Genomic DNA, 450,495 nt, shown 5'->3' on the forward strand with positions numbered 1-450,495 from the left:
CCTCGACGGCGCCAGCGCGCGGCGCACCCAGGCCGTGCGCGCGCTACTCGCCGCGCTGCGCACCAACGTGGACTGGGAGTGATTACAGCAGCTCTACCAGCACCGGGAGTTCGCTCGGGTCATACCAGGCCAGGAAGTTATCCAGGGCGTCTCCCACCGCCAGCTCGGCGTCCTCATCGCCCATATCGGCGGCGTCGATAGCCTCGGTGGCCTTGGCCGTGGCCTCCTCCGATTCCGGCACGTCCACGTGAATAGCCGCCACGTCCACCAGGTTGATCTGGGCCGGGCTCAGCCGCACCAACGATTCCCCGTTCTCCGGGGTGAGCGTGACGTGCCCCTCGGGGACGTCGGCGGAGATCACCACTCGGCGGCGCGGAAACTCCTCCTCGTCCCCCACCGCCAGCAGGCGCAGGGAAGCCTCCGCGGCGTCCTGAAAGGCCGCGTGCGCGATCTCCTCCTCATCGCCCTCCGTATAAAACTCGCGCAGGGCGGGAGTCACGGCGAAGGCCCACCCGGAACGCGCGGTGACCACGCGGGACTCGTTGAGCCCGCGCAGGGTGCTAAAGGTGGCGGGGATATACACGCGCATGGGCCTAGAACTCTCCCTCGATGTCAAAGAGGCCCACGATCTCCACCACCGTGCGATCAAAGGACTGATAAAGCACGCCCACCAGGCCCGCCTCCACGGCGGCGCGGACGTTCACGATGGAATCATCAATGAGCACGCAATCGCGCATCGGCAGATCCAGGGTATCGGCCGCGATGCTCAGCGCCCGCTCGTCGGGCTTCTCCGCCCCGATCTCCCCGGAGAGCAGCACCGCGTCCACGATCCCCCGGTACTCCCACTCCCGGATCGGCTCCGCACCGGGGCCACCCTGATCATTGGACAAGATGGCCGTGGCCACCCCGTTCTTCTTCGCCGCCGCAAAAAGATTCCGCCAGCGGCGCTGATCGTCCTCCGAGCCGTCCAGCACGCCCGCGTAATCAACGATGAGCCCTCGCACGCCCCATGTCCCTTCTCTCGGTATCACTTTCGTGCCACAATGATACCCAGCCCCGCCCGTGCCCGTCCTGCGCCCTCGAACAGAGAGCCAGATCACCCATGCTCATTCCCGTCCCCGGCTATAACCACCTGAAAATACACGTCCGCGAACCACACCAGGACGCCCCCGAGGAACCCGAGCCACTAGCGACGCCGACGACGCTCCCCGCCCGGCTGCGCGCCCACGTCATCGTCTTGCTGGAGGTGCTGTGCGGGCAGCGGCCCCCGCGCCAACTCAGCCCGCTCGCCTACGGCCCGGGCGTGACCGCCCAGGCCAGAACCCGCGCCCCGCAGGCCGTGCGCTTATGCTCCCTGCACCTGCGGGAGCGCCACCACGACGCCCCGGAGTTCTACGGCACCTGCGAAATCGCGGGCGAGCGCTACGGATTCACCGGCTGGCTGGCGCAGGGAAAGATCGCGGAATTTCGGGTGCTGCGCTAGGCCTCTTCCTGCCCAGCCCCCGCCGATTCTTGAGCCTCCTGGGCCTCCTGGGCCTCCTGGGCGCCCAGGAACTGCTTGCGCAGCATGAAGAGCTGGCGCACGGTCTCTTCCTTGATCGCATCGTTCATGGCCTGGAACATCTCGCCGCCCTCCTTCTGGTACTCCACCAGGGGATCGCGCTGCGCCATCGCGCGCAGGCCAATGCCCTCCTTCAGGTAATCCATCTCGTAGAGGTGCTCGCGCCACTTCTGATCAATCACCGGAAGAATCACCATGCGCTCCAGATCGCGCATCTGGGTCTCGCCGCTGACCTCCGCCACCTTCTGCTCCAGGTCGGCGTACTGCGCGTGGGCGTCGGCAAGCAGGGCCTCCCGCAGCTGACCAGCGGTGAGTTCCCCGGCGGAACCGTACTCGGTACCCTGCACCAAGTCCTCGGCGGATACCGTGGGGCCGTAGAGGGATTCCAGGGCGTGCCACAGTGCGGTGAGATCCCAATCCTCCACGTAGCCCTGGGCGGTAGCGCCCTCCACATAAGCCCCGATCGTCTCATCAATCATGGACTGAATGTGCTCGCTGATGTCCGTGGACTCCAGAATGTCATGACGCTCGCGGTAGATCACCTTGCGCTGCTCATTGAGCACCTCGTCATACTTGAGCACGTTCTTACGCATCTCAAAGTTCTGGTTCTCCACCTGTGCCTGCGCACCCTTGATGGAGTTGGTCACCATCTTGGCCTCAATGGGCACGTCATCGGGCACGTTGAGGCGATTCATCATGTTCTCCATCGTCTGCCCCACAAAGCGCACCATGAGTTCATCACGCATGGAGAGGTAGAAGCGCGTCTCACCCGGATCGCCCTGACGCGCCGAGCGGCCCCGCAACTGGTTATCAATGCGGCGGGACTCGTGGCGCTCGGTGCCCAGAACGTACAGGCCGCCGGCCTCGCGGACGGCGTCGCCAAGCTCCTGGGAACGCTCCTTCACCTTGGGCAACTCGCGCTCCCAGGCCTCCTGGTACTCCTCCTCGTTCTCCACCGGATCGAGGCCGCGCTCGCGCAACTGAATGTCCAACAGAATATCGGGGTTGCCGCCCAGCACGATGTCCGTACCACGCCCAGCCATGTTGGTGGCCACCGTCACCGCTCCCGGCAGGCCGGCCTGGGCTACGATCTCCGCCTCCTGCTCGTGATGCTTGGCGTTGAGCACATTGTGCTTGATCCCCTTGGCCTGCAACAACTGCGAGAGATACTCGGAGCGCTCCACCGAGGTGGTACCCACCAGCACCGGCTGGCCCGCGGCCTGACGTTCCGCGATGTCCTCCGCCACGGCGGCGAACTTGGCCTCCTGCGTCTTATAAATGCGGTCCGAGTTATCCACGCGGGCGTTCTCCCGGTTCGTGGGAATGGGCACCACGTTGAGCTTGTAAATCTGATTCAGCTCCGCCGCCTCGGTCTCCGCGGTACCCGTCATGCCCGCCAGCTTCTCGTACAGGCGGAAGTAATTTTGCAGGGTCACTGTGGCCAGGGTCTGGTTCTCATTCTTGATCTCCACGCCCTCCTTAGCCTCAATGGCCTGGTGCATGCCCTCGTTATAGCGACGCCCGCTGAGCACGCGGCCCGTAAAGGAATCCACGATGAGAATCTCCCCGCTGCGCACGATGTAGTCCTTATCGCGCTCAAACAGCTCCTTGGCCTTGATGGCGTTATTAAGGTAGCTCACCAGCTGGGAGTGCTCGGGGGCATAGAGATTCGCAATGCCCAACTGATCCTCCACGAACTCCACGCCCTCTTCCAGCACGCCCACGGTGCGCTTGCGGTGATCCACCTCATAGTGAATGCCCTCGCGCATACGCGGGGTGAGTTGAGCAAAAACATTGAAGTACTGAGAAGTGCCGTTGACCGGGCCCGAGATAATCAGCGGCGTGCGGGCCTCGTCGATGAGGATGGAGTCCACCTCATCCACGATGGCGTAATTATGACCGCGCTGCACCACCTCATCCAGGGAGCGCACCATGTTATCGCGCAGGTAATCAAAGCCGAACTCGTTGTTCGTGCCGTAGGTGATGTCCGCGCCATAAGCCTGACGACGCTCCTCCGGGCGCATCTCCGAGAGGATCACGCCCACCTCCAGGCCCAGGAAGCGGTGCACACGGCCCATCCACTCGGCATCGCGCTTGGCGAGGTAATCGTTCACGGTGACCACGTGCACGCCCTTGCCGGCAAGCGCATTGAGATACGCCGGAAGCACACAGGTCAGCGTCTTACCCTCACCCGTGCGCATCTCCGCCACGTTGCCAAAGTGCAGGGCGGTGCCACCCATGATCTGCACCCGGAAGTGCTTTTGCCCCAGCACCCGCCAAGAAGCCTCACGCGCCACGGCAAAGGCATCGAGCAAAATATCGTCCAGGCTCGCCCCCTCCTCCAGGCGGCCCTGGAACTCGGCGGTCTTTGCCTTGAGCTCCTCGTCGCTGAGCGCCGCATACGTATCCTCCAGGGCGATAACGTCATCAGCAATCTTTGCCAGACGCTTGACGGTGCGGCCTTCACCGGCGCGGAGCAACTTCGACAGTCCTAGCACTTCCCACAGTCCTTACTCTGATGAGGGCGGTTGTATAAGAAATATCCCCCGACAGTGTACGCGGGACGCGCAACAGACGTGTAACACCGCCGCCCATCGCGGGGACAGACGGCGGTGCCCTACGAGAGCCACCGCGTAAACTGCGGCGGCACCAGTATTAATCCTGCTTACCCTCCGTGAGCGAGATCAAACCGTAATCAAAGGCATGGCGGCGATACACCACCGAGGGACGGCCCGTCTCCTCATCGACGAAGAGATAGAAGTCATGCCCCACCAGCTCCATCTCCGAGAGCGCATCATCCACCGACATGGGCGTGGCCGGGTGTTCCTTGGTGCGCACCACCTGCCCCGGCAGCACGTCCTCCACGGAATCCGCGTACGGGTCTACATCAAAGCGGCCCTGCTCCTGCTTGGCCTTATCGGCCTCCGCCACCAGATCCGCAGCCACCTCGCCCACGCCCTTGGGGGCACGGTGCCCGGAACGGGAAATGGAACGACGCGCCTTCACCTTGCGCAGAGAGCGCTGCATCCTGGCGATGGCGGTTTCCAAGGCAGCATAGAAGCTATCCTCCTTAGCCTCCGCGCGGGCGATATGCCCCTTGCCCGAGGCCGTGATCTGAATGCGATCGCTCTGGGCCTCGCGGCGCGGATTGGGCTCGTGCTGTAATTCCACATGGAACGAGGTAAGCGTGGGATCGAGCTTCTCAATCTTGGCGAGCTTGGCGTTCACCCGCTCCGCAAAGTGCTCAGGCACCTCCACGTTGCGCCCGGTGATGGAGACCTGCGCCTCCGGGCTCAAAGACTCGTGGCCATTGACGGCAGTGGACATCTTCTTGACCTCCCTAGAAGTAGGCGGTGGACGTGATGTTTCCGCCGCCCATGATACGCGGATCCGTCACCTGCCGGAGGGGTTTTGTTTACCGGGTATTTACCCCTCACGCATGGGCCCACACCACGGCCCCGGCCACGTCGATCCCCTGGGCCAGCAGCAGCGCGGCCGCCGCGCCTATGGTCGCCCCGGTGGTCAGGACGTCGTCGATAAGCACCACCAGGGGCGGAAGCGCCCCGCGGGCCCGCACCGCCCCGGCCACGTTGCGGCGCCGTTGGGTGGCGTTGAGCCCCACCGAGTCCCGCACCCCGCCCCGGTAGCGCAGCGTTCCCGGGGCCAGCGGGATACCGGCGGCGCGGCAGCAGGCAGTGACGTGATCCCCGCCGCGCAGCCGCGCCGCGCGCGCCCGGGTGGGTGCGGGCAGCGCCACGGCTTCTTCGGGCAGTTCCCCGCGTGCCCGCAGGTGCTCCAGCCCCGCCGCCAGGGCCGCGCCCACGTAGCCGGATACGGCGCGGTTGCCGCACTCTTTGAGGCTGATGATGGTTTGTTGGCGCGCCCCGCCGTAGACCCCCAGCGACCACACCGGCACCAGGGGGTCGAGGCGAGCGGTGACGCGCTGCGGTGGTTGCGCCCACGCCAGTCGGCATCGGGGGCACAAGATCTCCCCCGGCGTCGCGCACCCGGCGCAGCGCCGGGGCAGGAGCAGTTCCACGGCCAGCCCCGCCGCTAGTGCACCACGATGGGGGTGGCGCGGGTACCTTGCAGGCCCGGAACCTCACGCCAGTAGGCCTCCTCGCCCGAGGGGGCGTCGGGCATCATGCGTATGGCCAGGGAATCGGTGAGATAGAGCCTGTCGGCGGAATCTGCCACCGCCGTCACCGGGGCGGACACCGTGGCCGAGGCGATGGGTGCGGTCTCCGAGCCGTCCTGTTCCACCCTAAACAGGGGGCTTCCGGCCTCGCTGGTGCCCACCAGCAGGGAGCCGTCCGTGCTCCAATCCACGGCGGTGACCCTGCCCGCCAACTGTGGGGACACCTCCATCGGGTTCACGATGGCCCGCCCCCCGGCCTCCGTCTTGTCCACGATGCCCACGTAAACGCGGGAGTCGATGATGATCGCGGCGCGCGCACCAGAGGGGGAAAGGCGCAATTCCGTGATGGGGGCGCTGCTTTGCTCGGCGGGGTCGGAGGAGGCACTCGGTGAGGCCGATGCGGTGGTGGGCGCGGCCTCTGTGCCGTTGCCTGCGCGTTCTGTGCTTGCCGTGTTTTCTGTACGCCACATCGCGGACAGCGCCGAGGTATTCACCGTGGTGTGCACCAGCTCGCCCGTGCTCGACGAGCGCACGGCGCGCACCACCTCGGAACCGTCGATCACGGCCCAGGCCGCCGAGGTCCCCTGCTCGAAGGAGGGGCGGGTGATACTGGTGGCCTCCAGGGCCTCCTCTACGCCCCCGGTGACCTTGCCCAAAAAGAGCCGACTGCGGTCCCCAGAGGAGCGGGTCAGCGCGATGTGCCCGTCGGCGGTGATGTCCGCCTCCTTCATCGCCCCGGCTACCCCTAGTTCCCCAGGCACCGGTTCGGCCGTGTTGGCGGAGACGGTGACCAGCGCACCGTCCTCGGATACCGCGTACAGCGGGGTCACGGTGGTGGAGCCTACCTCGGGGTTGTACTCGGCCACGTCGTCGGTGGTGATCTCCTCCAGCCCCTCCGCCACGGGGGTGCCATCGATCTCGATGGTATAAGGCCCGCCGATGTTGGCCCCGGCCAGCGTCCACACTACCTGGGCGGCGAAGGCAATGCGCTGCTCACGATCCAGGCCGCTCATGCCGGCAAACCGCAGCACCCCGCTGGTGCTCACGGAGAGCGAGGCGTTTTGGGGAATATCGCTGCGCACGGCGGGCAGGATGGTCTCGCTCGGGCCGTGGAGCATCATGCCCAGCAGGGTATCGCGCACGTCCTCCTGGCCCCGGTACACCCAGCGGCGATCGCTCACCAGGTTCTTGCCGTTCTTACTCGGGAAGTACAGCGTGCGCGGCTCGTAGTGGTTGCGCAGATCCGTGCGCTCGATAATCACCACGCCGGGCAGGGTGGTCATGCGCCACTGATCGTCCTCATCGCGCTCGAACACCACGGAGGTTTCCATGCGCTCGTTGAGGGGCACGAAGGAGCCTTCGGCATCCATCTCCCCGATCACATTGGCGCGGATCCGCAGCGTGTGCTTGGAATCCGTGGAGCCCGGTTCCGTGCTGGTCTCCATGCCCTCGATCACGCGAATGCTCTGCTGCTTGGGCCAAGAGGCCGCCAGATCCGAGGATAAAAAGGCGCGGGCGGACTGGTAATTCTGCGAGGGGTTCGCAGAGGCCTGGAAGAAATCACGCAGCAGCACGCCGGGATCGGCATCCTGCTCGGGCACGATGGTCTGCTCAGGTTCCCGCGGCGCGGAGCTAAACGCCCTCAAGGCGCGGGGCTCGGAGTTGCGCGGCAGGGTGCTACACGCCCCCACCAGACTCACCGAGCAGACCACGGCCACAATGGTCGTGGCGGTGCGACGCCGGCGGGGGCGCCCCGAGGAACGCAGCGAGGGGGTGATCCGGGGATTCATCATGCGGGGGCCTCCAATTCCAAGGGGCTGTGCGTCACCGGCGCGTTGGGGGTGCGGGGCAGCACCACGCGGAACTGCGAACCCACGCCCTCGGTTCCGGCGGCGTCGAGAATCCCGCCGTGCAACACGATGTCCTCCTGGGCGATGGCCAGGCCCAGCCCGGTGCCCCCGGAGTGGCGCTTGCGGGAGGGGTCCGCCCGCCAGAAGCGGTTGAACACCAACTCCTCCTGACCCTCGCGCAGGCCCACGCCGTGATCGGTGACGGTCACGGCCACCGCCTCCTCATTGCCCGCCAGGTGCACCTCCACCGGGTTTCCCTCGGAATGGTCGATCGCGTTGGCCAGCAGGTTGCGCAGCACGCGCTCCACCCGGCGCGAATCGGCGGTAAGGTACAGCGGCTCCTCCGGGGCGTGAATGTTCACCTCCACCCCGATTTCTCCGGCCAGGTGCTTCACCTGCTGCCAGGCCTCGTTCACGCACATGCGGATGTCCAGGCGAGATTCGCTCAGGTCCGCCACGCCGGCGTCGTGCCGCGAGATTTCCAGGAGGTCGGTGAGCAGGTCCTCGAAGCGATCCAGCTCCGTGGTCATCAGCTCGGTGGCGCGGCGGGTGCCGGGGTCGAACTCGTCGGCGTGCATGGCGATCATGTCCGCCGCCATGCGCACCGTGGTCAGGGGGGTGCGCAACTCATGCGAGACGTCCGAGGTGAACTGGCGCTGGAGGTCTCCGTATTCCTTGAGCTGCTGGATCTGCTTGGACAGGGATTCCGCCATCGAATTAAAGCTCATGGCCAGGCGCGCCATCTCATCCTCCCCTTCCACGGACATGCGTTCGCGCAGGTGGCCGGCGGCCAGGCGCTCCGCGATCCGGGAGGCCGAGCGCACCGGGGTAATCACCTGCTGGGCCAGCAGCCAGGCGATGCCGATGAGCAGCACCACCACGATCACAGCCGCCGCGGAGATCAGGCCGCGCATGAGCGCCATGGTCTCCTCGTCATCCTCCATGGAGAGCACCAGGTACACCTGCAAACCGGGTATATCGGAGCTGGTGGGGCTGCCGATGATGAGGGCGTTGTAGTGCGTGCCGTCGCTGCGGCCCACCTCGTGAAACTGGGTGGACACCTGCCCCTCGCTGACGAACTTTTGCAGGCTCGAAGGGATGTCAAAGCCCTGGGGTGCGGAGACCTGGGCCTCGTCCTGGTGGGAGACCACCAGCACCGGCTCATAGGGAGAGGTATCGGCCTCCGTGCCGGAACGGTTGGTCAGCGCGGCGCGGGCGGAATTGAGGCGCACCTGCACGGAGTTATTGGGCGAGGTGGCCGCGATCTGCTGCTCCACGGCCAGGCGCACCCGCTCGATCTCCGAATCTGCGGTGTTGATCTTGCTGTCCACCAGGCGCTGGGTGACTATTGAGATCATCGCCAGGCCCAAGATGAGCATGACCACGGAGGTGGCCACGAGCATGGAGCCGATCACCCGCACCTGGAGCGAGGTGCGCCACGATTCCGCGATCGACTCCTGCCACCGCGCTAGCTTCTGCCTCAACAAACTGCGCTACTCCCCCGAGCCCGTCTTATACCCCACTCCCCGCACCGTGAGAATGATCGTGGGGTTCTCCGGGTCCTTCTCAATCTTGGAGCGCAGCCGCTGCACGTGCACGTTCACCACGCGGCTATCGGCGGACTGCCGGTAGCCCCACACGCGCTCTAGAAGCTCATCGCGGCTAAAGGCCTGGCCGGGTTTGCGGGCCATCTCCACCAGCAGGTCAAACTCGATGGGCGTGAGCGCCACCTCCACACCGTCCCGCCGCACGGAGTGCCGGGGGACGTCGATGAGCACGGAACCCACCTCCAGGACCTCGCTGGGCTCGTTGTCCGTGCGGCGCAGGCGGGCGCGAATACGGGCCACCAGTTCCTTGGGTTTGAAGGGCTTGGTGATGTAATCATCGGCCCCCGATTCCAGGCCCAGCACCACGTCCACGGTGTCCGTCTTGGCGGTGAGTATGACGATGGGCACGGTGGATTCCTGCCGGATCGCCCGGCAAATATCCACGCCGTTCATTCCCGGCAGCATGAGGTCAAGCAGGATGAGATCCGGGGCCTCGCGCTGGGCGGTGGGCACGGCCTCCACGCCGTCCATCACGGCCACAGTGTCAAAGCCCTCCCCCTCCAACACCAGCGTGAGCATCTCCGAGATCGCGGGATCGTCGTCCACCACCAGGATCTTGGGCACCATAATTGTTATCGTTCCTCCGCGAGACTGCGCACTGCTTGTACTACCTCTTGTGGCTCTGAGGCTACCAGCCACGGGCCCGCCCACCGCCGCCGCGCCAGGTCCCGGTAGGCGGCGTAGGTGCGCTCCTGGAGCCCACCGTCGCGCTCGTACCTGTCGCGGGTGCGGGAGGCGTCATCCAACTCCCGCCTCTGGGCGCGTGCCGACGCCTCCCTGGGCGGCGTATCCAGCAACACCTGGAGGTCGGGCACGGGCAGGCCGAATCGCTCGAACTCCAATTCCTGCACCCACCGCACCACCTCCCGCGCCGCCTGGAGGTCTCCCGCCAAGCGCGCCGCGGAGTAGGCGGCGTTAGAGGCCACGTAGCGATCCAGCACCACGATCTTCTCGCCCTCGCGGTATTCCCGCAGCGCCTCCGCCGCGCCATAGCGATCCAGGGCGAACAGGGTGGCCATGCCGTAGACAGAATCCACCAGGTCGCCCATCTGCCCGCGCAGGGCGCTCTGGGCGAGTTGCGCGGGCACGGACTGCTCGTAGCGCGGGAAGGCCACCGCATCGGCCCCCAGCTCCGCGCGAATGGCCTGTACCAGGGTGTTTTTTCCCGCGCCGTCGATACCCTCGATGGAGACGATCATCAGTATCGGTAGTGCTCCGGCTTGAAGGGCCCGGCCACGTCCACCCCGATGTACTCGGCCTGCTCCTTGGTCAGTTCCGTCAGCGCGCCGCCCAGGGCCTCCACGTGAATCCGCGCGACCTTCTCGTCCAGGATCTTGGGCAGGCGGTACACCTGGTTCTGGTAGTCCTCGGCGTGCTGGAAAAGCTCGATCTGGGCGATGGTCTGATCCGCAAAGGAGTTGGACATCACAAAGCTGGGGTGCCCGGTGGCGTTGCCCAGGTTCAGCAGGCGCCCCTCCGAGAGCACGATTATGGAGCGCCCGGTGGGCAGGGTGAACTCGTCCACCTGCGGCTTGATGTTTTGCCGGGTCACGTCCTCGCGGCGGGTCAGCGAGGCCATGTCAATCTCGTTATCAAAGTGCCCGATGTTGCCCAGCACCGCGTGATCCTTCATGGCCAGCATGTGCTCGAAGGTAATCACGCCCCGGTTGCCGGTGGCGGTAATCACGATGTCCGCCTCCGCGATGGCCTCCTCCACGGTGACCACGGGGAAGCCCTCCATGAGGGCCTGAAGCGCGTTGATCGGGTCCACCTCGGTGACCTTCACCCGAGCGCCCTGGCCCTTCATCGCCTCGGCGCAGCCCTTGCCCACGTCCCCGTAGCCGCAGATGAGCACGTTCTTTCCGCCCATGAGCATGTCCGTGGCGCGGTTGAGGCCGTCGATCAGGCTGTGCCGGGTGCCGTACTTGTTATCGAACTTGGACTTGGTCACGGCGTCGTTGACGTTCATCGCGGGGAACGGCAGGGTGCCCTGCTGGGCGCAGTGGTACAGGCGGTGCACGCCGGTGGTGGTTTCCTCGGTCACGCCGCGCACGGTCTGCGCCGTGCGGCTCCACTTCCGCGCGTCCTGGGCCAGCACCCGGCGCAGCATCGCGCGGAAGGCCACCTCCTCGTCCGCGTCGCCGGGCATGTCCTCGGGTACCGCCCCCGCGCGCTCGTACTCGCTGCCCTTAATCACGGCCATCGTGGCATCGCCGCCATCGTCCAGGATCATGTTGGGGGCGTGGCCCTCGCCCCAGTCAAAGATCTGATCCAGGCACCACCAGTATTCCTCCAGGGTCTCGCCCTTCCAGGCGAACACCGCCGGCCCCTGGGGGTCCTCCGGGGTGCCCTGGCCCACCACCACAGCGGCCGCGGCGGCGTCGTCGGTGGAGAAGATGTTGCAGGAGGACCAGCGCACCTGCGCGCCCAGGGCCGTGAGCGTCTCGATGAGCACCGCCGTCTGCACGGTCATGTGAATGGATCCGGCGATCCGCGCGCCGCGCAGCGGCTGTTCCTCCGCGTACTCCCGGCGCAGGGCCATCAGCCCCGGCATCTCGTGCTCGGCCAGGCGAATCTGGTGGCGGCCGGCCTCCGCCAGGCCAAGGTCCGCCACCTTATAGGTCAGGGGGGTGCTCATTGTCCATCACCAATCCTTGAAAGTTCTGCACTGCTCACCACACTAGCCTCCCCGGGGCGCTCGGCCCCCTTTTTTTACGACAGTGCCTCCACGTAGACCTCCAGGTCCTCTTCCACCTCGGCGTTCTCCAGCAGGTCGGCGGCGGCCTCCCGCAGTTCCTCATCGCCCGAGCCGATGAGATCGCGCAGAAAGGGGTGCGCATCCGCCACGTCCCCAGCGGAGAACGGGGCACCGGCCCAGATCGCCGCCACCGTGGCGGCGGCAAGCCCGTTGAGGCGCTCCTCCTCGCTCACCGTTCCCTGCTTCTGCGCCAGCACGCAGGCGTCCCGGATGGCCTCCACTACCTCCCGATCCTCCAGGCTTCCCAGTTCCTCCAGGAAGTCCTCGTTTTCCTCCCTAGCGAAAATAGCGATGTCCCATGCACCCATAATCCTGCCGCCTTCCTTTTATCTGGGCTTTCTCACCGCGTTCTCGGGGCCGGTCTTGAGGTCGATCTCGGGCCTGGATGTCGCGCCGCACCCCTGACCACCCGCGGGAGAATAATATGCCCTTGCTTTCATACCTAGTTCTGATAAATTCGTTATCAGGTTGTGACATTACGAGGTCGAGGTTATACCGACACCCGATGGCGCGGTAGTACACCCGCCATCTCCCTCCCGAAGACTACCCCCACGCTGAACAGCGGGAAGAGGCGCACACGAAGTGACCAAGGATACACGCAAGGTGATGGCTTTCATCGCCGTGGGCATCATCGCCGCGGCGGCCGTCGGCTTGCTCGTTTGGCGCGTCTCCGTCCCCTCCTCCTCCGCCCCCAAAAATCAGGCCCGCCACTCCGCCGCCGCAGAAACCTCCTCGCTCGCCCCCGCCTCCCCGGGGAGAACCGGCGAGGACGAGCGCTCCCCCTCGACCAGGGCCCAGCACTCCACGACGGACGCCGAGGCCCCCCTTGCTGCCCCACAACGGCGCCCCAACCAGCACCAACCCGAGGAGCCCCTGGCGGAATCCCCCACGGTGCTGCGCGCCGAACCCACCAAGATCTACCGCCCCGATAGCGTCTCCGCACAACGCCCCGAGAACACCGCGACGGCTCCCGACGCCGTCCTCGCCCTCGACGACGAACCCACGAGCACCCCGTACGCCCCCGCGCAGCCGGAGGGCAGCGGGGAGACCAGCGGGCCACGAGGCTCCAGGGGCACTGGCGACGCCACCCCCACGGCGCCCACCGCACCCACGGCCCCCGCGCAGACCAGCGCGCCGGAGGAGAACGAGCGCAACGACCTCCCGATGATCCCCGAAATCTCCGAGGCCTTGGAGCAAACCCAGGAGGAACTCTCCAAGCTCCCCGGCGCCTCCCTTCTTCCCCTGAGTGAAGAAACCTCGGAGGAATCGGTGGAGCCGCAGGAGACCATCGAGCCCTCAGAGGAAGCCCCGTCCGCTGGCCTGCGCCGCGTGGGCGACGAGGAGAAGCCGCAGCCCGCCGACACCACTCCTGACGCTCCTGAGGAGACCCCCGAAGAAACGGCACCGGCCGGACCCACGGATGACCCGGCCGCACGCCCCACCGAGCCAACTCAGCCGACCGCGGCGCCCACCACCGCTTCGGGTTCTTAACCCCCCCCCCGCCTGCGAACTCGCGCGCGTCAGCCTATACCCGCGCCCAAAACACCTCGGCGGCCTCCCCCTCGGCGCCGCAGCGCGCCGCCGACGCGCTGGCCGGCACCCACGCGGCCTCTCCCGCCGCCAGTGTTTCCTCCCCCACGCGCGCCCGCCCCTGCGTGCACATCACGATGGAGGGGCCATCATGATCCACCTCCAGCGCCTCGGTACCCCCAAGCCGGTGACGGCTTAACTGAAACTCCGTGCTCGGCACCGGGTAATACCCCTGGGAATCGCATTCCACGGTGGGCTCGCGCAGGGAATCAAAGGTCAGCAACCGCACCAGCTCCGGCACGTCCACATACTTGGAGGTCAACCCGCCGCGCAGCACGTTATCGGAGTTCGCCATGATCTCCACGCCCATGCCCTTGACGTAGGCGTGAAGCTGGCCCGCGTCCAGGTAGATCGCCTGCCCCGGCTCCAGGTGAATGTGGTTGAGCAACAGCGCGCCCAGCACGCCGATATCGCCGGGATAGCGCTCCTGCATGTCCAGCACGGTGGAGAGCACGTCTCCGATCCAATCGCCCCGGCCCGCGAGGGGGCGGGCATGCTCCACGATCGCCTGGATCAGCGCGGTGCGCACGGCGTGCGGAATGGTGATCCAGGTGGTAAAAAGCGCCCGCAGGTTCGCGGCCTCGTCCCCCTGGGGATCGAGCATGGTGAGGTAGCGCTCCACCTCCGGGCAATCCAGCACGTTGAAGAGTTCCAGGGTGCGATCCAGCGGGCGGAATCCCGCCATCGCGGTGAACTCCGTGAGCGCCACGATGAGTTCCGGCTTGTGGTTATCGTCCTTGTAATTACGGTTCGCCGCGTCGAGGGAAATGCCCTCGGCGTTTTCCCGCGCGAAGCCCTCCTCCGCCTGAGCCTTGGAGGGGTGCGCCTGAAGGGAAAGTGGCTCCGCGGCGGCCAACAACTTGAGCAGGAAGGGCAGCCGATCCCCGAAGGCGGCCCGCACGCGGGACCCCAGATGGGCTTCCGGGTCGGCGGCAATCGCGGCGTCGAGCGCCTCCCGCGTGGCGCGCAGCGTCGAGGGGGAGGCCGGGTGCGCCCCGTACCACAGCTCTGCCTGGGGATTCGCGGAGGGCACCGGCTCCCCGCGCAGGCCGGGGATGAGGGTGCGCGATCCCCAGGGGTAGGCGCGGATCACCCCGTTGAGCTTGTCCATGCGGTTCTTCTCCTCCATCTTCTCTGTGCTCTCTCTAGGAAGCCGCTTGCGTCTACTCCCGATGTTCCTCCAGCGGCACCGTGGCCGCCAGCGCCCGCACGATCAAACACAATGCTTCTGCGGCGGGGCCGTGCGCCACTGCGGGCGTGGACTGGGCCAGCCCGCCCGGAAAATGGGCCGCCTCGGCGGCCCACACAACGACCTTCAAAGGTAGCATTTCCCTCTCCCCATCGAGGAAGGGGTCATAAAACAGATCGCGCGGAGCCGCCCCCACCCCCGCAGCCACGGCGTCGGCCGCCTCGTGCGGCTCCGCCACCCCGCTGGGCAGCGCGTAGGCGCTCCACGCCCGCGCCACCACCTCGGCCAGCGCCAGGGGCACCGCGCCGTACCCGGTGTGCATGATCCGCGCCCCTTCGCACCAGGAGCGCAGGTTGCGCGCCGGATTGACCGTTTCCTCCCGCTCCGCGTGCACGCGCGCGATCTCCTCGTCCACCACGTCCGCGAGGTGTTCCAGGCGCGTGGACACCAGGTGGGGATCGTCCTCCGTGAGGTCAAGCACCGCGGAGACGGCGCAGAGCGTGCGCGCCGGGGAAATCGCGGGGGCGGCCTGTGGGGCATCGAGAAGCACCGCGCGCTCGGGGGCATCGGCGCGCAGCGGCCCCTCGGTAGGCCCGGCGTAGACCACCGTGGCCCCGCGCTGGGAGGCCACGGACATCGCCCGGGCGGCGTGCTCGTCCTCGGCTCGGCTCCCCACCACGATGAGCACGTCTAGGGCACCCACGTAGCTGGGGAGCGTGCGCGCGAGCACCACGGGCACGCGCAGTGGCTCCTTGAGCGCCACGAGCAGCCCGGCGCTGGCCCGGGCGAGGGTATCCGTGGCGAGCACCACCACGCTGCGGGGGCGGGTGCCGATGAGTTCCGGGGCGTCGGCAAGCTGGGCGGCGGTGCGCGCCTGGGCGCCCTCGTAGGCCACCCGGGTAAAGCGCATCATCTCGGCGGAGGGCGTGGTCATGCCCTCCAAGGATAGCGCCCTAGGCCCGAATGATGTCCAGGATCTCCGCCACGAGGCTGTCCACCTCGGCCTCCGTGGGGGCCTCCAGGTTCAACCGCAGCAGCGGTTCCGTGTTGGAGGCGCGCACGTTGAACCAGGCGGGGGTGCCGGAAAGCTGAATGGTCACCCCGTCGAGGGTGTCCAGGGACTCCGTGCGATCCTTCATCGCCTCCACCACGGCCTGGGTGGCGGCCTGCTGATCGGCCACCGTGGAGTTGATCTCGCCCGAGGAGGCGTATCGGGTGTACTGCGCCATGAGTTCGGAGAGGGGGCGCTGCCCACCCTCCGTTCCCAGGGCGGCCAGGACGTGCATGGCGGCCAGGATCCCCGAGTCCGCGTTGAAGAACTCCGTGAAGTAATAGTGCGCGGAATGCTCGCCGCCGAACACCGCACCGTGCTCGGCCATCGAAGCCTTGATGAAGGAGTGCCCCACGCGAGTGCGCACGGCGGTGCCGCCGTTTTCCTCGATCACCTCCGGCACGGTGCGCGAGGTGATGAGGTTGTGAATGATCGTGGCGCCCGGGTTCTCGCGCAGGTAACGCTGCGCCACCAGCGCGCAGATCGCGGAGGGCGAGACCGGGTTGCCCCGCTCATCGACCACAAAGCAGCGATCCGCGTCCCCGTCGAAGGCCAGGCCGATGTCCGCCTTCTGCTCCACCACAAAGCGCTGCAAATCCACCAGGTTCTTCGGTTCCAGGGGGTTGGCCTCATGGTTGGGGAAGGTGCCGTCCAGGTCAAAGTACAGCGGGCGAATGTCCAGGGGTAGGCCCTCGAATACCGCGGGCACCGTCAGGCCACCCATGCCGTTGGCGGCATCCACCGCCACCACCAGCGGCCTGATCTGGCTCAGATCCACCAGGGAGCGCAGGTACGCGCCGTATTCCCCCAGCACGTCCCGCTGGGAGACGGTACCGGGGGTTCCCGCGTACTCCGGCACCCCGGCCACCAGGGCATCGGTGATCTCCCCCAGGCCGGTGTCCTGCCCCACCGGGCGCGCGCCCCGGCGGCACAGCTTGATGCCGTTATATTCCGCGGGATTGTGGCTGGCGGTAAACATCGCGCCCGCGCACTCCAGGGAACCCGAGGCAAAGTACAACTCATCGGTGGAGGTCAGGCCCAGCAGCACCACGTCGAGCCCCTGGCTGGTGGCTCCCTGGGCGAAGGCCTGCGCCAGCTCCGGGGAGGAGGGGCGCATATCGTGGCCCACCGCGAGGGTGGTTTCCTCCTCCTCGCGCAGCAGGTGGGCAAAGGCCGCGCCGGCGTCGCGGACGAACTCCGCATCAATATCGCGCCCCACCACGCCTCGAATGTCATAGGCCTTAATCACTGCGGTCACGGATTCTCGGGTGCGCATCGTTGGGGGTTCCTCCTGGGGTGATCGTCATTGTTTATCTAGATCTCGGTTTATCTGGATCTCGCTGGCGGGTTCCGCCGGGCGCGGCTCCACGGGGTTTCCCACCCACGGCCAACGCCACCCCAGTGTAGCGGGCCGCGCGCCGGGAGCCGCCGGCCTCCCGCCGGTGCGGTTACCCCTCCGGCGTCTCGTCGTCGCGCACCACGCGCAGGTGCGCGCGGCGGCGCTGCTTTTCCTCCGCCAGCCGCTTGGAGCGGTGCACCGGGTGGATCGAGGTATTCGGGTTTAGGGCGTGATCGGCGGCCTCCTCGCCGCGCGGATCGTGTCCGCCCACCAGGCCGGTGGAGAAGCGCCCCGCCTCGCGCACGGCCTCGGCCAGGGCCGTGAGATCCTCGTCCTCGTCCATCTCGATGCCCTCTACCCGCAGCATTTCCCAGCCCAGGGGGGCGGTGATCCGCTCGGAGTGATGCGCGCACAGATCCCAGCTATGCGGCTCCGAGGAGGGAGCCAGGGGGCCGACCACCGCCGTGGATTCCGCGTAGGCGTAGGTGAGCGTGGCTACCGCGGGTTTGCCGCAGCCGGGGCGGGAACAGCGACGAAATTGATTCACGCCCATAGAGTCTAGACCTCAACTTGAGATTTGAATACCCCACCGGCGCGCCCCGCCCATGCCGCCGCGCGCGCCACGTAGGCTTGCCCCCATGTACACCAGGGCTTTCCGGGATCGCCGCGACCGGGGACTGCGCGGCCCCCTGCTTCCCTCCACCCTGCCGCGACACCGCAGCAGGGGGCAGCTTTTCGACGCCGCCGTGCTTGAGGCCTACGCCCCCCTGGCCACACAGTTCTACGAGCAGTTAGCCAACCTCGACGTGGCCGTGGACACCGTGCCGCGTATGCAGCTGCGCCCCGACCTCACGGTGCTCCCCCCCGAGATCGTGGCCGATGGGCCGGTTCCCCTGGGCCGGATCATTCCCGCCGGCGTGGACGCCGCAGGCCACCCCACACGCTCCCGGATCGTGTTATTCCGCATGCCCATTGAGCACCGGGTAGAAAGCGCCGAGGAATTGCAGGATCTCCTCTCTACCATTCTCACCGCCCTGGTGGCCGGGTACCTTAATATCGACCCGCGCGATATTGACCCCGATTTTCAGTGGTAGAAAGCGGATAGAAAGCGCCAGAAAAGGGCGGTATCACCCTATTTTCGTTCAGGAAATCTCGCGCCTTAACCGGCGACGCTCACGATCGGACAGCCCACCCCAAATACCAAAGCGCTCATCGTTCTCCAGGGCGTATTCCAGGCACTCATCGCGCACCCCGCAGGCCCGGCAGATGCGCTTTGCCTCGCGCGTCGATCCGCCCTTTTCGGGAAAAAAGGCCTCGGGATCGGTCTGCGCACACAGGGCCTGATCCTGCCATTCCTGCTCTACCGCCCCGAAGAGATCGTCAAGAGTGAGCCTGGCGGTGGTTCCGCCACGGAGGGTGGCGTCATCGGCCATATCTTCCACGCCACGGTCCCTTCTCCGTACCCAACAGTTGCTTACAACGTTGAGATTCAACACCACATCACTACATATCGTCAAGCCATATGCCGCCTTTTCCGCCACCCTTTTCCATACGGGCACGTCAGCAACACCATTAATCACATTGGCCACAGCACTCGCACGGAGGGGGTGATGCCCAGGGGTACTAGATGTAGTGGTGGTAATTTTTCTGTGCACTACCCACAGGGAAGGTTCCCACCCCACCGGGCGGGGCACCTAAGCCTTAGACACAGAACATAAGGGAGGGGACGCTGCGCCCCGCACCCCTCCTATGCGTCCGTGGAAAAACGAATGCCGCCGTCCGGAATCACCACGCCGGGCCACACCCGCATGCTGTCGAGAAGCTCGCACCGCGCCCCGATCTGCGCGCCCTCCCCGATCACGCAGCCCTTGATCCTGGCGTTGGCCCCCACCCGAACCCCGGAGGCGATGATGGAATCCTCAATCACCGCGCCCGGCTCCACGGTCACGCCGTCAAAGATCACAGAGTCGTCGATACGCGACCCCGCGCCCACCTCGCTGCCGCGGCCCACCACGGTCCCGCCCACCAGAATCACGCCATCGCGCACCCCCGCGGACGCATCCACCAGGTGTTCCCCCGTGCGCCCCTCCAGCAGCGGGGAGGGGGCGATGCCCCGCACCAGGTCCGAGGAACCACGCACAAAATCATCCGGGCGGCCCATGTCCCGCCAATACGCCGCGTCCACGTGCCCATATACCCGCCTGCCCTCGGCCAGCAGGTTCGGGAAGGTTTCGCGCTCCACGGACACCACTCGCCCCTGGGGAATCTGGGCGATCAACTCCCGGCGGAACACGTAGCAACCCGCGTTGATCTGGTTGGTGGGCGGGTCCTCCGTCTTTTCCAAGAACGCCTGCACCCGCCCCTCATCGTCCGTGGGCACGCAGCCAAAGGCGCTGGGATCGGCCACCCGCACCAGGTGCAGGGTCAGATCCGCCTCGCGCTCCTCGTGCGTGCGCAGCAACGCCCGCAGATCCATGCCGCTGAGCACATCGCCGTTGAACACCATCGCGGTATCGTGGCGCAGCCGCTCGTACACGTTGCGGATACCTCCGCCCGTGCCCAGGGCCTGCTCCTCCACCACGTATTCGATCTCCAGGCCAAAGTCCGAGCCGTGCCCAAAGTATTCCTGAAAGACCTCCGCACGGTAGGAGGTGCCCAGCACCACGTGCTCCATGCCGGCGGCGCGGATTCGCGCCAACAGATGCTCCAAGAAGGGGAACCCGGCCGTGGGCAGCATGGGCTTCGGGGTGCTCGTGGTCAGCGGGCGCAGGCGGGTGCCCTTGCCCCCCACGAGGATCACGGCGTCGGTCTGCTTGGGATTCGGCATAGCGCTACTTTGAGGTTCCTTCAGTAAAAACAATGACATCACTCGCCCGACCACGATCGGCGGGCACAACGGGGATTATCTTCGCACGCCCCTCCCCCCTCTCACGTGATGGGACACGCCGAAAGCGCTCAGCAAAACCGCCTTCTTTTACCCAGCCACACCAACCCCGCCGCCGTCTCGCCACCGCACGGCCTCGGCCCGCAGCCGCAGCCCCACCCACAGCGCCGCACGCAGCGGGGCGCGCCACCACCCCGGCAACCGATCCGCCAGGAAGCGATACGCGCTGGCGTGATGCGCGGGCACCGTCACGGCGGAATACCTCCGCGCCACGTGCCCCTGATCGTGTTCGATCACCGCCGAGGGGCACAGCACGTTCTGCCGCCCGGCGCGCTCCAGGCGATCGCCCAGATCCACGTCCTCCATATACATGAAGTACCGCTCGTCAAACCCGCCGAGGGCCTCAAAATCCGCCCAGCGCAGCAGCAGGCAGGAGCCGGAGAGCCACCCCGCCGCCCGCTCCGAGGACATCTCCGCCCCCGCCTTATACGCCCGGGTCCAGGGGTTATCCGGCCACACCCCGCCCAGCAGGGCGTGCCCTATCCCGGTGCGCAGGGAGGGCACCGCCCGTGCCGAGGGGTAGGCGCTGCCGTCTGACTGCCTAATCAGCGGCCCGATCGCCCCCGCCCCCTCCCAGCGGCGCGCGCAGGAAAGAAGCTCATCAAGGGCACCCGGGGTGAACTCCACATCGGGGTTGACCACGAGGAAAAACTCGCCCTCGATCTCGCCGCGCGCGCGGCGGGGCGCGAGGTAGCGCACGGCGGCGTTCACCGCCCGGCCATAACCGAGGTTCCCCCCGGTGGGCAGCAGTTCCACCCCCGGCCTCACGACGGCCTGGGGCGCGCCGTCGGTGGATCCGTTATCCGCCATCACCACCAGCGTGGGCCGGCGGGTGGCCGCCTCCAGGGAGTCGATCAGGGACCGCAGGTGCCGCCCGGGGGAAAAGGTCACGGTAATCACCGCCAGAGGGGCGGGCTGAGCGGAGGCGGAGGAAGAGGCAGGCGTGGTGGTGCTCATGGTGCAGAAAGTGTAGCGCCGAGGGCGCGGGCTAAGCCGTCGCGCCACTCGGGGAGTTTCTTCTGCGAGGCCAAGACAGACCACTCCGGGCGGCGCGCGGCCGTGGGATATTCCGCCGTGCTCACCGGGTGCACCCGCGTGGGGTCGTGGCCCGCCAGCTCGAAGGTGGCGCGCGCGAGGTCGTACCAGGTGGCCTGGCCGGAGCCGGCCGCGTGCACGATCCCCGCCGATTCCTCCCGCGCCACCTCCCACAGGGCGCGCGCGAGATCCAGGGCAAAGGTGGGGCTGCCGGTTTGATCGTTGACCACCCGCGGGTTGACCCCCTCCCCGGCCAGGCGCAGCATGGTGCTCACGAAGTCCCGGTGCCCCGGCAACACCGGCCCGCTAAAAAGCCAGGCGGTGCGCACCACCGTGTAGCCGCGCCACTGCGGGTGTTCCTCGGCCACGGCCGCAATCGCCGCCTCCCCCGCCGCCTTGGTGCGGCCGTAGACGGTGCCCGGACACACCGGGTCCGCGGGCTCCAAGGCGCGCGCCGGGGCGCCCACCCCGCGCGCGCCAAACACGTAATCGGTGGAAACATGCACCAGGTGCGCGCCCTCCCGCGCGCACCGGCGCGCCAGGTACTCCGGGGCCACGGCATTGAGCAACCGAGCGGCCTCCTGTTCCTCCTCTGCGGCGTCCACGGCGGTGAAGGCGGCGGTATTGAGCACCACGTCCGCCCCGTCAAGCAGCGGGGAGCGCGCCACCGCCGGGGCACTCGTGACGTCGAGAAGCCCCCGATCGCACCACACCACCTGTGCCTGCGGGGGAACGCTGAGCCGAAGGCAGCGCCCCAGCTGCCCCGCCGCCCCTGTGACAACCACCTTCACGCCGAATAGACTCCTCGGGAGTAGAGTTACCCTACATATGCCCCGGATTCTATACCCCGCCGGCGCCGCTGCCGCGTAGCGGCCACCAAGCCCACCGGCCCCACCAGCACCTTGGAGCATGAGTAGTGACAAAGCATTCCCCACGCCCCTCCCGCAACATTCAGGCCCCGCCGCGCACCCGGGTCAACGTAGCCCAGGCGGGATCGCGGCCGGTGAAAACCACCCTCGCGGTGCTCTCCGCGCTCGTGCTGCTTATTTCCGCGCTCGGTTACTTCGCCGTGGGCCGCCTGGGTTCCCAGCTCGCCTCCGCCGGCAACCTCCAACTCGGCGGCAACACCGCCAAGGGTTCCGCGCCCGACGGCGCCACCGACATCCTCCTGGTGGGATCGGACTCGCGCACCGACGCCCAGGGCAAGCCGCTCAGCCGGGAGGAACTCGACGCCCTGCGTGCCGGGGTGGAGGACGGCGCATACAACACCGACACCATCATGCTCATTCGCGTGCCCAACGACGGCACCTCCGCCACCGCCGTCTCCATCCCCCGCGACACCTACATCCGCGATGACTCCTACGGCAACCTGAAGATCAACGGCGTGTTCAGCAGCTACAAGACCACCAAGGAGGACGAGCTGCGCGCCGAGGGCATGACCGATGAAAAGCGCATTGACAAGCAATCCACCGAGGCCGGGCGCGCCGGGCTGATCTCCGCCGTTTCCGATCTCACCGGCATCGAGGTGGACCACTACGCCGAGGTGGGGCTGCTGGGCTTCGTTCTGCTAACCGACGCCGTGGGGGGCGTGGACGTGTGCCTCAACGAGGCGGTCAACGACGAGTTCTCCGGCGCGAACTTCCACGCCGGGCGGCAAACCCTCGACGGGCACCAGGCCCTGGCCTTCGTGCGCCAGCGCCACGGCTTGCCGCGCGGCGACCTCGACCGCGTGGTGCGCCAGCAGGCGTTCATGGCCTCCATGGTCAATAAGGTGCTCTCCGCCGGCGCCCTGACCAACCCCGCCCGCCTGGGCGATATGAGCCAGGCCGTGGAGCGCTCCGTGGTGCTCGACGAGAGCATGGACATCATGAGCTTTGCCACCCAGCTCTCCAACCTCGCCGGGGGCAACGTGGTGTTCAATACCATCCCGGTGACCTCCATCGACGGCGTGGGTGATTACGGCGAGTCCATCGTGACCGTGGACCCCCCACAGGTACACGCCTTCATGCGCACCCTCCTGGGTGAGGAGGAGCACCCCTCCTCTGGGAATACCCCGCCCGAGGAGGAGTCCGAGTCCCCCGCCGCGCCCGAGCACCCGGCCACCCTCACCGTGCTCAACGCCGGTTCCATCTCCGGGCTGGCCGGCTCCGTCTCCGCGCACCTCACCTCGGCCGGATACACCGTCGCGGAGACCACCAACGCCCTGCCGGGGGCGTACTCCACCAGCCAGGTCGTGGCCCCCCACGCCGAGGACCCCGCCGCCCAAGAACTTTCCCGCGCCCTGGGAGACCTGCCCATCGTGGTCAACGAGACCCTTGATCCCGGCACCCTCATCGTGGTCACCGCCGAGGACTACGCGGGCCCCAAGGACGATACTGCGGAGCACTCCGCCGCCGAGGCCACCTCTGAGTCCACCGCCCCCCGCGAGGAGGATGCCGTGGGGCAGCCCGGCGCGGACTTCGGGGCCGCCGAGGTGGCCACGGAGATCGACGCCGGTGGCAGCGGCCCGCGCTGCGTGAACTAGAGTTCGCCTACCATCGTGGGCATGGAACTCCTCGCCCACCTGTTGACGGTGGATCCGGCCCGGCCCCGGTTCACCGTCTATGACGAGCACACCCAGTCCCGCCTCGACTTCTCCGCCCAGACCTTGGATAACTGGGCGGCCAAGGTGGGCAACATGCTCTACGAGGAGTTAGACCTCGCCCCCGGTTCCCACATTGCCATCTCCCTGCCGAGCGGCTGGCAGTCCTGCGTGATCGCCCTGGGGGCGCTCACCGCCGGGGTCACGTACCACTTCGGGGAGGATCCCGGCGCGGAAGCGGAGGTGGAGTTCTGCACCGTGGATCGGGTGCCGGAGAACCCCGCGGGCGATCTAGTAGTGGTCACCCGCGATCCCTTTGGCCGGGGCGTGGTAGAAACCGGGGGCACCCTGCCCCCCGGAACCGTGGACTTTGGCCCCACCGTGCGCTTTTATGGCGATCAGTTCTTTTCCCCCACCCCGCGCCTGGCGGACCTCGCCGCCTCCAGCGATCTCCACGCAGAGGCGCGGGTGCTCTCTACCGGCTGGATCGACGCCCCCAGCTTCCAGCGCACGGTGTTAGAGCCCCTGGCCGTGGGCGGCTCCGCCGTGGTGGTCTCCGGCATGGCGTCCGAGGAACGCCTCCGCTCCATCGCGGAGACGGAAAAGACCACGCTGCGGCTCTAGCGCGCACAGCCCGCACTGTCCTCACAGTGTGCGCTGCCCGCCGCCAAACGATCCGCGCGGAGGAATGGGCCACGGCCAGGGCCTCCCGCGCATAGGTCACCGGCCGCCTCCGCCCCGGCGTGGGTGCCCCCACCACCCGCATGGGCAGCCGCAGGTGCCAGATCCACAGGCGCGTGCGCCACACGTGGAAGCCGTTAGTCACCACCACCCACTGCCCGGCGCGCGGCAGGAGGGCGTAGGCGTTTTCCAGGTTCTCGTTGGTGGATTCCGCCTGCGCCTCCACCACGAGGTGTTCCTCGGGCACCCCGCGCGCCGCCAGCCACCGGGCCATCGCGGGGGCCTCCCCCTTGCCGCTGACCACCACCGTGGGTTTCTCCCCCGGCGGCGCGGCCTGATACCGGGCCAGCGCCGCGGCGAGGCGCGCCTCCAGCATGGGACCCACGGCTCCCCTGCGTAGGCGCGCGCCCAGCACCAGAACCGGCATGCGTTGTTATTCCCCCAAGAGGCGCCGTTTGAGCGCGGCGTCCTTGCGCTCCACCTCGGCGGCCATGTTCTCCTGGTAGGCCACCATCTTCTCGCGCAGGGCATCGTCCCCGGCGGAGAGGATGCGCACGGCCAGCAGCCCGGCGTTCTTGGCCCCGCCGATGGACACGGTGGCCACCGGCACCCCGGCGGGCATCTGCACGATGGAGAGCAGGGAATCCATGCCGTCGAGATCCTTGAGGGCGCGCGGCACGCCGATCACCGGCAGTGGGGTGGCGGCGGCCACCATGCCCGGGAGGTGCGCGGCTCCCCCGGCGCAGGCGATGATCGCCTTGATCCCCTGGTGGTGGGCGTTCTTGGCGTAGGAGAGCATGCGCTCCGGGGTGCGGTGGGCGGAGACCACGCCCACCTCAAAGGGCACCCCGAACTCCGCGAGCACCTCGGCGGCGGGGGCCACGGTGTCCCAATCGGAATCGGAGCCCATGATGAGGCCAACGAGGGGGGTCATGTGGTAGTCCTTTCTGTGATAGCGATACCGAGGCCAGTTTTATGGCCCTATGCGGGAACCCAGCCATCGGCCCAGCGCCCGTGCACCAGGTAGTGCGCGGCGAGGTCGGCCTCCCGCGCGGTGGCGGCCGCGTCCTGCCCGCTGAGGTTGATGTGCCCGAGCTTGCGCCCCGGACGGTGTTCCTTGCCGTAGAGGTGGATCTTGGCCTGCGGGAAGCGCCGCCACACCTGCGCCATGCGGCTGGGTACCGGCTCGGCGGGTTCCGTGGCCCCGCCCAGGGTGTTGACCATCACGGTCACGGGCGCGGTGGGCCGGGTATCGCCCAGGGGCATGTCCAGCACGGCGCGCAGGTGCTGCTCGAACTGGCTGGTGGCGGAGCCGTCCTGGGTCCAGTGTCCGGTGTTGTGGGGGCGCATGGCCAGCTCGTTGATCCAGTACTGGCCGCCCTTGTCAAAGAGCTCCACCGCCAGCACGCCGGTCACGCCCAGGCGCCGCGCGATGTCCTCGGCCAGGGTGCGCAGGGCGTCATCGTCCTCCTTGCTCATGCCCGGTGCGGGGGCGATGGCGCGGTGGCAGATGCCGTCCTTTTGCTCCGATTCCACCACGGGCCAGGCCGCCACCTCCCCGGAGGGGGTGCGGGCCACCATCGCGGAGAGTTCACGGTCAAAGCGCACCTTTTCCTCCGCCATGAGGGCCACGCCCTTATCCAGGAGGCTGGTCACCAGTTCCGTCAGGGCCTCTCGATCCTCGGGGAACCACACCCCGTGGCCGTCGTAGCCGCCACGGCAGGCCTTGAGGCATACCTGGCCCGCCGCCTCCTCGTAGAAGGCCTCAGCGTCGGCCACGGAGGTCACCGCGCTAAAGCGGGGAACCGGGAAACCCAGTTCCCGCAGGCGGCGGCGCTGCTCTAGTTTGTCCTGGGCGTAGAGCAGCGCCTCGGGGCGCGGCTGCACGCTGATCCCGGCGTCGATAAGCGCGCGCAGGTGCTCGCTGGGCACGTGCTCGTGATCGAAGGTGACCGCATCCGCCCTGTGCGCCGCGGCGCGCAGGGCATCGAGGTCGCGGTAGTCCCCAAGGAGGACGTCGGCGGCCACCTGGGCGGCGGAGGATTCCGGGGTTCCGGCCAGCAGGCGCACGGACTGGCCCAGCTCGATGGCGGCGGTCTGCATCATGCGGGCCAGTTGGCCGTCTCCGATCACGGCCACCACGGGCTGCCCGGGGGCGTGGGCGGCGGGATTGCCGTGGAGGTTCTTCGCTGAGGCCTGTTCGGTGTCCTGTTCGGTGTCCTTCACGCTGCTCAACTATAGTCACCCGCCGCGCTATCCCAAGGCGGCCGCGGTACCGCGCTGCTAGCCTTGCCGGGTGAACTTTTTACGCCTCATCGGATCGCGGGCGCGGCCCTATTCCGGTGCTCTCCTCGCTATTCTTTTCTTACAAACCATTTCCACCCTCGCCACGCTGTATCTTCCCTCCCTCAACGCCCGGATTATTGATGAGGGCGTCTCCCGCGGGGACGTGGATCTCATCTGGCGGCTGGGCGCCATCATGCTGGCCGTGGCGTTTGTCCAGGTGATCTCCGCGTGCATCGCCGTGTGGTTCGGCGCGCGCACCTCGATGGGCACCGGCCGCGATATTCGCGGCGATGTGTTCCGCCGCGTGGCGAGTTTCTCCGCGGAGGACGTCAGCCGCTTCGGCTCGGCCACGCTGATTACCCGAGGCACCAATGACGTCCAGCAGGTGCAGATGACGTACATGATGATGCTGAACTTCATGGCACCCGCGCCCATCATGATGGTGGGCGGCATCATCATGGCCGTGCGCGAGGACCCAGGCTTGTCCTGGCTGGTGGTGGTCAGCGTGCTCGTGCTCTTCGCGGCCGTGGCCTTCCTCATCGCGCGGCTCCTGCCCCTGTTCACCGGCCAGCAGCACAAGATCGACGCCATCAACGGCGTGCTGCGCGAGCAGATCACCGGCATCAGGGTGGTGCGCGCCTTTACCCGGGAGGAGCACGAGGTTCAGCGCTTTGACCGCGCCAATACCGAGCTCACCGAGCTCTCGGTGAGCTCGGCAACCTCTTTGTGCTCCTCTTCCCCATCATCATGCTGATCCTGAACCTGGCCACCGGCGCGGTGATGTGGTTCGGCGGGCAGCGCGTGGACGCCGGGGCCGTGGAGGTGGGCTCGCTCACCGCCTTCCTGCAATACCTCATGCAGATCCTCACCGCCGTGATGATGGGCGCCTTCATGGCCATGATGCTGCCGCGCGCCCTAGTGTGCGCGGGGCGCATCACCGAGGTCTTGGAGCACTCCCCTTCCATTCACGAGACCGCCCAGCCTCAGCGCCCGGCCTCGGCCGAGGGCATGGTGGAGTTCAGGAACGTGAGCTTCTCCTACCCCGGCGCGGAGGCCCCGGTGCTGCGCGATATTTCCTTTACCGCCCGCCCCGGCCAGGTCACCGCGATCATCGGGGCCACCGGCTCGGGCAAGACCACGCTGCTGGGGTTGATCCCCCGTCTCTACACCGCCACGCAGGGCCAGGTGCTGATCGACGCCACCGACATCACCGCGATGGCCCACGCGGACATCGTGGAGCGAGTGAGCATGGTGCCCCAAAAGCCCTACCTCTTCTCCGGCACCGTGCGCTCCAACCTGGCGATGGGCAATCCCCAGGCCAGCGAGGATGAGATGTGGGCGGCGCTGCGCACCGCCCAGGCGGACTTCGTGGAGGACTTAGATATGCCCATCTCCCAGGGCGGCACCAACGTCTCCGGCGGGCAACGCCAGCGCCTCTCCATCGCCCGGATGCTCGTGGCCAAACCCACGGTGTACCTCTTTGATGATTCCTTCTCCGCCCTGGACATGACCACGGACGCGCGCCTGCGCGCGGCCCTCGCCCCGGAGGTCGCCCAGGCCACCATGATCGTGGTGGCCCAGCGGGTCAGTTCCATCCGGGAGGCGGATCAGATCCTGGTCATGGAGGCCGGCGAGATCGTGGCGCGCGGCACGCACGAGGAGTTGCTGCGCGCCTCCGAGACCTACCGTGAGATCGTCCGTTCCCAGGCTGCGGCGGATGAGGCGAATGATACGGACGCAGCACATACTCACGGCCCCCGTGACACCAAGGAGGTGCGCTAATCATGGCTCAGAACGATACCGCCGACCTCTCCGAGCAGGAACTCCTCGACCTCCAGGAAAAGGTGGGGGTGGATGACTGGTCCGGGTCCGCGCCGCGCCAGGCCAAGAACTTCCGGGCCGGGGCCGCACGCCTGCTCGGCCTGCTCTCTCCCTACAAGGCCCAGCTGGTCCTGGTTTTCGGCCTGGTGGCCTTCTCCGTGGCGCTCAACGTGTATGCCCCGCGCGTCACCGGCTACGCCATGGACGTGATCTTCTCCGGGGCCATCGGCTCCCAGCTGCCCACCGGGATACCCAAGGAGCAGATCGTCACCGGGCTGCGCGCCGAGGGGAACGATACCTTCGCGGACATGCTGGGCCGCATGGACGTTACCCCCGGCGCGGGCATTGATTTCTCCCGCCTGGGCTGGCTCATCGCCGCGATCATCGGTCTTTACCTGGCCGCCTCGGCGTTCATGTGGTTGGAGGGGTTCATTCTTAACCGCCTGGTCATGCGCGCGGTCTACGGGCTGCGCCGGGACGTAGAGGCCAAGATCAACCGTCTCCCGCTGTCGTACTTTGACACCAGCAAGCGCGGCGACGTGCTCTCTCGCACCACGAACGACGTCGATAATATCCAGCAGGCTTTGCAGCAGGCCCTGGCGCAGGCGCTCAACGCCCTGCTCACGGTCATCGGCATCACCGCCATGATGTTCTGGGTGTCCTGGCAGCTCGCCCTGGTGGCCCTGCTCTCGCTGCCGCTGACGGGCATCGTGCTCGCGGTGATCGGCTCGCGCTCCCAAAAGCAGTTCACTACCCAGTGGCGTTCCACGGGCATGCTCAACGGGCACGTGGAGGAGACCTTCTCCGGGCACGAGGTGCTGCGGATCTTCGGCCGCACGGACGCCGCGGTGGAGGAGTTTGGGGAGCGCAATGAGGAGCTTTTCCGCTCCAGTTCCACGGCGCAGTTTCTCTCCGGCATGATGATGCCGATCATGCAGTTCATCTCCTATCTGTCCTACGTGGGCATCGCCGTCCTCGGCGGACTGAGGGTGGCTTCTGGCTCCATGACCCTGGGCGATGCCACCGCCTTTATTCAGTACTCCCGCCAGTTCAATCAGCCCCTCGGGGAACTCGGCAGCATGATGCAGATGCTGCAATCCGGCGTGGCGTCTGCCGAGCGCGTCTTTGAGCTTCTCGACGCCCCCGAGAGCGCCTCCGCCCGGGTACCGGGGCGGGCGCGCGGGCTGGTCGAGTTCGAGGACGTTTCCTTTGGTTATTCCCCGGATAAGCCGCTGATTACGGGGCTGAATCTGAGCGTGGCGCCGGGGCAGACCGCCGCCATCGTGGGCCCCACCGGTGCGGGCAAGACCACCCTGGTGAACCTGATTATGCGCTTCTATGAGATCGACTCCGGGCGCATCACCCTCGACGGCACGGACATCCGCGATCTTTCCCGCCGGGATCTGCGCTCCCAGGTGGGCATGGTGCTCCAGGACGCGGTGCTTTTTGAGGGAACCATCGCGGAGAACATCCGCTATGGCCGCCTGGACGCCACGGAGGAGGAAGTCATTGCCGCCGCCAAGGCCACCTACGTGGATCGCTTCGTGCGCACCCTCCGGAGGGGTATCACACCCGTATCGACGGCGAGGGCGGGGCACTGTCCGCCGTTGAGCGCCAGCTCATTACCATCGCGCGCGCCTTCCTCGCGCAACCCGCGCTGCTGATCCTCGACGAGGCCACCTCCTCGGTGGATACCCGCACGGAGGTGCTGGTGCAGGAGGCCATGAACGCGCTGCGCGCGGAGCGCACGTCCTTTGTGATCGCCCATCGCCTCTCCACGATCCGCGACGCGGACGTGATCCTGGTGATGGAGGAGGGTGACATCGTGGAGCAGGGCTCCCACGAGAAGCTGGTGGCTCGCGGCGGGGCATACGCGCGGCTCAACGCGGCGCAATTTGGTGAGGAATCCTAGAAAGCCTCACCACCGCACCAGTCCCGTGATCGCCTGGGCCACCTTTTTGGGCCGGGGCAGCCGGGCAAAGACCACGGGGCGGTCATAGCCGATCAGCCCCAGGGCCACCCGGCCCCGGCCGCTCTTTCTGGCCCCGCGCACCTGGCGCAGCGATATTTCATCGGTGCGCGCGCTCAGCCCCGGCCCGCGCACCACGATGCGCTGGGTGGTCACCATGAAGCGCTGGCGGCGCGCCCGGCACAGCGGCAGCACAAGCCGCCACCCCACCCCCAGCGCCCACAGCCCCACCAGGGCGTTGCGCAGGGTTATGCTCACGGCCACCTCGGGGCGATCCAGGTAGCCGACAATGATCCAGGCCACGCCGGTGAGCAGGATCGCCTCCAGCACCGGAAAGATCAGGGTGCTCAGCGGGGCGGAGACGTCCACCACCACGCGTTCTCTGGGAGCGGGGCGAAAGGTTCCCATGATCGCTCGGGCTAGACGGCGCGCCGCAGGTGGGTCACGTCCCCGGCGGAAAATTCCTGGCGGCCCCGGCTGGTTTCCACGAGCAGGGCGCCCGTGGCGGTCACGTCCACCGCCGTTCCCTCGATGATCTCCTCCCAACGCTCCACCCGCACCTCGGCCCCCAAGGTCGTGCAGCGCGCGCGGTAGTCCCCCAGCAGGGTGGGGTCCGCGCAGCGCCATTGCTGTACGCGGCGCTCCAGGGCGTCGAGAAGCCCCGCCGCGACGTCCGCCGGATCGTGGGCAATTCCCTCTAGGGTCAGGGACGTGGCGTGTGCCACGGGTAGTTCCTCGCGGCTTAGGCTGAGGTTGATCCCGCAGCCCACCACCACGCGCGGATCGCTGTCGAGGTCGGCGGCCTCCACGAGGATTCCGCAGACCTTGCGCCCCTCGATGAGTACGTCGTTGGGCCACTTCAGCTCCGCCCGGGGCACGGTGTCCACCACCGCCAGGCCCACGGCCAGCGGCAGCAGCCCCAGGCGCTCCACGAGCCTTTTTTCTGGCCTGTACAGCACGGATAGCGCCAGCTGCTTGTCCGGCGTGCCCTCCCAGTGCCGGTGCAGGCGGCCGCGCCCGGCGGTCTGATGCCGGGCGATGAGTGCGGCGTGATCGGGCGCATCCGGCTGCGCAAGGAGGTCAGCGTTGGTGGAACCCGTCTGCGCCACCACCCTCAGGCGGGGGTAAATCCCCGCTCGTTCGCCCAGACGTTCCCGGAGCACTGTTTCTTCCATGCCCACCACCATACCCACCGGCCACGCTCTCGCCGCCCCCACTTTCGGCCATCGGCCGGGGCTCGGCGGGGACGGGGCGCGCGTGCCCGCCACGGCTACCCCCTAGAATGAACAACCATGACTGATCTTTCCACCACAGCCGGAAAGCTGGCAGATCTCACCGCCCGCCTCGCGGAGGCGCAGGCACCGGTGGGCGATCGCGCCATCGCCGAGGCCCACGAGGCCGGGCGGCTCACCGCCCGCGAGCGGATCGGCGCGCTTCTCGACGCCTCCTCCTTCGTCGAGGTCGATGCCCTCGCGCGCCACCGCGTCTCCGAGTACGGCCTCGATTCCACCCGCCCCGCCACCGACGGCGTGGTGGCGGGCTACGGCACCGTGGCCGGGCGCAAGGTCTGCGTGTATGCGCAGGATTCCAGCATTTTCGACGGCCGCCTGGGCGAGGTGTACGGCGAGAAGATCCTGAAGATCTACCGCCTGGCCACCAAGACCGGGGTGCCGGTGATCGCCTTCCTTGAGGGTGGCGGGGCGCGCGCCGCCGAAGGCACCGCCGCGCTGTCCTTCTATGCCCGCATCGTGGCTGCGGCCACGCAGGCCTCCGGCGTGATTCCGCACATCGCGGTGCTCACCGGGGAGGTCACCGGCCCGCACGCCCTGCTCGCGGGTGCCGCCGACCTCACCCTCATGGTGGAGGGGCAGGCGCTCTTAAGGCTTAGCCCCGCCGAGGCCGGGGAGGAACCCCTGGGGGCCCGGGATCACGCGGAGCGCTCCGGCACCGCGCATCTGGTGGCGCAGTCCGATGCCCACGCCGCCGAGATCCTGCGCGACCTGCTGGGCTACCTGCCCTCCAACAACCGCGCCGAGGCCCCCCGCCCGGTGGAGTCCCGGATTACCGGCTCCATCGCGGAGAACATCTCCGCCGCGGACACGCAGCTCAATGCCCTGATCCCGGACGATCCGCAGGCCCCCTATGACATGCGCGAGGCCATCACCCGCGTGGTAGACGGACAGCGGTTCCTAGAAACTCAGCCCGCCTACGCCCCCAATATCCTCACCGGCTTTGCCCGCATCGAGGGCCGTGCGGTGGGGATCGTGGCCAATCAGCCTGCCCAGGGCGCCGGCCGGGTGGACTCCCGCGCGGCGGATAAGGCCGCGCGCTTCATTCGCACCTGCGACGCCTTTAATATCCCCGTGGTGTCCTTCGTGGACGCGCCCGGCTTCGTCTCCGGCACGGACGAGGAACTCGGCGGGGTGGTACGCAGCGTCTCCAAGCTGGCCTATGCCTACGCGGAGGCCTCAGTGGGCACCCTCACCGTGATTACCCGCCACGCCATCGGCGCGGCCAGCGTGGTCATGGGGGCCAAGGATCTGGGCGCGGATCTGGTGTTCGCCTGGCCCACCGCGCAGATCGCCGCCATGCACGCCGAGACGGCCGTGCCGGAAATCCACGCGGCGGAGCTGGCCAAGGCGCAGCGCAAGGGCAAGGACGTGGACGCCCTGCGGGATAAGTTCTCCGCGGAGTACGACGAGCGCCACCTCTCTCCCTATCAGGCCGCCGAGCGCGGCATGGTGGACGCGGTGATTCCCCCGGAGCACACGCGCGGGCAGTTGGTGGAGGGGCTGCGCCTGCTGGATCGCAAGGTCACCTACCCGCCGGCGAAGAAGCACGGCAACATCGCGTTATAAGGAGGATCATGGCTGACGCTTTTACCCCCCGCCTGCGGGTGCTCTCCGGGGCACCCGACGAGGCGGAGATCGAGGCCCTGCGCCAGGTGTTGGGCGAACTTGCCCGCAAGGAGCACCTCAAGAGCACCATCGATCCCGATCGGTGGGGCCGCCCGGACGATTACTTCTCCCCCCGCCCGTTTAATCCCCGCGCCTTTAGCGCCGTACCTTATCACTGAGAATCACGGTGCAATAGAGACCTAAGGAGTAAGCCATGCGCCTCGTCCTGGCCTCGCAGTCCCCCTCCCGCCGCGCCATCTTGCGCTCGGCCGGGGTGGAACCCGTGCTGCACCCCGCGCACGTCGATGAGGAGGCGCTGCGCGCCTCCCTGCCGCCCCAGGCCTCCCCCGCCGAGGTCGTGTGCGCCCTGGCCAAAGCCAAGGCCGAGGCCGTGGCCCCGAGCTATCCGGGGGAGGTGGTGGTGGGCTGCGATTCCATGCTGCTGCTGGACGGGCAGCTTCAGGGCAAGCCGCATACCGAGGAGGAAACGGTGCGCCGCTGGCGCGCCCAGGCGGGCCGCACCGCGGAACTGCTCACCGGCCACTGCGTGATCGGCCCTCGGGGCCAGTCCGTGGTGGACTCCACCCGCACCGCCGTCTCCTTCGCGCAGGCAGAGGAGGACGATATTGCCGCCTACGCCGCCACGGGAGAGCCGTGGGGGTGCGCCGGGGCGTTTACCCTGGAGGCCCTGGGCGGGTGGTTTATTGATCGCATCGAGGGTGATCCCTCGTCCGTCATTGGGCTCTCGCTTCCATTCGTACGCCGCGCCCTTTATTCTTTCGGCTTGACTGTCTCCGATTTCTGGGAATCCTAAACCACCTATGTCTCCCGCTCACGCGCTCACGCAACGCCCCCGTTTCACGTACCGCACCCGGCTCAGCCGCCCCAAGTCCCACCGCCTCGACGGCATCGACCTGGCCCGCGCGCTGGCGATCATCGGCATGTTCTACATGCACACCTGGGGGCACCTGTGGGGCGATAACCTGCTGCGCAGCGCCTTCGACGGCCGTTCCTCCATCCTCTTTGCCGTGCTCGCGGGCGTCTCGGTGGTTTTGCTCACCAAGTCCCGCGATACCCTCACCTCGGTGCTGCAACTGGTGGGGCGCGGCATCATTCTGGTGCTCATCGGCCTGGCCATTTCCCTCGATTCGGTGGGGCCCATCGTCATTCTGGTCACCTACGGCTTCCTCTATATTCTCGTCGCTCCCCTGGTGTTCCGCCTCAGCCTCTTTAGCGCCACGATCGCGGCGGCGGCCTCGGCGCTGTTCTTGCCGTTGTTTTCCTTCGAGCTGCGCCGGGTGCTGCCCGATCCGCCCGGCTTCGGGGCCACCCCCACCCCGGCGCTGATCGCCGATGGCCAGTGGTCGGAGTTCTGGCAGTATCTCTTTATCACCGGGTTGTTTCCCCTGATGTCCTGGATTCCCGTGTTCCTCGCCGGGGTGGCGGCGGAAAAGTTCCTGTTCACCACGGATCAGGCGGCCCGCTGGCTGGTGGTCATCGGCGCGCCGCTGTTTCTCCTTGGGTACGGCGGCTCCTGGCTCTACCTCCAATTCAGCGACTTCCACGAGCGGTACAGTGCCTTTCACCCCGACGGCGCGGAGGCCACCGATTATCTCCTGCACAACGCCTACGGCGTGACCCCGACGGACTGGTACACCTGGCTTTTCCTCTACGTGCCGCACTCCGGTTCCATCGCGGAGATTCTCTCCTCCACCGGCATGGCGCTTTTTGTCATCGGCCTGTGCCTCATCGCCTGCCGCAACGTGCTCTTCAACGATCTGGTCTATCCCCTGCGCGATCTGGGCAAGATGCCGCTGACGGCCTACGTGGGCCATATCCTCGCCATCGGATACCTCAACGCCAACGGGCATGACATCGCGGAGCCGGGATTCGCCCTGGCTAACCTGCTGGGGCCCATCGTCTTTGCCATGATCTGGTTCCGCCTCTTCCGGCGCGGCCCCATCGAGCAGCTCATGTACTGGGCGCTCAAGCCGCTCTCCCGCGTCTCCGCCCGCGCCCCTCGGGTCACGCTCCGGCGTTAGAGTGGTACGCATGAAGATGAACGATATGCTCGCGCCCCCGCCGGTCATGCTGCCGGAGGATCCCGCCCAGGGGGCCGATCCGCACGCCACCGCCACGGCGCTGCGGCACCCCGATAGCCCCCTGGTGTGGGCCGTCCGCGCGGAGGAGGCTTTGAAGCAGGCGAGCGGCGATCAGGATCGCCTGGTGGCCTACGCCTTTGCCCGCACCGGCTACCACCGCAGCCTCGATCGGCTGCGCGCCCACGGCTGGAAGGGCTGGGGGCCGGTGCCGTTCTCCCACGAGCCTAACCAGGGGGTGTTGCGCGCCATCGCCGCCCTGGCGCTGGCCGCCCGGGCCATCGGGGAAACCGGCGAGTACGACCGCTGCCGCCAGATGCTTTCCGACGCCGACCCGGGCTCCGTTTCCACCCTGCTGGACGGCAACGGCCCTCAGTAGTGCAACTCCCGCACGGTGGCACGGCGCGTGCCGCCGTGGCCGTCGGTCAGTTCCCTTCCCTCTCCACCTCGCGCACGGTGATCTCCTGGTCTGGCGCTAACCGGCGCAGCGAGTCCTCCGGGGAGGGGCAGGCATCCACCTCGGCAGGATCAAACCACTCCACGCGAGGAGCATCGGCCTCCTCCGTAACGAGCACGCCTATTCCCGTCCCGCTCTCCCAGCCCTGGTGGTTGCGTTCCATGCTGGGGAAGTCCTTCTCCTCGAAGCCTCGCTCCACGCCGTCCTCGGCGTTAATGTACTGGCAAAAGACGTAGCCTTCCCTCGCGCCCTCCCCCATCACCTCGCGCAGGGTGAACGCATCTCCTTCGCGCGCGGCGCGGGCGATGTCCCCTTCCCCCGCGCCGCACCCGGATAGGGCAAGGATCGCGGAGAGGCCGCCGATCAGTGGAGGAGCGGCGCGGTGCGCGCCCTTGTCACCCATACCCAGGGGAATACCGAGCGGCCTCATACCCAAAAACCTTTCCTATCCAGGAAGAAAACTTATGGCTGAACCCTACCTGACATACCTGTGACCGTCAACACTTTCCGCGAAACAAGAAGCGGCTTTTAGCCGCGCGCCTCCACCCGAGAAATGGCCTCGCGGGCCACCTTTTCCTGGATGCCCATGTCCAGCTCGGAGGTGAAACCCACGCAGGAGCAGTTGATCTCCCCCAGCACGTAGGCGTCGCTGCCGTCCTCGGCGGTGTCGAGCATGAAGTCCGCCGTCCAGATCAGCGGGATGTTATCGCCGCCGAGCTTTTCCGCGATCACGGGGCGCACCTCGGCAAAGAGATCCACCAGTTCTTGCCATGCCTCGGGGGAATCGTAGGTGTACTTGGCCCCGGAGAAGAGCGTGGCGGAGAAGTTCTCACCGCCCTCGGCGGGCTTCTTGTGTACCACAAACACGGGGTCCGGCCCCACCAGGAGAATGCGGATCTCGCCCTCCACGATGCGCGGCATGAAGCGCATGTCCACCAGCATTCCGTTATCGCCCACGATGTACTGGTCACAGAAGTCCATGAACTCGCCGAGTTCGCGCTCCTCGGTGTGGTTGTCCACGGCCTCGGTGCACTTCAGCTTGGTGTCCAGCGGCAGGGCGGTGCCGGGGGTGACGGCGTCGGCCACGGCGTCGTCGGCAATGCGCACGCGCCAGATGCCGGAGCCGGTGGAGCCTCGGTTTTGCTTGAGCACGCGCTCGCCGTAGGACAGGGAGGTGGGGAAGGTCTGGTGGAAGGATTCCACGTCGTAGTAGGCGGCGGTGTCGGAGGGCACCAGATCCGTGTCATTGAGCTTGACCAGGGCGTCCTTCGCGCCGTAGGCCATCATCTCCTCCGGGGTGGACATTCCCACCAGGCCGGCCTCGGAGAGCTTGGTCAGCAGGTCAAAGTAGCCCTTTTCCCCGCCGGGGATGTTGCCGGGGTTCACGCGGGAAATGTAGGCATCAAAGTTCTGGGACACGTAGGCGAACAGTTCCTCGGCCCACTCCGGGCGGAAGTACACCACCTCGGAGCGCCATCCGGCGTTGCGGATCGCCTGGACGATGGGCATGGTGTCCTTGCGGTGTCCATCGAAGTATTTGTCGGAGCCGCCTTCGACCTCAAAAACCACAATTGCCTTATGCACGGAGGGAAACCCTTTCTGAGCCGCTACGGGAAACATCACCGGCCGCGGTGTCCGCGTGGGTATCCGGGCCACCGCAGGTGACGCGGGGCCGTGTTTCTCCCGGCCCCACCAGCCAGTCTATGCCCGTGGCGTGATCGGCTCACCCGCACGAGCATCAATGTATTCAATGCCACAATAAGACTCCGGTGGTGATGATTCGGTGCAGATACTATGATTGTGTATTCCGCTGGCGTCGCCGCAGACGCATGACCCGGATAGCCCCAGAAAGCAGAGGAATCACCATGCCCGTCCCCGCCGATCCCCACCCAGCGTTCCAGGATTACGCCCACCCCGAGCGCGTGGTATCCGCCTCCTGGCTCTCCGCGCGCATCGGCGTTCCCGGACTGCGGATCGTGGAGTCGGACGAGGACTCCCTCCTCTACGACATCGGCCACATCCCCACGGCCGTGCGCATCGACTGGCAGCGCGATCTCAACGATCCCATCACCCGGGACTTCATCGACGGCGCGGGCTTTGCCGCCCTCATGCGCAGCAAGGGCATCTCCCGCGACGATACCGTGGTGGTTTACGGCGATAAGTCCAACGGCTGGGCCGCCTATACGCTGTGGGTATTCCAGCTCTTCGGGCACAAGGACGTGCGTCTCCTCGACGGCGGGCGCGATGCCTGGATGGCCGAGGAGCGCGATACGTCCTTCACAGTGCCCTCCTACCCGCCCTCGGACTACCCGGTGGTGGAGCGTAACGACGACGCCGGGCGCGCCTTCGTCGAGGAGGTACTGGGGGCCGCGTGCAGCGCCAAAACCATGCTCATCGACGTTCGTGGTATAGATCACTACACCGGCGAGATTCGCCAACTTCCCACCCAGAACCAGGCGGAGAAGTCCGCGCTGCGCGCGGGCCATATCCCCACGGCCATCAACATCGCCTGGGAGAACGCCGTCTACCCGAATAACAATTTCCGGGGCCACGCGGAGCTGGAACGCCAGTACCATTCCCTCGATCCCGCCCAGCCCACGATCGTCTACAGCCACCTGGGCGATCGCTCCGCACACACCTGGTTTGTGCTCAAGTACCTGCTGGGGTTCCAGAACGTGCGCAACTATGACGGCTCCTGGGCCGAGTGGGGCAACATGATCCGCATGCCCATCACCATCGGCGGCGAGTCCTAGCCCTCCTCCCTGGTGGGACTTTCGTACCTTATACCTTTTTTCGCTTCCCGGTTCCCCTCGCCGGGTGTGTAGCATGTTCCCCTGTGCGTGCTCGCATCGCGCGGCCATTTTCTATGCCCAAATTAGAGGCCGGAACCCTGAAACGCCGCGCGCCCCGGCACCGATGTACCCGACAATACGTAGAAACCGCTAATCAGGAGGCTCAGACCCAAGTGGCAGGAGAAATATCCAAGGTGCTCGTGGCCAATCGCGGCGAGATCGCGGTGCGCATCATCCGCGGCGCCCGCGAGGCCGGCTACTCTACCGTAGCGGTCTACGCCGAGCCGGACGCCGATGCCCCCTTCGTGGAGCTAGCCGATGAAGCCTTCGCCCTGGGCGGGCAGACCTCCGCAGAGAGCTACCTCAACATCCCAAAGATTATCGACGCCGCCCACAAGGCCGGGGCCGATACCATTCACCCCGGCTACGGCTTCCTTTCCGAAAACGCGGACTTTGCCCAGGCCATCATCGACGCCGGACTAACCTGGGTGGGGCCCTCCCCGGAGGCCATCGCGGCGCTAGGAGATAAGGTCACCGCCCGCCACATCGCCGTGCGTGCCGGTGCCCCCATGACCCCGGGCACCAAAGACCCGGTATCCAGCCCGGAGGAGGTTCTGGCCTTCGCCGAGGAACACGGCCTGCCCATCGCCATCAAGGCCGCCTTCGGCGGCGGAGGGCGCGGCATGAAGGTTGCCCACGCCCTCGAAGAGGTGACCGACCTCTACGAGTCCGCCACCCGCGAGGCTATCTCCGCCTTTGGCCGGGGCCAGTGCTTCGTGGAACGCTACCTGGACAAGGCCCGCCACGTGGAAGCCCAGGTGCTTGCGGATAAGCACGGCAACGTGGTGGTGGTGGGCACCCGCGACTGCACCCTGCAACGCCGGTTCCAGAAGCTCGTGGAAGAGGCCCCCGCCCCCTTCCTCAGCGACGAGCAGCGCTACGCCATTCACTCCTCCGCCAAGGCCATCTGCAAGGAGGCCGGGTACTACGGCGCGGGCACCGTGGAATACCTGGTGGGCGCGGACGGGCTGATCTCCTTCCTGGAGGTCAATACCCGCCTCCAGGTGGAGCATCCCGTCACGGAGGTCACCACGGGGATCGACCTCGTGCAGGAGCAGTTCCGCATCGCCGCGGGCGAGCCACTGAGCCTCACCGAGGATCCCGCCCCCCAGGGCCACGCCTTTGAGTTCCGCATCAACGGTGAGGACGCCGGCGCCAACTTCATGCCCGCCCCCGGCACCATCACCCGCTACCGGGAAGCCAGCGGGCCCGGCATCCGCGTGGACTCCGGCATCCGCGAGGGCAGCGTGATCGGTGGGCAGTTTGATTCCATGCTGGCCAAGCTCATCGTCCACGGCCAGAACCGGGAGCAGGCCCTGGCCCGCTCCCGGCGCGCGCTCGCGGAATTCACCGTGGAGGGAATGCCCACCGTGCTCCCCTTCCACCGCGCCATCGTGGAGGACCCGGCGTTCATCGGCACCGGCAACGGCTTCGAGGTGTACACCAAGTGGATCGAAGAGGCCTGGGATAACCCCGTGGAGCCCTACGATGACTCCGAGGCCGCCGATCCCACCGAACCCACCCCCCGCAACCGCATGACCGTGGAGATCGACGGCCGCCGCGTGGAGGTGGCTCTTCCTGCAAATTTTAGCCTGGGCGGCGCTAAGAAGCGTACGAAGCGTCGCCGTAGCAAGGACGCAGCGGCGGCGGTGTCTGGCGACGCCGTGACCGCTCCGATGCAGGGAACCGTCATCAAGGTCGAGGTGGAGGATGGCCAGGAGGTCGCCGAAGGTGAGATCGTGGTGATCCTGGAGGCCATGAAGATGGAAAACCCGGTGAAGGCGCACAAATCCGGCGTGGTCGCAGGCCTTTCCGTGGCCGCCGGAGCGGGTGTGACCAAGGGCGAGCAGATGTTGGAGATTACTTAGGCTTAAAAATCCTCTTCATCAGGAAGATAAGAAGACTTCCCCTCCATATTGTCAACATGGAGGGGATCATCTTTATTGTTCGGAGGCTTCCGCACACATTCCCACATTCCATCAATATGCTCGTTGAGGCTTTCAGCAACGTCGGCCCACATGGGATCAAGGACAAAGTCAATACCTGAGCGACGCGCATGCTTCGCCACAGGAACAAAATCACTGTCACCAGATATCATAATAATCTGATTCACCAAACCGCTCTCCGCCAGGGCGGAAATATCTAAACCGATCTTCATATCCACCCCCTTTTGAACAATCTCTAGCCGGAAATCTCTCTCCGTCAAGTCATCGACACCAATCTCACCACGACACAGCCGCTTAAGCGCCCTACCGTGTAAAACATAGCCACCTTGAGTGGACAGTTCCTCTCCCCTACGAAGCGCAACCTTCCGCTTTCTTGTTAGAACCTTCAGAAACTGCTTCATCCACCCATATTGATCGCTCTTCCCCAGATTAATCTGCTGCTACGTGAGCGGATGATAAACTACCTTTTCCGAGGGGTCACAGTCATAATAATAATAATATATTCTATATAAGCTAGACTGAGCTTTAATTATATGACGACGGCTATACTGAAGAAGTTCATCCGCCCGGCCCTCTGGCGTTTTCTGACAAAAAGAGAAGCAGCCCGCTTGCGATAAAATCCGCCATCGACAAAAATTGCAGTCAAGATTGGACACAACGGAGGCTTCTTTGCCTTGTCATCATTGTGAGCCACGCAACTAAATATACCATTAAGCCCCCGTCATCGGCACTCTCCCTATAGCGGAGGGTCAACGGCGGGGGCTTCGTAAAAAAGGATTATAAGAATGAGACATGCTCATGTCAACCACCGTGACACGGACTTCACCTCGCCCGCTTCTTCTCCAAGCGCCCTGCCCGTAACCGCCCAATATCGCTGTTGAGTGGGTCCACGGTATCCACCACCCGGTCGAGCAGTCCGAGCGCCCGCAGCACCTGGGCCACGCTGGTGAAGTGTACGTTGGGGTTCCCGGTCTCGATCTTGCGCAGGGTATCGCGGGTGATCCCGGCGCGTTCGGAGACCTGCTGCGCCGTCAGTCCTAGCACCATGCGCCACCCGCGCACGTGCTCGCCTAGTTCCGTGAGTTGGCGATTGATCCGGTATCCCACCATGCCCCCACATTACTATGGCGAGTGCCGTCGTCACATCTATGCAATGTGGCGATGATACTCGCCATAGTGGAACCGCTAGCTCACCTCGACGATGAGGTCTCCGCCCTCCACTTTGGTCGGCTGCGTGAGCACCACGCGGGAGACCACGCCGTCGATCGTGGCGGAGATCGTGGCCTCCATCTTCATCGCCTCGATCACGGCCACCGGGTCACCCGCGCTCACCTCGTCGCCCTCGGCAACGTTCACCGTCACCACCCCGGAGAAGGGGGCGGCCACCTGGCCGGCCACGGCGGGGTCGGCCTTTTCCGCGGAGGCCGTCACGGATTCCACGGAGCGATCCCGCACGCGCATGGGCCGTACCTGCCCGTTCACGGTGGCCACTACGGAGCGCAGGCCCTTATCGTCGGGTTCGCCCACGGCATCGAGGCGCACCAGCATGTTGCGCGCGGAACCCGGCAGGGAGACGGATACCTCCTCGCCTTCCACGAGCCCGTAGAAGAACTCGCGGTCGCCTAGTTCGGAGACGTCACCGAAGCGGCGGCGGTGTTCCTCGAACTCGGCGGCGGGCTTGGGGAACATCAGCGCGTCGAGGGCCGAGCGGCGATCCGCCCGATCCGTGGATTCCAGGCGTTCCTGCTGCTGGGCGGGGATCTCCGCGCGGTCGCCCTGGCCTGTTGCTCGCCCGGCCAGGGCCTTATCGCGTAGTTCCTCCGGCCAGCCGCCGGGGGGCGTGCCCAGTTCACCGCGCAGGAAGGCGATGACGGAATCGGGTATGTCGTAGGCGCGGGGATCGGCGGCGAACTCCTCGGCGCTCACCCCGGTGCCCACCAGGGACAGCGCGAGGTCGCCCACCACCTTGGAGGAGGGGGTGACCTTGGTGGGCCGCCCCAGCATGGCGTTGACGTCCGCGTAGGTGTTCTCGATCAGCTCGAAGCGATCCCCCAGCCCCAGCGCGGTGGCCTGGGTGCGCAGGTTGGAAAGCTGCCCACCCGGAATCTCGTGGTGGTACACGCGCCCGGTGGGGCCGGGAATACCGGACTCGAACGGCGCGTAGAGGGCGCGCACGGCCTCCCAATAGGGCTCCATGTCCCCCACCGCGTCCAGAGAGAGGCCGGTGTCCCGGTAGGTGTGGGCGAAGGCCGCCACGATGGCGGAGAGCGAGGGCTGCGAGGTGGTGCCGGACATCGGCGCGGAGGCGCCGTCTACGGCGTCCGCCCCGGCCTCGGCCGCCGCAAGGTAGGTGGCGAGCTGCCCTCCGGCTGTGTCGTGCGTGTGCACGTGCACCGGCAGGTCAAACTCCTTGCGCAGCGCGCCCACAAGTTTCTTGGCGGCCGCGGGGCGCAGCAGGCCCGCCATGTCCTTGATCGCCAGAATGTGTGCCCCGGATTCCACGATCTGCTCGGCCAGGCGCAGGTAGTAGTCCAGGGTGTACAGGTCCTCGGCGGGGTCGCTGAGGTCGCCGGAGTAGGCCATCGCCACCTCGGCCACGGCGGTGTTGGTCTCCAGCACGGCGTCGATAGCCGGGCGCATCTGGCTGACGTCGTTGAGCGCGTCGAAGATGCGGAAGATATCCACGCCGGAGGACGCCGCCTCGCGCACAAAGGAGCGGCACACGGAGTCCGGGTAAGGCATGTATCCCACCGCGTTGCGCCCGCGCAGCAGCATCTGAATGTTCACGTTAGGCATGGCCTCGCGCAGGGCATCCAGGCGCGCCCACGGATCCTCGTGGAGGAAGCGCATAGCGACGTCGTAAGTGGCACCGCCCCAGGCCTCCACCGAGAAGAGCTGCGGGGTCAGCCGCGCCACGGCCTTAGCCGCCGGCACCAGGGCGGAACTGCGCACGCGGGTGGCCAGCAGCGACTGGTGGGCGTCGCGGAACGTGGTGTCCGTGACCGCCAGGGCGTCCTGGGCGCGCAACTTCTCCGCGAAGCGCTGCGGGCCCAGGTGCAGCAGTTCGTCGCGGGAGCCTCGGCGCAGGGGTTCCTCGGGAAGCACCGGCAGTTTGTCCAGGGGGTGTAGGTCGGTGGGCCGCGAGCCGTGAGGCTTATTGACGGTCACGTCCGCCAGGTAATCAAGGATCCGCGAGGGCTCATCGTCGGCGGGCGGGGCCTGCAAGAGCCAGGGGTGATCCGCGATGAACGAGGTGGCGATGCGCTTGCGCTGAAAGTCCTCCTCGCGCAGCAGCGCCCGCAGGAAACCGATGTTCGTGGCCACCCCTGACACAGTGAACTCGGCCAGGGCGCGCTGGGCGCGGGCCACGGCGGTGGCAAAGTCCGATCCCCGGCAGGTCATCTTCACCAGCATGGAGTCGAAGTTCGGGGTGATCTCGCCCCCGAGCATCGCCGCGCCGTCCAGGCGCACCCCGGCCCCACCGGGGCTGCGATAAGCGGTGATCGTGCCCGTGTCCGGGCGGAAGCCGTTATTGGGGTCCTCGGTGGTGATGCGGCATTGCAGGGCCGCCCCGTGCGTGGCAATGCCCTCCTGGCTCAGCCCCAGATCGGCCAGGGTGGCCCCGGCCGCCAGGCGCAGCTGGGTTTTTACCAGATCTACCTGGGTGACCTCCTCGGTCACCGTGTGCTCCACCTGGATGCGGGGATTCATCTCAATGAACACATGATTGCCTTGATCGTCCACCAGGAACTCCACCGTGCCCGCCCCCTGGTAGCCGATGTGCTTGGCAAAGGCCACCGCGTCGGCGCAGATGCGCTCGCGCAATTGCTCGCTGAGGTGCTGCGCGGGGGCGATCTCCACCACCTTCTGATGACGGCGCTGCAAGGAGCAGTCGCGCTCATACAGGTGGATCACGTTGCCCTCGGCATCACCCAGCACCTGCACCTCGATGTGCTGGGGGTTGACCACGGCGCGTTCCAGGTACACGCGGCCATCGCCGAAGGCCGCGGCCGCCTCGCGGGAGGCCTCGGCGGCCAGCGCAGGCAGTTCCTCGGGGGAGCCCACAAAGCGCATGCCGCGCCCGCCGCCGCCGGCAACGGCCTTGACAAAGATCGGGAACTCGCGGCCCCTGGCCATCTCCACCAGCTCGTCGATGTCCTCGGAGGGCTCGGAATCGTCCAGGATCGGCAGGCCCGCCTGGCGCGCCGCCTCCACCGCGGCGGCCTTGTCCCCGGTGAGATCCAGCACCTCCGGGGGCGGGCCGATGAAGGTGACGCCGTTTTCCGCGCACCGGCGGGCCAGCGTGGCATTTTCGGAGAGGAAGCCGTAGCCGGGGTAGATCGCGTCCGCCCCCGTCTGCTTCGCCGCTCGAATCACCTCATTGATGTTGAGGTAGGCCTTCACCGGGGAGTCTCCCGCGCCGATGCGCACGGCCTCGGAGGCAAAGGAGCGATGGAACGAGTTGCGATCCTCCGCCGGATACACCGCCACGGTTTCCGCGCCCACCTCGTAGGCGGCGCGGAAGGCCCTCACGGCTATTTCCCCGCGGTTGGCCACGAGGATTTTTTCAAAGGTGGGCAGGGACGGTGCTACCACAGTGCGTTCCTTCCCTCACGGGGTAGCCGTGAGCGGTGAATGTGAGCGGTATTACGGGACACATGCAGTGTAACTCACCGCCGGAACCCACCGAGGCAGCGGCGTATCTCGGCGTATCCCAGCGGGTGTCGCCGGAATACGCCGTGAAACCGCTATCCCAGATCGTCGTGGGAGACCAAGCGCCGCGCCGCCTCCGTGATGGAACCGGACAGGGAGGGATACACCGCGAAGGAGTCCGCCAGGGCATTCACCGTGAGGTTGTTGTTCACCGCCACGGAGATGGGCAGGATCAGCTCCGAGGCCGTGGGGGCCACCACAGCCCCACCGATGATGATGCCGGAGTGCTCGCGGCAGAAGAGCTTGACAAAGCCGTGGCGCAGCGAACGCATCTTGGCCCGGGGATTAGTTTGCAGCGGCAGGGTGATGCTGCGAGCGCGCACCTCCCCGGACTCGATCTGGTGCTGCGTAACCCCCACGGAGGCGATCTCCGGGCGGGTGAACACGGCGGTGGCCACCGTCTTGAGGCGGATCGGGGAAACACCCTCGCCCAGGGCGTGATACATGGCGATGCGCCCCTGCATGGCGGCCACGGAGGCCAGAGGGAAGAGGTCGGTGCAGTCACCCGCGGCGTAAATACCTGCCACGTTGGTGCGGGAGACGCGGTCCACGTGGATGCGCCCGGAGGGGGTCACCTCCACGCCCACCCCTTCCAGGCCCAGCTTCTTGGTGCGCGGCACCGAGCCCACCGTCATCAGGGCGTGGGAACCCTCGATCTCGCGGCCGTCGGCAGTGCGCACCAGCACCCCGGAACCGGTGTTGACCACCTCGTCCACGCGGGCGTGCTTCACCAGTTCCACGCCGCGCTCGGCCAGCACGGTCTCCAGCACGTCGGCGGCGTCGGCATCGTCGTGCGGGAGGATGCGGTCCCGGGAAGCCACCATCGTCACCTTGACCCCCAGCTCCGCGAAGGCGGAGACGAACTCCGCGCCGGTCACGCCGGAGCCCACCACGATGAGGTGCTCGGGCAGCGCTTCCAGGTCATAGATCTGCTGCCAGGTGAAGATGCGCTCCCCGTCCGGGCGGGCGCCCGGGAGCACTCGGGGGTGCGCTCCGGTGGCCAGGAGCACCAGGTCGCACTCCAGGACCTCCTCGGCGCTGTCCGCGGCGTGGGTGACCTTGATGTAGTGAGTGGTCTGCTTGGGCTTGTAATCGTCGAAGCGCGCCAGGCCGTCGATCACCCGCACGCCGATGCGCTCCAGCTGGGCTCGGATGTCCGTGGACTGGTCCCCCGCCAGGGAACGCACGCGCTTGTTCAGCGCGTCTACGTCGAGCCTGGCCTCGGTGACGTCCTTGCCCAGGCCCATCGCGTCCGCGCGGCGCAGATCGGTCTTGATGTTGGCGCCGGCGATGAAGGACTTGGAGGGCACGCAGTCATGGATCACCGCGGAGCCGCCGGGCCCCTCGCTTTCCACCAGCGTGATCTCCGCGCCGTACTTCGCTCCCGCCAGGGCTGCCTCGTAGCCCGCAGGGCCGCCGCCGATGATGACGATGCGCTTGGACAAGGGGAAACCTCCACAGTTACTTGTTGTCATTCTCGGGTATTTCACAGGGTTCAGTGCGCCTGCAAGTCTAGCCCACGGGGGCACCGTTTCTCCCGGTAACCGGCGTCGGCTGCTTATCGACGCCCCGCGCGTCCCCCTCCGCCGCGCCTATCCGCGCGCGTGCTGCTCCACCACCGAGGCAAATAGCCGCACCCCCATGTCCAGCGCGCGCTCGTCCACCCGCAGATCGCCCTGGTGCAGATCCTGCGGATCGCCCTGCCCGGACCAGCACCCCAGGCGCGCCATCGACCCCGGAACCTCCTGCAAGTACCAGGAGAAATCCTCACCGCCGGAGGACTGCGGGGCCTCCACCACCGGTTCCTCCCCCAGCACCTTCGCCCCCTCCGCCAGGATCGCGGTGGCGGCCGCATCGTTGAATACCGGGGGCACGCCGCGCAGGTAGTCCAGGTGATGAGCGCAGCCCGTGGGGGCCAGCACCTGGGCCACCAGCTCCTTGATGAGCACCTCCGCCCCGTGCCACACCCCCATGTCCGCGGTGCGCAGGGTGCCGCGAATCCGCCCCGACTGCGGGATCGCGTTGGCGGCGTCGCCCGCCGCTATGGAGCCAAACACCAGCACGGTGCCCGTGCGCGGATCCACCCGGCGCGAGAGCAGGCCGGGGAGGTCGGTGGCCAGTTTGCCCAGGGCGTAGACCACGTCGGCGGAAAGGTGGGGGCGGGAGCTGTGCCCGCCGGGCCCGGAGACGTCAATGGTCAACAGATCGGTGGCCGAGGTGATCGCCCCGTTGCGCAGACCCACCTTTCCCACGGGTAGCTTGGGTTCCACGTGCAGGGCGTAGATGGAGCCCACTCCGTCCAGGGCACCCGCCTCGATTACCTCGGAGGCTCCGCCGGAAAGCACCTCCTCGGCGGGCTGGAAGATCACGCGCACCGGAGGAATCTGGCCTGCCTGCCTTGTCTCTTTCGGCCCGGTGGCAAGGTCGGCGGCAAGGTCGGCCAGGGCGCAGGCAAGCGCCACCGCAATGGTGGTGTGTACGTCGTGCCCACAGGCGTGCGAAATGCCCGGCACGGCAGAGGAGAAGGGAAGGTTCGTGGCCTCGGCCACGTGGAGGGCGTCAATATCGGCGCGGAATGCCAGCCGGGGGCGCTGCGGATCATCCGGGCCGATGTCCACGGTCAGGCCGGTGCCCGGCAGGAGGCGGGGCTGTAAGCCGTGCGCGCGAAGAATGTCCGCGAGGAAGGCGGTGGTGGCGTGTTCATGGTGTGCCACCTCGGGGTGGGTGTGCAGGTGGCGCCGCCACCCCACCACCTCGCTGCGGTGGGCGGCCAGCCATGTGTTCACGTGATCCACAATGCGCACGGGTATCCTAAGCCTCCTTGGGGTATGCGGCGAGGTACGCGGCAGAAAATATCCTTCCCGCTATAGTAGCGCCCCGCGCGCGGCCCCTTTCCCCAAGCCCGCACCCGTTTCCGTGACCCGCTTCCGTGATCGTGCGGCTCCTGGTTTTATTCTTTCTCGCCCTCCCAGGGCTGCCATTGTGACTGCCAGTTCTGCCCTCGGCCCATCAATTCGCGCGGCTGGAAGGCCATCGTGTCCTCCTCCGTGGCGGGCCACTCGAAGCTCACCTCGATTCCTTGGCGCGGGTGGCAGATGAAGTCCACGGTATGGCCAACGCTGGGAAGCAAAACCGCGGGCGGTACTTGCAGGGCGCGGGCTAGCTTGTACACGGTGGATAGCACGGGATCGGAGGACTTGGTACTGGTGTTCTCGTTGCGTTCCAGGTTACTCACCTGGTTTCTGCTGATCCCGGCCAAGTCCGCGAGATCCTGCTGACTAAGCCCACGCATGAACCGCAACTCCTTGAGGTTGCGGGCCAGGGCGTGCCCGTAGCTCGCCCATTGGACCCAGTTCTGATCGCTGCTCATAGCGACCACCCTGCCCACTACACCGGGAATCGGCCGCCAACTATATTGTGCAGGCTTCTTTCGGTGCCGCTTCCTTTCCCTTTTCTCCCGCCCGAAGAGCCCCGCGCGGGCCTCAATCCCCGGTCATTCCCGCCCGCCCGGGGCCGTGGCGGCGGGTTCGCCACAGTCAGAGATCAATATTACGAGGGCCATAGAGGCGGTCCCCCGCGTCCCCCAGGCCGGGAACGATGTAGGCATCCTCGTTAAGGCCGGGATCGATCGTGGCCGTAACCAACCGCACCGGCAATCCCGAATCCGCCAGGGCGTCCACCCCCACCTGGGAGGACACCATGCACACCGCCGTAATATCCGTGGCCCCGCGCTCCGCAAGCAGCCGCACGGAATGGAGCAGGGAGCCGCCCGTGGCCAGCATCGGATCCACCACAAATACCGCCCTACCGCTAAGGTTCTCCGGCAGGGCCTCGAGGTACGGCACGGGCTGGTGCGTCTTTTCATCGCGGGCCAGACCGATGAATCCCACCTGGGCATCGGGGATCATCGATAACGCCGGATCAACCATGCCCAGTCCCGCACGAATGACCGGGACGATAATGGGAGGGTCTTGCAGGCGAGTGCCGCGCGCGGTGGCCACCGGGGTTTCGGTGTCAAAGTGCTCCACGGGGAGGCCCCTGGCGGCCTCATAAATCAGCATCGCACCCAGGTCTGCCAGGGCGGCGCGAAAGGCCGCGTTATCGCTGCGCCGATCGCGCATGATGGTCAGGCGGGAGGCCGCAAGCGGATGATCGATCACGGTAATATCCATGAGCCCTATCCTAGGCAGCGGCGGCACGCCGTCGTTATTTCTGTGGCGTTCTCTCCCCTCCCCAGAAACACCGGGAACCAACCTCTCGGCGCGCGCAGTCCAATATAGCCATGACGGATCTCCTCATTGACTGCTCCCATGCCCGCCTCCTCGCCGCAGAATTGGCGCGCTGCTGTTCTCCCAGTCCAGCCCCCGAACTACCCCACTACCAGGAGGTGCCCGCCACCGCCGCCTTTCACGAGCGGCTGCGGCGCAGCATTTCCTCCCTCCACGAGCGGCACGACGCCCTCGCGGCCCTCGGATACCGGCTCGCGGAGGATTCCCTCGCCGCCGTGGGCCGCATAGAGGAGACAGATTCCCACCTCGCCTCCGGCCTGAGCGGCACGGGGATACCGCAGGCAGCCGGCTCATGATTGCCCTCGCCCCCTATCTCCTCGCCATATCTCGCCTGCTCCCTTCCCCTTTTCTCCCGCCGCTGCTGCGCGATGTTCCCGACGTGCAGGTCGCGGACCGTCTGGGGCGCTATTTTCGTTCCGATCCCGTGCCCCTCGCCGGTCAGGCCCAGCGCTTAGCCGAGGATCGCGCGCAGGCCCTGCGCGCCACGGCCAAGGCCAATCACCTCATTGGCTTAGCCCGCCAGGACTTCCACCGGATCGCCCTGGCTCTCCTGCACCAAATTCGGCAGGGGATCGCCCAGATCGGCTCCGATCCCGCTGCCTGGCCCGCATTCCAGGCGCAGGCCCGCCTGTGGGGAGAGGAGGCCCTGGCCCAAGCTCAACAGCGCAGCGCACAACTAGAGGCAGACCTAGAGCACGCCGCCACACAATTACCCGGCCAGGAATCCGATCCCCCTCCCGCAACTCCGGCGAGCCACACGCACGCGGATCACGCACCCCCGGTACAGCGCCTTGAGGAACAACCCGGCTCCCCTGCTGAGGATTCCGCCGGCCACCGGGCCGTCGCCGCCGCACGCAGCACGCTGGGAACCCCGTATGCCTGGGGCGGAACCACCCCACAGGGCTTTGACTGCTCCGGCCTTACCCAATGGGCGTGGCGGCAGGCAGGCGTGGAGTTGCCACGCCTGGCGCAGGACCAGGCCGTGGGCCGGCCCGTGAGCGCCGAGGACTTACAGCCGGGAGACCTGGCGGTATGGGACGGGCACGTGGCGATGTACTCCGGCAACGGCATGCTCATCGAGGCCGGGGATCCGGTGCAGGAAAACCCGGTGCGCACCTCGAACATGGGCATGACCTTTAAGGGGTTCTACCGCCCCACGGGATGAGCCCTCGGGTAGACTCCCCGCCATGAGCATGAGAGCCATCCTCCCCGTGAAGTTATCCTTGACCGAGGGCGATTACTACACCTTGTGGGCCCCCGAATGGCGCGAGCACGGCGCCAAGTGGCAGGGCTTCCTCGGTGCCGGGGAGAAGCTCTATTTCTTCGAATCACCCGCCGCCATGCTGGCGTTCTTAGAGTCCGGCACCCCCCATGATCTGCTCGACCACCCGCGCTGGCAGGCCTTTGCCGAGCTGCCGGATCATCGCGTGGAGCCCACCGAGCGCGAGTATTTTGATATCATTGGCATGCCCGCCACCCTGGCCGAGCGCCCCTCCTACGATCATGTTTCCTCCGTGGCCGCCACCGTGCGGGTGGCGCGTGCCCTCGCGGAGGTTGGTGGGGCTCAGGAGGCCACGGCGTTCTTTGCCTCCCATTCCATCTTGGGCAACCTGGAGCGTGGCATCGAGCACTACCGCGGCGAGCACGGCGAGCAGGAGTGGTCCGGCGTGGGCCGCGTGGTGCTGCACAATTGGCAGCGGGTGGTGCGCGATCTAGACGGCATCTTTGAGGTTCTGCACCCGGAGGACGGCGCGGTGGCCGACGCCCAGAAGCGGGTGGAGGCCGCGGCAAGCGCGGCGGCGGAGAGCCGCCGCCAGGAGGAGGAACGGGAGAAGGAGGCCACGCAGGCCGCCGACCCCTACGATTCCACCGCGTGGGCCGCGGCGGGCATCGATCCCATCAAGGTGTCCATCGACGGCAGCACTCTGTACACCCTGCGCACCTACCTGCGTGGGGCCCCGGTGTTCCTGGGCCGCTATGGGGAGATCTTTACCTTCAACAACCGCAAGGCCCTGGTGCGCTGGATCATCTCCAATGACACCCATGACCTCGCCACCGTGTCCACCTGGGAGGACGTTGTCAGCGCCGCCAACTCCGGGGAATTGAAGGTGACCGTGCACGCGGATAACGTGTATTCCTTTACCGGCATGGAGCGCGCCATCGGCAAGAGCGTAGACGCCGTGGATACCGCCCAGATGGCCCGCTGCTACGAGCTGCTTGCCGACGCCGCCGACTGGGCCGGGGACGATTCCCTCAACTCCTTCTTCCTGGCCCACCCCCGCATGCAGGACTACATCTCCTACATGCTTGGTTCCTCCGAGACGGTGGGTTATGTCCCCTCCGCGCCGTTTACCCAGCACGCCAATGACTGGAAAGAAATGGAGCAGATGCTGGTCAAGCGCTTCTCCCGCACCTAAGCCCGCGCACGCCGTGGTGTTACCGGGGAACACACCGGTGGCCGTCTAACATATACCGCGATGTTATCTTTTACCTCTCGTCGCGTTCTGGCGGCCACCTGCGTGCTCGTCCCGCTCCACTGCGGGGTGGTTCTTCCCGCCACGGCGCAGGTCAACCCGCCGCTGCCCCCGGCCGTTCCCGGTGCTACAGCGCCCGGCCCGGAGGGCATTGATAGCTCGGCGGATCACGCCGAGAATAACGCCACCGCAGAGGAAACCCCCACACCCACCCGCACGGCGGCACCCGATACTCAGTCCTGCCCCCACGCGCTGCGCCCCGGTGATCCCATCACCACCTCGGAGGCCTTGGCCCCCGGCCAGCAGGCCCCCACCCCGCCGCCGGTGACGTACCAGGGATCCTGCGGGGTGATAGCCGCGCCGGGTTACCGGGTGCCTCAGGATCAGACCGCCGGCGCGTGGCTTGTCTTTGACCTGGACTCCGGCGAGGTCATCGCGCAAAAAGACCCCCACGGGAGGTACCGCCCGGCCAGCGTGATTAAGGTTCTGCTGGCCCTGGTGGCCCTGCGTGATCTGGATTATCACGCCGTGATTCCCGTGAGCGAACGCGCCGCCGGAATGGAAGGGTCCGCCGTGGGGATCGGCACCACGGGGCGCTATACCACGGAGGATCTGCTTCACGGGCTCCTCTTGGCCTCCGGCAACGACGCCGCCCAGGCTCTTGCCGAGGCCCTCGGCGGGGACGCCGTGGCCCTGCGCAAGGTCAATGATCTGGCCGCCCAGATCGGGACCACCGATACCCACGTGGGGTCGGTCACCGGTCTCGATACCGCCGGGCAGATGACGTCCGTGACCGATCTGGCCAAGATGTATCGCTATGCGTGGCAGAATCCCGCTTTTGCCGCCATCGTGAACACGGAGTTCTGGAATCTTCCCGGCTATGACGATCATCCCGGCTACGAGGTGTGGAACGATAACGGCCTGTTCCTCAACGATCCCGACGGTATCGGCGGCAAGACCGGCTATACCGACGACGCCAACCACACCTTCGTGGGCGCGATGGATCGCGGGGGCCGTCGCCTGGCCGCCGTCGTGTTGGATACCACCATTGATAAGGGGCGCCCGTGGGAGCAGGCCCAGCGGCTCCTCCACGCCGCCTACGCGCTGCCGCGCGGGGCCAGCGTGGGTGACCTAGATCAGCAATCGGGGGCGGTGGAATCCTCCGCCGCCCCCTCCCCGGCACCCCAACCGGGTGATACTTCCGAGTCCGCCGGATCCTCTACCGCGCAACGCGGCGCCCTCATCGGCACCGTCGTGGCGGGGATCGTGCTGGTTGCTGCGGCTCTCCTCACGCTGCTGAGTCTGCGGCGGCGTCGATAAGCGTTTACCTGCGCCTCCGCAGTAACCACGCGGCGGCAGCGCCCAACGCCGCGCCCGCGCCCAGCACCTTGGGCGAGAAGGTTTCCTCGCGCACCTCATTGCGCACCCTAATCACGGCGGGCTCCGGAGCGGGAACGGGGGTCTCGGCCAGGGATTCCTCCGTGGTGGCGGCCCAGGCGGAGACGTAGAGCACCACGCGCCAGATCAGGTACATGAGCACCATGAGGCCGATGATGGGGCCAAAGGTGGCGCCGGCGGGGTTGCTCAGCGCGTTGGAGGCGAAGAGCGAGCCCAGTTGTTTGATGAGCTCAAAGGCCACCGCGCCGATCGCGGCGGCCTTCAGGCCGGAACGGCGCGGCACGTGCGTGCGGGGCAGGAAGATAATCATCCACGTCATGACCAGAAAGTTTGCCAGCAAGCCCAGGACGATGGCCACGCCCATAATCACGTACTGCATTCCCGGGGCGTCGTCGATGCCCGCCATCTCTAGGAGCCGAGTGGTCACCCCGGAGGAGCCCACGGCGGTCACGCCAAAGGCCACGGCGAAGGAGAGCAACAGCCCCACCAGCCCCACCAGGTCGAGGGCTTTCTTGACGGCAAAGTTGCCGTCGGTGGGGTCGAGCCGCCACATCTTGGACACGCCGTAGCGCAGGTTGTTCATCCACCCCAGCCCGGACCACAGGGCCGTCACGGCGCCGATGCCGGCCACCGTCCCGCGCTGGTCGATGGCGGTATCGAGGATCTCGTTGACCATCTCCCCCATCTGGCCGTCAAGGTTTCCGGCGATCTGATCTTGCAGGCGCGCCAGTTGATCCGGGTTGGCGGCCAGCACGGTGGCGGCGATCGCTACGCAGAGCATGAGGATGGGGAACATCGCCAGCACGGAGAAGTAGGTGATGCCCGCGGAGTACTGATTCCCGCCCATCATGCCGTAGCGCTCCTGCATGAGCATGACGTGATCGAACCACCCCCACTTGGCGCGGAGCTTGTCGATGAAGCCCGGCTCGTCGGTACGGATGCGTTCGATGCCATATTCATCCGTATCGCGCTTATCGGCGCTGGTGACGGTGGCCACGGTGCAGGCTCCTCTCGTAGGCGGTGAGCGTTGGGGGGCGCGCGCGGCACCCGCCGACACCACAGTAAACCATGACCGCGCCCGCGCCTAAGAGTCCACACCTAACGGAGGCTTAGCGACGCCCGCCTGCCGCAGCCGCGGAGGCGTCGCTAAGCAGGCATCACTAAGCGGAACGCGGCGGCAGGAAGCCCATCTTGTCATACACCTCCGCCAGCAACGGCGCGGCCTCCTCAGAGGCGCGCTGCGCGCCCTTGGCCAAGATATTCTCCAGCTCTCCGCGATCCCCCATGAACTCCTCGTACCGCGCCCGCAGCGGGGCGGTAAAGGCCTCCAGGGCCTCGGCTGTGTCCACCTTGAGCGCACCGTAGCCCTTCCCCTCGTAGGAGGCCACCAAATCCGGGATGGGGGTGCCGGTGAGCGCGGACTGAATGCCCAGGAGATTGGACACGCCGGGCTTGTTCTCCCGGTCATAGGCGATCACGCCATCGTTGTCCGTGACCGCGGAGCGGATGCGCTTGGCGGAAATCTTGGGATCGTCCAGGAGATTCACCAGCCCCTTGGGGTTCGCACCGGACTTAGACATCTTGGAGGTGGGGTCTTGCAGGTCGTAGATCTTCGCGGAGCCCTCGGGAATAAAACCCTCCGGCACCACAAAAGTAGGCCCGTAGCGGTGATTGAAGCGCTCCGCCAGGTTGCGGGTGAGTTCCAGGTGCTGGCGCTGATCCTCCCCCACCGGCACCAGGTGCGGGCGATAGAGGAGAATATCGGCCGCCATGAGCATGGGGTAGGCGAAAAGCCCCGCCGAGGTGCGATCGGAGCCCGGCTTGGCGGATTTGTCCTTAAACTGCGTCATGCGGGAGGCCTCACCAAAACCAGTGAGGCAGGTGAGCACCCACGTCAGTTCCGCGTGCGCAGGCACCTGAGACTGCACGAAGAGGGTGGACTTTTCCGGGTCAATCCCCAGGGCCAGGAGTTGCGCCGCGCCCGCCAGAGTGCGGGCGCGCAGCTCGGCGGGGTCCTGTTCCACGGTGATCGCGTGGAGATCGGGAATGAAGTAGAAGGCATCGTAGCCTTCTTGCAGGTCAATCCACTGCTTGAGCGCTCCGAGGTAATTGCCCAGGTGGTAGGAATCCGCGGTGGGCTGGATACCGGAAAGGACGCGCTGGGGGGTGGCACCGGCGGGGGCCGCCGGGGATAGGCCGTGCTCTTCGCTCATGCCTTATCAGTGTAGAGGTTTCCCGGCGGGGGTTGATACCCACCGGAGGCCCGGCTGCTATTCCTTTTGCCTGCCCCACACGATCTTCCCGTCGATGGGCTCCGGGAGCGGTTGCGGGGCATAGCACCCGGGAACCTTTGAGGAGGCGAAGTATTGGGAAAAGGGCTTCTCCTCCACGTGGATTTTCTCCACCCCATCCCAGGAAAAGCACCCCTCTCATGCCAGACGATAAATTGCCTGCGCAGGCAGTCAGGCCCATCAATTCCCCAAAAACTGCATAGCTCCGTGAGGGAAAACTCGGCCACTACGGTGTCTCTGAACAATCGGATTCTCACAAAGGTGCTATCGGGGTCAAGTCCCCCGCAGTCCTCCATCTCCCACATCGGTACCGCTAATAGTTCCATCTTTCTCCTCCGACCGGCACGGCGTAAGCCCCAGGGTACCTACCACCTCACCCCCACTTACATGGTTACCCACATAAGTGGTATAGTCACCCACCGAAAGAGGTACCCATGACATGAGCACCGATTCCCGACCCCTCTACCAGCGCATAGCCGACGAACTCCGCGATCACATCGCCGCCGGCACCCTCAAGGAAGGAGACCGCGCCCCCTCCACCAACGAACTCTCCGCCTTCCACTCCGTCAACCCCACCACCGCCGCCAAGGCACTCACCGCCCTCCACCAGGAGGGGCTGGTGGAAAAAAGGCGCGGGCTAGGAATGTTCGTCACCCCCACCGCCCGCGAGCGCATTCTCCAACAGCGGCGCGCACACCTGGCCCGCGATTACATCCGCCCGCTTCTACGCGAGGCAGCCGCCCTGGGGCTGAGCCCCCGCGATCTCGACGCCGCCATAGAGCAGGAAAGGAAAAAGCATGAAGATTAATCAAGCCGTCGATCAGCAGGGGATCCTCTCCCCCGCCACGTGGGAGTTAGAACCCGGCGTGCACGGGCTCATCGGCCCCAACGGCTCCGGCAAGACCACGCTGCTGCGCGCCATCGCGGGCCTCACCCCGCTGCGTTCCGGCAGCCGGGACGTCGGCCCCGCAGCCATGTCCATGGCGGGCAGTGACATTTCCTTTGCTGGGGCGCGACTGCGCCGTCACTTTTCCATCGCCGCGCTCGTGCATCCAGACTTCGATCACGCACTGGCAGAAAAAACCCTTGACCTTCTCAGTCTCACCCCGCGCAACCCCACCCACAAGCTCAGCGTGGGAGAACGGCAACTCGCGGCAGTAGCCACCACATTGGCCAGCCGCGCCCCGCTGATGCTTCTCGACGAGCCTTTCACCGGCCTCGACGTCACCGCGCGCGAGGGCCTGCGCACCGCACTCCTTGGCCTCATACAGGGAAGCCCACTGCTCACGATCATTATCACCTCGCATCGCGCAGAGGATCTTGCCGGACTAGTAGAGAACGTCACCCCTATCAATCAGGGCCACCTCGGCAGCACCTATTCCCTGGATGATCTTCGCGCTCGCTTCCCTATTCTCAGCGGACCCACCACAGAGGTTCGGCAGGCCACAGGTTCCCTGCCGGTTCTCCACGAGCAGACCCTCGGTAATCTCACCCGCCTCATGCTCATTGGCACTCCCGAGCACGTCCCCCGCGGGGTCACAGTGGAGTATCCCGAGGACACCGCCGCCATTAATGCCCTGGTCTATCAGGAAAGGAATCGCACCTAATGTGGAAAGTCTTTTACCACCCCTCCCAACGCCTGTTTCTCCTCAGTACTGTGCTTATCGCCGCCGCGCTGGGACTGAGCAATCTTCTTCTGTCCGAGGGCGACATGTGGAACTTTCTTCTCCTCCCCACCACCTTTGGCCTGTTCTGGGCTGCTGCCACCGATCTGCGCGCTTGCCTTTCCCTCGGCGTCCCCTGGAAAAAGTGGCTCGGTAGCAATCTGCTCACCATCGTCGGTTTCGCGATCCTCATCTCCGCCATCGGTGCCGCCACCACCTATATCGGCAATCCTTATAGCTCGCTTATGGTGCGCTCCATTCCCTCCACGTTCACCATTGAGCCCACGATCAACCCCGCCAGTAGCCTCACGCTCACGTTCACAATTTTTTTCTGCCTCATCGGTACCGCTGCGACCCTGGGCACCATGTTCGGTGCTCTCATACCAAGCAACCGCAGCGCGCTCGTAATCGTGATTATTTCTTTCGTTGTGTTCGGCGGCTTCACTTTCGTGTATGCCTCATTCACCGAAGCCTACTCCCCGGATGTCACCATTCATGCCCCTGTCCCCGGCGTGTACTACTTCACCGTTCCGGTGGCCCTCGCATCCATAGCCATCACCGCCCTCACCGCCCGCCGGGGCCTCTAGCCCCCCCAAAAAAAAAGAGCCAGCCCCTCCCACCACAGGGAGGGGCTGGCCACCGGCGTTATTCGCTCTTTAGAGCTTCTTGGAGGTGGGACTGATCTTGTCCGCTACCACTGCCCAGGCCGCGGTAATCAGGGAGCCACCCACGGCGATGAGCAGGGCGGCGAAGATCGCGGCGATGGTGTGCCCCACGGCGGCGGCCCAGAGGAATCCGCCGATCACCCCGGCGAGCCCGAGAACAAATAACACTATCGCAACCATATAAAGATCCAATCAAACGGGAAGTGCCTTATCGGGTTGAAGTATAAGACACGTCCACAGTCATTCTCCACCGGGGGCGGCTCGCTTCCCCCTCTTGGGCGGCCACGCCTGTACCTTATCCCTGGCGTGCTTGCGTCGCTTCTTGTTATCCAGCTCCACGGTGAGGGACCATTGAATGTCCTCGTTCTTCGGCTTGCGGTGATGGCGGCCCGCCTGCCGGTTGAGCAGCGCATAGCGGGCGGCGTCGTAGCCAGAGCGCCTCCGGGCGCTACGCCAGCCCCGGCGCAGGAGGTGGTAGGAGAGCCGCACGCGGGGGTCGATGGGCTGATCTCGGCCCAGGTACTCGAATACGGGCAGGCCTTTGTCGTAGTAGATGGCCAGGCAGCGGGAGCCAAAGCCCACCACCAGGGCCACGATCACCACCCAGTGCTCGGATACCCCCAGTTGTAAAAGCCCCATGTAGGTGATGGTCACCAGCACGGAGATGGAGGCGTAGAGCTCGTTGGCAAAGACCAGGGGCATGCGATCGGACATGAGGTCGCGCAGGATGCCACCGGCCACGCCGGTGACCACCGAGGCCACCGTGGCGATGACGAAGCCGTGGCCGAGTTCCAGGGCGATGCGGGTGCCCAGCACGGAGAAGGTGGCCAGGCCCACGGCGTCGAGCACCAGGAAGAGCACCCGGAAGTAGTGCATGAGGAAGGACAGGGAGATGGTCACCAGGGCCGCCACGATCACGATGATGAGGTAGATGGGGTGTTCCACCCAGGTCAGGGGGTAGTTGTTGAGCAGCACGTCGCGCACCACTCCCCCGCCCAGGGCGGTCATGCAGGCCACCATCACCACGCCAAAAACGTCCATTTTTTGCCGCCCCGCGGACAGCGCTGCGGTGACGGATTCCGCCGTGATGCCTATGACGTACAGAATGGAGAGCAGCATTATGCGTACACGACGTTGAGCGGCGAGTGATCAGACCAGCGAAGTTCCACCGCCTCCGCCTTGTCCACCCAGGTCTTCTGGGCGCGTTCCATCATGGCGGCGGTGGCGGCCTGGTAGTCGATGCGCCACCCGGCGTCGTTGTTAAAGGCCTGACCGCGATACGTCCACCAGGTGTAGGGGCCCGGCCCCTCCGGGTTGAGGCGGCGATTCACGTCAAACCACTGCGGCTCCTGGGCCGCCGCGCGCGCCCGCCCCCCGGTGTAGTCCACGGCGCCGAAGAACTCCCCCACCCCGGCCTCCACCTGGGTGGCCTCGTCCGGGAAGGTACCAAACACGGAGTCCATGAAGGCCCGCTCGTCTGGCAGGAAGCCGGATTTTTTCATGTTTCCCTTCCAGTTCTTGAGATCCTCGCGGCGGTGGCAGATGTTCCAGTCGCCTCCGATCACCATGTTCGGGTATTCCGTGGCGCGCTGGGCTAGCATCGCGTCGAACTCGTCAAAGAATCGGTATTTTTCGTCCTGCTTCTCCGTGTTTTCGGAGCCAGACGGCAGGTAGAGGGAGGCCACGCGCACCTGGCCAAAGTCCGCCTCCACCGTGGCCTCGATCCACCGGCCGGAATCGGTAAAGGAGCCAAAGCCCACGGAGACGTCGTGAAGCGGGGTGCGGCTGAGGATGCCCACCCCGGCGCGCCCTTTGGCGGCGGCGGGGGCGCCCTCGTAATGCCACCCGGCCTCCAGGGCCGGGGCCAGGGCGGCGTGGGTTTGGTCGATGCTGGCGCGCACCTCTTGGAGGAGCACCACGTCCGGCTGGTTGCGTTCCAGCCAGGCGTTCATGCCGAGGTTCTCCTCGCTGCGTTTCTTGGTGGCGGCGCGCACGCCGTTGACATTCACGGAGGTAATGGTCAGCGTCATGCGCACCACAATAGACACTGTTCCCCCTTCGGCTAGGTTAGGGTGGACTACCTTAAGGACAGGAGCAGGCCATGACCACCCAACCCCACAGTCCCTACGTGGTGGCGCGCTCCCAGGTGACCCGCGCCCAGCGCCTCTCGCCGCACTTTGTGCGCATCACCCTGGGCGGGCCGGGAATGGCGGCCATTGGCAACACCGGCGATCCGGTGTATGACCAGCGCATCAAGCTCATCTTCCCGCCGCGATCGGGCGGACTCCCGCGCCTTGAGGGCTCCCAGAATTGGTATCGGGATTGGTTGGCGCTCCCGGAGGGGCGGCGCGGGGACATGCGCACCTATTCCATCCGGGAATTGGCTACCTGTGGCCCCGGCACCGAACTCACCGTGGACTTCGTATTACACCTTGACCCCCACTCCACCGGCCCCGCCGCGCGGTGGGCCGATCAGGCACGCCCCGGCTCGGAGGTACTGGTGGTGGGGCCCCGCGCGGGGGTGGATGACGGCTCCGGGATAGCGTTTCGCCCGGGAGCCGCGCAGTCCATCACGTTGTGTGGCGATGAGACCGCCGCGCCCGCCATCGCCCGGATTCTGGAGGATCTGCACCGACACCGCCCCGGCCTCCCCGTCCGCGCCTACATCGAGGTGCCCACCGATAGGGATCGCCTGGACGTCGCCAGCCCGGCACCGATCACGTGGCTGCCGCGCGCGGGCGCTGCGCTGGGCAGCCTGCTCCACGAGGCCTTGCGGGAGCACCTGCGGGGCGCGGGGGGCGTCGATAAGCAGGAAGTACCCGCCCCGCACCTGGTGGGCGATAAGGCACAGTTGCTCTGGGAGGTGCCCGAGGCCACGGAAGAGGGCGAGTACTTCTGGATCGCCGGGGAGTCCGGTGTGGTGCAGCACCTGCGGCGATACCTGGTGCGGGAGGCGGGGGTGGCGCGCTCCCAGGTGGCCTTCATGGGGTATTGGCGGCGAGGAGTGTCCATGGGCTGAGGTTTCACGCAGGTTTCGTGCACCCGATAGGCCGGTTAGGGGTACCCTGGATAGCCGTTGAGACGACGCACCGAGAATGAGGAGTGACCATGGCTAAGATCGTTTGGACCCGCACCGATGAGGCGCCGTTGCTGGCGACGTATTCCCTCAAGCCCATCGTGGAGGCCTTCGTCTCCACCGCCGGGATCGAGGTAGAAACGCGCGATATTTCCCTGGCCGGGCGCATTCTCGCGCAGTTCCCGGAGCGCCTCACCGCCGAGCAGCGCATCGACGATGCCCTGGCCGAGCTGGGTGAACTCGCCAAGACTCCCGAGGCGAACATCATTAAGCTCCCCAATATCTCCGCCTCCCTCCCGCAGCTCAAGCGCGCCATCGCGGAGTTGCAAGCCGCGGGCTTTGACATTCCCGATTACCCGGAGGAAACCTCCACGGAGGAGCAGCGCGAGGTACGCGCCAAGTACGACGCCGTGAAGGGCTCCGCCGTCAACCCCGTGCTGCGCGAGGGCAACTCGGACCGCCGCGCGCCGAAGGCCGTGAAGAACTTTGCCCGCAAGCGCCCGCACCGCATGGGCGCGTGGAGCAAGGATTCCAAGACCACCGTGGCCACCATGAGCGACCATGATTTCCGCCACAACGAGAAGTCCGTCATCATGCACGCCGAGGACACCCTCTCCATCGTGCACGTGGGCGCGGACGATCACGAGATCACCCTGAAGAAGGCCCTGCCGGTGCTCGCCGGGGAGGTCATCGACGGCACCGTGCTCTCCGCCAAGGCCCTCGACGAGTTCCTCATCGCCCAGGTGGCCCGCGCCAAGGAGGAGGGCGTGCTCTTCTCCGCGCACCTCAAGGCCACCATGATGAAGGTTTCCGATCCCATCATCTTCGGCCACGTGGTACGCGCCTACTTCAAGGACGTATTCGACCAGTACAGAGAGGTACTGGAGGAGGCGGGCCTCAACGGCGAGAACGGCCTGGCCGCCATCTTCACCGGCCTGGAGAACCTGGAGGGCGGCGCGGAGATCCGTGCGGCTTTTGATAAGGCCCTGGAGGAGGGCCCCGATCTGGCTATGGTGAACTCCCACAAGGGCATCACCAACCTGCACGTGCCCTCGGACGTCATCATCGACGCCTCCATGCCCGCCATGATCCGCACCTCCGGCCACATGTGGAACAAGGACGATCAGGAGCAGGACACCCTGGCCGTGATCCCCGATTCCTCCTACGCCGGGGTGTACCAGGCAGTGATCGAGGACTGCAAGGCCAACGGCGCCTTCGACCCCACCACCATGGGCACCGTGCCCAACGTGGGCCTCATGGCCCAGAAGGCCGAGGAGTACGGCTCCCACAACAAGACCTTCAAGATTCCCGCCGCAGGCCGGGTGGAGGTACGCAACTCCGCCGGAGAGGTGCTCATCTCCCACGAGGTTGAGGCCGGGGACATCTGGCGTGCCTGCCAGACCAAGGACGCCCCCATCCGCGACTGGGTGAAGCTGGCCGTCAAGCGCGCCCGCCTCTCCAGCATGCCCGCCATCTTCTGGCTGGACCCGGAGCGCGCCCACGACCGCAACCTCACCGACCTGGTGAACAAGTACCTGGCCGAGCACGACACCGAGGGCCTGGACATTCAGATCCTCTCCCCCGTGGAGGCCACCAAGGTCAGCGTGGAGCGCCTGCGCCGCGGCGAGGACACCATCTCCGTGACCGGCAACGTGCTGCGCGATTACAACACCGACCTCTTCCCCATCCTGGAACTGGGCACCTCCGCCAAGATGCTCTCCATCGTGCCGCTCATGGCCGGCGGCGGCCTCTTTGAGACCGGCGCGGGCGGCTCCGCACCCAAGCACGTCCAGCAGGTGCAGGAGGAGAACCACCTGCGCTGGGATTCCCTGGGCGAGTACCTAGCCCTGGCCGAGTCCCTGCGCCACTTCGCCCAGGGCGGAGGGGACAACGAACGCGCCGCCGTGCTGGCTGCGGCCCTGGACACCGCCACCGAGACGCTTCTCGACGAAGGCAAGTCCCCCTCCCGCAAGGTGGGCGAGATCGACGACCGCGGATCCCACTTCTGGCTCTCCCTCTACTGGGCGCGCGCCCTGGCGGAGCAGACCGAGGACTCCGCCCTCTCCGAGGTCTTTGGCCCCGTGGCCAAGGCCCTGGAGGACAAGGCCAAGCAAATCGACGCCGAGCTGATTGCGGCCCAGGGCCAGCCTGCCGACCTGGGCGGCTACTACTGGCCTAACGAGGCCAAGACCACGGCCATCATGCGCCCGTCTGCGGCGTTTAATGAGATCATTGATGGGATTAAGGCTTAAGTAATTCCCCTTTTCCCAGCAAAGGAGGGCACCCCAAGCGGGTACCCTCCTTTTATTCATTCCTCATTCGTAATGGCTCCACATGCGCAGCACCAGCACGGTTTTCTCCTCCTCAAGAATCTTATACACCAGCCGGTGCTAGATATTGATTCTGCTGGAGAAATACCCCGCAAGATTACCCACCAGTTTCTCACAAGGCGGAGGAGTAGCCAGAGGGTCGCACTCTAAGAGCCGGATAAAACCTGCGCTTTAGGTTTTAACCCCGCAGAGGAAAGGTTTCGCGCGTCCTTTTGCGAACGCTTTGAGTACACAATCCGCCATTCCGGGAATGGAGGTCAAGTATAGGGTCTCCTGAATGGCCCGCCAACCTTCCTCCCCCACCAGTACCGCGTTGTGACGCTGGCCCGTGATAAGGAGCGGATCCGAATGCTCATTCACCTCATCAATAAGGCGGTACAAGTTAGCTCGGGCGGCGGTAGACGTGATGCTTGCCACACTGCTGAAGCGTACGGTATGGCGTACGCCTTGGCAATATACCCATACCGCTAGGCCCCCCTCAACAACACCGCGCCCCCGGATTAGCCCCCTGCTCCGCCCACTTGGCCCTCCAAAACTCCCGCTCGGTGGGCACCGGGGCCTCCGGGTGATGGGCGCGCAGGTGTTCCACGTAGTGCCGGTAGGCGTTCTCCCCCAGCATTTCCGCCACGTACCAATAAGCCTTGCGCAGCAGAGCCCTCATGAGCGCAGCACCTCCTTTTCGATCTCCTTTTCTGCCGCCGTAGCCACCAGTCCGGCGGGGGCAAACAGCTGAGAGGGCGCAAAGGGCTCCTCGCTGCTCTGCGGTTCCCCTCCGGCGGCGCGTACCCGGATCGCCCGCAGGCAGGCCACCAGGGCGGCGGCCACCACCACGATCACCAATACCGCAAACACGATGGAGAGCACGCCCTGCACGGCGGTGTTGCGCACCACGGCCTCCATCGCCTCCCGCGAGGTGGCGCTGCCAAAGGAGTTCAGGCCTTGGTCGAGGGCGTCGCGGAAGCGGCGGTGCTGGGCCCAGTAGCCAATCGTCGGGTCGGAGGAGAAGATCTTGTGCCAGGAGGCCGTCATGGTCACCACCAGGTCCCAGGCCAGGGGCAGGCCGGGGATCCAGGCCTACTTGTATAGGCCCTTCTTTATCACCACCACGAGCACCAGGGAGAGCGCGATGGCGGCAAGCAGTTGGTTGGCGATGCCAAAGAGCGGGAAGAGCACGTTGATGCCGCCCAGGGGATCGCTCACTCCCATGAGCAGGATGGAACCCCAGAGTCCGCATACCAGGAGGGTGGCGATCCAGCTTCCGGGTGTCCAGGAGGGGTCGCGGAAGCGGCGCAGTCCGGGCACGGCGGCCAGGGTGTCGGTCATCATGAAGCGGGCCACGCGGGTGCCCGCGTCCACGGTGGTGAGGATGAACAGCGCCTCGAACATGATGGCAAAGTGGTACCAGAAGGCCTGCAAGGCGGCGTTGCCGAACACGTCGGTGAGGATCTCGGACATGCCGTAGGCCAGGGTGGGCGCGCCGCCCGTGCGGGAGATGATGGTCTCCTCCCCCACGGCTGTGGCGGCGTCGCTAAGCTGCTGCGCGGTGAGGTCTGCCCCGGGTAGGCCGAGGGAGTTGACCCAGGTGGCGGCGGTGTCCGCCGAGCCGCCTGTGAGGGTGGCGGGGGCGTTCATCACAAAGTACATGTGGCGGTCGATCACCACGGCGGCGATCAGCGCCATGATCGCCACGAAGGATTCCATGAGCATGCCGCCGTAGCCGATCATGCGCATCTGGGATTCCTTTTCCACCAGCTTGGGCGTGGTGCCGGAGGAGATCAGGGCGTGGAACCCGGAGAGCGCGCCGCAGGCGATGGTGATGAAGAGGAAGGGGAAGAGCGAGCCGGAGAACACCGGGCCGCCGCCCTCGCGGGCAAAGCGGGTGATCGCGGGCATCTGCACCTCGGGTCGCACGATGATGATTCCCACCGCGAGCAGGGCGATCACGCCGATGGCGGAGACCTCCACGATCCGCCCGGGGCGCAGGTAGCGCATGTACACGCCCATGAACAGCGCGATGGGAATGGTCATGGCTATGGAGAACACGCCCCAGGGGCTGTGGGCCAGGGCGTTGACCACGATCAGCGCCAGCACCGCGATGATGATAATCATGATGGCGATCACCGCCACGATGCCCGCCGCTCCGCCCACGCGCCCCATCTCATCGCGCACCATTTGCCCGAGGGAGCGCCCGCGACGCCGCGTGGACACCCACAGCACCAGGTAGTCTTGCACGGCCCCGGCGAAGATCACGCCGAGCACGATCCACAGGGTGGAGGGCAGGTAGCCCATCTGGGCGGCCATCACCGGCCCCACCAGCGGCCCGGCCCCCGCGATGGCGGCAAAGTGGTGGCCAAAGAGCACGCGGCGATCCGTGGGTACAAAGTCCTTGCCGTCCGCGTGTTGCTCGGCGGGGGTGGCGCGATCGTCGCGCGGGCGCACTACCTTGTAGGCGATCAACCGCGAGTACAGGGTGTAGGCGATGAAGTAGGAGCCCACGGCGGCGGCCACGAGCCACACGGAGTTGATGGCCTCCCCTCGGTGCAGCGCGATCATCGCCCAGCCCACGGCCGCAACAATGGCGATGACCAGCATGATGACTTTCGACGCCGCCGAGGGCCGCTGCCCCACCACGCCCACGGGTTGGCCCGTGTCCTTGTTGCGCAGAACCTCCATCGCCTCTCCCTTCCGCCGCCCAATATGTGAGGGGGCTAACCCTAACGGTAAATCGCAATCGAAGATACAGGGCGGGTGGGGCTGAATATAAATCTTCCTTCTAGACAGATCGGTCCACTAGGGTGGGTTGCCAATCACATCCCCTCACAAGACGGAAGGCTGATCATGGCCCCCAAGTACGATAATTCCCAGGCCGCGCGGTGGAACTTTGAAACCCGCTCCATTCACGCCGGGCAGTCCGTGGATTCCGATACCGCCTCGCGCAACCAGCCCATCCACCTCACCAGCTCCTACGTGTTTGATTCCGCCGAGCACGCCAAGCAGCGCTTTGCCCTAGAGGACGCCGGGCCCATCTACTCTCGCCTGACCAACCCCACCACGGAGGCCCTGGAAAACCGCCTGGCCTCCCTGGAGGGCGGCACCCACGCCGTGGCCTTTGCCTCCGGCCAGGCGGCGGAAACCGCCGCGATCTTGAACCTCGCCGCCGCGGGCGATCACATCGTCACCTCTCCGCGCCTGTACGGCGGCACGGAAACCCTCTTCCAGTCCACCCTGGCCCGCCTGGGCATCGAGGTCACCTTCGTGGAAAACCCGGACGATCCCGCTTCCTGGGCCGCAGCCGCACGCCCCAACACCAAGGCGTTCTACGGCGAGACCTTTGCTAACCCCCAGGCCGACATTCTGGATATTCCCGCCGTGGCCGAGGTAGCGCACGCCCACCGGGTGCCGCTGATCGTGGACAACACCATCGCTACCGCCGCCGTGGTGCGGCCCCTGGAATTAGGCGCGGACGTGGTGGTGGCCTCGCTCACCAAGTTCTACACCGGCAACGGCTCCGGGATCGGCGGGATTCTGGTGGACGGCGGTTCCTTCGATTGGACGGTGGAGCGCGATGGCCAGCCGGTGTTCCCCTACTTTGTTACCCCCGATCCCGCCTACCACGGCCTGCGCTACGCCGATCTTGGCGACGTCGCCTTTGGGCTTAAGGCTCGCGCGGGCCTCCTGCGCGATACGGGCGCTACCCTCTCCCCCTTCAACGCCTGGATCACCCTGCAAGGCTTGGACACCCTGAGCCTGCGCGTGGAACGGCATAACGCCAACGCCCGCGCCGTGGCCGAGTATCTTACCCGGCAAGACGCCGTGACCAAGGTCAATTACGCCGGCCTGCCGGATTCCCCGTGGTATCCAGTCAAGGAGCGCCTGGGGCTGGAACACACCGGCTCCGTCCTCTCCTTCGACGTCGCCGGCGGCAAGGAGGAGGCGTGGCGTTTTATCGACGCCCTGCGCCTACACTCCAACCTCGCCAACATCGGTGACGTGCGCTCGCTGGTGGCGCACCCGGCCACCACCACGCATTCCCAGTCCGATGAGCACGGCCTCGCCCGCGCGGGAATCTCCCCCGCCACGATCCGGCTTTCCGTGGGCATCGAGCACATCGAGGACATTCTGGCGGATCTCGAACTCGGCTTCCAGGCGCTCTAGCCACCCCAGGAAGCACGGCGGCCAGCGCGGCCGAGGCACCGGGTGTCCCATTTTGCTAAGGTCTTGACGCAGATCACATTTCCGCCAAACAGCAAAGGCTTGCCCGTGTACTCTCCCCGCACCCTCGCCCGCTTCATGCCGTTTTGGCCCCCGTTCCTGGGGGCCGGGGTCAAGATCAAGGAATACGCTCCGGACGGCTCGCGCTTCCTCATCACCCACAAGCCCAATAAGCTCACCTATAACGCGGTGGGCACCGCCTTCGGCGGCACCATGCTGTCCATGACGGATCCTTTCTTCATGCTGATCTCGATGTATCGCCTGGGGTCGGACTATTACATCTGGGACGTGGGTGCGGAGGCAAAGTTTGTCAAACCCGGCAAGGGGCACATTAGCGCCGATGTTTCCATCGACGACGCCACTTTAGATCTCATTCGGGAGAAAACCGCAGACGGCTCCAAGTATCTGCACTGGTTTGACCTCGACATCACCGACGAATCGGGCGACGTGGTGGCCCATATCCGCCGCCAGGTCTACTACCGAAAGAAAAAGCACTAGGCCGCGCCCCTTTCCGCTACGATAGCGAACCAAGCTGTCTATACAGAGTTGTCTAGCGGAAGAGCTCGCCATGACCCACCTCGCCGCCGAGGGCGCCCTCGATACCGTGCCCATCGGCACCTTCACCACGGAGGCCGGGGCCACCATTCCCGGCGCGCAGATCGCCTACCAGCGCTGGGGCACCCCCCTGCCGGATCACTCCAACGTCCTGGTGGTGGAGCACGCGCTAACCGGGGACTCCCGCGTGGATCAGTGGTGGGGGGAACTCCTGGGGCCGGGGCGCGCGCTGGACACGCGCCGCTACTGCGTCATCAGCACCAACGTGCTGGGTGGCTGCCAAGGCTCCACCGGCCCCTCCTCCCCGCACCCGGATTCCTCCCGCCCCGATTCCCAGGCCTGGGGTTCGCGCTTTCCCGCCCTCTCCATCCGGGATCAGGTGCACGCGGAGCGCCTCTTCCTTAGGGCCCTGGGGATCACCCGCGTCCACGCGGTGATGGGCGGCTCGATGGGCGGGGCCCGCACCCTGGAGTGGGCGGCGCTGTACCCGCACGCGCTCCGCGCGGCGGGGGTATTTGCGGTATCCGCGCGGGCGAGCGCCTGGCAGATCGGCATTCAGTCCGCCCAGATCGCGGCGGTGGAAAACGATCCCCACTGGCACGGCGGGGATTACTACGCCACCGGCCAGGCTCCCCTCGGGGGGTTGGCTACCGCGCGGCGCATCGCACACCTCACCTACCGGGGAGAGCTGGAGTTGGACGAGCGCTTTGGCACCTCGGCGCAGGAGGGGGAGAATCCCTGCGGGGCCTTCCGCAGCCCGCACCAGCGCTTTGCCGTGGAGAGTTACCTGGATTATCAGGCGGAGAAACTCGCCCGCCGCTTCGATGCGGGTTCCTACGTGACGCTTACCGACGCCCTCAATAGGCACGATATAGGCCGGGGGCGCGGCGGGCTCAACAAGGCCCTGGCGGCCATCGGCACGCCTACCTTTGTGGCCGGCGTGGACACGGACATTCTCTACCCCTATCACCAGCAGGAACATCTCTCGCGTAACTTAGGCAATCTGCTGGGCATGGCCAAGATCGTCTCCCCGGTGGGGCACGATGCGTTCCTGGCGGAGACCCGGCAGATGGACCGGATCATTCGGAGTTTCCTGGATCGCGCGGCGGCGCTGCCCTAGCTACCCAGCGCGTCCACGGAGAGCGCCAGGAAGGCCATGCACCCGCCCAGCAGGGCGCTAAAGAGAACGTCGAAACGCCGGGAGCGTACCGCAAAGATCCCCACCAGGCGGGAATCGCACAGCAGGCGCACCACGGCCAGCCAGATCAGCGCCGCCCCCAGGCCAAAGGTGGCGCGCCGCCAGTGATCGGTCAGGGCAAAAACCGCGCTGGCCACCAGACCCAGGAGAAATATCCCCAGCATGGCGCCCTGCACCCAGCGGGGTAGGCGCGAGGGAGGCAGGGCGACGTCGTGGGGGTTATCCAGGTAGTCGCTAGGATTCATCGGCCAGGCGTTCCGCCCGCTCCACGATGTTGGCCATGAGGAAGGTGCGGGTCATGGGGCCCACGCCGCCGGGGTTGGGGGAGATCGCCCCGGCGACCTCCCAGCAGTCCGGGTGGACGTCGCCGGTGGTCTTGCCGTCCACGCGGGAGACGCCGACGTCGAGAAGCGCCGCGCCCGGCTTAATCATGTCGGCGGTGAGCATGTGCGGCTGCCCTGCGGCGGCGATGATGACGTCCGCGGCGCGGGTTTCTGCGGCTAAGTCCTTGGTGCCGGTGTGGCAGAGGGTGACGGTGGCGTTTTCCGAGCGGCGGGTGAGCATGAGGCCGATGGGGCGGCCCACGGTCACGCCGCGCCCGATCACCACCACCTTCGCGCCGTCGAGTTCCACCCCGAAGCGGCGCAGCAGTTGAATGGAGCCGTGCGGGGTGCACGGCAGGGGCGCGGGTTCGCCCAGCACGAGCTTGCCCAGGTTCACCGGGTGGAGGCCGTCGGCGTCCTTGGCGGGATCGATGCGCTCCAGGATGGCGTTCTCATCGAGGTGCTTGGGCAGGGGAAGCTGCACGATGTAGCCGGTGCAGGCGGGATCGTTGTTGAGTTCGTCGATCACCGCTTCGAGTTCTTCCTGCGTGGTTTCCTCCGGCAGGTCGCGGCGGATGGAGGTAATGCCCACCTCCTCGCAGTCCTTGTGCTTCATGCGCACGTAGTTCTGGCTGCCGGGGTCCTCCCCCACCAGCACGGTGGCCAGGCCCGGGGTGATCCCCTTGGCGCGCAGGGCGGCCACGCGCTGACGCAGGGCGTCGATAAGCTCGGCTCGGTAGAGTTTTCCATCGAGTTTGATCGCAGTCACGGCACCTATTATGCCTCCCCCTAGAATGAAGGCCATGCCCGCGCCCTTCCACGTCATCTTTGACAATCCGGTGATCCCCGGCAATACCGGCAACGCCATTCGCCTGTGCGCCAACACGGGGGCGCACCTGCACCTGGTGGAGCCGCTGGGCTTTAACTTTGACGATAAGCACCTCAGGCGCGCGGGCCTGGACTATCACGATCTCGCGGAGGTGCGCATTCACGCCACCCTCGATGCCTGCCTGGAGGCGCTGCCGGGGTCGCGCGTTTTTGCCTTCACCTCGGCGTCGAACACCTGGCATACCTCGGTGGAATACCAGGCGGGCGATGCGCTCCTTTTTGGCACCGAACCCACGGGGCTGCCGGAGGAGCACCTGGCGCACCCCCGGGTCACCCAGCGCGTGCGGATTCCCATGCTGCCCGCGCGGCGTTCCATGAACCTTTCCAATTCTGCCTCCATCGCCCTCTTTGAGGCCTGGCGGCAGGTGGGCTTCCCCGGCGCCCTGTAGGGGCCGTTATCAGGCGCTATCGGCAGGGGCCCGCCCGGCCAGACCACACACCTTGCGCTTAATAGACTAAGCGGTATGGTGGCTGCTATCGTGCTACGAGACATATCGGGAACCCGAGGGAAAGGACCTCTCCCCATGAAACTTCGCCGCATCATCGCCGCCGGGGTGGTAACCACTCTCGCCGCCACCGGCCTGGCCGCGTGCTCCAGCTCCGATGCCATCCGCATCGGCACCACCGATTCCGCCCGCGGGGCCTGGAAGGTCTTTGAGGATAAGGCCGCCGACGCCGGAATCAACCTCAAGACCACCGAGTTTGGCGATTACAGCACGCCCAACGATGCCCTCGCCCAGGGCGAGCTGGACGTCAACCTCTTCCAGCACCTGAAGTTCCTGGCCAATTACAACGTGGGCTCGGAGAAGGACCTCACCCCCATCGGCTCCACGGAGATCGTGCCGCTGGCCCTGTTCTGGAAGGATCACACCTCCCTCAACGGGATCGAGGGCCAAGACGTCGTCATTCCCAATGACACCACCAACCAGGGCCGCGCCATCAACGTGCTGGTGCAAGCCGGGCTGCTCACCCTGAAGTCCCAGGACTTGCTCGATCCCACCCCGGCGGATATTGACGAGTCCGCCTCCAAGGTCAGCGTCACCCCAGTGGATCCCGCCCAAACCCCGGTGACCTACGGCGAGGGCCGCCCCTCCATCATCAACAACACCTTCCTGGATCGCGCGGGCATCGACCCCAACAGCGCTATCCAGCAGGACGATCCCAATAACAAACTGGCCGAGCCCTATATCAATGCCTTTGTCACCAGGGCGGAGGATAAGGATAACGAGGACATCGCCAAGCTCGTAGAGATCTGGCACGATCCCGAGGTTCAGGCCGCCGTGCAGGAGGATTCCAAGGGCACCTCCGTGTCCGTGAACCGCTCCGCAGAAGAGCTTCAGGGAATCCTGGACGGCCTGGAGGACGATCTGCGCGCCGCAAAGTAACCCTCCCCGCGCAAGCACGCCAAGCACTCAGCGTCAGCAGGGCGCGGCCCAGCCGCGCCCTAGCCGCTCATCCGGCCACACCCGGCCCACCCCGAGGAAGAATTAAAGGTACCCCCTCATGGCTGATCCCTCCGCCGCCCACCCCACCGGCACCCGCATTGAGTTCCGCAACACCTCCAAGGTGTTCCCCGCCAAGGCCCGCAACCAGGCCACCGAGACCACCGCCGTGGATAACGTGACCCTCACCGTGGAGCCGGGAGAGATCCTCGGCGTGATCGGTTATTCCGGCGCGGGCAAATCCACCCTGGTGCGCCTGATTAACGGCCTGGATCAGGCCACCTCCGGGCAGTTGCTGCTCGATGGCACGGACATCGTGGGGCTCTCCGAGCGCCAGCTGCGCGGAGTGCGCAGCAAGATCGGCATGATTTTCCAGCAGTTCAACCTGTTCACCTCGCGCACCGCGGCGGGCAACATCGAGTACCCGCTGCAACTCGCCGGGGTACCCAAGGAGGAACGCAAGCGCCGAGTAGAGGAGCTGCTGAACTTTGTGGGCCTGGCCGATAAGGGCCAGAACTACCCCGAACAACTCTCCGGCGGGCAGAAGCAGCGCGTGGGTATCGCCCGCGCGCTGGCCACGAACCCCTCGCTCCTGCTGGCGGATGAGGCCACCTCCGCGCTCGACCCAGAAACCACCCATGACGTGCTGGAATTGCTGCGCCGGGTGAACAAGGAACTGGGCATCACCATCGTGGTCATCACGCATGAGATGGAGGTGGTGCGCTCGATCGCGGACACCGTGGCCGTGATGGAACACGGCCGCGTGGTGGAGTACGGCAGCGTGTACGAGGTGTTCTCGCAGCCCCGCACGGCGGTGGCGGGGCGCTTCGTGGCGACGTCGCTGCGCAACACCCCGGATCACGTGGAGGCCGCAGACCTCCTCGCCCACGAGGGCCGCCTGTTCACCATCGAACTCACCGAGGAATCCGGGTTCTTTGCCGCCGCTGCCGCCGCGCGCACCGCCGGGGTGCGCATTGCCATCGTGCACGGCGGCGTGACCACCTTGCAGCAACACAGCTTTGGCAAGATGACCGTTCGGCTCAGCGGGCCGCAGGACGCGGTAGAAACATTCCGCGATACCTTGGCACAGACCACCACCATCCAGGAGATCACCCGATGACCACCACCGTTCTCGCCGCAGACTGGGATCGCCTGGGCGGCACCTTCCGCGAAGCCATCGCCGATACCCTCATCATGGTCTCCGTGACCATGCTGCTCTCCGGGCTGCTCGGCCTGGCCGTGGGCGTGTTGCTCTACACCACCCGCTCCGGCGGCATCCTCAAAAACTCCGTGGTGTACACCGTGCTCAACGTGCTGGTGAACTTCATCCGCCCCATCCCCTTCATCATTCTTATCGCCGCCCTCCAGCCCCTCACCGTGGCCGCAATGGGCACCTCCGTGGGGCGCGACGCCGGCATCTTCGTCATGGTCATCGCCGCCACCTTCACCGTGGCCCGCATCGTGGAGCAAAACCTCGTGGCCATTGACCCCGGCGTGATCGAGGCCGCCCGCGCAATGGGCGCGAGCCCTTGGAAGATCATTACCTCCGTGATTATCCCCGAGGCCCTGGGCCCATTGGTACTGGGCTATACCTTTATCTTCATCGCCATCGTGGATATGTCCGCGATGGTGGGCTACATCGGCGGCGGCGGGCTGGGTGACTTCGCCATCGTGTACGGCTACCGGGCCTTTGATAAAGAGACCATGTACGTGGCCGTGATCGTCATCGTGATCTTGGTGCAGGCCGCGCAGTTCCTGGGCAACTGGCTATCCAAGAAGATCATGCGGCGTTAATACCCCCGCTTACCGACGCCGCCCCTACCGCACCGGGGAGAGATTCCCCGCGGTGGGGGCGGTTTTCTCGTAGCTATCCATAGGTAACCCAAATATTCATTGTCTTTTCACTTAAAGTTATCTTTTCGCCACCCATAAGTCACCTTGACGGACTGTGATATGCATCAGGGACGGAAAACCGCTCCTACCAACCACCCACGCGAGGGAGGAAAATCATGTCCGTATCCAAGAAGTTCTCCCGCGGCTTGGCCGCTACCGCGCTTTCCGGCGCGCTGGTAGCGGGCGGCGCAGCAGCCGCACTGGCAGTTCAGGTCAATGTTGATGGCGGTACCTGGAACTATGGCACCGGGGGAGGCAAGGTGTGGTCCAACTACCACCACCCAACTAAGCGACACGGTTCTAGCGTTCAAGGAAAGCACTATGCCGACAGCGGCTGCGTAAACGCAGGACAGTGGTCTTACGCATCAGCGCCCGATCGGTCCTTCAGAGCTGATCATTCCTACTACCGATTCTGCTGATTTCTTTCTAAAATTCCTCACTCACTTCTCCGTGAGTGAGGAATTTTATCTAGGAGAAAGTCCATGCCACATCTACTACGCATAGCCAGTTCATTACTGGTTCTTTTAAGCCTGCTTGTTGCTTTCCCCCTGAGCCATCTCTTAGACAGCGACCTTGGTTCCGCTGGCCGACAAGCATTTCTCATCACAGAATCTTCCGGGGAAACCTCCCCCCTCGATCTCCGAGACAACATCGTACGCTACGCTAAAGAGTAGAATATCACTGTTGGACTCGAAAATTTCGAGACTACCGCCGAAGGTACCACCCATCACCTTTACGTCGCCGCCGGAGAAAATTCCTCCGCCATGGCACGATGGCTAGAAACCGGATACTCGGGCTTTGATCCCTCAATAGATATTGAGGTCAGCCCCCTCGCCAGGGCACAACTCACTGATGTAGGCGGATTATACCACGTTTCCGGTACAGCAAATGAAAACGAAAGAATTCAGAAGCACATTCAATCATTGGGGTTCACTGTAAAAAATTATGGCGTGAATTGGAACTATTTCTTAGGCAACCCTATCACCGTCACCATCGTCGCAATGCTACTCCTCATCGCCACCATGACCTTGGGTGGGGTTCTGCTACGAGCGCACGACTATGCAATTCGCCGTATTCACGGGCACGGGTTCTGGGCAATCATCCATCGAGACCTGCGCGGCCTCCTCCCCACCACACTCTTCTCCCTTATCACCTTTGGAACACTCAGCACCCTAGCACTTTACCTTTACAATGAATTAACTGCGGTAGAATTCTACCTGCGATGCTTTTCATTCCTCTCCCTCACTGGCAGCACCGTCCTTTTCCTTAGCCTTCTAGCTGGAATCACCACTCTTCATTTGGTTTCCCTTATACCAGCTTTGAACGGCAAGATTCCAGGGACCCCCGTTTCCCTTGGAACCTATGCCCTCCGCTTCTGCGCTCTCACTGCGGCCCTTACCACAGTAGGCTCCACAGTATCCATCGCCTTAGAAATACAGCACCAGAAAGGGCAAGAAGATATTTGGAGCAGTCACAGATCAGCAGAGGCCTTCACTTTTTCTACCCGCACCGGGGACATCAACGGCGATGTTGCACCCGCACTACGCGAGGCCGATAAAAGAAATGAACTATTGTTCATAGACACTCAAATGGGAGGAGACTTTAACCCAAATATTCTTCTAGTCAACTCCCTCTTTGCTGAACGAGAATTATCTCTGCCAACAAACGAGGCTCCAAAGCCCAGCGAAGTATTGATCCTCACCCCCGAGGGTTCCTCAGTCGAACACACTCATAGCGCCCACCAGCGAGTTCTCTCGGAAGCCAAGTACGCCGGCATCCCAACACCCACCATCCGGGAAAAAACCATTCCCAAAAATACCGAGGTATTCACCTACGGCTCCTCTTTTGGTTTCACCCTCCCAGAGGCCACGGTGAGCAGGATCCCCATCGTGGTGTTTCCTCGCGGTTTAGAAACGCTAGGGGATCGAAATATCGTGTCCCCCGCCACACAATTAAAGGTATTCGCCACAGATAAGGAAGCCACAACTAAAATCATTGCCGATCCCATCGCAGGACCCTATATCGCCGGACACTTCACCGCCCTATCCCAATGGGAACAGGCTCATTATAAAGCGCAAGAGCACTTCCGTTCCCAATCCATCAACCTAGCAATTCTTATCCTCGTGGTCACCGCCTACGTGGTGGGCTCCGCCGCCGTGTACCAGGCCCGGCACCGGCAACGCCTCACCGTCACGGATCTCATGGGGCGCTCTCCCTGGCGGGCGCGGGCCGGTCTGCTGCTCATCGAGGCGATATTCCTACTCATTCCCGTCGCATGGCTGTGGCACCGCCAGAGCAGTTATGAGGCGGCCGCGCTCACCGCCATGCCTCGGGACGTGCTGCGCACCATGGCCGTTACCCCGGAACTCGTGGCCACCACCCTCGGCATTTCCCTGCTGTGGGCGCTCACCTGCCTGGCCATGTCCGCTCGTTTTGGCCGTATCTACTCGCGCACTCCCGCGCGCTAAAGGAGGTTCCCCATGTCATCCACCATCACGGTTCAAGGCCTCACCAAGGCCTTCGGTTCTCGTACTCTATGGCGCGACGTAGAGTTTTCCTGCCCGCAGGGCAGCATCACCGCCCTCACCGGCCCGTCCGGCAGCCGCAAGTCCACCTTGCTGAACTACATGGGCACCCTAGATACCGCCGATTCCGGCACGATCATGGCGGCGGGAAAGAATATCCAGCAACTTTCCAGCGGGAAACGCCGCGCGTTCCGCAAGAATAATCTGGGTTTCTTGTTCCAGGATTACGCCCTCATTCCCGATAAGTCCGTGGAATACAATATCGACCTGGCCACCGTGAACAAGCGGCAAAAGGCCCGCGTTGATTCCGCGCTGGAAACGGTGGGGCTGAGCGGGTATCGCAAGCGCGTGGTGCATGAGCTTTCCGGGGCGAGCAGCAGCGCGTGGCCCTGGCCCGCATATTGGCCCGCCAGCCGGAGATCATCTTGGCCGATGAGCCCACCGGCGCGCTCGATCCTCGCAACGGGCAAAACGTGGTGGATCAGTTGCGCGCTCTGGCCGATCAGGGCGCCACGGTGGTGATCGCCACTCACGCCGCCGAGGTGCGCAACGCCGCCGATCAGCACATTGATTTAGGCCGGTTCCTCGTCCCGGCTTAGGCCCGCCACCCATACCTTGGCCGTCTTGGGGGTGCCACCGCAGGAGGCTACTACCCCCTCCACGGCCTTCCGCATGAGTGGCACCTCCCAGGTGCGCCCGTCGCGGTGGCGGACGGTCACGGTGCCCTCCGGGGCGTCGTCGGTGGTGAGGTCGCCGTAGCGCAGGGGCTCCCCGGCGTCGATAAGCCTGCGGGCTATGTGTAGTTCCGCTACCTGCCCGCGCGGGCCGTAGAGACCGCTGCCGCGATTGGCGGGATAGAAGTAGCGGCCGTGCAGGGCATGACGGGTGAGATCGCTTGCGTCCGCAATGTTGAGTTCACCGAAGGAGTATCCCCAGGGCATGAGCAAGACGGCGGGGGCGAAGCGGTGGCCCTTGGTGTGCGATGACTCCCAGATCAGCGAGCCCGGAAACTCCTCCTGTAACTGCGCGGCCAGGGGGCGGCCCTTGATCGCGCAGCACTGATCGCGGCGGCCATGCGTACACACCAGGACCACGGGAGTGGTAACCTCCTCCCCTCCGTTGCGGCCGGGGCCGGTGAGGTCAAGGGAAAGAAGGTCCTCGGGGGCGTCGATAAGCAGGAGTTCCATCTGCGCGGTGCGCGCCCACACGAGGTAGCAGCGGTGCTTGAACCCCACGTTGCGGCCCGCGCGGCCGGGGCGGCGGATAAGTTGGAGGCTGGCCGCCCCCTTGAGTTTGGCCTTGAGGCGGGCGCTGAGATCGGGGCCAAAGGTACCGCCGTCGAGCACGTCGCGCGACCATCCTCCAGGCCATTCAAAGAGCACGTAGACCTCGCCCTTTTTGGCCGAACCCGCCAGGGGTTCCCCGCGCACATCGGAGCAACGGGGGGACTCATGCACGGGTGTGGTGGCGGCCATAGCCCGTTACTTTACCGCCTTTTTCATGTCCGCCAGCACCCACTGGGCGGCCACGATGGAGGAGTTGAGGAACCAGGGATCACCGTCTACCTCCTGAGCGTGGCCGTCCTTGACCACCGTGAGATTGCTCCAGAGAGCATTGTCTGTGATCTCCGCCGCCGGGCCGCTGAAGGAATAAAAGAGGTAACCGGCCTCTAGCTCGTGGAAGTTTTCCGGGGATACCTCGCGGTTCGGCTTATCGTTAAAGGTTTGGGAATCCGGGCGGGTAAACCCGGCGTCGCGGGCGACGATTCCCGCCAACGAGTGCTCCCCGTGCATCAAGTACTGCTGCCCCTTGCTGCGTACCAGGGAGACGGTTCCACCACTGCCGCGCTGCTGCGCCCAATCCTGGGCTTCTTTTTCATAGTCGTCCAGAAGGCGATCGGCCTCGGCGCGCTGGCCCACTGCGTCCGCGATGATGCCCAGATCCTCCTTCCACTTTTCCGAGCCGCCGTTGCTGAGCACCACCGGGGCCAGCGCGCGGAGGCGTTCCAGCAGCCCGGAATCGGCGCGCTGGTTGGCCAGGATGAGGTCCGGTTCCAGGGCCGCGATCTTCTCCACCGAGGGATCGGAGCGCTCCCCCACCACCTCGATGCCGCTCAGATCGTGCCGCTGCCCGAACTCCTCCTGCAAGAACTCCGGCACACCGGTGGTGGCCGTGGCGATCCCCACCGGCACCACACCCAGGGCAAGCAGGGTATCCAGCTGGCCGGTGTTGAGGGCCACCACGCGGCGGGGAGCCTGAGCGTCGCCGCTTGATGACGCCGCGGCGGAGGACGCATCGGAGTCGGAGGAACCGGAGGAGCAGGCGGCCAGGGCCACCCCGGCGGCGCCGAGGAGGCTCACGGAGAAGAAGCCACGGCGGGACACTTGGCAATGAAAAGTGCGAGTCATGCCCATACCATAAATGAATATGGCAAGGCATACCTAATTTATAACCACTGCGGCGGCAGCCACCGCAGGCAACAAGCCGCGCAGATAGTACCGCAGAATCTCGGGAGAAAAGCTCACACCCATGCCGGAATCAAAGTAGGACATGCTGCGCACCAGCGCTGGTTTCCCCCGTTTCCACCCCGCGTATATCCACGCCGCCGCCACTAACGCCACCTCCGCCGCGCTTTCGGCCCACGCCCCATAGGCGGCCGCCCCCACGCCCACGCAGGCGCACAGATACCCCAAGCCACAGGGAACCGGGCCACAGAAAACCTAGCCGTAGAAAACCGGGCCACGCGCGTGAAATCCGTGGCCCGGTACACCGCAGCGCACACGATCCCCCAGGCCAGCACCGTCGCCGCGCGCCCCCACTCCCCATACGCGGGAGCAAGGGTCACTTGCCACGCCGCCACCGCCGCGGCGAAATACAGCACGTAACCGCGACGCCACAAACGCCGCAGGCCTAATACCGTCAGGCTCGTGCCCCGAGCACCACACCCCCACCTCTTCCGCGAGGAACCCCGCAGCCAATTCATCACCAAGAGGTCAGAGACCAATTCCGTGTCCTGCAACCCGGCCAGGTTCTCCACGAGGGCGCGGGTGCGCCCAGCCGCCAGCAGGCGGGGAAGATCGCTGCCCCACCCGCGCGCCCACCCCACCCCGAGCCTCGCCGCCGCCACCGCCACAGACATTCCCACCACGGCAACCAAGCTATGTCCCGACGCGGCCCCCAGGAAGGCCCCCACTGCGGCGCTAGCGGCACCTTGAACGAGAATCGCGGGATCGAGCGCAGGCAAGCGCCGCTGGCGCCGATAACGCCATACCCATTTCTCCCGTGAGAGGCCTCGCAGCGGGATCAGCCGCTCCGCGAGCACCACCATGACCGCCGCGATACCCACTGCCGTCGCCCACCGCAGCGGCGCGCTCACCGCGTGAGGCTCGGCGGGATTCATCAGGCGTAGCAACACCCCCGCGCCCATAGCCACTGCCAATGCGGCGAGGAAGAGCGCATATGCGTATCCGCTTGCCCTTTCCAGAAGCGCGAACACCTTTATGCTTCCCCCACCCGCAGCACCTCGTGGCAGGCCTCCGCCACGCGAGAAGAATGCGTGGCCACCAACACACATGTTCCCTTTTCCGCTATGAGGTGCAGATACGAAGCCAGGAAATCCGTCCACCGCTCATCAAGGTGGCGTTCGGGCTCGTCGATAAGCATGGCCGGGGCCTCCAGCCCCAGGTGCATACCCAGGTAAGCCCTCTGACGCTGCCCGGACGATAACGCCCACAGGGGCGCGTGAAGGATATTGTGCAGCGCCCAGGCCTCCACCACTTCTTCCTTTTCTTCCAGCCCGATCTTGATGAGATCGAGGTGTTCTCCCACGGTGAGGTCGGGAAGGAAAATCGGATCTGAGATTAGTATCACACCAGTTCTTCCCGCGCGAGTGTCGGAGCTCCCCACCATGATCTCGCCCTCCAGTGGCGAGATTTCACCGGCGATGGTGGCGAGAAGCGTCGATTTTCCGCAGCCATTAGGCCCGGTGAGCGCGTACACGGTGCCCTCATGAAAATCACGGCTCACACTTCCCAGGGCCTCGGTATGTCCATAAGTGCAATTCACGCGCAGCGTCACGGTTTCCTCACAAATTGGTACCAATCTGCCATATGTATTTCACAAGGTTTCCCCGCACGATATACGGTGTGGGTATGTCAGCGCTTATCGACGCCCCTCGCTCCCCACGCCGCCGCGCCGTGGCGGCGGCGCTCACGGCGAGCACCCTGCTGCTCGCTTCGTGCGGCACGGGAAACGATACCACGCAGCCCAGTCCCTCCCAGGGCTCCCTTTCCGCCTCGGAGGGTACCGCCGCCGATACCACCGACGCCTCCGCCAAGAACGGTGCCGGGCTCACCCCCTTGGGCAACGCCGATATTGCCATGAAAACGATGCGCCCCAGAGAGCCCTCCGAACTCGTGGTCACAGAAATGCGCACCGGCTCCCACGAGGGCTTTGACCGCGTGGTTTTTGAGATGAAGGGCGAGGGCGATCCCGGCTGGTATGCGGATTACACCGACCACCCCTCCCAGCAGGCCTCGGGCAATCCCATCGAGTATCACGGCGCCACCGCCCTCACCGTCAATATCGACGGCACCGTCTACCCCTTCGACCTCGGCATCGAGGATCCCGTGCTCAACCGCCTCACCCCCACCGACGGCGGCAACATCACCGACGTCATCAGCGTGGGCACCTTCGAGGGCCGCTCCCAATTCATCATCGGACTCAATAAAAAGGTACCCTACTCCGTGCAGGTTCTCCACGAACCCACCCGCCTCGTCATCGACCTCGTGCCCTAATGAACGCCTACGCCACCCTGCGCGCTCACGTTACCCCCATTCCCACTCCTCCGGTGGTGCGCCTAAGCGGTTCCGTGCTCGGCGGGGCCGCCGTGGCGGTGCTCAGCACCGATCTTCCCCGGCCACTCCAAGTGGCATCGCCGCTCCTCTTTCTTCTCATCGCCCTGGCGCTCCCGTTCGCACACCCCTACCGCCGCCGCATCCGGGAATACCGCCGCGCGCACCGCATCCCGTTCCAACCCCAGGTGTGGCAATTCCTGCCGCTCTTTTTCCTCTGGCTCGCGGTCATGCTCTCTCCCCTGCTCGCCCCCGCCCCAACCTGGGCAAGCGCGCTCCTCTTCGCTATCGCTGCGGGTTGGCTGTACCTCACCTTTCCGCATATCGACGGCACCCGCGCCCTCGCCCACGCCCGCCCCACGCAGGACTCATACTAAAGTTTTATACATCTTTATAGATCGGCGATCTATAAAGATGTATAAAGAGATCATGCAGCCGAGCCCGTACACCCCCGGCGCGGTGGCCCGCGAGGTCATCGGGAGAGATAAGCACCTCACCGCGATCCAACGCCACCTCGCCATGCTCTCCTCCTATTCCCGCTTTGAAGGCCGCATCCAGGTTTTGTCGGCCCACGCGGTGTAGGCAAAACATCACTCCTGCGCACCGCCCAGCAGCAGGCCGAGGCCCTGGGACTCCACACCGTATGGGTCACCGCCGGAGACGGGCCATTCCTCGAAGAACTCCTAGCGCAATTTGACCACTACGCACAGCGCTGGACGGACACCGCTTCCCAGGCATTAAGAAAAATTCTGGCCGCTACCTCCGTCGCCCTGGCAGGGGTGACCATCACGGGTTCCCAGGCCTCTTCTCCCACCCGTTCCGGCCTTGGCCGACAATTACAGGCCGTCCTGGAGAAAGCCGGGGAAAGCGCCCACAAAAACTCTCACCGCGGCCTGGTGATCTTCATCGACGAGATTCAGGCCGCCGATAAGGAAGGGCTACGAGCCCTCGCTTATGCCTGGCAACACATGCAATCGGAGGCCTCCGATCTTCCGCTCCTGGCGGTCACCGCCGGACTCTCGCACACCCAAAACGTGATTACGGACGCGGTGAGTTTTGCCGAGCGCTTCCACTACGCGCACCTCAGCAACCTCGATGAGCCCGCCTCACGCACCGCCATCACCCGGCCAGCGGATCATCACGGGGTGTGCTGGGAAAATGAGGCCACCTCGCTCGCAGTACGCCTCGCTGCCGGTTACCCCTACTTCTTACAACTCATCGGTGACCTCTCCTGGATCGCCGCCGACGATCCCGAGCCCGGCGGTATCATCACGCCACACCATGTTCACGCCGCCCGGGAGGAGTTCCACCAAGCCCAGGAGGCCCTATTTCGATCGCGGTGGATGAAGGCCACGGACCGCGAGATCACCATCATGATCGCCATGGCCGAACTTGGCGACGGCCCCGTGCGGCGCGGAGACATTGCCGCCGCCCTAGGAGCCCGCACCACCGACATCAGCATGGCCCGGAGATCACTCATGGATAAGGGGCTAGTAGATTCCCCGCATCACGGCTACTTGGAGTTCACCGCACCGGGGTTTGCCGCGTTTGTCCGGCGATCCACCAGCCTATGAATCTTGTTGTTCGCCCACACGTAGAACACATTCCCCAGGTAAAAGAGCACCGCGCTGCCCACCGCCAGGGGCGCCCACCAGCCCCACGGTAGAGAACCCTGAGCAATCACGATGCCGGTAAAGATGAGCGAAAATAGCACCGCCCTCACCGGCTCCACCTGAAACTTCTTCATCGCTAATCCAATTCTCCGCGCAGGGACTCCGCCTCGTCCGCGAGCGCCGTCAGGGTATCTTCGTCCCAGCGCTGGGATACCCGGTGATCCTCGGGCGCAAGCGCAAAGTACTTCATGGCCGTGGCCAGTTGAGTCAGCCTGGGAACATCCCTGCCCAGCGCCACCTCGCCTCTCTCACCCCACTCCGCGAGGTTCACGGTGCCCTTGTTCTTCTTGGCTTGCGCCGCCACCGCCGCCAGCGCGGCGGCGATCAAAAAGGCATCGCCCTGGGGCAACTCCGTGTCCGTGTAATTTCCGCCGAGTTCCTCAAGCCCCAGCTCCACAAAGGCACGGGAAAGTTCCACGGCATTACCCGAACGTCGCGCCAACCACGCCACCACGGCCGTCATTTCCTCAGTACCCTGCAACGATGCACACATGTCCCCCACCCTACGCCAGAAGATCCCCTAACCCACCCTCACCAATTCGCGTGGGAAGCGCCCCAGTGCCCGGTAATAATCAATTAATCATGAGCAATACCCTTGTGCAATGTGGTGGGCCTGATCCGTTTTCACCGGACTCGAACCGGCTTCCCATTGCCCCTTGGGGTGCCACTCAGAGGTCGCGTATTTCGGTTGACGCGATCAACAACCTCCGCACTCGCTGACGCTCCGCAGAATTGGTTACCTGCTTCTGACTACGGGCTCTCTATGAGATCCGTGTTCCAGTTGAGCCGTTGGATCGCCGTGTCCCATTGCCGGTATTCCTTGGCACACTCGTCCATCTTCTTCCGCAACTCCACCACGGATATGCTGGCAACGTAGCGGATCTCGCTGCGCGAATAGCGATCCTGCCGGGTGCTCGCGGCCTTGGCCAAATCAGCGTATAGATCCCGGCGCACCATCGCCGCGTCGCGGCGCGCGATGGCGTCGGTCAGCGTGTTCTCCTCATCAAAGGCCGTGGCCGTGTTGGTGGCGTTAATCCGCCTAATCAACCAGGTAAGACGATCCATGAGTTGCTCGGCCTCCGCCAACAACTCCACCGGGTTCTCATCTGGTTCTTCGCCCTCCTGCACCCGCGCCACGAGGGAAAGGCGTTCCTTCAGCTGAAAGTAGCGGCGCTGAGCCTCGGCGCGCTCCGCCAGGGCTTCCGCTAACTTCATGGTCTACTCCCATTCGATCGTTGCCGGCGGCTTGGAGGTCACGTCCAGCACCACGCGATTAACCTCCGCCACCTCGTTGGTGATCCGCGTGGAGATCACTTCCAGCACCTCATAGGGTACACGCACCCAATCCGCCGTCATGGCATCCTCGGAGGACACCGGGCGCAACACGATGGGGTGACCATAGGTGCGACCATCGCCCTGCACGCCCACCGAGCGGACGTCGGCAAGCAACACCACCGGGCACTGCCAAATCTGTGCGTCCAAGCCCGCCTTGGTGAGTTCCTCCCGCGCGATCGCGTCCGCGGCGCGCAGAATATCCAGCCGCTCCTGAGTTACCTCGCCGATGATGCGGATACCCAGGCCGGGGCCGGGGAAGGGTTGGCGATTCACAATCTCCTCCGGCAGGCCCAGCTCCCGGCCCACCGCGCGCACCTCGTCCTTGAAGAGCAGCCGCAGCGGCTCCACCAGGGTAAACTCCACGTCATCGGGAAGCCCACCCACGTTGTGATGGCTCTTGATATTGGCCGTGCCGGTGCCACCGCCGGACTCCACCACGTCTGGATACAGGGTGCCCTGCACCAGGAAGTCCACCCGCTGACCCTCCAACACCCCGGCCACGGCGCGCTCGAAGGAACGAATGAACTCCGCCCCGATGGCCTTGCGCTTAGCCTCCGGCTCGCTCACCCCCGCCAACTTATCCAGGAACGCCGCGCGCTCGTCCACCGTGACCAGACGCGCGCCGGTGGAGGACACAAAATCCTTCTCCACCTGCTCGCGCTCGCCCTGCCGCAACAATCCATGATCCACGAAGATACAGGTCAAGCGATCCCCGATGGCACGCTGCACCAAGGCCGCCGCCACGGCGGAATCCACGCCACCAGACAACCCGCAGATCGCTCGCCCCTCGGGCCCCACCTGCTCACGCACGGACTCGATCAACTGCTCCGCGATGTTCTCCGGCGTCCAGTTCTGCGGCAACCCCGCAATCTCCGTGAGGAATCGCGTAAGCACCTCCTGACCATGCGGGGAATGCAGCACCTCCGGGTGATACTGCACGCCAGCCATGCGCTTGTCCGTATTCTCAAAGGCCGCCACCGGGGCGCCCGCCGTGGTGGCGGTGACCGCAAAACCCTCCGGGGCCTTGGACACGGAATCCCCGTGGCTCATCCACACCTTGTGGGTGGACTCGAACTCGCGGTGCAGACGACCACCGGATACCTGCATATCCGTGCGGCCATACTCCCGCTGCCCCGTGGCCGCCACCTCGCCCCCCAAGGCGTTGGTCATCAACTGGAAGCCATAGCAGATGCCAAAAACGGGCAAGCCCAAATCAAAAATCTCGGGATCAAGGGAGGGCGCGCTCTCCGCATACACCGAGGAAGGCCCACCGGAAAGCACCAGGGCAGCCGGGTTCTTCTCGCGCACCTCTTGCGCCGTGATCGTATGCGGCACCACCTCGGAGTACATGCGGGCCTCACGCACGCGCCGCGCGATGAGCTGCGCGTACTGAGCACCGAAATCAACAACGAGGACAGGGCTGGGAAGATGGGTCTGCTGCGCTTCAGTCACAGCCCACAAGCCTACCCGAGGGGTAGGGAGTTATCCCAGCGCGGGGAACTCTAAGAATCCTTGCGATGCTTAGCCGAGCGCTTGGACGAGGGCTGGAAACCGAAGCGCGGCTTGGGATACTGGCGGAAATATAGTTCAGGGCTAGCCTCGAACAGGCGCAAGCGCTCTGCATAGGTCGCATCAATGACCTTACTTGTTGTAGCGCGCTCACGAGTCATCTCGGTCACCTCCAGAGTGCTCAGCCGCTTCCATTTTTATCCAACGTTCCAGCCGCTTTCATGTGGATAAACTTCACGCCCTCTTCCCCAGTACAAAGAGAAAAGAACGCCACCCCCATATACAAAAGATGTGCCGGCCAGCAAGGAACTTCCTAGAACCCCAAGTAACTCTACGTACACGGGCTTTATCCCCCGCGATCTTCCACAAAAAGGATGGCTCCGGCAGAACCATCCCTTCGCCCCGATCTATCATCGTCCCCCTCTACCCCGCTACGGCAAGCCCCACCTTCTGAAAGGACTTCAGATCGGTGTACCCGCACTTGGCCATCGCCCGGCGCAAACCGCCCACGATGTTGTGCAGCCCCAACGCCTCCCGGGAGGGGCCGTGGAGGATTTCTTCCAGGCTCGGGCGCTCCTCGCTGGAGGTAAACTCGTAGGCCTCGGCCACGAATCCGCGTGGGAACCTCGGGTGCGCGGCGGTGGGCGGCCAGAAGTATCCCTTGCCGCCGGCTTCTGCGGCCGGGGCCAGTAGGGTGCCCAGCACCACCGCGTCTGCGCCGCAGGCGATGGCCTTGACCACGTCGCCGGAGGTTTCTAGTTCCCCGTCGGCCAGGATATGCACGTAGCGCCCGCCCGTTTCGTCCAGGTAGTCGCGGCGCGCGGCGGCCACGTCCGCGATGGCCGTGGCCATGGCGGATTCGATGCCCAGCGCCAGGCCGTTGGTGTTGACCCCGCCGCCGACGATGATCCCGGCCGCGCCCGTGCGCATGAGGTGCATGGCGGTGGTGTAGTCCGTCACGCCTCCGGCGATCACGGGCACGTCGAGGGAGCCGATGAAGTCCTTGAGGTTCAGGGGTTCCCCGCCCTCGGCCACGTGCTCGGCGGAGATCATGGTGCCCTGGATGATGAGGAGTTCCGCGCCTGCGGCAATCACCTTGGGGGCGAACTCGCGGGCGTTTTGCGGGGATACGCGCACCGCCACCGTGACTCCTTCCGCGCGCACGGCCTGGATTCGCTCGGCCAGCAGGTCATCGTCCACCGGCGCGGCGTGGAGTTCTTGGAGCACGCGGGTGGCCTCGGCGGAGGCCAGCCCGGCGGCGTTATCGGCGGCGTCGATCACGCGCTGGATCGCGCCTTGGAGATCCGCGTGGCGGCCCCATAGGCCTTCGGCGTTAATCACGCCCATGCCTCCCTGGCGGCTCATCTCCACCACGAACTCCGGGGTCGCCAGGGCGTCGGTGGGGTGGGACATGACTGGAATATCGAACGTATAGGCATCAATGTTCCAGGTGGTGTCCACGTTCTTGGAGGATCGGGTGCGCCGCGAGGGGACGATGGATACGTCCTCTAGGCGGTACGTGCGGCGGGCCTCGCGCCCAATACCAATCTCAACGTAATCGCGCATGGGGTATTCGGGTCTCCTGGTGCTTAGTGGTAGTTGGGGGCCTCGACGGTCTGGGTGATGTCGTGCGGGTGGCTTTCCTTCAGGCCCGCCGTGGTGATCTGTACAAAGCGAGCCCGGTGCAGATCGGGGATCGTCGCGGAGCCGGTGTAGCCCATCGCCGCCCGCAGGCCGCCCACGATCTGGTGCGTGATGGTGTCGATGGAGCCGCGGAAGGGCACGCGCCCCTCGATTCCCTCCGGCACCAGCTTGTCCTCGCTCTTCACGTCCGCCTGGAAGTAGCGATCCTTAGAGTAGGAGCGCTTCTCTCCGGTCAGGCCGCGCCCCTGCATGGCTCCCATCGAGCCCATGCCGCGGTAGCGCTTGTATTGCTTGCCGCCCACCACCACGATGTCGCCGGGGGCCTCCGTGGTACCGGCCAGCATCGAACCGAGCATGACGGTGCTGGCACCGGCGGCAAGAGCCTTGGCGACGTCGCCGGAGAACTGCATGCCGCCGTCAGCGATGATCGGCACGCCAGCGGGGGTCGCCGCAGCACTGGCCTCCAGGATGGCCGTGATCTGGGGGGCACCCACGCCCGCCACCACGCGGGTGGTGCAGATGGAACCGGGGCCGATGCCTACCTTGATGCCGTCCGCACCCGCGTCCACCATCGCCTGCGCCGCTTCGCGGGTGGCCAGGTTGCCGCCCACCACGTCCACGCGGTTACCAAAGTCCTTCTGCACGCGGGAGACCATTTCCAGCACGCGGTTGTTGTGCGCGTGGGCGGAATCCACGATGAGCACGTCCACCCCGGCCTCCACCAGGAGCCCGGCGCGCTCGTAGGAGTCCTGGCCGGTGCCGATGCCCGCGGCCACGAGCAGGCGGCCGGAGGAATCCTTGGAGGCGTTGGGGTACTGCTCGGACTTCACAAAGTCCTTCACCGTGATGAGGCCCACCAGTTTGCCCTGCTTGTCCACGATGGGCAGTTTTTCCACCTTGTTGGCGCTGAGCAGTTCCAGGGCCTGCTCCTTGGTCACGCCCTCCTCCGCGATCACCAGCGGCATGGGGGTCATCACCTCGCTCACGCGGCGGTGGGTGTCTGGTTCAAAGCGCATGTCGCGGTTGGTGCAGATGCCCACCAGAACGCCCTGCTCATCCACCACGGGCAGGCCGGAGATGCGGAACCGGGCGCACAGCGCGTCTACCTCCGCGATCGTCATCTCCGGGCTGCACGTCACGGGGTCGGTGACCATGCCGGACTCGGAGCGCTTGACGATCTCCACCTGCTCGGATTGTTCCGTGGCGGAGAGGTTGCGGTGGAGAACGCCGATGCCGCCCTGTCGGGCCATAGCAATAGCCATGCGCGCCTCGGTGACGGTATCCATCGCCGCCGAGGCGATGGGCAGGCCCAGCCGAATGTTGCGGGTGAACTGCGAGGAGGTGTCCACGTCGCTGGGCACCACGTTTGACTCGGCGGGCAGCAAAAGCACGTCGTCGAAAGTCAAGCCTCGCAGCAGTACCTTATTGGGATCGTCGCCACCAGTAGATACCTGCTGCACCATGTAAAACTCTCCTCACTGTTGATATGCCTGCCCCGCGGGGTGTTCGCCTTCCCTTTTACTTTAACCACCTACTCTAACCAGATGTTCCGCATCAGGGTAACGGGGGAGAATTGCCAGCATGCGGGGGCTAATCATAGGATCGGCGGTGTGAACTTCGACTCTCAGATGCCGCTTGATCCCTTTGCCGATGACCCGAACGATCCCGCCTCGTTCCTCGGTGGGGACGAACCCATGCCGCCGCTGACAGACGAAGAACGCGCCGGCATCGAACGCGACCTCGCCCTCGTGCGGGAGTTCAAGGCCGTGCTCGACCCCAAGGGTATCCTGGGCATCTTTTTTTTCTGCGAGGATTGCGAGGAGAACCACTACTTTAGCTGGGATATCCTCGCCGCTAACATGCGCGCGACGCTGGAAAACACCCTCAGTCCCGTGCACGAGCCCGGTGCCGCCCCCAATATCCAGGCCTACGTGCCGTGGGATTATGCCCTGGGATACCTCGACGGGCTGCGGGATCAGTAGCGGTTTACTCCCCCGCTACACCCGCTTGAGCGCCGGTATCCTCCTGCTCCCCTCCCGCTAGGGAGGGGCTTTCCTGCGTGGGTGCCACGGCAGCTGCCGTCGGCTCGGAATAAGGAATCCCGGCCTCCACGGGGCCGCCGTGTGCCTGGCCTCCTTGGCCCGGCGTCGCGGTGACGGTGGCGGTCACCGTCATCGTGTGGGTCTCCGTGACCGTGGCCTGGGGTTCGGCGGCGGGATTCTCGCCAGGGGCCTGCTGCCCTTCCGGGGCCGGGGCGGGGGCCGCCGTGCCCGGCACCGTGGTGGTCACCGTCACGGTGGTCTCCTTGTCCCCTCGCGCGGGGTTCCCCGGCGAGGAAGCGGCGCTATCTCCCGCGGGCGCGCGGTTGTTCGCGGCTCGGGAGGCCGCCTCCATGTCCTTGGCCATGAGCCGCGCTGTTCTATGAGCAGCCGCACGCCGTCCATGTCCCCGCGCTCGGCCAGGCTGTTCATCTCTTCCAAGGTTCCGGCCAGCTCCACCACATCCGGGGAGGCATCCTGGCGCGGGAAGAGCTTGGTGGAAAGGCCGTACAGCGGGGAGTCCGGCCCCGCGTTGAGCAGCACCGCGCCGCTTCCTGCAATCACGAGTGTGGCCGCGGCGGCTCCCACTAGCCCGACGAAGAGCGGCCGCACGCGGCGTCGGGAGCGCATGTCCACCACCTGTGCCTGGAGGCGCGGGGGCTCGGGCATGGGCTTATCGACGTCGCTCCGCAGCTCCAGCAGCATCCCGGCCAGGGGGTCGGTGCCCTCGCTGCGGTCGATCCCTCGCGAGAGTTCGGTCAGGAAGGCGTCGCTGAACTCTAGCTCGCGCTGTTCACGAGGATCGTTCATCATCGCTCTCCTTCTTCTACTGCCTTGCGCAAACTCACCAGCGCCCGGTGCTGCGCCACGCGCACGGCGCCGGGGGTGCTGCCCACCATTTCTGTGGTTTCCTCTGCGGATAGTCCCACCAATACGCGCAAGGTGATGATCTCACGCGATCTCTCGCTAAGAGAATCGAGAAGTTCGCGCACTCTGTTACTACCGTCTTTGACCAGCGCTTCTTCCTCGGGATTGGCCTCCCCTGAGACGGAGTCCGGGATCTCCTCGGTGGGGTGGGATTGATCGCGGACGTACATGCGGCGGGCGTCGGCTACCTTGTGGCTGACCACCCCGTACACGTAGGCCATGAAGGGCCGTCCGCGATCCGTGTACCGCTCGATGGAATGCACCACAGCCAGGCAGGCCTCCTGAGCGATGTCCTCCGCCCCCGGAATGCGCCCGGTACTGATCCGGGCGCGCACGTACCGCAGCACCAATGGGTGAATGATCTCCAGGATTCTCTGCAAGGCACCGCGATCCCCCGTCACCGCGGCGGGGACGAGAGCCTGTAATTCTTGTTCGGCTTCACTCACTTCCTGCTCTTTTCTCACGGTGACGGGACTGCTATGGAATACCGGATTCAGCATACTTTAAGCCGGTATCCGTTCATGGTCTAGGTGCCAAACACGCGGGGCGGCGCGAAGTTTACCCAGGTTTTACTTTCCCCAAAAACCGTGATTAGCCTGTATGTTTCCGTTTTGCACACCAGGAATCCACATGCCCGTAACCCGCCGTCCACTTTCCGTTCACTTAGAAGGTTCACACTCACTGCTGACCATTGATCCGCTTGCTCAAGGAGATCCTTTTCATGTCCCAGCCGCATCTTCTCCCTGGCCCCAACGCAGACCTATGGGATTGGCAGCTTCACGGAGCCTGCCGCGGAAAGAACTCCGAGATGTTCTATCACCCCGATGGCGAGCGCGGGCGCGCCCGCACCTTGCGTGAAAACAAGGCCAAGGCCATCTGCCAGACCTGCCCCGTCATGGATCTCTGCCGCGATCACGCCCTGCGCGTGGCAGAGCCCTATGGCATCTGGGGCGGCATGAGCGAGTCCGAGCGCATGACGCTCCTGCGCAAAAACCGCCTCGCCTATGCCTCAGGAGCCTCGGGAGCCCCGCGCAGCACCACCCGAGCCTCCCAGGGGCGCAGGACCGACGTGGTGGTGGCCTCCTCATAGTTACCCAGCAGCGCCTCCCCCTCCTCCAGGGCCGCGCACACCTCGCGGGGGCACTCCACCTCCCGCGAGGTGAAGTTCACCGCCACCACCAGCAGGGCCCCTCCCCATGCGCGCCGATAAGCGTACACGCTGGGGTTCTCCGCCGCGAGCGGCTCGTAGGTTCCCTCGCGCACTACCTCGCGCAGGGGGCCCTTGCGCAGGTGCAGGAGGCGTCGATAGTAGTTCAGCACCGAGGCCGGGTCGCCGTGCTGATCCTCCGCGTTGATCTCCGGGTAGCCTGGGTTGACGGCGATCCAGGGCTGCGCCTGCGGCTTGTCCCCGCTAAACCCCGCCTGCGCCCGCGCGTTCCATTGCATTGGCGTGCGCGCGTTATCCCGCCCCCGGGCGTGCACTCGGGCCAGGGCCTCCCTGGCGCTGAGTTCCCCTCGTTCCTCCACCACGGTGCGGTACCAGTTCACGCTGTCCAGGTCGCGGTAGTCCTCGATGCGGGGGAAGGCCACGTTTGTCATGCCCAGTTCCTGCCCCTGGTAGATGTACGGGGTGCCCTGCTGGAGGTACAGCGCCGTGGCCAGGGCCTTGGCCGAGGCCTCCCGGAACTCGGGGCGGTCATCGCCAAAGCGGGAAACCGCGCGGGGCTGATCGTGATTGTCCCAGTACAGGGCGTTCCAGCCCTTGCCGTACAGGCCCCGCTGCCAGGAATCCAGCACCTCCTTGAGTTCCACCAGGCCGGGGCGATCCAGGCTCCACTTATCAAAACGAGGATCGTTGCCCAGGCTCACGTGCTCAAAATGAATGATCTGGCTGAGTTCCTCCCGCTCCGGGGCGGTGTAGAGCACCCCGTCCTCGGGCGTGGGGCCGGACAGCTCCCCGACGGTCACGATGGCGCCGCCACGCGACCACGCCTCCCGATTCATCATGTGCAGCCAGGTGTGTACCTTGGGCCGGTTATTCACAAAACGCATGGAGGAGGTCACCCGGCCCGGCTCCTGATAGGGATCGTCGGGGAAGCCCTCCGGCTTGTCCGCCGTGCCGATGGCGTCCACGCGCCAACCATCGACGCCGCGCTCCTGCCACCAGCGGATCATCTCGAAGATTTCCTCGCGCACGGCCGGGTTCTCCCAGTTCAGATCTGGCTGCTTGCGGGAGAACATGTGCAGGTAGAACTGCTCGGTGCGCTCGTCCCACTCCCAGGCCGATCCGCCGAACTCCGAACCCCAGTTATTGGGCGGCAGCGGCGTGCCATCCTCCGCATAACCGGAAGCATCCCGCCAAATGTAATAGTCCCGGTAGGGGTTGTCCTTGCTGGCGCGGGAGCGGATAAACCATTCGTGTTCGTCCGAGGTGTGATTGACCACCAAATCCATCATGATCTTGAGGCCCAAGCCGTGCGCGGCCTCAAGGAGCGCATCGAAGTCCTCAAGGGTGCCAAACTCTTCCATGATGTCCCGATAATCGGAAATGTCATACCCGTTATCGTCATTGGGCGAGCGATACACCGGGCACAGCCACAGCACGTCCACGCCCAGGTCCTTGAGGTAAGGAAGCTGCTGCGTGATCCCCGGAATATCTCCTATGCCATCGCCATTGGAATCGCGGAAGCTGCGCGGATAAATCTGGTACACCACCGCGTCATGCCACCACTGGCATTTATTCTCCTGCGTCATGCTCTTCTCCCTTTCCCGTATCCTGCTCCATGTCTACCAACACGCCATAGTGATCCGAGACCACCGGCGAGCCCTCTCCCGCGAATACCACCCGGTGCGAGGCCACCGGCAGCGGCTCATTCACCAGCACGTAATCAATCCTCGCGCCGGCCCGCGCCCCCTCCCAACCAGAGATCTTGCCCGCGATGGTGTCATGCCCCTCAACATCGCGCGCCAGGTCGCGGGTATCCATCCACCCCCGTTGCCGGATCAGGCTATAGCCCTCCCCCGCCACGGTGGCCGGATTGTTGAGATCGCCGGCCACGCATACGCGCTCTCCGGGGTGCCGCCGGGCGAAGCCCTCGATCGCCTCCCATTCCTGGGCAAAGAGGGCCTGCCCCTCCCGCTTCCACCAGGAAAAGTGCCCGGAGAGCACCCAGCCCCAGCCCCGTATCTTCAGCGCCAGGGCCACGCGACGCCGCACGTCCGCGTAGGGGTACTCCGCCAGCACCACGGCGTGCGCCTCCGCCGCGTGTTCCTCCGCCCGCACCAGCAGCCCCACGCCCTCGTCATACTTGCCAAAGCCCTGGTGCGCCTCAGCCCAGTAACAGCGATACTCCCCGCCCAGGTGCGCGCAGGCCTCCGCGAGCGCCTGCGCGTAATTATCCGCCCCCATCGGCAACGCACTCGGGCCGCCGTACCGCGTGGAGCGCCAGGGCACCCCACCCTGGAGCTGGTTGGCCTCCTGCACCGCCACCACGTCCACGCCTTCTTCCACGATGAGGCGGGCGGTATCCATGATCTTGGCGGGTTGATCCGGCTCGCACCAACTATGTGCGTTGAGGCTGAGAACTTTCACGGCGAGGCTCCTTCTCATTGGGGCCGTGGGTGGGGATTTCGCTGCGGGCGGCGCAGGCGGCCCACGCACGGCCCGCGTGCTTGGCTGCGCGCACCCAAGCCTAGAGTCTCGCCTGCCTCCTCCCTGGGCTCATGGGCGGCCAAGGCGCGGAATCTATGCCAAAACCGTGGAACTTATGCCGCAATCTTCCCGCGAGGCCGGTATTTGCTGGTACTCGGCTTAGAGTGATCCCAACGCCCTTCACCCGCGCGGTTTGTAACCCGCTTTGAGCCTGTGGGAGGGGCCGCGCGAAAGATCGTGAGACAGAGAAAAGGTACTGCAACCATGATGGAAAAAGTGCAGAGATTTGGCAGCGCCATGCTCGCCCCCGTGCTGCTCTTCGCCGTGGCTGGCCTGGCCGTTGCCCTGGCCATCATCGCCCAAAACGAGCAGCTCATGGGGGATCTGGCGGCTCCCGGAACCTGGTGGAGCAACTTCTGGCGGGTGTGGGAATCCGGCGCTTGGACCGTGTTCAACCAGATGGAACTGCTCTTTGTGTTGGGCCTGCCCATCGCCCTGGCCAAGATGGCCAACGCCCGCGCGGTGCTCGAAGCCGCGCTGCTCTACCTCACCTTCAACTACTTCGTGGCGGGCTTCCTGGAAGTCTTTGGCTCCTCCTTCGGCATCGACTATGCCGCCGAGCCGGGCGGGGAATCCGGGCTCAAGATGATCGCGGGAATCAAGACCCTCGATACCGGCATTCTGGGCGCCATCTTCATCTCTGCGGTGGCCGTGTGGATCCACAACCGATACTTTGAAAAGAAGCTCCCGGAGTTCCTGGGCATCTTCCAGGGCAGCCAGTTCGTGTACATCGTGGGCATCTTCATCATGCTGCCCCTAGCGCTGATCGTGTGCTTCATCTGGCCCCAGGTGCAGCTGGGTATTTCCTCCCTCCAGGGCTTCCTGATGACCTCCGGCTCCCTGGGCGTGGGCCTCTACACGTTCCTGGAACGCATTCTCATTCCCACCGGCCTGCACCACTTTGTGTACTCGCCCTTTGTGTTTGGCCCCGCCGTGGTGCCGGAGGGAATCCAGGCGCACTGGGTCAGCAACCTCACCACCTACGCGGAATCCAGCGCCCCACTCAACGAGCAGTTCCCCGGCGGCGGCTTTGCCCTGCACGGCAACCCCAAGGTCTTTGCGCCCCTGGGCATCGCCGCCGCCTTTTACACCACCGCCAAGCCGGAAAAGCGCAAGGCCACCCTGGCGCTGCTGATCCCGGTGGTGCTCACCGCCATGCTCACCGGCATCACCGAGCCCCTGGAGTTCACCTTCCTCTTCGTCGCCCCGCTCCTGTTCACCATTCACGCCGTGCTCTCCGGCTTGATGACCGCCATCATGTACCAGCTCGGCCTCGCCGGAAACATGGGCGGCGGGCTCATCGACTTCATCGCGCAAAACTGGGTGCCGCTGTGGGCTCAGCACCACGCCACCTACATCATGCAGATCGGCGTGGGGCTGTGCTTCACCGTGGTCTACTTTGTGCTCTTCCGCTTCCTCATCCTCAAACTCAACCTCAAGACCCCCGGCCGCGAGGACAACAAGGACGTCAAGCTCTACTCCAAGCAGGAATATCGGGAGGCCAAGAAAAAGGGCTCTACTGACGACGCCGCCCCTGCCGCACCAACGTCGGAGGCCTCCCCGGAGGGTGCCGCCCCGGCGTCGGTAGCCACCGCAGAGCCCACCGATCCTTATATCCAGCGCGCCACCGATTTCCTCACCCTCCTCGGCGGGGCGGAAAACATCACCTCCGTGAACAACTGCGCCACCCGCCTGCGCGTGTCCGTGGCGGAACCGGACAAGGTGGCCGGGGCCGACGAGTTCCAAGAAGCCGGTGCCCTCGGCCTGGTCAACAAGGGCACCGCTATCCAGGTGATCGTGGGCATGGACGTGCCCCAGGTGCGAGACAAGTTTGAAAGCCTCATGGGAGGCTCCTCCTAACCAATTCCCCCACCGAGCGCGGCGTTGCTATGCTAACCACGCATAACGACGCCGCGCTTTTGGGAGGATACGGTGAACCTGGAAAGCATCGTGGCCTCCACCCAAGGCTCCTGGAACGATACCGAGCGCGACATCCTCGCCTACCTGCTGGCCCACCAGGCCGAGGCCACGGAATCCTCCGTCCAGCAGATCGCGCAGCGCACCTACACCTCCACCTCCTCGGTGATGCGGTTGGCCAAGCGTCTGGGGTTTTCCGGATTCGCGGAGATGAAATACTTTATCCGCACCTCCCTGCGGGAGATGGAACACCACCAGGCTCCCGATCCCATCGCCCTCCAGCGGGACGACCTCCTGGGCACCCTAACCCACCTCGAATCGCTCTCCGTTGCTCCTATCGTCTCCCGGCTCTATGAGTCCCGGGCCATCTATTGCCTGGGCACCGGCTCCTCGCAGCGCCTGGCGGCCTCGGAATTCGCCAAGTCCCTCATGGCCAACGGCAAGCAGGCCACGGTGATTACCGATCTCACCGAGATGAAGGTCAGCCTGCCCATGATGGAAGCCAGCGACACCCTCGTGCTCATCTCCCTGGGCGGCACCAACCCGGACTTTGTGGAGATTCCTCGGGCCGCCTCGCTGCGCGGGGTGCCCACCCTAGCGGTGACTCGGTTGAGCAGTAATCCCCTGGCGGCGGCCTCGCGGTGGAATATTCATTACTGTTCCACCGCGCTTCACCCCTCCTGGCACGTGGGCGAGTACCATTCGCTCATCGGATTGAACGTGGCGCTGGATTATGTGATCCGGGCGTATATGGCGTATCGCCTGCGGGCGGAAAGTGCCGAGGGGTGAGGGAGGGTGGCACGCTTTCACCTTCCCCGGATATTAACCCGATCTTTTACCACTCATCGGACTTAGTGGTTTTATCAAAAATCAAACCCCTGATGGGAATAGTATTCCTCGTACGACCCAGGCAGCGCAGCTCCGCGAACGTCCGCGCCGCGAAAAACGCAATCAAAGATAGTTGAGACATAAAGGTTTATTCACAGGGGCAGTACCCCCCCGTGAATAAACCTCACCCATGTCACAACCCTACGAGTACTAAAAATATCTCACACTTATTTGATAAAGACTATAGTACCCCTATCCCTTCCCCATAGATTTTGAACCACAAAGGCTCCCCCACGCCACCATAAAGCAGCGCGAGGGAGCCTTCTCGCTTATAGCGAGGTTCACCGACCTAGTGGTGGTGGTGCCCACCAGCGGCGGACTCCTCCTCCTTGGGCTTTTCCACCACGGAGGCCTCCGTGGTGAGCACCATGCGGGCCACCGAGGCGGCGTTCACCACGGCGGAGTGGGTCACCTTCACAGGGTCGATGATCCCCTGCTCGATGAGGTTGCCGTACTCCAGGGTGGCGGCGTTGAAGCCCTCGCCGTTGGCGCGCTCGGCGGTGCGAGCCACCACCACGGCGCCGTCCAGGCCCGCGTTTTCCGCGATCCAGAAGGCCGGCTTCACCAGGGCGCGGGAGAGCGCCAACACGCCGGTCTTGGCCTCGCCCTCGAACTGCTCGGCAAAGGCCTCCAGCTCGCGGGCGATCTGCACCAGCACGGAGCCGCCACCGGCGATGATGCCCTCCTGTACGGCGGCACGGGCGGCGTTGATGGCGTCCTCCACGCGCAGTTTACGCTCGCCCACCTCGGTCTCCGTGGCGGCGCCCACCTTGATCACGGCCACGCCACCAGAGAGCTTGGCCAGGCGCTCCTCGGCCTTCTCCTTGTCCCAGGAGGAGTCGGTGTTCTCGATCTCCCGGCGGATCTGCTCGCGGCGGTTGTCCAGGGCCTCGGCGGTTCCGGCGCCGTCCACGATCACGGTTTGATCCTTGGTGATGGTCACGCGGCGCGCGCCACCGAGCACCTCGGTGCCGGATTCGGAGAGGTTCACGCCCACCTCCGGGTCCACCACGGTGGCCCCGGTGACCACGGCGAGGTCATCCATGAAGGCCTTGCGGCGCTCCCCAAAGTACGGGGACTTCACGGCGGCAACCTTGAGGGTCTTGCGGATCGAGTTGACCACCAGGGCCTGTAGGGGCTCGCCCTCGATGTCCTCGGCGATGATGAGCGCCTGCTTGCCGGATTCCGCGATCTTTTCCAGGATCGGCAGGAAGTCCGGCAGGGAGGAGATCTTGTTGCGCACCAGCAGCACCACGGCGTCCTCCAGGATCGCCTGCTGTGCCTCGGTGTCGGTGATGAAGTACGGGGAGAGAAAGCCCTTGTCAAAGGACACGCCCTCGGTGACGTCCAGGGAGGACTCGATGGAGGTGGATTCCTCCACCGTCACCACGCCGTCCTTGCCCACCTTCTCCATCGCGCCGGAGACCATCTCTCCGATAACTTCGTCGCGGGAGGAGACGGTGGCCACGTTGGCCACGTCCTTGGCGGCGGAGACTTCGGTGGCGCGGGCCTTGAGTTCTTCCACCACCTTCTCCACGCCCGCGGCGATGCCGCGGTTGAGTTCGATGGGGTTGGCGCCGGCGGCCACGTTGCGCAGGCCCTCGGTGATGAGGGCCTGGGCCAGCAGCGTGGCGGTGGTGGTGCCGTCGCCGGCGATGTCGTTGGTCTTGATCGCCACGGACTTCACCAGCTGGGCGCCGAGGTTCTCAAAGGGATCCTCCACGTCGATGTCGCGGGCGATGGTCACGCCGTCGTTGGTGACGGTGGGGCCGCCAAAGGCCTTGTCCAGCACCACGTTGCGGCCGCGCGGGCCGAGGGTGACCTTCACGGCGTCGGCAAGCGTATCGACGCCGCGCAGAATGCCCTCGCGGGCCTCTTGGTCGAATGCAATCAGCTTTGCCATGCGCTATCCCCTACTTGGCTACGACGGCGAGGACGTCGCGAGCGGAGAGGATCAGGTACTCCTGGCCCTCGTACTTGATCTCGGTGCCGCCGTAGCGGGAGAAGATCACGGTATCGCCCTCCTTGACGTCTACCGGGATACGCTCGCCCTTCTCATCAAAGCGCCCCGCGCCCACGGCAATGACGGTGGCCTCCTGCGGCTTCTCCTTGGCGGAATCCGGGATGACCAGGCCGGAAGCGGTGGTGGTCTCGGCCTCGACGATCTGCACCAGGATGCGGTCCTCAAGCGGGGTGATGTTGACGTTTGCCACTGTTATTCCTCCATGTGGATAAGTGCTTACTTGATTGTGCCGGTTGCTGCTATCCAGCACAGCCGTCGTCGCGGGTGAACAACTGTGTGTCTCACAACCTGACTGGCACTCTACCCCCACGAGTGCCAGCGTTCAACCATTCCCGCCCAGTTTTTGACACGCCCGCTACCCCCATGCGCTAGAGTTTGAAAAAACCATTTGACTGATAGAAACGGCTTCGCCATGACCGCCTCCCCACCAAGCCAACCGCGCGAATTGCAGCGGCAACTCACCAACCGTCATATCCAGCTCATCGCCATCGGCGGGGCCATCGGCACCGGCCTGTTCATGGGCTCGGGAAAGACCATCGCCCTGGCGGGCCCCTCCATCCTGCTCGTGTACGCCATCATCGGCGCGGCGCTCTTCCTCTTCATGCGCTGCATGGGCGAACTCCTCCTTGCCAACCCCCACTTCCACTCCTTCTCTGACATCGCGGAGAAGTACCTGGGGCACTGGGCGCGCTTCGCCATGAGCTGGACATACTGGCTGTGCTGGATCGTCACCGGCGTGGCTGATCTCATCGCCATCACCGGCTACTTCCGCTTCTGGTGGCCGGAACTACCCAGCTGGATTCCCATCCTGGGCACCATCGCCCTGCTCTTTGTGCTCAACGCCCTCACCGTCAAGGCCTTCGGTGAGACGGAGTTCTGGTTCGCCCTCATCAAGATCGTGGCCATCGTCGCCCTCATCGTGGTGGGTATCGTGCTGATCTGCATCGGCGCCACCAACGATTCCGGCTCCACCGCCGCCGTGAGCAACCTTTGGGAGCACGGCGGCATCTTCCCCAACGGCTTCACCGGATTTGTCACCGGCTTCCAGATCGCCCTCTTTGCCTTCGTGGGCGTGGAACTCGTGGGCACCACCGTGGCCGAAACCAAAGACCCGGAAAAGGTGCTGCCCAAGGCCGTGAACTCCATCCCCCTGCGCATCGGGCTGTTCTACATCGGCTCCCTCACCGTCATCATGATGGTCACCCCGTGGAATGAAATCGTGCCGGAAAACTCCCCCTTTGTCACCATGTTCGCCCTCACCGGCCTGCCTGCGGCGGCCACCATCGTGAACCTCGTGGTGATTACCTCGGCGGCCTCCTCCGCCAACTCCGGCATCTACTCCACCTCCCGCATGGTCTACGGCCTCGCCCAAAGCGGCGATGCCCACCGCGCCTTCGCCCGGCTCTCGCCCCGCCAGGTTCCCCGCAACGCCCTCACGCTGTCCTGCATCTTCCTGCTCTCCGCGCTCATTCTCATGGCCACCGGCGACGGCGTGCTGGAGGCCTTCACCTTGGTCACCTCCACGTCCGCCACCCTCTTCGTCGCGGTATGGACGGCCATCATCTGCTCCTACCTCGTCTATCGACGCCGCGAGCCCCAGGCCCACGAGCGTTCCGCGTTCCCCACCCCCGGCGGCTCCGCCACCGCGATCGGCCTGCTGGCGTTCTTCGCCCTCATGTGCGTGGCCCTCTCCCTGGCCGCCGATACCCGGGGCGGATTGATCGCGGCCCTGGTGTGGGTGGCGGGCATCTGCATCGTGGGGGTGCTGCGCCAGCGCAAGGCAGCGGAGGACTAAACCTCCCCGCCCTCACGTCGGCCGTCGGAGAGCCTGATACGCACCTCCTACAACACCTCCCCGCTGCCATTGCCCGAGCGCATCCGCGCCCACGCCACCCGCAGACCCACGACGCCGAAGGCAACCCACGCGATGGCGATCAACCCCTCCGCCAGCAGCGGCCACGCGCTAGGGTTCCCGGCGATGGACTCCCGCAACCAATACACCAGCCACGTACCCGGCAGCACCGCACTGACGGGCTGCAACCAACCCGGATAGGCGGAAAACGAGGCGATCACGCCGGCAGTGACCGGGAGCAACGCGGCCAGCACGTTAGCCGCCAAGAAGGGATCGCGGCCCGCTATGGCCACCGCCGAGCAGGCCAAGCCCACGCAACAACCCACCACCACCGCCAGGGCTATCCCCAGCAGCGCACGCCCCAGGTGTCCCGCGCTGTGCGCGGGCTCCACCGCCCATACCGCCACGCAACCCAACGCGGAGGTCAACAAGGCAGTAGCGGACGGAAACAGGAACTTTCCACCCCAATACGCGGCAGACCACGGGGATACCGCCAAGGTCTCCTCCACCACACCGATGCCACGATCGCGCACCACGGCCCCCACCGCCTGCGCCACCACCATCGCCAGGGCAGACACCACGAACCCCGCATAGGCCACCGTGGCAGCCCCCGGCACGTCAAGGGATCGCGCCACCGTGACCAACAACGCCACCTCCAAGAGCGGAATAAGGGCCAGGGTGGTGAGCATCGTGCCGGTATTCCGCATGGCGGGAGCGCTCACCCGCGCCACGCGCAGCGCCACGGCGGCCGGGGATTCCTTCCAGCCCATTAGCCCACCACCTCCACGGAGGCCCGCACCGTAGCCCGGTGCACCATGCGGTTAAGCAGAACCACGGCGGCTGCTCCCCACAGCAACGCCAACCCGCACGCCACCGGCGCGGCGGATATATCCCCTTCGAGCACCAGCCTGGCGGCCCAGAAAATAGGAAGATCTTGCCCAGGTGGGCAAACTCCCCAGAAACAGCCCCATAGCCAAGCAGCCCACTAAAAAGCACCACGGGGATATTCAGCAGCGGCTCATACGTAATGGCGTTGGGAGTAAGCACAAAGATAGGGGCGATGACCACGCTCACCGATAGGCAAGAAAACCAGTACAACACTATTCCCAGCGCGGCGATGCCGCCTCCGGGATACACAATCTCCCCTCCCCCGCATGCCTCGGCAAGGAAAGCACACGCCCAGGCCAAGGGGAAGGCCACCAGGCCAAAGGTGGAGCTTGCCGCGACGAGCGGGAAAATCGCCTTGGCGGGGTGCCCGGCCCCCAGCAGCAGGTATGCCAGGGTCCCCTGAAAACGCTGAAAGCCAATGATCCCCGCGGAAACCGTACTCACCGCCCACATTCCCACCATCGCGGAACGCAACCACATATCCCCCTCCGCGCCGCCTGCATACCGCGCCCCCAGGTACTGCAAAGTAAAGATGGACACGGTGGAGGTCACCGCCAGCTGCACGAAATACGGCGTGCGGGCAAATAGGCGAAGATGAAAAAGGAGGGCTCGGGCTACGGGCATCATCGCTGCCTCACCAAAGCCAGGTAGCCTTCTTCCAAACTCGGTGGACGGGTGACCACGTCATCGGGATCAAAGCCCTGCTTCCTGGCCGCCTCCCCCACGCGGGCCTCGGAACTCGCCCCGGCCCATGCCACGGTAAACAGAAATCGGGTATCCACCCGGCGGAAACGCACCTGCGCCACACCCGGCATATCTTCTAAGGCCGTCCGCAGGCGGAGGCACCCCTGTTCCCCCGCCGTGGCGTTAAGAGTAAAAGTAGAGATGCCCCGCACCCCGGCGGCCCGAGCGATCTCTCCGACGGTGCCCGATACCCCGATGGTGCCATTCATCAACACGTGGATACGATCCGCCAGTTTTTCCATCTCCCCCAGCAAGTGAGTGGTAAGCACGATCGCCGCGCCGTGCTCATGCGCGAGGGCGTCAATCAGGGCGATGATCCCCTCCGCAACATCGGGATCCACACCATTGGTGGGTTCATCGAGGAGGAGCAGATCCGGCTCATGCAACAAACCGCGCGCGATATGCAGGCGCTGCCTCATTCCCCTGGAGTAATTTTCCACGGGATCGTGTTCCCGATTTTTCAACCCCACCATGCCCAGCACGCTATCCACGCGCTGCCTCCGCCTTGCGCTAGGAACACCAAGAATATCCGCAAAGAAAAGCAGGTTATCCCGAGCCGTGGCCCGCAGGTAAAAGCCGCGTTCCCCGCCAAGAACCACACCCATGCGCGACCGTGCTCGCCGGGGATAGCGGACGGCATCAATGCCGCATACCTCCACGCTCCCCGAGGTGGGCTTGAGCAGGGTGGAACACACCCTCACGGTGGTGGTTTTCCCGGCACCATTGGGCCCGAGCAACCCCACGATCTCCCCGGAGTCTACGGAGAAACTCACGCCGTCCAGCACCCGCCGCGCGCCGCCAGAGAAATCCCGGCACAGAGAATCCACGCGCAGCACGGAATGACGCCCCATGTATGTCCCCTAAAAATAAAAAGAAGATAGTCTTTAGCAAGCAGGCCGCTATGCCGATTGTACGGTGATATACATCTCAGATTCAATACTTGCATAGGAAGTCCCACGCCGGGGCTCAGCGTGAGGGTGCAGGCCTCCCCAGCCTCATCACGATCAGTCTGCGATGCTCCCCCAGCAGCGGGTACCACCCCCCCTCGCGGGTGTGGTGGAAGGCAAATCCCAGTTTTTCCTGCACTCGCTGCGACTGCGCGTTCTGTTCATGGGAGGAACACCACACCGCGTTCATGCCCAGGTCCTCAAAGGCGTGGCGCAGCACCTCCCCTGCCGCCTCGGCCGCAAGCCCCCTGCCCCAGTACGGGACTCCGATCCAGTATCCCAGCTCGCACTCGTCGCGCCGCGCAGTAAGGTCGGTGGCCGCCCCCGTTTTGAGCCCCATCGAACCGATGGCTGCGTTGCTCTCCCGCAACACGATCGCGTATGTTTCCGGGGCGCTGAGCACGCCGGAGATGCTAGCGCGGCTTTCTTCCTCGCTCTTGTGCGCAGGCCAGCCCGCCCTGGGGCCCACCCTGGGGTCGGAGGCGTAGCGGAACAGGTCAGCGCTATCGGATTCTTCCCAGCTCCTGAGAATCAGCCTTGGTGTTTCCAGAACCACAAGAAACTATTGTGCCCGATACCGCATGGACTATTCCCACTCGGCCGCGCTGCGCCACAGCGCGTATTCCTCCGGGTAGTCCTCGCAATACACCTGCGCGGCTCGCACGGTTTCCTCTGCCGCGGCGCGGTCGGACTCCGTGAGGTCAGCGCCATCGGCGCGCAGGCACACCACTTCTCCCCGCACGGCGGAGGTGGGATCGGTAAAGAAGGCAGGATTTCCGGTCACCCGCTGATTGCGCGCCAGGGAGGCCGCCGGGTTCGGCGCGCCCCCCTCCTCCACGGGATAGCCCAGATAATCATGGGACTCGCCGAAGGCCACGGGGATGGCCTCTCCCTGGCGGAGTTGGTGGGTATCCACCTCCACGTCGCGGAGGGTGAAGTGCGGGGTGATGAGGATTCCTTGCGTCACCCTTGTGAGGCTAGGTGCTCGGCGGTACCCGCACCACAGAAGCCACCAAGATTTCATTTACCGTTTACTCTGCGTGCACCAAGGGCACCTCCACGTCCAGGGAGGGATCGGTGCCCACGCTCAACCCGGAGGGCCGCGCCCCCTCGTGAATGAGCTGGGCGGCCACCGTGGCGATCATCAGCCCGTTGTCCGTACACAGCGGGAAACTGGGCACCCGCAGTTCTATCCCGGCCGCCGCGCAGCGCTCCTGAGCCAGTTCCCGCAGGCGCGAGTTGGCCGCCACCCCGCCGCCCAACAGCAGCACCCCGGCCCCCACGTCACCGCAGGCGCGCACGGCCTTCATGGTGAGCACGTCGCACACGGCCTCCTGGAAGGAGGCGCATACGTCCTCCACCGAGATCACCCGGCCGTCCCGCTCGGCGGCCTCCACGTAGCGGGCCACGGAGGTCTTGAGCCCGGAGAAGGAGAAATTATGCCGGTGTCCGCGTTCCTCGTCCACGCGCTTGGTCAGGCCTCTGGGGAAGGCAATAGCGGCGGGGTTTCCCCGGCTGGCGAGCCTGTCAATCACCGGGCCGCCGGGGTAGCCCAGGCCCAGCAGTCGGGATACCTTGTCGTAGGCCTCGCCGGCGGCGTCGTCAAGCGTAGAACCCAGCTCCCGCAGGGGCCTGCCCACGGCCTCTACTTCTAGCAGTTGGGTATGTCCGCCGGAGACCAGCAGCGCCACCGCGTGCGGCAACGGCGCGCCCTCTAGGTTGGCCACGGCCACGTGTCCGCCCAGGTGATTCACGCCGTAGAAAGGAACGCCCCACCCGGCGGCGTATCCCTTGGCCGCCGAGGCCCCCACCAGCAACGCCCCCGCCAGGCCCGGCCCCACGGTGGCCGCCACGGCGTCGGCACGCTCGATCCCCGCCTGCGCCAAGGCCTCCCGCATCACCGGCACCATCGCCTCCAGGTGCGCGCGGGAGGCGATCTCCGGTACTACCCCGCCAAAGCGCGCGTGCTGCTCCATCGAGGAGGCCACCACGTTGGCCATCTCCTCCACCCGACCGTCCTCGTGCAGGCGCACGATGCCCACGCCGGTTTCATCGCAGGAACTTTCAATGCCAAGGATAATCATGATGGTTTAACAGTAGCCTCGCGCATCATGGTGTACGCATCGGCCCCGGAGGGCTGGTAATAGTTGCGCCGCGTGCCCGTTACCTTAAAGCCACGGCTCTCATACAGGCCTATCGCCGGGGCGTTATCCGTGCGCACCTCCAGAAATACCGGGGCTTCCAAGAGGTCAGCGGTGTGCAGAAGCTGATCCAGCAACTCGCGGCCTAAGCCCCGGCCCTGGTAGGCGGGATCCACGCCGATGGTGTACACCTCGCACTCCGGGCTATCGCTGGGGCCCAGCACCACCAGGCCCGCGTAGCCCACCAACAGGTCACCGTCCTGCGCACCCACATAAAAGGAGGAGGGGTGCGCGATCTCGCGCTCAAAGGCCTGCCGTGGCCAGGGGCTATCCGTGGGAAAAAGCACCTGCTCCAGTTCCGCGCAGCGGGGAGCGTCCGCCGCCGTTAGCCGCCGCAGCCCCACCATTTGTTCACCTCCGGGATAGCCGGGGAACGCGGCACCGGCTTGGGCTCGGCGGCGTCGGGACGGCGCAGGTAGAGGGGGCGCAGCGGTTCCGGGGTGGCATCCATGTCCGCCAGCGCCACCAGGGAGGCAGGGGTGGGGCTCAGGTGGCTTCGCGGAATATCCGCCAGGTGTTCCGGCAGCTTGTCCGCCAGGTGTTCCGGGACGCTGAGGTGCAGCGGAACCTCCCTGGGGCTTAGCGACGCCGGGGCCACCACGTCCGGCCCCTCGCTACGCTGGCCGTGGCGATACGATGCCCAGTACACCTCGCGGCGGCGCGCGTCCGTGGCCACGAGCGCCACGGGGTACTGGCTAAGTTGGTGCCCGATCGCGTCCAGGGAGCACACCCCATGCACCGGCAGACCCAGGGAATGCCCCAGGGACTCGGCGGTGACCATGCCCACCCGCAGCCCGGTAAACGGGCCGGGGCCGCAGCCCACCACCATCGCCTTCATGTCCACCAGGCTCAGGCCCTGCTCGCGCAGCATCTCCTGAATGGTGGGCACCAAGAGCTCGTTGTGGGAGCGGGTTCCGTGCACGATGCGCTGCGCCACCACGTCCCCCGTGGCGGCGTCCACGATGCCCGTCAGGAGGTCCGCCGTGGCGGTATCAATAGCGAGGGTTAACACGCCCACCAGGATAACCCGCTCGGCTCGCCCCGATCCGCGCTACCCCAGCAGCCGCTGCCCCACATAGGCATCCCCCTCGCGGATACCCGGCGGAATGAGGTACAGCCCCGTGGCGATGTGCTGCAAGTACTCCGTGAGCAGATCGTCGGCCATGCGGGCGAGCACCGGAATGAAGTGGGTACGGGGATCGCGCACGTAGGCGATGAAGAACAGGCCCGCCTGCAACCTGCCCAGCTCCGTGAGCCCCTCGGTGTAGTTGTATCCCCGGCGCAGCATGCGCGCGCCCTGGTTGTGCTCGGGGTGCACGGTAGCGATGTGAGAGTTCATGTCAATACTCCCCTCGCTAAAGTCCGGTGCGCTGAACTCCTCCCCGCCGGACATCGGCGCGCCCTGCACCTTCTCCCGGCCGATGATCCGCTGCTGCTCGGACAGGATCAGCTCGTCCCACACCTCCATCATCATGTGAATCTTGCGCACGCATAGGTAGGTGCCGCCGGCGGCCCAGGCCCCCGCCTCGTCCTCGGGCTGAATCCACAGGTGCTCGTTTAACTCCTCCACCGGCTCCTCCGCCTTGATGTTGGCGGTGCCGTCCTTAAACCCAAAGAGATTGCGCGGGGTCTCCTGCTGCGTGGAGGTGGAGGCCGTGCGGCCATAGCCCACCTGCATCCAGCGCACCGACGCCGTGCCAAAGGCCAGGCGCTTGAACTGGTGCATGGCGTGCAACACCACCATCGGATCCTCCGCGCAGATCTGGATCACCAGATCGCCGTGGGAACGATCCTCGTCGATCTTCTCCGCCGCCATGCGCGGAATCCCCTGGCGCAGGGCCTCCGGGCAGGACTGCGTCAAGCCGAACTCGTCGCGGAAGAGGCTGGCCCCAAAGCCAAAGGTGATGCTCAGGCGGGAGGCCCCCAGGCCCATCGCCTCCCCGGTATCGTCCGGGGGCACGTCATCGCGGGCCTTGGGGGCGTTCACCGGCTCGCCCGCCTGCATTCGCTCGGCGGCCAGGGTCCACTTCTCCAGCAACACCACCAGATCCTCCCGGCGCGTGGCCACCACGTCAAAGGCCACCATCAGCATCTGCTGCTGGGCGGGCGTGATGATCCCGGACTGGTGTTCCCCACGGAACTCCACCGCCTCCTCGGTGTCCGCGCCGCTGGGGGCCGTTCCCCGCCCCACCGCAAAACCGCCCAGGGCGGTGCCCGCCCCCACGCCCGTGCCCAGGAGCATGGCCCGGCGGCTGATCCGCATGGTCATGAAACGATCGCCTCGGTGAGCGTGGCCAGGGGCACCCGCAGGGCGTCCACGCGATCCGAGAGTTCGCGGCGGGCCTTGTCATCGAGGGAATCGTAGGAAACAAAGCCCTCGCCCTCCCGGTACTTGTCTAGGGCCGCTTGCAGGGCCTCAAACCGCGAGGTGATGGTCTCGGCCAGCTCCGCATCGTTGCGCTTGGCCAGGCCCTCCACCGTGCCGTAGGCCACCCGAGCGCCCTCCAGGTTGCCCTGGAAATCGTAGAGATCGGTGTGGCTAAAGGCCTCTTCCTCGCCAGTGATCTTGGTGGTGGCCACCTCCTCCAACAGGCCGATCGCACCGTTGGAAATATCCGCGATGCTCACCGAGAAGTCCTCGGAATACACCAGGTCATAGAGCTTCTGAGTATTATCCACCAGCCCCTGGGCCATCTCGGCGCGCTCCTCGGTGCTCGCCGCCGAGGTTCCCTCTGGCCGCCACAGGTCTTTCTCAATGCGGTGCCACCCCGTCCAGGGGCGGGTATCCGTCTCCTCGGAGGCCTGGTAATCCGCCTCCCGCTCATCCAAGGCGGGGTCGAGGTCCCCAAAGGCCTCTGCGGTGGGTTCGATCCGCTCGAAGAACATGCGGCTGGGGGCGTAGGCGGCCCGTGCCGCGTCCTCGTCTCCGCCCCGATAGAGTGCGGCAAAGTTCTCGGTGGCGGTGAGCAGTTGGCCCACCTGGTCACGCACGTAGGCGGTGTAGTTGGTCACGGCGGTGTCGATGAGTTCCTTCTCATCGGCGGAGACCTCCACCTCCTCGCCCTGGGTGACGGTGAAGTCCCGCGCGTCCACCAGCGCCCCCACCATGTTCTTCTTGCAGGCCGTGACGTAACTTCCCGGCTCCAGCAGCACCGTGTAATCCGTGGACGTTCCCGGCCCCAGATTCTCGCGCTCGCCCACGATGCGCAGGCGATCCTCCGCCAGGATCTCAAACTCGTTGCGCACCGTGCCCTCGTTCTTCAACTGGAACGTCACCCGGCCCGAGGGGATCTCGGAGGCGGAAACCTCGCAGGAATCATCGGTGATGCGCACCGTGATGGCGTCGCCGGTGCCACCCTGGGCTTCCGACGCCCCCTCGGGGTTATTCGCCACGCAGGCGCTCAACGCCACCGCGGGCAGCACGACGGGAACAATACGAGCAAACTTCATTGGACTTAGGCCCTCTCTTCATTCTTGATACCGCTCCGCACGCGGCGCTGCTGCCACCAGAACAGCGGCAACGCCACCGCGAGGTAGGAAACCCACCCCACCACCTGCACCACGGTGGGGGCGAGATTGACGTTGAACATGGCTTCCGCCAACACAAACCACCATGCGCTCGGGTGAACACCGGGAATGTGCCCATCGAAATAACCGGAGAGGTCATAAGCGCTCGTGCCCCATCCAGGAATCACCCCCGCCTCCTGAAGATCACCCAGGCCATAGGCCACGATTCCGGCGGCCACCACGATGAGGAGGTAACCGGTGAACGTGAAGAACTTTCCCAGATTGATCCGCGCGGTACCCCGGTACACCAGCCAACCGATCGCCGCCGCCACCGCAAGCCCAGAGACCACACCCAGGGTGGGCTGCCACAGCCCGCCGTCGGCCGTGGCACGCACCGTGGCCCACACAAAGACTGCGGTCTCTAGGCCCTCGCGCCCCACGCTGAGGGCGGCCAACCATACGATCCCCCAGGCCGAGGAGTTCTCCAAGGCCGCGGCAGTCTGCGCACGAAGATCCGCGCTGAGCTGGCCCGCGTGCTGGGACATCCACAGGATCATCCAGGTAATCATGGCGGCGGCCACCAGGGAAAGCGTCCCGCCCAGGATCTCCTGAGCCTGGAACGTCAGCGTGTAGGGCCCCCACGTCATCACCGCCCCCACCACTAAGGGGAGCGCGGCCGCCAGGGACACCCCCAGCCACAAGCGCGGCAGCATATCCCGGCGATTCATCTTCACCAGGCTCGCCACCAGGATTCCCACGATGAGGGAGGCCTCTACCCCCTCGCGCAGGGCAATCAGAAAATTGGCAAGAAACACGAACCCATCCGCCCTTTCAAGGCACATGTCACGAGGGGAAACGATATTCCCTCTCCACCCCAAAAGTTAGCCCCGCCTTGCCTAGCGGGTCAATGGGATAACCCCATTATTTACCCCCGCGTGCGCTCTTTTTCACAGAACCGCACCGCGCCGCTGATCTGCCCCCTCACCTGAGCCTACTGGCTAAAAATATGACCAGAACTCCACCACGATCGCCACCCCGATCACCACGATCCACAACGCCGCGATGAGGAGCTTCCCGCGATCCCACGCCCGAATCACCGCCGAGCCCGCGCCCTGACCAGAATCTCCATACGTGCGCAGGTTAAAGGCCGTGACGTACACAAAGAGCACGATGGTCACCGCCCACACCCCCATGCAATAGGGGCACAGGGCGTTAATCACGTACACCGCCTGGAAGAACAGCCAGTGCACAAACACCAGGGCAAAGGTCATGCCCGCCTGAGCCCCAAACCAGAACCACCCCGCAAAACGCCCCCCGGCCGCCACCGCCGCCCCGATGAGGGCCACCATGCCAAAGCCCACCAGGCCGATCAGCGGATTCGGGATGCCAAAGGCCGCCGCCTGCACCGAGCGCATGACGTTCCCGCAGGACACCACGGTGCTGAGATCGCAGGTGGTGGTGTAGGAAGGATCCTCCGCCAGCTTCATCTTTTCCACCATGATGATCCCGGACAGCACAATGCCGATGACCCCGCCCAGGACGAACAACCACCCCCACGCCGCCGAGGGGGCCGCCCCCGTGGGATAACCGGCCTGCCGATCCTCGTTTGCGTTTGCGCCTGCCGCCGCGTCCACCATGATGTGATCCTCTATATCATCCGCCCACGCGCACCAGGTGCGCTTTCATACCCCTCTTATACTAGGCCCCGCCCCGGCGGCTCCACGATATGATCCTAGCCTCAGCCTCGGGGTCCTCCACCACCGCCGTGGTGCGGTCTAGGTGGATAAACAGGTATTCCCCGGCGATCTGCTCCACCAAACCACCGCCCCACTCGGCTACCACCACGGCCTCCTCCAGCTCGGAGTCCAAATCCAGGGCGTCCAATGCCCCCACCGGATCGGCCGCCGCGCTGCCCTCCCCCAGCAGCCGGTAGGCGTCCACGTGAATGAGCGTGGGACCGCCCTGGGGATCGCGGTGTTCTCTCGCGATGACGAACGTCGGGGAGGTAACCCTACCCCGCACCCCCATGCCCCGCGCGATCCCCTGGGTCAGGGTGGTCTTGCCCGCGCCCAGCGGGCCATCAAGCACCACCACGTCCCCCGCCTCCAGCGCCGCCCCGAGCTGTTCACCGAGCCGCTGGGTCTCCGCCGCGTCCTCGCACCTGCGCGATCCCCGATCGGGGAAAGCCTCTTTCATCGCCTACGCTCCTTCCGCCACGTGGACCCTGCGGGTGCGCCCCCTCGGGGCGCACACCACCTCGTAGTTGATCGTGCCGCTGCGCCGCGCCAACTCCGTGGCGCTCATGCCCCCGCGACCAAAGATCACCGCCTCATCGCCGGGCGTCACCCCGTGCGCGTTATTCCCCAACCACACCAGGCACTGATCCATGCACACGCGCCCCACCTGGGGATAGCGGTGTTCCCCCACGGTGACCTCCAGATGCCCCTGCGCCGCGCGCGGAAGCCCATCGGCATAGCCCGCCGGAATCACGGCCATCCAACCATCGCTCGGCGCGCGCCACGTGAGCCCATAGGAGGTGGCCTCGCCCACACGCATCGGCTTGACCAGCAGCACCCGAGCCAGCCACGTCATCGCCGGGATCAGGCCGTGCTCCCGCCCGGCTATCGGCTCCAATCCATACAAGGCCACCCCCACTCGCACCATCTCATGATGAAGATCCGGGCGGGTCAGCGCACCCGGGGAATTGCACAGATGATTCACCGGCACCTCCAACCCGCACTCCCGCGCGCAGGCGATAGCGCGGCGAAACTGCGCGGCTTGTTCCTCGGTGGCCGGGTTTTCCGGCTCATCGGCGCAGGCCAGGTGGCTCATCAACCCGGTGACCCGCACCAGCGGGGAGGAGGCCAGCAGGCCAAAGACCTCCCGCCAATCCTGCGGGTCCACGCCGCTGCGGTGCATTCCCGTTTCCACCTTCACCGTGGCCTCATACGGCGGTGTTCCTGGACGATCCGGGCACGCGGCGAGGGCCTGGGCGGCGTCGATAAGCACCCGCGCGTGCTCCGGCGAGGTCACCGCCAGGCGCACCCCCTGCCGCAGGGGTTCGCTGATGTCCTGCCCCGGCGACCACAGCCACGCCGTGATCGGGGCGGTGATCCCCCGGTCGCGCAGGTAAAGAGCCTCCGCCAGGGTGGCCACACCGAGTTCCTGCGCCCCGTTTGCCACCGCCGTGCGCGCCGCCTCCACGGCACCGTGGTTATAGGCATCGGCCTTCACCACGGCCATCAGCCGAGCGGGAGCCACCCGCCGCGCAATCTCGCGGGTGTTATGCGCGATGGCCCCCAGATCAATGCGGGCGGTGAGCAAGTCCATGGGATCCCATTGTGCCACTCCCGCACGAAGGTAAACATAGGGCCTTGCTTAGCGACGCTCCCGGGTGCCCCTCTTTATTCCACGGTCACGGACTTGGCGAGGTTACGCGGCTTATCAATGTCCTCGTTACCGCATTCCTGGGCGATATAGGCCGCCAGGAACTGCAACGGCACCGTGGCCAGCAACGGCTGCATGAGGGTGGAGGCCTCCGGCAGGCGAATCAACCAGTTGGCAAAGGGCTCCACCGCGGTATCGCCCTCCTCCGCGATCACGATGGTCTTGGCACCGCGAGCGCGAATCTCCTGGATATTGGACACCACCTTGGAATGCAGCAGCTTCACGCCACGGGGGCTGGGCACCACGACCACCACCGGAAGATCGTCCTCGATGAGCGCAATCGGGCCGTGCTTGAGTTCGCCAGCGGGGAAACCCTCCGCATGGATATAGGCCAATTCCTTGAGCTTCAGGGCGCCCTCCAGCGCCACCGGGAAGCCCACGCCACGCCCGAGGAAAAGCATGGTGGGAATGGCGCCCAGCGTGCTCGCGATGCTGCGGCACTGCTCCGCGGCGGGAAGCAGGGTTTCCACCTTGGCCGGAATGGACTCCAGGGCCTCCCAGATCTCCTTGATCTCGTCCGGGTACTTGGTGCCCTTGGCCTGCGCCAAGGCCAGGCCCACGATGTAGTTGGCCGCCACCTGCGCCAGGAAGGCCTTGGTGGAAGCCACGCCGATCTCCGGGCCCGCATGCGTGTACAGCACGGCATCAGACTCCCGGGGAATCTGCGAGCCATTGGTGTTACACACCGCCAGCACCTTGGCCCCCTGGGCCTTGGCGTAGCGCACCGCCTCCAACGTATCCGCCGTCTCCCCGGACTGGGAGACCGCCACCACCAGCGTGCGCGCGCCTAAGACCGGGTCGCGGTAGCGGAACTCGCTGGCCACCTCGATCTGCACGGGAATGCGCACCCAGTGCTCAATGGCGTACTTGGCCAACAGCCCGGAATGATAGGCCGAACCGCAGGCCACCACAAAGATCTGATCCACGGCCCGCAGATCCTCATCGGAGAGGTTCTGCTCGTCCAGAACAATCCGCCCGTCCTGGAAATGCCCGGCCAGGGTGTCACGCACGGCGGCCGGCTGCTCGTGAATCTCCTTCATCATGAAGGAACTAAAGCCGCCCTTTTCCGCCGCCTCCAGATCCCAATCAATAGTAAAAGGACGGCCCTCGGCTGCCGACCCATCAAAGTTAAGGATCTCATAATCGTCCTTGGTGATAATCACCACGTTATCCTGATTGAGCTCCACCGCATTCTTGGTGTACTCGATAAAGGCCGCGACATCGGAGCCAAGGAACATCTCCCCTTCGCCCACGCCCACGATCAGCGGGGTGGAACGTCGCGCCGCAATAATCTGATCCGGGTGATCCGCGTGGAGAACCAGCAGGGTAAAGGCCCCCTCCAAGCGACGCAACACCTTCAACGCGCTGGCGCGAATATCGCCAGCGGTATCGCCCTCGTTATAGGCCAAGGCCACGAGGTGCGCGGCGGTTTCCGAATCCGTCTCCGAGGCCAACTCGATCCCACGCGCCTCAATTTCCTGACGCAACGGGGCAAAATTCTCAATAATCCCGTTGTGGACAATGGCCACCTTGCCATCATAAGAAAGGTGCGGGTGAGCATTCTCGTCCGTGGGGCGGCCGTGCGTGGCCCAGCGCGTATGCCCAATCGCGGTGGTACCCGCCATGCTGGACTGCCCAATCTCCGCGATCTTGTCCTCAAGATTAGCCAGCTTCCCGGCGCGCTTGGCAAAGTTCAGCGCGCCCGGATCCGCCCCCGAATCCACCACGGCGATTCCCGCCGAATCATAACCACGATATTCCATGCGGCGCAGCGCATCGAGGGCCACACCCAGGCCCTGGCGGTTACCGACGTATCCTACAATTCCACACATAGCCGCCAGGATAGTGTACGGATCAACCAGGCACCATCACCTCCCCTTTGCACAGGTCAGGGATCGCTTATCAACGCCGCCCCTCCCGCGCACGTCACCCCACCCCGGCTTTGCCGCGGTCAGACCCGAGACCGCTGATCTGCATGGGAAACACACCCACTCCACCCCTATTTACTATCCTGTAGGCGTGTCTGAGAATCTGAACAAGCACCTTTCCAAGCTCTCCAAACGCGGCCCGCACCGCGTATTAGTGGGAGACCTCGCTTATGCCGGGCTACCCGGCAAGGTGTACACCCCCGCCGAGGGCAATGGCATCCCCGCCGTGGCCTTCGGGCACGACTGGTTAACGGGGATTAAGGCCTACCGTGTAACCCTGCGCCACCTGGCGAGCTGGGGCATCGCGGTGGCCGCCCCAGATACTCAAACCGGCTTTCACCCCGATCACCGCAGCCTCGCCGCCGATCTTAATACCGCCATGCAAATCCTCGCCGGAGTGAAACTGGGCCACGGGAATGTCACCGTTTCCCCCGGCAAGATCGGCCTAGTAGGGCACGGCATGGGCGCCGGTGCCGCGATCCTCGCCTCCGCGAATGAGGAAAAAGTGCGCGCCGTGGCCTGCGCTTACCCCGCCGTGACCTCCCCCTCCTCCGAGGAAGCCGCCCGCGCGGTAAAAGCCCCCGGGCTGATCCTCGGCTCGGGGCGCGACAGCCTCGTGGAATCCGGCAACCCCGCGCGGGTGGCGCATCACTGGAAGGGGAACGTGGCTTACCGCGAGCTAGAAAACGGTACCCAGCACGGGTTTAGCGAGGACACCGTGCGCAAACTCCTGGTGGGGGCGAGCGGCCCTCAAACCTCCGCCAAGGAAACCGCCCGCGGGCTCATCACGGGGTTCTTGCTCCACCAACTAGCCGGGGAAAAGAAATACTCCGGGTTCTCCGAGCCGGACGCCACCGCGAAAAAGGTGCTGGCTTTCACCGATGAGGAGATCGCGGACAAGGCTCAGGCCCACCGCAAGGTTTCCCTGCCCCTGTAGACCGTCCGGGGCTCACCTGCTGTTTCTCCTCTGCACGGCTTCTTTCCGCCCTTTTTCTCAATTTCTCTTCAGCACTCCCCGCACAGGCCCCCGTGTAGCGCGCCGCTCCGGCTCGTGCCACTCCTGTGAATGCCGTCCCCTCGGTGGCACGGCAGGAGTCACGCCGGGTATCCCCTCACCATGCGTGGAAACCGCCTGCTCCGCTCGCGGCACCCCGCCTCGCGCAGCGTTCATGTTCCTTTCTCGGTCACTTCTTTCCAAGTCCCGGCGGCTTTGTTCCAAGGCCACCTCGAACTCCAGCATTCTCTTCGCGGCGCGTTCCCGAAAGCGCCGCGCAAACTCCTCAAACTCCATTTACCACGCACCCGCCTTCCTCGCTCCACCCGACTGCGATTCCTCCGATGGTTTTTGTGATTCTGGCTCCCCCACCCGCGTTCCTTCCTCATCTCCGGTTATTTCCTGGGTGCTCACCGCCGTTTGTTGTTCTTCATTCATAGAGCGCTCCTCCACCAATCCCTCACCACTCGGGGTGAGGGTCTCTCCCGCCGCCGGAGCCGGGGAGCCGCTCACCGCGTTCAGGTGCGCCACCTTTTCCGCCGGGGGTTCGGGCTCCGGCACGGAAGCCAGATCGTCGGCGTTCACCACGGGCGGCACCGGCTCAGGATTCCGCTCGGGGGTGGGCGGCGGGCATTCCGGTGGAGGAGGGCACTCCGGCGGTGGGGAACATGCCTCCGGTGGAGCATCGGAACGCTCCGGCTCGTGCACCACGCACTCCCCGTTCTCTGCCTGATTCGTCGGCCTATCTGTTTGTGGCACTTGCCTATCCGGTATGTCTGGGTCGGGTTGCGGCCCCGGTGGAGACTGCTCGCATATATCCCCTGTACCCGCTGCCGCCTCGTGGAAGAAAACATCGGCGGCTTCCATGAGGCCCGTGGTAACCTGCTGCGCTAATCCCAGCCCTTGTTTGACCACCTCGACCCCCACGGTGGCCGCCTGCGCGGCAATGGTGTGCACCGACGAGTAATCCACCGGGCTTACCCCGGGCGGCCGGTGCCCAGAAGAAGAAGGAACATCGCAGCTTGCTTCTACCTGAGACGCCGGTGCAGGTGGTGTCTCTCCTCTGCTTTCCTGCGGGGACGTGCACTGCTGCGGCGGGCACTCCGGGGAAACCCGCGCGGGTTCTGCCGTGACGGGCGGTTCTCCTTGCGGCTCTGGAGGAAGAGGAGCCGCAGCGGAGGGCTCAACACACGGTGCTGATGCCGCTTGCGTGGTTATGCTTTCGGGCGTCCCGACGCCCTCGGGGAGGTGAGCGGGACGAGGAACCTGTGTGGTTGGCCCAGACGGTGCCGGCGCGGCAGGCGACTGTGCCGGTGGGGATGCGGCGGCTGGTTCGATACAGGGCTGCTCGGGAGGCACGGCCTCGGCCGCCGGAGTGGAATCACCTAAGTCTCTTGCCCCGCCGGAGACACGCGAGGGCGTTGTTTGCGGTATCTGCGCTGGCGCGCATGATGGTTCCTGCTCCGTGGGGACTCGTGGCTGCTCCCCTTCACACACGGCCACGGCCCGATGTTCAAGTTCGCCTATGCACCCGCGTATGGCCTGATCGCGCTCCTGGCATAGTTGGGTGACGGATTCTGCCGCCTGGTCCACCAGCGTGGCCGCGGAGCCCAGCGCGGAGCGAAAAGCCTCCTGGTGCTCCGGGCCGGCTTGGGGGTCGAGGCAACGCAGATGAGAACTCAGCAACGCCACGCTTTACGATAGCGCCGAAAGGATCTCCATGACGGCGGTCTCGGAGGTCCGAGCTATATCATTGAGCGCTTCCGCCGCCTGCCCGGTTTGCGTGCCGAGGTGTTCAGCCTCATCGCGATTCTTCCACCACCCGCGTATTCCCTCCGCCACGGTCTCTCCAATGAGGCCAAAGGCAATTTGCTTGAGCACCTGAAGCAGCCCACCAAGCCAACCTTTACTCAGCCCGGCGGTATCCGTAGAACCCAAGGCCCGGCTCATGTGGTGCGTGATCTGTTGAGTATCCAGGCCAGCGATACCATCCACTGCCCGCTCTACATCCGCCACCGCCACGGCGGGCCCTGCGTAATGGCCTCTCGCAGCGTCACGGAGTTCTGCCACTGCATCGCCATACTTCTGGGCGCTGGTCATCCCCATCGCCTCATCTCACGCGCCTGATCCTGATCCGTTTCTTCCACGCGATCAATGTCTCGCAGAACTCCACGCAATATCGCGGAGAGCCGCCTCATTCTGGTGATCTCCTCCGCGTGCATGCGCCGATACGTCTCGGAAAGCCGTATGCCCTGCTCGCGGAACGCCTGCCCTACGACGTGCGTCGGTAAGTCAGGAGGAGCCGCAAGGTACGTGCCTATTCGCTCCTCTAGTTCCTCGATCCCCCGCCTGACCATGGTGCGGATGGCCTCCGGTGCGATAGAGATATCCTCCACGCTGATCACCCTTTTGCTGATCTAAGTCAAAACCGTGCTCTTCCTCTTTGACTCAGATCAGCGCGCCGGTGGTTCCCCTATTCCGGAAAATTAACTCATCTACACCGCCGCCACCACAGCGGCGAGCTTTCCCGCCACCTTACGAGCCTGTTCTTCTTCTGCGGCTTCCACCATCACGCGGAACAATTCCTCCGTGCCAGAGGGACGCAACAACACACGTCCGGTCTCGCCCAACTCCGCTTCTGCTTCCTCTATGGCCGCCACCACCTGTGTGTTCTGGGCGATCACGCTCTTATTAGAAACGGGGACGTTGATGAGCACCTGGGGCAGAACCCTCATCACCGCAGCTAGATCGGACAGCGGCTGATTCGTCTCCGCCATGCGCGCCATGAGGCTCAGACCGGTCAACACGCCATCGCCGGTAGTTCCGTATTCGGGAATAATGATGTGCCCCGATTGTTCCCCACCGAGGCTAAACCCCGAGGCATTAATCTCTTCGAGCACATAACGATCCCCCACCTTGGTGGGAACCACGGTGATCCCCTGCTCCTCCATAGCCAACCGCAAACCCAGGTTGCTCATCACGGTGGCCACAAGAGTGTTCTTCTTTAACTCATTGTTCTCCCGCATCGCCACCGCCAGGATCGCCATGATCTGATCTCCATCGACGACCCTCCCCTGCGCATCCACCGCCAGGCAACGATCCGCATCGCCATCGTGCGCCAATCCCAGGTCGACACCGTGCTCCTGCACCGCGCGCCGCGTCTGCTCAATGTGCGTGGAACCACAGTTATCGTTGATGTTATAGGCGTTGGGCTCGTTGTGGATCGCGATGACCTCGGCCCCGGCGCGCCGATAAGCCTCCGGGGCGATCGCTGAGGCCGCGCCGTTAGCGGCATCCACCACCACCTTCAGCCCCCTCAGATCCGCCTTGACCGCCTCCTTAAGATGCGCCAGGTAGCGCTCGTGGGCATCTGTGGCTTCCTCGATCACGCGGCCCACCCCATGCCCCGTGGGCCCTTTCTCCTCCAATTGCGCCATCACGGCCTCAATCTCATCTTCCACGGTGTCCGGGAGTTTACGACCCCCCGCAGAGAAGAACTTGATTCCATTATCGGGCATGGGATTGTGCGAGGCGGAGATCATCACGCCCATATCCGCACCATAATCATCGGTCAGGAAAGCCACAGCCGGGGTAGGCAGCACCCCCACCCTCAGCACATCGACGCCTCTCGACGCCATCCCCGCAGCCAAGGCCGCGGCCAGCATCTCGCCGGAGACCCTGGGATCCCGGCCCACGATGGCCAGCGGACGACGTTTGGAGGACTGCTTCTCAGCAGTGAGCACCTGCGCCGCCGCGGCCCCCAATCGCAACGCCAAGGAGGCCGTAAGAGCCTCGTTTGCTAAGCCACGCACGCCATCGGTACCAAAAAGTCGAGTCATGCGCTCCATTATGCCTGCCCCGCCGCGCCCACCCTTTCAACGCCCCACAACGACAAAACGCCGCCCCCGGAAAACCGGAGACGGCGCAAGCGCGCAGCAAAAGATTAGCGCTTGGAGTACTGCGGGGCGCGACGTGCCTTGTGCAGACCAGCCTTCTTGCGCTCGACGGCACGAGCGTCACGGGTGAGGAAGCCAGCCTTCTTCAGCGCCGCGCGATCGGCCGGAGCGTAGGCGTTGAGCGCACGCGCGATAGCCAAACGGAACGCGCCGGCCTGGCCCGTGGGGCCACCGCCCTTCAGGTTCGCCTGAATATCGAACTGCCCTTCGCGATCCAGCAGCACCAGCGGAGACTTCACGGTCTGCTGGTGAATCTTGTTCGGGAAGTAATCTTCCAGCGTGCGACCATTGCACACGAACTCGCCGGAACCCGGAACCAGGCGCACGCGCACGATGGCACGCTTACGACGACCCACGGTCTGAATGGGGCCCTCGACACCAGCCTGCTCCACCTCGACGTCCACCTCGGTCTCAGAAACCAGGTGGTCACCGATGGTGTTGGCGAACTCCTCGGTGGCAGCCGCAGCGGCAGCCAAATCCTCGGCGTCTGCGACGTTGTTCTCGATGTTATTGTTCGGCTCGGTCACTGTGCCACCACCTTGATCTCGTAGTTCTCCGGCTTCTGGCCAGCGTGCGGGTGCTCCTCGCCAGCATAAACATGCAGCTTCTTAATGGAAGCGCGGGACAACTTGTTGTGCGGCATCATGCCCCGGATGGACTCCTCCACGGTGCGTGCCGGGTGATCGGCAAGCGCACGGCCCAGGGTCATGGTCTTCAGGCCACCGGGGTAACCCGAGTGGCGGTAACGCATCTCGCGCTCGCGCTTGTTGGAACTCACAGCAACCTTGTCAGCATTGATGATGATGACGTGATCGCCGCAATCAACGTTGGGGGTGAACTGGGGCTTACCCTTACCGCGCAGCAGGTTTGCAGCGTGGGTGGCAAGACGACCCAGAACCACATCAGTGGCGTCGATGACATACCACTTGCGGGTGATGTCACCGCTCTTCGGGTGATAAGTAGACACTTAAGTGACTCCTTGGAGGTCTTATCTACAGGACTGCCGGCCAACAAGTGCACCCCACGGCGATCACGGCGGCCGGTGGAGACCCGGGATCAGCCAAAACAGCGTGGCACACAGGCGCTTTACTTTACGCCGTCTGCGGCGGTAAAACAAAAACCACGGTGATAGGGGCGCCACCCCACCGCGCCCGTGCCTGTCCTGCGATGACACGCACCCCCACCACCGTGATTATCTCTTAGCGCCGCAGCGCGCTACCCCCAGGAGGCCGCCGCAGCACGGTTCACATCCGACATGCGATCATTACCCTGGGTGACGATACGCGAAATGGTCTCAAGAATCTGATTGAGATCCTCCGCGGAACGATCCCATTTTTCCTGCGCGGCCTGATAAGCCACCGCAGAATCGCCCTCCCACGCCGCCACCATCGGTTGCAGCAGCGCTTTGAGTTCACCCAACAGACCATTGATCCTGCCCAAGGTGGCGTGAATATCACCGGCGGCAGCCTCAATGGCCCCAAAGGAATACTTAATATGATCCATCGTTAAACCCCCTTCTTGTATCTTTCTCGTTACGCCCTATCGGCTACAGGGCAAGGCCCGTTCCACCCACGGCGCTCAACGCCTGGGCGTTCTGGGCCTCCATGTCCTCAAAATGGCGAGCGTTAGAACGGATATTCTCACTGATCGACGCCAGAGCCTGACGCAATTCCCGCGCCGAGGCATTCCACCTCTCCATGAGGTTGTCAAAGCTGACCTGGGCGCTACCGGCCCATGAACCGCGCACCCCATCCACAACGCCCTGCAGCCTAGTGAGTTCCGACTGCACTTGACTGTTGGTATCATCCACGCGGCCAGCGGTAGCCACCATGACGTCAGCTTCTGTTCTCAACATTCCTGACATCTCTCCCCCTCCTCAAAGGAAAACAACTACTGATAGAACGGAAAGTCCCACCGCGGTGGAACCTTCCACTTATCTTTGACTACTTCTCGCCCCCACCGGTTCCCCGCTTCGGAATATTTTGTTGCCGCCACCCACGCAGCCGCGTCAGCTATAGCAGTCCCACGGATTCCTCCGCCACGCGGCACGCAGCGCGTTGAACCACAGTGGAGGCTTCGCGTGTATGACACCCCACACTCATGTGGTGTCCGGCCTCCACCCAGGTGCTCCACTGCACCACCGAGCCATCACCAGGTTCCTCCCGATACGTCACCTTCTCCTCGTGCGGATTGTCTCCCTGTGGCAGGCCAGGCGAGTTTGCTTCGCTCAGCGTGGGATCGCGCTCCACCGTCTCCCGCACCTCGTCCATCACCACCTCCGCCGGCACCCCAAGCACCGGATCGGCAGCAATTCTGATCCGCAGGCCCTCATCCTCTCCCCGGAAAACCACATCCTCGCCCTCTATTTCTCCGCGGAATCCCACGGGGGTGGACACCCTAATGCGTCCGATCTCGTGCACCACCAGGGATGGCGGTACAGGCGTTGGCTCCGCGGTAGCAGAAGCCGTTTCCTCCTTATCTCTAGGAACAGCGCTCCCCACGATCTGTTGAGCCTTGGGCGCCACTCCCACGGAGGAGGTTTCTCCCATCGCCCACCACGATAACCCCAGGACGGCCACCACGATCCCCACCATCGCCACGTGTATCCACGTGAATCGCCGCCACCATTGCCCTGTCCCCCAGTTCCCCCGGTGTGCGGGTCGAGCCGGACTCGTCATGCCCCGCAATGATTCTTCGTCATGGCCCACTATCCGCGCGGGATATACCCCTGTCTGCTCGGCACACCCATCATCATTATCTGTTGTTTCCTGTCCCTGCTGACCAAGACCGGCTTCTCGCAGCGCGTCACGTATCGCCGCCACCGCGGTCATCGCCGCGCTATATCCAGGCGCTTCCGGCGGGAGTTCAACTTCCACCCGAACCTCGGCCTGGCTCCCGTCCCCCTCTACTACGGCCTGAGCCTGTTCCACGGCTGCGGTTAAGGCCCAAGGTTCCGCAAGCACCGGCGGCACCAGATCGTAGCGGTACACGGTATCCGCTCCCTCGAAAGCGGTGGCCTCTTCCAAAATTGTGATGACTAGCCTGCTCATTTTCGCCCCCCACCCTTAACTATTTATTTCCCGCCTACGGTTTCTCTCTCCACTGCTTTCTCTACGCTGGCCACCTGAATGGTGATTGGTTCTGTTCCCTGTTCCAGCCATCTTCCCCGACCAGGAGGCTGTGCCATGGGCTTCATACCGCAGATAGCGCCTTCCTCCTTATCCGCATCTAGGAGGAGCACTGCGGGAATCTGATCGCGCAGCCCGGCCAGGAAGGGCTGATATAACGCCCTGTTTATGCCGCCAGATTTATGCGCCACCACCACATGCAATCCCACGTCACGCGCGTGGGGAATGAAAGGAACGATCTCGGCTAGCGCGGCGGGATCCACCAGATCCGCGTCATCTATCACCACATAGATCTCAGGCCCTTCCCACCAACTCCGGTTCCGTAATTGCTCAGCGCTTACCTCCGGGCCCGGTATTCGCTCTTTCAGAGTGATCGCGGTATTACGTAAAGCCTCCGCCGTGGCTAAAGAGGAGGCGCTGTAGGCCGCGAGCGCCTGTTCCGGCACCGCGCCAAGATGTGCACGACGATGATCCACCAACACTACCCTGGCCTGCCGGGGAGAGCGCTGAGTGATACCCGCCAGCACCGTGCGGAGCGCGGTAGATTTTCCGGCGCCATGCGCGCCTATGCATAACAAATGATCGCTATCCCACCGCACCGAAGCCATGTGAATCCCACCAATTCCCACCACGATCTCTCCCTCTGCGTAACGCAGATCTGTGTAAGGAAGAAAATCGGGAAGTACCTTTAACTCGGACACCGGGGGTTGATCGGCGGAAATAGTAGTGATGTGCGCTATATCCTGTGCGGAGCATAGGCACCACAGCATGGATTCCCCCTCGGGGGTGATCCCCCGCCCCGGGAGCGCCGGGATTTTCTGCTGTGCCTTCCTATCAATGAGAGAGTCCATCGCCTCGCCCAGTTGTAATTCCAAGCGGTAATCTATGAGATCGCGGATCACCGGTCGCAGTATCGCCCATCGTTGCGTGGAAATTATTACGTGCACTCCCGCCGCAGCTCCATCAGCCACAATCCGGGTGACTCGCTCTACCTCGTCCTCACAATTCGTTGCCAAGGCGTGCCACCCATCGATGATGAAAAAGGTATGTCGGCCGTCGTGGGGCAATCCGGCCTCCACCAAGGCGGTAACCTCGTCAAAAACGCGGTGCACTCGCCCCAGATCCTTTTTCTGAGCCACACCCACTACGTGAGGGAGCCTCGACAATATTTCTTGGCTATCCCCACCCATATCTACCACGTAAAATTGCACCTCTTCGGTGGTGTGAGTGGCAGCCAGGGATGCCACGATGCTGCGCAGCGCCGTAGATTTCCCGGAGCGTGGCCCGCCGCATAGGGCCACGTGCCCGCCGCCCACGTTGAAGTCCAATACAAATGGGTCTTGGCGCTGGTAATACGGACGATCAATAATGCCCACGGCTGCCTTGAGGCTTCCCATCGGCTCCACCACACCGGCCAGTTCCACCATCTCCGGCAGGGGAGGCAACCACAAGGCACGAGCCTTCTGACCGCGCTGCTGTGCGGCTAAGCAAGCGCTCTCCGCCACGGCTTCCAGCACCGTGCGAGAATCCTCCTCCACCACCGTGGCTGCCTCTTTTTCACGTCTTCCCAGCGGCGATACCACCGCACGTGATCCAGAGAGTCATTCGCCTCTTTGCTGTGCCGCCACCGCCCAGAAACATAGGCCGCACGGAAACCCACAACGTCCTCGGCTCCCGCCTTGAGAAAGCCCATTCCCGGCACTGCGGGTAATTCATGCGCATCAGGAACCCCGAGAACTTGGCGCGATTCCGCCGCAGAGAAGGTACGTAGACCAATACGATAGGAAAGGTGGGAATCCAGTCCTCTTAACCGCCCTTCCTCTAGGCGTTGACTGGCTAAAAGCAAGTGCACGTGGAGGGATCTCCCCAACCTACCCACGGCCACAAAGAGATCTGCAAAATCAGGATGCTGGCCCAGCAATTCAGAAAACTCATCGACCACCACGAGCAATGCGGGCATGGGTTCTAGATCTGTTCTCCCGGCCTCCCTCGCCGCCTCATAATCGTGCACGTTAGCGAAGTTTCCGGCGGCGCGGAGAACCTCCTGCCTGCGATTCATCTCCCCCGCGATGGCATCCTACATTCTTTCGACCAGCACGGATTCTTGTTCAAGATTCGTGATGACCGCCGAGGTATGCGGGAGCCTGTCTAATCCCAGGAAAGTAGCCCCTCCTTTAAAATCCACCAGCACTAAACTGAGTTCCTCCGGGCTGTGCGTGGCCGCCAACGCCACCACTAGGGTGCGCAACAATTCTGACTTAAACGAACATGGGTTGTGGGTACTATCTATCCAACACAGTTACCGTACGGCAGCGATAACTACTGTGCGCGGCAAACATATGGCGGAAGCAGAATGCTTGCGAGGTAAGTGGTCAAGCACCGCTGCGTGCGGATATCGCGCGAGTTTCGGGGTGAGTTTGGTGAGTTTAGTTTCCCCTTACGCAACGGAAAACGTATTTTTTTAAATACGTTCTCATGCAAACATATTTAAAAAAATCGTGTTTTGATTAAGAAGGTCCAAAACAAACTCACCAAACTCACCCCCCGTACACCGTATGTTTGCCGCACAGGCTGCACAGCCCTAGTGTGACACGGGTGTGCGTTGGTGCGCCTTACATGTTTACCGCGCACAGACCGCAGTGCCGTGTTGCACCGCACTGTGAATTGTTAGTTACAAAAGGTATTGTGCAGGCCGCGTTACTGCTGTAAGATGTACAGCAGATTGCACGTGGTGGGTTTCTATACTTTCTGGTCTTGCTAGCCACATGCGAGGGATAACCCCGAGGATAATTGATAAAGGTGTAGCAACCGGCCGAGATAAGCGCGGCCCCTCCAACGAAATTGACCGGCTGGTAACGGCATTACCGGCCTCAAAAGCGGCTGGGTACAGAGCTAGCACTCTGGTAAAGCAATGGGATGTTGACCACATCCTAGCGAGTTGAGCACGGCGCTTCAGGCCGCCCAGATATTAGCCGGAAAAGCACCCCGCTCCGGGACAGTTTGATCTGCCCAGGAGCGTTTTACTATGTCTGCACAAGACACCGCTACCCCGACTATTGAACGTCGCTTCTATTCTCTGCAAGAACTCAACGAACTTGGTCTCGGTTCTGAGTCTCTACTGCGTAAGGCCATTAAAGAAGGCCGCCTCCCGGTCCACCGTTTCGGTTCTGCGTACCGCATCAGCCAGGAAGACCTGGACCTCTATCTCGATGCTGCGCGTGTGCCGTCGCCGCACATGTTTGACAACTTCGTCGATGCTGTCGTGGATGCTGCGCCGAAGCTCAGCGATGAGCAGCGTCAGCAGCTCGTGACTGTTCTCGGAGGTGCAGCGTAACCATGGAGGCAAAGAAAAAGACCCCCGTAGCTACCGGGGGCCAAAACAATGACAACGGCCAGGCAGTCAGTGTTTCTGCTTGCGATGATACCACTGTGGTATCAGATGGTCAACAGGAAGATACAAAATCCTCTCCTGTCCATACCGTGACTCCGAAACTCACTGATGAGCACCTCGCTGAGCTGCGCCGTTCTGGCATTTCGGATGAGGTCATCGATAGCAGTGGTGTCTACTCCGCCCGTAATGTTGAGGCGCTGCCCGAGCCGCTTCAGTGGATTGGTTCACACGCGGGCGCTCTCCCGGCTTTGGTTTTCCCAATGGAAGAAGCCGGTGTTGGCGAGACCTGGCAGGTCAAACCCGCTACACCGATCACTTTTTCTGACGGGTCTATGGCTAAATACGTGGCACCCTCTCATCGCTCTGGCGCAATCGTGCCTTCTTTTATTGAACATCGCGCAATCACGGATGCCACCGAGCGCGTTGTGATCGTAGAGGGTACCAAGCAGGCTCTTGCCGTTAGATCTGTCACTGACGAGACCACTGCCGTCTTCGGCATCACTGGTATCACCGGTTGGATGGGCGGAGACAATGGCCCCAGCATCGCCTTCTCGCAGGTCATGGGGCACGTTGTGTACGTCGTCCCCGATGCGGATGCTGCGACCAACAGGGCTGTCTACGACGGCGCACGCAAGCTAGGTGAGCATCTTGAGCAGTGGGGCTCTGCTCGCGTGCGTTTTGTCCGTGTTCCTGGGGGCAAGAAAGCTGGCATCGATGATGTACTAGGTAATCTTCCTGAGGTCCAGCGCCCCCAGGCGCTGCGCTCCTTCTTTGATGCTGCCAAGGACAAACCCGCGACGAAGATGCCCAAGAACACTCCTTCGGCAGCACCGGCTGCAGGCGCAACGACGGGTCGCCCGGCAATTTCGGATGATGTCGATCCTGTGTCCCTGTGGCTCTCAGTTTCAGGCGCGGTACATGCCGCCTATGGTGGTTCCCTGCTCTTCCGCCAGGGTGACACTGCCGTGGAACTCGGCACGGATGGCACGACGCTTTATGCTGTCTCCCCCGATTCATTTACGGTCCTGGCCGCGCATGCCATTGACGTCACGCACATGACAAAGACCTCGACACGTGTGCGTGCGCTCACCGCCGCCGAGTCACGCGCGATGCTTGTGCCTCGTTACGTGGCACCTTTGCCGGAGATTAAGGGTGTGGTCACCTCTCCCGTTGTCGCACCTGGCGGTCGTATTGTGTGCGCGGAAGGCTTCGATTCGGAAACAGGTCTTCTCGTTGCGCTCTCCGAGGATATTCGCGGGCTGGCTGTGCCGGAAAACCCCAGCTTAAATGATGTCCAGCATGCTCTTGAGTTGCTTGATGACGTGTTTTGCGACTTCAGATTTAAAACCAAGCACGATTACCTCCGTGCGCTGGCGCTGCTACTCACACGTCTCACGCGCCCGATGTACGGTATTGCGCCCATGTTCACAGTGACCGCAAACGTTCGCGGCGCGGGTAAGAACCTGTTAGTGGACGTCACTTCCATCATTGGCTCTGGTGAGTCTGCTTCGATGCAAAAGCTTCCAAAGGATGACGATGAGGTTCACAAACTGATCCTGTCCGCCCTGCGTGGAGGACAGACCGCGTTGCACCTGGATGAGTGCAGTGAGGGTATCAGCTCGTCTGCTCTGACCTCCTTGGTCACAACGGCGTCCTACGAGGGCCGCATTCTCGGTGAAAGCACGGTTGGTACGTACGCGAACTCCACCACAGTGGTGGCGCTCGGAAACAACGTACCTATCTTCGGCGATCTCGCCCGCCGCGAGGTGCGTATCGAAATGTCCGTCGAGGACGAAAGGCCCGAGCTGCGTAGCGGGTTCCGCCACCACGATCTCCGCCGTTACGTGCGTGAGAATCGCGCGGAGCTGCTGAAGGCTGCACTCACACTTGTCACATACTGGGTGCAGCAGGGCAGCCCGCGCCCTTCCACGGAGACTGATCCTTTCGGCTCCTTCGAGACCTGGTGGGACACCGTTGGAGGGATTCTTGAGGCTGTTGGTCTTCCGGGCGCGGAGATCGGTGTGATTGAGCAGCGCATTGGCAACAACCCGGCCGATCTCAGCGACTCCTTCTTCTTGGAATGGCTTGCTGAGACCTTCTCCGGCCCCTTCACTGCAAGTGCTGTGGTGGCCGGTTTGAACCAGGTGACAGGCGATGTGCCTTTGCCTGCAGGCTTGTTCAAAATGGACGATGTAAACGCGTGGAAGATTGGGCAGCATCTCACTCGTCTTCAAGACCGTTGGTTGAATGGCTGTGTTATCCGTCCAGCCGGGCTGGCGAAACGTGCGAAACAGTACGTTGTCGAGACACGTGGGGATGATGGGCTTGGCCCCGATGACGGTGGTCCTGACAGCGGAGGTCCCGGCAGCGGTGGTGGCACTCCCCCGCCAGCGCCAACGCCTTCACCTGTAGAAACAGTGGATGGTCCCTCAGCACCAGAACCAACACCCCTGCCAGTAGATGGGCCAACAGCACCTACCGACGGTACGACCGTCGTGTTCGATCTCGAAACTGGTGACGCAGACGATGTCCATGTCACGGATGATCCTGGCTTCGTGCGTCTTGCCGCTTACTCAATCAACGGTGCCGAGCCTGTGACCACGACCGACATTGCTGGTGAGTTAATTCCGCTGCTAGAGCGTGCAGACACCATCGTTGGCCACAACATCGTGCAGTTCGATCTGGCTGCGCTGCGACGGCTCTACAGCCTTGACGACAAGGCGCTCATCGAGGCCGGCAAAGTACATGACACGCTGATCCTGTCCCGCCTGGCTGCAGGTGGCGCCAAGCTTGAGTACAAGCTCGACGCTGTAGCCAAACGATGTGGTGTTGACGGCAAACTGCTGGACGACGGTAAGACGGCTCTTGAGGCCCTGGAGGAGCAGTTCGGTGGTTTTGACAAGATCCCGGTGGACAACACTGAGTACGTTGAATATGCGCTGCAAGACGTGCGCTCAACGTCCGCTGTCTACGAGAAAATGCTGCCTGCTGCCTTGGAGGCCGTGAGCGCAGAGTATCTGCAGCGTGAGCACGAAAAAATGCACGCGCTGAGCGTTGTGGAGTCGCGCGGTGTGCGCGTAAACCTCGCCAAGGTCGAAGAGTTTTTGGCAGAAGAAGCAGCCGTCAAGTCTGAGATCCGTGGTTGGCTAGTGGATAACGTTGGCATCCCCGACAAGGGTAAGGCTCCCTGGGCGACCAAGGAAGGCAAGCAGGCCTTCACCGAGTACTTGGAACAGTTTGGCGCTGCATTACCCCTCACAGCTAAGGGCGTGGTCAGTACCAGCTCCGAGGCGTTCAACGGGCTTGCAGAGCAGCACACTGACGTGCCAGAGATCGTCACGCTGGCCGGGAAGATGGAAAAACTGCTGAAGTCCTCGACGCCCGCCTCGACGGTCAAGGAGAACCTGCACGGAGATAGGGTGTATCCGAGTATCCAGGCAGACCAAGTCACGGGTCGGCTCAGTACCACGAAACCGGCACTAGCGGTTTTCGGTAAGCGTGAGGAGCGGCTCATCCGCCAGCGCGAAATGATTCTGCCGGACAGCTCTGACCAGGAACTGATCTCCGTGGATCTCTCCCAGATCGACGCCCGTTGCCTTGCAGCGGGCAGCGGAGACCCCACCTACGCTGAGCTGTTTGCGCTGGGCCGCGACGCCCACACGGAGATGGCAATCAGAGTCTTCGGTGACGCGGCGCGCAGGCCTGACGCGAAGCAGCTCGCCCACGCTACGAACTACGGCATGGGTGCACGAGGTTTTGCAGCTTATGCTGGCATCTCCGAGGTCGAGGCAAAGGGGCAGCTTGACCGTCTGCACTTCGAGTTTCCGGTACTCGAACACTTCAAAAAACATCTACGCAAGCACGCTGAGGCTCTCGGTTGGGTTGCCACAGGCTTCGGTCGCCGCGTGGCGGTTAGCCGCGCCTCTGCGTACACACAGGCCCCTGCGGCCTACGGGCAAGGCACGGCACGTGACGTGTTCCTGGAGGGTGTGCTGAACCTCCCCCAGGAGGTGTTGGAAATGATCCGTATCTTCGTCCACGACGAGATTGTGCTCTCTGTCCCACGCGACCGTGCAGAGGAGATTAAGCAGACCGTTATGGATGCCTTCAACGCCGTGGCGCTGCCCGGCAAGGACGGCGTTGAAGTACCCGTCTTGTCCGACTTCGCAGGTCCTGCGGAGTCCTGGGCGGGCTGTAAGGACTGATCCTCGTGAGCACACTGCTGCCCACGCGTGGTCCTCCGCGTGTGGGTGACTCAGCCATATAGATGAACCCCGACTAAGGAGAAGATCAAATGTCGTTTCGAGACGACTACGACGCCGCGCTGCGCGAAGAGCAGCGCATCAAGGAAGAACTGAACCGGCTGCGGCGTGCACACAAGGCAGCCAAGGAGCGTGCCGCGCAGATGCGTGAGTACGCCAAAGAGTTTGAGGTGAACCTCGACGGCGATGAGCCGTCTACAGCAGGCGACGACAAGCCTGACAAGCCCTCCGAGCCTGACGGTAATGAGCCGTCTGATACCCACAGTGGAGCACCCAGCGAGCCGGATAACTCCGGCGAGACTGTACAGAATTAGGCGCGAGACTGTACGGCCGAACCCCGTGTCGCCGTACAGTCTGAGCGCGAAAACTGTACCGCTGTAGCGGTCACTGCCCCATCGAAGCCCCGTCCTCGTGACGGGGTTTTGTCATGCCCAGAGCCACTGCCGTGGACGTGCTGCAGGGCTGCAGCGACGGCTCTGTACACGGCCTTAAGAAGATATTCCGTGAATTATGTTTTTCATCCGGCTGCTGCCGGTGGCAACCGGTTCGTAACCGATTTTTTACCGTCTGAGCAGCGGCGATGACAGTTTTCATGTGCCGCAGCCGTTTTTCACTGCCGAAAAGTGAAAACCAGTATAAGGGGTTGCGACGCCGGTACATCGGTATAGAAGCGGTGTTATCGCTGGTCACAGTGCGTAAACACATCGCTTCTATAGCGACGCCGGGCCGGTTTGAGCCGAAAGGTGAAAACCAAGTATAAGGGGGTGCGACGCCGGGACTTTTTTGAAAAGTCCCATTTTCACAGCGTGAGCAGGGAAAATGCACCGCTTACATACCGGCGTCTCAAAATGGCCGCGAAAAGCGTGTCATGTAAGCGCCGGTGTTATACCTGTGCAATGGATATTGCACGGGTTATGAGGGCGGAAGGCTATGCCAAGCAGCGCGAAAAGCGCTGCGCAGGCACTGCCCTGCTACGGGACCAAGGAGATCGCCACAGCGCATCTTCGCAGGTCACGTAGCGTTTTCACACAAGGCGAAGCGGAGAAAGCCGACCGAATAGGGAGGGTTTTCACGCGAGCAGAATGCCCGCTGCAGGCGCCCCCGTGAGACCTCAGTTATCCGAGCTTGCGAGGTGGCTAGACTGAGGTCTTTAGGGGGCTAAAGAACTTCAATTTTCTGGGGTAGAATCGTTTGGGACGGCAACGCAAGGGACCCGAACGATTCTTAGGGGACCCAGGAAATTGAAGTTCGCCATGTTGGCGCGCACTTGGAGGGGTCGAAGACAGAGGCTCCGAGTGCGCGCCAACATCTACAGGAGGTACGCAGATATGTCGAAGACATCTACAGCGCAGAAGGGACGCGCAGCGTTCAATCTGCGCCATCTCCGCCGCGACAACTGCGGCGGAGACACACGTGGAGATCGCAAGCGACTCCTCAAGGAGGCGATGCGAGAATTAGATCCGCAGGATCTCGCGCATCAGGCCGCGATGAACTCAAACATCGTGGTGGCCGATGCACATTTGAACGTTCCGTTCGTCAACGACGGCAACGGAACGTTCCGACGCGCTGCGTCCGTCGAGGAAGTCTTGGCGTACCAAGACGCCCGGATGGACGGCGTGCGCGTGCAGAAGAACAGTTTTGAAACGTCATTGTTCGTCGTGCATCTGCCGAAGTCGATGTGTAGAGAGATCCCCGACTACTACACCAGTGAGGTAGACGGTCGCGAAGTGAAACGGCCGCGACTCGTCGCCCGCGACTACGAGGAAGCGAAGCAGTATCTCGAAGAGTCAATGCGCTGGCTCGCCGAGAATTTCATCCCCGGTGGCATCGACGCAGTCGCCGGAGGCGACATGAACTTCGATGAATCAACACCACACATCCAGTTCCAGGCTGACACGTTCTCACCGAAGCCCGAAGATCCCGACAAGCTTCGCTGCCGCCCCGGCATCGCGTACAACACTGACACCTCCGTGCGGTACACATCTGGCCCGAAGAAGGGCAAGCAGATCTCGGGTAATCAAAAGTTCATCGACGCGCAACGCGGACTCCGGGAGCACATGCACGCGCTCGGTTACCCGGTAGAGCTAGAAGTCTCCGAACGACACGACGAGTCGCTCAACCTCGACCGCTACACCGAGCAGCAAGACCGGGAGCGGGATCTCGCGAACCGCGAGGATGATGTCGAAGCCAAGAAGCGTTCCGTGCAGCGCGATATGGACGCGATTGATCGTGACCGCGAGCAAGCAGCAACAGAACTTGAAGAGGCGAAAGCTGCCAACGAAAAAGCGCAAGGTGTGCTGCAGCACGCCGAAGAACAGGCCCGCGCTGTTGCCGAGCGTGTGCTCAAGGAAGCACGCGAGAAGGCCGAGCAAGAAGCTGAACAGATCCGCAGTGACGCACGCGAGAGGGCCGAGCAAGAAGCCGAGCAGACCCTGGGCCTTGCCGAAGCGCAAGCAGACGAGCTGTTCGACCGGGCCGAAGAGACTGCGCGGTCCAAGGCGAGCGAGATTACAGCCGCAGCCCGTAGCGAAGCAGAGTCGATCACTCACAAGGCCGACGAGGCCCGTAAGCAGGCCGAGCGCGACGCCGAGACGATCCGCAGCGAAGCACGAGATGAGGCGGAGCGTGAGGCAGAAACGATCCGCAGTGAGGCCACGCGGGACGCTGAAAACACACGTAGCGAAGCGCGGAGCGACGCTACAGACATCCGCGATGCAGCACGCAGTGAGGCCGAGCAGGTGGCTCGTGATCGCGCAGCCCTGGACAGTGAGCGTGAAGCCTTTGACGTGGAGAAACGTGCATTCACCGAAAGTCTCGAAGCGCGCCGCGCAGCTGCAGAAGAGGAAGCAAAAATCATCATTGAGGAGGCTGTCGAGTCCCTGCAGGATATTTCCAACGTAGATCAGGATTTCTTGCAGATCGAACTTGATCGTGACCCGGAGATGAAGCAGCGGTATCGCGAGACGGTCATCGACCGTACTCAGCGGGAAAGCGCTGCAGCGCGCCGCCGTGCCCAGGAGCGCATCAAACAGCGCCGCCAGCAGCAACAGCAGCGTGATCGTGATGGCGGTATGGAGTTGTAGCGCTGCTCTCCCCTGCCCTGTATGGCCTTCTGCGAGCCGTACAGGGTGCCGTCGGCCTCGTAGGTCATCGGCGGAATGAAAACCGCTGAGATTCGGCGAAAATCGAAGAAATCTCGGCCACGCTGAGCGGAGTGTCACTACGCTGCGCAGCAGATTGGCCTGTTAAGTGGCGGAGAGAGTGCGCAGCACGTCGGCGGGGGCAACGGCGCGTGTGCTGCGCAGAAGAGACGCCCGCAGAAGGGCCGGCAGAATGACGGTGTCATTCTGTTGCGCAGTAAAGGTGTCAATAGGATGACAAACCACTTCACTGCCCAATTCACATGTCATTAAAGTGACAGGGCATTTGATTGCGCAGTAAACGTGTCGATGAAATGGGTGCCCAATACACAGTGCAACCTACGTGTTAATGAAATGTCGTAGACACTACGCAGTGCAGTGAATTGCGCAGCAGAAACGCCAGTAAAAGCACCGCTGCACTGCACTGTAAAACAGCACGGGTGATGTGCAACAAAGCGGCGTGTGAAATGCACCGTGAAATGTCAGTGCACCTAGAGCTGCACCACCGCTATTCCCCTACGACGTCCGAACGGCGCCTTGGTGCTGTTGCAAACTTCAGGCGGAGAGCCGTGACGACCCAGTCTTCATCCTCTGATGCTCGCTGCGGGTCGGCGTTCTCAGGCAGCCTCGAACACCCGGCTGACGATCACCGCATCCGGGTTCGGTTGCTCGTAGGCAAACATCGCGCCCTGGCCTTTCCGTAATGAGTGCATCGCTTCCATCCCTTTCAACGTCCGGTACGCCGAGGTCCGGTTTTTGAACGCCCCCCTTCGGTCCGAGGATCCGTTTCAGCCGCCCATGATCTCCTTCAATTACGTTATTGAGGTATTTCACCTGCCGGTGTTCCACGGTCTGCGGGCAGATTCCCTCTGACTTCAACTCGGCGATTGCCCTGGCCAGGGAGGGTGCTTTATCGGTGTTGATCACCCGCGGGAACCCGGTTATCGTGTTCGACCTCAGGGTCTTGGCCAGGAAACGCTTCGCTGCGGCGACATTACGCTTTGGGGACAGGTAAAAATCCAGGGTATGCCCACCCGCGGTGATGGCCCGATAGAGGTAGCACCACTTTCCCCGACCCGGATATAGGTCTCGTCCACCCGCCAGGACCGGGCCTGCCAATCCGGGACTTGTCGGTACCACCGGGTCTGCTTGTCCAGCTCAGGAGCATATTTCTGGACCCAGCGGTAGATGGTGCTGTGATCGACCGGTACGCCGCGTTCGGTCATCATTTCTTCCAGATCGCGGTAGCTGAGCCCGTAGCGGCAGTACCACCGGACCGCCCACAGGATGATTTCACGGGGGAAATGACGACCGGAGAAGATGCCCATGGCTGTGATTATTTCACGCAGGTCTTCCTGTCGCCCGAACTTTGCAACAGCACCCTTTTGGCGGTCCAGGAGGTGTGCCCAATTGGATTACAAGTACCTACACACTTGATCGGTGCTGCACGTTTCAGGGTCCGGGTGTGCGGCGTCCTGTCTGAGGTCCGCGATAGTGTCGCGCAGCACGGAGAGCTGCGCGATCTGCTGCTCGATCTCAGCGAGGCGCACGTCAAGCAGGTCGCGCACGTGCTCGCAGGGCGCCTGGCCGCCGTCGCGGATGTCGAGGATCTGGCGGATCTGGGCGAGGGTCAGCCCGGCGGCCTGGCCCCGGTGGATGAACCCGACCCGACCCACGGCATCCTCGGCGTAGTCCCGATAGCCGGAGGCCAATCGCTCGGCCGGAGGGAGCAGCCCCGACTCCTCGTAGAACCGCAGGGTCTTGGTCGTGGTTCCGGTTGCTTCCGCAAGCTGTCCGATCCTCATGTTCGCCGATTCCCCTTCCAATGGCCACCACACTTGACCTTCCATTGTACTGGAAGGTTCACAATGGTTCCATAGGAACTTTTGAACCACAGGGAAGAGACATCTGGAATGACAAACGAAAAGTTCGATCTGGCGATTATTGGTTCCGGCGGCGGAGCGTTTGCGGCCGCGATCCGGGCCACCGGGCTGGGCAAGCGCGTCGTGATGGTGGAGCGCGGCACCGTGGGCGGGACATGCGTGAACACGGGCTGCGTCCCGTCGAAGGCGCTCCTGGCTGCCGCGGAGGCCCGCCACGTGGCGTTGGATTCGGCCCGCTTCCCTGGGGTGGCGGCCTCGGCGGGCCCGGTGGACATGCCGGCCCTGATTCAGGGCAAGGCCGCGCTGGTTGAAAGCATGCGCACGGAGAAGTACGTCGATCTGGCCGCGGACTACGGGTGGACGATGATCTCGGGGGACGCGTCGTTCACCGGAACCCAGGACGCACCGCTGCTCCGGGTGATCTCCCCGGATGGTGCAGTGAGAACGATCGAGGCCGGGCACTACCTCGTGGCCACTGGCTCCGCACCCTACGTGCCCCCCGTTCCCGGACTGGCCGAGGCCGGGTACCTGACCTCGACGACGGCGATGGAACTGGACGAGGTGCCCGAATCAATGCTGATCCTGGGCGGAGGCTATGTTGCCCTGGAGATGGCACAGCTTTTCTCCCGGCTTGGCTCCCGGGTGACCATGCTGGTCCGTTCCCGGTTGGCCTCGCAGGAGGAACCGGAGGCATCCAAGGCGTTGGCGGGGGTGTTCGCCGACGAGGGGATCCGGGTGGTCCGGCGGGCCATGGCCGACTCCGTGGCCTCCGGCCCGGACGGGGTCTCGGTGACGGCAAACGTGGCCGGGGGCGAGGAGGTGTTCCGCGCTTCCCACATCCTCGTGGCACTGGGCCGCCGCCCGGTGACCGAGGGACTGGACCTTGACGCCGTCGGGGTGAAGACCGGCGCATCCGGCGAGATCGTGGTCGATTCCCGCCTGGCCACGTCCAACCCGCGGGTTTGGGCCGCCGGGGACGCGACCGGCCATCGGGAGTTCGTTTACGTCGCAGCGGCCCACGGCGCCCTAGCCGTGGACAATGCGTTCACCGATACCCTGGCCGAGGTCGACTACCGGCACCTGCCCCGGGTCACCTTCACCAGTCCCGCCATCGGGGCGGTCGGGATGACGGAAAAGGAAGCTGTCGCCGCCGGGATCAGCTGCGAGTGCCGGGTCCTCCCCCTGGAGTACGTGCCGCGAGCCGTGGTCAACCGCGACACCCGCGGCTTCATCAAGGTTGTCGCGGACCGCGACACCGGACGGATCCTGGGCCTCTCCGCGGTGGCCAAGGACGCCGGGGAGATCGCCGCCGCCGGCGTCTACATCCTCGAAGCGGGCATGACCACCGCGCAGGTCGCCGCCGCCTGGAGCCCCTACCTGACGATGGCCGAGGGCATCAGGATCGCCGCCAAGGCCTTCAACACCGACGTCTCCAAGCTCTCCTGCTGCGCCTGAGCTGCAGCCCCCACTACCGAAGCAAAGGAATGCCATGACCGCCACCGACCAGGCCCTCACCTATCTGTTGTCCCCCGCGCGCTCCGGAATAGACCCGGAATTGTTCGTGCCGCTGCTGCGGCTCCTGGCCGAGGGCGAGCCCGTCACGGTCGCCGAACTGGCCACCGCCAGTGGCCGGAGCGAAGACACGGTCCGGCAGGGACTGGCCGCCGTCCCGGACACCGAGTACGACGACGAGGGCCGCATCATCGGCCTGGCCCTGACGATGCGGCCCACCCCGCATCGCTTCACCCTGGCCGGGGAACAGCTCTACACCTGGTGCGCCCTGGACACCCTCTTCTTCCCGGCCCTGATCGGGAAGGCCGCAACCATTGAGTCGACCTCCCCGGGTAGCGGGACCCTCATCCGGGTGATGACGGGCGCGGACGGCACGGTGACCTCCGTGCAGCCGGCCACCGCCGTCGTGTCCATCATCAGCCACCCGGGCACGGGGCCGGTGCGGTCATCGTTCTGCAACCAGGTCCACTACTTCGCCTCCCGCGAGGACGCCCAGCCGTGGTTGGATTCCCATCCCGACGGCGAAGTCCTGGACATCGAGGCGGCACACCGGGCCGGTGCCGCCATGGCCTCCGCCCTCCTCGCCGCGGCCGCCACGCGGGCCCCCGCGGCGCAGGACTCCTGCTGCTGAGCTTTAAAAGGACATGACATGACCCAGCACCCAGAACAGCCAGACATCGGCCATCAACCCGTCCGGCAGACCGGTCGCCCCGGGCGATACCACACACTGGCCGCAGGAATCGGCATAGCAGCGGCCATGATCCTGTGCTGCGCAGGACCCATCCTCATCGCCGCCGGAGCCCTCGGCGCGATCGCCGGATTCTTCTCAAATCCCCTCGTGTTACTCGCGGCCGCCACGGTGCTCCTGGCCGGGATCATCGCCGTCACCAGGCAGCGAAAACGCCGCAGGACCGACGACTGCTGCCCTCCCGCATCCCCCGAGCACCACCGCACCGACCACGGCACCGCCTGAGTCCCCATCCCCATTCCTGGAAGGAACCACCAGACACCATGACATACCCGAGATCCCGCCGTTCTCTGTCCGTTCCCCGGCCCAGGCACCTCGCCTCCGCCCTGTTTCTGGCAGCGGTCATGGCACTGACAACCGCCTGCGCCAGCACACCGAGCGGCCCATCGGCCGCGCCAGGCGGTTCGTCGCCCGACGCGGCCGGTGCCGTTGCTGTTACGGTCTCCGACATTGACGGCACTACCCGGACCATCCCGGACGGTAAGCCCGCAGCACTGTTCTTCTTCTCTGCCGGATGCGGTGAGTGTGTGGAAGGGGCCGATTCCCTGAACAAGGCCTCCACGGCCCTGGGAAGCTCGGCCGACTACCTCCTGGTGGACGTGGACCCCCGAGAACCGAAGGAGACCATCAACGGATTCCGCGATTACATCAAGGCCCCTGAGCTCCCTGCCGTCATCGACACCGAGGCCACACTGACCACCCGGTACAAGGTCACCTCCATAAGCACCCTGGTGGTGGTCGACGCGAAGGGCGACGTTACCTTCCGGGCCACCGACCCGTCTGCGGAAAAGATCCAAGAAGAACTCACCAAGGCCGGTGCCCAATGACAGCCCTGCTTGCCCTGGCCTTCGCCGCTGGAATGATTGCCCCGGTCAATCCCTGCGGTTTCGCCCTCCTGCCCGCCTGGATAGCCCAGACCATCGGGGACGCCCGGACGCGCCCGCTCGCGCTGCGTCTGGCCCACGGGCTCCGGGCCGGGCTCGCGCTCAGCCTCGGCTTCGCCGGGACCCTGGCAGCCTTCGGGCTGATCGTCAGCGCGGGCGCCAGGACCCTGATCAGCGCAGCGCCCTGGCTGGGAATGGCCACCGGGGTGATCCTTCTCCTGCTGGGCCTGGCCATGCTCACCGGACTCACACCACGGCTCCGTCTGCCGGCCTGGGCCACGAAACCCCGCACACAAGAAGCCGCAGGGGCAGGTCACAAAACCGGGCGCATGGTGGCCTTCGGGATCGGATACGCCGCAGCATCCCTCGGCTGCACCCTCGGGGTGCTCCTGGCCGTGATCGCCCAAGCCCAGGCCGTCGCCAGCTACGCCGGGCTGCTCGCGGTCTTCGCCGCCTACGCCGCAGGCTCGGCCACTGTCCTGATGCTCGTTTCGGCAGGCACGGCCATCGCCGGGGCCGCCCTCGGGCGAAGAATCACCGGCCTGGCCAAGCACAGCAACCGCATCACCGCCTTCATCCTCACCATAACCGGCGCCTACCTCAGCTGGTATTGGTATCCCGCCGCCACCGGCGGAACCGCACAGGCCAACAGCCTCGCCGTATGGTCAGCCGCCGCCAGCGCCTGGATCAGCGACAACAGCACCCTGATCGCAGCCCTCGCCGCAGCCGTGGTGCTCGCATCGGCATTGGCCGTCCTCAACCGGCGCAGGAGACTGCGCATCAGACAGGGAACGCCGCCCACAGGCGAGGGCCCCGGGCAAAGCGGGGAACCCGACTGCTGCACACCAACTCCGGACAACAACTCGACCGAGGACCGGCCAGGCACGATCCCGTAGCTGGCCGAGGACTCCCAAAAAGCAAGGGGGAGAGGGAACCTTGCCCATCTTCTGGCAAACGAGGCGCCCGCCTATCAGGACAGGTTGGTACAGCGGCATCAGGCCGGAAGTCAATTCGTGCAGAGGGCTTCGGGCAATCCGTCAGGAGCCCTCTGTACCGCCCCCGCAATGACGGGAACGTCAGTGTGGTGGACTTCGGAAAGCCACAGTGACACCCACTAGTTGTACTCGACCGTGCTGTTGGGTTTTGTTCAGTTGGGTATGGCCGTGAAAGAGCTGGATCAACACCGTGAAATAGTTGAAAAAATAACCCCGCAGGTTTCCCTGCGGGGTGTCGTTGTTAGAACGGTGCTTCGTCGTTGTCGGCGTCAGCGCCAGCCAGGGCGGCGTTCGCCGCCTCGCCTCCGCGACGGGCTGCGCGCGCAGCGGACTCTTTCTTGGAGTCGATCAGCTGCACGGTGTCGATACGGGCGACCAGCGGGTAGTGCTTCACACCGTCCTTGTCGGTGTAGACGTCGGTTTTCAGCGAGTAGCTCACCGCAACGCGATCGCCGGAGCCGACGCAGCCGAACACGCCGGGGTTCTTAGCGTCCCGGACGTAGCCGGTCAGCTCCACGATCTCGCTTTCCACCTTGCCGGTGTTCTTGTTCTTGAAGGTGTTGCGCGCATAGACGTTGAGCTTCACCGTCGCACCGCCGTTTGCGTGCTCAAAGATCTTCGGCTCGCGTGCTGCGTTGCCAACGATGGTGCCGGAGTTGAAGGGATTAGACATGAGTTTTCTCCTTATGAGTGAGTGTGTAATTGTCTTTCAATTGTGTGTTTGAGCAGCGGCTTTGCTGCTGCTGTAAGTGCTGTTAGAGCACGGCCCAGGGCAGATGTGCCCCTGCCGCTTCCAGGTCGCGTAGCTCTTGGGTCGCACCAGGATCGGCGTCCTCGCCGTCCATACCGTCGCTCATCAGGTAGAGCAGCTCTAGGTCTTCGTTCGCGTAGTTCAGCATGGTGTGCCTCCTGTTGTGGAATCGGATCTTCAATCCGCTTTTTGGAGACAGCTCTGCTGTCGGGACGCTTCTCCCCTGCTAGTAGAAGATGAATGTCTTTCCTGGTCACGGCGTGGGTAGAAAAGAAAAACCCCGCTACAGCAACTGCTGCAACGGGGTGTGAAGTACTAGTCTTCGAACAACTGCACGCGAGCCTGAGCACCGCCCTCGTGAACCACTTCTGCGAGACGACTGCCCTCGCCAATGTCGATTAACTTCGCCACCAGCGACGGGAACGTCTCTTTGCTGCTGATCTCAGTGGCTCGGTGCGCAGCCACGCCAGCCAGGCCCGTCTGACCTGTGGCCTGGGCAAGCACTGCCACGGTGGCCGTGAGTTGTGCCCGCATCCCCGGCCAACTGGTCGGAACGGCGCGCATCACCTGTTCCGCGAACTTAAAGCCCGCTTGTGGCTCTTCCAGCAGCGCTGCCAACAGCGGATCACGCAGTCGCGGGGTGGTGAAGCACTTCAGCGCAGATCGGATAGCACGCGCACTCGGCTGCGTCATCCCCGCCGCTGCTTGTTCGTATTCACGCTGTAGCACGTCTCGGAACAACGGCGGGATGTAGGCCAAAGCATCCTCGATGATGTCTTTGTGCTCTGCCGCGCTGATGCCATGCTCGGTGCTGTTCAGGCGCGTCTCTATCTCTTCGCGCGACAGCGCTGGGAGTTCGCCGGTGTCGTTGACCATCTGCCGCAGCGCTGCTGAGGTGCTGATATCGCTGATACGGCCTGCTTGTGGCTCGCGTGAGTTTGAGTGCAAGTACATGGCGCACCAGGCAGTACCAGCGGTGATCTCGGACGTTTGAATGACTGCCAGCACCTCGCTGTGCAACGGCGAGTCCTCGCTGCAGAGGAAATGCGCCACCGCATCAGCCTCGACCATGTCGTCGGTGATGACGTACGCCGCAACAACGTCGAGATCCAGCGCCTCAGTCCACGCTGTGAATTTGTCGCGATCCTCGGTGAGCTGTTGGATAGCACCGTCCAGATCGAACCGTGCGAGCGGCCCGAGACTTACGCTGCGGGTGTCGTCGTCGCGCTCAAAGAACGCGAGTACCAGCGAGTTCTGCGGGTAGAAACCGAGGATGCCGGGGATGTTTGCGAGGATCTCGCCGTGAGAGGTAAGTGTCTGCGAATAGGTGGACATTGAAGCACTCCTTGCCAAATACGGGATGTGTAAGGTCAGTCCCGTATTTGGTCCCGGCTCTGCCGGGCAGCGTCCCGCACCCTGCTGTACAGCACTCCCACGTGCTCAGCGCGTCGCTAGTGCTGCTTGGTGCTTGGCTTGCAGGACAGTGGCACTAGCGACGCGGTCTCGTGCTAGGTCTCGGTGTTAAGGCGCTCGATGGCACGGTAAATCGTCGGTCGCGAGACGTTGAAGGTACGCGCTACCGCACTAACAGACTTCCCGCCGTCGATAAGCTCCTTGGCCATCTGGGCTTGCTCATCGCTGAGCTTGGGCTTCGGACCGGCAACTCTGCCCTGGGCGCGGGCGTGCGCCACGCCTTCACGGGTGCGCTGAATAAGCAGGTCTCTTTCCCACTCAGCCAAGCTGGCCATGACGTTGATGACCACCTTGTCGGTGGGTTTGGACGTGTCCAGCGCTGGCTCCAACACCTTGACGTTGATGTCGCGCTCCGCCAGGTCGGCGATGGTGTTCACGGTGTCTGCGAGGCTGCGGCCGAGCCTGTCGAGGCGCGTCACAACGAGCGTGTCGTCGGGGCGCATATACGCCAGCGCGTCATCGAGGCCGGGTCGCTGCCAGTTGGTGCCGGAGATGGTGTCTGAGTAGATGTGGTCCGGGTCGCAGCCAGCGTCGATCAGGGCGTCGCGCTGGGTGTCGAGGGACTGTCCCTGCTTCGACGTGGAGACGCGGGCGTAACCGATGAGCATGGTTAATCACCGGCCTTAAGCGTTGCCCTTGGCACGGTTGTGGGACTTGCAGAGCAGTTCGCAGTTGCTCTCCTCGGTCGAACCGCCCTTGGACCACGCGGTGACGTGGTCGGCGTCCATCTCCTTGAGCGCCCAGATCTTCGCTTTCTTCTCATCGTGACCAATAGCGCAGTACGAACAGTTGGAGACGCCTTGCTGCTCTGCAGCGTCTGTCTGACGCTTGTAGACACGCTTCTTTACCGCCTCAGTGAAGACACGCACGTTCAGCAGCTTCGTGTCCGTCTTGCCGCCAAGCAGGTACTCGTAGATACCCTTCTTGGACTGAATCTGCGGGTCAGATAGCAATTCCTTTGCAGCAGTCGTCATCTCAGCCGTGTTGTAGCCCTTGTCGCCGTAGCGCTCATAGAGCGTGTTCCACGCGATGCCACGCATGGTCGTGTCCGTCATCTTGAACACACTTGCTGCCCAGTCGATAACTGCAGTGAAGTAAGTCTGTAGTTCGTTGCAGTTATCGTCTTCACGGTGCTTTGCCATGTAACTGTCGATGGTGGTGCCTTCACGCTGAGCGATCCAGTCGAGGGCTACTTCAAGCACCTCCTGGCGGGCTGGGTCGCCCTTAACGAAGTTCGACCATTTCGACATGATGGCAGAGCCAGAGTTGGAGAAGACCTTCTTAGCAGCATCGACGAAAGGGCCTGAGTACACGGCATTGCGCAGCTCTTGGGCTGTAAGCGGCACACCGACGATGTTGATGGTCTTGAACCACTCCTTGATCTCGGCCTCAGTGCCGTAGCAGTCGTAAATGAGCAGCTCCGTCTCAAGAATCTGCTCTTGCTGGTGCTCACCCAGCGACGAGAAGTACTGTTCGTTGCCGGCAGTGTCTTTGACGACGAATAAGTCCTTGAAGAAGCGCCCGATGGACGTAATGCGCTGCTGTCCGTCAAGGATCTCGAACTTTTCTTCGTCCTGCTTGGGCTGGTTGAAGTAGATCAGACCCAGTGGATAGCCCTTGAGCAGTGAGTCAATGACAGCAACGTCCTTCTTGCCGTCGTTGTAGATGTAGTTGCGCTGGTACTCAGGCTGGATGGTAAGGCTGCCAGCCAAACCGTACAGGCCCTTGCCTTCGAGTTCGTTGTAGTGGAATCCTTCGACGAGGTCGCGGATCGTGCGGGGGTTGAGATTGGCTTCCATAACTTAGGACTCCTTGGCCTCGGGGCGGCGGTGGCGGATTAGCACGCGAGCGTATGGCTGCGTGAAGAACTGTCCGTCGACTTCGTAATATGTCGTATCTTCTGGCGGGGTCGCGTGTGGGATCGCCGCACCGTCGTTAAGTTTCCCAACGCTCGATGTCTTTCCATCTCTTCCGACTTGTGTTTGCGTGGGGTATGTCTTCTTCTTCAACCCTGTTGGATCATCCCAAGTCTTTGTAATGCCGAGAATCTCAAACTGCTCGGGTGTGTATTTTCCCAAAAATGTGATGGGCACTCCCATAATGCCTTCGTAATCTGAGGGAATGCCCAGCACCTTGGGAACCTCAATAGCGTCATAGTTATCGTATCTCGGATAGCCTGCATCCTTCACGGCCTTTAACCCATAAATGAGGTTGTCTTCCATGGTCATCAACACAAGTGGTTCATGGCGTCGACCATGTTCGATGTTGGTAAACCATGCACTACTGCCGATGGTCTGCCATCTCGTGCCATCGGGATCAGTACGCTGACCCGAGTTTTTTACGGGGGCATCTTCTGGGATACGAAACCACATTGCACCTCCCCCATCTCGTGTGGCCCCCAACCACAAGCGATTATCTCTAATAAGGGGGAAAACCTCTTTGTACGTAACCGCGTTCATATTGCCTATGACAGCAAACTCGACGTCGCCCTCAAGCAACCATGCGAGAAATTCTCGGAACAGAGAGAACGGTGGGTTCGTAACTACGATGTCGGCTTCATCGCGGAGCTTTGTGACCTCCTCTGAGCGGAAGTCCCCGTCACCTGCAAGGTAATCCCACTTGAGATCTTCCTTGTTCAGTTTGCCATCGTCATTTAGGTCCACACCCTGTTCCATGATGTAAATACGGCCCCGGTACCAGGTGTCATCTTCGTTGAACTTCTCGTCCTGGTCTTCGCCCAACTCAAAGTTCAATAGTGTCTGGCCTTTTTCAGTTACTGCCGGGTTCGATGCTGGCGCGTAGGACGTGGAAATAAGTTTCTTCAAGCCGAACTTCTCAAAGTTCAATGCAAAGTACTTGGTGAAGTTACTCGCTCCCGGATCGTCACACGGCAGCAGCACGGTCTTGCCCCTGAACACGTCTGGGTCGTATTCCAAGTACGCCTGCATCTCGATTTCAATGTCGTTCCACTGCGTGTAGAACTCATCATTTCTGGCAGCCTTGGCCGCACCTAGATCGACATTGCCTGCCATAGTCATCACGCTCGTTCATCAGTATTAGATCGGTCGAACTTGTACAGCCCCTTAGTGCCGCGCTGTTATGAACACATAAAAGCAGGACAGAGGTGTACGAGATCGTTAAATATAATACCGAGTGTAACACAACTAACCAATTAACGATAGCGTACAACAAGGATTTTCTTTCAAGCGCTTGACATGCGCAGAGGCAGCAGCCGTGTCATAATTTTCCGGGAACGTCACGGTTGAGCGGTGTCACCCCCCCGGCACAAAGGCAGATTCCCCCCGAGCCTGCCAGCTCCCGTGGCGTTCCCCATAGACGCGCCTCGCAAGCAACTATTGCCGCCAAGTGATCTTCACACGGTGCGGATCGAACTGCTTCGCACCATGCTTGCCGGGCAGAATATGTATTTCCATTAGCAGCCGAGCCAGCCGCCGCTTGTCCTCAACAGAGGCACTGCCCCACCACTCGGCGAAGTCAGGGCCGTCGGCCAGTTCTACAGCAAGGGGATCGGCGTCATGGCTGGCCGTAAGTTCATGCACCTTCTTGTCGATGGCTGCGATTTGGCCTTCAATCTTCTTCGACATGCGCGCGAATGTTGACATGTCAATCTCTTCATTAATAGCTACTTCCTCAAACTGCTCACGCTTGGCCATCAACACGTTTCGCTGGCCAGCCAGCTCCTGCAGCTGCTCGGTGAGAGTGTCATCTTCTGGAGTTAAGGCGTTGCGCAGTGCATCCACGGCGTCGGGCTGGGCCATACGCTTCAGGATGATAGCTTCAATGAGGTCGTCCACCTCAGCGCCAATGGACACATGCGTGCCACCCGGTTCAGAGCGCTTGCAGGTGTAGAAGCGACGAGGACTACCATCCTTGTTCTTCCGGCTGCGTGAGTACATCGGATCTCCGCAGGTGCAGGTCAGGACAGACGCGAGGAAGTAGCGTGGCGCGTTGCCACTATGAGAGAGCCGTCGCGACGGATCGCGTAGCACTGCATCGAGTTTTTCACCCGTAACCTCGTCGATAATGGCTGGCCAGCTCCCCTTGCCGACGATCTGACGGTCTTTGATAAGGCGGTAGCCCGTGTCTGGGTCAGTGGGATTAAACGTACTCAAGCCGCGTACACGCGGGTTAAGCAGGATGTCACGCAGCGTCGGTGCTGTCATGGGGCGACCGGACGTGGTAGTGAGTTCTCGGGCATGAAAGATCTCGCGCACGGTCTCGCGCAGGGTTTTGCCAGCGATGATCATTGCTGCAGCATCGAGGATGGCCTGGGCTTCGTCGTCAATGATGGTTACAGCGTCTGCTTCGTAGCCGAACATGCGGCGCCCACCTGTTTTGGGTCGACCGGTGCGTGCGCGATCTTCGTATGCAGCGCGGATACGGGCTGCCCTATCAATAGACTCCTGCTCTGCAATGAGGCCGAGGATGACAATAGTGAGCCGCGATGCTGGGTCTGAAGGGTCAATGTTGTAGCCACGGTTCGCCTTGACAGTGACGTTGTGCTTCTCGCATAACTCGAAGAGCGCGAGCGTGTCTTTGGTACGGCGCGTCAATCGGTCGAGCGCGTACACGTACACAACGTCGATCTCGCCGCTCTCAATGGCGTGGATCAGCTTGTCGTACTCGGGCCGGTACTCACCGGAGAAGGCGGAGATGTTGTTATCCACGTAGGTAGCGACGATCTCAGCTTCGTCAGCCTCGGCCTGCTTAGTGGCGAGGTGGATCTGCCGCTTGACGCCTGCTTCTTCCTGCTTATCAAGCGAAATACGAGCGTAGATTGCTGCGCGCTGCGTTGTGGTAGTTGCCATGCGGCCATCGTACCCCAAAGCCGTATTCTGGATTTCCCGATCCCGTGGCGCCGATGCACAAGCCATGCGGCCCCATGCCTCCATGCGCGGATTCTTTCAGATCCAGCCATACGGGAAGCCCAGTTTCTGTATTTACCCCGATGGGTATTTTCAGCCGAGAACCGGCATCGACCCCGCGGTCAGGCCATAACCGAGAAGGAGATACGTCCTCCTTACCCGGAATATTCAGCAACGGCAGGAGGTCATTATTCTGGGCTAATTCTGTGCCGCTGCGGGGAAAATCGGTGCGGTAATAGGGAGCCATGCGTCGGGCGAAGGCCAGCGCCTGCTGCTCCGTCACGTAGTCCGGCGAACCCAATTTCTCTTTCCCCCAGCCGTGTACACCCACAGTTCCCCACCGCGGAGTTCCAGGGACAATCCTTCTTCCTCAGCGAGGCGTCGAATAGCGCTGGTGCTTCCGTCGTGCGCGATCTCTACCACCGTATCCGCCTCGGGCGCCTCCTCCCCCTCAGATACCAGGGCAATACGCTGCGCAGCCCGGTGTGGATCGCGCGTGTGGGGCAGCCACTTGAGCCATGCCCACTCCGGCCCCTGCTGATCGGCCACGATCCCCACCGCCTCGGGCCCCTGGTGAAACACCAGGCCGCATATCATAGCCCGGGCGCAATCGGCGGCGCGCTCCCCGCTCACGGAGAGATAAGAGAAAGCACGAAGTTGCACCACAACGGGGGTATCGGGAACCGTACTGGCGACATTGACCGTATGCCGCAGCGACGTTGCGCACACCGGATCTAAATCCTCCGCCGCACCGGGATCAGGAACCTCGATGGGGGTGCACAGAGAGGTTATCCCCAGCCCCACGCGCACCTCCAGATAGTCCTCGTCATGCACCCCTCGCTCCCACATGCGCTCACCGCCCACCAGGCTCCACAGTTCGCTCGGGCGCGGATAGCGATGCACCTCGTGTTCCCGCTGCGCCCGCGCATTAGCCAAGGCAGTGGCCCGCAGCTGCCCGAGATGCCGTAAATACGTGCGCCGTGTTTCATCGGCGTCGTTGCCGCCCTGGGGTTAGAACATCATGAGAAAACCCATTGCCGCCATAAGCGGCATGACCAGCATCATGGGATTGATGGTGCCTGCGGAAAGAAACATCACGGTCACCATCGCGGCCATCGCCGCTACCATCACTACGGGCATAAGTAACCGCAGAAGCGGCGGCGTCGTGGGCTTATGGGCGGGAGGAACCGGCAGCGCCTTGAGCGTTCCCTCCGGACGAGGCGGGCCCGGAACTCGCTGGGATACAGAACGATATTCCACGCTGAGCTGCGGCTCAGCGGGAAAAACGTGGGATGCAGATGCTGCCATGACTTCCCCCCCTTGTGCGTCATACTCGCAGGCCCACAACCCCCTGCTGTGGACATATCCCACAGGATAGACCATGATGGAAGAAAATAATCGATGCGCTACACCTGGGGGTAGGCGCATAACTGCTCGGGGGAGTTGATTTTCCATGACCATCAGCCATATGCTTCGGCTTCGCGTTCGGCTACACGCGGGTTCGTATCGCCGCGAGGCAGACATGGCACTACCTGCGCATTCCTCGCTCGCGGAGTTTCTTGATGAACTCCTCGCTCTCTGTGCCGCGCCCCTTCCCGCCCGCCCGTGGCAGGCGCTCACCGCAGGTGGACAGGCTATCGACGCCTCCGTGCCGCTCTCTCACACCGGGCTGCGCGACGGCGACTCGCTCCTGCTGAGCCCACAGCAGGAACTCTCGCCCCCGGTGCTTCTCGACGCCACCGAGGCCCTCACCGAGGAGACCACCCGCTCGTCGCGGGGCATTCCTCCACTCCACCTCGCCCATACCACCGCCACGGCGAGCCTATTGGCGCTGGTCATCATCCTTTCCCGTTGGGTTCCCCTCTGGGCCGCTTTCCTCCCTTCTTTCCTCGCCGCCTTACTTCTTACCCTGTGGTCACGCCCTCTTCCGGGGGTTATCGCCGCTGGCACAACATGCGCGGGCACCGCGGGTTTCTGCTGGATATATCACGGGCAACCGCATGAGTGGCTGGCCTACGCCCTCCTCACCGGGACGCTGGCTACGATGTCCGCCCTGGCCTTGTTGGGCTTTGCCGCACGCGGTATCCCCGCACGGATTATCGCCACCACCGGCACCGCCTGTTTTCTCCTTCTCACCGCTGTAACCGCCTGGTTCATCCTGAGAACCCCCTCCGGAGCGGCGGCCCTCACTCTGCTCTTTGGTTTCTTTCTTATTCTCCTCTCGCCGCGCTTAGCCACCGCCTGCGCCGGTTTAACCCCACTCCGGCTTCCCTCCGCCGGCCAAGATCTCGGGGTATCCGACCCTCCCCCGCCACCCCCAGACAAAGCAGACCAAACCCAGCGCCGCGCCCGCCGCATCTACGAGGGCATCAACCTCGGCGTCGTGCTTGCCTCCTGCCCCGCTCTCCTCCTCGTGGGAGCCACCGCGGGGGATTCCACCGGAGTGGGATTTAGTGCCGCCGTTCTGTGCTGTTATGCCCTCGTTTTTACCCTTCACGGCCTGCGGCATCCTCACCCCGTCGTGCTCTGGTCGCACCTCGCCGCCGCACTGAGCGCCCTCTCGGCCCTCGCAGTTCTTAGCACCCGCGCTATCTCCGCAGGAAGCCACCTCACCGTCACGCTCATCGTCGGTCTCCTCTGTCTCGCGGGAATCAGTATGCCGTGGTGGTTACCCAGTGTGCCCACCCCCGAACCCACCCATGTGCTGTGGTGGGAGCGTCTGGAATCCCTCGCCATCGCGGCCGTGATTCCCCTTTGCCTCCATCTGGCGGGACTCTTCGCCTTCATTCGGGGGTTAAGCCTGTGAACCGCCTTTTCCTCGCCCTGCTTCTCTGCTGTTCCGCGTATTCTGCTTCATTTTTCACCCCCATTCCTCCGGCCCGGGCTGAGGAACGCTGCGCTGCCGGTGTCCCTCTCAACGGTGATATTCCGCCAGCCACCACGTTCGGATCGTCGCGGGCCTCCGGCGCGGGGATCACCGTGGCGGTTATTGACACCGGCGTGGCCCCGCACCCGCAGCTTCGCGATCTCATTGCGGGCTCTGACCTCGTCTCGCCGGAATCACCCAATCCTCTCAGTGATTGCGATGCTCACGGCACCATCGTGGCGGGAATCATCGCCTCGACGGATCGTGGCATTGCCCCGCGCAGCCGGATCCTCAGTATCCGCCAAACAAGCTCCACCTCCGCGCATGTCGATGACGTCTCCCGGGCTCAAGGAAGCCTCGCCTCCCTGGCTCAAGCCATCAGTGAGGCCGTGGATCGCGGCGCCCGCGTGATTAACGTCTCGGTGGTTGCGTGTTTGCCACCCGAACGTGCCCGTCACGTGAACACCCGCGTCCTCGACGCCGCCCTTCATCACGCGGAACAACGCGGGGTCGTAGTGGTCGCGGCGGCAGGAAACCGCTCTCCTCAGTGCCAGGATTCTTCCGTGGTCTATCCTGCGCACTCCCCCACCGTGGTATCCGTCGGGGCCCTCGACGATCCTCATGATTTAGCCGCCTATTCCCTGGCCGGGGGCGCCAATATTCTTTCCGCTCCGGGGAGAGTCACGGCTGGTCTCGATCCACGCGGCCCCGGCTGGATCACGGCGGTGGGAACCCCTGATACATCTGGTTTCGTCGCTTCCCCACAAGAACTCATCGGCACGAGCTTTGCCGCCCCGGTGATCTCGGGGATCATCGCGCTTCTTTTGGAGCAACACCCGGAGTACGCCCCCGCGCAGGTCCGCGCCCATTTATTCTCCGTGGCCCAACCCCCACACGGGGCTATCGCCACGGACGATGTTCTCTCCGCCCGGATTCCCCCCGCCCCACCGGCACGCACGCTGCCCGTCCTTTCCTGCCCTTCCGCCCCGGATCCTCGCGCGCAGTCGCACACCCGGATTTTCGTGTTATCCCTCGGGCTTGCCGTGCTCTGCGCCGGCCTCGCCGGCGGCTTCGCTGCACGGTACCTGCCCTCGCGATTCCGCTCCTCACCGGAGCGGTCCCGAGAGCAAAATCACGGGACAGGTGAACTGCCCACAACGAAAGCCGGCGTGGGCCACCCCTCATAATCCCCGCAGCGCCTCTTCCTCGCTCAGCGGCGTCCCCTCGGGAAGCATCGCCAGCACGGGCCACCAGCCCGGAATAGGCTCCGGCAACCCCAACACGTCCACGGTTTCCTTGCTGGGGAGCCGATGCCGCACCCCATGCGCGGTCACCACGTGATACCCCGCGCCCGTGTCCACGGCAATTGCCCCACGCAGGTCGGCGGAAAATATCTCCGCCACGGCTAGGCGACTTTCTATCTCCCCGCGCTCCCCCTCGCTCTTCCAGCCCGGCTGCGGCAGCGTCACTGGAACACGATCCGCCTCTGCGTACCCCACACCGCCCTCCGGCCCCATCACGCAAAGATCCGTGTCCTCCGGGTTGATGAATCGCATGGGGTGTTCCGGCAACCGCAAGGTGTTGGGTGCCTCCGGCCTTGCGGCCACCTGCGCGGGCGGAACAGTTCGGTTCACCGCGCCCATGTCCGTCAGCATGGCCGCCTGCTCCTCGGTGATCGCGTGAATCCCCTCGGGCTGGGATAACCACGCCTCGTCTCCGGCGCGCCACACCTCTGGGAGGCTTTCCGGGAAGGAAACGGGTTCTTGTTCCGTCATCGCCGTGATCATCGGGGCGGAGAGATCCCATATCGGAGTGTCGATCCCCGCGCCCAGGCGGCGGCGCACCACCACGCCCTCCGGGCTATCGGCGGGCGGCAGCGCCGCGCGCCCCTGGGCCGTCACCAGGTAGTCCACCGGGACCGGTCCGGAGGGATCGCGCAAAAGCACCGCGGCCTCCCGCTCCAGCGAGCGAGGCTGTCTCCCCAACTCCACGCTTATTCTCCCATGCCGCATGCAGACGGCCCAGGTTCGTGTCTCCTCCGGGGGCGCGGCGGGGGCGATGAAACCAGGGGCGTCGCTCATGCCCAGGGGGCGTCCGTGGCGCAGGGCTCCGAGTTCCTCGTCGCTGATATCCACGGGGTCCTCCGCCGCGCCCAGGGCGAGCCGCGCGGAGGATAGATTGGCGGCCGGATGCACCTCCTCACCGATACGCACATACAATGCCCCGCTGCTCGCCCGCAGCAGGGGATCATCTTCTCCCGGGCTGGGGTGGGGGTCAAGCACGGCGAGAAGCCCCGATCCCATCACCAGTAAAAGGGCGAGCACGGAGCCAAAGGCGGCCGCCCGGTGCCGCCTCGCTAGCGGATCATGGATCATGCGTGCGTCCCCCAGCACAAGGCCGTGGTGCATTCTGCGCAAAAGAAACCGATGGCCCGAGACCTGGGCCTGCGTGGTGGGCGCGAGCATGGTGCGGTGTTGAGGCATACCCCGATAGCCTTCCCCCGAAGATGTATCCCTATCGGGGTTTACTATAGCACCCCGGCCGCACCACGAGAGATCCGCGCAAGAGGCCCGCGCGGATACAAAGGCGCTACTCTACCCTCGCGGGTGCCCCACCCTCGGTGATCTCCCCCTCGACCGGCCAATTCGCATCATTATCGGCGTCCTCGGTGGGCACGTCGGCGCGATTGTTCGGCTCCGTGGGGCGGTGGAAGTAGGGCTGGTTTTCTTCCTCCTCGGAGGTGGCCACCCCCGCCTCGCCCTTGGTAGGGATCGGGTGAAGTTCCTCCAGCGGCTCGGGCGAGTTACCGGGAGCCCTCATCTGCTCCAGCTCCTCATCGGTGAAGGCCTCGTTGACGGCAAAGATCGCCACGTTGTGATCCACGTACACCGTGGTCACGCCGGGGGTGCCCCACAGCCCGTCCATCATGCGCTCATTACGCGGCTGGGACATCCAGAAGTTCTCCGGTGAGATCACGATGTAATTCACGCCCATGCGCTCGGCGGCCTCGTCCACGTGGTTGCGCTCATTGGGCGCATCGGGATTGCCCGCGCCCAGGGCGTTGGGCCACCAGTAGAGCAAACGGGTAGCGGAATCCTTGGAATCGGCGGGCCAATCGTAGTGACGCATGACCGTGGGCAGGGCGTTGTAGGCGTACATCCAGCTGTGGCCGTCGGCGGGTTCGCCCATGATGAGCCCCTCATAGGCGTGGGGCTGCTGGGCCAGCCAGTCGAAGGCCTTCAGGTCTATCTCGCTGACCATGCGATCATCCTCCCGGGAAGCGTTGATCGCCCACTCCGCGCCCACCTTCATGTGCGACCACAGGTTCGCGTAGATCGCCCAGCTCACCGGCACCGCCAGCACGAGGGAAGCGATGATCGACCCGCGCGCCCACTTCCGCACCGGGGCCAGGCAGACCAGGCGAATCAATACCGCCACGCCGATCCCGGCGGCGGCCATCACGAGCATGGCCACGGGAATGATGAGGCGGTGCGCCATAGAATAATGCAGGCCGCCGACGGCGCCGAGCATGTCGCCCCACGCGCCATCGAAGGGGCGCAGGGCGTTGACCGCCAGCGCCAGGGAGAAGAGGTACAGCAGGGGAGCCCAGACGTTACGGCGCCAGACCAACAGCGCGAGCCCACCGATGAGCGCCGCCCAGAGCACCCAGGCGAGGTTGATGCCCTCAAAGGCATCCACGTGCCGGGTGTTCATCCACAGCACCTTGGCCCAGGCCTCCCCGTAGGAAATATCCTCCTCGCCGGAGAAGGCCACCACCTCCTCGGTGACCTCTGAGCCCATGAGGATCTGGGGCAGCAGCAACACCACCCCCACGGCGCCTGCGGTGCCCAGCAAAGCGACGTCGCGAAGCCGCGCCCTCAGCCCCCCGCGCGCTCCCTCGGCGGGGCGCGAGGGCACCCACACCAACCAGCACAGCCACCACAGCAACAGGGCGCTCACGATGATCGTGGCCGCCGAGGGGTGCATTTGTGTCACGCCCATGAGCGCCACCGCGGCGACAAAACCAAAGCGGGGGTTGCTTGGCACGTTCATAAAGAGAGCGATGACCACGCCCGTGAGAGCCACCGCCGCCACGTACGGCCACGCGCCCACGTAATTACCCACCCAGTACCCCGCCGGAGCGCCGAAGATCATGAATCCCGCCAGGGCCGCGCCCAGCTGCGCCGTGATGGAACGGCTCCGCATCATCTTCCACGCCAGCAGGCCCACGGACAGCGGGAAGCCCACGCCGGGGATCACCGCGCTGGCCACGTTCACGGCCTCGATGGGGGATACTCCCCCGATCTGGGCGATGAAGTAGGTGCCCGCATGCCAGCCGCTGGGATAGAACATCGCGGCCTGGGTCTCGATGTTATGCAGCTCGCCCATCCGGGTGGGAGAAGCCACGCCAGCTTCCATGATCCAGCGCACCACGTTGGCGTGCCATTGCACGTCCCAGCCTTGAAAGACGTTGTTGAGCCCCTCCGGCGCGCGAGCGATGAAGCCCAGTGACTTACCGATGATGATGTGCGCCCCCGCGACCACCCCCACAGCCGGGATGATCCAGGCGGGGTCGAGGAGGCTCCCCCGACGCCGCTGCGGATCCAGCCACCACTCCCGCTGCGTCCACCGCGGTGTGGGCTGCCGCTCCTCCTCCGGCTCGGCTCGACGCGGTGCGGCGGGCAACAGCACCGCCTTATACCGCTTGGGGCGAGCGGCAAGCCCCGTGGCCTGCGCCACGGCGGAGGCGTCATCGAGAATATCCGCGCCTGCGGGAAGATGTACCACGGTAACGGCGAGATCGCGCCCCTTATCCCGAGGTTTCCTGCGCCACACGCGGCGCCCCTTGCCGTAACCAAACCGGCGTGCGTAGCCGCAGCGCCATCCCAGGGCCAGCAGCATCAGGAAAAGCCATAGGCTCGTGACCGAGAGGAGATCATAACGCCACGGGGTCAACCCGATGAGCCAGGCGGCTAGGCCAAACACGCCAAAGCTCACCGGCATCGCCGCCGCCGCAGCCCACGGGGCTTTGATCCCGGAGGCCCAGCTCAGGAGGAATCCCGGCAGGGTAAAGATCAGTACCGCGAGATAGGCGATCTGGGCAGTATCCATGGAGCGAGGCCTCGTGGTCCTTTCTTGGGGTTGTGTGCAGCCCCTAAAGTGTATCGGTACCCAGGGCCTGGGAGGGGAGCGCCGCACGCCGATCCCGGGTCACCAACGCCCGAGCGGCTAGTTCCCGATCACTAGGATAGTCCACCCCCACCAGGCTCAGCCCCTTGGCCGCCGCCACGGGAACACGGGGAGAGCGCCGCCGCTCCTCCAGCAAACCCAGGGCGGTCTCGGGGGCGAATCTTCCCTCCCCCGCCGCCAGGCAGCACCCCACTAGGGCACGCACCATCGACCAACAAAAGGCGTCCGCGATCACCTCCGCCTCATAAAGATAGGGTTCGAGCGGAGTGGAGGCATCGCGCCAACGCAACGCCTGAAGATCGCGCACCGTGGTGGCATGGGGCTTGGCCTTGCAGAAGGCCGCGAAATCGTGCAGGCCCACCAGGTGATCCGCCGTGGACTGCATGAGAGCCAGATCCACGCGCTTGGGCCAGGCCGTAGTGTCCCGCGCCCGGGTGGGCAGCGCCCCGCCGGGGGCCGTGGTCACGCGGTAGAGGTAGCGGCGTCGTAAAGCAGAAAACCGTGCGTCGAAGCCCTCCGGGGCAAGAGAGCAGGAACTGAGACGCACGTCTTCCGGGAGTAGGCGCGACAATCGACGCACCAGCCGCCCCGGATCGCCTTCGATGGAGCGCTGGTTCAAGCACTCGGCGGGCACGTCCGCGTGGGCCACCTGCCCCGCCGCGTGCACCCCGGCGTCCGTCCGTCCCGCCACGGTCAGGCTCACTGGCACCCGCAGCACCAGCGAGAGCGCGTCCTCCACCGCACCCTGCACCGTGCGCAGGGACTCATCCTTCTGCCGGGCCCAGCCGTGAAAATCCGTGCCATCATAGGCCAGGTCCAGCCTCAGCCGTACCGTGGCGGTCACCGACGCCACCACCCCGAGGCCACCGCCAGAAGCCAGAGGGCGGGGGCGTCGATCGCCATGCGCTGATACAGCCCCACGGGGTTGTCATACCCGGTGCCGAAGGCCGCTGCGACCGTGAGCAGCGCGCCCAGCACCGAGACCCCCAGAAGCACCCACGTCACCGGCAGGAGCGGCCCGTTCAATGCGGCGGTGGCGCGTTGAGCCTCATCGACCATCGCGCGCTGTCGCCGCGCCGTCACGGCCGCCGACGCCATCACGAACCACATCGACGCCACCGCGGCGGCCTCAAGGGCATAGTGCAGGCCTGGGTAACGCGAGGGTTCTGCCGTCAGCGCCATCGTGCTCAAGAACCCAGCCGCGATCAGGCCCACGCCCATCGTCACCGCCCCGGACAACGCGCGGCGCTGCCGAATGACATGCACCCCCGCGGCCGCCAGCATCATCGCAGCGAACGCTCCCGCAAACTGAAACCACAGGTAATGCGGGCTGCACGCCACGCGCGGGGCAAAGAAATCCTCCACCGGGACGCACTCGGGCACCCGCAAATCTGCCACCATGTTCAGGCGGGGCAGATACTCCCCCTGCCAAGCGATCGCGGCGGCGATCCTCCCCCCGTACCAAGCCGCTAAGGCCAATAGGAGGAAAAGAGCCGGGCTTCTTCTCGATGTGTGCTTCACACGCAGCACCCTACCGGAAGGCCGGGACGCAAAGGAGCCGGGCAGGAACATCATAAGTGCCCCTGCCCGGCTCCTCACGAAACGACCACGCGACTTGGCCCCATACCGGGGCCGCACCGCAGGGAGATTACTTCTCCTCGGCCTCCGGCTGCGCCTCAGAGTCGGCGGACTCAGCGGACTCGGTGGCCGGAGTGGTTTCCTCGGTAGCCTCCTCGGCTGCCTCGGCCTGCGCGGCTTCCTTGGAGGCGGCGGCGCGGGTGGCCTCGGTGCTCACGGTCTCCTCCAGTACCAGGGAGATCTGAGACATCGGGGCGTTATCGCCGCGGCGGTTCTCCAGCTTCACGATGCGGGTGTAACCACCCTCGCGGCCCTCGAACTGGGGGGCCAGCTCGTTGAAGAGGTGAGCCACAACGTCCTTGTGGGGCACCTTCTTGAGCACCTCGCGGCGATCCGCCAGGGTGCCTCGCTTGGCCTTGGTGATGAGCTTCTCCGCGTAGGGGCGAAGCATCTTGGCCCGTGCATCGGTGGTCTTGATGGCACCGTGCTCGAACAGCTGCGCAGCCAGGTTAGACAGAATCTTCCGCTGGTTGCTGGCAGAGCCGCCGAGCCGTGCGCCCTTCTTCGGGGTAGGCATGAATAACTCCTCGGGTGAAAGTTGAGTTGAGCGGGCGTCTTACTCTTCGGTATCTTCCGCTTCGTCATCCACGTAGTCGCCGGTGGCGGCGTCGTATCCCTCAAGCACCGTCGGATCGAAGTCGTCCGGGGCGTCCTTGAGGGTCAGACCCAGGTTGGCGAGCTTGATCTTGACCTCGTTGATGGACTTCTGCCCAAAGTTGCGGATATCCAGCAGATCGGACTCGGTGCACTCCGCGAGTTCACCGACGGTGTGGATCTCCTGGCGCTTCAGGCAGTTGTATGACCGAACGGAAAAGTTGAGGTCCTCGATCGGCGTCCCATAGGCGGCCATGAACTCGGACTCCCGCGGGGAGGGGCCGATCTCGATGCCCTCGGCGGAGGTGTTGAGCTCATGCGCGAGGCCGAACAGCTCCACGAGCGTCTTGCCCGCGGAGGCCATCGCGTTGCGCGGGGAGATGGAGTTCTTGGTTTCCACGTCAATGATCAGCTTGTCAAAGTCCGTGCGCTGCTCCACACGGGTGGCCTCAACCTTGTAGCTGACCTTGAGCACGGGGGAATAAATCTGATCCACCGGAATCCGGCCGATCTCTCCCCCGCCCGTGGCGGCCGCCGGCACGTAGCCGCGACCGCGCTCCACGATGAACTCGATCTCCAGGCTGCCCTGCTCATTGAGGGTGGCGATGTGCAGATCCGGGTTGTGGATCTCCACGCCGGCGGGGGGCTGAATGTCCCCCGCCGTGATCTCGCCCTCGCCCTGCTTGCTCAGGTACATCACCACGGGCTCCTCGGAATCCGAGGACAGCACCATGGACTTGATGTTCAAGATGATGTCAGAAACATCTTCCTTCACACCGTTGATCGTGGTGAACTCGTGGAGCACGCCGTCGATCTTCACGCTGGTCACCGCCGCGCCCGGAATGGACGAGAGCAGGGTGCGACGCAACGAATTGCCCAGGGTGTAGCCGAAGCCCGGCTCCAGCGGCTCGATGACAAACCGGGAGCGGGACTCCTCCACAACCTCTTCGGTGAGGGTGGGTCGCTGAGAAATAAGCATGGGACTCTCCTTTGGCGCCCGCTATTTGACGCCGATAGACGGAAAGGGATGGATGACAAAAACGAAGGGTTACTTCGAGTAGAGCTCGACGATGAGCTGCTCTTGCAGCGGAACGTCGATCTGTGCGCGCTCGGGCAACTGGTGCACGAGGATGCGCAGGGTGTCCGGGACGACCTGAATCCAGGCCGGCACGATGGCGTCGGCAAGCTGCTCCTGGGCCTCTTCAAACCACTGCATCTTGCGGGAACGCTCGCGCACATCAATGATGTCGTACCGCGAGACGCGGAACGAGGGAACATCGATCTTCTTGCCGTTCACGGTGAAGTGGCCGTGGGAAACGAGCTGACGAGCCTGGCGGCGGGTGCGCGCCAGACCAGCGCGGTACACCACGTTATCCAGGCGGGACTCCAGCAGAACCAGCAGGTTCTCGCCGGTCTTGCCGGGCAGGCGGTTAGCCTCCTGGTAGTAGCGGCGGAACTGCTTCTCCATCACGCCGTAGGTGAAGCGAGCCTTCTGCTTCTCCTGCAACTGGAGCAGGTACTCGGACTCCTTGATGCGAGCGCGACCAGCCTGACCCGGGGGGTACGGGCGGCGCTCGAAGGACATATCGCCGCCGACGAGATCAACGCGGAGACGGCGAGACTTACGGGTTGCGGGGCCGGTGTAACGAGCCATAGTTAGTTACCTTTCCTTTCCCTTAAACGCGGCGACGCTTCGGCGGGCGGCAGCCGTTGTGCGGATGCGGCGTCACGTCGGAGATCGAGTTGACCTCAAGGCCGGCGGCCTGGAGGGAACGGATAGCGGTTTCACGGCCCGAGCCCGGACCCTTGACGAACACATCGACCTTCTTCATGCCGTGATCCATCGCCTTGCGGGCGGCGTTCTCGGCGGCCAGCTGCGCGGCAAACGGGGTGGACTTACGGGAGCCCTTGAAACCCACGTGGCCGGAGGAAGCCCAGGAGATCACGTCGCCGTTGGGGGCGGTGATGGACACGATGGTGTTGTTGAAGGTGGACTTGATGTAGGCGTGGCCCTGGGCCACGTTCTTCTTGACGGCGCGGCGGCCAGTGCGGCGGGCGCCAGAGCGAGTCTTCGGAGGCATAGATTACTTCTTCTTTCCGGCGATCGTCTTCTTCGGGCCCTTACGGGTGCGGGCGTTGGTCTTGGTGCGCTGACCGCGCACGGGCAGACCGCGACGGTGACGCAGACCCTGGTAACTTCCGATCTCAATCTTGCGACGAATATCGGCCTGAACCTGGCGGCGGAGGTCACCCTCCACCTTCCAGGAAGCCTCAATCACGTCACGCAGAGCAGAAAGCTGCTCGTCGTTGAGGTCATCGGTGCGCAGGTCGGGAGAGATGCCGGTCTCCTCAAGCAGCTTGGCCGAACGGGCCGGGCCGATGCCGTAGATGTAGGTGAGTGCAACCTCCATGCGCTTATTGCGCGGGAGATCCACACCAGCAAGACGTGCCATGTGGCAGTACCTTTCCGGTTGTTACGGTGGTTTTCTCCCCGCTCACCCCTACCACGCAGCGCTGTATCCGGGCCGTAGCCGGACCGTGGGCTGTGATACATAGGGCTCCAGCCACCGTGGCCGAAGGTTGTGCAGCCTCCCGCGCGACAACACGGAAAGCCTGGAGCAAGGAGGCGAAATTACTTACTTGTAGCGGTAGACGATGCGGCCGCGGGAAAGATCGTAGGGAGAAAGCTCCACCACGACGCGATCCTCCGGCAGGATACGGATATAGTGCTGGCGCATCTTCCCACTGATGTGGGCGAGAACCTGGTGACCATTATCGAGCTCGACCTTGAACATTGCGTTCGGCAGGGGCTCGATGACCCGACCCTCTACCTCGATGGCGCCTTCCTTTGCCATATCCTCCACTCTCCGCTGACATGTGATGTATAGCGATCAGGCGGCACGGCGCGCAGGCGATTTCCGCACGCGCGCAGCACAACAAACCATGATCTCTGGTAACTCTACACCTCCCCACCCCTGGCATCAAAAAAGGTGAGTGGGCAAAATCCCACTCACCTCAGCATTCGTCTTTATCTAGTAGACGTACACCATGTCACCGATCTGCAACTGGTCAAAGTACTGCACCGCGTCATCGTGGTTGAGGTGGATGCAGCCGTGCGAGAGCAGGGCGGTATTGCCCTGGTGGAACGCGATGCCGTTGTTAGTGAAGTACACCGCGTACGGCATGGGGGCCATATCAAACTCGTAGGAGACCTCATCCTTGACCTTACGGTTCACGTAGAAGGTGCCGGTGGGCGTGGCGGTCTCCGGGCTGGGGGCACCAGCGGACATTTCCACCGGGCCGTAGGTGACCTGGCCGTTTTCCTGCAACCAGGTACGGTTTCCCTGCAAGTCAATGCAGGCGCGGGCCTCCGCCGGGCAAGGGGTGGAGCGCAGCTCGGCGGCGCGAGCCTCGGCCTGCTGCTGAGCGGCCGCGCGCTCCGCCTCGGCGCGGCGAGCGGCCTCGGCCTGCTCGGCCTGTTGCGCCTGCTCGGCTTCCGCGCGGCGCTGTTCCTCGGCACGCGCGGCCTCCTGCGCGGCGGCCTCCTCGGCCGCCGGGTCCACTGCGGGGGCCTGCTCACCCTGCTCGATCAGGCCGGGGAAGGCGGTCTCCACGGAGTTATCCAGCAGTTGCAGGGCCGGATCGGCCAGCTCCGGCGGCAGCTGGGCCGCCTGTTCCTGGAGCGCATCACGGATCTCCAGCGCCCTATCACCCCAGTTCAGGGCGGCGGGAGCGGAGTTATTCTCCGCCGCGGAGGAGATGGAGGGAGAGGCAAGGAGGGCACCCGTCGCGGTGCCAGCGGCAGCGAGGGAGACCGCCCGGCGCCGCGTGGCAGAGGGCTTGGCATGGCGGGGCTTATATGACATGGCCGCAAGTATAACTGCTTCCATACCATAAAGTCTCATCGACGCGGGGTAAGAATCCTCGGCCCGTCCCCCGTGGCCGCCACCGTGTGTTCCCAGTGCGCGGCCCAGGAGCCGTCCGCGGTGACCACCGTCCAGGCGTCGTCAAGCACCTCGTTGTCCCACGTGCCCAGCGTCAGCATGGGCTCCACGAACAGCGTGGTACCCTCCTGCACCACCGGCCCCTTGCCGGGGCGCCCCTCGTTGGCCAGGAAGGGGTCCTCGTGCATGGTGCGGCCGATGCCGTGCCCGCCGTAGCCATCGACAATACCCAGCGGCACACCCCAGCGCTTCTCCGCCTGCCGCGTGGCCACCTCCAGGGCATGCGAGATGTCCGTGAGCCGCGCCCCCGGCACCACCGCGGCGATCCCCTGCTGCATGACCCACTCGGTGGCTAGATTCAGCGCCTCGGCCTCCGGGGAAAGTTTCCCCACGCCAAAGGACCACGCGGAATCCCCCACCCAGCCATCCAGGGTGGCTCCGCAGTCGATGGACACCAGATCACCGGGTTGCAGTATCGCCTCCGCGCTCGGTATCCCGTGCACGATCGCCTCGTTCACCGAGGCGCAGATCGAGGCGGGGAAGCCCTGGTACCCCAGGAACGTGGGGTATGCTCCGGCCTCGCGGATCACGGTCTCCGCCACCTCGTCCAGCTCCAGAGTGCTCACGCCCGGCTTGGCGGCCTCGCGCACAGCGCCTTGCCCACGATCTCCCCTGCGGCCTGCATGGCGTCCAATTCCCCGGGGTCTTGCCCGGGATCTTCTTACGCGCCCTAAAACCCATCTTTTTACCCTCCTTGTTGCTTTCCACTATCGACGCCGCCGGGGCCTCACCCGCACCCACGCCGACTGCGGGCATGGGAAAGCCCCCGGCGGAAATACCTTGCTGAGGGTTTCCACGGGGGCTCTATCACGGTCATCCCTCTCCGAGGGAAGAGCGGACTACTTGCGCTCGTCCAGGGCGGCCAGGGCCCGGGCGTTGATCTCCTCGACCTCACCCTCGGCGTCGATGCTGATGATCTCCTGCCCGTAATGCTCGATGAGTGGGGCCGTCTCATCGCGGTACACCTTGAGGCGGGTGCGGATCGTCTCCTCGTTATCGTCCGCGCGGCCGCGGGCGAGCATGCGCTCCACCACCACGTCCTCGGAGATGCGGAAGTTCAGCACGCCATCCAGTTTGAGGCCCTTGCGTTCCAGCAGAGCGGTCAGGATCTCCGCCTGCTCCACGGTGCGGGGGAAGCCGTCAAGCAGGAAGCCCTCGGCGGTATCGGCCTCGTCAAGGCGCGATTCCACCATGCGCGCGGTGACGTCGGTGGGCACGAGCTTACCGGCGTCGATGTATTCCTTCGCCTCGATGCCCAGCGGGGTCCCCTCGCCGATGTTCGCGCGGAAGAGATCGCCGGTGGAGATGTGGGGCACGCCCAACTTCTCCGAGAGCAAAACGGCCTGGGTGCCCTTGCCAGCACCGGGGGGTCCAAGAAGTACGAGTCTCATTTGAGCAACCCTTCGTAGTTACTTTGCAGAAGCTGGCTTTCAATTTGCTTCACGGTGGTCAGCGCCACGGACACCAGAATCAACACGGCGGTACCGCCAAAGGCACCCATCGCCGCGCCGCCCTGCTGGCCGATGCCGAAGTCCAGCGCGATATTCGGCAGGACCGCGATGACGCCGAGGTACAGCGCGCCCACGAACAGCAGGCGATTCATCACGTAGGCCAGGTACTCCGCCGTGGGACGCCCGGGCCGGATGCCCGGAATGAAGCCACCGTACTTCTTCATGTTATCCGCCTGCTCGTTCGGATCGTACTGCACCGAAACGTAGAAGTAGGAGAAGAAGATAATCAGCACGAAGTACAGCAGAATGTACTGCCAGGAGGAGGGGGTTTGCAGCACGGAGATCACGTTGCGCTGCCACCAGTTATCCGGCTGCTCCAGGCTGCCGGAATACACGATCTGGGTAATCAGCACCGGCATGTAGATCAGCGAGGAGGCAAAGATCACGGGGATCACGCCCGCCTGGTTCACCTTCAGCGGCAGGTACGTGGAGGAACCGCCGTACTGACGGCGCCCCACCATGCGCTTGGCGTACTGCACCGGAATTCGGCGCTGGCCCTGCTCCACAAACACCACGCCCACCACGAGGATGACCACGGCCGCCACCACCACGGCGAACATCAGCCCGCCGGAGTTCTGGAGCACCCCGAGGCCGTCGGTGGGCAGGCGGGTGGCGATGCCCGCGAAGATGAGCAGGGACATGCCGTTGCCCACACCCTTCTCCGTCATTAGCTCGCCCATCCACATCACCAGCACCGCGCCGGAGGTCATGGTGATGACCAGCACCACCAGATCCCACACCGTGCGGTCGGGCACCAGCACCTCGACGCCCGCGCCCAGGAGCTGCTGGCGATCCGCCAGGGCCACGATGCCCGCGGACTGCAAGAGCGCCAGCGCCACCGTGAGGTAGCGGGTGTACTGGGTCATCTTGGCCTGGCCGGACTGTCCCTCCTTTTTCAACTGCTCAAAGTGCGGGATCACCACGGTCAGTAGCTGCACGATGATCGAGGCCGTGATGTAGGGCATGATGCCGATGGCAAAGACGGAAAGCTGCAAAAGCGCGCCGCCGGAGAAGAGATTAATCAGCGAATACACGCTGCCCTGCTCCTGAGTCAGATCACGCAAGCGATCGCTGATCTGGGCGTAATCCACTCCCGGGGAGGGAATCTGCGCACCGATGCGGTACAGAATGATCATCGCGATGGTGAAGAGAATCTTCCGGCGAAGATCAACATCCTTAAAAGCCTGGATAACGGCGGACACTTATCCTCCTGGCTCCACGCGCACCCGTTGTCTTGAGACATCCCAGCACGGCAGAGTGTTCTATTCGTTCCAGCCCCTACGCCCCGCATACACGCAACTAGGGGCGCCGGACACAATTGACTCCACTACCTTACCAGCCACCCGAACTTTTCCCACCCCAGGGTGAGCACCGCCTTAGTTCTGCGGTTTCCGCGCCGCTCAGCCGCCGTACGCCCTGAGGCATGGGGCGTCGCCAAGCAAACAGAAACCCCCGCCCTCCCGCGATACGGGGAGAACGGGGGCTGCCGTGAGATAAGGAAGGCTACTTGGTAGCGGTCACGGAACCGCCAGCGGCCTCGATCTTCTCCACGGCGGACTTGGAGAACTTCTCGGCGGTGACGTTCAGCCTGACGCTGAGGTCGCCCGTGCCCAGAACCTTCACCGGCTGCTTGGGGCGCACCAGGCCCTTGGCCACGATGTCCGCCACGGTGACGTCTCCGCCCTCCGGGAAGGCCTTGTTCAGGTCGCCCACGTTGACCACCTGGTAGTAGACCTTGTTCGGGTTCTTGAAGCCCTTGAGCTTCGGCAGGCGCATGTGGATCGGCATCTGCCCACCCTCGAATGCGGCCGAAACCTGCTTGCGGGCCTTCGTACCCTTGGTACCGCGGCCAGCGGTCTTACCCTTGGAGGCCTCACCGCGGCCCACGCGGGTCTTGGGCTTGTTTGCACCCTTGGACGGGCGCAGATCGTGGAGCTTAATGATATCGCTCATGTGTTATCTACTCCCCTGCCACTTCTTCGACAACGACCAGGTGGCGCACCATGTTGATCTGGCCGCGCACGGCAGCGTTGTCCTTCTTAATGACGCTGTGGCGGATGCGCTTGAGGCCCAGGGCCTCAAGGTTGGCCTTCTGCTTCGGGTTCGTTCCCACGGTACCGCGAATCTGCGTGATCTTCAGTGCCATGCTTAGGCCTCCTGTCCAGCGCGGGCGCGCAGCATGCGAGCCGGGGCGACCTCTTCGATGGTCTTGCCGCGGCGGGCTGCAACCTCTTCCGGGCGAACGAGCTCCTTGAGCCCGTCCACCGTGGCGTGCACAACGTTGATGGCGTTATCGGAGCCCAGGGACTTCGAGAGGATGTCCTGCACGCCGGCGCACTCCAGCACGGGGCGGGCGGCGCCACCGGCGATCACACCGGTACCGGGGGCGGCGGGCTTGAGCATCACGCGGCCGGCGGCGGCCTCGCCGATCACCGGGTGTGTGATGGTGCCGGCCACCATGGGCACGCGGAAGAAGTTCTTGCGAGCCTCCTCGGCGCCCTTCTGGATGGCGGCGGGAACTTCCTTGGCCTTGCCGTAGCCCACGCCAACCATGCCCTGACCGTCGCCCACGATCACCAGGGCGGTGAAGCTGAAGCGACGGCCGCCCTTGACCACCTTGGACACGCGGTTGATGGTCACAACGCGCTCGATGTACTTATCGCGCTCGTCGTTGTTGCCGCGGCGATCGTTGTTGCGCCCGCCGCGACGCTCGTTGTTGTTCTTCTTGTTCTCGTCGGCGGAGCGTCCGCCGTCACGCCGTTCACGTCCCGGCATTACGCGATCCTTCCGTTGATGTTCTGCGAGGTGGCGATCATTAGAACTTCAAACCACCTTCACGGGCTGCATCGGCCAGCGCCGCAACGCGGCCGTGGTACTTGTAACCGGCGCGGTCGAACACGACCTTCTCGATGCCGGCTTCCTTGGCGCGCTGGGCGATCAGCTCGCCCACCTTGGCGGCCTTGACCTTCTTCTCGCCCTCCATCGCCCGGAGTTCCGGCTCAATGGTGGAGGCGGAGACGAGGGTGTGGCCGATGGTGTCGTCGATCACCTGCGCGTGCATGTGGCGCGAAGAGCGATGCACCACCAGGCGCGGGGCCTCGGGGGTACCACTGAGGTTCTTGCGAACGCGGAAGTGACGGCGGGCACGGGCAGCGCGACGGCGCGAGGAAATATCCTTGCCCACCGGCGTGCGCTTCTTGTTCTGCTCTGCGTTGTTGCTCATGCTTACTTACCCGTCTTTCCGACCTTGCGGCGGATCTGCTCACCCTCGTAGCGGATGCCCTTACCCTTGTAAGGATCGTCCTTCCGCAGACGACGGATGTTCGCGGCGATCTGCCCAACCTGCTGCTTGTCGATACCGGCGATGGAGAACTTCGTGTTGCCGTCCACGGCAAAGGTGATTCCCTCGGGAGCCTCGATGAGGATCGGGTGGGAATAACCCAGGGAGAACTCCAGGTTCTTGCCCTTGGCCTGGACGCGGTAGCCCACGCCGAAGATTTCCATCTTGATGGTGTAACCCTCGGTGACGCCGACCACGCAGTTATTAATCAGCGACCGGGAGAGGCCGTGCAGGGCACGGTTCTTGCGCTGATCGTCCGGGCGGGACACCACAATCTGGTTGTCCTCCACGGCCACGGAGATGGGGGCCGGAACGTCCAGGGACAGGGTGCCCTTGGGCCCCTTGACCTCTACGTGCTGGCCGTCGATCTTCGTGTCCACGCCGGACGGAATGGCGATGGGAGCCTTACCAACTCGCGACATTGCTTATCACTTCTCCCTTTACCAGACGTAGGCGAGGACTTCTCCGCCTACGCCCTTCTCGCTCGCCTGGCGATCGGTCAGCAGACCCTGGGAGGTGGAGATGATGGCCACACCCAGGCCGCCAAGGACCGTCGGCAGTTCGGTGGACTTTGCGTACACGCGCAGACCCGGCTTGGACACGCGGCGCAGACCAGAGATGGAGCGCTCGCGCTGGGGGCCGTACTTCAGTTCGAGGGACAGGGTCTTGCAAACCTTGGCATCCTCGACGGTGTAGTTCGCGATGTAGCCCTCCTGCTTGAGGATCTCGGCGATATTCACCTTGATCTTCGAGGACGGCATGGACACGACGTCGTGGTGCGCATGGTTAGCGTTGCGCACGCGCGACAGCATGTCCGCGATAGGATCAGTCATGGTCATAAAGCGACCTCTAGCCTTTCTCGCCGCGGTTCCCGGTGCCCACCGATCCAGCGTTCTCCGCGTTGTTCTCGGGCCACTTGCGCTCTCCCCCACTCAGTAATGGGGGCTACTCGCTGCCTCTTTCCACACGGTCCGCATACTCGGCGGGGGGCCTACGGCAAAGTAGGTGTTCATGTTCAATTAATGGAAAAACCGCGCGCCACACCATGCGGCAACGGTGCGCAGAAGTCCAGCGATTCACTGTACTCACCTTTAGCACATACACAAAATCCCCCGGCTAAGGTGGACGGCCATGAGCAGACTCAGCCCCCGGGTATCCGCGCTGCACCTTCACCGGGCAGCAGACGGCACCCTCAGCGCCTCCCGCCGCGCGGCCCCCACGCTCAGCGAGGAGCCCCTGGAGATTCGGCTTATCGACGGCCCCCGCTACCACTTCCCCCGCACCCCCGGCCACGACGTCGAACTCGCGCACGGCCTGCTCTACGCCGAAGGCCACCTCAGCCGAGCCGAGGATCTTAGCGAGACCCGCTACTGCGCCGGGGCGGAGGGCGAGGATCACTGCAACACCTATAACGTCCTGGATCTCCGGGTGCGCGCCCAACCACACCCCCGCCCGACCCCCGCCACCGGGAACGCTCGGCTGAACCCCGCCGAGGCTCAGCATCTGCTAGAGGCTACCCCTCCGGCACAGCCCGAGGGACTCCGCCGCGCCTCGGCGCTGTGGCCTGGCGCTTCCCCGCGTCCCTCGATCACGCGCGAGGACCTCACCGCCCGCAACAGCGTGGACAAGGTGGTGGGCTCGCTGCTCCTGCACAATCCGGCCACCGCGTTGCCCGCCGAGGGCGCGTTTCTCCTGCTCAATTCTCGCCCTACCCCAGAACTCCTGCGCCGTGCGCACCGCGCGGGATTTCGCGGGGTCTCCTCCCCGCTGCGCCCCACCGAGCGGGCCGTGGGTTACGCCCGCGCCCACGGGCTCGTCGCCCTGTACGCGGGACGCACGGGGGTGCTTTACAGCGGGGAGTTAGACCCCGCCGGGGCATGAAAAACGGGCCTGGGATCTCCCAGGCCCGCACTTGCGCTCGCCGCGTTAGTTCAGAATGCTCTGATTACCGGCGGGAATGCTGCCGCAGGTGCTCGGGGCGGGCTTGCCCTCGAAGCGATCGCGCATCCACTGGGAGGCGTTGACAAACCACGCGGCGCCCCCGGCCACGTGCGCCACCGGGTGCTCCTCGTACTGCACGGGCACACCGGCCGCGCAATACTTGTTGGCCAGGGCGCGGGAATCCTCGGCCACCATCACGCCATCGCCGGCCTGGCCCAGGCCCCGCTGCACATCCACCGTGCCGATCACTTCGCCCACGGTGCCCTGCGAATAGTAGAAGGGAATCGTGGGATCGGGGGCCACACCCATGTTCACCTTGCGGATAATCTCCGCCAGCTCCGGAATGGCCGCGGGATCGCGGTACTCCGGCTTCACCAGGGATTCCCAGGTCAGGCCCGGCGCGGTTCCCACCACCTCGGTGATGGAGGCCTTCTCCACGCGGCTGAGCATGAGGTTGCCAAAGTCATTGAAGTACTTGGCCAGATCCACCCCGTAGGCCCGGCCCAGGCCCACCACGGCCATGAGCTGAATGGGCGCCCAGTACGCGGAGCCGCTGACGTAGCTGATGTTGTTGATCGGATTCACCAGCACGCCGCCGGTGGCGGCGCCCACCAGGTTGTCATTGATGTCCGGGGCGTAGGACGGGGCCAGTTGCGCCGCCCAGTTCGTGGCGATCGAGCCGCCCGAGTAGCCCATCAGGCCCACCGGGGAATCCTGGCTCAGGCCGGTATCCGGCACGGCCAGGGCCGCGCGAATGCCGTCCAGGGTGGTGGTGCCGTACTCCGGCCCGGCGATGAAGTGAGCGTTCTGCCCCTCAATATCGGTGAACGCGATGCTGTAGCCACGGGTGAGGAACCCCACGACCTCGGCCGTTTCCACGCTGGAGGAGGCGAGGGTGCCCAGGGCCACGTCTCCGGCGATGGCGCGGGAGGGAGAGTGCTCCGGGTCCAGCGAATCATAGATGGAATGAACGGAGATGAGCTTGCCGTTGCTCGGCACCGAGGGGGCCACCACGGAGGTGATGCCGTGGGTCTTGTTGCCCTGCGCGTCCGTGGTCACAAAGCGGATCTGCGTGACGTCCAGCGGCAGCGGCAGGCCAAAGGCGTGGTACAGCAGGTGGCGCACGCCCAGCACCTCGCCGGGGTTGCGGCCGGAGAGATCCTCATGGTTCTCGAAGAAGCTGCGGTCACTTTGGCGCACCGAGGACCCGCCGAAGGGAGCGCCGGGGTGCGGCCCCTCCACGGAGGGCAGGGCGACGGCGGGAGCGGCGGGCAGCGCCACCGTGATGGCGGTCAGGAGCGCGAGCAGGCGAGTTCTCTTCACGTATTCTCTTCCAATCTTCTCCACCGCCAATCAGGTTCATCCCGCCTCATTGACCAGACGAAATACAGGTGGAGCATAGCCAAAAAGTATTTTCGCAAGGATCATAACAAAACTTGTGTCACTCGTGTGATTTGGCGAGAAATGCACTACTCTTGGCAATACCTTTTCATTTCAAGGAGGCTCCCATGACGCAACCCATCCTGCCCAAATCCGAGGCCGCCGCGCTCATCACCGCCCAGCGCATCCGCACCGGTGAGACCTGGGCGGAACTCGCGGCGCTGATCGACGCCCCCGTGGTCTGGACCACCGCGGCGCTCCTTGGCCAGCACCCCATGACCGAGGAACAGGCCCGCACCATCACCGAACACCTGGGGTTCGAGGGGGAGGAGCGCGATCGCGTGGTGGAGTCCCTGCGCCTCCAGCCCCTTCGCGGCAGCGCCCCCGAGGTGCAGCGCGATCCCACCATCTACCGCCTGCACGAGGCGCTCTCCGTGTACGGCCCTGCGCTCAAGGAATTGATCCACGAGGAGTTTGGCGATGGCATCATGAGCGCCATCAATTTCAAGGTGGACTTCACCCGCCGCCCCGACCCCGAGGGCGACCGCGTGGTGATCACCCTCGACGGCAAGTTCCTGGACTACCGCTGGTAGTCCCCTATACAACAAAGAACCCCGGCCCAATGCCGGGGTTCTTCACGCCTTGAGGCTAATTTAGGCCTCCTTGGCCTGCATCTTGCCCTCGCCGTCCTTGAACGGGAAGCCCAGCAGACGCAGGAGGGAACGCCCCTCCTCGTTATTGGTGGCGGTGGTCACCACGGTGATGTCCATGCCGCGCGGACGGTCAATCTTGTCCACGTCGATCTCGTAGAACATCGTCTGCTCGGTCAGGCCGAAGGTGTAGTTACCGTGACCGTCGAACTGCTGATCGGAAAGACCCCGGAAGTCGCGGATACGCGGCAGCGCCACGGTGAGCAGGCGATCCAGGAACTCCCACATGCGGTCGCCGCGCAGGGTCACCTTCGCGCCGATGGGCATGCCCTCGCGCAGCTTGAAGTTAGCGATGGACTTGCGGGCACGGCGGATCTGCGGCTTCTGGCCCGTAATCAGGGTCAGATCCTCGATCGCGCCGTTGATGAGCTTAGAATCGCGGGCGGCGTCGCCCACACCCATGTTCACCACGATCTTGGTCAGACCGGGGATCTGCATGACGTTCTTGTACTCATACTTCTCGTTGAGCTTGGTGCGGATCTCTTCGCGGTAGACAGTCTTGAGCCGCGGGGTGTAGTTCTCGCTCATTAGATGTCCTTCCCGTTGCTACGCGCGATGCGGACCTTCTTGCCGTCCTCGTCGAAGCGGTAGCCGACGCGGGTGGGCTTACCCTCGGAATCCAGAACCATCACGTTGGACACGTGAATGGGAGCCTCCTGGGTCACGATGCCGCCGGACTCGGCGCCGCGCTCGGGGGCGGAGTTAGCCACATGCTTCTTGATGCGGTTCACGCCCTCCACGAGCACCTTTTCCGTCTTGGGGAAGGCCTGAATCACCTTGCCCTGGGCACCCTTATCGGGGCCGGAGATCACCTGGACCATATCGCCCTTGCGGATCTTCACTTAGATCACCTCCGGTGCCAGCGACACAATCTTCATGAACTTCTTTTCGCGCAGCTCGCGGGCCACCGGCCCGAAGATGCGGGTGCCGCGGGGCTCACCATCGTTCTTGATGAGCACGGCGGCGTTCTCGTCGAACGCAATGTAGGAGCCGTCCGGGCGACGGGTCTCCTTCTTGGTGCGCACGATCACGGCCTTCACCACTTCACCGGCCTTGACGTTGCCGCCGGGGGTGGCTTCCTTCACGGTGGCCACGATGGTGTCACCGATACCGGCAAAGCGTCGGGTGGAACCGCCAAGAACACGGATGCACAGAATCTCTCGCGCACCGGTGTTATCGGCGACCTTCAGACGCGATTCCTGCTGAATCACTGCTGGTCTCCTTGACCTGGTTCGAGTGTGCGCCAGATTTCCGCCCTGAACGCACGCGGTCTATGTACAAATTGCGTTTCCTGCGCTGACGCTCAGGTCACCCGGGCTCGGAACGCACCCGTCACGCAGACAGCCGCCCTATTAAACCACCTCCACGCCCGCGCACGCAAAACCCTCCCCCAGGGCGGTTAGGCACTCGGGGCGGCGTCGGCAACCTGCTTCATGTCCACCGTCAACAGCCCCTCCCCCGCGGTGATCGCGCCCGGCAGCGCCAGGCTGGCGGCCGGGAGCACGGGGCCGGTCTTTTTGGCGTTGGCCACCACCACGGGGGTGGTCACCTCATAGCCCGCCGCCTTGATCGCGGCGATGTCGAACTCGCACAGCACGTCACCCACCTGCACCTCGTCCCCCTTGCCCGCCCGCGGGCTGAAGTGCTCTCCCTTGAGATTCACGGTGTCAAAGCCGATGTGCATGAGGATGTCCACGTTCGAGCCGTCCTGGGCCTTGGTGCGCACCGCAAAGGCGTGTCCGCTGGGGAAGGCCACCGTCACGGTGCCCGCCACCGGGGAGCGAAGCACGCCCTCCTCCGGCACCACCGCCACGCCCGCGCCGAGCTTGCCCGCGGCGAACATCGGATCGGAGACCTCAGAGAGCGCCAGCGCCTGCCCGGTGAGGGGGGAGGCCACGGCGGTGGCGTCCTCGGCCGCCTTCGCGATGGCGGCGCCGGCGGCGCCCTCCGCAGCCGGCGCCGTACCCGCAGCATCGGGGTCGATGCTGCCATTCTTGGCCACCAGGTAGCGCCCGTAGGCCCAGGTTGCGGCGAAGGTCACCGCGAAGGTCACCACGGCCAGGATCATGAAGGTACCCCAGTCCCCGGCGCGCATGGACACCACGCCGATGAAGCCAGCCGCCCCCAGGGCGGTGGCCTTGATCTTGAAGATCGCCACGAGCGCGCCGCCCAGGGCGGCACCGCCCATCGCCACGAAGAACGGCCAGCGCAGGCGCAGGTTCACGCCGAAGATCGCGGGCTCGGTGATGCCGAAGATCGCGGAGAACCCTGAGGCCCCGGCCAGGCCCTTGAGCTTGTCCGACTTCGCCAGCGTCCACACCGCCAGGGTGGCAGCGCCTTGGGCAATGTTGGCCATGGAGGCCACGGGGAACACAAAGGAGCCGCCGTCGGACGCCCAGAGCTGGATCTCGATGGGCGGGAAGGACTGGTGCAGGCCGGTAATCACGATCGGGGAATAGAACAGGCCAAACAGGAGGCCGCCCAGGGGGCCGGCCATGTGGTAAAGTCAGGCCAGGCCCTCGCCCAGGGCGTCGCCCGCGGTGCGCATGACCGGCCCCACGGCGATGAACGTGATAAAGCCGGTAATCAGCAGGGTGACCACCGGGGTGAGCAGGAAGTCCACGGTGCCCTTGAGCCGCTTGTGCAGGAACTTCTCCGTGGTGGCCAGCAGCCAGGACACCACCAGTACCGGCAGTACCGTGCCCTGGTATCCGGCCTGGGCCACGTTCAGGTCAAAGATGTCCCAGTAGGGCATCTGGCCGTTGGCCACGGTCTCCGCCACGGAGTAGCCGTTGACCAGGGAGGGCATGACCATCGCCATGCCCATGCCCGCGCCGAGGAACTCGTTGCCGCCAAAGCGCTTGGTAGCCGTGAATCCCACCAAGACCGGCAGGAACGCGAAGGGCGCCGAGGCCAGCAGGTTGATGAGGTCCGAGAGGTCCGCGATCTGCGGATACATGGCGATCAGGGAGCGATCCCCGAACACGCCCTCGGCGGTAAGCAGGTTGTTGAGCGCCATGAGCAGACCGCCGCCCACCAGAATGGGGATCAGCGGCACGAAGATATCCGAGAGCATCTTGACGGCGCGGGTGAAGGGGTTGCCGCTCTTGGCCGCCACCTCCTTGAGCTCCTCGGTGCTCACCGCGATGCTCTTGGAGGTTTGCGCGTCCAGTTGGTCGAATACCTGGTCCACGTCGCCGGGCCCCACGATGACCTGGAACATGCCCCCGGCCTCAAAGGTTCCCTTGAGATCGGGATCGTCGTCCAGGCTCGCGCGATCAATGCGGGAGTCATCCTTGAGTACCATGCGCAGGCGCGTGGCGCAGTGCGCCGCGGCGACGAGGTTGTCCTCCCCGCCCACGGCCTTTTCAGCACGCGGCTGGCTACCTCTTTGTGTTCCACGGTGGCGTTTTCCGCTTTCTCTTTGATGTGACGTACTAGAAATGCATCTTAAAGGTTTATCCGCGCCGCCAGCCCGCGCCCGGCGAGCTAAACGCCTGCAAGCTGGCGGTGATCCCGGTGGCACCGGCGAAGATTTCCACCGCCGCGCCGTCCACGATGACCTCCAGCGGGCCCGGGCTCACGCGGAACGTGCGGGTATCCCAGGCGTTGCCGTCGCCGCGATCGACGGCGAGGTGGCCGCCCCGGCGGGCCACGGAGAGCACCCGCGCGGCGGCGTCATAGGCCAGGCGCACCTGGGTGGTGCCGGCGGCGTCGATAAGCCTTTCCTCCAGGTCGCTCTCGCCGAGGGTGCGGGAGAGGCGGAAGGCATCGGGGGCCTCAAGGCGCTCCGGCAGAAGCGGTTCCTGGTGCAGACGCCCGTCTACGAGGGTGAGCTTGCGCAGGCAGGTCAGCATGTGCACCCACCCCTCGGACAGGGAGGGCTTATCGTCCTGGGCGGGCTGGCCCATCCAGGCGAGCATGAGCGCGGTGTGCTCCGTCTCCGGGATGATGTGCGGGGCGTAGAACTCGTGGCCGTAGTCCAGCTCGCTAAAGCCCCTGGTCACGTGGAAGGTGGTGCCCTCCAGACGGCCCACCAGGTAGCCACACTGATCCGTGCTGGCGTAATGGGTGACCATCACGTCGGGGTTTTCCGGGAGCACCTCCTCCACCTCATCAAGGCCCTGCGGGCAGATCACCAGAACGTCTCGCTCCTCCCCTGTGTGCTGATCGGTGAGCCGGAAGAGGTTGGGGCATTCCCACATGTAACTCTGCGGCACCATGTCCGGGGCGTCTCCCGGCTCCGCCCGGGAGGTATCGAAGCCCAGGGCACCGGCGAAGCTCCAGTCCCGGAGGTTCTCCGAGCGGTAGAGCGCCACCGCGCCCTCACCGTTATCCGCGCCGCCTTCGCCCTCGCCGCGCTGCGCGCCGAGCACCATGCGCCAGGAGCCGGGGTGCTCGGGATCGGGCCCCACGTGTGGATCGCGGTAATGCGGGGTGAAGCCCTCCGGGCGATGCGCGATGATCGGATTCTCCTCGGCCCTCCGGTACACCCCGCCGAGCGGGCCGTCCGGCTCCTCCAGCAGGGTGAGGTTTTGGGTGGCTACCCGCCCGTGCTCCGTCTTGAGGTTGCCCGTGTAGAACAGCGCCACCGTGGCCTGGGTGCCGTAGTCCGAACGGGCGCTCTCCGGGAGCACCACCGCGCAGCCCGAGTAACAACCGTGAGCGTCATAGGGGCGGCCGGGCTCCATCGCCGCGGGCAGGTGCCGGGGAATATAAGCCCCCTCGCCGTCCAGAGGAATAACCGCGTGGGCCCAGCCGGTGCGCTTGGGGGCCCCGGGAAAGCCGGGATCATGCTGGTAGTGGACGTGGAGGCTGCTGCCGCTCACGAACATGCCGTTGGGATCGTTCAGGCGCCCCTGGGGTGGGGAGACGTGATAGGCGGGGCGGTAATGGTTTTTCGCCATGCCCACCAGAATAGCGGCCCCGGCCACTATGGTGTGGCCGCAAACACCCGATTATGCCCGCTTTCTTTCCCGTTATCGCCCACTCTGGCCCGCCTATCCGCGCTCCCCGCCGCGCCCGGCACCGGCCCCACGTTCCGATCGGACGCCCACCGCGCCCCGAACGCTCTTTGGTCTTGCTACCGTGGCACCTAGCTCATAACCGCCCCAACAGCTACCCAGCCCATCACCACAGGAGGAGCCATGATTACCGTCTACGGCGAGGGCCTCATCGACCTCGTTCCCACTACCCCCGCTCCCCTCGCGCCGCTCCAGCCCGCCCTGGGCGGCGGACCCTACAACGTGGCCGTCGCCGCCGCGCGGCAGGGCGCGGAGGTCTCCTTCCAGTCTCGCCTCTCCACGGATACCTTCGGCCAGGCCCTCGTCAATAACCTGCACCGAGAGGGGGTGCGCACCGACCTCGTGCAACGCGGCGAGGAGCCCAGCACCCTCGCGGTGACCAGCATCGACGAATCCCGCTCCGCGCACTACACCTTTTACGTGGAGGGCACCGCCGACCGCCTGGCTCGCCCCAGCGCCGACCCCACCCCGATCGCCTGCTTTGGCACCTGCTCGCTCGCCCTCGAACCCGCCGCGAGCCGCTACGCCGAGGTGCTGCGCGGCCTCGCAGCCCAGGGCACGCTCATCGCGCTGGACCCGAATATCCGCGACTTCTACGCCACCGAGCAGCACCGCAGGTTCCTACGCGGCCTACTGCCGGACGTGACTCTGCTGAAGCTCTCCGAGGAAGAGGTGGAGTTCCTGGGTGGGGCCGAGAACATCGACGTTCCCGTGATGGTCACCACCCGGGGCGGCGCGGGGCTGAGCGTTCGCACCGCGCGGGCCCGGGTGGACGTGCCCGCCGTGCCGGTCACGGTGGTGGACACCATCGGCGCGGGGGACACGATCCTGGCCTCTCTGGTGGGCTACGCGGATCGTCAGGGGTGGAGCCCGCGCGACCTCGCGGAACTGGGCGAGGAGGAATGGCGCGCGGTGCTGCGCTTTGCCGCCACCGCCGCCGCGATCACCTGCTCGCGCGTGGGGGCGCAGCCGCCCACCCACGACGAGGTTCTGGCGGCGCTCAGCAAGCCCGGTGAGGAGGATTAAGGCGCTACCGGGAAGCACCAAAGACCGCGAGGGCGGCTCAATCCCGCTCGCGCTGCTGCTTCTTAGACACCTTTCCCACCCCGGTGTACGGGAACTCCGCCACGATCTCGATGGCATCGGGCACCGCAAAGCTCGACAGTCCCGATTCCCGGGCAAACTTCCGCAACTCCAGGGCGGAGAGTTCTCGCCCCGCCTGCCGGATCACGTAGGCCAGGATCTTCTCCCCCAGCGCCTCGTCCGGTATGCCCACCACGGAGACATCGTGCACGCCGGAGTGCTCCAGCAGCGCGTTCTCCACGGCCTCGGGCGCCACCTTTTCGCCCCCGCGGTTGATCTGGTCCTTGGCCCGGCCCACCACCGTGATATTGCCCTGTGCGTCCCGCGTGGCGATGTCGCCGGTGCGGTAAAACCCATCCTCGGTGAAGGAGCGGGCGTTGGCCTCGGGGTTCCGGTGGTAGCGGCGAATGGTGTAGGGCCCGCGCGTGATGAGTTCCCCCGGCTCCCCCTCGGGAACGTCGCGGCCCGTGGCGTCGATAAGCCTCACCTCGTCCCACGGGGAGGCCGGGCGGCCCTGGGTGTTCACCACGACGTCCGCCGCATCATCCAGGCGCGTGTAATTCACCAACCCCTCCGCCATGCCAAAGACCTGTTGCAACTGGCAGCCCAGCTCCGGGGTCACGCGCCGGGCGGCAGCGGCAGAGAGCTTGGCCCCGCCCACCCACAAGGTGCGCAGCGAGGAGAGATCGTGCCGGGGCCGCTCCGGGGAGTTGAGGTAACTCAGCAGCATGGGCGGCACGAGCGCGCTGTGCGTGACCCGGTGCCGGGCGATGAGCGGGAGTACCGTGGTGGGGCTGGGGTCGGCGGCAAAGACGATGTGGGCGCCACGCATCATGGCTCCGAGGATGCCCGGCGAGGACATGGAGAAGTTGTGCGCGGCCGGCAGCACCGTGAGCAGGGTGTCTCCTTCCCCAAGATCGCACACGTCCAGGGAGGCGCGCACCGAATAGAGGTAATCATCGTGCGTCTTGGGGATCATCTTGGGAACCCCGGTGGTACCGCCGGAAAGTTGCAAAAAGGCCAGCTCTGCGGTGGAAACGTCCGCTGGGTCGGCAACAGGGTGCTCTCCCCACGGGGAGCCCTCGCAGCGGGTATCCACCTCCACCCGGGTCACCGCCGGGCGCTGCTCCGCCAGGTGCGCCACCACGCGGGCGTGATGGCGGTCCCCCCTCGCTGGGCCCACATAGTGGCGGGCGGGCGCGGTATCGGCAAAATACATGATCTCCGTGGAACCGTGCGCCGGCAGCGCCATCACGGGGATCGCCCCCAGCCGCCAGATGCCCAGGAGCGTTTCCAGAAAGGCCACGGAGTTGGGCATCTGCACGATCACCCCGTCGCCGCGGCGCACTCCCGACGCCGCCAGGCGCGCCGAAGCCGCCGCCGCCGTCTCCCCCAGCTCCGCCCAGGTCACCGAGCGGTAACGATCGGTGGCCGCGGGCTGTGCCCCGTAGCGCTCCACCGTGCGCGCGAACATGCGCCAGTGGTGATCCCCCACCCACAGCCCCGCTTCGCGGTAGCGCCGCGCCACCTCCTCGGGTACCCCGGTGGACACCATGCCCGGCGTCTCAGCCGCCCGTACCGCGTTGAGTTCTTGCTTGTCTGCTTCCTTCGTCACCGCAGGTCTCCTCAGCTCGTCACTAACATTGGCTAGGCTAACATTACGCATTCGGCTTATCGACGCACCAAGGCCCCGCCGATACCGGCGGGGCCTTGGTAATACGGGTTATAGAGGACGCTTAGGCGGCCTTGTTAATCACGACCTCCACGTGGCGCTCGCGCGGAGCGGAGCCGTAGTGCTGCCGCCCCACCGGCTCCCAGGTCATCGAGGAGCCGCAGCGCACGCGCTGGCTGGTGTAATCATCCATGATGAAGCCCCAGGCGATGGTGCCCTTCTCACCCGGATTGAGATCATAGGGCCCGAGGTTCTGGCCCATGGACCAGAACATCTCCCGGTTGTACTCCCAGTCATACTTCTTCTTGATCTCGTCGGTGAGCTTAACCGTCACGGACATGGACCAGGTCCACTTCTTCTTCTTGGTTTCCTTGATGGTCTGCTTCAGGGGAACCACACCGTCCGTATCGTTGACGGAGGACTGCTGCCCCTCCACATCGAAGTGGGAATCCTTCAGCTCCACGTACTCCCGAACCTCACCGCGCTGGGTGCACTGGGTACCCGGCTGCGGGCCGCGCTCCTTAGCCTGAAGCTTGGGCACGGGCGTCCAATAATCCGGGGTGCGCCCCACGGAGAAGTCCTCCGCCGCCATCGCGGGGGTAGCCACCACCCCGGCGAGCACCGCCAGGGAGGCGGTGGCCGAGGCCACCGCAGCGGCGATCTTCTTCCTAGCCACGATCATCACGCCTTACCGTTAATCGTCTGGGAGCCGGAGCCGCCGTCGCCGCCCTTGCCCCACGAGTCATTCACGGGCATGTAGTTCTGGGTGTAGTCGCCCTCCGCGGTGGTGCGATGCCACACCACGAACCGGGTGCTGGGCCCCTTGCCGTGATACTTGCCAAAGTACGGCTCGGTACGCCAAGTGCTGGTCTTTTTATCGCAGGTACGCACGCGGCCGATGAACTCCTTCATGTGCACGCCGTAGTCTGCGCGCACGGTCTCACCCGGCTTGACCTTGATGGGGCCGAGCTTATCGCCCACGGACCACTCGGAGGTCTCCACCACGCCGTAGCGGTTCTTGAGCCCACGGAAGAACACGTCCCAGGTGTTACCGCTGCTCATGGCCTTCACCGACTCGTTGACGCCCTCGGTGACCTCAAGGGAGTAGGTGATCTCCCGATCCGTGGTGTTGGTAAAGGAGGTGGTGCCGTTGTAGCGATCCCACTCGTCCACGATCCACTGCTCCCAGGGGTGGCGCTTACCGTCCGTGGCCGGGTTGCAGCGCTCCCCCTCCACGAAGGTGGAGCGGTGCTCGTCCTGATCCGGTGTGAGCTTCTGCGTCTGGGCCGCCATCGCGGAGCCGCCGCCCATGGCGCTCAGGCCCACGGCCAGGCTGCACGCCGCGACGATTAGCTTCTTCCTCATCAGCTCGTCCTTCCTCTGTCCTATGGCTTACTGTGCCCGAAGGCGCTTAGGCGTCGTTGGAGCGCATGGACACCTTCACGTGGCGCTCCTTGGGGATGGTGCCGTGGAAGGGACGGCCGGTGTCCACCCAGGTGCCGCCGGAGCAGCGGATGTGGGTGCCCTCGAAGCGCTGGTTGAGGAAGCCGTACTCCAGCACGCCGGTGTAGCCGGGCTTGACGGGGTACGGGCCGAGGGTCTGGCCAACCTCCCAGGTCTGGGTGGACTGGTAGCCCGCGCTGAAGGTCACGTGGAAGAGCTTGAGCAGATCAAAGTCCACGGAGCCGCCCACGTTCCAGGACTTGGTCTTGCCCTCCTTGAGGGTCTGGGTCAGGGGGAGATCCTCGTCATTGTAGTTGGCCACGGTGGCGGTGCCCTCCACCTCGAAGGTGCTGGAGGTGATCTTCAGAGACTGGCCACGCTGCCCCTCGATGGAGCAGGACTGGCCCACGGTGCCCGGAACCACCGGCTGGGCGGCGGAGGCGGAGGGGGCGGCAACGACGGCGCCGAGCGAGACGGCTGCGGCGACCACGGTGGAGACGATCTTGGAGCGCATGGCTGGCCTTTCTTTTGCGGTGAGGACGCACTGGCAAGCAGGCGCGTTACCCAAGCAGCCGTTCGATGTACCGCGTGCCTCTGACACCGGGTACTCTCGCTACCACACAACTTGGGATCGCCTGCAAGAAACTTACGAGGGCAGTATAAACCCTTGACTATGCTTGTCCAGCCTCTGAAGGTTTGCAGGGGTAGCGTCATTAATCTGCAATACAAATAGATACATAATAGTTTCTTGAAGAAACCGCCACCAGGCTGCATCTTTACCGAGGCGAAACCCTCCGTTTACCCACCCGCCACCCCCAAAGGATACTTTCGTACACACCCTCTCTCCATGAAGAAACCCCCTCCGTGAACACGGAGGGGGTTAACAGTGGAAAACCGAGGGGCCTACTTGGCCTTCTCGATGATTTCCACGAGACGGAAGTGCTTGTCCTTGGACAGCGGCCGCGTCTCGGCGATGCGCACGAGATCACCCACGCCGGCGGTCTCGTTCTCATCGTGCACCTTCACCTTGGAGTTGGTGCGCATGGTCTTGCCATAGAGGGCGTGGCGCTTGCGATCCTCCAGCTCCACCACGATGGTCTTCTGCATCTTGTCAGAAACCACGTAGCCGGTGCGAACCTTTTGCGCGCCCTTTTCCTTCTTAGTCACGTTTGCCTCACTCATAATTAAGCCTCAGCTCCCGGGACAACGGACAGACCAAGCTCGCGCTCGCGGATGACGGTGTAGATGCGGGCAATGTCGCGCTTGACCGTCCGCAGCCGGCGGTTGTTGGTCAGCTGGCCGGTAGCCATCTGGAAGCGCAGGTTGAACAGCTCCTCCTTGGCCTCGGACAGGCGGGTCTCAAGTTCCTCCACGGACAGCTCGCGGAACTCGTGTGCGGGGGTACCGGTAGCCATTAGAACTGGTCCTCCTTAGAAATGATGCGGACCTTGCAGGGCAGCTTCTGGCCGGCACGACGCAGGGCCTCCACGGCCGTGGCCTTGTCCGGATAGCTCATCTCGAAGAGAACGCGGCCCGGCTTGACGTTAGCCACCCACTTCTCCACGGGACCCTTACCGGAACCCATACGCACGCCGAGCGGCTTCTGGGTCAGCGGACGATCCGGGAAGATGTTGATCCAGACCTTACCGCCGCGCTTGACGTGGCGGTTGATGGCGATACGCGCCGCCTCGATCTGGCGGTTGGTGATGTACGCCGGCTCCAGGGCCTGAATGGCGTAATCACCGAAGTTGATGCGGTTACCGCCCTTGGACACGCCACGACGAGTCGGGCGGTGCTGGCGGCGGTACTTCACGCGCTTAGGAATAAGCATTGCGTTTAGCCCTCCTGCTTCTTCTCAGCGCGGTTCCGGCGCTGGCCACCGCGACGCGGACGGCCGGCGCGGTCACCACGGCCGCGACGCTCGGACGGTGCGTTGAGCTCGCTTTCGCGACGGCCACCGACCACGTCGCCCTTGTAAATCCAGACCTTCACGCCGATGCGGCCGAAGGTGGTGTGGGCCTCGTGAACGCCGTACTCGATCTCGGCGCGCAGGGTGTGCAGGGGCACGCGCCCCTCGTGGTAGCGCTCGGTGCGGGACATCTCGGCACCGCCGAGACGGCCGGAGCACTGCACCTTGATGCCCTTGACCTGCGGCTGACGCATGGCGGACTGGATCGCCTTGCGCATCGCGCGGCGGAACGCCACGCGGTTGGCAAGCTGATCCGCCACGTTCTGGGCCACCAGCTGAGCATTAGCGTCAACATTCTTGACCTCAAGAATGTTGAGAGCAACCTGCTTGCCGGTGAGCTTCTCCAGCGAACGACGAATCCGGTCAGCCTCGGAGCCACGGCGACCAATGACGATGCCGGGGCGAGCCGTGTGGATGTCCACGCGGACGCGGTCGCGGGTGCGCTCGATCACGACGTCGGCGATGCCGGCGCGCTCGATTCCCTTAGACAGGAACTCGCGGATCTTGATGTCCTCGGCGACGTAATCCTTGTACTGCTTGTCGGCGTACCAGTGGGACTTCCAATCGGAAGTGATTCCCAGCCGGAGGCCGTGGGGGTGAATCTTCTGGCCCACTACTTGGCCCCTTCCTTCTGGCTCTCGACAACCACGGTGATGTGGCTGGTGCGCTTGCGGATCTGGTAGGCGCGACCCTGGGCGCGCGGCTGGAAGCGGCGCATCGTGGGGCCCTCGTTGGCATAAGCCTCGGAGACCACGAGGGTGCGCGGGTCCAGCCCAAAGTTGTTCTCGGCGTTCGCGGCGGCCGAGGCAACCACCTTGGCCACCGGCTTGGCGGCGCCCTGCGGGGCGTACTTGAGAATGGCCAGGGCCTCGGACACGGACTTGCCGCGAACCAGGTCGATCACGCGGCGAGCCTTCATCGGGGTGACGCGAACGTAGCGCGCGGTGGCGCGTGCGGAGGTGATGGTCTCACTCATCGCTTATCGACGTCCCTTCTTATCGTCCTTGACGTGACCCTTAAAGGTCTTGGTGGGCGCGAACTCGCCCAGCTTGTGTCCAACCATGGAATCGTCGATGAACACCGGCACGTGCTTACGGCCGTCGTGGACGGCGAAGGTGTGGCCGATGAAGTCCGGCAAAATGGTGGACCGACGAGACCAGGTCTTGATGACCTGCTTGGTGCCCTTCTCATTCTGAGCGTCCACCTTGTTGAGGAGGTGCTCATCGACGAACGGGCCCTTTTTCAGGCTGCGTGGCATTGTGACTTACCTCCTCTTAGCGCTTCTTGTTGGACCGGCGACGACGCACGATCATGTTGTTGGAGTAACGGTTCGGGTTGCGGGTGCGGCCTTCCTTCTGGCCCCACGGCGACACCGGGTGACGGCCACCCGAGGTCTTACCTTCACCACCACCATGCGGGTGATCCACGGGGTTCATCACCACACCACGGACGGTCGGGCGCACGCCCTTCCAGCGCATACGGCCGGCCTTACCCCAGCGGATGTTGATCTGCTCGGCGTTGCCCACCTCGCCCACGGTGGCGCGGCAGCGGATGTCCACGCGGCGGATCTCGGAGGAGGGCATACGCAGCACCGCGTACTTGCCCTCCTTGCCGAGGAGCTGGATGGACGCACCCGCGGAGCGGGCGAGCTTGGCGCCGGCGCCGGGCTTAAGCTCCACGGCGTGAATGGTGGTACCGGTGGGGATGTTGCGCAGCGGCAGGTTGTTGCCCACCTTGATGTCCGAGTTCGGCCCGGCCTCCACCATCATGCCCTGCTTGAGGCCCTTGGGCGCCACGATGTAGCGCTTCTCGCCGTCGATGTAGTGCAGCAGAGCGATGTTGGCGGTGCGGTTGGGGTCATACTCGATGTGAGCAACCTTGGCCGCGATGCCGTCCTTGTCGTTGCGGCGGAAATCAATCACGCGGTAACGACGCTTGTGTCCACCGCCCTTGTGACGGGTAGTGATGTGGCCGTGTACGTTACGGCCGCCGGTCTTGTGCAGCGGGCGCAGCAGGCTCTTTTCCGGCTTCGAGCGAGTGATCTCCTCGAAGGTGGAAACGGAGCTGAAGCGGCGACCCGGAGTTGTCGGCTTGTACTTACGAATAGCCATAATGTGTCCTTACTTCTCGGCACCCTTAGGCGGCCGAACCGCCGAAGATGTCGATGGAGTCGCTGCCCTCGCGGAGGGTCACGTAGGCGCGCTTGGTGGCCTTGCGGCGACCGAAGCCCGTGCGGCTGCGCTTGCGCTTGCCCTCACGGTTCACGGTGTTCACCGAAGCAACCTTGACGCCGAAGATCTCCTCCACGGCTTGCTTGATGTGGGTCTTGTTGGCGTCCGTGGCCACAAAGAACGTGTAGGTGTTCTGTTCCATGAGGCCGTAGGACTTCTCGGAAACAACCGGCGCGAGGATGATGTCGCGCGGGTTTGCGATCTTAGCCATTAGTTCTCCTCCTTCTCCGCAGCAGCGTCGCTGGAGCGGTTGATGAAGCTGTGCAGAGCCTCCACGGAGAACACAACGTCATCGGAGTTGAGCACGTCGTAGGTGTTCAACTGCTCCGGGGTGAGGATATGAACGTTCGGCAGGTTATTGGCGCTGCGGCGTCCGTTCAGGTCCTCGCGGCCGATCACCAGCAGCACGTTCTTGCGCTCGGTCAGGCGCTCGATGAAGGCGCGGGCGGCCTTCGTCGAGGGCTGCTGGCCGGGCACGAGCTCCTCGATGACGTGGATACGCTCGTTCGAGGCGCGGTTGGTCAGGGCGCCGCGCAGGGCGGCGGCCTTCATCTTCTTGGGCGTGCGCTGCGAGTAGTCGCGCGGCTGCGGGCCGTGAACCACACCACCGCCGGTGAAGTGCGGCGCGCGGATCGAGCCCTGGCGGGCACGGCCGGTGCCCTTCTGGCGGAAAGGCTTCTTGCCGCCGCCGGAGACCATGCCGCGGGTCTTGGTGGCGTGGGTGCCCTGGCGCTTCGCGGCGAGCTGCGCGTTCACAACCTGGTGCATCAGCGCCACGGAGGCCTCGCGGTCAAAGATCTCTGCGGGGAGCTCCACCTGGCCGTTGGTCTTGCCGTCCGCGGTATGGACGTCCAACTTCAGAGTGCTCATGCGTGTGCACCGCCCTTCACTGCGGTCTTAACGGTGACGATGCCACCCCGGTTGCCCGGGATTGCGCCCTTGATGAGCAGCAGGTTGGCATCGGCGTCTACCTTCTGAATCTTCAGGTTCTGGGTGGTCACGCGATCAGAACCCATGCGGCCAGCCATGCGCTTGCCCTTGAACACGCGGCCGGGGGTAGCGGCACCGCCGATACCGCCGACGCGGCGGTGGGCGGCCTGGTTACCGTGCGCGGCACCCTGGCCGGCAAAGCCATGGCGCTTCATGCCGCCGGCAAAGCCCTTGCCCTTGGTGATGCCGGTGACGTCCACAAACTCGACGTCGTTGAAGATCTCCACGGTGACGTCCTGGCCCACCTCGTAACCGGAGACGTCGTCCATGCGAATCTCGGTCACGTGGCGGCGCGGCGTCACGCCGGCCTTCTTGTAATGTCCCGCCTGCGGCTTCTTGACCTTGCGGGGGTCAATCTCGCCGTAGGCGATCTGGATGGCGTTGTAGCCATCGGTCTCGATGGTGCGGATCTGGGTGACCACGCACGGCCCGGCCTCCACGACCGTCACCGGGACCACCCGGTTCTGATCGTCAAAGACCTGGGTCATGCCGAGCTTGGTGCCCAGAATGCCCTTGATCTCGTTTTCACTCATTAGTTCTTCTCCGCCAAAGTTTGTCGTCGATCGTCGATCACTGGATGTTCACATCGACGCTGGCCGGAAGGTCAATGCGCATGAGGGCATCAACCGTCTTGGGCGTCGGGTCGAGAATGTCGATCAGGCGCTTGTGCGTGCGCATCTCGAAGTGCTCGCGAGAATCCTTGTACTTGTGGGGAGAACGAATAACGGCGTACACGTTCTTTTCGGTGGGCAGCGGCACGGGGCCGATGACGCGCGCCCCGGTACGGGTCACGGTCTCGACGATCTTGCGTGCCGACGCGTCGATCGCCTCATGGTCATAGGCCTTGAGCCGAATGCGGATCTTTTGTCCCGCCACGCTTATCCTCTTCCTCGCTCGTCCCACGTTCACCGGATCGCTCCGGCGTAGAGGTGGGAATTAGCTTCCTGATGTTCTCTATAACGTTGTCCCGGGGCCGGAGCCAGCAGGTTCAACGCCAGTTCTTCACTTGACCACCATGACATCACCGGCGCTGCACGTTGCGGGGCCTTGTGACAGGCAAACGCACCGCAGCGCACCAGTTCATGCCGAACCGATCAAGCCTCAAGGAACCCCCACGCTTGCGCGAGGAGAGTGGCCCTTGCGTACTGCCGCTGTTTATTTGCCATGCCCCTTCTCCGGTTTCCATTCTCGGGAATGCCGCGCCTCAGCGGGCCGACCTACCCCGATCCTGGAGCCTTCCATGCGGCTTCACCCCTCACCGGGGAGGGCGCGGAACCCCAAACAAAGGTGTCATGTTCGCCTCACCAGCAGCGCGCTTTTCCAGTTCATCCCGGCCGCACCACGCTCCCCCGCGGGGGCGGACGAACCACAGATGGGCACGGAAAAACGACGCTGTGTTAAAGCAACCCAGCCATTAAAGCACGCCGGGCATTTTTATGCAAACCTCACATTTTTCCTCGCCCGAGCCCCTGACCAGGCATTCCGCATCATGTAGCCGAGCCGCTACATAGCAACCTGTGGCAAGGGCCCTAGCGCCTCCGGAAACGATCCGTATACTGGCGCCAGTACACGCCAAGCCATACCTAGAAGAAGGAGCATCATGGCTGATAAGAACGCAAATACGAACGTGAAGAACAACCAGAACAACCCCACCAAGAACACCTCCACCGAGGTGGCCCGCAACGACGCCCTCAGCACCGACCACGGCCGCACCGTGATTGAGGATCAGGTGGTGGGCAAGATCGCCGGCCTGGCCGCCCGCGAGGTCTCCGGCGTGCACGCCCTCGGCGGCGGCGGCGCCCGCATGCTGGGTTCCATCCGCGAGTCCTTCGGCGGCTCCGAGAACATCCAGCAGGGCGTGGATGTGGAGGTGGGCGAGAGCCAAGCCGCCGTGGACCTTTCCATCGTGGCCGAGTACGGCGTGGCCATTCACGAGCTGGCCGAAGCCATCCGCCGCAACATCATTCGCGCCATCGAGCGCATGACCGGCCTGGAGGTTACCGAGGTAAACGTCACCGTTACCGACGTCCACCTCGATCTCGATGATGACGAGGAGACCAAGGAGCAGCCCTCCGAGGATGCTCCCCGCCGCGTCCAGTAACCGCACCTTATCCACACGCCGGGCCCGGCCAGAAACCGGCCGAAAGCCAGCCGGGCCCGGCGGAGGCCTACTGCGCTCGATGCTTCCGGGCGGAGCGGCGTCGAAAAGCACAACCGAGGGCACCGCGCCCACCCCGCCGCTTCACGCAGGGCCGCATCAGCCCCACTCCACGATTCCGCACGTCAAGGAGGCCCCGTGCCCGTTACCGATCCCTTGTCTTATGAGGACGCCGAGCGGCTCGCCGCCGCGCTGCGCTCCGTTCCCGGCGTGGCCGACCTCCATGCCGGAGCCTTCGGGGAGGCGTCCCTGCTCTACCCCGGAAAGCGCGTGCGCGGCCTGAGGCTGCGCGAGGAGTCCCGCCTTGAGGTTCACCTAGTGGCCGATCTTGACGCTGCCTCGGATCTGCACCGCCTGGCTGAGGAGGTTCGATCCACGGCGCAGGCGGCCACGGGCTTCACCGTGGACGTCATCGTCGCGGACGCCGTATCCCCTGGAACCAGTGCAAAAACCAACGCAAAGGCCACGGAAGAGTAGTTTCGGCTCGCTCCCACCTCACCGAATGACCATCACGTTCTCACCGCTACTGAAATCGAGGAAGATTTCATGAAAAATATGACCATCATTGGCATCGCCTTTGGCCTTGCCGTAGCCCTCAGCACAGCCGTGGGTGGATTCGGCGGATTCCTCGCGGCGCTTCTTTTGGGTGCCATCGGCGGCGTCGTCGGCGCACAGATCGAGGGGCGCATTGACCTGCGCGCCCTCTGGGATAGCCTGACCTCCGGACGAGGTGGTAAGGGGTGAACAACCGCGGCCGCATTTTCATCACAGAGCGCGCTGTCTCACGCATCGTCGCGGCCGCCGCCCAATCCGTCCCCGGCACCACGCAGGTGGGCAAGACCCTCGACCGGATCGCGGCGCGCAGCTTTCCCCGTTATGACGTCCTCGTCGATGCCGATCGCGGGGTGGTCTCCATCGAGGCCTTCATCGCCGTGACCTGGCCCGCCCCGGTCACCCGCGTGGCCGAGGAGGTGCGCGCCACCATCACCGACTGGGTGACCGGCATGACGGGGCTGCGCGTGACCCACTGCAACATTCTGGTGGGCACCGTGGTCAAGGGCGAGCACCGCGTCACGGCAGAGCTTATCGACGCCTCCCCGGACCTCCCCGCCCTGCGGCCCGTGATGGTGCGAGAACAACACGTCGCCGCGCCCCGGGAGACCGAGGACGGCCCCAGCCGCATGGCGCTGACCCCCGTGACCGTGGCCTCCGAGGACACCAATCCTCCCCAAGTGGTCACCGCCCCGGAGCAGCCGCTCATTCCCATCACGGTAGCCTCGGAGGACCAGGAACCCCCCGAGGTGACCATCGCTCTACCGCGCCCGCTGACCCCCATCACGGTCACCCCGTGGCACCCGCTAAGCCCGGCGCAGGAGAAGGGAGAACCCCGTGTCCGATAATCAACGCCCTGGGTACGGCCAGGAGCCCAAGGCCTCCCCCGCCGCGCGATGGGTCTCCGTGCTTCTCGGCCTGGGCCTCATCGCCCTGGCCGGGGTCGCCGGCCGCGAACTCTGGTTGCATTACACCGAGGAGGAGCGGCAAAGCTGGATTCTTCCGCTGCTCGATGACCTCTCCCAGGGCACCTTCCAGCAGTGGATGATTCCCGCCTCCATCGTGGCCGTGATCGTGGGGCTCTTCCTGATCCTCATCGCCCTCAAGCCCCGGCGCCGCGATTACCTACCCGTGGATTCCCAGGTATCCCTGTGGGCGCGTCCCGTAGACCTGGCCCGCAATACCACGGCCACGGCCAAGCGCGTCCCCGGCATCACCTCCGCCTCCACCCAGGTGCGCGGTGGCACGGTACGCCTCCACGCAACGGCCACCACCGGAGACAGCACCGTGCAGCAGCGCGTGCACGACGATGTCCACAGTAACCTCGATCCCCTGGTGGGTAACTCCATGACCGTGAAGATCAGCTTTGATAACTCCGCCGGAGGTGAGCAGAAATGAGCCGCGCGCTCTCCGCTATTGATAGGACCCTTCTGATCCTCCTTGGCCTGCTCAGCCTCGCCGGAGGCCTCTGGGGCATCGCCGCCTGGCTAGAGTTCGAGCCCACCCAGCAATGGATCGAGCGTATCGACGCCTCCGTGCTCGCCGATGCTCAGGAATCCCCCTGGTTCCTCGTGGCGCTGTGGGCCACCATGATCCTCGGCATCATCCTGGGCCTGTGGTGGATCGCCGCAAACCTGCGCCGCCGTGGCTTCAACCGGCAGCGCTCCCAGGCCTCCAGCACTCAGGGCTCCATCGACATCAGCCTCACGCGCATGGCCTCCGCCGTGGGCGAGGCCCTCGAAGAGGTACCCGGCGTCACCCGCGTGCGCCACAAGGCCACCGTGGATCGCTCCCGACCCACTATCGCCTGGACTATCCGAGGCGAGGCCACCACGAACCTCGTGGAACTGCGCTCCGCAATCGAGCAAAACGAGGACGATCTCCGCGCCGCCCTCCCCGGCATAGACGTGGACAGCGTGTACAAGATCAACCTCGCCCCCGTATCCCACTAGGGGAATCAGGCCAGCGGGAGCACCGCGCTCACCACGCCCAGTTCCCGCTCTCCTCCCCCACCACGGGGAATCACTACCAGGCCGGTGCCCACCGCACCGGCCTTAATCCTTTCCCAGCGCAGCGTGGAATGCACCACGCTGCGCCTTTCCTTGGCGTACACCTCCACGCTGTGCCCAACCACCACCAGAGCGCCGCTATCTAGCCGACAGGCATACGCCGTATCCTCCATGCGGTCGCGGCGCAGCCCGCTCAGGTCGCGTCGATTTTCCCGCACCGCGTCCATCCCCCGGATCACTCCCAGGCGGTGATCCATCCCCTCCGCATCGCGGAGCACCAGGGGTGCTCCCACCCGAGCCCGCACCACCTCGCCCAGGGTCCACCAGGACGGCTGGCGGGAACGATCTGGGTGGCGCACCACCACCGCACTATCCCCAGGGTGAATGGTCACCAGGTGCTCCGGCTGCGTGGTATAGACCAGAACCGGCTCCTCTTCCACCTTCAGGGGGTGTTCCCGCAGGATCTGGCGCAGCGCCTCGGCCACCTGTTCATCGGTGGCGCCCCACCCGATGCCGCGATTTTCCAGGATCCCCCACAACTCGGAGAGCGCCAGATCCGGCTGTGCCTCCCACGCATCTCGCAGCAGGTTGAGCAGCGGTGCGATTCTGGTGGGGTCTTGCATGGGGTCACCTCTTTTTCATGGAACGAAGAAAAGGGCCGCTTCCCCTTGACAGGGAAGCGGCCCTCATGCGCGCTTAAGGCTCAAGTGTCACTTGATCACCTTGGTCACGCGGCCGGCGCCCACGGTGCGGGAACCCTCGCGGATAGCGAAGCGCAGGCCCTCGTCCATGGCGACGGGCTGGATCAGCTCGACGCGCATGTCCACGTTGTCGCCCGGCATAACCATCTCGGTGCCCTCGGGGAGGTGCACAACGCCGGTCACGTCGGTGGTGCGGAAGTAGAACTGCGGACGGTAGTTGTCGAAGAACGGGGTGTGGCGGCCACCCTCGTCCTTGGACAGCACGTACACGGAGCCCTCGAACTCGGTGTGCGGGGTGTAGGCACCCGGAGCGATCACAACCTGGCCGCGCTCCACGTCCTCGCGCTTGATGCCGCGGAGGAGCAGACCACAGTTGTCGCCAGCCTCGGTGTAGTCCATCATCTTGCGGAACATCTCGATGCCCGTGACGGTGGTGTGGGTGGACTTCTCCTTGATGCCGATGATGTCGACATCCTCGTTCAGGTTGAGCTTACCGCGCTCCACGCGGCCGGTCACCACGGTGCCACGGCCGGTGATGGTGAAGATGTCCTCGATCGGCATCAGGAACGGCTTGTCGGTCTCGCGCTCCGGATCCGGGATGGAGTCATCGCAGGCCTGCATGAGATCCACGATGGACTGGGTCCACTTGTCATCGCCCTCAAGAGCCTTCAGGGCGGAGATGTGGACAATGGGGGCCTCCTCGTCGAACTCCTGCTCGGCGAGCAGCTCGCGGATCTCCATCTCCACGAGCTCGATGATCTCCTCGTCATCCACCATGTCGCACTTGTTCAGCGCCACGAGGATGTAGGGCACGCCCACCTGGCGAGCGAGCAGAACGTGCTCGCGGGTCTGCGGCATAGGGCCGTCGGTGGCGGCGACCACGAGGATAGCGCCGTCCATCTGGGCAGCGCCGGTAATCATGTTCTTGATGTAGTCAGCGTGACCCGGGGCGTCAACGTGAGCGTAGTGACGCTTCGGGGTGGAGTACTCAACGTGGGAGATGTTGATCGTAATGCCACGCTCCTTCTCCTCCGGCGCCTTGTCAATGGCGTCGAAAGCGAAGGCGGTGTTCTCATCGGGGTACTGGTCAGCCAGCACCTTGGTGATGGCGGCCGTGGTGGTGGTCTTACCGTGATCCACGTGACCGATGGTACCGATGTTGACGTGCGGCTTTGTACGCTCGAACTTCGCCTTTGCCACTGTATGTCCTCCTGGACTTCATGGTGGCTACGACTCTCGCAGCCACGTAATTAACGGGAGCCACGCCTGCGCAAACAAACCCGCGCAGGGCAGCTTTTACACAACGTGCCAGTTACTTGATCCTAGATTTATCCGCACGGAATATCAAGCCAGATTCCCGTGCGCATCACTCCCAGGATGCGCCTCAGGGTGCCGTAACGGCCACCTGCCCACCCGCCCGAGGCGGATGCACAGGGGGCCGCTGCGGCCCCGGGCCCCTCGCCGACGGCACGCGATCTAGCAAGGGGGCAACGGTGATGCTGTACCCGAGAGCACCTCACCACCGGAGCACAGGCTTACTTGGTGCCGTTGCGCTCCTCGATGATCTTCTGGGCGACGCTGGAGGGCACCTCGCCATAAGAATCAAAGACCATGGAGAAGTTCGCGCGGCCAGCGGTGCTGGAGCGCAGATCACCAATGTAGCCGAACATCTCGGACAGCGGCACCTTGGCCTTCACTACCTTGGCGCCGGAGCGATCCTCCATCGCATATACCTGGCCACGGCGGGAGCTAATATCGCCATTGACCGTGCCCATGTACTCCTCGGGCGTGGTCACCTCCACCGCCATGAGCGGCTCCAGCAGCACCGGCTTGGCCTTGGCCACGCCCTCCTTGAGCGCCTGAGAACCGGCGATCTTGAAGGCCATTTCGGAGGAGTCCACCTCGTGGTAGGCACCGTCGAGCAGGGTAGCCTTGACGTTCACCAGCGGGAAGCCCGCCAGGTAACCGTACTGCATGGCGTCCTGCACGCCCGCGTCCACAGAGGGGATGTACTCCTTGGGCACGCGGCCGCCGGTAACGGCGTTCTCGAACTTGTAGGTCGCGGACTCGCCCTCTTCCAGCTCGTCCTCGGCGGGAGCGTAGGGCTCGAAGGCCATGATGACCTTGGCGAACTGGCCGGAACCACCCGTCTGCTTCTTGTGGGTGTATTCCAGCTTCTCCACGGCCTTGCGGATGGTCTCGCGGTACGCCACCTGCGGGGCACCCACGTTGGCCTCCACCTTGAACTCGCGCTTCATGCGATCCACGAACACGTCCAGGTGCAGCTCGCCCATGCCGCCGATCACGGTCTGGCCGGACTCCTCGTCCAGCTCCACGGTGAAGGTGGGATCCTCCTCCGAGAGCTTCTGGATGGCCACACCCAGCTTCTCCTGATCGGACTTGGTCTTGGGCTCGATGGACACCTTGATCACCGGATCCGGGAAGTCCATGGACTCCAGGATGATCGGATCGCTCTGGGAGCAGAGGGTGTCACCCGTGGTGGTGTCCTTCAAGCCAATCACGGCGTAGATGTTACCGGCGTGGGCAAAGTCCACCGGGTTTTCCTTGTTGGCGTGCATCTGGAAGAGCTTGCCCAGACGCTCCTTCTTACCCTTGGTGGAATTGAGCACCTGCTCGCCCGGCTCCATGGTGCCGGAGTACACGCGCACGAAGGTAAGGCGACCAAAGAACGGGTGGGAGGCGATCTTGAAGGCCAGGGCGGACAGCGGGGAATCGTCGGAGGGCTTGCGGGTCAGCTCCACGGACTCGTCGCCCACCTGGTGGCCGTGCACCTCTCCCACGTCCAGGGGCGTGGGCAGGTAGTCCACCACGGCGTCGAGAAGCGGCTGCACGCCCTTGTTGCGGTAGGCGGTGCCGCAGAACACCGGGTAGACCTCGGAGTTCACGGTCATCTTGCGGATGGCCGCCTTGATCTCCTCAACGGTCAGCTCCTCGCCGCCGAAGTACTTCTCCATGAGGGCCTCGTCGGACTCCGCCACGGCCTCCAGCAGCTTCTCGCGGTACTCCTCGGCCTTCTCCTGAAGGTCGGCGGGGATCTCCTGGTACTCCGGCTCGGCGCCCACCTCAACCTTGCCCGGCCACACGATGGCGCGCATGTTGATGAGGTCCACCACGCCTTCGAAGTCATCCTCCGCGCCGATGGGCAGCTGCATCACCAAGGGCTTCGCGCCCAGGCGATCCACGATGGTACCCACGGTGTAGTAGAAGTCCGCACCGAGCTTGTCCATCTTGTTCACGAAGCAGATGCGCGGGACGTCGTACTTGGTGGCCTGGCGCCACACCTGCTCGGACTGGGGCTCCACGCCCTCCTTGCCGTCGAACACGGCCACGGCGCCGTCGAGCACGCGCAGGGAGCGCTCCACCTCCACGGTGAAGTCCACGTGGCCCGGCGTATCAATGATGTTGACCTGGTGGCCCTCCCAGAAGCAGGTCACGGCGGCGGAGGTAATGGTGATGCCGCGTTCCTTCTCCTGCTCCATCCAGTCGGTGGTGGAGGCGCCGTCGTGCGTCTCGCCCACCTTGCGGTTAATACCGGTGTAGAAAAGGATGCGCTCGGTGGTGGTGGTCTTACCGGCATCAATGTGCGCCATGATGCCGATGTTGCGGACCTTCTTGAGATCCTTAAGCACTTCTTGTGCCACAGTCATACCCCAACTTCAACGTTGTGGACGGCCCCGCGCCGCTCCCCTGTTCCAGGGCAGCACGGCACGGGGGCGTGCCGGGTGGATAATTCTCGTTCAATTGTGCCATTCTTTGCCGCCGCAGGCATGGCGCAGCACGGCGCCATGCTCTCCCGCTTATCGACGGCCCCCGCGCGCAGGTAGCGCGCGCACGAAAACGGCCCTCACGGCAAGGCTTGTCCCCGGGCGGGCGCGCCGCCTCGCACAACGCGGGCGGGCACGGGGCACCGCAGGGACAATCTCACGGAAAGGGCCGTCCTCATATTCCTGGCAACGCTCGCTAGGACTACCAGCGGTAGTGAGCGAAGGCGCGGTTGGCCTCGGCCATCTTGTGCGTATCCTCGCGGCGCTTCACGGAAGCGCCCAGGCCGTTAGAGGCGTCCAGGATCTCATTGGCCAGGCGATCCATCATGGTGTGCTCGCGGCGCTGACGGGTGAAGGTCACCAACCAGCGCAGGGCCAGGGTGTTGGAGCGGCCCGGCTTGACCTCCACCGGCACCTGGTAGGTGGCGCCACCCACGCGGCGGGAACGAACCTCCAGGTCGGGGCGGATGTTGCCCAGGGCCTTCTCCAGGGTGCCCACGGGATCGGTGCCGGTCTTATCGCGGCACTTCTCCAGCGCGCCGTACACGATGCGCTGGGCGGTGGACTTCTTACCATCAAGGAGAACCTTGTTCACCAGCTGGGTGACCAGCTCGGAATCGTAAACCGGATCCTTGATAATTTCGCGCTTCGGTGCTCGGGACTTACGCATGGTGCTTTACTTCTCCTTCTTCGCGCCGTAACGGGAACGAGCCTGCTTACGATCCTTCACACCCTGGGTATCGAGGGCACCGCGAATGATCTTGTAGCGCACACCCGGGAGGTCCTTCACACGACCACCACGCACGAGCACCATGGAGTGCTCCTGGAGGTTGTGGCCCTCGCCCGGAATGTAAGCGGAAACCTCAATGCCGGAGGTCAGGCGCACACGGGCAACCTTACGCAGAGCCGAGTTCGGCTTCTTCGGGGTGGTGGTGTACACACGGGTGCACACGCCACGGCGCTGGGGCGAACCCTTCAGCGCAGCGGTGGCCACCTTGGTGGACTTGGAGTGGCGGCCCTTGCGGACCAGCTGCTGAATAGTGGGCATAAACCATCCTCTGTTGAACTGAACAGTCATGTGGCAAACATGCAAAAAAAGGGGCTCTTCTCCGGGGCCCTGCCGCATGTTCACCGCCGACCCACGGTGGTTGCCGATCATGCTTAGCGACGCCCAGGGGTCAGGGGAATTGTCCCGCGCGAGGCGGGAGACGAGGTTAAGGGTACAGGTTCATTGGGGGCCAAGGCAAATGCAGCCAGCCCTTGCACCCGCATGGGATCCCCCAATCTGACACATCACCCCTATATGTCCGGTTATACTCTGCCCACGCCCTCCTTATCCGACATATCTGGGTGATATGTCGGATAAGGGATTGCCCTCTCCCAAGGAGTCCTCATGACCTATCGCAGCCTCAAGACTGAGTTCCATGCGAACGGTCCCCACGCTGCTACCAAACTCTTAGAGCAGCGACGCCACTCAGACTCCACTCTCCATTGGCCATTTCACGTAGGAGATGAACAACTCTTCTGTGTCTTAAGCCTTGACGTCCACGCCTACACCGAGAAGATTCTGAACACCGAACGCACCATCGCCCTCCAGTGGAACGAACTCAACGGTGCCGCACAGCACCATTATTTGCGTTCGCTCATCGTCGAGGAGGTAATGGCAACAAACGCCATTGAGCAAATACACTCCACCCGCAAGGAACTCACTGCGGCGTTGAACGCTGCGGAGTCAACCGACCCCACCACAACGCGCTTCCGAGAAGCAGTGCGGCTCTACCTTGACACCCTCTCCAAGGACGTCACCTTACCCCAAACCCCGGAGGAAATACGGGCCCTCTACGACCGCCTCATGCTCGACGAGATTTCCAAAGAGGATCACCCGGACGGCAGTCTGTTCCGTGCCAATCGCGTGTACGTCAGTAACGGCACCAAAGAAGTCCACCGAGGCGTGCACCCGGAGTCCGCAATCATCGAGGGGCTTGGGGCCATGCTGCACAGCATGAATGACCATGAATCACCGGCTCCATTGGTGAGTACTCTGATGTGCCACTTCATGTTCGAGTACCTCCACCCCTTTTATGACGGCAACGGTCGCCTGGGCCGCTACCTCCTCGGCTTATGTCTTACCCAGGTGCTCTCCGCCCCCACCGCGCTCTCCCTGTCCCGCACTCTGAGTCGAAATAAGGAGGTGTATTACAAGGCGTTTCTTGAGACAGAAAATCCCCTCAATCACGCGGACGGCACGATCTTCGCCTGCCGTTTGCTCCATCTCGTACACACAGCACAGCGCAACCTCAGCGCGGAGATAAGCGAAAGAAAACAGTCCCTCGACACCCTGTGGAGTTCCGTGGAGCAACTCAGCAATCGGTTTGAGGAACAAGAGATGGCCATCCTCTTTGTTCTGGGGCAGGCTCACCTCTTTAATTCCGAGAGCGGAATACTCCATCGAACCGTGGTGGAGTACGTCCCCACCGGGGATCGACAAACACGCCGCTGGACAACCCGGCTCCAGGAGCGTGGCCTCGTAGAACTACGTGGCGAACGTCCCCTGCGCTACGGTCTCACGGCCGAGAGTCGAAACCTGCTCGGATTGGAATAGCGCCCCTACAGCCCAAAAGCCAAAGGCCCGCCCCTCCCTTCTCGGGAGGAAGCGGGCCTCAAGCCGCCGGGGACTCTAGATCCTACAACTCAAACGCCTCTTCCAGCGGCACGGAGGCGCCGGTGAACTCACCGAAGCCGTCGTCGCCGTAGATTGCCTCCCCGTAGGTGGGGATCGCGTAGGCGGCGTTGCGGGCCTCCTCGGTGGGCGTGACCGTGATGTTGCGGTAGCGCGAGATACCCGTGCCGGCCGGGATCAACTTACCGATGATCACGTTCTCCTTCAGACCGATGAGCTTGTCGGAGCGCTTGTTGATCGCGGCGTCGGTCAGCACGCGGGTGGTCTCCTGGAAGGAGGCCGCCGAGAGCCAGGACTCCGTGGCCAGCGAGGCCTTGGTGATACCCATGATCTCACTGCGCAGCTCGGCGGGGCTACCACCGGCGGCGAGGGCCTCGGCGTTGGCGGCCTTGGCCTCGGAGAGATCCACGAGGGTACCGGGCAGGAACTCGGTGGAGCCGGAGTCGATCACGGTGCCGCGGCGCAGCATCTGGCGAATGATGATCTCGATGTGCTTATCGTGGATCGCCACTCCCTGCGTGCGGTACACGGCCTGCACCTCGTCGATGAGGTGCTTCTCCACGCCACGTCGGCCAAGCACCTCCAGCACGTCGTGCGGATCGGCGGGGCCGCGCAGCAGGCGCTCGCCCACCTCCACGTGATCGCCCTCGCGCAGGGCGCGCTCGATCATGGCGTCCGGGTTGGACTCCATGGGGCGGCGCACCTGGGCCAGGCCCTGGCGCTTGGAGAGCTTCTCATACACCACGTTATCGCTGCCGTCGTCCGGCGTGATGGTGAGCGTGTAGAAGTTGCCCTCGTCCTCCAGGTGAATGGTACCCGCCACCGACGCGATGGGCGCGCGGTTCTTGGGCACGCGGGCCTCAAAGAGTTCCTGCACGCGCGGCAGGCCGCCGGTGATGTCGCCACCCACACCACCCTGGTGGAAGGTACGCATGGTGAGCTGGGTGCCGGGCTCGCCGATGGACTGGGCGGCCACGATGCCCACGGCCTCGCCGATGTCCACCAGGTGACCGGAGGCCATGGACTTGCCGTAGCACTTGGCGCACACGCCGGTGGGGGTCTGGCAGGTCATCACGGAGCGCACCTTGACCCACTCCACACCTGCGGAGACCAGCCCGGCCACGGTGGCCTCGGTCAGATCGGCACCGGCTTCCAGCAGCACCTCGCCCTCGGCGTTCTTGACGTCGGTGGCCAGCACGCGGCCCGCCACGGAGGTCTCCACGAACTCGTGAGCGCGGTAGCCCGTCTCGGTGCCGGGAGCGGCCAACGCCACGGGAACCCGCACGCCCTGACGGGTGCCGCAATCTTCCTCGCGCACGATGACGTCCTGGGCCACGTCCACCAGGCGGCGGGTGAGGTAACCGGAGTCGGCGGTGCGCAGGGCGGTATCGGCCAGGCCCTTGCGGGAGCCGTGGGAGTTGTTGAAGTACTCCAGCACGGAGAGTCCCTCGCGGAAGGAGGTCTTGATCGGGCGGGTGATGTAATCGCCCTTGGAGTTCACCACCATGCCCTTCATGCCGGCCAGCGTCCAGATCTGGCGCATGTTACCGGCGGCACCAGACTTCACGATCATGGGGATCGGGTTATCGTCCGGGTAGAGGTTCTCCACGGCCTCGCCCACCTCGTTGGTGGCGGCCTGCCACAGTTCCACCAGGCGGTCGTAGCGCTCGCGCTCGGTCAAGGCACCCTGCTGCCAGTACTTGCGCTCGATCTGACGGGCCTCGTCCTCGTAGCGCTCCAAGATGTCCGTCTTGTTGGGCAACACCAGCACGTCGGACATGGAGATGGTCACGCCGGAGCGGGTGGCCCAGTAGAAGCCGGCGTCCTTCATCTTGTCCATGGTCTGCGCCACGGTAATCATGGGGTACTTGGCGGCGAGGTCGTTAATCACATCGCCCAGCAGGATCTTGCCGGAGCCGCCGCCCTTGCGCACCATCACGCCCTCCAGGTAGGGGTAATCCCACGGCAGGAGTTCGTTGAACATGATGCGGCCCAGGGTGGTATCCGCCAGCCATTCCTGGCCGCGCTCCCAGCCCTCGGGGAACTGCTCGGTCTCTACGTCCTCCGGGGGGCGCAGGTGCGAGATGCGCACCTTGATCGGGGCCTGGAGGCCCAGCACGCCGCGGTCGCGGGCCATGATCGCCTCCGCCATGGAGGTGTACTCACCCTCGGCGGGGCGCTCCTCGGTGGCCGGGGTGTAGCGCCCCTGGCCGCCGATCTCATCCTCACGCTTGTCCATGGTGAGGAAGTACAGGCCGGTCACCATGTCCAGGCGCGGCATGGCCAGCGGCTTGCCGGAGGCCGGGGAGAGGATGTTATTCGAGGCGAGCATGAGCACGCGGGCCTCGGCCTGCGCCTCGGCGGAAAGCGGCAGGTGCACGGCCATCTGGTCGCCGTCGAAGTCGGCGTTGAAGGCCTCACACGCCAGCGGGTGCAGCTGGATGGCCTTGCCCTCCACGAGCTTGGGCTCGAAGGCCTGGATACCCAGGCGGTGCAGGGTGGGGGCGCGGTTGAGCATCACCGGGTGCTCGGCGATGGCCTCTTCCAGCACGTCCCACACCTCGGGGCGCTGGCGCTCCACCATGCGCTTGGCGCTCTTGATGTTCTGCGCGTAATCGTGCTCCACCAGGCGCTTCATCACGAAGGGCTTGAACAGCTCCAGCGCCATGAGCTTGGGCAGGCCGCACTCGTGCAGCTTGAGCTGGGGGCCAACGATAATCACGGAACGGCCGGAGTAGTCGACGCGCTTGCCCAGGAGGTTCTGGCGGAAGCGGCCCTGCTTGCCCTTGAGCAGGTCGGAGAGGGACTTCAGCGGGCGGTTGCCCGGGCCGGTGACGGGGCGACCGCGACGGCCGTTGTCGAACAGCGCGTCCACGGACTCCTGCAACATGCGCTTCTCATTGTTCACGATGATCTCGGGCGCACCCAGATCAATCATGCGCTTGAGGCGGTTGTTGCGGTTAATCACGCGGCGGTAGAGATCGTTGAGATCCGAGGTGGCAAAGCGGCCGCCGTCGAGCTGCACCATCGGACGCAGCTCCGGGGGGATCACCGGAATGGCGTCCAGCACCATGCCGGCGGGGTCGTTGCCGGAGCGCTGGAAGGCCGCCACGACCTTCAGGCGCTTCAGGGCGCGCATCTTCTTCTGGCCCTTGCCGTTGTTGATGATTTCGCGCAGATCCTCGGCCTCGGCGTCCAGGTCAAAGTTGCGGATCAGCGTCTGAATCGCCTCGGCGCCCATGCCGCCGGTGAAGTAATCCTCGTAGCGGTCCACCAGCTCGGAGTAGATGGTCTCGTCGATGATCATCTGCTTCGGGGCGAGCTTGATGAAGGTCTGCCAGATCTCCTCCAGGCGCTCCACCTCGCGCTCGGCGCGCTCGCGGATGTGCTGCATCTCCTTGTTGGCGGCGTTCTGCACCTTGCGGCGGGCGTCGGCCTTGGCACCGGCGACCTCCAGCTCGGCGAGGTCCTCTTCTAGCTTCTGGGCGCGCTCGGCGATGTCGGACTCGGCGTCAGCCTCCACGTCCTTCTTTTCCAGCAGCATCTCCGCTTCCAGGGTGGACTGATCGGCGTGGCGCGCCTCCTCGTCCACCGAGGTGATGATGTTCGCCGCGAAGTAGATGATGCGCTCAAGATCCTTGGGCGCGAGATCCAGCAGGTACCCCAGGCGGGAAGGAACGCCCTTGAAGTACCAGATGTGGGTGACAGGTGCGGCGAGCTCGATGTGGCCCATGCGCTCGCGGCGCACCTTGGACTTGGTCACCTCCACGCCACAGCGCTCGCAGATGATGCCCTTGTAGCGCACGCGCTTGTACTTGCCGCAGGCGCACTCCCAGTCACGGGTGGGGCCAAAGATGCGCTCGCAGAACAGGCCGTCCTTCTCCGGCTTGAGGGTACGGTAGTTAATGGTCTCCGGCTTCTTAACCTCGCCCTTAGACCAACGACGGATGTCGTCAGCAGTGGCCAGGCCAATGCGAAGCTCGTCGAAGAGGTTTACGTCGAACACGTAACTCCCTTTCCCCTCCCCCATCGGGAGGGATTGAAATGGCGGATAAAAGTAAAGGGGTTGGTTTGCCTAGGCTATGTCGGCATCGGAGCGCTCGTCGCGGGACAGGTTGATGCCCAGCGACGTCGTGGCCTCCATGTCGTCATCGGAACCGGAGAGTTCCATCGGCGTGCCGTCGGCGGAGAGAACCTCCACGTTCAGGCACAGGGACTGCAACTCCTTGAGCAGCACCTTGAAGGACTCGGGGATACCCGGATCAGGGATGTTCTCGCCCTTCACGATCGCCTCGTACACCTTCACGCGGCCCATCACGTCATCGGACTTGATGGTCAGCAGCTCCTGGAGGGTGTAGGCCGCGCCGTACGCCTGCATGGCCCACACCTCCATCTCGCCAAAGCGCTGGCCACCGAACTGGGCCTTACCGCCGAGCGGCTGCTGGGTAATCATCGAGTACGGGCCGGTGGAACGGGCGTGAATCTTCTCGTCTACCAGGTGGTGCAGCTTGAGCATGTACATGTAGCCCACGGACACCGGATAGGGGAAGGGTTCGCCGGAGCGGCCGTCGAGAAGCATGGTCTTGCCGTTGCCGTCCACCATGACGTCGCCGTCACGATTGGGGCGGGAGTTCGCCAGCAGGCCCGCCACCTCGGTGTTGGTGGCGCCGTCGAACACGGGGGTAGCCGTGAGCGAGCCGGCGGGGACGTCGTACAGCTCCGTGGGCAGCGTCTTGAGCAGCTCGGCGTTCTTCTCATCGGCCGGGTCCACCTGCCAGCCCGCGGCCGCGAGCCAGCCCAGGTGGGTTTCCAGCACCTGGCCGATGTTCATGCGGCGCGGCACGCCGTGGGTGTTCAGGATGATGTCCACGGGGGTGCCGTCGGCCATGAAGGGCATGTCCTCCGGCGGGAGGATCTTGCCCACCACGCCCTTGTTGCCGTGGCGGCCGGCCAGCTTATCGCCGTCTTGAATCTTGCGCTTCTGCGCCACGTACACGCGGATCATCTCGTTGACGCCCGCGGCCAGATCATCATCGTCCTCGCGGGAGAAGCGGCGCACGCCGATGACCTTGCCGGTCTCACCGTGGGGCACCTTCAGGGAGGTATCGCGCACCTCGCGGGCCTTTTCACCAAAGATGGCGCGCAGCAGGCGCTCCTCGGGGGTCAGCTCCGTCTCACCCTTCGGGGTGACCTTACCCACCAAGATGTCGCCCGCGCGCACGTCCGCGCCGATGCGCACGATGCCGCGATCGTCGAGGTCGCGCAGCACGTCCTCGGAGACGTTGGGGATCTCCCGGGTGATCTCCTCCGCGCCCAGCTTGGTATCGCGGGCATCGATCTCGTGCTCCTCGATGTGGATGGAGGTCAAGATGTCCTCCTCCACCACGCGCTGATTGAGGATGATCGCGTCCTCGTAGTTGTGGCCCTCCCACGGCATGAACGCCACGAGGAGGTTGCGGCCCAGCGCCATCTCACCGTTATGAGTACCGGGGCCGTCGGCAAGCACCTCGCCGGCCTCCACGCGCTGCCCGATCGTCACCAGCGGGGTCTGGTTGTAGCAGGTGCCCTGGTTGGTGCGCTCGAACTTGCGCAGCATGAAGGTATCGCGCTGTCCCTGATCGTCCATGACGGTGATGAAGTCCGCGGAGACGTTTTCCACCACGCCCGCGCGCGGCGCGATCACCAGATCGCCCGCGTCGTAGGCCGCGCGGTACTCCATGCCGGTGCCCACCAGCGGGGCCTCGGAGCGCAGCAGCGGCACGGCCTGCTTCTGCATGTTCGCGCCCATGAGGGCACGGTTGGCGTCATCGTGCTCCAGGAAGGGAATCATGGCGGTGCCCACGGACACCATCTGGCGCGGGGAGACGTCCAGGTAGTCCACGCCCTGGGCGTTGGTCACCTGAATATCGCCGTCCTTCACGCGCACCTCGATGCGCCCCTGCGTGATGGTGCCCTCGGCGTCCACCTCCGTGGAGGCCTCGGCCACGGCAAAGCGATCCTCCTCGTCGGCGGTGAGGTACTCCACCTCGTCGGTGACCTTGCCATCGACGACCTTGCGGTACGGCGTCTCAATGAACCCGAAGGGATTCACCCGGGCGTAGGTGGCCAAGGAGCCGATCAGGCCGATGTTCGGGCCCTCGGGCGTCTCGATGGGGCACATGCGACCGTAGTGCGAGGGGTGCACGTCGCGCACCTCAATGCCCGCGCGCTCGCGGGAAAGGCCGCCGGGGCCCAGGGCGGAGAGGCGGCGCTTGTGCGTCAGACCGGACAGGGAGTTGTTCTGATCCATGAACTGCGAGAGCTGGGAGGTGCCAAAGAACTCGCGGATCGCGGCCGAGACCGGGCGCACGTTAATCAGCGAGGTCGGCGTGATGGACTCCGCGTCCTGGGTGGTCATTCGCTCGCGCACCACGCGCTCCATGCGGGACAGGCCCACGCGCACCTGGTTCTGGATCAGCTCGCCCACGGTGCGCAGGCGGCGGTTACCAAAGTGGTCGATGTCATCGGTGGCCACCGGAATGACCTCGCCGGTGGGAGAGGTCATCGTCCGCTCCCCCGCGTGCAGGCGCACAAGGTATTCCAGGGTGGTGGCGATGTCCTCTTCCGTCAGCGTCATCAGGCCATCGTGATCCCCACCCAGGCCGAGCTTGCGGTTGACCTTGTACCGACCCACCTTGGCGAGGTCGTAGCGCTTCGCGCGGAAGAAGGCGTTATCCAACAGGGACTGCGCCAGCTCACGGGTGGGCTGTTCGCCGGGGCGCTGCTTGCGGTAGATCTCCAGGAGAGCCTGGTCGGTGTTCTCCACGCCGTCATTCTCCAGCGTGGACATCATAATCTCGGAGAAGCCAAAGCGCTCCCGGATCTGCTCGGCCGTCCACCCCAAAGCCTTGAGCAGCACCGTCACCGGCTGGCGGCGCTTGCGGTCAATGCGCACGCCGACGGCATCGCGCTTGTCCACGTCAAACTCCAGCCATGCGCCGCGCGAAGGAATGACCTTCACGGAATGCAGGGGACGCTCCGTGGACTTATCAATGGTCTGGTCAAAATACACGCCGGGAGAACGCACGAGCTGCGAGACCACCACGCGCTCCGTGCCGTTTACGATGAACGTTCCCTTGTCCGTCATCATCGGGAAATCGCCGATGAACACGGTCTGGGACTTGATCTCCTGGGTATCGTTATTAATAAACTCGGCCGTGACGTACAGCGGAGCCGAATAGTTAATATCCTTGTCCTTGGACTCCTCGATGGAGTTCTTTACCTCTTCAAAGCGAGGCTCCGACAGGGACAACGACATGTTGCCGGAGTAATCCTGAATCGGACAGAGTTCATCAAGAATATCTTCAAGACCACTGGTGATGCGCGCCTCGGGGCCGCGCTCCTCCTGCTGGCGCGCGCGCCACTCGGGCGTGCCGACGAGCCAATCAAAGGAATCACGCTGCACGTCAAGGAGACCCGGGATCTCAATAGGCTCCGAGTACTTAGCAAAGGAGTAACGCTTCGGAGCTCCGGGGGTATCGGCCACTGACTTGGTCTGGCGGGAGACTGCCAAGATGGGTCCTTCCAGCACCTCACGCGGACCGCCGATTGCATGGGCCAACAACCGACATATCCGCTGGTAATTTTAGCATTTTCACTGCTGTGGACACCCGCCCCTAAATAGCACAAAATCACCTTGTCAAATTGGCTTTTTCTCACCAACCGATCAAGGTTACCCAGTGCCCCAGAGACGGATTCCAGCGCAACGAAACAGCCTATACCACTTGCAGCCGGTGCGCAAGGCTTACCGCAGGCCCTGCGGAGCGGTCACTCCCCGCCGGGAGCTTTACGACGCCCCTTCGGCGCGGCGTCGCCTTCCGCCCGCCCCGGGCCGCAGGGCGCCAAGCGCCCCTACCACCATGAGCACCACGCCCACGACGATCCCGGCCCAGGACCATACTCCCAGATGTCCCTGCCGCGCCACTTTCTGTGCCGCCGCCAACAACTGCTCAGATTGCCCCTCCACGAGGCCACCCTCAAACGCTAAAACCTGCTCCCGCTTCGCGCCGTCTGCGGTGCCGTAATAATCATCAATCCGCTCATGCAGATCCACCACCAGGCCGGAAACTTGATCCACATAATAATCCCGCGTGGCCGAATGGAAAAGGAAGCCACGCCCGTCCTCGCCGCCCTCCCCCTCCGGGAAATCGGTGGTATTAAACACACCCGGATAAAGCTGGGCCACATTGGTGGGCTCGATCACCTGCCGGAAGTGATAAACCTCTCGCCCATCGCGCTGTTCGGCCCCCTGGAACTCCGCCGGAGCGGAGGCCCGCAAGGTCTCGTCGAAAGCATCGTAGGAGCGCCGCTCCACCTCGGAGGGGAACTTCCACCACGAGCCCAGCCCCGCCACCTCCGTGGTGGGGCTGGCAAGCTGCTGGCTCAGCACCGCGGGCCCCGTGGCCGCCCCCGTGCTGCGATCCACCTCATAGCTCCACACCTGGGCGGACATGAGGCGATCCTTCTCCTCCTGCTGGCTCTCCCGCAGCTGGCTCGTGCCCACCCGCACCATCACCCGATCCTGTGTGGAGGGCTCCTCCAAGGTCGTGTGCATCTGACGCACCACGGGAGTGGTCACCACCGGACGCTGCGGATCCGCCAGCACCATTGATTCGGCAGCCTCGTCGAGCAGCGTCCAGGTGAGTTCCCCGATGTCCAGCGGAAGCCGAGCCTCCTGATCCACCACGCGCGGAGCCACCAGGCCCGCGATGAAAAGCGCCGCCCCCACACCCATGAGCAGAACAGAAACAACGCGAGAGGTAGGAAGCATGACCGCGATGTTACCCGCACCGGCTTAAGCCGGTGCTCTCACCCAAGAATAATCACTGAATAATCACCGGCCGCCACCTTTATTACGGAAGTCTCACGGCCCCACCGGTAATGCCCTCGACGGCACCCTCGGCAACACCCCTCACAGCGCCAGGCGCCGCACCTGCGGCGAGGAGGCAATCCATGCCACCCCCGCCGCACCGATAATCCCGAGGGCGGCCCCCAGCAACCGCGACTGCCCGTGAGCCACCGCCTGGCTGGCCAGGATCGGGGCCAGGGTGGTGGCCAATCCCCCGAGGATAGAAAAGGTGGCCATCACCCTGCTCTGTAATTGCTCTCCCGTAGCGGAAAAGACATAGCCGAAAAGAGCGCCGTTTAACGCCGGAGAAAGGATCATGGACAACGCCGCCAGCGCCATCAACAGCCAGGGATCGCGCGGCACCACATACATCGCGGATAACACGGCCACCGAAAACCCCAGGCCCACGATCACCACGGCTCCCGCCCGCACCCGATCGGTCAACGCGGGGGCGATCATCGCTCCCAGCGCCCCGCCCACCGCGAAGCCCGCCGAGGTCAATCCCACCACCGCCGGGTTATACCCGTCCCGCGTGAGCTGATAGACCACCCAGCTCATGGTCCCAAAAACCGTGAGATTCAGCAGCGGCGCGCAGAGCAGAAGCCGGAAAAGCTCCGGGCGAGACCGCAGATGCCGCCAGCCCTCGGCAAAAGAAAGCACCACGCCCCACCGCCTCGTGCGCCGTGGCACGCCGGAGCCACGCGGCCCGAGATCCACGTGGATAGCACGAACCATAAGAACAAAGGCGGTGTCCAAAACCGCCCGGAGCGCAAAGGGAACGGCGGCCGCCAAGGCATAGAGCCACCCCGCCACCGGCGATCCCGCCGTGGAAAGCACCGAGGAACGCGCCTGCGCGGCGCTCATCGCGCGGGAAACTGCTCAGGAGTGATGATCTGCTTGAGCGAGGCATCCACCACCGGGTCGCAAAAAGAAACGGCCGCCTGAACAAGCACGCACAGCGCGGCCACCGCCACGGCGGCCCCGGGAAAGTCACCGAGGAACAGCACACAGGCAAGAACGAGGTTGACCGCCAGCGATACCGTCCCCGCCCCCTGCAACAACCGACGCCGATCGTAGGCATCGCCCCAGGCCCCGCCGAGAAGAGTCGCGGCCAAAGCCACCGCGCTCGACACCCCGCCGATCACCCCCGCTACAGAAATAGAGCTCGTGACCTGAACCAGAACCAGGGTGATGGCCAGGCCCATGCTCGCGGAGCACTCCGAAAAGGTTTCCGCGAGGAACCACCGGCGGTAATCGGGCTGCCGGAAGGGGTTGAGGTTCTTTTTATCGTTCATTCCGGGCCCCTCCACCGAGTTAGCTTCTACACAACCGAGACTTAAGCTACTTTAGACACATGTGACCCTCAAGGGAAAGACACCTCACAAGATGGCTCAGGCGCAAGAAAAACCCGGCCCTCGCCGCCGCAGCGGGAGGAACCGGGCTCAAAAACCCTGGGAGGATTACTTCAGGGAGACCTTTGCGCCAGCGTCTTCCAGCTTGGTCTTAGCGGCCTCGGCGTCATCCTTGTTGGCGCCCTCAAGGATAGCCTTGGGAGCGGACTCCACCAGCTCCTTGGCCTCCTTCAGACCCAGGCCGGAGACGATCTCGCGCACGGCCTTAATCACGCCGATCTTCTTAGCGCCGGCGTCCTCCAGCACGACGTCGAACTCGTCCTTCTCCTCGGCGGCGGCAGCGCCCTCAGCAGGGGCACCGGCGGCGGCCACGGCCACGGGAGCGGCGGCGGTGACCTCGAAGACCTCTTCGAACTCCTTGACGAACTCGGAGAGCTCGATGAGGGTCATCTCCTTGAAGGCCTCGATCAGCTCGTCCTTGGAAAGCTTAGCCATGATGGCATCCTTTCTATTGTGCGAGCCGCTGCGGCTCGCGGTATGGGTTGATGGTGCGCGGCAAAGCGCGGTGCTTTAGGCTTCCTTCTTCTCTTGCAGCGCGCTGGCAAGGCGTGCCACCTGAGAAGCGGGGGCGTTGAACAGGCCTGCGGCCTTGGCCAAGTTCCCCTTCATGGCGCCGGCCAGCTTGGCGAGCGTGGTCTCGCGGTTGTCCAGATCCGCAATGGCCTGAACCTGCTCCGGGGTCAGAGCAGCACCGTCCATGTAGCCACCCTTGACGATGAATGCCTTGTTATCCTCGGCAAACTTCTTCATCGCCTTGGCGGCGTCCACGGCCTCGCCCTTGATGAAGGCGATGGCGGTGGGGCCGGTGAGGTAATCGTCGAGACCCTCGATGCCGCTGTCCTTGGCGGCCAGCTTCAGAAGGGTGTTCTTGGCGACGGAGTACTGGACATCATCACCCAGGGCCGTGCGCAGCTCGGTGGTCTGCGCCACGGTCAGGCCGCGGTACTCGGTGAGCACCACGCTGTCCGCCTCGGCAAAGCGATTCTTCAGTTCCTTGAGATCCGCCTCGTTCTTCGGGTTAGCCATGTACTTCGCCTCCTTCCTCTTAAACGTGTCGTGTTTTCCGCCCGGAGACTTTCCCTCAAGAAAAGCCCCCGTGCAGGACGCACAGGGGCCGGACCCTTCGATAGAAAGGCGATGGCTCGAAAGTGTCTCCTGCGTGGGTTGCCCCGGCAAGCCGGGAACCTTCGATCCGCGAGCAGCGGATAACCGACGGTCTTAGGTGAAACTTGAGCTAGGCGCGCGATCACGCGACCATTCAAACTTCGAGCGCTACCATACCCCAAGCACCAGAGAATGCAAAATTCCTATTTTTCCACCCAAAGGCTAACAAAAGCACACGATCCTTTGTATGGTGTTCTCCATGCCCACAAAACTTCGTGTCTCCTCCCAGGAGAACGTCCGCGCCTCCAAGAACTTCCTCGCAGCCTTTCTCCGCTCCCTCGCCCACCCCGAATGGATGCCCCAGGGCATCAACGACTGGGAAACGCCCCTCCATGAGGACCAGGTACCCGTAGTACTAGTTCACGGCACCTGGCTCAATAGCTATAACACGTGGTCAAGGATCGCCCCGGAACTCGCCGCCGCAGGCCACCGGGTATTTTCCTTCAACTACGGGCGCGATACCTCCTGCCTCACCGGACGCCCCCGGGCCATCTACGGCACCCAAGGAATCCGAGAGGCCCAGCCCGAGGTGGCGGCCTTCATCAACCGGGTTCTCGAACACACCGGCGCGCCCCAGGTAGACCTCCTAGCCCACTCCCAGGGCATGAGCCAGGCCCGCCTCTATCTCTCCGATTCCGGTGGCGCCAACCCCCAAGACCCCACTTTGAACCGCGTGCGCAAGGTCATCGCCATCACCCCGAGCCACCACGGCACCACCCTCTCCGGCCTCGGTTCCCTTGGCATGAAGGTAGAAAAGCGCTGGCCCAACCTGCGCATGGTCATCCAGAAAACGCTTGGCGACGCCGCCTTGGATCAGCTCGTAGGCTCCGAGGCCATGAGCCACATCAACCGCATGGGAGACACCATGCCGGGGATCAGCTACACCACGCTCTGCACCCGCTTCGACGAGATCGTCACCCCCTGGCGCAACCAGTTCCTTGAGGAAGGCCCCGGCTCCACCGTGCGCAACGTGCTCGTTCAAGAAGGCGCGGTGCGTGATTTCAGCGATCACCTCGCCATCTTGTACTCCCCCCGCGTCATCGACTTCATCCTGGAGGAATTAGACGTCACCGGGGAATACCGCACCACCAACCCGATCGTGCGCGGCACGGTGCTCCCCGGGTACGGCGCGCTGCCGCAGTGGAAACGACGTCGATCCTGAGCAAGGCGTGGAGTTTTCTTGCTCCACATCCCGCAAATCCCCCATTCTCCGCCCCATTTCACCACGTTTTATCCCCTTGAACTGCGGAAACTTTTTCTTGCTCGTTTCTTGCTTCCGGTGGCCGCGTACCTATACTTGGCTGAGGTACTCACCGAAGGAAGGACATGGCTATGGCTCAACCGGAACCTCATTCCGATACCGCATTGCTCCGGCGTGTGCAACGGTTTTTGGAACTCCCCGCCGAACAGCCGTGGTTGGAGTTTAAGGTCAATAGCCTCCACACAGGTCCCGACATCGCTAAATATGTCTCCGCCCTAGGTAACTCCGCCCGCCTCCACGGAGAACCCGCTGGCTACCTTCTATGGGGAATCAGCGACTCCCGCGAACCCGTGGGGACTACCTTCAACTGGCAAACCGCCAAGGGTAAGGGCAACGAGGATCTAGAACCCTGGCTCACCCGAGTCATTTCCCCCACTCCCAGTTTGGAGTTCTCGACCATCACGGTGGAGGGCAAACCCATCGTCCTCCTCCGCGTTGAAGCCCCCACACGTGCCCCCTACTCCTACGAAGGAAAACGCTGGTTCCGAGTAGGAAGCCATACAAAGGATCTTCTTAAATTCCCCGAAGCCGAGCAAGAACTATGGCGCCAACTCAATCAGTTTTCCATCGAGGACGCCCCTGCCCTCACCAACCTCGCAAAATCGGACATTCTCGATTTTCTCAGCGCAGAAGCGTTCTTCCATAATCGGCCCGAGCTTCCCCACACCAGCGATGCCGATTTACCCGACATCATGCGCAGCGCCGGAGCGGTGAGCTATACCCATGAAGATGGCTGGTCCATTCCCACCTGGGCCGCGCTCATGTATGCCACCAAGCTATCGCGCTTTCCCCGCCTGGAACAGTTCATTCCCCGTGTTCTCCACTTTGAAGCCAGCACCCGCATCTCCTCCAAGCGACAATGGGAGTTCGATGAGGGCTTTGCCTCCAGCTTCGGAAAGGTCATGACCCTTTTTGAGACAATCCGACCAGGAGGCGAATCCTTCGATCCCACAACTGGCCGAATAGTGCAGGTTCCCACCCTCCCCACCATCGCCTTCCGCGAGGTCTACGCCAATGCGCTCATGCATCAGGATTTAGACCAAACCGGAAAGTTCCTCATGGTGGAGGTCTTTGCCGATAGGGTCGAGGTCACCAATCCGGGAACTCCCTTGATCTCCCCCAAGCGCTTCATCGACGCCCCCTCCACCACCCGCAATCCCAAGATCGGCACGGCCCTGCGCCAAGCCCAGTTCGTCGAACAGCGCGGCAGCGGATGGGACAAAGTAGTGCAGTCCCTGGAATCGGAGAAGTTCCCGCCTGCCCTGGTACGGGCAAACGGTTCCACCACGGTCTCCCTCAGCGCCTTTAGGCCCTTTGCGCTCCTATCTCAACAGGAACGCCAACAAGCCGTGTATCAACACGCCTGCCTGGCGTTCCTGGAGGGCAGGGTGGTCAATAATTCCTCTATTCGCGCCAGATTAGGGCTCAAGGATAGCCAAGCCTCGCAGGTATCCCGGCTCCTCAAGGAATGTATTGAGGAAGAACTCATCAAACCCCACGATCCCCACGCCGGGCCGCGTGCCATGCACTATATCCCCGCATGGGCATAGGTTTTCTTGCTCCGCATCCCGCAAACCCCCCATTTTTCGCGCTGTTTTCCTCGATTTATCCCGCCTGACCTGCGGAAACTTTTTCTTGCTCGTTTCTTGCTTCCGGTGGCACTACGGGCACGAAAAAGCCGCCCCCCGGTTACCGGGGAGCGGCTTCCTAGACCGGTTTATTCCGCGTCAAAGTTCTTCTGCACGGAGGGATCCACCGGTACGCCGGGGCCCATCGTGGAGGAGAGGGTGATCTTCTTCATGTAGATGCCCTTGGCGGAGGAGGGCTTGAGGCGGTTCAGCTCCTCCATAAGCGCGCCGTAGTTCTGCGCGAGCTGCTGCTCGGTGAAGGAGGCCTTACCGATCGCGGCGTGCAGGTTAGCGGCCTTGTCCACGCGGAAGGAGATCTTGCCGCCCTTGATTTCCTTGACGGCCTTGGCCACGTCGGTGGTCACGGTGCCGGTCTTGGGGTTCGGCATGAGGCCGCGGGGGCCGAGCACGCGGGCCACGCGGCCCACCTTGGCCATCTGATCCGGGGTGGCGATGGCGGCGTCGAAATCCGTCCAACCACCCTGGATGCGCTCGATGAGTTCTGCGGTGCCCACCACGTCCGCGCCCGCTTCCTCGGCGGCGGTGGCGTTGGGGCCCTCCGCGAACACCACCACGCGCACGGTCTTGCCGGTGCCGTTGGGCAGGCTCACGGTACCGCGCACCAGTTGGTCGGCCTTGCGCGGGTCTACGCCCAGGCGCACGGCCACGTCCACGGTGGCGTCGAAGTTCTTGGAGGAGGTCTCCTTGACCAGCTTGGCGGCCTGGAGGGGGCTGTACAGGTGGCTCTGATCCACGGCCTCGGCGGCGGCGCGGAAGGCCTTAGACTTCTTGCTCATAGTAGAGATCCTTCAATAAAAATCTTGTGGTCCAGCGGGCCGGAGCTGGCCCTACCACATTGGGGAAAATTAGTCCTCGACGGTGATGCCCATGGAGCGGGCGGTACCGGCGATGATCTTGGCGGCGGCGTCGATATCGCGGGCGTTGAGATCCGGCTTCTTCTGCTCGGCGATCTCCTTGACCTGCGCCATCGTCACGGAACCCACCTTGTTGGTGTGCGGCACACCGGAACCCTTCTGCAAGCCAGCGGCCTTGAGCAGCAGCTTGGCGGCCGGAGGGGTCTTGAGCTTGAAATCAAAGCTGCGATCCTCGTACACGGTGATCTCCACGGGGATCACGTTGCCGCGCTGGCTCTCCGTGGCGGCGTTGTACGCCTTGCAGAACTCCATGATGTTCACGCCGTGCGCACCCAGGGCGGGGCCCACGGGCGGGGCCGGGTTAGCGGCACCGGCCTCGATCTGGAGCTTGATAAAGCCGGTGACCTTCTTCTTCTTTGCCATCGCACACTCTCTTTCCTAGGTACCGGCGGGGGCGCTCGACGGCCGCACCGTTCCCGCCGTCCGGATGCCGGGCCCCGCTCGCAGCGTGATGCTGTTTCTCCGCGTAACCCGGCCACCGGGGATGAATACGTTTTCTGCGCGCGTAAAACACACGCGGAAAAGCAGTGTACCTGGGCCATAGGCCCAGGTACAAATGCCTCCAAGCGTCAGTCTTAGATGATCTTTTCCACCTGATCCGCCGTGAGTTCCACCGGGGTCTCGCGGCCAAAGATGGACACCAGGGCCTGCAACTTGCCCGTCTCATAGTCAATGTCGGAGATGGTGGCGGACACGGAGGCCAGGGCTCCGGTGAGGATCGTCACAGCCTCGCCCACCTCGAAGTCGATCTGCTGCTTTGGCGCGGCCTTCTCCTCCGGCATGGCCACAACCTGCTCCACCTCGTTCTCGGCGGACTTCTGCTCGCCCTCCACCGCGGCGCGCGGCATGAGGAACTTGGCCACGTCGCGGTGGCGCACCGGGGTGGCGTTGCCCTCGTTGCCCACAAAGCTGGTCACGCCGGGGGTTTCGCGCACCACGGACCACGCGCGGTCATTGATGTCCATACGCACCAGCACGTAGCCCGGCAGCAGCTTGCGCTTGACCATCTTGCGCTTGCCGTCACGCAGCTCGATGGCCTGCTCCACGGGCACCACCACGTCATAGATGGAATCCTCCACCTCCAGGGTCTGCGCGCGCATATCCAGGTTGGTCTTGACCTTGTTCTCATACCCGGAATAGCACTGAATGATGTACCACTGACCCGGCTTCTTCTTCAGGTCACGGGTGAACTCGCGCAGGCGGCGGCGGTACTCGGCGTCGGAGGCGTCCTCCTCGGTCTCCACGGCACCAGCGGCAGCCCCGGCCTCCCCACTCTCCTGGGGCTGGCTATCGGCACTGCCCTCAGCCGCAGCGGCCGGGCTTTCCTCGGCCTTACCCACACCCTCGGCTTCCACGGAGTCCTGGATCGCCTCCCGAGCCGCGGCAAATAGGGGGGATTCGGAATCGTTCTGAGAGGTGTAATCCTCGCTCATCGTGTGCTCCTGGGGTCTAGTTCTTTAGGGCCAATGATTGCCATATGCGGACAACGCGGTGCCTATTCTAGCCCGCCTCGCCTTACCCCAGGCCCGCGCGAGCGGTGGGAGAAGGCCGAGCGGCCAAGGGCGACACCACGGTCAGCCACAGCCAAAGAATTATCCCGCCACCCAGGCGGGCGGCGGGATAATAAAAATCAATGTATGAATAGAATTCTACTACGGGGCCAGCACCTTCTCAACTCCCATGCCCACCAGGAAGTCCACTCCGGAGACCAGGGCGGTGAGCACGATGAGGAAGGCGAACACCACGAGGGTGTAGGTAACCATCTGGGAGGCGGTGGGCCAGATGACCTTCTTGATCTCCGCCCCCACCTCGGGCAGGAAACGCAGCGGGCCGCCACCCGGCTTGGTGTCCTCGGTGGATTGGGGTGCGGATTTTTGAGCCTCGTAGGAGGACGTCGTGGTGGTGCTTGCACCTGTGCGCTGACGCTTACCTGTGGGCCGAGCGGCCTCCGACTGGTTTGCGCGATCCTCGCTCACAGCACTCCTTAGAGTTGGAAAGTAATGGCAGGGGCGACAGGACTCGAACCTGCAACCTACGGTTTTGGAGACCGTTGCGCTACCAATTGCGCCACGCCCCTTTGTTCTCACCGCTCGCGCGGCAGGAACTACCCTACCAGAGGCGGCCAACCCGGCGAGGGGCGGGTGCCTCCTGGATCTAGAACGAAAGCCAGGCGCAGGGCCCGGCCTTTTCCGTTCCAGTAGCGATGGCGAGAATTGAACTCGCGACACAGCGATTATGAGTCGCTTGCTCTACCACTGAGCTACACCGCCGCGTGCACTTTCCGCACCAGGCGGTGCCGAAAAGAACAACAGAGCCCCCTAACAGAATCGAACTGTTGACCTTTTCCTTACCATGGAAACGCTCTGCCGACTGAGCTAAGGGGGCGCGCTACATCTTTGCAGCCTGGAACCCACAAGAAGTTCCCACCCGCTCCGTTGAAGCCTCACAAAGATTAACCCGCTACCCTCACCAACCACAAATCCGCAGCGCACAATGGTTTTTCCCAGCCAATCCCCTCACCCGAGACACACGCTTTGAGTTAACCCACAGAGACCACGGGGCGCACAAAAAGCGCCGCCGCCCACCCCACGAGGGGATGAGCGACGGCGCTCGATGGTGCCAGGTAGAAGATTCGAACTTCTGAAGGCAATGCCGGCGGATTTACAGTCCGCTCCCTTTGGCCGCTCGGGCAACCTGGCAAACCACACCATGCGGTGCGGGAAATACTTTACTATGCCGTCACCCTACCCAGGCAAATCGGCTGGTCATAGGGAGCGCGGGGCCACGGTGGAACCCGAGTTAACCCAGGCGCTCGGCGGTGTAGCGCACCAAGGCATCCAGGGCTCGGGTGGCCGGGGCCTCCGGCAGCACCTCCAGGTGACGCCGGGCGCGCTGCGCCCACACGGCGGCGTCGGCAGCCGCCCGAGCCCGCCCACCGGAACGTTCCAGCAGATCCAGCGCCTCGTGCAGCGTCTCCTCCGAGGTCACCGGCCCGGTGAGGAGCGCGCGCAGGCGCTCACCCACCTCGCCCTCCTCACCGAGCGCGTAGAGCACCGGGAGCGTGAACACCCCCTCGCGCAGGTCGGTACCGCGCGTCTTTCCCGATTCCTCGGGCGTGGAAAAGAGGTCGATGATGTCATCGACGATCTGGAAAACCATGCCGATGGCATGTCCGTACCCCCGCAGCGCCTGCACGTATTCCGCGCGCGCGCCGCCGTGCAGGGCACCAAGGTAGCCTGCGGAGGCGATCAGCACGCCGGTTTTCTCCTCGATCACCCGGGTGTAATGCGCGATGGGATCGCCGCCCTGCGCACCCACGGTCTCCCTCATCTGGCCGGTGACCAGGGTGCCAAAGGTCTCCGCAAAGTGCTTGACCGTGTTCGTCCCCAGCTCCGCCATGATCCCGGAGGCCTGAGCCAGCAGATGATCCCCGGCCAGGATCGCCACGGAATTACCCCAGCGCGCGTTGGCGGATTCCACCCCGCGGCGTCGAGAGGCCTCATCCATCACATCGTCGTGGTACAGCGTGGCCAGGTGTGTCATCTCCACCACGGCGGCGGCGCGCACCACGTCCTCGCACATGGGTTTGTCCCCGTACTCCGAGGCCAGGAGGGCAAACATGGGGCGGAAGCGCTTACCTCCCGCGCGCACCAGGTGCATGACCTTGTCCTGGAGGATCTCATCGCCCTGGCTCAGGTGCGCATACAGCGTCTCTTCCACCATGCTCAGCCCGCGCCCCACGCGCTCATTAAGGGCCTCATCTCCGAGGTTTAGCGATCCCGCTACCACCCCAGGCGTTGCCGCCTCGCGCCCATTGGTCATGTCTTTGGTGTCCTCGCAGGTGATTTGTATCTCCGGGCCAGGTGGCTCCCATCCTGGAGAGTAACGTTAGCTCGGACTCAACCGTAGCGGAATCACCCCCACAGATACACTCCGGGGTGTGAGTTCCCCTCTTTCCCCCTACCTCCTTATCATCGGCGCGGGCCCCGCTGGTTCCGCCGCAGCCACCTGGGCCGCCGCCCGCGGCTTCGAGGTGCTGCTTATCGACGCCGCCGCCTTCCCCCGCGATAAAACCTGCGGCGACGGCCTCACCCCCCGCGCCATTCGGCAACTCGACCGCCTGGGGCTCGCCACGGACATCCTCGATCATTACAGCAACAGGGGCCTCAAGCTCCACGGCTTCGGCGGCTCCGTCACCGCCCCCTGGCCGCGCAGCGCCTTCGGCTCGGTGGGATCGGCCATGCCCCGAACCGACCTCGATCATCTGCTGCTGCACACCGCGCGGCGCGCCGGAGCCACCGTGTGGCAGCACGCCCAGGCCCTGCGCCCAGAGTTCTCCGGGGATCGGCTCTCCGCCGTGGTGGTACGCCACGAGGGGGAGGAAAAGCGGATTCGGCCCACCTCCGTGCTGGTGGCGGACGGCGTGCGCTCCCCCTTTGGCAAGCAGCTAGGCCGCACCTGGCACCAGGAGGAGGTGTACGGCATCGCGGCACGCTCCTACTGCCGCACCCCGCGCCACCGGGAACCCTGGATTCATTCGCACCTGGAACTCCGCGACGCCCAGGGCACCGCGCAACCCGGCTACGGCTGGATCTTCCCCCTGGGAAACGGGGAGGTCAACCTCGGCTGCGGCGCGCTGTCCACCACCACCCGGCGCGCCAAGGTCAACACCAAGAAGCTGCTGGAGCACTACGCCCGGCAGCACCGAGAGGAATGGGAACTCGACGAGCCTCGCCGCGTCACCTCCGCCCTGCTTCCGATGGGCGGGGCCGTGAGCACCGTGGCCGGACGCAACTGGATGCTGCTTGGCGACGCCGCCGCCTGCGTCAATCCCCTCAACGGCGAGGGGATTGACTACGCCCTAGAGACCGCAGAACTAGCGATCTCCCTGGTCAGCGCCTCCGACTATCGCCGCGCCTGGCCGGAGACGCTGCGCTCCCATTATGGCGATGCCTTCGCCCTGGCCAGGGCCGCCGCCAGGCTGCTCACCTATCCCCGCCTGCTGCCCGCCGTGGGGCCGCTGGCGTTGCGCGGCCCCCTGGGAGCACGCCTCATGCCCGCCGCGGCGCGCCTGATGGGCAACCTCGTGACCGAGGAGGATCGCGATCTCATCGCCCGCACGTGGCGTGGGGCCGGGTGGGGTGCCTCGCGCTGGCCACGGCGGCGCCCGCTATGGGATTAAGCGGGCTTGATGGCGGAGTGCATGGCCACGATGCCCAGCGTGAGGTTCTGCCAGCCGCACTCCTGCCAGCCATTAGCGTTAATCTCCCTGGCTAGGCCCTCCTGATCCGGCCAGGCGCGAATCGAGTCCGCCAGGTACTCATAGGCCTCCGGGTTGGAGGACACCACCCGAGCCACCGCCGGAAGAAGCCGCATGAGGTATTCCTTGTACACCGTGCCAAATACCGGCACCACGGGGGTGGAAAACTCACTGACCGTAAGCCGCCCGCCGGGCCGGGTTACCCTGGCCATCTCGCGCAACCCGGCGCGGAAGTCATGGATATTGCGCAGCCCATAGGAGATGGTCACCGCGTCAAAGGTGTTGTCCGCAAAGGGTAGGTTCATGGCGTCCCCCACCACCTTGGGCACCGGGCGGTGTGCGCCTGCGGCCAGCATTCCCTGGGAAAAATCACAGGCCACGCACCACGCCCCGGACTTGGCCAGCTCCACCGTGGACACGGCCGTCCCCGCCGCGAGGTCTAACACCTTCTCCCCAGGCCGGAGGGCAAGGCGCTGCCGGGTTTTTTGCCGCCACCGGCGGTCTTGTCCAAAGGACAAGACCGTGTTGGTGAGGTCGTAATTCTTACCCACGTCGTCGAACATCGCGGCGACGTCCAGGGGCTTTTTATCCAGTGATGCCTTAGCCACAGGGCATTAGTCTAGACCCAGCTGCGCGCACCCAGCGGGGCGCCACCCCACAGTGCCCCCAATCCCCGGGAACCCCGGCGGTGCTCCCCCATGGCTTCCCGATAATGGCCCATGAGTTTCTCGCACTGGGCCTCCCAGGTGCGCCCCTCCACGTCCACGCGGGCCTGGCGTCGCAGCCGATCGTAGCGGGAATCGTCCAGCACCCACTGCACGGCGGAGGGAAGTTCATGGGCAAAGGTGGGGACGTCGAGAAGCACACCGTTGCGCCCCTCGCTGATGAGGTCGATGGGGCCGCCGGCGCGGGGGCCAATGGTGGGGACCCCGGAGGCCTGGGCCTCCTGCACCGCCTGGCAGAACGTCTCAAACTCGCCGGGATGCACGAACAGATCCAAGGAGGCATAGGCCTGGGCCAGTTCCTCTCCGCCGAGCTGCCCGGTAAACACCGCGTGCGGGAGGCTGCGCTCCAATTCGGGCCGCTCCGGGCCGTCCCCCACGATCACCAGCTGGATCGACTCCTGGTGCGCCAGGGAGGCCAGCCGGTGTACTCCCTTTTCCGCCGCGAGACGGCCCACAAAGCCCACGATCTTCTTCCGCCCCGTGGGATCCCACTGGCGGCGCAGCGCGGCGCTGCGCTTCTCCGGGTGGAAACGCTGCGCATCCACGCCCCTGCCCCAGCGGTACACGTTCTTGACCCCGTGGGAGCGCAGCTCCTCGATGGTGGGCGAGGAGGGGGCCAGGGTGCGCTGGCAGACGTTATGGAAGGTGCGCGTCCACTCCCAGGAGGCCGCCGCGAGCGGGCCTAGGTGGTAGCGGCCGGAAAACCCGGCCACGTCCGTCTGATACACGGCCACCGCGGGAATCCTGAGCTGACGGGCCGCAAAGGCCCCCGCGGCCCCCAGCACGAAGGGCGAGGCCAGGTGCACCACGTCCGGCTGATACTCCCTCAACGTGGCCGCCACGGAGGGGCCGGGAACGCCCACGGGCAGGGAATCAATCAGGGGCACCATCACGGTGGGCACCCGGTGAATGGGAAAACCGAGGTAATCGGGGATCTCCTCCTGGAAATCCCGGGCCCCCGGCGCGATCACAAAGGCCTCGTGCCCGTGTGCCTTGGCGTATTCCAGCACCCGGAGCACGGAATTGACCACACCATTGATGTTAGGAAGAAACGACTCTGACACGATGCCAATCCGCATAATCCCCATCTTTTCCACCGAATGCTACGAAAAGTTAATCATCAGGTAACAGAATTGCGAACTTTTGGTGAACGGAACGCTGCCCCGGCCGCCCACCACAATAACCCCGCCACCGCCGTGGCGGTAAGCGCCACCGAGACCGCCGGCACCACCGAGAGCGTCCACTCGCGCCCCTCCACCTTCACCAGATCGGGATCGGTGCGCGCGTAGGTCACCCACACGTTTTGCCCCTCGCCCAGGCCCGAGGGATACAACACCCCCGTGGCTGGAAGGTGATACATACCCTGCTCATCCTGGTATTCCACCGTGGTGCGCCAGGGTGTCACCCCCGTGACCTTGGCCAGGGCGCGGCCGGGATCCTGCCCGATGGTGCGATCGTTCAGCCACGGCCCCACCATCATGGCCACGCACCCCAACAACGCCAGCACGTAGACGCCGATCACCGCCTGCCGGGTGCGGTGCACCACCCGCGCGCTCATGGCGACACCCGCAGCGCTCGCTCCAGGGCCGAGTGCAGATCCCGACGGGTATCGCGGCGCGTCCGCGCCTCAATCAACCGGAACCCACCAGCCTCCTCGGCCTCGTCAAGGGCCCCAAGAAGCTCGGAAAGGCTCCCCGCGCGGGCATAATCCACGCCGTAGGCCGCGCAGAGCTCCTCCATGCGCGCCCCGTGCGGGGTGCCGAAGCCACGTTCAAAGGACTCGCGCAGGGCTGGCGCACCCATTTCCAGGGTCTCGAAGATCCCGCCACCATCATCATTGGCCACCACGAGCGTGAGGTTTTCCGGGCGCGGCTCCATCGGGCCGATGAGCAGCCCCCCGGCGTCGTGAAGCAAAGCCAGATCACCCAGCAACGCCACCGTGCGCGGCGCACGCACGGCGGTGGGGTCGGCGGCCTGCGCCGCCAAGGCCAAGCCCACCGCCTGCGAGACCGTACCGTCAATCCCCGCCGCACCCCTCGGGGTGTGCGTATCCACGCCGCTAAAGGGCAATCCCACCAGGGAGGCATCGCGCACGGCATTCGACGCCGCGAGGAAGAGCGCATCACCCACCGCCACGCTATCGGCCACCGCCGCCGCCACGTGCAGGCCCGTGAACCCGTATTCCGAGGAAGCCACCGCCTCGCGCACCGCCTGCGCCGCCATCTCCGAGGCCGCCCGGGTGATCGCATACCAGCGCCCAGGGGTCTGCCCCGTGACCGTTACCCGGCTGGCCACCCGGCGCGCGTGCCGGCCCGGATCCGTGACCGTGCCGGTGCGGCTGAGCACCGTGACCTCCACCTCTGGGTCCTCCAACAGCGCCAGCACCGGGCGGTGCAGCGTGGGATGCCCCACCACGATCACCTGCTCGGGCTTGGTGACGATGCTTTCCTCTCCCCCCTGGCCGCCGATGGCGCCGCTGAGCAGGTGTGCCGCCAGCGGGTGCACCGGGTGAAACGGCGTGGGGGCCGAGGGCTCCGCGATGGTGGGCACCTCTGCGAGTTCCTCCACCTCCCAGGCCTCATCACCGGCGATCACCAGGGTGGGGCGGCCAAGATCCACCCTCGCCTCACCGTGATCCGCCTGCCCGGTACTCGCTTGCCGAGGTTGGTGCGCCTCCCCCTCACGGGCGGGAAGCGCCTCGGGCACCAGCGGTATATCAAAGGCCACATTCAGATGCACCTGGGGGAACTCCGCGAGCGCCTGGCGGATCTGCCCCACCTCTCCCAGGCTTTCCACCTGCACCGTGGGGGCATAAGCCCCGAAGAGACCCACCTGATCGATCGTCTGGCTCGCCCCCGTGCCCACCAACGCCCGAGGACGATCCGCGCTGAGCACCACCAACGGCACGTGCGCCTGCGCGGCCTCGATCACCGCGGGCAGGCAATTAGCCACCGCCGTGCCCGAGGTCATCACCACCGCCACCGGGCGGCGCTGCTGGCGGGCCATACCCAGGGCGAGGAAGGCGGCGCTGCGCTCGTCGATGCGCACGTGCACCCGCAGATCGCGGCGGGCCAGGAGCGCCAACGTGAGCGCGGAATTGCGCGAACCGGGGCACAACACCACGTCCGTAAGATACGGCGCCACCGCCGCGGCCACCTCGCGGGCCAAAAGCGGAGCACTCACAGCTGCGGCTCCTGGTACTGCTGATCCGGGCTTACTTGCTCTCCATCCTGCCCTGTGCCCTGCCCTGAATCGCCCAAAAGATCCTGCAACCAGGACGGCATCTGCACCTCGGGAATGGAGGGAATCTCGCTGGGCAATTCCGGCAGCCGCAAACCAGAATCCTCCGTCACCGTCTCCGTGACCGTCACGGTAGACACCTGCGTCTCCGTCACCATCTCCCGCTGCACCTGCCCCTCTCCGGCGGCGCGCCCCAGAAAGAAGAACACGCCGGCGGAAATCAAGATCGCCGCGATCACCCCGGCGATGGCCATAGCGCTGCCGCCCTTGGAACTCTTCTCCGGCTCCGGGGCGGCCTCCTGAAGATTCTCCGCATACTCCGGCGGGTATCCATCAGCGTAATTCTGATACTGCTGGGTGGAATACCGTTGCTCCGAGTATTGCTGCTCCGGGAAATGCTGGCGGGGCCGCGGGGTAGGGCGGCCCTGATCACCCTGCTCGCCCCGGTTACCCGTGGGGCCTAAATAGCGGGTCTCATTATCATCCATACGGGTCAGTGTAGGTGATCCAAGCACCGCCCCAGGCGCTCGATCCACCACCGCCTGCGCTCCGCCGAGGCCGCCAACCCACGCAACCGCGCCTCCCCGGGGACCACAGCGGCGGTACTCAGGCGGCCATCAACAAGGCGGCGCGGCGCGGCAACGTCCTCAACAAATAGGCTCTGCGTGGCCAACCCCGCCGGGGCCTGCGGCTGCGGCAGGGACGCTGCCGCCACCAACCCGGCGTTCATTCCCACTGCCGTGTCCAGGGCGCTGGCCACGGTAACGCTCATCTCGCACTCCCCCATGTGCCGGGCAATCTCCAGCAATCGCCGCACCCCACCCAGGGGAGCAACCTTGAGCACCGCCACATCCGCCGCGCGAAGTTCCGCCACCCGGTACGGGTCACGCGCTCGACGGATCGACTCATCGGCCGCCACGCGGGTGGCGAGGCCTTTCTCTCTCAATGCCCCCCGCAGAGCCGCCAACTCCTCCACCGTGGCGCACGGCTGCTCCATATAATCCAGCGGGCCCAGGCGACACGCGGCCTCTACCGCCTGGTTAAGGGCCCACCCCCTATTGGCATCCACCCTGATCCGGACTCCAGGGCATGCCTCGCGCACGGCTTCCACCCGCGCCACGTCCTCGCCCAGGCCCTGCCCCTTTTCCACAACCTTCACCTTCACCGTGCGACACCCCGGGTACCGGGCCAACAACTCCGGCACCAGCCGGGGCTCCACGGCGGGAATGGTGGCATTGACCTCCACGAAGTCCTGCGTTGCTGGTGGTAACCCCACAAACGCGGATTCCAGGGCGCCGGCCAACCAGGTGGCGGCCTCCTCGTCCGAATACTCCACAAACGGGGCCCACTCCCCCCAGCCACGCGGCCCCTCGATCAACAGGGCCTCCCTGGTGGTAACCCCCCGGAAGCGGGCCCGCATGGGCAGGGCGACGACATGGGTTCTGTCTAGGAGATCATCGAGGGAGGGCACAGGGATCATGGGGGTCATGGTAGTGGTGCTGGACGCCTGGGGTGCTCATGTTTCTCACAGTGGTGAGGTTGGGTGCTTTTCTTCCGCTTGGTGGCTGGTGGGGTTCACTCCTGTCACACAGTGGCAGAGAAAAGTACATTCACTGTGCTTAGGGGCGGACGCGATTCCCACCAGTCACACACCGGCGAGGAAAATCCGGCTGAACGGAACCACTCACCCCCGTGAAGCCGTCTAACGCACACATGACCGATTTTTGGACTACTCAGGATCTGCGCCGCGCCGGGCTTTCCCCACGTGAGATAAGAAAACATATCGCGCAGGGAACCCTGGAGCGCTTAGCCCACAGCCTCTACATCCGACCCAAGGCGCCTGACCTAACCCGGTTGCGCGCTATTCAGCACCGCTGGCCACACATGGTTTTCTCCGGCCACACGGCGGCCTATCTCTACGGATGGGAGGCACTATCGTGGCCGATTTCTGGGTTATTGCCTCGACGGGGATCTCCCGTCCAGACGGATACGGTGAGGTTGAACAGGGCGTCGATAAGCCGCACGCGGATACAGCAAGGCCTGCGGGTAACCTCCCCTGTGTTTACCGCACAGGGTCTTATTCAGGCATGGCCGCGCGCAAAATTGCTCAATTTTTTGGAGCGCTCTTACTCCGGGCTGGACGGCACCAAAAAGTATGACAAAGATTTCTCCGCGTTAAACCCTGCGGCAAAGAATGTCATGAGGAAAATAACCGGATCGGCTGTCATCGGCGCATCAAGTCAGACGGAACGCCGATTGGCTCATGCTCTATCCAGGGAGAACCTTTTTACCCAATCCAATGTCCGGGTGGGCCCGTATGTGTTTGATCTCAAGGTGGTGGGCTATCCGATTCTGGTGGAAGTTGATGGACAACAGTTTCATACCGCCACGGACGTGTTCATACGGGATCGGTGGAAGTCCAACGCTGCCCAACGAGCGGGGTACTTCATTCTGCGTTACTCCGATACCTGCGTGGATTATGCGCTTGACGATGTGGTGGCACAGATTGTCCACACGGCACGATCCCCAGGTACGCAACTGCCCAGTGATGTCCAAGCAGTACACCAGTGGCACCGCGCCCTACACTCATATCCATGAGTTACAGCACCCAGCAACCCTTTGATCCCCAGCAGTGGCGCGCCGTGGCGGGGTTCGAGGATCTCACGGACATCACCTATCACCGCCACGTGGGCGAGCATCGCCGCGATGGCATCGTGCGCATTGCCTTTGATCGCCCCGAGGTACGCAATGCGTTTCGCCCGCACACCGTGGATGAGTTGTATCGGGCGCTCGATCACGCGCGCCGTTCCCCGGACGTGGGTGTGGTGTTGCTCACCGGCAACGGCCCCAGCGAGAAGGACGGGGGGTGGGCCTTTTGCTCCGGTGGGGATCAGCGCATCAGGGGGCGATCGGGGTATCAGTACGCGGAGGGCGATACCGCCGAGACGGTGGATGAGCAGCGCGTGCAGGTGGAGGGCGGGCGTCTGCACATCTTGGAGGTGCAGCGGTTGATCCGCACGATGCCCAAGGTGGTGATCGCGGTGGTGAATGGTTGGGCCGCCGGTGGGGGCCATTCCCTGCACGTGGTGTGCGATCTGACCATCGCTTCGCGCCAGGAGGCTCGCTTTAAGCAGACGGATGCGGACGTGGGATCGTTTGATGCTGGGTATGGCAGCGCGTATTTGGCTAAGCAGGTGGGTCAGAAGTTTGCCAGGGAGATCTTTTTCCTGGGCCGCGCGTATGATGCCGAGGCCATGCACCGCATGGGGGCGGTGAACATCGTGGCCGATCATGGCAAGTTGGAGGAGGAGGCCATTGCGGTGGCCCGGGAGATTAATGGGAAGTCTCCCACGGCGCAGCGCATGCTGAAGTTCGCCTTTAACCTCACCGATGATGGGCTGATGGGCCAGCAGGTTTTTGCTGGTGAGGCTACCCGCTTGGCCTATATGACGGACGAGGCCGTGGAGGGCAAGGAGGCCTTCTTGGGCAAGCGCGAGCCGGATTGGTCTGGCTTCCCCTTCTACTATTAAGTTGCCGTGAGGGGCCCGAGGGGCTAATTTTGTTGTCGTGTCAATAATTAAAGACTTTGGACTCCTCATCGCCCGCCTGCTCCTGGGCACCATCCTGATCGCCCACGGCTGGCAGAAGGTCACTGACATCAGCGCCACCCAAACCATGTTCGAGGGCATGGGCGCGCCGCTGCCCCAGGTCAGCGCGCTCATCGCCGCCGCCATCGAGTTCGGTGGCGGCATCGCCCTCATCCTGGGTCTGCTCACGCCCCTCGTCGGCGCGTTGGTCTTCCTGAACATGCTGGGCGCCGCGCTCATCGCCCACGTGGGCAACGGCATTCTCGCCTCCGACGGCGGCTGGGAACTTCCCGGCGCGATCGGGGCCTGCGCCCTCGCCCTGGCGGTGGCCGGGCCGGGCCGCATCGCGGCCGACGCCCTCCTCTTCCGCTCCCGCTCCACCGCTGCCGTCGCTAAGGCATAACAGAGGCTTCACGCACTAATCTACGAGGAATGACCGAGCGCATCCTCGAACCCCTCGTCATTCCCAGCGCTAACCCCGCCGCGATCCTGCCCGATCTCCAGGAGGCCATCGCGGGGCAGCGCAGCCTGCTCCCCCTGCCCGATAACGATCCCGCCCGGGCCGAACTTCTGCGTACCACGCAGCGGGTGGGGCAGGAAATTAATCCCGAGGTGGCCCTGGTAGTGGGCACCTCGGGCTCCATCGGCACGCCCAAGGGGGCGGAATTGACCGCGGCAAACCTGGTGAGCAGCGCGGACGCCACGCACCAAGCTCTCGGGGGCGAGGGCACCTGGCTGCTGGCCATGCCGGGGCACTACATCGCGGGGCTCCAGGTTTTGGTCCGCTCCCTCGTGGCAGGCACCGAGCCCATCTGCCTCGACCTGCGCTCCGGGTTTTCCGTACCCGCCTTTGCCCAGGCGGTGCGTCGATTAGCGGGCGGGCGCGCCTATACCTCGCTCACCCCCGCGCAGTTGCTGAAGGCCCTGGACTGCCTGGAGGGCATCGAGGCGTTGCGCACCTTGAGCGCCGTGCTCGTGGGCGGAGGCCCCCTGCGCGCCGCCGACGCCCGCTCGGCCGCCGAGCTGGGTATTCGCGTGGTGCGCACCTACGGCGCCTCCGAGACCTCCGGCGGCTGCGTGTACGATGGCCGCCCCCTGCCCGGCGCGCGGGTGCGCCTGGGCGAGCAGGATCGGATTTACCTGGGCGGGCCGATGATCGCGCGCGGGTACCGCAACGCCCCCGGGCACGAGGCCTTCGCACAGGAGGGCTGGTTTGCCACGAGCGACGCCGGGGCGCTTGACGACGCCGATAGGCTCACCGTGCGCGGCCGGCTCGACGCGGTGATTAATTCCGGCGGACTAAAACTCCACCCCGAGGTGCTAGAGGAGCACCTGCGCAACGTCCCCGGCGTGGCGGAGGTCTGCGTGGTGGGCGTGCCGCACCCCCGCCTGGGGCAGGCGATTGCCGTGGCCTATACCGGCAGCGCGGAGCCCGGAGACCTCGTCGAGGCCCTTGACGATCTACCGCGCTGGCAACTGCCCAAGGAGTTACGGCGCCTCGACGCCTTGCCGCGCACCGGCTCGGGCAAGATCCACCGCGCAGGCGTGGCGAACCTGTTGGCCGGGGACTAATCTTCTCTCCCGCTGATCTCCACCAACCGAGCCACGTCCCGCGGGGTATAGGCCCGCGCTATCTGCTCATCGTTGCCGCCGCCCACGCCGTTGCTTAAGACCAAGGCGCCCAGTTGGGTGGAGGGCACGATGGCAAAGTTCCGCGGGTGGGCAAAGACCTGGCGCACCGGGTGGTTGGAGCGCAGCGCACACAGATGCAGCCATACGTCGTCCGCCGTCGGTGCCACCTCCTGAAACTCCGCGCCCTGCGCCACCACGTACTCGATGAAGGCGGGCGGGTAGCACACACCCGAAACCCCGGTGGCAAAGTGCAACAGGCTGGCCTCGCAGGTATCGGCGGGGCTCCACTTCATGTACGGCAGCATGCGCCCCTCGCTCAGCTCGATGCGGTGGGCACGGTAGGCCACCACCGCGTCCAGGCGCAGGCCGCCGATGGTGAGCAGGCGATCCAGGAACCACTCGGGGTAGATCACGTCATCGTCAATGGTGACCACGCGGGTATCCGTGCCCGCCACCGCGCGAAACTGATTCCAGTACTTCGCGTGCGGCCCCAATCCGCCGTCGCCCCGGCACACCGTCAGTCCCCGCCGCACCAGCCGATGCAGGCTAGGCGGCCAGGCTTCCGGGCGATCGTAATCCTCCGGGTCGAGCCACAGCACGATGGGCGCCCGCCGAGGGCCGCGCGCCACCGATTCAATAGCCAGGAATACCGTGCGCAGGCGGCGGCCGTGCGTGGTCAAGGAGATGAGAACCTCGGGGGCGTCTTGCCCGGTCCACCTCGGAATACGGGAGCGGGAGAAGCGGTTATTCCACCGCAGCGGGATCAGGCGGAAAAGAGTGAAGATGAAACTGACCACCTGGCCGGCAACATACCTGGTCCACATGGTGCCTCCGCCTATCCACGGCCATAGCGCGCGCCATGCCCTCTCGCATCAAAAAAATACCACCCCACCCTACATGCCCCGAGAACCTATATGTGGACGCTACCGTACGTGCCGACGGTGCGTTGCGGTCACCGGCGGCCACTCGGTACAGTATCGGCCTTTGGTGGGGCACATCCGGCCCCGCTATGACTCATGGCCACCCCAAGGAGGGTATTGCTTTAATATGCACACCATATTGACCAAAATTGCCAACCTGGATCGTCTGGGGGCCACCCTCACCAGGCTCGGGCTGGTGATCGTAACCGTGTGGATCGGCGCCCTCAAGATCTTTGACTACGAGGCCCAGGGAATCATCCCCTTCGTGGCCAACAGCCCCTTCATGTCCTGGCTCATGCGAGACCCGGAAAACTACGCGGCCAATAAGATCCCCGAGGGCGCGGCCGACGCCGCCGCCCACGCCTGGCACGAGGCCAACGGCACCTACACCATCGCCCTGCTCATCGGCGGCACCATCGTGACCATCGGCGTGCTCATCGCCCTGGGCTGGATCTGGCCCAAGGTGGGCGTGCTCGGCTCCCTCCTCCTGGTGGGCATGAGCGTGGTCACGCTCTCCTTCCTCGTCACCACGCCGGAGGTATGGGTCTCCGACAAGGGCGGTGGAGAGGGCGGCTTCCCGCTCCTGGTCGCACCCGGCAGGCTGGTGATTAAAGACGCCATCATGATCGGCGCCTCCCTGTGGAGCGCGGCGGACTTCGCCCGGATCGCGGTGCGGCGCAACCAGCAGGCGGGGGTGGCTGAGGGGTAGACCTACTCCTCCCCCGGTGTCCCTCTCGGCTAGGATTGAATCAGTTTTGATAGCAGTGATTCAATCTGGGCCGGGAGGGATATACCATGTCCACCATTCCTACCTCCATCAACCATGCTCTCAAGGCGGCAAAAATCTCACAGCGAGGCCTTGCAGCGCGCACAGGCATATCCCAAACAACCCTGAGCCGCATTATCAGCGGCGACCGCGCCCCCACCATGCCCGAGGTGATTCTCATAGCAGACGCCACAGGGCACACCGTGGCGCAACTGACGGGTACCGCCCTCGAACAACGGGTACAGTATGCGGCACGCACCACCAACAACGCCGACGCGGCCGCCATGCGCGAACGCCTTCTCCACTTCATAGAAATCGATTCCTACCTGGAAGATCAAGGGATCATTGCGGAACAATGACTTCTTCCAACGAACAGCAAGCACAGCGCGCCGCCGAACAATTCCGCCAAGAACATCACCTAGGGGTTCAACCCCTAGGTGATCTCATCGCCCTCATCGAGCAGGCCACAGGCCATGACGTAGCCATACTCGACACAGAACCCGATACCCACGGGCTGGCCATGCGAGATCCTCTGCGAGGAACCGTTTTTATCGGCGTGGCACGCACTCTCAACCCCATGCGGCAACGCAGCACCCTCGCCCACGAACTCGGGCACGTGATATTCAAAGACTGGTACAGCACCACTCATCGCAGACCCGAGGAGATCCGGGCCGATGCCTTCGCCCGCCACCTGCTCATTCCCATAGATGGCCTCCGCGGGTTTCTCGGCAGCCCCATACGCATCACGGAAAAACATCTTTCCTCCGTGGTACAGCACTTTCTGGTTTCTCCATTTATCGCGGCTATCGCCATGCGCAGCGCTGGATACATTTCCCAAGACACCGTGGATCAGTGGCGAAAATACAGCACCGCGCAGCTAGCCACGCGATACGGCTGGAGCGATCACTATTCGGTGTTACAAAAGGACTCTTCCACCACCCGAGCGCCGCAATCCCTAGTCGCGCGCGCCACGGAGGGATACCTCGAAGGAGTGGTATCTGCTCAGACCATTGCTACCCTGCGGGGACTCCCTTTAGCCGACCTCATGCAGGAGTTTCACGAAGCCGGTATCCACCCTTCAACGCATGAGCCTATAGATATTCTCCCCGAGCACCTTCCACCTATTGCCATTGATCTCAGTGATCTAGGTGATGAGGAAAACGCTGCCCCATGCCCCACCGCCCCATCATGGATGCAGGCCCCGGCCTCAACTTCTTTTCCATCAACCAAGAACGTCTACTCCTCAAGACCATCGGCCCCCTTGCCGTCCCCGCAACAGTAGAAGAAGAGATCCTCCGTAAAGCACACCGCGATCAAAGATTCCGTGCTGCTGCGCGCGTATGGAAAAAGATCACTCCAAAAATACATGGAGATCCTCAACGATGAAGCCACTCCCGAACTCGGTGCCGCCGTGCAGCGAATAACAGGGCTTCCCATGCAGGAACGCCGCCGCTCCGGCAAGAATCTGGGAGAGATCATGGTGATCGCCCATGCCGCGATCGCAGCCGAAGCCGGAGGGAACATAACAATCCTCATGGATGATAGCGGTGGCAGAAAAATAGCGGCCACAGAGCAAAGACGCTTGGACCGTCTCCGCAGATACTCCCCGGAAATAGGATCAATTCATCTGTTGAGCACCCTCACCGTGCTCGAAGCAGCTTGCATCCGTAAACACATACCGGATAAGGCCACGCTTCAGATTCTCTATCGACGTCTCCGAGTCCTTGACGATGGGCTTCTACCTTTAACCAATACGAACCTACTCCGACTATCCTGCTGGGACTAAAACAAACTTCTCGGCTCCTAGGGCGGCTGGCAGAAAACGTAATATCCTCGACACGATTATCAACCTGCTCAGCTAGTCTCACGAGGAGCCTCACTGAGTTTCACAGCATTGGTGGGACTCCTCGCCGTTCTTGTGACAATCAAGGTGGACTGTCATAAGCCAGTATCAGCTCCCCCTCCCCGCCCTTCGATCCCAGGCCAAGTGAGACAATAAGGCCCATGTCTTCCTCCCCGCAGCCCCACAGCGCCTCCCCCGCCGATTGGTGGGCCGGCGCCCGCCCCCACACCTGGGCTAACGCCCTAGCCCCGGTCATCGCTGGTACCGGGGCCGCCGCGTTCCAGGGTAGTGCGAGTTGGTGGCGCGCCCTGCTCGCCCTGGGGGTGGCCTGGGCTCTGATTATCGGGGTGAATTACGCCAACGATTATTCCGACGGTATCCGCGGCACCGATGAGGACCGTTCCGGCCCCCTGCGCCTCACCGGCTCCGGCATCGCGGCCCCCCGCGCGGTCAAGCGTGCGGCTTTCCTTTCTTTCGCCGTGGCCGGGGTGCTGGGGGTGGCCCTGAGCCTGAGCAGCAGTTGGTGGCTGATTCTGGTGGGCGCGGGGTGCATTGCCGGCGCGTGGTTCTACACCGGGGGTTCGCGCCCCTACGGGTACCGGGGCCTGGGCGAGGTGGCGGTGTTCGTGTTCTTTGGTCTGGTGGCGGTGCTGGGCACGGAATACACGCAGGCTGGGGCGGCGTCCTGGGTGGGATTGATCTGCGCCGTGGGCGTGGGTTCCATCTCCGCGGCGGTGAATCTGGCCAATAATCTGCGCGATATTCCCTCCGATGCCGCCAGCGGCAAGATCACCCTCGCCGTGCGGATTGGCGACGCCCCCACGCGCCGCCTCTTCTGTGGCCTCGTCGCCGTTCCCTTTGTTGTCTCCCTGTTCCTGGCGGTGTCCGCAACCTGGTGGGCGCTGTTGGGTCTGCTCGCGGTGCCGCTGGGGGTCGTCGGCACGCGCCCGGTGCGCCGTGGGGCCACGGGAGGGGCGCTGATCCCCGTGCTGGGGCTCACGGGGCGGGCTATGTTGGTGTGGTCGGTGGCGATGTTCGCGGCCTTTCTGCTGGCTTAGGAGAGGGGAGCAGGATGATCGGGGTCATCACCGGGTTTGCCATCATCATGGTGGTGATCGCCGTGGGGTACGTGCTGGGGCGCACCAAGATCATTCCGCCGGGCGAGGCGCGCCTCATGCTCAACCGCGTGGCCTTTTATGCCGCCACGCCCGCGCTGCTCTTCACGGTGGTATCCACCTCGCCGCCGCAGGCGTTGTTCTCCCCCGTGATCGCGGTGAGTCTGCTGGCCACGCTGCTCACGGGGGCGGTGTTTCTCGCCGTGGCACGCCTGTTGCCGGGCCGCGAGCAGCACAGTGCGGCGGATACCGCGATGGGCGCGGCGGCGGCATCGTACGTCAATTCCAATAACATTGGCCTGCCGGTGAGCATGTACGTGCTGGGCAGCGCGGCGTATATCCCGCCCATCTTGGTGATCCAGATGGTGTTGCTCACCCCGCTTCTTTTGGCGGTGCTGGGGGCCAGCGGCGCGGGTGCGGGCGGCACCACGCGCGCGGTGCTCGGCGCTGTCCGCACGGCCCTGCTCAGCCCGATTGTGGTGGCGTCGGCGGCGGGGCTGGTGGTGTGCCTGACCTCGATGACCGTGCCCGAGCCCGTGATGGCTCCCCTGGAGATCCTCGGCGGGGCCTCGATCCCCATGATCCTGATGAGCTTCGGTGCCTCCCTCAACACCACCTCGGTGCTCGATTCGCCCAAGGATCGCTCCCGGGTGCTCCTGGCCACGGGGCTCAAAACCCTCGTCATGCCGCTGCTGGCCTGGCTGCTGGCCCTCGCCCTGAGCTTGGAGGGGCAGGAGCGCTACGCGGCGATCATCCTGGCCGCGCTGCCCACCGCGCAGAACGTGTACAACTACGCCGCCACGTTCCGCAAGGGCACCATCGTGGCGCGCGATACCGTCATGCTCACCACCTTTGCCTCGCTGCCGGTGATGCTGCTGATCGCAGCACTGAGCGGCAGATAAGCACAGAGGCTACAGGCTCTCAAACACCAGGGTGGCCTGCACCCGGTCTCCCCCACCCCAGCCCTTACTGCCGGAGGAGGAGGTGGTGATGGTGTGCAGCCGGTATCCCTTGGCCGCCTGCTTGTTTATCACCGATTCCAGCTCTGAGATATTCCCGGACCCCGTACCCAATAATTTCTCCTTGAGTAACACCTGTAGCACCACGTACTGCTTATTTTTATCGCTCATTGCCTCATCGTATCCCCATCGCCCTTTTTGCTACCGTGGCTGCGTGTCCGCCCCACGCCGCATGCGCAACGTCGCCCTCACACCCCGCATCGCCCTCGCAGCACTCTTGGTCATCGGCGTGCTCGTGCGCACCGCAGTGGCGGCCCAAGGCTGGTTCTACTATGACGATCTCACCCTCTTTGCCCAGGCCAGAGAGCATCGTTTCCCCGATCTCACGCTGCTGTTAAGCCCGCACGATGGTCACCTCATGCCCGGTTCCTGGCTCATCGTCTGGTCCTTGGCCCATGCCGCGCCCCTGAACTGGCCGGCGGCGGTGTTCGCGCTGGCGGTGGGGAACCTGGCGGCGGGGGCGGCGGTGGCCTGGGCTTATCGCCCGCTAAGCCGCAGCCTCCTGCCCCTGGCCGCGTACCTGTTCACTCCCCTCACTTTGACCACCTCCACGTGGCTGGCGGCGGCCGTCAACACGCTTCCGCTGCACGCGGCGCTCGCCCTGTGCCTGGGGGCGGGGCTTCGCGCCACGCGGGCGTCATCAAGCAAACAATCCGCGCGCTGGGCGCTGCTCTCCGGCGCGACGCTGCTGGGCGGGGCGCTTTTTAGCGAGCGCGCCCTCTTCTTCGCCCCCGTGGTGCTACTCATGCTGCTGTGCTGTGGGCTGCTGCGCGGCATGGCCCCGGCCTGCCGGGCTTTTCTCTCCCTCGGTCTGATCCTGCCCACCCTCCTGTGGGGTGCGGTGTATGCCCTGGCGGTGGGCGATCCGCGCACCTCCCCGGCGAATCCGCTGCCGTTTTTCTCCCACGGCTACGGGCTGGGGTTGCTGCCCACGCTGGCCGGAGGCCCCTGGCATTGGGAGCGCTGGCACCCCGGCCCGCCGTGGGCCGCCCCGCACGCCGGGGTGATCCTGCTGGGGGCCGCGGCCGGGTGCGCGCTCCTTGCCCTCACCGTGCGCCGCGCGGGCGCGTGGGTTCCGGTGGTGCTTTATCCTCTGCTGCCTTTTCTCGCCCTGGCGCTGGCGCGCTCGGGGCCGGATACCGCCTGGGAGATCACCCAGACGCTGCGCCACGTCAGCGAGGTGGCGGTGCTCGCGGCCGTGGCCCTTGCCTATAGCCTCCCCTCGCCGCTGCCGAGGATCGCGCGGGGCCTTGGCCTGGCGTGGCTGGTGTCCAGTCTGGTGAGCGCGGTGGCCTTCGCCCACTCCTGGGCCCAACAGCCCAGCCGCGACTTCTTCCACGGGCTTGACGCCGCACTTGAGCAGTACGAGGCTCCCCTGCTGGATCAGGATCTTCCGCTGGAGGTTCTGCTGCCCGTCACGCACCCCTACAATCGGCTTTCGCACTACAGCGACCGCGTGGCCAGCGCCACCCCCGAGCCGGTGATCGTCGGCGCGGACGGCTCCCTGCGCCCGGCGCAACTCCACGAGATGCGCGCCACGGTGTCCCCGCAGCAGTGCGACTCTGCCCCCGAGTTAGCCCTCGACGGCCCCCTCATCGACCGCGAGTGGGTGGTGCGCCTCAACTATTTCTCCCCCGAGCACACCACCGGCACGCTGGCCCTCGACGGCGCGCCCGTCACCGTCCCCCTGGAGCCCGGCCTGCACAGCACCTACGTGCAGGTAAGCGGGGGCGGCACCCGCCTGCTTATCGACGCCCCCGGCGTGTGCCTAAGCCGCAGTTCCGTGGGGGTGCTGGGGGAATAGTGGATCAGGCGGGGGTGGCGGCGCTGATGAGTTCGCCGTCCCACTGGCTGGTGAGCGCGGCCTCGATCATCACCCAGGCGGCATCCTCGTAGGAAACGGACATGCCCGCCACCCTGTTCACCCGCACCGTGGAGGCTACCTCCGGGCTGCGGTATCCCACAGAGGTCATCCGCCCCGGGCAAAAGATCACGTAGTTCACCCCGGCTGCACGGATCTCATCGATGCACACTTGGTGCGCCCGATAGATCTTTTCCGCGTTAAAGCGCACGGAGCCTTCTTTGCCACTCATATTGCTTAAATACGCGGGCGTCACGCCGTCCTCGGCCATAAGGTTCGTGCCACCGGCGGGCCACAAGAGTTTCTGCACGCCATTGCACCTCACCGCTTGCGCCATCTCCCGGGCCATCTTCCTGTGGGCTCCATTGCCCGAGATCACCACGTCAATCCCCTGCATGGCCTCGTCTAAGGCTGCGGTATCGGTGGCATCGCCCACCGTGATCTTCTCCAAGTGATTCAGCGTTTCCGCGCTGAGGCGGCTTCGGAGTTTAGCCTCATCGCGCACCATCACGCTCACGCGGGCTCCGCGCTCCAGGGCCTCATACACCATGTGCTCGCCCAGGCCGCCAACTCCCACGATCAGGATATTCTGAGCCATCATCGTATCCCCTCTAACGAGCGCCCGCAGCCCAATTAATAGCCGCAACCCAGCTCTTGAGGTCAAGCACCTCGGGGTTCAGCCGACGGGTGGCCTCAAAGTCTGCCTGGTAAGCCGGGAGTTTGGTGAACCACTCAAACATTGTGGCGGCGTCGCCCATTCCTGCCAGGGTTTCCAGCGGCAATTCCTCATAACGTGCGGGGAGCCCCATGGCCTGACCAAAAATCTCCGCCAGCTGCGGTCCCGTGAGTTCATCTCCCGCGATTTCTACGCTCGCGCCCTCTACCTCGGAACCACCGAGGAGGATGGTCGCGGCCGTGCGTCCGATGTCCTGGACGGCCACCATTTGCAGGGGGATATCAGCCGGAAGGGGCTGGCGCACCACCACGGTTCCGTCCTCCACGCTCACGCCCATGCCCAAGAGGTTTTCCATGAAGAACACCGGGCGCAGGAACGTGGCGTGAATACCCAGCGATTCGATGTACTCCTCCGCCCTGCGCTTGCTCTCAAAGTGGCCGATCCCCGTGTGTCGCTCGGCGCCTCCCACGGAGCTAAACACCAGGTGCGGCAGGCCCACGCGTTGCGCAGAATCCGCCACGGCCTTACCCGTGGACACCTCAAAGTCCGTGCCGCCGGGGCCACCCATAGTGGTCATAGCAAAGGCGGCGTCCGCACCAGCCAGCACGGAATCGATGCTCTCCGGCTTGGTGAGGTCACCTGTAACAAGCTCCACCCCGCGCGCGGCCAGCGCCTGCGCTTTCTCACTCTCAGGGTTACGCACCAGGGCCCGGACTGTCACACCACCACGCTCCAGCAAAGCGTTCACCACAGAACCACCCTGCTGGCCGGTAGCACCAATAACCGCAATCGTAGAAATAATAGACATTGTTATTCCTTTCCAAAAACAGCATGCGCATCAAAGGTAATCCGCACGCGATTAATTAATCCGTTTTCCACATGAACCCAATTAGCCACAGGGGAACCCTCGTCCCCATAGGTGTGATAAAGGTCGAACCAGGTGAGCACATCTCCCCCATCATTCCACCTTTTTATCACGTCAATCTTGCGCGTGATAGAGGAGATATGCCCGAGCGCCTGCACGTACTCATCCGATCCCCGGATCACCCCCAGCGGACCCACAACGTCCACGTCGGGGTGAAGTATTCCACGCAACAGGGAGGAATCACGCTCTCCCCATGCCCGGAAATACATCTCCACTACAGAGTTTCTATCTTCCATTATTCATCACTCCAAACAGACTCATTCCCCAGAACCAGGCCGCGCCGGCAACAACATGCATAGCGGCCAAGGAAAATGCGGTTGCCATATCTTCCGAAAGGAAGAATGGGCTAGGAATGGATAGCACTGCAACAAGCAGCCCCAACCATAGGGCGATTTGAATAAAAGCGGGGAACCTTCTCCCCACCAACAGTGTCAACCACCGCGCAAACACCAACGGGAACAATGTGGATAAGACAACCATGAGGGCGGTGATCTCCGAGTAACCAGAGGAATTAATCCTCATGGAAGCGCCGACGCTAACCGACAGAAAGAACAACGCCGCATTAGCCACTGTGGCGGCGAGCGCCACCGCAAGATACCGGCCGCTCCACGACCATCCCTGTACGACCCTCTCCTTGGCCATCCTCACCACATCCTTCCGAGTTGGATGACTAAAAAATAATTGACTACTCAATCTTTGTCAAACCATGTATGCTTGCGGCATGAACACTAACCCCCCTGACCTCGCAGAATCCCGGGACCTGGCCCGCATGATCGTGACCGTGGCCGAGCAGGCCCGTTCCTCTTTTGCCACCGCAGTAGCCCCCCTAGGCCTCCCCGTCCACCTCGCCCGCACCGTGATCCTCTTGAATACACCCCGATCCATGCGCGAGATCGCCACGGAATTAGCCTGCGACCCCTCCCACGTCACCGGCATCGCCGATCAACTAGAGCAGCGCGGCCTGGCCACCCGAATACCCGGCGCAGACCGACGAGTCAAAATGCTTAAGCTCACCACAGCGGGTTCCGAGCTACAACAAGAACTCTCCGAGGCCGTGCGCAGCCAAGGCTCGTTTGCCCACCAGCTAAGCCCCGAGCAAAGAGCGCAACTACGCGGCCTTCTTCACGCACTACTAGAACCAGGGAATCCCACCTAGAGGCTCTTACCATCGAGAGGAGATCGTTTTAGTCTAAAAGGCATCATCCTCACTAGGAGGAAAATAAGGGAATCCCCACCCGCCCCCCCTAAGACAGGTGAGGATTCTCGGTGAGGCTGGATAAGGTTGATAAGCCAAGTAACGCCGTCACGGATATATCCTGCGAGGACGCTGGCTACAACACGACCCAGAAACCATCGCAGAGAACCGTCATCCTCGCGGTAGTTCCTCTTCTTTGACAGGGTCACCTTCCCTACCTGTGATGGAGACTGACACCACAGGGTTTGCACTGGAATCAGCGCGCTGATCTAACACACATAATTTTAGATCCAAAAAGAACAACCATCTAAAAGAAGCCCCACCCCGGGGACTCCTTCCTATTTCCTGGCTACGGCAAGCCGATTACCCCTCTCCCGACTCCCGAATAGCGGCGCGCACCGTCCCCTCGCGCAGAGCGGCCTCATACCCACCCGGCTGGTACAGCGGGAGTTCACCGGCTCGATCAGTGGCCGCCATGTAATTGAGCATTCCCGCCTGCCCCTCCTGGGACAGGGCCGTGGCCAGGAACTCTGCGCGCTCCATGTGCAGGCCGGATTCCAGATCATCGGAACCACCAAAGTAGATGGAGCGCTTGATCGCGGCCAACGAGGTCTTGGCGCGGCTACCCAGACGCTCGCCGTAGGCAATGGCGGTGTCGATGAGTTCTTCCGGCGAGACCACCGCGTCCACCGCGCCAATTTCCAGGGCCTCCGCTGGGGTAAAGGGCTTGCCCTCCAAAACAGCCATGAGGGAGCGGTGGGTGCCCACGAGCCTGGTAAGGCGCTGGGTGCCGCCGCCACCGGGCATGATCCCAAAGAGCACCTCGGGCTGACCGAGCACATGGTCACCCTCGGCGAAGATGCGGACGTCATTAGCCCAGGCAAACTCCGCGCCCAGGCCGAGCGCCGAGCCGTTGAGCGCGGCAATGAAGATCACGCCGCTGCGGTTCATCTTCAGGAAGGTCTCGTGCGTGCGCTCCAGTTCGATGGCGGGCCACAGCGGGGTCTTGCCCACCACGGACTCCATTCCACCCAGGTTATTCACGCCGCGGGCCACGCTCGATAGTGCCGAGGCCCCCTTAACCCCCACCGAGGGGACCGTCGCGCCGCCCTCCTGCAACCACCGCACTTCGGCGTGCCCTATGAAGCGATCCGGGTGGGTGCCAGTGAACACCACGGCATGGATATTGGGATCCTCATCGGCTCGGTCCACAACCTTTTCCAGTTCCTGAGCCAGGATCGGGCCGAACTCCTGCAATTCACCCCCGTCCATGTGGGCGAGGAGGACGGGACCGCGTTCCTCCACGGTGATCTTGCCGGTTGCCTTGCGTGCCATGCTTGCGCCTTTCGGGATATTTTTCAGTGGGCTGCGTCTCAACCATATCTGAGTTTATATTATAAACTCAGATATTTCCAGTACCCCTCAAAGCGCTCGCGCAACTAGCGTTCGGACAACTCCTGCGCGATCCACTCCTTGCGCTCGCGGCGGCGCTGCGCCCAGGCCGCCACCGCCTGGTTGGCCTCCACCCGCATCGTGGGAAAGATGAGCATGGAAAGCGGGAAGGCGATCAGGAGCGCGCCCGTGGCCGAGGCCAGCAGCGGGAAGGGGCTGCCCACCAGCCACGCCACCGTGTGAATCACTGCGGTGAGCGCCACAAAGAGGCCCAGCCGGGCCAGTCCGTACTTGAGCAGGGCACGGTTGGCGTTCTTGCGCAGCAGTTGATCGTCACTCACCTCCCCCACGCTACTATGGGGACAACGTCAAGGAGGAATGGATACGTGGGCCGTCTGATACTCGTTGCCTTAATCGTGATCGCGGTGGTGCTGCTGTGGAAGGCCTTTGGTCCCGGCACCTGGAACCGCCGGGGCGCGCTCCGGCGGCCGCCTCAGCCTCCCGTGATTAAGGGCCCGGACGATGATCCCGATTTCCTGTGGAACATTGACAAGCAGCGGTTCAAGGAGCGCCGCGCCCGCGAACAGGCGGAGGAGGCCAGGAAGAAGGAAGAGGAGCGGCGGCGCAAAACCACCGAGGAGGACGGCCCCGAGGCCGATTAGCCCGCCGCGTCCCGGCGCAGAATCTCGCTCAGGTATTCCCCGTAGCCGGAGGCCCGCAGGCGCTCGGCGCGTTCCCGCAGTTCCTCGCTGGTGATGTAGCCCATGCGCCAGGCCACCTCCTCCGGCGCGCCGATCTTCAAACCCTGGCGCTGCTCGATGGTCCGCACAAAGTCCCCGGCGGCCATGAGCATGTCCACGGTGCCGGTATCCAGCCAGGCCGTGCCGCGCGGCAGCACCTCCACGTGTAGTTCACCACGGCGCAGGTACTCGTTATTAATATCCGTGATCTCTAGTTCCCCCCGCGCGCTGGGGGTGAGGTTTCGCGCGATCTCCACCACGGAGTTGTCATAGAAGTAGAGCCCCGGCACGGCGAAGTGGGAGCGGGGGTTGCTCGGTTTTTCCTCCAGGGAGGTGGCTCGCCCTTGCCCGTCGAAGGAGACCACGCCGTAGGCCTGGGGGTTGGACACCCAGTAGGCAAAGATCGCCCCCCCGCGCACCTCGGTGTAGCGGCGCAGTTGGGTGCCCAGCCCCGCGCCGTAGAAGATGTTGTCTCCCAGCACCAGCGCCACGGAGTCGGTGCCGATGTGCTCGGCGCCGAGGCGGAAGGCGTCGGCAAGCCCCCAGGGGGAGTCCTGGGTGGCAAAGGTGAGGCGCACGCCAAACTGGGAGCCGTCCCCCAGCAGGCGCTCGAACTGGGGGCGATCCTGCGGAGTGGTGATGACCAGGATGTCCGTGATGCCCGCGAGCATGAGGGTGCTCAGGGGATAGTAAATCATGGGCTTGTCATACACCGGCACCAGTTGCTTGGATACACCGAAAGTAATGGGGCGCAGCCGTGAGCCCGTGCCGCCGGCGAGGATGATGCCCTTCACAGCCCGGCCTCTTCATTGGCCACGGCCCAAGCGTTGCGCAGGTCGGTATGATACGCCCGGCATTCCTCCGCGCTGGGCAGCGTTCCCCGTTCGCGCGCCTCGGCCAGGCTGGGGGCCTGGCGATCCTTCGCGGAGAGCAGCGCCTCCCCCGCCGGCCACTCGATCCCTATCTGTGGGTCGTAGGGATCGATGCCGTGCTCTACCTCCGGCTGGTACTCCGAGGTGGTCAGGTACACCACCGTGGCGTCGCTGAGCGCGAGGAAGCCGTGGGCAAAACCGGCCGGAATGTACAGGCCCCGGCGGTTCTCCTCGCTGAGCTCGAAGCCCGCCCACCTGCCGAAGTTCTCCGATCCCTCCCGCACGTCCACCAGCACGTCAAAGATCGAGCCCGCCGCGCACATCACCAGTTTTCCCTGCCCCGGGGGCACCTCCGCGTAGTGCAGTCCGCGCAGCACCCCCGCCGTGGAGGTGGACAGATTGGCCTGCTGCACGTCCAGGGGGTAGCCCGTGGCCTGCTCGAACTCGCTGGCCTTGAACCATTCGTGGAACGTTCCCCGCTGGTCGGGATAGACGGTGGGCACCAGGCGCAGTGCGCCCTCACATCCTGCTACGGGTTCAAACATGCCCGCCATTCTAATGCGGGAACTGCCGCTCGCCGCGCCGGTAAGCGCTTTCCGACGCCGCGAAGGCCTCCCGCCACCACTGCGGGTTCTCCCGGTACCACTCCACCGTCTCCCTCAGCCCCCGAGGGAAATCCGCGTGTGCGGGCTCCCAGCCCAGCGCCCGGGTGGAGGAGGGATCTATCGCGTACCGACGATCATGCCCCGGCCTGTCCGTGACGTGCAGGAAATCATCGGGATCCCGGCCGAAGATCCGATTCAACTCGCGCACCACCTCCATGTTGCTGCGCTCCCCATCCGCGCCGATCAGGTAGGTCTCGCCGGGGGTGCCGCGCTCGATGATGGCCCACACGGCGTCGTTGTGGTCGTCCACGTGAATCCAATCGCGCACGTTGCGGCCGGTGCCGTACACGCGGGGCGGCTCTCCTGCCAGGAGGTTGAGGATCTGCCGGGGAATGAACTTCTCCGGGTGCTGGCGCGGCCCATAATTATTGGAGCAATTGGAGATGGTGGCCTCCAGCCCAAAACTACGCACCCAGGCGCGCACCAGGTGATCGCTGGCGGCCTTGGAGGCCGAGTAGGGACTAGACGGGCGGTACGGGCTATCCGGCCGGAAACGCGCGGGATCGTCCAGGGCAAGATCACCAAAAACCTCGTCCGTGGAAACGTGGTGGAAGCGCACCCCGTGCCGAGCCGCCGCCGCCAACAGCACCGCCGTGCCCTCCACGTTGGTGCGCACGAAATCTAACGGGGAACGCAGGGAGCGATCGTTATGGGATTCGGCCGCAAAGTGCACCACCAGATCGGCCTGTTCCACGAGGTCATTCACGGTGTTCTCATCCGTGATGGAAGCCTCTACTAAGCGCAGGCGCTGCGCTTCCCGCTCGGCCGAGCCCGCCAGGCTGCCGGGGTTGGCAGCGTACGTCATCGAGTCCAGCACCGTGAGGGTGTGCTCGGTGCGCTCCAAGGTGCGCAACACGAAGTTAGAACCGATGAAACCGGCCCCGCCGGTGACCAGAATGTTCATAAGAGCCAGGCTAACAAGCGATGCCGCGCACGATCATGCGTACCGCCGCCGCGACGGACACGGACGACGGCCACAGACGGTGGACCTAGACTAGGCCTTAGGCTCCTTCGACGAACTTCATCGCGAGCTGCAACTCCCTCGCCACGGCCACGACCTTTTCCCATCGAACGCCCGAGGCCCCGTGCTCGATGGCGTGCAGCGTAGAACGCGATACCCCCGCGCCGTCGGCCACGTCCTGCTGAAGGCGGCCAAGCTGACGCCTCCGCTCGGCCAACTGCGTGCCCAGCTCCAGTAGCTCCGGCACATCCCCTGCCGGCTTGCCGGTTTTCCGCCGAGGTAACGCCATAGCCTTCACCCACCTCTTCCATGCCCTAAGCATTTTTCTTTTACAGCGAGACATTACACCGATAAGCGCGCCTCGCGCCAACTTCTTACCCCTCTTCCCCCATCTATACCAAAAAGAGGGCGGAGCGAAGCCCCATTTTCAGACACCCCACCCTCCCAGGTGAAATGTATGAAATTATGGCCCTAACCGGGCGTTGGACCACGCTCTCACACATAGACCACAGAGTCCCCCAGAAACGGACAAAACGGTATATTCCCCCATAAAAAGACGGAGGTTGCTACCCGCAACTCTCCGCAATTTTTGCCATAATTCCCGCCCCAATATGAGGCGATTTAATTCAAACCGGCATAAGAGTGAAGACCAGAGACTACCAGATTAATAAAGAAGAGATTGAACACCATCGTGCCCATCGCCAGGATATTCACCCAGGCCGCCCCGACCTTCCAGCCAGCCGTGGCCCGAGCGTGCAGGTACGCGGCATAGAGAATCCAGGAGATAAAGGAGAACGTCTCCTTGGGGTCCCAGCCCCAAAAACGCGTCCAGGCGTCCTCCGCCCAAATCGCGCCAAATATAATGCCCATGCCCAAAATCGGCAGCGTAAACACGGCCAACTTATAGGCAATAGAATCCAGTTTCTCCGCCGAGGGCAGCGGAGCCGCCATCGCGCCAAAGAACCTCGCCACGCCCTCCGTGGACTCCTCGCCCGGAGCCTGCCACACCCGCAGCAGGTACAGCAGGGAAAACACGCCGGAGACGATGCCGATGGAGGCGCCCGTGGACACCGTGGTCACGTGAACCGGCAGCCAATAGGATTGCAGGGCGGGCACCACCGGGGCGGAATCCGCGTAGAGCTTGGTGGCACCGACGAACATCAGCACCAGCAGGGGCGTCAAAATCCACGGCCACACCACCTGCTGCCCACGGCGCTGCACCACCGCGGCTGCCACCGTGAGGGTGATGCAGGAGACCACCAGCACGTACTCGTAGAGATTGCCCAGGGGAAAACGTCCAGCGGACAACCCGCGCGTGACGGCGGAAATCACATGGAGAATGATGCCCGTCCACACCAACGCCTGGGTGGCCCCGGCCCACTTGGCCGCGCTGGCCTCGCGCTCCTTGAGGCTCGGGCCCTGGGCCTCCTCCGCCGGTACTTCCTCCAGGACGGAACCCGCCGCCACCGCCACGGGCTGCTCCACTCTGCGCAGACGAATGATCGCCTGCATCTTCACGTAATAAAACAGGGAGGCCACCAGGGCCACCGAGTACACCAGAAACGCGGCCTGGAACGTATTATCCGACAGGCCCGCCAGGCTGGTATTCACAGACATTTTTGGCTTCTTCCTCCACAAACGTGTACTGACAGCAGACGCTACCAGACCCGCCGCAGCCTATTCCTCTTCTTCATCGTCCTCCGGCAGGCCCAGCACACGGCGGCGCAACACCTCAAACTCCGCGCCCCACCCAGCGCGATCCGTGCGCGCCAGCCCGGCCATCTCCACCAGGGTGCCACCCCCCGATGCCGGGGAGAGACGCACCCACACGCGGCGACGCTTCACCATCAGCGAGGCCACCAAAGAGCCGAGCATGGTGACGGCAGACACCAGCACCCAGACCTCGGTGGGATCGGAGGCCACCACGTAGTTGGCGTACTCGTTGGCCCCCTCGAAGGTCACCACGGTGCCATCATCGAGGGTCACGGACTGGCCCTGGGTGAGGTTCACGCGATCAATCTTTTGCAGCTGTCCCGCGTGGATCAAGGTGGGGTCCAGGGTAAAGATGTTCTGCCCCACGCCGGTATCAAGGCCGTTATCTCCCCGGTAGACGTCGATGGCCACGGCCGGATCGCGCATGGTGGGGAACGAGGAGGTCAACAGCTCTCCGTTCTCCCCCGACCACTGCGCGGTGGGGGCAAATAACCCCTGAATAGCCAGCTGGTTCTGGCGGCGCTCGTAGAGATCCGGGTACATGCCCGCCGGTGGGTCAAAGCGCATGGCCCCGGAGGAGAGGAAGAAGGTGGGATCATCCGGGCGCCATTGCAGGGTCTGCGTGCGCTGCTCCCCGTTGGGCCAGGTGACGGTGAAGGTGGGGGCAAAACCGTGGCCCTGGAGGTACAGGCGATCCCCGGACATGCGCAGCGGGTGATTCACCTTGAGCTCGTAGTCCTCCCAGGTGGCCGGATCCTTGGTGATGTCCTCCCCTTCCGCATAGGAGATATTCGAGCTAAACATCTCCGCCTGGCCGCTGGGGAGGTAATCCGCCGTGAAGTCATGAGCGTGGAAGCAGAAGGGATTGAGGCCCGTGCCGTCGAAAAGCGGCCCCGCGCGGAAGGAATCAAAGTTCGCGGGGGAGGTATTGCAAAACTCCGTGGACTGGTTGAGCGCCAGGGAATCGTTCGAGCCAGACTCCGTGACCACAATGACGTGCCCCTCGTAATACACCAGCCTGCCCAGGCCCACGGTGACCAGCAGCGCCACCAGGGAAAGGTGAAACACCAGGTTAAAAAACTCGTGGGCGTACCCACGCTCGGCGGAAAAGGCACTCTTTCCGGCGCGATCCTCCTGCGGGGTGTACTCCGCCACCCGCCACCGGGAGAACCGCTCCCGCACCACGGATTCCACCTCTGCCATCTCGCGCGCGTCCACGTCCGAGCTGTGATGCGGCATTCGTTCCAGGCGCTTGGGCGGGCGCACCGGGGGCGTGCGCATGGCCTTGTAATGCTCCCAGCTGCGCGGAATGATGCAGCCCACGAGCGAGATCATCAAGAGCACGTAGATGGCGGTGAACCAGGTGGAACTGAACACGTCAAAGAGTTGCAGGCGATCATAAAACTGCGCCAGCCGGCCGTTTTCCGCCAGGTACTCCTCCACGTTGGCCAGGCTGAGATTGCGCTGCGGCAAAAGCGCACCGGGAATGGCCGCCACGGCCAGGAGGAACAGCAGCACCAGGGCCGTGCGCATGCTGGTGAGCCAGTTCCAGGCTCGCCGCAGATACCTCGCCGCGTGCTTCATCGTATGCCTTCCTCCTTCGCTCGTGGGGCCTTATACCAGCGTGGCGCCGTATTCCACGGTCCACTGGCGCACCCAGGTAATGAACTCCGCCCACAGGCCCGTGACCAGCGCCAGGCCGATGAGCACCATGAGCACCCCGCCGAAAATCTGCATCCCCCTGGTGTGCCGCCGCAACCAACCGACTCCGCGCAGCGCCGCGCCGGAACCCAGGGCCAACAAGATAAAGGGTAGTCCCAGCCCCAGGCAGTAGCCGATGATGAGCACCACTCCACGCACGGCCGTCATGCCCTCGGTGCCCACGGACACCGAGATGATCGCCGTCAGCGTGGGCCCCAGGCAGGGCGTCCAGCCCAGCGCAAAGACCCCGCCCAGCAGGGGCGCCCCCAGCCAGGTGGTCCACCGCTGCGGGGCCATGCGGGTATCGCGTTGCAGGCCCGGCACCAGGCCCATAAACACCATGCCCATGAGGATGGTGACCACTCCGCCGATACGCATGAGCATTTCCGCCTGCACCGCCAGCGTGCCGATCACCCCAAACACCGTCACCGTGGCCAGCAGAAACACCACGGTGAAACCCAGCACAAAGAGCACCGCGGCGAGCACCACCGCCCACTGACGGCGCTTGCCCACCTGCGGGCCGTGTTCCCCCTCGTAGTTCATCTCCCCACCCACGGTGCCCGTGAGATAGGAAAGATACCCCGGAACCAGGGGCACCACGCAGGGGGAGGCAAAGGAAACTAGCCCGGCAAGGGCGGCCGCCAGCACGCCCAGAACAACGGGGCCGGAGGCGGCGAGCTCGGCAAGATATTCTCCCACGGTGCTACTCCTGGGCGATGCGCGTCACGACGTCGATAAGCTCTCCGGCCGTGATCGCCCGCAGGAATACCGCAGCGGGGCGATGCTGACGATCCAACACGATAGTGGTGGGAACCACGCTGGCCGGAACCCCACCGAGCGCGGCGGCGGTGCGGAAGGGAGGATCGTACAAAGAGGGGTAGGTCACGCCATTGTCCTTAACAAAGTCCTGGGCGATCTGCCGGTTATAATCCCGCACGTTAATGCCCAGCACCGTGGCCCCCAGCGGAGTGATGGCCTCCTGGGTTTCCTCCAGGTCATCCACCTCGGAGCGGCATGGCGCGCACCACTGCCCCCAGGAATTGAGCACCACCACCTGATCCTTAAAATCGGAGAGCGCCACCGTGGTGCCCTCCTCCATGAGGGAATCACCCGAGAAATCCTGCACCGGCTGGCGCTCCTCCGGCTCATAAAAAATCTCCGTAGCCCCGCCGGGGGAATAGAAGGAAAAAGAGCCCTCTCCCTGGTTCACGGCGTTTTGCCCGGCAGTTTGATCCGCGCTGCACGCCGCCATGCCCGCGGCTCCCGCCACCAGCACGGCGGCAAGAACCCGCTTTCCATATTGTCCCTTGGCCCTCATCGCTACGGCCTATATCTCTCGGGCCGGCTCGCTGTAGCGGTGCTCCACCAACTGATCGTCCTGGAAGATCAGGGATGTCACGGAGGCCAGATCGGAGCGGCGCGTGGCCGGGTTATGCGCCAGGGGCTTATTGGCGGCCCACCGCTGCACCATCACGATGGGCAGCTGGTGGCTCACCAGGATCGCCTCGTGGCCCTCCGCCACCACCCTGGCGCGCTCGATCGCGCCCTGCATGCGCTCCAGGATCGCCTCGTAGTGCTCCCCCCAGCTCGGCAAGCTGGGATTGACCATGAGCGGCCAGCGCACCGGGTTCCACAGCTGCGAGCGCCACCCCTTCGTACGCAGGCCCTCAAAGCGGTTTCCCGCCTCGATCAGGGCCTCATCGGTGCGAATCTCGCAGCCGGTGACCTCCTTGATGGGGGCGGAGGTCTCCTGCACCCGCTCCATCGGGGAGGCCGCAAGGTAGACCACGTCATGCTCCTCAAAGGCGCGCGCGGTGCGCGCCGCCTGGCTCTGGCCCCGGGAGGAAAGGTGATAGCCGGGCAACCGGCCATAAAGAATCTTGGCGGGGTTATACACCTCGCCGTGGCGTACCAGGTGGACAATGGTGGTGCTCATGGGTCACTTTCTCTCGCGGAGTGCGGGCTTGTGCGTGACGGCGCGTGGTTCTTAGCGGTTCTCGGGTCTAGCTCTCAGCGCACAGGCAGGGCCAGTGCCATACCGGGCCTTACCGATCGGCGTTCCCCGCCGTGGCGGCGGAAGCGGCCGCAGCGGCCTTCGCCGCAGGAACCAAAGCGCGCTCGATCCGCTCAAAATCATCGTCGCTGAGCGCGCTGGACACAAACCACGTCTCAAAAACGCTCGGCGGGGCATACACCCCGGCGTCCAGCAGCGCGTGGAAAAAGGCCGGATAGCGGAAGGTCTCCGCCGCCTGCATGTCCTGGAAGTTACGTCCCTCACCCTCCGCGAAGCGCACGGAGAGCATAGAGGAGGCACGCTGAATATGGTGCGCCACGCCCTCCCGATCCAACGCCTCGTGCAGCAGGGCGGCCAGACGGTTGGCGTGCGATCCCACCGCGTCATAGACCTCCTCCGTGGCCGCACGCAGCGAGGCCAATCCCGCCGCCACCGCCACGGGATTCCCCGAGAGGGTACCCGCCTGATACACCGGGCCCAGCGGGGCCAGGTGCTCCATCACGTCGCGCCGCCCGCCGAAGGCCGCCGCAGGCAACCCCCCGGAGACTACCTTGCCAAAGGTCACCAGATCACCCGCCACCCGATCCACCCCGTACCAGCCGTTATAGGAGGTGCGGAAGCCGGTCATCACCTCGTCGAGGATCAGCAGGGCCCCGTCGGCGTGGGCGATCTCCTTAAGCGCGGCGTTGAATCCCTCCTGCGGGGCCACCGTGCCCATGTTGCCCGCCGCCGCCTCCGCGATGATCGCCGCGATCTGGCCGGGGTGCTGGGCAAAGGCACGGCGCACCGCCTCCAGGTCGTTATAGGGAACCACGATGGTATCCGCGGCCGCCGCACCCGTGACCCCCGGCGAATCCGGCAGGCCCAGGGTGGCCACGCCCGATCCCGCCGAGGCCAGCAGCGCATCCACGTGCCCGTGGTAGCACCCCTCGAACTTCAGGATCTTCGCCCGGCCGGTGAACCCGCGCGCCAACCGCACCGCCGACATCGTGGCCTCCGTGCCGGAGTTCACCAGGCGCACCTGCTCGGCGGCGGTACGCTCCACGATCACCTGGGCCAACTCCGCCTCGGCTATCGACGGCGCGCCGAACGACAAACCGTTCAGCGTGGCCTCGCGCACGGCCTCCACGATGGAGGGCAGCGCGTTCCCCATCAGCATGGGCCCCCAGGAACACACCAGATCGACGTACTCGTTTCCGTCCACGTCGATCAGGCACGAGCCCTTGGCCTCCCGAATGAAGCGAGCCTGGCCCCCCACTGAGCCAAAGGCGCGCACCGGGGAGTTCACGCCCCCGGAGATCAGCCGCGAGGCGCGCTCCATCCAGCGCGCGGATTCCTGGGTACGAGCAGAGGTAGCAGGCAGATCAGTCATGGGGCCATTGTAGAGGGAGGGCGGGACACAGGGCCGCGGGTGCGTGTTCGAATACCCTTTCCCTCATGCACCTGCGCTACGACGCCGCCACGGACACCGCCTTGCTCTCCCTTTCTTCGGCAGCAGCGTCCACCACCGCCGACATGACGGTGCGTTGTCACGTCGATTCCCACGGACGCATCCTTGCCGTTGAGATTCCCCACGCCTCACAACTGCTTCCGGCAAAGAACCATCGTGTAAAGCTGACCACGGGGCGACGGGGCATGTGGACGCTCACCAACACCAGCGGCGAGATCCTGCACGAGGTGGTGGTGCGCTGCCCCGACACATGCGATGAGCAGGGGAGGACATTCGAGGCCGCCTGGGAGGGAATACCACCCGGAGCCAGCCGGGAGTTCCCCGCGCCCCGAGTAAGGGGAAATACCGCAGAATCGCTACCCCATGCCGAGGTGGCATACCTGTTACAGCCACGATGGGAGCACCACTTGGAAAAGATGGCCTGGGAGCAGGAATAACGCTGCCCTAGCCCCTCCCGGTGGTGCGGCCATCTCCACCACCTGGCGGAGGCACGCACCCGACGGGGTAGCGCCTTCGACTGTTAGGGAGGAGGTGAGATGAAAGAAACCGCCGCTGGAGTGGCGACTCCATGCGACGGTTCCTGAGGCGGCTGAGTATCAACGTGATCGCTCGCTTAATCACAGAAGCGATCATGAGGCCGCTCAGCTAGTCTCACAAGAACCCTCACTTACTCTTCACCGGGTGGTGAGGGTTCTCGCCGTTTGCGACAGTCAAGGTGGGCTGTCGATGCACCAGAATAGCCATTGCCAGGGCAGCAGACATCAAGGTTTGATACGCCGATAGCGGGTGGAGCGGTTCCCCTGGCCGCCATCACGCACCACATACCCCGCCTCCATGTTGCGTGCCTGGCTCAGAAGGCCCTGGACCATCTCTGGGGGCTCGGATACCCCCACGGCCTCAAAATTTGTGCGCTGATCCACTCCCAGGAACACCGTTCCCCCCTGGGGCATATTGGCAAAGGCGCAGATGGTCTCCGGCAGATTCTCCGGCAATCCCCCAGCTGCCGCCTTGGCCTCGATAAGGGTGAAATCATCACCCCAATCCCGCATATCAGCCAATGCTCGCGCCACATCCTCGCTCGTCCACCTCATAAAGTTGCAGTCTAGACCGCAACACTGCAAAACCACACTGCAACTTTTTGTAGTGTGCCCCTACCACCCCACCCAGGGCACCGTAAAACACCAGTTCACACCGAAATTACAACTCAAAGAGCAACTGCACCGCCCCGCCTGCCGCCACGCGGTGCACCCGCAGACCGTAAATCTCCCCGATCACCCCTGGTTCCAGCACCTCCTCCGGTGCGCCTTGCGCCACCACCTCTCGACGGCTCAAAAGCACCAGGCGATCGCAGTACCGCGCCGCCAGGTTGAGGTCGTGCAGGCTGACCACCACGGTGGCCGGGTTGCGGCGGATCAGCGCCAGCACTTCGTGCTGGTAGCGCACGTCGAGGTGGTTGGTGGGCTCGTCGAAAAGCAGGTGCGGAGCCTGCGCGGCCAGGGCGCGGGCGATGCTCACGCGCTGCCGCTCGCCCCCGGAGAGTTCCGCCAGGCGGCGCCGCGCCTGCCCGGCCAGGCCCACCTCGCTCAGGGCGTCGGCGGCGAGGCGTTCGTCGTCGGCGCCGGGGCGCTGGAAGTCCCCCAGGTGCGGGGCGCGCCCGAGCAGAACCACCTCCGCGGCGCTGAGTCCCAGTGCGGGTTCGGCCTCCTGGGCCACCGTGGCTATGCGACGGGCGCGCTCCCTGGGGCGCAGATCGGGCAACGCCAGGCCGTCCACCGTCGCCTCCCCGGCGGTCGCGCTCAGCGAGCCGCCGAGCAGGCCGAGCAGGGTGCTCTTGCCGCTGCCGTTGGGGCCGATGATGCCGAGCACCTCGCCATCGTGGGTTTCTAGGGAGACGTCGCGCAGCACCGGGCGCGCGCCGTAGGAAAACCGCAGGCCTCGCGCCCGGATCACGGATGAAACCTCGCCACGATCTTTTCCAGGCCGTCTACGGTCTGCGGTGTGCCGGGTTCGGTGTAGTTCATCAGCTGCACCATCACGTTGCCCTCGCGCACGGCGGTGAGTTGATCGGCACCAGGGAGGGATTCAAGCGCCTGGCGCACGCGCTGCGGATCACCCTCGGTGTAGAGCAAGACGATGGCGTCCGGGTCGCGACGGATGAGTTCCTCCACGTTGATTTCCGCGATGCGCTCGCTCATGTCCGCAAAGACGTTGTTCAGCCCGGCGGCCTCCAGTTGCGGCGTGGCCATGGAGCGCGCACCGTAGGCAAAGGTGGCCCCGCCGCCCACCGTGGGATAGAGCACGGCCGCGGTGGTGGGTTTATCCGGCCGGTGATCCTCCTGGGCCGCGGCGGTGGCGGTAGCCACTCGCTCGCGCAGGGATCGGTTCACCTCCTCTGCCTTGCCCGGAACCCCGTATATCTTCCCGTACAGGTTCACCTGCCCGTAGACGTCCTCCATGCTGGCCGGGGTGGTGCGGGAGTGGCAGAAGATCGGCTCGATGACCTCCGGGATTCCGGCGCGGTCGAGCGATTCCCGATCCACGTTATCCAGGTGCCCAAATACCGCGTCCGCGCCCTGGGCCAGCACCACGTCCTTGGACAGTTGAATGTGGCCGGTGCCGTCCACCTGGTCGGTAAGGGAGTGCATGGCGGCCAGCTGGGCGTTAGCCTCCGTTGAGTAGTACTCCTCCGGGTAGGCCCCCGCCCGCGCGGTCACGCTGCCCAGCACCCCCAGGGCACTCAGCGTGGATACCGGGGCGCTATCGAGCAGTAGCGCGTTATGCGGGGCTTGGTCAAAGGTGACGTCCTGGCCGCAGTTGTGCACCGTCACCGGGTACCCCTCGGTACCTGGTGCCTGCGCGGTGTTTTCGGCGGTGTCCTGGGCGGAACACGCGCTCAGTCCCAGCAGCACGGCACCGAGTCCTGAGGCGAGCACCGTCCGGGAGGCGGTCTTGCGATGAAGCATCGTTATTCTCCTTATTTAGTAGGCTGCGCGACCCTTGCGGATCACGCTCCATAAAAAGGGCGCGCCGATCAACGCCGTCATCACGCCCACGGGTATCTCCCTGGGCGAAAGCACGGTGCGCGCCGCGATATCCGCGCCCACCACCAGCACCGCGCCCATCAGCGCGGAAATGGGAATCACGTGCCGGTGCGCCGCCCCCACCGCCCGGCGCGCCAGGTGCGGAACCACCAGGCCCACGAAGCCGATGCTTCCCGACGCCGCCACCAGCACCCCCACGCAGGCGGCCACCAGCACCAGCAGGCAGGCGCGCACGCGCTGCGGGGTGTAGCCCACGGCGTGTGCGGTGGCGTCGCCAATAGCGAGGGCGTCGAGCTGCCGGGCCTGAAGCGTCAGCAGCACCACGGTCACGGCGGTGACGGACACCGCCACGAGCAGCGGGGAGTTCCACTGCGCCAGCCCCAGCGAGCCAAGCAGCCAGAACATCACCGAGCGGGTGCCCTCGGTGTTGCCCACGGCCATGATGAGAAAGCTGGTCACTGCGGAGAGCGCGTAGCCCACCGCCACCCCGGAGAGCACCAGGCGCAGGGCCGTGAGCCTGCCCGCGGCGCGCGCGGTGAGATACACCATGAGCCCGGCGGCGAGCGCCCCGAGGAAGGCCATCACCTGAAGGGCGTGCTCAAGCCAGCCCGCGCCCAGGCCCAGCAGGATCGCCAGCGCCGCGCCGCAGGAGGCCCCGGAGCTGATGCCGAGGAGGTGGGGATCGGCAAGTTCGTTGCGCACCATCGCCTGCAAGGCCGCGCCGCAGGCCCCCAGGCCCGCCCCCACCGCCAGGCCCAGGATCACCCTGGGCAGGCGCACCTGCTCCACGATGGTGGCGTGAATACCGGCGTCCTGGCCGGTGATAAGCCCGTAGAGGGCGGCGGGAGGGAGCGTCACCGACCCCAGGAGAAGCCCCAGGATCGCCACCGCTACCAGCAGGAGTGCCAGGAGCAGCGCCCAGAATCGGGCGCGGCGGTGGGCGGCACCAAGCCCTAACTCATCGGCCATAGCGCAATCCTTCCACGGCCAAGGCCACCCAGGTAGAGAGCACGAAGGGCCACGTGAGTACGGGCCACCCCGCCCACAGGAACGCGGCCTGGATCAGCAGGGCAAACGCCACGGCGGCGATGACCGGAATCACGCGGTGACGCCAGCCACCCGCCCCCTCATCCGGCTCCCCGGCAAACGTGGCTCCCAGGGCTATTCCCACCAAGGCCGCGCAGTAACTCCACGCCCCGCCGGCAAAGTCCGCCACGGGGATCAAGAACAGTACCGGCAGGGTCAGCACCGCGGCCCCCACGCCCCAGGCGGCGGCCCTGGGAGCGGCGCTAGCCAGGGCCGCCAAGATCGACAGCCCCGCGAGCCACCCGGAGCCCAGGCTCACCTGGGCAAAGGCCGCCGGAATGCCCAGGAACGCGCAGCCGGGAGCCACGCATGGCACCGGGGTGCCCGCCTGCGGCGGGAGCAACACCACCAGCGCTGTACCCACCAGGCAGAACGGGGCGGTGAGTACGGGCAGCGCCGCGTTGCCTGAACCCAGGTTGCCGGGGAACCGCCCAAGGGAACGTTCCAGCAGCGCGTGCACGGACACCCCACCGAGCACGCCCAGGAGGCTCCAGCCCAGGGCCGCCACGCTCCACCCGCAGCGGCTCATCACCAGCGCACCGATGAGCGCCCCGTTATAGCCCAGGAGCCCGGCGCGGGCCTGCGGGGAGAGCTGGGCGTCGATAAGCGTTACCGAGGGCGCCGCGCCGCCCCACCGCCGGCGTACCCGGGAAAACACGAGGAAGCAGCCGATGCCCAGCGCCGCTCCCCCCAGGGCACCGGCCGCTAGCGCTGGGGAGACCAGCGCCAGGGCCAGGGCGATCACCAGTCCCGCCCGCCAGGAAGCCACGAGGTAGATCTGGGACAGGGAGGCAAGCAGGCTGGTCACTGGTATTTCCTCATCTCTATCGGCCCTTGGCCGCGCAGGCGGGCGCGCAGGAGCGCCGCCAGCGCCAGGTGTAGGTCGCGGATGGCCCCGGTGCTGTGGGCCAGGGAGCGCACCACAAAGCCCGTGGGTAACCCCGGGGCCTCCACCAGGCGGCTGATCCCGCTGCGCGTGTGCCCCTCAGCGTAGACCAGCGCGGCAATCTCCGCCATGACCTCGGCGTTCAAGCCCCGGTCCGCCGCCATGAGGGTGCCCGCGTGGGTGTAACCCTCCATGTGTCCCAGGCCGGTCACCCCCTCGCCGGGGAGAAGCCGCAGGTGATCCACGGCCAGTCTGCGCCCCGCGCACCGCACCTCGGTGCGCAGGCTGAGTTCGCGCCACCCGAACGTGGAGCCGTCCGGCGCCCAGCCCGGCGTCACGATGTCCGTCAGCAGCAGGGAGGAGCCGGGGTGCATGGTCACCATCATGCGCTGGCGATACCGCCCCTCGCGGTACACGATCAACTGATCCGGCACGTATTCCAACACCGCTCCCTCCGCCAGGCACACCCGCATGTCCTGGGTGGCCGGGCCCTGGGGGCTGCGGTAGACCTTGGTGGCGGATTGGCCGCTGAGCAGTAATGACGCCCCCTGCGCCACCCGCACCCCCAGGCGGTAGGAATCCCCACCGAGGAATCCCCCGCCGGGGTTGAGCACGGTGTACATGGCCTGGCCGGAATCATCAAGGTAATGCGGGCGCAGCACGCTCAGGGCCCCGCGATGATACTGGTGGGTGGCCACGCTGCGCGGCTGAGCGCCGGGGCCCGGGCGCAGGGCCACGCCCAGATCGAGTTCCCCGGTGTATTCCTCCGTCCCCACCATCTACCGCAGATCCAGCATGAGAACGTCGTGCTTGATCCACTCAATCACGGTGTCAAGGCCCTCGTCGGTGCGCAGATTGGTCAGGGCAAAGGGCTTATCGCGGCGAAACTCGCGGGCATCGGCCACCATCACGTCCAGGTTCGCGCCCACGTAGGGGGCGAGGTCCGTCTTGTTGATGAGGAAGAGATCAGACTTAATCATGCCCTGGCCCGCCTTGCGCGGAATCTTCTCCCCCTGGGCCACGTCGATGATGTAAATGGAAAAGTCCACCAGTTCCGGGGAAAAGGTGGCGGAGAGGTTATCCCCGCCGGACTCGATGAAGATCAGATCCAGATCCGGGAACTTCTCCTGCAACTCCCGCACGGCCGCCTCGTTCATGGAGGGGTCCTCGCGGATCGCGGTGTGGGGGCAGCCTCCGGTCTCGATGCCCACGATGCGCTCCGGCTCCAGCACGCTGTTGCGGGCCAGGATCTTGGCGTCCTCGATGGTGTAAATATCGTTGGTCACCGCCGCCATGGAGAGTTCCCCGGCCAGGGCGCGGGTGAGCCTTTCCACCAGTTGCGTCTTTCCCGCCCCCACGGGGCCGCCGACGCCGATGCGCACGGGACTCTTCTGTGTTTCTGCCATCTTTCTTGTGCTCCTTTTATTAGCTCATAAACATGCGGGCGCGCTGCACCTCGTGGTTCATCTGGGTAATCTCCAGCCCCGGCGGCATGGCCCCGATGTCCTCGCGGCCGTATCCGGCCGAGGCGGCCGTGGCGCCTTCCACCCACGGCCGCGCCCGCGCGATGATCCGCTGCCCGGCGTCCTGGCCCAGGGGTATCCCGCGCACGGCGTTTTGGGTCAGGGAGATCACCGTGGCGTGCAGGTGGGCCGCCACGGCCTCCTCCTCCGGGATTCCCAGCTGGCGGCAGGCCAACCCCCAGGCCACGGACTGATGCCCGTAGGCCTTCCCCTCCCGCACCGCCCGGGCATAGGGGCTCAACCAGGGCCCGGGGTCCGCCTGCTCCGCGATGCTCAGCAGGCGAACCCCCATGGTGATCCCGGCGCGGCGCACCTCGGCGGGCAGCGCGGCGGCGGTGGCGAGGTCATCGAGGTCACGCACCTCCTGTCCGTTTTCCGCCCGGTAGGCCTCGCGCACGATCACGGCCTCGGTGGAGGCCAGCTGGGCGCGCACGAACATCTCCAGCCAGGCGGCGAACTCCTCCGGCCCGGTGAGCAAGCCCGCGTCCATGTATCCCTCGAACCCGAGCGAGTGGCTAAAGGCCCCGGTGGGGAGGGCGGAGTCCGCCAGCTGCATGAGCGCCAGGCGCGCGTGCAGGCTCGCCATCAGTGGGTGTGCTCGGCGTGGCGGAAGGGCGTGGGCATAACTCGTTCCTCACGGCGATAGGGCACACGGCGGTGTTCCAGGAAGTCCACCACCGTGGGATCCCACTGCACCACCATGTTCTCCCCGTCGAACTGCGCGGGCAGGTGCCGGTTGCCCAGGGAGTGCGCCACCACGCCCATCTCCCGGATACCGCGCGGGGCGATCACCAGGACGTCGCTCGGCTGGGCCTTGACGACGATCGCCTGTTCCCCGTCGTTCAGCAGCACGTCGCCGTCGCGCAGGTCGGGGTGGCCCGCGGGCAGGCGCAGGCCCACCTCGGTGCCGTGATCGGTGGTGAGCCGCTGGGTGCGCTTGGTGCGCGCCTGATCGTCGAGCCACACCGTTTCCCGGTGCGCGCCGTGAGGAATCAGGCCGGGCCGATCCCGGAGGTTGCCCGTGATGGAGGTGATAATCATGGCTGCTCCTTAGAAGAGAAAGTAACGCTGCGCCAGGGGGAGGCGCCGCGCGGGTGTGCTGGTGATGCGTTCCCCGTCCACGCGCACCTCGTAGGTTTCCGGGTCCACGGTCAGGTGCGGGGTGGCGTCGTTGAGCTTGAGATCCTTCTTGCTCAGGGTGCGGATCCCCGAGCAGGCGCGGATCTGCTTGCGCAGGCCTACCCGTTGCGGCACCCCGGCCGCCACGGCGGCCTGGGAGAGGAAGGTAATCGAGTTGTGCTGCGGCGCAGTGCCGTACCCGCCAAAGGCGTAGCGGTACAGGGCCGGTTGCGGGGTGGGAATGGAGGCGTTGGGATCGCCCACCACGCTGCTGGCGATCTGCCCGCCCTTGATGATGGCGTCCGGCTTGGCCCCGAAGAACTTGGGCTCCCACAGCACCAGATCCGCGAACTTCCCCACCTCCACGGAGCCCACGGTATCCGCGATGCCATGGGCCAGCGCCGGGTTGATGGTGTACTTGGCCACGTAGCGGCGAATCCTCGCGTTATCGCCCGGCTCCCCAGAGGCCTCGTCCTCCGGGAGGCGGCCGCGCTGGCGCTTCATGGAATCCGCCACCTGCCAGGTGCGCAGGATCGTCTCTCCCACCCGGCCCATCGCCTGCGAGTCCGAGGAGGTGATGGAGAACACGCCCATGTCATGCAGCACGTCCTCCGCCGCGATGGTCTCCGTGCGAATGCGCGAGTCCGCAAAGGCCACGTCCTCCGGGAGATCCGGGCGCAGGTGGTGGCAGACCATGAGCATGTCCAGGTGTTCCTCCGCCGTGTTCCGCGTGTACGGCAGAGTGGGGTTGGTGGAGGCCGGGAGCACGTTGGGCTCTCCGGCCAGGGTGATGATGTCCGGCGCGTGGCCGCCGCCGGCGCCCTCGGTGTGGAAGGTGTGGATCACGCGACCGCCGATAGCTTTCTTGGTGGATTCCACAAAGCCCGCCTCGTTGAGGGTGTCGGTGTGAATGGCCACCTGGACGTCGTATTCGTCCGCCACCCGCAGCGCGAGGTCGATGGTGGAGGGGGTGGCGCCCCAGTCCTCGTGTACCTTCAACCCGATGGCCCCGGCCTCGATCTGCTCCGCTAGGGCGCGGGGGTGCGTGGCGTGCCCCTTGCCCAGCAGGCCGAAGTTCATGGGGAAGGCCTCCAGGGAACGCAGCATGGCCGCGATGTTCCACGGGCCGGGGGTGATGGTGGTGGCCTTGGAGGATTCCGAGGGGCCGGTGCCGCCGCCGATCATGGTGGTGATCCCGGAGGTCAGCGCCGTCTCCACCTGATCGGGGCTGATGAAGTGAATGTGAGTATCAATACCCCCGGCGGTGAGGATCTTCCCCTCCCCCGCGATCACATCTGTGGATACCCCGATGGGAATGGTCACGTCATCCATCATGTCCGGGTTGCCCGAGTGGCCGATGCCGCAGATGTGCCCATCGCGCACCGCCACGTCCGCCTTGTACACGCCCGTGTAGTCCACCACCAGGGCGTTAGTAATCACCAGGTCGGGCATGTCCGGATCCTCGTCGCGGCGGTGCTCGCCGTTTTGCCCCATACCCACGCGGATCATCTTCCCTCCGCCAAACACGGCCTCCTCGCCATCGGCGGTGAGATCGCGCTCCACGCGGGCAAACAACTCCGTATCGCCCAGGCGCACCATGTCTCCCACCGTGGGGCCGTAGAGCGCCGCGTGCTGCTCCCTGCTCATCTCGAAGCTCATGCCCGCTCCTCGCCGTCCACCGGGCCGTTAAACATGTTGCGAAAGCCTCGCGCTATGCGACGCCCTCCCAGATCGATGAGGGCCACGGTGGTGGTGTCCCCCGGTTCCAGGCGCATGGCGGTGCCCGCCGGAATATCCAGCCTCCGCCCCGTGGCCGCCGCGCGGTCAAAGACTAGCGCAGGGTTGGTCTCCGCGAAGTGATAGTGCGAGCCCACCTGCACCGGGCGATCGCCGGTGTTGGTCACCTCGATGCGTATGGCCTCGCTACCCTTGTTATAGATCAAGGGCTCTGTGACCAGCACGTATTCCCCGGGAATCATCGCAGCCTCCTCCTATCGGATGGGGTGGTGGACGGTGACGAGCTTGGTGCCATCGGGGAAGGTGGCCTCCACCTGAACGTCCTCGATCATCTGGGGCACCCCCTCCATCACGTCCTCGGCGGTGAGGATGGTCGCGCCCCAGCTCATGAGGTCGGCCACCGTGCGCCCATCGCGCGCGCCCTCCATCAGCTCGTAGGTGATGATGGCCACCGCCTCGGGGTAGTTCAGCTTGAGGCCCCTGGCCTGGCGCCGCCTGGCGAGGTCCGCGGCCACCACGATCAGGAGTTTTTCCTGCTCACGAGGTTGTAGGTGCATAGTTTCCCCTTTTCTATCTAGCAATAGAATCTAGTACAGGGCCGCGGCGGAGCGCCAACCGCCAAAACTTAATCAGCCGAACAGAATACCAGTTAAGATACGCCTACGTACCCCAAGTTCCAAACACACTACTCAGCCTCGGCGGCAATACGCCCGGCGAGGACTACGCCGGGAGCCGATCCCCTCCACCAACCCCTCCTCAATAAACTCGTTGAGATACCGACTCACCGTCCCCTGCGACAACCCCGACCTCTCCTCCACATCCCGCCGGGAAAGCGCCTCCCCCTCAGCAAACACGGCCAGGACGCGCTGCCGCGCGGAACTCATCGCCCCCTCCGGCTTCTTCCCCTCGGGTGTCAAAACCGCATCATCACGCCCACGCCCGCTCCACACCTTGAGCAATAATCCCTGTGCTACCAACTCCGCGAGTTCTTAAGCAGTTCCTCCGTAGCCATAGCCATACTGCTCATGCGGTTCCCCTCCTCCATCTACAGCAAGCCCACCCATGCCACTTACATACCCATTCCTACCCACTCAGCCTCTCGGCCGCCGCGCGGGCGTCGCCGATCACCGCCGGCACCCCCACGCCCCCGGCCCACGCCCCGATCGCCTCCACGCCCGGGACCTCGGCCAGGGCGCGGCGCACCCGCGCCACCGTGTCCAGGTGCCCCGGCCCATAACAGGGCAGGCCGCCAAGCCAGCGCTGCACGAAGATCTCGCTCAGCCCCGCCGCGCGCCCATCAAAGCCGGTGATCGCCTGGAGGTCGTCCAGGGCGTAGTCCACCAGGTCATCCTCGTCCGCGCGCACCAGATCGTCTTGTCCCAGGCGGCCGAAGCTCGCGCGCACCACCGCGCCGCCGCGCGCGCCCAGGTGCGGCCACTTTTTCGAGGAAAGGGTGAAGGCCTTGGCCCGCAGGCCTGGCTCATCGGCGGCCACCAGCACCCCGGAGTTCTCCGGCAGCCCCTCGGCGGTGTCAAAGCGCATTCCCACCACGGCGCTGCTGGCCAGGCGCACGCCACGCAGCGCCGCCGAGGCCTGCGGGGCCACGCCGCTGAGCAGGAGCGCCGTGGTGGGGGCGGGGGTGGCCAGCACCACGCGGTCATAGGTGCCCTCGCCCGCGCCCTTGAGGTTGAATCCCTGCCCGCTGCGGCCGAGCCCGGCCACGAAGGCGTCCACGTAGATCCGTGCTCCCCGCTCCGCGCAGCGCTGCGCCAAGGTCTCATAGAGTTCGGCGTATCCGCCGGCAAAGGCGGCAAAGACCGGCTTGTCTAGCGTCCCGCCGGGGCGGCGCTCCAGCACCGCCGCCACCGCCCCGGATAGCGTCACCGGCTTTCCGGTGCGGGCCAGATCGTCCATCGCCTCGGCCAGGGCGGGAATGGTGGCCCGCAGCCCCAGGTCATCGGCGGCGCAGGAGTACACGCCGCCGAGCAGGGCGGACACGCAGCGATCCGCCACCTCGTCGCCGTAGCGTTCCCGCACCAGGGCACCCACGTTGGTCTCCGCGCCCGGTGACCAGGGGATCGGCGGGTTCGCGGTGGCGTTGCCCTCGGCGTCGATACGCCGCGCCGTGTCCGCGCTCACCAGGTGGGCCACGGCCTCCGAGGTAGTCGGAATGCCCATGAGGGTGTCCCGTGGTAGTTCCACGGCCGCGCCGCCCGTGTAGAGCAGGGAGCGCAGGTGGGAGGGGTGCACCAGGTGTTCTGCTAGGCCCAGATCCGTGAAGAACTCCACGGCGCTCGCGTCCCTGGCCACAAAGGCCTCCGCGCCCATGTCCACCGGGTCCGTTTCAAAGGGCACGGTGAAGAGTTTGCCGCCGATGCGATCGGCGGCCTCGTAGACCTCCACGGCCGCCTGGGGATCGCGGCGGGTGATCTCATAGGCGCAGGTCAAACCCGCTAATCCGGCTCCGATGATGGCGTAGCGCATGGTGTGTTAATCCTCCTCGTGGATCAGGGCCACGGCCTCGGTGACGGCCTCGGCCGGGGTATCCGGCAGCACCCCGTGGCCCAGGTTGAAGATGTGCCCGGTGGCGTGCCCGGCCTCGATAGCCCGGCGCGCCTCTTCCTTCACGCGGCGCACCTCGGCGCGCAGCACCTCCGTGCCGGTACAAAGCAGGGCCGGGTCAAGGTTGCCCTGTATTGCCTTGGGCCCGGCGGCGGCGTGAATGCGCTGTGCGGCGGCGTCGAGGGGCACGCGCCAATCCACGCCTATCACGTCCGGCCCGGCCAGGGCCATGTCCCCCAGCAATTCCCCGGTGGTCACTCCAAAGTGGATGCGTGGGATTCCCGCCTGGGCCACCTCGCTAAAAATGCGGGTGGAGTAGGGCAGCACAAACTCCCGGTATTCGCGCTGGCTGAGGTATCCCGCCCAGGAGTCGAAGAGTTGCAGCATGTCAATGCCCGCCTCGATCTGCTGGCGGAGGAAGGCCACCACGGTATCGGCCAGGCGATCCATGAGCAGGTGCCAGGTTTCCGGCTCCGTGTGCATGAGCGCCTTGGTGCGCTGGTGGGCCTTGGAGGGCCCGCCCTCGATCAGGTAGCTGGCCAGGGTAAAGGGAGCACCGGCAAAGCCGATGAGCACCTGATCCCCGCGCAGCTCGGAAAGGATGCCCCCGATGCCCTCGCTCAGTCCCGGCACCGGGCCCTCCAGGGGCGGCAGGGCCTCCACCTCGGCGCGGCTGCGCACGGGGCGCTCCATCACCGGGCCGCGCCCGGCCACGATGTCCACGGATACGCCCGCCGCCTTGAGCGGCACCACAATATCGGAGAAGAGAATCGCGGCATCGACGTCGTGCCGCCGCACCGGCTGCAAGGTGATCTCCGCGAGGAGTTCCGGCATGAAGCAGGAATCGAGCATCGCTATGCCCTCGCGCGCCTTGCGGTACTCCGGGAGGGAGCGCCCCGCCTGGCGCATGAACCACACCGGGGTGCGGGTGGGGGTGCGCCCGGCGGCGGCGTCGAGAAGCGGGGCGGCGGATAGCGTGCGGCGTGCGGGTGAACTCATGCCCCCGATTCTGCCCTACGCGGCCGGATACTTACGCACCGAGTTCGAGCGTGCCTCGATGACCAGCGACGCCGCGAGCATCAGCACCGTGGCCGCCATCGGGTGCAGTAGACCCGCCACGGACGCCACCACCGCCACCGCGTTATAGGCCCAGGCGAAGAGGATATTGCGATCCACCACCGTGCATACCTTGCGGGCCAGGCCCATCAGCTGGGCGATGGCGCTCACGTCGCGGCGCAGCAGCACCACGTCCGCCCCCGTAGACTCCGAGCGGCTGGCCTTATCCAGCTGGGCCTCGCCGTTAATCAGCACGCCCACGTCCGCCACCTTCAGGCACTCGCTCACGGAGGAATCGCCCACCATCGCCACCCGCGCGCCCCGGTTGTGCACGCCGCGCACCGCGTAGGGCTTCCGCCCCGCCGAGATGCCCGCGAGCACCTGGGAGATACCCAGCCTGCGGGCGAATCGACGCCCCACCGGGTACGCATCGCGGGTGAGCATCATGGTTTCTAGGCCCATCGCCTCCAGCTGCGCAACCGCCTCGGCGGCGTCCTCGCGCACGGTGTCGTGCAGGGAGATCACTCCCCTATCGCGGCCGTTCCACCGCACCACCAGGGGCGTGCCTCCGCTGAAGGCGGCGTCGGCAAGCCTGCCGGATAGCTCGGAAAGGTTGTGGGGCCGCCATAGGCTGGCGCTGACCTGGCGCAGGTGGCACGCGCCCTGGGCGTCGCGCACGGCAAGCTCGATCTGGGCGTGGAAGGTACCGTCCTCGTCGATATGCGCGTGATTGACGTCGATCCAGTGCGGAATATCCCCGCCGGAATCGTGATCGCGGGCCTGGCGAGCGGCGTGCACGATGGCGCGGGAGGCCGTGTGCTCCGATTCCAGGCACAGGGCAGCCGCCACCCGCAGCACCAAGTCAGGGTTCTCGCCCACGTCCGCCGTCACGGTCTCTACCGTCATGTCCGAGTGCGAGAGCGCCCCCACCCGGTTAAAGATCACCGTGTCCACCCCCTGCAAGCGGCGCATCACCGCCCCCTCGCGCACGAGCATGCCGTGCCGCGCGGCCGTCTCCACCCCCAGACGCAGGGCCAACGCGGAGGACAACGCCAGCGCCGCCGGGGCCACGCAGGCCAACACCGCCAGCGCCGTGCCAAAGGCCAGGGCCGGGTTCCCCGTGCCCAGCACCCACCCAACAAAGCTCAGCACCGCCACGCTCACCGCCGCGGGGATCAGCAGGCGAGCGGAGCGGGTGGAGAGCATCACCGCCGTGTTTTGCAGGGCGTTGACCCCGGAGATCCAACGCTCCACCCCGGCGATCCGGGTGCGATGCCCGGTGCTCTGCACCCGCACCTTGATCCGCTGGCCCACGTTGATCGCCCCGGCGCGCACCGGGGAATCCACCTCCACCGGCACCATGCCGCCCGAGCGCGGCAGCACCGTCTCCACCACGCCGGGGCGCACCGTGCCGCTGCCGCCGATCACCACCCCGTCCACGGGAATGCGCTGGCCGGGCTGAATCAGAATGTCATAACCCACGTTGATCTCACTGACGGAGACCTCCTCCATCACCGGCTTGCCGGTGGCGCGATTGTGGCTGACCAAAATCACCTGGGACTGCGGGTCCACGCGCTGCGCGGCGAGGTCATCGAGGAGGGAGGAGCGCGCCTGAATGGAGAGTTTGCGCCCGCTCAACAGCAACAGCGTGGTGCCGCAGGCCACGTCGAAGAAAAGCTCGGCCTCATTAAAGCGCTGCGCGGTCAGCGCAAACACGTCCGGGGTGCCCCGCCACCCCAGGGAACCGGCCTCGGTGAGTAACAACGTGCCCACCGACCACACGAAGGCCGCGAGGATCGCCAAGGAACTCGCCCCATCGAGGGCCACCGCGCCGCGCCGCACCCCGCCCGCCAGGGCACGGTGGAACGGCCAGGCACACCAACTCACCACCGGGAGTGATAGCAGCGCACACACCCACTGCCAGCCCGGAAACTGCACCTGGGGGATATAACTGAGCGCCACCACCGGAAGTGTGAGCACCAGGGCCACAATCAAGCGCGGGGTGGTAATCAGATCGCGCGCGGTATAAAGCACATCGCCGGCGCGCCTCTCTCCATCCCGGGCCTCCCGCGAGGAACCCGGCTCCGGGGTGGGCCACGCGGAATCCGGGCGAAAAAAACCCGCCGCCCGCGCCCGTTCAAGGTCGCGGCGCTCGGACTCCGCGCGGCGCTTCTCGTGCTTGCCGCGCGGTAATCGGCGCGTCACCTGCCCGGGCGAGGCGCCCTCCGCCCGATACAGACTCTGGCGGCGCAAGGCGTCATCGGTGAGGATCGCCCGCACCCCGAAGCGCGCGCACACCTCCACCACCTGATTGGGCATCAAGGCCTCCGGGGCCGTGATCCACGCCATCGCGCTGTGATACACGATCCTCGCCCGCACCCCCGGTATCTCTTCCAGGGCGCGCTCGATCTGCGCGATCTCCGGGGCATCCGTGAGTCCCACCAGGTCAAAGGACAGGGAAATCTTCCGTCCCGATTCTCCCAGCGCCTGCGGATCGCCAAAACCCGCCTCGGCGGCGGCCTCCTTGGCCTGGCTAATCGCCTGGGCTACCTCATCGGCCATTCCCGCACACTTCCTCCTTCTTTCACGCCTACCTCACCGCTCTCCCCGCACAAACGCGGTGACGGCGGGACGATACACCGTCAGCAGGGCAAAAGCCAGCACGATCACATGGCCCAGGATCGCCACCCCCACCGTCTGCGTGACCAAGCCCAACACGCTCACCGCTATGCTCGCCGCGCTACTCATGGCGAGCCACCGCCGCGCGCGCCGCCCGGTCTGCCCCGGGGTGCGCAGCCTGGGTGCCATGGCCGCCACGGTAAGGGCAGCAAGGAGATTCACCCCACCCACGATCCCGAGGTTGACGCGGATCGTGGCACTGGTGGCGCGGGGCAGATCCCCCAGCGCCAGGAGGGCGGCCAGCAGCATGAGCACCGCCGCCACCAGGCACAACCCATAGGCCACCTTGAGGGCCGGGGGAACGGACCGATCATCAACCGACATGTCAGGTGATCCTACCGCCTCGGTGGTGGTGTGAGGCCGGTGGGAGCCACAGGAGGCTCGCAGTGGTAGGGAAGGGTGCTCGCGTGTCGCTTCGGGGCCGGTGGGGTGCACACCAGTCACACTGTGGCGAGGAAAAGTCACCGCCACGCGCACAGGTACCCCAGCGAATCACACCCGTCACGCTGTGGCGAGGTTTGTGCCTATCGACGCCCCCACAACCCCAAGAGCCCCCAGAACCCCGACGGCACGGCGCGCGATAGGCACCCCTACTCCCCTTTGACCTCCCCCGTCCACACGAGGGTCTCGCGGCGGAACACGAACACCAGGGCCACCGCCGCCCCCACCCCGGCGAGGATCTGAAGGGAGCCATCCACGGCATAGAAGCCCACCGGAACGCCGGTGTTACCCGGGGTCAGGGAAAAGACCATCACGGCGCGCACCACAAAGTAAAAGGCAAAGATCATGGTCACCCGCCGCGCCGCCGGGGCCCATTTGTGGCCGGTGTGCAGCACGCGCAGCAGCCAGGTGAGCAGAGCCACCACGCTGAGGGCGATGATCCCGGAGAAGGCCACGCCCAGGTAGGCGGCCGTGGTGAGCAGGGATTCGGGGATCTCCTCGCCCACTCCTTGGGCCTGCGCCATCTCCTTGGTGGCGGCCTTGAGGGCGGAGGTGTCCATGAGCGTCATCACCACGGAGAGCACTTGGTGGATCAGTTCCGCCCCCAGCACCAGGCCCCAGACCCGCGCCAGGAGGCTCACGCTTTCCGGTCGGGTGGGTGGGGTGGTCTCGGTGCGTTGTTGTGGTGTGGGCACGGGGTTCTTTCTTTCTCGGGGACTGTTCGGGGCGAGGCTCACTCGAAGCGCATCAGCGCAGCAGCCTGGCGGCCTCGGTGGCAAAGTAGGTGAGGATCTGATCCGCCCCGGCGCGCCTGATGGAGAGCAGGGATTCCATCATCACCTGCTGCCCGTCCACCCAGCCTCGCTGGCCCGCGGCCTGGATCATGGCGTATTCGCCGGATACCTGGTAGGCGACCACGGGCACCGGGGAGGCGTCGGCCACCCGGCACAGAATGTCCAGGTAGGGCAGGGCCGGTTTGACCATCACAAAGTCCGCCCCCTCGGCCACGTCTAGTTCCACCTCCAGCAGGGATTCCCGCGCGTTGGCGGGGTCTTGCTGGTAGGCGCGGCGATCCCCCTCCAGGGAGGAGCCCACGGCCTCGCGGAAGGGCCCAAAGAAGGCGGAGGCGTACTTGGCGGAGTAGGCCATGATGGCCACGTCCGCAAAGCCCTGGGTATCCAGGGCCGCGCGGATCGCGGCGATCTGCCCGTCCATCATGCCGGAGGGGCTGACGATGTGCGCCCCGGCGCGGGCCTGGGCCACCGCCATCTCCTGATAGAGCGGCAGGGTGGCGTCGTTGTCCACCACGGTGGCCCCGTGGCGGTCGGTGCTGAGCACCCCGCAGTGGCCGTGGTCGGTGAACTCGTCCAGGCAGGTATCGGCCATGATGAGGAGGTCGTCTCCGAACTCCTCGCGCAGGGCGCGCACGCCCTTGTTGAGCACGCCCTCGGGGTTCCCGGCCGCGGAACCGGTGGCGTCTTTGTGCTCCGGCAGCGGCACCCCGAAGAGATCCACGCAGCGCACCCCGGCGTCCAGGGCCTCGTGGGCGGCGCGCAGCAGAGAGTCGGTGGTGTGCTGGTGCACCCCCGGCATGGAGGCGATCTCCCGGGGCTGTTCCAGGCCCTCGGCCAGGAACATGGGCAGGATCAGGTCGGCCGGGCGCAGGGTGGTCTCGGCCACCAGTTCCCGCATGGCGGGGGTGGTGCGCAATCGACGCGGGCGGCGCACCGGGGGGGTCAGGCTGTGCACGGGTACTTCCAATCGCTGTCGGGGATAAGGCCGTGTCCCATCCTAAGCCCGCCGCCTATGCTTTACGACGCGCCCGTCGCTTCTTGCGCGGCGGCGGCAACTGCCCGGCGGCGCGCAGGGAGGCCACATGGGCCGCGAGCGCGTCCACCAGGGCGGGCACGTCCGCCTCCTCCGGCATGACGTCCACGCGCAGCCCCAGTTCCCTGGCCACCTGGGCGGTGGCCGGGCCGATGACGGCGATGATGGTGCGCCGGTGCGGCTTGCCCGCGATTCCCACCAGGTTCTTCACGGTGGAGCCGGAGGTGAAGCACACAGCGTCGAACCCGCCGGTCTTAATCATGTCGCGCACCTCCGCGCTCGGCGGGGCGGCGCGCACGGTGCGGTAGGCCACCACGTCGTCCACCTCCCAGCCGGCGGCGTGCAGCCCCTCCACCAGGAGGTCGCTGCCCAGGTCAGCGCGCGGCAGCAACACCCGCCCCACGGGGTCGAGGTCCTCCACGTACTCGGGGAATACCTCCACGAGGCCCTGGGCGTTTTGCTTGGTGGCGGGCGGGGTGACCTCCGGGGTGAGCCCCAGGGCCTTGATAGCCTGGGAGGTCTTGCGCCCCACGGCCGCCAGGTGTACCCCGGCGAAGGCTCGGGCGTCAAGACCAAAGGCGGTGATCTTGTCCCACACCGCCTCCACGGCGTTGACGGAGGTGAAGATGATCCACTGGTAGCGGCCCTCCACGATGCCCTTGATGGCTCGTTCCATCTGCGCGGGATTACGCGGGGGCTCCAGGGAGATGGTGGGAACCTCCTGGGGGATCGCGCCGTGGCTGGCCAGGCGGGCGCTCATGGGCCCGGCCTGGGACTTGGCGCGCGGCACCAGCACCCGCCAGCCGTAGAGGGGGCGGTTTTCCCACCAGGAGTACTTGGAGCGATCGTCCACGGCGGTGCCGAGGGTGACCACCAGGCGGCCGGGAAGGTCCACGTCGAGCTTGGCCAGGGTGCCCAAGGTGGCGTCGAAGGTGCGTTGCAGCCGGGTGGTCCCGTTGACCGTCACGGAGGCCGGCGTTGCCGCCCCTAGCCCCCTGGCCAGCAGCTCTTCCGCGATGGTGCCCAGGTCCTCGCGGGTGGCCTGGAGCACCAGCGGTTGCGGGGCGGCGGCCAGCTGATCCCAGTCCGTCCCGCCGCCGGTCACATCCGTTTCCGTGAACGTGGAACCCAGGGCGATCCCAGCGAAGGCCGGGACGGTGGAGGGCAGGGACATGCCCGGCACCACCTGGAACTCCGCCCCGGTCTCGGCCACGGCGGAGATTTCCGCGAGCACGGATTCCCGGGAGAGCGGGTTGCCGGCCACCAGGCGAATCACGTCCTCGCCTCCCTGCACGGCCTCGGCCAGCTGGGCGGCGATCTCCGCCGGGGCGGGGTCGGTGACCTCTCGGATCTCGGCGGCGGTGGGGGGCGCCGGGCGCGGGGGTTTCCGGCGCGCGCCCTGGGTGCGGGCCTCCTCCACCAGGGCCTCGTATTCCTTTTCCGCGGCGTCGATCTTTTCCTGCGGTACCGGCAGGTGCGCGGCCACGATCTCCCGCACGCCGCTGAGCACCTCGGCGTCGGTGTAGGCCACGGCCGTTTCCGCCAGCACCTCGCGGGCGCGGATCGTCAGCAGATCTGGGTTGCCCGGTCCTGCGCCAACAAAGATGACCGTGCCCGGCTGGGGGGTCTGCGGAGTACTCTGAGGCGCAAAAGCCTGGTGGGCCATACTCATGTGCTTCTTTTCTAGTTCTTGGACAGGGACAAAGACGCCTCGCGTGCTGCGCGGCACCACGTGGGCGTGCCAGACTCCAGCGCGAGGCGTTTGCTTCGATTCCGCAGGGCGATCTTTATGCCCCGGTCGCCGCCGCAGAATCACAGTGTGGTATTTACACCATAAAATATGAGGGGATAAATAGGAAACCGGCCCTGGGGCTCCCGGTTATGCCGCGCGCCGTTGGCCTTGCGGATCGAGCTGCGCGGCGTAGCGCCGCGCCAGCGGGGTGGTGACCACGATGTAGTCCACCGTGGCCTTGTCCAGGGAAATCACCAGCCCGGCGCGCCCGCCCTTGGTTCCCGCGCCGGAGTGGCACACGGCAAACACGGTTCCCTGTGGGGTGTGGAACGTCCCCGTGGTGGTCAGGCCCTTGATTCTGGTGGCGGATACCCCCGGCCCCGAGGCCTGGGCGGCGGAGCGGATCTCCGGCAGCTCGAACACGTCCTCGACTACCCGCGCGCCCACCACGGCGCGCATGGGGACGGTGAGGTGGGAGCGGTGCGCGGCGAGTTTTTCCCACCAGTCCAGCGTGATGGTCACCTGCGTGTCGGTGATCTGTAAGTAAGCCATGGTAGGTACCTAGTGTAAGCGCCCGCGCGGGTTCCGGCGCCGCTACCCCGCCATGACCTCCGCCGCTCCCTCGGCCAGGAGCACGCGGGCGGCCTCTAGCCCGAGGTCGGCGGCCTGGTGGCGGGCACCCCGGCGCTCCACCAGCAGGCGCTGGGAGCCGTCGAGGGAAAAGACCCCGGCGCGCAGCACTAGTTCCTCCCCCTCGATCGTGGCGTGGGCCGCCACCGGGGCGGTGCATCCCGCCTCCAGGGCGGCGAGCAGGGAGCGCTCGGTGCGGGCGCGGTCGGTGGATTCCGGGTGGGTCAGGGCGTCGAGGGCCGCCACGGCCGGGGCGTCCCCGGCCCGGCACTCCACCGCCAGCGCCCCCTGGGCGGGGGCGGGCAGGAATACCTCGGGGTCAAAGACCTCGGTGGCGCGGTCTTGTTTGCCCACGCGCAGCAGGCCGGCGTAGGCCAGCACGATGGCATCGAGTTCCCCGGCGGCCACCTTGCCCATGCGGGTGTCGATGTTCCCGCGCAGGGGCCGAATATCGAGGTCGGGCCGCAGGGCGCGGAGCTGGGAGATGCGCCGGGGCGCGGAGGTGCCCACGCGCGCGCCCTCGGGGAGGGTGCTGAGCGTGAGGCCGTCGCGGGCGATCAGGGCCTCGCGGGGATCCTCCCGGGGCGGCACCACCAGGTGAAAGCGAGGATCGGGGGCCGTGGGGAGGTCCTTAAAGGAGTGGATCGCCGCCACGCACTGCCCGGCCGCCATCGCCTCGCGCAGGGCCTGGGTGAACACGCCCACGCCGATGCGCTCCACGGGGGCCATGTTGACGTCGCCCTCCGTGGTCACGATGTGCAGCTGCGCGGGGGTGCCGGCGTGGATCAGGGCGTCGCGCACGTGCCCGGCCTGGGTGGTGGCCAGCACGCTGCCGCGCGTGCCCAGGGTCAGCGGGGCCTGCGGGGTATAGGTCATGGAAAGCCTGCTCCTTGGGGGTGTTACTGCGGGAAGTCGCTGCGCGGCAGGTCGCTGGCGGGCAGCGCCACGCTGCGCGCGGGGGTGGGATCGAGGTTAAAGAGTTCCTGCAAGGCGGATTCGTAGGACACCACGCCGGAGGTCACCGCCAGTTCCTTGACCCGCACCGTGGGGGCGTGCAGGAGTTTATCCACCACGCGCCGCACGGTGCGCGTCACCTCCCGGTATTCCTCCTCCGCCATGCCGGGGGCGCGCCCGCGCAGGCGCTCTAGTTCCTCCTCCACGAGGCCGGCGGCGTGGCGTCGTAAAGCGGTCACGGCGGGCACCACGTCCCGCACGCGCTGCTCGGAGGTAAACCGCTGCAACTCCTCCTCCACGATCGCGCGCGCCTGCCCCTCCACCTCGCTGGCGGCCTGGGTGACGCGCTGGTGCAGCCGCTCGATGTTCACCAGGTGCATGCCGGGAATGTTGCCCACGTGCGGCGCAATATCACGGGGCAGGGAGAGGTCAATGAGGGTGAGCGGGCCGGGCAGCTTAGCGACGTCCCCCGGGGTCACCGTGAAGTAATCCGCCCCGGTGGCGGAAACCACCATGTCCACCCGCGCGATCACCGCGCCGCGCTGCTCGAAGTCCACCACCTCGGCCGCCACCCCGGCCTGGCGGGCATGCTCGGCCAGGCGCTCGGCGCGCGATCGGGTGCGGTTGGCCAGCACCAGCCTGCCGATCCCCAGCTTGCCCAGGTGCGTGGCCGCCAGGGAGGCCATCGCCCCCGCCCCCAGCACCAGGGCCGAGCGCCCGCGCAGGGGGTGTTCCCCGCCGAGCCCCTGGGCGGCCAGGGCCTCCTCCATCGCCAGGGTGACCATCGAGGCCCCCTCATCATCGATGCTCGTTTCCGAATGCACGCGCTTGCCTGTGTGCAGGGCCGCCTGGGTCAGCGCGTGCAGCGCCGCCCCCACGGTGCCCTTCTGCGTGGCCTCCTGGTAGGCTCTGCGCACCTGGCCGATGATCTGCTGCTCGCCCACCACCATCGAGTCCAGGCCGGAGGTCACCTCCATCATGTGCTCGGCGGCGGCCTCGGCGTAACGCACGTAGAGGTAGCCGCGCAGGGTATCCATGTCCACCCCGGAGACCTCGTGCAGCACGCTCACCACGTCCTGCACCCCGGGGTGGAAACTGGTGGCCACGCAGTACACCTCAAGGCGGTTGCAGGTGGAGATAATCATGGCCTCCGAGAGCGCCGGGCGCTCCAGTAACAGGGAGGTAGCCTCATCCCGCACCGCGTCATCCATGCTCAGTTTTTCGAGCAATTCCACCGGAGCCGATCGGTGCGACATGCCCACCACGAGCACACTCACGTTGCCATTCACCGCTTTCTGCCACGCTCCCCCAACTTTAGGTGGATGATAGGGGGATCTTTTCAGTTGAGGCCAACCGTAATAGGCTTTCTTCCCTCAGACCAACAAAGCGTGGCCTAACTCCTCGTTATCCACCTCCCAGCAGGAAAACTCCTCCCCATCCAACACCACCACGGGCACCCGATCCCCAAACTCGGCGGCCCACTCGCCGTCCGAATCCACGTCACACACCTCCAAGGCCACCCCATGCCGCTCCAACAGCGGCCTGATCTGCGCCTCCACCCGCGCGCACGAACCGCAGGTGGAGCGCACCATCAACTGAACACGATGTTTCTGCACACCTCCGTCCTACCAGGCCTACGATGGTGGGCGTGCATGAGATCCATCCACCCTCTTTTCCCGCCTCCCCACGCGACTTCCTTGCCAACTGGTCCATCAGCCACGGCAACCTGCGCCGCTTCCTCGCCAGCACCGCGCTGCCCCCGCTTGGCGACGACCAACAAGAAACCGCCGGGCGAGCCGCCGCAGCCGCCGCAGTGGAAAAGAACTACGGAATCTCCCTGGAATCCTTCCACTCCGGCATCGAATCCGTCAGCGGCTCCATCGAGGCCGCAGGAAGCCTCCGCCTCTCCCCCGCCGACCCCGAGGTACCCCAGGACGCAGGCGTGGCCGCCTTCTTCGACGTGGATAACACCCTCATCCAAGGCTCCTCCCTCGTGGCCCTCGCCTTCGGCCTAGCCCGCAAGCGCTACCTCCGCCCCACCGAAATCCTCCCGATGGCCTGGAAACAACTCAAATTCCGCCTCACCGGCGCCGAAAACGCCGAGGACATGGCCGCCGGGCGCAACCAAGCCCTCCAATTCATCAAGGGCCGCAGCGTGGCGGAACTCACCGAACTCTGCGAGGAAATCGTGGACCGCCACATGCTCGACAAAGCCTTCCCCGGCACCCGCGACCTCGCCGCCATGCACCTCGCCGCCGGCCAACAAGTATGGCTCGTCACCGCCACCCCCGTGCAACTAGCCCAGATCCTCGCCCAGCGCTTCGGATTCACCGGCGCGCTCGGCACCGTGCCCGAGGTCAAGGACGGAAAATTCACCGGCAGGCTCGTGGGCGATATTCTCCACGGGCCCGGCAAGAAACACGCCGTGGCGGCGCTCGCGGCCCTGGAAAAACTCGACCTAGAGCGCTGCACCGCCTACTCGGACTCCTCCAACGACATCCCCATGCTCAGCATGGTGGGCACCGCCGTGGCCATCAACCCCGACCGCGCCCTGCGCCGCGCCGCCCACCGGCGCGGCTGGCTCGTGCGCGACTACCGCAACGTGCGCAAGGCCGTGCGCACCTACGGGGTACCCGGACTAGCGACGGCCGGGTTCAGCGTGCTGGGGTGGAAACTGCGAAGGAGGGTGGTGGGGTAAGTTAAATCCAATTACTGAGAATGCGCCCAACCTCCATCAACCATTTAATAACGGCATCCATCGACGACTCCCAACTCAAGAAATATAATACTATTTCAACCACAGCAGGAAACAGAAGAAAAATTTCACCCCGATCAACAAATGAATTATTGAATAAATTGAATAATTTCCCAAATTTCCTGCCTCTACTACTTGCCGGAAAAAGGAGGGCGCCAAATAGGCTTGATACCGAAATAGGGAAGGATATAAGAACAAAAAAGCAAACAAAAATCCCATAAGAGCAGCCGTACGCTCAACGTCATTTCCATGAGAAAATAAATACAACCCCCGCTCAAGCATAGATGCAATCCCCTGAGCATCCACCCCCACCCCTACATCCACTAACTGGGCAAGAGATGACAGCGAATGAGGGTTTGATAGATTTTGAAAATTTTCCACACTGAGATTTAAGAAAAATACCACAACAAAAAGAGTAGACCAAGACAACCAAGCTCTTCTCTTTGCTACGGTCGTATAATAAGATTTGCGAAGTAAAAGAAAAATGGCACTGAGCAAAAGAACGACAATAGAAGAAGAAACAATGATACTCTGGACAACAGAGAAGAACCTAGTGGAGTAAATCAATGCGCCGAAAAGAAAAATTACTACAATGGTAACAGGAAATATTCCCCACCCATCACCCCCTTTACGATTCGCCTGATACCCATAATGATTAATGGTAGTATTAGAAGAATTATAAGAAGCCTGTATTATTCCAGAGTTATTTAGAGAATAAATTATCTGACCGTCGGAATTACCCACCAATTGCCCGACGCCCTTATCCCCACTCCCCCTTACCCCGATAACAATCATAAGTAAAGCACTCACCCCTGATGCAATCAGGTTTGCAAGAACATTATCTGCCAAACCTAGAATCCAAGATTCCATAAGATATCACTCTCTTGAACTTTAAAGTGAAAAACAGTAAATCATCTCAACGATTAGAGAATGAGGGCTTTTAACCAACCTCATGAGACCTCTATCACCATCGCGGATGATTTTGCCATGCTATGGCAAAAAGGTGACCTCCACAATAGATGGAGGCCACCTTCCAAGAGTTTCTTATGATATTCTCAGAATTTGACTAGACTACTTGCCCAACTTACGGCGCTGCACGCGCGTGCGACGCAGCATCTTGCGGTGCTTCTTCTTGGACATGCGCTTGCGGCGCTTCTTAATCACGGAACCCATAGGGCTACCTCACTTACCTCGTTGGTGTACTTCTGTTCTGCCGAGCACGCGCACCTGTGCTGGCACGAATGCTCTCCACTTTAGCGGCAGCGCTGGGTGCTACCAAAAATCGCGCCCGCCACGCCTCGCATAAGAGCAAGCCAAGCAGAGCCTCAGCTACAGCCAGCGCAACAAACCCCGGCAAGTCCAAGCAGAGCGCGGCGGGCGGTCTAGGTCAAAGGGAACTCTACCCCACCTCGTAGTACGAGGAGTCCAGGTACTCGTTCACCGCCTTGTCATGCACCCGGAAGGAGCGGCCCACGCGCACGGCGGGCAGTTCGCCGGAGTGCACCAGGCGATAGACGGTCATCTTGGAGACGCGCATGATCTCCGCGACCTCCGCGACCGTCAGGAAAGTTCCTTTATCTTCATTAGCCATAGTTACCTAACCCTTCACAAGCAGGTGGCGCGCTGTAGGCTTCCCCTCCCACAGAACGAATCACGCACGTGCTTCAACAAGTCTAGCGTGAAATGTGTGACTGGTGCGACCTGAGTCCATACCAGGTACCCAAAGCGGCCTGGTGCTGCGGAAAGTACCTCATGGGGCGCGAAACAGCACCCCACACCACCCCGGCCCCACAGGCACTATCCTCCCGTTACTCCTCCACCGGGGGAGCCACCGGCGCACCCAGTTCCTTGGAGCGCAGCGCACAGGCCTCCGCCGCGCGGAAGAACGCACCCCGGATCCCCGATTCCTCTAGTTCCCGCAGGGCCACCACGGTGGTTCCCGCCGGGGAGGACACATTGGCTCGCAGCGTCGTGGGGTCAGCCCCTTCCTGGGCCAGCATGGCCCCGGCGCCCTCGATCGCGCCGGAGGCCAGCCGCGTGGCCACGTCGCGGGTGAGGCCGAGGTTCACCCCGGCGTCGATAAGCGCCTCCGCAACCAGGTACACGTAGGCGGGGGAGGAACCCGCCAGGGCCGTCACGGCGTCCATGTCCTCCTCGGCCACCTCCACCACGGTGCCCACGGCGCTGAGCAGTTCCTTGACGGCGCTGGCCTGTGCCTCACTGACAAAGCGCCCCGGGGCCACCGCGCACACGCCCTTGCCCACCATCATGGGGGTATTGGGCATCACGCGCACCACGGCGGTGCCGGCGGAGAGATCCTCTTGCAGGGAGGCCAGGGAGAGCCCGGCGGCCATGGAGACCACGGTGGTGTCCACATCGTTATCGTTGATGGTTTCCGCGATCTCGCGCAGCACGCCCCCGATCATCTTCGGCTTCACGCACAGAAATACCGTCTCCGCCCCGGAGACGGCCTGGGTGTTATCCGAGGTGGTTTCCACCCCGTAGCGCTCGCGGAGGTATTCGCTGCGCTCCGTGCTGCGGTTGGTCACCGCGATCTGCGCGGGGTCCGTGCCCGCCGCCACGAGGCCGCCCACGAGGGCCTCACCGATTTTTCCGCCGCCGATTACTGCGATTGAAGTCATGCACCCCACCCTGCCACATGCGCGGCGGGCGCGCCCACGGGGTTCCATCGGGAAACCGGGAGCGCGCCCGCCGCGCTGGGCTCAAACGGGAACGGAAAAGGCCGCGATTAGGAAAGCGCGTGGGGGATGTAGGGGCCAAAGGTCATGAGGAATCCCACCACGGCCGCCAGCGTCATCGAGATGCCGTCGCGGGCGGTGCGCAGGGCGTGCACCACGCCCACCATGATCCCGGTGACCGCCACGGCCAGCGCGCCCACGAGGAGGCGGCTCAACCCAGAGGACCACAACTGGTCAAAGCCAATGAACACCAGGGCCCCCAGCACCACGCCCATCACGGCCAGGAGCACCGCCGATCCGGCCCCGGTGCGCGGCTCCGGCTCGCGCTTCTTCTTCGCGTCCTTCGGGCGCTTTTCCGCCTCGCCGGGCTGCTGCCCCGCCCGATCCTGGGTGGAGGAGCCCTCCTGCTTGCCCGCGGCCTTCTGCTCGCTCTTCTCGGACGTGCCTGCGCTCTGGTACAGGCTGGCCACCGGGGCGGAGGTCTCATCGCCCACGCGCGGAATGCGCCCGGTTTCCTCCACCGCGCCCGGCTTTGCCGCGCCGGTGGTGCCCTGCCGCTTAACCGCAGCGGGCTTCTTGGGGGTAGCGTTCTTCGACGCAATCCCGCCCACCTTGGAGATCACGGCGGTCTCCTCCGCAGCGGTCTCCGGGGCCGCCTTTTTGCCGGAGACTGCCTGTTGTCCCGGAACCGTCGCGCGCGCGGCGTTCTTTGCTGCGTTGGGGGCCTGCTCCGCGCGGCCCGCCGGGGCCTGGGCACCCCTAGTCTGGGGTTGCGCGGCTCGGCGCGCGGAATCGGGAATGGGCCACGCGGCCTTACCCTGCGGGGCCTGCTGAGTCTGAGCGGCGTGCGCCCCCTGCGGGGCCTGCGCGGCGCCGGGGCGAGAAGCGGTACCCGGGCTGGAAGCCGCACCCGGGCGAGCGGCAGAGCCGGTGCTCTGCTTCGTCGGCTGCGCCGCAGAGGTGGAGGAAGTGGCAGGAGCGGAAGGCGCCTTATCCGTCGTTTTCGCGGTACCCGCTGCCTGCCCAGCGCCCGCCGCCTTCGGCGTGGTGGCGCGCGCGGAAGCCGCAGCGGAGGAGCCCGCCCCCTGCACGCCACTATTACCGCGAGGCGCGGAGGCCACCGGGGAGGCGGACGTGGAACCACCGGGGCGTCGAGAAGCAACCCCCGGGGCGGGCTTGATCGGGTTGGTGGCCGCAGGCGTGCGGGGTGCCGTGTTCCCGGGCCGGGGGGCCGCCGCAGCACCGCCCTGGGGCTGGCCTGCGGGGCGTCCCGCGTTCTGCTCGGTCTTGCGCGGCGCGACGCTGCCCCATGCTGGCGCACCCGGCACGGAGTTCAGCCCCGCCACCGAGGGCTCGGTGGCCGCCGGGGAGGAGGGCTTGCGGGGGCGGCGCTCAGATTCCGGGGTGTCGATGGGCACTGAGGAATGGCGGGCCTCGGCGGGCTTGTCCTTCACGCGGGAGAGGGAGCCGGTGAGTTCCGCCACGGAGATGCCGCCGTCCTCTAGGCTGCGGCGGCGACGTCGCCCGGTGGAGCGCTTCGCGGCATCACCGCGATTGGCCTGGGCGCGCTCTAAAAGCTCGGCAACGGTGAGTTGTTTTTCCTCGTCGCTCATCGTGCTTCCTCTCCTTGTTCCAGTCCCTTGTCTATCCGCTGTAGGATAACGCCCTCGCGCAGCGCCCACGGACAAATATCAATCTTTTCCAGCCCCAGGGCGCGCATGGCGGCCTCTGCCACCAGCGCGCCGGCCACGATCTGATGCGACCTATCCGAGCTCACGCCCTCCAGCTCCGCGCGATCCGAGGCCGTCATGCGGGAGATGAAGGCGATCAGTTGCCGCAAGCCGGGGGCGGTGAGCGTGCGCGTCACATACGGGCCCTCCGCGGACGGCGCGGCACCGGTGAGCCGCGCCAGGGTGCGGAACGTCTTGGACGTGCCCACGGCGATGCGGGCGGGCCCAAAGCTTCGCACCTGGCGGGCGGGTTCCACCAACTCGGCGTCGATGAAATCACGCAGCAGATTGATCTTTTTCCGCTCGGGCGGATCGGTATCAAACCACTCGTGGGTTAATCTACCCGCTCCGAGGTTGAGCGAAAAGGCGGCGTCTGGCTGTTCGTCGGCCCCGGTGGAGATTTCCAGGGAACCGCCGCCGATGTCCAGGTTGGTGATCCTGCCCGCGGACCACCCGTGCCAGCGCCGCACGGCGAGGAACGTCAAGCGCGCCTCGTCCTCCCCGGAGAGCACCTCCAGCCGCACGCCGGTTTCCTTGTGCACGTGGGTGAGCACGTCCTCCGAGTTGGTGGCGGAGCGCACCGCCGAGGTGGCAAAGGCGATGAGTTCCTCGCAGCCCAGTTGCCGGGCCAGGTCAGCGGACTCGCTCACCGCCTTGGTGAGTTTCTTGATCCCCTTATCGTGGATCGCCCCGCGATCGTCCAAAAGCTCCACGAGTTTGATCGCGGTCTTCCAATCGCTCATCGGAGTGGGCCGCCCACCGGGCCGCGCATCCACCGCCACCAAATGAACGGTGTTGCTGCCCACATCCAATACACCTAATCGCACACCCTATAGGGTAGACGGTCTACCCTCATCAGGTGTGAATCACCCACAATCCACCCAGGTTTTTCTCGGTTTTCCGGCCTCCTCCCCCGCCGAGAAGTCCGTGGCCAAGGGCGTGGAAAAGTCCCCGGATTTCCCCCGGGAATGGTTCGAGTTCACCCACCCCACCGATCCCCACCACGTCTTTAGCGTGGACCTCACCTGGATGGAATCCCACTGGCACTGCACCTTTGGCACCAGCGCCTGCCACGGCATCAACGCCGCGCAGCCGGACGTGGGCTGCTGCAACCACGGGGCCTTCCTCTCCGACGAGGTGGACCGCGACCAGCTTTACGACGCCGCCTCAGCCCTCCCCGCCCGCTACTGGCAGTTGCGCCCGGCAGAGGTAGAGGAATACCTCGCCCACGGCAAGCCCGAGGACCTTGAGCCCTGGCTGGTATGGGACGAGCTAGACGACGAGGAAGGCAACCCCGAACCCGCCCTCAAAACCAAGGTGGTGGACGGGGCCTGCATCTTTGCCAACCGCAGCGGCTGGCCCACCGGGGCGGGCTGCGCGATCCATCAATGGTGCGTGGCCGAGGGCCGCGACCTCACCGTGGATAAGCCCGAGGTGTGCTGGCAACTCCCGCTGCGGCGCACCGAGGAATGGGAGGAGCGTTCCGACGGCGCGGAGATCCTGCGCACCACCATCGGGGAATACGACCGGCGCGGCTGGGGCGACGGCGGAGAGGACTTTGACTGGTACTGCTCCAGCGCGCCCGGCTGCCACACCTCCGATACGCCGGTGTGGATCAGCCAGGAGGCGGAACTGCGTGCGCTGATGGGCGATTCCGCCTACGAGGTGCTGGACGCGCACCTGCGCGCCCGGGCACGGGTGCCGAAGGGGGTGCTGCCGATACACCCGGCGACGAGGGAGGCACTTGGGTAGATTTTCCTACCTTTTGTCCTATTCTTAGGCCATGCTCCTCTCTCTCACCCTAGGGAACTACCGCTCCTTTGCCGCCGAGTCCACCCTCGATCTAATGAAGCGCAGTTTCCGCCGCAATGTGCCCGCAGATCACAACTGGGCCGCCGTGACTGAGCACGTGGTGGGAATCTACGGAGCCAACGCCTCGGGCAAGTCCACGGTGCTCCTCCCCCTCGGTCTCATCCAAGTGGCGGTGGCATTCTCTCTGCGCGACCCCGCCACCACTCAGGCCCTCTACACCCCGCACGCACTCCACCGCGATCTCCCCACCGCCTTTCAGGTGGAGTACGTGGAGGCAGGGGTGCGGTATCGGTGGGAGTTGCGCCTAAGCCAAGCTGGCGTACTAGAGGAAAAACTAGAGGCCACGGAATCCGGGCACTTCCGCCTCATTTTCCATCGCCAGGAAAGCACCATCAAGTTCGGCCCACAGTCGGGAATACCGCGCGCGGCCAGAGAAAATATCGAGGAGTTTCTGACCCCCTGGGCGCTCACTCTCTCCGCATGGCAGGTCGCGCGCTCGCGCGGCCCCTACGCCGGTGCCGTGACCTGGTGGCAGGAACGCCTCCGCACCCTCGGGGTTCTCCGTGACCGTGCACAGATGCACTACACACTCATGGACATGCTTCAGTATCCTTCCTGGATGCGCGCCAGTTCCGCCATTATCCGGGCGGCCGATACCGGGGTGAACTCCGTGCGCGTGGATACCCAATCCGTTCCCCTACCACCCGAACTCGCTCAACACGCAGAGGCCCTCAGCGCCGCCCTCGCCGGGGAATCCAGCACCCACGTCGAGGCCCTGAGCGAACAGGAGAAACAACTCATCGCGCAGAACCTCGTGTTCACCCACGGTTCCGGCGAAGAGCAATTCGAGCTGCCCGAGGAGGCAGAATCGCAGGGCACCCGCGTATGGTTCGACCTCGCCATGCAGGCCACCTATGCCCTGGCCACGGGCGGGGTCCTCAGCGTGGACGAGGCCGATGAAAGCCTCCATCCCCTCTTGCTGGCCAGCCTCATTCGGCTATTTACCAACCGGAGGACCAACGCCTCCGGCGCGCAACTCCTTTTCACCTCACACGACACCACCGTGCTGGGCAATGACCTAGACACAGGGATCACGCCCTCTGGTATTTGGCTGACGGAAAAGCAACAAGGAGTCTCCGAACTCATCGCCCTCGACGAGTTCCCTTACTCCCCCAAACACAATATCGAACGCCGCTACCTGCGCGGCGTATATGGAGCGGTTCCGGCACCGCAAAGGGACATCGCCTCCGAGATCGCCCGTCTGCGAACGGAGTACAACCAATTCCAAGCAGAAAGGCGGCAAGGTGATGGTGCCTAAAAGAAAGCGCGCTGCGGGAAAACGCACCCCGGCGACTCCCACGCTCATCGTGTGCCAGGGAACCGTCACGGAAACCACATACTTCCGACGCATGAAAGAACTCTGACGATCCCGCGCCGTGGATATTCACGCACACCACGCCACACCCCTCAAACTCGTGGAACACACCAAGGAATTAGCCCGGCGAGGGGACTACGAGCGCATATTCATCGTGATAGATGAAGACGATTCCCGCCATGAGTTATCACCCGCCAGCGCGGAATGTCACCGCGCCAGCACCCGGCACCGCTCGTTTCAGCTCATTATCTCCCACGTGTGCTTTGAAGTATGGCTCCTTGCTCACGAGCGCGGCGTCCCCGCCTCCGCGCAGGATCGCGCCCGGCTCAGTACCCTAATCAAGGCCGCTGGGTTGGTGGAGAAAGAGCGCCCCAAGCACCTCGCTCCCGATTTCCCCTATCCCCGCTGGGCACAGGCACAAGAAAACATCTCGATCATCCCGCCCAACACGGTGAGCAGCCACCCCGCCACCGCCGTGCCCACCGTGTTAGAGGCGCTGCGCGAAGCCCAAGGCCCGATCCCTTAAACCCCCTAGCGCTCGAACTTGTATCCCAATCCCCGCACCGTCACCAGGCGCGTGGGCTGGGAGGGCTCCCGTTCGATCTTGGCGCGCAGGCGCTTCACGTGCACGTCGAGGGTCTTGGTGTCTCCCACGTAGTTGGCCCCCCACACGCGGTCAATGAGCTGGCCTCGGGTGAGCACCCTGCCGGAGTTGCGCAGGAAGAACTCCAGGAGCTCAAACTCCTTGAGCGGCATGTTCACCTCGCGCCCGGCCACGCTCACGGTGTGGCGTTCCACGTCCATGCGCACCTGCCCGGCGTAGAGGATGTCATCGCTGGATTCCTCTTCCATGTCCACCGCGTTGAGTTCCACTCCGCCGTTGCGGCGTAGCACGGCGCGAATGCGGGCGATGAGTTCGCGGGAGGAGTAGGGCTTGGTCACGTAGTCGTCCGCGCCGAGTTCCAGGCCCACTACCTTGTCGATCTCGGCGTCGCGGGCGGTGACCATAATCACCGGGACGTTGGAGGTAGTGCGCAGTTCGCGGCACACGTCGGTGCCGGACATTCCGGGAAGCATAAGGTCGAGCAGGACGATGTCCACCTCGTTGGTGGCGAACTCCTCTAGGGCCGTTTGACCGTCGCCGGCGATGATCGTGTTGAACCCCTCCTTGCGCAGCAGGAAGGCGAGGGGGTCGGACAGCGATTCTTCGTCTTCAACGATCAAAATGGTGGTCATGAAGATTTATCCTTTCGCCGGTTCGTCACGCGCGATACCGCCTTGAGCAAGGGCGGTTCGGCCGCAGTATCGTCCTCCGGGACCGGCGGCACGTCCGCCTGCTCCGGGATATAGATCGGAAGCTCGATGGTGAATGTCGATCCCGTTCCGGGCTTCGACCACACCTTAATGGTACCGCTATGGTTTGCCACCACGTGCTTCACTATGGCTAAGCCCAGCCCCGTCCCCCCGGTGGAGCGGGATCGGGCCTTATCCACCCGGAAGAATCGCTCGAATACCCGCTTCTGATCCTCCGGGGCGATGCCGATTCCCCGGTCGGTCACGCGGATCTGCACCGCCGCGCCGTCCACCACCCGCTGCGAGAGGGATACCGGCGCGGAGGTTCCCGAGTAGTTGATGGCGTTGCTCACCAGGTTGGACACGGCGGTAACCAGCAGGGATTTATTGCCGTTGACCCACACCCCGGAGGGGGCCCCGCGCAGCAGGGGGATGGAGTGGCCGTCGGCGGCCACCTGGTTGCGCGTCATGGCCTCGGTAATCACGTCATCCACCAGCACCGGCTCCACGTCCGGCAGGGCCTCGGCGCCTTGCAGCTTGGACAGGGAGATCAGCTCGTTAATCAGGTCGGACATGCGCAGCGCCTCTTTGCGTAGGCGGGTGCCAAAGTAGTCCACCTGCTCGGGATCGTCAGCGGATTCCACCAGGGCCTCGGCCAGCAGGGCCATGCCGCCCACGGGGGTTTTCAGCTCGTGGGAGACGTTGGCCACAAAGTCCCGCCGCGCGGCTTCCATGCGCACGTACTCGGATTCGTCGGTGCTGTACACGATCACGAAGCGATCGTCGATGAGCGTGAGCGGCTTGACCACCGCTCGCACGTTGGTGACCCGCGATCCGGTGCGCCGCTGCGAGGTCACCAGGTTGAGGACGTGCGTTTCCTTGTCCTCGTGGACGCGCTGGGCCGTCTCCCACAGCTCCGGGTTGAGGGTGCGATCATGCACCAGGCCCATCTCATGCCCCCGTGAGTTGGAGAGCAGAACCTCCCCGCGCCGATCAATGACCACCAGGCCCGTGGGCGAACCCTGGATGGCCAGGTGCAGCACCTGGCCGATGGTGGTCACCTGGTTTTCCTCCAGGGTGGTGGCCGCCCGGTAGCGCCGCACGGCGGCACGCACGCGCGAGAAAAGCGGAGGAAGGCCGCCCGCGAGGGCAGCCCCCGCTCCGAAGGCGATGAGGAGGGACCAGGACACCTTAACCGGCGCTGCTTACTTCTGGGCGCCCTGGGAGGCCACAGCGGCAGCACCGGCGGCCGCGGCCTCCGGGTCAAGGTAGGTGCCGCCGGGGTTAACCACGGCGCCTTCCGCGTCGATCTCATAGACCAGCGGAATACCCGTGGGGATGTTCAGCTCCGCGATGTCCGCGTCAGAGATGCTGTCCAGGTACTTCACCAGCGCCCGCAGGGAGTTACCGTGCGCGGCCACCATGACCACCTCCCCGCGCTTCACGCGCGGCAGGATCTCCTCCTCGAAGTAGGGCACCAGGCGCTCCACCACGTCCTTGAGGCACTCCGTGGCGGGCACCTGGGGAAGATCGGCGTAGCGGGGGTCATGGGCCTGGGAGTACTCGGAGTCCTCCGCCAGTTCCGGCGGCGGGGTGCCGTAGGAGCGACGCCACTCCATGAACTGCTCGTCGCCGTACTTCTCGCGGGTCTCCGCCTTGTTCAGGCCTTGCAACGCGCCGTAGTGGCGCTCGTTGAGCCGCCAATCGCGCTCCACGGGGATCCACAGGCGATCCGTGGCATCGAGGGCGATGTTCGCGGTGCGGATCGCGCGGCGCAGCAGCGAGGTGTACAGCACCTGCGGCTTCAGCCCGGATTCCTTCATCAGCTCACCGCCCCGGCGCGCCTCCGCCTCGCCCTTCTCCGTGAGGTTGACATCCACCCAGCCCGTGAACTGGTTGGAGGCGTTCCATTCGCTTTGGCCGTGACGCAGCAGGATCAACTTTCCGTTACTCATGTTCCCCAGCATTCCATAATCGTCTCGATCCTGCCCGGGGCTTATCGACGCCCTCAGGGCCCGTCAGAGCCCCGAGGCCCGCCGCGCGCGACAATCCTCCACCGACGTATCCATCGCCCTGGCGTAGACCTCCTCTAGGCGCTGCGCCGTGACCCCCCAGGAAAACGCCGCGGCGTGCCGCACGGCCTGCTCCCCCATGCGGATGCGCGTGGGGTCGTCGTCAAGCATCTCCCCCAGGGCACGCGCCCAGTCGGCGGGATCGTGGCCGTCCACGAGCACCCCCGTGCTCCCCTCCGCCACCGCGATGGGCAGCCCGCCCGTTCGCGCGGCCACCACCGGGGTGCCGGTGGCCTGGGCCTCCAGGGCCACCAGCCCGAAGGACTCGTTATAGCTCGGCACGGCCACCACGTCGGCCGCCTGATAGACCGTGACTAGTTCCTGCGGGGGGCGCGGCTCAAGAAAACGCACGCGGTGCGCCACCCCCAGCTCGCGGGCCAACTCGCGGTAGCGCGAGGCGGTGGCCTCCGCCCCGGAGGCCCCGCCGCAGATGAGCACCCGGACGTTGCGCCCAGGGTTGTGCTCCAGCAACCGCGCCACCGCGCGGATCAACACCTGCGGCCCCTTAAACTCCTGCAACCGGCCCACAAAGGCGATGACCTTGGCGTGCAGCGGCACGCCCAATTCGCGGCGGGAGCGCTCGGTGTTGCGATCTGTTCCGGGGGTAAAAAGCTCGGTGTCTGCCCCCGGCGAGACCACCTCGATGCGGTCCGTGGGGGCGTCGTAATGCGCCACCAGATCGGCGCGCTCCTCCCGGGTGTTCACCACCAGCACGTCCGCGTTATCCACCAACTGCTGCTCGCAGATGCGGCGGGCCTCCGTCTCCGCGGAATCATGGGTGGCGCGGTGCAAGTTCTTCACCGCCGCGAGGGTGTGGGCGGTGTGCACCAGGGGTACCCCCCACTGATCCCGCACCAGCCACGCCACCTGGCCCGAGAGCCAGTAGTGGGAATGCACGAGGTCATAAGACAACCCCTGGCAGCGCGCAAATTGCAGGATTCCCCCGGCGAAGGCCGTCAGCTGCGTGGGCAACTCCTCCTTGGCCAAACCCTCGTACGGCCCGGCCACGATGTTGACCACGCGCAGGCCCGGCTCCACCTCCACCACCTCCCCCTGGCTGGGGCGCGTGGCGCGGGTGTACACGTCCACCTCCACCCCCCGCCGCGCCAGCTGCGTGGCGGTGGAAAGCACGTAAACGTTCATGCCACCCGCGTCCCCCGAGCCCGGCTGTTCTAACGGCGAGGTGTGCATGGAGATCATGGCGATGTGCATGAGCCCCCATGCTACGACGCTTCCGCCGCCTTCTCCCACACGGCGAGCGCCGCCCACGGCGCGTATAGTCAAGCGAAGGAAACTTATTGTTGCCCAGCGCGCGCTGCCCGGCGCCACAGGAAGGGAGACCGATGTCTGCCGCAGAAGAACAAGCGTGGCTCAAGCACTACCCGGAGTGGACACCCCACCACCTCGACTACGGGGAAACCACCCTGCTCGACATGTACGATCATACCCTGGCCACCAAGCCGGAAAAGCCCGCTACCTGGTTCTTTGGCCGCAGCCAAACCTACTCGGACATCGACGAGCAGGTGCGCGCCGCCGCCGCCGGCCTGCGTGCCCTGGGGGTACGCCCCGGCGATCGCGTGGCCGTGGCGCTGCCCAACTGCCCCCAGCACATCGTGATCTTCTACGCCATCCTCAAACTCGGGGCCACGGTGGTGGAGCACAATCCGCTCTACACCGCGCACGAGCTAGAGCACCCCTTCCTCGACCACGGGGCGCGGGTGGTGGTGAACTGGGATAAATCCGCCGACGTCTTTGAAAAACTGCGCAGCAGCACCCACCTGGAAACCATCATCTCCGTGAACATGGTGGACGCCATGCCGCCGCTGAAGCGCCTGGCCCTGCGCCTGCCGATCCCCAAGATCAAAAAGACGCGCTCCCAACTCACCGCCCCCGCCCCCAACACCGTACCCTGGGATCTGCTGCTCTCCCCGCAGCTGGGCGGCAACGGCTCGGACGTTGTTTCCCTCGAAACGGTGACTAAGGACACCATCGCGCTGATCCTGTACACCTCCGGCACCACCGGGGCCCCCAAGGGCGCGCAGCTCTCCCACGGCAACCTCTACGCCAACATTCTTCAAGGCAAGGCCTGGGTGCCGGGCCTGGGCGACCAGGACGAGCGCATGCTCGCCGCGCTGCCCATGTTCCACGCCTACGGCCTCACCATGAACGCCACGCTGGCCTTCCTCATCGGCGGCCAACTCATCCTGCTGCCCAGCCCCCAGGTGCCCCTCATCATGGAAGTGATGAAGAAGCACACCCCCACCTGGGTGCCAGGCGTGCCCACTCTCTACGAGAAGATCGTGGAAGCCGCCGCAGAGGCAGACATCACCATCAAGGGGGTGCGCAGCTCCTTCTCCGGAGCCTCCACCCTGCCGGTGAGCACCGTGGAGCGCTGGGAATCCATGACCGGCGGCCTCCTGGTGGAGGGGTACGGCCTCACCGAGACCTCCCCCATCATCGTGGGCAACCCCATGTCCACGCAGCGCCGCCCCGGCTACGTGGGCATTCCCTTCCCCGACACCGAGGTGCGCATCGCCGACCCCGAGGACCTCTCCCGCACCGTGCCCGACGGCACCGAGGGCGAGGTTCTGGTGCGCGGGCCGCAGGTATTCAAGGGCTACCTCAACAACCCGGAGGCCACGGCCAAGTCCTTCTACGAGGACTGGTACCGCACCGGCGACGTAGGCGTCATGGAACCAGACGGCTTCATCCGCCTGGTGGCGCGGATCAAAGAGGTCATCATCACCGGCGGCTTCAACGTGTACCCCAGCGAGGTGGAGGAGGTCATGCGGGATCACCAGGACATCGCGGACATCGCGGTGGTGGGCGTACCCCGCCAGGACGGCTCCGAATCCGTGGTGGCTTGCATCACTCTTAACCCCGGCGCCGCCCTCGATCCCGAGGGCCTCAAGCAGTACGCGCGCGAGCGCCTCACCAGGTACAAGGTGCCGCGCACGTTCTACCACTTCGAGGAACTAGCCCGGGATCAGATGGGCAAGATCCGACGCCGCCAAGTACAGGCGGATCTCATCGAACACCTGGGGGCCAAGGAGGCCTGAGACTTGGGGGCTCAGTCCACTGCATTGCCTACCAGGTTCTTCACAAAGGCAGCCACGGTCTCGCCGTCACTCTGCGTCTGCGCAGCACCCTTTTCACGGGCCGGGACGTGAACAAAGGCGGCGTGATCCACGCGACCGTTCTCCAGGAAGCCCAGGTTCGTGTATAGCGCGGCGTTGCACAGGTAACGGCCGGCGTCATAGCTGAGGTTGAGCTGGTGACCGGACTGCTTGGTGGCCTGTGCAGCGGCCTTGTTCTCGGCGGGAGCCCGGCGCTCCGAGGGGCCGTTCTCATCCACGGCACCGGTGCTGCGTGCGCCGTCGGCGTCTATGCCTTCGCGCTTGTTATAGCCCACCAGTTCCACGGCGGAAACGGTAATCTTAGCGCTTTCACCCAGGCTCACAATGACCTTGGGCGTATAGCACCGCACCAGGGCATCTAGATCTGTGGCGAAACTCCCCCAGGCCGTGTCAATTTCTCGACACACCACGGCTATTCCCTCTTTTTCCAAGCATTCCCTTGCTCGCCGGGCCGCTTCCCCGGAGGAATTGTGTTCTCGGGCAAAGGGCCCATAGGAGGTCAAAACGCACGTCACAGGAATAGCCCTCACAATTTCACGCCCACCCACACCGGCTCGGAGACCAGTTCCACCCCAAAGGCTTCCTTCACCCCGGCGATGATCTCCCGCGCTAGGGCCACGACGTCGCCGGTGCGTGCCTCGCCCCTGTTCGTCAGCGCCAGGGTGTGGCGCGTGGACAGCCGCGCCGGCGCCCCCTCACCGGGATAGCCTCGGGGGAATCCCGCGCGCTCGATGAGCCAGGCTGCGGAGAGTTTCACCCGCCCCTCGCCCGTGGGAAAGCGCGGCATAGTATCCGCCCCCGCCGCCCCCACCTTGGCGGCCACGGCGTCGGCAAGCGCCTCGCTGACCACCGGGTTGGTGAAGAATGAGCCGGCGGACCAGGTATCGTGATCCTCCGCGTCCAGCACCATGCCCTTGCTGCGGCGCACCGCAAGCACGGCCTCGCGCACTTGCGCGGCGGGCAGCCGCTGCCCGGGCTCCATCGCCCCGAGTTGCCTGGCCAGCGCCCCAAAGCGCAGCGGGGCGGAGAGGCCGTCAGTGCGCAGCTGGAACTCCACGTCTAGGACCACGGCCCGGTGAGTGAACTTGAGGTTGGAGTAGCGGTAGGCCAGATCCAGCGAGCCCGCCGGTACCCACGAGGTTTCTCCGGTGCGCCGGTCCCACAGCCGCACCCGGGTGAGCACGTCGGAGATTTCCACGCCGTATGCTCCCACGTTTTGCACGGGTGTGGCTCCCGCGCAGCCGGGGATCCCGGAGAGGCATTCCAGCCCGCCGAGCCCGGCCTCCACCGTGGCGCGCACCACGTCGTCCCATGTGGCCCCGGCGGCCGCCCGCACGATGCCGGTGTCCGGGTTGATCTGCACGTCGGTGTCCTCAAGGAGCACCACCACGAGGTCCACGAGGTCAAGGTCGCCGTCGGCCACCACGAGGTTGGAGCCTCCGCCCACGATGAGCAGCGGAATCTGGGCTTCGTCGAGTGTTCGCACGGCCTCGGCGGTGGCCTCGGCGGTGGCGCAGCGCACCGTCAGGCGGGGCTTTCCGCCGAGGCGCAGGGTGGTGAGGTCCGTGAGGCTCAGCGAGGTGTCACAGGCGGCACCGGGGATATTATCGAGGCGTTGGGGCAGGGCTACATCACTCACCCTTCTCACGGTAGTCTCTAGGGCATGGCTACTCGTAGTGAGAACACCGTAACGATCAATCAGCCGGTGGAGAAGGTGCACGCCGCGCTGACCAACGCCGATTTCTGGGCATATGACGTTGCCCGCCTCTCCCCGGAGCCGGGCGAGGTGCATGAGTTCACCGAGAATAATGGTGGCGGTGAGGCCACCCTCTTTGAGGTTTTGCCTCTCGACGTCCTGCCCGAGGCCGTGCGCTCCATGGTCTCCCAGGCCCTGAAGGTCAAGCGCGTGGTCACCGTGGGCCCGCTGACCGACGGCCGCGCGGAGCTGGAGTACACCGCCGACGTCAAGGGCACCCCCGTGGATTACAAGGGTGAGGCCACCATCTCCGGCGACGAGAGCACCACCACCTTTGACTATGAGAACGAGGTGTCCGTGAACATCCCGTTCATGGGTGGCGCCATCGAGCCCAAGGTGGCCGACGCCCTGGGGGAGATCTTTGAGAACGAGGGCGAGTTGATCTCCACCTGGATCAACGAGAACCTCTAAATGGCCGATCACGCCCATAACCTGCGGACGCAGTTTCCCGCACGGGGCCCCGTGGGCGTGATTACCAGGGGAACCACCGGATACAACCGGCTGCGCCGCTGCGATCGTTGGCTTTATCACCACGAACCCGCGCGGCGCGTTCTTCTGCGCGCGGACGCTCCCTTGGCCATTGACCTCGGCTACGGAGCCAGCCACACCACCACCGTGGAGTGGGCCCGGTGGCTGCGCCGCACCCGCGCGGACGTGCGGGTGCTTGGCCTGGAGATTGATCCCGAGCGTGTTCTCCCGCCCCGGGGCGGCGTGACCTTTGGGCTGGGCGGTTTTGAACTCGCCGGGCATCGCCCGCACCTGGTGCGCGCCTTTAACGTGCTGCGGCAATATGACGTGGCGGATGTCAGCCACGCCTGGTCCTCGGTGACCTCCCGCCTCGCGCCCGGGGGGTTGTTCGTGGAGGGCACCTGCGATGAGCTGGGGCGGCGCGCCGCCTGGATCGTGCTGGACCGCCACGGTGCCCGCCGCCTCACCCTGGCCTGGGATCCCTTTGACGTGGAGCGCCCCTCCGACGTAGCCGAGCGTCTGCCCAAGGTGCTTATTCACCGCAACGTTCCCGGGGAGGCCGTGCATCGCTTGTTGAGCGAGTGCGACGCCGCCTGGGATCGCTGCGCGGGGTGGTCGCCCTACGGGCCACGGGTGCGCTGGCGCAAGGCCAAGGAACTGCTCTACCGGAGCGGGTGGCCCGTGGATCGGCAGCGCCGTCCCCTGCGAGATAACGTGCTCACCGTGCCGTGGTCTGCCGTGTCTGGCTCCGCCTCCCTCGGCTCTGCGGCTTAGCGCTCGCCAACGCCGTAAAGCCCGTACACTAGGCCCATGTCAAAAACGGCCAAGATTTTTAGCACGATCGTCGTTGTTCTGATTCTTCTGCTGGTCGCCGCAGAGTTCGGCGCGCGGTGGATCGTCAACAGGGATCTGGCCGAGGAGTTCCGCGCCCAGGCGCAGGCCGACGGCACGGAACTCACCGAGGATCCCTCCATTTCCTTTGGTGCTTCCCCCGTGCTGCTCGGCCTGCTGAGCAAGAATCTGGGGGAGGTCTCCGTGCACACGCCTTCCACGCTGCGAGTGGATAACGGGGTGGCCTCCGGTAATCCGGCGGCGGATATTTCCCTGCGCAACCTCAACATCGCGGATCGCAACGATCCCGTGGCCGGACACCTGGAGGCCACCGCGGAGCTGAGCAACCAATTCCTGCTGGCGCTCTTGCAGCAGAACATCAACGGCGGCACCGAGGATTCCGGGGACATCGGCTCGGCCTTTCTCCGCCAGTTGGTGCAGGTCACGGGGGTAACCTCCCACCCGGATACCCGCACCATCAGCGTGGACTTCAATAACGGCGCAGGCAGCCTGGATTTCACCCCCATAACCAGCGAGGGGCGCACCCACTTCGAGGTGCTCGATACCAAGGTGCTGGGCTTCGATCTACCGTCCACCGTGACCCAAGAAATTTCCCGCCAGTTGCAGCAGGGCGTGGAGGAACAGCTGCTGGCCTCCGGGGGGCTGTCCATCACTAGCGCCGAGGTCACCGGGGAGGGGCTGCGCGCCACGGTGAGCGGCGAGGGCGTTCACGTCTCGGAGCTGCGCACCCCATAACCACAGCCACCGGCGGCGTCCCGCTCCACCAGCAGCACGGCCTCCGCCCCCGCCCGCCGGGCCACCCGCTCTATCTCCGCGCGGTTGGGGGCCTGGGCGTCGATCCCCACGGCCAGGCGCACCTGCTCGCTCACGGCCTCGCGGGCGGTAACGAGGTCAATCGTCCAGGCGTATTCCCCGGCGGAGGCGTCCACCACTATCAGAGCCCCCGTGGCCCCGCTCTGCACCGCTAGGCGCGCCTCGGAGGCCTTGATGAGCGGGTGGTGCCTCCCGGTGGGAAAACCACAGGCCACTATCACCCGAACCCCCTCCGGTATCTCCTCGGGAACCCAGGAGGCCGGAACCACCAGATCGTTCTCCCCCTCGGCGATCGCCCGGGCCACCGCCTGCGCGGACCCCGCGCGGGTGAGATCCCGCATCACCAGCCGCCCTGCTGGCCGCCGAGGAGATCACGCAGCTGCGGGCGCAGATCCCACCAGTACAGCCCCACGATCACCACCCCGGCGATGGAGATGAAGGGGAAACGCGGGCCGATCAGGCAGGCGCAGGTTCCCGCCGCCAGCAGCGCCATCCACGTCCACTTGCTCTGGCGATCGGCGGCGGGAAAGGCATCGGGCCGGGTGAAGGCGAGCAGCATGAGCCCCACTAGGCCCGCCAGGGCGGCCCCCAGGTAGATGCCCAGTTCTAGGTAGTACAGGCTCCGATAAAGGATCGTCAGGATCTCAGTCACGGCGGTTCTCCTCCTCGTGGATCGTCTCCGAGAGCACTTCGCCGTCGATAATATCCTGTGACTTGTCGCCCTTGTCTCTCACACCCATCGCCTCCCGGGCGGCCTTATTCACCGTCTCCCCCACCCGCTGAAACGCCCGTCCGGCCTGGGCGGCGGCCTCGGAGTTCCGCGTGGAGGCCGCCGCTCGGCCCACGCGCCCCACCAGCGATCCCAGGGCCTCCCCGGTGGCCCCCACCACCCGGCCGGCTCCCTCCTTGAGGGAGTCCACGCTGCGCTGATCCGCGAAGTCCTGGGCGGGCCCGCGCAGGTGATCCACCACTTTTTCCTCGTGGAGGGCGTGCCGCCCGCGTTCCTCGGGCTGGCGCAGATGCTCGCTCAACTCTCCGATCACCTCGCCGGTGCTTCGGGCCGCCTCGCGCCCGGCCCGCCACACCTCGGAAACGTGGTTCTTGCCTGAACTCATGGGGCCGAGTATAGCCAGCGCTTTTAAGCGGCAAAGAGCAACTGAGAGATCGTGTAAATCGCCAGGCCCGCCAGGGCACCCACGATGGTGCCGTTGAGGCGAATGAACTGAAGATCCTTACCCACCATCAGCTCGATCTTCTCGCTGGCCTCCTGGGCATCCCAGGCTCGCACGGTATCGGAGATGATGGCGGTGATCTGCCCGGAATAGTTATCGGCCACGAAGGCCGCGGCGGCCACCACCTTGCGGTTAACCTCCGCCCGCAATTCCGGCTCCGCCACCAGGCGCTGCCCCCAATGCAAGGAGTAGTCCTCCACGGTGCGGCGCAGCAGGGATTGGGAGTCCTCGGCCGCCTGGATCAGCGAGGTGGACGTGGCGCGCCACAGCGCCGGGGCGGCCTGTGCCACCGGGCGAGACGCCATGATCTCCGCTTTCCACCCCTCCACGCGCTCGATCATCTGCGGATCGTGCTGCAAGTCCAGCGCCAGTTGGCCCAGGAAGCGGCGCAGGGCGCGGCGTGCCTCGTGCTCAGGGTCGGCGGCCACGTCGGCGGTCCAGTTCACCAGTTCCCGGTAGATCTTTTCTCCCACGAGGTCGTTGACAAAGCGCGGGGCCCACACCGGCTTGCGCTCGTCGAGCAGCCGAATAATCAGCTCCTGGGAGCCGCGTACTTTGCGGTGCAACCAGGCGATCGCGTCGTCGATAAGCGGCTCCGTCTTGCCGTCCTCGATGAGTTGTTCCAGGGCACGCCCGGCGGGCGGCCCCCACTGCGGCTCGGCTGCCTTATCCACCAGCAGGCGGCGGATCAGGCCCTCCGCGTCCTGCGGATCAATCGCCCGGAGGGCGTTGCCTGCCAGCCGCCCGGCCTCGGCGGAAACGCGCTGGGCGTTCGCGGGCTTAGCCAGCCAGCGCCCGGCGTGGAGGGGAAGGTCCGCCGTGGCCACCTTCTCCGTGATGAGCTCCGCGTTCAGGAAGTTCTCCCCCACGAACCCGGAGAGGGAATCTCCCAGTTGATCCTTCTTCTTGGGGATCAGCGCGGTGTGGGGAATGGGCAGGCCCATCGGGTGCCTAAACAGCGCCGTGACGGCAAACCAGTCCGCGAGCCCGCCCACCATGCCGGCTTCCGACGCCGCCCGCACGTACCCCACCCACGCCGGGGCGCCGCCGGGCTGCTGCTGCCACCACGAGCAGGCAAGAAAGATGAGCGCCGCCACCACGAGCAATCCTGTGACCAGGGCCTTGTGCTTACGCAGGGCGCGGCGGCGGTGTTCTTCCGCCTCCGCGCTGGGGCCGGGAACGGGCCGGAAACCGCGTGCGTGTTCTGCCATATCATTTACCCCCTATAGGCCCTGGAGCCCGGAAATAATCAGGGTCACGCCGGTAATCAGGCTGATGAGCCCGGTGGCCACGAGCAATATCTTGCGTTGCATACATGACAGTGTAGAAAAAGCGGGCCGCCCCTCCCAGCCTGGGGGAGAAGCGGCCCGCTCGCGCCCGTGAGCGCGGACATGCCCGGAGCCTAGTTCTTGCGCCCGGTCTCCTTGACGTACTGCTTGTAGTACCGGCGGCCGTAGCTAATCATCAGGGAGCCAGCCACCAGTAGCACCGCGGTGAGCACCAGCCCGATCCACAGGAGAACGCTGGGCGTGATGTCCGCCTGGCCGGTGTTGCCAAAGACCATGAGGGCCACCGCAAAGAGGGCGATGCCCGCCGGGCACAGCGCCGCCAGCACAAGGCCCATGCCCACCCAGGTCTCGGTGCGCAGCAGGGAGGAGTGGGGGGCTTCGTAGCTCACCGGCTCATAGCCGTCAATGTAGTGCATGCGCCCCACGGCTTCCGGGGTATGCGTGTTAGACATGAGCGCCTTACTCGCTTTCTTCTCGTGCAGGTCGAATGACCCTTAGCTTAGTCGTCCTTGCCTCGGAAAGCAGCTCGCGCCCTCTCCTTGGTCACGGCCGCCACGGCCGTCAACGGGATACCCGCCGGGCATACGTCCGCGCACTCCCCATATAGGGAGCAGTGGCCGAAGTTCGTTTCCAGCTCATCGACCATCTTGCGGGCGCGCTTGCCGCGTTCCTCGGAGCCCAGCGGCAGCTTGGAGAGGTGCACCAGCTTGGCTCCGGTGAAGAGGTGGGCCGCGCCGTTGGGGCAGGCCGCCACGCACGCGCCGCAGCCGATGCAGGCAGCGTGATCGAGCGCCCACTCCGCCGTCTGGTGGTTGAGATGGAGGGTATCGGCGTCCGGGGCCGTTCCGGCGTTGATGGAGACGTAGCCGCCCTGCTGCATCACGCGATCCAGCGCGGAGCGGTCCACCACCATGTCCTTAATCACCGGGTAGGCGGCGGAGCGCAGCGGCTCGATCTTGAGGGTATCGCCCTCGGAGTAGTTGAACAGGCGCTGCTGGCAGGCCGGGGAGTTCTTGGCCGCGCCGTGCGGGCGGCCGTTAACCAAAAGGCCACAGGTGCCGCAGATACCTTCGCGGCAGTCGGAGGCAAAGGCGTAGGGCTCCTTGCCCTCCTCGATGAGCTTGTCGTTGACAAAGTCGAGGAGTTCCAGGATCGACATCTGCTCCTCGGCGTCGTCCACGTCCACGCTCTCGAAGGCGCCGTCGGTGGTCGGTCCGGCCTGACGCCAGATCTCAAGATGAAGCTTCATTACTTGTAGTTCCTTGTCTGGAGCGGGATGGATTCAAAGTACAGCGGCTCGGCGTGGCGGATGAAGCGGTTTTCCCCGTCCGGCTCCCAGGCGGAGACAAAGCACCAGTTTTCATCATCGCGCTCGGCCTCACCCTCCTCGGAGAGGTGATCCTCGCGGTAGTGCGCGCCGCAGGACTCATCGCGATCCAGGGCGTCCACGCACATCAGCTCCGCCAGGTTGAGGTAATCGGCCACGCGGGTGGCGCGCTCAAGCACCTGGTTCATCTCATGCTGCCCGCCGGGGATCCGCACGTTGGCAAAGAACTCCTCGCGCAGGGCGCGGATCGCCTCGATGCCCTCGCTCATGTCCTTGACGTTGCGGGCCACGCCGCAGGCCTTGTAGAGGAGTTCGCCCAGCTGGTTGTGGTAGTACTCCGGGCCGTGGGGATCGGTGCCCTTGGTGTTCATCAGACGATCCAGGCGCGCCTGGGCGCGCTCCAGAGCCTCGGTCACGGCGGCGTCATCATCGGCCAGCAGTGGCTCGTTGAGGTGGTTGGCCAGGTAGTTTGGCACCGTGAACGGAATGGTGAACCAGCCGTCCACGGAGGCAGAGAGCAGCGAGTTCGCGCCCAGGCGGTTCGCTCCGTGGTACGTCCAAGAGCACTCGCCGGCGGCGAAGAGGCCGTCGATGGAGGTCATCTCGTTGAAGTCCGTCCACAGGCCGCCCATCGTGAAGTGCACGGTGGGGGCGATGCGCATGGGTGCATTGTGGGGATCCTCACCGATGGCCTCCTCGTACATCTTGAAGAGGTTGGAGTATCGCTCGTCCACGGTGGCGCGGCCCAGGCGCTCGAAGGCATCACGGAAATCCAGGTAGGCGGAGTTCTTCTTCGGCCCCACGCCATATCCGGCGTTGATCTGTTGGGAGATGGCGCGCGAGGCGACGTCGCGGGGCACGAGGTTGCCGAAGGCCGGGTAGCGGCGCTCCAGGAAGTAATCGCGCTCCTCTTCCGGGATGCTGTTCGGGTCGCGCTGATCGTCCTTTTCCTTGGGCAGCCACACGCGACCGTCGTTGCGCAGGGACTCGGACATCAGGATCGTCTTGGACTGCCAATCGGCGTTAATCGGCAGGCCCGTGGGGTGGAACTGAATGAACGCCGGGGAGGCCATGTATGCGCCGTGCTCGTAGGCGCGCATCATCGCGGAGGAATTGGAGTTGATCGCCAGCGTGGTCATGCCGTACACGTTGCCGTAGCCGCCGGTGGCCAGAACCACGGCGTGCCCGGTGAAAGCCGCGAGCTCGCCGGTGATGAGGTTGCGGGTCACCAGGCCGCGCACGCGCTTGGTGCCGTTTTCCTCCGTGACGATGAGATCCTGGAAGTCATTGTGGGTGAAGATCTCCACGGAGCCCAGGTGGATCTGGCGTTGCAGGGCCGAGGCCGTGGAGAGCTGCAACTGCTGCCCCGTCTGGCCACGGGTGTAGTAGGTGCGGGAGACCTGCACGCCGCCGAAGGAACGGGTGGCCAGGGTGCCGCCGTACTCGCGGGCGAAGGGCGCACCGATGGCGTTCATGTGGTCGATCACGCGCACGGACTCGTAGGCCAGGCGCCAGCAATCGGACTCGCGGCAGCGGTAGTCGCCTCCCTTCACGGTGTCCTTGACGTGGCGGTAAGCGCCGTCGTTGTCCACCTTCTTGCCGCGGGCGGAGTTCACGCCGCCCTGGGCGGCGATGGAGTGGGCGCGGCGGGGGGCGTCGTGGTAGGTAAACACCTTCACGTTGTAGCCCAGCTCGCCCAGGGCGGCCGCGGCCGCGCCGCCGGAGAGGCCAGTTCCCACGATCAGCACCGTGAACTTGCGGCGGTTAAGCGGGGAGACCAGGTTCATGTGATCCTTCTGGTACTCCCACATGTCCTTGGTGGGCACGCCCTGGGGCTCGTGGGCGTCAAGAACCCGGCCCACGGTCACGCCCGCCACGGTGGAATCAGGGGCGGTGAATTGCTTTTGGTTGCTCATCTTGAATCCTTGTAACCCTTACTTCCTTGCCTTAACTGATCCAACCGGCGGCCACGGAGAGCGGCATGATGATGTTGCCGAGCATGACCACGGCCGGCACCAGGTATGCCACGAAGAGCAGCACGGAGCGGGTGCGCTGGCCGGTGATGCCCAGATCGCTCACCGCCAGCCAGATGCCGTGGGAAAGGTGCAGGAAGAGGATCACCATGCTCAGGATGTAGAAGATCGCCACCGGCCAGCGCTCAAAGCTGGCCAGAATGTTCGCCTTCACCTCGCCGTGCTCGAACACAGCGCTGGCGGCCGGCTCCACGCCCAGGGTGAGATCCATGATGTGGAAGATGATGAAGAGCAGCAGCACGGTGCCGGTGACCAGCATGGTGCGGGTGGCAAAGGAGTTCATGCCGCCCAGCAGGTTGGTGCGGCGGAACTTACCGCGCGAGGCGTGCGAGCGGCTATGCAGGGCGATGGCCCCGTAGACGTGGATGACCAGGGAGGCCAGCAGCACGAGGCGGAAGATCCACAGGATCGACTCGCGCGGGAAGATCGGCTCGCCCATCGTGCGCAGGTACTCGCCGTACTCGTTGATCGCGGGCACGCCGGCATGATCGGGCATAAATAACTTCAGGTTGCCCACCATGTGCACGAGCACGAAGCCGCCGAAGATCAGGCCGGTAACGGCCATGCCCAGCTTGAGCGCCCACGAGGGAACTTTAGGAGCCTGCCGCAGCGGCTCTTCGGTGATTTTGCCGTGACGGATTGCCTCACGGTCTGGATTCTTTACAGTCATGGCACCTCCAATGTCGTCTCAACCATAAATGTGGGACGGACAAAACTCACAGTCCAAAGACAGGTTCCAGCACACCAGGAGGGCTTTTCTGTGGGATATTCCACGTTTTCTTAGGTTAGGGTTACCTCTAAGTGGTGCGGCATGAGGTTTACCTTATCGGCCGCGAGGTGCAAAGACTTTGCCGGAAGTTTCATCGGCGGGAGGTAAAGTGAGTTTTGTCACTTATCGACGGCCGCGGGGGTGCGGGCGGGAGACACTAGCCCCGTAAGGCGTCAAACTTTCGTCGGGGCTGGTCAGGCGCAAAGAAAGAAGGGGCCGCCCATAGGCAGCCCCTTTCAAACCCGCTACGGCTTAGAGGTTAATCATGTGCCCCTCGATGCCCTCGGTGGCCTCCTTGATCGCCTCGGACATCGTCGGGTGAATATGGACGTTGCGCCCAATCTCGGTGGCGGTGAGGTCAAAGCGCTGGGCCAGCGTCAGCTCCGCCAGCATCTCCGACACGTTGGCGCCCACCATATGCCCGCCGAGCAGCTCGCCATACTCCGCATCCGCCACGATCTTGGCAAAGCCCGCCGTCTCCGCCAGGCCCGCCGCCTTGCCGTTGGCGCTGAAGGGGAACACGGCCGTCTTGATCTCCCGATCCGGCCACTTCTCCTTCGCCGCCGCCTCGGTGTAGCCAAAGGAAGCCACCTGGGGGTTACAGAAGGTGGCGCGCGGCATCATCATGTAATCGCCCAGCTCCTGGGTCTCCGCGCCCGCGATGGTCTCCGCAGCCACCACGCCCTGCGCTTCCGCGACGTGCGCGAGTTGCAGCTTGGCCGTGACATCACCGATGGCGTAAACGTGATCCACGTTGGTCCGCATGCGCTCATCAATGGCGATGGCACCGCGCTCGGTAAGTTTCACGCCGGTGTTTTCCAGGCCGTAGCCCTCGGTGCGCGGGGCAAACCCCACGGAAACCAGCACGCGATCCACCGTGAGGGTGTCCTTCTTGGAACCATCCTTGGATTCCACGTCCACCTCCACGGAGGAACCGTGATCCCGCACCGCCGTGGTCTTGTATCCGGTAAGCAGCTTCACGCCCAGCTTCTTGTATTGCTTGGCGATCTCCTTGGAGACCTCCGGCTCCTCATTCGGCAGCACGCGATCCATGAACTCCACGATGGTGATCTCCACGCCGTAGTTCGCCAACACGTAGGCGAACTCCATCCCGATGGCCCCACCGCCGACCACCACCATCTTCTCCGGGAGTTCCTCGTTGAGGATCTGCCCCTCAAAGGACACCACGTTCTCAGAGAGTTCCACCCCCGGCAAGGTGCGCACGACGGAGCCCGTGGCGATGATGACGTCATCGAAGGTTACGGTCTTGCCCGCATCCTTGCCCTCCACGATCTCAATGGTGGAGGGATCCTTGAAGGATCCGAGGCCGTCAATCTCCGTGATGGAGTTCTTCTTCATCAGATAGTGCACTCCCTTGACGATCCCGGCGGATACCTTGCGGGAGCGCTGATGAGCCGCACCGAAGTCAAAGGACACCTCCCCCGAGATGCCAAAGGTCTTGGCTTCCTTATGGAAGATGTGGGCCACCTCGGCGTTCTTCAGCAGCGACTTCGAGGGGATGCAGCCCACATTGAGGCACACCCCGCCCCAGTACTGCTTCTCCACCACTGCCACCTTTTTCCCCAGTTGAGCAGCGCGAATGGCGGCAACGTACCCACCGGGGCCGGCGCCGAGGACAACTACATCAAAATGTTCGCTCATGCCGTTCAGAATACGTCAAAGAACGCATGTCTTGTCCCGGGCCGCTCGGATTGTATCTCTAGAACAGGTGGAGGGCTACGGAAAGCTCCGCAATATTCGAGGAGCCAAGGTTCGCGGCGCTTCCCAGGAAATCGCTGATGGCCAGGGTGAGGTTCTCCAGGGGGGTCATGGAGTTTCCTTTCTACTCAGGGAGGATATGTACCGACGAGAATACGCCACCCCCTAACGGGGGCATATTGCCTAGATCTTTTCCCGTAGCACAGATTCGCCATAAGTCCCCATAAAAGTGATCTTCCATACGTAACCGATGCCACTTTCCTGTCTTTTCCCCCTTCCTCCGCCCTCAAGCGGGCGTCGATAAGCCCCTAAGTAGCCCTCCGGCCCCGTGCCGGCACATAGATACCCCCGAGTTTCCACCCGTAACCATTGCGTGATCTTTCCAGCCTTGTTAGGCTGCACGCATCTGTTACAGCCCAGGGCTAACAAGGAGTACTTGCACACATGGATTTCCTGCTTAAGATCAACGAGTTCGTTCAGGGTCCCATCGGTGACCTGCTCGTTCAGCTGCGCACCGGCGGCATTCAGTTCCCCGAGATCCCGGCCCTTCCGGCTTTCCCGGACATCAGCCTGACCCCGCAGCTCACCCTGCCCGAGAACATTCAGGTGGGCGACCTGGGCTCCACCTTCGGTGACTTCTCCCCCGCTGAGATGTCCTCCGGCGATAACGGCTCCTCCAACTTCCTGAGCGAGCTCTCCACCGGCGACAACGGCTCCACCGACCTCCTGGATCTCTCCGAGCTGTCCTCCGGTGACAACCAGGGCGAGTTCTCCACCGACCTCTTCGGTGACCTGAACCTCTCCGAGCTGTCCTCCGGTGACAATGACTTCGGTTCCTCTAACTTCCTGAGCGAGCTGTCCTCCGGTGACAACCAGGGCGAGTTCTCCACGGACTTCCTGGATCTCTCCGAGCTGTCCTCCGGCGACAATCAGCTCTCCACCGATTTCCTGGGTGACTTCTCCGAGCTCTCCTCCGGCGACAACGGTTCCTCTAACTTCCTGAGCGAGCTGTCCTCCGGCGACAACCAGTTCTCTACGGATTTCCTGGGCGACTTCTCCGAGCTCTCCTCAGGCGATAACCAGGGCTCCACCGATTTCCTGGATTTCTCTGAGCTGTCCTCTGGCGATAACGGCTCCACAGACTTCCTGGGTGATTTCTCCGAGCTCTCCTCCGGCGATAACCAGGGCTCCACCGATTTCCTGGATTTCTCTGAGCTGTCCTCTGGCGATAACGGCTCCACAGACTTCCTGGGTGATTTCTCCGAGCTCTCCTCCGGCGACAACGGCTCCTCCGACATCGCTGACCTCACCGAGCTCTCCGGTAACAACGGTTCCTCCGACATCCTGGATCTGGATCTTTCCGACCTCCTGGATCTGGACGGCAACCTGGATCTCCCGGAGATCCCGCAGTCCATCTAAGTCTGCGGCCCATGCCCCTCGCGGCTTGATGGTAAAACCCTGGCGGACACCCCGCCAGGGTTTTACCCGTTTACCACGCACCGTTTTATCTTGCACACATAATTCCACCAAGGGTTCCAGCATGAAGTTCCTTAAGACCGCCTTCGCCGCCCCGCTTGCGGCCACCGCGATTGCCGCGACCGCGCTCACCGCCGCCGTTCCCGCCACCGCTGCGGAACTCACGGCAGCACAGGTGGCCGGAGACGCCGCCCCCGCCACCATCACGCCCGTGCCCGGCCCAGAGCCGGAGGGCTCCCCCCTGTGGCGCAAGATCGTGCGGCAGCACGGCGAGCGCGTGGAGGAAGTCAGCGCGTTTTCCCCCGCCATGAACCGCCACGTGCCGCTGGCGCTGATTAAGGCTGATCGCCCGGATGCCCCCACCCTTTACCTCCTCAACGGCGGCGACGGCGGGGAGGGCACCGCCAACTGGGTGCAGCAGACCGACGCCATCGAGTTCTACCTGGACAAGGGAATCAACGTGGTGATCCCCATGGCGGGTAAGTTCTCCTACTACACGGACTGGATCGAGGACGTAGACGCCCTGGGCGGCCCGCAGAAGTGGGAGACCTTCCTCACCAAGGAACTCCCCGGCCCCGTGGAGGGGTACCTGCACGCCAACGGACAGCGTGCCATCGCCGGCATGTCCATGTCCGCCACCTCTTCCCTCTTGCTGGCCCAGCACAACCCCGGTTTTTACGACGCCGTGGGTTCCTTCTCCGGCTGCGCCGAGACCTCCACCCCCCTGGGTTACGCCTCCGTGGCACTGACCCTGGACCACAACACCCTCCAGGGACTTTCCTTTGAAAAGATGTGGGGCGCGCGCGGCGGCGAGGTCAATCGCTATAACGACGCCCTGGTTAATGCGGATAAGTTGGCGGGCACCCAGGTGTACGTGTCCAACGGCTCCGGCACCGCCGGGGAGAACGACATGCCCAACGGCCCCCGCTTCAAGGACTATAGCGACGTACAAAAGGCCTGGGCCATGACGCAGACGATCGGCCTGGGCGGGATCATCGAGGGCGGCACCAACATGTGCACCCATAACCTCAAGGCCAAGATGGATTCCTTGAATATCCCGGCGGACTTCAACTTCCACAACACCGGCACGCACTCCTGGGGCTACTGGCAGCAGGATCTGCGCGCCTCCTGGCCCACCATTGCGCGCGGGCTCGGCGTATAGCCCTCTTGATCCGGCCATAACGCACTAGGACAGCCGAAGGGCCTGCTCCCCAGTAAAAACAGGGGAGCAGGCCCTTTCTGCATCACCGCAATTTCCAGGCCAGCAGGGCGGCCCAGCGGGCTCATCGAGTGCCCAGATAAAGCTTTATCCCCATGCTCCTCGCGCGGACACAAGGCGGCCGAAGCCGCGGAGCATGGGGATAACGCGGACGGTACTTCCGCAGAAACTTACACCGGCTCGGCGAGCGTGATGATGTTATCTGCATAGCCCAGCTGCCCGCCCACGAACTCGCCGCCACAGGTCACCAGCGCCACGCGATTCTCGCCGTCTTGATCGTCCATGACGTCGGAGAAGTCCGCCCCCTTGGTCACGTGATAGGGCTCCTGCGTCACGCGGAACTCTCGATCCTCGCCGTTCACGGCGATGGTGAAGGTATCGTCCTTCTTCAGCTTCACAAACTTGGCCGCGTAGCCCTCGCCCTGCCCGGCGAAGTTAATGTGGCCGGTAATCACGGAGGATCCCACGTTGCCCTTGTCTCCCGGCACGGCGGAGGAGGAGTACCAGCCCAGGCGGGAGACGTCCTGCGGCGGGATAAGATACCCATCCTCCGTAACCTGGATGGGGTCCACCGGGGCGCCCCCCTCATCGCCCACGGTGATCTCCATTTCGGAGACGTCATCGGACTCACCCGGCGCCATCTCCAGTTCGTGTTCCTGCTGGCCGGAGTCATCCACGTAGGCGCTGGTGGGAGCGGATGCCGCGCTGTCCTGGGCCTCATCATTGCCGTTTCCGCCGGAGACCAGGGCCCACACAGCCGCCACGACGATGACCATGAAGATCACCACGCCGATGAGCACGGCGGGCCAGCGCTTTTTCTGCTCGCTATTGTCCGCCTTGGTTGCCCCGGGGCCGGGCTGCGGGGGAATGTTATTGGTATTGCTCATAGGGTTGTTTATCCTTCACCGTTGAGGGATGCTATCTCTTTCATGCACGGGGCTAATCCAAAGAGCCATTATCCTGGAGCCACTACGGGGGCGCAACCATCCGATACCGGCGGTCAAGACCACGCGGCGGAGGCTCCTGGGCATAAAAATAGGGGCACAGCCCTTAAGGCCATGCCCCGTCGCGCTGGCGGCGCGGATCAGTATTTACTCGATGCCCACGAGCTTGTATTCGGCGGCGCCGGCTTCCTTGGTGAAGCTCAGGGTGGTGCCGTCATCGTAGGTGGTCACGGCGTTAATCAGGCCGCCACGCCCCTTGCTGCTGGTGGCGTTGTCAATGGTCTTGCCGGCAAGCTCCACCATCTGGCTGGCAAAGGTATCGCCCTCGCTCAGGCTAGACAGCTCCACGCCACCGGACTGGGTCTCGGCCTCAGCCTCGGGAGCGGCCTCATCTTCAGCGGAGCCGTCATTGAAAACCTCAGCCACGGAGATCACCACGTCAGTGGGCACCATCATGATGTAACGGGCAACGTAGGAGTAGGAGCCCTCCTCCACGTACATCGTGGTAGCCGCGTGGGCCGGGGTAACGCCAATCGCCAGAGCGCAAAGGCCAGCGGCGAAACCAGCAGTAAGCTTCTTCGTTTTCTGCATACTCGTGTTCACTTTCGTCTCGTTGCGGCCGCACCTCCGGCGCAACCTGGCTTGGTACTCTCTAACGACCTGCTGCTCTTGCGCTTGGTGAGGCCACTCGGGAAAAGAATATGCTCTATAAAGTTAGCAGACATCTTCCCCTGCGCAAGTGCTACAGGCCCGCACGGAGAAAAAATTTTCCGGGCGTATGATTACCCGCGATGTTACCTTCCGTTTACCCTGCTTATCCAACCGCCATAGGGTCAGGAGTGTACCGTTGAGATCCCTCAGCGTAGCCACTGTTTTTGCAGCTCTTTCCGGCTTCCTCATCGTCATCATCAGCACCCGCATCCTCGACGAGGAAGCAGCCAAGCTTTTCCAAGCATACTGGGGGCTTTTCTTCGCCTGCACCGGCATCCTGGACGGCATCATGCAGGAGACCACGCGCACCGTCTCCGCGCAGCGCAAGGACAGCGAGGGCCACGGAGATCGCGGAACGCCCAGCGCGCAGGCGCGCCCCACGAGCGACGCGCACCACGGGGGCGTCGATAAGCACACTCATGCCCACTGGCACTTTGCGCTCCTCGTGGGCCTCGTGGCGGCGGCGCTGAGCCTGCTGACAGAGCCGCTGTGGGTGCCGCTGGTGATCGGCGGCAAGCACGGCATGGCGGGCAGCGGCCTGCTAGCGCTGGGGCTCATGCTGTATGCCTTTCAGGCGGTGCTCTCCGGCATTCTCTCCGGCTGGGAGCGATGGCCCTCCTACGCGCGGCTCATCGCGCTGGATTCCGGGGTGCGCTTCCTCCTCGTGGCGCTCGCGGCGCTGCTCGGGTGGAACCTCGTGCCGTTCTTCATCATCACGGTGATCGGCAGCCTCAGCTGGCTCGTGATCCTCGCTGCCGACCCCACCGCCCGCGCCCACGCGCGCAGCCCCCTCCCGCTCACCCTCGGGAGCTTTGCCCGGCGCGCCGGCTCCGCGATGATCGCCACGGGAGCCTCCGCCGCCATCATCACCGGAGTGGCGCCCCTCATCAACGCCACGATGGAGGAGCCGGATACCGAGGGCGGGGTAGCGCTCGCCGGCATCATGCTGGCGGTCTCGCTCACGCGCGCGCCGGTGCTCGTGCCGCTGCAACGGTTTCAGTCCGCGCTCATCGTGTACTTCGTGCGCCACCGCGAGCGCATGCGCCAGGCGGTGGTACCTCCCGCCGCCGCGGTGCTGGGGGTGGGGGTCCTCGGCGCGGGCCTGGCATGGCTGTTGGGGCCGTGGATTCTCGCGGTGGGATGGGATCACGATCCCGCCTATGCGGTGCCGGGCCCCCTGCTGGCCGCGCTCACCTTTGCCTCCTCCTGCACCGGTGTGCTCATGATTACCGGGGCCGCCAGCATCGCCGCCGAGCGTCACCGCCTCTACGTGGCGGGCTGGGTGATCGCCTCCGTGGTGGTGTGCGCGGTGCTGTGGCGGGGCACCGATCCCTTGACCACCATTCCCCTGGCCCTCACCGTGGGGCCCGTGATCGGGGCGTTGGTGCAGCTCGGCGCCCTGCGCTCGCGGCGAGGTGCCCGGCGGGGTGGTCAGCAAGGTGCCGGTGGCGACGCCGCGCCGCCTCGCGCGCGCCACCGGCGCTAACAGCGCTAACATGGGAAACTATGTCCACGCTCGGGGTTCTCATCACGTTGTATCGCGGTTCCGATCCCGCCCATGTCCGTGCCTGCCTTGATTCCCTCGCCGCCCAAACCCGCCCGGCCGATCATGTGGTTCTCGTGGAGGACGGCCCGGTGCTTCCGCAGGTCGAAGAGATTATCCGCGCCTTCGTGGCCGCCCAGGCTCCTCGCTTCCGGGTGCAGGTGCTGCGGCTGCCACGCAACCTCGGCTCCGGCCTGGCTTCCGCCGAGGGAATGACGGTGATGGAGGAGGACCTCATCGCCCGGCTCGATTCCGATGACATCGCTGCCCCCACGCGCTTTGAGGTGCAGTGCGAGTTCCTGGATCGCCACCCGGAGATCGACGTGCTGGGCACCTCCCTGGCGGAGTTCGAGGTATCTCCCCAGGAGGTCACGGCGGTGCGCCGCCTGCCGGAAAATCACGCGGACATCGCCCGCTACGCCAGAATCAACTCCCCCGTCAATAACCCCTCCGTGATGATGCGGGCCAGCGCGATCCGGCGGGCGGGCGGGTACCGGCACGTGCATTTCATGGAGGATTATGACCTGTATGCCCGCGCCCTGGCCACAGGCGCGCGCTTTCACAATCTCCCCGAGCCGCTAACGTACTTCCGGGTCTCCCCCGCTCAGCTGAAGCGCCGCACCGGCTCGGAGATGTTTGCCGCCGAACTTCAGATGCAGCGGCGGCTGGTGTCCTACGGGCTCATTGGCAAGCCGCGCGCGGTGATGAACTTCGTGGCGCGCAGCGCTTATCGCCTCTTACCCACCGCCATGCTGCGGCGCGCCCACGCGCGGCTATTCCATAAAAAGCCCAAAGCACATTAGTATGTGGGGCATCATGAATGAAGATACGTGGTTGATTATCCCTTGCTTCAACGAGGGCACCGTGATCGGTGACGTCATCAGCCAGGCCCGCGAGACCTTCCCTAACATCGTGGCCGTCAACGACGGCTCCGCCGATAACTCCGCCGGGGCCATTCACCAGGCCGGTGCCCACCTGGTCAATCACCCCGTGAACTTGGGCCAAGGTGCCGCCATTCAAACGGGAGTGGAATACGCCCGTAAGCAGCCCGGCGCGACGTACTTTGTCACCTTCGATGCCGATGGCCAGCACCAGGTCAAGGACGTTCTAGCGATGGTTGAGCGGCTACGCACCGAGCCCATCGACATCGTGGTGGGCACCCGCTTTGGCCGCCCCCGCAGCGAGGAGGATCAGGTTCCCTGGATCAAGCGCGTGGTGCTCAAGACGGTGGTGGCGCTCTCACCGCGCACGCGCCGCCTGGGGCTTACCGACGCCCACAACGGCCTACGCGCCTTTAATCGCACGGTGGCCGAGGAACTCAACCTGCGTATGAACGGCATGTCCCACGCCTCGGAGTTCGTCTCCCTCATGGACGAGCGGGGGTGGCGCGTGGCGGAACAGCCGGTGGATATTTTGTACACGGAGTATTCCATGAGCAAGGGGCAATCCTTGTTCAATGGCGTCAATATCCTAGCCGATGAGTTACTTGCACGGAGGCTGCCATGACCGCTTTGATCCAGATCATTCTGCTTCTGGCCACCATTGGCCTGGTGTGGTACTTCATCAGCCATCGCCGCAAGGCCCGGGCCAAGGCCTACGTGAAGCTCCTTTTTGTGCTCTTCATCGCCGTGTGCATCTGGGCGGTACTGCGCCCCGATGACCTCACCGTGATCGCCAACTGGGTGGGCGTGGATCGCGGCACGGATCTCCTGCTCTACGGTCTGGTGGTGGCCTTCATGTTTGTCACCATGTCCACCTACGTGCGCTTCCGTGAGCTAGAGCTGCGCTATTCCCGCCTGGCGCGCTCCGTGGCGCTGCAAAACGCCGTCCGCCCGGAGGACGAGCTCACCCGCTAAGGCACTACACTCGTGCGCATGAGCGATGAGAATAAACCGGAACAACCCAGCCCGGCCGATAAGCCCTCGCACTCCCAACCCGAGGCGGCCTCTAGCGCCGCGCAGCCCCCGGTAACGGAAAATAACGCGCCCGCTTCCCCGGCCGCCTCCTCTTCCCCCGCCACCGCCCCGGAGGCCAAGGCAGGCGCAACGGATCCAGCCAGTGCCGCCGCCGTTGGCGCTCCCGCTGGGGATGGTGCCGCCGCCGGTGACACCACCGATGCCTCTACTGAGCAGCCGGGCCCCGAGGAAACCGGTGTCCCGGAGAAGAAGGATTCCGCCGAGGGCCCCACCCCCGGCTGGGCCAAGGCCGCCATCGGCGTCCTCACGGTGCTCGCGCTCACCGCGGGCGCGGGAGGGTTCGCCCTGGGCAAGATCACCAGTGGCAGTGACGCCACGCTCCCCGAGGCCGAGGCGGCCTACATCGGCGGTCCCTCCGGCCCCCTGACCTCCCCCGCCGATATTCACCGCCTCAATCCCGATGATCCCTTTGCTATGGGTTCTCAAGACGCCAAGGTGATTGTCTCCTATTTCTCAGACTTCAGCTGCCCCGTGTGCGCCAACTTTTCTCAGGAAATAGAGCCCAAGATCATCGACGAGTACGTCAATGACGGCCGGGTGCGCCTGGAATGGAATGACTTCCCCTTCCTGGGCGACGCTTCCATCCTCGCCGCCCAGGGCGGGCGCGCCGCCGCCGCTCAGGGGAAGTTCTGGGAGTTCAAGGATGCCGTGTACGGCGGCTTCGAGGGCAACGAGCACCCCGAGTACACGGTGGATGACCTCGTGGGCTTTGCCGAGCAGGCCGGGGTTCCCCACCTGGATAAGTTCCGCGCTGATGTGGAAAGCGGAAAGTTTGCCAGCACGGCCATGAACGCGCTGATCTACGGCGGATACCTGGGTGTCAATGGCACCCCGACCTTTGTGGTCAACGGTGTTCCACTGATGAGCACCGACTACGACTCCCTGAAGAAGGCCATCGAGCAGTCTCTTCAGAATGGCCAGCCGGACGCCCCCGTGCTCCCCGAGCAGGGTGCGGAGGGGGCAGAGGGCACCGCCCCTGGTGAGGCCACCAACGGGGAAGATCCCGCCCCCGCAGAGGGGTAGTTAACCCCGGAAGAACTCTACGGTGCGCCGCACCCCCTCTTCTAGGTGCACCTGCGGCTCCCAGCCCAGCACCTCTTGGGCGCGTCGATAGCTCAGGGAGGAGCGGGGGACGTCGCCCAGGCGCGCGGGGGCGTATTCGGGGGCGTCGGGCGCACCGGCCGCCCGCGCGACGAGGCTGTGCAGCTGCCGATCCGATGTTTCCACCGAGGTGCCGATGTTAAAGCGCATTCCGCCGCCCTTCTCTCCCGCGGCCAGGCAGAAGGCGCGCACTACATCGCCCACGTACACGTAATCGCGGGTATTCTCCCCCTTGCCAAAGACCTTGGTGGGCTGGCCGGCTAGCAGGCGCTGGGAGAAGATCGCCACCACCCCGGCCTCGCCGTGGGGGTTTTGGCGCGGGCCGTACACGTTGGCCGGGGCGATGTGGGTGCAGTCCAGGCCGTAGAGGTGGCGGAAGGTATTGAGGTAGGTCTCGCCCGCGAACTTCGAGGCGGCGTAGGGGGAATGGGGATCCACCGGGGTATCCTCCCCCACGGGGAAGGCCGCAGGCTCGCCGTAGATGGAGCCGCCGGAGGAGGTGTGCACGATCTTGCGCACGCCGTGGCGGCGGGCGGCGTCGGCAAGCCGAATGGTGGCGAGGATATTGGTTTCCGCGTCCGCCACGGGCTCCGCCACGGAAGAGCGGACGTCGATCTGCGCGGCGAGGTGGAAGATCACCTCGGGGCGGTGCTGGGCGAGCAGGGCGTCCATGTCGGCGGTGCGCACGTCCTCCTCCACGAGGGTGAGGCGGCCCGTCTCCTGGGCCTGGCGGAGGTTTTCACGCTTGCCGGAAGAAAGATTGTCCAGCGCCACCACGCTGTGCCCAAGGTCAAGGAGGGCGTCGCACAGGTTGGAACCGATGAACCCGGCGCCGCCGGTGACAAGTGTGTGCATGGTTACCACCTTAGCGATGCCCCAGTGGGCGCCGCCGCGCCGCCCACCCTGCCCAGGCCATGCCTGAGCACGCCATGACGAACCCGAAGCCCAGCATTTGGGGGTAGGTAAACGTGCCCCCAAGGAACGTCAGCAACGCCGGGAACATCATGCCCAGGTATGTGAAGCAATAGTAAATGCCGGTCAGCGCGCCAAGATCCTCCGGCAGGGCAATGCGCTGGGTCTCCGCCAGGCCGATGAACATGCCCAGACCGTAGGCCAGGCCCAGCACCACCGCGCACAGCACCCCACCCCAGGTGCTCGGGTGCATGGCCGTGAGCATCGCGCACGCCATGCCGGCAGCCGCCAGGGCCATCGCGCACACCGGGCCGCGCCGCCCGCCCGTGTCAAAGCACGGGCCGATCTGCTGGATAGCAAAGCCACAGCCCATGGTGATGAAAGAGATCATGCCCGTGTACGCCACCGCATGGTCTATCCCCGCCTGCAACCGCGAGGTCACAATGGTCTGCGCGGTAAAAGAGCAGCCGAATACCCACGGGGCCATGGGCACCACCACCGTGAGAAACCTCCGGCTGCACAGCGAGGGCACCGCGATACTATTGCTTATCGACGCCCCCCTGCCCCGATACGTCTCCGGGACCGTCAACAGCAGTGGGTAGACCGCCACCGTGAGCACGATATGCACCACGTAGATGAGCTGGCCGGGGTGACCCGCCCACTGGGCCAGGATTCCCGCGGTGACCGGCCCCAGGGCCAGGCCGGTGGTCAACGTCATCGACGCGCGCTTAGCTCCCGCCGAGGCCCGCGCCTGAGGCTCGTAGGGCGGCATGGAAAGTTCCTTGAGCCAACTGCCGCCCGCAGTCATGGCGATGCCCAGGGCCAAGCCCGCCACAAACCGGCCCGTGGCCAGGAGGGCCCCCTGATGCTCCCCCGCAGCGATGAGCGCGGAACCCGCGATGCCAGGGCTGGGGCCGGGAGCATCACCGCCCTGCGCCCCCAGCGATCTGCCAGGGTGCCCGCGCCGAGCAGTCCCACACCCACCCCCACGGCGTAGATCGCCAGCATGGAGTCCACAAAGAGATCCGCAAACTCCCCCTCGCCGCGGTAGAACACGATCATGGAGGTGAACTGGTTTCCGCCCCAGGCCACCACGAACATGCTCAGCGCCACCCGCCACCAGAGGCGGGGAGAAGTATGCTCCTGAGTCATACAAGCAGATCCTACGCCTATGTGATATCCAGCACGAGAATGAGGCTAAAAGAGGATCAGTTACACTCTCCCCTATGCCACAGATCACCACCGGGCGGGTGCGCACCCGCCACCTCTTGCAGGCCAAGGCCCAGGGGCAGAAGATCACCGCCTTGACCAGTTATGATGCCCTCACCGCCGCGATCTTCGACGAAGCCGGGATAGACCTCCTCCTGGTGGGAGATTCCGCCGCCAATGTGGTGCTGGGCCACTCCTCTACCCTGCCGATCACCGTGGACGAGCTGATCTCCATGTCCCGCGCCGTGGCCGGTGCCGCACCGCGCGCCTTCGTGGTGGCAGACCTTCCCTTTGGCAGCTACGAGGCCGGCCCCGAGCAGGCACTGGGCACCGCCACCCGGTTCATGAAGGAGACCGGGGTGGCGGCCGTAAAGCTAGAGGGCGGCGCGGAAGTGGCCCCCACCATCACCGCGTTGACCCAGGCCGGGATTCCCGTGGTGGGCCACCTGGGTTATACCCCCCAGTCCGAGCACGCCCTGGGCGGGCACGTGGTGCAGGGGCGCGGCGAGGCCGCCGAGCGCCTGCATGCCGACGCCCTGGCGATCCAGGAGGCGGGAGTGTGCGCGATGGTCTTCGAGATGGTGCCCGCCGCCACCGCGGAGCGGATCAGCAAGGACCTCGCCGTGCCCACCATCGGGATCGGGGCCGGGGCCGGGACCGACGGGCAGATCCTGGTGTGGACGGATGCCTTCGGCTTGACCCGGGGAAAGACCCCGCGCTTTGTGCGCGCCTATGCGGATCTGGGCGAGGAACTGGGCCGCGCCACCCGCTCTTATATTCAGGACGTGCACAGCGGGAGCTTTCCGCAGGAAACCGAGTCCTTTGGGGAGGAACGGTAAGTGACCATCCTGTGCCGCACCACGCAGGAACTCCGCGCGGCCCTCGCCGTCAACCCTGCCTCCAGCCTGGGCCTGGTGCCCACGATGGGTGCCCTGCACCAGGGGCACGGGCGGCTCATCGAAAGAGCCGTGGCCGGCAATGATGTGACGGTGGCCAGCGTCTTTGTCAACCCTCTCCAGTTCGCCCATAACGGTGACTGTGAGGATTATCGCCGCTATCCGCGTCAGCCGGAGGAAGATGTACGCTTCCTCTCCGAGCACGGGGTGGACATCGTCTTCATGCCCAGCGTGGCGGAGATGTATCCCGACGGCGAGCCGCTGATCTGGGTGCGCACCGGGGAGATGGGATCGCGTCTAGAGGGGGCCAGCCGCCCCGGGCACTTTGATGGCGTGGCCACTGTGGTTTCCAAGCTCTTCCACCTGGTCTCCCCCACCCGCGCCTACTTTGGTCAAAAAGATGCCCAGCAGGTAACGATCATTCATCGCCTGGTGGCGGATCTGAACCTGAACGTACAGATCGTGGAGGTGCCCATCGCGCGAGACCAGGACGGCCTGGCGGAATCCAGCCGCAACCAGCGCCTTTCCCCCGAAGCGCGCCACCACGCGCTGGCGCTCTCCCGTGCGCTTTTTCGCCTGGTGGAGCGCGTGGAGCGAGGCCAACCGCTCGATCTCGACGGCGCCCGGAAGGCCCTGGCGCAGGCCCCCGGGGTGGATCTGGATTACCTGGTGGTGGTGGATCCCCGCAGCCTCGAACCACTGAGCGCAGAAGCGCTCACCCGGCCGTTGGAAAAACCGGCACTGGCCCTGGTGGCGGCCGTGGTGAGCGGAGTCCGGTTGATTGATAACGCGAGGTTGCCGGGAGGATCTAGTACCCCCGCCTGATCCACTCCTCCAGGTGCGGGGCCTCGCTGCCGATGGTGGTGTGATCCCCGTGCCCGGTGCGCACGGTGGTCTCCGCGGGCAAATCCAGCAGAGAGGTCTTGAGCGATTCGATGATGGTGTCAAAGGAGCTATAACTGCGCCCCGTGGCTCCGGGACCGCCCTGGAAGAGGGTGTCGCCGGAGAAGAGTTCCGCGGCCTCCGGCAGGTAGAGGCAGCAGGAGCCGGGTGAGTGGCCGGGGGTGTTGAGCACCGTCATGTGGGTGCCCGCCACCTCGAAGGTCTGCCCGTCCGCAAGGTCGCTGTGTGCCACTCCCGGCAGGGTTTCCTCCCAGAGCATGTGGTCACCGGGGTGGACAAAGATCGGCGCGTCTAGGCGCTGCGCGAGTTCGGGGGCCGCGTTGATGTGGTCGTTGTGGGCGTGGGTGCAGATGATACCGCGCACGGTGCGCTGCCCCACGGCCTTGATGATGGGGGCGGCGTCGTGCGCGGCGTCGATGATGTACACCTCGGTATCGTCGCCCACCAGCCAGATGTTGTTGTCCACGTCCCATTGTCCGCCGTCGAGGGCGAAAACGCCGGAGGTGAGCACGTGGTCTACACGCAGGTTGCTGTGGCTCATTTAGAGCACCACCACGGAGCGCAGCACGGTGCCGGACTTCATCGTGGCAAAGGCCTCTTCCACGGCGTCGAGGGCGATGCGCTCGGAGACGAACTTATCCAGCGGGAAGCTGCCCTGGAGGTGGAGGTTGACGTAGGCCGGGAAGTCCCGTTCGGGCAGGCAGTCGCCATACCAGGAGGGCTTGAGGCTGCCGCCCCGGGAGAAGAAGTCGATGGCGGGAATCTCGATGGTGGAGGTGAGGTTGGGCACGCCCACCATGACCATGCGCCCGGCGTGGTCGCGGGAGTAGAAGGCCTGGCGCCAGGTGGGCATGATCCCCACAGCGTCGATGGTCACGTCCGCGCCGAAGCCCCCGGTGAGGTCGCGCACGGCGTCGATCACGTCCTGTTCTTCCATGCCGGCGGAGTTGATCGTGTGGGTGGCGCCGAGGTCGCGCGCCCAATCTAGTTTGCGCTCGTCCACGTCCACGGCGATCACCGTGGTGGCGTCATTCATGGCGGCCCCGGCCACGGCCGCCGCGCCCACGCCTCCGCAACCGAATATCGCCACGGATTCTCCGCGCTTGACCTGGGCGGTGTTCACGGCGGCACCCACGCCCGCCATGACGCCGCAGCCCAGAAGGCCCGCGGCGGCGGGATCTTCCGCGGGGTTGACCTTGGTGCATTGTCCTTCGTGCACCAGGGTCTTTTCCGCGAAGGCGCCGATGCCCAGGGCCGGGGTGAGTTCCGTGCCGTCCTCCAGGGTCATCTTCTTAGAAGCGTTGAAGGTGGCAAAGCAGTAGTGGGGTTCGCCGCGCTTGCAGGCGCGGCATTCCCCGCACACGGCGCGCCAGTTGAGCACCACAAAGTCCCCCACGGCCACGTGGGTGACGGCCTCCCCGATGTCCTCCACCACGCCCGCGGCCTCGTGGCCAAGGAGGAAGGGGTAGGCGTCCTCGATGTCGCCGTCGCGGTAGGCCATGTCCGTGTGGCACACGCCGCAGGCCTGGATGCGCACCACCACATCGCGCGGGCCGGGATCCGGGATCACAATGGTGGTGGTTTCCACGGGCTTGCCCTTAGCGGCGGAGACAACGCCGGTGACCGTGTAAGACATATCGGGCTCCTCTAATATGTGAAAGATTGCAGGTACCCGATCGAGTCTAACGGCCCCTCCGCCACATCGCCGCAGGTGAGAATGATTTTTATTAAGCCCGGTTAATCCCGCAGCCCCTCATACCCGGGGATCCCCGCCGCGGCGTTGGCCGCCAGAACCCCTTTGGGGCGGGAGATTTCCGCCCCGGAGTTCACGGTGATCCCGGCGGCCTGATTCGCCGCCGCCAGGCCGCTGATCCGCTCGGCGGGCGCACCGGCCGCGCCTGTTGCCGCCGAGCCCTTGCTCGACTTCTTAGAGCTCGCCAGGGCCACCACCTTGTGCATGATCGCCCCCGTGGCCACCGGGTAGCGCGCCTGAGCCTTCACAAAAACCGTATCCAGAAACTTTCTCATCAGATGCTCCTCATCACATGCTCGTAGATTTCTTCCACCGCCGGGCGCGCGGCCTCGGCGTCCTCGGGGATCATGGCGGCGCGGGTGCGCCGCTCCAGCACGTCCTCCACGGTGAGCGCGCCCTCGTGGGTGAAGGCGTACTCAACCTCGGCGCGGGTGACGTCCAGTTCACCCACCGTTTCCAGCGGCCGCTCCACCGTCGCGGCGGCCAGCACCTGCGGGGCCTCGTTACCAAAGCGGCGGATCATCGGCTCCGGCAGCCCGTGCAGATCGCGGGTGGCGATGTGCGAGTACTCCCGGTGCCCCGGCGCGCCGAGCAGCGGGAAGTTCCGGGTGGCGCAGTCCCGGGCGTCCAGCCCGCGCTGGGAGATCACCTGATCCAGCGTTTCCTGCGCCATGAGGCGGTATTCCGTGAACTTGCCGCCCACCACGGAGTACATGCCCTCGGCGGATTCCACCACGGCGTGTCGGCGCGAAAGGTCGGCCGTGGAGCCCTCTTCCCCGTTATCCAGCAGGGGCCGCAGCCCGGTGAACGCGCCGAGCACGTCGGCCCGCGTGAGCGCGGTATCCAGCGCGCGGTTGATGTTGCGCAGCAGGAAGTCCACGTCCTCCTCCGGGGTGGGCGGCACGTCCGGGATGTCCCCCGGCGCGTCCTCGTCCGTGAGCCCCAGGTAACAGCGCCCGTGCGGGGCGGGAAGAATGAAGAGGTAGCGCGAGATGGAGCCCGGCAGCGGCACCGTCAGCGCCCCGGTGGGGTTGCCAAAGAGTTCAGCGCGGAATACCAGGTGGGTACCGCGCGCGGGGCGCACCTTGATTCCCTCGTCCATCGATCCGGCCCACACGCCGGTGGCATTAATCACCGCGCGCGCCCGCACCGTGTACTCGTTGTGCTTCACGACGTCGCGCAGCAGCACCTCCGTGCCGGTGGCCCGCACCGCCTCGCAGTAGGTGAGGATCTTCGCGCCCTCACTGGCCGCCGTGCGCGCGATGGCGGTGACCATGCGGGCGTCATCGACCATCTGGCCGTCGTAGTTCACCCAGGAACCCTTCAGGCCGGCTTTCGACGCCGCCGGGCAGAGCCGCAGCGTCTCCTCCCGGGAGGCGAAGCGCGAGCGCGGCAGGGTGCGCGCCGAGGTACCGGCGGTGATGCGCAGCGCGTCCCCGGCCAGGAAGCCCACGCGGGTGGCGGCCTTTTGGATCAAGGTAGAATCCGCCCCCAGGGCCATGACCTGGGGAAGCGCGCGCACCAGGTGGGGTGCGGTGCGCTCCATCAGAATGCCGCGCTCCACGGCGGAGTGGTGCGCAATGCCAAATTCCATCTTGGCGAGGTAGCGCAGGCCCCCGTGGGCCAGCTTGGAGGACCAGCGCGAGGTGCCAAAGGCGAGGTCGTGCTTTTCCACCAGGACAGTGGAAAGTCCCCTGGTCACGGCATCCAGGGCGAGCCCCACTCCCGTGATGCCGCCGCCGATGATGACCACATCGACGGGTTCTTGTGCCTGATCCAGCGCGTGCAACTCCTCGGCACGCCGCGTGGCATTGAGGGCACCGCTTTTCACTGACATAAATATCCCTTCAACATTGCTTCGAGCTCCTTGGCCCATTCTTCTTCCGAGCCTATGTGGGAACTCATGGTTTGAGCAGAAAGAACGAGGGACTGCAAAACCATAAAGATGTGAGTGGCAATCACATCCGGGTCGCCGCCGCGCATGGAGGAATCGGCGCGCTGCATGCGCGATACCACGTTCTTGATGAATCGGATAAGCACTTCCTGGCTTTCCCCAAAGCGCTGAAACTGGTAGGTCAAGAGCAGTTCCGGGCTCTTATTGAGTACCTGAATCAGAAACTCATTGTGCCGGGCATGTCGCGCGATCTCCACCAGGGAGCGGCACAGAGCATGGGAATCCTGCGGGAGCGGATAAGCGACATCCACCAGCCCCACGATCTCTCTGGTGAGAACTTTGCGGGCAAGGTTCTCCACGTTGCCAAAGTAGGAGTACACCGTGGGGCGGGAAACCCGGGCGCGCTTGGCCACGGCGACCATCGTGGTCTTCCTGATCCCGCGCTCCATAAAGCACGCGCGGGCCGCAAAAAGGATCTCTTCCTCCGCTTCCGTTCGCCTGCTCTGCGCAGTAGACGCAGTGCTTATCACAAAATCAGTCCTCCCCACTAGCCCGCTTCCACGGCCTGCATGCGCTGCGTCGTGTCCGCCGCGTGCCGGCCGGCTTCCGCATTGTGCTTTGCCCGCACCGAGCGCACCAGGAAGGTCAGCGCCAGGGAGATCAGGATGGACAGAACCAGGCCCGCCACGCCCAGCCAGAAGGTGCCGTCAAGGGCGCCGTCCGTGGCCCGGATGAAGCCGTACCGGGCGTAGGTCATCGGGTGTACGCCGTGGAAAATGCGCAGAGCGCTGGGCGTGAGTTCCAGCGGCCACACGCCGCCGAAGGAGAAGGCGCCGTAGCCCAGGAAGCCGAGAGCAAAGATGCCACCCACGAGCCTGCCAAAGAGCACCCGGAAGAACTGGTACACCGCCGCGCCGCACATGGCCATCAGGGCGAAGATGAACAACGTCGCTCCCCAGTGCAGGGGCTTCCACCCCATCGTGGCGGAGAGACCCGCAAGGATCAGCAGGATCGCCATGTTCACCGCGGAGGTCAGGAGGAAGGCCTTAACGGCGGGCAGCGCCGTCGAGCGCTTACGCCCAATCAGGTCTGGAAGCAGGATCGAGGCGAAGGCCATGAGCAGGAAGCCAAAGACCAGGATCAGGATCATGGACACGCCGCCCGAGAGGGTGAGGCTGGTGGGATCATGCACGTCCACCTGGGTCTGCACCGCGTGGTTATTCTGTGCGTCGTACAGGATCGGCGCGGCGATCTGCTTCGCGGAGAGCGGCACGGCGTTGATCTTCGGGGCCTGCTTGGATCCCTCGGCCAGGCCCGTGGAGAGTTGCACGGTGCCATCCTTGAGTTGGCGCGTGCCGTCGTTGAGTTGCAGGGTGCCGTCGTAGAGCACCCCCATGCCGTCATCCACCTGCACGATGCCGTCGCCCAACTGCTTCTGGCCGTCGTTGAGCTGCAACAGACCACTGTGGAGCTGCTGCTGGCCGTCGTTGAGCTGCAACAGACCACTCATGTACGGCGAGGAGGGGTCGGTGAGGTTGCTGCGCACCTCGGCGGTGCCCGCCTTGAGCTTGCGCAGCTGGCCCGCCATGTTCTCCGGGTTGTTGTTATTGAACTGCCCCAGCGTGCCGGCGATCTGATCCGCCTGCGCACCCAGGCCCACCGCGCGCATGGTGTCCAGCACCGGCTGGAGGCTCGTCACCGCGTTCTGCAACTGATCCATCAGGGGAATCAGCGCGCCGGTGAGTTGCCCCACGCCATCGTCAATCTGCACCATGCCGTCGCCCAGTTGCTTGGTGCCGTCCAGGAGCTGCCCCTGGCCGTCCACCAGCTGCTTGGAACCGTCGAGCGCCTGGGCCTGGCCGTCCACCAACTGCTTGGAACCATCCCTAAGCTGTGTGGTGCCGTCCTTGAGCTGGCCCGCGCCGTCCACGCCCTGGGTGGTGCCGTCGTGCAGCAGGGTCGCGCCGTCGTCGAGCTGCTTGGCGCCGTCGGCCGCCTCGCCCAGACCAGCGCCCAGCTGGTTCATGCCGTCGAGGATCTGCTTGGCGTACCCTTCCTGGATTCCCTGGGCCACGCCCTTTTGAATCTCGGAGACCAAGCCATTGGTGAGCAGCGGCGCGTTCGTGCCGTTGAAGTCGTTGTAGGAGATCTCCACCACGGGCTGCTTGGGCTTATCGTCAATCACCGTGACCACGTCCTGGAAGAACTTCTCCGGGATCTCCACGGTGAACAGATAGGTGCCCTTGGCCAGGCCCTCCTCCGCCTCGGAGGCGCTGACCTCCACGAAGTTCAGGTATTCCGTATCCAGCAGGCCGTCCACCACCTGCTGACCGAATTTTTCCTGCTTGCCGGCCTGCATCGCGCCTTGATCGTTATTCACCACGGCCAGTTGCACGTCGCGCAGGTAGTGGCGGGGGTCCCACATGGACCACATGTACGCCACCGCCACGATCAGCGGCATCACGAGGAGCACAACGATGAGCGTTCGAGAAAAAGCACCGCTCGGACGCCAATCAAGCATCCGGGATAGCCGGGAAGATTTACTCATGCCTAGATTCCTTTCTCCACTTCCCTCACAATTCCTGCTATGTGGGCCTGATTACGGCCCGGGCTAAAGCCAGTTCGGGGCCAGCTAAGGGCGAGGTACCAGGTAATACCCCATTCCCGGCACGATCTCGCATTCCATCGGGCTCGGGAAGTACTTATCTCCATCGGCGTAGGCATTGATGCCCGGCATTTCCACCCGCACCTTCTTCGCCCGGTACTGGCGCACCTCGTCCAGCCCCTCAAAATCACCGGAGAAGATCCGCCCCACGTTCAGGGCGGCCTTTCTGCGGGTCATCTTCGTGGCGATGGAAATATCAAAGAGGCCGTCATAGTGATCGGCATCCGGGCACACCTGCATACCGCCGCCATAGGTGCGGGTATTACCGATGGCGCAGAGCGTGACGTCCCCCTCAAAGGTTTCCGCCCCATCATCAAAGATCAGCCGCGTGGGCAAGGAGTGGAAGTTCAGGAACTCGATGGCAATGGCCAACACGTAGCGCGGCTCCCCGGAGGGCCACGGGATGCGGTTGGTGCGATCAGTCACCAGAGAATCAAACCCCGCGCAGGCGATCGTGCCAAAGTACCGCTCCTGGCCGTCATCGGTGCGCATAATGCCCAGGTCGGTGCGTGTGGTGTAGCCCTCCACGATCACCTTGGCCGCCCTCCGGGGCTCCAGCGGGATCTTGTACTCCCGGGCGTGATCGTTACCCGTGCCGGCGGGAATGATCCCCAAGGGGGTATCGCTTCCCGCCTGCTCCTGGAGAGCCAGGCTAATCAGCCCATCGCCGCCGCAGGCCACGAGGGCATCGATGGAATCATCCTCGATCATCTCCTTCGCCAATTGCCTGGAAGCCGCCGGGGAAGAGCCGGAAATACTCACCACGTCCACGCCATACCGGTAAAAGGCCTTCTTGGCCTCTTCCGCCGCCGCCACGGCCTTACCCTTACCGGCTGCGGGGTTAGTCAAGAGGGCAATGCGCGATATTTCGCTACGCCCCATCTGATACGTATCACTCATATTCTTATTTCCTTCAACTTGTGTATCCACACGGCGCTCGGCGGCTCGGTAGTCCGGCGTACTGGCTTTCACCACCTTTTGCCGCCTGGGATCGCTGCCTGGGCTCACCGCCTGGGCTCGCCGCGCAGATTCCGGGTTACCGAGGGCCCTAAAAGCACTGAGGCTACTGAGGGCACCGGGCGCTCGGTATGACCGCAATGTCATTGCAGGTCTACCTCGCGAGCGCCCGGATTCAGCCTAGATTCCCTAGCCACTCCGGGCTAACTAAAAAAGCTTCTCCGGATTGAGAATCCCCGCGGGGTCGAGGGTCTTCTTCACCGAGGCCAGGATGGTGGCCCCCAGTTCGCCCATGTCTGGTTGTACCCACGGGCGGTGATCGGTTCCCACGGCGTGATGGTGGGTGATGGTGGCCCCGTTATCCACCATGGCCTTGCAGGCTGCCTCCTTAGCCTTCCACCATTGGCTCGCGGGATCGTCGCCGCGCTGGCCTGCAATGATGGTGAAGTACAGGGAGCACCCGCCCTCGTAAACGTGGGAGATGTGGCACATGATGATCGTCGAGCTGCCGGATTCCGCCAGGGAGGTGCCCACGGCCTCGGTCACGGCCTTCTTCACCCGGTCGATGTTGGACCACTCGGTAGCGGTCTCGAAGGTCTCGCACACCGCCCCCTGATCCAGCAGGCCATCGCGCAGCACCGGGGCGCCAAAGCGGCCGCGCTCCCACTGCCGCACCGGCCCTTCCCCACGGGATACGCCGCCGAGGGAAAGCAAAAGGTTGCGCGTCTCCTCATGGCGGGCCGCCGTGTGCTCCGGGGTGCCCTCGTACATGGTCAGCAGCAGGCAGCCGGAATCGGCGTCCTCGGAGTCACCGATTTTGTCGGTGGAGGAAAGGTTGATGCTGGACTCGATCTCATCGGAAAGGCGCAGCACCGTCGGTCCGGTGCCCGTCTGCGTCACCCGGCGCATCGCATCGGCACCGGCAGCAAAGGAGGGGAAACTGAAGGCCTCGTAGCGCTTGACCTCAGGAATCGGGTGCACGCGCAGGCGCACCCGCGTAATCACGCCGAGGGTTCCCTCGGAACCGAGGAAGAGTTGGCGCAGGTCGGGGCCCGCCGCCGAGGCGGGGGCCTGGTAGCCCACGCGCGTGATCCCCACCGGGGTCACCACCGTGAGCTCCCGCACCATCTCATCAAAGCGCCCGTAGCCCGCGGAGTTCTGCCCAGAGGAGCGGGTGGCTGCGTAGCCGCCGATGGAGGCGTAGGGGAAGGATTGCGGAAAGTGCCCGATCTGCAAGCCGTGCTTGGCCAGCTTCAACTCCGCGTGCGGGCCGGAAAGGCCCGCGCCCAGGGTGGCCTCCAAGGAAACGGTGTCCACGTCTTCCAGCTGGTCAAAGCGCGCCAGATCCAGGCTGATTACCGCCCGCAGCCCCCCCGCCTTGGGGGCCACGCCACCCACCACGCTCGTGCCGCCGCCAAAGGGAACCACGGCCACGCGCTGCTCGGTGCACCAGCGCAGCAACTTTTCCACTTCCTCCTCGGTGCCGGGTGCCACCACGGCATCCGGTGCGTCGATCACTCGCCCGGAGCGCCAATCCAGCAGATCGGGGTAGGACTTACCGCGCGCCCGGCGCATCCGCTGTTCGTGCTCGGTACTCACGTATTGCTTACCGACGATCCCCCGCAGCGCCCCCAGATCCTCCTCCGAAAGGCGCACCTCGCTGAGGCGAATGTCCTCGGCGGGAATGCGGTTGACCTCATCGGCATCGGCCCCCAGCACCGTGGAGACCAGCTTGCGCACGCTGCCGGACAGCGGCTTGGACTCCTCCGGGGTGCCCCACAGGTTATGGGACATGGGAGGGAGAGGAATGCCGGAATAATCAGAACCAGTAGTCATGGTCACATCATGACACTTTTACACTTTCTGTAAAAGTGTCATCCCGGGAGGCGTGGGTCACACTCTATGGAACGGGGTATATGCGCTGGTGAGGGGAGTTCCCGCGCGGCTACACCCTATCCCCTAAAGGGGGGATGACGGCATGGTGAGCGGTGGGGTGTTGGCCTTCACCCTCAGCGGTTACAGCATTCCCCACGCTACTGTCCACGGGAATTTCCCCGTGCCTACCCCGTCATCGACACAATGACCACCTTCTCCTCACCTCCGCAGCAAAGGATTCAGCCCCACACTTTTCCAATCTATTGAGCACATCCCCCACAGATAGACAAGGATTCCTCGTTGCCGCCGACTGAAGTTCTAAAGCACCCATGACCTCGCATGGATAAAGGTTCCACTGATTCATGAAGAATTCATCGGGGATTTCACTCGCATACCAAACTTAGAGACTTCCTCCTCAGGAAAGTCCTTTAGATTCGCAGTCACAATAAGGTCAGCCCCACCCCGTATCCCCGCCGCCACTACATGTCGATCACGCAAATCAGGCAGCTCTATCAAGTGAACTAAATTTTCCCACCCCACCACACAGGCATCATCAAAAGCCTTGTTCATCACCCCCACCCTGCGCCGTGCCGATCCCGAATAGAGCATATCGGGATGAACACGCTCAAGGGCCCATGTAACTTCATTCAGGATCCGAGTACTCCACAGTGGCCGGTAGATCCCCACCTCCGCAAGGCGCAATAGAGTATCCGCTTGAATAATGGGCACCAAAACGCAGGCATCTAAAATTACGCTCAACTGCGGCACAATTACCCCCCATCCCCCATCTACAAAGATCGTCTCGCCTGCCTCAATGCTCCCTCATAGGCGCGCGGCTCCGCCTCATACAGACCCGTTCCAGACGCCTCGGCAGTAAGCGCGTCCAGCGCCTCCCTCCGGCATGAATGCTTCTTATCCCGATAAGAAAGAACATCACCCAAGCGAATACGCTGATGCCCTCCCCTGGAAGTTCGCTTACAAGGGAGCTGTTCCTGCTCAAGAAGTTTTACCAGGGTAGGCCGACTAACCCCGAGGAAATCAGCCGCTTCCTGGGTAGTCAGCATCTGATCCACAGGCGCCACCGCAACGGCCTTACCCGAGTTCATGGCCCTCACTACATCCCGGAGAACACTGAACACCTCTGGCGGCAAGGAAACGGTTTGTCCATCCGGCCCCACTAACACGACGGGTCCAGTCAGGGGGCCGAGGAACTTACCAAGGTGCATCACCCCCTCTGGATCAGCAGGAGGTAGCACCGTATGCGCAGCACCTAGTTGATTAGGCATAGCGGCAGCCTATCGTAAAAACGAAAAGATCGAAAGAATTCTTTCCCCGCAGGAGAATTGCCACACAAGCATGACCGAACCATTGGAACCCCCACCCCCGAACAATAAAACCTGGAGCCGCCTGCGAGAATCGAACTCGCGACCTATTCATTACGAGTGAATCGCTCTACCGACTGAGCTAAGGCGGCACGAGCGGTTACTCTACTACACCCCATACGCCTGCCGCAAACGGCCCACGAGGGCGTCCGTAGCGATGCTGAACTGCACGTTCTCCGTGATGTGCCTGCGGCATATCGTGATCGCGTCCAGGCATTCCACCAGTCCCCGCTCCCCCACTTTCTCCGCTAGTTCCCCGGCCAGCCCCGCAAAATCGGGGTGCACCGGCTCCACCGTGGCCCCCACCGCTAGTAGGAGCGCGTCGCGGTACAGTCCGGAGAGATCCACCAGGGCCAGGTCGAGGAGGTCGCGCCTTCGCCGGGTGGTGCGCATGCGCTGTGCTTTTTCCAGTTCCTTGACCATGCCCGCCGATCCCCGCGCGGCCTTCTGCGTGCCCTTCCCCTTGCCCCCGGCCCCCAGGGAGCGCTCTAGTTTTTCGCGCTCGGCGGCGTCGGCTTCCGCGAATGCCTCGGTAGCCTCCTTCTCCATGGCCTTGACCAGGGTGTGCATGGCCTGAAACGCCTGGTCGCCGTGGCGGATGAGCTCCGCGAGCCCCAGCACGGCGGCGCGGCGCTGCTGCATGCTGGGGGTGGTGACCAACCTGCGGGCGCGGCCGATGTGGCGCAGCGAGGCCTGGGCGGCGAGGCGGGCGTCATTGTCCGTGGCTCCCTCTTCTTCCACCAGCAGGCGGGTGATCTCCGCTACGGAGGGGGAGGGTACGTAGATGTGTCGGCAGCGCGAGCGCAGCGTGGTGGAAAAGTCCTGTGGGTCGGTCGAGGGCGCACAGAACACCATGACGGTCCGCGAGGGGGGTTCTTCGACGGTTTTGAGGAGGGCGTCGGCCGCCGAGGCAGAGAGCCGATCCGCGTCCTCGATGATGACCACCCGCCACGGGGAGACCGTGGGCAGACGGTGTGCCCCGGCGATGATCGTCTCGCGCACGTAGTCCACGCCGATAGAGAGCGCCTGGGGCACGACGTGCACGACGTCGGTATGCGCCCCGTCCAGCACGGCGCGGCAGGACTCGCAGCGCCCGCAGCCGGGTTCTTCCCCCGTGCATTCCAGGGCCGCCGCGAAGGCCAGCGCGGCCTGGGAGCGCCCCGAGCCCGGCGCGCCGGTAAAAACCCAGGAGTGCGTCATGGCGGCGGTGCCGTCCGCGCCCGTTTCCGCCCCTCCGGGGGCCACCAGCGCCCGGGCCGCGCGGGCGGCGTTCAGCACCACGTCGCGCACGCTGGGGGTATCCGCGAGGCGTTCGGCCACGCTGCGGGGGGAAGTACTCACCGCACCCAGGGTAGCGAATGGATAGAGTATCTAGCATGAACCGATTGCTCAGGGCCATCACGTGGCTATGGGGGACCTCTTGGCCCCTGTACGCCGCCCTTGTGCTCGGATCGAATATCATCGGCGCAGCGGCGATCATGTTCTTCATCCGCGTGCTTATCCCGCTGCCCGAGCTGTATCACTTTGATTCCTCCGACTCGCACCTGGCGGCCATCGGCATTAGTTACGTGGTCTTTGCCGCCGTGGTGAGCATCGCGGCCACCTTTATTCTCTTCCGCCCGGTGCTGGATTGGCAGCGCTCCCCGGAGTCGCACGATCCCAACATGGTGCGCAATCTGGTGCTGCGCCTGCCTATTTATCAGGCGGCGGTGTGCGCCATCGTGTGGTTCATAGGGATTCTCATCGCGGTCATCATCACCTCCTCCACCAGCGGCCGCCTGGCGCTCATCATCGCCGTGGCCTGCGCCCTGGCGGGTTCCGTGGTCATCATCATCACGTACCTGGTGGCCGAGCGCATGGTGCGCCCGGTGGCGGCCTCCGCCCTGGCACGCCGCTTCGAGGACTCTACTTTGGAGCCCCCCATCAAGTCCCGGCTGCGCACCACCTGGGTGCTCACCACGGGGGTTCCGGCCCTTGGCGTGCTGCTGCTCATCTGGGGCCAGAAGGCCGGGTTTTTCACCGACAACGCCGCGGACATCATTCCCGCGATCCTCTGGCTCATCGTGGGCGCGCTGGTCACTGGCTTTGTGGGCACCACGCTCTCCATCATGAGCGTGGTGGATCCCATTCAGGAGTTACAGGAGGCCATCAACCGCGTGCGCCGGGGCGACTCCAACGCCCAGGTGGACATCTACGACGGCTCCGAGATCGGCGTGCTGCAAGCCGGCTTCAACGAGATGATGCGCGGCCTGCGCGAACGCCAGCGCGTGCGCGACATCTTTGGCCGCTACGTGGGCACGGAGGTGGCCCGCCGCGCCCTGGAGGAACGCCCCACCCTCGGCGGGGAGGATCGCAAGGTGGCGGTGCTGTTCATCGACGTCATCGGCTCCACCACCTTCGCCGTCCACCACGAGCCAGAGGAGGTGGTGGCGGAGCTCAACCGTTTCTTCGAGCGCGTGGTCACGGTGGTACACCGCAACAAGGGCATCATCAACAAGTTCCAGGGCGACGCCGCCCTGGCGGTCTTTGGCGCACCGCTCCCGCTTGCCGACGCCAACTCGCTCGCCCTCAGCGCCGCCCGCGAGCTGCGCGAGGAACTACGCGGCATGGCGCTCCAGGCAGGCATCGGCGTGGCCGCCGGGCACGTGGTGGCCGGGCACATCGGCGGGCACGATCGCTTCGAGTACACCGTGATCGGCGACGCCGTGAACCAGGCCGCCCGCCTCACCGAACTGGCCAAGGACACCCCCGGGCGCATCCTCACCAACTCCGCCACCCTGCGCGGGGCCAACGAGGCCGAGCAGGCCCGCTGGACGCTCATGAAGTCCGTGGAGCTGCGCGGCCGCCGGGAGATGACACAACTAGCCCGCCCCATCAGGGAAACCCTCGCAGATAGGTCATAACGCATGGACAGCCCCATCGGCCCCCTCACCCTGCTCGCCTCCCCGCGCGGCCTCACCCACATTCTCTTCGGCGCGGGGGAATCCACCGATTCTCCCATCGTGACACAGACGCAGCGAGAACTAGAGGAATACTTTGCCGGGCGGCGCCAGGAGTTCACCGTGCCGCTGGACTGGGGCGCGGCCACCGGATTTAGGCACCGCGTGCAGCGCCACCTGCTCAGCATCGAATACGGCCAGACCTCTCATTACGGCGAGATAGCGGCCGCGCTGGGAAAGCCCGGGGCGGCGCGCGCCGTAGGCAGCGGCTGCCGCACCAACCCCCTGCCCATCGTGGTGCCCTGCCACCGGGTTCTGCGCGCCGACGGCTCCCTGGGCGGCTACGCGGGCGGTCTCGCGGCCAAGGAGTATCTGCTGGGGGTGGAGGGGTTGCATTTAGCAGTCCCTCACCGCAGCTAGAACCACATATTGGCAAACTATTTTGCCTGCCATAAAATGATTTGCGCCCAGACCCCGCAAGCGGGATGGACGCTGTTCCCTTCGGTGGCGTAGATCCTCGCCACACGTGAGGATGGTGCCACCGAAAGTACCTCCTATCACACGAAGGGAGGTGAGAGGTGTGTCTATCTCCAAGAAAAAGACCCGCCGCAAGATCAAGAAATCTCTGCGACGGATCTTGGAGCGGGCCACGGCCTACGGCATCGTAATGGCAATTCGCGAAGCCGTGAAGTGGCTGTGGATCCTATAGCCAGCTCAAACCAGGAACCCTCACTTGCCTTGACCCGCGGGTGGGGGTTCCCTTATTTCCACCCTCTGTTACGGAGGATGAACCTTAGTCTAAGCCCTCTCTAATCGTCGAGCAACCTTCCAACACCACACCAGCCCCTGTGACGCACACACCACCGGGGCCACTCCCCTCGCATTGCCAGGCAGGAGTAACCTACCTCTCATCATTTTTATTCCCCTAGCAGGGAGGCTCCCATGCGCGAACTCACTCTCCGCGCGGTGATCCTGGGTGGGCTCATCACCCTGATCTTCACCGCCGCCAACGTCTACCTGGGCCTGAAGGTGGGCCTCACCTTTGCCACGTCCATTCCGGCGGCCGTGATCTCCATGGCGGTGCTGCGCAGGTTTGCACAGCACACGGTGGTGGAGAACAACATCGTACAGACCATCGCCTCGGCGGCGGGCACGCTCTCCGCCATCATCTTTGTGCTGCCCGGCCTGGTGATGGTGGGGTGGTGGCAGGGTTTCCCGTATTGGACCACCCTGCTGGTGTGCATGATCGGCGGCGTGCTGGGCGTGATGTATTCCATTCCGCTGCGCCGCGCGCTGGTCACCGGATCCGATCTCCCCTTCCCTGAGGGCGTGGCCGCCGCCGAGGTGCTGCGTGTGGGCGATGAGACCGGCTCGGCTGAGGAGAACCGCCGTGGCCTGCGTGTGATCCTGGGCGGCGCGGTAGCCTCGGCGTTTTTTGGTCTTCTCGGCGCGCTCAAGGCCGTGTCCACCGAGGTTGCCACCGCGTTTCGGGTGGGCACCGGCGGAGCGATGGTGGGCAGCAGCCTGTCTGTGGCGTTGATCGGCGTGGGGCACCTGGTGGGCCTCACGGTGGGGGTTGCCATGCTCACCGGGCTGCTCATCGCCCACGGGGTGCTCATGCCGATCTTCACCCGGGGTGAGGTGCCCGCCAGCGGGGATATTTCCGAGTCCGTAGCCGCCGTGTTCAGCCAGGATGTGCGCTTTGTGGGCGCGGGCGCGATGGCGGTGGCGGCGTTGTGGACGCTGCTCAAGATCATCGGCCCCATTACCCGTGGCATCCGCGCCTCTTTGGTTTCTTCCCGCGCTCGCCGGGGCGGGCAGCAGGTGGAGTTGGCGGAACGCGATCTTCCCTTCCCGCTGGTGCTAGGCAGCATTGCGGTATCCATGATCCCCATCGGCTTGTTGTTGTGGAGTTTCTTACGCGGCACGGAGATAGGGCACCACACGGGCATGCTCATTGTGCTCAGCGTGCTTTTTACCCTCATTTCCGGCCTGTTTATCGCGGCCGTGTGTGGGTACATGGCGGGGCTTATCGGGGCGTCGAATAGCCCCATTTCCTCGATGGGCATCATCACGGTGCTTTCGGCGGCTCTGCTGATTAAGGTAGCCACGGGTTCTGAATCTCAAGCCAATCCCACGGCCTTGGTGGCTTATACGCTGTTTACCGCCGCTGTGGTCTTTGGCATCGCCACTATTTCCAATGACAATCTCCAGGATCTTAAAACCGGCCAGTTGGTAGGCGCTACCCCGTGGAAGCAGCAGGTGGCCCTGATTATCGGCGTGGTCTTTGGCTCGCTCGTGATCCCGCCGATCCTGCAACTCATGCTGCAAGCCTTCGGTTTCCAGGGTGCGGAGGGCGCGGGCCCCGATGCTCTCGCCGCGCCCCAGGCCGCGCTGATGAGTTCCGTGGCGCAGGGGATCTTCGGGGATTCGCTGGACTGGGGCAAGGTGGGCCTGGGCGCACTCATCGCCATCGGCATTATTGCTATCGACGAAACCCTCACTCGCACCTCCCACAAGCGCCTCGCGCTGCCGCCGCTGGCCGTGGGCATGGGCATGTACCTGCCAATGGGGTTGACTCTCATGATCGTGGTGGGCAGCGTGATTGGCGCGCTGTATAACCGACGCGCCGCCCGCAGCGCACAGCCTGAGAAGGCCACCCGCATGGGCGTGCTCATGGCCACCGGGTTGATCGTGGGCGAAAGCCTCTTTGGGGTGTTGCATGCGGGAATCATCGCCGCCACCGGCAAGGCCGCCCCGCTGGGGATATTCCCCGAGGGGTACGAGGCCGCCGGTCAGTGGGTGGGTCTGCTGGTCTTTGCGGCCTTGGTTACCGGGTTGTACCGCTGGACGGGCAAGAAGAGTGGGTAGGGAACCAAAAGTATAAAGAGTATAAAAGAGTATAAAATCTCTGGCATGACCCCCGCGCGTAACCCTTTCACCCCCACCGCCGGAGCCACCCCGCCCCTCCTAGTAGGACGAGATGAGGAGGCCGCAGACTTCCGTGAATCGCTTATCGACGGCCCCGGCGCCCCCGGCCTTCTCACTCTCATCACCGGGCCGCGGGGCACCGGAAAAACCGTGATGCTCAATGCCCTCGAAGATGTAGCGCGATCGGAAGGGTGGCTACACCTTTCTGAGACTGCCACCCCGGGACTCCTCGACCGGCTTTACTTTGGCGTAGAGGAACTTCACTCCACCACCCAGGGTTCTGCCGCCCCAAGGATTTCCGGAATCAACACCCCCATCGGGGGCATTAACCTGGATTACCCCGCTCGGATAGAAACAGATTTACGGCAGTCCACCACCCAATTACTCGCGGATCTTCAACAGCGCGGGGTGGGCTTGGTCATCTCCGTCGATGAGGTCCACGGGGCCGATAAAGAGGAACTGCGTCAACTCGGGGCACTCTCTCAACACCTCGTGCGCGAACAGCGCCCCTTTGCGCTTATCCTGGCGGGACTTCCCGGCGCTATCTCCGATCTCCTCAACGATTCCGTGCTCACCTTCTTGCGCCGAGCCGAACGCATAGAGCTGGATAATGTTTCGCTTATCGACGTCCATGCGGCGCTCGCCGAACCGTTTGAGGCTTCCGGTAAAACTATCACCCCCGAGGCCCTAGAACTCTGCGTGACAGCCACCGAGGGGTACCCCTTCATGATTCAGTTGGTGGGGCACAACACCTGGAGAGAGTCCTCTGACGCCACCATCGAGACTGCCGATGCCCGGCAGGGCATCGAGCGCGCACGGCGCCGCCTGGGAAACCTCGTCCACGCCACCTCCCTGCGAGACCTCTCCGCCGTGGACAAGACCTTTCTCCTCCACATGGCACAAGACTCCGGTTCTTCCCGGGTTAGTGATATCACCGCTCGCATGGGAGTGGAAAAGAACTACACCTCGGTGTATCGCCAGCGCCTCATAGAAGCCGGTGTTATCCGCGCTGCCGGTACCGGACGTATTGAGTTCACACTCCCTGGCCTCCGGGAGTATCTGCGCGAGCACGCGGCCACGCTGGTGGGTGGGACATAAAATCACGCGCGAACTCCGCAACCAGCTTCCGGAATCACCCACCACGGAAAACTAGCCGCCGTGGCAGTCAGCGTCTCTGATTTTGAGGCCCTGGAGGTACCTTGAAGCAGAACAAAACCTCATCGCATACCACCGGGCCAAGGCGGAGGATGACGGAACCCGCGTTTCTTTCAAGGAGCTCCAAGCGGAAATTATCCCCTGATGTACCGAATCGAGTTCACCACCGCTGCCGCCCGGCAAACAAAAAACTTTTAGCCCCAGCACGTGACCGGGTTCTAAAGAAAAATCACTGGAACAAGGACCGCGTGGAGAATCCGCGTCGGTAACTATCGGGTCATTTACTAGTATCCGTTGTCCGTGCCGGGCACCGGCGAGGCATCTACCAGGATTACGCTTCACAATCTATGCCGAGAAAACCGCCGCGGGAGCAAGCAACTCCATGCGACGGTTCTTAGCTCGCCTGGGTATCGCTGACGCGATTTCCCACCTGCCCAGCTAATTACCCCCCCTTGGCTTCACCACCGAGGGGGTTCCTCATCTGTTCATCTCATCCAGACTGCCAAAGTGCCCCCTGGCTCAGCAACGGCGAGAGAACCCAAGCATAGGCGAAGGGGTGCCCTACCCACACCGGGCAGGACACCCCTTACTCACGGGCCTCACGACCCGCTATCACAATCCCCTAGATCTGGGAGGGCATGCCCTCCTCAAGCACCAGGGAACCGGACGGGATCGCCTTGATGGAGCGGCGCGGCGTCTTCGGCGCCACAGCCTTGCCCACCTCAGGCGCACTCTCGGTCACCACGGTGACATTCTTATCCCGCTTCTTCTCCACCGTCTCCGGGGAAGGCGCAGGCTTCAGAACGTCCTCAGCGGTCACCGTCTGAGCAGCATCGTTGATGTCGTGGTGAACAGCCACCACTTCACCCTCGCTGTTGCGCAAGGTCTCGAAGGCCACCTGCTCGGAGCAATCAGCATCCGTGACCGCAATCGGCACGTTAACCTGACCGTCCGCAACCTGCGGCACGAACGCCACCTTGGCCGTGGCACCCGTGGACTCACCGGAAGCCTTGCACATCAGCGCCGCCTCCAGCTCGTACTTCTTGCCCTTGACCAGGCCGGTGAAGCTCACCGTGTCCACCACCGTGGCGCCGGCAACCAGAGGACCATTGCCCTCGATCGCTGCGTCCGTGGTGATCTTCGGCTCCGGCTCACCCGGCTTGGGCTTGGGGGCAACCTCCTTGCCCGGCTTAGCAGGCTCGGTGGTCTTCTCCGGCTCCTCGCCAGGCTTCGGGGTCTTGGCGTGGGCGGGATCCTCGTTGGACTCCACCGGGGTATCGCCAGGCTCATCCGGGTTCTCCGGGTTCGGAGCCACACCCTTGGCCTTCGCCTGATCAGCATGCAGCTTGCCGGCCTCCGGAGCGGGGATCGTGCCCGCGAAGGTCACTTCCTCGCCCGGCTTCAGGCGCTCAGCCTTCTTGGCGTCAGCATCCGTGGCGGGCTTCGGGTCCTCAACCTTCACGCCGGACTCATCGGAATCCAGCAGGCTGTCCTCCACCGTGACGTTGAAGACGTCCACGCCGCCAACGTTCTTCACCACGAAGGTAACCTCGAGCTCTTCACCAGCGTTGGAAGCCTCCACGGCCTTCTCCGCAGTCTGCGAATCATCACCGTTGATGTACTTCTTCAGCTCAAGCTTGGGCTCGCCAGGCTCGGGCTTGTCCTCCGGCTTCGGGGTCTTAGCGTGGGCCGGGTCCTCATTAGACGGAACCTTCGGCTCATCCACACCAGGCTCATCCGGATTCTCCGGGCTCGGCGGAACACCCTCAGCCTTAGCAACATCCTTGTGCTCCTGGTTCGCCTCCGGCAACGTCAGCTCACCAGTGAACTCAGCAGACTCACCAACATTCAACCGATCAATCTGCTTCGGCGTGATGTTCTCCACCTCGCCAACACCCTCAACCGTCTCATCCAACAGCGTGATGTTAAACAGATCCACCTCACCGGTGTTGGTGACCACGAACTTCACCGTAGCCTTCTCACCCGGCTCCAACTCCTCAGCAGCATCCCAATCCTGAGCGTCGTTGTCATTGATGTACTTCTTCAACTCCAACTTCGGCTCACCCTGGGGCGCCTCGTAGGTCACCGTCTGAGCGGCATCCTCGATGTCCTTGTGCTCAGCAATCGCATTCGGAGCAGACGCATCCGGGGTCTCATTACCCTTAGCATCCACCACCATCGAGGTCAGCTCCTCAAAGGCCACCGGAGAATCCCCACCGGTCAGCGAACCAGCCGGCAGCGGAATCTCCACAACAACCTCACCAGAAACAGAGCCATCCTCGTTCTTCACGAAGGCAGACAGATCAGACTCGGAAGCCGTGAACTCCTTGGTCGCGGAAGCGCCCTTGATCTCAGAAGCATCAGACTTCTTCATCAGCTGCGCATCAAGCGTGTAGGCGGCACCCTCAACGAGGGTTCTCCACCCTCACGGTGTCGTAGACAACCTGGTCCTCATCAGAACCAAATGCCTCAACCTTGGAGTTCTCATCGACAGAAGCCGAGGTAGCAATCTCCGGCTCCAGATCGTTTTCCGGGGTCTTCGCATGAGCCTGATCCTCCTGCGACTCCACCGGCGTACCAGCCTCAGCCTCAACAGGCTTACCCTCATCATCCACCGGCACATACTTCACAGGCTCACCAGACTCATCCACCGGCGTACCCGTGGACTTCGCCTTATCAGCATGCAAATCACCAGCAGCAGGCGCCTTCAAATCACCAACAAAGACAACCTTCTCGCCCGGCTTCAGCAACTTCTGCTTATCCGCATTACCAGCAAAATCAGCAACCCGAATATTAGTCACCTGCGGAGTACCAGCATCAATACCAGCCTCAGAGCCATCAACAGCGTTCTTAAACGCCGCCAAAATAGCCTCATCCGACGGAGTCGTCACATCAGCCAGATCCAACTCACCGGTGTTCTCCACCACGAAAGCAACAGTCAGATCCTCATCAGCCTTCGACGCCTCATGCGCAGCATCCTCCGTCTGAGAATCATTCAGACCCTCAGCAGCCTCCACAGACGCAATCTCCGTCTCCGCACCGATGTACTTCTTCAACGAAATATCCGCAGACTTCGCCGGCTCCGGCGTCACCGCATGAGCAGGATCCTCATTCGACGTAACCTTATCACCCGGCTCGTGACGCTTACCATCCTCATCAACAAACGGCACGTCCTTACCGCTCTCGTCAACAGGAGTACCCTCCGCCTTCGCCTGGTCAGCATGCAACTTCCCAGCCTCCGGCGCAGCAATCTTCGCCGTAAAGAACTTCGTCTCCCCAACCTTAATGTCCTGCTTCTCCGGAGAAATCGAACCCGGCTCAATACCCGCCGTATCCGACTCCATCAACGCATCAGCAACAGACACATCCTTCAGATCAAGAGCACCAGTATTCTTCACCGCAAACGTCACAGTGAGCTCATCACCAGCAGTCTTAGCCACAAACGCAGAATCAGCCGTCTGAGCATCCACCACACCATCAGCACCCGGCTGATCCTGCGGCTTCTCCTCACCAGCAAACTCCTGCGTACCGATGTACTTCTTCAGCTCAATCTTCCCCTGCTGATCCTCAGCAGACTCAACCGTCTGAGCCTCATCATTGATGTCCTTATGCTCAGCAATCACCTCCGGGACAGAACCCTCCGGCAAATCCTCAGCCTTATTCGCCTGAGCCTCCTCATCATCCGACTTCAAAGTCTCAAACGCCACCGCAGCCTCAACAGGCTCCGTCACATCATCATTGACCTTAATCGGCACAACAACAGAGCCCTTACCAGACTCATCCGCCGTGAACTCAGCAGAACCAGAACCCAGCACCTTCGACGCATCAGCCTTATCCACCAACTCCGCCTCCAGGGTGTACTGCTTACCCGGCACCAAATCCTCATACGACACAGTGTCATTAACCGTCGCACCAGCCGTCGCATCATCAGCGAACTCGGCAGAGGTGCCGATCTTCGGAGACTTGGGGGCGGGACGCTCGGAGGTTACCGGCGTCGTCGGCTCAGCAGGAGTGGTCTCCTCCGAGCTCGGCTCCTCCGGCTTGCCATCCAAACCAGGCTGATCGATGGGAACGATACACTGAGACTGATTCGTGGGGCCCTTCAGAATGTCGTAGTTATCGGGGGCGATAACCGTAATATACTCGGAATCCTTGGCCTTAGGAATATTCGAACCAGAAACTTCTCTAATCAGCTGTCGGCCAACTTGATCCGTATAAAGTTCATACCCAGCAAGTTCCTTCAGGGCAGAATCAATCTTCGCCAGCATCTCAGGCGAATACGAGGTCATCTCCCCCGCAGCTCGACCAATCGAGCTGGTAAGAATAAGCTGAAGCGCAACGTTCAGTACGTCAGCGCACTCAGTGTCCTGATCGTCGTAAGCCTTTTTAAGGTTCTTAAGAACGTTAATGGCAGCATCGCGCTGATGCCCCTCAAACGGTACTTCTTCAATGTTCCTCGAAGAGTAATCCGTGCTGATCTTAGCCACATGCGTAAGCTTCTTAGGCGTGGCATCCTTAAAAAGATTCGGCCGCTGCTCGGGCGTGGGGAAGCCCAAGTCAATACACCAGCCGGAACCCAGCGTGTCATTGATCTTCAGAGCGGCAAAAGTACCAGATTGAACAACTTCAGGGGTGATCTCCACCTCTTCACCGGTGCCTGGAGAGGCCGATGAAGGAGCTGGCTGAACAACCCCAAGTATTAAGGCAAGCGAGGCAAAGAAGGCGATCAGAACACCGATCGCTCCCTTACCCGCTCTTGTCATCACTTTCATACTTTTCCTTATGGGAAACCTATCTACAAATAATAGAAAAGAACTTTGGTGGTTGCCCTAAAGCAACCACCACGCTGCGTCAGGCTTCTTTAGAAGTTGCCCTGACGCACAGCGGCAACGTCCACGGCGGTCGGTACCAGGGAGGAAGTTCCGAAGGTACGCAGATCGCGCATGATCGTGTCATCACAGCCGTGGGAAAGGCCCATGGCGTGACCCAGCTCGTGCCCCACTACAAAGGCCTGGTTGGCCATGTCCGCAGTCTTGAGCCTGTTCTTGCTCAGGTACAGACGCGGGGAGGGGGTCAGGGTGAACTGGCCGAAGTTACCGGAGTACCGATCGACGATCTCGATGGAGTGCTCCGTGGGCTGATCCACCTTCACGATCTTGATGGCACCGTTGGAGGCCTCAGTCCAATTCTCAATGGCCTTGTCCACGGCGGCCCCGAACTGCGTGTCGCCGTAGTACACCTCCAGGGTGTCACCACCATCCGGTTGTACTGCTCCAGGCGCAGCAGGCTGGGGTCGGGCAGCTCGCCGCCGCTCTCCACGGCGGCGAATGCAGCCTTGCACTGCGCCTTGCTGATCTTGGTTTGATTATCGGAAGCGCTAGCCACAGCGGGCACAGCAGTCATGCACATGGCCGCCGCTAGCGTTCCTGCTAGGAACTTCTTCATCAACGAACCTTCCTTTCCGTTGAAGCTCTGCGGGACAGCGCCAGAAGAGACACTAGACCCAGGAAATACTGAACTTTAGCAAGTCTCAAGAGTCTAGACAACCGCTGAAAATACTCTCAGGAGCACTCTCATCAACTTTGGAAGGTGAGATAAAGCCCTGGTAACGCCATAGTTACGGAGTGGTAAACAAATGGCGCCTCCCCCGTCCTCCGCTCGCCCCAGGGCCATTTACCTTTTTATGCAGAACTATACCTTTGCGCGCTTTTTCCTCGGCCTTGGCGCTGCGGTGGCCTCCTTGGCCCGCCGCTCGGAGAGCAGCTCGTTGGCACGCGCGTCCGTCATGGTCTCCGGGGTGTCTCCTCGGCGCAGAGAGGCGTTTGTTTGCCCATCCGTGACGTAGGGCCCAAAGCGGCCGTCCTTGATGCTCATGGGACGCCCAGAGACGTCATTGTCCCCTAGTTGCTTCAGCGGCGGCTTGGCCGCGGCACGGCCCCTGCGCTTGGGTTCGGCGTAGATGCGCCGCGCCTCGTCCAGCGTCACGCTAAAGATCTGGGCCTCGCTCGCCAGGGAGCGGGAATCAGACCCCTTCTTGAGATAAGGCCCATACCGGCCATTTTGCGCCGTAATCACCTCCCCATCGGCGGGGTCTACGCCCACCTCACGCGGGAGGGAAAGCAGCTGGAGCGCTTGTTCTAACGTCACTGTACCGGGTTCCATGGAGGAAAAGAGTGAGGCCGTGGCCGGTTTCAGGGACTCCTCCACCAGGGCCGCTATGCGCTTTTCCTTCTGCTTGGCGGCGGTTTTGGTCTCCCAGTTCTTCGCCCGCTTGCCCTCCTCGGCGCGCTGCCGATCCTCCTCGGCGCGCTCGGCGGCCACGATCTTCTCCGCTTCGGCCTCGGCGTGCTCCTGCTCGTCCTCCCGGAGTTGCTCGGTCACATAAGGGCCATAGCGCCCCTCCTTGGCCACGATGACGCGCCCGTTGGCGGGGTTAACGCCTAGTTCCCGCCCACCCTGCGGGGTAGCAAAGAGCTTTTCCGCCATCTCCAGGGTCAGCTCCTCCGGAGTGGTATCCACGGAGAGGTTGGCCCGCTGATACTCGGGCTCCCCCTCGGCGGTGGTGCCCACCTGTCGCTCAATGTAGGGGCCGTAGCGTCCCACCCGCACATAAATAGGACGCCCCTCGGCATCGTTACATAGGTGCAGGGAGTTCACCTGGCGGGCGTCGATATGCTCAAGGTTCTCCCCCACCAGGGTTTTTAGGCCGCCGCGGCGCGCAATGGCATCCGCGATATCCTGATCCGCCTCAAGGTTGCCAAAGTAAAAACTCGTGAGCCAATCCACACCATGTTCGGAGCCGGTGGCAATATCGTCGAGTTTGTCCTCCATGGAAGAGGTGAAATCATAGTCCACCAGGGCGGAAAAATTATTTTCCAGCAACCCCACCACGGCAAACGCCACCCAGTTGGGCACCAGCGCGTTACCGCGCACCATCACATAACCGCGATCCTGAATGGTCTTAATAATGGAGGCATACGTGGACGGGCGACCAATGCCCAATTCCTCCATCTTTTTCACCAAACTAGCCTCGGTGTACCGAGCCGGAGGGTTCGTGGCGTGCCCGTCCGCGCTGAGCTTTGCCGCGGTGAGGGAATCGCCCTCGGTGAGGCGTGGGAGGCGTCGCTCGGCGTTATCGGCCACGTCGCGACCGTCGGCAAGCTGGGTGCTCTCCACATAAGCCCGCAGGAAACCCGGGAACGTGATGGTGCGCCCCGTGGCGGCGAACTCCGCCTGCTCCGTGGGGGCGTCGATAAGCAGCGTTACCTTCAGCGACGTCCCCTTCGCGTCCGCCATCTGCGAGGCCACGGTGCGCTGCCAAATTAGCTCATAGAGCTTGTACTCCTCCGCGTCCAACCGGCCATGCAACTGGCCGGGGGTGGCAAAGCGCTCGCCGGCGGGGCGGATCGCCTCGTGCGCCTCCTGGGAATTCTTCACCTTGCGGTCATAACGGCGCGGGGAAGAAGCCACAAAACTCTCCCCATACAATTCCCGGGCCTGCTCCCGCGCCGCCTGCATACCCTGCGCGGACAGCGACGTAGAATCCGTACGCATATACGTAATAAAGCCGTTTTCATACAACCGCTGCGCAATGCGCATGGTGCGCTCCGAGGTGTAATGCAACTTACGCCCGGCCTCCTGCTGCAACGTGGAGGTCATAAAGGGCGCATACGGGCGGCGCGTATAAGGCTTCTCCTCCACGTCCGTCACGCGCGCGGTGGCCCCAGAAAGTTCCGCAGCCAGGGCCTCGGCGCGCCGCTTATCGACGACCACCAGCCCCGACTTCGCGGAACCCTTCAACTCACCAGCATCATTAAAATCACGCCCCTGCGCCACCTTTTTGCCACCCAAACGCGACAAACGCGCCACAAACTCGCGCGGGTTATCGGGATCAGACTGCGCCACGCCGGTATCCATCGTGGCCGCCACATCCCAATACTCCGCCGAGGTAAAAGCCATGCGCTCGCGCTCGCGCTCCACAATCACCCGCGTGGCCACAGACTGCACCCGGCCCGCCGACAACCTCGGCATGACCTTCTTCCACAACACCGGAGAAACCTCATAGCCGTACAGGCGATCAAGAATACGGCGCGTCTCCTGCGCATCCACCAAATTATCGTCCAGATCGCGGGTATTCTCCGCCGCCGCGAGAATCGCGGACTTGGTGATCTCATTAAACACCATGCGCCGCACCGGAACCTTAGGTTTAAGCACCTCCAACAGGTGCCACGCGATAGCCTCCCCCTCGCGGTCAGGGTCCGTGGCCAACAAAAGCTCATCCACGAGCTTGAGCTTGGCCTTCAGATCCGCCACCTTCTTTTTCTTATCCGCGCTCACCACGTACAGCGGCCGAAAACCATGCTCCGTGTCCACCCCCAAACGCGCCCACGGCTCCTTCTTATACTTGGCAGGAACATCCGCAGCACCCCGAGGCAGGTCACGGATATGGCCCACCGACGCCTCAACGATGTAATCATCGCCCAGATAAGGCTGAATCTTCTTCGCCTTAGTTGCCGATTCCACAATGACCAAGCGCTTCACGCCCGGCCCCTCAGTACCTGCCACGGGAGTACATCCCTTCCCTCGCGCAACGAATAACTACTACACGTACACCGTACACAGCCACCGCCCACAGTATTTAATGGTGCGGTTACGCGCGGGGATGGGGACTAATCTCAGTAGACGCTTGACCGATGCCCAACTTCCACCACCACAATGACCACCTTGTGATCCAGGATGTCCGCAACAAGGCGATAATCCCCTACCCGCCACCTCTACAGACCAGCGCGTCCAGCCACCAATGCTTTCCCTCGCGCACGGGGATCGCTCAAGGTTTCTACCCCACGCAGAAAATCACGTATCCGAACCTGCACAGGCTTATCGAGCTTACGGAAGGCCCTGGCCGCCTTAGGGCTAAACTCAACCCTCCAGGCCACACTCCACCTCAAGCTGCTCCAAGGAAACCGTCTCTACCTCACCACGACGGATCGCCTCAGCCTCAGCCTCTAGGCCATAGACATACTCCTGCTCATCAAGGTACCGATCCACTGCCTCCCGGATATAAAAAGACGCTGGCCTTCCAGTGGACTGGGCCAGCGCATCTAACCGTGACTTTTGCTGTTCATCAACCCGCAGAGAAATAACCACACCCATGTAAACAAGTATACGCCCTCTCAGCACCCTCCCCACCTCGCACAAGCGCTGCCAGGTACCGTGACCCAAAACCTACTAGACTCCACCTATAACGAGCGCCCCCTGTACGGGGCTCGGTGGTGACGGTTTCCCGGCAACTACTCCCGGAGGTGGTGAATGACACACCAGATCGAGGCATGGATAGAACTCTTCATGGCCTCCGCATGGTTCTACCCCCTCACCGCCTCAATGGTATTCCTGGACTGCCTCATACCCTTCTTCCCCAGCGAATCCATTCTCACCATGGCCGGGGCATGGTCAGGCAGCACCGGCAGCCCCAATATCTGGGGCATCATCACCGTGGGCATCGTATTTGCCATGATCGGCGATAACGTGTGCTACCTGCTGGGCACCCGCTTCGTGCAATTCATCCGCTCCGCCCCACCCAAGAGCAAACTCGCGGCCTCCATGCGCTGGGTATCGGCCAACATGAAAAAACGCGCCGGATTCACCATCATCATCGCCCGCTTCATCCCCTGGGGCCGCCTGGTGCTCACGCTCTCCCTGGGCTCCATGCGCTACCCGTGGCGCAAGTTCTTCTTCTTTGACACCATCGGCGTCATCATCTGGGCCGTCCAAGCGGGATTTGTGGGCTACCTGGGCGGCTACGTGGTGCAGGATTATCCCCTGGTGGGCCTGGCGCTGGGGCTCACGCTGGGGGCGCTGGTGGGCGTGGCCATTGATAAGGTTCAGGCCCGCTTTAGCGATTACTCCGAGGTGCGCTCGGGGGTTTCCCGGGCGTGAGGGGTAGGGTTAGCCACAAATCATAAGGCTTTACCACTACGCCGCAGAAATGAGGTAATACCCCACTCGGTTCGGAGTCTCACCAGAAAGCGGCAAAGAATAAATACTTAAATACCCCGCTCCACCTCCGCAGTTCTTGATGATCGGAGGCACCCCACATAGATTCGCTGGGATTCCCTTACCTGGTTCGGCGCGAAAGCCAAAGGCTCACCAGCAAATATCACAGAATCCCCCGTCGATAAGCATAAGAAAAGGGCCGCCGGCGGGCGTACCCAACCTGCGGCCCTGAGCCGTGGAGCCTTAGAGGGCGCGCACCTGCTGAGCCTGGGGGCCCTTGGCGCCCTCGCCGATCTCGAACTCCACGCGCTGGTTCTCCTCCAGGGTGCGGAAGCCGTTGCCCTGGATCTCGGAGTAGTGGACGAATACGTCGGCGGAGCCGTCCTCGGGGGCGATGAAGCCAAAGCCCTTCTCGGCATTGAACCACTTAACAGTTCCCTGTGCCATGTTTTTGCAACCTTTTCTTTTGGTTCTGTGCCGGCGCGCTGTTGCGCCGACGGGAAAACGGGTCTCATCAAACTACCCAGCACCGGGTGTGGCCCTGGGCGCCCGCATGTTCATCTCCTGCGAGCGCCTACACACTGCGCACAGAAACTGCGACCTTGTCTTAGTGTGTCATGTTTTACGCCTGCGCGATAGTATCGAAAGTCTATCTCGGGAAAATCCCAGGCCACACACGCTCCGATTAACCTCAAAAGGGGGTAAAACACGCCCATGCCACTACCTCCGCCACGGGGAGAAGAACTCCTCGGCGCGCTGCGTGCCCGGTTCCCGGAATCGCAGTGCACGCACTGCTCCACCATTCCAGCGCGCCCGGCGCACTACGCCCCCTGGCCGCAGTGGGTGTTGCCGGAGTTGCGCGAGCACTTAGAGGGGCACGGCATTGCTCGCCTGTATGCGCACCAGGCGGAGGCTGCCGAGGCCGCGCACGCGGGGCAGCACGCGATCATGGCCACCGGCACTTCCTCCGGGAAGTCCCTGGGGTATCTGCTTCCGGTGCTCACGGATCTGGCGCGGGATCCCACCGCGTGCGCCCTGTATCTCACCCCCACCAAAGCGTTGGGATCCGATCAGCTCCGGCAACTGCGCCGCCTATGCCGCGCGGTGGGCCCGCTGCGCGGGGTGCATCCCGCGCCGTATGACGGCGATACCCCCGCCGAGGCTCGCGCGGGTATCCGCGAGCAGTCCCGCTTTGTTCTCAGCAACCCGGATATGGTGCATTCCTCGATGCTCGCACATCATCCCCGCTGGGCGCGCCTATGGCGGCGGCTGCGCTACGTGATCGTGGACGAATCCCACATGTACCGGGGCGTGTTCGGGGCGCACGTCTCGCTGGTGTTGCGCAGGTTGCGCCGCCTGGCAGCCCATTATGGCTCCAATCCCACATTCATCCTGGCCTCCGCCACCTCCGCCGATCCCGCCGAGCACGCCTCCCTGCTCACCGGCCTCGGGGTGCGGGCCATCGCTGATGACGCCTCCCCCGCCGGGGCACGCACGGTGGTGCTGTGGGAGCCGGGGTTTCTCCCCGGCCACGAGGGGGAGCAGGCCGCACCGGTGCGTCGTTCCGCAGCCTCGGAGGCCGCCGGGCTTATGGCGGCGCTCGTGGCCCAGGGCGCACGAACTCTGACCTTTGTGCGTTCCCGGCGCTCCGCCGAGGCCACGGCGATGCTCGCCGCGGAGGACCTCGCGGTCATGGGTAAGCCGCTGGCCGCACGGCAGGTGCGTTCCTACCGCGCGGGCTACCTGGCAGAGGATCGCCGCGAGGTGGAACGACAACTCGATTCCGGGGAGCTTGTGGGCGTGGCCACCACCAACGCCCTGGAGCTTGGTATCGACGTGGGCGGGCTGGACGCCGTGGTCACCGCCGGGTTTCCGGGCACGGTGGCTTCCCTGTGGCAGCAGGCCGGGCGCGCGGGGCGGCGTGGGCAGGATTCCCTGGTGGTCCTCGTGGCGCGCGATGATCCCCTGGATACCTACCTCGTCCACCACCCAGCCGCGCTCTTGCAGCGCCCCCTCGAACGCGCGGTGTTTGATCCCCACAACCCGCATGTCCTGCGCGAACACCTCTATTGCGCCGCCGTGGAACTACCCCTAACCCCTCAAGACGTGGAGGACTTTGCCGCCGCCGAGGTGATCGACGATCTGACCGCCCACGGGCTCCTGCGCCGGCGCCCACGCGGCTGGTTCGCCGTGGGGGATGAGACCACCACCGCCCACGGCGCGCTCGGGTTACGCGGCAATACCAGCGGCGACGTTCTCATCGCCGATACCAGCGACGGCCGCCTGCTGGGCACTATCGACGCCACCCGCGCCCCCGCCCAGGTGCACCCTGGAGCGATCTACCTCCACCAGGGCGAATCCTACATCGTCGATGCCCTCGACCTCGATGACGCCGTAGCCCTCGTGCGCCCCACCGAGGTCGATTACACGACCTTCGCCCGCAGCACCACCGCGGTACGGGTGCTTGGCGACGCCCTCCCTCCGCGTCCCCTCGTCCCCGGCGTCCACCTGCGCAGCATAGACGTAGAGGTATCGCGCCAGGTGATCGGCTATGTGGTACGACGCCCCGACGGCACCCTCATGGACACCGTTGCCTTGGACATGCCCACCCACACCCTGCGCACTCGCGCCGTGGCCTACACCCTTACCCCTGACTTTTTAGAAGGGATCGGCCTGCCCCCGGCGCAGTGGCCCGGGGCTCTCCACGCCGCCGAACACGCCGCCATCGGTATGCTTCCCCTGCTGGCCACCTGTGACCGTTGGGACATCGGCGGCCTTTCCACCACCGATCACCCCGATACCGCGCTGCCCACCGTGTTCGTGTACGATGGCCACCCCGGCGGGGCCGGATTTGCCGACTGCGGCTTCAAACACTTCCCCACCTGGATCAAGGCCACCCATGACGCGGTGCGTTCCTGCGCCTGCGAGGAGGGTTGCCCCTCCTGCGTGCAATCCCCCAAGTGCGGCAACGGCAACCAGCCGCTGAGCAAAGCCGGAGCGGTGCGGCTGCTGGAGACGCTCGTGAGGCTTAGCTCTTGTGAACTCGAACCTCTCGGTCAGCAAGGTAGGCCTCCAGGGCCGCCTGGATGATCTGTAATTCCGTTACCCCCTCCGCTGCGGCATGATCGCGGAGCTTGCGGGCGATTTCTTCCGATGTCAAGTTTCTTGCTCTTGAATGGTCTCTTTTTTCTACCATGCCACCACACTCTTTATATTGCCCAGCATCCTCAACACCCACCCCGTGCATATAATTGGCCAGGTAACTTAACTCTTCAAAAGTAAAAACATCTAGCACCCATGCCGCAGGGCCAAATATCCCATTTCCGGAGTACTCTTCCGGGGGGATTCCATTAGAATACCGATCCGCCATATCCATCAATTGCTCATCTGTGTAGACAAACATCATCCCCTCCTTTTCTTACGCTTCAGCCTTCCATAGGCCGCCCCACTTGCAGGCATTGCATGGAATACCACCATCCTCCCACCCGCATCGAGGGGATAGGAAACCTCAATCTATTCCGATAACAAATACCTTAACCGGATCCCCTCTCTGAAGTTCTAGGTACATAGAATTTTCTCAGCCAAGCCCATGCTTAAAGGCCGAGGGAAGTAATCGCACAGCCGTACCATCTCTTTGAAAGTATAGCGCGGGACCCCACCTTTAGCCCCGCAACGAGTCACCCATTCACACCACCCCTGCCCGCGACGCCGCCTCTCGCCCCCGAATCCGCACCGCCACGATCACGTCCACTCCTTCCTCCTGGCATCGGATCATCTCCGCGCTGTTGTCTCGTGCCGTTTCCTCGGCGGCCCGGCAGGAGTCCTCCCCGCGCCACAGGGTTTGTGCCCTCGCAATAGCGGCCATATCCGCCGCCACCTGCGCACGGTGCTGGGCGATCACGCCCCCTGCGAGCGTCACCACCAGTACCGCGCACCCCACCAGGGCCGCGCATAGCACTGCCCCCACCACAGTGGCGTATCCCTCCTTTCCACCCCACGCCACCGATCGTTTGTTTCTCATCACTGCTCCCGTGTTTCCCCGGCTGCTTCAAGGGGATAGGTCGCCCGGGCGCTCATGGTGCCAAGAGGAGCAGGAATCTCGGCGGCGGCGATCACCTTGCCGTCTTTCTCCGAGAGGGTCACGCTGCCGCGTTCCGGCACGAGGTGTTCGCCTGAGATGGCGTAGTGCCGCGCCGCCGCACCAGCGGTGTCGATGGCCGATACCTGCGCCGCGAGCGTCATCAGGCCCGCTCCGAGCGCGGCAAACACCGCGATCAACGCGCTGATCGCCACGGCGGCCTCCACCGTCACGGACCCCTCAGGTCCATGAGGTACGCACGGTGCGGCTCGTTAGCCCGGGGTGTTGTTGAGCGCATCGGTGATAATTCCCTGGATCGCGTCCGTCACCGCCGAGCTGTTGACCACCATGTACAGCACGGCCGCCAGGGCCGCAGCGGCAAGGGTGCCCATGGCGTATTCGATGGTGCTCAGGCCTTGGTTATCGCGGCCGAGCCTGATTGTTTCCCGCACCGCGCGCTGCGCGGCTGCGTGTAGTGCCCGAAGCACAACCTCGGTCAAACGGTTCATGATGTATTCCTTTCCGAACATGATGCGTTGCTTTTAAAAGACGTTGTGTGCCACACCGATCACCACGGGGGCAAGCCCCAGGAGAAAGAAGGCCGGGAGGAAGCACAGGGTCAGCGGCATGGCGATGAGTACCCCAGCGCGTTCGGCCGTGGCCGTGGCGCGATCCTCGGCGGCGTGGCGCACCCCCTCGGCCACCTCGGCGGCGGCCTGGGCGAACCTCGCACCGCTGTGATGGGAATGGCACACCAACTGCGCCACTTCCCGCAGCCCGGGTATGGTCTGTGCCTCGGCCCAAGCCCGCTCCGGAGATACCCCGATGGCAAGCAGGGAGGCGATCATGCACCAGGTATCGCGCACCGAAGAGGTACTACAGGTAGAAACCACCTTGGCCGCGATCACCGGCCCCAACCCCGCGCTCAGGCACGCGGCATAGAGATCAATGTCTGCCGCCACGCCCGGTGCGGCCTCCTCCTTACCCCGGCGAAGCCGGGTGTTCGCCCACACGGCGATTCGGCGGAGGGCTCCGCCTGCTGGCCCGTCGCGGGGGCGGGTGGCACTGCGTTCCCTGTGAAGCCGACGATTCCGCACACCCACGGGGGCAATCATCAGCGCTAATACGATCATCATGAGGGGCATCATCGGTTCCCTCCTGCTCGTTCTAGGAGCGCGTGAGACCACAAGGCCCCGGCGGCGATCAGGGTTATCCCCGCCATGAGCAGCATTCCGCCCAAGCCACCACCGAGGAGCAGGCCGAGGGGATCGGCGCCCATCATCGAGCCCAGGGCCACACCGGCAAGCGGCAGAAAGGTCAGTACCACGGCGGTGGACTGCGGCCCCATCAGGCGGGCGCGGGTGGCCGCGCCGTGCCGCAATTCCTTTTCCAGCGTGGAATGAACCCTGCTCAGCAGCGGAGCCAGCGCGATCCCGTGGTGCTCGGCCGCCTCCCATACCCTCGCCACGGTGCGTACCTCCGGCATCGAGGTGGCGGCACTGTCGGCACCGTAAAAGCCGGAAGAAAGCAGAAGCAACCGCTCCTTGAGTTCTCCGTCGAGGTTATGGTGCCGCTCCATCGCGCCGCGCAGCGCGGTCGCGGGCTCTCCGCCGCTACGCAAGTGGTGGGCCACGAGGTTGAGCACGGTGGCTAGTTGGTGACGCTGGCGTTCTCGGCGGCGCCGCTCCACGATGGAGCGCGCCATGATCCACGCCGTTGCTGTCACGATGCCGGCAGAGACCACCACGCTTGGCGGCATCGCCGTCGCCGTGGCTGCAGCCACCAGTATCATCGGCACCCACCAGGCGTGCCGTGGGCGTCGATAGCCTCGGCGCACAAGCTCTCCCAGCCGGGTTCCCGGTCGCGCTGGCAGCAGGGCCACGAGTCCCGCGCAGCACCCCACCAGGCTCATCATTCCCATGCCCCCACCGCTGCGAGGCAGGAGGCGTCCTGCCCCATCCGCCAGGCCTCTCGCACGTGAACCAGCCCGGAGTCTGTGCGTTCCCCTACTCCGATCTGCGCTAATACCCGCCTTCCGTTTCTCAGCCTGCGCATCACCAATATGACCCTCACCGCCGCAGCCCACTGGCTGTGCGCCGCCTGACGTCCCAGGCCGCCCAGGGCCGCCAGCGCTTCGATCCTGGCGGATACCTCCGCGAGGGAATGCGCGTGCAGCGTGCCCGCGCCGCCCTCGTGGCCGGTATTGAGCGTGGAGAAAAGATCCACGATCTCCGCGCCACGGATCTCCCCCACCACGATCCGATCCGGCCGCATGCGCAGGCCTTGCCGCACGAGTTCGGAGAGCGTGATCGCTCCCCGCCCTTCTACGTTGGCCCGGCGCGCCACCAGGTTCACCACGTGGGGGTGGGATGGGGCCAGTTCTGCGGTGTCCTGGATGCACAAGAGCCGCTCGGTATCGGGCACCTGCGCCAAGAGCGCGGATAGCAGCGTGGTTTTCCCCGTCCCCGTGCCACCCACGATGAGGTACGAGCACCGTTGGCGCGTCATCTCGCGCAGAAAATCCGCCACCGCTGGCGGCATCGCCTCTAAGCGGACCAGCTCTTCCATGCTCAGCGTGGCCTGGCGCAGCACCCGCAGGCTCAGACACGTTCCCGATTCCGAGGGCGGGTTCAGCACCGCGTGGAAGCGGATACTCGTGCCGTCCTCTCGGCTAAGACGGCCATCAGCAAAGGGTTGGGCATCATCGAGGCGCGCGCCCGCCGATACCGCCAGCCGGGTGGCTAGGCGGCGCACGGCGGATGCATCGGGGAAACGCACCTCGGCGCGCTCCACCCCACGGCCTCGGTCAAACCACACCTGATCCGGGCCATTGACCAGCACGTCCGTCACGCCCGGCAGCGCCAACACCGGCTCCAGGGCGCCCACCCCCACGGAATCATCACGCAGGCGGCGCAGGATGGTCAGTACATCAACATCGCTAATCGCCCCGGCCTCTTCCCGAACTACAGCGGCGATCTCCGCGGCGGTGGCCGCGCGAGACTGCCCGGCTAAACGCCGCTGCACGCGCTCCACCACGGCCTCATGCGCCATCATCGCCACACCGCCTCAGCCACGCCGCGCACTGCGCGGGGAAGGCGAGCGGGTATTCCACCCAACTCGGCGGCCTTGGCCAAGCCCGCGATGGTGGGCAGCTCCGCCACCACGTGAAGCCCGCTTAACCGCTGAATATCTTGGGCATCAAGGCCCGACCAACCGCGATGACGCAGCACCACGCTCGCCGCGATACCCCGTGCTCGTAGCCGGGCGGCCAGACCCGCCAACCGCGCACCGGCACGCACCTCGGCGCAGCACAGGAGCACCACTTCATCACATACCTCCGCCCCAGCAAGGCCCAGATCTCCCGTGCCGGCTATATCCAGCACCACCGGGTATCCTCCGCGCCGCAGGGTATCCACGGCTCCCCGCAATTCCTCCTCTGCCAGGCGATAGCCCTCGTCCACCTGGCCCCGCGCGGCGGAAAGCACCGCTACCTCTCCTTGGCGCGGAAGCGCCGCCACCACGTCCTCGGCGGCCAGCGTCCCCTCCGCCACATGCAGATCAGGCCAGCGCGCCCCGGGGGTATCCTCGCAGCCCGCCAAAAGATCGAGGCCACCGGAGTGATCCACCGCGTCAATGAGCACCGTGCGCTGGTGGCGCGCCCCCTCCCGCGCCACCGCCAGAGCCAGCGTCGAGGCTCCGGCCCCGCCCACCACGCCGAGAATGCCCACCACCCGGCCCCGCGAGGAGTCCTGGGTGTTTCCCGCACGGGTAGCCTCACCCAGCGCTCGAAGGAGATCGGTGGCCTGGGCGGGAATGACAAAGCCGCGATCGGCATGGCACGCCACCACAGCGTGATGCGGCACCGGGCCGGGATCACCCACCACGAGGTAGATCGGCGGGCCCCACGCGGCGGCGGGGGCGGCAAAAGGGAGCGCGCCTCCTCCTCCACGAGGATGGCCCCGGCGCGCGGGTAATAGCGGATGATCTCTGCGGGATCGGTGGTATCAATCACCTTCATTCCACTGGCCACGGCGATGTGCAGGGCCTCGGAATGCAGCGCAGGGCGCAGCGCGATGAGGAGAATGAAAAAGGAAGAAGGCTTCATGCCTTCAGTGTGCTGCGCGGTGGGAAGGGGTGGGGGCATTCATCGCGGGGCTGTGGATAACCCGGCCATTGTGCTGACGTGCCACCAAAAACTGTGGATAACCCACGGGCCAGCGCACCCGCAATGTGGTAAAGGGAAAACTAACCCCAGACATAAGGGACGGCCCGCGCCTCGGGGGGGTGTGCGCGGGCCGTCAAGTAACCCGGTCTCGGGGGGCGGACCGGGGCAGGCCACACAGTATATCGGGGCCTTGCACAGGCGAGTATGCCATAGCCAAAAAGTAATGGCAAGACAGCCCCCTAAAAGTGACCCAACTCATAGTGAAGCCGCGATGGACTCCGCCTCCCGAGCCCCATCGATCCAGGACCTCAACAGCAACTCCACCAAGCCCGCCACCTCACCCACCGAGGCAGAATCAGAGGCATACCCTGCGAGCGCCCGCCGATATTCGCGGCGGTGCCGGTGCAAATACGGCTCCGGCACCGCCAACCCTCGTGGATCAAAACCACTAGACACCGCCGCTACCCGCGCAGCCACCCGCGCCACCGCGCCGCTGCGCGGCCCAAACATCTCTCGCGCGGCGATCTCCGCGTGCACCACCTGCGGCACCAAGGCATCATCGGCCGCCCCCACCACCAGCGCACCGACCTCCCGCAGGCGCGCCGCCGACCCCTCACCCGGCACGCCCGACCCGCCAAACAACACGTCAAGCCGGGCGATCACCTGCAAGGGCGCGCGGGCCCAGGTACGCACCGTGGCATCCATACGGCCCGGCGCGAGGAGGCCATAACCCCCCACCTCCAGCGAGGTTCGCACGGACGCGGCGGAAGGGAGGGCGTCGATAAGCATGGTGCTGCGCGCTCCCCGCAGCACGGATTCCGCAGAGGTCACCTGGTAACGGCGAAGATTCACGGGGCGACGATGCACGGCGGCGATGTCCGCGGCGGCCTGCCGCGCGAGCGTATCGACGCCCCCGAGGCGGCGCAGCCCATCAAGCATGGCTCCCAGCCTATAGAACCCCTGGAGAACGCGGTAGGGTAGGCGTGAACAGTACCGTCTACACTATGTAGAAGCGAAGAATAATGACGACCCCGCTCCTGGGAGGAATAACGTGAGCAACAAGGACGGCTTTTTTACCGACGGCCCGAGTGATTTCACACCGCAGGTGAAGTCTATTCCGCTGAGCGACGTCGATGCCTCCACCGGGCAAGAGTCCATCGGCACCCTGGTCAGCAACGCCACCTCGCAGATGTCCAGCCTCTTCCGCGCCGAACTGGAGCTAGCCAAAACCGAACTCACCGCCGAGGTGAAAAAGGGCGCCATCGGCGGCGGCCTCTTCGGCGCCGCCGGCACCATCGCGCTCTACAGCACCTTCTTCTTTTTCATGTTCGTAGCGGCCTTGCTCAGCCTCTGGCTTCCCGCCTGGGCCTCCCTGCTCATCGTCTTTCTGGTGATGCTCCTCACCGCCGGGCTGCTCGCCCTCGTGGGCGTGAAGAAGGTCAAGAGCCTCGGTGCACCCCAAAAGACCATCGAGTCCGTGACCGAACTCAAAAACCTCGTCCCCGGCTCCGCCCAAAAGAAGCTAGAAGCCAAGGATCGAGGACTCTACAGCTAGCCTCCCCCCACCGCTCCTCCTCCCGCCTCCCGCCGCGCACACGATCGCGCCGGGAGGTTTCCCACGCCCGCCGTACGCCCACCACAAGGAGTGCTCATGACCGCAGAACTCCCGCTTTCCCCCAGCGTCGTGCGCCTCGACGGCCCGTTTCGCCATGACCTCATCTACACCCGCGGGATCCGCCTCCACGTGGCCCAGGCCGGCTCGGCCAAAAACCCCCTCATACTCCTGCTCCACGGCAGCTTTGGCGGCTGGTTCGACTACAAGGACGTGATCGCCCCCCTGGCCGCTCAGGGATTTCACGTGGCCGCCGTAGACATGCGCGGCTACGGAATGTCCGATAAACCCCCCACGGGCTTCGGCTATGACATTCGCTCCGCCGTGGGGGACGTCACCGGACTCATCCGCGCGCTCGGGCACACCTCGGCTGCCCTCGTGGGTACCGATACCGGCGGCACCATCGCCTGGTGTACCGCGGCGGCCGCACCCCACCAGGTAGACGCGCTCGTCTCCGTGTGTGCCGCGCACCCCGTGGATCTTCGTCGCGCCACCGCCAGCCGCCCCTGGTTACACACCACCACCCTGCTGCGCCGAGCCCTCAGCCGCCTCCCCCTGCGCTGGCTCCTGCACCGAGACTCCTTCTTCCGCTGGCAACTCCGCCGCACCACCGACGCCTCCTTCCACCACACCCCCCGCTACGAGGAAGCCCTGCGGCTGCGGCTCACCGCGCGGCGCATCGGCTCCACCCTCGCCGCGCGACGCCGCAACAACCGGCTACTCACCTCCACCATTCCTACCAAGTGGTTTGGGCTGAAAATCACCGCACCCACCCTCATGCTCGCCCCGCCCAAACCCATGTGGACACACCTGGCGCGGCGCGCCACCGCACGGTTGAGCCCACCCGAGTTGCCCGGACGGCCCCTCGGCACAAAGAACAGCGTGGAAAACGGTGCGCAGCGCGGCCCGGAAGGCGGCCCGGGGAGCAGCACACGAGATAAGACGCAGGCTAAGAAACCCGCCCGCCGCAGCCACCTCACGGGCACCAAAAACCTGCCCAGCGTGGAGGCCCCCGAGGCATTCGCGGCGGTCATCGGGGACTTTCTTCGGGGCGCGGGCATCACCGGGCACGCCGAGGACCCCAGGCGGTAGGGGGCGGGGTTCACCGCGCCACGCACGCCCCCGTGCCCACCGGCTGCCGCAACGCCCCCAGGTCACCCACTCGCTCACGAACCTCGTTGGCCGTCAACGCGTAGCCGGTATCCGATTGATCCACCGAGGCACCAAAGATCACCCCGAGCACCTGGCCCGCCTCGTCAAAGAGCGGCCCGCCGGAGTTGCCCTCGCGCACGGAGCCCCGCAGGGTATAGGCCTCGCGCTCAAAGCGCCCCGAGGCATAAATATCCGGCCCCGCGATGGTCAGCGCCTCGCGCACCCTGGCCGGGGCCGCCTCGAAGGGGCCGGACTCTGGGAAGCCCATCACGATGGCGTCTTGGCCCGTCTCCGCCGTGTAATCAGCCCAGGCCAGGGGCGCGATCCCCAGCCCGGGGCTGTGCAGCACCGCAATGTCCACCTCGGGGTCGTAGAACACCACGTTCGCGTCCCGCACCCCCAGGGTGGTATCAAGCCGCACGCTCTGCGTGCCCGCCACCACGTGCGCGTTCGTTATCACGTAGTCCTCGGCGGCCACGAAGCCCGAGCCCATGAGTCGGCGGCGGCACTCGGGGGCCTCGCCCATCACGTGAATCACGCTGGGCCGCAATTGCTCCACCAGAGCGGTATTTTCCACCTCGATCCTCGGCGCCGCCACCTCCGGGGAGGCCCCCTGGCCGAAGGGGGAGATCAGCGGAGGCAGGCCGGTATCGGAAAGCAACGCGGAGATCTTGGCCGGCAGCTGCGCGGCGGAATCCGGTACCGCGCGATCCACCGCGCCTAAGATCCGCGAGCCCTGAATCCCCGCCGCCAACTGTCCCCCCAGGCCCGTGGCGGCGGGGATAGACACCAGCCAGATCACCATCAGGGTCACCAATACCTGAAAGAGCGCCCCCAGCGCGGAATCCGCTTTGACCGAGGCGCGGGCCTTCATCGAGCGCCGCACGGCGGAACCCACCATGCCTCCCACGAGGTTGCCCACGGCCACCAACAGCAACAACACCCCCACGGCCACCAGGAAGCGCAGCCCCACCGACTCCATCTTGGCCATCAACAGCGGCATCACCCCCGCCCCCACCACCAGGCCGGAGACCACGCCCACGGCGGAGAGAAACGAGGCCATTCCGCCCTGCCGCCAACCACCCAGCAGGGCAAGCAGGCACACAAAGGCCACGAGTACGTCCACCATTACACCGGGGTTCACTGGAAGGATTCCGCCCTTTCATCTCTCATTATTCCGCGAGTCCGCCAGGGCCTCGCCCAAATCCACCACGCGCTCGCGGTCCCAGGGCCGAGCCCACCCAGCGGCGTCGATAAGCCCCGCCAGGAGCGCGGCGGTAAAGCCCCACACCACGTAGCCATTGCTGCGAAAAGCCGGGCCCGTCCACCCCTGCCACCCCACGGTGAGGCGATGCGCAGGGTCAATCAGCTCCGCAAGGGGCGCATCAAACACGTCGTCCGTCTCCTCGGGGCTGGCGGGATACGTCCTCCCAGGATAATCCCGATACGCCAGCACCGGATACACCGCCGAACCACTCATGCGCACGCTCGTGGGCGGCAGCGTCACCAGCGGGGTCACCTCCGCACTGCGCAACCTGGTTTCCTCCCACGCCTCGCGCAGCGCCGCGCCCACCGGCCCGGAATCCGCCGAATCAATATGCCCGCCCGGAAAGGCCACCTGCCCCGCGTGCGCGCGCATCGTCGGAGTGCGGTGCGTGAGCAGCACCGCAGCGTCCCCCGGTAGCGTCAGCGCGCGGGCGTCGCCAGACAGCGCGATCAACACCGCCGCTTGCCGACGCCCCCCTCCCCGCACCACGCGCCCCGGGGTCTGCACCCCCCGCTCCCGCGCCGCACGCACCAGCGGGCGCAACCACTCGGGCGTCATGCCAGGGCCTCCCGCACGTCACTCTCCAGCTCCGACACGTCCGAATACGCCTTGGGCAGCATCGTCACGACCTCCCCGGCGCGCACCACCACCGTGATCGGCACCACCGAGGGCAGCCCCAAGGCTCCGGCAAAGGAATTATCGTCATCCTGAAAACTCGGCAGCCCCACGCCCAACTCATCGAGCAGCTCAGCACCGCTGGCCGCCCGCGCGTCCGCGTGCACACCCACCACCCGATACTCCGGGTGCGCCTGAGCAAAGCGCTCCATCACCGGCAACTCCTCGCGGCATGGCCCGCACCACCAGGCCCACACATTCACCACGGTCACGGCGTCCGCGCTAAGATCCTGCGGCTGCACGTGCGACGAATCCCGCGGAGCGCCCAAGCACTCCAACTCCACCCCGGCCACGCCCAGCGCCCCACAGTCCGGGCGCGGGGGCACGCTTCGATCCTGCCGCGCCTCGGAGGAGTCCGGGGAGAAAGCCTCGGGCTCTGCTTCTTGATCCCCCCGCATCATGCCCGGTACCGCGGCCACCAGCAGCACCGCCACCGCCACCACGGCCACCAGGTACCCCACCACGTGCCTATTCATCTCGCATCCCTCATCACTTCCCCACTACGCTTCACGCGAGGGGCATTCCGACGCCACCGGGCACTGCCCGCACAGTGGCCTGCGCGCCTTGCACACCCGGCGCCCGTGAAAAATCATGCGGTGCGAGAACATCGTCCACTCCGCACGCTCCACCAAGCCCATGAGATCGCGCTCCACCTTCACCGGGTTCTGTTCCTTACTCAACCCCAACCGACGCGCCAGCCTTCCCACATGCGTATCCACCGCAATCCACGGCTGGCCAAAGGCATTACCTCGCACCACCAGCGCCGTCTTGCGGCCCACGCCCGGCAGGCTCATCAAGTCCGCCAAGCCCTCGGGCACCTCCCCGCCAAAGCGAGCCACCAATGCCTGCCCCATCTCCACCAGGTGCCGGGCCTTCGAGCGATACAACCCGGTGCTGCGAATATACTCCGCCACCTCGGACTCATCGGCCCGCGCATAATCCTCCGCGCTGCGCCACCGCCGAAAAAGCGCCGGGGTGACCTTATTAACCCGCTCGTCCGTGCACTGCGCGGACAACACGGTGGCCACCGTGAGTTCCAAGGGGTTGGAGTACACCAGCTCGCAATGCGCATCCGGATAAGCCCGCGCCAGCTCCCGGTTAATGCGCCGCGCGCGACGAGTAAGAGCAAGATCGGCCATGCCCACTAGTGTGCCATTCTCCCCTCCCCCAAAGAATTTTCACCCCGGAACCCACCCTGCCCTGCCAGTTCAGAACTCCCTACTCTTCTTAGTTATAGACCAATTAGGAAGTCCTATAGACTCCCAACTAGCGGGTCACACCCCGGCACCACCGGGAACCCCGCCCGAACCACACGCATACCGTGCGAGGAAGCCCAACTTCCTTGTACAGTGGGTGCCGGTTCACAATTTCACGTTAAATACGCAGATTCGATCCGGGATAGACACGACGAACGCGAGTACACCAGGTGGGCGTACTCCACCTGCCACTACCCCACGGTATGCAGGAACAAGGTCCGGAGTTCTGCGTCCGTACCTTGAATGGAGAAACTGTGGAAGTTGTACACGACATCCTCTCCCGCGCCGGGATCTTCCAGGGCGTAGACCCCACGGCGGTGAACAACCTGATCCGTGACATGGAGACGGCCCGGTTCACCCGCGGTTCCACCATCTTTAACGAAGGCGAGCCCGGTGATCGCCTCTACATCATCACCTCCGGCAAGGTGAAACTCTCCCGCCACTCCCCCGATGGCCGCGAAAACCTCCTGACCATCATGGGCCCCTCCGACATGTTCGGCGAACTCTCCATCTTCGACCCCGGCCCCCGCACCTCCTCCGCAGTGTGCGTCACCGAGGTTCACACCGCCACCATGGATGCCGCCATGCTCCGCCAGTGGGTAGACGAGCACCCCGAGATCGCCCAGCAACTCCTGCGCGTACTGGCCCGACGCCTCCGGCGCACCAACGCCTCCCTGGCCGACCTCATCTTCACGGACGTGCCCGGCCGCGTGGCCAAGACCCTCCTCCAACTGGCCAATCGCTTTGGCACCCAAGAGGGCGGTGCCCTGCGCGTCAACCACGACCTCACCCAGGAAGAGATCGCCCAACTCGTGGGTGCCTCCCGTGAGACCGTGAACAAAGCCCTGGCCACGTTCGCCCACCGCGGCTGGATCCGCCTGGAAGGCAAGTCCGTGCTCATCGTGGACACCGAGCACCTAGCCCGACGCGCGCGATAACCACACGATAGCGCCGATAACATGCAGGCGGCGCTACGGTAGCTTTCCACGAGCCGGGACCAACTTTCTCAGAGGCGCGATCCTCCGAGGAGATGGCCCGGCTCTCTTTTTGTGTGCCGTGACGAATGCCGCGCGCGTTCTGTCTGGTTCCGTCTGGCTGATGTTGATGGCATGGTTGACGGCGCTAAGGGGTGCCACTGCGGGCTGCGCAGGCCGTGATCCGCGTGTAGTGGCACCCCTTGGGGCTGTTACTCACCCCGGCACTCGCCTACTAACGAGATACAGCCCCGTGCGGAGCCTCACGGCCCAGAGGCCGGAGCCCGTTGGACCAATCCAGCCCGAATACACAACACTAAGGGGTGCCATTGGAGGGGCCGCTGTTACCGCCGCCCCCGCAGTGGCACCCCTTGCGATGGTGGATCGGATCACCGAGAAAGCACCCTATTCAACTCCCCCACGCTTAGGGGTGCCACTACCCGGGTCGGCATCTACAGAAACCCCGCAGTGGCACCCCTTAGCGCTGAGGCAATAACAGCCCCACACCAGAACACAGGAAAAGGCCCTCTCACAGAGAGGGCCTCGCGCCGGAGTTCGCCGGCTCACCGCGTGCGTGTTGTTTAGGCCTCTTCTTCCTCAAGGTACCGCAGGGCCACGCGGGTGGATTGCTCGGCGGCGCCGCGCAGAACGGGATCTACGTCGTCATACATGACGTCGATGAGCGTGCGCAGTTCGATGTCCTTGCCGTGTTCTTTCCAGGCCGCGCGGATTTGATCCAGGCGGTATTGGCGGCGGTCGATGTATTTGCGGGCAAAGGCGGAGGTGTCTTCGCCGTCGGGGCCGTGCCCGGGGAGCAGGGGGATGTTCTTGCCGCGTTCCTCCAGGAGGGCCAGGGAGGAGAGGTAATCGCGTAGGTTGCCGTCGGTCTCGGAGATCATGGTGGTGTGGCGGCCCGCGATGGTATCGCCGGTGATGATCCCTTCCAGCGTGGAATCCCCGGGAGTTCCGGACCACACAAAAAAGGAGGTGGAGTCCCCGGTGTGGCCGGGGGTGTGTACCACCTCGATCTGGGGGGTGACGCCCTCGACGGTGATGACCTCGGCGTCGCTAAGCGGGCCTGCCCCGTGGCAGTGCGCGGGGTCGGTGGCGCGGATGGGGGCGCCGGTGAGCTGCCGGAATCGTTGGGCGCCGTCGGCGTGATCATGGTGGCGGTGGGTGAGCAGGATCAAGCCCACCTCCCCGGCCTTGGAGTGCACCACGTTGAGGTGGCCCTCGTCCTCCGGGCCGGGATCAATGACGATGGAGCGCTCGTCCTCGGGCCCCTTGATAACCCACGTGTTGGTGCCCTCTAGAGCCGCATAGCTGGGGTTGGGGCACAGAACAACAGAGGCCGATGCGGTGACCGGCCGAAGCTGGCTGTAGGCAGGATGCTGCATACCTTTCAGCTTAGCGCCCCCTGGTGCTTCTGCCCATCCCTTCAGGAATGAAGTTCTACGATCACTTCTACTTCCACGGGGGCGTCAAGGGGCAACTCGGCCACTCCCACGGCGGAGCGGGCGTGTATCCCGGCCTCGCCGAAGATCTCCCCGATCACCTCGGAGGCCCCGTTGATCACCTGGGGTTGGCCGTGGAAGTCCGGGGCGGAAGCCACAAAACCCACCACCTTCACCACGCGGCGCACATTGTTGATACCCACGAGGGCGTCGATAGCCGCTAAGGCATTGAGGGCAGCGGTGCGGGCATACTCGGCGGCCTCGGAGGGGGACACCTCGGCCCCCACCTGGCCGGTGGCGGGCAACGAGCCGTCGAGGAAGGGGAGCTGCCCGGATGTCCACACCTGGGTTCCCACCCGCACGGCGGGGACGTAGGACGCCACGGGGGCCGCTACCTCGGGCAGGGTGATGCCGAGTTCCGCGAGGCGGTCGGTGACGCTCATCTACTGCACCTCGCGCTTCATGTACGCCACCACGTTCTCCGGGTTCGGGCCCGGCACCACGGTGACGAGTTCCCAGCCGTCCTCGCCCCAGGTATCCAGAATCTGCTTGGTGGCGTGAGTCAGCAGTGGCACGGTGGCGTATTCCCAAGTTTTCATGCCCCTCACTGTAGCCGGGATCTCAGAGTTCCTGTAGGCTCCCACCCGCGGCGAAGTAATCGGCCCAACTGGTGATCTCCGGGTTGCGGCGCAGCAGGGCGCGGCGTTGACGCTCGGTGAGGCCGCCCCAGATGCCAAACTCCACCTTGTTGTCCAGGGCGTCCGCGCGGCAGATGCTCATCACGGGGCAGCCCCGGCAGATATGTACGGCTTTGCGCTGCTCGGCGCCCTGGACGAAGAGAGCGTCTGGGTCTACGTCGCGGCATTGTGCGCGCATGACCCAGGCATCGCGATCGCGCACGATGTCGGTGGGACATTTTCCCTGCCCGTAGTCGAGGAAAGCGTTATCGCATTGGTACATGAGAGAGGCCGTCACCGTTTCACTCCTTTGGTATACCTAACACTTCTCTGCGGGTAATTGTATTCACATGAGATGTTTCATGTCTAGTGAGTCACATAAACGAAGGTGGTGGGGGTTCCTGTTTGAGGGCAAAATGCGTAGGGTTGAGCACGTGTCTATCGCTAAATCGCTGACCACGATCATCGGTGCCACCATCAGCATCGGGGTGGTCTCCGCCATCGCCCTTTCCCCCGCCGCCGGCATCGCGGGGGTGGCGGTGCAGCGCACCAGCACGACGATGGAATCCAACCTCGCGGACCTCACCGACGGCCACGCACCCGGCGTCACCACCATCACCGACGTCACCGGCGAGCCGATGGCCTGGATCTACGATCAACGCCGCTACGAGGTGGCCTCCGAGGATATTGCGCAATCCATGAAGGACGCCATCGTGGCCATCGAGGATCGCCGCTTCTACGAGCACGAGGGCGTGGACATGCAGGGCACCATGCGCGCCCTGGTCACCAACCTCACCTCCGGCGGCGTGGCCCAGGGTGCCTCCACGCTCAACCAGCAGTACGTGAAGAACTACCTGCTCTTCGTGGCCGCCGACGACGACGCCGAGCGCAGCGCCGCCACCGAGACCTCCGTGCCACGCAAGCTGCGCGAGATGCGCATGGCCTCCGACCTCGACAAGCTCCTCTCCAAGGACGAGGTACTCACCCGCTACCTCAACCTGGTTCCCTTTGGCAATAACAGCTTTGGCGTGGAGGCCGCCGCCCGCACGTATTTTGGCATTCCGGCCTCCAAGCTCTCCGTTCCCCAGGCCGCCATGCTCGCAGGCATCGTGCAATCCTCCTCCGTGCTTGACCCCTACACCAACCCGGACGGGGTGACCGATCGCCGCAACACCGTGCTCGACGCGATGGTCTCCTACGGCGCCCTCGAATCCTTCCAGGCCGAGCAGTACAAACTCCAGCCCCTCGGCGTGCAGGAAAACCCGGAATCGCTGCCCAACGGCTGCATCACCGCCGGGGATCGCGGCTTCATGTGCGACTACGCCCTGAACTATCTGGAAACCAAGGGCCTGCCCAAGGACGTGCTCACCAAGGGCGGCTACACCATTCGCACCACGCTCGACCCCGCCGTGCACGACGCCGCCCGCAACGCCGTGGCCGCCAACGTCAACCCCGGCACGCCCGGCGTGGCCGAGGTGCTCAACGTGGTGCGCCCCGGCTCCGATTCCCGCGACATCCTCGCCATGGCCTCCTCCCGAAATTACGGCCTCAACCCGGACAACGGGGAAACCCTCATGCCCCAGCCCACCTCCATGGTGGGCAACGGCGCGGGATCCGTATTCAAGATCTTCACCGCCGCCGCCGCCATTGATAACGGCATGGGGCTAGAAACCATGCTGGACGTGCCCACGCGCTTCGAGGCCATCGGCATGGGCGAGGGCGGTGCCGAGGGCTGCCCACCCTCCACCTATTGCGTGGAAAACTCCGGCACCTATGCCCCCCAGATGACGCTCAAGGACGCCCTGGCGCACTCCCCCAACACCACCTTTGTGCAGCTCATTCAGCAGGTGGGGGTGGCCCCCGTGGTGGATCTGGCCGTGAACCTGGGGCTGCGCTCCTACGCCGCGCCCGGCAGCTTTGACGGCGAGGCCTCCGTGGCGGATTACATGAAGGATCACAACCTCGGTTCCTTCACCCTGGGCCCCACGGCCGTCAACGCTCTGGAGCTCTCCAACGTGGGCGCCAGCATCGCCTCCGGCGGGCGCTGGTGCGAGCCCAACCCCATCGCCTCCATCACCGACCGCGACGGCAACGAGGTACCCATCGAGCGCCCCGAGTGCGAGGACGTGCTCAACCCCCAGACCGCCAACGCCCTCATGCAGGCGCTATCCGAGGACGCCGTTTCCGGCACCGCCGCCCGCGCCGCGCAGGCCGTGGGCTGGGGCGCGCCGGTGGCCGCCAAGACCGGTACCACGGAATCACACATGTCCTCCGCATTCCTGGGATTCAACTCCAACCTCTCCGCCGCGCCGTACATCTACAACGACGGAACCCAGAACCTCCCGCTGTGCACCGGGCCCGTCCACCAGTGCGGCACCGGCAGCCTCTTCGGCGGCAACGAGCCCGCGGACACCTGGTTCCAGTGGGCTACCGCTGTGCCACAGGCTATCGACGGCAACCTCCCCGAATACAACCGGGATCTCGATCGCGGCCGACTCCAGACCGCCCTCGACGAAGCCCGGGGCAAAAAGGACGACGAGGCCCGCTCCCTCCTGGAGGAGGCCGGCCTGATGGTGAATATCCAGGAAGTACCCGGCAACGGCACCCCGCGCGGCATCGTGATGGCGGCCCGCCCCGATAGCCCCGGCGGGCTGCGGCCCGGCAGCCTGGTCACCCTGGAGGTGTCCGACGGCTCCCGCCCCGTTCAACAACCACAGACGACCTCCACCCAAGCCCCCGCCGAGCCCTCTCCGCGCTCGGGATTCCCCAGCATCGACACCTCGGAGCTAGAGGAATTGACCAACCGCCTGCGCGAACGGCTAGGCGCTTAGCGCGGATTTCACCGCCACAGATAGGCGCTTGCCGTCCGCCCGGCCGGCCGCCTTGGCGGTGGCTTCCTTCATCACCTGGCCCATCTGCTTCATGGTCGGGGCCGGGCTCATCCCCTCGATCACCTCGGCAACGAGCGCTGCCAAGGCGGCGTCGTCAAGCTGCTCCGGCTGGTAGCTTTGCAGCACCGCTACCTCGGCCAGCTCGGCGTCGGCAAGCTCCTGGCGGCCGTTGGCGGCGTAGACCTCTGCGGACTCGCGGCGCTTCTTGATCTCCCTGGCGATCACCTTCAGCACCTCCTCATCGGTGAGGTCATGCTTGGCACCCTTGGTTTCCTCTTCCTGAATCGCGGCCAGCAGCATACGGATCGTGCCGGTGCGCGTCTTATCCTTGGCCTTCATGGCCTCCTTGAGGTCCCCACGCAGGGTGGTCTTCATATCACTCATACCTTCCGAACCTACCCGCACAGGTAGGCTGAGGCGGGTGCATACGATGAGAAAACTCGCAGCGATCCTCGCCGGCACCGGCCTTGCCACCGCCACCTGGGGATTCACCGAACTCACCAGATTCCAACTGCACCAGCACACCCTCCCGCTCCTCCCACCGGGCACCCTGCGCGGGAAACCCGAGTTCCGGCTGCTGCACCTTTCTGACCTTCACATGATCCCCGGCCAGAGCGCCAAGATCGCCTGGGTCAGCGCCCTCGACGCCCTCGAACCCGACCTCGTGGTCAACACCGGGGATAACCTCTCCGACCAGCGCGGGGTGCACGCCGTGCTGGCCGCCCTCGGGCCGCTGCTGCAACGCCCCGGCCTCTTTGTATTCGGCACCAACGACTACTGGGCTCCCCGCCCCGTAAACCCCCTGCGGTATCTCCTTGGCGGCAAACGCACCCCCTCCTACATCGACCTCCCGTGGAAGGGAATGCGCGCCGCCTTCCTCGAACACGGCTGGCGCGATGCCAACCAGGCCCGCCACGAGTTCCAGGTAGGCCACGTGCGCATCGCCGCCGCCGGGGTGGACGATCCCCACCACAACCTCGACGACTACGCCGCGATCGCCGGAGCCCCCAACCCCGAGGCCGATCTCACCCTGGCCCTCAGCCACTCCCCCGAGCCCCGCGTGCTCCACCAGTTTGCCCAGGACGGGTACCAACTCGCCCTCTCCGGGCACACCCACGGCGGGCAGATCTGCCTCCCCGGCGGCAAGGCGCTGCTGACCAACTGCGGGATCGACACCGAACGAGCCTCCGGGCTCCACGACTTCGAGGGCATGTCCATGCACGTCTCCAACGGCCTGGGCACCTCCAAGTACGCCCCGGTGCGGCTCTTCTGCCGCCCCTCCGCCACGCTGCTGCGGATCACGGAGCGGGTGGCTCCCTAGCGGCGGTTCCCGCCGCCTATCCAGGTCTTTTGTCGAATCTCGGGCCGCTGCACTAAACTATTGCGAGCACCACGGGATATGGCGCAGCTTGGTAGCGCGCCTCGTTCGGGACGAGGAGGTCGCAGGTTCAAATCCTGTTATCCCGACCATCAAGAACCCCGGCCGCTCTTCCACTCTGAGCGGCCGGGTTTTTTATCGCCTCTGATCACGAGGGATTACTCGGACAGATGCAGCTGAACAGCCAGGGAAACCCGCTCCACGAGCCGATCAAACGGCATATCCACGATGGCAGGGATCTTGCTCACGTGCCTCAGCAACGCGGCGCCGAGAAGTTGGGTCATGGCCAGGGCTATCGCCTCGGCCCGCCCCTCCCCCTCATCGGCAAGCACTCCGACGAGCATCGTCCTGATTGATTCCATCGCGTGCTCGCTCGACATCGCCGCGCGCGCCCCCGCGATCAGTCGAGTCCTGGTGGCCTCGTCCTCCCACAGGGCAAGGTAGGCCCTCGCGAGGCGCTCCCCCGCGCCCGACCAATCCCCCTTTAGCGCCTCACGAATCTTCGCCTCAACGGTTCCCGGCAGCTCAAGGGTGGCGGCAAAAAGTTTCTTCTTGTTGCCAAAGTAATGAGGCAACAGCGCCACGTTAACCCCCGCTTCCTCGGCAATCGCACGGGTTGTCGTGCCGCGAAATCCCTTCGCCGCGAACTGCGACCGCGCCACCTCAAGGATGTGGGCGCGGGTATCGGGGTTACCCGGGCGGCGCCCTGTCCGCTCTCCTGTCCTGGTCATGCAACTATCGTACAAAATTAATCAATTGATGATATATTGACTTTTGAGCCCCCTGCACCACCCGATACTCCACCACTTCGATGCGGTACCTCGCCCGGCTTAATTCCCTCGTCTCCGTGGCATGGTTCGGCGTGAACTGCGCAATTGCATTCCTCTCCCCACCCACCAACCCACCGGGAAGCGCTAACGGGTGACACCGGGGGCGTCGATAAGCGCAACATCAAGGGGTGCCACCTTGGCCTTCCGCCGCCCGGCAGCGGCCCCAATGGCACCCCTTAGCGCTGCTGCGCCGCCACCACGCCTCCCCGCGCAAACCGCCGCGGATCCCGCCCAGTAGCACCATCGAGCCGAGGATCGCCACGGCCGTCCACACCAGGGTCATGCTGCCGCCGTTGCTCATGGCGCTGAGCGCGCCGGTGGCGTAATGCGCCGGGGTCAGCGCGGCGGCGGCCGTCCAGGCGGAGGAAAGATCGCTGGTCATGGCGCTATTCCACACCCAGCCGGCCACCCCCACCTGGGCCAGCAGCATCAGCGCTCCGCCGATCACCGCGCCTCGGGTACCCGCCACGCGCCGCAGCCCGGCCCCCAAACCTGCGGCGGCCCCCACGGTCAGGGCCAGCACACCTACCCCGGCGGCCAGCGTCGTCCAGGGCAGCGCGGTTCCCATGAGCCAGAGCAACCCGCCCGAGGCTGCCACCACGGCGCAGGCCCCCAGGGCCCGATCCCAGGCCCTGCGCAGGAGACCCACACCCAGCCCGCCGAGCACCGCAAAAAGCGAGATAAGCAGCGCGTACGTGGGCAGTAATTCCGCGCTCTCCTCTACCTGATCGGAATCCACACCAGCCTGGGCCACCGGCAGGGCGCGCTGAATCCCCTGCACTCGGGTGCGGTTCTCCTGGGCCATGTCGTTGAGTTGCCGCGCCCCCGCGTCGAGCTGCCCCATGCTGTCTAGCGCGCCCGCCACGCCGCCCTGCGCCTCCTCGATCCCAGCGGCCAGGCGCTTCGCGCCGTCGGTGGCGCTGTAGATGCCGTCGTGGAAGCCGGATCCGGGCACCGCCAACTGGTTGGCGAGGTCCCGGGAGCCGTCGCGTAAACGGGTGAGTTGGCCGGTGGTCTCCTCGCCCAGCCCGGCGTTGGCCAGTTGGGCGCGGAAGTCCGCGAGCTGGCCGCGCAGGTCCTGGGCGCGCGGGTCCGTGGACTTTTCCAGTTCCTGATCCAGGCTGGTGGCGGCCTCCCCCAGTTGCCCCTGGATCACGCCGAGGGCGAGCACCTTATCAATGGCGCGACCCACGCCGTCGGCAAGTTCGGTGGCCCCCTGGCCGAGTTGGCCGGTGGCGGCCTGGAGTTGGATCATGCCGTCGCGCAGCTGGGCCGCCCCGTCTTGGAGGCGCTGCACGTCCCCGGTCACGTCCTCGGCCTGGAACTTGGATACCCCGTCGAGGAGCTGGGCGGTGCCGTTGGCCAGGAAACTGGCGTTGGTGCCGGCGTCGATCGCGGCGCGGCGGGCCTCCATGAGTTGCGCCCTGGCGGCGGCCGGGGCGGCCTGGGGTTCCTCTCCCGCCGACCACGATTTCTCCGGGCCCTGCCCGGTCGCGGTGAGATACACGGCCCCCGCCAACAGGGGCACCAGCGTGAGGGAGAAGAGGAGGGTAGAACGCACGGGACTCATACCCTGCCAATCTATTCTGCTTGTGCCTCGATCCCGCGCAGGCTCACCGCGCCACCCCCTACTGGTAACCTTGGTGCGGACTTACGAGCTACGAAAGAGTGTGCAACACGTGACGTTAGCTATTGTTATTGCCTTGGCGGTGGGGGCCGTTCTCCTTTCTCCCCCGCTGGTTCGGGTGGCGGATCGGCGCGCAGGCTGGCCGTTGGCGGGCCTCTTTGTGGCCGCCGCGATAGCCCTGGGCCGCCACCTCCCCGCCATCCTTGACGGGGAGCCGCTGACCTGGCGGGTGACGTGGGCGCGCGACGTCCTCGCCCCCGGCGTGGACGTCTCCTTCGCGCTGCGTGCCGACGCCCTCAGCGCCTTCTTCGCGCTGCTGGCCCTGGGCATCGGAGCGATCGTTTTCCTGTATTCCGCAGCCTACCTGCCCAAGCGGCAGGGCAACACCAGTTTTTACACCATCATGACGGCCTTCACCCTCGCCGTCTTGCTGCTGGTGCTTGCCGACGACGCGGTGGTGCTGTTCATCGGTTGGGAACTGGTGTCCATCGCGTCCTTCCTGCTCATCGCCCGCTCCGGGTCAAGCGGCGAGGCCGGTGCCCAGCGCACGCTGCTGCTCACCTTCATCGGCGGGCTGACCCTGCTGGCCGCCCTCGCGGTGGCCGCCACCCGCACCGGAACCACCAGCGTGCAGGGGATCCTGGCCTCCCCCGTGTGGGCCGAGCAGCCGGGGCTCACCGCCACCGTGGCCGTCCTGGTAGCGCTCTCCGCCTTCACCAAGGCCGCGCAGCTGCCCTTCCACTTCTGGTTGCCGGAGGCCATGGCCGCCGCCACCCCCGTTTCCGCGTTTCTGCACGCGGCGGCCGTGGTCAAGGCGGGCGTGTACCTCCTCATGCGCTTCTCCGCGATCTTCCACGACGTCCCGGTGTGGAACTGGCTGCTCATTGGCACCGGGCTGCTCACCGCCGTGGTCTCCGCGCTCTTTGCGGTACAAAAGACGGATCTGAAGAAGCTCACCGCCTACTCCACCGTGAGCCACCTGGGGTGGATCGTGGCCACCATCGGCGTGGGCACCCCCCTGGCGCTCTCCGCCGCCCTGGTGCACACCCTCGCGCACGCGCTGTTTAAATCCTCGATCTTCATGCTCATCGGCGTGGTAGACCACGAGGCCGGAACCCGCGATACCCGCCGCCTGGGCGTGCTCTGGAAGGCCATGCCCTTTACCTGCACCGGCATGGTGGTGGGCGCGCTATCCATGGCCGCGATCCCACCCACCTTTGGATTCCTCTCCAAGGAGGGGATGCTCGGCGCCCTGTACACCGTGGAGGGCGCCGGCACCGCCCTGCTGATCGTGGCCGGGATCGGCGCGCTGCTCACGTTCACGTACTCGGCCAAGCTGGTTTTCGGGGCGTTCTTCGACCCCGCCACCGAGCACCCCGGCCGCCGCATGGAGGGGGTCCACGAGGCCCCCGTCTCCCTGTGGCTGCCCGCCGCACTGCCGGGTTTGCTGTCCCTGCCCCTGGGCCTAGCCCCGATGTTCCTCGACGAGCCGATGGATTCCATCGTGGCCGCCACGGGGGTGGGGGCCGACGCCACCGTGACTCATCTGGCGCTCTGGCACGGCCTCAACGCCCCCTTTGTGGTATCCATGCTGGTCATGGCGCTGGGAGCGGCGGGGGTGGCCCTGCGGCACCGCCTATGGCCCGCCCTGGAATCGCGCTTCCTGCTGCCCTTCAACGGCAACGGCCTCCTGCGCGCGCTCACCCAGGGTGCCGCCGCCACCGGGCGCTTCTTTGCCCAGCTGGCCAACTCTCAGAGCCCGTCCCGCCACCTCGTGTGGCCGGTGTGCAGCGTGATCGCCCTCATGCTCTTCGCGCTGCTGGGCTCCCCCGGCATCGACGGAACGGCCCTCGCCCCGCGCGCCGCAGGGCTAGACAACTGGCTCGACCTGGCCCCCCTGCTCATCATCGCGCTCTCCGTGGTGGGCCTCATGCGCACCACCCACCGCCTCACCAGCGCCGTGCTGGTGGGCACCGTGGGCGTGGGCATCACGTTCCAGATGCTCATCCTGGGCGCTCCCGACGTCGCCCTCACCCAGTTCCTGGTGGAGGCCCTGGTGGTGGTCATCATCATGATGGTGCTGCGCTACCAGCCCGCGCGCTTCCCCTCGGTAAGCCGCAGGCGCACCGCGCGCTCCCTGGTGATCGCACTGCTAGCGGGCCTGGCCGCCTTCCTGGGGGTGTTCACCCTCATGGGCCGAGGTGACCGCTCCGACCTGGCGGAATGGTACATCGCCAACGCACCGGAGATCACCGGCGGCCAGAACATCGTGGCCACCATCATCGTGGAGTTCCGCGCCCTGGATACCCTGGGCGAACTCTCCGTGCTGGGCATGGCGGCCATCGTGATCGGCTCGGTGGTCTCTTCCTTCCCCCGCCTGCCCTTTGCCAAGGGAACGCGCCCGCGCCCCTTCGGGCAATCCCAGCTCAACTCCCTGCCGCTGCGCATGGCGCTGCGCCTGGTGGCCCCGCTGCTGCTGATCCTTTCCGTCCTGGTGTTCCTGCGCGGGCACATGGACCCCGGCGGCGGCTTCGTGGCCGCCCTGATCGCGGGAACCGGGATCATGCTCTTGTACCTCTCTCGGGGCCGGGATTCCATCGTGGCCCGCCCCTCTACCCCGTACTGGCTCACGGGCATCGGCATCGTCACCGCCCTGGCCGCCGGATTCCTGGGCCTGATCGAGGGGTCCTTCCTCGCCCCGATCCACGGGGAGATCCTGGGCGAGCACATGACCACTTCGCTGATCTTCGACGGCGGCATCTACCTCGCCGTGCTGGGCATGCTCATGGCGGCGGTGAACTATCTGGGTAATTACGACAAGCCCGGGGCCGCCACCACGCAGGAACTGCCCTTTGCCCGCGACGATTCCGGGCCGCTGGGAGCCACCCCCGGAGTGCCGGAGCACCTGTGCGAGGAGGCTGCCGAGGCTGAGAGGGACGCCGGAGCTACGGAGATCGCCGCGGGAGTCGCCACAAAGCCAACCGAAGAGCCCACCAAAGCGAGGAAGGAGCAAGAGCGATGATCATGGCCCTCACCATCGCCGTTCTGGTCACCGGCGGCGTGTACCTGGTGCAACAACGTGGCATGGTGCGCATTGTCTTTGGCATGCAACTCATCAGCCACGCCGCTAACCTCATGCTGCTGGCCAGCGGAGTGGGCGCCTGGCGCGGGGAGGTGTTCCACGATCGCGTGGACGCCGCAGACATGGCCGATCCCCTCCCCCAGGCCTTCGTGCTCACCGCCATCGTGATCTCTATGGCCACCACCACCATCCTGCTCACCCTGGCCGCCCTCGGCCGCTCCGATGACACCGCCAGCGTGGATCCGGTGAGTTCCGGCGAGGAACCGCGTCCCTCCCCGGTATCCACGCTGGGGCGCGCCACCCAGAGCGCCGAGGAATTCCGTTCCGGGGAACGCGCCCGCCGGCAAGCACGCGCCACCCTGATGGCGGATAAGAAGGAGGATCGGCGCTAATGGATATGGTGCTTCCGCTTTTTGTTGTTCTGCCCCTCCTCTCCTCCGCGTTTGCCGTGATGGCCCCGTGGAAATGGGCACGAGACCTGCTTCACCTCCTGATCCCCGCCCTGAGCCTGGGAGCCGGGGCCTGGCTCTTCTGGTACACCGCCGAGCACGGCACCCTGGGACACAACGTGGGGCTTTTCCCCGGCGGCGTGGCCATTCCCTTTGTGGCCGATGCCTTCTCCGCCGTCATGATCATCACCACCTCCCTGGTGGCGCTGTGCGCCAACTGGTTCGCCACGGTATCCGGGGAGACGCGGGCGCGCTTCTATCCGGCCCTCACCCTGGTGCTTATCACCGGCGTCAACGGCGCACTACTCACGGCGGATCTCTTTAACTTCTTCGTGTTCATCGAGGTCATGCTGCTGCCCTCCTACGGGCTCATCGCCATGACGGGAACGTGGTCGCGCCTGGCGGCGGGCCGCACCTTCGTGCTGGTCAACCTCACGGCCTCCACGCTGCTGGTGGTGGGCGTGGGCTTCGTCTACGCCACCACCGGCACGGTGAACATGGCCGCCCTGCGCGGTGCCGCCGAGGGCAACGGGCCCGCGGTGGTAGCGATGGGCCTCGTGCTCATCGCGATCTCCGCCAAGGCGGGCATCGTCCCCGTTCACACGTGGCTACCGCGTACCTATCCGGGTACCTCGGCGGCCGTGATGGGCCTGTTCTCCGGACTGCACACCAAGGTGGCGGTGTACATGCTGTACCGCATTTACGTGATTATCTTCGACCTTTCGGATCGCTGGAACACGCTCATCGTGGTGCTCATGGTGGTCTCCATGCTCATCGGCGGGTTCGCCGGCCTGGCGGAGAACTCCATCCGCCGCGTGCTGGCTTACCAGATGGTCAACGGCATGCCGTTCATTCTGGTGATGCTGGCCTTTACCACTGGCGACGCCCAGCGCGCCCTCGCCGCCGGCCTGCTCTACGCCCTGCACCACATGGTCACCGTGGGTTCCCTGGTATTGGCCTCCGGTGCCATCGAGGAAACCTACGGCACCGGGCTGCTCTCTAAACTCTCCGGCTTGGCGCGGCGCGACCCCTGGGTGGCGGCCGTGTTCGCCGCCGGCGCGTTCTCCGTGGTGGGCTTCCCTCCGTTTTCTGGCCTGTGGGGCAAGGTTACCGTGGTTCTCAGTGTGGCGCGGGAGGGCGGCTGGGCCTCATGGCTGGTCATCGCCACGATCGTCGTGGCGAGCTTCGCCGCCCTGTTGGCTATGTTCCGCGTGTGGCGCGCGGTGTTCTGGGGCCGCCCCATGCAGCACGTGTCGGATACCCTGCGCGTGCGCCCCGCGCTCGTGGCGCCCGCCGCCGCGCTCCTGGCGGTCTCCGTGCTGATGTTCTTCGCGGCGGGCCCGCTCATGGGTGGCCTCCATGCCGCCACTGAGGCGCTGCTGGACGTGCAGAGCTATCAGGAATCCGTACTAGGAGTTGCGCAATGAATACCCTGATCTACATTCCCTGGCTCATCAAGGAGATCGTGGTGAGCGCCGTAACCCTGGCGTTTTCCGCCCTGCGCCCCCACACCGGCTTCGATCCGGTGGTGGTGGCCTACCCGCTGCGCGTGCGCAGCCAGTGGCAGATCTTCTGGTTTTCCACCTCCATCACCGTCACCCCCGGCACACTATCCCTGGGGCTGCGCGCCCCGAAGCGGGAGGGTGATCCCACGATCCTGTTGGTGCAGGCCGTGCACGGGGCCGATCCCCGCGAGGTGGTGGACGGGCTGGCGGATATGGAGGCCCGCCTGGCCCCGGCCGTGCGGGGGCAAGAACTGCAACTGGCCGAGGACTACTACCGGAGGGTGAGCTAAATGTTCCAGATCATCTTGTGGGGCTGCGGGGCCGTGATCCTCGCCTGCCTGCTCGCGGGGTTAGTGCTGATCCTGCGCACCGCCGACACCTTGACCAGGGTGGTGCTCTCTGACCTCGCCTTTTATTCCATGATCGCGCTGTACCTGGTGTGGTCGCTCAATCACCAGACGTCCATCGCCTATGAGATTGCGCTGCTCGCGGCGCTGGTGGGCGGAGTGCTCCCCACGCTCTCCATGTCCCGCATGGTATCCCGAGGCCGGAGGTAGAAGTAACAATGTCCCTGGCAGAATATGTGATTTCCGCGCTGGCGATCTTCGCCACGCTCCTCATCGTGGCCACCACGGTGGCCCTGTGGCGCGCCCCCGGCGCGCTGACCAGTGTGAATCTCCTCGGGCCCACGGTTTCCCTGGCCGTCCCCCTACTCATCATCGCCAACCTGATCCGGGATTGGAGCACCACGGGCTTTGATCCCAACAACGCCGTGCGCGGCGTCCTGGCCATCGCCGGGGTGTGGATCATTGGCTCGGTGGGCAGCTTTTATCTGGGTCGCGCCATTCACGGGGTGACCGTGGAGCGGGAGAAGCATAAAAAATAGACAGAAATGAAGGCGAGCGCCCGGCGCTCCCCTTCATTTCTGTGCGAGGTATTAGCCCAGCACGGCCTCGGCGTCGAACTCACCGGCCAGCGCCTTGGAGAAGGGGCAGAACTGGTGCGCCTTCTCCACCAGTTCCTGCGCGCCCTCCAGGGAATCCTGATCCTTAAACCGCGCGGTGATGCGCCCGGAGAGGCGGAAGCCGCCGTCGGAGGGATCACGGTTGAGGGACACCTCGGCATCCACCTCCGGGGCGTGGGCGGCGGTGTCCACACCGGCCTCTCCCATCATCTTTTGCAGGGCGCCGTTGAAGCAGGCGGACCACGCGGCGGCCAGGAGGGACTCCGGGTTCACGCCCGCGGAGGCGCCGTTGGTCTTGGGGGGACGCACATCAAAGTCAATGCCACCGTCTCCCTGCACGTGACCGTCGCGGCCCGCGCCGGTGGCGGTGACCTTCTGGGTGTAAATGGTGTCAGACATGTGGGTATTCCTTCCTCATGGGTGCGGGTGTTCGTGCCTTACCCACGGTAGCCATATTTACGGGAGCGGGCAGAAAAAAGCTCCCGAGCAGCGCGTTGCCGCTCAGGAGCCGGGGAGTTCTACGAGGAACTCAATCGGCGGGAAACCGAGGTATTAGGCGTTCTTCTTCTGGGTGAACAGTTCCTTGACGCGGGCGCCCAGGTTCTCGTCCACGTTGGACCAGTACCAGTAGCAGCGCTCCTCCGTCTCGGGAGTAACGCCCATCATCGCGTCCGTGATGTTCTGTGCGAGGCGTTCCTTCTCCTCGTCGTTGTACACGTGGCGGTAGAGGGTGCCGGCCTGGCCGAAGTCATCGTCCTCGGGGTGCTTCACGTAGGAGGAACGGGTGAGATCCGTGCCGTGGGGGTCCGGGTTGACGTAGATGTCGCCAGCCTGGCCGTAGGAGGTGAAGTTGGAGGAGGAGGTCTCGCCGTCATCCAGGTAACCGGCCTTGAGGTCGGTCTTGTTCGGGGAGTAGACCGGGTGCGTGGCCTCGTTGAAGAGGTACGCCATGGAACCCTCGTGCTGGTAGGTGTGGCGAGGAGCCAGGGGCTGGTTCACCGGCAGGTGGCGGTAGTTCGGTCCGATGCGGTAGCGGTGGGCATCCGCGTAGGCGAATACGCGCCCCATGAGCATCTTGTCCGGGGAGAGGCCCACGCCGGGGACGAGGTTGGAGGGGTCCAGCGCCATCTGCTCGATCTGCGCGAAGAAGTTCTCCGGGTTGCGGTTGAGCACGAAGTAGCCGACGTCGATGCGCGGGTAGTCCTTCTTCGACCAGGTCTTGGTGAGGTCGAAGGGGTTGAAGCGGTAGTTCTCCGCCTCCGCGAAGGGCATGATCTGCACCTTGACGTCCCAGATGGGGTAGTCGCCGCGCTCGATGGCCTCGTACAGGTCCTCGCGCAGGTAGTCGGCGTTCTTACCGGCCATCTCCTCCGCCTCGGCGGCGGTGAAGTTGTGCACGCCCTGGCGGGAGATGAAGTGGTACTTGATCCAGAAGGCCTCGCCCTCTTCGTTGACCCACTGGAAGGTGTGGGAGCCGTAGCCGTTCATCTCGCGCTCGGAGCGCGGGGTGCCGCGATCGCCCATGAGGTAGGTCACCTGGTGGGCGGACTCCGGGGTACGGGTCCAGAAGTCCCACTGCATGTCCGCGTTGCGCAGGCCGGAACCGCCCATGCGCTTCTGGGAGTGGATGAAGTCCGGGAACTTCATGGCGTCGCGCAGGAAGAAGGTGGGGGTGTTGTTGCCCACGATGTCGTAGTTGCCCTCGGTGGTGTAGAAGCGGAGGGCGAAGCCGTGGACGTCGCGCCAGGTGTCCGGGGAGCCCTGCTCGCCGGCCACCGTGGAAAAGCGCACGGCCATGGGGGTGACGGTGCCCTTCTGGAACAGGGCCGCCTTGGTGTACTTGGACACGTCCTCGGTGATGTGCAGCTCACCGAAGGCGCCGTTGCCCTTGGCGTGCGGGTTGCGCTCCGGGACGCGCTCGCGGTTGAAGTGCGAGAGCTTCTCGATCAGGTGGATGTCATTGAGCACGGTGGGGCCCTGGGGGCCCGCCGTCACCGAAAGGTTCTCGCTGGGAACCGGGGCGCCATTCTCGCGGCGGGAGTAGCCGTCATGGTTAGGCACACGTCCCTTCGCCAGAATGTCGTCGGCCGCCGACTTCTCGATAGCCATAATAATAACCTCCATGAAATAGTGGCTAGACAATTCATAGCCCTTGCATAAGGAGCCTATCTCCGCTAGAAGAAGCCCGGCAACCGACAGGGGGTAAAATCAATCTTTTGTACGACTCGCCGAAATGCCGCCCTGAGCAGGGATAATCATTCCTGCTGGTAAAGTAGATTCGCGTGAAGTACCACTCCGACAGCGACGACGCTCGCGTCACCGACCTCGCCCTGCGCGCGGGTCGCGGCGACCGCGCCGCCCTGACGGACTTCATTCGCGCCACCCAAACCGACGTGTGGCGCCTCCTCGCCCACCTCGGGGGCCGGGATAACGCCGATGACCTCACCCAGGAGACCTACCTTCGCGTCATGCGGGCGCTCCCCCGCTTCGCGGCCACCGCCCCGGCGCGCACCTGGCTTCTCTCCATCGCGCGGCGCGTGTGGGTGGACAGCGTCCGGCACGACATGGCCCGGCCTCGCACCGCCGCCACCGAGTACGAGGACCTCACCACCACCCACGAGCCCGCCGAGACCACCTGGTCCGAGTGGATCGACACCCGCGCGCTCATCGACGCGCTTCCCGCCGAGCGCCGTGAAGCGCTCATCCTCACCCAGGTACTGGGCTACACCTATGAGGAGGCCGCCAAGATCGCCGGAGTGCGGGTGGGGACGATCCGATCGCGGGTGGCGCGCGCCCGCCGAGACCTCATCGCGGCCACAGATCGCGCCCAGTAGATCACGATAGGGTCACAAATTAGCCACAGTCTGCGGCGTCGCTTCCTGCGAGTATAACGATTATCGGGGCGTCGATAAGCAAAAAAGTGCCCATGCGCAGCGCGGTTCTCAGATTCCTTGTGTTCAATAGTTACTTGAATCGAGTTCATAGGAGATCTTTATCGTGTTGAAAAGAGCCATCGGAATCGCTCTTGCCCTGATCGGATTAATCGTGGGCGCCGGATTCGCCTCCGGCCAGGAAATGCTGCAATACTTTGTGGCCTTTGGCACCAGCGGCCTGTGGGGCGTGGCCCTAGCCGCCGTCATCATGATCATCGGATCCATCGCCATGATGCAGCTCAGCAGCCACCTCCAGGCCCGCGAGCACACCATGGTGTTTGATCGCGTCACCCACCCCATCGTGGCGCGCTTCCTGGACATCGCCACCCTGGTCACGCTCTTTGGCATCGGCTTCGTCATGTTCGCCGGCGGCGGCGCCAACCTCAACCAGCAATTCGGCTGGGCCCCCTGGGTGGGCACCACCATCATGATGCTCATGGTCATGGCCGTGGGCATGCTAGACGTGGACAAGGTCTCCGCCGTGATCGGCGCGGTCACCCCCTTCATCATCCTCATGATCCTGGGCACCGCCACCTACACGCTGCTGAACTCTGACTTTGACATCTCCGGGCTCAGCCAGGTGGCCACCGCCGAGGTATCCACCAGCCTGCCCAATTGGTGGCTCTCCGCCTTCAACTACGTGGGCCTCTCCCTCATCGTGGCCGTCTCCATGGCGATGGTGATCGGCGGCAATAACCTCGATAGCCGCGCGGCCGGCATCGGCGGCCTCCTCGGCGGCCTGTGCTTCACCCTGCTGCTCACCGCCGCCACCCTCACCGTGTTCCTCAACGTGGATGAGGTGGCGCACGACGACATGCCCATGCTCAGCGTGGTCACCAGCATTCACCCCGCGCTCGGGATCGTCATGACCTTCACCATCTTCATGATGATCTTCAACACCGCGCTCGGCCTCTTCTACGCCCTGGCCAAGCGCCTGACCCGCAGCAACCCCTCCCGCTTCCGGGTGGTGTACATCATCAGCGTGCTCGCGGGCTTCGTGCTCGGCTTCCTCCCCTTCAAGGACCTGGTGGCCTACGTCTTCCCCGTGCTCGGGTACGCGGGCATCGTCTTGGCCATCACGCTGTCTATCGCCTGGCTGCGCGGCCGCGCCACGATCCGCAAGGAATACCGCCGCCGCCACCGCATCCGCGAACTCCTCACCCGCAAACTCGACCCCACCCAGCGGTTTAGCCGCAAGGACGCCGCCGCGCTCACCAAGGCCACCGCGGCCTCTAACCTCCCCGACGACCAACTCACCGAGGCCATGACCCAGGAGGTCACCGAGAAACTCAACGAGGACTCCGGGGATTCCGCAGATTCCTCGGAAGATCAAGAGCGGCGCTGACAAGCACCAGCAACGCTAAGGGGTGCCACTCGGCGGGGAACCACGCCCCCATCCGGCCTAGTGGCACCCCTTCGTGCTGGGGCGGCGGGAGGCGGGCGTCGATAGGCGCGGGCACAGCCCCAAGGGGTGTCACTGCCTCGCCGCCTGGCTTATCGACGCCCCCACTGGCACCCCTTAGCGCCGGTGCAGGGCAACCCAACACTAAGGGGTGCCACTACCCGCCCGTCACGGGCCCGCCACCCCGAGATGGCACCCCTTGATGCTGCACCCCCGCATACAAAAAGCGCCGAGCCTCCCCGTGCCCGGCGCTTCACCCCCTCAAGAATTACACCAGCAGCTCCGCGATCTGGATGGTGTTCAGCGCCGCGCCCTTGCGCAGGTTATCCCCGGAAACCACCAGCACCAGGCCGCGCTGATCGTCCACAGACTGATCTTGGCGGATGCGGCCCACCAAGGAATCGTCGATGCCCGCGGCCTGAAGCGGAGTGGGAACCTCCACCAGGCTCACGCCGGGGGCCGGGGCCAGCACCTCGCGGGCGCGCTCGGGGGTGATCGCCCGGGAGAACTCGGCGTGGATCACCATCGTGTGCCCGGTGAACACGGGCACCCGCACGCAGGTGCCCGCCACCTTGAGGCCGGGGATCCCTAGGATCTTGCGGGATTCGTTGCGGAGCTTTTGTTCCTCGTCGGTCTCCCCGGAACCATCATCCACCAGGTTGCCCGCCAGCGGCAGGGCGTTATAGGCGATGGGGGCCGCGTAGGGGCCAAGGCTCTCCGGTTCCAGCACGGAGCCATCGTGCACCAGTTCCACGTTGCGGTCGCCCACCTCGGCCACCTGCTTGACTAGGGCCTCCACCCCGGCCAGCCCGGAACCGGATACCGCCTGGTAGGAGGCCACGTGCAGGCGCTCCAACCCGGCTTCATCATGAAGGGCCTTGAGCACCGGCATGGCGGCCATGGTGGTGCAGTTGGGGTTGGCGATGATTCCCTTGGGTACCTCGCGGGCGGCCTCGGGGTTGACCTCGGAGACGATCAAGGGCACCTCGTCATCGCGCCGCCAGGCCGAGGAGTTATCCACCACGGTAGCTCCGGCGGCCGCGAACACCGGGGCCCATTGCTTGGAGGTACCGCCGCCGGCGGAGAAGAGGGCCACGTCCACGTCCGCCACGGACTCCTCGGTGACGGCGGTGAGGTCCTCCACCTCGATTTCTTCGCCCCGGAAGGTCAGCGTGGTGCCCGCGGAGCGGGGAGAGGCGAAGAACCTCACGGTATCCGCCGGGAAGTTGCGCTCCTCCAGGATCGAGCGCATCACGCGGCCCACCTGGCCGGTGGCTCCTACGATGGCAAGCGTTGTCATGTATGTCCCCTTAGAAGTTAGCGTCCGGTCCCGGCGTACACCACGGCCTCGGTGTCCCCGCCGAGCTGGAAGCGATCGTGCAGGGCGCGGGCGGCCTTATCCAGGTCTCCCTCCCGGATCAGCACGGAGATGCGAATCTCGGAGGTGGAGATGAGTTCGATGTTGATGTCAACGTCGCGCAGGGCCTCCATGAAGTCGGCGGTGACCCCGGGGTGGGACTTCATGCCCGCGCCCACGAGGGAGACCTTGCCCACCTGGTCGTCGAAAAGCACGTTGGCCCAGTTGCCCTCCGCCTGGAGCTTCTTCATCATCTCGGTGGCGCGGGGGGCGTCGGCACGCGGACAGGTGAACGTGATGTCCGTGGTGTTGTCCTCCAGGGAGGACACATTTTGCAGCACCATATCAATGTTGATCTCGGCGTCCGCCAGGGCGCGGAACACCTTGGCGGCCTCCCCCGGCTTATCGGGAATGCCCAAGACGGTGATCTTGGCCTCGGACTTATCGGTTGCCACTCCGGTGAGCACTGCTTCTTCCACGGGAATATCCTCCATCGAGCCGGCCACGAGCGTACCGGCGTCATTGCTATACGACGAGCGTACCCGCAGCGGTACGCCGAAGGCGCGCGCATACTCCACGCTGCGCAGAACCAAAATCTTGGAGCCCACCGCCGCCATCTCCAGCATTTCCTCGAAGGAAATCTTGTCCAGCTTCTGCGCGTTGGGCACGATGCGCGGATCGGCGGTGTACACGCCGTCCACATCGGAATAAATCTCGCACACGTCCGCCTTCAGGGCCGCCGCGAGCGCCACGGCGGTGGTATCGGAGCCGCCGCGCCCCAGGGTGGTCACGTCGCGCGTATCCTTATTCACGCCCTGGAAGCCCGCCACGATGCAGATCTTGCCCTCATCGAGGGCTTCGCGCACGCGGCCCGGAGTGACGTCCACGATCCGGGCGTTGCCGTGACGCTCCGTGGTGAGCACGCCCGCCTGCGATCCGGTAAAGGACTGCGCCCTGGCCCCCAGGGAATCAATGGCCATGGCCACCAGGGCGTTAGAGATGCGCTCGCCGGCGGTGAGCAGCATGTCCATCTCGCGGGCCGGGGGCACCGGGGAGACCTCGGCGGCCAGTTCCAGGAGATCATCGGTGGTATCGCCCATCGCGGAGCACACCACCACCACGTCATTGCCCTGCTTCTTGGTGGCCACGATCCGCTCGGCCACATGCCTGATTCGCTCGGCGCTCTCCAGCGAGGAACCGCCGTATTTCTGAACGATTAACGCCACCGGGATCGTCCGCCTTTCACGTTTCTGAATCTCGCTGCCCCACAATACCTGTCGGCAGGCACGCCCTGAAAGGTTTGTATTCACCGCAACACTCCCGACGCCGCGCCCCCGCACGCCAGTAGAATGCCACCACGTGCATAGCAACCTCCTGGCCGTCCTCTTCGCGCTCGCCTCGGCCCTCACCATCGCGTGGGGCACCGTGGTGCGCCACCGGATCGCGGAGGAAGCACCCGCCGACGGTTCACTCAAGGGCTCCCCCTTCTGGAACGCCATCTCCCGCCCCCTATGGTGGGCGGGCACCGGCACCGCCCTGCTCGGCTACGGACTTCAGGTCATAGCCCTGGGATTTGGCACCCTGCTCGTGGTGCAGCCCATCCTCGTGCTCTCCCTCATGTTCACCCTGCCGCTGTCCGCGCGTTACGACGGCCGCCGCATCTCCCCCGAGGAGATGGGCTGGGCCGGGCTGCTCACCGCCGCCGTGGCGATCCTCGTGATCCTCGGCAAGCCCCTGCCCGGCAACCCCCACCCGCCCCTGGAGCGCTGGATTCCCGCGCTCCTCGTGGGCGCGGCCGTGCTGATCCTCATCGAGCGGGTGGCCCAACGCCAGATCCGGCGCCACAAGGCCCTGCTTTTGGGCATAGTCACCGGCGCGCTCTTTGGCTACGTGGCCGTGCTCTCCAAGGCCGTGGTGGACGTGTTTCTTCAGGGTTCATTCCTGGGGCTGCTCACCAACTGGGAGACCTACGGCCTGATCCTGGGGGCCACCTTGGGCACCATCGTGCAGCAATATTCCTTCAACGCCGGGGCGCTGAAAAACTCCCTGCCCGCCATGACCATCATGGAGCCCGTCGTGGCCTTCGGCCTGGGCTACGCGGTGCTGGGCGAGCGCTTCCAGGTCACCACAGCGCTGGGGTGGGTGCTCATGGGCCTGGCGCTGCTGGCCATGATTCTCTCCACCGTGGCGCTTTCCCGGCGCGGGGTGGGGTAGGGGTTTACGCCCCTAAATCGCCCACGGGAACACCGCGAGCATGTACCCGGAGAACCACGCCCCCATCAGTACCCACGCCCCGATCCCCACCGCGTAGGCCCGGCCACTCACCCGCTTGCCCCAACCCAGCACGAGGGGCACGAGCACGATCGCCGCAGGTAAAAGAAGGCGGGGGCGGGAGTGCATGATGCCGTCGGAAAGCAGAATGTTTGCGCTCAAAGCCGCCGCGAAGAGCCACACCGGCAGCGGCGCCTTTCCCGCGGTCAACGCGAGGGCCACCAGGGCGGCGATCATCACCGCCACACTGAGGAAGTATCCCAGCTCCTGGCTGGTCATCAGCGTGTTCCAGGCGAACTTTACACTGCCCACCCCGAAGTCAAAGCCGGTGTGCCAGCCCTCTTTTTGTAGCCCAAAGTAGCCGCCCACCTCGCGGGTATGGGAGGAGGCCCACCACACATAACCCAGGGCGGGCAGCGGGCTGATCACCAAGGCCACCCAGGCGCGCCACTGGGTGCGGCCGTAGAGCAGCACCATCACCGCGAACACCGCCACGAGGTCTACCGCCGTGAGCCGCACGAACCCGGCCGCAAAGATCAAGGCTCCCGCAAGCCACCAGCGGCGATCCATCATGGCCACCAGCGCCCAGAACGCCAGAGCCCCGAACAAGGCCTCCGTGTACGGCATGGAGAAGGTCACCGCCATGGGGGCGGAGGTGACCACGAAGGCGGCCCCGATCATGCCCCGGCGCCCGGCCCCCATGCGGGCGGCCAGCGCCGCCACCCCGGCGGCCATCGCCACCCCAAAGAACACGTTGAGCACCATGCCCACGGTGGTGTAATCCAGGCCGGTGAGCGCGTGACCGGCGCGCATGAGCATGGGGATCGCGGGGAAGAAGGCCAGCAGGCGCTGTTCGGGAGGCACGCCGTCGATAGTGGGACCCTCGAAGTAGCCCTGCTGCGCGATGCGCTCGTAGTGGTGGGTGTCCCACTTGGTCATGAGCCCGCCGAGGTCATCAGCGTTGACGCGCGCGAAGATCGCCATCACTATCACGCGCACGAGCGCCCCGACGAGGAAGGCCACGGCTCCGTAGAGCCAGGCGCGGCGTGCCGAGTCAGGGGCGGGGCGCAAGGAAGTCACGCGCCACATGCTAAACCGCGCGGCCCTACCCATGCGACCCGCGCTCCACGCCGCGTGGGGGTACCGCCTGGTGGAAGTAAATGTGATGGGCTACACTCATGTGCATGTTCACGCGAGCGAATCTCCTCCTTATTCGCCGCGGCGGGAATCAGCACTGGCCCTCACGCCTGTAAAGCGCGGCCGACAGCCCGTCGCGGAGTGTTCTCATGCCGGCCCCGCGCACTGCCCCCGAAGCACCACAGCAAAGGATGCCCCGTGAATAAGCAACAGCCCTCCTCCATGCCCGCGCACCGCTACCTGCCCTACGCCCAGGAGGTAGAGGATTTCCGCCTGCCGGATCGCACCTGGCCGGACAAGAAGATCACCACCGCGCCACAGTGGTGCGCCGTGGATCTGCGCGACGGCAACCAAGCCCTGATTAACCCCATGAGTCCGGAGCGCAAGCGCCGCATGTTCGAGCTGCTGGTGCGCATGGGCTACAAGGAGATCGAGGTGGGATTCCCCTCCGCCTCCCAGACGGACTTCACCTTTGTGCGCGAGATCATCGAGCAGGACATGATCCCGGAGGACGTCACCATTCAGGTGCTGGTGCAGGCGCGCGAGCACCTAATCCGCCGCACCTTCGAGGCCTGCGCGGGCGCGAAGAACGTGATCGTGCACTTCTACAATTCCACGTCGATCCTGCAACGCCGGGTGGTGTTCCGCAAGGACAAGGAGGCCATTAAGAAGCTGGCTACCGACGCCGCCCGGCTCATCAAGGACATCGCCGCGGACTACCCGGAGACGAACTGGCGCTGGGAGTACTCGCCGGAGTCCTACACCGGCACCGAGGTGGAGTACGCCCGCGAGGTGTGCGATGCCGTGACCGAGATCATGGAGCCCACCCCGGAGAACCCCATGATTATCAACCTGCCCTCCACCGTGGAAATGATCACCCCCAACGTGTACGCGGATTCCGTGGAGTGGATGTCTCGCAACCTGGCCCGCCGCGACTCCATCGTGCTCTCCCTGCACCCCCACAACGATCGCGGCACCGGCATCGCCACCGCGGAGCTGGGCTACATGGCCGGGGCGGATCGCATCGAGGGCTGCCTGTTTGGCAACGGCGAGCGCACCGGCAACGTGGATCTGATTACCCTGGGCCTGAACATGCTTTCGCAGGGCGTAGACCCGCAGATCGATTTCTCAGACCTGCCCAGCATCCGCGCCACCGTGGAATACTGCAACCAACTGCGGGTGCCGGAGCGGCACCCCTACGGCGGAGACCTGGTGTTCACGGCGTTCTCCGGCTCCCACCAGGACGCCATCAACAAGGGCCTCGACGCCCTGGCCGCCAGCGTGCGCCCAGGCGCGCGCAACACCGAGGTGGCCTGGGAGGAACTGCGCGATACCGTGTGGGAGGTGCCCTACCTGCCCATCGACCCGAAGGACCTGGGGCGCGACTACGAGGCCGTGATCCGCGTGAACTCCCAGTCCGGCAAGGGTGGGGTGGCCTACATCATGAAGACCGATCACGGCCTGCACCTGCCCCGCGCGCTGCAAGTAGAGTTCTCTCAGGTGGTTCAGGCCGTGACCGATACCGAAGGCGGCGAGGTGAACTCCAAGAACATGTGGGACATCTTCGCCGCCGAGTACCTCGACCGCGATGTCCCCCTGGCCGTGGAATCCCTGCACATCGACGGCGACGAGGAGGTACACGCCACCGCGCAGGTGCGCTACCAGGGGCACAGCCAGGAGGTGCGCGGCCGGGGCAACGGCCCCGTGGCCGCCTTCGCCGCCGCCCTGGAGCAGGCGGGGATCGAGGTGGAGGTGGAGGACTACTCTCAGCAGTCCCGCTCCGCCGGCGACGACGCCGAGGCCGCCTGCTACGTCCTGGCCCAGGTGGGCGACACGACCGCCTGGGGCGTGGGCGTGGCCGGTTCCACCACCGCCGCCTCCGTGCGGGCGATCGTCTCCGCGGTGAACCGGGCGCAGCGGGGGCGCACGGCCTAGCCTGCACCCCCAGTGCCCTGGAAAGTCACCGGGTCTCTTGCCGTACCCTCATGGGTGCATAAAATGGTAAGGACCCTGACCGCACGCGAGGAGAATCGTCGATGAGCCAAACCCCTTATCTTCTGCCATTCTTTTCCGATGGCGGTGGCGCCACCGTGCCGGTGGAAGGGAGCAGCCAGGCGATCCTCTTCTCACTCCTCGGCTCCCAAGTGGCCCAGGACGGCTTCACCCGGGCGGCCTTTACCCTCCTACCGGATCGCGTATCCGGGGGGTTCCTGGTCAGCCACGATAAGACCATCTTGGGACGGCTGCCGCGCAACCTGCGCGACACGTATCCCCAGCTAGACCACATCATCACCAGGGGCGGGATCCCCCAGGTTCACGCCACCATCTCCCTGGAGCAGGGCTCCGGGCGGATCAACGGCACGCTGTACTTCCCCGCCCCTGTGTTCGTGATGCCCACCAACTTCCCCCCCAAGGAAGAATGGGCCATGATCCCCGAGGGGACCCCCCGCCCCGTGGACATCTCCCGGGGTGACGCCCAGCGCCTGGTGGATCTGAACATCCCCTCGCACTGGCTGGCCACCCTCGGCATCGTCGATGACCTGGTGGTGGCGATCATCGACAACCGCGTGCTAGGGGTGCTCGGCCCCGAGGACTCCGCGGACATCCGCGAGGTGGTGGAGCACTACGAGATGCTGGGCCTGGTTCCCGTGGCCCGCGTGTTCTGCTACGACCAGGATGGAGAGCGCCACGTGGTGCTCAACGCCCTCTCCACCCAGGAGATGAGCGACGCGGACCTAGAACCCATCGTCTCTCCCCTGGCGGCCATCGACCCCTACCAGCCCGCCACCGGCGAGTTCCCCGTCATCAGCGGCGCCCCCATGCAGCACGCCTGGGCGGTGACCATCTCCGGGGATCAGGTGGTGGAATCCATCGCCCCGCAGCCGGACAAGGAACTGCGCCCCATCACCTCCCCGGCGATGTTCGCCCTCAACCCGGACGGAACCAAGGTTCTCGATGTGGGCCGCAGGGCACACAACCCCGCCCTTCCGGCGGCACCGGCAACACCGGCGCCGGAGCTCCCTGCGGCCCGGGAGGAAACCACCACGCCACCCCCCGCCACCGGGGCACACCCGGCGGCCTCCTCCCTGGGCGATCTGGTCTCCGTGCCCGCGGCCCCCATGCCCGACTTCGCACCACCCGCCGAGGAGGAGGCCGAGAAACCGGCGCGCCCAGCCCGGCGCGCCCAGCCGCAATCCCTGGCCGCGATCGTGGTTCCCGCGCAGCAGGCCATGGAAAAGATCGCGCCACCGGCGGCTACCCCCCAGGCGGTTCCCCAGGTTCCCGCCGCATCAGCCACCCCCGCCGCACCAACCCCAGAGCCTCCCGAGGAACCCGCCCCCGTGGACGTGCCGGCTACGCTGCCGCCCGAGGACTCTGCCCCGGCAGGCTGGGCCGAGGATACGCAGGCAGCCCCGGAGGTGGAGCAGGCCCCCGTGGAACCCCAGCCCGCCTATGCCCCGGAGCCGGAGGAAACGCAATACGCGGAATACCCAGAACCCGCCCCGGAGGAATCGGAAGAACCCAACCTCATCGAGGATTATCCTCCCCTGCCCTACCCCCACGCTCGCCTGGGCGATCAATTCCAGGAGGAGGATGAGGACTACCTCGATCAACCCGGCCTCGAACCTCTCCCCGCCCCCGAGCAGTTAAGCCCCCTGCCCCAGGAATACTCCCTGAATAACACCAGCGAACACTACGCCGTGGTTCCCCAAGATCCCGGCGAGCCCCTCCCCGAGGTACAAAAGGTGCCGGTGGCGGGCCTTTTCACCTCGGCTCCCGGGGCCCCCGGCGTGTCCGCCACCCCGGAAAGCACCGGGGCTCTGCCCGTGGTACCCGATCACCCGGAGCACACCGAGGAGGACTATGCGGACGAGGAATACGAGGACTACCTGGACGATGAGCAGAGCATCCAATGGTTGCCCGCCTTTGGGGTGATCCTGGGCGCGCTCTCCATCACGGTGGCCGCGCTGGGGTACTTCAAGGTCACCCCGGATCTCTCTTTAGATACCGGCCCGTCCTTCATTCTCCTGGGCGGGGGCATGCTCATTGTGCTGGGCAGCCTGTGGTTCATGTTTAGGCCCAGGGATTAGGGCCAAAGGAGAACCACGCCATGACACAGCAGGAATCCCGCGCCTCCCGGCGCGGCGACAAAGAGAAACATCGCGGCCAAGATCAGGGCTCTGGGAATCACACCGGGCGGGAGGCAGCGGCCCCCTACGTGGCGCTCACCCTCCAGACCACCGGCATTCATCCCTCCAGCGGGCGGGTGGTGGCGGTGGACGCCGTGGTGTTCGAGGAGTCCGGGGCCACCGTGGAGGAGTTTCACGCCGTGGTCAATCCCGGCCCGCACACCAACATCGGGCCCACGCATTATCACGGCCTGAGCCCTGCTGAGATTGAGCAGGGGCGGCGCTTTGGTAGCCTGCTGAAAAAGCTCGATAAGCTCCTGGACGGGCGCACCCTCATCGTGCATGACGCCCCCTTGACGTGGGGTTTTCTGGTCTCTGAGGCGCGCCGGGCCATGAATGCGGCGGCGCGGGCTAACCGCTCCCGTGCCCGGCGGCGCGGCCGCAATCAGGGTGGTCGGCGGCAGCGGGTGGGCCACGTGCCGCGCCCGGAGGTGATCGTAGATACCCTCGCCACCGCGTATCGGGCCGGGGCGGAGTTTCACGATGTGCGCCTGGCCGCCGTCGCCACGGCGATGGGGGTTCCGGCGGGGTCCCCCGTGGCGTCGATAAGCAGGGCCCAGCGGCCCGAGGCGGAGGTGACGCGGGAGGATACTCTGCTGCTCGCCCGGCTGTTCCGGCACGCGCGGAGCGCGGGCGCCCCGATCGCCGAGCGGCGCCCGGAGGAACTCAAGCCGGATGCGTTTGGGCTTCAGCGCTCGCTGGTGCGCGTGGAAGCCACGCAAGCTCCCCGCCTGCACAAGAACCCGGGGCCGTATTCCCCCGGCGGAGCGCTGAGCCCCGGCATGGAGGTGGTGATCGCCCCGGAGATCGCCATGGATCCCAACGAGGTCATCGCCGCTCTGACGCGCGCGGGCCTAAATTATTCGGAAAAACTCACCCGCGCCACCTCCGTGGTGGTGTGCAATCGTGCCCACCACCTGCGGGGAAAGGCCATGCACGCCCGGCGCAAGGGCATCCCCCTGCTCAGCGACGCCGCCTTCATGCAGGCGGTGGGAAGGATCGCCGGGAACGCCTAACCGGTGCGCGGGTCCGGCTCTTGTGCGCCGTGCCGCCACCCCCTATTAAGGTAAAAGGCCATGAGCCTTGATCTGACCTCGGCCCTGCGCACCCTGCGCTCCACCGCCGCAACCACCGCCGCCCGCCTCGCCACCACGGCCTCCCGCCTCACCGGGCGCGGCGCGGGCGGCATGATCGGCGGGCTGGTGGCCCAGGCCATTGACCCAAACGTCATGCGCACCCTCGGCGGGGGGCGCCCCACCGCCCTGGTCACCGGCACCAACGGCAAGTCCACCACCACCCGTATGCTCGCGGCGGCGGTGCGCAGCCGCACCACCGTGGCCACCAACTCCGGCGGCGACAACATGGATGCCGGCATCATCTCCGCGCTGCTCGCCGGCAAGGACGCCGCTACGGCGGTGCTGGAGGTCGATGAGCTGCACGTCCCCTCCGTGGCGCAGCGGCTCAATCCCCAGGCGCTGGTGCTCCTCAACCTCACCCGCGATCAGCTCGACCGGGTGGGGGAGATCAACAAGATCGAGCGCGCCCTGCGCTCCTGTGTGGAGGCCCACCCCGAGATGCTCGTGGTGGCCAACTGCGATGACGTCCTCATGACCTCCGTGGCCTACGATCACCCCAACGTGATCTGGGTTTCCGCCGGGGCCGGGTGGGTGGGCGATGCCGTCTCCTGTCCCCGCACCGGCGGGCACATCGTCCACGAGGGCACCGACTGGCACGCCGTCAAGCCGCTTCCCGACGGCCGCCCCTTCCGCCGCCCCGAACCCACCTGGGCCGTCACCGAGGAGGGCCTGGCCACCCCCGAGGGCCGCCACGACCTTTCCCTCAGGCTCCCCGGTCGCGCCAATCGCGGCAACGCCGCCCAGGCCATCGCCGCCGCCGTGGCGGGCTTCGACGTACCCCTGGATCAGGCCATATCCGCCGCGGAATCGGTGGACAACGTGGCCGGGCGGTACTCCACCGTGCACATCGAGGGGCGCGACGTGCACCTCCTGCTGGCCAAGAACCCCGCCGGGTGGCAGGAGGCGCTCTCCATGGTGGATCGCAGCGCCGAGGGCCTGGTGATCGCCGTCAACGGCCAGGTGGCCGACGGCGAGGACCTCTCCTGGCTCTGGGACGTGCGCTTCGAGGACTTTGGTTCCCTCTCCGTCAAGGCCGCCGGGGAGCGCGGCACCGACCTCGCCGTGCGGCTCCTCTACGCGGGTATTCACCACGATCACATTCCCGATCCACTGGAAGCCATTCGCGCCTGCCCGCCCGGCCGGGTGGAGGTGCTGGCCAATTACACCGCCTTCCGAGACCTGAATAAGGCCCTGCGCGCGGCGGCCTCCACGGCGGCCTCCGCCGGTTCCACCACCCCGAACGGCTCCGCCCCGAAAGGAGACAAGTAAATGACCGAGCTGCACATCGGCCTCATTCTCCCCGACGTGCTGGGCACCTATGGGGATGACGGCAACGCCCTCGTGCTGCGCCAGCGTGCCCGCATGCGCGGGCTCACCGCCGAGATTCACACCGTCCGCCTGGGGGAGGCGATCCCCACCGGCCTCGACGTGTACACCCTGGGCGGCGGGGAGGACACCGCCCAAATCCTCGCCGCCGAGCACCTTGCCGCCGATGGCGGCCTCACCCGCGCCGCCGAGGCGGGCCGCCCCGTCCTGGCGATCTGCGCCGGGCTCCAGGTGCTCGGGGAGTCCTTCCGCGCCGGCGGCCGCGTGGTCGATGGGCTGGGCCTTATCGACGCCACCACCACCTCCCTGGGCAAGCGCGCCATCGGGGAGGTGGCCTCCACCCCCACCAAGGCCGGTCTCACCTCCGCGCTCACCGAGCCACTGACCGGCTTTGAGAACCACATGGGCGCCACCGTCCTCGGCCCCGGCGCGACACCGCTCGGGGTGGTTGATCGCGGCGTGGGCAATTGCGATCGCCACGGGGCCGAGGAGCTGCCCGATGCCTCCGCCCAGATCACCGCCGAGGGCGCGGTGCAGGGTTCCGTGGTGGCCACGTACATGCACGGCCCCGTTCTGGCCCGCAATCCCCAGCTGGCCGATCTCCTCCTCGCGCAGGCGATGGGGATCCCGCTGGCGGATCTGGAGCCGCTGGATATTCCCGTGGTGGATCGGCTCCGCGCCGAACGGTTGGGCTAGTACCCGCACGAAGGGGTGCCATTGGCGGGTGGGGGCGGCCCCCTTCCTGGCTAGTGGCACCCCTTAGCGTTGTCTGGGTTCCCCGTGGACGCAGGGCGTGCGCGCCGTGTGCGCTTAGGGGTGCCATTGGGCCCTGGTAGAGCCGCCCGCCCCGCGTAGTGGCACCCCTTGCGCCGCTTATCGACGCCGCCCCTCCCGCACGCCCGCAGCCCCTGGTACTGGTGGTGCTCCCGGTGTGGTTGGTGTGCGGTCGGCTTCCCTTTTCTCCCCGCCCCAACACCAAGGGGTGCCAGTAGCGGCGCAGGGTAACGCCCGCCCCCTTCAATGGCACCCCTTCGGTAGTTTTAGGCGCCCACGCTCGCCTCCTTGCGGCTCTTGTGGCGGGAAACAAAGGCCGCCATGAGGAATCCGGCCAAGGTCCAGCAACTCAGCACGAGGAAGGCGGTGCCACTCCCGGCGCCATCGAAGTATGCGGCGGATCGGATTGCTGTGCCTGCCGCTCCAATGGGGAGAAGTTGGCCGATCTCACCCCAGGGGGCGGGTAACCAATCTGGGCCGGTGGCGAGGCCGGCCAGTGGGTTCGCCAGGAAAAGGAGCAAAATGCCGGCGATGCCGATGCCCGTCATTCCCGCGAGGTTATGCAGCCCTTGGAGGGTCATGCAGATTGCGGCGATGCCCAAGGAGAGCGCGGCGGCGGTGAGGATGAAATCGCCGTCAAGGACGTGGAATCCATATTGCAGAACGGCCGCCGTGGATATTCCGCCGGTTATGGAGAGCAGGATACCGCCAAGAATGCTTAGCCGCGGGTAGCCCTTCAGCAAGAAGATAAGGAGCATCGCGGAGACATTGCCGCCAAAGACCACGGGCAGCCCCAGGGTGGCGATGGCGGAACCAGTGGGGTCTTCCTCTGGGAATGGGGCTACGTCGCGATATTCAACGCTGTTGCCTTGCGCTTCTAGGCCTTCACCGATTTGCTTCAGAAGTTGAGAATAGGGTGTTCCCGCTCCGCTGGCGGTCACCACGGTTATGCCGTTGGCGTCCAGGGAGATGGCTCCGATCTCATCACGGTTTTTTACCGCGTCAACGGCGCCGTCGGCGGAATCGTAGGTGGTGATGTCGAAGGCCCCTGGGGAGCGCTGATCCAGAGCTTCGGTGACCTGTTCCACGGCGGGCGCCGGGCCGCTCACGCCGAGGGGGAGGTCTGAGGCTCCCGAGTTGAGTGAGGGAACGAGGAAGGCGAGGAGCATCACTATGAGGACGCACGGGACGCCGAGCAGGATGCCCAGGAGCTTGAGCGCGGGCCGATTTCCCTTTTCTTCTGTGGGTTCGGGGGAATCGGGTGATGTGGTTTGTTCTGCCATGCGGGAACGAGACCTTTCTATAAAAGGAGCGATTTGCTCCAGTTAAAGAGGGAGCATATCGCTCCGCTTAGTCCTTGGCAAGCCGAACCTGCAAGAATCGCACTCATGAGGGCAGACGCAGAGGCTAATCATCGAGAGATCCTCCGGGTTGCGGCGCGGCTCATCGCAGAACAGGGCACCGGTGTCTCGCTCCGTACCATTGCCCATACCGCCGGGGTGGGAATAGGCACACTGTATCGGCACTTTGATTCACGCGAAGCCCTCATCGAGGGGGTCGTCGCCTCCATCTTTTATGAGCTTGATCTCGCCGCCGAGCACTTCCTCGCGCATCGCCGCCCCACCGCAGAAGAGTGGCGCGCGTACGCCCATGCGCTCGCGGGCACCAATCTCGGCGCTCTTGGCGGCGCGTTCCAAACGGATGAGGAAAGAAAATACCTTGAGCCTCTGGCCGGAGAAAGAGTGCGCGTGCTGGCGCGTATCGAGGAGGTTCTCCGCCGGGCCTCCGCGCATGGGTTTATCGCCCCCGAGGTAACAGTCCCCCGATTCCTGCTCGGCATCGTTCAATTCACTCGCCCGCTGCCCGAAAAAATCGGCAGCGGACTCACCGCAGAGATGTCCTGGGTGTTGGATACTTTTCTCCGCGGCCTCCAGCCCCCTCAGCGGTAGATCCCTACCCCTCCGCGTGACGGCGTCGTAAAGCAAAGGCCACGTACCACAGGGCCACGGCGATCAGCGCCAGCCCGGCCCCCGCGAGCGCCGGGGCGGAGTAGCTGTACCCGGCGGCGATCACCGCTCCACCCATGGAAGCCCCGGCGGCGTTGGCGATGTTCAGGGCGGAGTGGTTGAGGGCAGCGGCGAGGGTCTGGGCCTCTCCGGCCACGTCCATGAGCCGGATCTGGAGGGAGGGAATCAGCGTGGAACCGGCCATACCGATGAGGCCGAAGCACACGATGGCGGCCACCGCGTTGGTGGAGGCCGCGTAGAACGCCAGGAGCGAGGCGCAGATCGCGCCGAGGGCCACCAGGATTCCGTATTCCAGGTTCCAGTCGGAAAGCCGGCCGCCCACCCAGGTTCCGGCCACCATGCCCAAGCCGTAGACCATCAGCACGAACCACATGTGGCGGGGATCAAGCCCGGCGCGCTGCGTCATGGTCCAGGAGATATAGGTGTACACCGCGAACATGCCGCCGAACCCCACCGACCCGATGGCCAGGGAGAGCCACACCTGCCCGCGCCGGAGCGCACCGAGTTCCGTGAGCGGGCTGGTGGGAGGCATCTGGGACATGTGCGGCATGAGGAACCACAGAGCCGCCAGCGTGGCCACGCCGATGGCGGACACCAGCACGTAGGCGCTCTGCCAGCCCACCGCGTGCCCGAGGGCCTGGGCCACCGGCACGCCCAGCACCGTGGCAAAGGGCAGGCCGAGCCCCACGAAGGCCAGGGCGCGGCCACGTTGTCCCTTGGGTGCCATCGAGGCGGCCGCCAGGCCAGAGACGGAGAAGAACGCGCCGTGAGGAAGCGCCGCGAGGAAGCGGGAGGCCACCAGCACGGCATAAGAGTTGGCGTACAGGCCCGCAAAGACCGTCAGCGCGTTGCCCACCGTGAAGGCCGCCATGAGGATCAGCAGCAGCCGACGCCGGGGCACCGAGCCCGTCAGCGCCGCGATCAGCGGCGCTCCGATGACCACGCCCAGGGCGTAGGCGGTGATGATGTGCCCGGCGGTATCCTCCGAGATGCGGAAGTCCGCGGCGATGTCACTGAGCAGCCCCATGGAGACGAACTCCGTGACCCCGATGCCAAAGCCCCCCAGGGCCATCGCCACCATGACGATGTAGCGGCGGGTATCGGTGATCTCCGTTTGGCGCGGTAGGCTGCGGCGGGAGCCCAGCCGCGGCGCGGTGGCGTTCTGACTGTCATCGGGCTTATGAGGCACGGCGTGGAACCTTACCCTTTTGGTGCGGTGAGCGCACAGCGGTGCACAGTGATGCACAGCGGTGCACAGTGATGCACTGTGATGCACAGTGATGCTGCGGTAGTGCGGCGTCGCGGGACCGCCCAAAACCACAAACGTATATATATAGGGTAGGCTCCCCTTATACATCTCAGCGTCATTGCCGAGCAGAAGAAAGGACCCCATGCCGATCCCCTCGATCGCCCCCTACGAGATCCCCGCCATGCCCACCACACACACCGTGGCGTGGACTCCGCAGCCTCACACGTCAGCGCTGCTCATTCACGATATGCAACGGTACTTCCTCGACGCCTACGCCGGGCAATCCCCCGCCAGCATCGTCATTCCCCACATCCGCCGGCTTATCGACGCCGCCGACGCCCACGGCATCCCCGTATTCTACTCCGTGCAGCCGCCCAGCCAGCGGGAACACCGCCGCGGGCTGCTCCAGGAGTTCTGGGGCGCGGGAATGCAGACCGACCAGGAGGCCGAGGTGATCCCGGAGCTGGCCCCGCGCGAGCAGCATCACGTGCTCACCAAGTGGCGGTATTCCGCCTTGCAGCGCACCGACCTGCGCCAATCCCTCGCCTACGCGGGGCGCAATGAGCTCATCATCGCAGGCGTGTATGGGCACATGGGCTGCATGATCACCGCCGCCGAGGCATTCATGAATGACATCCGGGCCTTCGTGGTACGCGACGGCATCGCGGACTTCACCGCCGAGGATCATCGCCAGACCCTCGACTGGGTGGCCCGGCGCTCCGGGCGGGTCCTCGACACCGCCGATGTTTTGCACGCCTGGGCGGGAGCCCGATGAGCATACCGGATTATTCCTTCCTCTTCACCGGCCCGGCAGGCACCCTCAGCGGCGTGGGCCGTGGCGCGACCTGGCACAGCGTAGACCAGGCGCTCGGGGGGCTTAGCGACGCCACCCCCCTGGTAGCGGGAGCGCTCCCCTTCCACGTCACCGAACCACTGGCGCTCTTTAGCCCGGTGAAGTTCTGGTTTTCCCCCGGCGCTCCCGCGCTGCCGGAGGGCGAGATTCCAGGGGTGGACTCGGCGGTGTCCGAGCCCGATCCCGAGGAACATGCGCGGCGAGTGCAGGAGGCCACGGAGCGCATCCGCAGCGGCGAGTTCGAGAAGATCGTGCTCTCGCGCGGCGTGCGCTACCAGCTCTCGGCCGAGATAGACGCGCGGGTCCTACTCGCGCGGTTCCTCACTGGTTCCGGCACCGGCCACGGGCATCTCGTGGACCTGCACAGCGCCGGGACCGCCTACTCGGGCGCCCGGCTGGTGGGCTCCAGCCCGGAGCTGCTGCTGCTCAAACGCGGCCGATACATCGAGTCACACCCGCTGGCCGGGACCGTCGCCCGCTCTGCCGACCCAGTGAAAGACGAGGCCCTGGCCACGGAACTCATGCTCTCCGCCAAAAACATCGAGGAACACTCCTACGTCACCCGTGAGATCAAGCGGATCTTGGAACCCTGGTGCTCGGAACTAGAGGTCCCGGAGCGCCCCTCGCTCACCGCCACCTCCCACACCTGGCACCTGGGCACCCGGATCCGCGGAATGGTACGCGAGAACGCCCTCTCCGCCGACGGCCGCCTCCGCGGCGGGGCCATCTCCGCCCTGGAACTCGCCGCCGCCCTCCACCCCACCCCCGCCGTATGCGGCTACCCCACAGCTCCCACCCAATCCACGCTCAGGGCCGAAGAACCCCAACGCGGCTTCTACGCCGGGGCCGTGGGCTGGGCCGACGACCGCGGCAACGGCGAATGGCGCGTGACCATCCGCGGGGCCGTGGCCCAGGGCTCGCACGTACTAGCGCACGCCGGCGGCGGCATCGTGGCCGACTCCGACCCCCAAGCCGAAGTACAAGAAACCCAGACGAAACTCGGGCCGGTGCGCGCCGCCCTGGGAATCACCGAATAAAACAAGGAGAAATAATGGCAACCGTAGACGAAGTAATCCACAACATCACCGCCAAGGTGGCGGACATGCTAGGCGTCACGCCCGAAAGCATCGACCCCGAGGAAGAACTCTTTGACCAGGGGCTCGACTCCGTACGACTCATGGACCTAGTCACCGAGATCCGCAACCAAGGCTTCGACGTAGACTTTGCCGACCTCGCGGAGGACTCCCGGCTCAGCGCCTGGCGCGCGGAGCTGGAGGAGGCTGCTTAGGTGGCTTCTCCTTATGTTGCTCTGTCCGACAGCACACACTCATCGCCTCCCGTGTGTCCAGCGCCAAGCACACCGCCGCCACCGTCAGGGTAACCCCCAGGGCGACGGGGTATGCACCAAACATCACCTTTTGTCCCTCCCCGTCTCCACAGGATTGATTTACGGGAATTAGGGTAATGCCACCGGAATGAACGGCATCGCATTTTCACAATAAACATTCCGGGGAGTTAGCACCCCCCCCCCGCTACCTGCCCAGACCCTATCCTCACCAAGCCACAAAATTCTATCCCCTACATTGATTGGCGTCATCAACCACGACGCACAACAGTAATACCCTCTCCCTTCCCGATAAACAGCAAACCAAATTGAGCTCCACCCTAGAATCTAACAACGCTGGGAGCACTAGGCGCCCCCAGGAAGTGTAGGACTGGGCTCTTCTGCGGTGGGGGTATGCCCGTGGTCGCGGACTGTGAGGGCGATGCGGATGGCTTGGAGACTAGCGGTTATCTGGTTTCGGGCGCGTCCACGTGGTGAGCGCGTAGGTGCGCGGTGATCTCGGCTTCGAGGATGCTGTTGATCTTGGGATTGTCGATTGTCGGCAGGGGCAGCTGGAGATGGTACTGGCGTTGGCAGTACGTTGCGGCGTACATCAGCCATCTCGGGGAAGCGTCGGGCCAGATCTTGATCGTGAGGTCGTTGATCCAAGGTTCCACGTCGATGAGATAAGGGTCGGTGATCCAGCTCGTGGGGTTGTTGAGGAGTTCCATCTGGTTTTGGATTATTTCCTCGTCCTCGTCCATAAGTTGCTGGTTGATGATTCCCTCGGTGATCGGTGCGAGAAAGTCCTGGTAGACGAGATTCGCTGCGGTGATTTGGGCGCGACGGTTGATCTGCTCCCATTCCATTGGATTCGGCGGGGTGCCCAGTAGGGTCTCCCACTGCTCGCGCATCTGGTGGGTCAGTGCTTCGGTTTGGGTGATGCACGCCTGGAGCATGCGTTGGTAGGTCGTGTTGATCTCCTCGTTGCTGGTCTGAGGATTGAGCGCTTGGAGGTGTCGTGCGACGTCGTTGTAGTGAATCATGGGTATCTCCTTGAGACCAGTAGATCGAATAAAATGATGTTGCCTTTGCTCCTTGCGTGCATGTGATGCCATGATTTCGCCCCTACCATGCCTATCCCGACCGGCCTACCAGTCGTTATGGTGAACCGATCATACGGGAAGGCGCTAACGCTGCGCTTAGTTTTTAAAATTGACCTATCCCCCTTTCATAAAATACCCTTGAAATAATAAAATTCCTCCATAAATTGAATTAAACCCTTCCACTTCAGGGTTATTTATTATCGGGGTACACTTTTGCAATTCCAATTGTAGATTATCCATTTTGGCATCATCGTATATCTTATATAATTAAGCCTCGTCCCCCCTTAGCACAGGGAACACGCGACCTTCCCCTCCTTGACCTCATCAAACCCCTGGGGCTTGGCCTTGTACTCGTCCGTCGTAACCCTGGCATTTCGCGCGCTCCCGGGCCAGGCAAGCCTCGATGATGCGATCGAGGTCTTCCTGGGTGGCCGGGGGTTGGTACTCGCTCGTAGTTGCCTGCTCTGGCGCGGGCACGCCCTGCGGGGTGTCGGCGGGTTCAGCGGTAGTGGTCATGGTCTCCCTTTCTCCCCCACCTCGTGTGGTGGGGTGGTGATGGTGTCAGTCCCTCCCCAAAAAGCGGGCAAGGTCGTGGTGGTTTCCACCCACGCATGACAAAACCCCGGCCACCATGACGGTGATCGGGGTTTAGCTAGGGGTGTGGTTCCTCGCCCGGGACTCGAACCCGGCGCGCCCCCTTAGCTAGGGGCGAGGATGTTTACTTAGGCGGCTGCCTCTGTCAAGACACGGCGTTCCTTGTGTGTGACTTTCTGGTCATCAAAGTAATTGTCCACGTCATCGTAGAGGGTTTCCATTCCCCACGGAGTGGTCTCAACCAGGTAGTCATAGAGCCTATCCAGGGCGGGGATGGAACCTTCTTTGTGCCAGTCAGCTAGTTCGATGAATATCTCACCCGAGGGGTCGAAAGGGGCTATACGGATTCGATACTCTCCTTGGAGGAAGAAAACGCCATCATGGAGTTCCGCTCCCGGTGCGTTGCTGATGGCCCGGAATACCTGTTCTGGTGTGAGCTCCGGGTGTTCCAGCACAAATGCCACAGATATAGACACTGTATCCCTCCTGATCTTTAGGGCCAGTATAAGACGAAGCCGTTGCCAATGATAGCCACCTGGTGGAGGTAGCGTTCCTCTCGGCGGATCGCAGCGCTGAATGCTTCCGTAGCTTGCCCTTGACTCATCGTCGTCTGTGAAATATCAACGATGAGGTTTTTGGCCTGCCGCTTTCCCTCCCTGATCTGCCGTGCGATGGCACGAGGGGAACCCGCTACTTTCACATCCGTGGGTATCCCATCGACAAGGAAATCAGGGGTTGGGCGACCAACGTTTCCCGTGGGGATGCTGTCTTCTGCTTGGACTTGGTGCAGGGTAGCTCCTCGGTCACGTAGCCAGTCCCATACTTTCTTCTCCGCAAGCATGCTTTGCAGCTCCTGCTTATTCGTCGCTCGGGTGAGATCAAAGTGATTAGTGGGGCCAACAAGGCCTTTCTTGCGTAATTCCTCAGCGGAGGGCTGCGCGTGACGATCCTTCGTAGATCGTTCGCGCAATTCTTCTTTCTCACCGACTGGGTGACGAAGCCGAACCGCAGTAGTCGGCATCCACCTGGGGCGCTGTTTTTGCGCCTGGCGCTGTCGTTTCACGTGTTCTTGCCATGCTTTCTTTTGATCTGCCACCGGCCCGCGCCCGGTATAGGTCACCTCAACCCACTCGGCTTCCAGATCTTTGACGATCTGGGGCACATCGGCGTCGCTGAGCACCTCTCTGGCACTGCACGCGCAGTTGTCATGGTACCGCGCGCCTTCTGGCCGCTTCGCCTTCTTCCCAACTGCCAGCACGGTGTCTTTGGCATACACCGCGCCCCGGGATGCCAGCATGAGGCAGAACGCACACGCTCTGGGGCCCGGCACCCGCACATAACGTGTTCCGGCTTTCCTCGTGGACTCCCACACCGTATCCCGCGCCGCCTGGCGTACCATCCTCCCTACCGGGCCTGCGAGTCTGCGCGCCGCCGCAGGAAGATCACCATCAGCTTGGTTGATCGCCCAGGACGCCGTGGAGCGCGTCTGTTCGATGTTCACCGGCTCGGCGGGCACCGGGGCCGGGAGATCCCGCGCCCCGGCCTCCAGGCGGCCGGATTCTAACGCGATGAGCGCTGAGACCACCGCTACCTGCCCGTACTGCTGCACCAGCAAAGTCACCAGGGCCTCGAACTCCAGCTTGCTCATGGAGGGCCGCGCATCGGTGGTCTTAATCAGCGTGTCCACCGCGCGGATCACAAATCCCTGTCAACCCACAAGTTCCCGGGCTCATCCCCGCTAGCGCGGGGAAGACGGCTACGGGATACGACCACCGCCCTGTCCTCGGGGCTCATCCCCGCTAGCGCGGGGAACACTTGTGAACTGCTTGATGCCGACGTTGAGGAGGGGGCTCATCCCCGCTAGCGCGGGGAACACCGCGCCGCGTCACCGCGCTCACAGGCTTACCTAGGCTCATCCCCGCTAGCGCGGGGAACACCAACCGCAGACGGCTGATCAGATGAACGCCTCGGGCTCATCCCCGCTAGCGCGGGGAACACCCCGCAAGCCTGAACCAGGATCAAGTAGATCTGGGCTCATCCCCGCTAGCGCGGGGAACACTGACGGCCGCAATACTGCCGCCGAGGGCAAGCAGGCTCATCCCCGCTAGCGCGGGGAACACTTGCCGGACGTATCCGTTAACGCCACCGGCACCTGGCTCATCCCCGCTAGCGCGGGGAACACTGTCGCTGGGGTTTCCTCTTCCCCACTCTCACCGGCTCATCCCCGCTAGCGCGGGGAACACGTCAAGAACTATGGCGGGTTGGCCGATCAGGTGGGCTCATCCCCGCTAGCGCGGGGAACACGCGGCCCTGCGCCACAGCGTTCTTCTTTGCGGCGGCTCATCCCCGCTAGCGCGGGGAACACCTCCGTCGTGGTTGACGCGCACGTATATCAACGGGCTCATCCCCGCTAGCGCGGGGAACACGGCAGCACGGGCGGGCTTGATGCAGCTGAGGACGGCTCATCCCCGCTAGCGCGGGGAACACCTTAAGGCCCTGGTGGATCGCTTTGGCGCGAACGGCTCATCCCCGCTAGCGCGGGGAACACGCCTGCCACGCGCCGTTGTACCCACGAGAAGGAGGCTCATCCCCGCTAGCGCGGGGAACACTCTTGCTGACCAGCAAAAATAAGAGCCGTTTCCTCATTCTAGCTATAACTTCCCCACCCCACACCATCACTCCCCAAAAAACCACGATCCCCACCTACCTCCGCGCCCTCCTCATATTCCGCGCCTTGCTCCACCCCGTTCGTCTCCGATTCTCCGGCGGTTTGGTGTGCGGCCTCATCATCAGGGTCAGTCCCTCGTAGTCTGTGGGTTGCCAGTCGTGGCGGTGGTTCCTAAATTCCATTCCCTGTTCGTTGTTGGTCTGGTACACCAGCAGGGCTCTTCCGTCTTTCACCAGCGCCACGGTGTGGTCCCAGAGTTGGTCGCGTAGTCGCGCGGTGGGTCGCCCTACGAATACTCCGGGTGCGATCTCCAGTAACCATTTGGTGAGGTCGCCACGCAAGCCCGCAGGACACGCAGTGACCACGAGGATCATCATGGGTATTCCTCTACTTCTCCCCAGTTCACCCCGGCGGCGATCACCTCTAGCTCGCTCCAGAGCTTGAGTTCCACATCTAGGAGGTCTTCTTTTTCCGTGACTCCCATGAGGGCGTAGAGGTCTTTGACTATGCGTTCCATGAGTCGCAGGCGGACTACGCTGTCGCGAACGCGGCGGCGTACGTCCCCGCTTAGGTCCAGCTCAGCGCTACCGCCGTCCTGTAAAGCAGCGGCCACGGCGTCAAAGGCAGCGGGGATGGTGATCTCAGCCTTGTATAAGTCGGCAATGTCATACACAAAGGAGCGGTCGGTGCCGGTGTGCACCACGCCCAGCCCCGGGATGAAGCCCAGCCCCACGATCACTGCGTGGGTAATGCCATACAGAGCGGCGTTCGCGGCGGTGAGGGCCCGGTTGATCGGGTCACCCGAGGCGAAATCAGTGGGGTCATAGTTGCGCCTGTTCCAGGCCACTCCGGTACGTGTGGCCTCGGCGGCATAGATCTTTTTCATGCGCGCGCCCTCGCGGCCGCGCAGTTGCGCCATGCTCATGGCGGTTACGTCCTCGCCGGGGAATCTCATGCCGTACATGGCGCGGGCGCAGTTCAGGCGGGTTCGTTGGTTGCTCACTATTCGCGCCTGGAGTTGAGCCATGCGGGCCGTCTTGGCGGGGGATCGCCCGTGCGCGTAGTAGCGTACGCCGCGCTCGCCCACCCACACTGTGGAGCACCCGGCGTCGCCAAGCAGGGCCATGGCCTTGTGCGTGACGCGGGTGCCCGGCCCCAGCAGCACCACGGCGAGGGCGGTGGCGGGAACGTGCGCCACCCCGCGTTTATCCGTGATGGTCAGTGCGTTATCGGCGCGGTGGAGCGTGGCGCGCTCTACATAGAGGAAGCAGAGCCGATCCTCCATGCGGGCCAGTTCCTGCCGTTCCAGCGGCACCTCGCCGGGGTTGGTCATGGCTGGGCGAGGGTGAGCAGGCCGCAACCATAGGCGCGCGCCCGCCCGATGCCGTGGGTCAGAGTGTTACGCAACTTATCCGCATCCTCAACCTCCAACACCCCGCTGAAGCGCGCGGTGCGCAGGCTCACGTGGTTCTTGCCGCTGCCGCGCCGGAAGCGGAGGTTCTCCTGGCCGGTGGTAGCGGCGTCGATAAGCTTAAAACCTGCCTCCGGGGCGCGCTTAAGCAACCATTCCATCTGCCCCTGCCCCACCAACGGGGTGATCCGCCCGCGTTTGCCGGGCACGGGGTCAAACTTCACGGGGTTGGCCACCAGCTCGAAGCGCCACTGCTGCCCACGCAGGAGTTTCCCCAGCAAGGGGGCGTAATCGGCACTTTGGGCGGGGCGGGTATCCCAGCCCGCTTGCTCCACGATGTTCGCGGCGTCCGGTTTCTCCGGACCCACGATGTAGAGCGTGTGCTCGTGGCCTCGATGGTCCACGCGCCACAGCACGCGGGCGGCCTCCTCCGAGATGTCCGGGGGGAATGCCGAGCGCACGGCGGCGTGCATGGCCTGTGGGTTGAGTAGCAGGGTGCGCGCGCCCCGGCGCTGCGGGTTGAGCAGCACCTTGGTGAAGGTGGTCACGCGAACATCACCGCCTCCATGAACGGGTCCGTGGAGGTGCCATCGGGGTTAGCCAAACGCAGTTCCTCCTCCACCACGGTGCGCCAGGTGTACTGGCGGTGCTCCTGGGCAAAGGAAATAGGAACGTCCTGACGCTGCACCCCGGCCTCGGTGGGCAGGCCGTCGCGGAAGATCGGCAGAACAACCTCGGGGCCGCGCTGCTCACGGTGTGCTTTATTGGCCTGCCACTTCAATTCGCGCAACGCGTCCATAGCACCCACATCCTTAATCTCGATCACCAAGTCCGGCGGGGCGGGGCAGGATCGCCTACCCAGGAACAGGGGAAAACGCGGGCGACGCAGCGCCTCCTCCAGGCCCTCCAGCACCTCCCGGCGCGGGCTTTCGACGGCCGCGACGAAGAGGGCGTCGCTGAGGTAGTAGCGGGTAACCAGGCTCGCCTGGGCCTTGGGGTTTTCCTGCCAGCGCTGCGCCGTCTGATAATCGCGCAGGAGGTTGCCCGGCTGATCCACGCGCACCGCGAAGCTAAGTTTGGCGAGGTCCGCTACCGGATCGGTGCGCCTGCGCCCCTCGGCGGCGGCCAGCAGCCCGATCACCCCTGACTTGCTGGGCACCTGGCCGGTGGCGCGGATCTTGTAGCGGCTGCGATCGCCCCAGGATTGCATGGGACCCTTGAGCCTTAAGAGCAGGGTGGAAGGCATTAAGCCTCCTCGGCGGCGGTGAGCGCCGCGCGCAGGGAATCGCCCAGCTCCGGCAGGGTGACCTTCTGGGCGATGTCTTGGAAAGAGTCCGCCAGATCGCCCAGGCCCATCACATACGCCGCCAGGGGCTTGAAGCCATAGGTGAGCTCGATCTGCCGGGCCTCCTGGGCGAGGCGGGCGGCGCCCTCCGCACGGCGGCCCGCGGCGTTTTCCTCCGTGGCGCTGGCCACCACCGGCTCCTCGAAGGCATTGACCAGGGACACCGAGCGGGTATCGCGCACCACCACGTAGACCAGCTCCGGCAGGGTGTTGTGGGCGAAGGTGTTCTGCTTACCTGTGGGCAGGGACTCCACGAAGCTCTTGAGGAACTGCACGGAACTGGTCACGGCGGCCTCACGATCCCCCAGGTTCTCCGCCAGGGAGTCGAGGTTAATAGTGGCAAAGCGGTACAGGGTGGAGGACATCATCTGCACCGTGCCGATCATGCCCGCCCCGGTCTCCTTGTTATCCTCCACCAGGTCGTCCACGGCGGTGAAGTAATCAAACTCCGGCTCGGAGGCGTGAATCCCCAGGGCGTGAGCCACCTGCACGGAGGCGTCCACGTTATAGGCGGCATCGTCTGCCACCATGCGGCCGAACATGGCGATGTCCACGCTGTGCTCCTGGTTGAGCAGGGCCTGGGCGGCCTTCTTGCTGATCTTGGTGCCCTCTTCCTCCGCCTTGATGATGGCCGCCGCGATGTTCTCCACCTGACGCGGGCTCACAAAGAGCAGATAGCCGGTCTCCGCCAGGCGCTTGCGCTCCTCGGGGTCCGCATCCTCCGGGTCGATCTTGGGCTCGGTGAGCTTGATCTTCAGGGTCTTGAACACGCCCTCCACGGCGGCCGCGGCGCGGTCATCCGGCCACTCCTCCTTCCCCGCCTGGGCCTGGATCGCGTCCACGATCTTGGACACCACCCGCTTGGTGCGGTACCCCACCCGGGAGGCATCCCAGTGCTCCTCAAAGTCCTTGCGGATCGCGCGCTTCCAGGACTGGGAGGACACCCGCTGGCGCGGCACGCCGCCGAAGATCGCGGACTTGGGCGCGCCGGTGTCATCGCGGTTAATCAGGCTGGGCGGGAGAGATTGCAGGGCGTGAATATCGATGGTGATGGACATGGGGTTTTCCTTTCTCGGTTTTTAGGGGTCCTTTTAGGACTCGGTGGCGGGCGTATCGGCCGGGATCCGGGCGAAGTCCCGGCCCCAGCGCATCAGCACCTTTTTGTAGCGCTCGGGATTGTCCAGGGCGCGCAGGTCGGCGGCGAATTGGCCGTAGTGGAAGCCCAGGGCCTCGCCCCGCAGCAGGGCGATCATTTCCCTCATGCGCTGCAACCGGGATCGCGCCGAGGAGGTCAGGACCATCGCGTCAAAGCGCGGCTTGAAGGAATCGGAGTCCGTGCGCCGGTACAGCCGGTACAGCACCCCGCACGCCCCCGCGAAGGAGCGATCCGGCACGTGCATGGGTTCCCGTGCGCTCTGCATGTGCCAAGCAAACAGGGTGAGAGCGTGATACGCGGCGCGTTCCGACGCCGTGGCGGCGTCCCCCGCCCCCAACAGCCCCTGATCCAGCGGCGGTTCCAGAGCCTCGATGACCCTGGCCAGACCCAGGGGATCACTCTCTATGGGGCGGCCCACACTGCGTCGCAGCTCCGCCAATTCACCACGGGCGCGGGCCTGTTCGCGTTCTCCGTGGGCCCCGAGCACCCTCGTTTGTAATCTCCACGCGGTGGTGCCCACGGTTTCTTTCAAATTATCCATTTATTCCTCTTCTCCCTCTTTGTTCTTTTCCCGGACGGTGGCGGGCAGGGCCTCGTCGAGTTTTTTATACAGGCGGCGCAACACCGTGGCGGCGGATTCGATGTAGGGGGTGCCGTTCTCGGAGGCCGGGGCCTTCTCCCTTCCCACCAGCGCCTGCGGGCTCACCCCCCGGAGTAGCACGTCCGCCTCCGCAAGCACCCGCCCCCGCACGTAGCCCTGCCACTGCCGGGCGTGATCCTCTAGTTTCTTCTCATCCAGCCCCGCCAGCCAGCGGCTAAAGGGCAGTTCCAGGCGGCTAAGTAGGGTATCCGTGGGGGCAGGCTGGAACTCATGCTCCCCGCCCGCCGCGGTATTCAACTGCCCGGCAAAGGAGCCCAAAGCCACGGCGGCCGAGACCGTGGCCTGGGCGTTGTCCAGCACCAAGCGGCGCTGGCGGCGGGCTTCCTCGCGCAGCAGGCTCACCGGGATCTCGATGGTGCTGGCCACCACCTCCGCGATGGAGGAGGCCTGCGGCCCGTAGGCCACGGAGACCATCTGGATATTCGCCCACTCGGGCACCACCTCAAGGTTGCGCAACTCCGCCAATTGAGTAAGGTTCCGGGGGCGCTTGGGGGCCTTATTCTTGTCCGTGAATCCGGGATCTCCCTCCAGCGCGAGGAGGGGTTCCAGGGACTTCCACATCGTGCGATCCGTATCGAAGGGGCGCGCGTAGTACACGTCATGCCCGTTTTTGGACTTGTTGGCGCTGTAGCGGTACGGGGTCATGGGATCGTCCATGATGTTGGCCCCGGCTTCTGGTATGCGGTCGCCGTTGCTCACCAGCACCTCGGTCACCCGATCGCCGTCGTGGAAGAGCCTCACCCGGCGCGCCTGCCAGGTGGCTAGGTCAGCTGGCCCGGTGGGGTACACGGCCTCCGCCTCGGGCTTGCGCTGCGCGGCGGTATCCGGTTGGCGCTCCCAGGCAGCGCGATCCGCATCAAGCTCGTTCACCAAACAATCCGAGGTGGTGTTGAGCACCAGCGTCTCGCGCAGGGTGGAACCCACGATCACCGTTCCGCCGGTGCTCCCCGTCCACCCGGTGCCGATGGGATAACCCTTGCCGCCCTTCACGCGGGGATCGCCCACCGCGCCGGACTTGATGCCGGAGTAGTCATAGGCCTGGGTGTGGATCAGCCAGCGGGCGGCCTCGGCAAAGCTCAAGGTGCCGCGCGCTTCCCCCGCGCGCATGGTGAAGTACTCGTCCTCCGCCTCGGGCACGATACGGCGCGCTTCCAGGCGAGCACCCTTTTCCGTGTGCAGGTCCGCCACCTGCATGAACGGGGTTTCTGCGTGCAGCAGGTCAAAGCGCTCGCGGTATTGCTCCAGGTAATCCAGCACGGTGGTGTCCGCCGCGCCGGAGGTGGCCTCCTCCCAGGCCTCCTGGAACCATTCGTCGTGCTCGTAGACGCTATCCTGATTGCGCCGCAGCTCCACGCTGTGGGCCCGCCAGAAGATCGCCAGGAGCAGGCGCAGCACGGCGTAATCCTGCGCGGGGGAATCTCCGCGCAACCCCACCACGGCGTTCTTGCCGTCCGCCGCGCCGTCGAACACCTGGCGCAGGCTCATCAGCCCCTGCGTGCCGTCGCGGCGCACGCAGACGATCCAGGGGGCGTCGATTAGCGAAAATGCCATCATTTTTCCTCTCGTACCTGCTCTAGCCCCAGCTCCAGGGAGTATCGCAGCCTGGTGCCGTTGAGGGTGACCTCGTGGTTCTCGTCAAGCACCAGCGCCACCTGCCCCTTGAGCAGGTAACTCTCCGCCCAACCAGCCGGGGTACTCTCCTCCAGTTGGGTGATCACGCGCTCGAAATCGTCCTGTCGCTGGGTTAATCGGCTAGGCAATCTCACGGTGTTACAGGCCAACCGCATGTCCAGGGGGTATTCGGGGGTAGCCCCCTCCGTGAGTGGCGCGCCTTCGTATCCCAGGGGCCGATACCCGTACTCGCCGCTCACGATCGGGATCACCTCCACGCTCGGGTCGGCGTCGCGCACCTGCGCCGCCCCGGCCTCCTCCCCCGCGCGCGCCTTGCTCTGATCGGAATAGCGTTCAAAAAGGGAGGAGAACTTCGCGGCCACCCGCCAATCCGGTATCTGATAGGTGGCGGCCCTGCGCTCGGAGCGCTCTCTTGCTTCCTCGCTCTTGGCCTGCGCCTTTTCCCACTCCTCCCGCCAAGCCTCGGGCACCTCCCTGCCCTCGGCATAGGCGGCGTGCACCAACGGCGCGATGTCATCGGGGCGGCGCAGCCCCTCGGAGAACACCCGCTCCTCCAGCACCGCCATCGTGGCCAGGAGAACCTTGGGATCGTAGATCGCGGCGGTGCCACGCTCAAAGCGCGGCACGGGCTCGCGTTCCTCCACCCCTCGGATAAACACGCGCGGCTCCCGCAGGTGCTCGGGCCGATCCTCCGGCGGGCGGCGATGCCGATGCAGGCGGCCCACCCGCTGAATCAGGAGATCCATCGGGGCGATGTCCGTGACCAGCACGTCCGCGTCAATATCCAGGCTCTGCTCCACCACCTGCGTGGCCACCACGCAGCGGCGCTCCGGCCGTCCCGCGCCGCGCTGCGCCCTCGGCCCCAGCGCCGCGCGCAGGGCATCCTCCTTGGCCGCGCGATCCGAGGCCATAAAAGCCGCGTGGTGCAGCTCCACCTCGCCCGGGAAATGCCCGTTGAGCAGACGATACGTCTCCTGCGCGCGCCGGATCGTATTGCACACCACCAGCGAACATCCGCCGCCTGCCACCAGCGAAACGAGGTTCTCCGGGGCGTCGGCAAGCAACTCCACCCGCGCATGCAGCTCCGTGGGCCGTGCAGGCACCTTCACCTCCCGCGTGCCCCGCTTATCGACGACCGTGAGCAGCGGATAGGCCGTACCCTCCGCCCCGTCACCACCATAGGCCCGCACCAAGGCGGCCTTCTGCGCCACCGGAAGGGTGGCGCTCATGAGGATCACCGAAGCCCCATAATGGCGCAGCCATTGCAGAGCCTTGTGCAGATAGGAGCCCATGTAGGCGTCATAGGCGTGAACCTCGTCCACGATGATGACCTTGCCCGCCAGGCCCAGGTGGCGCAGCATGGAGTGCTTGGCCTGCAATGCCAGCATGAGCACCTGATCCACCGTGCACACCACGAAGTTAGAGAGCACCCCGCGCTTGGCTCCGCGCAACCACTGGGTAGCCACCACCGCGTCATGTGCCTCACGGCGATCCTCCCCGATATTCCGATACGCCTCGGAGAGATTGCTCTTAGAATGACCCAAATACATGGAGGCCACCTCCCCCGCGGCCGCGCCCTGAGCCCACTCCAGCACACGCTCGAAAAGCCCGTTCGCCGTGGCCATCGTGGGCGCGGCGAACACCACCCCCTGCGCGCCCGTGCGCCCCGCGATGATCTGCGCGGCAGCCAACGCGGTTTCCGTCTTACCCTCCCCCGTGGGGGCCTCCACGATCATCAAGCTCGGCCCCTGCACCTCGCGCAGGGCCTCCACCACCGCCCGCTGAATCGGGCGCGCCCCGAACTCTTCCGGCCACCCGAAAATCCGGCGATAGTAGGCGTCAATATTTTCCTGCGTTCTGAGATCATCCGGGGATTCCGGCCGCCACGGAGGAGTGAGCGCAATATCGTCCATGCCCAGGCGGGTGCGCTCCTCCTGGGTGGTGGAGATGGTCATGGGAAAGGCATCGGAGTTGGAGGCGATCCAATCCGCCATGATGACCAGGCCGGTGAGGAGCTGCTGAACGGGAGCATGAAGGCGCTGGAGCCTCTGCAACAACTCCGGTGTCATGCCCGTGAACTGCGTCATCATGGCGATGAGTTCCGCATGCGCTTGATGCCAGGGCTCGGCGTGCTCGTCTATCAGATCCTCGGCTCGGGACACCACCACGGGATCGGTGGCCTTGCCGTGATGCGCGCCCGTCACCTGGGCCAAGGAGAGAGCCGCCTTGGGTTTAAGGCCCTGCCCCCTAAGCCAGCGTTTCAGGATCACCTCCGAGGCCAACTCGTGCCGCAGTTTCTCCTGCGTGAGGCGCTGAGTGACCGGGAACGCCTCGCGTACACCCTCCACGATGTAGGCATGCTCCGGGCGGGACTCGATCTGGCACTGGAATTGAGCTGTGGCCTTTCCCACATCATGCAGACCCGCGAGCCAGGTGACCAGCGTCTTTGCCTCCGTTTTATCCAGGCCAGTCTTGGAGACGATGTACCCCTTGACCGAATCGGCCAACCACACGTCCCAGAGGTATGCGGCCACGCAGGCAGCGTCCACCATGTGTTGAGAGAGGGGCAACCAACCGGTCTCGTCCCCGGACTTGGCCCAGAGAACCTCAACGAACGAAGAGAACCCCTCTTTCCCATCAACAATCACCATAAAACCCCACACTCATTATAGTATTATGATCCATAGCACATTATACACTGATCGAACCGCAGAAAAGACCCGCGCATACGTTCACATCCTCGACCACCAAGACCCCTCCATCAACCACCGGAAACAACCGCAGACAACTCGACGAAAGAAACACACATAGAGCCTTTCCACCTCTCCGTCCAAACCGGAGCACGCACCAACAGGCCACCAGAAGGATCACAAGCAAAATCACGATTCATCTCCTGTAAAAATTCTCTGAAAAAAGAATATCCTACAAGCGTTACTCGATTATGAGTATAACTCATGCCTCTGCATCCTGTACAGTGGTCTACGTGTCCGATGCCCTGCACCACATAAACTCAAGTGACCTTGAGTCACGGCCGGGATGAGCCACGAGCGACGCTAGTAGGAAAAGCTCCCTGCTCAAGCAGGGTTTTACGGCCAGATCGGGCACACTTAATCTTTAAACACCCACGCCCCTCTCGGCAGCCCCTCCGGGTCGAACTCCTCCAGCAGGCCCGGCAAAGAGTCGCACCCCTCCACCCCCACGGAGGCCGCGAGGCGCGCGACTACCTGGGCCACGGGGGCGTCGGCAAGCATCTGCCGGAGCGTGACGGCGCCGTCGCGCTTGGCCAGGCGCTTCCCGCTCGGCCCCAGCACCAGCGGCACGTGCGCATAGCCGGGGGTGGGCAGCCCCAGCAGGTGCGCGAGGTAGGCCTGCCGGGGCGAGGAGGCGGCGAGGTCGTCGCCGCGCACCACCTGGTCGATGCCTGCGGCGGCGTCGTCCACCACCACCGCGAGGTTGTACGCCCAATCCGGCTGCTGGCCGCCGCGCCGGAGGATAAAATCATCCACCTCGCCGGTGTAGTCCCCCAGCAGGGCATCGCGCACCCGCCACCGCGTCGCCTCGGCGCGCAGCCGCAGCGCCGGGGCCCGCCCCTGCCCCATCAGCTCCGCGCGGCGGCGGTCCCGTTCCGCCTCCGGTAGGTCGCGGCAGGTGCCGGGGTAGCGGCCGGGGATCGCGTGCGGGGCGCGGGCGGCCTCCTGAATGTCCTTGCGCGAGCAGTAGCACTCGAACACCTGCCCGCGTTCCATGAGCGCCCGCAGAGCGGCCTCGTAGGCGCTGGTGTTATCGGATTGGTAGGTGGGCTCGCCGTCGAAGTCCAGGCCTAGCGTCACCAGATCCTCGATCTGGCGCAGCGCGCTCTGCGCCGAGGAACGCTGCGTGTCAATGTCCTCCACCCGCAGGTAAAACCGCCGCCCCGTGCGCCGCGCGAACAGCCACGCCAGCACGGCCGTGCGCAGGTTGCCAAAGTGCAGGTCTCCGCTTGGCGACGGCGCGTACCGCCCCGCTCCGCGCTCATGGTGCTCCAGGGGGCCCGGCTGTGGTTCGTCTGCTGCCATACGGCCAAGGATACGTTTCCCTCCTTTTCCTCCTGCCTCGCTCTTGCCTCGCCTGCTTCTCCTGCCTCTCCTGCCGTTGGGGTGCCGTTGGCGGGGTCGGGCGTCGATAAGCGCCCCAATGGCACCCCTACGGCCGCCGCCCACCCGCACCACCCCAAGGGGTGCCGCTACCCCACCCCAGGCCACATATCCTCCGCCGGTGGCACCCCTATGGCAGCATGTAAGCCGTGACAAACTCCACGGAAGCCAGATTCATTCCCATTCAGCGCTCCCTGTACCCGGTGATCGTGACGCTTTTCGTCGCGGTGTTCCTCATCTCCAACATCACCGCCACCAAGGGCGTTGCGCTCGGGCCGCTCATCACGGACGGCGCGTTTTTCCTCTTTCCCCTCGCCTACGTGCTTGGCGACGTGCTCGCGGAATGCTACGGCTTCAAGGCCTCGCGGCGCGCGATCTTCACGGGTTTTGCCGTGACTCTGCTGGCGGTGGCGTCCTTTTATATCGCCATCGCGCTCCCGGCGGCCGATTTTTATGAGAACCAGGAGGAGTTTTCCCTGGTGCTCGGCCTGGTGCCGCAGATCGTGCTCGCCTCCCTTGCGGGATACCTGGTGGGGCAGTTGCTCAATTCTTATGTGCTGGTGGCGCTGAAGCGCCGCACCGGGGAGCGGCGGCTGTGGGCGCGGCTGCTCGGCTCCACCGTGGTGGGCGAGTTCGGCGATACGCTGCTGTTCTGCCTGATCGCCGCCCCGGTGATCGGCATCACCACCTGGGGCGATGGGCTGAACTACCTGATCGTGGGCTTCGCGTGGAAGACCGCCCTGGAGGTGCTGCTGCTCCCCATCACCTACGCGGTGATCGGGTGGATCAAACGCCGCGAGAATTATTGAGGCGCTGGCGCGCCCGGGCCACCAGCTCGGCGCGGCCCACGGGGTGCGCGGACATCGGCACGGCGGGGGCGGGGGGAAGGCTATCGACGCCCTCGGGGACGGGAATATCCGCCTCGGTGTCACCGGAGTTCTGAATATCCTTCTCTCGAATGAAGGCCAGGCAGGCCACCGCCCCCACCACCGCGAAGATCGCGGCCATGATGAAGATGCCGTGCAGCCCTTCCACGAACACCTCCCGGGCCAGATCCCCCAGCTGCGGGGCGTACTGATCCACCAGGTCAAAGCGGCCGCCCTCCGTGGCGGTGATGATCTGCTCGGGTGCGCCCTCCATGCCGTCCTCAATGTGGTTGGCCAGGTACGCGCCATAGAGCGCCACGCCGAAGCTGGTACCCAGCGGCAGGGAGGTATTGGCGATGCCAGAAGCAGTGCCCGTCTTTTCCCGGGGCACCACGGAGACAGCCAGATCCATCAGGTGCGGCAGCATGATGCCGGTGCCGATGCCGATGACCACGTACGAGGGCACCAGGGCCGGCCAGCTGGAATCCGGCTGCACCATCAGGCCCAGCAGCAGGCCGCCGGCCACGATCACCATGCCGAGCGCCTGCACAAAACTCAGCCGCATGACCTTGCCCAGGGCCAGCCCCACGGCCGAGAAGAGCACGATGGGCCCCGCCAGGGTGGTGGACACGTACCCCACCTCCAGGGCGGAGAGGCCCACGTGGCCGGAGAGCCACAGCACGATAAACGGCATCATGCCAAAGCTAAAAAGCCGGGCGGCGAAGGCGGAAAAGGCCACCGTGGAAAAGGAGGGAATGCGGAAGAGGCGAATATCAATCATCGCGTTATCGCCCTTGGCCGTCTGAATCCACGCGAGGATCACGCCCAGCTGCAACGCCGCCGCGAAACTTAAGATCACCAGCCAGTCCGTCCACCCGCGCTCCGGCCCGGAGATGATGCCGTAGTTGAGGCTAAAGAGCATTCCCGCCGCGATGATCGTGGAGGGAACGTCGATGGGCGGCATCTCCGTGTTCCCGGCTTCGCGCGCCTGCTTGTGCAGATCCGGAATGAAAAAGAGCGTGGCCAGCAGCACAAAAATCCCGATGGGGATATTAATGGCAAAGATCCACTCCCACTGGCCGTTCTCCACCAGCGCGCCGCCCACCAGCGGCCCCACCGCCGAGGCGGCCGCCGAGAGCCCCATCAGGATCGCGATGGCCTTGGTGCGCTCCTCCTTCTCCGCGGGCGCGAACGCGTCGGAGAGCAGCGGCACCGACGTGCCAAACACCAGCGCGCCGCCGGCCCCCTGCACCGCCCGCGCCGCGATCAGCATGGCCTCCGAGTCCGCATACATGCAGGCTATCGACGCCCCCAGGAACAGCACATGCCCGATGAGGAAGATGGAGCGCCGCCCGATGAGATCCGAGATGCTACCCACGCTGAGCATGAGGGACGCGAAGGCCAGGGAGTAGGCGTTAATCACCCACTGGCCACCGGAGAGGGTCAGGCCCAGATCCTCCGAGATGGCCGGCAGGGCCACGAGCACGATGGTGATGTCCAGCGTCATCATCACTGCGGAGATAGTGGAAACCGCAGTGGACCACTTCTTGGGGGCCTTGGCCGCCCCTCCGGAGCGGCGGTGTTTACCGCCCTGGACTGTATTCATCTGCTGCTTGGCCACCAGCGCATTTTCTCATACGGCGCGGGCTCCCGCGTAATTAATGGCGATAATAGCGGCCCAAAAACTCATCGCGGAAGGCCTCATAATCGCCCCGCTCCATCGCCGCCCGGATATTATCCACCAGCCGCACCATGAACGTGAGGTTGTGCATGGTGCACAGCGTGCCGGCCAGGAACTCCTTGGCCTTGAGCAGGTGATGGATGTAGGCCCGCGAGTAGTTCTCGGAGACGTAGCCGCCGAACTCCTCGTCGATGCCCTGGAAATCACGCTTGAAGCGGGCGTTGGTCAGGTTCAGCCGGCCGTCGAGGGTGTACACCCCGCCGCGTCGCCCCAGGCGCGTGGGAGCCACGCAATCGAAGGTATCCGCGCCCGCCTCGATGGCGGTGAAGAGGTCATCCGGCTCCGAGATGCCCAGCAGGTGCCTCGGCTTGTGCTCGGGAAGCTCATCGCACACCCAGCCCACGATGGTGCCCAGGTTCTCCTTCTCCAGGGCGCCGCCGATGCCAAAACCCCCGAAGCCGCGCCTGCCCTGGGCCTCAGCGGCGTCGGAAAGCGCCACGAGATCGCGGGCTGCCTTACGGCGCAGGTCCCCGTACTGCGCGCCCTGCACCACGCCCCACAGCGACTGCTTGGGGCGGTGCACGCGCTCCCGGGTGAGGCGATCATGCTCGTCCAGGCAGCGCTGCGCCCAGCGCGTGGTGCGCACCAGGGATTCCTCCTGGTACTGCCGCGAATCCACCAGGGTGGTCAGCTCATCGAAGGCGAACATGATGTCCGCGCCCAGGTGGTGCTGGATCCGCATGGATACCTCGGGGGTGAAGCGGTGCGCGGAGCCATCGATCACGGACTTGAAATCCACGCCGTCCTCATCCACCTTGGCCAGGCGCTCCTTCTTGGCCGCGCGGACATCGGCGGTGGTGAGGTCAGCCACATCCATGGCCAGCACCTTTTTAAAACCCACCCCCAGGCTCATCACCTGAAAGCCACCGGAATCCGTGTACGTGGGGCCGCGCCAGTTCTCAAAGGCCGCCACGCCCCCGGCCTCGTCCACGATCTCCGGGCCGGGCTGCAAATACAGGTGATAGGCGTTAGAGAGGATCGCCTGCGCGCCCGTCTCTTTGATCTGCTCCGGGGTGAGCGTTTTCACCGTGGCCTTGGTGGCCACCGGGATAAAAGCCGGTGTGGCGATGTCCCCGTGAGGGGTATGGATCACGCCCGTGCGGCCGTGTTTGCCGTGCTTACCATTCTCACCCGGCGCCGCGTTGCCCAGGCGGGTGTGTACCTCAAAGGAAAGATCAGTCATGCTTACCCATTATCTTCTTCTCCAGGGCGGAACCCTCCACGTCGAGGGAGGGCAGCGCCTTATCCAGCCACCGGGGCATCCACCAGGTGGCCCGGCCCAGCACAAACATCGCGGCCGGCACCAGAGCCATGCGCACAAAGAACGCATCAAAGAGCACGCCCATGCCCAGCGCAAAGCCAAAGATCTGAATGAACGGCAGGGGCTGATCGATGAACGCCACGAACACCGCGATCATAATCAGCGCCGCCGCCGTGACCACGCGGGCCCCCTGGGCAAAGCCCTCGATGATGGACTCCTCCACCGCCGTGTACCGGGACCGCGAGACCCCACCGGAGTGGGTGTAATGCTCGCGCATGCGGGTAACCAAAAAGACCTGATAGTCCATAGCCAGGCCAAAGGTCACGCCGATCAGGAAGATCGGCATGAAGGAGATCAGCGGGGCCGGGGTGCCCACCAGGCCCCACAGGCCCTCCTGCCACACCAGCACCGTCACGCCAAAGGCCGCCCCCACCGAAAGCAAGAAACCCAGGCCCGCCACCAAGGGCACCATGATCGAGCGGAATACCAAGAGCAAGAGCACGATGGCCAGGCCCACCACGATCCCCAAATACACCGGCATGGCCCCCGCCAGGGTCTCCGTGATGTCCATCTGCACCGCCGTGAGGCCCGTGAGGCCCACCGTGGTTCCGGTGGCGTCCGCGATCTGGTTGGCCCGCTCGCGCAGCGCGTGAGACAGGGCCACCGTCCGTTGATCGTCCGGGCCCGTCAACGGGGTGACCATGATCTGCGCGGCGGTGGAATCCTCGTTCGCGCCCACCAACTGCGCGTTCTTCACCCCCGCCATGCCGTCGATGGTATCCACCGCATAGATAAAGGAACTCAAGGCCGCCGCGCGCTGCGGATTCTCCACGGCCGCCTCCCCTTGGGCCTCCATGAAGGTGCTCAGCGCCGGGGCCTCCGGCGAAACCTCGTGGGCGTCCACCACCAGCAGGAACGGGGAATTCACCCCCGCGCCGAAGCCCTCCGCCATGAGATCGGCGGACTTACGCTGCGTGGTCTCCAGGTTCGAGGTGGAATCCGAGGGCAGGGCCATCTCCAGCTGGCTCACCGGGAAAGAAAGAGCCCCCAGCCCCAGCACCACCACCGCGATGACCAAACCGGGAACCCTGTGCACAAAGAGCACCCAGCGGCGGCCCATGCTCATACGCGCGCCCCTGCGGGCGCGGCGGTGGGACCTGAGCCGGTGAGACTGAGGGCGGTGCGGCTCACTCCGGTGCGACTCACTCCGGTGCAGCTCAGTCCGGTGGGAGGCGGGGCGGGCCGCCACCTCGGCGGCCTCCGCTTCAGCCGCCGCGCCCACCGCGCCCGCCGCCTCACCCGAGCGCCCCGAGCGCCCGGGGCGGCGTCGCCACGCCCCGCGCCGATTCCCCGCCACCCCCGGGATCGCGCCCGCGAAGGCCTTGTTCCCCACGATGCCCAGCAGCGCCGGAACCAGCGTGAGGGCCACCAGCAGGGACACAAACACCGTGAACGCGGCCAGCAGGCCCATCGCGGTGAGGAAACCGATCCCCGCCACCGCCAGGGCCGCCAGCGCCACGATCACCGTCACCGCCGCGAACACCACCGCCGTGCCCGCCGTCCCCACGGCCATGCCGGCGGCCTTCTCCGGTTCCAGGCGGGCGCGCTCCGCGCGATACCGCGCCAGAATGAAAAGGGCGTAGTCAATGCCCACCGCCAGGCCGATCATGATCGCCAGGGTGGGCGTGATGTTATTGAGCTCCACAAAGCGCGTGGTCAGCAGGATCCCCAGCACGCCGATGCCCACGCCGATCACCGCCGTTATCAGCGGCAGCCCGGCGGCCACCAGAGAACCAAAGGTGAAGATGAGCACCACAAAGGCCACCACCAAACCCACCACCTCGCTGGAGGCCTTGATGGCGATGGGATCGCCAAAGCCCGCCCCGCCGGCCTCCACCGTCAGGCCCTCGGCGCGGCCCTTCTCCATCGCGGCGGTCACCGCGTCGCGCTGCTCCTGGGTCACGTCCATCGAGGTCTCCACGTCCAGGGCGAAGGTGGTGTACCCGATGGTCTCGTCCTGGGAAAGCAGCCGCAGATTCTCCGCGTCCTCCCGTGCGCTCTCCTCCGGCAGGCCGGAATCCACGGAGGTCTGGATCACCTGCTGCTCCAGTTCCGCAGACTTGGTCACCGGGTTGCCAAAGCGCTGCGTGTCCGTGATGAGGTCCCCCAGATCCGCGCGAAGGGCTCCGATCACGTCGTCGATGGCCTTGACGTTCTGCGGGTCGCTGAGCTTCTCCCCCTCCGGCGCCTGGAACACCACGTTCACCGAGGCCGCCGTCACAGGATTGCCCTGATCCGGGAAGTTGCTCACCAGCATGCGCGTGGCCTCGATCGCGGGCGAGTTATTGATGGAGAACTGGTTGGTAAACGGCCGCATGAGGGACAGCGCCGCGCCCGCCATCGCCGCCAGCACCAGCAGCCAGGTGCACAGCACCCACCACTTCCGGCGGAACGACCAACGCCCCAGCGAGTACAACAGTTCAGCCACGAACGACGTCCCTCCATCGACTTAAAGACTCCCCAAGTGTACAGAGGGGTGCCACCTCGGCCGGGTGCGGCTTATCAGCGCCCCCGCTGGCACCCCTTGAGGTGTTCTGCGGGTGGGTTGGGCCGGCGGCTGCGGCGGGGCAACGCTAAGGGGTGCCACTGGGTACGCGGCGGGTTGTTCTGGGGCAAAGGCGGCACCCCTTGATGTTGCGCACCCCCTTTTGGGGTGCCAGTGGCTCTGGTCTTGCTTATCGACGCCCCCGGCGTCACCCTTTAGCGCTTCCCGGCAACGTTCGCGGGTGGGGATGTGATTCCCACCCAACCGCCCCCAACCCCAAGGGGTGACATTGCCGGGTTCCCAGGGCGCCCTTCCCCTCCAATGGCACCCCTTAGCGTCGTTATCGTCGTTATAGCGTCGCTGCCCCACCATCAACACGAGAAAACCCGGCTCCCCCTCATCGGGGAAACCGGGTTTGTGGCGGTGGCGGCGGGATTTGAACCCGCGGTTGGGGGTTACCCAACACTCGCTTTCGAGGCGAGCACCTTCGGCCGCTCGGACACGCCACCGCCAAGTACGTTATCCAAGCCGGGGCCGAAACCTCAAATCAGCCTCGAAAACAATCGCAAGGGCGAGGATTAGTCCTTCTTGAAGGAACCGAGAACCTCGTTGGCCTTGTCCTTGATGGCCTCGCCGGCCTCGGTGACCTTTTCCTTGATGTCGGACTTGACCTGATCGGTCTTGCCCTCGTTCTCAAGGTCCTGGTTATCGGTCACATCGCCCACGGCTTCCTTGGCCTTGCCAGCCAGACCCTCGGCCTTGTCTTGAAAATCACCCATGTTACTTCTGCTCCTCTACCTTGTCCTTGGCCTCGGAGGCTGCGCCCTCGGCCTTATCCTTCAGATCGGAGGCCACGTCGGTGGCCTTGTCCTTGGCTTCGTTCAGCTTGTCTTTTGCTTCGTCAAGAAAACCCATTTATGTTTCTCCTTTCACTCCTCACCGAGCATAGGAGAAGAGTGAGCGCCCGCGCCACCGTTCCCCCATTATTGTGATCTTTCTGTTATGAAACATTAATGTGACGCCGCTCCGCGAAGAACCGGGCCAGCAACTCCCCGCATTCCTCTTCTAATACCCCGCCGCGCACCTGTGGGTGATGGAGTGCCGCCCTGTCGCGCACTAGATCAAAGACGGAGCCGCAGGCCCCCGTTTTGGGTTCAAAGGCGCCAAAGATCACCGATCCCACCCGCGCCCCCAGGAGCGCCCCGGCGCACATGGCGCATGGTTCCAGGGTCACCACCAGGGTGCAATCGCTGAGCCGCCACCCGTCGCCGTGCTCCCGAGAGACCGGCGCCGCCTGGCGGATAGCCAATACCTCGGCGTGGGCGGTGGGATCGCGGTCGGTCTCACGCCTGTTCGTGGCGCGAGCCAATTCGGAGCCGTCGGGGCCGAGGATCACCGCCCCCACCGGCACGTCGGCGGCCGGGGTGGAGCGCGCCACCTCCACGGCGCGGCGCATGGCCTCCTCGGCGCGGCGCTGCCCCCACGGCACGGGCAGGGAGAAGAGCGGCATTAATCGTCGAGCCCGGTGGCGTCGAGAAACTCGGAGTCGAAGTCCAGTTCTTCTGCTATGCGGATGAGTTGTTCGGAGGCCCAGGCTTCGTCGTCGTCCGCGATCACCCCCATGACCTGCTCGGAGAGGCCGAGGTCGGCGAGGATGTCAAAGTCGCCGTCTGCCCAGGCGTCGTCCTCGGCGGCGTCGTAGGGGATCTCGGCGTCCATCTCGTCGAGGATGGAGGCCGCAAAGTCGTCCTCGGTGGCGGCCACGGCGTCGGAAAGCAGCAGCTTGACGCGCTGGGGGGTGGGGCGCACGATCACAAAGTAATCGTCCTCCACGCACAGCAGCGCGAAGGCCGGGCCCTCGCTGCGCAGCGCGCGCACGGCGGAGACGGCGGTGGCGATGGTCTCAAAGTCGTCGTCGTACTCGCGCACCTGCCATTGGCCGGCCACGCGGGTGACCGTCACGGCAAAGCTCTCGCCGTAGTCCTCGGGTTCCATACCCCGTAACGGTAGTCGGAATGTGCCACACTTGTCAGGTGACTTCCACCGCTTTTTCTCGCCCCGTCTGCGTCCTCGGCATCGGTCTCATCGGCGGCTCTCTGCTGCGCGATCTCCACGCCGCCGGGCACCCCGTGTACGGCTATAATAGTTCCCCCTCCGGCGCGCGCACCGCCACCAACGAGGGCTTCGACGTCAGCGCCGATCTCCTGGGCACGCTCCACCGCGCCAACGAGGAAGGCGCGCTCATCGTGCTCGCCACGCCGCTGCCCTCCTTCGCGGAGCTTCTGGACGCCCTGGCCGAGCACGCTCCCCGCTGTGGCTTCACCGACGTCGCCTCCGTGAAGTCCCGCGTGTACGAGATGGTGCGCGCCCGCGGCCTGGAATCCCGCTACGTGGGCGGGCACCCCATGGCCGGCACCGCCCAGTCCGGGTGGAAGGCCTCCCACCAGGGGCTTTTCGACGGCGCCGCCTGGGTCATCACCTTCGATCACGCCTGCGACACCACCCCCTGCCCCGAGTGGGTGGCCCTGTGGACGGACGTGGTGCGCATGATCGCCGCCGTGGGGGCCGAGGCGATCCCGGCGCGCGTGAGCAGCCACGACGCCGCCGTGGCCCGCGTGAGCCACCTCCCGCACCTGCTGGCCGAGGCGCTGGCAATCACCGGGGATAATGGCGGGGCCTTGGCCCTTTCCCTGGCCGCCGGGAGTTTCCGCGATGGCACCCGCGTGGCGGGCACCGCGCCCTCGCTGGTGCGCGCCATGTGCGAGACCAACTCCGAGGCCCTGGTGGACGCCCTCGACGAGGCCCTGTCCCTCCTGAACGACGCCCGCGCCCAACTCACCGGCCCCCACCCCCACCTTCAAGAGCTTACCGACGCCGGCCATCGCTCCCGCGTGCGCTTCGAGGCCCGCTCGGGCGCATTAAAGGACTCCGTGAGCCCCATTCGGATCTCCGCCCGCCCGGTGCTGCGCGTTCATCCCGGCGGCCCCGGCTGGGAGCGGCAGTTGATCCAGGCTGAGTCCCTGGGCGCGCGGATCGAGGTGTTCTAAGGGGTGCCACCGGCGCCCTCGCTGGCCACTCGAACCCCGAGATGGCACCCCTTAGCGCTGCTCGCCGTCCGCCCCGGCGCTTTGGGGTGCCATTGCCTCGCCGCCGCGCTTATCGACGCCCCACTGGCACCCCTTAGCGCTGCTCGATGGTGATGGGTTGGGAGATGGAAGTCCCGGCGTCGGTAGTAATGAGCAGGGTTTGTTCCCCGCTGAGGTTGGCCGGGACGGGAAGTTCCAGGGTGGCCTTGCCGGCTTCGCCGAAATCGGGGTGCCCAAAGTCCGGGTCGATGGGGGCGCTGACCTGGGAATCACCGATCTGGGCGGTCACGGTGGTGGCCGTTTCCCCCTGGGAGTAAATCAGGGAGGAGAGGTCAAGGGTCACGATGCCGCCTGGCGTCCACTGCCCGCTCGGGGTGAGAGCCACGTTGGATTGGCCAGGGCGGGGAGTGAGATCGGGGTGGCTCTTGAGGTACTCGATGAAGGATTCCACGTCGATATAGCCGGTGGGGGCCAGGGGCGTTCCCCTGGTGAAGGCCTCGAAGCCGTCGCCGCCGCCGAGGAGGAAGGTGGATCCGGCCACCACGTAGTCCTTGTTCGGGTCGAGGGGCTCGCCGCTGATGGTCACGGAGGTCACCCGGTCGCCGAGGGGACGGGTGGGGTCGTAGGTGTAGGTCACGTTGTCGCTCACGCCCAGGGAGAGGGCGGGGCGGCTTTCCTGGGCTTGCCATTGCTGTTCCAGGGCGTCCTTGAAGTCCGCGCCCTTGAGGGTGGTGTAGGTGTTGTCATTACCAAAGGGCTGCACGGCAAAGGCGTCCGCGTAGGTGACCTCGCCGGCTTCCAGGTCCGCGCGCACGCCACCGGCATTCATCACGCCAATATCGGCGGTGACGTCGGTATTCTTGGTGATTCCCTCGCGGGCCACCTCGGCCAGGAGGTTGTTGAGCTGGGATTCCACCGCTCGGTTAGTGCCGCGATAGAAGGGGGCGGTCACGGTGCTCACCACCTCCTTGCCTTCCTCTTCCGCCTGGGCCTCGGCGGCGGCCACCGTGGCGGCGATCTGGGGATTCGGCTGCTCGCAGGCCCGGATGGCGGCCTCGTCGAGGAGATGGACGGCGTCGATACGCGCCTGCTTGGTGGCGGGGTCCACGGTGAGATCCACGTCCACGAGGTTGCGCACGTACTGCCCCGCCTGGACGACGAGCGGGCCGGGGGTGGTGGGCTCCACCACTCGGTGAGTGTGTCCCGGGAACACGATGTCCACGTTGGGGGACCACTGCTCATCACCCTGGATTCCCTCGTGGAGGAGGGCCACCACCACGTCCGCCTGGCCGGATTCCACCAGTGAGTCGGCGGTGGTGTTCACGGCCTCGATGGGATCGGAGAAATGCAGTCCGGCCACGCCGTCCCCGGCCACAAGCTGCGGGGTATCGGCGGTGACGGCCCCCACCATCGCCACGCGCACGCCGTCGATCTCGCGGATTGCATAGGGCTCCAGCGGGGCTTGGCCGCCGGAGACGTTCGCGCCGAGCACGGCAAAATCGGCGTTGGGGATCACGCGCTCGGTGAGGTCCGCGTAGCCCTTATGAAACTCGTGGTTGCCCCGGCGGTGGCGTCCAGGCCCATCTGGTTGAGCACCTCCACGGTGGGCTCATCATCGAGGATGGCGGAATTAAAGGGAGAGCCTCCGATGTTATCGCCGGAGGCCGTGAGCACCCGAGGGCCGCCCTCGGCGGCCTTGTCCAGGGCGCAGGAAAGCCGGGCGGCGCCGGGATCATCCTTGGTCTCGGAGAAATGACCGTGGAAGTCCGTGATATTTTGCACGCTCAGACGCACCGGCTGGTGATCTTGCTGGGCCTGGGGAGGCTGCTGGGCCAGGGCGGTGGGGGCGGAGAGGGAACTAGCGGCGATGACGAGGGCGCTGAGACAGCTCTGATATTTCACGCGCTCATTGTGACAGAACCCCGGCCCTTTTTCAGTGCATAACCCCCAGAAAAAGAAAAGTGCGCCCGGAGGGATTCGAACCCCCAACCTTCTGATCCGTAGTCAGATGCTCTATCCGTTGAGCCACGGGCGCAGGCAACAGCATGATAAATAACTCCGTTGCTCTGAAAAGAGAGGTTACCCCTCCCCCCCAAGGACCAACAAATTACCTGGTCACAGCCCCAAGATCGCCTTGGCGATGCAGAAGTACACGATCAGCCCGGTGGCATCACAGAACGTGGAGATAAAGGGGTTAGAGAACACCGCGGGATCCGCCCCCACCGCCTTGGCGATGATCGGCATGGCCCCGCCCACCGTGGCGGACATGGTGCACACCGCCAGCATGGTCAGCCCGATCACCATGCCGATGGGCAGCCCATACACCAGGGTGGCCAGGGTGAAGCCGAGCGAACCCAGCAGGGCGCCCAGCACCAAGCCCACCCGCAGCTCGCGCCACATCACCTGGGCGACGTCGCGCTTGCGCACGTCTCCCAGCGCCAAAGATCGCGTGACAGTGGTGGCGGCCTGGTTCCCCGTGTTGCCGCCCGTACCAGTCAGCAGCGGGATAAACAGGGAGAGCACCACCGCCTGCGAGAGCGTGGCCTCGAAGGTATCCAGCACCTTCACCGTCAGCAGCGCGGAGACCGCCAGCACCAGCAGCCACACCACGCGGGAGCGCACCAACTTCAGCAGCGGCGTGGAGAGATAGGGCTGTTGCAGGGGCTCGGCACCGCCGGCGCGGGCGGAATCCTCGGATTCCGCCTCCTCGGCGATGTCGGCGGCGTCGTCGAAGGTGAGTATGCCCACCAGTCGCGTGGAGTCATCCACGATGGGAATCGCCAGGTAGTCCAGCGGGAGGAACCAGCGGGCGGTTTCCTCGGCGTCGTCGTGCGCGTTGGCGTACACCGGCTCCACCATGAGGCGCTCCAGCGGCGTCTCCGGCTCCGCCGTGAACATGGTGCGCAGGGAGCACACGCCCACCAGGGTGCGATCCCGGTTGGTGATGGGAATGAGGTAGATGGTTTCCACCTCGTGCGCTTGCAGGCGGATCTCCGCCAGCGCCTCCCCCGCCGTCATGTCCGCGTAGATGGTGGGCACCTCGGGGGACATACGACGCCCCACCGAGCCCTTGGGGTAACCCAGCACCACGCCGGTGACGTCGCGTTCCGTGGCATCCAGGTTGCGCAGCAACTGCTCCGCGATCTCCGCCGGTAACTCGTCGAGGAGGGAGACTCGGTCATCCGGGTCCATGTCCTCGAAGAACTCGTAGGTCTCCTTGCCCTGCAAGGCACCGATGAGGTCGGCCTGGTGGGCAGGGTCAAGGGCATCAAAGACGTCGATGGCCCGGCTGCGGGAGAGCAGCCTCAGGATCAGGGCGGCGCGGGCGGCGGGACTGCGCTCCACCACCTCGATGACCTCGTGGATCGGGGCCTGCGCCAATTCCTCCGCGAGCTGCGGAGCGCGGGCGGGATCGAAGTCTAAGCGGGTGAGGGTGATCTTCTCAGAGGCCATGGGAACTCCTACACTGAGGGAAGCGAACGGAAAAGGCCCCGCTTCTACCGTGAATGAGCAGAAACAGGGCCTACGCCTGGTGCGCCCGGAGGGATTCGAACCCCCAACCTTCTGATCCGTAGTCAGATGCTCTATCCGTTGAGCCACGGGCGCGTGGCGGAGACGAGAGGATTTGAACCTCCGGTCCCCCGTTAAGAGGACAACTCATTAGCAGTGAGCCCCATTCGGCCGCTCTGGCACGTCTCCTAAACCTCCTGGAATAATAGCCAGTCCCCCGCGGTAATGACAAACCGCCACGCTAGACTATCGCTATGATTCGACCCGACCTCGCTTCCATTCCCGCGTACGTCCCCGGCGAGAATCTTGAACAGGCCATCAAGATTTCCTCCAACGAGATGTCCACCCCGCCGCTGCCCTCCGTGGTAGAGGCCATGAACCGCGCCGCCGCCGGGGCCAACCGATACCCGGACATGGGAGTCAACACCCTGCGCCACAGCCTGGCCGCCCACCTCGGGGTATCGGTGGAACAGGTGGCCACCGGGTGCGGATCCTCCGCGCTGTGCCAGCAGCTAGTACAGATCACCAGCGGCCCGGACGACGAAGTGATCTTCCCCTGGCGCAGCTTCGAGGCATACCCCATCTTCGCCCAGGTGGTGGGCGCCAAGCCCGTGATGGTTCCCCTGGATCAGGCCGGGCGCCACGACCTCGACGCCATGATTGAGGCCATCACCGAGCGCACCACGCTCATCTTCCTCTGCAACCCCAATAACCCCACCGGCTCCGCCCTCACCCAAGCGGAATTCGATTCCTTCATGCGACGCGTCCCCGCCCACATCACCGTGGCCCTGGACGAGGCCTACTACGAGTTCAACCGCGCCGAGGACACCCCCGAGGGCACCGTGGAGATCGGCCGCTGGCCCAACCTGGTAGCCCTGCGCACCTTCTCCAAGGCCTACGGCCTCGCCGGTGCCCGAGTAGGGTACGCCTTCGGCCCCGCCGAATACATCGAGGCCCTCAACAAGGTCTGCATCCCCTTCTCCATCTCGTCCGTGGCCCAAGCCGGGGCCATTGCCTCCCTGGAAGCCGAGGAAGAACTCCTGGCCCGCACCGACGAGGTGGTGGAGCAGCGCCAGCGCCTGGCCGCCGAGATCGGATCCCTCCCCTCCGAGGGCAACTTCGTGTGGCTCCCCACCCCGGAAGGCGACCCGGACTACCCCACCCGCATCGCCGAGGCCCTGGCCGCCCGCCAGATCCTCGTCCGCGCCTTCCCCGACGGCGTGCGCCTCAGCGTGACCACCGCGGACGAGGTCGATCAGGTCATCGCCGCCTGGCGGGAACTCGGCCTCGGCGGGGCCGGCGTCAGCGCTTAGGGGTGCCATTAGCCGGGTGGCGCGGGGGCCTCGGCCACCAGTGGCACCCCTTGGTGCTGCTTGGTGCTTGTTCGCCGCCTATCGACGCCCGCCCCTCCCTCTTCCGCACTCTCGCCCTAAGGGGTGCCATTACAGGGTTGTGGATCAAGCCCCGATGGTTAGTGGCACCCCTTGGGGTGGGAGGGCGGCGGGGTTCACGTGAGCGTAGATAGGCAAACAACCGGAAGGGGTGCCAGCAGCACCGTCGCTGGCACCCCGAACCCCGAGATGGCACCCCTTAGCGCCACGCACCAGCGCAAGAAAAAGCGGAGACGAGGGGATTTGAACCCCTGGGGCTGTGACACCCGCCGGTTTTCAAGACCGGTGCATTCGGCCGCTCTGCCACGTCTCCTCGCCGCCGCAGCGGCACTCATCACCCTACCCAACTCACCCGGAACCTTTACCCTGGGGGCCATGAAAGCAATCACGCTGACCGATCCCCATGATCCGAGTTCCCTGGCGCTCGCGGAGACCACCACGCCCGAGCTGCGGCCCGGCGAGGTGCTCGTGAAGGTGCATACCGCCGGGGTGAATCGCGGCGATGTGTTGCAGGCGCGGGGGCATTATCCCCCGCCCCCGGGGGCCTCGGAGATCATCGGCCTGGAGTGCTCCGGAACGATCGTGGACGCCGGGGATACCGGCCGCACTCCCGGCGAGGAGGTTGGTTGCCTGCTGGCCGGCGGGGGATACGCGGAGTTGGTGGCGGTGCCGCAGGGGCAGCTGGCCCCGGTGCCGCAGGGACTCACGCTGGCGGAGACCGGCTCCGTGATGGAGGTGGCCTGCACCGTGTGGTCAAACCTGGGGATGCTCGCCGGGCTGAGGGCCGGGCAGCGCCTGCTCATTCACGGCGGGGCTGGCGGGATCGGGGCGTGCGCCATTCAGGTGGCCAAGGCCCTGGGAGCGGAGGTGGCCGTGACGGCTGGCTCCGCGGAGAAACTGGACTTCTGCCGCGAATTGGGCGCGGATATTCTGATTAATTATCACGAGCAGGATTTTGCGGAGGAATTACGCGGTTCCTGCGACGTGATCTTGGATATTATCGGCGCAAAGTACCTGGAGAGGAATATGCGCTGCCTGGGCCTCGACGGCCGCCTCACCATCATCGGCCTCCAGGGCGGCACCAAGGCAGAGATCAACCTGGGTGCCATGCTGCCGCGCCGCCACAGCATTCACGCCACCACCCTGCGCGCCCGCAGCCTGGAGGACAAGGCCGCCATCGTCTCCGCCACCGTGGAGAACGTGTGGCCCATGCTGGCCAGCGGGGCCCTCCGCCACCGCGTCCACGCCACCTACCCGCTTGCCGACGCCGCCCTCGCCCACGCCGCGCTCACCGGCGGGAAGGTCAGGGGCAAGATCGCGCTCCGCGTCTCACCCCGTAGCGCCTAGCCCAGCGAGGCCACCACGCGGGTGAGGTGATCCACGTCGTGCCCCTGGTTGAAGGGGGCAAGGGAGACGGTCACCGCGCCGCCGATCTCCGCGATCCCCATCGCCTCTAACAGCGGGGTGTGGGGCGTGAGGGTGGTGTAGAGATCATTATCCAAAAGCCGCTGGTAGACGGTCTGGGCAGGCACGCCCCGCACCGCGAAAGAGATGCGGGGCACGCGATCCACGTGGGCCTCGGCGGCGGCCTCGCCGGACACGCCGATGATGTGCACGCTCGGCAGGGAGCCGAGGAAGAACGTGAGGTCTCGCCCCAGGTCGCTGAGGTAATAATCCAGGTGATCCATGCAGTAGCGCAACCGCTCCCGTCGGGTGCCCCGCGCGCCTTCCACCAGGGAGGAGAAGTGATCCACCAGGGCGGAAACCCCGCCCGCCAGACCCGCGGAGATGGGCTCCTCCAGACGCTCGGGGCGATCCAGGCGCCGAATCATGCGTTCGTCGCGGAAAATCAATGCGCTCAGTTGTGGCCCACCCAGGGCCGCCAGGTCAAGGGCGATGATGTCCGCGTCCCACTCGCTGGTTTCCAGCAGCCGGTAGGGGGCGTAGGCCGAGGCATCCACCAACACCCACAGCCGGGAGAGCTGGTGCGCGGTCTCCACGATCTCCTTGACCGGCGTGACCACCCCCACCAGATCATGCGCGGCGGGAATGGTGGCCAACCGGGTGCTGCGATCCACCAACTCGGTGTACTGGTACGCGGGGAGTTCACCGGTGGCGAGGTCGGGTTCGGCCCAGCGGACGTCGGGGACGGCGTCGATAAGCACCTGGGAAAGTTCCGGCCGATCCAGGCGGGACGCCACCACCGAGGAGCCGTGCCGCAGCATGGGCTTCATGCACCGCAGCAGGTTGCGGTAGAGGGCTTCGAGGCTGCTGCCCAGCACCACCCGATCCGGCGTGGCGCCTACGAGGTCGGCCACGGCCACCCGCGCCGCCTGCACGTGCAGGTCCCCCTCCAGGCGGGCGGCGTGGCCGTGCTTGGAGGTCGCGCCGCCGCGAATCGGAGTGGGGGCGGTGCGGAACGCGCGCGCCACCCCGACCATCACCCGCTCGGGAATCTGGGGCCGCTCGTGCGCGTTGAGGTATGTCCAGCCGTCCCCGAGCGCACTATAAAGCCCCCGAACCCCCGCAACGTCGTAGCCCATAGCCTCCTCTTTCTCACTGCATTAAACCAGAGTGTATTGCTAACCCACGCCGAACTGCCACATCTGCACGTCAGCGCCCTGATCCCCGGCACGCCACCCAGCCTCTATTAGGCTGGGGCACCATGCAACCCCTCAGAGCAGACATCGCCCGGATGACGGAGGCTACTGGCGACGCCGCCCCCGCCTCCCAGTCCCGCACCTTCCGGGCCGCCTGGGCCGACCTGGTGCGCGGATTTGGCCAACGCGAGCTGTGGCTGCAACTCGGCTGGCAGGACATCAAGCAGCGCTACCGACGCTCGGTGCTGGGCCCGCTGTGGATCACCATCGCCACCGGCGTGATGGCGCTAGCCCTGGGCCTGCTTTACTCCGTTCTTTTTAGAATCCCGCTGGCGGAGTTCCTGCCGCACGTGACCGTGGGGTTGATTATTTGGGGATTCATCTCCGGCTGCATTAAAGAAGGCGCGGACATTTTCATTGATAACGAGGGGCTGATTAAGCAACTGCCCTCGGCGCTATCCGTGCACGTGTACCGGCTGGTGTGGAAGCAGACCCTCTTCCTCGCGCACAATCTGGTGATCTGGGTAATACTCATGCTGATCTTCCCCCGCCCCCTGGGGTGGGACGTTCTACTGATGTTCCCCGCCTTTGCGCTGCTGATCGTCAATGGGGTGTGGGTGGCCATGTTCTTTGGCATTATCGCCACCAGATACCGCGATGTATCCCCGCTTCTCGACGCCGGCACCCAACTCCTCTTCTACATCACACCCATCGTGTGGATGACCTCCACCCTGCGCAATAACATCGACGGCGCAGACCAGCGCGCCCACCTCGCCCAGCTCAATCCCCTTTATCACTACCTAGAAATCGTGCGCGCCCCCATGATCGGTGCGCCGCTCCCCACCTACCACTGGTGGATCGTCCTGGGCTTTACCGCCGCCGGACTCACCCTCACCCTGCTGGCCATGCGCCAATGGCGCTTCCGCGTGAACTACTGGGTATAAAGAAAGGAAAATATCGTGGTTTCCATTGATACCCACGGCGCCTGCGTGGACTTTCCCATCTTCGACGCCAAATCCCGCTCCATGAAAAAGGCCTTCCTCGGGGCCGCCGGCGGGGCCATCGGCCGCAACCAGGAAAACACCGTGGTGGTAGAGGCCCTGCGCGACATCAACCTCCACCTGCGCGAGGGAGACCGCGTGGGGCTCGTGGGCCACAACGGCGCCGGAAAGTCCACCCTCCTGCGCCTGCTCTCCGGCATCTACGAACCCACCCGAGGCTCGGCCTGCGTTCGCGGACGCGTGGCCCCCGTCTTTGACCTCGGCGTGGGCATGGACCCGGAAATTTCTGGCTACGAAAACATCATCATCCGCGGCCTCTTCCTCGGCCAAACCCGCCGCTCCATGCGCAAGAAGATGGATGACATCGCGGAGTTCTCCGAACTCGGCGAATACCTCAACATGCCGCTACGCACCTACTCCACCGGCATGCGTGTGCGCCTCGCCCTCGGGGTGGTCACCTCCATCGAACCGGAGATCCTGCTCCTCGACGAAGGCATCGGCGCCGTGGACGCCGCCTTCATGGCGAAGGCCAGGGTGCGCCTCCAAGAAATGGTGAAACGCTCAGGGATCCTCGTCTTTGCCTCCCACTCCAACGATTTCCTCGCTCAACTCTGTAGCACCGCCCTCTGGATCGACCACGGCACAATTCGCCAGGCCGGCCTGGTAGACGAGGTCGCGGAGGCCTACGAGGGCCCCGAGGCCGGCAAACGCATGCGGGAGATGCTGGCCGAGTTCCAGGGGTAAGGGCCGTGGTGTTTCCTGGGGCTTTCGCGGTGTTGCTGTCTCCTGCGGCGGTGCTTTTTGGGGTGCCATTAGAGGGGCTGGGAGGCCTCGACGTGCGCTAGTGGCACCCCTTAGCGTTGGTGAGACCGATATTTTCCCATCACAAACCCCACCAACCACATCAGTTTCATAAATTTCCCGACCCCACACCTCCTGCCCACCCCCTGCGCGAAAGGGTGCCATTAGGGCGGCGTCGATAAGCTTCAACCCTCCAGTGGCACCCCATCGGCAGACGGTTATCCACAGGCCGGAAGTTATCCACAGCCATGCCTGCCATTCGAACACTCGTGTCCCGCCGGTGTTCTACAGTGGGCAACCAAGGAACACACCACCAGGGGGATCACGATGGTACGCATGGGAATTGACGGCATTATTGTCGCCTCAACAGCCGAGCTCAGGCGAATGGGAGAGACTCGATATTCCATTGCACGCCGCATCAAAGAAGGCAGCCTCCACAGGATCATGCGCGGGTTGTATTCAGAAAAATCACTGTCGCCGCGTCAAATTTGCGCCACTTACTCTCTTCTTAAACCTCATCTGGCTTTCACCGGAGTCACCGCAATTCAGTTATTTCTTAATCAGGAGGTTACGCTTCCGCTTCACGCCGTGGTTCCCCGGGGAAAATCCGAGAAAAACACCCGCACCCTTCGCGTCAGTCGGCGTCGTTGCCTTCCCACCACCTTGGTTCAGGGAATCAAAGTCCTCTGCGCCTCCGCGGTGGTGCGGGATCTTTCTTTGCTCCCGCCGCCAAAGTTGGTGACCGCGCTCAAGTCGGTGCGGCGCCGCCTGCGCGATAGTACCCAGGACATACTCATGCGCGTCCTTGAGTATTGCTACGCGGGCAAGAACGGACAATCTTCTTTGGAAGAGGATGCTTCCCGGCTGGGTACCGCCTCACGCAAAGGATTAGTCCAGGTTCTTGCGCGATCCGCCATCGGCGCCGATAGTGAAACAGAACGCAGAGTTTTCCGACCAATCAAAGTCCGAGGCCTAAAAATCACCCTGAACGTGAAAATTGGTAATCACTTCTGGGATGCCCTGGTGGAGGGAAAGCGGAAAACCCTCATCGATATTGATGGCACGGCCTTTCATAGCAATGGTGCTTCTTTTGTCAAAGATCGGTGGAAAACCAATAACGCCGTGAGTCAAGGGTACTATGCCCTGCGCTATACCTCCGATTGCGTGGACCATCACTGCGAAAAAGTAGTGGAGGATATCATTGCTATCGCACGGGGACTTCCCTCTCCTTTTAGCAATGATCCCGTGTGGCGGTGGCACCGCAGCGTGGCAGAATATAAGCATGATTCCGCCGCTGCGAAGCTCTGATTCCGTTGCCGCCGTCATCGTCACTCACAAGCGAGTCGAGCAACTCCGTGCCTCCTTGGAACAGGTATGCCAGCAAACCCTGCCGGTGAAATGGGTCATCGTGGTGGACAACGCCGCCGAGGACGCCGTGCGCCTTCTCCTCAACGAGCTGGCTGGGGATCGCGGCGTTTACCTGCCCAGCCAGACCAACCTCGGCGGCGCCGGCGGATTCGCCTATGGGTTTCTCACCGCGCTCTCTCTGGGGGCCGAAGCCATCTGGTGCGCCGACGATGACGGCCGTCCCCGAGACCACCGCGTCCTCGCCACGCTTATCGACGCCGCCGCCCGTCACCGTCTCCACGAGGTTTCGCCCGTGGTGTGCAACATCGATGACCCACAACGCCTCGCCTTCCCCCTCCGCCAGGGGGTGACGTGGAAGCGAAAGCTAGATGACCTAGAAGGAGATTTTCTCCCGGGGATCGCCAGCCTTTTTAACGGCGCGCTCATCTCCGCCCGCGCCATGGAGATCATCGGTGTGCCGGATTATCGGCTCTTTATCCGCGGAGACGAGGTGGAGTACCACCGCCGCCTTGTGCGCTCGGGGCTACGTTTTGGTACCGCGCTGACCACCGCGTATCTCCACCCCGATGGCTCGGACGAGTTCAAACCCATCCTGGGAGGCAAAATGCACACCCAGTACCCCAGCAGCAAGACCAAGCGCTTTTTCACCTACCGCAATCGGGGATACCTCATGAATCAACCCGGAATGCGCAAACTCCTCCCCCAGGAGTATGGGCGTTTCGCCTGGTTCTTCCTGGTGCAGCGGCGCGACCCGGCCGGGTTCAAGGAGTGGCTCTCCCTGCATCGCCTTGGCCGCCGGGAGCAATTCCGCCGCCCAGAATAGGCCACCCAGAATAGGCGGCCCGGGCATCCCAACACGAAGGGGTGTCACTAGCGGGGTTGGCGCCCACACACCACCCGCAATGGCACCCCTTAGCGCGGGTGCAGAGGCGCGGGTGCAAGGGCACTGGCTCAGAACCACAGCAAGAAAATCACCCAGGAACCACCCCGGCCAACTTCTAGGACCACCAGAAACCGCCAAGCCAAGCCCCCCCCCCAAAAAAACAATCTCAAAAAAACAACCCCAAAAACAACCCTTACTTCACCCGGAAGATAAACGCCCTCTGCATCACAAAGTTAATCACGGTGGCCGTGCCCTGGGACAGAACAAAGGCCACCACCAGGGCGAGGTTGTGGTCCCAGCCCCAGTCTTGGAAGAGTCGCTGGCAGAGGGTTTGGCCGCCCACGTTCACGCCGTAGGTGATTGCGTAGAGGCCCATCACCGCCAGAAAACGTCGCCAGGAGGGTTCGGCGCGGAAAGTCCAGCGGCGGTTAATCATGTAGGCCACGAGCGTGCCAAAGATAAAGCCGATGGTGCGGGAGGCGGGGATGCTCATTCCCACCACCACGTTGCATATCCAGGTCAGCCCCAGATCGACCACGGCGGAGATCCCGCCGCTGATGAGAAAACGGATGCCCTGGCTCTTTAAGTCGTGCACGGGCCCTCAGCCTACTTCAGCGCCCGTTACTTCAACACCCTGAGCCGCCTCGCTGAACTGACGGGGCGCTCAGAGTCCCCGGCCAAACCCGGCACCGCCGCGCTTCCGCGCAGAAGCACCCGGTACATGTCCAGCCGTTCCACCGGGGGCGCCTGGTTCTCGCCACATCCGCCCATCGCGGCCAACCTGTCCAGGGAGTCTGCGCACCAGGATCGCACTTCCTTCCCGCTGAGTCTTTCCCCGTATCCCAGCGCCTCCATCGCGGCCGCCATCACGGCGTCGGCTACGGCGTCCCCGGAGAAACAGGCGAATCCCAGCAGGGCGCACCAGAATGCGTCCCGATGGGCCTGGGCGGTCTCCGGGGAAGCGCCCGAAGGCACAGAAGGCACTGCCGCCTCCAGTTCCGTCCACGCGCTCCTTGGGGTGACGGGTGCTTCCAGGTCGAGGGCCTGGAGCAGCGGCACGAAGTCCATGAGGTTTCCCCTGGAGAGCACCGAGCGCACCTCTGGGCGTACCCGTTCCAGTACCTCGCGCGTGGCCGCGCCTCCTACCAGGGCGGTGTTGATGGCGGGCATGTCGAAGGTGGTGTGCGGGAAGCTTCCCGATCCCCCCACGCAGAGCGCCCACGGGGTGTGGTCGTCGCGCACAAAGGCCCCCACCACGGTGAGGCGTATCTGCCACAGCCCCCACTCGTAGGTCAGGTTCTCGCCCACCGCGCCCAAGTGGGTGTCGATGCGCTCGCCACCGTCCACGCCCCGGCTACCTTCCTCCGAGCCGTGCCGGAAACCCCAGGTGGGGGCGTCGATAAGCCCGAAGCAGGCGTCCAGCACGCGGTGGAGGTCGCGCAGGTGGAGGGAGGCGTCGATGCCGATGTGCCGGTAGACCTCGCCGGTGAGGCTGGCGGCCTGGAGGATCACGGTGGTGGGTTCAGGGTTCATGGGGCGCCAGGGGCAGGGGCCGGATTTCCTTGCCAAAGACCTCCTGGAGGTGCTTGCGGGAGCGGCGCTGCGTCTCCAGGGTGTGCCACTGCTGCACGAGCTGCGCCAGCGCCGTGGCGGTGACCCAGGCGCGCCGAGCGGCGGGTTCCCCCTGGTAGGACGCCGATAGTTGGTCGAGGTCGGGCTCCACCAGGGGATCGAGGCGCAGTCCGGTGACGGTCTCCGCGCAGGCCTCGCGGATGCGCTCACGCTCCGCGTTGATCGCCCGCGCCAGTTCGCGCACCGTCTCCTCCCCAGGGGTCACCCGCACCGCGCCCACCAGCAGGTCGGTGGGGTCGGCCACGATCCACGCGCCGGACATCAGGGCGGTGTCCCCCACGGTGGTCTGCACGTGCCACACCACCGTGGTTTCCTCTTGCTTATCGACGACCGCGATCATCGCCGTACCTCCGCCGCTTCCGCTTCCAGCAGGGCGAACACCAGCGCGGCCACTCCGGCACCCAGCGCCGTGTAGGGGCGGCGGATACCGAAGCGGCGCAGGCCCCCGGTCAGCCAGACGCGCACCTTATGGTTCAGCACCGGCATGATGGCCAACATCACCAGTCCAGCCGCCACCGCCGCCCACGTTTGCGTGGGGGAAAGGTCCATCCCACCCGGGGTGTCCTCGGGGAGGCCCTCTCCCCTGGTGGTGGCGCTCACCACGGCGATTCCACCCGCCACCAGAGCCGCCTTGATCGCGCCCCGGCGCGCGCGGGAGGAAACATAATCCGGCAGCGCCTCCCATGCGCCCGCGAAGGCCGCCTGGGCTAATCGCCCGGCGCGGGTGTGGTTCAGCCTGGAGGAATCCTTCTGCATCATGCCCACCACCCTAGCTATCCTTGGGAGGCATGTTCGGAAGAAAAGGTCACCCGGAGCAGCACGAGGCGGCGCAGCGCACCAATCTCCCCCTGGATGACTTCATGACGCGCCTGATGGCCCAGGAGCTTCCGCTGCTCGATTCCACAAGCCGGGTGCTGGTGTACCAGGAGTTGCGCGAGTACCGCGGCCCCGAGATCACCTCGCAGGAGGAACTTCCCGCCCGGGTGCGGGAGATCATGGATCTGTGATCCGCGGCGTATCCGCGCGGCCCTGCCCCGCCGGGGCGCTAAGGTGGGTGCAGTATCTAGTACGCCTTTTTCGGAAAGATTCCTTCTATCATGGCATTCCAAACCAAGGAACAGTCCCTCTACGGATGGGGCCGCACCGCGCCGTCCACGGCCCACGTGCTCTCCACCCCGGATGTGGAGGCGATCATCGAGGCCGTGGCCCAGGTGGCGGATGAGAACTCGGCCAAGCCCGAGTACGCCCGGCGCGGCGTGATCGCCCGCGGCATGGGCCGCTCCTACGGCGATCCCGCCCAAAACGGCGGGGGCCTCGTGGTGGACATGCAACCGCTGAACCGCATTCACTCCATCGACCCGGATTCCGCCCTGGTGGACGTGGACGCGGGCGTGACCCTCGACCAGTTGATGAAGGCCGCCCTGCCCTATGGGCTGTGGGTTCCGGTGCTGCCCGGAACCCGCCAGGTGACCATCGGCGGGGCGATCGGGCCGGATATCCACGGCAAGAATCACCATTCGGCCGGTTCCTTTGGCAACCACGTGGTGTCCATGGAGCTGCTGGTGGCCGACGGCCGCGTGCTGCACCTGGAGCCGGAGGGTTCCCCGGACGATCCCGAGGGCGAGCTCTTCTGGGCCACCGTGGGCGGCATGGGCCTGACCGGCATCATCCTGCGCGCCGTGATCCGCATGACCAAGACGGAGACGGCCTTCTTCATCGCGGATACCGACCGCACCGACACCCTGGACGAGACCATCGCGTTCCACTCCGGTGGCTCCGAGGTCAACTACACCTATTCCTCCGCGTGGTTCGATGCCATCTCCCCGGCCCCCAAGCTCGGGCGCGCCACCATCTCCCGGGGTTCCCTGGCCACCCTGGATCAGCTGAAGGAACTTGCCCCCAAGCTGGCCAAGGACCCCCTGAAGTTCCACGCCCCGCAGCTCATGACGGTGCCGGACATCTTCCCCTCCTGGACGCTCAACAAGCTCAGCCTCTCCGCCGTGGGCCAGGCCTATTACCTCATGGGAGCCCCGGCGCGGAACCAGGTGAAGAATCTCACGCAGTTCTATCAGCCGCTGGATCTCATCGGGGAATGGAATCGCGGCTACGGTTCCAAGGGGTTCCTGCAATATCAGTTCGTGGTGCCCACGGAGGCGGTGGAGCCCTTCAAGGACATCATCAAGCAGATTCAGGCCTCGGGGCATTATTCCGCCCTCAACGTGTTCAAGCTCTTCGGCCCCGGCAACCGGGCCCCGCTCTCCTACCCCATGCCGGGTTGGAACGTCTGCGTGGACTTCCCCATCCGCCCCGGCCTGGGCGAACTCCTCGATGACCTCGACCGTCAGGTGATGGAGTTCGGCGGCCGCCTCTACCTGGCCAAGGAATCCCGCACCTCCGCCGAGAACTTCCACGCCATGTACCCCGGCATGGAGGGCTGGCTGCGCACCCGCAACGCCATCGATCCCACCGGGGTATTCGCCTCGGACATGTCCCGCCGCCTCGAATTGCGCTAATCACAAGGAGCCTCAATGTTGAACGCAGTGGGCCAAGCCCAAAACATCCTCTTGCTCGGCGGAACCTCGGAGATCGGCCTGGCCATCGTCTCCGAGTTCCTCCACCGCGGCCCCGCCCGCGTCACCCTGGCGGCCCGCGCCGCCAGCCCGCGTATCGACGCCGCCGTGGCCCAACTCACCCAGGCCGGTGCCACGGAGGTGACGGTGCTCGACTTCGACGCCACCGCCTTTGACACCCACCCCGAGGTGGTGGAACAGGCCTTCTCCCACGGCGACGTAGACGTGGCCATCGTGGCCTTTGGCACCCTGGGCGATCAGGAAGAACTCTGGCAGGATCAGGCCAAGGCCGTGGCGAGCGCCCAGGTGAATTACACCGGGCCGGTCTCCGTGGGCGTGCTCCTGGGCCAGGCCATGAAGAAGCAAGGCCACGGCACCATCGTGGCGCTGTCCTCCGTGGCCGGCGTGCGGGTGCGCCGCTCCAACTTCGTCTACGGCGCGGCCAAGGCCGGCCTGGACGGTTTTTACACCCAATTGGGGGAGGCCCTGCGCGGCTCCGGTGTGAAGGTTCTCACCGTGCGGCCCGGCCAGGTGCGCACCAAGATGTCCGCCGGCGTGAAGGAGGCCCCACTCACGGTTCCCGCCGAGCGCGTGGCCAAGGACACCGTGGAGGCCGTGGCTGGCGGCAAGGACATCATCTTTGTCCACCCGGCCTTCCGGCTGGTCACCACCGCCTTTAACTTCATCCCCCGGCAGATCTTCCGCCGCCTGCCCTTCTAATCCGCCCCGCGCGGTATGACGGCCCCTTGATAGACAGGGGCCGTCTTTTTTGCTGCCCGCCCCAACCCCAAGGGGTGCCATTACCGGGAGATCCTCCCCCACCACGCCCCCACTGGCACCCCTTAGGCGCGAGGAAGCCTGCGTGCGGGAGGGAGGGCGTCGAAAAGCGGCGCCTCAAGCCCGCAACAGCGCAAGGGGTGCCACTACCCCGTGCCCGCCGCCCCTCCCCGCCCCACTGGCACCCCTTAGACTGTTGCCATGAGTTCTACAGACCGTTTGGGGCGGCGCGGCACCCTGCTGGCCATGGCCCTGGCCCCCGTGGCGGGGGCCGTGTTCACCCTGGTGCTCTGGTTCCTGGCCAAGCAGGTGACGCTCCCGGCGTTTAGCACCTCCATGGTCACGCGCGCGCTCGCCACCGCGGGCAGCGCCGCCGTGCTGCTGGTGGTGGGTGTGCTGATGGCCTGGTGGCTGCGCGGGGGCGTGGTTCCCCGCTGGCGGCGCGCGCTCACGTATGCGGCGGCGTACGTGGCCCCGGCGGCGTTGGTGTTTAGCACCACCGGCGTGCCGCTGTCCGCCACCCGCCTCTACATTGACGGCCTCCAGGTGGATCAGGCGTTTCGCACGCAGTTCCTTAGCCGCATGGCGCAGACCACCTCGCTGGCGGACATGAATTACATCGACATGCCCACCTACTATCCGCCCACGTGGTTCTGGTTGGGCGGGCGCATGGCGAACCTCCTGGGGATGCCGGGCTGGGAGGTGTATCAGCCGTGGGCGCTCGTTTCCATCGCGGCCGCCGCCTGCCTGCTGGTGCCGGTGTGGCAGCGGCTGGTGGGTTCCCTGCCCGCCGCCACGGCGATCGCCTTGGTGAGTACCTGCCTGATGCTGCAACTGGGGCCGCAGGAGCCGTACGCGATCATCGTGGCGCTGGGGGTTCCGGCGTTGTCTCTGGTTGCGCGCAGGGCGCTGGCGGGCTCGTGGTTTGCCACGGCGGGCGTGGCGGTGTTTCTGGGGGTCTCGGCCACCATGTACACGCTTTTTACGGCCCTGGCCGCCGGTTCCGTGGTGGTCATGGCGCTGGTGGTGGCCGCCGCGCGCCGGAGTTGGCGGCCGCTGCTGCACCTGGTGGTGGCCGGTACCGGCTCGATTCTCCTCGCGCTGAGCACCTGGGGGCCGTACCTCTGGGCCGCGCTGCACAGCCGGGAGCGTTCGGGGGCCACGGCCATGCACTATCTGCCCGGCGAGGGCGCGGAGTTCCCGCTGCCCTTCCTCGCCGCCTCCATCGTGGGGGTGTTGTGCATGGTGGGGCTGGTGTACCTGGTGTTGCATTGGCGACGCCCCGCCGAGGGCGCCCTCCTGCTCGTGTTGCTGTGCCAATACGCCTGGTGCCTGGCCTCCATGGTGCTGACCATCGGGGGGGTGACGCTGCTGGGGTTCCGCGTGGAGATGCTGGTGGCGCTGCAACTGGCCACCGCGGGCGTGATGGGCTTTGGTTGGCTGCGCCGCCAGGGGCTTGGCGCCCTGTACCCGGATCGGTTCTCCCCGCAGTGGCAGCGGCGGATCACGGTGGTTCTGGTGGTGGTGCTCAGCCTGGCGGGGGTGAAGTATGCCCAGGACATTCCCACCCATCACCAGGAAAACCTGGACTACGCCTACTCGGATACCGATGGTTATGGTGAGCGCGCGGATCGCTTTGCCCCCAACGCCGCCCAATATTACGGCCAGATCGACGAGGAGATTCGCCGCCACGGCCACGACCCCGCCGATACCGTGGTACTGGCCGACGAGAACCGCTTTATGAGCTTCCACCCTTACTACGGGTTCCAGGCCTTTACCAGCCATTACGCCAATCCCCTGGGGGAGTTTGATCGGCGCAACGCCGCCATCGAGGACTGGGCCCTGCGCTCCTGGGAGGAGCTGGCCGACCCGGCGGCTTTCGACGCCGCGGTGGAAGCGGAGTCGCAGGAAGGCTCCTGGCGGGCGCCGGACGTGTTCATCTTCCGCGGCGACCTGGAAGCGGAAGAGGAAACAGGGGCGGAGGAAGCAGCCGCCACCTCCGGCTTCAAGATTCACCTGGCCGAGGACATCTACCCCAATCACCCCAATATCCGCTTCAAGGGCGTGTTCTTTAACCCCGCCTCCTTTGCGGATGCCTCCCGCTGGGCCACGGCGCAGATCGGCCCCTTCGTGGTGGTCACCCGAGTCTCGGGGGGGGTAGGCCACTCCGGTGCCGTAGACTAACGGGCTGTGTCTGTTACCCCAGAAGCGTCCCCCGCGCCACCGCACGCTCCCGCGCAGCAGGCCCCAGGATGGCTCAAGCGCCTCGCCATCATCACCGGCCTGCTCGGGTTCGTGCTCTTTGTGGCCACGCCCTTCCTCCCGGTTCACCAGGTGCAATCCAGCCTGAACTGGCCCCAAAACGGCAGCGTGAACTCGGTGAATGCGCCGCTGATCTCCTACGCGCCGCAGGAGATGGAGGCTAAGATACCCCTCTCCGCCCTGGGGGAGCTGCGTGAGGGGGAGTCTCTGCTGCTGGGTACCCTGCCCGCCGATTCCACCGATGCCGCCCATCGCGGGCTCTTCGTCCGCTCCTTCGATGGCTCCTTGGACGTCTCCGTGCGCGGCGAGGCGTTCTTTGACCTCACCGCACAGCAGGTGCGCGATCTGCCCGACCAGGCGGTTCTCTCCCTGAGTTCCACGGAGGAAGAGACGAAGGCGTGGATCGAGGGCACCGATTACGCCTCCTCCCCGGATTCCACCTCCAAGGAGGACGTCCGCCCGCAGGTCAGTGGCCTGTACACGGAGCTAAACGACGCCGCCGCGCAGGAGCTTATCGACGCCGGGCTCAGCGTCCACGTGGAGATCAACTCCCGGTTTACCTCCTCGCCCACCCTGCTCAAGCAGATCGCCACCTGGCTGGGCCTGGCGATGATGGCGGTGTCCCTGTGGTGCCTCTTCCGCCTGGATCGCCTGGACGGCCGGGGCCGCATCCGCACCCTGCCCGCCGGGTGGTGGCGGCCCCGAGGCCTGGATGCCCTGGTGGGCACCATCCTGGTGGGCTGGCACTTCCTGGGGGCCAATACCGCCGATGACGGCTATATCCTCTCCATGGCCCGCCTGGCGGAGCACTCCGGCTACATGGCCAACTATTACCGCTGGTTCGGCGTGCCCGAGGCCCCCTTCGGCTGGCCCTACTATGACCTGCTGACGCTCATGGCGCAGGTGTCCACGGCTTCCTCCTGGATGCGGCTGCCCGCCCTGCTCTCCGGGCTGGTGATCTGGTTTGTGCTCTCCCGGTACCTGCTGCCGCGCCTGGGCGGCACGGTGGGAAGCCGCCGCCTCGCGCAGTGGACCGCCGCCCTGGTGTTGCTCACCTTCTGGCTGCCCTATAACAACGGCACCCGCCCGGAGCCCATCATCGCCATGGGCGCGATCCTGGCCTGGGCCTCCTTCGAGCGCGCCATCGAGACCAAGCGCCTGCTTCCCGGGGCCATCGGCGTGCTGCTGGCCGCGTTGTCCCTGGCCACCGGCCCCACGGGCCTCATGGCGGTGGCCGCCCTCCTCGCGGCGCTCTCCCCTCTGCTGCGTATTCTTTATGAGCGCCTTCCCCTGCTCGGCGGGGGCGAGGGGGCGTCGAAGGGCGCCAACGTGACGGCGGCCCTGGCGATGCTGGCCCCGGTGCTGGCCACGGGCACGGCGGTGCTGGTGGGCATGTTTGGGGATCAAACCCTGGCCGGCGTGCTGGAGGCCACGCGGGTGCGCTCGGAGATCGGCCCGGCGCTGCCGTGGAGCGAGGAGTTCGCGCGCTATCAGTCGCTGCTCTCCACCTCCTCGGTGGACGGCTCGTTTACCCGCCGCTTCCCCATGTTCATGTTCTTTGCCTCGCTGGCGATCGTGGCCATCACGCTGCTGCGCAACAAAAAGATCGCCGGGGCGGCCTCCGGCCCCACGGTGCGGCTGCTCGTCATCGTGGTGGGCACGTTCTTTTTCCTGATGTTCACCCCCACCAAGTGGACGCACCACTTTGGCACCAACGCCGGTACCGCCGCCGCGCTAGCCGCCGTGGCCTCGGTGGCTCTCAGCGCGATGGTGGTGCGCTCGGCGCGCGCCCGCGCCATGACCATCGGCGGGTTCCTGCTGATCTTCGCCCTGGCGCTGGCCGGCATGAACGGCTGGTGGTATGTGTCCAGCTTCCACATTCCGTGGTGGGATAAGTCCGTGCAGATCAAGGGCATAGAGGCCTCCTCGGTGGTGCTGTACCTGGCCATTGCGATCCTGGTCATCGGCGTGATGCTCTCCTTCATCGGGGATATGCGCCGCACCCGCGCGGAGGCCAGGGGCAACCTGGACGAGGTGCTGGCCAAGCGCCGCCGCATCAACGCCTCCTCCCGCTGGGTGGGCCTGGCCTCCGCGCCCATCGCGGTACTCAGCGCCGTGGTTCTGGCGTTCTCGCTGCTTAGCTTCGGCAAGGCCTTTGCCAGCCAGTACCCGGCCTATACGGTGGGGCTGGGCAACCTGCGCAACCTCGGCGGCAACGCCTGCGGCCTGGCCTCGGACGCCCTGGTGGAGACGAATACGAACGACGCCTTCCTCTCCCCCGTGGATGGCATCTCCCTGGGGGATTCCCTGGAGGCCGGGGAGAACCGGAGCTTTGGCCCCAATAACCTGCCCGGCAGCGTCGAGGACGCGGAATCCGATACCGATGGCCCCGGCGCGGCCATCGCGGATCAGGTGGACTCCGATAACGCCGCGGGCACCTCTGACTCCGGCCAGGACAACGGCAACTCCGGCGGCTCGCGTTCCACCAACCAGCGCGGCGTGAACGGCTCCACGCACGAGCTTCCCTTCAACCTCGACTACGAGGTGGTGCCGGTGCTCGGCTCCTACCAGGAGGAGGACCAGCGCCCGGCCAAGGTCACCACGGCCTGGTACGAGCTTCCCGAGGCGCGCGAGGACGCCCCCCTGGTGGTGGTCTCCGCCTTTGGCAAGATCAAGCACCACGACATCAACGGCATCGAGCAGGACGGCCAGAACCTGGTGCTCGAATACGGCACCCGCCACGCGGACAGCTCCGTCACCGACGAGGGCTCCGTGGAGATGCGCGACGCCGGCCCCACCCCCAACTGGCGCAATCTGCGCTACCCCCTGGCCGATCTCCCCGAGGCCGCCAACGTGGTCCGTATCAAGGCCGAGGACATCAACCTCAACGAGGACGAGTGGCTGGGCATCACCCCGCCCCGCGTGCCCACCCTGGACAGCCTGAATAGCGTGATCGGCTCCGAGCAGCCGGGCCTGCTCGATTGGCCGGTACCGCTGCAATTCCCCTGCCAGCGCACCTTCAACCACTACGCGGGCGTGACCGAGATCCCCACCTACCGCGTCTCCCCCGACTACCCCGGCAAATCCACGCTCACCCCGGTACAGAACTACACCGGCGGCGGCCCGATGGGCACCGTGGAGGCCGTCAACGAGTCCTACGAGCTGCCCAGCTACCTCCGCGACGACTGGGGCCGCGACTGGGGTTCCATCGAGATCTACGAGCCCCGCACCAACTCCGCCGGCCAAACCCCCGATACCGCGGAGATCACCCAGGAGGAGATCACCCGCTCCGGGCTGTGGAACCCGGGCAAGATGAACATCGACACCAAGGGGTAACCGCACGAGGGGTTCTCGGGGGGTAGCGCTGCGCAGAGCAGCGCTAAGGGGTGCCATTAGGCCGGGGATCGGGTGTCTCCCGGGCGAGGTGGCACCCCTTAGGGTTGTATGCCTATCGACGCCCCGGAAGGCGATTCCCCGGTCTTCCCCGCCTCCAACACGAAGGGGTGCCACTAGGCCGGTTGCCGAGCCGCAACCCCGCCTAGTGGCACCCCTTAGCGCCGAAAGAAAGAAATTCAGAGCGCCTCAAGCCTGGCCACCGCGTGCAGGGTGGCCGGCTTGGAGGCCTTGCGGAGCTGGAAGTCCCACCCCGCAGAGGAACGCTCAGCGTAGTACCCCACCCGGGCGGGAAGAACCACCGGCTTGACAAATTCCACGCTGTATCGCGCGGCGGGGGGCACCTGGCCCTCCACCCCGGCCAGGATCGCCGCCGCGGACCACATTCCGTGGGCGATCGTGGTGGGAAAGCCAAAGGCCTTGGCTCCCAGGGTGGAAACGTGGATGGGGTTTTTGTCCCCGGAGGCCTGGGCGTACTTCTTGATCTGCGCCGGGGTGACCCGCCACTGCCCGGTGGGGGCTGCCTCGGGTACAGGCGGGTGCTCGCCAAAGAGGGAGCCGGTGTCCTCCGGTGCCGTGTGGGAGCCGGACATCTTGGCCCCCTTGGCCAGGAACCCGGAGGTCTGCTTCCAGACGAGTTCTCCCGCCACCTCCACCTCGGTCACCATGTCGATGAGCAGGCCCTTGCGGTGGGGGCGTAGGTTACCCGCGTGCACCTTGATGTCCAGGGTGTCCGTAATGGTCAGCGGGCGGTGTTGTTCGATCACGTTGGTTAGGTGCACCGCTCCCACCGCGTTGAACGGGAAGTCCGGGGCACCCATGACCTTGATGGCCAGGGGGAAGGAGAGCACGTAGGGGTACGTCAGCGGCAGTTCATTACCCAGGCGCAGGCCGGTGGCCTGGGTGTAGGCCGCCACGTGGGTGGGGTCGAGGGTCACGCCGCGCACCCCGTAGGAGATGGTGGGGTTCCCGGTGGCGCGGCGCTTGGTGCCCACCACGGGGAGGAGGTCGCGGGCCGCATTCCCGTACTCGCTCATGAGGTTGGGAATGGTGGGGAGTTCGTGGTGCGTCATTTACGCCCCCAGGAGGTTCTGTCCGCACACGCGCACGGTGTTGCCCGTGACCGCGCCGGAGGCGTTGCCGGCGAGGTAGGAGATGGTCTCCGCGACGTCGATGGTCTGGCCCGCTTGGGAGAGCGAGTTCAGGCGGCGGCCCACCTCACGGGGGCCGAAGGGCATGGCGGCGGTCATGGCGGTCTCGATGAATCCGGGGGCCACGGCGTTGACCGTGATGCCCCGGGAGGCCAGTTCCTCGGAGAAGGTATCCACCAGGCCCACCACGCCGGCCTTGGTGGTGGCGTAGTTGGTCTGCCCGCGGTTGCCGGCGATGCCTGCCATGGAGGAGACGCCCACCACGCGGCCGCCGTCGGCCAGGCCGCCGTTGGCCAGCAGGCCCTCCGTGATGCGCACGGGGGCCACCAGGTTGATGTTCTGCACCATCTTCCACTGGCCCTCGTTCATGTTGGCCAGCAGCTTGTCCCGGGTCACGCCGGCGTTGTGCACGATGATGTCGATGGGCCCGCCGTGGCGCTCTTCCGCGTGCTGGCGGAGTTGATCGGCGGCGTCGGGGGCGGTGACGTCCAGCGGGAGGGCGGTGCCCTTGACGCGGTTGGCGGTCTGGGTGAGGCCCTCGCCCGCCTGGGGGATGTCCACGCAGATGACCTTCGCGCCGTCGCGGGCCAGTACCTCCGCGATGGTGGCGCCGATGCCCCGGGCCGCCCCGGTGACGGCAGCGATCTTTCCGGCCAACGGCTTCTGCCAATCGGCGGTGCCGGTGGCGGTGGCGTTCACGCGGATCACCTGGCCGTCTACGTAGGCGGACTTGCCGGAGAGAAGGAACCGCAGGGTGGATTCCGCCGCCGCAAGCTCGGCCTCGGGGGCGATGTACACCAGCTGTGAGGTGGCGCCGCGGCGGAGTTCCTTGCCCAGGGATCGGGTGAAGCCCTCCAGCGCGCGCTGGCAGATGTGCTCATCGCGGTCTTCCACCAGCTCGGGCGTGGTGCCCAGCACCACCACGCGGGCGCAGGGGGCGAGTTTACGCATCTGGGGCTGGAGGAAGTCGAAGAGTTCGTGGAGATCCTCGGGGCGGGTGATGCCGGTGGCGTCAAAGACGATGGCACCGCGCTTGGTGTGCGCCTCGGGGCCTACGTATTGGTAGTCGCCGCCGAGGAGGTCTTTTATCTGCTCCGTGAAGCGGCTGCCGGGGGCACAGCCGGTGACCACGGGGGCGTCGAGAAGCGGCTCACCGGGCTTGTAACGCCGCAGCGGCTCACCCTGCGGCACCCCCGCTTTTCCGGCGAGGGGGGAGTTGATGAGCTGTTCTAGCAGGCCTTTTTGCGCGGAGGGCATAGGTTGATCTCCTAACGTTGTGGGGGACGGCGCTTTGCTTACGCCGCATCTTTGTCTACCGTAGCAGCCAAGCCAGTGATTCACATTATAGGATTTTGAGATCTATGCTTTGAATCACGTTAAACTGTCACGCAGAGATCCCTACTAGGACGGAGCACATATGACTACCCCCCGCAAGGTCGCGATCCTCGGCGGCAACCGCATTCCCTTCGCGCGCTCCAACAAGGAGTACGCCAACGCCTCCAATCAGGACATGCTCACCGCCGCCATCGACGGCGCCGTGGCCCGCTACGGCCTCCAGGACGAGGACCTCGGCCTGGTGGTAGCCGGCGCGGTGCTCAAGCACTCCCGCGACTTCAACCTCACCCGCGAATGCGTACTCGGCTCCGCGCTGGGTTCCCGCACCCCCGCCTTCGACGTACAGCACGCCTGCGGCACCGGCCTGACCGGCGCCATCCAGGTGGCCGACGCCATCGCCCTCGGCCGCATCGAGTCCGGCCTTGCCGGCGGCGTGGACACCACCTCGGACGCTCCCCTCGCCGTGGGCGATGACCTGCGCCGCACGCTCATCAAGCTCAGCACCGCCAAGACCGCCGGTGACCGCCTCAAGCTGATCGGCTCCATCCGCCCCTCCCAGCTGGCCCCCGAGCAGCCCCGCAACGGCGAGCCGCGCACCGGCCTTTCCATGGGCGAGCACGCCGCGATCACCGCCCGGGAGTTCGGGATCAGCCGCGCCGAGCAGGACGAGCTGGCCGTGCAATCGCACCGCAACCTCGCCGCCGCCTACGAGGCCGGGTTCTTCTCCGACCTCCTCACCCCCTTCCTCGGCGTGCAGCGCGATACCAACCTGCGCCCGGATACCAGCACGGAGAAGCTCGCCAAGCTCAAGCCCGTGTTCGGCCGCAAGGACGCCGAGCAGCACGGGGCGCAGGCCACCATGACGGCCGGTAACTCCACCCCGCTTACCGACGGCGCCTCCGTGGCCCTGCTGTCCTCCGAGGACTGGGCCCGCGAGCACAACATTCCCGTGCGCGCCTGGCTCGTGGACTCCGAGACCGCCTCCGTGGACTTCGTGCACGGCCCCGACGGCCTGCTCATGGCCCCCACCTACGCCGTCCCACGCCTGCTCGCGCGCAACGGCCTGGCCCTCCAGGACTTCGATTTTTACGAGATCCACGAGGCCTTCGCCTCCCAGGTGCTGGCCACCCTGGCGGCCTGGGAGTCCACCGAGTACTGCCGTGATCGCCTCGGCCTCGACGCCCCCCTGGGCTCCATCGACCGCAGCAAGCTCAACGTCAAGGGTTCCTCGCTGGCCGCGGGCCACCCCTTCGCCGCCACCGGCGGCCGCATCCTCGCCACCGCCGCCAAGACGCTGGAGGAAAACGGCGGCGGGCGCACCCTCGTGAGCATCTGCGCCGCCGGCGGCCAGGGCGTTGTAGCCATCATTGAGCGTTAAGACACTTTCCTAGGAGTTCACCATGACCGATAAGAATCGCCCCGCCCCGGAAAAAGGCAGCCCCCGCACCCTGCCCACCACGCCCGACCCGGCGGCCACCAAGGACCTACGCAAGCTTCTCGACGGCCGCTGGGCCAGCGCGCGCGACGTGTTCCGCAACAACGTCAACGCCAAGGAGCTGCTGCACGATCCGACGCTGAGCATGGACGAGGCCCGCGAGGCCATCCTGAACAAGCTCTCGCTCCTGGCCGAGACCGGCATCCAAAAGGGCGTCTTTGCCCCGGAGAACGGCGGCGCTGGCGATACGGGAGCCACCATCACCAGCCTGGAGATGCTGGGTTATGCCGACCTCTCCACCATGGTCAAGGGTGGCGTGCAATGGGGCCTGTGGGGCGGTGCCGTGGACGCCCTGGGCACCGAGCGCCACTCCCACTACATCAAGGACATCATCGACCTCAAGCTCCTGGGCTGCTTTGGCATGACCGAGCGCGGACACGGCTCCGATGTGCAAAACATCGAGACCACCGCCACCTACGACCTCGAGACCAAGGAGTTCATCGTGGACTCCCCCACCCCCTCGGCGCAGAAGGTGTACATCGGCAACGCCGCCAAGCACGGCCGCATGGCCGCGGTATTCGCGCAGCTCTACACCCCCGGCACCAAGGAATCCCACGGCGTGCACTGCGTGCTCGTGCCCATCCGCGATGAGGACGGCAACCCCATGCCCGGCGTGACCATCGGGGATCACGGACACAAGGGCGGACTGCTCGGCGTGGACAACGGCACCCTCCTCTTTGACAAGGTTCGCGTACCGCGCGAGGCCCTGCTGAATCGCTTTGGCGACGTCTCCGAGGACGGCGTGTACACCTCCCCCATCGAGTCGCGCAACCGCCGCTTCTTCACCATGCTCGGCACCCTGATCCGCGGCCGCGTGGCCGTGGGCGCCGCCGCCGGTGCCGCTACCCGCGCCTCCCTGACCATCGCCCTGCGCTACGCCATGCGGCGTCGTCAGTTCGAGGGGCTGCCCGGCAAGGAAAAGCGCCTGATTGACCACCGCGCCCACCGCCTGCGCCTGCTGCCCCGCCTGGCCCGCTCCTACGCCCTGGCTCTGCTGCAAAACCAGATGGTTGAGCGCCTGCACGATCAGACCGCCGCCGTCAATCGCGGCGAATGGGACGTGGCCACCCCGACCGACGAGCAGCTGCGCCGCCAGCGCGAGACGGAATCCCGGGCCGCCGCCGTCAAGGTGGCCGCCACCGCCCATGCCACCGACACCATCCAGGAATGCCGCGAGGCCTGCGGCGGCGCCGGATACATGGACGAGAACCGCCTCACCATCTTCAAGGCGGACTCCGACGTGTTCACCACCTTCGAGGGCGACAACACGGTGCTGGTGCAGATGGTGGGCAAGGAACTCATCACCGCCTACGCCCACGGCCTCTCCGAGCTCTCCCCCATCGAGATGGTGAAGTTCGGCGTGGAGAACATCAGCGACGTGCTGCGCCAGCGCACCTCCATCCCGCTGACCGTGCAGAGCCTCATCGACCGCGTGAGCGACCGCGAGGAAAACTCCCTCTTCGACGCCGGCTACCAGGTCAAGATCATCCAGGAGCGCGAGCACAACCTGCTGAAGTCCCTGGCCCGCCGCCTCAAGGACGCCAAGAAGATGGAGCCCGCCGACGCCGTCAAACTCGTTGACCGCGCCCAGGATCACCTCATCGACCTAGCGTGGGCCCGCATCGACACCATGCTCATCGAAGCCCTCATCGAGGCCGAAGCCGAGCTGCCCGCAGACTCCCCGGCCTTCCCCGTGCTGGAGCAGATCCGCCACCTCTTCGCGTTCTCCACCATCCTCAAGCACGCTGGCTGGTACCAGGAGCAGAACATCCTCTCCGGCAACCGCACCAAGGCCGCCCGCGCCGCCGTGAACGACCTGGTGGATTCCATCGGTCCGTGGTCCGGGGTACTCGTGGACGCCTTCGGCATTCCCGACGCCCTGGTGGACGTGCCCATGCTCAACGACTCCGGCGTGGACTCGTTGACGGGGGCTGCTGAGTAAGTTTTCTGTTCAAGGGGCTGGTGCGCCGCCTGCGGGCGGGCGCGCTGGCCTCTTTTTTGTGGGTGGGGGGGGTGTTGGGGCGATTATCAGGAGCAGGGGTTTGAGGCGCCTGGACGTGAGACACCTGCCGCCCTTCCCACCGCAGCGCACTAAGGGGTGCCACCTCGGGGTGATGGGAGCCTTTCCCGGGGGCAATGGCACCCCTTGGGGTTGTTCCGCTGTGCTGCGGTGTGTGGGATCCGAGGATGAGGCTGCGAACGTTCAGAGAGCAAGAGCGACTTTGCGGCACTTGTGCCCAACCACGCTAAGGGGTGCCATTGTCAGGTTGCGGGTCCCTCCAAGGCCGGGTGATGGCACCCCTTAGCGCTGTTCCAGGGCAAACTCATCGCGCCCGGGGCACCGGGCTGCCCAGCCTCCAACTCCAAGGGGTGCCATTGCGGCCTCACCACGCCCCGTCACCGCCTAATGGCACCCCTTAGCGCACACCCCTACACTCACCCCCATGCCCACAAAGAAATCACCCGCCACCCTGGCCCTGGAAAAGGCGGGCCTGCCTTTTAGCACCCTGACCTTCGATCACGATCCCGCCAATCACCACTTCGGCCAAGAGGCCGCCGAGGCCCTACACCACGAGGGGATAGACGCAGCACAGATCGCCAAGACGCTGCTGGTGGAATCGGATAAGGGCCTAGCGGTAGCGGTGCTGCCGGTGACTCACCAGCTCAATCTCAAGGCGATGGCCTCCGCGCTTCACGCGAAGAAGGCCACGATGTGCGATCCCGCCGTGGCGGAGCGGGTAACGGGTTACGTGGTGGGTGGGATTAGCCCGATCGGGCAGAAGAAACGGCTGCCCACGGTGGTGGATTCCTCCCTGAGCAACCAGGAGGAAGTGCTGGTGTCCGGCGGTAGGAGGGGGTTTGACCTGGTGCTAAGCCCCGAAACACTGGCCCAGGCCACCGGGGCGCTGTTCGCCCCCATCGCGCGCCACCCCTAAAACCAGAAGCACCTAAGGAACAACCATCACCGGCTCCGCGCTGTAGACGTAGGTGTCGTCCCGACGCGCCTGGCGGTTTCCCCGGATCAGCAGCCAGATCGCCAGGGGGTACATCACCAGGGCCACTCCGATCATGTTGAATACCTGTGCTATCTCGCTGTTCCACAGCAGATTCCAGGAGAAGTGCAGGGTGAAGGCCACTAGGAACCAGCCGAGTGCTCGGCCAACCCGCCACGTCCATGAAGCCTCGGCGGTGTAGAGGGCCACGCCTATTCCCCAGCCGGCGATGCCGGTGAAGATGATGTGGAGGAAGGGCCCGGCCACCAGGCGCAGCATCCATAGGCTGAGGGCCCCGGAGGCGTCGGAGTTGGGGTCAAGGATCGCGCCGTTGGCCCCGTAGAGGAGGTTTTCTATGGTCTCGAAGCCCAGCCCCACCACGGCTCCCACGATGAGGCCGTGCCAGGGGCGGTTGAGCTTCCTGAAGCTGAGCAGGATCATCACCACGCCCAGGGCTTTAGCGCACTCCTCCGGATAGGCCCCGCCGAGGGAGGCCTCCACGAGTTCCCAGCCGAGTTTGCCGGGTATCTCGGAGAGCGGCAGCCCCATGAGCATGACCACTCCGAAGGACACTCCCGAGCCCCAGATCAGGGCGGGGAGAACCCAGAGGTACGCACCCTTGGGCCACATGGGGCTCAGGCGCAGTAGTCCCAGGATGAGCAGCACGTAACACAGCCCTACCCCTACGCCGATGCCCAGTGCGGCGGGGCTGATAATCATCGCGCTCACGAGCTGGAAGAGCACCACCAGCGTTCCCAGGAAGGTGCCGATGCCCAGGGTGATGGCAAAGAGTCGGTTCATCGGTGCCGGGCCTCCTCGGTGAGGGCGTGCAGGATTTTGTCGAGTATTCCCTGTTGGGGGCCGTCGAGGACCACGCCCAGGTGCTGTCCGTCGGGGCCCTCGTGCAGGAGTGCCACGCGGGAGCCGTCGATAAGCATGGGTATGCCCTCGTGTTCGGTGAGGGAGGCGTCCTCGCTGGGGGTTGCCAGGGCGTCGCTCGTGCCGCGCATGAGGCGGCGCAGGGTGCGTTCCTCGTCCTCGACGTCGCCCATCACGGTGGAGCTGAGGAGGGTGTCGCCGCAGACCCAGGTTTCGGTGAGGGCAAACGGCCCGCTGCGGCATTCCAGCCCTTCCACGGGTATCGTCCAGTCCGAGCCGAGGGCACCGAGTTCCACGGCGTCGGAGGTGGCGGAGCGCTGCGGGATGGCGGCGTTGATGGCCGCGGGCGCGCCGAAGTACACGGCGAGCGCGGCGAGCAGGCCCCACCACAGCAGGAGAGGCCTGTCCGGTTGGAGTCGGTAGCGCGGCATGTCACCACAGTACAGTGGGCCCCATGCAGAATTTGTACGAATTTATCAACGGCCCCTGGCTGGCCTCCCACACCATTCCGGCCGACCGCGGGGTGGACGGCACCTTCCATGCGCTTCGCGACGCCGCCGAGGCCGACGTCCACCGCATCCTCCAGGCGGACGGCGGACGCGCCGGTGCCCTTTATGCCGCCTTCATGGACACCGAGGCCCTCACCCGGGCCGGGGTGGAGCCCCTGGCCCCCGACCTGGAACGGATCGACGCCGCGCGCACGCCCGAGGATCTGGCCCGCGTGCTGGGTGAATTAGACCGCGAGGGGGTGGGAGCCCCGGTGGGATTCTGGGTAGCCAAGGACTCCCAGGGGGACACGGACGTGGCCTACCTGGTGCAGTCCGGGCTGGGGCTTCCCGACGAAGCCTATTACCGCGCCCCGGAGCACTCCGAGACGCTGGCCGCCTACCGCGAGCACATCGAGCGGATGCTCGGCTTCCTGCCCGCCGTGGCCGCTGGCTCGACCTCCGCGGCCGAAGCCGCCGAAACGATCGTGAATCTGGAAACCAGCCTGGCCCAGGGCCACTGGGACGTGGTGGCCAGCCGCGACGCCATCAAGACCAACAATCCCACCGAGTTCACCGATCTTCCCGGAATCATCCAGGCGCTGCTGCGCGCCGCCCGCCTCCCGGAGCGCCGCCTCATCGTGCGCGAGCCCTCCTATGTGGAACACCTCGCGGGTCTGCTCACCCAGGAGCACCTTGACGAGTGGAAACTGTGGGCCACCTGGCACCTGCTCAGCACCCGCGCGGGCGTGCTCAGCCCGGAGATTTCCGAGGCCAACTTCGATTTCTTTGGCCGCCGCCTCTCCGGGGCCACCGAGCAGCGCGAGCGCTGGAAGCGCGCCGTGGGCCTGGCGGAGTCCCTGGTGGGATACGAGGTCGGCCGTGCTTACGTGGCGGAGCATTTTCCCGCCAGCTCCAAGGAGCAGATGCTCACCCTGGTGGAGTACCTCACGGCGGCCTATCGGGAGCGCATCACCGCCCTGGATTGGATGACGCAGGAAACCAAGCAGCGCGCCCTAGAAAAGCTGGGCCTCTTCCAGGCCAAGATCGGCTACCCCGCCACCTGGCGCTCCTACGAGGGGCTTTCCTTCTCCCCCGCCGGGGCCGACCTGGTGGCCAACGTGCGCGCGGGTTCCGCCTTCCTCCACGATTACGAGGTAAACAAGGTGGGCAAGCCCACCGACCGCACCGAATGGGTGAGCACCCCGCAGACGGTCAACGCCTTTTATAACCCCACGGTCAATGACATCACCTTCCCCGCCGCCATCCTGCGGCCGCCCTTCTTTGACCCGCAGGCAGACGCGGCGGAGAACTTCGGCGCGATCGGCGCGGTGATCGGCCACGAGATCGGGCACGGCTTTGACGATCAAGGCTCGCAATACGACGGCCACGGCAACCTGAAAAGCTGGTGGAGCCAGGAGGACCGCGCCGCCTTTAGCGACCTCACCGAGAAACTGGTGGCGCAGTTCGACGGCCTGGTGCCCACCGTGCTCCGCGAGGCCGGAGTGGAGGGAGCCAGCGTGAACGGCCGCTTCACCCTGGGCGAGAACATCGGTGACCTCGGCGGCCTGGGCATCGCCGTGGTGGCTTATAAGAACTGGCTATCCGACCACGGCCAGGACGGCTCCGAGACCGCCCCCTTTGAGGTGAAGGGGGCCGATCCCGCCGTGGCGGAAACCGAGTTCACCGGCTTCCAGCGCCTCTTCCTCGCCTGGGCGCGCGCATGGCGCACCGCGATCCGCTCAGAGATGGCCACCCAATACCTGGCCATTGACCCCCACTCCCCGGCGGAGTTCCGCTGCAACGTGATCGCCGCCAACGTGGCGGAGTTCTACGAGGCCTTCCCGGAGATCGGCCCGGATTCCCCCATGTGGGTGGCCCCGGAGGATCGCGTGCGCATTTGGTAGACCTCTGAATTACCCTGGTGGCATGGATGAGGCCCGTGAGCGCCAGGATTTTCAGGTGGGCGGCGTGGATCGCCCCTTCACCGAGGAACAGCAGCTAGAACAGCTGGGCACCTACATTGATGCCCACTACCCGCTGCCCTCCTTCACGCCGCCGTGGGCCGGGGGCGCGAGCGATCCCCTCCCCGCCGATCGGTGGACCGCGCTCCTTCCCGATCGCCTCACCCACGCCGCCATGCTCATGCTCGGCGCGGGCCGCGATCACTCCATGCCGGGGGTGGCCTTTGGCACGGAGGTCACCACCCGGGAGGCACCCTCCGTGGCGGGGCGCGTTTTTATCCCGCCCCGCGCTTCCGGCCGCTGGGCCATCTCCCTGCATTCCGGCGGGTGGTGGCGCGGCTCCGGGGAGGCCCTGGAACACCAATGGCGGCCCGAGGTGGCTGCGGCCGCGGCCCTATCCGGCACCACCATTCTTGACCTGGACTACCCCTTGGCCCCCGCCCACACCCTCTCCCAGACCGCCGAGGCCGTGCGCGCGGGAGTCGATTACGCCCACTCCCAGGGGGCACGGCACCTCACAGGCTGGGGTTATTCTTCCGGCGGGGCGCTCGCGGTACTCACCGCGCCGCTTTTCGACGCCCTGGCACTCACCTTCCCCGACCTCAACTCGGTGGCCAACCTCCCGGAGGAGGTGCGTGACGGGTTGAGTTTGCCGCCGGTCAGCGAGTGGCCGCGCACCCTCGTCCAAGTGGCGTTGCACGATGAGATCGCCGCCCGCCCCTCCGGCCTCGATGAGGCCGCCCACGTGGAGGTACAGGAACTCACCGCCCGGCACCGCATCTCCACCCCCGAGGTGGCGCGCGCCAAAATCCGGGGCGTGGCCGAGTTCCTTTCGCGCCAGCGCTAGGTGCTCTGGCTCTTCCACACTCACCCCAACACCAAGGGGTGCCATTGGCCGGGGGTTGGGCGGGAAACCGGCCCCAGTGGCACCCCTTAACGCTGTATCGCTCTGTACCGCGTTGTTCCGCAGCGTGGAGAGTTGGTGGTGTATCGTCCCGCCGCGCTCCACAGCACCAAGGGGTGCCGTTAGCGGGGTCTCGGCCCACAATCCCCTCCCAGTGGCACCCCTTAACGTCGTGGACTCCACCGCGCCGATATGTCTTGGCAAATCTCAACACCAAGGGGTGCCACTGCGGCTGGATCACACCCTCAACACCGCTTAATGGCACCCCTTAGAGCGCTAAACCCCACCCCAGAATCAAGCACAACCCGGCAGTGCGCGGAGGAGGCCGCCAGGGAGGGCGGCGTCATCGCTGATCAGGGCGTCGCGCACGCCAAACGGATCCACGCAGGCCACGTGATCCTTAATTTCCGCGCCGGTGGCCATCTCGCTGGTTTCCGCCGTGGTGCTGGTTTCATTCACCGGCGGAACGGTCACCTCGGGGAGCGCCGGGGCCTCGGGGATCACGGCACCTTTGATGTCCTCGGTGTGTTGGTCACGGGAGCCGTAGGTATTGGCAGCGATGCTGAAGCCGGGGCCAAAGGAGGCGGTGGCGTGGGAGCTTCGGTCATCGGCCCAACCGAACTTGGTGCCCAGCACACCGGGGAGGAGGGCGGTGCCGTAATCCTGGGCGTAACCATCGGCGGCCACAGGGGCGGCGGTGCGCATTCCCTCGAAGAGGGGCTGGGCCACGGGGTCGTGTCGGGTGGCTTCCAGGAAGGCGGTCACGTCGTTGGTGCTGGTGGTGGTGTTGCCCCAGAAGCCATTGTGGTGCGTGTTGCTCAGGCCAAACTGGGCGATAACCTCCGGGATCGCCTGCGGGTAGCGGGCCTCTAGGGCGGAGGCGGTGCCGTCCTCGGAGTAGCGGATCATGTTTTCTACCTTGGCGGCGTCCTCGGGCGCGCCGTGCGCGAGCACCCAATAGCCCAGGTAGAGCTTGGAGAGGGAGAGCGCCGGGCGGGATTCGGCGGCGTTCGCGGTGGCGATGGTGGGGCCGCCGGTGATGTTGAGCGTCATCTGGGTGCGCTCGGGCACGAAGGCGGGGTCGATGGTGAGGGCCTGGGCGGCAGCCCCCAGCGAAAGAAGGGCAACGCCGGAGAGAGCCAGGGAGCGCGAGAAGATTTTGTTCACGTGGAGCACATTACAACACTGAAAAAATATCATCACCTTCCTGAATATCCGGCTCGGTGTAGGGCTCCACCTCGCACAGCATGACGGTGGCCCCGGTGGAATCCGCGATGATCGCCAGCCGCCCAAAGGGGCTATCCCACGGCTGTCTTATTACCTCGCCCCCCAATTCCTCCACCCGCGCCACCCCGGCATGAATATCCTCAATTCCCAGGTAACTCTGCCAAAAACTCGGCACCTGGGGCGGGAACTGTCCCTCGGCATCGGCCAACCCAGCGAAGGCCGCGCCGTCGGCAAGCGCGGTGGTGTACCCCTCCTCCTCCGCAAGCGTCCAGCCCAGCAGGCCCCGGTAAAACTCCCCCGCCTGCGCGTACCGGGTGGTGGCGGTGAGTTCGTGCCACACCGGGGTGCCCGGCTCGCCCGCCGCCACAAAGGCCTCGCCCTTGTTGGGTTCCACCAGGCCAAACAGGGCACCGGAGGCGTCGGCAAGCACCGCGAGGCGCCCCACCTGCGCGGGTTGCGGCGCGCTGAGCACCCGCCCGCCGCGCTTATCGACGCCCCCCACCTGCGCATCCAGGTCGCGCGCGAGGAAGGAGGTGACCCAGGTGTCCGGGAGCGTGGATTCCTCCGGCTGCGGCAACAGGCCGGCCACCGGCAGGCCCTGGACGCGGGCCAGGAGTTGACCGTGCTCGCCCGCCTGCTCGAATTGCCAGCCCAGGAGTTCGGAATAGAAATGCTCGCTGCGGCGGGGATCGGAGGTATTCAGATCGATCCAATAGGGCATTCCCGGCTCGGCGTGGAAAGCGGGCATTAGAGGTTCCTCCACTTCTCGGGATCAAAGTCATCGTCGGCGGTGGCCTCGTCAAAATAATCGTCCTCGGGGGCCTCGTTGGCCGCGATCACCCGGGCGCAACTACCCTGCACGCACACCACGTCGCCGGAGATCAGGGTACGCCCCCGGCGCACCTCCGGTTCCTCATTGACCGTCACGATCCCGGTGGCGATGGCCTCCTTGGCCTCGCCTCCGGTGGCCACGAGGTTGGCCAGCTTGATGAACTGCCCGAGCTTGATGGTTTCTTCCCTGATGGGTACCTCAACTACCTGCATAGGGTTGAGTGTAGTGGGGGCGGGGAAGAAGTCCGTTCTGGAAGATCACGTGTTTATATGGAATATAGGATATACGCTTTATAAAACACGCTCATTGCCCATCATCTTCATTCCGCTG

451 protein-coding genes, 11 tRNA genes, 10 pseudogenes and 1 CRISPR repeat array (1 of these 473 running past the window's edge) are annotated in these 450,495 nt (G+C 65.0%); of the genes and pseudogenes, 149 read left to right on the top strand and 323 right to left on the bottom strand.

Annotated elements, in window-relative coordinates:
* A protein-coding gene (gene rsgA / locus Cocul_RS04455) for a ribosome small subunit-dependent GTPase A (RefSeq protein WP_055122126.1) crosses the window boundary here: on the top strand, window positions 1-82 show its 3' portion. The gene continues 914 nt to the left of window position 1, outside the view; 82 of the gene's 996 nt are visible here — the last part of the coding sequence; the start codon falls outside the window, past its left edge; its stop codon occupies window positions 80-82.
* Here the strand turns inward: rsgA and Cocul_RS04460 are convergent, their stop codons facing one another.
* Both Cocul_RS04460 and Cocul_RS04465 read right to left on the bottom strand, forming a co-directional pair.
* On the bottom strand, window positions 83-589 hold the full coding sequence (locus Cocul_RS04460; protein ID WP_055122127.1) for a DUF6912 family protein: 507 nt from the start codon (window positions 587-589) through the stop codon (window positions 83-85).
* Between the two features lie 4 nt (window positions 590-593).
* Entirely contained in the window at window positions 594-1,004 is a 411-nt protein-coding gene (locus Cocul_RS04465; RefSeq protein ID WP_055122128.1) for an HAD family hydrolase, read from the bottom strand.
* Window positions 1,005-1,102: 98 nt separating this feature from the next.
* Between Cocul_RS04465 and Cocul_RS04470 the strand changes: the two genes are divergently transcribed.
* The gene (locus tag Cocul_RS04470; protein ID WP_055122129.1) at window positions 1,103-1,483 is read left to right on the top strand and encodes a hypothetical protein; all 381 of its coding nucleotides are present in this window, start codon (window positions 1,103-1,105) and stop codon (window positions 1,481-1,483) included.
* Here Cocul_RS04470 and secA read toward each other — a convergent pair.
* The 9 genes from secA to Cocul_RS04515 form a co-directional block, all read right to left on the bottom strand.
* Window positions 1,480-4,059 carry a preprotein translocase subunit SecA gene (gene secA / locus Cocul_RS04475; protein ID WP_055122130.1) on the bottom strand — a complete coding sequence of 860 codons (2,580 nt, stop codon included), beginning with the start codon at window positions 4,057-4,059 and terminating at the stop codon, window positions 1,480-1,482. The genes Cocul_RS04470 and secA overlap by 4 nt on opposite strands.
* Window positions 4,060-4,216: 157 nt before the next feature.
* Entirely contained in the window at window positions 4,217-4,888 is a 672-nt protein-coding gene (gene hpf / locus Cocul_RS04480; RefSeq protein WP_055122131.1) for a ribosome hibernation-promoting factor, HPF/YfiA family, read from the bottom strand.
* A 106-nt stretch (window positions 4,889-4,994) separates the two neighbouring features.
* The gene (locus tag Cocul_RS04485; RefSeq protein WP_069723569.1) at window positions 4,995-5,600 is read right to left on the bottom strand and encodes a ComF family protein; all 606 of its coding nucleotides are present in this window, start codon (window positions 5,598-5,600) and stop codon (window positions 4,995-4,997) included.
* A gap of 14 nt (window positions 5,601-5,614) precedes the next feature.
* Window positions 5,615-7,492 carry an LpqB family beta-propeller domain-containing protein gene (locus Cocul_RS04490; RefSeq protein WP_055122132.1) on the bottom strand — a complete coding sequence of 626 codons (1,878 nt, stop codon included), beginning with the start codon at window positions 7,490-7,492 and terminating at the stop codon, window positions 5,615-5,617.
* Window positions 7,489-9,033 (bottom strand): MtrAB system histidine kinase MtrB, encoded by a 1,545-nt coding sequence (gene mtrB / locus Cocul_RS04495; protein WP_211257098.1) that lies wholly within the window; start codon window positions 9,031-9,033, stop codon window positions 7,489-7,491. Before mtrB ends, Cocul_RS04490 begins: the two co-directional genes overlap by 4 nt.
* A gap of 9 nt (window positions 9,034-9,042) precedes the next feature.
* Complete coding sequence (gene mtrA / locus Cocul_RS04500) at window positions 9,043-9,723, bottom strand: MtrAB system response regulator MtrA (protein ID WP_055122133.1); 681 nt, start codon at window positions 9,721-9,723, stop codon at window positions 9,043-9,045.
* Window positions 9,724-9,728: 5 nt separating this feature from the next.
* Window positions 9,729-10,355: a dTMP kinase gene (locus Cocul_RS04505; protein ID WP_055122134.1), complete on the bottom strand. Its 627-nt coding sequence runs from the start codon at window positions 10,353-10,355 to the stop codon at window positions 9,729-9,731.
* Complete coding sequence (ahcY, locus tag Cocul_RS04510) at window positions 10,355-11,794, bottom strand: adenosylhomocysteinase (RefSeq protein ID WP_055122135.1); 1,440 nt, start codon at window positions 11,792-11,794, stop codon at window positions 10,355-10,357. Before ahcY ends, Cocul_RS04505 begins: the two co-directional genes overlap by 1 nt.
* A 74-nt stretch (window positions 11,795-11,868) precedes the next feature.
* Complete coding sequence (locus tag Cocul_RS04515; RefSeq protein WP_055122136.1) at window positions 11,869-12,222, bottom strand: DUF4259 domain-containing protein; 354 nt, start codon at window positions 12,220-12,222, stop codon at window positions 11,869-11,871.
* Between the two features lie 274 nt (window positions 12,223-12,496).
* Between Cocul_RS04515 and Cocul_RS04520 the strand changes: the two genes are divergently transcribed.
* Entirely contained in the window at window positions 12,497-13,405 is a 909-nt protein-coding gene (locus Cocul_RS04520) for a hypothetical protein (RefSeq protein ID WP_150114376.1), read from the top strand.
* Between the two features lie 34 nt (window positions 13,406-13,439).
* Here the strand turns inward: Cocul_RS04520 and manA are convergent, their stop codons facing one another.
* The 4 genes from manA to Cocul_RS04540 all read right to left on the bottom strand — a co-directional run bounded on the left by manA (window position 13,440) and on the right by Cocul_RS04540 (window position 17,636).
* Window positions 13,440-14,615: a mannose-6-phosphate isomerase, class I gene (manA, locus tag Cocul_RS04525; protein WP_055122626.1), complete on the bottom strand. Its 1,176-nt coding sequence runs from the start codon at window positions 14,613-14,615 to the stop codon at window positions 13,440-13,442.
* Window positions 14,616-14,667: 52 nt separating this feature from the next.
* Window positions 14,668-15,627, bottom strand: a complete 960-nt coding sequence (locus tag Cocul_RS12460; RefSeq protein WP_055122138.1) for a hypothetical protein — start codon at window positions 15,625-15,627, stop codon at window positions 14,668-14,670.
* 19 nt (window positions 15,628-15,646) lie between these two features.
* Complete coding sequence (locus tag Cocul_RS04535; protein ID WP_055122139.1) at window positions 15,647-17,020, bottom strand: phosphomannomutase/phosphoglucomutase; 1,374 nt, start codon at window positions 17,018-17,020, stop codon at window positions 15,647-15,649.
* 172 nt (window positions 17,021-17,192) lie between these two features.
* A complete protein-coding gene (locus Cocul_RS04540; protein WP_055122140.1) occupies window positions 17,193-17,636 on the bottom strand; it encodes a DUF3499 domain-containing protein in 444 nt (147 codons plus the stop codon).
* 85 nt (window positions 17,637-17,721) lie between these two features.
* Here Cocul_RS04540 and Cocul_RS04545 point away from each other — a divergent pair, with 85 nt between their 5' ends.
* Window positions 17,722-18,177: a metallopeptidase family protein gene (locus Cocul_RS04545; RefSeq protein WP_055122141.1), complete on the top strand. Its 456-nt coding sequence runs from the start codon at window positions 17,722-17,724 to the stop codon at window positions 18,175-18,177.
* Window positions 18,178-18,225: 48 nt separating this feature from the next.
* Here Cocul_RS04545 and Cocul_RS04550 read toward each other — a convergent pair whose 3' ends face one another.
* From Cocul_RS04550 to rfbD, 4 genes are all read right to left on the bottom strand, one after another.
* Window positions 18,226-18,516, bottom strand: a complete 291-nt coding sequence (locus Cocul_RS04550) for a WhiB family transcriptional regulator (protein WP_425388777.1) — start codon at window positions 18,514-18,516, stop codon at window positions 18,226-18,228.
* A 314-nt stretch (window positions 18,517-18,830) separates the two neighbouring features.
* Window positions 18,831-19,910 (bottom strand): mannose-1-phosphate guanylyltransferase, encoded by a 1,080-nt coding sequence (manB, locus tag Cocul_RS04555; protein WP_055122143.1) that lies wholly within the window; start codon window positions 19,908-19,910, stop codon window positions 18,831-18,833.
* Window positions 19,911-20,057: 147 nt separating this feature from the next.
* Window positions 20,058-20,984: a glycosyltransferase family 2 protein gene (locus Cocul_RS04560; protein ID WP_055122144.1), complete on the bottom strand. Its 927-nt coding sequence runs from the start codon at window positions 20,982-20,984 to the stop codon at window positions 20,058-20,060.
* Complete coding sequence (gene rfbD / locus Cocul_RS04565) at window positions 20,981-21,853, bottom strand: dTDP-4-dehydrorhamnose reductase (protein ID WP_055122145.1); 873 nt, start codon at window positions 21,851-21,853, stop codon at window positions 20,981-20,983. The genes Cocul_RS04560 and rfbD overlap by 4 nt, the downstream gene beginning before the upstream one ends.
* A gap of 125 nt (window positions 21,854-21,978) precedes the next feature.
* Between rfbD and Cocul_RS04570 the strand changes: the two genes are divergently transcribed.
* Complete coding sequence (locus Cocul_RS04570) at window positions 21,979-23,586, top strand: LCP family protein (protein ID WP_055122146.1); 1,608 nt, start codon at window positions 21,979-21,981, stop codon at window positions 23,584-23,586.
* 21 nt (window positions 23,587-23,607) lie between these two features.
* Entirely contained in the window at window positions 23,608-24,267 is a 660-nt protein-coding gene (locus tag Cocul_RS04575) for a TIGR03089 family protein (RefSeq protein ID WP_055122147.1), read from the top strand.
* 136 nt (window positions 24,268-24,403) lie between these two features.
* Here the strand turns inward: Cocul_RS04575 and Cocul_RS11825 are convergent.
* From Cocul_RS11825 to Cocul_RS04585, 3 genes and pseudogenes are all read right to left on the bottom strand, one after another.
* Window positions 24,404-24,751: pseudogene (locus tag Cocul_RS11825) on the bottom strand (YdcF family protein); the annotation flags it as partial.
* A gap of 6 nt (window positions 24,752-24,757) precedes the next feature.
* Window positions 24,758-25,258, bottom strand: coding sequence for a 5-(carboxyamino)imidazole ribonucleotide mutase (purE, locus tag Cocul_RS04580; RefSeq protein WP_055122148.1), 501 nt, complete (start codon window positions 25,256-25,258; stop codon window positions 24,758-24,760).
* Window positions 25,259-25,305: 47 nt separating this feature from the next.
* Complete coding sequence (locus tag Cocul_RS04585; RefSeq protein ID WP_055122149.1) at window positions 25,306-26,550, bottom strand: 5-(carboxyamino)imidazole ribonucleotide synthase; 1,245 nt, start codon at window positions 26,548-26,550, stop codon at window positions 25,306-25,308.
* Between the two features lie 70 nt (window positions 26,551-26,620).
* Between Cocul_RS04585 and Cocul_RS04590 the strand changes: the two are divergent.
* A pseudogene (locus Cocul_RS04590) lies at window positions 26,621-28,392 on the top strand (ABC transporter ATP-binding protein).
* A 2-nt stretch (window positions 28,393-28,394) separates the two neighbouring features.
* Window positions 28,395-30,343: pseudogene (locus Cocul_RS04595) on the top strand (ABC transporter ATP-binding protein).
* Window positions 30,344-30,349: 6 nt separating this feature from the next.
* On the opposite strand, the gene Cocul_RS04600 reads toward Cocul_RS04595, so the two are convergent.
* Together Cocul_RS04600 and Cocul_RS04605 are read right to left on the bottom strand one after the other, a co-directional pair.
* Complete coding sequence (locus Cocul_RS04600) at window positions 30,350-30,808, bottom strand: hypothetical protein (protein ID WP_055122150.1); 459 nt, start codon at window positions 30,806-30,808, stop codon at window positions 30,350-30,352.
* Window positions 30,809-30,819: 11 nt separating this feature from the next.
* Window positions 30,820-31,575 (bottom strand): biotin--[acetyl-CoA-carboxylase] ligase, encoded by a 756-nt coding sequence (locus Cocul_RS04605; protein WP_055122627.1) that lies wholly within the window; start codon window positions 31,573-31,575, stop codon window positions 30,820-30,822.
* A 117-nt stretch (window positions 31,576-31,692) separates the two neighbouring features.
* Between Cocul_RS04605 and Cocul_RS04610 the strand changes: the two genes are divergently transcribed.
* Genes Cocul_RS04610 through Cocul_RS04630 form a run of 5 tightly spaced genes read left to right on the top strand, consistent with a single transcriptional unit; the run spans window position 31,693 to window position 35,775 of the window.
* Window positions 31,693-33,258 (top strand): acyl-CoA carboxylase subunit beta, encoded by a 1,566-nt coding sequence (locus Cocul_RS04610; RefSeq protein ID WP_055122151.1) that lies wholly within the window; start codon window positions 31,693-31,695, stop codon window positions 33,256-33,258.
* Between the two features lie 8 nt (window positions 33,259-33,266).
* Window positions 33,267-33,476 (top strand): acyl-CoA carboxylase epsilon subunit, encoded by a 210-nt coding sequence (locus Cocul_RS04615; protein ID WP_055122152.1) that lies wholly within the window; start codon window positions 33,267-33,269, stop codon window positions 33,474-33,476.
* Window positions 33,477-33,511: 35 nt separating this feature from the next.
* Entirely contained in the window at window positions 33,512-34,111 is a 600-nt protein-coding gene (locus Cocul_RS04620) for a Maf family protein (protein ID WP_055122153.1), read from the top strand.
* A gap of 7 nt (window positions 34,112-34,118) precedes the next feature.
* Window positions 34,119-35,339: a DUF418 domain-containing protein gene (locus tag Cocul_RS04625; RefSeq protein WP_055122154.1), complete on the top strand. Its 1,221-nt coding sequence runs from the start codon at window positions 34,119-34,121 to the stop codon at window positions 35,337-35,339.
* Window positions 35,340-35,349: 10 nt separating this feature from the next.
* Window positions 35,350-35,775: a DUF3151 domain-containing protein gene (locus Cocul_RS04630; RefSeq protein ID WP_055122155.1), complete on the top strand. Its 426-nt coding sequence runs from the start codon at window positions 35,350-35,352 to the stop codon at window positions 35,773-35,775.
* 46 nt (window positions 35,776-35,821) lie between these two features.
* On the opposite strand, the gene Cocul_RS04635 is transcribed toward Cocul_RS04630, so the two are convergent.
* Both Cocul_RS04635 and Cocul_RS04640 read right to left on the bottom strand, forming a co-directional pair.
* Window positions 35,822-36,283, bottom strand: coding sequence for a hypothetical protein (locus tag Cocul_RS04635; protein WP_055122156.1), 462 nt, complete (start codon window positions 36,281-36,283; stop codon window positions 35,822-35,824).
* 98 nt (window positions 36,284-36,381) lie between these two features.
* Window positions 36,382-37,437: a Cj0069 family protein gene (locus Cocul_RS04640; RefSeq protein ID WP_055122628.1), complete on the bottom strand. Its 1,056-nt coding sequence runs from the start codon at window positions 37,435-37,437 to the stop codon at window positions 36,382-36,384.
* A gap of 281 nt (window positions 37,438-37,718) precedes the next feature.
* On the opposite strand from Cocul_RS04640, the gene Cocul_RS04645 reads away from it, so the two are divergent.
* Window positions 37,719-38,606 (top strand): sulfurtransferase, encoded by an 888-nt coding sequence (locus Cocul_RS04645; protein WP_055122157.1) that lies wholly within the window; start codon window positions 37,719-37,721, stop codon window positions 38,604-38,606.
* A gap of 212 nt (window positions 38,607-38,818) precedes the next feature.
* Window positions 38,819-40,573, top strand: a complete 1,755-nt coding sequence (locus Cocul_RS04650; RefSeq protein WP_055122158.1) for an acetyl/propionyl/methylcrotonyl-CoA carboxylase subunit alpha — start codon at window positions 38,819-38,821, stop codon at window positions 40,571-40,573.
* A gap of 2 nt (window positions 40,574-40,575) precedes the next feature.
* On the opposite strand, the gene Cocul_RS12805 is transcribed toward Cocul_RS04650, so the two are convergent.
* The 7 genes from Cocul_RS12805 to upp form a co-directional block, all read right to left on the bottom strand.
* Complete coding sequence (locus Cocul_RS12805) at window positions 40,576-41,052, bottom strand: NYN domain-containing protein (RefSeq protein ID WP_245622109.1); 477 nt, start codon at window positions 41,050-41,052, stop codon at window positions 40,576-40,578.
* A 421-nt stretch (window positions 41,053-41,473) separates the two neighbouring features.
* Complete coding sequence (locus Cocul_RS04660; RefSeq protein WP_055122159.1) at window positions 41,474-41,761, bottom strand: helix-turn-helix domain-containing protein; 288 nt, start codon at window positions 41,759-41,761, stop codon at window positions 41,474-41,476.
* A gap of 75 nt (window positions 41,762-41,836) precedes the next feature.
* The gene (locus Cocul_RS04665; RefSeq protein WP_055122160.1) at window positions 41,837-45,247 is read right to left on the bottom strand and encodes a pyruvate carboxylase; all 3,411 of its coding nucleotides are present in this window, start codon (window positions 45,245-45,247) and stop codon (window positions 41,837-41,839) included.
* Between the two features lie 152 nt (window positions 45,248-45,399).
* Window positions 45,400-46,809 (bottom strand): NAD(P)H-quinone dehydrogenase, encoded by a 1,410-nt coding sequence (locus Cocul_RS04670; RefSeq protein ID WP_150114377.1) that lies wholly within the window; start codon window positions 46,807-46,809, stop codon window positions 45,400-45,402.
* Window positions 46,810-46,956: 147 nt separating this feature from the next.
* Complete coding sequence (locus Cocul_RS04675; protein WP_055122162.1) at window positions 46,957-48,168, bottom strand: amidohydrolase; 1,212 nt, start codon at window positions 48,166-48,168, stop codon at window positions 46,957-46,959.
* 146 nt (window positions 48,169-48,314) lie between these two features.
* A complete protein-coding gene (locus tag Cocul_RS04680; RefSeq protein WP_055122163.1) occupies window positions 48,315-48,734 on the bottom strand; it encodes a helix-turn-helix domain-containing protein in 420 nt (139 codons plus the stop codon).
* Window positions 48,735-48,900: 166 nt separating this feature from the next.
* A complete protein-coding gene (gene upp, locus Cocul_RS04685; RefSeq protein ID WP_055122164.1) occupies window positions 48,901-49,536 on the bottom strand; it encodes a uracil phosphoribosyltransferase in 636 nt (211 codons plus the stop codon).
* 110 nt (window positions 49,537-49,646) lie between these two features.
* On the opposite strand from upp, the gene Cocul_RS04690 reads away from it, so the two are divergent.
* Genes Cocul_RS04690 through Cocul_RS04705 form a run of 4 tightly spaced genes read left to right on the top strand, consistent with a single transcriptional unit; the run spans window position 49,647 to window position 53,447 of the window.
* The gene (locus Cocul_RS04690) at window positions 49,647-49,949 is read left to right on the top strand and encodes a hypothetical protein (RefSeq protein ID WP_055122165.1); all 303 of its coding nucleotides are present in this window, start codon (window positions 49,647-49,649) and stop codon (window positions 49,947-49,949) included.
* The gene (locus Cocul_RS11515; RefSeq protein WP_069723570.1) at window positions 49,946-50,818 is read left to right on the top strand and encodes a C40 family peptidase; all 873 of its coding nucleotides are present in this window, start codon (window positions 49,946-49,948) and stop codon (window positions 50,816-50,818) included. Before Cocul_RS04690 ends, Cocul_RS11515 begins: the two co-directional genes overlap by 4 nt.
* A 22-nt stretch (window positions 50,819-50,840) precedes the next feature.
* Complete coding sequence (locus Cocul_RS04700) at window positions 50,841-52,070, top strand: hypothetical protein (RefSeq protein ID WP_055122166.1); 1,230 nt, start codon at window positions 50,841-50,843, stop codon at window positions 52,068-52,070.
* A 60-nt stretch (window positions 52,071-52,130) separates the two neighbouring features.
* Window positions 52,131-53,447, top strand: a complete 1,317-nt coding sequence (locus Cocul_RS04705) for a D-alanyl-D-alanine carboxypeptidase family protein (protein ID WP_055122167.1) — start codon at window positions 52,131-52,133, stop codon at window positions 53,445-53,447.
* Between the two features lie 4 nt (window positions 53,448-53,451).
* Here Cocul_RS04705 and Cocul_RS04710 read toward each other — a convergent pair whose 3' ends face one another.
* Window positions 53,452-54,522, bottom strand: a complete 1,071-nt coding sequence (locus Cocul_RS04710; RefSeq protein WP_055122168.1) for a YhjD/YihY/BrkB family envelope integrity protein — start codon at window positions 54,520-54,522, stop codon at window positions 53,452-53,454.
* A 163-nt stretch (window positions 54,523-54,685) separates the two neighbouring features.
* A complete protein-coding gene (trpS, locus tag Cocul_RS04715; RefSeq protein WP_055122169.1) occupies window positions 54,686-55,738 on the bottom strand; it encodes a tryptophan--tRNA ligase in 1,053 nt (350 codons plus the stop codon).
* Window positions 55,739-56,255: 517 nt separating this feature from the next.
* Between trpS and Cocul_RS04720 the strand changes: the two genes are divergently transcribed.
* From Cocul_RS04720 to Cocul_RS04730, 3 genes are read left to right on the top strand one after another with little or no spacing between them, the layout of a single operon-like run.
* Window positions 56,256-56,624 (top strand): GntR family transcriptional regulator, encoded by a 369-nt coding sequence (locus Cocul_RS04720; protein ID WP_055122170.1) that lies wholly within the window; start codon window positions 56,256-56,258, stop codon window positions 56,622-56,624.
* The gene (locus Cocul_RS04725) at window positions 56,614-57,423 is read left to right on the top strand and encodes an ATP-binding cassette domain-containing protein (RefSeq protein WP_055122171.1); all 810 of its coding nucleotides are present in this window, start codon (window positions 56,614-56,616) and stop codon (window positions 57,421-57,423) included. Before Cocul_RS04720 ends, Cocul_RS04725 begins: the two co-directional genes overlap by 11 nt.
* Entirely contained in the window at window positions 57,423-58,067 is a 645-nt protein-coding gene (locus Cocul_RS04730) for a hypothetical protein (protein ID WP_055122172.1), read from the top strand. The genes Cocul_RS04725 and Cocul_RS04730 overlap by 1 nt, the downstream gene beginning before the upstream one ends.
* A 69-nt stretch (window positions 58,068-58,136) precedes the next feature.
* Here the strand turns inward: Cocul_RS04730 and Cocul_RS04735 are convergent, their stop codons facing one another.
* The 3 genes from Cocul_RS04735 to Cocul_RS04745 form a co-directional block, all read right to left on the bottom strand.
* On the bottom strand, window positions 58,137-58,313 hold the full coding sequence (locus Cocul_RS04735; protein WP_245622110.1) for a hypothetical protein: 177 nt from the start codon (window positions 58,311-58,313) through the stop codon (window positions 58,137-58,139).
* 72 nt (window positions 58,314-58,385) lie between these two features.
* Window positions 58,386-59,264, bottom strand: a complete 879-nt coding sequence (locus tag Cocul_RS04740; protein ID WP_055122174.1) for a trimeric intracellular cation channel family protein — start codon at window positions 59,262-59,264, stop codon at window positions 58,386-58,388.
* On the bottom strand, window positions 59,264-60,175 hold the full coding sequence (locus Cocul_RS04745) for an exodeoxyribonuclease III (protein ID WP_055122629.1): 912 nt from the start codon (window positions 60,173-60,175) through the stop codon (window positions 59,264-59,266). The genes Cocul_RS04740 and Cocul_RS04745 overlap by 1 nt, the downstream gene beginning before the upstream one ends.
* 71 nt (window positions 60,176-60,246) lie before the next feature.
* Between Cocul_RS04745 and Cocul_RS04750 the strand changes: the two genes are divergently transcribed.
* Window positions 60,247-61,164 (top strand): siderophore-interacting protein, encoded by a 918-nt coding sequence (locus tag Cocul_RS04750; RefSeq protein ID WP_055122175.1) that lies wholly within the window; start codon window positions 60,247-60,249, stop codon window positions 61,162-61,164.
* 89 nt (window positions 61,165-61,253) lie between these two features.
* The gene (locus tag Cocul_RS04755) at window positions 61,254-63,473 is read left to right on the top strand and encodes an NADP-dependent isocitrate dehydrogenase (protein ID WP_055122176.1); all 2,220 of its coding nucleotides are present in this window, start codon (window positions 61,254-61,256) and stop codon (window positions 63,471-63,473) included.
* Between the two features lie 249 nt (window positions 63,474-63,722).
* Here the strand turns inward: Cocul_RS04755 and Cocul_RS11835 are convergent, their stop codons facing one another.
* The 3 genes and pseudogenes from Cocul_RS11835 to Cocul_RS04765 form a co-directional block, all read right to left on the bottom strand.
* A complete protein-coding gene (locus tag Cocul_RS11835; RefSeq protein ID WP_082422176.1) occupies window positions 63,723-63,968 on the bottom strand; it encodes a type II toxin-antitoxin system Phd/YefM family antitoxin in 246 nt (81 codons plus the stop codon).
* Between the two features lie 61 nt (window positions 63,969-64,029).
* The gene (locus Cocul_RS04760) at window positions 64,030-64,212 is read right to left on the bottom strand and encodes a YbdD/YjiX family protein (RefSeq protein WP_055122177.1); all 183 of its coding nucleotides are present in this window, start codon (window positions 64,210-64,212) and stop codon (window positions 64,030-64,032) included.
* A pseudogene (locus Cocul_RS04765) lies at window positions 64,209-66,224 on the bottom strand (carbon starvation CstA family protein). The gene Cocul_RS04760 and the pseudogene Cocul_RS04765 overlap by 4 nt, the downstream one beginning before the upstream one ends.
* Window positions 66,225-66,389: 165 nt before the next feature.
* Here Cocul_RS04765 and Cocul_RS04770 point away from each other — a divergent pair.
* The 3 genes from Cocul_RS04770 to metX all read left to right on the top strand — a co-directional run bounded on the left by Cocul_RS04770 (window position 66,390) and on the right by metX (window position 69,438).
* Complete coding sequence (locus Cocul_RS04770; protein ID WP_055122178.1) at window positions 66,390-67,706, top strand: O-acetylhomoserine/O-acetylserine sulfhydrylase; 1,317 nt, start codon at window positions 66,390-66,392, stop codon at window positions 67,704-67,706.
* 99 nt (window positions 67,707-67,805) lie between these two features.
* Complete coding sequence (locus tag Cocul_RS04775; protein ID WP_150114378.1) at window positions 67,806-68,261, top strand: DUF4442 domain-containing protein; 456 nt, start codon at window positions 67,806-67,808, stop codon at window positions 68,259-68,261.
* A 70-nt stretch (window positions 68,262-68,331) separates the two neighbouring features.
* Window positions 68,332-69,438 carry a homoserine O-acetyltransferase MetX gene (metX, locus tag Cocul_RS04780; protein WP_055122179.1) on the top strand — a complete coding sequence of 369 codons (1,107 nt, stop codon included), beginning with the start codon at window positions 68,332-68,334 and terminating at the stop codon, window positions 69,436-69,438.
* Here the strand turns inward: metX and Cocul_RS04785 are convergent.
* Both Cocul_RS04785 and Cocul_RS04790 read right to left on the bottom strand, forming a co-directional pair.
* Window positions 69,435-69,761 carry a DUF3017 domain-containing protein gene (locus Cocul_RS04785; RefSeq protein WP_055122180.1) on the bottom strand — a complete coding sequence of 109 codons (327 nt, stop codon included), beginning with the start codon at window positions 69,759-69,761 and terminating at the stop codon, window positions 69,435-69,437. The genes metX and Cocul_RS04785 overlap by 4 nt on opposite strands.
* Window positions 69,751-70,608: a bifunctional methylenetetrahydrofolate dehydrogenase/methenyltetrahydrofolate cyclohydrolase gene (locus Cocul_RS04790; protein ID WP_055122631.1), complete on the bottom strand. Its 858-nt coding sequence runs from the start codon at window positions 70,606-70,608 to the stop codon at window positions 69,751-69,753. Before Cocul_RS04790 ends, Cocul_RS04785 begins: the two co-directional genes overlap by 11 nt.
* A gap of 34 nt (window positions 70,609-70,642) precedes the next feature.
* On the opposite strand from Cocul_RS04790, the gene Cocul_RS04795 reads away from it, so the two are divergent.
* The 7 genes and pseudogenes from Cocul_RS04795 to Cocul_RS04820 all read left to right on the top strand — a co-directional run bounded on the left by Cocul_RS04795 (window position 70,643) and on the right by Cocul_RS04820 (window position 77,186).
* Window positions 70,643-71,116 carry a tRNA (cytidine(34)-2'-O)-methyltransferase gene (locus tag Cocul_RS04795; protein WP_055122181.1) on the top strand — a complete coding sequence of 158 codons (474 nt, stop codon included), beginning with the start codon at window positions 70,643-70,645 and terminating at the stop codon, window positions 71,114-71,116.
* 135 nt (window positions 71,117-71,251) lie between these two features.
* Window positions 71,252-72,112 carry a MetQ/NlpA family ABC transporter substrate-binding protein gene (locus Cocul_RS04800; RefSeq protein WP_055122182.1) on the top strand — a complete coding sequence of 287 codons (861 nt, stop codon included), beginning with the start codon at window positions 71,252-71,254 and terminating at the stop codon, window positions 72,110-72,112.
* Between the two features lie 118 nt (window positions 72,113-72,230).
* Window positions 72,231-73,289, top strand: a complete 1,059-nt coding sequence (locus tag Cocul_RS04805) for a methionine ABC transporter ATP-binding protein (protein ID WP_055122183.1) — start codon at window positions 72,231-72,233, stop codon at window positions 73,287-73,289.
* Entirely contained in the window at window positions 73,286-73,963 is a 678-nt protein-coding gene (locus Cocul_RS04810) for a methionine ABC transporter permease (protein WP_055122184.1), read from the top strand. Before Cocul_RS04805 ends, Cocul_RS04810 begins: the two co-directional genes overlap by 4 nt.
* 215 nt (window positions 73,964-74,178) lie before the next feature.
* The gene (locus Cocul_RS11840; RefSeq protein WP_082422178.1) at window positions 74,179-74,481 is read left to right on the top strand and encodes a lactococcin 972 family bacteriocin; all 303 of its coding nucleotides are present in this window, start codon (window positions 74,179-74,181) and stop codon (window positions 74,479-74,481) included.
* A 345-nt stretch (window positions 74,482-74,826) separates the two neighbouring features.
* Window positions 74,827-76,530, top strand: coding sequence for a hypothetical protein (locus Cocul_RS12275; RefSeq protein ID WP_150114379.1), 1,704 nt, complete (start codon window positions 74,827-74,829; stop codon window positions 76,528-76,530).
* 12 nt (window positions 76,531-76,542) lie between these two features.
* A pseudogene (locus tag Cocul_RS04820) lies at window positions 76,543-77,186 on the top strand (ABC transporter ATP-binding protein).
* Here the strand turns inward: Cocul_RS04820 and Cocul_RS04825 are convergent.
* The 4 genes from Cocul_RS04825 to Cocul_RS04840 all read right to left on the bottom strand — a co-directional run bounded on the left by Cocul_RS04825 (window position 77,160) and on the right by Cocul_RS04840 (window position 80,613).
* A complete protein-coding gene (locus Cocul_RS04825; protein WP_055122186.1) occupies window positions 77,160-78,062 on the bottom strand; it encodes a ferredoxin family protein in 903 nt (300 codons plus the stop codon). The pseudogene Cocul_RS04820 and the gene Cocul_RS04825 sit on opposite strands and share 27 nt — an antisense overlap.
* A gap of 6 nt (window positions 78,063-78,068) precedes the next feature.
* The gene (locus Cocul_RS04830) at window positions 78,069-78,995 is read right to left on the bottom strand and encodes an iron-siderophore ABC transporter substrate-binding protein (protein ID WP_069723571.1); all 927 of its coding nucleotides are present in this window, start codon (window positions 78,993-78,995) and stop codon (window positions 78,069-78,071) included.
* Window positions 78,996-79,198: 203 nt separating this feature from the next.
* Window positions 79,199-80,083, bottom strand: coding sequence for a hypothetical protein (locus Cocul_RS04835; RefSeq protein ID WP_055122187.1), 885 nt, complete (start codon window positions 80,081-80,083; stop codon window positions 79,199-79,201).
* 2 nt (window positions 80,084-80,085) lie between these two features.
* Window positions 80,086-80,613: an ABC transporter ATP-binding protein gene (locus Cocul_RS04840; protein WP_245622111.1), complete on the bottom strand. Its 528-nt coding sequence runs from the start codon at window positions 80,611-80,613 to the stop codon at window positions 80,086-80,088.
* Between the two features lie 125 nt (window positions 80,614-80,738).
* Between Cocul_RS04840 and Cocul_RS04845 the strand changes: the two genes are divergently transcribed.
* Genes Cocul_RS04845 through Cocul_RS04855 form a run of 4 tightly spaced genes read left to right on the top strand, consistent with a single transcriptional unit; the run spans window position 80,739 to window position 83,014 of the window.
* A complete protein-coding gene (locus tag Cocul_RS04845) occupies window positions 80,739-81,383 on the top strand; it encodes an AMIN-like domain-containing (lipo)protein (RefSeq protein ID WP_055122188.1) in 645 nt (214 codons plus the stop codon).
* On the top strand, window positions 81,383-81,817 hold the full coding sequence (locus Cocul_RS04850) for a hypothetical protein (protein ID WP_055122189.1): 435 nt from the start codon (window positions 81,383-81,385) through the stop codon (window positions 81,815-81,817). Before Cocul_RS04845 ends, Cocul_RS04850 begins: the two co-directional genes overlap by 1 nt.
* A gap of 52 nt (window positions 81,818-81,869) precedes the next feature.
* Window positions 81,870-82,022 (top strand): hypothetical protein, encoded by a 153-nt coding sequence (locus Cocul_RS12465; RefSeq protein ID WP_160318491.1) that lies wholly within the window; start codon window positions 81,870-81,872, stop codon window positions 82,020-82,022.
* A gap of 14 nt (window positions 82,023-82,036) precedes the next feature.
* Complete coding sequence (locus tag Cocul_RS04855) at window positions 82,037-83,014, top strand: helix-turn-helix domain-containing protein (RefSeq protein ID WP_082422179.1); 978 nt, start codon at window positions 82,037-82,039, stop codon at window positions 83,012-83,014.
* Here Cocul_RS04855 and Cocul_RS12280 read toward each other — a convergent pair.
* From Cocul_RS12280 to guaB, 7 genes are all read right to left on the bottom strand, one after another.
* The gene (locus tag Cocul_RS12280) at window positions 82,954-83,187 is read right to left on the bottom strand and encodes a hypothetical protein (protein WP_150114380.1); all 234 of its coding nucleotides are present in this window, start codon (window positions 83,185-83,187) and stop codon (window positions 82,954-82,956) included. The genes Cocul_RS04855 and Cocul_RS12280 overlap by 61 nt on opposite strands.
* A 2-nt stretch (window positions 83,188-83,189) precedes the next feature.
* Window positions 83,190-83,606, bottom strand: coding sequence for an imm68 putative immunity domain-containing protein (locus Cocul_RS04860; RefSeq protein WP_069723572.1), 417 nt, complete (start codon window positions 83,604-83,606; stop codon window positions 83,190-83,192).
* Between the two features lie 257 nt (window positions 83,607-83,863).
* Window positions 83,864-84,328 (bottom strand): DIP1984 family protein, encoded by a 465-nt coding sequence (locus Cocul_RS04865; RefSeq protein WP_055122192.1) that lies wholly within the window; start codon window positions 84,326-84,328, stop codon window positions 83,864-83,866.
* 3 nt (window positions 84,329-84,331) lie between these two features.
* A complete protein-coding gene (guaA, locus tag Cocul_RS04870; protein WP_069723573.1) occupies window positions 84,332-85,900 on the bottom strand; it encodes a glutamine-hydrolyzing GMP synthase in 1,569 nt (522 codons plus the stop codon).
* Between the two features lie 50 nt (window positions 85,901-85,950).
* Window positions 85,951-86,118, bottom strand: coding sequence for a hypothetical protein (locus Cocul_RS12470; protein ID WP_160318492.1), 168 nt, complete (start codon window positions 86,116-86,118; stop codon window positions 85,951-85,953).
* A 262-nt stretch (window positions 86,119-86,380) separates the two neighbouring features.
* On the bottom strand, window positions 86,381-87,523 hold the full coding sequence (locus Cocul_RS04875; protein WP_055122194.1) for a GuaB3 family IMP dehydrogenase-related protein: 1,143 nt from the start codon (window positions 87,521-87,523) through the stop codon (window positions 86,381-86,383).
* A gap of 23 nt (window positions 87,524-87,546) precedes the next feature.
* On the bottom strand, window positions 87,547-89,064 hold the full coding sequence (gene guaB / locus Cocul_RS04880) for an IMP dehydrogenase (RefSeq protein ID WP_055122195.1): 1,518 nt from the start codon (window positions 89,062-89,064) through the stop codon (window positions 87,547-87,549).
* A 147-nt stretch (window positions 89,065-89,211) separates the two neighbouring features.
* On the opposite strand from guaB, the gene Cocul_RS04885 reads away from it, so the two are divergent.
* Window positions 89,212-89,583 (top strand): DUF5319 domain-containing protein, encoded by a 372-nt coding sequence (locus tag Cocul_RS04885; RefSeq protein ID WP_055122196.1) that lies wholly within the window; start codon window positions 89,212-89,214, stop codon window positions 89,581-89,583.
* Window positions 89,584-89,587: 4 nt separating this feature from the next.
* On the opposite strand, the gene Cocul_RS04890 is transcribed toward Cocul_RS04885, so the two are convergent.
* Genes Cocul_RS04890 through Cocul_RS04900 form a run of 3 tightly spaced genes read right to left on the bottom strand, consistent with a single transcriptional unit; the run spans window position 89,588 to window position 91,013 of the window.
* Entirely contained in the window at window positions 89,588-89,896 is a 309-nt protein-coding gene (locus tag Cocul_RS04890; RefSeq protein WP_055122197.1) for a hypothetical protein, read from the bottom strand.
* A complete protein-coding gene (locus Cocul_RS04895; RefSeq protein ID WP_055122198.1) occupies window positions 89,893-90,450 on the bottom strand; it encodes a hypothetical protein in 558 nt (185 codons plus the stop codon). Before Cocul_RS04895 ends, Cocul_RS04890 begins: the two co-directional genes overlap by 4 nt.
* On the bottom strand, window positions 90,450-91,013 hold the full coding sequence (locus tag Cocul_RS04900) for a sigma-70 family RNA polymerase sigma factor (RefSeq protein WP_055122199.1): 564 nt from the start codon (window positions 91,011-91,013) through the stop codon (window positions 90,450-90,452). The genes Cocul_RS04895 and Cocul_RS04900 overlap by 1 nt, the downstream gene beginning before the upstream one ends.
* Window positions 91,014-91,288: 275 nt before the next feature.
* Here Cocul_RS04900 and Cocul_RS04905 point away from each other — a divergent pair, with 275 nt between their 5' ends.
* The gene (locus Cocul_RS04905) at window positions 91,289-91,657 is read left to right on the top strand and encodes a WhiB family transcriptional regulator (protein ID WP_082422218.1); all 369 of its coding nucleotides are present in this window, start codon (window positions 91,289-91,291) and stop codon (window positions 91,655-91,657) included.
* On the opposite strand, the gene Cocul_RS04910 is transcribed toward Cocul_RS04905, so the two are convergent.
* On the bottom strand, window positions 91,570-93,321 hold the full coding sequence (locus Cocul_RS04910; RefSeq protein ID WP_055122201.1) for an alpha-glucosidase: 1,752 nt from the start codon (window positions 93,319-93,321) through the stop codon (window positions 91,570-91,572). The two genes, Cocul_RS04905 and Cocul_RS04910, sit on opposite strands and share 88 nt — an antisense overlap.
* Window positions 93,305-94,159, bottom strand: a complete 855-nt coding sequence (locus Cocul_RS04915) for an endonuclease/exonuclease/phosphatase family protein (protein WP_055122202.1) — start codon at window positions 94,157-94,159, stop codon at window positions 93,305-93,307. The genes Cocul_RS04910 and Cocul_RS04915 overlap by 17 nt, the downstream gene beginning before the upstream one ends.
* Before the next feature lie 324 nt (window positions 94,160-94,483).
* Here Cocul_RS04915 and Cocul_RS04920 point away from each other — a divergent pair, with 324 nt between their 5' ends.
* Window positions 94,484-96,139: an alpha-glucoside-specific PTS transporter subunit IIBC gene (locus Cocul_RS04920; protein WP_055122203.1), complete on the top strand. Its 1,656-nt coding sequence runs from the start codon at window positions 94,484-94,486 to the stop codon at window positions 96,137-96,139.
* Window positions 96,140-96,211: 72 nt separating this feature from the next.
* On the top strand, window positions 96,212-96,985 hold the full coding sequence (locus Cocul_RS04925; RefSeq protein WP_055122204.1) for a MurR/RpiR family transcriptional regulator: 774 nt from the start codon (window positions 96,212-96,214) through the stop codon (window positions 96,983-96,985).
* A 388-nt stretch (window positions 96,986-97,373) separates the two neighbouring features.
* Here the strand turns inward: Cocul_RS04925 and groL are convergent, their stop codons facing one another.
* Together groL and groES are read right to left on the bottom strand one after the other, a co-directional pair.
* Window positions 97,374-98,987, bottom strand: a complete 1,614-nt coding sequence (gene groL, locus Cocul_RS04930) for a chaperonin GroEL (protein WP_055122205.1) — start codon at window positions 98,985-98,987, stop codon at window positions 97,374-97,376.
* A gap of 10 nt (window positions 98,988-98,997) precedes the next feature.
* On the bottom strand, window positions 98,998-99,297 hold the full coding sequence (groES, locus tag Cocul_RS04935) for a co-chaperone GroES (RefSeq protein ID WP_055122206.1): 300 nt from the start codon (window positions 99,295-99,297) through the stop codon (window positions 98,998-99,000).
* 222 nt (window positions 99,298-99,519) lie between these two features.
* On the opposite strand from groES, the gene Cocul_RS04940 reads away from it, so the two are divergent.
* Window positions 99,520-100,902 (top strand): amino acid permease, encoded by a 1,383-nt coding sequence (locus Cocul_RS04940; protein ID WP_055122207.1) that lies wholly within the window; start codon window positions 99,520-99,522, stop codon window positions 100,900-100,902.
* Window positions 100,903-100,949: 47 nt separating this feature from the next.
* On the opposite strand, the gene Cocul_RS04945 is transcribed toward Cocul_RS04940, so the two are convergent.
* The 15 genes from Cocul_RS04945 to glmS all read right to left on the bottom strand — a co-directional run bounded on the left by Cocul_RS04945 (window position 100,950) and on the right by glmS (window position 114,525).
* A complete protein-coding gene (locus Cocul_RS04945) occupies window positions 100,950-101,729 on the bottom strand; it encodes an ABC transporter permease (protein ID WP_055122208.1) in 780 nt (259 codons plus the stop codon).
* A complete protein-coding gene (locus Cocul_RS13000; RefSeq protein ID WP_281176061.1) occupies window positions 101,729-101,863 on the bottom strand; it encodes a hypothetical protein in 135 nt (44 codons plus the stop codon). The genes Cocul_RS04945 and Cocul_RS13000 overlap by 1 nt, the downstream gene beginning before the upstream one ends.
* A gap of 607 nt (window positions 101,864-102,470) precedes the next feature.
* Window positions 102,471-103,442 carry an ABC transporter ATP-binding protein gene (locus Cocul_RS04955; RefSeq protein ID WP_055122210.1) on the bottom strand — a complete coding sequence of 324 codons (972 nt, stop codon included), beginning with the start codon at window positions 103,440-103,442 and terminating at the stop codon, window positions 102,471-102,473.
* A 115-nt stretch (window positions 103,443-103,557) separates the two neighbouring features.
* Window positions 103,558-104,094 (bottom strand): GNAT family N-acetyltransferase, encoded by a 537-nt coding sequence (locus tag Cocul_RS04960; RefSeq protein ID WP_055122211.1) that lies wholly within the window; start codon window positions 104,092-104,094, stop codon window positions 103,558-103,560.
* A 30-nt stretch (window positions 104,095-104,124) separates the two neighbouring features.
* A complete protein-coding gene (locus tag Cocul_RS04965; RefSeq protein WP_055122212.1) occupies window positions 104,125-104,505 on the bottom strand; it encodes a hypothetical protein in 381 nt (126 codons plus the stop codon).
* A 64-nt stretch (window positions 104,506-104,569) separates the two neighbouring features.
* Window positions 104,570-105,622, bottom strand: coding sequence for a tRNA (adenosine(37)-N6)-threonylcarbamoyltransferase complex transferase subunit TsaD (gene tsaD, locus Cocul_RS04970; RefSeq protein ID WP_055122213.1), 1,053 nt, complete (start codon window positions 105,620-105,622; stop codon window positions 104,570-104,572).
* Window positions 105,619-106,086: a ribosomal protein S18-alanine N-acetyltransferase gene (rimI, locus tag Cocul_RS04975; protein WP_055122214.1), complete on the bottom strand. Its 468-nt coding sequence runs from the start codon at window positions 106,084-106,086 to the stop codon at window positions 105,619-105,621. Before rimI ends, tsaD begins: the two co-directional genes overlap by 4 nt.
* Window positions 106,065-106,751 (bottom strand): tRNA (adenosine(37)-N6)-threonylcarbamoyltransferase complex dimerization subunit type 1 TsaB, encoded by a 687-nt coding sequence (tsaB, locus tag Cocul_RS04980; RefSeq protein ID WP_055122634.1) that lies wholly within the window; start codon window positions 106,749-106,751, stop codon window positions 106,065-106,067. The genes rimI and tsaB overlap by 22 nt, the downstream gene beginning before the upstream one ends.
* A 39-nt stretch (window positions 106,752-106,790) precedes the next feature.
* Window positions 106,791-108,008, bottom strand: coding sequence for an iron uptake transporter deferrochelatase/peroxidase subunit (gene efeB / locus Cocul_RS04985; protein ID WP_055122215.1), 1,218 nt, complete (start codon window positions 108,006-108,008; stop codon window positions 106,791-106,793).
* Complete coding sequence (efeO, locus tag Cocul_RS04990; RefSeq protein ID WP_055122216.1) at window positions 108,005-109,189, bottom strand: iron uptake system protein EfeO; 1,185 nt, start codon at window positions 109,187-109,189, stop codon at window positions 108,005-108,007. Before efeO ends, efeB begins: the two co-directional genes overlap by 4 nt.
* Window positions 109,190-109,194: 5 nt before the next feature.
* Window positions 109,195-110,061 (bottom strand): iron uptake transporter permease EfeU, encoded by an 867-nt coding sequence (gene efeU / locus Cocul_RS04995; protein ID WP_055122635.1) that lies wholly within the window; start codon window positions 110,059-110,061, stop codon window positions 109,195-109,197.
* A gap of 183 nt (window positions 110,062-110,244) precedes the next feature.
* Complete coding sequence (locus tag Cocul_RS05000) at window positions 110,245-110,883, bottom strand: vitamin K epoxide reductase family protein (protein WP_082422181.1); 639 nt, start codon at window positions 110,881-110,883, stop codon at window positions 110,245-110,247.
* 61 nt (window positions 110,884-110,944) lie between these two features.
* Window positions 110,945-111,442 carry a tRNA (adenosine(37)-N6)-threonylcarbamoyltransferase complex ATPase subunit type 1 TsaE gene (gene tsaE, locus Cocul_RS05005; RefSeq protein ID WP_055122217.1) on the bottom strand — a complete coding sequence of 166 codons (498 nt, stop codon included), beginning with the start codon at window positions 111,440-111,442 and terminating at the stop codon, window positions 110,945-110,947.
* Window positions 111,443-111,445: 3 nt separating this feature from the next.
* The gene (alr, locus tag Cocul_RS05010) at window positions 111,446-112,576 is read right to left on the bottom strand and encodes an alanine racemase (RefSeq protein ID WP_055122218.1); all 1,131 of its coding nucleotides are present in this window, start codon (window positions 112,574-112,576) and stop codon (window positions 111,446-111,448) included.
* A 74-nt stretch (window positions 112,577-112,650) separates the two neighbouring features.
* Window positions 112,651-114,525 (bottom strand): glutamine--fructose-6-phosphate transaminase (isomerizing), encoded by a 1,875-nt coding sequence (glmS, locus tag Cocul_RS05015; protein WP_082422182.1) that lies wholly within the window; start codon window positions 114,523-114,525, stop codon window positions 112,651-112,653.
* Between the two features lie 187 nt (window positions 114,526-114,712).
* On the opposite strand from glmS, the gene Cocul_RS05020 reads away from it, so the two are divergent.
* Entirely contained in the window at window positions 114,713-115,558 is an 846-nt protein-coding gene (locus Cocul_RS05020; protein WP_055122219.1) for a dienelactone hydrolase family protein, read from the top strand.
* Window positions 115,559-115,912: 354 nt separating this feature from the next.
* Here the strand turns inward: Cocul_RS05020 and Cocul_RS12285 are convergent, their stop codons facing one another.
* The 11 genes and pseudogenes from Cocul_RS12285 to Cocul_RS13075 all read right to left on the bottom strand — a co-directional run bounded on the left by Cocul_RS12285 (window position 115,913) and on the right by Cocul_RS13075 (window position 124,935).
* Complete coding sequence (locus Cocul_RS12285) at window positions 115,913-116,572, bottom strand: hypothetical protein (protein ID WP_150114381.1); 660 nt, start codon at window positions 116,570-116,572, stop codon at window positions 115,913-115,915.
* 738 nt (window positions 116,573-117,310) lie between these two features.
* Complete coding sequence (locus tag Cocul_RS05035; protein ID WP_150114382.1) at window positions 117,311-117,715, bottom strand: hypothetical protein; 405 nt, start codon at window positions 117,713-117,715, stop codon at window positions 117,311-117,313.
* Complete coding sequence (locus tag Cocul_RS05040; protein ID WP_150114383.1) at window positions 117,712-118,011, bottom strand: hypothetical protein; 300 nt, start codon at window positions 118,009-118,011, stop codon at window positions 117,712-117,714. Before Cocul_RS05040 ends, Cocul_RS05035 begins: the two co-directional genes overlap by 4 nt.
* Window positions 118,012-118,110: 99 nt before the next feature.
* On the bottom strand, window positions 118,111-119,454 hold the full coding sequence (gene glmM, locus Cocul_RS05045; protein WP_055122224.1) for a phosphoglucosamine mutase: 1,344 nt from the start codon (window positions 119,452-119,454) through the stop codon (window positions 118,111-118,113).
* Window positions 119,455-119,558: 104 nt separating this feature from the next.
* Window positions 119,559-120,098 carry a 30S ribosomal protein S9 gene (gene rpsI, locus Cocul_RS05050; RefSeq protein ID WP_069723574.1) on the bottom strand — a complete coding sequence of 180 codons (540 nt, stop codon included), beginning with the start codon at window positions 120,096-120,098 and terminating at the stop codon, window positions 119,559-119,561.
* Window positions 120,095-120,538, bottom strand: a complete 444-nt coding sequence (gene rplM, locus Cocul_RS05055; RefSeq protein WP_055122225.1) for a 50S ribosomal protein L13 — start codon at window positions 120,536-120,538, stop codon at window positions 120,095-120,097. Before rplM ends, rpsI begins: the two co-directional genes overlap by 4 nt.
* A gap of 248 nt (window positions 120,539-120,786) precedes the next feature.
* Window positions 120,787-121,074, bottom strand: coding sequence for a WXG100 family type VII secretion target (locus tag Cocul_RS05060; RefSeq protein ID WP_055122226.1), 288 nt, complete (start codon window positions 121,072-121,074; stop codon window positions 120,787-120,789).
* A 43-nt stretch (window positions 121,075-121,117) separates the two neighbouring features.
* Entirely contained in the window at window positions 121,118-121,435 is a 318-nt protein-coding gene (locus Cocul_RS05065; protein WP_055122227.1) for a WXG100 family type VII secretion target, read from the bottom strand.
* 148 nt (window positions 121,436-121,583) lie between these two features.
* Window positions 121,584-122,621 (bottom strand): type VII secretion-associated protein, encoded by a 1,038-nt coding sequence (locus Cocul_RS11845; protein WP_082422183.1) that lies wholly within the window; start codon window positions 122,619-122,621, stop codon window positions 121,584-121,586.
* A gap of 23 nt (window positions 122,622-122,644) precedes the next feature.
* On the bottom strand, window positions 122,645-124,237 hold the full coding sequence (eccCb, locus tag Cocul_RS05080) for a type VII secretion protein EccCb (RefSeq protein ID WP_342669510.1): 1,593 nt from the start codon (window positions 124,235-124,237) through the stop codon (window positions 122,645-122,647).
* A pseudogene (locus tag Cocul_RS13075) lies at window positions 124,183-124,935 on the bottom strand (FtsK/SpoIIIE domain-containing protein). Before Cocul_RS13075 ends, eccCb begins: the two are co-directional and overlap by 55 nt.
* Window positions 124,936-125,724: 789 nt before the next feature.
* On the opposite strand from Cocul_RS13075, the gene Cocul_RS05085 reads away from it, so the two are divergent.
* The 4 genes from Cocul_RS05085 to Cocul_RS05100 all read left to right on the top strand — a co-directional run bounded on the left by Cocul_RS05085 (window position 125,725) and on the right by Cocul_RS05100 (window position 133,435).
* Window positions 125,725-126,033 carry a helix-turn-helix domain-containing protein gene (locus Cocul_RS05085; protein ID WP_055122231.1) on the top strand — a complete coding sequence of 103 codons (309 nt, stop codon included), beginning with the start codon at window positions 125,725-125,727 and terminating at the stop codon, window positions 126,031-126,033.
* A gap of 2 nt (window positions 126,034-126,035) precedes the next feature.
* Complete coding sequence (locus Cocul_RS05090) at window positions 126,036-130,295, top strand: DNA polymerase (protein WP_055122232.1); 4,260 nt, start codon at window positions 126,036-126,038, stop codon at window positions 130,293-130,295.
* Between the two features lie 89 nt (window positions 130,296-130,384).
* Window positions 130,385-130,666 carry a hypothetical protein gene (locus Cocul_RS05095; protein ID WP_055122233.1) on the top strand — a complete coding sequence of 94 codons (282 nt, stop codon included), beginning with the start codon at window positions 130,385-130,387 and terminating at the stop codon, window positions 130,664-130,666.
* Window positions 130,667-131,680: 1,014 nt separating this feature from the next.
* Complete coding sequence (locus Cocul_RS05100) at window positions 131,681-133,435, top strand: hypothetical protein (RefSeq protein WP_211257099.1); 1,755 nt, start codon at window positions 131,681-131,683, stop codon at window positions 133,433-133,435.
* 674 nt (window positions 133,436-134,109) lie between these two features.
* On the opposite strand, the pseudogene Cocul_RS11520 reads toward Cocul_RS05100, so the two are convergent.
* Together Cocul_RS11520 and Cocul_RS05110 are read right to left on the bottom strand one after the other, a co-directional pair.
* Window positions 134,110-134,820 (bottom strand): annotated as a pseudogene (locus Cocul_RS11520) (IS6-like element ISCef5 family transposase).
* 87 nt (window positions 134,821-134,907) lie between these two features.
* Window positions 134,908-135,297: a heavy metal-responsive transcriptional regulator gene (locus Cocul_RS05110; RefSeq protein ID WP_004601215.1), complete on the bottom strand. Its 390-nt coding sequence runs from the start codon at window positions 135,295-135,297 to the stop codon at window positions 134,908-134,910.
* Between the two features lie 108 nt (window positions 135,298-135,405).
* Between Cocul_RS05110 and merA the strand changes: the two genes are divergently transcribed.
* From merA to Cocul_RS05135, 5 genes are all read left to right on the top strand, one after another.
* Window positions 135,406-136,830 carry a mercury(II) reductase gene (gene merA, locus Cocul_RS05115; RefSeq protein WP_055122234.1) on the top strand — a complete coding sequence of 475 codons (1,425 nt, stop codon included), beginning with the start codon at window positions 135,406-135,408 and terminating at the stop codon, window positions 136,828-136,830.
* 34 nt (window positions 136,831-136,864) lie between these two features.
* The gene (merB, locus tag Cocul_RS05120; protein WP_004601217.1) at window positions 136,865-137,518 is read left to right on the top strand and encodes an organomercurial lyase MerB; all 654 of its coding nucleotides are present in this window, start codon (window positions 136,865-136,867) and stop codon (window positions 137,516-137,518) included.
* An 18-nt stretch (window positions 137,519-137,536) separates the two neighbouring features.
* Window positions 137,537-137,860, top strand: a complete 324-nt coding sequence (locus Cocul_RS05125; protein WP_245622112.1) for a hypothetical protein — start codon at window positions 137,537-137,539, stop codon at window positions 137,858-137,860.
* Window positions 137,861-137,979: 119 nt separating this feature from the next.
* Window positions 137,980-138,462 (top strand): TlpA family protein disulfide reductase, encoded by a 483-nt coding sequence (locus tag Cocul_RS13145; RefSeq protein WP_082422220.1) that lies wholly within the window; start codon window positions 137,980-137,982, stop codon window positions 138,460-138,462.
* On the top strand, window positions 138,459-139,415 hold the full coding sequence (locus Cocul_RS05135; RefSeq protein ID WP_055122236.1) for a cytochrome c biogenesis CcdA family protein: 957 nt from the start codon (window positions 138,459-138,461) through the stop codon (window positions 139,413-139,415). Before Cocul_RS13145 ends, Cocul_RS05135 begins: the two co-directional genes overlap by 4 nt.
* Window positions 139,416-139,755: 340 nt before the next feature.
* Here Cocul_RS05135 and Cocul_RS05140 read toward each other — a convergent pair whose 3' ends face one another.
* The 10 genes from Cocul_RS05140 to Cocul_RS12625 form a co-directional block, all read right to left on the bottom strand.
* A complete protein-coding gene (locus Cocul_RS05140) occupies window positions 139,756-140,187 on the bottom strand; it encodes a single-stranded DNA-binding protein (RefSeq protein WP_055122237.1) in 432 nt (143 codons plus the stop codon).
* 82 nt (window positions 140,188-140,269) lie between these two features.
* Window positions 140,270-140,413: a hypothetical protein gene (locus Cocul_RS12555; RefSeq protein WP_169786402.1), complete on the bottom strand. Its 144-nt coding sequence runs from the start codon at window positions 140,411-140,413 to the stop codon at window positions 140,270-140,272.
* Window positions 140,414-140,580: 167 nt separating this feature from the next.
* Entirely contained in the window at window positions 140,581-141,600 is a 1,020-nt protein-coding gene (locus Cocul_RS05145) for a DUF4192 family protein (RefSeq protein WP_055122238.1), read from the bottom strand.
* Between the two features lie 173 nt (window positions 141,601-141,773).
* Complete coding sequence (locus Cocul_RS05150; RefSeq protein ID WP_069723575.1) at window positions 141,774-142,346, bottom strand: recombinase family protein; 573 nt, start codon at window positions 142,344-142,346, stop codon at window positions 141,774-141,776.
* A 15-nt stretch (window positions 142,347-142,361) separates the two neighbouring features.
* Window positions 142,362-143,537 carry an HNH endonuclease family protein gene (locus Cocul_RS05155; RefSeq protein WP_055122239.1) on the bottom strand — a complete coding sequence of 392 codons (1,176 nt, stop codon included), beginning with the start codon at window positions 143,535-143,537 and terminating at the stop codon, window positions 142,362-142,364.
* A gap of 3 nt (window positions 143,538-143,540) precedes the next feature.
* Complete coding sequence (locus Cocul_RS05160) at window positions 143,541-144,776, bottom strand: adenine-specific methyltransferase EcoRI family protein (RefSeq protein WP_211257100.1); 1,236 nt, start codon at window positions 144,774-144,776, stop codon at window positions 143,541-143,543.
* Between the two features lie 315 nt (window positions 144,777-145,091).
* Window positions 145,092-146,567 carry a recombinase family protein gene (locus tag Cocul_RS05165; RefSeq protein WP_055122642.1) on the bottom strand — a complete coding sequence of 492 codons (1,476 nt, stop codon included), beginning with the start codon at window positions 146,565-146,567 and terminating at the stop codon, window positions 145,092-145,094.
* Window positions 146,515-146,907, bottom strand: coding sequence for a hypothetical protein (locus tag Cocul_RS12615; protein ID WP_211257101.1), 393 nt, complete (start codon window positions 146,905-146,907; stop codon window positions 146,515-146,517). Before Cocul_RS12615 ends, Cocul_RS05165 begins: the two co-directional genes overlap by 53 nt.
* The gene (locus Cocul_RS12620; protein ID WP_211257102.1) at window positions 146,904-147,560 is read right to left on the bottom strand and encodes a hypothetical protein; all 657 of its coding nucleotides are present in this window, start codon (window positions 147,558-147,560) and stop codon (window positions 146,904-146,906) included. Before Cocul_RS12620 ends, Cocul_RS12615 begins: the two co-directional genes overlap by 4 nt.
* A 75-nt stretch (window positions 147,561-147,635) precedes the next feature.
* The gene (locus tag Cocul_RS12625) at window positions 147,636-147,932 is read right to left on the bottom strand and encodes a hypothetical protein (RefSeq protein ID WP_211257103.1); all 297 of its coding nucleotides are present in this window, start codon (window positions 147,930-147,932) and stop codon (window positions 147,636-147,638) included.
* 145 nt (window positions 147,933-148,077) lie between these two features.
* Between Cocul_RS12625 and eccD the strand changes: the two genes are divergently transcribed.
* Together eccD and Cocul_RS05180 are read left to right on the top strand one after the other, a co-directional pair.
* Window positions 148,078-149,430, top strand: a complete 1,353-nt coding sequence (eccD, locus tag Cocul_RS05175) for a type VII secretion integral membrane protein EccD (RefSeq protein WP_055122241.1) — start codon at window positions 148,078-148,080, stop codon at window positions 149,428-149,430.
* The gene (locus Cocul_RS05180; protein WP_245622113.1) at window positions 149,427-150,677 is read left to right on the top strand and encodes a S8 family serine peptidase; all 1,251 of its coding nucleotides are present in this window, start codon (window positions 149,427-149,429) and stop codon (window positions 150,675-150,677) included. The genes eccD and Cocul_RS05180 overlap by 4 nt, the downstream gene beginning before the upstream one ends.
* On the opposite strand, the gene eccB is transcribed toward Cocul_RS05180, so the two are convergent.
* The 20 genes and pseudogenes from eccB to rpsH all read right to left on the bottom strand — a co-directional run bounded on the left by eccB (window position 150,672) and on the right by rpsH (window position 166,606).
* Complete coding sequence (eccB, locus tag Cocul_RS05185) at window positions 150,672-151,973, bottom strand: type VII secretion protein EccB (protein ID WP_055122243.1); 1,302 nt, start codon at window positions 151,971-151,973, stop codon at window positions 150,672-150,674. The two genes, Cocul_RS05180 and eccB, sit on opposite strands and share 6 nt — an antisense overlap.
* 106 nt (window positions 151,974-152,079) lie before the next feature.
* Complete coding sequence (locus Cocul_RS05190) at window positions 152,080-154,602, bottom strand: DUF6541 family protein (RefSeq protein WP_055122244.1); 2,523 nt, start codon at window positions 154,600-154,602, stop codon at window positions 152,080-152,082.
* A gap of 43 nt (window positions 154,603-154,645) precedes the next feature.
* Window positions 154,646-155,533, bottom strand: coding sequence for a tRNA pseudouridine(38-40) synthase TruA (truA, locus tag Cocul_RS05195; RefSeq protein WP_425388771.1), 888 nt, complete (start codon window positions 155,531-155,533; stop codon window positions 154,646-154,648).
* On the bottom strand, window positions 155,521-156,159 hold the full coding sequence (locus Cocul_RS05200; protein ID WP_150114384.1) for a hypothetical protein: 639 nt from the start codon (window positions 156,157-156,159) through the stop codon (window positions 155,521-155,523). The genes truA and Cocul_RS05200 overlap by 13 nt, the downstream gene beginning before the upstream one ends.
* Before the next feature lie 169 nt (window positions 156,160-156,328).
* Window positions 156,329-156,835 (bottom strand): 50S ribosomal protein L17, encoded by a 507-nt coding sequence (gene rplQ, locus Cocul_RS05205; protein WP_055122247.1) that lies wholly within the window; start codon window positions 156,833-156,835, stop codon window positions 156,329-156,331.
* Between the two features lie 39 nt (window positions 156,836-156,874).
* Window positions 156,875-157,891, bottom strand: a complete 1,017-nt coding sequence (locus Cocul_RS05210) for a DNA-directed RNA polymerase subunit alpha (RefSeq protein WP_055122248.1) — start codon at window positions 157,889-157,891, stop codon at window positions 156,875-156,877.
* A gap of 69 nt (window positions 157,892-157,960) precedes the next feature.
* On the bottom strand, window positions 157,961-158,566 hold the full coding sequence (gene rpsD, locus Cocul_RS05215) for a 30S ribosomal protein S4 (RefSeq protein ID WP_055122249.1): 606 nt from the start codon (window positions 158,564-158,566) through the stop codon (window positions 157,961-157,963).
* Window positions 158,567-158,588: 22 nt separating this feature from the next.
* Complete coding sequence (rpsK, locus tag Cocul_RS05220) at window positions 158,589-158,993, bottom strand: 30S ribosomal protein S11 (protein WP_055122250.1); 405 nt, start codon at window positions 158,991-158,993, stop codon at window positions 158,589-158,591.
* Window positions 158,994-158,996: 3 nt separating this feature from the next.
* Complete coding sequence (rpsM, locus tag Cocul_RS05225; RefSeq protein ID WP_018118369.1) at window positions 158,997-159,365, bottom strand: 30S ribosomal protein S13; 369 nt, start codon at window positions 159,363-159,365, stop codon at window positions 158,997-158,999.
* 183 nt (window positions 159,366-159,548) lie between these two features.
* Window positions 159,549-159,767 (bottom strand): translation initiation factor IF-1, encoded by a 219-nt coding sequence (gene infA / locus Cocul_RS05230; protein WP_018118368.1) that lies wholly within the window; start codon window positions 159,765-159,767, stop codon window positions 159,549-159,551.
* A 177-nt stretch (window positions 159,768-159,944) separates the two neighbouring features.
* Window positions 159,945-160,778 (bottom strand): L,D-transpeptidase, encoded by an 834-nt coding sequence (locus tag Cocul_RS05235; RefSeq protein ID WP_069723576.1) that lies wholly within the window; start codon window positions 160,776-160,778, stop codon window positions 159,945-159,947.
* 35 nt (window positions 160,779-160,813) lie between these two features.
* Window positions 160,814-161,597 (bottom strand): annotated as a pseudogene (gene map, locus Cocul_RS05240) (type I methionyl aminopeptidase).
* Between the two features lie 158 nt (window positions 161,598-161,755).
* On the bottom strand, window positions 161,756-162,307 hold the full coding sequence (locus Cocul_RS05245; RefSeq protein WP_055122252.1) for an adenylate kinase: 552 nt from the start codon (window positions 162,305-162,307) through the stop codon (window positions 161,756-161,758).
* Window positions 162,304-163,629 (bottom strand): preprotein translocase subunit SecY, encoded by a 1,326-nt coding sequence (gene secY, locus Cocul_RS05250; protein WP_055122253.1) that lies wholly within the window; start codon window positions 163,627-163,629, stop codon window positions 162,304-162,306. Before secY ends, Cocul_RS05245 begins: the two co-directional genes overlap by 4 nt.
* A 301-nt stretch (window positions 163,630-163,930) precedes the next feature.
* Complete coding sequence (gene rplO, locus Cocul_RS05255; RefSeq protein ID WP_055122254.1) at window positions 163,931-164,380, bottom strand: 50S ribosomal protein L15; 450 nt, start codon at window positions 164,378-164,380, stop codon at window positions 163,931-163,933.
* Between the two features lie 7 nt (window positions 164,381-164,387).
* Window positions 164,388-164,573 (bottom strand): 50S ribosomal protein L30, encoded by a 186-nt coding sequence (rpmD, locus tag Cocul_RS05260; protein WP_055122255.1) that lies wholly within the window; start codon window positions 164,571-164,573, stop codon window positions 164,388-164,390.
* 2 nt (window positions 164,574-164,575) lie between these two features.
* On the bottom strand, window positions 164,576-165,202 hold the full coding sequence (gene rpsE / locus Cocul_RS05265; RefSeq protein ID WP_055122256.1) for a 30S ribosomal protein S5: 627 nt from the start codon (window positions 165,200-165,202) through the stop codon (window positions 164,576-164,578).
* A 40-nt stretch (window positions 165,203-165,242) separates the two neighbouring features.
* Window positions 165,243-165,650, bottom strand: a complete 408-nt coding sequence (gene rplR / locus Cocul_RS05270; RefSeq protein ID WP_055122257.1) for a 50S ribosomal protein L18 — start codon at window positions 165,648-165,650, stop codon at window positions 165,243-165,245.
* A 2-nt stretch (window positions 165,651-165,652) separates the two neighbouring features.
* A complete protein-coding gene (rplF, locus tag Cocul_RS05275; protein ID WP_055122258.1) occupies window positions 165,653-166,189 on the bottom strand; it encodes a 50S ribosomal protein L6 in 537 nt (178 codons plus the stop codon).
* 18 nt (window positions 166,190-166,207) lie between these two features.
* Window positions 166,208-166,606, bottom strand: a complete 399-nt coding sequence (gene rpsH, locus Cocul_RS05280; protein WP_055122259.1) for a 30S ribosomal protein S8 — start codon at window positions 166,604-166,606, stop codon at window positions 166,208-166,210.
* A 292-nt stretch (window positions 166,607-166,898) separates the two neighbouring features.
* Between rpsH and Cocul_RS05285 the strand changes: the two genes are divergently transcribed.
* A complete protein-coding gene (locus Cocul_RS05285) occupies window positions 166,899-167,648 on the top strand; it encodes a formate dehydrogenase accessory sulfurtransferase FdhD (RefSeq protein ID WP_055122260.1) in 750 nt (249 codons plus the stop codon).
* A 45-nt stretch (window positions 167,649-167,693) separates the two neighbouring features.
* Here Cocul_RS05285 and Cocul_RS05290 read toward each other — a convergent pair whose 3' ends face one another.
* Window positions 167,694-169,031 (bottom strand): lipase family protein, encoded by a 1,338-nt coding sequence (locus tag Cocul_RS05290; protein WP_069723594.1) that lies wholly within the window; start codon window positions 169,029-169,031, stop codon window positions 167,694-167,696.
* A 185-nt stretch (window positions 169,032-169,216) separates the two neighbouring features.
* Between Cocul_RS05290 and cynS the strand changes: the two genes are divergently transcribed.
* Entirely contained in the window at window positions 169,217-169,681 is a 465-nt protein-coding gene (cynS, locus tag Cocul_RS05295) for a cyanase (protein ID WP_055122261.1), read from the top strand.
* 60 nt (window positions 169,682-169,741) lie between these two features.
* On the opposite strand, the gene rplE is transcribed toward cynS, so the two are convergent.
* The 5 genes and pseudogenes from rplE to Cocul_RS05320 form a co-directional block, all read right to left on the bottom strand.
* Window positions 169,742-170,326 carry a 50S ribosomal protein L5 gene (gene rplE, locus Cocul_RS05300; RefSeq protein ID WP_055122262.1) on the bottom strand — a complete coding sequence of 195 codons (585 nt, stop codon included), beginning with the start codon at window positions 170,324-170,326 and terminating at the stop codon, window positions 169,742-169,744.
* Complete coding sequence (gene rplX / locus Cocul_RS05305) at window positions 170,326-170,640, bottom strand: 50S ribosomal protein L24 (protein WP_055122263.1); 315 nt, start codon at window positions 170,638-170,640, stop codon at window positions 170,326-170,328. The genes rplE and rplX overlap by 1 nt, the downstream gene beginning before the upstream one ends.
* Window positions 170,641-171,009, bottom strand: a complete 369-nt coding sequence (rplN, locus tag Cocul_RS05310; RefSeq protein WP_018118351.1) for a 50S ribosomal protein L14 — start codon at window positions 171,007-171,009, stop codon at window positions 170,641-170,643.
* Window positions 171,010-171,197: 188 nt separating this feature from the next.
* Window positions 171,198-173,200, bottom strand: a pseudogene (locus Cocul_RS05315) (sucrose-specific PTS transporter subunit IIBC).
* A 56-nt stretch (window positions 173,201-173,256) separates the two neighbouring features.
* Window positions 173,257-174,705: a glycoside hydrolase family 32 protein gene (locus Cocul_RS05320; RefSeq protein ID WP_055122644.1), complete on the bottom strand. Its 1,449-nt coding sequence runs from the start codon at window positions 174,703-174,705 to the stop codon at window positions 173,257-173,259.
* 240 nt (window positions 174,706-174,945) lie between these two features.
* Between Cocul_RS05320 and Cocul_RS05325 the strand changes: the two genes are divergently transcribed.
* On the top strand, window positions 174,946-175,848 hold the full coding sequence (locus Cocul_RS05325; protein ID WP_055122264.1) for a carbohydrate kinase family protein: 903 nt from the start codon (window positions 174,946-174,948) through the stop codon (window positions 175,846-175,848).
* A 37-nt stretch (window positions 175,849-175,885) separates the two neighbouring features.
* On the opposite strand, the gene Cocul_RS05330 is transcribed toward Cocul_RS05325, so the two are convergent.
* From Cocul_RS05330 to rpsJ, 15 genes are all read right to left on the bottom strand, one after another.
* The gene (locus Cocul_RS05330; protein ID WP_055122645.1) at window positions 175,886-177,460 is read right to left on the bottom strand and encodes a (2,3-dihydroxybenzoyl)adenylate synthase; all 1,575 of its coding nucleotides are present in this window, start codon (window positions 177,458-177,460) and stop codon (window positions 175,886-175,888) included.
* Window positions 177,461-177,641: 181 nt separating this feature from the next.
* Window positions 177,642-178,253: a hypothetical protein gene (locus Cocul_RS05335; RefSeq protein WP_150114385.1), complete on the bottom strand. Its 612-nt coding sequence runs from the start codon at window positions 178,251-178,253 to the stop codon at window positions 177,642-177,644.
* A 5-nt stretch (window positions 178,254-178,258) separates the two neighbouring features.
* Entirely contained in the window at window positions 178,259-178,942 is a 684-nt protein-coding gene (locus Cocul_RS05340) for a hypothetical protein (protein WP_150114386.1), read from the bottom strand.
* A 46-nt stretch (window positions 178,943-178,988) separates the two neighbouring features.
* The gene (locus Cocul_RS05345; protein ID WP_055122266.1) at window positions 178,989-179,534 is read right to left on the bottom strand and encodes a hypothetical protein; all 546 of its coding nucleotides are present in this window, start codon (window positions 179,532-179,534) and stop codon (window positions 178,989-178,991) included.
* Window positions 179,535-179,923: 389 nt separating this feature from the next.
* Window positions 179,924-180,202 carry a 30S ribosomal protein S17 gene (gene rpsQ / locus Cocul_RS05350; RefSeq protein WP_055122267.1) on the bottom strand — a complete coding sequence of 93 codons (279 nt, stop codon included), beginning with the start codon at window positions 180,200-180,202 and terminating at the stop codon, window positions 179,924-179,926.
* Between the two features lie 2 nt (window positions 180,203-180,204).
* Window positions 180,205-180,435 (bottom strand): 50S ribosomal protein L29, encoded by a 231-nt coding sequence (gene rpmC, locus Cocul_RS05355; protein WP_055122268.1) that lies wholly within the window; start codon window positions 180,433-180,435, stop codon window positions 180,205-180,207.
* Entirely contained in the window at window positions 180,435-180,851 is a 417-nt protein-coding gene (rplP, locus tag Cocul_RS05360; protein WP_018118342.1) for a 50S ribosomal protein L16, read from the bottom strand. The genes rpmC and rplP overlap by 1 nt, the downstream gene beginning before the upstream one ends.
* A gap of 5 nt (window positions 180,852-180,856) precedes the next feature.
* A complete protein-coding gene (gene rpsC / locus Cocul_RS05365) occupies window positions 180,857-181,603 on the bottom strand; it encodes a 30S ribosomal protein S3 (protein WP_018118341.1) in 747 nt (248 codons plus the stop codon).
* On the bottom strand, window positions 181,603-181,965 hold the full coding sequence (gene rplV / locus Cocul_RS05370; protein WP_055122269.1) for a 50S ribosomal protein L22: 363 nt from the start codon (window positions 181,963-181,965) through the stop codon (window positions 181,603-181,605). The genes rpsC and rplV overlap by 1 nt, the downstream gene beginning before the upstream one ends.
* Before the next feature lie 3 nt (window positions 181,966-181,968).
* Complete coding sequence (gene rpsS, locus Cocul_RS05375) at window positions 181,969-182,247, bottom strand: 30S ribosomal protein S19 (protein ID WP_018118339.1); 279 nt, start codon at window positions 182,245-182,247, stop codon at window positions 181,969-181,971.
* A 16-nt stretch (window positions 182,248-182,263) separates the two neighbouring features.
* Entirely contained in the window at window positions 182,264-183,100 is an 837-nt protein-coding gene (rplB, locus tag Cocul_RS05380) for a 50S ribosomal protein L2 (protein ID WP_055122270.1), read from the bottom strand.
* A 25-nt stretch (window positions 183,101-183,125) separates the two neighbouring features.
* Entirely contained in the window at window positions 183,126-183,431 is a 306-nt protein-coding gene (gene rplW / locus Cocul_RS05385; protein WP_018118337.1) for a 50S ribosomal protein L23, read from the bottom strand.
* Window positions 183,431-184,090, bottom strand: coding sequence for a 50S ribosomal protein L4 (gene rplD, locus Cocul_RS05390; RefSeq protein ID WP_055122271.1), 660 nt, complete (start codon window positions 184,088-184,090; stop codon window positions 183,431-183,433). The genes rplW and rplD overlap by 1 nt, the downstream gene beginning before the upstream one ends.
* Window positions 184,087-184,743 carry a 50S ribosomal protein L3 gene (rplC, locus tag Cocul_RS05395; RefSeq protein WP_055122272.1) on the bottom strand — a complete coding sequence of 219 codons (657 nt, stop codon included), beginning with the start codon at window positions 184,741-184,743 and terminating at the stop codon, window positions 184,087-184,089. The genes rplD and rplC overlap by 4 nt, the downstream gene beginning before the upstream one ends.
* 37 nt (window positions 184,744-184,780) lie before the next feature.
* Window positions 184,781-185,086 (bottom strand): 30S ribosomal protein S10, encoded by a 306-nt coding sequence (rpsJ, locus tag Cocul_RS05400; RefSeq protein ID WP_018118334.1) that lies wholly within the window; start codon window positions 185,084-185,086, stop codon window positions 184,781-184,783.
* Between the two features lie 724 nt (window positions 185,087-185,810).
* On the opposite strand from rpsJ, the gene Cocul_RS05405 reads away from it, so the two are divergent.
* The 6 genes from Cocul_RS05405 (at window position 185,811) to Cocul_RS05430 (ending at window position 188,872) form a co-directional block, all read left to right on the top strand.
* Window positions 185,811-186,311, top strand: coding sequence for an Asp23/Gls24 family envelope stress response protein (locus tag Cocul_RS05405; protein WP_082422185.1), 501 nt, complete (start codon window positions 185,811-185,813; stop codon window positions 186,309-186,311).
* Between the two features lie 195 nt (window positions 186,312-186,506).
* Complete coding sequence (locus Cocul_RS05410; RefSeq protein ID WP_055122273.1) at window positions 186,507-186,845, top strand: hypothetical protein; 339 nt, start codon at window positions 186,507-186,509, stop codon at window positions 186,843-186,845.
* 69 nt (window positions 186,846-186,914) lie between these two features.
* A complete protein-coding gene (locus Cocul_RS05415; RefSeq protein WP_055122274.1) occupies window positions 186,915-187,112 on the top strand; it encodes a hypothetical protein in 198 nt (65 codons plus the stop codon).
* Window positions 187,109-187,768: an Asp23/Gls24 family envelope stress response protein gene (locus tag Cocul_RS05420; protein WP_055122275.1), complete on the top strand. Its 660-nt coding sequence runs from the start codon at window positions 187,109-187,111 to the stop codon at window positions 187,766-187,768. The genes Cocul_RS05415 and Cocul_RS05420 overlap by 4 nt, the downstream gene beginning before the upstream one ends.
* Window positions 187,758-188,318, top strand: coding sequence for a DUF6286 domain-containing protein (locus Cocul_RS05425; RefSeq protein ID WP_055122276.1), 561 nt, complete (start codon window positions 187,758-187,760; stop codon window positions 188,316-188,318). Before Cocul_RS05420 ends, Cocul_RS05425 begins: the two co-directional genes overlap by 11 nt.
* Complete coding sequence (locus Cocul_RS05430) at window positions 188,315-188,872, top strand: Asp23/Gls24 family envelope stress response protein (RefSeq protein ID WP_055122277.1); 558 nt, start codon at window positions 188,315-188,317, stop codon at window positions 188,870-188,872. The genes Cocul_RS05425 and Cocul_RS05430 overlap by 4 nt, the downstream gene beginning before the upstream one ends.
* A gap of 5 nt (window positions 188,873-188,877) precedes the next feature.
* Here the strand turns inward: Cocul_RS05430 and Cocul_RS05435 are convergent, their stop codons facing one another.
* From Cocul_RS05435 to rpsL, 5 genes are all read right to left on the bottom strand, one after another.
* The gene (locus tag Cocul_RS05435; protein WP_055122278.1) at window positions 188,878-189,552 is read right to left on the bottom strand and encodes a hypothetical protein; all 675 of its coding nucleotides are present in this window, start codon (window positions 189,550-189,552) and stop codon (window positions 188,878-188,880) included.
* 87 nt (window positions 189,553-189,639) lie between these two features.
* The gene (tuf, locus tag Cocul_RS05440) at window positions 189,640-190,830 is read right to left on the bottom strand and encodes an elongation factor Tu (RefSeq protein WP_055122279.1); all 1,191 of its coding nucleotides are present in this window, start codon (window positions 190,828-190,830) and stop codon (window positions 189,640-189,642) included.
* A gap of 335 nt (window positions 190,831-191,165) precedes the next feature.
* Window positions 191,166-193,292, bottom strand: coding sequence for an elongation factor G (gene fusA / locus Cocul_RS05445; protein ID WP_055122648.1), 2,127 nt, complete (start codon window positions 193,290-193,292; stop codon window positions 191,166-191,168).
* A 325-nt stretch (window positions 193,293-193,617) separates the two neighbouring features.
* Window positions 193,618-194,085 carry a 30S ribosomal protein S7 gene (gene rpsG, locus Cocul_RS05450; RefSeq protein ID WP_055122280.1) on the bottom strand — a complete coding sequence of 156 codons (468 nt, stop codon included), beginning with the start codon at window positions 194,083-194,085 and terminating at the stop codon, window positions 193,618-193,620.
* Between the two features lie 6 nt (window positions 194,086-194,091).
* Entirely contained in the window at window positions 194,092-194,463 is a 372-nt protein-coding gene (rpsL, locus tag Cocul_RS05455; protein ID WP_018118323.1) for a 30S ribosomal protein S12, read from the bottom strand.
* A 345-nt stretch (window positions 194,464-194,808) separates the two neighbouring features.
* On the opposite strand from rpsL, the gene Cocul_RS05460 reads away from it, so the two are divergent.
* Window positions 194,809-196,017, top strand: a complete 1,209-nt coding sequence (locus Cocul_RS05460) for a Fic family protein (RefSeq protein ID WP_055122281.1) — start codon at window positions 194,809-194,811, stop codon at window positions 196,015-196,017.
* Window positions 196,018-196,099: 82 nt separating this feature from the next.
* Here Cocul_RS05460 and Cocul_RS05465 read toward each other — a convergent pair whose 3' ends face one another.
* The 7 genes from Cocul_RS05465 to rplJ all read right to left on the bottom strand — a co-directional run bounded on the left by Cocul_RS05465 (window position 196,100) and on the right by rplJ (window position 207,420).
* The gene (locus tag Cocul_RS05465) at window positions 196,100-200,101 is read right to left on the bottom strand and encodes a DNA-directed RNA polymerase subunit beta' (RefSeq protein ID WP_055122282.1); all 4,002 of its coding nucleotides are present in this window, start codon (window positions 200,099-200,101) and stop codon (window positions 196,100-196,102) included.
* A 69-nt stretch (window positions 200,102-200,170) separates the two neighbouring features.
* Window positions 200,171-203,665, bottom strand: a complete 3,495-nt coding sequence (gene rpoB / locus Cocul_RS05470; RefSeq protein ID WP_082422186.1) for a DNA-directed RNA polymerase subunit beta — start codon at window positions 203,663-203,665, stop codon at window positions 200,171-200,173.
* Window positions 203,666-203,920: 255 nt separating this feature from the next.
* Complete coding sequence (gene pgfA, locus Cocul_RS05475) at window positions 203,921-204,904, bottom strand: cell envelope lipid trafficking protein PgfA (RefSeq protein WP_055122284.1); 984 nt, start codon at window positions 204,902-204,904, stop codon at window positions 203,921-203,923.
* Between the two features lie 141 nt (window positions 204,905-205,045).
* Window positions 205,046-205,846, bottom strand: a complete 801-nt coding sequence (locus Cocul_RS05480) for an MFS transporter (RefSeq protein ID WP_055122285.1) — start codon at window positions 205,844-205,846, stop codon at window positions 205,046-205,048.
* Window positions 205,843-206,277 (bottom strand): MFS transporter, encoded by a 435-nt coding sequence (locus tag Cocul_RS05485; RefSeq protein ID WP_055122286.1) that lies wholly within the window; start codon window positions 206,275-206,277, stop codon window positions 205,843-205,845. Before Cocul_RS05485 ends, Cocul_RS05480 begins: the two co-directional genes overlap by 4 nt.
* Before the next feature lie 165 nt (window positions 206,278-206,442).
* On the bottom strand, window positions 206,443-206,829 hold the full coding sequence (rplL, locus tag Cocul_RS05490; RefSeq protein WP_055122287.1) for a 50S ribosomal protein L7/L12: 387 nt from the start codon (window positions 206,827-206,829) through the stop codon (window positions 206,443-206,445).
* Between the two features lie 75 nt (window positions 206,830-206,904).
* Entirely contained in the window at window positions 206,905-207,420 is a 516-nt protein-coding gene (gene rplJ / locus Cocul_RS05495; RefSeq protein WP_055122288.1) for a 50S ribosomal protein L10, read from the bottom strand.
* Between the two features lie 337 nt (window positions 207,421-207,757).
* Between rplJ and Cocul_RS05500 the strand changes: the two genes are divergently transcribed.
* Entirely contained in the window at window positions 207,758-208,720 is a 963-nt protein-coding gene (locus Cocul_RS05500) for an esterase/lipase family protein (RefSeq protein WP_055122649.1), read from the top strand.
* Window positions 208,721-208,884: 164 nt separating this feature from the next.
* On the top strand, window positions 208,885-210,369 hold the full coding sequence (locus Cocul_RS05505) for an ATP-binding protein (protein ID WP_082422187.1): 1,485 nt from the start codon (window positions 208,885-208,887) through the stop codon (window positions 210,367-210,369).
* 167 nt (window positions 210,370-210,536) lie between these two features.
* On the opposite strand, the gene rplA is transcribed toward Cocul_RS05505, so the two are convergent.
* The 9 genes from rplA to Cocul_RS05550 form a co-directional block, all read right to left on the bottom strand.
* Window positions 210,537-211,244 carry a 50S ribosomal protein L1 gene (gene rplA / locus Cocul_RS05510; protein ID WP_055122290.1) on the bottom strand — a complete coding sequence of 236 codons (708 nt, stop codon included), beginning with the start codon at window positions 211,242-211,244 and terminating at the stop codon, window positions 210,537-210,539.
* 69 nt (window positions 211,245-211,313) lie between these two features.
* On the bottom strand, window positions 211,314-211,745 hold the full coding sequence (rplK, locus tag Cocul_RS05515; protein WP_018119277.1) for a 50S ribosomal protein L11: 432 nt from the start codon (window positions 211,743-211,745) through the stop codon (window positions 211,314-211,316).
* A 212-nt stretch (window positions 211,746-211,957) separates the two neighbouring features.
* Complete coding sequence (gene nusG / locus Cocul_RS05520) at window positions 211,958-212,815, bottom strand: transcription termination/antitermination protein NusG (protein WP_055122291.1); 858 nt, start codon at window positions 212,813-212,815, stop codon at window positions 211,958-211,960.
* A 219-nt stretch (window positions 212,816-213,034) separates the two neighbouring features.
* Window positions 213,035-213,358: a preprotein translocase subunit SecE gene (gene secE / locus Cocul_RS05525; protein ID WP_055122292.1), complete on the bottom strand. Its 324-nt coding sequence runs from the start codon at window positions 213,356-213,358 to the stop codon at window positions 213,035-213,037.
* 25 nt (window positions 213,359-213,383) lie between these two features.
* Window positions 213,384-213,459, bottom strand: a tRNA-Trp gene (locus Cocul_RS05530).
* A gap of 121 nt (window positions 213,460-213,580) precedes the next feature.
* Window positions 213,581-213,652 (bottom strand) — tRNA-Met (locus Cocul_RS05535).
* Window positions 213,653-213,694: 42 nt separating this feature from the next.
* Window positions 213,695-213,767 (bottom strand) — tRNA-Thr (locus tag Cocul_RS05540).
* 229 nt (window positions 213,768-213,996) lie between these two features.
* Window positions 213,997-214,081 (bottom strand) — tRNA-Tyr (locus tag Cocul_RS05545).
* Between the two features lie 100 nt (window positions 214,082-214,181).
* Window positions 214,182-215,204: a polyprenyl synthetase family protein gene (locus Cocul_RS05550; protein ID WP_055122293.1), complete on the bottom strand. Its 1,023-nt coding sequence runs from the start codon at window positions 215,202-215,204 to the stop codon at window positions 214,182-214,184.
* Between the two features lie 118 nt (window positions 215,205-215,322).
* Between Cocul_RS05550 and Cocul_RS05555 the strand changes: the two genes are divergently transcribed.
* The gene (locus Cocul_RS05555; protein ID WP_082422188.1) at window positions 215,323-216,564 is read left to right on the top strand and encodes a geranylgeranyl reductase family protein; all 1,242 of its coding nucleotides are present in this window, start codon (window positions 215,323-215,325) and stop codon (window positions 216,562-216,564) included.
* On the opposite strand, the gene Cocul_RS05560 is transcribed toward Cocul_RS05555, so the two are convergent.
* From Cocul_RS05560 to Cocul_RS05585, 6 genes are read right to left on the bottom strand one after another with little or no spacing between them, the layout of a single operon-like run.
* Window positions 216,561-217,250, bottom strand: a complete 690-nt coding sequence (locus tag Cocul_RS05560; RefSeq protein WP_055122295.1) for a demethylmenaquinone methyltransferase — start codon at window positions 217,248-217,250, stop codon at window positions 216,561-216,563. The two genes, Cocul_RS05555 and Cocul_RS05560, sit on opposite strands and share 4 nt — an antisense overlap.
* An 11-nt stretch (window positions 217,251-217,261) precedes the next feature.
* The gene (locus tag Cocul_RS05565; RefSeq protein ID WP_055122296.1) at window positions 217,262-218,446 is read right to left on the bottom strand and encodes a glycosyltransferase family 4 protein; all 1,185 of its coding nucleotides are present in this window, start codon (window positions 218,444-218,446) and stop codon (window positions 217,262-217,264) included.
* A 41-nt stretch (window positions 218,447-218,487) separates the two neighbouring features.
* Window positions 218,488-218,925, bottom strand: a complete 438-nt coding sequence (locus tag Cocul_RS05570; RefSeq protein WP_055122297.1) for a DUF3592 domain-containing protein — start codon at window positions 218,923-218,925, stop codon at window positions 218,488-218,490.
* Complete coding sequence (gene menD, locus Cocul_RS05575; RefSeq protein WP_055122298.1) at window positions 218,922-220,550, bottom strand: 2-succinyl-5-enolpyruvyl-6-hydroxy-3-cyclohexene-1-carboxylic-acid synthase; 1,629 nt, start codon at window positions 220,548-220,550, stop codon at window positions 218,922-218,924. The genes Cocul_RS05570 and menD overlap by 4 nt, the downstream gene beginning before the upstream one ends.
* Entirely contained in the window at window positions 220,547-221,095 is a 549-nt protein-coding gene (locus tag Cocul_RS05580; protein ID WP_055122299.1) for a hypothetical protein, read from the bottom strand. Before Cocul_RS05580 ends, menD begins: the two co-directional genes overlap by 4 nt.
* A gap of 5 nt (window positions 221,096-221,100) precedes the next feature.
* Window positions 221,101-222,084: an o-succinylbenzoate synthase gene (locus Cocul_RS05585; protein ID WP_169786404.1), complete on the bottom strand. Its 984-nt coding sequence runs from the start codon at window positions 222,082-222,084 to the stop codon at window positions 221,101-221,103.
* Between the two features lie 236 nt (window positions 222,085-222,320).
* Between Cocul_RS05585 and Cocul_RS13150 the strand changes: the two are divergent.
* The 5 genes and pseudogenes from Cocul_RS13150 to menE form a co-directional block, all read left to right on the top strand.
* Window positions 222,321-222,425 (top strand): annotated as a pseudogene (locus Cocul_RS13150) (type IV toxin-antitoxin system AbiEi family antitoxin domain-containing protein); the annotation flags it as partial.
* A 240-nt stretch (window positions 222,426-222,665) separates the two neighbouring features.
* A complete protein-coding gene (locus Cocul_RS12810) occupies window positions 222,666-223,205 on the top strand; it encodes an endonuclease domain-containing protein (RefSeq protein ID WP_245622115.1) in 540 nt (179 codons plus the stop codon).
* Window positions 223,202-224,137 (top strand): 1,4-dihydroxy-2-naphthoyl-CoA synthase, encoded by a 936-nt coding sequence (locus Cocul_RS05590; protein ID WP_055122300.1) that lies wholly within the window; start codon window positions 223,202-223,204, stop codon window positions 224,135-224,137. The genes Cocul_RS12810 and Cocul_RS05590 overlap by 4 nt, the downstream gene beginning before the upstream one ends.
* A gap of 37 nt (window positions 224,138-224,174) precedes the next feature.
* The gene (locus Cocul_RS05595) at window positions 224,175-224,597 is read left to right on the top strand and encodes a DoxX family protein (protein WP_055122301.1); all 423 of its coding nucleotides are present in this window, start codon (window positions 224,175-224,177) and stop codon (window positions 224,595-224,597) included.
* 29 nt (window positions 224,598-224,626) lie between these two features.
* The gene (gene menE, locus Cocul_RS05600) at window positions 224,627-225,766 is read left to right on the top strand and encodes an o-succinylbenzoate--CoA ligase (protein ID WP_055122302.1); all 1,140 of its coding nucleotides are present in this window, start codon (window positions 224,627-224,629) and stop codon (window positions 225,764-225,766) included.
* Here the strand turns inward: menE and Cocul_RS05605 are convergent.
* Window positions 225,763-226,650 (bottom strand): hypothetical protein, encoded by an 888-nt coding sequence (locus Cocul_RS05605; protein ID WP_055122303.1) that lies wholly within the window; start codon window positions 226,648-226,650, stop codon window positions 225,763-225,765. The two genes, menE and Cocul_RS05605, sit on opposite strands and share 4 nt — an antisense overlap.
* A 235-nt stretch (window positions 226,651-226,885) precedes the next feature.
* Here Cocul_RS05605 and Cocul_RS05610 point away from each other — a divergent pair, with 235 nt between their 5' ends.
* From Cocul_RS05610 to Cocul_RS11865, 3 genes are all read left to right on the top strand, one after another.
* The gene (locus Cocul_RS05610; protein ID WP_245622116.1) at window positions 226,886-227,455 is read left to right on the top strand and encodes a DUF417 family protein; all 570 of its coding nucleotides are present in this window, start codon (window positions 226,886-226,888) and stop codon (window positions 227,453-227,455) included.
* A gap of 86 nt (window positions 227,456-227,541) precedes the next feature.
* Complete coding sequence (locus Cocul_RS05615) at window positions 227,542-227,871, top strand: helix-turn-helix domain-containing protein (RefSeq protein WP_055122305.1); 330 nt, start codon at window positions 227,542-227,544, stop codon at window positions 227,869-227,871.
* The gene (locus Cocul_RS11865) at window positions 227,868-228,794 is read left to right on the top strand and encodes an ImmA/IrrE family metallo-endopeptidase (protein WP_082422190.1); all 927 of its coding nucleotides are present in this window, start codon (window positions 227,868-227,870) and stop codon (window positions 228,792-228,794) included. The genes Cocul_RS05615 and Cocul_RS11865 overlap by 4 nt, the downstream gene beginning before the upstream one ends.
* Window positions 228,795-228,863: 69 nt before the next feature.
* Here Cocul_RS11865 and Cocul_RS12475 read toward each other — a convergent pair whose 3' ends face one another.
* Complete coding sequence (locus Cocul_RS12475) at window positions 228,864-229,004, bottom strand: hypothetical protein (protein WP_160318493.1); 141 nt, start codon at window positions 229,002-229,004, stop codon at window positions 228,864-228,866.
* 512 nt (window positions 229,005-229,516) lie between these two features.
* Between Cocul_RS12475 and Cocul_RS05630 the strand changes: the two genes are divergently transcribed.
* Both Cocul_RS05630 and Cocul_RS05635 read left to right on the top strand, forming a co-directional pair.
* Window positions 229,517-230,413: a 1,4-dihydroxy-2-naphthoate polyprenyltransferase gene (locus Cocul_RS05630; RefSeq protein WP_055122307.1), complete on the top strand. Its 897-nt coding sequence runs from the start codon at window positions 229,517-229,519 to the stop codon at window positions 230,411-230,413.
* Between the two features lie 14 nt (window positions 230,414-230,427).
* Window positions 230,428-231,372, top strand: a complete 945-nt coding sequence (locus Cocul_RS05635) for an AEC family transporter (protein WP_055122308.1) — start codon at window positions 230,428-230,430, stop codon at window positions 231,370-231,372.
* A 9-nt stretch (window positions 231,373-231,381) separates the two neighbouring features.
* Here Cocul_RS05635 and Cocul_RS05640 read toward each other — a convergent pair whose 3' ends face one another.
* The gene (locus tag Cocul_RS05640; protein WP_055122309.1) at window positions 231,382-231,600 is read right to left on the bottom strand and encodes a DUF4177 domain-containing protein; all 219 of its coding nucleotides are present in this window, start codon (window positions 231,598-231,600) and stop codon (window positions 231,382-231,384) included.
* 43 nt (window positions 231,601-231,643) lie between these two features.
* Here Cocul_RS05640 and Cocul_RS05645 point away from each other — a divergent pair, with 43 nt between their 5' ends.
* Complete coding sequence (locus Cocul_RS05645; RefSeq protein WP_150114388.1) at window positions 231,644-233,293, top strand: hypothetical protein; 1,650 nt, start codon at window positions 231,644-231,646, stop codon at window positions 233,291-233,293.
* A gap of 4 nt (window positions 233,294-233,297) precedes the next feature.
* Here the strand turns inward: Cocul_RS05645 and Cocul_RS05650 are convergent, their stop codons facing one another.
* The 4 genes from Cocul_RS05650 to Cocul_RS05665 are packed head-to-tail and all read right to left on the bottom strand — an operon-like array spanning window position 233,298 to window position 235,593.
* On the bottom strand, window positions 233,298-233,951 hold the full coding sequence (locus Cocul_RS05650; protein ID WP_055122311.1) for an NAD(P)-dependent oxidoreductase: 654 nt from the start codon (window positions 233,949-233,951) through the stop codon (window positions 233,298-233,300).
* Window positions 233,952-233,961: 10 nt separating this feature from the next.
* A complete protein-coding gene (locus Cocul_RS05655) occupies window positions 233,962-234,834 on the bottom strand; it encodes an NmrA/HSCARG family protein (RefSeq protein ID WP_055122312.1) in 873 nt (290 codons plus the stop codon).
* A gap of 2 nt (window positions 234,835-234,836) precedes the next feature.
* Window positions 234,837-235,187 (bottom strand): nuclear transport factor 2 family protein, encoded by a 351-nt coding sequence (locus tag Cocul_RS05660; protein WP_069723577.1) that lies wholly within the window; start codon window positions 235,185-235,187, stop codon window positions 234,837-234,839.
* Window positions 235,177-235,593: a DUF6069 family protein gene (locus tag Cocul_RS05665; protein WP_055122314.1), complete on the bottom strand. Its 417-nt coding sequence runs from the start codon at window positions 235,591-235,593 to the stop codon at window positions 235,177-235,179. The genes Cocul_RS05660 and Cocul_RS05665 overlap by 11 nt, the downstream gene beginning before the upstream one ends.
* Before the next feature lie 79 nt (window positions 235,594-235,672).
* Between Cocul_RS05665 and Cocul_RS05670 the strand changes: the two genes are divergently transcribed.
* Window positions 235,673-236,107, top strand: a complete 435-nt coding sequence (locus Cocul_RS05670) for a MarR family winged helix-turn-helix transcriptional regulator (protein ID WP_055122315.1) — start codon at window positions 235,673-235,675, stop codon at window positions 236,105-236,107.
* 402 nt (window positions 236,108-236,509) lie between these two features.
* On the opposite strand, the gene Cocul_RS05675 is transcribed toward Cocul_RS05670, so the two are convergent.
* Window positions 236,510-237,481 carry an enoyl-CoA hydratase/isomerase family protein gene (locus Cocul_RS05675; protein ID WP_055122316.1) on the bottom strand — a complete coding sequence of 324 codons (972 nt, stop codon included), beginning with the start codon at window positions 237,479-237,481 and terminating at the stop codon, window positions 236,510-236,512.
* Window positions 237,482-237,585: 104 nt separating this feature from the next.
* A complete protein-coding gene (locus tag Cocul_RS05680; protein ID WP_245622117.1) occupies window positions 237,586-237,879 on the bottom strand; it encodes a DUF4229 domain-containing protein in 294 nt (97 codons plus the stop codon).
* 45 nt (window positions 237,880-237,924) lie between these two features.
* Between Cocul_RS05680 and Cocul_RS05685 the strand changes: the two genes are divergently transcribed.
* On the top strand, window positions 237,925-238,200 hold the full coding sequence (locus tag Cocul_RS05685; protein WP_055122317.1) for a hypothetical protein: 276 nt from the start codon (window positions 237,925-237,927) through the stop codon (window positions 238,198-238,200).
* On the opposite strand, the gene rfbA is transcribed toward Cocul_RS05685, so the two are convergent.
* The 10 genes from rfbA to hemL form a co-directional block, all read right to left on the bottom strand.
* Complete coding sequence (gene rfbA, locus Cocul_RS05690; protein WP_055122318.1) at window positions 238,197-239,072, bottom strand: glucose-1-phosphate thymidylyltransferase RfbA; 876 nt, start codon at window positions 239,070-239,072, stop codon at window positions 238,197-238,199. The genes Cocul_RS05685 and rfbA overlap by 4 nt on opposite strands.
* Complete coding sequence (gene rfbC / locus Cocul_RS05695; protein ID WP_055122319.1) at window positions 239,069-239,695, bottom strand: dTDP-4-dehydrorhamnose 3,5-epimerase; 627 nt, start codon at window positions 239,693-239,695, stop codon at window positions 239,069-239,071. The genes rfbA and rfbC overlap by 4 nt, the downstream gene beginning before the upstream one ends.
* 10 nt (window positions 239,696-239,705) lie before the next feature.
* Window positions 239,706-240,719, bottom strand: a complete 1,014-nt coding sequence (gene rfbB, locus Cocul_RS05700) for a dTDP-glucose 4,6-dehydratase (protein ID WP_055122320.1) — start codon at window positions 240,717-240,719, stop codon at window positions 239,706-239,708.
* A gap of 97 nt (window positions 240,720-240,816) precedes the next feature.
* Window positions 240,817-241,065, bottom strand: coding sequence for a helix-turn-helix domain-containing protein (locus tag Cocul_RS05705; RefSeq protein WP_055122652.1), 249 nt, complete (start codon window positions 241,063-241,065; stop codon window positions 240,817-240,819).
* A 332-nt stretch (window positions 241,066-241,397) separates the two neighbouring features.
* On the bottom strand, window positions 241,398-242,393 hold the full coding sequence (gene ccsB, locus Cocul_RS05710; protein ID WP_055122321.1) for a c-type cytochrome biogenesis protein CcsB: 996 nt from the start codon (window positions 242,391-242,393) through the stop codon (window positions 241,398-241,400).
* A gap of 60 nt (window positions 242,394-242,453) precedes the next feature.
* Window positions 242,454-244,073 carry a cytochrome c biogenesis protein ResB gene (locus Cocul_RS05715; protein WP_055122322.1) on the bottom strand — a complete coding sequence of 540 codons (1,620 nt, stop codon included), beginning with the start codon at window positions 244,071-244,073 and terminating at the stop codon, window positions 242,454-242,456.
* Between the two features lie 30 nt (window positions 244,074-244,103).
* Window positions 244,104-244,889: a cytochrome c biogenesis CcdA family protein gene (locus Cocul_RS05720; protein WP_055122323.1), complete on the bottom strand. Its 786-nt coding sequence runs from the start codon at window positions 244,887-244,889 to the stop codon at window positions 244,104-244,106.
* Window positions 244,890-244,893: 4 nt separating this feature from the next.
* Entirely contained in the window at window positions 244,894-245,508 is a 615-nt protein-coding gene (locus Cocul_RS05725) for a TlpA disulfide reductase family protein (RefSeq protein ID WP_055122324.1), read from the bottom strand.
* A gap of 9 nt (window positions 245,509-245,517) precedes the next feature.
* A complete protein-coding gene (locus Cocul_RS05730) occupies window positions 245,518-246,126 on the bottom strand; it encodes a histidine phosphatase family protein (protein WP_055122325.1) in 609 nt (202 codons plus the stop codon).
* 109 nt (window positions 246,127-246,235) lie between these two features.
* Window positions 246,236-247,576: a glutamate-1-semialdehyde 2,1-aminomutase gene (gene hemL, locus Cocul_RS05735; RefSeq protein ID WP_055122326.1), complete on the bottom strand. Its 1,341-nt coding sequence runs from the start codon at window positions 247,574-247,576 to the stop codon at window positions 246,236-246,238.
* 65 nt (window positions 247,577-247,641) lie between these two features.
* Between hemL and Cocul_RS05740 the strand changes: the two genes are divergently transcribed.
* On the top strand, window positions 247,642-248,091 hold the full coding sequence (locus Cocul_RS05740) for a DUF2283 domain-containing protein (RefSeq protein WP_055122327.1): 450 nt from the start codon (window positions 247,642-247,644) through the stop codon (window positions 248,089-248,091).
* Window positions 248,092-248,415: 324 nt separating this feature from the next.
* On the opposite strand, the gene Cocul_RS05745 is transcribed toward Cocul_RS05740, so the two are convergent.
* The 24 genes from Cocul_RS05745 to Cocul_RS05860 all read right to left on the bottom strand — a co-directional run bounded on the left by Cocul_RS05745 (window position 248,416) and on the right by Cocul_RS05860 (window position 270,543).
* Window positions 248,416-248,745, bottom strand: a complete 330-nt coding sequence (locus Cocul_RS05745) for an AlbA family DNA-binding domain-containing protein (RefSeq protein WP_082422191.1) — start codon at window positions 248,743-248,745, stop codon at window positions 248,416-248,418.
* 106 nt (window positions 248,746-248,851) lie between these two features.
* Window positions 248,852-249,604 (bottom strand): ABC transporter ATP-binding protein, encoded by a 753-nt coding sequence (locus Cocul_RS05750; protein WP_055122329.1) that lies wholly within the window; start codon window positions 249,602-249,604, stop codon window positions 248,852-248,854.
* Entirely contained in the window at window positions 249,601-250,617 is a 1,017-nt protein-coding gene (locus Cocul_RS05755) for an ABC transporter substrate-binding protein (RefSeq protein WP_055122330.1), read from the bottom strand. Before Cocul_RS05755 ends, Cocul_RS05750 begins: the two co-directional genes overlap by 4 nt.
* Window positions 250,618-250,632: 15 nt before the next feature.
* Window positions 250,633-251,664 carry a FecCD family ABC transporter permease gene (locus Cocul_RS05760; protein WP_055122331.1) on the bottom strand — a complete coding sequence of 344 codons (1,032 nt, stop codon included), beginning with the start codon at window positions 251,662-251,664 and terminating at the stop codon, window positions 250,633-250,635.
* Window positions 251,654-252,589 carry an urea transporter gene (locus Cocul_RS05765; protein ID WP_055122332.1) on the bottom strand — a complete coding sequence of 312 codons (936 nt, stop codon included), beginning with the start codon at window positions 252,587-252,589 and terminating at the stop codon, window positions 251,654-251,656. Before Cocul_RS05765 ends, Cocul_RS05760 begins: the two co-directional genes overlap by 11 nt.
* Window positions 252,586-253,446, bottom strand: coding sequence for an urease accessory protein UreD (locus tag Cocul_RS05770; protein WP_055122333.1), 861 nt, complete (start codon window positions 253,444-253,446; stop codon window positions 252,586-252,588). Before Cocul_RS05770 ends, Cocul_RS05765 begins: the two co-directional genes overlap by 4 nt.
* On the bottom strand, window positions 253,447-254,073 hold the full coding sequence (ureG, locus tag Cocul_RS05775; protein ID WP_055122334.1) for an urease accessory protein UreG: 627 nt from the start codon (window positions 254,071-254,073) through the stop codon (window positions 253,447-253,449).
* 19 nt (window positions 254,074-254,092) lie between these two features.
* Complete coding sequence (locus tag Cocul_RS05780; RefSeq protein ID WP_055122335.1) at window positions 254,093-254,776, bottom strand: urease accessory protein UreF; 684 nt, start codon at window positions 254,774-254,776, stop codon at window positions 254,093-254,095.
* Entirely contained in the window at window positions 254,776-255,231 is a 456-nt protein-coding gene (gene ureE / locus Cocul_RS05785) for an urease accessory protein UreE (protein WP_055122336.1), read from the bottom strand. Before ureE ends, Cocul_RS05780 begins: the two co-directional genes overlap by 1 nt.
* Window positions 255,232-255,240: 9 nt before the next feature.
* Complete coding sequence (gene ureC, locus Cocul_RS05790) at window positions 255,241-256,968, bottom strand: urease subunit alpha (RefSeq protein WP_055122337.1); 1,728 nt, start codon at window positions 256,966-256,968, stop codon at window positions 255,241-255,243.
* Window positions 256,965-257,288: an urease subunit beta gene (locus Cocul_RS05795; protein ID WP_055122338.1), complete on the bottom strand. Its 324-nt coding sequence runs from the start codon at window positions 257,286-257,288 to the stop codon at window positions 256,965-256,967. The genes ureC and Cocul_RS05795 overlap by 4 nt, the downstream gene beginning before the upstream one ends.
* Before the next feature lie 12 nt (window positions 257,289-257,300).
* Window positions 257,301-257,603 carry an urease subunit gamma gene (locus Cocul_RS05800; protein ID WP_055122339.1) on the bottom strand — a complete coding sequence of 101 codons (303 nt, stop codon included), beginning with the start codon at window positions 257,601-257,603 and terminating at the stop codon, window positions 257,301-257,303.
* A gap of 132 nt (window positions 257,604-257,735) precedes the next feature.
* Window positions 257,736-257,930, bottom strand: a complete 195-nt coding sequence (locus Cocul_RS05805) for a MarR family transcriptional regulator (RefSeq protein WP_150114390.1) — start codon at window positions 257,928-257,930, stop codon at window positions 257,736-257,738.
* Between the two features lie 199 nt (window positions 257,931-258,129).
* Entirely contained in the window at window positions 258,130-259,530 is a 1,401-nt protein-coding gene (locus tag Cocul_RS05810) for a protoporphyrinogen oxidase (protein WP_055122341.1), read from the bottom strand.
* A gap of 6 nt (window positions 259,531-259,536) precedes the next feature.
* Window positions 259,537-260,607: a uroporphyrinogen decarboxylase gene (gene hemE, locus Cocul_RS05815; protein ID WP_055122342.1), complete on the bottom strand. Its 1,071-nt coding sequence runs from the start codon at window positions 260,605-260,607 to the stop codon at window positions 259,537-259,539.
* A gap of 15 nt (window positions 260,608-260,622) precedes the next feature.
* Window positions 260,623-263,226 carry a heavy metal translocating P-type ATPase gene (locus tag Cocul_RS05820; RefSeq protein WP_055122343.1) on the bottom strand — a complete coding sequence of 868 codons (2,604 nt, stop codon included), beginning with the start codon at window positions 263,224-263,226 and terminating at the stop codon, window positions 260,623-260,625.
* 33 nt (window positions 263,227-263,259) lie between these two features.
* Entirely contained in the window at window positions 263,260-263,667 is a 408-nt protein-coding gene (locus Cocul_RS05825) for a hypothetical protein (RefSeq protein WP_055122344.1), read from the bottom strand.
* A gap of 266 nt (window positions 263,668-263,933) precedes the next feature.
* Window positions 263,934-264,479, bottom strand: coding sequence for a hypothetical protein (locus tag Cocul_RS05830; protein WP_055122345.1), 546 nt, complete (start codon window positions 264,477-264,479; stop codon window positions 263,934-263,936).
* 52 nt (window positions 264,480-264,531) lie between these two features.
* Window positions 264,532-265,533 carry a porphobilinogen synthase gene (hemB, locus tag Cocul_RS05835; RefSeq protein ID WP_281176064.1) on the bottom strand — a complete coding sequence of 334 codons (1,002 nt, stop codon included), beginning with the start codon at window positions 265,531-265,533 and terminating at the stop codon, window positions 264,532-264,534.
* 55 nt (window positions 265,534-265,588) lie between these two features.
* The gene (locus Cocul_RS05840) at window positions 265,589-267,283 is read right to left on the bottom strand and encodes a bifunctional uroporphyrinogen-III C-methyltransferase/uroporphyrinogen-III synthase (protein ID WP_425388772.1); all 1,695 of its coding nucleotides are present in this window, start codon (window positions 267,281-267,283) and stop codon (window positions 265,589-265,591) included.
* Window positions 267,284-267,490: 207 nt separating this feature from the next.
* Window positions 267,491-267,895 (bottom strand): hypothetical protein, encoded by a 405-nt coding sequence (locus Cocul_RS05845; RefSeq protein WP_055122348.1) that lies wholly within the window; start codon window positions 267,893-267,895, stop codon window positions 267,491-267,493.
* 42 nt (window positions 267,896-267,937) lie between these two features.
* Complete coding sequence (gene hemC, locus Cocul_RS05850; protein ID WP_055122349.1) at window positions 267,938-268,849, bottom strand: hydroxymethylbilane synthase; 912 nt, start codon at window positions 268,847-268,849, stop codon at window positions 267,938-267,940.
* A gap of 23 nt (window positions 268,850-268,872) precedes the next feature.
* Entirely contained in the window at window positions 268,873-270,204 is a 1,332-nt protein-coding gene (locus tag Cocul_RS05855) for a glutamyl-tRNA reductase (protein ID WP_055122653.1), read from the bottom strand.
* 96 nt (window positions 270,205-270,300) lie between these two features.
* Window positions 270,301-270,543, bottom strand: coding sequence for a glutaredoxin family protein (locus tag Cocul_RS05860; RefSeq protein WP_245622118.1), 243 nt, complete (start codon window positions 270,541-270,543; stop codon window positions 270,301-270,303).
* Between the two features lie 23 nt (window positions 270,544-270,566).
* Between Cocul_RS05860 and Cocul_RS05865 the strand changes: the two genes are divergently transcribed.
* Window positions 270,567-271,625, top strand: coding sequence for an HAD-IB family hydrolase (locus Cocul_RS05865; protein ID WP_055122351.1), 1,059 nt, complete (start codon window positions 270,567-270,569; stop codon window positions 271,623-271,625).
* Window positions 271,626-271,715: 90 nt separating this feature from the next.
* On the opposite strand, the gene Cocul_RS12290 is transcribed toward Cocul_RS05865, so the two are convergent.
* The 6 genes from Cocul_RS12290 to Cocul_RS05885 form a co-directional block, all read right to left on the bottom strand.
* Window positions 271,716-272,552: a hypothetical protein gene (locus Cocul_RS12290; protein WP_150114391.1), complete on the bottom strand. Its 837-nt coding sequence runs from the start codon at window positions 272,550-272,552 to the stop codon at window positions 271,716-271,718.
* Between the two features lie 201 nt (window positions 272,553-272,753).
* A complete protein-coding gene (locus Cocul_RS11870) occupies window positions 272,754-272,855 on the bottom strand; it encodes a 30S ribosomal protein bS22 (RefSeq protein ID WP_003855542.1) in 102 nt (33 codons plus the stop codon).
* A gap of 226 nt (window positions 272,856-273,081) precedes the next feature.
* Window positions 273,082-273,273 (bottom strand): helix-turn-helix domain-containing protein, encoded by a 192-nt coding sequence (locus tag Cocul_RS05870; RefSeq protein WP_055122352.1) that lies wholly within the window; start codon window positions 273,271-273,273, stop codon window positions 273,082-273,084.
* A 217-nt stretch (window positions 273,274-273,490) separates the two neighbouring features.
* On the bottom strand, window positions 273,491-274,324 hold the full coding sequence (gene proC / locus Cocul_RS05875; RefSeq protein WP_055122353.1) for a pyrroline-5-carboxylate reductase: 834 nt from the start codon (window positions 274,322-274,324) through the stop codon (window positions 273,491-273,493).
* A gap of 107 nt (window positions 274,325-274,431) precedes the next feature.
* The gene (locus Cocul_RS05880) at window positions 274,432-275,994 is read right to left on the bottom strand and encodes a ZIP family metal transporter (RefSeq protein WP_055122354.1); all 1,563 of its coding nucleotides are present in this window, start codon (window positions 275,992-275,994) and stop codon (window positions 274,432-274,434) included.
* A complete protein-coding gene (locus tag Cocul_RS05885) occupies window positions 275,991-276,938 on the bottom strand; it encodes a Ppx/GppA family phosphatase (protein WP_082422192.1) in 948 nt (315 codons plus the stop codon). Before Cocul_RS05885 ends, Cocul_RS05880 begins: the two co-directional genes overlap by 4 nt.
* 34 nt (window positions 276,939-276,972) lie before the next feature.
* On the opposite strand from Cocul_RS05885, the gene Cocul_RS05890 reads away from it, so the two are divergent.
* The 3 genes from Cocul_RS05890 to Cocul_RS05900 all read left to right on the top strand — a co-directional run bounded on the left by Cocul_RS05890 (window position 276,973) and on the right by Cocul_RS05900 (window position 279,824).
* Window positions 276,973-277,863, top strand: a complete 891-nt coding sequence (locus Cocul_RS05890; protein WP_055122356.1) for a DUF3109 family protein — start codon at window positions 276,973-276,975, stop codon at window positions 277,861-277,863.
* Window positions 277,864-277,894: 31 nt separating this feature from the next.
* The gene (locus Cocul_RS05895) at window positions 277,895-279,241 is read left to right on the top strand and encodes an AAA family ATPase (RefSeq protein ID WP_055122357.1); all 1,347 of its coding nucleotides are present in this window, start codon (window positions 277,895-277,897) and stop codon (window positions 279,239-279,241) included.
* 118 nt (window positions 279,242-279,359) lie between these two features.
* Complete coding sequence (locus tag Cocul_RS05900; protein ID WP_055122358.1) at window positions 279,360-279,824, top strand: RloB family protein; 465 nt, start codon at window positions 279,360-279,362, stop codon at window positions 279,822-279,824.
* A 5-nt stretch (window positions 279,825-279,829) separates the two neighbouring features.
* Here the strand turns inward: Cocul_RS05900 and Cocul_RS05905 are convergent, their stop codons facing one another.
* The 4 genes from Cocul_RS05905 to mshA form a co-directional block, all read right to left on the bottom strand.
* Window positions 279,830-280,534: a response regulator transcription factor gene (locus tag Cocul_RS05905; RefSeq protein ID WP_055122359.1), complete on the bottom strand. Its 705-nt coding sequence runs from the start codon at window positions 280,532-280,534 to the stop codon at window positions 279,830-279,832.
* The gene (locus tag Cocul_RS05910; RefSeq protein ID WP_055122360.1) at window positions 280,531-281,781 is read right to left on the bottom strand and encodes a sensor histidine kinase; all 1,251 of its coding nucleotides are present in this window, start codon (window positions 281,779-281,781) and stop codon (window positions 280,531-280,533) included. Before Cocul_RS05910 ends, Cocul_RS05905 begins: the two co-directional genes overlap by 4 nt.
* Before the next feature lie 15 nt (window positions 281,782-281,796).
* A complete protein-coding gene (locus tag Cocul_RS05915) occupies window positions 281,797-282,546 on the bottom strand; it encodes a phosphoglyceromutase (protein ID WP_055122654.1) in 750 nt (249 codons plus the stop codon).
* A gap of 63 nt (window positions 282,547-282,609) precedes the next feature.
* On the bottom strand, window positions 282,610-283,875 hold the full coding sequence (mshA, locus tag Cocul_RS05920) for a D-inositol-3-phosphate glycosyltransferase (RefSeq protein WP_055122361.1): 1,266 nt from the start codon (window positions 283,873-283,875) through the stop codon (window positions 282,610-282,612).
* Window positions 283,876-284,006: 131 nt separating this feature from the next.
* On the opposite strand from mshA, the gene Cocul_RS05925 reads away from it, so the two are divergent.
* Window positions 284,007-285,722: a long-chain-fatty-acid--CoA ligase gene (locus Cocul_RS05925; RefSeq protein ID WP_055122362.1), complete on the top strand. Its 1,716-nt coding sequence runs from the start codon at window positions 284,007-284,009 to the stop codon at window positions 285,720-285,722.
* Between the two features lie 11 nt (window positions 285,723-285,733).
* Here the strand turns inward: Cocul_RS05925 and Cocul_RS05930 are convergent, their stop codons facing one another.
* Together Cocul_RS05930 and Cocul_RS05935 are read right to left on the bottom strand one after the other, a co-directional pair.
* Window positions 285,734-286,348 carry a pyroglutamyl-peptidase I family protein gene (locus tag Cocul_RS05930; RefSeq protein ID WP_082422193.1) on the bottom strand — a complete coding sequence of 205 codons (615 nt, stop codon included), beginning with the start codon at window positions 286,346-286,348 and terminating at the stop codon, window positions 285,734-285,736.
* The gene (locus Cocul_RS05935; protein ID WP_055122364.1) at window positions 286,327-287,439 is read right to left on the bottom strand and encodes a UDP-N-acetylmuramate dehydrogenase; all 1,113 of its coding nucleotides are present in this window, start codon (window positions 287,437-287,439) and stop codon (window positions 286,327-286,329) included. The genes Cocul_RS05930 and Cocul_RS05935 overlap by 22 nt, the downstream gene beginning before the upstream one ends.
* 24 nt (window positions 287,440-287,463) lie before the next feature.
* On the opposite strand from Cocul_RS05935, the gene Cocul_RS05940 reads away from it, so the two are divergent.
* The 3 genes from Cocul_RS05940 to Cocul_RS05950 are packed head-to-tail and all read left to right on the top strand — an operon-like array spanning window position 287,464 to window position 289,611.
* Window positions 287,464-287,967, top strand: coding sequence for a DUF2505 domain-containing protein (locus Cocul_RS05940; protein ID WP_055122365.1), 504 nt, complete (start codon window positions 287,464-287,466; stop codon window positions 287,965-287,967).
* Window positions 287,968-288,798, top strand: a complete 831-nt coding sequence (locus Cocul_RS05945; protein WP_055122366.1) for a class I SAM-dependent methyltransferase — start codon at window positions 287,968-287,970, stop codon at window positions 288,796-288,798.
* A 36-nt stretch (window positions 288,799-288,834) separates the two neighbouring features.
* Window positions 288,835-289,611: an LmeA family phospholipid-binding protein gene (locus tag Cocul_RS05950; protein WP_055122367.1), complete on the top strand. Its 777-nt coding sequence runs from the start codon at window positions 288,835-288,837 to the stop codon at window positions 289,609-289,611.
* On the opposite strand, the gene Cocul_RS12815 is transcribed toward Cocul_RS05950, so the two are convergent.
* From Cocul_RS12815 to lpdA, 9 genes are all read right to left on the bottom strand, one after another.
* Complete coding sequence (locus Cocul_RS12815; protein ID WP_055122368.1) at window positions 289,584-290,030, bottom strand: hypothetical protein; 447 nt, start codon at window positions 290,028-290,030, stop codon at window positions 289,584-289,586. The genes Cocul_RS05950 and Cocul_RS12815 overlap by 28 nt on opposite strands.
* A complete protein-coding gene (locus tag Cocul_RS05960; RefSeq protein WP_150114392.1) occupies window positions 290,030-290,341 on the bottom strand; it encodes a DUF2516 family protein in 312 nt (103 codons plus the stop codon). Before Cocul_RS05960 ends, Cocul_RS12815 begins: the two co-directional genes overlap by 1 nt.
* The gene (locus Cocul_RS05965; protein WP_055122369.1) at window positions 290,334-290,804 is read right to left on the bottom strand and encodes a hypothetical protein; all 471 of its coding nucleotides are present in this window, start codon (window positions 290,802-290,804) and stop codon (window positions 290,334-290,336) included. Before Cocul_RS05965 ends, Cocul_RS05960 begins: the two co-directional genes overlap by 8 nt.
* Before the next feature lie 23 nt (window positions 290,805-290,827).
* On the bottom strand, window positions 290,828-292,132 hold the full coding sequence (locus Cocul_RS05970; RefSeq protein WP_055122370.1) for a DUF445 domain-containing protein: 1,305 nt from the start codon (window positions 292,130-292,132) through the stop codon (window positions 290,828-290,830).
* Window positions 292,133-292,323: 191 nt separating this feature from the next.
* Window positions 292,324-292,662, bottom strand: a complete 339-nt coding sequence (locus Cocul_RS05975; RefSeq protein WP_055122371.1) for a hypothetical protein — start codon at window positions 292,660-292,662, stop codon at window positions 292,324-292,326.
* Between the two features lie 47 nt (window positions 292,663-292,709).
* Complete coding sequence (locus Cocul_RS05980; RefSeq protein WP_055122372.1) at window positions 292,710-293,459, bottom strand: succinate dehydrogenase/fumarate reductase iron-sulfur subunit; 750 nt, start codon at window positions 293,457-293,459, stop codon at window positions 292,710-292,712.
* On the bottom strand, window positions 293,459-295,453 hold the full coding sequence (locus Cocul_RS05985) for a fumarate reductase/succinate dehydrogenase flavoprotein subunit (RefSeq protein WP_055122373.1): 1,995 nt from the start codon (window positions 295,451-295,453) through the stop codon (window positions 293,459-293,461). The genes Cocul_RS05980 and Cocul_RS05985 overlap by 1 nt, the downstream gene beginning before the upstream one ends.
* A gap of 31 nt (window positions 295,454-295,484) precedes the next feature.
* Window positions 295,485-296,240: a succinate dehydrogenase cytochrome b subunit gene (locus tag Cocul_RS05990; RefSeq protein ID WP_055122374.1), complete on the bottom strand. Its 756-nt coding sequence runs from the start codon at window positions 296,238-296,240 to the stop codon at window positions 295,485-295,487.
* 351 nt (window positions 296,241-296,591) lie between these two features.
* On the bottom strand, window positions 296,592-298,001 hold the full coding sequence (lpdA, locus tag Cocul_RS05995; protein WP_055122375.1) for a dihydrolipoyl dehydrogenase: 1,410 nt from the start codon (window positions 297,999-298,001) through the stop codon (window positions 296,592-296,594).
* Window positions 298,002-298,502: 501 nt separating this feature from the next.
* Between lpdA and Cocul_RS06000 the strand changes: the two genes are divergently transcribed.
* Window positions 298,503-299,477 carry a hypothetical protein gene (locus tag Cocul_RS06000; protein ID WP_055122376.1) on the top strand — a complete coding sequence of 325 codons (975 nt, stop codon included), beginning with the start codon at window positions 298,503-298,505 and terminating at the stop codon, window positions 299,475-299,477.
* A gap of 121 nt (window positions 299,478-299,598) precedes the next feature.
* Window positions 299,599-300,696, top strand: a complete 1,098-nt coding sequence (locus Cocul_RS06005; RefSeq protein ID WP_055122377.1) for an alpha/beta hydrolase — start codon at window positions 299,599-299,601, stop codon at window positions 300,694-300,696.
* 227 nt (window positions 300,697-300,923) lie between these two features.
* Here the strand turns inward: Cocul_RS06005 and Cocul_RS06010 are convergent, their stop codons facing one another.
* Together Cocul_RS06010 and Cocul_RS06015 are read right to left on the bottom strand one after the other, a co-directional pair.
* A complete protein-coding gene (locus Cocul_RS06010) occupies window positions 300,924-301,640 on the bottom strand; it encodes a class F sortase (protein WP_055122378.1) in 717 nt (238 codons plus the stop codon).
* Between the two features lie 204 nt (window positions 301,641-301,844).
* Entirely contained in the window at window positions 301,845-302,288 is a 444-nt protein-coding gene (locus tag Cocul_RS06015) for a hypothetical protein (protein WP_055122379.1), read from the bottom strand.
* 256 nt (window positions 302,289-302,544) lie between these two features.
* Between Cocul_RS06015 and Cocul_RS06020 the strand changes: the two genes are divergently transcribed.
* The 5 genes from Cocul_RS06020 to Cocul_RS06040 are packed head-to-tail and all read left to right on the top strand — an operon-like array spanning window position 302,545 to window position 306,950.
* Window positions 302,545-303,894: a polysaccharide biosynthesis protein gene (locus Cocul_RS06020; RefSeq protein ID WP_069723578.1), complete on the top strand. Its 1,350-nt coding sequence runs from the start codon at window positions 302,545-302,547 to the stop codon at window positions 303,892-303,894.
* A 20-nt stretch (window positions 303,895-303,914) separates the two neighbouring features.
* Window positions 303,915-304,754: a glycosyltransferase gene (locus Cocul_RS06025; RefSeq protein ID WP_055122380.1), complete on the top strand. Its 840-nt coding sequence runs from the start codon at window positions 303,915-303,917 to the stop codon at window positions 304,752-304,754.
* A gap of 13 nt (window positions 304,755-304,767) precedes the next feature.
* Window positions 304,768-305,457 (top strand): glycosyltransferase family 2 protein, encoded by a 690-nt coding sequence (locus Cocul_RS06030; protein WP_245622119.1) that lies wholly within the window; start codon window positions 304,768-304,770, stop codon window positions 305,455-305,457.
* Window positions 305,454-305,807, top strand: coding sequence for a DUF2304 domain-containing protein (locus Cocul_RS06035; RefSeq protein ID WP_055122381.1), 354 nt, complete (start codon window positions 305,454-305,456; stop codon window positions 305,805-305,807). Before Cocul_RS06030 ends, Cocul_RS06035 begins: the two co-directional genes overlap by 4 nt.
* Before the next feature lie 18 nt (window positions 305,808-305,825).
* A complete protein-coding gene (locus Cocul_RS06040; RefSeq protein WP_150114393.1) occupies window positions 305,826-306,950 on the top strand; it encodes a DsbA family protein in 1,125 nt (374 codons plus the stop codon).
* On the opposite strand, the gene Cocul_RS06045 is transcribed toward Cocul_RS06040, so the two are convergent.
* The 3 genes from Cocul_RS06045 to Cocul_RS12820 are packed head-to-tail and all read right to left on the bottom strand — an operon-like array spanning window position 306,951 to window position 309,092.
* The gene (locus Cocul_RS06045) at window positions 306,951-307,883 is read right to left on the bottom strand and encodes an NAD-dependent epimerase/dehydratase family protein (protein WP_055122383.1); all 933 of its coding nucleotides are present in this window, start codon (window positions 307,881-307,883) and stop codon (window positions 306,951-306,953) included.
* 10 nt (window positions 307,884-307,893) lie between these two features.
* A complete protein-coding gene (locus tag Cocul_RS06050) occupies window positions 307,894-308,775 on the bottom strand; it encodes an MFS transporter (protein ID WP_245622120.1) in 882 nt (293 codons plus the stop codon).
* A complete protein-coding gene (locus tag Cocul_RS12820; protein ID WP_245622121.1) occupies window positions 308,745-309,092 on the bottom strand; it encodes a hypothetical protein in 348 nt (115 codons plus the stop codon). Before Cocul_RS12820 ends, Cocul_RS06050 begins: the two co-directional genes overlap by 31 nt.
* A 74-nt stretch (window positions 309,093-309,166) precedes the next feature.
* Here Cocul_RS12820 and panB point away from each other — a divergent pair, with 74 nt between their 5' ends.
* Entirely contained in the window at window positions 309,167-309,988 is an 822-nt protein-coding gene (gene panB / locus Cocul_RS06055) for a 3-methyl-2-oxobutanoate hydroxymethyltransferase (RefSeq protein ID WP_055122384.1), read from the top strand.
* Window positions 309,989-309,997: 9 nt separating this feature from the next.
* Complete coding sequence (panC, locus tag Cocul_RS06060) at window positions 309,998-310,870, top strand: pantoate--beta-alanine ligase (protein WP_245622136.1); 873 nt, start codon at window positions 309,998-310,000, stop codon at window positions 310,868-310,870.
* Here panC and Cocul_RS06065 read toward each other — a convergent pair.
* From Cocul_RS06065 to Cocul_RS06110, 13 genes are all read right to left on the bottom strand, one after another.
* Complete coding sequence (locus Cocul_RS06065) at window positions 310,854-311,489, bottom strand: MBL fold metallo-hydrolase (RefSeq protein ID WP_055122385.1); 636 nt, start codon at window positions 311,487-311,489, stop codon at window positions 310,854-310,856. The genes panC and Cocul_RS06065 overlap by 17 nt on opposite strands.
* Window positions 311,490-312,584 (bottom strand): S-(hydroxymethyl)mycothiol dehydrogenase, encoded by a 1,095-nt coding sequence (locus tag Cocul_RS06070; protein WP_055122386.1) that lies wholly within the window; start codon window positions 312,582-312,584, stop codon window positions 311,490-311,492.
* 101 nt (window positions 312,585-312,685) lie between these two features.
* Window positions 312,686-312,976 carry a hypothetical protein gene (locus Cocul_RS06075; RefSeq protein WP_055122387.1) on the bottom strand — a complete coding sequence of 97 codons (291 nt, stop codon included), beginning with the start codon at window positions 312,974-312,976 and terminating at the stop codon, window positions 312,686-312,688.
* Window positions 312,976-314,538, bottom strand: coding sequence for a glycerol-3-phosphate dehydrogenase/oxidase (locus Cocul_RS06080; RefSeq protein WP_211257105.1), 1,563 nt, complete (start codon window positions 314,536-314,538; stop codon window positions 312,976-312,978). Before Cocul_RS06080 ends, Cocul_RS06075 begins: the two co-directional genes overlap by 1 nt.
* Entirely contained in the window at window positions 314,529-315,125 is a 597-nt protein-coding gene (locus tag Cocul_RS06085; protein ID WP_069723579.1) for a TetR/AcrR family transcriptional regulator, read from the bottom strand. Before Cocul_RS06085 ends, Cocul_RS06080 begins: the two co-directional genes overlap by 10 nt.
* A gap of 17 nt (window positions 315,126-315,142) precedes the next feature.
* Window positions 315,143-317,143: a YhgE/Pip family protein gene (locus Cocul_RS06090; protein ID WP_069723580.1), complete on the bottom strand. Its 2,001-nt coding sequence runs from the start codon at window positions 317,141-317,143 to the stop codon at window positions 315,143-315,145.
* 84 nt (window positions 317,144-317,227) lie between these two features.
* A complete protein-coding gene (locus Cocul_RS06095; RefSeq protein ID WP_055122391.1) occupies window positions 317,228-318,160 on the bottom strand; it encodes a diacylglycerol kinase in 933 nt (310 codons plus the stop codon).
* A gap of 264 nt (window positions 318,161-318,424) precedes the next feature.
* Window positions 318,425-320,011 carry an FAD-binding oxidoreductase gene (locus Cocul_RS06100; RefSeq protein ID WP_055122392.1) on the bottom strand — a complete coding sequence of 529 codons (1,587 nt, stop codon included), beginning with the start codon at window positions 320,009-320,011 and terminating at the stop codon, window positions 318,425-318,427.
* Window positions 320,012-320,285: 274 nt separating this feature from the next.
* Entirely contained in the window at window positions 320,286-320,456 is a 171-nt protein-coding gene (locus Cocul_RS13200) for a VapC50 family PIN domain-containing toxin (RefSeq protein WP_483772859.1), read from the bottom strand.
* Complete coding sequence (locus Cocul_RS11875; protein WP_211257106.1) at window positions 320,453-320,860, bottom strand: PIN domain-containing protein; 408 nt, start codon at window positions 320,858-320,860, stop codon at window positions 320,453-320,455. The genes Cocul_RS13200 and Cocul_RS11875 overlap by 4 nt, the downstream gene beginning before the upstream one ends.
* 20 nt (window positions 320,861-320,880) lie before the next feature.
* Window positions 320,881-321,378, bottom strand: coding sequence for a helix-turn-helix domain-containing protein (locus Cocul_RS13080; protein WP_082422195.1), 498 nt, complete (start codon window positions 321,376-321,378; stop codon window positions 320,881-320,883).
* A 112-nt stretch (window positions 321,379-321,490) separates the two neighbouring features.
* Window positions 321,491-321,566 (bottom strand) — tRNA-Thr (locus Cocul_RS06105).
* 16 nt (window positions 321,567-321,582) lie between these two features.
* Window positions 321,583-322,815, bottom strand: a complete 1,233-nt coding sequence (locus Cocul_RS06110; protein WP_245622122.1) for a DNA polymerase III subunit delta' — start codon at window positions 322,813-322,815, stop codon at window positions 321,583-321,585.
* Between the two features lie 35 nt (window positions 322,816-322,850).
* Here Cocul_RS06110 and Cocul_RS06115 point away from each other — a divergent pair, with 35 nt between their 5' ends.
* From Cocul_RS06115 to Cocul_RS06130, 5 genes are all read left to right on the top strand, one after another.
* Window positions 322,851-324,377, top strand: a complete 1,527-nt coding sequence (locus Cocul_RS06115) for an adenylate/guanylate cyclase domain-containing protein (RefSeq protein WP_055122394.1) — start codon at window positions 322,851-322,853, stop codon at window positions 324,375-324,377.
* Between the two features lie 3 nt (window positions 324,378-324,380).
* Window positions 324,381-324,833, top strand: coding sequence for a methylated-DNA--[protein]-cysteine S-methyltransferase (locus Cocul_RS06120; RefSeq protein ID WP_055122395.1), 453 nt, complete (start codon window positions 324,381-324,383; stop codon window positions 324,831-324,833).
* A 160-nt stretch (window positions 324,834-324,993) separates the two neighbouring features.
* A complete protein-coding gene (locus Cocul_RS13005) occupies window positions 324,994-325,122 on the top strand; it encodes a hypothetical protein (RefSeq protein WP_281176066.1) in 129 nt (42 codons plus the stop codon).
* A gap of 233 nt (window positions 325,123-325,355) precedes the next feature.
* Window positions 325,356-327,284, top strand: coding sequence for an OPT family oligopeptide transporter (locus tag Cocul_RS06125; protein ID WP_055122396.1), 1,929 nt, complete (start codon window positions 325,356-325,358; stop codon window positions 327,282-327,284).
* Between the two features lie 45 nt (window positions 327,285-327,329).
* Window positions 327,330-328,442: an ATP-binding protein gene (locus Cocul_RS06130; protein ID WP_055122397.1), complete on the top strand. Its 1,113-nt coding sequence runs from the start codon at window positions 327,330-327,332 to the stop codon at window positions 328,440-328,442.
* A 679-nt stretch (window positions 328,443-329,121) separates the two neighbouring features.
* Here Cocul_RS06130 and Cocul_RS06135 read toward each other — a convergent pair.
* The 5 genes from Cocul_RS06135 to relB all read right to left on the bottom strand — a co-directional run bounded on the left by Cocul_RS06135 (window position 329,122) and on the right by relB (window position 337,652).
* Window positions 329,122-330,873 (bottom strand): VaFE repeat-containing surface-anchored protein, encoded by a 1,752-nt coding sequence (locus tag Cocul_RS06135; RefSeq protein WP_055122398.1) that lies wholly within the window; start codon window positions 330,871-330,873, stop codon window positions 329,122-329,124.
* Between the two features lie 31 nt (window positions 330,874-330,904).
* Window positions 330,905-333,271 (bottom strand): VaFE repeat-containing surface-anchored protein, encoded by a 2,367-nt coding sequence (locus Cocul_RS06140; protein ID WP_055122399.1) that lies wholly within the window; start codon window positions 333,269-333,271, stop codon window positions 330,905-330,907.
* A gap of 89 nt (window positions 333,272-333,360) precedes the next feature.
* Window positions 333,361-333,738 (bottom strand): hypothetical protein, encoded by a 378-nt coding sequence (locus Cocul_RS12830; protein WP_055122400.1) that lies wholly within the window; start codon window positions 333,736-333,738, stop codon window positions 333,361-333,363.
* Between the two features lie 452 nt (window positions 333,739-334,190).
* A complete protein-coding gene (gene topA / locus Cocul_RS06150) occupies window positions 334,191-337,064 on the bottom strand; it encodes a type I DNA topoisomerase (protein ID WP_055122401.1) in 2,874 nt (957 codons plus the stop codon).
* 354 nt (window positions 337,065-337,418) lie between these two features.
* Window positions 337,419-337,652: a type II toxin-antitoxin system RelB family antitoxin gene (gene relB / locus Cocul_RS06155; protein WP_055122402.1), complete on the bottom strand. Its 234-nt coding sequence runs from the start codon at window positions 337,650-337,652 to the stop codon at window positions 337,419-337,421.
* A 156-nt stretch (window positions 337,653-337,808) separates the two neighbouring features.
* Here relB and Cocul_RS06160 point away from each other — a divergent pair, with 156 nt between their 5' ends.
* Complete coding sequence (locus Cocul_RS06160; protein WP_055122403.1) at window positions 337,809-338,435, top strand: DedA family protein; 627 nt, start codon at window positions 337,809-337,811, stop codon at window positions 338,433-338,435.
* Between the two features lie 300 nt (window positions 338,436-338,735).
* On the opposite strand, the gene cspE is transcribed toward Cocul_RS06160, so the two are convergent.
* Window positions 338,736-338,939, bottom strand: a complete 204-nt coding sequence (gene cspE / locus Cocul_RS06165; protein WP_055122404.1) for a transcription antiterminator/RNA stability regulator CspE — start codon at window positions 338,937-338,939, stop codon at window positions 338,736-338,738.
* Window positions 338,940-339,206: 267 nt separating this feature from the next.
* Here cspE and Cocul_RS06170 point away from each other — a divergent pair, with 267 nt between their 5' ends.
* Entirely contained in the window at window positions 339,207-341,582 is a 2,376-nt protein-coding gene (locus tag Cocul_RS06170) for a DEAD/DEAH box helicase (RefSeq protein WP_055122405.1), read from the top strand.
* On the opposite strand, the gene Cocul_RS12305 is transcribed toward Cocul_RS06170, so the two are convergent.
* From Cocul_RS12305 to Cocul_RS06210, 9 genes are all read right to left on the bottom strand, one after another.
* Entirely contained in the window at window positions 341,521-341,898 is a 378-nt protein-coding gene (locus Cocul_RS12305; RefSeq protein WP_150114394.1) for a hypothetical protein, read from the bottom strand. The genes Cocul_RS06170 and Cocul_RS12305 overlap by 62 nt on opposite strands.
* Window positions 341,899-342,177: 279 nt before the next feature.
* Window positions 342,178-342,513: an Rv3654c family TadE-like protein gene (locus Cocul_RS06175; protein WP_069723581.1), complete on the bottom strand. Its 336-nt coding sequence runs from the start codon at window positions 342,511-342,513 to the stop codon at window positions 342,178-342,180.
* Window positions 342,513-342,803 carry a hypothetical protein gene (locus Cocul_RS06180; protein ID WP_055122407.1) on the bottom strand — a complete coding sequence of 97 codons (291 nt, stop codon included), beginning with the start codon at window positions 342,801-342,803 and terminating at the stop codon, window positions 342,513-342,515. The genes Cocul_RS06175 and Cocul_RS06180 overlap by 1 nt, the downstream gene beginning before the upstream one ends.
* A gap of 39 nt (window positions 342,804-342,842) precedes the next feature.
* On the bottom strand, window positions 342,843-343,079 hold the full coding sequence (locus Cocul_RS06185) for a DUF4244 domain-containing protein (RefSeq protein WP_055122658.1): 237 nt from the start codon (window positions 343,077-343,079) through the stop codon (window positions 342,843-342,845).
* Between the two features lie 33 nt (window positions 343,080-343,112).
* Window positions 343,113-343,706 carry a type II secretion system F family protein gene (locus tag Cocul_RS06190; RefSeq protein ID WP_160318495.1) on the bottom strand — a complete coding sequence of 198 codons (594 nt, stop codon included), beginning with the start codon at window positions 343,704-343,706 and terminating at the stop codon, window positions 343,113-343,115.
* Between the two features lie 8 nt (window positions 343,707-343,714).
* Window positions 343,715-344,491 carry a type II secretion system F family protein gene (locus tag Cocul_RS12310; protein WP_150114395.1) on the bottom strand — a complete coding sequence of 259 codons (777 nt, stop codon included), beginning with the start codon at window positions 344,489-344,491 and terminating at the stop codon, window positions 343,715-343,717.
* Window positions 344,482-345,624: a TadA family conjugal transfer-associated ATPase gene (locus Cocul_RS06200; RefSeq protein WP_055122410.1), complete on the bottom strand. Its 1,143-nt coding sequence runs from the start codon at window positions 345,622-345,624 to the stop codon at window positions 344,482-344,484. Before Cocul_RS06200 ends, Cocul_RS12310 begins: the two co-directional genes overlap by 10 nt.
* A complete protein-coding gene (gene ssd, locus Cocul_RS06205; RefSeq protein ID WP_160318496.1) occupies window positions 345,621-346,433 on the bottom strand; it encodes a septum site-determining protein Ssd in 813 nt (270 codons plus the stop codon). The genes Cocul_RS06200 and ssd overlap by 4 nt, the downstream gene beginning before the upstream one ends.
* Window positions 346,434-346,990: 557 nt before the next feature.
* Window positions 346,991-347,674 carry a hypothetical protein gene (locus tag Cocul_RS06210; protein WP_055122412.1) on the bottom strand — a complete coding sequence of 228 codons (684 nt, stop codon included), beginning with the start codon at window positions 347,672-347,674 and terminating at the stop codon, window positions 346,991-346,993.
* 112 nt (window positions 347,675-347,786) lie between these two features.
* Here Cocul_RS06210 and Cocul_RS06215 point away from each other — a divergent pair, with 112 nt between their 5' ends.
* Both Cocul_RS06215 and Cocul_RS06220 read left to right on the top strand, forming a co-directional pair.
* Window positions 347,787-348,290, top strand: coding sequence for a phage holin family protein (locus tag Cocul_RS06215; protein WP_055122413.1), 504 nt, complete (start codon window positions 347,787-347,789; stop codon window positions 348,288-348,290).
* 96 nt (window positions 348,291-348,386) lie between these two features.
* Complete coding sequence (locus tag Cocul_RS06220) at window positions 348,387-349,439, top strand: alpha/beta fold hydrolase (protein ID WP_055122414.1); 1,053 nt, start codon at window positions 348,387-348,389, stop codon at window positions 349,437-349,439.
* Window positions 349,440-349,449: 10 nt separating this feature from the next.
* On the opposite strand, the gene Cocul_RS06225 is transcribed toward Cocul_RS06220, so the two are convergent.
* From Cocul_RS06225 to nth, 4 genes are read right to left on the bottom strand one after another with little or no spacing between them, the layout of a single operon-like run.
* Window positions 349,450-350,628 (bottom strand): MarP family serine protease, encoded by a 1,179-nt coding sequence (locus Cocul_RS06225; RefSeq protein WP_055122415.1) that lies wholly within the window; start codon window positions 350,626-350,628, stop codon window positions 349,450-349,452.
* Window positions 350,629-350,661: 33 nt separating this feature from the next.
* Window positions 350,662-351,324 carry an NUDIX hydrolase gene (locus Cocul_RS06230; protein ID WP_055122416.1) on the bottom strand — a complete coding sequence of 221 codons (663 nt, stop codon included), beginning with the start codon at window positions 351,322-351,324 and terminating at the stop codon, window positions 350,662-350,664.
* Entirely contained in the window at window positions 351,321-351,917 is a 597-nt protein-coding gene (locus Cocul_RS06235; RefSeq protein WP_055122417.1) for a TlpA family protein disulfide reductase, read from the bottom strand. Before Cocul_RS06235 ends, Cocul_RS06230 begins: the two co-directional genes overlap by 4 nt.
* A 24-nt stretch (window positions 351,918-351,941) precedes the next feature.
* A complete protein-coding gene (gene nth / locus Cocul_RS06240; protein WP_055122659.1) occupies window positions 351,942-352,580 on the bottom strand; it encodes an endonuclease III in 639 nt (212 codons plus the stop codon).
* Between the two features lie 371 nt (window positions 352,581-352,951).
* Between nth and glxR the strand changes: the two genes are divergently transcribed.
* On the top strand, window positions 352,952-353,635 hold the full coding sequence (glxR, locus tag Cocul_RS06245; protein ID WP_055122418.1) for a CRP-like cAMP-activated global transcriptional regulator GlxR: 684 nt from the start codon (window positions 352,952-352,954) through the stop codon (window positions 353,633-353,635).
* A gap of 617 nt (window positions 353,636-354,252) precedes the next feature.
* On the opposite strand, the gene Cocul_RS06250 is transcribed toward glxR, so the two are convergent.
* From Cocul_RS06250 to Cocul_RS06260, 4 genes are read right to left on the bottom strand one after another with little or no spacing between them, the layout of a single operon-like run.
* Window positions 354,253-355,068: an MBL fold metallo-hydrolase gene (locus Cocul_RS06250; RefSeq protein ID WP_055122419.1), complete on the bottom strand. Its 816-nt coding sequence runs from the start codon at window positions 355,066-355,068 to the stop codon at window positions 354,253-354,255.
* 41 nt (window positions 355,069-355,109) lie between these two features.
* Window positions 355,110-355,568 carry a RidA family protein gene (locus Cocul_RS06255; protein ID WP_055122420.1) on the bottom strand — a complete coding sequence of 153 codons (459 nt, stop codon included), beginning with the start codon at window positions 355,566-355,568 and terminating at the stop codon, window positions 355,110-355,112.
* Window positions 355,569-355,724 (bottom strand): Sp36 family protein, encoded by a 156-nt coding sequence (sp36, locus tag Cocul_RS12315; RefSeq protein ID WP_150114396.1) that lies wholly within the window; start codon window positions 355,722-355,724, stop codon window positions 355,569-355,571.
* Between the two features lie 22 nt (window positions 355,725-355,746).
* A complete protein-coding gene (locus Cocul_RS06260; RefSeq protein ID WP_055122421.1) occupies window positions 355,747-356,100 on the bottom strand; it encodes a WhiB family transcriptional regulator in 354 nt (117 codons plus the stop codon).
* Between the two features lie 136 nt (window positions 356,101-356,236).
* Here Cocul_RS06260 and Cocul_RS06265 point away from each other — a divergent pair, with 136 nt between their 5' ends.
* Entirely contained in the window at window positions 356,237-358,633 is a 2,397-nt protein-coding gene (locus Cocul_RS06265; RefSeq protein ID WP_055122422.1) for a transglycosylase domain-containing protein, read from the top strand.
* Here Cocul_RS06265 and Cocul_RS06270 read toward each other — a convergent pair.
* A complete protein-coding gene (locus tag Cocul_RS06270; RefSeq protein WP_055122423.1) occupies window positions 358,622-359,077 on the bottom strand; it encodes a GatB/YqeY domain-containing protein in 456 nt (151 codons plus the stop codon). The genes Cocul_RS06265 and Cocul_RS06270 overlap by 12 nt on opposite strands.
* Before the next feature lie 46 nt (window positions 359,078-359,123).
* Here Cocul_RS06270 and Cocul_RS06275 point away from each other — a divergent pair, with 46 nt between their 5' ends.
* Window positions 359,124-360,014: a metallophosphoesterase gene (locus Cocul_RS06275; protein WP_055122424.1), complete on the top strand. Its 891-nt coding sequence runs from the start codon at window positions 359,124-359,126 to the stop codon at window positions 360,012-360,014.
* Window positions 360,015-360,086: 72 nt separating this feature from the next.
* Window positions 360,087-360,163, top strand: a tRNA-Pro gene (locus tag Cocul_RS06280).
* A gap of 66 nt (window positions 360,164-360,229) precedes the next feature.
* Here Cocul_RS06280 and Cocul_RS06285 read toward each other — a convergent pair.
* Both Cocul_RS06285 and Cocul_RS06290 read right to left on the bottom strand, forming a co-directional pair.
* Window positions 360,230-360,802: a TetR/AcrR family transcriptional regulator gene (locus Cocul_RS06285; RefSeq protein WP_055122425.1), complete on the bottom strand. Its 573-nt coding sequence runs from the start codon at window positions 360,800-360,802 to the stop codon at window positions 360,230-360,232.
* Between the two features lie 220 nt (window positions 360,803-361,022).
* Complete coding sequence (locus tag Cocul_RS06290; protein WP_055122426.1) at window positions 361,023-362,471, bottom strand: hypothetical protein; 1,449 nt, start codon at window positions 362,469-362,471, stop codon at window positions 361,023-361,025.
* Window positions 362,472-362,580: 109 nt separating this feature from the next.
* On the opposite strand from Cocul_RS06290, the gene Cocul_RS06295 reads away from it, so the two are divergent.
* Genes Cocul_RS06295 through Cocul_RS06320 form a run of 6 tightly spaced genes read left to right on the top strand, consistent with a single transcriptional unit; the run spans window position 362,581 to window position 368,450 of the window.
* On the top strand, window positions 362,581-365,550 hold the full coding sequence (locus Cocul_RS06295; RefSeq protein WP_055122427.1) for a DUF4040 family protein: 2,970 nt from the start codon (window positions 362,581-362,583) through the stop codon (window positions 365,548-365,550).
* The gene (locus Cocul_RS06300; protein WP_055122428.1) at window positions 365,547-366,002 is read left to right on the top strand and encodes a sodium:proton antiporter; all 456 of its coding nucleotides are present in this window, start codon (window positions 365,547-365,549) and stop codon (window positions 366,000-366,002) included. Before Cocul_RS06295 ends, Cocul_RS06300 begins: the two co-directional genes overlap by 4 nt.
* The gene (locus tag Cocul_RS06305; RefSeq protein ID WP_055122429.1) at window positions 366,002-367,486 is read left to right on the top strand and encodes a monovalent cation/H+ antiporter subunit D family protein; all 1,485 of its coding nucleotides are present in this window, start codon (window positions 366,002-366,004) and stop codon (window positions 367,484-367,486) included. Before Cocul_RS06300 ends, Cocul_RS06305 begins: the two co-directional genes overlap by 1 nt.
* Complete coding sequence (locus tag Cocul_RS06310) at window positions 367,483-367,854, top strand: monovalent cation/H+ antiporter subunit E (protein WP_055122430.1); 372 nt, start codon at window positions 367,483-367,485, stop codon at window positions 367,852-367,854. Before Cocul_RS06305 ends, Cocul_RS06310 begins: the two co-directional genes overlap by 4 nt.
* Window positions 367,855-368,121 carry a cation:proton antiporter gene (locus Cocul_RS06315; RefSeq protein ID WP_055122431.1) on the top strand — a complete coding sequence of 89 codons (267 nt, stop codon included), beginning with the start codon at window positions 367,855-367,857 and terminating at the stop codon, window positions 368,119-368,121.
* Between the two features lie 8 nt (window positions 368,122-368,129).
* Window positions 368,130-368,450, top strand: a complete 321-nt coding sequence (locus tag Cocul_RS06320; RefSeq protein WP_055122432.1) for a Na+/H+ antiporter subunit G — start codon at window positions 368,130-368,132, stop codon at window positions 368,448-368,450.
* Between the two features lie 51 nt (window positions 368,451-368,501).
* Here Cocul_RS06320 and Cocul_RS06325 read toward each other — a convergent pair whose 3' ends face one another.
* Entirely contained in the window at window positions 368,502-368,927 is a 426-nt protein-coding gene (locus tag Cocul_RS06325) for an Ohr family peroxiredoxin (protein ID WP_055122433.1), read from the bottom strand.
* 153 nt (window positions 368,928-369,080) lie between these two features.
* Window positions 369,081-370,637, bottom strand: coding sequence for a catalase (locus tag Cocul_RS06330; RefSeq protein WP_055122434.1), 1,557 nt, complete (start codon window positions 370,635-370,637; stop codon window positions 369,081-369,083).
* 173 nt (window positions 370,638-370,810) lie between these two features.
* Between Cocul_RS06330 and Cocul_RS06335 the strand changes: the two genes are divergently transcribed.
* A complete protein-coding gene (locus tag Cocul_RS06335) occupies window positions 370,811-371,362 on the top strand; it encodes an RNA polymerase sigma factor (protein WP_055122435.1) in 552 nt (183 codons plus the stop codon).
* Between the two features lie 163 nt (window positions 371,363-371,525).
* Complete coding sequence (locus tag Cocul_RS06340; RefSeq protein ID WP_055122436.1) at window positions 371,526-372,806, top strand: YkvI family membrane protein; 1,281 nt, start codon at window positions 371,526-371,528, stop codon at window positions 372,804-372,806.
* Between the two features lie 325 nt (window positions 372,807-373,131).
* On the opposite strand, the gene Cocul_RS06345 is transcribed toward Cocul_RS06340, so the two are convergent.
* Window positions 373,132-374,163, bottom strand: a complete 1,032-nt coding sequence (locus tag Cocul_RS06345) for an aspartate-semialdehyde dehydrogenase (RefSeq protein ID WP_055122437.1) — start codon at window positions 374,161-374,163, stop codon at window positions 373,132-373,134.
* 17 nt (window positions 374,164-374,180) lie between these two features.
* On the bottom strand, window positions 374,181-375,446 hold the full coding sequence (locus Cocul_RS06350) for an aspartate kinase (RefSeq protein ID WP_055122438.1): 1,266 nt from the start codon (window positions 375,444-375,446) through the stop codon (window positions 374,181-374,183).
* Between the two features lie 133 nt (window positions 375,447-375,579).
* On the opposite strand from Cocul_RS06350, the gene Cocul_RS06355 reads away from it, so the two are divergent.
* Window positions 375,580-376,434, top strand: coding sequence for a DMT family transporter (locus Cocul_RS06355; protein ID WP_055122439.1), 855 nt, complete (start codon window positions 375,580-375,582; stop codon window positions 376,432-376,434).
* A 12-nt stretch (window positions 376,435-376,446) separates the two neighbouring features.
* Here Cocul_RS06355 and Cocul_RS06360 read toward each other — a convergent pair whose 3' ends face one another.
* The gene (locus tag Cocul_RS06360; RefSeq protein WP_055122440.1) at window positions 376,447-377,580 is read right to left on the bottom strand and encodes a hypothetical protein; all 1,134 of its coding nucleotides are present in this window, start codon (window positions 377,578-377,580) and stop codon (window positions 376,447-376,449) included.
* Between the two features lie 270 nt (window positions 377,581-377,850).
* Here Cocul_RS06360 and leuA point away from each other — a divergent pair, with 270 nt between their 5' ends.
* From leuA to Cocul_RS12480, 6 genes are all read left to right on the top strand, one after another.
* Window positions 377,851-379,563, top strand: a complete 1,713-nt coding sequence (leuA, locus tag Cocul_RS06365) for a 2-isopropylmalate synthase (protein ID WP_211257113.1) — start codon at window positions 377,851-377,853, stop codon at window positions 379,561-379,563.
* Window positions 379,564-379,664: 101 nt separating this feature from the next.
* Window positions 379,665-381,719 (top strand): hypothetical protein, encoded by a 2,055-nt coding sequence (locus Cocul_RS06370; protein WP_055122442.1) that lies wholly within the window; start codon window positions 379,665-379,667, stop codon window positions 381,717-381,719.
* Between the two features lie 20 nt (window positions 381,720-381,739).
* Complete coding sequence (locus Cocul_RS06375) at window positions 381,740-382,834, top strand: exonuclease domain-containing protein (protein WP_150114397.1); 1,095 nt, start codon at window positions 381,740-381,742, stop codon at window positions 382,832-382,834.
* A 60-nt stretch (window positions 382,835-382,894) separates the two neighbouring features.
* The gene (locus tag Cocul_RS06380) at window positions 382,895-384,223 is read left to right on the top strand and encodes a Mur ligase family protein (RefSeq protein ID WP_055122443.1); all 1,329 of its coding nucleotides are present in this window, start codon (window positions 382,895-382,897) and stop codon (window positions 384,221-384,223) included.
* The gene (locus tag Cocul_RS06385; RefSeq protein WP_055122444.1) at window positions 384,224-384,976 is read left to right on the top strand and encodes a type 1 glutamine amidotransferase; all 753 of its coding nucleotides are present in this window, start codon (window positions 384,224-384,226) and stop codon (window positions 384,974-384,976) included.
* Between the two features lie 158 nt (window positions 384,977-385,134).
* Window positions 385,135-385,272 carry a hypothetical protein gene (locus Cocul_RS12480; RefSeq protein ID WP_160318497.1) on the top strand — a complete coding sequence of 46 codons (138 nt, stop codon included), beginning with the start codon at window positions 385,135-385,137 and terminating at the stop codon, window positions 385,270-385,272.
* 48 nt (window positions 385,273-385,320) lie between these two features.
* Here Cocul_RS12480 and Cocul_RS06390 read toward each other — a convergent pair whose 3' ends face one another.
* Entirely contained in the window at window positions 385,321-386,337 is a 1,017-nt protein-coding gene (locus Cocul_RS06390; RefSeq protein ID WP_055122445.1) for a hypothetical protein, read from the bottom strand.
* Window positions 386,338-386,442: 105 nt separating this feature from the next.
* Between Cocul_RS06390 and Cocul_RS06395 the strand changes: the two genes are divergently transcribed.
* Window positions 386,443-387,003 (top strand): TetR/AcrR family transcriptional regulator, encoded by a 561-nt coding sequence (locus Cocul_RS06395; RefSeq protein WP_055122446.1) that lies wholly within the window; start codon window positions 386,443-386,445, stop codon window positions 387,001-387,003.
* 4 nt (window positions 387,004-387,007) lie between these two features.
* On the opposite strand, the gene Cocul_RS06400 is transcribed toward Cocul_RS06395, so the two are convergent.
* Window positions 387,008-388,270, bottom strand: a complete 1,263-nt coding sequence (locus tag Cocul_RS06400; RefSeq protein WP_245622123.1) for an MFS transporter — start codon at window positions 388,268-388,270, stop codon at window positions 387,008-387,010.
* A gap of 202 nt (window positions 388,271-388,472) precedes the next feature.
* On the opposite strand from Cocul_RS06400, the gene Cocul_RS06405 reads away from it, so the two are divergent.
* Genes Cocul_RS06405 through Cocul_RS06415 form a run of 3 tightly spaced genes read left to right on the top strand, consistent with a single transcriptional unit; the run spans window position 388,473 to window position 390,471 of the window.
* Window positions 388,473-389,105: an isochorismatase family protein gene (locus tag Cocul_RS06405; protein ID WP_055122447.1), complete on the top strand. Its 633-nt coding sequence runs from the start codon at window positions 388,473-388,475 to the stop codon at window positions 389,103-389,105.
* Entirely contained in the window at window positions 389,102-390,220 is a 1,119-nt protein-coding gene (locus Cocul_RS06410) for an isochorismate synthase (protein ID WP_055122448.1), read from the top strand. The genes Cocul_RS06405 and Cocul_RS06410 overlap by 4 nt, the downstream gene beginning before the upstream one ends.
* Before the next feature lie 14 nt (window positions 390,221-390,234).
* The gene (locus Cocul_RS06415; RefSeq protein ID WP_055122449.1) at window positions 390,235-390,471 is read left to right on the top strand and encodes a phosphopantetheine-binding protein; all 237 of its coding nucleotides are present in this window, start codon (window positions 390,235-390,237) and stop codon (window positions 390,469-390,471) included.
* Window positions 390,472-390,974: 503 nt separating this feature from the next.
* Here the strand turns inward: Cocul_RS06415 and Cocul_RS06420 are convergent.
* From Cocul_RS06420 to gluQRS, 14 genes are all read right to left on the bottom strand, one after another.
* Window positions 390,975-391,553: a hypothetical protein gene (locus tag Cocul_RS06420; protein ID WP_055122450.1), complete on the bottom strand. Its 579-nt coding sequence runs from the start codon at window positions 391,551-391,553 to the stop codon at window positions 390,975-390,977.
* Window positions 391,554-391,937: 384 nt separating this feature from the next.
* Window positions 391,938-392,129 (bottom strand): hypothetical protein, encoded by a 192-nt coding sequence (locus Cocul_RS06425; RefSeq protein WP_055122451.1) that lies wholly within the window; start codon window positions 392,127-392,129, stop codon window positions 391,938-391,940.
* 206 nt (window positions 392,130-392,335) lie between these two features.
* Window positions 392,336-392,683, bottom strand: coding sequence for a hypothetical protein (locus tag Cocul_RS06430; RefSeq protein WP_160318498.1), 348 nt, complete (start codon window positions 392,681-392,683; stop codon window positions 392,336-392,338).
* 17 nt (window positions 392,684-392,700) lie between these two features.
* Entirely contained in the window at window positions 392,701-393,906 is a 1,206-nt protein-coding gene (locus tag Cocul_RS06435) for a VG15 protein (RefSeq protein WP_055122453.1), read from the bottom strand.
* A 27-nt stretch (window positions 393,907-393,933) separates the two neighbouring features.
* Window positions 393,934-394,816: a CRISPR direct-repeat array (repeat unit 28 nt; unit sequence GGCTCATCCCCGCTAGCGCGGGGAACAC).
* A gap of 94 nt (window positions 394,817-394,910) precedes the next feature.
* Complete coding sequence (gene cas2e / locus Cocul_RS06440) at window positions 394,911-395,252, bottom strand: type I-E CRISPR-associated endoribonuclease Cas2e (RefSeq protein WP_055122454.1); 342 nt, start codon at window positions 395,250-395,252, stop codon at window positions 394,911-394,913.
* The gene (cas1e, locus tag Cocul_RS06445) at window positions 395,249-396,208 is read right to left on the bottom strand and encodes a type I-E CRISPR-associated endonuclease Cas1e (RefSeq protein ID WP_055122455.1); all 960 of its coding nucleotides are present in this window, start codon (window positions 396,206-396,208) and stop codon (window positions 395,249-395,251) included. The genes cas2e and cas1e overlap by 4 nt, the downstream gene beginning before the upstream one ends.
* The gene (gene cas6e, locus Cocul_RS06450) at window positions 396,205-396,834 is read right to left on the bottom strand and encodes a type I-E CRISPR-associated protein Cas6/Cse3/CasE (RefSeq protein WP_055122456.1); all 630 of its coding nucleotides are present in this window, start codon (window positions 396,832-396,834) and stop codon (window positions 396,205-396,207) included. Before cas6e ends, cas1e begins: the two co-directional genes overlap by 4 nt.
* Entirely contained in the window at window positions 396,831-397,532 is a 702-nt protein-coding gene (gene cas5e, locus Cocul_RS06455) for a type I-E CRISPR-associated protein Cas5/CasD (RefSeq protein ID WP_055122457.1), read from the bottom strand. The genes cas6e and cas5e overlap by 4 nt, the downstream gene beginning before the upstream one ends.
* Entirely contained in the window at window positions 397,532-398,689 is a 1,158-nt protein-coding gene (cas7e, locus tag Cocul_RS06460; RefSeq protein ID WP_055122458.1) for a type I-E CRISPR-associated protein Cas7/Cse4/CasC, read from the bottom strand. The genes cas5e and cas7e overlap by 1 nt, the downstream gene beginning before the upstream one ends.
* Window positions 398,690-398,722: 33 nt before the next feature.
* The gene (gene casB, locus Cocul_RS06465) at window positions 398,723-399,328 is read right to left on the bottom strand and encodes a type I-E CRISPR-associated protein Cse2/CasB (protein WP_055122459.1); all 606 of its coding nucleotides are present in this window, start codon (window positions 399,326-399,328) and stop codon (window positions 398,723-398,725) included.
* Window positions 399,329-400,999, bottom strand: a complete 1,671-nt coding sequence (gene casA, locus Cocul_RS06470) for a type I-E CRISPR-associated protein Cse1/CasA (protein WP_055122460.1) — start codon at window positions 400,997-400,999, stop codon at window positions 399,329-399,331. It lies immediately after the preceding gene.
* A complete protein-coding gene (locus tag Cocul_RS06475) occupies window positions 400,999-403,731 on the bottom strand; it encodes a CRISPR-associated helicase/endonuclease Cas3 (protein ID WP_069723583.1) in 2,733 nt (910 codons plus the stop codon). The genes casA and Cocul_RS06475 overlap by 1 nt, the downstream gene beginning before the upstream one ends.
* A 110-nt stretch (window positions 403,732-403,841) precedes the next feature.
* On the bottom strand, window positions 403,842-404,036 hold the full coding sequence (locus Cocul_RS12320) for a hypothetical protein (RefSeq protein WP_150114399.1): 195 nt from the start codon (window positions 404,034-404,036) through the stop codon (window positions 403,842-403,844).
* 151 nt (window positions 404,037-404,187) lie between these two features.
* On the bottom strand, window positions 404,188-405,135 hold the full coding sequence (gene gluQRS, locus Cocul_RS06480) for a tRNA glutamyl-Q(34) synthetase GluQRS (RefSeq protein WP_055122461.1): 948 nt from the start codon (window positions 405,133-405,135) through the stop codon (window positions 404,188-404,190).
* Window positions 405,136-405,362: 227 nt separating this feature from the next.
* On the opposite strand from gluQRS, the gene Cocul_RS06485 reads away from it, so the two are divergent.
* Entirely contained in the window at window positions 405,363-406,022 is a 660-nt protein-coding gene (locus Cocul_RS06485; protein WP_055122462.1) for a queuosine precursor transporter, read from the top strand.
* Here Cocul_RS06485 and Cocul_RS06490 read toward each other — a convergent pair.
* The 8 genes from Cocul_RS06490 to Cocul_RS06520 all read right to left on the bottom strand — a co-directional run bounded on the left by Cocul_RS06490 (window position 406,000) and on the right by Cocul_RS06520 (window position 413,621).
* Window positions 406,000-407,685 carry an MFS transporter gene (locus tag Cocul_RS06490; RefSeq protein ID WP_245622124.1) on the bottom strand — a complete coding sequence of 562 codons (1,686 nt, stop codon included), beginning with the start codon at window positions 407,683-407,685 and terminating at the stop codon, window positions 406,000-406,002. The genes Cocul_RS06485 and Cocul_RS06490 overlap by 23 nt on opposite strands.
* Before the next feature lie 52 nt (window positions 407,686-407,737).
* A complete protein-coding gene (gene tgt / locus Cocul_RS06495) occupies window positions 407,738-409,003 on the bottom strand; it encodes a tRNA guanosine(34) transglycosylase Tgt (RefSeq protein ID WP_055122463.1) in 1,266 nt (421 codons plus the stop codon).
* Window positions 408,996-411,569 carry an MMPL family transporter gene (locus Cocul_RS06500; RefSeq protein ID WP_055122464.1) on the bottom strand — a complete coding sequence of 858 codons (2,574 nt, stop codon included), beginning with the start codon at window positions 411,567-411,569 and terminating at the stop codon, window positions 408,996-408,998. The genes tgt and Cocul_RS06500 overlap by 8 nt, the downstream gene beginning before the upstream one ends.
* A gap of 475 nt (window positions 411,570-412,044) precedes the next feature.
* A tRNA-Ser gene (locus tag Cocul_RS06505) sits at window positions 412,045-412,135 on the bottom strand.
* Between the two features lie 69 nt (window positions 412,136-412,204).
* Entirely contained in the window at window positions 412,205-412,405 is a 201-nt protein-coding gene (locus Cocul_RS06510; RefSeq protein ID WP_055122465.1) for a CsbD family protein, read from the bottom strand.
* Between the two features lies 1 nt (window position 412,406).
* Entirely contained in the window at window positions 412,407-412,541 is a 135-nt protein-coding gene (locus Cocul_RS13010) for a hypothetical protein (RefSeq protein ID WP_281176070.1), read from the bottom strand.
* Window positions 412,542-412,626: 85 nt separating this feature from the next.
* Window positions 412,627-413,136 (bottom strand): nucleoside deaminase, encoded by a 510-nt coding sequence (locus Cocul_RS06515; RefSeq protein ID WP_055122466.1) that lies wholly within the window; start codon window positions 413,134-413,136, stop codon window positions 412,627-412,629.
* Complete coding sequence (locus Cocul_RS06520; RefSeq protein ID WP_055122467.1) at window positions 413,136-413,621, bottom strand: tRNA adenosine deaminase-associated protein; 486 nt, start codon at window positions 413,619-413,621, stop codon at window positions 413,136-413,138. Before Cocul_RS06520 ends, Cocul_RS06515 begins: the two co-directional genes overlap by 1 nt.
* Window positions 413,622-413,641: 20 nt before the next feature.
* Here Cocul_RS06520 and Cocul_RS06525 point away from each other — a divergent pair, with 20 nt between their 5' ends.
* Entirely contained in the window at window positions 413,642-414,673 is a 1,032-nt protein-coding gene (locus Cocul_RS06525) for a prephenate dehydrogenase (RefSeq protein ID WP_055122468.1), read from the top strand.
* A gap of 133 nt (window positions 414,674-414,806) precedes the next feature.
* On the opposite strand, the gene Cocul_RS06530 is transcribed toward Cocul_RS06525, so the two are convergent.
* The 6 genes from Cocul_RS06530 to Cocul_RS06555 form a co-directional block, all read right to left on the bottom strand.
* Window positions 414,807-416,228 carry a bifunctional metallophosphatase/5'-nucleotidase gene (locus Cocul_RS06530; protein WP_055122469.1) on the bottom strand — a complete coding sequence of 474 codons (1,422 nt, stop codon included), beginning with the start codon at window positions 416,226-416,228 and terminating at the stop codon, window positions 414,807-414,809.
* Window positions 416,225-416,614, bottom strand: coding sequence for a hypothetical protein (locus tag Cocul_RS06535; protein WP_055122470.1), 390 nt, complete (start codon window positions 416,612-416,614; stop codon window positions 416,225-416,227). Before Cocul_RS06535 ends, Cocul_RS06530 begins: the two co-directional genes overlap by 4 nt.
* Window positions 416,615-416,674: 60 nt before the next feature.
* A tRNA-Arg gene (locus tag Cocul_RS06540) sits at window positions 416,675-416,747 on the bottom strand.
* An 80-nt stretch (window positions 416,748-416,827) separates the two neighbouring features.
* Window positions 416,828-418,165 carry a magnesium transporter gene (gene mgtE, locus Cocul_RS06545; RefSeq protein WP_055122471.1) on the bottom strand — a complete coding sequence of 446 codons (1,338 nt, stop codon included), beginning with the start codon at window positions 418,163-418,165 and terminating at the stop codon, window positions 416,828-416,830.
* Between the two features lie 77 nt (window positions 418,166-418,242).
* Window positions 418,243-418,318 (bottom strand) — tRNA-Arg (locus tag Cocul_RS06550).
* 1 nt (window position 418,319) lies between these two features.
* Window positions 418,320-418,411, bottom strand: a tRNA-Ser gene (locus Cocul_RS06555).
* 65 nt (window positions 418,412-418,476) lie between these two features.
* Here Cocul_RS06555 and Cocul_RS06560 point away from each other — a divergent pair.
* Window positions 418,477-419,535 (top strand): pyridoxal phosphate-dependent aminotransferase, encoded by a 1,059-nt coding sequence (locus Cocul_RS06560; protein ID WP_055122472.1) that lies wholly within the window; start codon window positions 418,477-418,479, stop codon window positions 419,533-419,535.
* Between the two features lie 306 nt (window positions 419,536-419,841).
* Here Cocul_RS06560 and Cocul_RS06565 read toward each other — a convergent pair.
* A tRNA-Ser gene (locus Cocul_RS06565) sits at window positions 419,842-419,926 on the bottom strand.
* 62 nt (window positions 419,927-419,988) lie between these two features.
* On the opposite strand from Cocul_RS06565, the gene Cocul_RS06570 reads away from it, so the two are divergent.
* Complete coding sequence (locus tag Cocul_RS06570; protein WP_055122473.1) at window positions 419,989-420,960, top strand: NAD(P)H-quinone oxidoreductase; 972 nt, start codon at window positions 419,989-419,991, stop codon at window positions 420,958-420,960.
* Here Cocul_RS06570 and Cocul_RS06575 read toward each other — a convergent pair.
* Window positions 420,957-422,156 (bottom strand): aminotransferase class V-fold PLP-dependent enzyme, encoded by a 1,200-nt coding sequence (locus Cocul_RS06575; RefSeq protein WP_055122474.1) that lies wholly within the window; start codon window positions 422,154-422,156, stop codon window positions 420,957-420,959. The genes Cocul_RS06570 and Cocul_RS06575 overlap by 4 nt on opposite strands.
* A 122-nt stretch (window positions 422,157-422,278) precedes the next feature.
* Between Cocul_RS06575 and wzm the strand changes: the two genes are divergently transcribed.
* The 4 genes from wzm to glfT1 all read left to right on the top strand — a co-directional run bounded on the left by wzm (window position 422,279) and on the right by glfT1 (window position 426,206).
* Entirely contained in the window at window positions 422,279-423,157 is an 879-nt protein-coding gene (gene wzm / locus Cocul_RS06580) for a galactan export ABC transporter permease subunit Wzm/RfbD (RefSeq protein ID WP_055122475.1), read from the top strand.
* A 15-nt stretch (window positions 423,158-423,172) separates the two neighbouring features.
* Window positions 423,173-423,958: a galactan export ABC transporter ATP-binding subunit Wzt/RfbE gene (gene wzt, locus Cocul_RS06585; protein ID WP_055122476.1), complete on the top strand. Its 786-nt coding sequence runs from the start codon at window positions 423,173-423,175 to the stop codon at window positions 423,956-423,958.
* A 393-nt stretch (window positions 423,959-424,351) separates the two neighbouring features.
* Window positions 424,352-425,323 (top strand): type IV toxin-antitoxin system AbiEi family antitoxin domain-containing protein, encoded by a 972-nt coding sequence (locus Cocul_RS11900; RefSeq protein ID WP_160318499.1) that lies wholly within the window; start codon window positions 424,352-424,354, stop codon window positions 425,321-425,323.
* Complete coding sequence (glfT1, locus tag Cocul_RS06595) at window positions 425,298-426,206, top strand: galactofuranosyltransferase GlfT1 (RefSeq protein WP_055122478.1); 909 nt, start codon at window positions 425,298-425,300, stop codon at window positions 426,204-426,206. Before Cocul_RS11900 ends, glfT1 begins: the two co-directional genes overlap by 26 nt.
* A 253-nt stretch (window positions 426,207-426,459) precedes the next feature.
* Here the strand turns inward: glfT1 and Cocul_RS06600 are convergent, their stop codons facing one another.
* From Cocul_RS06600 to Cocul_RS06615, 4 genes are read right to left on the bottom strand one after another with little or no spacing between them, the layout of a single operon-like run.
* On the bottom strand, window positions 426,460-426,861 hold the full coding sequence (locus tag Cocul_RS06600; RefSeq protein WP_055122479.1) for a GtrA family protein: 402 nt from the start codon (window positions 426,859-426,861) through the stop codon (window positions 426,460-426,462).
* A gap of 26 nt (window positions 426,862-426,887) precedes the next feature.
* Entirely contained in the window at window positions 426,888-427,799 is a 912-nt protein-coding gene (locus tag Cocul_RS06605) for a plasmid pRiA4b ORF-3 family protein (RefSeq protein ID WP_055122480.1), read from the bottom strand.
* The gene (locus tag Cocul_RS06610; protein ID WP_055122481.1) at window positions 427,789-428,238 is read right to left on the bottom strand and encodes a hypothetical protein; all 450 of its coding nucleotides are present in this window, start codon (window positions 428,236-428,238) and stop codon (window positions 427,789-427,791) included. Before Cocul_RS06610 ends, Cocul_RS06605 begins: the two co-directional genes overlap by 11 nt.
* Window positions 428,235-428,657: a hypothetical protein gene (locus Cocul_RS06615; protein ID WP_150114400.1), complete on the bottom strand. Its 423-nt coding sequence runs from the start codon at window positions 428,655-428,657 to the stop codon at window positions 428,235-428,237. Before Cocul_RS06615 ends, Cocul_RS06610 begins: the two co-directional genes overlap by 4 nt.
* A gap of 29 nt (window positions 428,658-428,686) precedes the next feature.
* On the opposite strand from Cocul_RS06615, the gene Cocul_RS06620 reads away from it, so the two are divergent.
* The 5 genes from Cocul_RS06620 (at window position 428,687) to Cocul_RS06640 (ending at window position 436,843) form a co-directional block, all read left to right on the top strand.
* A complete protein-coding gene (locus Cocul_RS06620; protein ID WP_055122483.1) occupies window positions 428,687-428,905 on the top strand; it encodes a hypothetical protein in 219 nt (72 codons plus the stop codon).
* Between the two features lie 90 nt (window positions 428,906-428,995).
* Window positions 428,996-430,411, top strand: coding sequence for a decaprenylphosphoryl-beta-D-ribose oxidase (dprE1, locus tag Cocul_RS06625; RefSeq protein WP_055122484.1), 1,416 nt, complete (start codon window positions 428,996-428,998; stop codon window positions 430,409-430,411).
* A 15-nt stretch (window positions 430,412-430,426) separates the two neighbouring features.
* Window positions 430,427-431,188, top strand: coding sequence for a decaprenylphospho-beta-D-erythro-pentofuranosid-2-ulose 2-reductase (dprE2, locus tag Cocul_RS06630; protein ID WP_055122485.1), 762 nt, complete (start codon window positions 430,427-430,429; stop codon window positions 431,186-431,188).
* Window positions 431,189-431,446: 258 nt separating this feature from the next.
* Window positions 431,447-433,429: a galactan 5-O-arabinofuranosyltransferase gene (locus Cocul_RS06635; RefSeq protein WP_055122486.1), complete on the top strand. Its 1,983-nt coding sequence runs from the start codon at window positions 431,447-431,449 to the stop codon at window positions 433,427-433,429.
* A 6-nt stretch (window positions 433,430-433,435) separates the two neighbouring features.
* Entirely contained in the window at window positions 433,436-436,843 is a 3,408-nt protein-coding gene (locus Cocul_RS06640; RefSeq protein WP_082422202.1) for an arabinosyltransferase domain-containing protein, read from the top strand.
* A gap of 236 nt (window positions 436,844-437,079) precedes the next feature.
* On the opposite strand, the gene Cocul_RS06645 is transcribed toward Cocul_RS06640, so the two are convergent.
* Both Cocul_RS06645 and Cocul_RS06650 read right to left on the bottom strand, forming a co-directional pair.
* Window positions 437,080-437,973, bottom strand: a complete 894-nt coding sequence (locus Cocul_RS06645) for a MaoC family dehydratase (RefSeq protein WP_055122487.1) — start codon at window positions 437,971-437,973, stop codon at window positions 437,080-437,082.
* Window positions 437,974-439,308 carry a 3-oxoacyl-ACP reductase gene (locus Cocul_RS06650; RefSeq protein WP_055122488.1) on the bottom strand — a complete coding sequence of 445 codons (1,335 nt, stop codon included), beginning with the start codon at window positions 439,306-439,308 and terminating at the stop codon, window positions 437,974-437,976.
* A 160-nt stretch (window positions 439,309-439,468) separates the two neighbouring features.
* Between Cocul_RS06650 and Cocul_RS06655 the strand changes: the two genes are divergently transcribed.
* The 3 genes from Cocul_RS06655 (at window position 439,469) to ybaK (ending at window position 443,817) form a co-directional block, all read left to right on the top strand.
* Window positions 439,469-440,764: an acetyl-CoA C-acetyltransferase gene (locus Cocul_RS06655; RefSeq protein ID WP_055122489.1), complete on the top strand. Its 1,296-nt coding sequence runs from the start codon at window positions 439,469-439,471 to the stop codon at window positions 440,762-440,764.
* 22 nt (window positions 440,765-440,786) lie between these two features.
* Window positions 440,787-442,823, top strand: a complete 2,037-nt coding sequence (locus tag Cocul_RS06660) for an acyl-CoA dehydrogenase family protein (RefSeq protein WP_055122490.1) — start codon at window positions 440,787-440,789, stop codon at window positions 442,821-442,823.
* A 502-nt stretch (window positions 442,824-443,325) separates the two neighbouring features.
* On the top strand, window positions 443,326-443,817 hold the full coding sequence (gene ybaK, locus Cocul_RS06665) for a Cys-tRNA(Pro) deacylase (protein WP_055122491.1): 492 nt from the start codon (window positions 443,326-443,328) through the stop codon (window positions 443,815-443,817).
* Between the two features lie 12 nt (window positions 443,818-443,829).
* On the opposite strand, the gene Cocul_RS06670 is transcribed toward ybaK, so the two are convergent.
* On the bottom strand, window positions 443,830-444,675 hold the full coding sequence (locus Cocul_RS06670) for a PrsW family intramembrane metalloprotease (RefSeq protein ID WP_069723584.1): 846 nt from the start codon (window positions 444,673-444,675) through the stop codon (window positions 443,830-443,832).
* Window positions 444,672-445,184: a hypothetical protein gene (locus tag Cocul_RS06675; RefSeq protein WP_055122492.1), complete on the bottom strand. Its 513-nt coding sequence runs from the start codon at window positions 445,182-445,184 to the stop codon at window positions 444,672-444,674. The genes Cocul_RS06670 and Cocul_RS06675 overlap by 4 nt, the downstream gene beginning before the upstream one ends.
* A 23-nt stretch (window positions 445,185-445,207) precedes the next feature.
* Here Cocul_RS06675 and Cocul_RS06680 point away from each other — a divergent pair, with 23 nt between their 5' ends.
* Window positions 445,208-447,145: a M13 family metallopeptidase gene (locus tag Cocul_RS06680; RefSeq protein WP_055122665.1), complete on the top strand. Its 1,938-nt coding sequence runs from the start codon at window positions 445,208-445,210 to the stop codon at window positions 447,143-447,145.
* Between the two features lie 22 nt (window positions 447,146-447,167).
* The gene (locus Cocul_RS06685) at window positions 447,168-448,049 is read left to right on the top strand and encodes an alpha/beta hydrolase (protein ID WP_055122493.1); all 882 of its coding nucleotides are present in this window, start codon (window positions 447,168-447,170) and stop codon (window positions 448,047-448,049) included.
* A 351-nt stretch (window positions 448,050-448,400) separates the two neighbouring features.
* Here Cocul_RS06685 and Cocul_RS06690 read toward each other — a convergent pair whose 3' ends face one another.
* The 3 genes from Cocul_RS06690 to Cocul_RS06700 are packed head-to-tail and all read right to left on the bottom strand — an operon-like array spanning window position 448,401 to window position 450,377.
* A complete protein-coding gene (locus Cocul_RS06690) occupies window positions 448,401-449,273 on the bottom strand; it encodes a hypothetical protein (protein WP_245622125.1) in 873 nt (290 codons plus the stop codon).
* 10 nt (window positions 449,274-449,283) lie between these two features.
* Window positions 449,284-450,081, bottom strand: coding sequence for a VOC family protein (locus Cocul_RS06695; RefSeq protein WP_055122495.1), 798 nt, complete (start codon window positions 450,079-450,081; stop codon window positions 449,284-449,286).
* Window positions 450,081-450,377, bottom strand: coding sequence for an RNA-binding S4 domain-containing protein (locus Cocul_RS06700; protein WP_055122496.1), 297 nt, complete (start codon window positions 450,375-450,377; stop codon window positions 450,081-450,083). The genes Cocul_RS06695 and Cocul_RS06700 overlap by 1 nt, the downstream gene beginning before the upstream one ends.
* Window positions 450,378-450,495 lie beyond the last annotated feature (118 nt).

The sequence above is a fragment of the Corynebacterium oculi genome (assembly GCF_001412105.1).
In the GTDB taxonomy this organism is placed as follows: Bacteria; Actinomycetota; Actinomycetes; order Mycobacteriales; family Mycobacteriaceae; genus Corynebacterium; species Corynebacterium oculi.

Excerpts from the sequence above, each read along its gene's own strand:
- Cocul_RS11840 (WP_082422178.1), top strand. The coding sequence starts at position 74,179 with ATGTCCGTATCCAAGAAGTTCTCCCGCGGCTTGGCCGCTACCGCGCTT.
- ybaK (WP_055122491.1), top strand. The coding sequence starts at position 443,326 with ATGCCCACAAAGAAATCACCCGCCACCCTGGCCCTGGAAAAGGCGGGC.
- Cocul_RS06230 (WP_055122416.1), bottom strand. The coding sequence starts at position 351,324 with ATGACGCCCGAGTGGTTGCGCCCGCTGGTGCGTGCGGCGCGGGAGCGG.
- Cocul_RS04895 (WP_055122198.1), bottom strand. The coding sequence starts at position 90,450 with ATGAACGATCCTCGTGAACAGCGCGAGCTAGAGTTCAGCGACGCCTTC.
- tsaE (WP_055122217.1), bottom strand. The coding sequence starts at position 111,442 with ATGAAAGAGGCTTTCCCCGATCGGGGATCGCGCAGGTGCGAGGACGCG.
- rplF (WP_055122258.1), bottom strand. The coding sequence starts at position 166,189 with ATGTCGCGAGTTGGTAAGGCTCCCATCGCCATTCCGTCCGGCGTGGAC.
- metX (WP_055122179.1), top strand. The coding sequence starts at position 68,332 with ATGACCCACCTCGCCGCCGAGGGCGCCCTCGATACCGTGCCCATCGGC.
- Cocul_RS05870 (WP_055122352.1), bottom strand. The coding sequence starts at position 273,273 with ATGGCTAATGAAGATAAAGGAACTTTCCTGACGGTCGCGGAGGTCGCG.
- Cocul_RS04955 (WP_055122210.1), bottom strand. The coding sequence starts at position 103,442 with ATGGGGCGTCATTCCGTGCTGCGCGTGGATTCTCTGTGCCGGGATTTC.
- Cocul_RS06160 (WP_055122403.1), top strand. The coding sequence starts at position 337,809 with ATGACACACCAGATCGAGGCATGGATAGAACTCTTCATGGCCTCCGCA.
- Cocul_RS04730 (WP_055122172.1), top strand. The coding sequence starts at position 57,423 with ATGTGGAAAGTCTTTTACCACCCCTCCCAACGCCTGTTTCTCCTCAGT.
- manB (WP_055122143.1), bottom strand. The coding sequence starts at position 19,910 with ATGCCGAATCCCAAGCAGACCGACGCCGTGATCCTCGTGGGGGGCAAG.
- Cocul_RS06170 (WP_055122405.1), top strand. The coding sequence starts at position 339,207 with ATGCCACTACCTCCGCCACGGGGAGAAGAACTCCTCGGCGCGCTGCGT.
- Cocul_RS05660 (WP_069723577.1), bottom strand. The coding sequence starts at position 235,187 with ATGGAAGATAGAAACTCTGTAGTGGAGATGTATTTCCGGGCATGGGGA.
- ccsB (WP_055122321.1), bottom strand. The coding sequence starts at position 242,393 with ATGTCTGTGAATACCAGCCTGGCGGGCCTGTCGGATAATACGTTCCAG.
- panB (WP_055122384.1), top strand. The coding sequence starts at position 309,167 with ATGCCACAGATCACCACCGGGCGGGTGCGCACCCGCCACCTCTTGCAG.
- Cocul_RS04460 (WP_055122127.1), bottom strand. The coding sequence starts at position 589 with ATGCGCGTGTATATCCCCGCCACCTTTAGCACCCTGCGCGGGCTCAAC.
- Cocul_RS06030 (WP_245622119.1), top strand. The coding sequence starts at position 304,768 with ATGAATGAAGATACGTGGTTGATTATCCCTTGCTTCAACGAGGGCACC.
- cynS (WP_055122261.1), top strand. The coding sequence starts at position 169,217 with ATGACGCAACCCATCCTGCCCAAATCCGAGGCCGCCGCGCTCATCACC.
- Cocul_RS05630 (WP_055122307.1), top strand. The coding sequence starts at position 229,517 with ATGTCTTCCTCCCCGCAGCCCCACAGCGCCTCCCCCGCCGATTGGTGG.
- Cocul_RS06395 (WP_055122446.1), top strand. The coding sequence starts at position 386,443 with ATGAGGGCAGACGCAGAGGCTAATCATCGAGAGATCCTCCGGGTTGCG.
- Cocul_RS06100 (WP_055122392.1), bottom strand. The coding sequence starts at position 320,011 with ATGTCCCATAACCTGTGGGGCACCCCGGAGGAGTCCAAGCCGCTGTCC.
- Cocul_RS06200 (WP_055122410.1), bottom strand. The coding sequence starts at position 345,624 with ATGATGGCGCATGAGGCCGTGGTGGAGCGCGTGCAGCGGCGTTTAGCC.
- Cocul_RS04600 (WP_055122150.1), bottom strand. The coding sequence starts at position 30,808 with ATGGGAACCTTTCGCCCCGCTCCCAGAGAACGCGTGGTGGTGGACGTC.
- Cocul_RS05285 (WP_055122260.1), top strand. The coding sequence starts at position 166,899 with ATGAGCAGACTCAGCCCCCGGGTATCCGCGCTGCACCTTCACCGGGCA.
- rplE (WP_055122262.1), bottom strand. The coding sequence starts at position 170,326 with ATGAGCGAGAACTACACCCCGCGGCTCAAGACTGTCTACCGCGAAGAG.
- Cocul_RS04550 (WP_425388777.1), bottom strand. The coding sequence starts at position 18,516 with ATGGCCGATGACGCCACCCTCCGTGGCGGAACCACCGCCAGGCTCACT.
- Cocul_RS06605 (WP_055122480.1), bottom strand. The coding sequence starts at position 427,799 with ATGAACCCTGAACCCACCACCGTGATCCTCCAGGCCGCCAGCCTCACC.
- Cocul_RS06120 (WP_055122395.1), top strand. The coding sequence starts at position 324,381 with ATGGACAGCCCCATCGGCCCCCTCACCCTGCTCGCCTCCCCGCGCGGC.
- cas2e (WP_055122454.1), bottom strand. The coding sequence starts at position 395,252 with ATGATGATCCTCGTGGTCACTGCGTGTCCTGCGGGCTTGCGTGGCGAC.
- Cocul_RS05670 (WP_055122315.1), top strand. The coding sequence starts at position 235,673 with ATGAACACTAACCCCCCTGACCTCGCAGAATCCCGGGACCTGGCCCGC.
- Cocul_RS04910 (WP_055122201.1), bottom strand. The coding sequence starts at position 93,321 with ATGACGCAGGAGAATAAATGCCAGTGGTGGCATGACGCGGTGGTGTAC.
- eccB (WP_055122243.1), bottom strand. The coding sequence starts at position 151,973 with ATGCCTCAACACCGCACCATGCTCGCGCCCACCACGCAGGCCCAGGTC.
- rplK (WP_018119277.1), bottom strand. The coding sequence starts at position 211,745 with ATGGCAAAGAAGAAGAAGGTCACCGGCTTTATCAAGCTCCAGATCGAG.
- Cocul_RS04545 (WP_055122141.1), top strand. The coding sequence starts at position 17,722 with ATGTACACCAGGGCTTTCCGGGATCGCCGCGACCGGGGACTGCGCGGC.
- Cocul_RS05770 (WP_055122333.1), bottom strand. The coding sequence starts at position 253,446 with ATGGTGGGGACGGAGGAATACACCGGGGAACTCGATCTGGGCGTGGCC.
- hemE (WP_055122342.1), bottom strand. The coding sequence starts at position 260,607 with ATGAGTTCACCCGCACGCCGCACGCTATCCGCCGCCCCGCTTCTCGAC.
- Cocul_RS12475 (WP_160318493.1), bottom strand. The coding sequence starts at position 229,004 with ATGGGCGATCACCATGATCTCTCCCAGATTCTTGCCGGAGCGGCGGCG.
- tsaD (WP_055122213.1), bottom strand. The coding sequence starts at position 105,622 with ATGATTATCCTTGGCATTGAAAGTTCCTGCGATGAAACCGGCGTGGGC.
- rplR (WP_055122257.1), bottom strand. The coding sequence starts at position 165,650 with ATGAGCAACAACGCAGAGCAGAACAAGAAGCGCACGCCGGTGGGCAAG.
- Cocul_RS06255 (WP_055122420.1), bottom strand. The coding sequence starts at position 355,568 with ATGAGCGTCACCGACCGCCTCGCGGAACTCGGCATCACCCTGCCCGAG.
- trpS (WP_055122169.1), bottom strand. The coding sequence starts at position 55,738 with ATGAGCGAAGAGCACGGCCTATCCCCGGCGGCCCCCGCCGGTGCCACC.
- Cocul_RS06560 (WP_055122472.1), top strand. The coding sequence starts at position 418,477 with ATGATTCGACCCGACCTCGCTTCCATTCCCGCGTACGTCCCCGGCGAG.
- Cocul_RS05100 (WP_211257099.1), top strand. The coding sequence starts at position 131,681 with ATGTCGAAGACATCTACAGCGCAGAAGGGACGCGCAGCGTTCAATCTG.
- Cocul_RS06015 (WP_055122379.1), bottom strand. The coding sequence starts at position 302,288 with ATGCAGAAAACGAAGAAGCTTACTGCTGGTTTCGCCGCTGGCCTTTGC.
- Cocul_RS06415 (WP_055122449.1), top strand. The coding sequence starts at position 390,235 with ATGGCAACCGTAGACGAAGTAATCCACAACATCACCGCCAAGGTGGCG.
- Cocul_RS06680 (WP_055122665.1), top strand. The coding sequence starts at position 445,208 with ATGCAGAATTTGTACGAATTTATCAACGGCCCCTGGCTGGCCTCCCAC.
- Cocul_RS05550 (WP_055122293.1), bottom strand. The coding sequence starts at position 215,204 with ATGACCAATGGGCGCGAGGCGGCAACGCCTGGGGTGGTAGCGGGATCG.
- Cocul_RS04800 (WP_055122182.1), top strand. The coding sequence starts at position 71,252 with ATGAAACTTCGCCGCATCATCGCCGCCGGGGTGGTAACCACTCTCGCC.
- rplA (WP_055122290.1), bottom strand. The coding sequence starts at position 211,244 with ATGAGCAAGAAGTCTAAGGCCTTCCGCGCCGCCGCCGAGGCCGTGGAT.
- Cocul_RS06370 (WP_055122442.1), top strand. The coding sequence starts at position 379,665 with ATGAGCCAAACCCCTTATCTTCTGCCATTCTTTTCCGATGGCGGTGGC.
- Cocul_RS05970 (WP_055122370.1), bottom strand. The coding sequence starts at position 292,132 with ATGGCAGAACACGCACGCGGTTTCCGGCCCGTTCCCGGCCCCAGCGCG.
- ureE (WP_055122336.1), bottom strand. The coding sequence starts at position 255,231 with ATGATTATCACCTCCATCACGGGCAACCTCCGGGATCGGCCCGGCCTG.
- Cocul_RS13200 (WP_483772859.1), bottom strand. The coding sequence starts at position 320,456 with ATGAATCAGTGGAACCTTTATCCATGCGAGGTCATGGGTGCTTTAGAA.
- Cocul_RS12465 (WP_160318491.1), top strand. The coding sequence starts at position 81,870 with ATGCAGCCGAGCCCGTACACCCCCGGCGCGGTGGCCCGCGAGGTCATC.
- Cocul_RS04810 (WP_055122184.1), top strand. The coding sequence starts at position 73,286 with ATGACCACCACCGTTCTCGCCGCAGACTGGGATCGCCTGGGCGGCACC.
- Cocul_RS05655 (WP_055122312.1), bottom strand. The coding sequence starts at position 234,834 with ATGTCTATTATTTCTACGATTGCGGTTATTGGTGCTACCGGCCAGCAG.
- Cocul_RS06670 (WP_069723584.1), bottom strand. The coding sequence starts at position 444,675 with ATGAACCGACTCTTTGCCATCACCCTGGGCATCGGCACCTTCCTGGGA.
- nusG (WP_055122291.1), bottom strand. The coding sequence starts at position 212,815 with ATGAGCGAGGATTACACCTCTCAGAACGATTCCGAATCCCCCCTATTT.
- Cocul_RS06525 (WP_055122468.1), top strand. The coding sequence starts at position 413,642 with ATGTGCCACACTTGTCAGGTGACTTCCACCGCTTTTTCTCGCCCCGTC.
- Cocul_RS05570 (WP_055122297.1), bottom strand. The coding sequence starts at position 218,925 with ATGAGCGCGCGGGTGGTGCACCGCACCCGGCAGGCGGTGATCGGCGTC.
- Cocul_RS05755 (WP_055122330.1), bottom strand. The coding sequence starts at position 250,617 with ATGCTTCATCGCAAGACCGCCTCCCGGACGGTGCTCGCCTCAGGACTC.
- Cocul_RS05405 (WP_082422185.1), top strand. The coding sequence starts at position 185,811 with ATGGCTGATAAGAACGCAAATACGAACGTGAAGAACAACCAGAACAAC.
- Cocul_RS06510 (WP_055122465.1), bottom strand. The coding sequence starts at position 412,405 with ATGGGTGATTTTCAAGACAAGGCCGAGGGTCTGGCTGGCAAGGCCAAG.
- Cocul_RS05160 (WP_211257100.1), bottom strand. The coding sequence starts at position 144,776 with ATGACTATGGCAGGCAATGTCGATCTAGGTGCGGCCAAGGCTGCCAGA.
- Cocul_RS04700 (WP_055122166.1), top strand. The coding sequence starts at position 50,841 with ATGAGCATGAGAGCCATCCTCCCCGTGAAGTTATCCTTGACCGAGGGC.
- Cocul_RS05060 (WP_055122226.1), bottom strand. The coding sequence starts at position 121,074 with ATGGATCATATTAAGTATTCCTTTGGGGCCATTGAGGCTGCCGCCGGT.
- Cocul_RS04850 (WP_055122189.1), top strand. The coding sequence starts at position 81,383 with ATGAACGCCTACGCCACCCTGCGCGCTCACGTTACCCCCATTCCCACT.
- Cocul_RS04680 (WP_055122163.1), bottom strand. The coding sequence starts at position 48,734 with ATGAGCAGCGATCAGAACTGGGTCCAATGGGCGAGCTACGGGCACGCC.
- dprE1 (WP_055122484.1), top strand. The coding sequence starts at position 428,996 with ATGGCATTCCAAACCAAGGAACAGTCCCTCTACGGATGGGGCCGCACC.
- Cocul_RS06650 (WP_055122488.1), bottom strand. The coding sequence starts at position 439,308 with ATGCCCTCCGCGCAAAAAGGCCTGCTAGAACAGCTCATCAACTCCCCC.
- Cocul_RS06390 (WP_055122445.1), bottom strand. The coding sequence starts at position 386,337 with ATGGCAGAACAAACCACATCACCCGATTCCCCCGAACCCACAGAAGAA.
- Cocul_RS05980 (WP_055122372.1), bottom strand. The coding sequence starts at position 293,459 with ATGAAGCTTCATCTTGAGATCTGGCGTCAGGCCGGACCGACCACCGAC.
- lpdA (WP_055122375.1), bottom strand. The coding sequence starts at position 298,001 with ATGAGCGAACATTTTGATGTAGTTGTCCTCGGCGCCGGCCCCGGTGGG.
- Cocul_RS04645 (WP_055122157.1), top strand. The coding sequence starts at position 37,719 with ATGCCCGTCCCCGCCGATCCCCACCCAGCGTTCCAGGATTACGCCCAC.
- Cocul_RS06330 (WP_055122434.1), bottom strand. The coding sequence starts at position 370,637 with ATGGCTATCGAGAAGTCGGCGGCCGACGACATTCTGGCGAAGGGACGT.
- casA (WP_055122460.1), bottom strand. The coding sequence starts at position 400,999 with ATGGCATTTTCGCTAATCGACGCCCCCTGGATCGTCTGCGTGCGCCGC.
- mshA (WP_055122361.1), bottom strand. The coding sequence starts at position 283,875 with ATGCACATCGCCATGATCTCCATGCACACCTCGCCGTTAGAACAGCCG.
- Cocul_RS05110 (WP_004601215.1), bottom strand. The coding sequence starts at position 135,297 with ATGAGGATCGGACAGCTTGCGGAAGCAACCGGAACCACGACCAAGACC.
- Cocul_RS05895 (WP_055122357.1), top strand. The coding sequence starts at position 277,895 with ATGCTCCTCTCTCTCACCCTAGGGAACTACCGCTCCTTTGCCGCCGAG.
- Cocul_RS06675 (WP_055122492.1), bottom strand. The coding sequence starts at position 445,184 with ATGCCGCGCTACCGACTCCAACCGGACAGGCCTCTCCTGCTGTGGTGG.
- Cocul_RS04660 (WP_055122159.1), bottom strand. The coding sequence starts at position 41,761 with ATGGTGGGATACCGGATCAATCGCCAACTCACGGAACTAGGCGAGCAC.
- Cocul_RS04560 (WP_055122144.1), bottom strand. The coding sequence starts at position 20,984 with ATGAGCACCACCACGCCTGCCTCTTCCTCCGCCTCCGCTCAGCCCGCC.
- Cocul_RS05705 (WP_055122652.1), bottom strand. The coding sequence starts at position 241,065 with ATGGCGTTACCTCGGCGGAAAACCGGCAAGCCGGCAGGGGATGTGCCG.
- Cocul_RS05065 (WP_055122227.1), bottom strand. The coding sequence starts at position 121,435 with ATGTCAGGAATGTTGAGAACAGAAGCTGACGTCATGGTGGCTACCGCT.
- wzm (WP_055122475.1), top strand. The coding sequence starts at position 422,279 with ATGCAACCCCTCAGAGCAGACATCGCCCGGATGACGGAGGCTACTGGC.
- Cocul_RS05975 (WP_055122371.1), bottom strand. The coding sequence starts at position 292,662 with ATGTCTAACACGCATACCCCGGAAGCCGTGGGGCGCATGCACTACATT.
- Cocul_RS05140 (WP_055122237.1), bottom strand. The coding sequence starts at position 140,187 with ATGTCTAATCCCTTCAACTCCGGCACCATCGTTGGCAACGCAGCACGC.
- infA (WP_018118368.1), bottom strand. The coding sequence starts at position 159,767 with ATGGCAAAGGAAGGCGCCATCGAGGTAGAGGGTCGGGTCATCGAGCCC.
- Cocul_RS06275 (WP_055122424.1), top strand. The coding sequence starts at position 359,124 with ATGAGAAAACTCGCAGCGATCCTCGCCGGCACCGGCCTTGCCACCGCC.
- Cocul_RS06655 (WP_055122489.1), top strand. The coding sequence starts at position 439,469 with ATGACTACCCCCCGCAAGGTCGCGATCCTCGGCGGCAACCGCATTCCC.
- Cocul_RS12815 (WP_055122368.1), bottom strand. The coding sequence starts at position 290,030 with ATGCGGGATCTCACCCGCGCGGGGTCCGCGCAGGCGGTGGCCCGGGCG.
- Cocul_RS05235 (WP_069723576.1), bottom strand. The coding sequence starts at position 160,778 with ATGTCATATAAGCCCCGCCATGCCAAGCCCTCTGCCACGCGGCGCCGG.
- Cocul_RS05940 (WP_055122365.1), top strand. The coding sequence starts at position 287,464 with ATGGCTACTCGTAGTGAGAACACCGTAACGATCAATCAGCCGGTGGAG.
- Cocul_RS12460 (WP_055122138.1), bottom strand. The coding sequence starts at position 15,627 with ATGACCACGCCCTCCGCCGAGATGATGCGCTTTACCCGGGTGGCCTAC.
- Cocul_RS13080 (WP_082422195.1), bottom strand. The coding sequence starts at position 321,378 with ATGCCTAATCAACTAGGTGCTGCGCATACGGTGCTACCTCCTGCTGAT.
- Cocul_RS06135 (WP_055122398.1), bottom strand. The coding sequence starts at position 330,873 with ATGAAGAAGTCTGATGCTTCTGAGATCAAGGGCGCTTCCGCGACCAAG.
- Cocul_RS04770 (WP_055122178.1), top strand. The coding sequence starts at position 66,390 with ATGGCCCCCAAGTACGATAATTCCCAGGCCGCGCGGTGGAACTTTGAA.
- rplD (WP_055122271.1), bottom strand. The coding sequence starts at position 184,090 with ATGAGCACTCTGAAGTTGGACGTCCATACCGCGGACGGCAAGACCAAC.
- glmS (WP_082422182.1), bottom strand. The coding sequence starts at position 114,525 with ATGTGTGGAATTGTAGGATACGTCGGTAACCGCCAGGGCCTGGGTGTG.
- Cocul_RS04945 (WP_055122208.1), bottom strand. The coding sequence starts at position 101,729 with ATGGGCTGGAAGGAATCCCCGGCCGCCGTGGCGCTGCGCGTGGCGCGG.
- tgt (WP_055122463.1), bottom strand. The coding sequence starts at position 409,003 with ATGACTGATCTTTCCTTTGAGGTACACACCCGCCTGGGCAACGCGGCG.
- Cocul_RS05805 (WP_150114390.1), bottom strand. The coding sequence starts at position 257,930 with ATGAGTTCCGCGCGGCAGCGCGTCCTGGCCGTGTTTGCTGAGGGGGAG.
- Cocul_RS05435 (WP_055122278.1), bottom strand. The coding sequence starts at position 189,552 with ATGCAAGACCCCACCAGAATCGCACCGCTGCTCAACCTGCTGCGAGAT.
- rfbC (WP_055122319.1), bottom strand. The coding sequence starts at position 239,695 with ATGTTTGAACCCGTAGCAGGATGTGAGGGCGCACTGCGCCTGGTGCCC.
- mgtE (WP_055122471.1), bottom strand. The coding sequence starts at position 418,165 with ATGGCCTCTGAGAAGATCACCCTCACCCGCTTAGACTTCGATCCCGCC.
- Cocul_RS04740 (WP_055122174.1), bottom strand. The coding sequence starts at position 59,264 with ATGCTGCTCTCCATTCTGTACGTCATAGGCATCACGGCGGAATCCGTC.
- rpsE (WP_055122256.1), bottom strand. The coding sequence starts at position 165,202 with ATGCCGGGACGTGAACGGCGTGACGGCGGACGCTCCGCCGACGAGAAC.
- Cocul_RS06035 (WP_055122381.1), top strand. The coding sequence starts at position 305,454 with ATGACCGCTTTGATCCAGATCATTCTGCTTCTGGCCACCATTGGCCTG.
- ureC (WP_055122337.1), bottom strand. The coding sequence starts at position 256,968 with ATGAGCTTCGAGATGAGCAGGGAGCAGCACGCGGCGCTCTACGGCCCC.
- Cocul_RS04875 (WP_055122194.1), bottom strand. The coding sequence starts at position 87,523 with ATGCGCGATTACGTTGAGATTGGTATTGGGCGCGAGGCCCGCCGCACG.
- Cocul_RS05190 (WP_055122244.1), bottom strand. The coding sequence starts at position 154,602 with ATGGATACTGCCCAGATCGCCTATCTCGCGGTACTGATCTTTACCCTG.
- merA (WP_055122234.1), top strand. The coding sequence starts at position 135,406 with ATGACAAACGAAAAGTTCGATCTGGCGATTATTGGTTCCGGCGGCGGA.
- Cocul_RS11515 (WP_069723570.1), top strand. The coding sequence starts at position 49,946 with ATGATTGCCCTCGCCCCCTATCTCCTCGCCATATCTCGCCTGCTCCCT.
- Cocul_RS05505 (WP_082422187.1), top strand. The coding sequence starts at position 208,885 with ATGGCTATGGCTCAACCGGAACCTCATTCCGATACCGCATTGCTCCGG.
- cas1e (WP_055122455.1), bottom strand. The coding sequence starts at position 396,208 with ATGACCAACCCCGGCGAGGTGCCGCTGGAACGGCAGGAACTGGCCCGC.
- Cocul_RS06075 (WP_055122387.1), bottom strand. The coding sequence starts at position 312,976 with ATGAGAAAGTTTCTGGATACGGTTTTTGTGAAGGCTCAGGCGCGCTAC.
- Cocul_RS06080 (WP_211257105.1), bottom strand. The coding sequence starts at position 314,538 with ATGTCAGTGAAAAGCGGTGCCCTCAATGCCACGCGGCGTGCCGAGGAG.
- Cocul_RS12310 (WP_150114395.1), bottom strand. The coding sequence starts at position 344,491 with ATGGGAATGATGAGCCTGGTGGGGTGCTGCGCGGGACTCGTGGCCCTG.
- Cocul_RS05605 (WP_055122303.1), bottom strand. The coding sequence starts at position 226,650 with ATGTGGACCAGGTATGTTGCCGGCCAGGTGGTCAGTTTCATCTTCACT.
- mtrA (WP_055122133.1), bottom strand. The coding sequence starts at position 9,723 with ATGGTGCCCAAGATCCTGGTGGTGGACGACGATCCCGCGATCTCGGAG.
- Cocul_RS05650 (WP_055122311.1), bottom strand. The coding sequence starts at position 233,951 with ATGATGGCTCAGAATATCCTGATCGTGGGAGTTGGCGGCCTGGGCGAG.
- Cocul_RS06305 (WP_055122429.1), top strand. The coding sequence starts at position 366,002 with ATGGATATGGTGCTTCCGCTTTTTGTTGTTCTGCCCCTCCTCTCCTCC.
- Cocul_RS05615 (WP_055122305.1), top strand. The coding sequence starts at position 227,542 with ATGTCCACCATTCCTACCTCCATCAACCATGCTCTCAAGGCGGCAAAA.
- Cocul_RS05480 (WP_055122285.1), bottom strand. The coding sequence starts at position 205,846 with ATGAGCGCCGCGCAGGCGCGTTCCTCGGTGCTTTCCACGGCGGGATCG.
- rplV (WP_055122269.1), bottom strand. The coding sequence starts at position 181,965 with ATGAGTGAGACCATCACCTCCGCACGCGCCACCGCGCGCTACGTTCGC.
- Cocul_RS05840 (WP_425388772.1), bottom strand. The coding sequence starts at position 267,283 with ATGAGTATGGCCCACCAGGCTTTTGCGCCTCAGAGTACTCCGCAGACC.
- Cocul_RS06615 (WP_150114400.1), bottom strand. The coding sequence starts at position 428,657 with ATGATGCAGAAGGATTCCTCCAGGCTGAACCACACCCGCGCCGGGCGA.
- Cocul_RS05165 (WP_055122642.1), bottom strand. The coding sequence starts at position 146,567 with ATGGCAACTACCACAACGCAGCGCGCAGCAATCTACGCTCGTATTTCG.
- alr (WP_055122218.1), bottom strand. The coding sequence starts at position 112,576 with ATGGACTTGCTCACCGCCCGCATTGATCTGGGGGCCATCGCGCATAAC.
- Cocul_RS04750 (WP_055122175.1), top strand. The coding sequence starts at position 60,247 with ATGACCACCCAACCCCACAGTCCCTACGTGGTGGCGCGCTCCCAGGTG.
- Cocul_RS05590 (WP_055122300.1), top strand. The coding sequence starts at position 223,202 with ATGAGTTACAGCACCCAGCAACCCTTTGATCCCCAGCAGTGGCGCGCC.
- Cocul_RS06290 (WP_055122426.1), bottom strand. The coding sequence starts at position 362,471 with ATGAGTCCCGTGCGTTCTACCCTCCTCTTCTCCCTCACGCTGGTGCCC.
- Cocul_RS04860 (WP_069723572.1), bottom strand. The coding sequence starts at position 83,606 with ATGTGTGCATCGTTGCAGGGTACTGAGGAAATGACGGCCGTGGTGGCG.
- Cocul_RS06490 (WP_245622124.1), bottom strand. The coding sequence starts at position 407,685 with ATGAATACAGTCCAGGGCGGTAAACACCGCCGCTCCGGAGGGGCGGCC.
- Cocul_RS12280 (WP_150114380.1), bottom strand. The coding sequence starts at position 83,187 with ATGAAGAAGTTTCAGGTGGAGCCGGTGAGGGCGGTGCTATTTTCGCTC.
- ahcY (WP_055122135.1), bottom strand. The coding sequence starts at position 11,794 with ATGAGCACCCCCCTGACCTATAAGGTGGCGGACCTTGGCCTGGCGGAG.
- rplO (WP_055122254.1), bottom strand. The coding sequence starts at position 164,380 with ATGAGCGATATCATTAAGCTCCACGATCTGCGCCCGTCCAAGGGTGCA.
- hemL (WP_055122326.1), bottom strand. The coding sequence starts at position 247,576 with ATGACTGATCTGCCTGCTACCTCTGCTCGTACCCAGGAATCCGCGCGC.
- upp (WP_055122164.1), bottom strand. The coding sequence starts at position 49,536 with ATGGATATTACCGTGATCGATCATCCGCTTGCGGCCTCCCGCCTGACC.
- rpsH (WP_055122259.1), bottom strand. The coding sequence starts at position 166,606 with ATGACCATGACTGATCCTATCGCGGACATGCTGTCGCGCGTGCGCAAC.
- pgfA (WP_055122284.1), bottom strand. The coding sequence starts at position 204,904 with ATGCTTCCTACCTCTCGCGTTGTTTCTGTTCTGCTCATGGGTGTGGGG.
- Cocul_RS06190 (WP_160318495.1), bottom strand. The coding sequence starts at position 343,706 with ATGATGATCGTATTAGCGCTGATGATTGCCCCCGTGGGTGTGCGGAAT.
- rplW (WP_018118337.1), bottom strand. The coding sequence starts at position 183,431 with ATGGCTAAGATCGCAAACCCGCGCGACATCATCCTCGCGCCGGTTGTT.
- Cocul_RS05635 (WP_055122308.1), top strand. The coding sequence starts at position 230,428 with ATGATCGGGGTCATCACCGGGTTTGCCATCATCATGGTGGTGATCGCC.
- Cocul_RS05245 (WP_055122252.1), bottom strand. The coding sequence starts at position 162,307 with ATGAGACTCGTACTTCTTGGACCCCCCGGTGCTGGCAAGGGCACCCAG.
- Cocul_RS12305 (WP_150114394.1), bottom strand. The coding sequence starts at position 341,898 with ATGATGTTTGTCTACACAGATGAGCAATTGATGGATATGGCGGATCGG.
- Cocul_RS04630 (WP_055122155.1), top strand. The coding sequence starts at position 35,350 with ATGAAGATGAACGATATGCTCGCGCCCCCGCCGGTCATGCTGCCGGAG.
- Cocul_RS06515 (WP_055122466.1), bottom strand. The coding sequence starts at position 413,136 with ATGCCGCTCTTCTCCCTGCCCGTGCCGTGGGGGCAGCGCCGCGCCGAG.
- Cocul_RS06095 (WP_055122391.1), bottom strand. The coding sequence starts at position 318,160 with ATGAGTGATACGTATCAGATGGGGCGTAGCGAAATATCGCGCATTGCC.
- Cocul_RS05150 (WP_069723575.1), bottom strand. The coding sequence starts at position 142,346 with ATGCTCATCGGTTACGCCCGCGTCTCCACGTCGAAGCAGGGACAGTCC.
- Cocul_RS06040 (WP_150114393.1), top strand. The coding sequence starts at position 305,826 with ATGAGCGATGAGAATAAACCGGAACAACCCAGCCCGGCCGATAAGCCC.
- Cocul_RS05035 (WP_150114382.1), bottom strand. The coding sequence starts at position 117,715 with ATGACCAGCGCCCAGAAGTATGGCGATGCAGTGGCAGAACTCCGTGAC.
- Cocul_RS05715 (WP_055122322.1), bottom strand. The coding sequence starts at position 244,073 with ATGAAGCACGCGGCGAGGTATCTGCGGCGAGCCTGGAACTGGCTCACC.
- merB (WP_004601217.1), top strand. The coding sequence starts at position 136,865 with ATGACCGCCACCGACCAGGCCCTCACCTATCTGTTGTCCCCCGCGCGC.
- Cocul_RS06570 (WP_055122473.1), top strand. The coding sequence starts at position 419,989 with ATGAAAGCAATCACGCTGACCGATCCCCATGATCCGAGTTCCCTGGCG.
- Cocul_RS12275 (WP_150114379.1), top strand. The coding sequence starts at position 74,827 with ATGGCACGATGGCTAGAAACCGGATACTCGGGCTTTGATCCCTCAATA.
- Cocul_RS06380 (WP_055122443.1), top strand. The coding sequence starts at position 382,895 with ATGAGCCTTGATCTGACCTCGGCCCTGCGCACCCTGCGCTCCACCGCC.
- Cocul_RS06285 (WP_055122425.1), bottom strand. The coding sequence starts at position 360,802 with ATGACCAGGACAGGAGAGCGGACAGGGCGCCGCCCGGGTAACCCCGAT.
- Cocul_RS05915 (WP_055122654.1), bottom strand. The coding sequence starts at position 282,546 with ATGAGTAACGGAAAGTTGATCCTGCTGCGTCACGGCCAAAGCGAATGG.
- Cocul_RS06010 (WP_055122378.1), bottom strand. The coding sequence starts at position 301,640 with ATGAGCAATACCAATAACATTCCCCCGCAGCCCGGCCCCGGGGCAACC.
- dprE2 (WP_055122485.1), top strand. The coding sequence starts at position 430,427 with ATGTTGAACGCAGTGGGCCAAGCCCAAAACATCCTCTTGCTCGGCGGA.
- Cocul_RS05665 (WP_055122314.1), bottom strand. The coding sequence starts at position 235,593 with ATGGCCAAGGAGAGGGTCGTACAGGGATGGTCGTGGAGCGGCCGGTAT.
- Cocul_RS06235 (WP_055122417.1), bottom strand. The coding sequence starts at position 351,917 with ATGAATAGGCACGTGGTGGGGTACCTGGTGGCCGTGGTGGCGGTGGCG.
- Cocul_RS06065 (WP_055122385.1), bottom strand. The coding sequence starts at position 311,489 with ATGAGCCACAGCAACCTGCGTGTAGACCACGTGCTCACCTCCGGCGTT.
- Cocul_RS05865 (WP_055122351.1), top strand. The coding sequence starts at position 270,567 with ATGGTGGGCGTGCATGAGATCCATCCACCCTCTTTTCCCGCCTCCCCA.
- Cocul_RS05460 (WP_055122281.1), top strand. The coding sequence starts at position 194,809 with ATGACCTATCGCAGCCTCAAGACTGAGTTCCATGCGAACGGTCCCCAC.
- Cocul_RS11870 (WP_003855542.1), bottom strand. The coding sequence starts at position 272,855 with ATGGGTTCCGTGATTAAGAAGCGCCGCAAGCGCATGTCCAAGAAGAAG.
- Cocul_RS05090 (WP_055122232.1), top strand. The coding sequence starts at position 126,036 with ATGGAGGCAAAGAAAAAGACCCCCGTAGCTACCGGGGGCCAAAACAAT.
- Cocul_RS12470 (WP_160318492.1), bottom strand. The coding sequence starts at position 86,118 with ATGACTCGTGAGCGCGCTACAACAAGTAAGGTCATTGATGCGACCTAT.
- manA (WP_055122626.1), bottom strand. The coding sequence starts at position 14,615 with ATGGACAAGCTCAACGGGGTGATCCGCGCCTACCCCTGGGGATCGCGC.
- Cocul_RS05800 (WP_055122339.1), bottom strand. The coding sequence starts at position 257,603 with ATGCACCTACAACCTCGTGAGCAGGAAAAACTCCTGATCGTGGTGGCC.
- Cocul_RS06695 (WP_055122495.1), bottom strand. The coding sequence starts at position 450,081 with ATGCCCGCTTTCCACGCCGAGCCGGGAATGCCCTATTGGATCGATCTG.
- rfbB (WP_055122320.1), bottom strand. The coding sequence starts at position 240,719 with ATGAACATTCTGGTCACCGGCGGGGCCGGTTTCATCGGTTCTAACTTC.
- Cocul_RS05155 (WP_055122239.1), bottom strand. The coding sequence starts at position 143,537 with ATGGAAGCCAATCTCAACCCCCGCACGATCCGCGACCTCGTCGAAGGA.
- Cocul_RS06310 (WP_055122430.1), top strand. The coding sequence starts at position 367,483 with ATGAATACCCTGATCTACATTCCCTGGCTCATCAAGGAGATCGTGGTG.
- Cocul_RS06175 (WP_069723581.1), bottom strand. The coding sequence starts at position 342,513 with ATGAGAAACAAACGATCGGTGGCGTGGGGTGGAAAGGAGGGATACGCC.
- Cocul_RS05725 (WP_055122324.1), bottom strand. The coding sequence starts at position 245,508 with ATGAGGGCCAAGGGACAATATGGAAAGCGGGTTCTTGCCGCCGTGCTG.
- Cocul_RS04825 (WP_055122186.1), bottom strand. The coding sequence starts at position 78,062 with ATGGCCGCCACCACACCCGTGCATGAGTCCCCCCGTTGCTCCGATGTG.
- Cocul_RS06000 (WP_055122376.1), top strand. The coding sequence starts at position 298,503 with ATGGATTTCCTGCTTAAGATCAACGAGTTCGTTCAGGGTCCCATCGGT.
- Cocul_RS05340 (WP_150114386.1), bottom strand. The coding sequence starts at position 178,942 with ATGAGGAAGAAGCTAATCGTCGCGGCGTGCAGCCTGGCCGTGGGCCTG.
- Cocul_RS05820 (WP_055122343.1), bottom strand. The coding sequence starts at position 263,226 with ATGGCCGATGAGGTAGCCCAGGCGATTAGCCAGGCCAAGGAGGCCGCC.
- Cocul_RS06660 (WP_055122490.1), top strand. The coding sequence starts at position 440,787 with ATGACCGATAAGAATCGCCCCGCCCCGGAAAAAGGCAGCCCCCGCACC.
- Cocul_RS05745 (WP_082422191.1), bottom strand. The coding sequence starts at position 248,745 with ATGAGGTGGACGAGCGAGGATGTGGCGCGAGCATTGGCTGATATGCGG.
- Cocul_RS04755 (WP_055122176.1), top strand. The coding sequence starts at position 61,254 with ATGGCTAAGATCGTTTGGACCCGCACCGATGAGGCGCCGTTGCTGGCG.
- Cocul_RS06185 (WP_055122658.1), bottom strand. The coding sequence starts at position 343,079 with ATGAACCGTTTGACCGAGGTTGTGCTTCGGGCACTACACGCAGCCGCG.
- Cocul_RS06345 (WP_055122437.1), bottom strand. The coding sequence starts at position 374,163 with ATGACAACGCTTGCCATCGTAGGAGCCACCGGCCAGGTGGGCCGCGTG.
- hpf (WP_055122131.1), bottom strand. The coding sequence starts at position 4,888 with ATGTCCACTGCCGTCAATGGCCACGAGTCTTTGAGCCCGGAGGCGCAG.
- Cocul_RS11900 (WP_160318499.1), top strand. The coding sequence starts at position 424,352 with ATGGGAATTGACGGCATTATTGTCGCCTCAACAGCCGAGCTCAGGCGA.
- Cocul_RS05095 (WP_055122233.1), top strand. The coding sequence starts at position 130,385 with ATGTCGTTTCGAGACGACTACGACGCCGCGCTGCGCGAAGAGCAGCGC.
- rpsK (WP_055122250.1), bottom strand. The coding sequence starts at position 158,993 with ATGCCTCCGAAGACTCGCTCTGGCGCCCGCCGCACTGGCCGCCGCGCC.
- Cocul_RS06360 (WP_055122440.1), bottom strand. The coding sequence starts at position 377,580 with ATGTGGCGCGTGACTTCCTTGCGCCCCGCCCCTGACTCGGCACGCCGC.
- Cocul_RS04690 (WP_055122165.1), top strand. The coding sequence starts at position 49,647 with ATGACGGATCTCCTCATTGACTGCTCCCATGCCCGCCTCCTCGCCGCA.
- rpmD (WP_055122255.1), bottom strand. The coding sequence starts at position 164,573 with ATGGCACTGAAGATCACGCAGATTCGCGGTACCGTGGGAACGAACCCG.
- Cocul_RS13010 (WP_281176070.1), bottom strand. The coding sequence starts at position 412,541 with ATGGGTTTTCTTGACGAAGCAAAAGACAAGCTGAACGAAGCCAAGGAC.
- menE (WP_055122302.1), top strand. The coding sequence starts at position 224,627 with ATGACCGAGCGCATCCTCGAACCCCTCGTCATTCCCAGCGCTAACCCC.
- Cocul_RS04845 (WP_055122188.1), top strand. The coding sequence starts at position 80,739 with ATGTCAGCGCTTATCGACGCCCCTCGCTCCCCACGCCGCCGCGCCGTG.
- Cocul_RS05825 (WP_055122344.1), bottom strand. The coding sequence starts at position 263,667 with ATGTCGGTTGATGATCGGTCCGTTCCCCCGGCCCTCAAGGTGGCCTAT.
- Cocul_RS11845 (WP_082422183.1), bottom strand. The coding sequence starts at position 122,621 with ATGAGCAGGCTAGTCATCACAATTTTGGAAGAGGCCACCGCTTTCGAG.
- Cocul_RS06645 (WP_055122487.1), bottom strand. The coding sequence starts at position 437,973 with ATGACGCACCACGAACTCCCCACCATTCCCAACCTCATGAGCGAGTAC.
- Cocul_RS04720 (WP_055122170.1), top strand. The coding sequence starts at position 56,256 with ATGAGCACCGATTCCCGACCCCTCTACCAGCGCATAGCCGACGAACTC.
- ureG (WP_055122334.1), bottom strand. The coding sequence starts at position 254,073 with ATGGCAGAAACACAGAAGAGTCCCGTGCGCATCGGCGTCGGCGGCCCC.
- groL (WP_055122205.1), bottom strand. The coding sequence starts at position 98,987 with ATGGCAAAGCTGATTGCATTCGACCAAGAGGCCCGCGAGGGCATTCTG.
- rplB (WP_055122270.1), bottom strand. The coding sequence starts at position 183,100 with ATGGCTATTCGTAAGTACAAGCCGACAACTCCGGGTCGCCGCTTCAGC.
- rpsM (WP_018118369.1), bottom strand. The coding sequence starts at position 159,365 with ATGGCACGTCTTGCTGGTGTGGATCTCCCGCGCAATAAGCGCATGGAG.
- Cocul_RS06325 (WP_055122433.1), bottom strand. The coding sequence starts at position 368,927 with ATGTCTGACACCATTTACACCCAGAAGGTCACCGCCACCGGCGCGGGC.
- Cocul_RS12805 (WP_245622109.1), bottom strand. The coding sequence starts at position 41,052 with ATGAAGCAGTTTCTGAAGGTTCTAACAAGAAAGCGGAAGGTTGCGCTT.
- Cocul_RS06375 (WP_150114397.1), top strand. The coding sequence starts at position 381,740 with ATGACACAGCAGGAATCCCGCGCCTCCCGGCGCGGCGACAAAGAGAAA.
- Cocul_RS04470 (WP_055122129.1), top strand. The coding sequence starts at position 1,103 with ATGCTCATTCCCGTCCCCGGCTATAACCACCTGAAAATACACGTCCGC.
- Cocul_RS05965 (WP_055122369.1), bottom strand. The coding sequence starts at position 290,804 with ATGAGTTCAGGCAAGAACCACGTTTCCGAGGTGTGGCGGGCCGGGCGC.
- Cocul_RS05810 (WP_055122341.1), bottom strand. The coding sequence starts at position 259,530 with ATGCGCTACGCCATCATCGGAGCCGGATTAGCGGGTTTGACCTGCGCC.
- sp36 (WP_150114396.1), bottom strand. The coding sequence starts at position 355,724 with ATGAAAACTTGGGAATACGCCACCGTGCCACTGCTGACTCACGCCACC.
- Cocul_RS05990 (WP_055122374.1), bottom strand. The coding sequence starts at position 296,240 with ATGACTGTAAAGAATCCAGACCGTGAGGCAATCCGTCACGGCAAAATC.
- Cocul_RS06045 (WP_055122383.1), bottom strand. The coding sequence starts at position 307,883 with ATGCACACACTTGTCACCGGCGGCGCCGGGTTCATCGGTTCCAACCTG.
- relB (WP_055122402.1), bottom strand. The coding sequence starts at position 337,652 with ATGGGTGTGGTTATTTCTCTGCGGGTTGATGAACAGCAAAAGTCACGG.
- Cocul_RS06700 (WP_055122496.1), bottom strand. The coding sequence starts at position 450,377 with ATGCAGGTAGTTGAGGTACCCATCAGGGAAGAAACCATCAAGCTCGGG.
- hemC (WP_055122349.1), bottom strand. The coding sequence starts at position 268,849 with ATGACCTATACCCCGCAGGCCCCGCTGACCCTGGGCACGCGCGGCAGC.
- Cocul_RS05795 (WP_055122338.1), bottom strand. The coding sequence starts at position 257,288 with ATGATTCCCGGGGAATACGTGCTGGTCACAGAGCCCTTGATCTATAAC.
- Cocul_RS04940 (WP_055122207.1), top strand. The coding sequence starts at position 99,520 with ATGACCGCCTCCCCACCAAGCCAACCGCGCGAATTGCAGCGGCAACTC.
- proC (WP_055122353.1), bottom strand. The coding sequence starts at position 274,324 with ATGACTTCAATCGCAGTAATCGGCGGCGGAAAAATCGGTGAGGCCCTC.
- Cocul_RS06635 (WP_055122486.1), top strand. The coding sequence starts at position 431,447 with ATGAGTTCTACAGACCGTTTGGGGCGGCGCGGCACCCTGCTGGCCATG.
- Cocul_RS04920 (WP_055122203.1), top strand. The coding sequence starts at position 94,484 with ATGATGGAAAAAGTGCAGAGATTTGGCAGCGCCATGCTCGCCCCCGTG.
- Cocul_RS04865 (WP_055122192.1), bottom strand. The coding sequence starts at position 84,328 with ATGAAGTTAGCGGAAGCCCTGGCGGAGCGCGCCGAGGCTCAGCGCCGC.
- cas7e (WP_055122458.1), bottom strand. The coding sequence starts at position 398,689 with ATGTCCATCACCATCGATATTCACGCCCTGCAATCTCTCCCGCCCAGC.
- eccD (WP_055122241.1), top strand. The coding sequence starts at position 148,078 with ATGACCATCAGCCATATGCTTCGGCTTCGCGTTCGGCTACACGCGGGT.
- Cocul_RS05580 (WP_055122299.1), bottom strand. The coding sequence starts at position 221,095 with ATGGATGATAATGAGACCCGCTATTTAGGCCCCACGGGTAACCGGGGC.
- Cocul_RS06125 (WP_055122396.1), top strand. The coding sequence starts at position 325,356 with ATGCGCGAACTCACTCTCCGCGCGGTGATCCTGGGTGGGCTCATCACC.
- Cocul_RS04535 (WP_055122139.1), bottom strand. The coding sequence starts at position 17,020 with ATGCGCACCCGAGAATCCGTGACCGCAGTGATTAAGGCCTATGACATT.
- Cocul_RS04505 (WP_055122134.1), bottom strand. The coding sequence starts at position 10,355 with ATGATCGTCTCCATCGAGGGTATCGACGGCGCGGGAAAAAACACCCTG.
- rimI (WP_055122214.1), bottom strand. The coding sequence starts at position 106,086 with ATGGTGGGGCTGCGGCGGCTAACGGCGGCGGACGCTCCCCGCTGCGCG.
- Cocul_RS04745 (WP_055122629.1), bottom strand. The coding sequence starts at position 60,175 with ATGACGCTGACCATTACCTCCGTGAATGTCAACGGCGTGCGCGCCGCC.
- leuA (WP_211257113.1), top strand. The coding sequence starts at position 377,851 with ATGCCCGCGCACCGCTACCTGCCCTACGCCCAGGAGGTAGAGGATTTC.
- Cocul_RS05430 (WP_055122277.1), top strand. The coding sequence starts at position 188,315 with ATGAGCCGCGCGCTCTCCGCTATTGATAGGACCCTTCTGATCCTCCTT.
- Cocul_RS04905 (WP_082422218.1), top strand. The coding sequence starts at position 91,289 with ATGTCCCAGCCGCATCTTCTCCCTGGCCCCAACGCAGACCTATGGGAT.
- Cocul_RS06405 (WP_055122447.1), top strand. The coding sequence starts at position 388,473 with ATGCCGATCCCCTCGATCGCCCCCTACGAGATCCCCGCCATGCCCACC.
- purE (WP_055122148.1), bottom strand. The coding sequence starts at position 25,258 with ATGACCCCCCTCGTTGGCCTCATCATGGGCTCCGATTCCGATTGGGAC.
- rplJ (WP_055122288.1), bottom strand. The coding sequence starts at position 207,420 with ATGGCTAACCCGAAGAACGAGGCGGATCTCAAGGAACTGAAGAATCGC.
- Cocul_RS06070 (WP_055122386.1), bottom strand. The coding sequence starts at position 312,584 with ATGTCTTACACGGTCACCGGCGTTGTCTCCGCCGCTAAGGGCAAGCCC.
- nth (WP_055122659.1), bottom strand. The coding sequence starts at position 352,580 with ATGGCCGATCTTGCTCTTACTCGTCGCGCGCGGCGCATTAACCGGGAG.
- Cocul_RS05675 (WP_055122316.1), bottom strand. The coding sequence starts at position 237,481 with ATGGCACGCAAGGCAACCGGCAAGATCACCGTGGAGGAACGCGGTCCC.
- Cocul_RS05945 (WP_055122366.1), top strand. The coding sequence starts at position 287,968 with ATGGCCGATCACGCCCATAACCTGCGGACGCAGTTTCCCGCACGGGGC.
- Cocul_RS05845 (WP_055122348.1), bottom strand. The coding sequence starts at position 267,895 with ATGGCTTACTTACAGATCACCGACACGCAGGTGACCATCACGCTGGAC.
- Cocul_RS12555 (WP_169786402.1), bottom strand. The coding sequence starts at position 140,413 with ATGCTGAACTACGCGAACGAAGACCTAGAGCTGCTCTACCTGATGAGC.
- glmM (WP_055122224.1), bottom strand. The coding sequence starts at position 119,454 with ATGACTCGACTTTTTGGTACCGATGGCGTGCGTGGCTTAGCAAACGAG.
- Cocul_RS11865 (WP_082422190.1), top strand. The coding sequence starts at position 227,868 with ATGACTTCTTCCAACGAACAGCAAGCACAGCGCGCCGCCGAACAATTC.
- Cocul_RS06610 (WP_055122481.1), bottom strand. The coding sequence starts at position 428,238 with ATGATCGCGGTCGTCGATAAGCAAGAGGAAACCACGGTGGTGTGGCAC.
- Cocul_RS05905 (WP_055122359.1), bottom strand. The coding sequence starts at position 280,534 with ATGACCACCATTTTGATCGTTGAAGACGAAGAATCGCTGTCCGACCCC.
- rpsQ (WP_055122267.1), bottom strand. The coding sequence starts at position 180,202 with ATGAGTGAGGCAAACGTGACTAAGAAGGAAAAGGGCGCGCAAAAGGTT.
- Cocul_RS04540 (WP_055122140.1), bottom strand. The coding sequence starts at position 17,636 with ATGGGCGTGAATCAATTTCGTCGCTGTTCCCGCCCCGGCTGCGGCAAA.
- Cocul_RS06025 (WP_055122380.1), top strand. The coding sequence starts at position 303,915 with ATGTCCACGCTCGGGGTTCTCATCACGTTGTATCGCGGTTCCGATCCC.
- Cocul_RS04760 (WP_055122177.1), bottom strand. The coding sequence starts at position 64,212 with ATGAGGGCTCTGCTGCGCAAGGCTTATTGGTACGTGGCGGAAATGCTG.
- Cocul_RS06410 (WP_055122448.1), top strand. The coding sequence starts at position 389,102 with ATGAGCATACCGGATTATTCCTTCCTCTTCACCGGCCCGGCAGGCACC.
- Cocul_RS05730 (WP_055122325.1), bottom strand. The coding sequence starts at position 246,126 with ATGAGCACCACCATTGTCCACCTGGTACGCCACGGCGAGGTGTATAAC.
- Cocul_RS05925 (WP_055122362.1), top strand. The coding sequence starts at position 284,007 with ATGTCTGCCGCAGAAGAACAAGCGTGGCTCAAGCACTACCCGGAGTGG.
- Cocul_RS06270 (WP_055122423.1), bottom strand. The coding sequence starts at position 359,077 with ATGAGTGATATGAAGACCACCCTGCGTGGGGACCTCAAGGAGGCCATG.
- Cocul_RS04515 (WP_055122136.1), bottom strand. The coding sequence starts at position 12,222 with ATGGGTGCATGGGACATCGCTATTTTCGCTAGGGAGGAAAACGAGGAC.
- Cocul_RS06005 (WP_055122377.1), top strand. The coding sequence starts at position 299,599 with ATGAAGTTCCTTAAGACCGCCTTCGCCGCCCCGCTTGCGGCCACCGCG.
- Cocul_RS05780 (WP_055122335.1), bottom strand. The coding sequence starts at position 254,776 with ATGGCGAGCCTGCACGCGCGCCTGGCGCTCATGCAGCTGGCGGACTCC.
- Cocul_RS06685 (WP_055122493.1), top strand. The coding sequence starts at position 447,168 with ATGGATGAGGCCCGTGAGCGCCAGGATTTTCAGGTGGGCGGCGTGGAT.
- Cocul_RS04615 (WP_055122152.1), top strand. The coding sequence starts at position 33,267 with ATGGCTGACGCTTTTACCCCCCGCCTGCGGGTGCTCTCCGGGGCACCC.
- Cocul_RS06140 (WP_055122399.1), bottom strand. The coding sequence starts at position 333,271 with ATGAAAGTGATGACAAGAGCGGGTAAGGGAGCGATCGGTGTTCTGATC.
- Cocul_RS06225 (WP_055122415.1), bottom strand. The coding sequence starts at position 350,628 with ATGGTGGACGTACTCGTGGCCTTTGTGTGCCTGCTTGCCCTGCTGGGT.
- Cocul_RS06130 (WP_055122397.1), top strand. The coding sequence starts at position 327,330 with ATGACCCCCGCGCGTAACCCTTTCACCCCCACCGCCGGAGCCACCCCG.
- Cocul_RS13145 (WP_082422220.1), top strand. The coding sequence starts at position 137,980 with ATGGCACTGACAACCGCCTGCGCCAGCACACCGAGCGGCCCATCGGCC.
- Cocul_RS12320 (WP_150114399.1), bottom strand. The coding sequence starts at position 404,036 with ATGAGTTATACTCATAATCGAGTAACGCTTGTAGGATATTCTTTTTTC.
- Cocul_RS04610 (WP_055122151.1), top strand. The coding sequence starts at position 31,693 with ATGACTGATCTTTCCACCACAGCCGGAAAGCTGGCAGATCTCACCGCC.
- Cocul_RS05500 (WP_055122649.1), top strand. The coding sequence starts at position 207,758 with ATGCCCACAAAACTTCGTGTCTCCTCCCAGGAGAACGTCCGCGCCTCC.
- casB (WP_055122459.1), bottom strand. The coding sequence starts at position 399,328 with ATGGATAATTTGAAAGAAACCGTGGGCACCACCGCGTGGAGATTACAA.
- cspE (WP_055122404.1), bottom strand. The coding sequence starts at position 338,939 with ATGGCACAGGGAACTGTTAAGTGGTTCAATGCCGAGAAGGGCTTTGGC.
- Cocul_RS04795 (WP_055122181.1), top strand. The coding sequence starts at position 70,643 with ATGCCCGCGCCCTTCCACGTCATCTTTGACAATCCGGTGATCCCCGGC.
- Cocul_RS05210 (WP_055122248.1), bottom strand. The coding sequence starts at position 157,891 with ATGCTTATTTCTCAGCGACCCACCCTCACCGAAGAGGTTGTGGAGGAG.
- Cocul_RS05000 (WP_082422181.1), bottom strand. The coding sequence starts at position 110,883 with ATGGTGGACGCGGCGGCAGGCGCAAACGCAAACGAGGATCGGCAGGCC.
- Cocul_RS05950 (WP_055122367.1), top strand. The coding sequence starts at position 288,835 with ATGTCAAAAACGGCCAAGATTTTTAGCACGATCGTCGTTGTTCTGATT.
- Cocul_RS05760 (WP_055122331.1), bottom strand. The coding sequence starts at position 251,664 with ATGGCCGATGAGTTAGGGCTTGGTGCCGCCCACCGCCGCGCCCGATTC.
- rplQ (WP_055122247.1), bottom strand. The coding sequence starts at position 156,835 with ATGCCTACCCCGAAGAAGGGCGCACGGCTCGGCGGCTCTGCCAGCAAC.
- Cocul_RS06425 (WP_055122451.1), bottom strand. The coding sequence starts at position 392,129 with ATGACCACTACCGCTGAACCCGCCGACACCCCGCAGGGCGTGCCCGCG.
- Cocul_RS06300 (WP_055122428.1), top strand. The coding sequence starts at position 365,547 with ATGATCATGGCCCTCACCATCGCCGTTCTGGTCACCGGCGGCGTGTAC.
- Cocul_RS06090 (WP_069723580.1), bottom strand. The coding sequence starts at position 317,143 with ATGAGTAAATCTTCCCGGCTATCCCGGATGCTTGATTGGCGTCCGAGC.
- Cocul_RS12625 (WP_211257103.1), bottom strand. The coding sequence starts at position 147,932 with ATGGCAGCATCTGCATCCCACGTTTTTCCCGCTGAGCCGCAGCTCAGC.
- rplL (WP_055122287.1), bottom strand. The coding sequence starts at position 206,829 with ATGGCTAAGCTTTCCAAGGACGAGCTGATCGAGGCCTTCAAGGAGATG.
- guaB (WP_055122195.1), bottom strand. The coding sequence starts at position 89,064 with ATGGTGCAGCAGGTATCTACTGGTGGCGACGATCCCAATAAGGTACTG.
- cas5e (WP_055122457.1), bottom strand. The coding sequence starts at position 397,532 with ATGCCTTCCACCCTGCTCTTAAGGCTCAAGGGTCCCATGCAATCCTGG.
- Cocul_RS04605 (WP_055122627.1), bottom strand. The coding sequence starts at position 31,575 with ATGGAAGAAACAGTGCTCCGGGAACGTCTGGGCGAACGAGCGGGGATT.
- Cocul_RS04620 (WP_055122153.1), top strand. The coding sequence starts at position 33,512 with ATGCGCCTCGTCCTGGCCTCGCAGTCCCCCTCCCGCCGCGCCATCTTG.
- Cocul_RS05330 (WP_055122645.1), bottom strand. The coding sequence starts at position 177,460 with ATGGTGTCCACCGGGGTACCCGAGGAGGTGGCGCGGCGCTACCGCGAA.
- Cocul_RS04785 (WP_055122180.1), bottom strand. The coding sequence starts at position 69,761 with ATGAATCCTAGCGACTACCTGGATAACCCCCACGACGTCGCCCTGCCT.
- Cocul_RS12820 (WP_245622121.1), bottom strand. The coding sequence starts at position 309,092 with ATGACTCAGGAGCATACTTCTCCCCGCCTCTGGTGGCGGGTGGCGCTG.
- rpsG (WP_055122280.1), bottom strand. The coding sequence starts at position 194,085 with ATGCGTAAGTCCCGAGCACCGAAGCGCGAAATTATCAAGGATCCGGTT.
- Cocul_RS04705 (WP_055122167.1), top strand. The coding sequence starts at position 52,131 with ATGTTATCTTTTACCTCTCGTCGCGTTCTGGCGGCCACCTGCGTGCTC.
- rplC (WP_055122272.1), bottom strand. The coding sequence starts at position 184,743 with ATGAGTGAAAACGAGATCAAGGGCATTCTGGGCACCAAGCTCGGCATG.
- Cocul_RS06620 (WP_055122483.1), top strand. The coding sequence starts at position 428,687 with ATGTTCGGAAGAAAAGGTCACCCGGAGCAGCACGAGGCGGCGCAGCGC.
- Cocul_RS04830 (WP_069723571.1), bottom strand. The coding sequence starts at position 78,995 with ATGACTCGCACTTTTCATTGCCAAGTGTCCCGCCGTGGCTTCTTCTCC.
- Cocul_RS05880 (WP_055122354.1), bottom strand. The coding sequence starts at position 275,994 with ATGAGCGACGAGGAAAAACAACTCACCGTTGCCGAGCTTTTAGAGCGC.
- Cocul_RS05085 (WP_055122231.1), top strand. The coding sequence starts at position 125,725 with ATGTCTGCACAAGACACCGCTACCCCGACTATTGAACGTCGCTTCTAT.
- Cocul_RS05325 (WP_055122264.1), top strand. The coding sequence starts at position 174,946 with ATGATTACCGTCTACGGCGAGGGCCTCATCGACCTCGTTCCCACTACC.
- Cocul_RS05125 (WP_245622112.1), top strand. The coding sequence starts at position 137,537 with ATGACCCAGCACCCAGAACAGCCAGACATCGGCCATCAACCCGTCCGG.
- Cocul_RS05145 (WP_055122238.1), bottom strand. The coding sequence starts at position 141,600 with ATGTCCACCTATTCGCAGACACTTACCTCTCACGGCGAGATCCTCGCA.
- Cocul_RS05740 (WP_055122327.1), top strand. The coding sequence starts at position 247,642 with ATGCACCTGCGCTACGACGCCGCCACGGACACCGCCTTGCTCTCCCTT.
- Cocul_RS05985 (WP_055122373.1), bottom strand. The coding sequence starts at position 295,453 with ATGAGCAACCAAAAGCAATTCACCGCCCCTGATTCCACCGTGGCGGGC.
- Cocul_RS04805 (WP_055122183.1), top strand. The coding sequence starts at position 72,231 with ATGGCTGATCCCTCCGCCGCCCACCCCACCGGCACCCGCATTGAGTTC.
- Cocul_RS04575 (WP_055122147.1), top strand. The coding sequence starts at position 23,608 with ATGGAACTCCTCGCCCACCTGTTGACGGTGGATCCGGCCCGGCCCCGG.
- Cocul_RS06385 (WP_055122444.1), top strand. The coding sequence starts at position 384,224 with ATGACCGAGCTGCACATCGGCCTCATTCTCCCCGACGTGCTGGGCACC.
- gluQRS (WP_055122461.1), bottom strand. The coding sequence starts at position 405,135 with ATGGCAGCAGACGAACCACAGCCGGGCCCCCTGGAGCACCATGAGCGC.
- Cocul_RS06220 (WP_055122414.1), top strand. The coding sequence starts at position 348,387 with ATGACCGCAGAACTCCCGCTTTCCCCCAGCGTCGTGCGCCTCGACGGC.
- Cocul_RS06320 (WP_055122432.1), top strand. The coding sequence starts at position 368,130 with ATGTCCCTGGCAGAATATGTGATTTCCGCGCTGGCGATCTTCGCCACG.
- Cocul_RS06250 (WP_055122419.1), bottom strand. The coding sequence starts at position 355,068 with ATGCAGCATCCTGCCTACAGCCAGCTTCGGCCGGTCACCGCATCGGCC.
- glfT1 (WP_055122478.1), top strand. The coding sequence starts at position 425,298 with ATGATTCCGCCGCTGCGAAGCTCTGATTCCGTTGCCGCCGTCATCGTC.
- Cocul_RS05320 (WP_055122644.1), bottom strand. The coding sequence starts at position 174,705 with ATGGCGAAAAACCATTACCGCCCCGCCTATCACGTCTCCCCACCCCAG.
- Cocul_RS05565 (WP_055122296.1), bottom strand. The coding sequence starts at position 218,446 with ATGCGGATTGGCATCGTGTCAGAGTCGTTTCTTCCTAACATCAATGGT.
- Cocul_RS05485 (WP_055122286.1), bottom strand. The coding sequence starts at position 206,277 with ATGAACGATAAAAAGAACCTCAACCCCTTCCGGCAGCCCGATTACCGC.
- rpsL (WP_018118323.1), bottom strand. The coding sequence starts at position 194,463 with ATGCCCACTATTCAGCAGCTGGTCCGCAAGGGCCGCCACTCCAAGTCC.
- rpsS (WP_018118339.1), bottom strand. The coding sequence starts at position 182,247 with ATGCCACGCAGCCTGAAAAAGGGCCCGTTCGTCGATGAGCACCTCCTC.
- efeB (WP_055122215.1), bottom strand. The coding sequence starts at position 108,008 with ATGACCATGCGGATCAGCCGCCGGGCCATGCTCCTGGGCACGGGCGTG.
- rpmC (WP_055122268.1), bottom strand. The coding sequence starts at position 180,435 with ATGGCTACCGGTACCCCCGCACACGAGTTCCGCGAGCTGTCCGTGGAG.
- Cocul_RS04725 (WP_055122171.1), top strand. The coding sequence starts at position 56,614 with ATGAAGATTAATCAAGCCGTCGATCAGCAGGGGATCCTCTCCCCCGCC.
- efeO (WP_055122216.1), bottom strand. The coding sequence starts at position 109,189 with ATGAAGTTTGCTCGTATTGTTCCCGTCGTGCTGCCCGCGGTGGCGTTG.
- Cocul_RS05135 (WP_055122236.1), top strand. The coding sequence starts at position 138,459 with ATGACAGCCCTGCTTGCCCTGGCCTTCGCCGCTGGAATGATTGCCCCG.
- Cocul_RS05415 (WP_055122274.1), top strand. The coding sequence starts at position 186,915 with ATGAAAAATATGACCATCATTGGCATCGCCTTTGGCCTTGCCGTAGCC.
- Cocul_RS05640 (WP_055122309.1), bottom strand. The coding sequence starts at position 231,600 with ATGAGCGATAAAAATAAGCAGTACGTGGTGCTACAGGTGTTACTCAAG.
- Cocul_RS06475 (WP_069723583.1), bottom strand. The coding sequence starts at position 403,731 with ATGGTGATTGTTGATGGGAAAGAGGGGTTCTCTTCGTTCGTTGAGGTT.
- Cocul_RS06210 (WP_055122412.1), bottom strand. The coding sequence starts at position 347,674 with ATGCTTGATGGGCTGCGCCGCCTCGGGGGCGTCGATACGCTCGCGCGG.
- Cocul_RS05345 (WP_055122266.1), bottom strand. The coding sequence starts at position 179,534 with ATGCGCTCCAAGATCGTCTCCACCGTGGTCGCCGCAGCCGTCTCGCTC.
- Cocul_RS04635 (WP_055122156.1), bottom strand. The coding sequence starts at position 36,283 with ATGAGGCCGCTCGGTATTCCCCTGGGTATGGGTGACAAGGGCGCGCAC.
- Cocul_RS06520 (WP_055122467.1), bottom strand. The coding sequence starts at position 413,621 with ATGGAACCCGAGGACTACGGCGAGAGCTTTGCCGTGACGGTCACCCGC.
- Cocul_RS06420 (WP_055122450.1), bottom strand. The coding sequence starts at position 391,553 with ATGATTCACTACAACGACGTCGCACGACACCTCCAAGCGCTCAATCCT.
- Cocul_RS06315 (WP_055122431.1), top strand. The coding sequence starts at position 367,855 with ATGTTCCAGATCATCTTGTGGGGCTGCGGGGCCGTGATCCTCGCCTGC.
- rplP (WP_018118342.1), bottom strand. The coding sequence starts at position 180,851 with ATGCTTATTCCTAAGCGCGTGAAGTACCGCCGCCAGCACCGCCCGACT.
- Cocul_RS04625 (WP_055122154.1), top strand. The coding sequence starts at position 34,119 with ATGTCTCCCGCTCACGCGCTCACGCAACGCCCCCGTTTCACGTACCGC.
- Cocul_RS06115 (WP_055122394.1), top strand. The coding sequence starts at position 322,851 with ATGAACCGATTGCTCAGGGCCATCACGTGGCTATGGGGGACCTCTTGG.
- Cocul_RS12290 (WP_150114391.1), bottom strand. The coding sequence starts at position 272,552 with ATGGAATCTTGGATTCTAGGTTTGGCAGATAATGTTCTTGCAAACCTG.
- rpsD (WP_055122249.1), bottom strand. The coding sequence starts at position 158,566 with ATGGCTCGTTACACCGGCCCCGCAACCCGTAAGTCTCGCCGTCTCCGC.
- Cocul_RS06575 (WP_055122474.1), bottom strand. The coding sequence starts at position 422,156 with ATGGGCTACGACGTTGCGGGGGTTCGGGGGCTTTATAGTGCGCTCGGG.
- Cocul_RS04490 (WP_055122132.1), bottom strand. The coding sequence starts at position 7,492 with ATGATGAATCCCCGGATCACCCCCTCGCTGCGTTCCTCGGGGCGCCCC.